We start from the raw sequence: 345,980 nt of genomic DNA on the forward strand, positions 1-345,980 counted from the left end.
GTTCCGATCAGCATGGTGTCGATGACCGAGCCTGATTTCGAGCGTTACCCGCGCTACCGGGACGCGCTTGCCGCTGCCGTGGTGGCGGAACTGACGCCCGGCGACGCGGTCTACATCCCATACATGTGGTGGCACGGCGTTCAGTCGCTCGGGCCCTTCAATGTGCTGATGAACTATTGGTGGCACCGCAGCGCGGTTGCGGCACAGCACCCTTATGGGGCCATCCTGCACCTCGCCTACACGCTGTTCGGCGACATGCCGCCCGAGCACCGGAACGCGTGGCGGGCGCTGTATGATCATTACGTTTTCCAGACCCGGGGCGACCCGGTCGAAGCGCTTGATCCGCCGCATCGCTACTATCCGCGCGAGGTCGACCCGGCTCGGGTAACCCGCCTGAAGGAAGCGCTTCGGGACCTGCTCGGCTCGTGAGCGGCGGGGAGATCCGGCAGATCGACGTCGAGGGCAGGGGTGTCGCATGCCGGCTCCGGGAGGGACGGTCGCCAACCCTCGTGTTCCTGCCCGGCTACGCGTCGGACATGGAAGGGACGAAGGCGCTCGCCCTGAATGGATTTGCCGGGCAGCACGGCCTGGCGATGCTCCGGTTCGACTATTCCGGGACGGGCGCGAGCCCCGGCAGCTTCGAAGACGGCACACTGGCCCTTTGGCTCGCCGACGCGCTCGCTGTGGTAGACCAGGCGACAAGCGGACCGCTCATCCTCGTCGGATCGTCGATGGGAGGCTGGCTTGCGCTCCATATTGCGTTGCGACGGCCGGAGCGCGTGCGCGCGATCGTCGGCATCGCTGCCGCTGCCGATTTCACCGACTGGGGCTTCTCCGAGACGCTGAGGGACGCACTTCGGGAGCAACGACGTCTCGGCGATCCGGACTCGGCCGGTCCGCCAGGCATGACGTACCAATTCTGGCGATCCGGGCAGGATCTTCTGCTGCTCGGCACCGACATAGCCGTGCAATGCCCCGTGCGGCTGTTGCACGGCGACGCGGACAACGAGGTCCCACTGGACGTTGCGATGCGGATCAAGGACCGTCTTCGTTCAGGAGATGTCCAGCTGACCGTAGTCAAGGGCGGCGGGCATCGCCTGTCGGAGCCGCACGAAATCGATCTGCTCCTCCGCACCGTTGCTGCCCTTGTGGAGCGCCAGCCTTGATCCTTCCCATTTTCGCCGCCGCCGCCGCCGTCGCCGCCGCTGCACCCGCTTCCACCTGCCCGAGTTCTGCCACTCCCGATGCGCTGGTTTGCCGGGCACTGCAGGCACAGAGCGCAGGTGAACCGGCGACCGCAGCCCAGGCGTTCGAAGACGCCGCCAAGGCGTCGCCGGCGAACGACCCGCGCACCGCAAGCAAATGGGCGGCTGCTGGCAATCTGTGGATCGAGGCGGAACAGCCCGGCAAGGCGGCCTTCGATCTCGACCGTGCGCTTGCGATCCCCGGCCTGACGGGCGCGCAACGGGGTGAAGTCTTGCTTGACCGGGCCCGGGCGGCAGAGTCGCAAGGTGAGCTGAAGATCGCCCGGGCCAGGCTCAACGAAGCCGCATCGGCAATCCCGGGCGACCCCTTCTATTGGTACTTCTCGGCCGCACTGGCGATCCGGGAAGGCGATCCGGCGACAGCCCAGACAGCCATCAACAAGGCCCTTTCGCTCGCACCTGCGGACGCGACGATCCTGTTCGAGGCGGGGCACGTCGCCGATCTGACCGGAAATGACGACCAGGCCCGCAGCTACTGGATGCGTGCCGCCGCCAACGATCCGACCGGCCCGGTCGGGAAGGCGGCTGCGAAGGCGATCGAAATGCTTGGGGTCACGCCGACCGTGAAAAGCGAAGTGCAAGCTCCTAGATAGGCTGCATGCGCTTCCTCCATGCGATGCTTCGGGTCAGCGATCCTGAGGCCACCATCCGATTCTTCCAGCAGCTCGGCCTCGAGGAGCGGAGACGGATGGACAATCCGTCAGGCCGCTACACGCTGATCTTTCTCGGCGTGCCGGGCGACGAAGGCGGCGAGGTCGAGCTGACGTACAACTGGGACGAGGCCGGCTACACCGGCGGGCGCAACTTCGGTCACCTCGCCTACGAAGTGGACGATATCTATGCGACCTGCGAGCGGCTGATGGCCGCCGGCGTGACGATCAACCGACCGCCCCGCGACGGCCGCATGGCCTTCGTCCGCAGTCCGGATAATATCTCGGTCGAGCTGCTCCAGAACGGTCAGGCGCTCGCACCGGCCGAGCCTTGGTCGTCAATGCCGAACAGCGGCGAATGGTAGGCTGGCCGGACCAGCGATTTCTTGATCTGGTCGGGACAGAACACCCGATCGTCCAGGCACCGATGGCAGGCGCGAGCGGGGTCGACCTCTGCGCTGCGGCAATCGAAGGCGGCGCGCTTGGCTTTCTCCCCTGCGGCATGCTCAGCCCGGAGCAGGTGCGAGCGCAAGTTGGGCAAGTGCGCCGGCGCGCAAGTGGTCCGATCGGGCTGAACTTCTTCTGCCATCGAATGCCCGCCGAAGCAGATGACAGTTCCTGGCGGCAGTTGCTGAGCCCCTATTACCTGGAGTTCGGCGTCGAGCCCTCAGATGGCGGTCCAATGCGATTGCCGTTCGACGAGGCCATGTGTGCCATCGTCGAGGAAATTCGCCCGGCAGCGGTCAGCTTCCACTTCGGATTGCCAGCCGCGCCTCTGCTCGAACGCGTTCGCGCCGCGGGTGCCGTGGTCATCGGCAATGCGACGAACGTTGCAGAAGCACGATACCTGGAGGACGCCGGCATCGCTGCGATCATCGCCCAAGGTACGGAGGCGGGCGGCCACAGCGGACGCTTCCTGAGCGCTGAGCACGAGGACGCAACGGGCTTGTTCGCTCTTGTGCCGCAGATAGTCGACGCAGTGACCGTGCCCGTGATCGCGGCCGGAGGCATCGCCGATGCTCGCGGTATCGCCGCAGCGTTATGCCTGGGCGCGAGTGCCGTGCAGCTTGGCACCGCTTATCTCCACACGCCCGAGTCCGAAATCAGCGATGCACATCGCACCGGCCTCAAGTGCGGCCGCACGGTCGTCACCAACCTCATGACCGGCGGGTTCGCCAGGGGGCTCCACGGGCGGCTGGTGGACGAACTAGGTCCGGTTCGCAGTGAAGCGCCGCCTTACCCTCTGGCCAGCGCAGCCCTGACGCCGATCCGGGCTGCGGCCGAAGCGCGTGGTGAGTTCGGCTTCGGGCCCATGTGGGCCGGGCAGGGTGCCGCAATGGGCGAACCGCTCCCCGCTGCCGAACTGACTCGCAAGCTGGCCCGCGACTCGTTGGCCCTTCTTGGACGCAGCGAGTAAGGCAGTGGCGATGCAGATCGTTGCTGTCCCCGCATTCACCGACAACTACATCTGGCTGGTTCATGACGCGGAGAGCGGCGAGACTGCAGTCGTCGATCCTGGCGACGCGGAACCGGCATTGGCCGAGGCCGCGCGGCGCGGCTGGACCATCAGCCAGGTGTGGAACACGCACTGGCATCCCGATCACACCGGCGGCAACCTGGCCGTCAAGGCGGCAACTGGAGCTCGCGTATCGGGGCCCGAGCGGGAGAGGATTCCCGGGCGCGACGTTTCTCTCAACGAAGGCGACACAGTGCGCATCGGCAAGCACGTCGGGCGCGTCGTGGAAGTGCCGGGCCACACGCTGGGCCACATCGCCCTGCTTCTCGATGAGGACGGCGTCGCTTTCGTGGGCGACACGTTATTCGCCATGGGCTGCGGGCGCCTGTTCGAGGGAACGCCCGAGCAGATGCACAACTCGCTCCAGCAGCTCGCGTCGCTGCCGCCCGAAACCCGCCTCTACTGCGCACACGAATATACGCTTTCGAACGGGCGGTTCGCGGCTCATGCGGAGCCGGCAAACCGAGCGATGATGGTGCGGCTGGCGGAGGTCACGGAGCAGCGCGAACGCGGCGAGATCACGCTCCCCACGACGGTCGCGCAGGAACGCGAAACCAACCCCTTCGTTCGCGCCTCGACCTCGGAGCATTTTGCACAGCTTCGGAGGGAGAAAGACAGCTTCCGTTCATGAGCGCGAGCGTCATCTAGGTAGGTCGTCAGGAGGTTGTAATGCGTGGCATTTGGCTCCTTGTTGCTGCAGCTGCCGCGGCGTCCTGTTCCACAGCGCCAGAGCCGACCACCCGCTCGCCGCAGGGGCAACGGCAATTCGAGCAGCTGATTGCGGGGAAAGTTGCGGGGCCGCCGGTCTCATGCCTGCCGAGCTACCAATCGAACGACATGGTCGTGATTGACGAGCGAACGATTGCGTACCGGCTCGGCTCCGGCCGCGTGTACATCAACAACATGCGCGGCGCGTGCAACAATCTCGGCAATGGCACTGCCCTCGTGACCCGTAGCTTCGGGTCGCCCCAGACGTGCAGCGGCGACATCGCTCAGGTTGCGGACCTGACGAACCGAATGACGGTCGGCAGCTGCGTATTCGGCCAGTTCGTTCCCTACAGCAAACCGCGATAGCTCGAGCGAACCGCGCCTAAAGCGAGATCCCACGCGAACACAAGATGGATGAGGTTGAACATGCGAACAATTGCCCTTCTTATCGCCGGAGCAACGCTCGTCGGTTGCACGACGGCCACGTCGCAGCCCGATAGCGCTGCAGCCCAGCAGCGCCTCGACCAGCTGCTTGCGGGCAAGGTCGTGGGACCGCCGGTTGATTGCATCCCCGCTTATCTGAAGAACACGGGAACGGTGATTACGCCGCGTGCGCTTGCGTTCGAGGCGAGTGGCCGCGTCTACGTGAGCAGCACTGCCGGAAGCGGCTGCGAGGGCGTCTCCGGGCAAAACTATAGCCTGGTGACAACAACGCACGGCCCCTCGGGCCTCTGCGCGGGTGACATCGCTCAGTTGCGCGACCTGCAGACCGGCGTGACCGCCGGAAGCTGCTCGCTTTCACCGTTCGTCCCGTACTCACGTCCCCAGTAGGCGTCCTCAGCGGCTGTAGAGACCGCTGAGCCGGTCTCCGTAGACTATGGAGATGACGTGGCGCCGAATCTTCAGCGAGGGCGTCAGCTGTTCGTTTTCGATCGAGAATGCCGTCTCCGCCACGACGAAGCGACGGACGCGCTCGATCACGGATAGGTCGGAGTTCACGCGGTCGACGGCGCCCTGCAGGCGTTGCTGGAGGTCGGGAGCGTCCGCGATCTCGGCATCGGGAACCAGCAGCGCGACGAGGTGGGGACGTCGGTCGCCGTAGACCATCGCTTGCGCAATCTCCGGCTGAAGCGTCAGCATGCCCTCGATCCGCTGCGGGGCGACATTGTCGCCCTTGTCGTTGACGATCAGGTCCTTCTTGCGGTCCGTGATGACGATGCGGCCCTTGTCGTCGAGGTGCCCGACGTCACCGGTCGCGAGCCACCCCTCTCGAAGCACGCGCTCGCTTTCTTCCGGGTTGCGCCAGTAGCCTTGCATGACGTTCTCGCCGCGGACCATGATCTCGCCGTCCTCGGCGATGCGCACTTCGGTGTCCTTGAGCGGCACGCCGACCGTGTCGAGCCGGATGCCGGCGCTCGGCCGGTTACAGCTGATCACCGGGCCCGCCTCGGTCTGGCCGTAGCCCTGGAGGAAGGTGATGCCGAGCGACTGGAAGAACATCCCGACTTCCGGATTGAGCGGCGCCCCCCCCGACACCCACGCCTTCACCCGCCCGCCGACCTTGTTGCGAACCTTGCGCCGGACGGTCAGGCCCAGCAGCGCATCCATCGGCAGGTCCCACGGCTTGCTGGTTCCGTTGTAGCGGTCGGCGCCGATCTTCAGCGCCCGCTTCATCAGGTATTTCGACAGTCCGCCGCTGCCCTCGATCGACCGCAGGATGCGTGTCCGGAGCATCTCGAACAGACGCGGCACGACGACCATGATCGTGGGGCGAACTTCCTCGATGTTGGCGGCGAGTTTCTCGAGGCTCTCGGCATAATAGATTTGCCCCCCGAGCGCGATCGGGAAGTGCTGCCCTCCGCTATGCTCGTAGGCGTGGCTGGCCGGCAGGAATGACAGAAAGACCTCGTCGTCCCATCCGAAGTCGGTCGAGATGATGTCCGTGCAACCTTCGACGTTGTGCAGGATGGCGCCGTGGTGCTGGGGGACGCCGCGAGGCGCTCCGCCAGTGCCGCTGGTGTAGATAATGCAGGCAGGATCGGTCCGGCGCATGTGCTCGGCCTGCTCGCCGGCAGTGCCGTCAGGTTCACCGGCCGTCAGCTCCGTCCAGCGATGAACTTGGACGTTCTCCGGCGCCTGTCCGGTCCGCACGTCGTCGTCGATGCCGATGATGTGGCGGCAATCCGAAGAGGTGAGCACGGCCGGCACGAGGTTCTTGGCCAGCTTCTGGTTGGAGACGATGACTGCAGACGCGCCGGAATTGCCGAGGATGTGGGTGTGATCGCGCGTCGTGTTCGTGGTGTAGGTCGGGACGGTGATGCATCCCGCCGCCATGATGCCGAGGTCGGCGATCAACCACTCTGGCCGGTTCTCACTGACCAGTGCGACGCGGGCGCCCGGCTGGAGACCGATGCGGCGGAGACTGCCGGCAAGAGCCGCCACCTGCCGGGCTGCCTCCCGCCAGCTGGTCGATTGCCAGCCGCCGTCGCGCTTCGCCCAGAGAAACGGCTGCTCCGCCTTCTCCGCAGCGCGCGACAGAAAGAGCGCGACGAGATTTTCGAAGTGCTCGAGTTGGCGCGCGGCCACTTATTCGGAGACCGCCGCGCCTTCACTGCGCGGATCGGCCGCTCCGGCCCAATGTCCGTTCACCCACTCGATCGCGTTGCCCTTGAACGTCGTCGGCGGCCGGAAATCGATCGTGTGCCCCATCGCCTTAAGCTGCGGCGCCATTGCTTCGAGCGAGGTCCCGCGCTCGAGATAGACCGTGTCGGCGGGTGCGAAGATCGTCGGCAGCGCGATCGCCTGCTGCGCGGACAAGTGCCAGTCGATGACGCCGATAATCGCCTTCAGCACCTGCGCAGGGATTGTCGCTCCGCCGGCAGCGCCGATCGCGAGACGAATGTGGCCGTCGGGTCCGTAGACGATCGTCGGGCTCATCGAGCTGCGCGGCCGTTTGCCGCCTTCGACGCGATTGGCCACCGGCATCCCGTTCACAGTGGGCGTGAAGCTGAAGTCGGTCAGCTCGTTGTTCAGGTAATAGCCGTTGACCATGATGCCCGAGCCGAACGCGCTTTCGATGGTCGAGGTCTCGGACGCGACGTCGCCCCACCGGTCGACGGCGACGAAGTGCGAGGTTCCTTTCTCGGCGCCCTGCAGACCGGCCGCGGTGACCGGCGCTCCCGGAGGCGTTCCCGCGGCAACGCTGGTCAGTGCGAGGTCGGGCGAGATGAGTGCGGAGCGGCTTGCGAGATATGCCGGATCCATCAGCCCGGACACGGGGACCGGCACGAACTGCGCGTCGGCGAGATAGCGGTCGCGATCGGCGTAAACGAGCCGCATGGAATCCGCGATCAGGTGCCAGCTGGTCGGATTGTTGGGGCCGAGCGCCGACAGGTCGAACCGCTCCAGCTGCTTGAGCACGCCGAAGACCGTGGTCCCGCCCGACGAAGATGGCCCCATGCCGCAGATACGATAGCCGCGGTAGGTGCCGCAGACCGGCGGCTGCTGCTTGGCGTCGTAGGACGCAATGTCACCGGCGGTGAGCGGCGCGGAATTGTGGGGACTGCCGGTGACCGCGGCGGAAACAGCCTGCGCGTTGGGGCCGACGTAGAAGCCGTCCGGCCCCCGCGCTGCGAGCTGCTCAAGGAACGCTGCGAAGCCGGGGTTGCGGACGATCGTGCCGACGGCCTTGGCGCTGCCGTCGGGATTGTAGAACACGTCTCGCGCCTCTGCCGAGAACGCACCGGTGGCGCGATACGCGTGGAGCGAATTGTGAAGCCTCGGTGTGATCGCGAAACCGTCGCGGGCAAGGCGGATCGCCGGTTGGAATAGAGCGGCCCAGGCAAGCTTGCCGTGATCGCGATGCGCGAGCGCCATCATCCGGATGTTACCCGGCACGCCGACGCTCTTGCCGCCGGGCTGCGCGTCCGAGAATTCCATCGGCCGGCCGTTCTTGAAGAACCAGGTGCCGGTTGCGGCGGCTGGAGCGGTCTCGCGGCCGTCGTAGGTGACCGGGTCCGAGCCGTGGTCGGAATAGACGAGGTAGCCACCGCCGCCGATACCGGAGCTTTGCGGCTCGACGACGTTGAGCGCGAGCAAGGTAGCGAACGCCGCGTCGGCGGCGGTGCCGCCCTGGCGCAGCATCTCGACCCCAGCGGCAGCGGCACGCGGATCGGCGGCGCTGACCATCCCGGGCGCCGTCGCGGAGGTCGGTGTCTGGAGGGTGGTGCAGCCGGCGAGCGCGAGGGCTGCGGCGGCGAGCTTCAGGAGACGCAAACGCATGGCGGCCCGCTACTCGGTCCCGACCGCCTCGGCAATGTTGGCGAAGCCTTCGCGGGCCACTCGCTCGGCCAGTCCCTTGGCGATCCGGCGGGCGATGCCCGGCCCTTCATAAACCATCGCAGTGTAGAGCTGGACGAGGCTCGCGCCCGCCCGGATCCGCTCCCACGCGTCGTCCGCGTTGGCGATGCCGCCGACGCCGATCAGCGGTATCTCGCCACCGGAGGCACTCCGGAACTGCCGCAGCGCATTCAGTGCCAGTGCCCTCAGCGGTGCGCCGGACAGGCCGCCGGTCTCGACGGCGTGGCGCGACGTCAGGGGCGGGCGTGATACCGTAGTGTTGGAGACGATCAGTGCGTCGATGCCATGATCGATCGCGGCCCGGACGATGCGCTGGGGGTCGCCCTCGCTCAGGTCGGGCGCGACTTTCAGGAAGATGGGCGCCTCGCCGCGAGCTTCGCGGACTGCGGCAAGCAGTTCCTCGAGCGCTCCCTCGTCCTGCAGCCCGCGAAGGCCCGGCGTGTTCGGCGAGCTGATGTTGATCGTAATATAGTCGGCGGCGTCGCTCATTCGGCGGACGCCCGCGACATAATCCGCGACGCGGTCCGCGCTGGTCTTGTTGGCGCCCACGTTCACGCCAACGATGCCCTGCTCGTGGCGGCTCTGGCCGAGCCATTCGAGCGCCGCGAGATGCCCGTGATTGTTGAAGCCCATGCGGTTGATCACCGCGCGGTCTTCGGCGAGCCGGAACAGCCGTGGCTGCGGATTGCCATGCTGCGGCCGTGGCGTGACGGTGCCGATCTCGACGAACCCGAACCCGAGCGCCAGCATCTGGGCAGGCACTTCGGCGTCCTTGTCGAACCCCGCCGCGAGGCCAACGGGCGAAGGGAATTGCAGGCCTGCTACCCTCGACTTGAGGGACGGCGGAAACGGCCGCGCCCTCCGCGCCGGCATCAGTTTCAGCGCGGCGATGGTCGCGCGATGCGCCCGCTCGGCGTCGAGCGCGAAGGCGACCGGCCGAAGCAGGGAGTAGATGGACAGGCGTGTTCCCCCGAACGTCATGCCGGACTTCTTCCGGCATCCACCGACGACCGTCACTCACTTCCCGAAATTGCTCCATGAAACAAGTTCGCCGCGACGAGCCGCGGTTGAGTTTCCAAGGCGAACGCACTAAATCGGACTAGAAAGCTCCGAATAGACTCATGCGCCTTAGCCACCTTGCCGATTATGCGGTCGTCCTGATGACCGCTGCCGCCCGTCGACCCGCCGGCGCGCGCCTGAGCGCGACCGAACTCGCTGGGGAGACCGGCGTGCCATTGCCGACCGCGCAGAAGGTGATGGGACAGCTTGCCGGCTGCGGCCTGCTGAGCAGCGTTCGCGGGGCGTCCGGCGGCTTCGCGCTGTCCAGGGCGCCGGCCGAGATCAGCCTCGCCGACATCGTCGAGGCGGTCGAGGGCCCCATCGCGATGACGGTCTGCTCCGGGCAGGAGGGCGCGTCCGACTGCGCGCTTGACGCCCACTGCCGGATCAAGCCGCACATGGGTCTCGTCGGAACGGCCGTTCGCGGCGCGCTCGGCGCGGTTAGCCTTACGGAGCTAGCCCGATGACCGACACCGTGCGCAACCGCGAGGCTCAAGAAGCCGCCGAGAAGCTGGCCGACTATGAGTGGGGCTTCGTCTCCGAGATCGAGCAGGAATTCGCGCCCAAGGGCCTCAGCGAAGAGACGGTGCGGTTCATATCGGCGAAGAAGAACGAACCGGAATGGATGCTCGAGTGGCGTCTGAAGGGCTATCGCGCCTGGCTCGAAATGGAAGAAGTGAGCTGGGCCAAGCTGGACATCCCGGAGATCGATTTCCAGGATGCATATTATTACGCCGCGCCCAAGGCGAAGGAGAAGCTTGGGTCGCTCGACGAGGTCGATCCGGAAATCCTGCGGGTCTACGAGAAGCTTGGCATTCCGATCGAGGAGCAAAAGGTACTCGCCGGCGTCGAGGGCGCGCGCAAGGTCGCCGTCGACGCGGTGTTCGACAGCGTCAGCGTCGCCACCACCTTCCGCGAGGAGCTGAAGCGCGCCGGCGTCATCTTCCTGTCCATCTCCGAAGCGATCCGCGAATATCCGGACCTCATCCACAAATATCTCGGCAGCGTCGTGCCCCAGCGGGACAATTATTTCGCGTGCCTCAACAGCGCCGTCTTCTCCGACGGGACCTTCGTCTACGTGCCCGAGGGCGTCCGCTGCCCGATGGAGCTGTCGACCTATTTCCGCATCAATGCCGAGAACACCGGCCAGTTCGAGCGCACCCTGATCGTTGCCGACAAGGGCAGCTACGTCTCCTACCTCGAAGGCTGCACCGCGCCGATGCGCGACGAGAACCAGCTGCACGCGGCGGTGGTCGAGATCTTCGCCCACGAGGACGCCGAGGTGAAATACTCGACGGTCCAGAACTGGTACCCGGGCGACGCCGAGGGCAAGGGCGGCATCTTCAACTTCGTCACCAAGCGTGCGCTGTGCAGCGGCGACCGCTCGAAGGTCAGCTGGACGCAGGTCGAAACCGGCAGCGCCATCACCTGGAAATACCCCAGCTGCATCCTGAAAGGCGACGGCAGCGTCGGCGAATTCTACTCGGTCGCGCTGACCAACAACCGCCAGCAGGCCGACACCGGCACCAAGATGATCCACATCGGCGCCAACACGCGGTCGACCATCGTGTCGAAGGGCATCAGCGCGGGCCGCAGCGACAACACGTATCGCGGTCTCGTGCGAGTGCTGCCGAAGGCGGAGAACGTCCGCAACTTCACGCAGTGCGATTCACTGCTGCTTGGCGACCAGTGCGGCGCGCACACGGTGCCCTACATCGAGGTCAAGAACCCGACCGCCACGATCGAGCATGAAGCGACGACCTCGAAGATCAGCGAGGACCAGCTCTTCTACGCGATGAGCCGCGGGCTCGATCAGGAAGCGGCAGTGGCGCTGATCGTCAACGGTTTCGCCCGCGAGGTCTTGAAGCAGCTGCCTATGGAGTTCGCGGTCGAGGCGCAGAAGCTGCTCGGGATCAGTTTAGAGGGTTCCGTTGGGTAAGTACGACGCAATGACCGTCAATGAGCGGCTCTTCGAAGCAGGCCTATTGGACGCTTATGATGTCGCTGTGCGGAGTGGCGATCTCAACGAGATCCATGCTGTCCTAAAGCAGGTCGATCTTCGGCAGGACGAGACGGGAATGAACTGGTCGATTGATGCTGACGATTGAAAACCTCCATGCGACCGTCGGCGACAAGCCGATCCTCAACGGCGTGTCGCTCGATGTACCCGCGGGCGAAGTGCATGCGATTATGGGGCCGAACGGTTCGGGAAAGTCGACGCTCGCCTACACGCTTGCGGGTCGTCCGGGCTACGAGGTGACCGAGGGCTCGGTTGAGTTTGACGCCCAGGCACTGCTTGACATGGAGCCGCACGAACGCGCGGCGGCCGGCCTGTTCCTCGGCTTCCAATATCCGGTCGAAATCCCCGGCATTTCCTACCTGCAGTTCCTGCGCGAAAGCCTCAATTCGCAGCGTCGTTCTCGCGGCGAAGCGGAGCTTTCGGGGGGCGAGTTCATCCGCCTTGCCCGCGCCCAGTCCGAAGCGCTCGGCATGAATATTGAGATGCTCAAGCGGCCGGTCAACGTCGGCTTTTCCGGCGGCGAGAAGAAGCGCGCCGAGATGGTCCAGATGGGCATCATGGACCCGAAGTTCGCGATCCTCGACGAGACCGACAGCGGCCTCGACATCGATGCGCTGAAAGCCGTCGGCGCCGGCATCAACCGCATCATGCGCGCACCCGACAAGGGCGTGCTGCTCATCACCCACTACCAGCGCCTGCTCGACTATGTGCAGCCGGACCGCGTGCACGTCCTGCGCGCCGGCCGAATCGAGCGCAGCGGCGGGCCCGAACTGGCGCACGAGCTCGAGCGCGAAGGCTATGCGGAGGTCGCATGACCGCACCGTTCCCAACTCACAAGCAGGAGGACTGGCGCTACGCCGATCTCGACGCGCTGAAGCCCGTCTGGGAGCAGTTCGCCGAACCCCTCACGCTGACCGTCGCCCCCGCCGAGAGCTTCGAAGAAGTTTGGCTTCCTGGCGGTGACGATGTGCAGATGCGCCGCGTGCGGCTTGCGCTTGGCGAAGGCGCGAAGGCGCGCATTTTCGCACTGAATGCCGCACCGGTGTACGGCCGCGTGGAGCTCGAAGTCAGCCTCGCGGAAGGCGCCGACTTCGCGCTGTTCGGAGCCAACATCGGCAGCGGCGTATCGACCAACGAGTTCGTCACCGTTGTGAAGCACATCGGCCCCGCCGGCCGATCGCGCCAGACGATCCGGTCGGTGCTCGGCGGCAGGGCCGTCGGATCCTACCTCGGCAGGGTCGAGGTCGCTCGCGGCGCCCAGCAGACCGACGGTGAACAGTCCATCAAGGCCATGCTGCTCGATCGCGGCGCAACCGCCAACTGCAAGCCGGAGCTGGAAATCTACGCTGACGACGTGAAGTGCGCGCACGGCGCCAGCGTCGGCGAGCTCGACGCGATGCAGATCTTCTACGCCGAAAGCCGTGGCCTTGACCCGGCAAGCGCCCGGGCGCTCCTGCTCGAAGGCTTCGTGATGGGCTTGTGGGACGGGGCGGCCGACGGCGAGGCTATTTCCGACGCAGCGCGAGCTGCGCTGAGGAGGGTGGTGTGAACGCCCCCGTCAGAATCAACTCCGCACTGCAGGTCCGCGACCAGTTTCCGGGCATCGAGAACTGGCACTATCTCGACAGCGCCGCGACCGCTCAGAAGCCGCAAGTCGTCATTCACGCGATCGCGCGAGCCTATGGTCCAGACTACGCGACGGTGCACCGCGGGGTGTACCAGCGCTCGAGCAACATGACCGGCCGTTACGAAGCGGCGCGAGCCGCCGCGGCGAACCTGATCGGCGGCCAGGCGAACGAGCTGGTCTTCACCCGAGGCGCGACCGAGGCCATCAACCTCGTCGCCCGGACGCTGCCGAGGAACGGCCGCAACCGCGTGCTGCTCTCGCAGCTGGAGCACCACAGCAACATCGTCCCCTGGCAGCTCGCCGGCTTCGAAGTCGACGTGGTGCCGCTGACGTCCGACGGTCAGATCGATCTCGATGCCGCCGAAGCGATGCTCACCGACCAGCATTGCCTAGTTGGATTCGCCCACGTATCGAATGTGCTCGGCTCGATCCTCGACGCCAGGCGAGCTGCGGAGATCGCTCACTCCAAGGGGGCGCTGCTGCTGCTCGACGGGTGCCAGGCCGTACCCCGCGTCAGTGTGAACATTGGGAACATTGGCGCGGATTTTTACGCCTTCTCCGGCCACAAGCTCTACGGCCCGACCGGAATCGGCTGCCTATGGGGCAGGGCCGAGCTCCTCGCCTCCATGCCGCCGTTGCAGGGCGGCGGCGCGATGATCGACACGGTCACCTTCGAAGCGAGCACCTACCTCGACGCTCCCGCCCGGTTCGAAGCGGGCACGCCGCACATCGTCGGAGCGATCGGTCTTCATGCCGCGGTCGACTGGGTCGAGAAGCTTGGCTTCGACGCCATCCACGCGCACGAAAGCGCGTTGGTGGCGGAGACGCGCGCCGCGCTTTCGCACATCGGCGGCGTGACGCTCTACGGACCCGAGGACAGCGCCGGCATCGTCAGCTTCAACGTCGACGGGGTGCATCCGCACGACACCGCCACCATATTGGACGATGCGGGCGTCGCCGTTCGCGCCGGCCACCATTGCGCACAGCCGCTGATGCGCTGGCTCGGCGTGGAGGCGACCGCACGCGCGAGCTTCGCGGCGCACAGCGACAGCTCGGACGTGGCGGCGCTGGTGCACGGTATCGAGCAGGTGAAACGGATCTTTGGATGAACGAGCAGGGCAAGATCGAGACCGAGGAAGTCGAAGCGGTGCCGACGCCGCCGCGCGCGCGGGTCACGCCCGAGTTCGAGCGCAAGCGCGACTATCTCGCGGGTTTCCTGGCCGGCGAGACGGCAGAGGAGCCGAAAGGCGGCGCGGGCAGCGACCTGCAGGCTGCGGTCATCGAGGTTCTCAAGTCGGTTTACGATCCCGAGATCCCGGTCGACATCTACGAACTTGGGCTGATCTACGACGTCGACATCTCGGAGGACGGCGACGCGACGATCACCATGACGCTGACGACGCCGCACTGCCCGGTTGCGGAATCGCTCCCGAACGAAGTCGAGCTTCGGGTCCTCTCCGTTCCCGGCATTCGCGACAGCATCGTCAACATCGTGTGGGATCCGCCGTGGGACCCGTCGAAGATGAGCGACGAAGCGCGCCTCGAACTGGGAATGCTATGAACAAGGAAACGAAGCTCCGCGCCCGTCCTGCGGCGATCACGCTGACCCCGACCGCGGAAGCACGCATTGCCGAGCTGATGAGCCGCGCGCCGGCGGACGCGATCGGCGTCAAGCTGTCGACGCCGCGCCGTGGTTGCTCCGGGCTCGCCTACTCGGTCGATTACGTGACCGAGGAGCAGCGCTTCGACGAGAAGATCGAGACTCCCGGCGGTACCTTCTACGTCGACGGCGCGTCCGTGCTCTACCTGATCGGGTCGACGATGGACTGGCGCGAGGACGACTTTGCCGCCGGCTTCGTGTTTGAGAATCCCAACGCCAAGGGCTCCTGCGGATGCGGAGAGAGCTTCACCGTTTGATGCGACTCGGAGGCATCTGCTAGTCCGGCTTACGAAGGAGAAGGACGATGCGTCTGTTGTTCCTTGCAAGCGCGGTGATCATCGCCACCGGGGCCGGCGCCGCAGCGCCGCCAGAGCAGGTGCTTCCGCCTGCTCAGGAGGCGGGCGAGATGCTGGTCGTGAACCCCAACGTCCCCTTCAGAAGCGGATGCCCGCCGACCAGTCGTCACGAAGCTGCACGGCGCGGCGGCCAGCTCAAGGCGACGCCGCTCGACGAACTTCCGGATGCCGACATGTACAAGGCTGTCTACCGGCGGATCGACGGCTGCGTAGTGCCGGTCATCGCCAGATATGGAGTGGCATCGGACGCTGCTGCGGGCCGCTAAGGCGGCTTGCCGGAGCGCACGTGGGCGCTACGGACGGGGGCGATGGATCCCGCCTTCCGCCACGTCCGAGACTGGATTTTCGATCTCGACAACTGCCTGTACCCGGCGTCCACAGGCCTGTTCGACCTTATCGACGAGCGCATGGCCGCGTTCATCCAGCGGCTGCTGAGCTGCGACCCGCAGGAAGCGCGGCGCGTGCAGAAGGCGCATTTCCATCAGCACGGGACGACGCTCGCCGGCCTGATGAAGGAGCATGGCGTCGATGCGCACGATTTCCTTAGCGACGTTCACGACATTCCGCTCGACCGGGTCGAAGTGAATCCGAGGCTCCAGCGCGCCCTTGCGGCGCTGCCGGGACGCAAGCTCGTCTTCACCAACGGCGATGCGACCTACGCGACCCGCGTGCTGGAGCGGATCGGCATCCACGGCCACTTCGACGCGCTGCATGACATCCACGCGAACGACTACCGCCCCAAGCCCGATCCGTATGGCTACGCCCTGTTATGCGAGCGGTTCGGCATCGACCCGCAACACGCGCTGCTCGCCGACGACATGATCCAGAACCTGCGTCCGGCCAAAGCGCTCGGCATCACGACGGTGTGGGTCGACAATGGCTCCGAGCGCGGCGATCACGGCTTTGAAGAGGGCATCGCCGACTATCGCATCGGCGATGTCGCCGACTGGCTCGACACCATCCTGGGGGACACGCAATGACGGATCAGCTGCAATCGACGATCGACGCTGCCTGGGAGCGGCGCGACGAGATTGGCGCGTCAACCAGGGGCGAGGTTCGGGATGCCGTTGATGCGGCGATCGCAGCCTTGGACTCCGGCGAGGCGCGCATCGCCGAGCAGGCCGGCGGAGAGTGGACCGTTCATCAGTGGTTGAAGAAGGCAGTGCTGCTGTCCTTTCGCCTCAACCCGATGGAGGCGATTACCGGCGGACCGGGCGGCGCGCAGTGGTGGGACAAGGTGCCTTCCAAGTTCACAGGCTGGAGCGAACAGGATTTCACGGAAGCCGGCTTCCGCGCCGTGCCGGGAGCGATCGTCCGCCGCGGGGCATACGTTGCACCTGGAGCCGTATTGATGCCGAGCTTTGTCAACATTGGCGCTCGGGTCGGCGAGGGGACGATGGTCGACACCTGGGCGACCGTCGGCAGCTGCGCGCAGATCGGCCGGAACGTCCACATCTCTGGCGGCGCGGGCATCGGCGGCGTGCTCGAGCCGCTGCAGGCCGGACCCGTCATCATCGAGGACGATTGCTTCATCGGTGCGCGGTCGGAAGTCGCGGAAGGTGTCATCATTGAGCAGGGGTCGGTGCTGTCGATGGGGGTGTTCCTCGGCGCATCCACGAAGATCGTCGACCGCGCGACCGGAGAGGTGTGGTACGGGCGCGTGCCTCCATATTCGGTGGTGGTCCCGGGCGCGTTGCCTGCCAAGGACGGCGGGCCGGCGCTCGCCTGTGCCGTGATCGTCAAGCAGGTCGACGAGCGCACGCGGTCCAAGACCAGCATCAACGAACTGCTCCGTGACTGACGGCACATAAGTCCAGCTTATCGCCTGCCGACGCACATTTGTTAGCGCTCGCGCAGCCCTTTCCCTAAGTCTCTGCTCATGAAGCCCGAGGACCGCCGCGCGTTCGAGCGCAATCGCGAGGAAGCGCCGGCCGCCGGAAGCGGTGATGCTGGCAACATGATCCGAACGCAAATGAATGGCCGCGACTGGGGCATCATGCTGGTGCTGGCGGCAATCTGGGGTGCAGCCTTCTTCTTCATCGGGGTGGCGGTGCGTCATGTCGCGCCGCTGACGTATGTGTGGCTGCGGCTGACGATCGCCTCTTCGGGGCTGTGGATCTACCTCTGGGTTCGCGGCGAGAAGGCAGGACTGCCGCGAAGCATCTGGGGTTCCATCGTACTCCTGGCGCTGCTGAACAACAGCGTGCCCTTCGTCCTGATCGGCTGGGGCGAGATCCACATCGCGAGCGGTCTTGCCGCCATTCTCAATGCGACGACGCCGATCATGGGCGTGGTTGTCGCGCACTTCTTCACCCAGGACGAGCGGATGAGCGTTCGGAAGCTGGCCGGCGTGCTGCTGGGCGTCGCGGGCGTGATGGTGATGGTAGGCCCGTCCATCCTGACTCAGGTGGGCGACAATGCTCTGGCGCAGCTGGCGTGCCTCGCGGCCTCGCTAAGCTACGCGTTGGCGGCTGTGTGGGCGCGGCGGTTCAAGAAGCTCGGCGTATCCCCGATCGGCGTGACGACCGGCCAGCTCACTGCCGGAGCGCTGATGCTGTTCCCGCTGATGATGATCGTCGACCGGCCCTGGACCCGACCTGCACCGCCGCTCGGCGCCTGGGCAGCAATCGCCGCCCTTGCTCTGCTCTGCACGGCCTTCGCGTACGTTCTATACTTCCGGCTGCTCCAGCGGGCCGGAGCAACGAACGCGATGCTCGTCACGCTCATCGTGCCACCAATTGCGATTCTGCTCGGTGGTCTGTTCCTGCACGAGGCACTGACCGCGCAGGATTTCGGGGGGCTGCTGCTGATTGCGCTCGGCCTTGCGGCGATCGACGGGCGGCTGCTCCAGCTGTTGGGCCGGCTCAGGGGTAGCTCACCGTCTTTGGCACTGCCGGAAGCGGAATGAACTCCTGATCGTCACCCGGCACTGACGGGAAGCGCATCGCTTTCCAGTCTTCCTTCGCCTGGTTGATCCGCTCGCGGGATGAGGAAACGAAGTTCCAGAAGACGTAGCGCCGCGTCGTGAACGCCTCACCGCCCATCAGCATCGCGCGGCCGCCCTCCGCACTCGTCAAGCGGGCGGCGTGCCCGGGCTGCAGCACGTAAAGGGTGAACAGCTGAAGCGCCTGGCCGTCCAGTTCCGCCGCACCCTCGACGAGCATGACTGCTCGCTCGTCGGCGTCGGCATCGATCGGGATCGAAGAGCCTAGCCCCAGCATGACGTCGGCGTAGATCGTCTCTGAATCGCAGCGGGTCGCGGCGGTTGCGCCCCACAGCGTACCCATCAGCACCCGGCCTGAAGAAGTGCCATCGTCAACCACGGGCAGCGCATCGCCAGGGACATGGTCGAAGGCAGGGTCCACTTCCTCGCCGCCGTCGGGGAGGGCGATCCAGGTCTGCATGCCATAGAGCCTCGGCCCCTCGGGCCGCAGCGCCTCGGGCGAGCGCTCGGAATGGACGATGCCGCGACCTGCAGTCATCAGGTTGATCGCGCCCGGCTCGATTACCTGGTGCGAGCCGACGCTGTCGCGATGCTCGATGGCGCCCTCGAAGAGGTAGGACACCGTCGCCAAGTTGATGTGCGGGTGCGGTCGAACGTCCATGCCGCCGCCCGCCGGCAGCCGCGCCGGCCCGAACTGGTCGACGAAGATGAACGGTCCGACCATCGTCCGCTCCCGCGCCGGAAGCGCCCGCCGCACCTTGAACTCGCCCAGGTCGTGCGTGACCGGCGTAATGATCTGCATCAGGTCTCCGTTTCGCCCGCGTTGCTCAGCCACCGGCGGACTGCGCGCATCGGCCGAGTCCGCCAAAGGAGAATGAGGAGACCGGCTAGCAGCGCGAGCGGCACAATAACAGCAAGCGCCTGGAGGACCATGCCGATGAGCCAGACGATTGTGCCGACAAACGTGTGCCAAGCTTCGCGAACAGGGTTCCCGCGGAAGCCCGGCACGCCTCCGCGACCGTAATAGTGGAATTCCATCGGCGTGCTTGCGAGCGCCGCCTGACCGGCTGCGACTTTCCGGGATTGCTCGGACGATTGCTGCTGCAGCATCTGGATCCGGCTCAGAATGTTGGCGTGAGCGTCGCTTTCGGGCTTGGTCCTCGCAAGCTCCTGCTGCAGCTGCGATATCTCGGCGGCGGCATCATTCTTCTGGTTCGATGCCTGTTCGATGGCGGGCCCCTCGTCGGAGCTGCCGATGACCAGACGCAGCAGCTTCCCGTCGTTGCCGCTCACAACGTCCCGGGCTGACTTCCCGAATTGACGGGCGATCAGCGGATCGAGCTTGAGGTCCAGCTCCGCGTTGACCTGCTCATTTTCGTCGACGCTGTACGACATTCCAGTGATCCGGCACTTCGAAAGGCCGAGATTTTCGCAAGCCGCTGCATGAGCCTCCTGAGTTGCGGAGATCCGGTCGTCGGGCAGGGTGAATTCGTAGGCGAAATTGAAGGCGACGCCGGGCGTCACAGTAGCGGACACGTCCGGTGGGGAACTGGTGTCGCTCGCCTGACCGCTTCTTCCGTCATTCTTGGAGCAGGATGGGCAAGCGAGCAGCGCGGTGGCGGCGAACAATGCGGCGCGAATTGGACGAGGGGTCATTGTCATCTCCCGCGATGTCTTCGACTCGGCGGGTCTGGATAGGCTATTCTCTAGCTTCACACTAGAGATCATTTTCTCCCGGTGCAGTGGCTCGGATGGAAAGCGCGTGGACGCGCTCGTGCATCAGTTCGGCGAGTGCGGCGTAGACCATCCGCTGTCGTTGCAGGCGGTTCTTGCCCGCAAATGCTGCGCTTTGGATGCGCAAGCTGAAGTGGCTTTCGCCCGCTGGATTGTGGCCGCCGTGGCCACGATGCTGCTCGCTGTCGTCGATCAGCTCGATAGCCGACGGATTTAGCACCGAGTTGAGCCGACGCAGCATTTCAGTCGCCACCGGCCCCGTTTTCTGAGCGTTCATGGCCCCTATATAGAGGCGCTCAATGGCAACGAAGCAATCCAGGATGCACGGGCGGGTCGAAGGGGCCCGGGCCTGCTGCGCAGTACCCGGCTGCGATGAACCGGGCGAGTTCAAGGCACCGCTCGCGCCGGCGGACTTCGATGGTCCCGGCGCCTGGCGTTTCCTGTGCCTGGACCACGTCCGCGAGCACAATGCGAAGTACAATTTCTTCGAAGGCATGAGCCCCGACGAGATTTCCGACGCGCAGCGGCCGCTTGCCGGCTGGGACCGGCCGAGCCGCCGCTTCGCCGCGAACGGCTCCGACCCGCCACCCGCGTGGAGCGACTTTTCCGATCCGCTTGATGCAATTTCCGCCCGATTCGGCCGCCGGCCGGAACAGAAGATGTCGCGCTTCACCCGTGATGAGCAGCGCGCGCTGTCCATCCTTGGCCTCGGCGAGGACGCGGACCGGCACTCGGTGCGGCAGCGCTATTCAGCTCTGGTCCGGCGCTTCCATCCGGACCGCAACGGTGGCGACCGTTCGCAAGAGGAGCGGCTCGGGCGCGTGATCGATGCCTACCAGTTGCTGAAGAAAGCGGCCGCCTTCACCTAGTCGCGATCGGGCGCGCCGAGCGGGAAGTAGGCACGGTAGGGGCGGCCTTCATCGACGGCACGAGCGATGGGCGGGTGCGCGAGCAGGCGAGCACGGTAGGCTGCAAGTCGCGGCCGGCCGGCGCCGATCTCCTCGACCCAATCCGCATAGAATAGAGACGGCGCGGCGGCGCAGTCCGCTAGCGTGAACCGCTCGCCGGCAGCCCAGGGGCCCTCGCCGAGACTGGACTCAAGCCAATCGTAGGCGATGTGCAGCCGCTCGCGGGCGCGGGCGACGCCGTACGGATCATGTGCGTCCTCCGGCCGAAGCGCGTCGGAGACGGGCGCCTGCATATTGGTCATGACGTGAAGGTCGAAGAAGCGATCGACGAAGCGAACGCGGCGACCGAGATCGCCGTCCGGGATCCACATGTTCTTGCCGGCGTGGTGAGCCTGCAGATGTTCGATGATCACGGTGGACTCGAACACCGGTTTCCCGTCGTCGATCAGCAGCGGGAACTGACCGAATGGCGAGTGGCGCTTGAGCGTCTCGTAATTCTCCGGGTGATCCGGGGCAATGGTGCGGTACTCGAACGAGGTTTCGTCGGCCCACAAGGCGATCAGCACCTTCTGCGTGTAGCTGCTGAACGGGTGTCCAAAGAGTTCGAGACTCAAGCGTCATACTCCAGCTTCGGGTACCAATCCTTGCCGCGGCCCTCCGGCGTCCAGTCGAGGACGTTCCACAATGGAGTCGGATCAGGGGCCAGGTGCGGGTCGGAGCCCGGATCCGCGGTCTCAAAGCCGCCCTCCGCCGCCCAGAATAGCCGCACCTTGTCGCCTTCTCGCTTCCAGACGATGACCATTGCCCATTCGCTTTCGTCGTCGGCGAGGCCGCGATAGTCTCTGGCAAAGTCGTCGCCCACCGGCTGGTAGAACTTGAGATGGGTCCAGCCGCGCTCGCGGGCGAACTCGAGCTGCCGGGAGACAGGCGACCTGCCGATGATCGCCATGGCGATCCGCTGTTCGATGTCAGGCGCCGGAATGTCCAGCGAGCCGACGAGCGACGTGCACATCGGGCAGGGCCGCTCGCGTTCAGGACCGTACATCCAGAAATAGGTGAACAGCGTGTCGTGCTCCCCGAACAGATCGGCGAGGCTGTGCTCTTTGCCGTCCGCGTCGAGGAAGCGGTACTTGTCGCTGACCTCGCCGCCGTCCGGCAGCTCGCGGCGCAGGGCGGCGACGCGCTGAATGTGACGGCGGAGTTCGATCTCTTCGGCTAACAGCTTTGTGCGCGCCCGCCGATATTCCGCGCTTTCATTCGGGAACGGCTTGCTCCCGAGCTCCGCCAGTTCGGCGGCCGGTTTCAGCTGAGCCTCGGTCATGCGGACACCGCGGCCGGCTGTTCTGCCTTTTCAGATTCGGCGAGATCGGCAAGCTGCGCCGCCACTGCGCTCCAGCCCTCTTCGAAGCCCATCTTGCGGTGTTCTTCCGCCGCCTCTGCCGTCCAGTGGCGCGCAGATGCGCGGTAGAGCGTGCCCTCGCCGTCCGGCTCGATCTCCATCACGCCGACAAGGAACGGCTTGTGCGGCTGCCAGCCCGCCGAAAACGCGTCCGTGAAGATGAAGCGCCGCTCCGGCTCATACTCCAGCAGAACTCCTCCGACATTTTCCTCCCCCTGGCAATCGGCCTCTCCAGCCGGTCCGCGCATGACGAGGCGGAAGGCGCCCCCGGGGCGCCATTCCAGTTGCTCGATGGTCGTCGTCCAGGGCCGAGGGCACCACCATTCGGTGATGCGATCGGTCATGATCTGCCAAACGGGCGCAGGCGGCGCGGCGATGCGGCGCTCGACCGACAGCTCAAGCGGGCCGCTCATGCGCTGGCGCCTTCCACCGCTGCCTCGATCGCCGCGATGTCGATCTTGCGCATCGTCATCATCGACTGGAACGCACGCTTGGCCTTTTCCTTGTCGGGGCTCGTCGTCAGTTCGAGCAGCCGCCGCGGGGTGATCTGCCAGGAGAAGCCCCACTTGTCCTTGCACCAGCCGCACGCGCTTTCCTCGCCGCCCTGCGTCGTGATCGCGCTCCAGTAGCGATCCGTTTCTTCCTGGCTGTCGGTCAGCACCATGAAGCTCACCGCTTCATTCGGCTTGAAGTTCGGTCCGCCATTCAGGCCGACGAACGGCCGTCCGAGCACCGTGAACTCGACGGTGAGCTCGTCGCCCTGAGTGCCGCCGGGGAAATCGGACGCTGCTCCATGCGCGGGGCCCGCATGGCTGTCGGGGAAGGTTGCCGCGTAGAACTCGGCGGCCTTGCGCGCCTCGCCTTTGTCGAACCACAGACACGTGGTCATCTTCTCGGTCATCCTTGCCCTCCTTCGATCAGCATGAAAAATGCGCCTTCGGGATCGTTCGCCTGGATGATCATCCCGCCCCCCGGCACCTCGGTCGGTCCGAACAGGATCTCGCCGCCGCCACTGCGAACCGCTTCGATGCTCCGCTCGAGGTTCTCGACCCGGAAGCAGTAGCGCCAGGCAGGCTGGCGGTCGGGAGGAGCGAACATCGCGCCAATGGTATCGCCGTCGTTCTCGATGAACTGGTAGTCGCCCAATGGGCCCATCGGCATCACGTCGCCGAGCGTCCAGCCAAACTGCGCTGGATAGAAGCTCTTGGCGGACTGGAGGTCGGTAGTGAGGAGCTCGTTCCAGGCGCAGCAGCCAACGCGGCTCGGCGAGAAGACGTCGCTACGCTGGTCTTCCGCACCTTCAGGCGGGATTGGCTTGATGACGTAGAATGCCGCGCCTTGGGGATCGGAGAGCAGCGCCACGCGGCCGATGCTGGGAATGTCGAAGGCCGGCATCCATGCCTTGCCGCCGGCAGCCTCGACCGAGCTGACCGTCGCGTCGACGTCGTCGACGCCGATGTATCCGAACCAGCCCGGCCTGGCACCGTGTTCCTGCATCTCGGGAGACAGGACCAGCATGCCACCGGCGGAGCCGCCGTCGCTGCGGCGGATCGACCGGTAGCCCTTGAACTCGGGTGTCGGCTCCTGGACCGACCAGCCGACCACGGAATCGTAAAACGTCTTGGCGGCATCGGGATCGGCGGTCATCAGTTCGTACCAGACGTGGCTTCCGCGAAGGCCGCTCATTGAATGTTCTCCAGCGTCGATGCGAATGGCTTGAAGCCGCCCCAAAACATGCGCTTGCCATCGAACGGCATTGGCTGGGCGCCGGGTTGCATGTCGGGATCGGCCATGATCTTGCCCCAAGCCGTGTCCCGGACTTCCTTCGAAGGCCAGATCACGAAGGAGAAGACGACGTTTTCTCCCTCCTGGGCCTGCACTGCCTTGTAGAAGTCGGTCGTATGTCCATGTTCGAGGCCGTCGCCGAGCGCTTCGGCCGAGGCGATCGCGCCGTGTTCGACCGCCTTCTTTGCGAACAGCTCGGCCAGGCGACGGTACTCCTCGAGCTTGTCGTCCCTGAGTGGCAGGACGAATCCATCGATATAGCTCATGCTGCAACTCCTTCCGGCTGGTGCTCGCGGTAGGTCGCAAGCTGATCCTCAAGTGCTCGCTGGAAAGCCGGCCGCGCCTGCCCCCGTGCGACGAACTCCGCGAGATTGGGCGTGTCCGCCAGAAGCCCGCAGCGGTCCGCAATCCGCAGGACCGTCACCATCATGATGTCGCCGATGGTGAAGCGATCGCCCTCGAGCCACTGCTTTTGGCCGAGCCGGTCCGAGAGGCGTCGCAAGCGCTGCCGCGCGGCCTGGTCGAAGGTGGGCTTGCTTGGGGCAGCCCACGGCTCGCCGGCATAGACCCGCTCCAGAAGGCCGCGCAGCTGGACCGCAGGTTCGACGCTGCTCACAGCCGCATAGGCCCATTGGATCGCCCGGTACTTGCCCTGGTCGTCCCGCGGCAGGAGCACTTCGCTCTTCTCGCCGATATATTGCAGGATCGCGCCGCTCTCGAAAATCTGCAGCGCGCCTTCTCGGAAGCTCGGCACCTGATCGAACGGTTGCTCGTTCAGATATTCGGAGGGCCGCTCCATACCGAGCAGCCGGACGCGATACTCCAGGCCGGCTTCTTCCAGCGCCCAGCGGACGCGGAGGTCTTTAACCAGCCCGTGCGCCGGCGGCGGCACCCAGGCGAGGGCAGTGACTTCGATGTCGGATTTTTCGTTCAAGGGCATGTCTCTCTCCCCTAGTTCGCGTCAGCTGTTTCGACCGGATGCGCGCCTGTTTCGGCGAAGGCCGGGTCCATCCACATCGGCTCCCATTGGTGACCATCCGGGTCTTCGAAGTCCCGGCCGTACATCGGCCCGCCCGTCGTTTGGTCCTGCTGCGAGAGGTCTACCTTGCCACCTGCGGCGCCCGCTGCATCGGTGATCCGGTCGACTTCCGCGGGGCTGTCGCAGGAGATGCAGAGCAACACCTGACTAGTGTTGTTCGCGTCCGCAATCGGCTTGCGCGTGAAGGTGGCATAGAAGGGGTGAGTGAGCAGCATCACGGCGATCGTGTCGCTCAGCACCATCATTGCTGCGACGTCGTTGCTGAACTTCGGCTCGTTGCGGAAGCCGATCGCTTCATAGAACGCCTTCGACCGATCAAGATCGGTGACGGGCAGGTTCACGAAGATCATTCGGGGCGTCGTCATCTTTTTCCCTCCTAGGCGAGTCGATTCGCTTGCTTTTTGACTCATCAAGTCATAAATAGCAACCGTGCAGTTAGGAAAAGTAACCAAGCATCGAAACACTGAGGACAAGCGTCGGTACGACGACGCTTGCGGCCTTGCGCATGCGCTCGAGCTGATCGGCGAGCGTTGGGCGATGCTGGTGGTGCGGGAGCTTGCCTATGGTCCGCGGCGCTTCTCGGAGTTGAAGGCAGACCTGCCCGGGATCAGCGCCAACGTGCTGACGCAGCGGCTGGCTGAGCTCGAACAGCGCGGGGTGGTCCGAAAGACGCGGCTGCCGCCGCCGGCATCGGTCCAGGTCTACGAAGCGACCGACTGGGGCCTCGAGGTCGCTCCGGTTGTCGGCGCCCTCGGCAAATGGGCGGCAAGGAGCCCGCTCCACAATCCTACTCTGCCGATGAGCCACGTGTCGGTGATGATGTCGCTGCAGACCTTGTTCTCCCCCGAACGCGCCGCTGGCCTTCGGGCGCGGATTGGCTTCCGCTTCGGGGACATCAGCTATGTTGCGACGGTCGCTGGCGATCGTCTGGAGGTGGACCGAACCGCAGCAAGCGAATGCGATGTGGTATTCACCGGCAGCTCAAGCGATGTCGCTGCCGTCATCCATGGCGGAGCGCCTTTCGAAACGATCTCGATCGAGGGAGACATGGCGCTGGCGAAGCGTTTCGTGACGCTCTTCCCGCTGCCGCCCAAGGTTACGCCAAGTTGAGGCGGCGGCCCGCTTTCTCTAAGGGCCAATTATGACCGACCTCCCCAACGTTAAGCCCGAAAGCCGAAGCGAGACCCTGCTCGCGATCCCTGACAAGACCGTGAAGGTACGCGACACGTTCGGTGTCGATTCGGACATGGAAGTGCCTGCCTTCAGCGAAGCGGACGAGCGGGTGCCCGACCTCGATCCCACCTATGTTTTCGACGCGAACACCACACTTGCCATCTGCGCGGGGTTCTCGAAGAACCGGCGCGTGATGGTCCAGGGCTATCACGGCACCGGCAAGTCCACGCACATCGAGCAGATCGCGGCGCGGCTGAACTGGCCGCTGATTCGCGTCAACCTGGATGCGCACATCAGCCGCATCGACCTTGTCGGTCGTGACGCCATTGTCCTTCGCGACGGACAGCAGGTCACGGAATTCCGCGAAGGTCTGCTGCCCTGGGCGCTGCAGCATCCGGTCGCGCTCGTGTTCGATGAATATGACGCTGGCCGACCGGACGTGATGTTCGTGATCCAGCGCGTGCTAGAGGCCGAGGGCAAGCTGACGCTGCTCGACCAGAATCGCGTGATCCGGCCGAACCCGTGGTTTCGGCTGTTCGCGACGACCAACACGGTCGGCCTCGGTGACACGACCGGCCTCTACCACGGCACCCAGGCGATCAATCAGGGCCAGATGGACCGCTGGAACATCGTCACGACGCTCAATTACCTGCCGGCGCAGATCGAAGCGCAGATCGTGCTAGCCAAGTCGGGAGAGTATGACGACCCGCATGGCAAGGAGACCGTCGACAAGATGGTCAAGGTCGCCGAGCTGAGCCGCCAGGGCTTCATGAACGGCGACATCTCGACCGTGATGAGCCCGCGGACGGTCATCAGCTGGGCCCAGAACGCGCACATCTTCGGCGACCTCGGCTACGCGTTCCGCGTGTCGTTCCTCAACAAGTGCGACGAGACCGAGCGGCCGCTGATCGCCGAATATTACCAGCGCGTGTTCGGCAAGGACCTGCCGGAGAGCGTCGCCGGAAAGGCCTGACGTGCGAGCAGGCCTCCGAGCCTGCCGCTTCTCTCGTCACCAAGGAACTGAGCAAAAGAAAAGGGGCCCCGGTCACCCGGAGCCCCATTCCTGAAGACTAGAGCGATGAGACGAAGAGGATGTCGCTCATGTGCACGGCGTCGCCCTGCACGACGATGTGCAGGTCGTAGCTGCCGTTATGGTCGGTGTCGGCAAAGAGGTTGCCGCCACTGATCTTGATCGCATGCGAATTCACATGGAACGCCGAGAGGTCGATCTTGTCGGTGCCGCTGTGGAAATCGCGGATCTTGTCCATCGAAGTGTCGGCGAACACGAACACGTCGGAGCCTGCGCCGCCGCTCAGTTCGTCCTTCCCCAGCCCGCCGTTCAGCGTGTCGTTTCCGGCGTTACCGGTGAGCACGTTGTTCAGTGCGTTGCCGAGGATGTGGTCGTCCCCGGAACCGCCGATCGCGTTTTCGATCTTCGCACCATAGGCAATCGCAATGTTATCGACCGGGCGACCGTCAGGGCCGAGGTCATTGCGGGCGTAGAAGGCGTCCAACTCAGGCTGCGTCTAGTCCCGCCAATGCCGACTGCCGCGGCGCAAATTACTCTGAACAAACACAATCCCCAAATTCGCCGACGCGGCACGACTCGCGGCAACGTGTCGTACCTTTAATGATTCGTTCACCAGTTAAACGCGGTAGCTCGCCTGCAATCAGACAATTCGACGAACTGATGGCGTGGGCGCTTGAGCCGAATGCCGCAGCCGCGGCAACTGACCGTCTCGCCCCTCAACGAGGTTTCGCTTAAGGGCTCGCCGAATGGCCGACCACTCGCCGATTGATCAGTTCCGCCGCGCCCTTGCAGGGGCGAGCCGCGCCATAGCTCGTGATCCCGAGGTCGATGTGATCTTCGGGTCGGAGACCGGCCCGTCGTCCGGCAAGACCGCCCGCGTTCCCTCGCCTGGACCAGGCATGGAAGCACGGCTCGTCGCGGAGGCGCGGGGCGCCGCGGACGCCCTCGCACTCCGGCTCCGCCATCATGACCAAGCTCTCCACGCCAAAGGCGCGCCGATGGACGTCGAAGCGCGTGCAGTCTTTGACGCGCTCGAGACGGCACGGGTCGAAGCGCTCGGCGCGCGGACAATGGCCGGCGTCCGCGAGAACCTGTCGCACCTCACCGATGCGCGGGTTCGCGGCGACGCGATCGTTCGCGCGCGAAGCGCCGAGGAAGTGCCGTTGGCGACTGCGGTCGCGCTGCTGGCACGGGAACGGCTGACCGGAGAAGCTCCGCCGCAGCAGGCGCTTGCAGGTCTGGACCTGGTCTCGCCGTGGATTGAGGAGAAGGCTGCTGCCGAGCTCGATGCTTTGGCGCTGACGCTCGACGACCAGGCGGCATTCGCGAGGCTTGCGCGTCGCGTGCTGGAGGATCTCGACCTCGCCGCCGCCGAAGAGCCGGCGAAGGAAGAGCCGGAAGACAGCGGCGACGACGAGGAAGGTGACGAGGGCTCCAGCGAAGAATCCGCAGGCGAAGAGGACCAGTCGGACCCTGGTGCAGGCGACGTCGAGATGCGTGGGGAAGAGTCGCAGGAAGGCTCGAACGAAGAGCAGGGCGCCGACGACATGGAGCCCGGCGAGGAAGACGGCAGTCCTGGCGAGGACCAGAGCGACAGCCTGTCCGCCTCGTCGGGGCGCCGTAACTGGGATTCGGCGCCGGAGACCGAGTACAAGGTGTTCACCACCCGGTTCGACGAAGTGGTCGAGGCCGGCGAGCTCTGCGACGACGAGGAGCTCGGGCGTCTCCGCGCGTATCTCGATCAGCAGATGGGCGGACTCCAGAACATTGTCACCCGGCTGGCTAACCGGCTGCAGCGGCGGCTGATGGCGCAGCAGGCGCGCAGCTGGGACTTCGACCAGGAAGAAGGCATGCTCGACGCCGCTCGGCTGGCGCGGGTGATCGTCAGCCCCGCGCACTCGCTTTCCTACAAGGTCGAGCGGGAGACGGAATTCCGCGACACGATCGTCTCGCTTCTGATCGACAATTCAGGCTCGATGCGGGGCCGACCGATCGCGATCGCCGCCATCTGCGCCGACATCCTCGCCCGAACGCTCGAACGCTGCGGGGTCGCGACGGAAGTGCTCGGCTTCACCACCCGTGGATGGAAGGGCGGGCAGAGCCGCGAGGCCTGGCTTTCCGCGGGGCGCCCGCCGAATCCCGGCCGGCTCAACGACCTGCGCCACATCGTCTACAAGCGTGCTGACGTCGCCTACCGCCATTCGCGGCGCCACCTCGGACTGATGATGCGCGAGGGGCTGCTCAAGGAGAATATCGACGGCGAAGCGCTGCTGTGGGCGCACAACCGCCTGATTGCCCGTCCCGAGGAGCGGCGGATCCTGATGGTCATCTCGGATGGAGCACCGGTGGATGATTCGACGGCTTCGGCAAACAACGGGAGCTACCTGGAGCGGCACTTGCGGCAGGTCATTGCGTGGATTGAAACGCGTTCGCCGGTGGAGCTGATCGCCATCGGCATCGGCCACGACGTGACCCGCTACTACGACCGGGCAGTGACGATCATGGACGCGGACCAGCTCGCCGGAGCGATGATGGAGCAGCTGGCCACTCTGTTCGAAAGTCGCTGAAAAAACGGGCCCGGCGCAACAACGCGCGCCGGGCCCCCCTCGTTACGCGACGCGAGGGAATTCGTCGGTCTCCCGACATGACGGGGAAAAGGGGATAACCCCGTCCGATGAAGGGGTTATGCGCGATTCGCATGCAATCGAAGCTGAACGCCGAGTGCAGCCCGCGTTCATGAAAAAACACGATCCGTCAACGACTTGTCAGCCGTGACCGAGCGATTGCTGGAGTGAGGAGCGCGGCCTTGCGGCCGAGCGCTTAGGCCGCCTCTGCGGAAGCCTTTTTGGCGAGCTCACGCTTCAGCTTGCGGGCGCGCGGGCTGAGCTTGTCCTCGCTCGTCTTGCGCAGCCAGTTGTCGAGACCGCCGACATGCTCGACCGAGCGCAACCCGTGCGTCGAAACGCGCAGCTTGACGCTCTGGTTGAGCGCGTCCGAGATCAGCGTGACGTTCTGCAGGTTCGGCAGAAACGTGCGCTTGGTCTTGTTATTGGCGTGAGAAACGTTGTTCCCCACCTGCCGGCCCTTGCCGGTCAGCTCGCATACGCGCGACATGGTCTAAGTTCCTGGTTTTTGGACAAGCGCGTGGCTGTGTCCGGAAAGCGCCGCCCGTTAGCCGCTCCTGCGGGGCTCGTCAACGTTTCGGCGCCCGTACGGCGAGAAACAACCGCGGGTAACTGACGTTTAGTCTGTCGGTCGCCCGACTCTCATGATGGCCATGGGAGCAACAAAAAAAGGAGCCACGACCATGCGCGCCGTCCTCCTCATCATTATTGTGGCAATCCTGGCTGCCCTCGTGGCGCTCGCGACCGGGCTGCTGCACGTCACTCAGGAACAGGACGCGAGAGCGCCCCAAGTCAGTGCAACGCACAACGGCGTAACCGCCAAAGGCGGCCAGCCGCCGGCGTTCGAGATCGAGACCGGGTCGGTCGAGGTCGGCACCCGCAAGGCCACCGTCAAGGTGCCCGACCTGCGGGTGAGGCCGCCAGCCGACGCGCCCGCCAACCAGGTTACGGCTCCGGCCGCAAATAACAGCTAGCTGTAAAGGCGCTGCCGCTGCGCTAGCGGTGAGGGCAGATGAGCTTTCCAATGCCCATGCCGATGCGCCGCGCGCTAGACCTTGCCGCGGAGGCCGCCGCTGCTGGCGAGGTACCCGTTGGGGCCGTGGTGACGCGCGGAGACCAAATCGTCACGGAGACTCGCAATGCCATGCGTGCGTTGTTCGACCCGACCGCGCATGCCGAGATGCAGGCGATCCGCGAGGCAGCCGAGGTTCTCGGGACCTCAAGGTTAGACGATTGCACATTATGGGTGACGCTGGAGCCGTGCGCGATGTGCGCTGCGGCGATTGCCATCGCGCGCTTGAAAGCGCTCCGCTTCGCTGCGGATGACCTGAAAGGGGGCGGCGTCGTGAATGGCCCACGGATATTCAGCCAAGCGACGTGCCATCATCGGCCGGACGTGTTGGGCGGTATCGGCGAGGACGAGGCCGCGGCCTTGCTTCGCGACTTCTTCGCTAAGCGCCGTTAGCGGAGTAGACTATCGGAAGGCGACGACGCGCAGCTCGACGCGGCGGTTGGCCGCTTGCTGCGTGTCGCTGACGTCCGGATTGAACAGTGGAGCGCTCTCTCCGAGTCCTTTGGACGCAATCCGCGCCCGCGCCACGCCGTGCCCGGCCAGGAAAGCAGCGACGGCCGCGGCGCGCTTCTGCGACAGGTTCAGGTTGTACTCGGCGGAGCCAACCGTGTCGGTGTGGGCAAGCACGTCGACGTAGGTGGCCTTGAACAGCTTGAGCGTCCGCGACAGCTCCAGCAGTGTCGCGTCGAACTCGGGCCGGATTGCCGAACTGTTTGATTCGAAAGTGAAGCTGGACGGAATGCGGATGAGCAGGCCGTCGGGCATGTTGAGGACGTCGACACCGATCCCTGCCGTCTGGGTACGAAGCTGCTGCTCCAGATGCTGCATCGTCACCGGCGCTTCCGAGGGAGTCAGCGGGCGGATCTTTGCGGCGCGCATCTTCGCCGCCCGTGATTTGCGGCCACCGATTACGTCCGAATTCAGGTAGGCGGCGCTAAGGCCCAGCGCAGTGAACGCGGCGGGGCGGGGCATGGCTGGCGGTGGACCGCCTCCAAATCCACCCATGCCGCATGCCGACAGCGCGAGCGCGGCGGCTGGAGCGAGGACTGCGGCAAGGCGGGACGAGCGCATAAACTAAGCTCCGAATGAGACTGTCAGGAGGAACATGAAACCGGCGCGGCAGCCGAGTGGTTCCGCCTGTGCAACCAACGCGTATTGTGAACCCCCGCCGACAGGCTAGACTCCGTCACAACCTCAATGAGCGATCACTTGCACCCGATACCCTGGCTCGCCGTTCTCCTTATCCTGGTCCTCGTCGTCCTCAACGGCATATTGTCGATGAGCGAACTGGCCATCGTCTCGTCGCGAGAGGCGCGGCTGAAGGCGCTCGCCAAGAACGGCAGCCGCGGCGCGCAGACCGCACTCGACCTAGCGTCGGAACCGGGGCGCTTCCTGTCCACGGTCCAGAGCGGGATCACGGCAATTACCGTTGTCGCCGGCGCATTCTCCGGAGCCAATCTGGGCGAACCCGTTGCCGAGCGGCTGGAGCTTGCGGGGCTGGCTCACGATACGGCGCATAACCTTGGCGTCGGGCTTGTGGTGGTGCTGACCACCTATCTGACGCTGGTCATTGGCGAGATCGTGCCGAAGCAGGTCGCCCTGCGTTCGCCCGAGCCGATCGCCGTCATCATGTCGCGGCCCATGCAGTGGTTGTCGAAGATCACGGCGCCCTTCGTCTGGCTGCTGGAAAACACCAGCTCGCTGATCTTCCGGCTGCTGGGGCTGGATCGCGAATCCAGGAACCACGTCACCGCCGAAGAGCTTCATTTGGTGGTTGCCGAGGCGCAGACTGCCGGCGTTCTCGAGGAGAACGAACGAGCCATCATCTCCGGCGTGGTTCGGCTGGCCGACCGGCCCGTCCGCGAGGTCATGACGCCCCGCACCGACGTGGACTGGATCGACATCGCCGCCAGCGAAGCGGAGATTCGCGACGCGCTTCTTGAAACGCAACACAGCCGGATCCCGGTGGCCGATGGCTCCGTGGAGAACATCTTCGGAGTGATCCAGGTTCGCGACGTGATGGCCGCGCTACTCGAGGCGCGCCGGCTCGATGTCCGCCAGCTCAGCCGCCACGCCCCGGTCATCCCCGACCTCATGGACGCAATGGACGCCCTTGCGGTGTTGCGAAGCGCCGATGTCCCGCTGGCGCTGGTGCACGACGAATATGGCCACTTCGATGGTATCGTCACTCCGGGCAGCATCCTCGCGGCGCTTGCCGGGACATTCGCCAACGATGTCGAGGACGGTGAGGACGCGCCGCTGGTGGAGCGTGAGGACGGAAGCTGGCTCGTTTCCGGAGCGGCAAGCGCCGATGTGCTCTCCGACCGGCTCGGCGTGCGGATGCCCGAGGAGCGCGACTACTCGACAGTGGCGGGCTTCGCGCTGTCGGTCCTCAAGCACCTCCCCGAAACCGGAGAGATCTTCCGCCATGACGGGTGGTCGTTCGAGATCGTCGACATGGACGGCCGCAAGATCGACAAGCTCATCGCTTCACGTCCCGCGAAGCGTCCGCGCGAAACGGGCGCCGGAGCCTCGGACTAAAGCTTGCCGAACGTCTGCTCGTACCCGTCGATGTCGTCGCGTGAGAGATAGGCGGCCTGCTCGACGACCCGGTCGCGGGTAAGCCGGCCGCGGAACGCGCCGAGCCGCTCGTCAAGACGCTCGATCTCGGTTGAAGTAAGCGCTGCAAGCTGATCGAAGCGGCGAAAGCCGAGCGCGTGGAGCGAGTCCGCGAGCTTGGGACCGACGCCCTTCATGCGCGTGAAATCGTCTGCAGTGTCGCCGCCCTCGTCCAATTGGCTATGCACGCGCGCGTCGAGCAGTTCGCCGGTGATGTCGCTGGTCGCGGCGGCGGCTTCCCCGGCGAGGCCGCGACCTTCCGCTGGGCGGACGTTCGCCATGTGAGGCCGGGCCGGGGTCTTGTCGCTAAGCTGGATGCGCTGGCGGGGCCGCAAAACGAGGAAGGCCACCGCCACGACCGCCAACAGGGCCACAAGGACGATCGGCCAGTAATTCGTCAGAACATCCATCAATCACCAACTCCATTGCGCGTTGTAGCGGCGGCGAAGCTCGACCAGATAGGCCGGCAGCAGCCCGATTGCGAAACCCAGCAGCGCCGCAATCGCCGCCTCGATGACCAGCGGCAAGCCCCCGCCAGCGCTATCCCACCTTGCGGTGCTGACGCCCGGCAAGTCGCTAAGGACTCCGGCGAGCGCGCCGCGCTGGAAATCGTCGGCAGGACCCGACAACGCCAATCGGCGGGTGAGTGGCCCGCGATGCAGGTGCGCACTGACTTGGGTCATCTCGTTATAGACCAGTGAGTCGTGTACGGACTTGTCGATCTGGGTGATGAACCGGTCGGCGCCTCCCAGCGGGCCGGTCCACAGGAACGCGGCAACGATCGTCCCGACAGCGGTGGCGATCAGCACCTTGTTGCGGCGTCTGACATACTCGGGACGACGCGAGTTCGGGCCCATGCGGAAGCCGACCAGGCCTGCGACGACTCCCGCGAGCACCCCAAAGCCAAACACCGGCCAGAAGAAGGTCCAGAAGGCGTTCATGCTTCGGCGCGCTCCAGTTCGCGCCAACCGATGTCGCGGCGATGAAAGCCATCCGCGAAGTCGATCTGGTCGACGGCGCGATAGGCGCGCGCTCGGGCGTTCGCGAAGGTGTCGGCCGCGGCGGTTACGGCGAGCACCCGGCCGCCCCTCGCAATGATCTGTGATCCGGATCGGGCGGTTCCCGCGTGGAAGACGGTAACCCCTTCGACCTGCTCCGCGGCATCGATCGCAGCGATCGCCCCGCCGCTTGCAGGTGTGCCTGGATAGCCGCGCGCGGCAACGATGACAGTGACGGCGTGCTTGCCGGAGAGCCGCGGTGGCTCGATTTCGTTCAGCCGGCCCGTCGCGACCGCGTTTAGAAGTTCGGCGAAGTCGCCATCGATCAGCGGCATGATCGCCTCGCACTCCGGGTCCCCGAAGCGCACATTATACTCGATGAGCTTGGGTCCGTCGGCGGTCAGCATCAGCCCTGCGTAAAGAACTCCGACGAACGGGGTCCCGGCAGCCGCAAGCGCCCGGACGGTCGGTTGAACGATCTCGTCCATCGCGCGCTGCTCAAGGTCCGGCGTAAGCACCGGCGCAGGCGAATAGGCACCCATGCCGCCGGTGTTCGGGCCCGTGTCGCCTTCGCCGACCCGCTTGTGGTCTTGCGCGGAGGCAAGCGGCACGGCGGTTTCGCCGTCGACGAGCGCGAACAGGCTGGCTTCCTCGCCGTCCAGGAATTCCTCGATGACCAGCGGTCCGTCGCCAGCTGCATCGATCGCTTGCTCAGCTTCGTCGTGGGTCATTGCGACCGTGACACCCTTGCCGGCGGCGAGCCCGTCGGCCTTGATCACTACCGGGATGCCGAACCGATCGAGCGCGGTATGGGCGTCGGCCGCGCGATTGACGCGCACATAGTCGGCCGTCGGAATTCCGTTGGCTCGGCAGAGATCCTTTGTGAACCCTTTCGAGCCCTCGAGCTGCGCGGGGGCCGCGTTCGGGCCGAACACCGCGATACCCGCGGCGCGCAGCGCATCGGCGACACCGGCCACCAGCGGCGCCTCTGCTCCGACGACCACGAGGTCTGTGCCGCTGTTACGCGCGAGCTCGACTACGGCCGCAGGGTCGCATGGGTCGGCTGCCACGCACTCCGCCCAGCGCGCGATTCCTGGATTGCCGGGTGCGGCGAGCAGTTGGCCGCAGCTCGGCGATTGCCTAAGTCGCCACGCGAGCGCATCCTCGCGTCCGCCCGAGCCCAGCAGCAGAATATTCATGGATCTCCCCGACGACACGCGTGCCGGTCTGTTAGCGAACGTCGCTCGCGGCGACAATTCGCCCGCGCTCACCGTCACGGAGCTGTCGGGAGCCCTCAAGCGAACGATCGAGACCACGTTCGGCCAGGTTCGGGTGCGCGGCGAAATCAGCGGGTTCAAGCGCCACTCGTCGGGTCATTGCTATTTCAGCCTCAAGGACGAGTCCGCCTGCATGGACGCTGTGATCTGGCGGACGAGCGCCGGTGCCTTGGCGTTCAAGCCGGAGGACGGCGCGGAGGTCATCGCCACCGGCAAGCTGACGACATACCCCGGCCGCTCCAAGTACCAGATCGTCGTTGATCGGCTCGAGCTTGCCGGTGAGGGCGCGCTGCTCGCCCTGCTCGAGAGGCGGCGCAAGGCTTTGGCTGCGGAGGGCCTGTTCGCCCCGGAGCGCAAGCGCCAGTTGCCGTTCCTGCCGCGAGTGATCGGCGTTGTGACCTCGCCGACCGGAGCGGTCATCCGCGACATCCTCCACCGCTTGGCTGACCGCTGTCCGACCCATGTCATCGTTTGGCCGGTGCCCGTGCAGGGGGAGGGTGCTGCTGCGAAAGTCGCGGCTGCAATCCGCGGCTTCGCCGCGATCGAGCCCGGCGGACGGGTGCCGAGACCCGACCTGCTGATCGTCGCGCGCGGCGGCGGCTCGATCGAGGACCTGTGGGCCTTCAACGAGGAAGAGGTCGTGCGTGCGGCCGCCGAATCGCCGATCCCGCTTATCTCCGCAGTTGGGCACGAGACGGACACCACCTTGATCGATCATGCGTCCGATCTTCGCGCGCCCACGCCTACGGCTGCGGCGGAACTGGCCGTGCCCGTTCGGACCGAGCTGCTCGCGCAACTGAACGAACTCACCCACCGTGCGCACAATTGTCTGGCGCGAAAGTCGGACCGATCCCGCGAACGTTTCGAGCTGACGGTGTGCCGCTGGCCCGAGCCGCAAGCGCTGTTCGCCCCCGCTGCACAGCGACTCGACGATGCTGGCGAGCGCCTGCCACGGTCGCTAGCGGCGCGGGCAGGGAATGCGCGTGCCGACATGAACCTGGTTGCGGCCCGCCTCCGCCGCGAACTTCTCGACCAGCGAGTCGCGCGCTTGTCGGACCGGCTGGAAGCGGCATGGAAGATGGCGGGGCTGGTCCACCCCGATCGGCCGCTCAGCCGCGGGTTCGTCCGGGTCAGCGCACGCGATGGCCGAACGCTTACGCGCGCGGGCGATGCGCGCGCGGAGAATCTGGTGACCCTGCAGTTCGCCGATGGCGCGGTCGGAGCGACGGTGGACGCGACGGCTCCCCCCAAGGCGGTTGAGCGCAAGCCGCGCCGTTCCTACATCGCCCCGCAGCCGGGCCTCTTCGACGGACCCGAGGAGTAAAGCGATGCTGATGACCGGTAGCGGTAGGGCCGCGCGAGTCCATTACCTGCCAGGGACGTTCAGGCTGCTCTCCGACGGCGACCATGTGGTGTGCGCCGTGAGCGGCCAGCGCATCCCCCTGCACGAGCTTCGCTACTGGAGCGTCGAGCGCCAGGAGCCGTATCTGGACGCGGAAACCAGCCTCAAGGCAGAGCAGAAGCGGAGCACCCGCTGACTACTCGTTAGTTAGGGCTAACGGCGCTTTCGCCCCTCCAAATGGCGCTGTGCTCAATTTGTCACACGCTCGTTACGATTTTATTCAGGCACCGCCAGTCGGATTGCACGGTTGTCAGCTTTCGTCTTACGAGACCCCATTGCCGAAGCCCCCAAGGGTTTCGGCGCAGTCTTCTTGGCGCATGGAAGCGCCGGAATGAGGGGAATCAAATGTCAAAATTCAGTTCGAAGGGCACGTTGCTCGTCACGACTGTTCTGGCGGGAATGGCCTTTTCCGCTCCCGCGTACGCGCAGGACGCGACGAACCAGGCAACGCCTCCGGGCACGCTGCCTCCGCAGCAGACGTCGCCGAACGAGGCGACGACGGCCCCGACTCCGGGGACGCCTGCCTCGCAGGCTCCGCAACAGAATACGAACACTCCGCCCGCGAACCCGCAGCAGGAAATCATCGTCACCGGTTCGCTCCTGCGCACCACGACGACTGAGACTCCGTCGCCGGTTACCGTTCTCTCGGCTCAGACGCTTGCCCAGCGCGGTATCAACACCGTGTCTGAAGCGACGCAGCGCCTCTCGGCCAACAACGCCGGCACGATCACGGCGGGCTGGAACACCGGCTTCAACTTCGCGAGCGGCGCCAACGCTCCTTCACTGCGTGGTCTTACCGTGCAGGACACTGTCAGCTTGTTCGACGGCCTCCGCATGGCCGTCTATCCGCTCGCCGACGACGGCCAGCGCAACTTCGTCGATCTGAACACGATCCCGACCGGAGTCATTGACCGCATCGAAGTGCTGCGCGACGGCGCGTCCTCGACGTACGGCGCCGACGCGATTGCGGGCGTGGTGAACATCATCACGAAGAAGCAGGTCCGCGGTCTGCACGTGAACGGATCGTACGGCATTTCGCAGCGCGGTGACGCGGGCGAAAAGCACGTCGACGCAACCTGGGGCTACGGCGATCTCACGAACCAGGGCTTCAACGTCTACGTGAGCGGCGAGTATCAGAAGAACAACGCGCTCTGGGCGCGTGACCGGGGCTTCCCGTTCAACACGCAGGACCTCAGCAGCATCTGCAACTCCGACAACTCCTGCATGTCGAACCTTAACTGGAACGGCGTCAGCCAGAGCGGCGCCTACAACGGCAACATCTCGGTCCCGGGCGTAACTTGGGTCCGCCCGGAAAGCGCTCCGGGTTCCGCCACGGGCGCTGGCCAGTTCCAATTCCTCAATCCGGGCGCTGGGTGCCGAGGCTTCGACGAGGTCCATCCGACGGGCGTCGCAAGCGTTCCGGTCCTCAACGGCGTGCAGACTTCGTGCGAAGTGAACTTCCAGCATGACTACATCATGCTGCAGCCGCAGATTAAGCGGCGCGGTCTCACCGCTCGTGCGACGTTCCACCCTGCGGAAGGTCATGAGGTCTACATCGAAGGTAACGCCTACTGGACGGACACCTTCGCGTCGTTCACTCCGCTGGGCTTCAACGGCACTCCGACCCCGCCGATCCCCGCGACGCTGGGCGCCTACAACGTCATGCTGCCCGTCTATGTCTGCCCGACCGGCGTTGGTACTCGTACCGGCACTGGGACTGGCTGCGACGCCACCAACGGCGTGCTCAACCCGTACAACCCATTCGCAGCCAATGGTCAGACGGCCCAGGCGTTCGTTCGGAGCACGCGTCCCCGCACGGTCACGACCAACGCTCGTGCTCTGCGCGTGGCGGCAGGTGCCAGCGGAACGTTCCTCGACGGCTTCAACTACAACGTTGAATTCACCGCTTCGGACGTTCGCCTGAAGGTGAAGCAGAAGGGCTATCTGATCCCGCAGCGGATCGCGACGGCCGTTGCTCGCGGCGAGATCAACTTCAACGATCTCGAGGCAACTCCGGATAACATCTGGGATTACATCTCGCCGACCAACCGGACCACGTCGGACTCCAGCCTGTGGATGGCGAACGGCACGATCTCCAGAAACCTGTTCGCGCTTCCTGGCGGCGACCTGGGTCTGGCGGTCGGTGCGGCTTACATCCATGAGTCGCTTACCAATCCGAGCGCCAACCCGCCGATCCTCGACGAATTCGGCAACCCGGATCCGACTGCCAACCAGTACGATCGCTACTACAGCATCAACGCTGTGGGCGCGCAGGGTCGCCGCAACGTCAAGTCGGCTTACTTCGAGTTGAACGCTCCGTTCTTCGACATCCGTCAGAACGGCTTCGGCGCGGAGGTGAATGTCTCAGGCCGTTACGACAAGTACAGCACCGGTCAGCACAGCTTCTCGCCGAAAGTGGGCGTCAAAGTCACCCCGGTGAAGGAGATCGCTCTCCGCGGCACCTGGTCCAAGGGCTTCCGTATTCCGAGCTTCAACGAGGCATTCGGTACTCCGACGACAGGTTACGTCTCGCGTACGCTTGATTGCACGAACGCGACGTTCGCTGCGTTCTGCGCGGCACACGGGAACAATACTTATGCGTCGAACGCCTTTCCGCTCGGCCTGACCCAGACCGGTAATCCGGCGCTGGAGCCAGAGAAGTCGACGAACCTCACGGCTGGCGTGATCTTCCAGCCCATTCGCCCGCTCAGCCTCACGGTCGATTTCTGGAAGATCAAGATCAAGAACCTGATCATCGGTTCGTCGCCTGAGCAGCAGGCTGCTGCGTTCACCCAGTACTACAGCAACAACGGTGTGGTGAACGTGCCGGGCGTTACCGTTCTTCCGGGCACGCCTGACCCTGCTTTCCCGAATGCGCTTCCCCAGATCGGCTTTATCGCGGCCCCGTTCCAGAACGCGGACAGCGAGACGGTGCAGGGTGTCGATTTCGGTGCGAACGCTCGCTTCAACTTCGGTGGTATCCGTTGGACGAGCAACCTGGAGGCCTCCTACCTCCAGAAGTTCGCGGTCAGGAGCGGTGGTGTGACCACTCGCTACGACGGCTCGCTCAGCCCGTGTAACATTACGTCGTGCTCGGGTGCTCCCAAGTGGCGTGGCAACTGGCAGAACACCTTCGACTTCGGCAACACGACGCTGTCGGCGACGGTGTACTACACCAGCGGCTACGGCAACGAGTCGACGGACTTCGGTGCGACCCGCGGCGACTGCCAGAGCGGCCTCGCCTTCGGCTCGGTCATCGCGTACGAGGATGGCACGCCGGTTCGCTGCCGCGCCAAGCCGGTCTGGAACGTCGACTTCACGGCTGCTCAGAAGATCAACGACAGCCTGACGATCTACGCCAACGTGCTGAACGTGCTGGACATCGACGCACCGTTCGACCCGAGCGCCGCTTACGGCCTGTTCAACTACAATCCGGCATGGGCTCAGCCGAACATCATCGGCCGCTACTTCCGAATCGGTGCGAAGCTCGACCTTAACCCGGCTCCGTACGTAGCTCCGGCTGCGGAATACGTGGCTCCGCCGCCCCCGCCGCCGCCTGCGGCTCCGGCGACGCAGACCTGCCCGGACGGTTCGGTGATCCTGGCGACGGACGTCTGCCCGGCGCCGCCGCCGCCGCCGCCGCCGGTCGTGAACGGCGAGCGCGGCCAGTAAGACTGACGCTTGATCAAAGGGGAGGGCGGTGCTTCGGCACCGCCCTTTTTTTCGACGAACGGTTGCCAGTCGAAACTTGCGCGCGGGGCTAGTGGTCTTTAGGTCTAACCGGCTGACAATCCTGGAGATTAGCATGTTCCGCCTGACGCTTGGTTGCACCCTCCTGCTTGCGGTGCCCGCCGCAGCTCAGTCCACTGCTTCCGCACCAGCGGCACCAGCCACGCAGCAGCCGATCCCTCCCGCGAAAGAGAAGAAGGTCTGCAAGGTCGACACGTCGACTGGCTCCATCATGCCCAAGCGCAGTTGCAAGACGGTAAGCGAGTGGAATGCTATCGCTGGCGCCGCTCGCGCCGTGCCGGATGATCTGCGTCAGTGGCAGCAGACGCAGCGCACGGTCAGCGGAAACCGCTAAACGCGCAACTGATGGGGCTTACTCGGCCGCGGCGCGGAATTCGTCGCTGGCAGGGCTCAACAGCAGCCGCCCGTCACCCTCATCGACCCGAACGGTTGAGCCGTCGGGCACCTCGCCCGAGAGGATCAAGTCCGCGAGCGGGTCCTGCAGGTACTTCTGCACCGCCCGCTTCAGCGGCCGCGCGCCGTACACGGGGTCGTAGCCCACGCGGCCCAACCAGGCGCGCGCCGCGTCCGTCAGTTCGACGCGGATCTTGCGGTCCTCGAGCAGCTTGCCGAGGCGCCCGAGCTGTATGTCGACGATCGGCCCCATGTGCCCGGCGCTTAGCCGGTGGAACAGTATGATCTCGTCGAGTCGGTTGAGGAATTCCGGCCGGAAGTGGCTGCGGACGACTTCCATCACCTGCGGCTCGACCTTCTCGACTGGTTCGTCCTCCCCGAGGCCCGCGAGATACTGGCTGCCGAGGTTCGACGTCAGGATGATGATCGTGTTGGTGAAGTCTACGGTGCGTCCCTGGCCGTCAGTCAGCCGACCGTCGTCGAGCACCTGCAGGAGCACGTTGAACACGTCGCCGTGCGCCTTTTCGACCTCGTCGAACAGGACGACCTGATAGGGCCGCCGCCGCACGGCTTCGGTGAGGACGCCGCCCTCCTCGTAGCCGACGTAACCCGGAGGAGCGCCGATCAGGCGTGCGACGGCATGCTTCTCCATGAACTCGGACATGTCGATGCGGACCATCGCCGATGAGTCGTCGAACAGGAATTCGGCTAGGGCTTTGGTAAGCTCGGTCTTGCCGACGCCGGTGGGCCCGAGGAACAGGAACGAGCCCAGCGGCCGGTTCGGATCCTGCAACCCGGCCCGCGCCCGGCGGACCGCAGCGGATACGGCCTTCACCGCGTCCTGCTGCCCGATCACGCGGGCGCCGATCGTGGCTTCCATCTGGAGCAGCTTCTCGCGCTCGCCTTCCATCATCCGCTCGGCGGGAACGCCGGTCCAGCGGCTGACCACGCCGGCAATGTCCTGATCGGTCACTTCCTCGCGCAGCATTGCGCCCTTGGTGACCGCCTGCGCCTCGGCAAGCTGCTTCTCGAGTTCGGGGATGCGCCCGTATTGAAGCTCGCCGGCCTTGGCGAGGTCGCCGCCGCGCTGCGCCTGTTCCAGCTCCAGCCGGGCGGCGTCGAGCTGCTCCTTGAGCTTCGCTTCGGCGGAGATCTTCTCCTTCTCGGCCTGCCAGCGCTGAGTCAGTTCGGCCGACTGCTGCTCGAGGTTGGCAAGCTCCGACTCCAGCTTGGTCAGCCGGTCCTTGGACGCGCGGTCCTGTTCCTTCTTCAGCGCCTCGCGCTCGATCTTGAGCTGGATGATGCGCCGGTCGAGATTCTCGATCTCTTCGGGCTTGGACTCCACCTCCATGCGAATGCGGCTCGCTGCCTCGTCCATCAGGTCGATCGCCTTGTCGGGCAGGAAGCGGTCGGTGATGTAGCGGTTGCTAAGCGTCGCGGCGGCAACGATTGCCGCGTCGGTGATGCGGACGCCGTGGTGAAGCTCGTACTTCTCTTTGAGGCCGCGAAGGATCGAAATGGTGTCGGGAACGCTCGGCTCGCCGACGAACACGGGCTGGAAGCGCCGCTCGAGCGCCGCGTCCTTCTCGATATACTTGCGATATTCGTCGAGCGTGGTCGCGCCGATGCAGTGGAGCTCGCCGCGGGCGAGGGCGGGCTTCAGGAGATTGCCCGCGTCCATCGCGCCTTCGCCTTTCCCCGCGCCGACCAACGTGTGCATCTCGTCAATAAACAGGATGATGTCGCCCGCAGCCTGCCGCACCTCGTCGAGCACGCCTTTCAGGCGCTCCTCGAACTCGCCGCGATACTTCGCGCCGGCGATCAGCGACCCCATGTCGAGCGCGAGCAGCTTCCTGTCCTTGATGCCGTCGGGCACGTCGCCGTTGGTGATGCGCAGGGCCAGGCCTTCGGCGATCGCGGTCTTGCCCACGCCCGGATCGCCGATCAGCACCGGATTGTTCTTGGTTCGGCGGGCAAGCACCTGGATTGTGCGGCGGATCTCCTCGTCGCGGCCGATGACCGGATCGAGCTTGCCCTCGCGTGCCGCCTCGGTGAGGTCGCGGGAGTATTTCTTCAGGGCGTCGTAGCGGTCTTCGGCGCCCTGCGTGTCCGCCGTGCGCCCGCCGCGCAGCTTGTCGATTGCTGCGTTCAGTCCCTGCGCAGTAACCCCCGCACGCTGCAGAGCCGCGCCAACGTCCGTCTTGGCTGCCAGAGCCATCGCCAACACAATCCGCTCTACGGTGACGTAGCTGTCGCCCGCCTTGGTGGCGATCTGCTCGGCCTGGTCGATGATCCGGATCGTGTCGCCGTCGAGCCCGGGCGCCTGCGTGGCGCCGCTGCCGGTCACTGCCGGCACCTTGGCGACCAGCGTGTCTGCCTCCCGCTTGGCAACTTTGGCATCGCCGCCCGCGGCTTCGATCAAGCCGGCAGCCATCCCCTGCTCGTCATCGAGCAGCGCCTTCAGCAGGTGAGCCGGAACAATACGCTGGTGATGCTCGCGAACGGCGATCGTCTGGGCGGCCTGGATGAAGCCGCGCGCTCGGTCCGTGAGCTTGTCGAAATCCATAGATCGTAATCCCTCCTTGGTTCGACAGGCATATTGGTGTTGCACAACGGCAACACAAGACCTCCGCGCTAGTGCGCTGGACCAGCCCGAGCGCCCTGTGGCGATGTCGCGGGCGGGGTCGTTGTTGCGGGCGACGTTTCGGCCGGCGCAGGCTGTGCAGCAAGTGGCTGGCCCACCGACGCGGCGTCTTCCGGATGGATGAGCGCGGGGCACTCGGCGGCGACCGCAGGGTCCATATTCCAGCGGCGGAACTTGGTACTGTCGATGTGGAAACGAAGGAAGGCGTAGAAGCCGAGCCCTGCATTGTAGGGTGCGCCGTGGCGTGAATGGATGCCGCACAGGGTGCGCATCAGCTCCACGCGCGTCGTAGGCCGAAGCGGCACCAGGTCTATGGCGGAATCAAGCTTGTGCGCGCTCTCAGGAGCGCCGCCGGCGCACTTGTTGAGGATCGGGTTGCGGTAGACGGAGACCGCCTCGACGGGACCCACGGCGGGGATCACGTAGTCCCTGACGTATCGCAGGGTCTGGATCATGTGCGGCCACTCGGTGCTCGGCGGCACCTCGAAGGGCTGGCCGCCGCATTCCCGCCAGGACGTGGCGGTCCGCAGCAGTTGCCAGGTGGGCAACACGCCGCTCACCTGAGCCAAGGCGAAGTAGTCGTTCAGCGCCTTCACTTGCCCGGCCCGCCACGGCGCGGCGAGATACCAGGAGCGGTAACCCGGCTCGTCCTGTCCCGCAGTCACGTAGGCGGCTGCAGGATCCCATCCCTGCACCGCTGCGGGCGGAGCCGATGGCAGCGTCGTCTGTGCCGGAGCGAGTGTGGAAAAGCCGGTGGCCAGCGCGAGTAGCAGATGCATGGTCGGACCATAGTCCGCCAGCCAGCCTTGAAAAGCGCAGAACGGCGGCCCACTGTATTAGGTCTATGTCACAGCCCATCGAAGTCGATCTCCCGCACACCCTCGGCAAGGACGAGGCGCGGCGCCGAATCGCCAACAACATCCACCGCCTGGCGGAGCACATCCCCGGCGGAGCGAACGTCGAGTCCGGGTGGACGGGCGACCAGCTCAACATGCGCGTGCAGGCCATGGGCGATGCGGTTCAGGCAACCGTCGACGTGCAGGAAACCAAGGTGCACGTGCGGGTTCTGCTGCCCGGATTGCTCGGCATGTTCTCGGCGCCTTTCCAGGCAGCGCTGCAGGCGAAGGGCAGCGTGCTGCTCGAGGATCACCACAAGGGCTGACGCTTTTCCGTCCAGCCGCTAAGCAGGCGGCGGAAGGAAGCATTCGAATGCGGCATTTCGCGATCGTCGGCTCGGGTCCTGCGGGCTTCTACACGGCGGAGGCGCTGCAGCGTGCCTATGGCGATAGCGCCCGCATCGACATCATCGACCGCTTCCCGGTGCCGTACGGCCTCATTCGCTTCGGCGTGGCGCCGGATCATCAATCGCTGAAGGCGGTCAGCAAGCGCTATGACAAGGTGGCCGAAAGCGCCGGCGTCGACTTCGTCGGCAATGTGACCGTTGGCCGCGATGTCTCCGTTCCCGAGTTGCTCGACCTTTACGATGCGGTGATCCTCGCAACCGGGGCGCCGCACGACCGTAAGCTCGGAGTTCCGGGCGAGGACTTGCCGGGCGTCTGCGGGTCCGCCGAGTTCGTCGGCTGGTACAACGGACATCCGGATTTCGCCGACCTTGACCCGCCGCTCAACGGCACCGACGCGGTGGTCGTTGGCAACGGCAATGTCGCACTCGATTGCGCGCGCATTTTATCGAAGACCCGCGAGGAGTTTCATGGCTCCGACATCGTCGGCCACGCGCTCGACGCTCTCCACGGCTCGTCGATACGCACGGTCACCATCCTCGGCCGCCGCGGTCCGCACCAGATTGCGATGACACCCAAGGAGCTTGGCGAACTGGGGCACCTCAAGGCCGCGGTACCGATCGTCGAGACCGACGACTTCCCGCCAGCATCAGCGGACGAAGCGCTTGAGCCAGGGCTTCGCAAGTCCGTCAGCCTGCTGCGCGGCTTTGCCGGCCTACAACCCGACAAGCCGCAGCGGATCGTATTCGACTTCTTCGCGCGCCCTGTTGCTGTTGAAGGCAGCGGCAAGGTCGAGCGGATCGTCGTCGAGAGAACCGCCCTCGACGAGACCGGCGCTGCCCGCGGCACCGGGGAGACGTACTCGGTGCCCGCGTCACTAGTGATCACCGCTATTGGCTATTCCACACCGCCTATCGACGGCGTCCCCTATGACGAGCGCGGCGGTAAATTCCTGAATGAAAGAGGCCACATCAGCGATCGCCTGTATGCAGTCGGCTGGGCGCGGCGCGGTCCGAGCGGTACGATTGGGACTAACCGCCCGGACGGCTATGAGGTCGCCGATCAGGTGGCTGCCGAGATGCCCGCGGCAGGATCATCGGATCGCGCCGGCGTCGCAGGGCTGAAGAGGCTGCTCGCCGCTCGTGGAGTGATGGCAACCGACTATGACGACTGGCGCAAGATCGAAGAGGCCGAGGTGGCGCAAGCTCGGCCGGGCGCCCCGCGCGAGAAGTTCGTCCGCACCGACCATTGGCTGGGCACGCTCGGCCGCTGACGGCCTTCGCTTGCGTTCCCGAGAACCCCCATCTATCTAGCCGCGGCCTTGGCTCCCGCCGCGACCTGGTCGCAACAGCGGGTTCCGGTCGGGGAGTAGCTCAGCCTGGTAGAGCACTGTCTTCGGGAGGCAGGGGCCGGAGGTTCGAATCCTCTCTCCCCGACCAACTTGGAAAAAGCGTGGAAATCGAGCAGCTTAGCTACAACGAGCCGCTCGACTCTATACTCTACAATATACAATCGCGAGCGTGAGTGAAGGGGCCAGTTGCGTCCCTCAGTCCGCCACCAAGGGCCCAAATAGTGCCGGATCAGGGCGGCCGTTGAACAGTAGACATGGGCTCTCGTAAAAGTCGATCGTGTGAGAGGCGATGATGGATGCACCGTCATGCTCAGCCGCGGCGTCTAAAGCCTGTTCCACAGCAGCTTCATAATGGCCCAGGTGATTGCTTCTGTGCCTATAGCTCGCGCGCTTGCCATCCTCTCGCTCGAAGCCGAGGTCAAACATTGCGTCATCAATGAACTGGCATAAAATGTCGGTGTCGCAGGTCCAGTCGTCTTCCGACTGATCGATAAGGTTAAAAGTCACGGTATTCATTCAGTACTCCAAAAGCCGTAGTATACATCAATACAAGCCGTAGGTTAACGGTTAGTCGTTTCTTTTTAGTGGAGTGTTGTTCGTTGCATGGCAGCTTTACTATACTGTCGCACATCCAGAGGAAGGTCATCATTGGGCGACGGATCAGTCCCAGCCCCCGAGCCTCAAATCGCGCCTGAGAGGCCCGAAATGGGCTACGGTTGGAATGGGAAGTCGTGTGGCCCAGCTAGCAACGGACGCTGAGTTGCTCTCGATGGGAGCTATTCGACCGCCAACCCCGGAGAGGCTGATCTGACCCTTATTAGCCCAGGCGGCGTTTCGGCAGACTCCGCTATATCACCCACAGAAATTTCATGTTCCCTCTTTGTTCTGAATCCGACCTATGCCATAGTGCTGAAGTTGTCAGCTTAAGGCCGCCCGCATGCAGAACCGTTCCCACGCAGTTATGGCTCAAAGGACAGAGGCCAAGGACAGCCCTGACGACTTTCCAACGCCGCCTTGGGCGACCAGAGCGCTGATCGAGCATGTGTTGCTGCCGCGCTCGCCCGGCCTGCGAAACCAAACGTGCCTCGAACCAGCTTGCGGCGCGGGACACATGGATAAGGTGTTGCGAGAGTATTTTGCCGATACGTCGGCGTCAGACAAATTCGATTACGGTTACGGTAAAGAGTTGGATTTTCAGATCGCCCCTTACGGACTGTCTTCATTCGATTGGGTAATCACAAACCCGCCTTTCAATTTGGCCGAAGACTTCATCAACCGCGCCAGAAAAATTGCCCGCCGCGGGGTCGCAATTCTGGCTAGAACCGTCTTCATCGAAAGCGTTGGCCGTTACGAACGGTTATTCCTGCCCGAGCCGCCCGCCGCCTTTGCTCAATTTGTAGAACGCGTTCCGATGGTGAAGGGGCGGTTGGACAAGAAGGCTTCGACCGCAACCGGGTATGCTTGGTTCGTGTGGCTAAATGAGCCGGTGACCTCGACGGAATTGGTTTGGATTCCCCCGTGCCGGAAGTCGCTCGAAAGAACCCAGGACTATGATATGCCAGCTAGTCGGCGGAAGGTTGCCGTAGGTCAGCGGGAGCTGTTCGAAGCTTATGGCGATACTGGATATCTTAAAGCCACAGGTTGATGCCACTGTTGACGCATTAGCGGCAGTTGAATTCAGACCAGACCCGATAGCCGGGACGCTTTTCTCTCGAATGACCAGCGTCCTAAGCTCGGCCTACAAAAGGCACGGCCCCATCATTGAGCGGGCAATCGTTGAGTGCTTGAACCAGAGCGACCGCTACACAGTTTGGGGTGTCGATAGGTTCGGCGTCCAACAGCAAGCTTCGACAACGGTTGCCGCAGCGGGGAATAACCCGGAAACACTAGCCAACACGCATTTGCCCTACGTTGGGGACCATGCCGGGGATGCACACCTTCAGATAGACGCCGTGGTTTTCGACCACCAGACTGGCATCGTTTCCTCTTACGAGATTAAGCGCGGCAACGGCTCCTTCGATGCCGGGAAGCAGCGCTCCATGAAGCGAGATGCGCTGCTCTCCAAAGTGCTCCTGAGGAACCACTGCATTTCACGTGGGCATGAAGCCGTGGACAGCAGGGCGTTCATCATCTTTTATTACGGCATCCGGTCAATTCCCGCTCCTCTCGGCATCATCGGCCAAGAGTTAGACGCGCACTTTGGGATCCCAGTGTGGGATGAAGTCGAAACGGTGAACGCCTATTTTCGCAGCCGACTTTTCCAGATTATCTCCCAGTAGGCGGACGCACCTCTGCCGCTCGGCTTGACACATGGCTAGCTCGGTCGATCATGGAAGTGCCGGATCGCCAAATGCCAGAATTGAGGAAGCTCATGGCCAAAAATCATCGCGTGTTCATCGCATTTCCTATCGAAGACAAATGGGCCCGCGACCGGCTAGTTGGACAAGCGTCCAATGAACGCACCCCGTTCGAGTTTGTTGATATGTCGGTGAAGCAGCCTTGGGAAACTGACTGGGAAAGCCGCTGCCGAACACGCATCAAAGGTTGCGACGGGGTAATCGCGTTTGTGACGCGCAACACCGCCAGAGCAACGGGCGAGCTATTTGAAATTGCGACTGCGAAAGCGGAGCGGGTGCCCATAATGGGCATGTATGCAACGCAGGACAATCGGCCCACTTCACTACCCTCTCAGCTTAGCGGCGTCCCAGTCGTTGATTGGACTTGGCCGAATATAACCAATTTCCTGAGCCGACTTTGACCGCTCCAAAGCTGGACAGGGAAGCCGCGACGCGCGAAGCCTCAGAGCGCCTAGAAATCTACAAGTTGCTCGTTGAGATGGCCGACCGAGTCAGCTTGCGTCGGCAAGCAGCGAACAGCTTTTATTTGTCTGTGAACACGCTGATCGTCGGGGGTTCAGCCCTTCTCCGAACGATGAAGCTGGAGGCGGGCAACAGCGTTGTTATTGCTGTTGCCGGTATCGCGATCAGCGTTCTTTGGGCGCGTAGCATCGCCAGCTATGCATCGCTCAATGACGCAAAGTTTGGCGTGATCAACGAGTTAGAAAAGACCCTCGCTGTTCAGCCGTTCGCTGACGAGTGGGCCAGATTGCATCCTGCCGAAGACGCACCAGCGGAAGCTACAAAAAAGCGCCACCGTCCGTTTCATACGGTCGAGGTGTGGATACCAGCGGTATTCATCTTGCTTTACTTTATTCAAATCGCCGTCAACGTCCCATGGCACTCAATCTGTGCGGCTGTGTCACACATGCTTTCGCCAAAATAGGATGTGCCATCGCATCGTGCGCCATTCCCCGGGTTCTATCCCGGCTGCTCCGCTAAACTAGTAAATGGGCGCGTTAACCCGGCTGTTAGGCGGAAAAGGGCCTCTCCCGGCTAGTGGATCTGCTATTGGAACAATATTTTTGCGGTAAGTTTTACCAGCGAAAACAACTTGTTATGAATGAAGTTTGGCTGCCTCCGTCTCCGCGCATAAACTCTAAACGGCTGTTGCCCTCTGAATGGCAGCCCGTGAGACTCCGTATTCCTTCGCCAGAACGCCGAGGGAAGCGCCTTTCAAGCGCTTCGCTCTTACCGCTGCTTTATCGATGTTCGACAAGGCTGACGGCCGCCCCAGCTGCTTACCGGACGCCTTCGCTCGCTTCAGTCCAGCTTGAGTCCTTTCAATCAGCAGGTCCCGTTCGAATTCGGCCACAGCAGCGATAACTCCCATGGTCATCTTCCCGGCCGCACTGGTGAGGTCCACTCCGCCCAAAGACAGGCAATGAACCCGGACACCTTCTGATGCGAGTTGCTCGACCGTCGCCCGGAGGTCCATTGCATTCCGACCGAGCCGGTCCAGCTTGGTGACCACGAGCACGTCACCTGACTCCAGCTTGTCCACGAGCTTGGCGAAGCCCTTGCGCTCCTTTGCGGGAGTGGAGCCGGAGACGGTCTCAGTGACAACTCGTTTAGGTTCGACCCTAAACCCAGCCGCTTCAATCTCTCGAACTTGGTTGTCAGTGGTTTGGTCAGAAGTGCTCACTCGGCAGTAGGCGAAAGTACGAGCCACGACTCATCTCCTGTATCGGAATGGTAGCTCGTTATTGATCGTGTATCGAAAAGAGTCGAGTCCAAGTTTTCGATACAGCTTAGAGCCGTGTATCGGAAACGAACAATTTCGACCGACGCCATCACCCGCGAGGCCGGGCTAGTTTTCCCGGACAAACGTAGATCATAGTCACGGGGGTTGCACTGCTCGCCAGCGGTTGCGATCAAGGTGCCCGCCGGTCGAACTACTTGTGGCGATCGGTTGTAGGGGCATGTGCGCGTATGCTTGATCGCCTGCGGCAGGTCGTTGGGGCGCACCAAACTGCTTCCGCGCCCGCGCTCATTTGGAATCGGGCTTCTCCGTGATTGCGTAGGTTTGCAAGCACACCCCAGATAATGGGGTGGAAACGGCACCCAAGCCGGTTAGATAATGGTGATGATCACGACAGGCCGGGTGAGCTGGTTCAATCTCGAAAAGCAATTCGGTTTCGTCAAACTGGATGATCATCAGGGCGATGCATTCTTACGAATGGCCGTTCTGAAGGACGGCGGATTCTACTTTGTCCCGCGCGGCACAGCGGTAAGGGTTGAGGTGGAACTTGCTCGCGGCAAGTTTGCGGTCGTCAAGGTGCTCGACGTGGACACATCCACAGCGCAACATGGCGAGGCACCAGCACAGCCCCGCAAGGTGAAGAACTAGTCTGCCTTCGGCACTATGCGTTGCTTGGCGGTCTTCCTAAGCCGCCACGATTTTTAGGGAGAGGCTGGGGTGAAGAACCCATTACACCGAAGCAATGCAGACAAGGCGCGTGCTGCCGCCGCTGCCTCTAATCTACCCAACGTGCGCGAACGCGAACTGCGGTCCGCAGACGCGCATGACGCTGCTGCCACGCGTGAGGAAAACAGTGCCGCCAAACTAAAGGTGCGCCAAGCAGAGACTGCCCAGCGAAGAGCATCGGGCATCAACGCTGACGAAGATGAGAACGACGACGGCGGCGATCTCGATTAAACCCTGCCAAGTTCGACAGGAGTTAACCCTCTTGACGGAGAACTTCGGCTCCTATGCCGACGAATACGCCCAGGCTGATGAGCGCGATCGCGAAACGCGCCGGCGCCTTGCGGCTGCGTTCGGAGCGATCGCTCAGTCGATGCGAGTCAATTAGGGCTGGACAGCGCATCGCGACACTATGCGGCCCATCTCGAACTGCTCCGGCAATTGACTTGCGCTTAAAGCCGGGCGCCCACGGGGTCGAAGCGTGCCCGAGGAGGTCGAGAGGAGCGCACCAGAGCAAGCTGAACAAGAAGCCCTCTTCTACATCGAAGGCCCCGACGAGCGCGGCTGCGTGTGGATGCACGGCACCAGTTCAAGCGATCCGTGGGCGGAGAACCTGGGTCCGCAGGATAAGGTTGCCGAAGTGCTCTCGCACTGGCTCGCCCTCGATCGAAAACGCGGAGACAGGGTAACGTGAGCGGTATCGTGGAACGCGCTTGCCAGCTAGCGTCGGAATGCCGATCGATGGACGAGCTTCGCCACAAGCTGTCCAAGGAAGGGCATGAGAGCGTCGACGCGCATCTATCGGGCGGATCGCTACGCAAGAGCCTTCTGAAGCTGCTGAAGAGCAAGGGTTAGCTGAGTAATCCGCGTGCGGGTTCGAACATCACCGGCAGGCTGCTACATTCTTAATAACACGGATTAATCCGCCGCAACCCACAGCTCGCACGATCATTGGGATGCCCAGTATTAGCGAGCAACGGATCTACAATGGCGAATGTGAGTGTCGGCGGCCCAATAGTTAGCTTCCACTGCGACCACGGAGAATCTAACCGCCCCGGTGGCCGGATCTCTCAAGAAGACCTTCTGGCGCGAGAGATGGCGGAGCGAGCGGCAGCTAAGAAGAGCACGGACGCAGCTGCGCGACGCGTCCACCAGGAGCTCGCAAAACTCTACGCGGAGCAACGGGTAGGGAGCGCTAGGCGTGGGTAGCGTCAGGTTGGGCGCGGCAACCCTTTGGATCTTTATCGTCGCGGTGTTTGCTTACGTGTTCTGGGTAGCCGTGCACTGACTGCAGATGTGAGCGCCGCGCCCTTGCCGACCGACAATCAGCTGTCCTACGCGGCGCGGCGTGAAGCTGCAGGTTGGAACCTCGCTGATAACAGACGACGCGGAGCGCTACCGAAAACGCGCCCAGGAATGTCGTGTTCTGGCGGCGGAGGCACGGGACGATCGCGACCGGCACGCTTTGCTGGAAGTGGCCGAGGATTTAGAGATCGAAGCTGCCGAGATCGAAGCGCAGGCGGCAAAGCACATCGCTAGTTCGGGCCAGCCGTGGAACGCCTCGCTGCCTGATGAGTCCTGATGTTCGATGCGAGAAGAGGCGCAACGGTTCTGGGCGCGTGCCCGCGAGTGCCGGGTCATAGCGGACAGCACCGCCGACGAGGCGGCGCAGAAGCTGCTGCTCGAGATCGCTGAAGATTTGGAAGCGGAAGCTCGCAGTATCGAAGCCGATTCGCCTCAACCGAGCTAGGACGCGGGTTGAGCGTCTAGCTTGGCCACGAACCGGTCACGCTGCCACAACTCACATTTGACGCCGAGCTTCATTCGCCGGGCGAAAACAATCGCCTCGTCGTCGTTCTTAGCGTCAATCTCGTGCGACCTGGTGATCTTACCGACGCCGTCCAAGCAGTAGATCCGATACTGCGCCATGTGCCTTTGCCCCCGGCGGCAGGTTAGCAGTTATCCACAGGCGAAACGAGTCGTTGCGCTTGCTGGGCGCGCTAGGCAGCAGCATCCTCACGAACCTTCACTGCTTCAGCGAATGGCAAGCGGTGAACTAGCTCGCCTCGGTCGTTCCTGACCTCTATCCTCAAGTCGAGGTTGATCTCGCCCGTCGCTGCATCGCCGGCGATTATCGATCGTGCTTGGCGAAGAGTGTCCGCTGCGATCTGGCCCTCCGCCATCTCGACGCCTTCAGGGTCGAGGATCGTGTCCGTGCCGTCTACGAGATGGAAGAAATAGCGACCCATGTTGCACTCCTCAAAAGGCGGGAGCGCTAACGGTCTCTCAGGCGGTAACAGCCGAGTAGGGCTACCGATGATTAGTACATAAGGGGTGCTTGCCGTACTTACACTGATGCAAATCAGCGCGGTGTCTGTTTCAAGGCAGTGCGGTCATCAGGTGCGCTGGTTACAGAGGATCGAGCACCACAAGCCTAGCCTGCTTCCTACCGCACCTGGAGCACTTCAGCCGGCTCTGTGCTTGCCTCAGCGGCACCAAGCCGAACGATGCCACAGCTCTAGGTCCGGTGATCGTATGGGCCGCGGCGCAGCTTCCGCAATCAACCCGCAGGCTGCACCCGAAGCGCACCAGGTCGCCCGTAGTGCGGACGTGCTTTGTGGACATGCCATCGGGATAAGCGGGCGAGAACGATTCGTGAACACACATCAAACGGCTGAGTGTTCCACGCGCGCTACTAGCCTCGAACCCTGCCAAACTTCACAGACACCACGGTGAGCTAGGCTACGAGCATGGGCCAACGCCGAGTGGTCGTTCACCCCGAGAACTTCGTGCACCTTTGCAAATCCGCCTTCTTCATTGAGGCAGTAAATCCGATATTGCTTCATCGCTTTCAAAGCCGGCTAAAGCGCGCCTCCTTTGTTCCGAGTCGCGTGTCCGACATTATCGTCAGCGACGACTGGGTTCAAAACGCGCAATGCGCGGTACCTTGGCGCCGCGAAAAAGCTTTTAAGGTCATCTGAGTGAGTATGCCAACTTCGCGACAGCTTCGCACCAGTCCCTGCCGTCAAGGAAGCTTGCACGGCGGTTTCCCACCCATCCCTGCTAATAACGGAATGTCTGCTTTCGACCCATTGCAGACATAAGCTTTCCCGTTTCTAACGGGCTGATGAACACGTCGGATGTTGCCACGCCCAATCTCCCCTCCCGCGACTTTGAGAACACCTCGCGCTTCTACCGCAGTCTTGGCTTCGTCGAGACTTGGCGAGACGACGGTTGGATGATTATGAAACGAGGCGACCTGCTGGTTGAGTTTTTCCACCATCCAGATTTTGACCCCAGCACGAGCGCGTTTGGCTCCTGCTTCAGATTGCAGGACGTTACCGCTTTCTACCAAGAAGTCCTCGCGGCGGGGGTGTCGGAACAAGCGAGTGGACGGCCGAGCGCCCATCCACCGAAGCGTGAGAACTGGGGCGGATTAGTCGGAGCAGTGATCGACCCGGATGGAAGCTTACTCAGGCTAGTTCAGGCGCCCGATTGAAGTCTGCTTGCCAGCCAAAGCAGACATTCAAGCCCCGGATACCTCATGTGAGGATAGAGTGAATCACGCCTGTGCTGACCGACTATCAGATAGAACAGGCGATCAAGGTATTTGGAGGGTTCCCGTTAAGGCTCCAGCACGCTGAAGAGTTAAGTGCCGATAGGTAAGTTAAGGCGGACTGTTAAGAAACACGAACTTCAGCTAAACATCTGTAAATATGTATAAACTTTGCACAGTCTGAAGTGTGAGCTTTGGATATTTGGGCAGGTCGTTTCAGAGTGGACTGGGATGGCTCCAGCCGGATATCTCTAGGACTTCGGCTGCTTTTCTGTGTCAGGCTTGCGATGGCCGCACAGCCGCTCTGGCCCGGAGTACGGCGTCCGTTCTCCTAGTGCGCTTCACCTCCTCCAGGGTCCATTCCGGCCCAGCAGGGGCTATCCCGTTGTGCTTCGCCGCCACCTCAAGCCATCCATTGTATGACGCCCGAGCAGTACCGGAAAGACTGCGGACTCCCTGACACGTATCCAATGACTGCCCCGAATTACTCTGAGCAGAGGCGGGCTATGGCAAAGCAAATTGGCTTAGGGAGTAAGCGGAAGAGTGAGCGCAAGTAAAGAAAGTCTGCAAAATCCAACTAGGCATGACTCTACCTTCCGTTAGGGTGATATCTAAGAGTGTTTTAAGTACTTAGATATATGTAACGGAAAGTCCCTAATACATTTCACTCCGTTTACCCTACCTGCTTGTTGTCTGTTCTCCTTGAAAGAGAGAGAATGGAAGCCACGCCACGTTTGATACCTAATGAATGCATTAGGACGTATATCACCCTGCTGTTCGCAGTAGATAGGTTATCCCTTCGGCCTGTATCTGGCCTTCAGGGGGGCCGGAAGGTCTACGAACGTAAGCTCGCTTGGAAAGAACCCCGGAGTCGGTGCTGACCTATGTGAGCTTCTGCATTCGTGATTGGGGATGGGCTTTGGAGCCGACCATCAAAGCCAATTCGTGAATGTCTCAGTTGTGATCAGCCCAACTGAAGAAGCTGTTTGGCTTGGGTGATTGTTTAACGACGTTCCAGCCAATGTAAGGGTCAGTCTTGAGAAATATCATACCAAAAAAGCGGTCGGAAATCAACCAACCGCTTTTCTGCTTAGACTAGAAAGATAACTTTTGGATTGCAGAACACGATAACATAGTCTTCGTTCATCACGGCACGAAATCCACGGACTCGGACTTCGCGCAGAAACTGGTCGAGACTGGCATATCTATGAATACTGCTGAGCTTGCGCTTTATTGCACCACCGCGCTTGGCGGTAGCACTAGAAAATGCTTGTTCTATCCATTTATGGGAAGAAATTCGTCTTGGCAATCATTGGGCCTCCTTTCTGATAGATTTCCATTTCTGGATGACGGATAAATACACCATCCGGAATCGCCGTTCCACCGTCAGTGACTACAACTACCACATTATCTTCTAGAGATTTTGCTATTTGTTTCTACTGTCCAGAACTCATCGAAGTTTATACTTTCGATCATGCTGGTTAGTCGCTGAACAGTACCTTGCTTCAACATGCCGTATCCCGCCGTGACGGTTTTCTGATTGTGACCGAGCGCTACTTCAATCTCGTCATCTAAATAGCCGGCTTGACGGAGTAGATCGGCGACGGTGTGTCTGAAAGAATGAGAGCCGAGCCCGTCTGCATTCGCCTTAATGCCAATGCGGCGAAGGTAGTCGCGCCAGAAGCGGGACGGTATTGCTCCGATGCAGTCGCGGCTGTTCCGTTCCAGATTGGGGAATAGGAATTCATCCTCGCACCCGGCTTCATCGCGGCGCTGCTTGACGAAGTGCAAGAACCCCAACTCGATGAGCTTGTGGTGCAGGGGGGCAATTCGGTTCTTGCCTGATTTGGTTTGCTGTCCACGAGCAGCGTCATGCCGGATGCACAGGTACGGGGTGTCGCCGTCCGCTTGCACGTCATCGCAGCGCAACTGCGCAATCTCGCTAATGCGGGCACCAGTGAATAGGCAAACGAGCGGTATCCAGAACCGCCAATCTCTTGCCTGCTTCGCGCCTGGACGGTGTTCACGTCCGTCGCATTCGAACCCGGTGAACAGTGGTGATTGCAGCAGCTCGGTGAGTTGCACCGACGAAAACGGCGGGCGGGGGTTTCGACCTTTGACCAAGTCATAGAACAGCCCATCGCAGGGATTGCGGTCGGCATAGTCATTACGGACGCACCAGCCGAAGAATGGCGAAACCGTGGACAGGTACTTGTTCACGGTGGTTGGGCTAAGCTTCCGCGCACCACTCTCGCGGGCCTTTGCGGCTGCTTCGCGAAGCGAAAGGTCTCGGTAGGCGGCGGCGGAGTTGAAAGCCGGGGGGAGTGCCGCAACCGTGTCACGCCAGTCCCTGATATCGGCCGGGACGATGCTGCGAGCACTTCGATGATCGCCGACGAACGAGGCGAACTGCCGGACGATTACGCGGTCCTGCGCTACCGTGTCCGCCCGCTTCCGACCCTCTGCCAAGCGTTGCTGGGCGTAGCGTTCAAAGAGGAGGACGATAGGCTCGCCATCGGCTCGGCCGGTGCTTCTGGCCTTGAGGCCAGCACGAACAACTTTGCTGCTCGGCTCCACGGCAAAATTGCCGTTCTTCCACTCCATTTCAACGCGAAGGCGATCAATCAGAGCTTCCGCGACCATCTGCCCGAGCCGCTCACGAGTCTCGTCCGTGAGCGTCCAGCCGTTTTCGGTAGCCAACTGCTCGGCAACGTACCGCCACAGGCTAGCCTCGGAGGTTTCGCGTTGCTCAAGGTATCGCCGACGCCGCTGCCCTAGGTGGTTCAGGTAATGACCAAAACCGTCCGCCCCAGCGTCCTTGGCTGCTGACCACCATTCGTTAAGCATGGCGTCAGTGCGCGTGTATCCAAGGTCCGTGGCCGCTCGTTGCAGGTCCACCTCGGCGGGCTCCTGGCTGGACTGGGCTGACGGCAGGGCCCGGGCGTCCCATTGTCTCATGAGGCCAAGACGAAGCTCCGCTGCACGTAGGGACGCGATCTTGCGATCAGCCGTTCCAAGGCTCTGCTGAACAATCTTTCTCGCCTCGACGAGCCGAAACCGTACCGGCACGGCCATGCGGAACCACAGGTGGCGAGCGCCAGGCTTGCGCCACAAGTAGCGTTCGGGGGTATCAGGTCTGGCGCGTTTCCTATGCTGCATCCGCGATTCTGTATGGTCGCGGCGAATCACGCTCAACGGCGAGTCGTTTCCGAAGTGCAGAAACTTCTCTCCGCTCGCTGCAAGCGTTGCAAAACGGCTGGCACGGCGCTCGTCTCTATACCCACGCCTATACATTCCGCGCCGAAAAGTGACGTGTTGTCAGTAAGTTACTGATCTAGCGCCCTTTGCCGTCTGATCGCCGTGAATCCTCTCTCCCCGACCAACTCTTTGCCTCCGTCTCCGGAGGTCCGCCGGGGCTGATCGCCCCCTCGCGTTCTAACCGCTATTTTAACCTTGTCCGCGTAAGCGGATCACATGGCTCGGTTCGCCACACGCCTGCTTCGTTGCAGCGCGGCCGCTATGGCTTGCGCAATCGGAGCGCTGTGCGCAGCGCCGGCGGACGCCCAGGCCAACCTCGACCTATTTTCCGCGGACGCGTTTCAGCTGACCGGCGACGTTCGACTGGTCGCGGTCGATGGTGAGCCAAGCTGGGTCGATGGCGGCTTCGGTAAGCTCCGTACCGGAAGCGACGGCGACATCCGTGTCCAGCCGCAGCTCGGGAACATGACCCTTGCGTGGCAGCCGCACTTTACGTGGTCGCTCGGTGCAACCGTGGTCGGGCAGCTTCAGGGCGGGCAGCGGACGGAAGCCGGGCTTAGCCAGGCGTTCCTGAGCTTCAAAGCGATGCGCGGCAGCAGGGTTTCCGTGTCTGCCAGGGCTGGCCTGATGTGGCCCGCGATCTCGCTCGAGCATGAAGGCGCCGACTGGCACGTGCGCGATTCGATTACTCCCTCTGCAATCAACAGCTGGGTGGGAGAGGAAGTCCGGCCGGTTGCGGTCGAGGGGACCGCCGCCGTGAGTATTGGCGAGCACAAGCTGCGTTTCACTGCGGCGGCGATGGCCGGCAATGACACAGCCGGCACCCTCCTGACATTCCGCGGCTGGGCGCTCCATGACCGGGTTACGCTCGCGTTCCGCCGCCAACCGCTGCCGCCCCTCGACGGAGAGATCGCGGAGTATCAGCCGCGCTTCACGCATCCGCTGCTGGACGTGCACGCAGGCTTTGCCGACCGCCCGGGCTATTACGCGAAGTTCGTTTGGCAACCGCCTGTGCCCGTCCGCATCGAGCTATTCCGCTACGATAATCGGGCGAATCCCGAAGACGCGAACCCAGACCTGGAATGGGGATGGCGCACCCGCTTCAGCCAAATTGCCGCCGCGGCCGACCTTGGAGGCGGATTGCAGCTGAAGTCGCAGGCGATGAGCGGGACGACGCGCATGGGTTTCTATGAGGGCGCGAACCGGCTCGTCGAAACGCGGTTCCGCTCGGCCTATCTGCTCGCCAGCCGGGCGATCGGGCGTATCGGCCTCGCCGGGCGGATCGAAGCCTTCGACACCCGCAACGACGGCAGCGAGGTGGCCGACGAATATAACGACAGCGGCTGGTCAGGGATGATCGCCGGAAAGCGCGAGTGGGGACCGGTGACCGGGCTCGTCGAACTGCTTCACGTATCGAGCCGGCGGCAGGATCGCGGCGAGTTGGGGCTCTCCCCACGTCAACGGCAAACGCAGCTCCAGACCGAAGTACAAATACGCTGGTAACCACGTTCGGTAGGGCAGGCGTTTACCCTCGCCCGCTTAATCTCCCGCGATGGTGCGTGGACTCATCAGTTTTGCGGCAGGCCTGTGCCTGTCGGGTGCGGCGCTTGCCGCTCCCTTGTCGGTGCGCGTGGTGGATTCTTCGGGCAAGCCGGTGCGCGACGCGGTCGTCACCTTCTACCCTGCCTCTGGCGCTCGTCCCGCCCGGGCCGCCGGCCGCTACCTAGTCGCCCAGCGTAACCTCCAGTTCCAGCCGTTCCTGTCGATCGTCCCCGTTGGCGCTGACGTGTCGTTCCCCAACTTCGACCCGACCAAGCACCACGTCTATTCCTTCTCACCCGCCAAGCGGTTCGAGTTGAAGCTGTTCGCCAAGGACCAGTCGCGCACCGTTCGTTTTGAGAAACCGGGCGTCGTCGCACTGGGCTGCAACATCCACGACGCCATGACGGCATTCATCGTCGTCACGGACAGCGCCTGGACGGCGCGCACCAATGCGCAAGGCATGGCGAACTTCGCCGACGCACCTGCAACCGCTGGCCGCCTGCAGGTCTGGCACCCTTACCTGCGCGCACCGGGTCCCCTGCAGCAGGCGATCGGCGCTTCGCAACGCGCGCTGCGCGTCGCCGTGCGGCTCCGACCACCGCCGGCGCCGATGAATATGTCGGACTACTAACAGGTGCGGTCATTCCGCTCACTGAGCGCCAGGCTGACGGTCCAGTTCGCACTGCTGTTTGCGGGCGCGATGCTAGCCGTCTCGGCGGCGCTTTCGACGTTCATTGCAGGCTCGGCGTCACGAGAGGTCGCCGGCCAGCTCCAGTCGAGCGGTGCCGTCTACGATCGCCTGTGGCAGCAGCGGGCGCACGAGCTTCAGAACGCCGCGCAGTTGCTTGCCCGAGATTTCGGCTTCCGCGCGGCCGTTGCGACGGGTGACGCAGCGACGATCCAGTCGGCCCTGCGCAACGCCGCTGCACGACTCCGGGTGCACACGGCTTTCATCGTCAGCGCCGACGGCACCACGGCAGGAATCGACCCGGCGATCCGCCCGGCCGAGGCGAAAGCCTTGTGGACGCCTTTGGACGACGGGCATCTGACCGGAGTGGCCGTGCTCGCCGGTCAACCGCGGCAGGTTGTCGCTGCTCCGATCATGGCACCTACGCTGATCGGCTGGGTCGTCTTCGCCGCCGAGCTCGACCAGCGAGAGATGCGTTCGCTGGAACGCCTGTCCGCAATTCCGCTTCACGCCGCCGTTCTGGCGCGGAGCCATGGCCGCTGGTCCGAGGCTGCGGGAAGCATGTCGGCGCTCAGCCCTGGAGCGGCGGCCAAGGCCGAGGCGCATGTCGGCACCGGCACCGCGTTTGAGATGACGCTCGGGTCTCGGCGTTCGATCGCGCTCGCCAAGCAGTTGCCGACCTTCTCCGGATCCGGGGACGCGGTCCTGCTTCTGGCTTACCCGAAGGCAGAAGCGCTGGCGGACGCACGCAAGCTACAGATTGCGCTCGCCGTCATGACGTTGCTGGGATTGCTCGCGGCAGCGTTCGCAACTTGGCGCGCGGCGGGCCGCATCACGCAGCCGCTTGCTCGTCTCGACGAAGCTGCCGGCCGGCTTGCTGCTGGCGAGCACGTCCATGTCCGGGTGCGCGGATCAGACGAGCTGGCGCGCCTCGCCGACAGCTTCAACGACATGGTCGGCAAGATCGCCGAGCGCGAGCAGCGCATCACCCAGCTTGCGTTCAATGACGTCCTCACCGGCCTTCCGAACCGGACCATGTTCCAGCAACAGCTCGAGCACTTGCTGCGTGTGTCGAGCGGCAACGGGAGCCACTTCGCGCTTCACTGCCTCGATCTCGACCAGTTCAAGGTCATCAACGACACGCTCGGTCACCCCGCGGGGGACGCCTTGCTGATCGAATCCGGGCACCGCCTGCTTGAAGCCGCCAAGGGGCACTTCGTCGCGCGGCTCGGCGGCGACGAGTTCGTCGTGCTCCAATCGCTTCGCGGCGACCGCAATGCAACCGATCACCTGGCTGCCGACATCCTGCAAACGATGCGGCAGCCATTCCGCATCGACGGCAACGAAGTGATGCCATCGACCAGCATCGGTATCGCCATGGCGCCGGAAGACGGCGTCGATGCCGAAACGCTCCTGCGCAGCGCCGACCTGGCGCTTTACCGCGCCAAGGAAGCCGGCCGCGGCACGTTCGCCTTCTTCGAAGAGAGCCTCAACGAGCGTGCCCAGGAGCGCCGGCAGATCGAGACCGACCTTCGGGCGGCGCTGCTGCGCGGTGAATTCGAGCTCTATTATCAGCCACTGTTCGATCTGGAGCAGAACCGCATCTGCTCGTTCGAGGCGTTGATCCGCTGGCGCCACCCCGAACGCGGTCTGGTTTCGCCCGCCGATTTCATCCCAGTTGCCGAAGATACGGGTCTGATCATCCCGATCGGTGCCTGGGTCATTCGCGAAGCATGTGCGCAAGCCACGCGCTGGCCGGAGCACGTGCGCATCGCCGTCAATGTTTCACCGGTGCAGTTCCACCGCGCAGCGCTTCACGAGACGATCTTGCGTGCCCTTGCCGACAGCGGCCTCGCGCCGTCACGGCTGGAGGTAGAGATCACCGAGTCGATTTTCCTCGAAGGGAGCGACGCGACCCTGAAGCTGCTCCACTCGCTTCGCAGCCTTGGAGTCCGCATTGCGCTCGACGATTTCGGGACGGGATATTCGTCGCTGAGCTATCTGCAGAGCTTCCCGTTCGACAAGCTCAAGATCGACCGCAGCTTCATCCAGAACCTGCTGACGCGCGACGGTGCCAGCGCGATCGTGCGCGCCATCACCGAGCTTGCGCACGCACTCGATATCGAGACCACCGCCGAGGGCGTGGAGGAAACAGCGCAGCTCATGGAATTGCGCTCACATGGCTGCTCGTCGGTGCAGGGCTTCCTGTTCGCGGAGCCGATGTCGCTCGTCGACGTCGAGCAACTCTTCCACGACGATGATCTCGGCATGAAGAACGTCGCCTAGTCAGGCGAGGTCGGAAATCTCCGGTCCGATCCCGCGAACATCAGTGACGCCGGTCAGGGCCAGCGCGACCCGCATTTCCCCTTCGATCAGCTCCAAGACATGGGCAACCCCAACCTCGCCTGCAGCGGCAAGCGCATATGCCCAGGCGCGGCCAAGCAGGACGAAGTCAGCACCCAGCGCGATCATGCGAACCACGTCGAGGCCCGAACGGACGCCACCGTCGGCAAGCAGGCTAACGCGGCTCCCGATTGCATCCCTGATCCGCGGCAGTGCCTGGGCCGTGGATCTCACCCCGTCGAGTTGCCGACCCCCATGGTTCGACACGACAAGCCCATCCGCGCCGCCATCAACCGCTGCGCGCGCATCTTCCGCCTCGAGGATGCCCTTGATGACGAGCGGTCCGGGCCACTCTGCCCGAAGCCACTCGACGTCCTTCCAGGTGACGCTCGGATCGAAGTTCCTGGCGATCCAGCCCATGAAGTCCTCAAGCCCGCTCCCGCGGCCGAGCAAAGGTTCGACGTTGCCGAGCGTGTGGGGGCGGCCGCGCACTCCCACGTCCCAGGCCCAGGCCGGGCGAAAGAGCGACTGAGCCAGCCGTCGGCTGCTCCCGCGGAGTCCCGAGGATCCCGCAAGGCCTGAACGATGGTCACGGTAGCGGCTGCCCGGCACCGCGAGGTCCACGGTCACCAGCAGCGCGCCGCAGCCGGCCTCCCTTGCGCGCGCGACCATTTCGCGGACGAAGCCACGGTCCTTCACGAAGTAGAGCTGGAACCAGGACGGCAGGCCCGCTCGCGCAACCTCCCCAATCGAACAGGCCCCGACCGTTGACAGTGCGAACGGCACGCCTGCCTTGGAAGCGGCGCGGGCGGCCTGCACTTCGCCGCGCCGGGCATAAAGGCCGGAGAGCCCGACGGGCCCGAGGCCGACCGGCATTGTGTGACGCTCGGCGAATAGTTTGGTCGTAAGGTCAATATTGGAGACATCGCGCAGCACGCGCTGGCGGAGCGCAATCGCCTGAAGATCCTCGACATTCCGCCGCAGGGTCAGTTCGTCGTACGAGCCGCCATCCAGATATTCGAACAGGAAGTGGGGCAGCCGCGCCTTCGCGAGCGCGCGATAGTCAGTGACGTTGACCGCTTTCCGGCTCAAGCGAGGTTTCGGCCGCCCGTTTCCATGGCTTCACTTGCCACTGCCGCGGCCAAACCCTCAAGCGCTTTCACGTGGTCGCGGAATGCGTGGCGCCCGGCCGACGTCAGGCTCGCCCACGTTCGCTGCCGCCCATCCGACGCAGCTTTGCGTAGCGAGACGTAACCTGCATCGGCCATTGCGGAGAGGTGCTTGGACATCACCGAGTCGCTCGCGCCCGTGATGTTCTTGAGGAGCGCGAACTCGGCTTCCTGCGCCTGGGCGAGGACTGCCGCGATCTGCAGTCGCGCCGGCGGGTGGAGCACCGCGTCGAATCCCGTGGGGACGTCCATCCTCTAAGCGCCCATTTCGCGGACGAACACGCGCTGCCACAACACGCTTCCCGCCGTTCCGATTGCAAAGCCGATGAGCCCCAGCAGCAGGGGCATCTGGTGGTCGTTTCGGCTGAGGGAATAGTGCACGCTGAGCGCGTAGAGCGGCACCCAAAGCGCCAGGAGCCCAAAGGTCACGACGCGGGTCTTCCCGCGCCGGTAGCCGTTGATGAACATTCCCATGCGCTTGCGGTCCGAGCGAATTATCAGCGGGATGCAGGCGAGGACGAGGACAAGGATCGCCGTGCGGATCGCGAACTCGAACGCAAAGCTCGCGATTAGCCCGCCCATCATCAGCCCGAACACCGCGTGACGCCACGGTGGACAATTCGCCGCGCGCGCCATTTGCGCCTCTGCGGCGCGCTTTGCATCGAGCGCAGACAATGCTTCCGAATGATCCATGATTACCCCTTTCACTTTCCAATGCGGAAAGTGATAGTGCAACTTTCCACATTGGCAAGTGAAAACTTTCCGATGTGGAAAGTCGCTAGCTCGCGAAGCTCGGGTCGAGCCGGTAAGCCTTCCGCTTGAGCGCGGGCCAAGCGAGGAAATTGGCAGCCATCGGCAGCCCGACGGCACCCTGTTGGGCGGTGACTTCCGGCGAGCCCTGCGGCGGGTGATTCAGGTTGTCGCCGGCAGACAGCGCCATGATCTGCGCCTGACAGGCGCGCTCCAGATAATAGAGTCGAATGAAGCATTCACCGACGTTCTTGCCGATGGCGAGCGTGCCGTGGTTGCGAAGCAGCATCGCGTTCTTGTGGCCGAGGTCCTCGACCAGCCGCTCCCGCTCATCGAGGTCTACCGCAACGCCCTCGTACTCGTGAAAACCGACCTCGCCCCGGATCAGCATCGCCGTCTGCGTCAGCGGCAACAGCCCTTCCATGTGAGCCGACACCGCCTGTCCGGCAGGCGTGTGGAGGTGCATCACGGCCTGGGCGTCGTCGCGCGCCAAGTGGATCGCGGAGTGGATGATGAAGCCGGCCGGGTTGGTGATGAACGGCGTCGGTTCGACGGGATTGCCGCTCGCATCGACCTTGACGAGCGAGGATGCCGTGACCTCCTCGAACATGAGATTATACGGGTTCAGCAGGAAATGGTGCTCGGGCCCCGGCACCCGCGCCGATAAATGCGTGAAGATCAGGTCGTCCCAACCGTAATGCGCAACCATCCGATAAGCCGCGGCGAGATCGACGCGGACCGCCCATTCTTCGGCGCTAACCTTGCCTTCAAGCGAGGGGATCTCGACGGAATTCAGCGGTGTCAGCTCGCCGATGCCGCGGTTGATGCCTTCCACGCGGTTCATGGACGCTGCTCCTGCCGGTCCGGGTGCGCCGCTGCGAACGCCTCGAGCCGGTTGGCATTCTCGTCGACCCGAAGCAGGGTCGGGAAATCATCGATAGGCACGTTGAACCGTCGGGCATTGTAGAGCTGCGGCACGAGGCAGACGTCGGCGCCGGTGGGGCCGTTGCCCCACAGGAAGTTGCCGGCACGCGGCCTTGCAAGTGCCTCAAGTGCGGACAGTCCCTCGCGGAGCCAGTGCGCATACCAGGCGTCGACCTCCTCCTGCGAATGGCCGAGCTCGCTCTTCAGGTAGCGAAGGACGCGCAGGTTGTTCAGCGGATGGATGTCGCAGGCGACCGCCATGGCCAGTGCGACCACGTGCGCGCGCTCCGCTGCGACAACCGGGATCAGCGGCTGGTTGGGATAACGCAGGTCCAGATAGTTGATGATCGCGAGGCTCTGCGTGAGACGCTGGCCGTCGATCTCCAGCGCTGGCACGAGACCTTGCGGATTGATGGCGAGAAAAGCGTCGGACCGCTGTTCGTTCTCCAGCAGGTTCACCTGCCGGCTTTCGTAGTCGACGCCCTTGAGGTTCAGCGCGATCCGCACCCGGTAGGCCGCCGAAGACCGCGCATAGTCGTAGAGAATGGGACGGCTCATGCCTTGCTGTTACTCTCCACCACGGAACCGCGCCACCACCTCGGCGGGCACGCGGATCGGCCGGCCGGACGCCTTGTCGATGATTGCCCATTGAGTCTTCGCGCGGACGCGCACCATGCCGTCGGCACCGGCGAACTCGACGAACCGATCGAACCGGGCGCCCTGCGGGGCATCGCCGACCCAGGTTCGAGCGATCAGCCGGTCGCCCGCGTGGGCCCCGCGCAGATAGTCGATCTCATGCCGCACCACGACCCAGTAGTAAGCCGCCTTGTGCCGCGGGTCGGCAACCGAGTCCCAGTGGGAAACCGCGACCTGCTGCACCCATTGCACCCACACCGCATTGTTGACGTGCCCCAGTTCGTCGATGTGCTCGGGCTCAGCAGTGAGCGCATATTTGAAAACGGGTGGGCTCACGCGGCAGGCTTGGTCAGCGCGAACTGATCGGCAAGTCCCGCGACGGCGACGAACTCGTCGATCGCGGCCTTCGGGTCGGCCTTCTTCTGGTCGAGCAGCTTCGCGAGCGCGGCCGAAACGGCAGGATTGTGCGCGCGCTCGTCGAACAACGCCATCCATTCCGCACGCGTCACTGTCTCGTCGGAGCCGTAGCGGCCGATCAGCGTTCGAACGAAATCCGCGAAGTCCCCGCCGCTGGCCTTCTCGGCCGCAAGCGCAAGGATCACCCCGCACGCGTAATAAGCCCGGAAATCGCCCTCGCGCTCAAAGGCGGTGGAGATTCCGCCATGTGCGAGGAAGGGCACGCATTCGGTCCTGGCTTCCGACAGTCGCGCCTTGATGTCGAAGGCAGGGTCCGCGGCGGCGGTCGCGCGGAAAGCGAGAAGCTCCGCACCGCCTTCCGTGATCCAGCTCTCGCGCGGGTGGGAATAGTGGACCGCCTGCCCAAGCCAGAAGTGCGCCGCCTCGTGGCTGACGAACCATCGTGCATATTGGCTGACCTTGTCGCTGGGATTGAGCAACGCGTCGCCCTTGAGGGTCATCACCACCATGCCGGGAAGAACGCTGCCGCTCAGGCTGATGTGGTGCGGCTCACGCCCGGCCCAGGATACCAGTAGCGTCGGCTGGCCGACGGGTGAGGGACCAAGCTCGTCTCGATAGTGACCGAGGATGCGGGGCATCTCCGTATTGAGATATGCCGCGATCCACTTGGGCAGCGCCGGGTCCATGATCGTCGTCATGGCAGCACCGATCACGGGCTTCGCGCGCCCGAACAGAACGTAAGCTCCGCCATCATCCAGCGTCGGGCGGCGTTCCCGCTTGCCATGGACAAGCACGGCTCCGGCGCGGTCGACGAACGTCATGATCGTGGGCCGGTCATTCTCCGGCAGGCTGGACTCGCCGGGGGCAAGTCCACGCGCCGCGGCGGCGGACGCCACCGGCAGCAGCTTGAACTCATCTCCGTAGAGAGCGACAGAATGGTCGGCGAAGACCAGCGCCGGCGTATAGCCACCGTCGACATCTTCCGCAGAGGGCGTGAAGCTCAGCCGAACGTGGGCGGGCACAGCGCCGTTCGTTCCCACCAGCGCGTCGAAGTTGCCCAGCCGCTTCAGCTGCACGCCCGGCGTCTCCACCCGCACCGTCCCGAGCCGCCAGGGAGTGCGCGACTCGCGGGGAAGCGCGGACTTGGCGAAGGCCCAGACGGGCGCCCGCGCCAGCAGTCGGTAATCGGCCGTCCAGCGATCCCCGTGCCGCTCGACCGCGACCGTCGCCACTGGCGAAGGAGCGGCTTGCGCCGCGCTGCAGGCACCCAACGCCAAAAGCGCCAGCAGCCAGCGCATTACTGCACCTGCGTCAGCATGAATGCGTAGGTCTCGGCGACTTCGTGCAGCTTTTCCCACCGCCCCGACTTGCCGCCGTGCCCCGCGCCCATGTTGATCTTGAGCAGCAGCAGGTTGCCGTCCGTCTTGCTCGCGCGGAGCCGCGCTGCCCACTTGGCCGGTTCCCAGTAGGTGACGCGGGGGTCCGTGAGCCCGCCCGTGATGAGCAGCGGCGGATAATCCTGCGCCTTCACGTTATCATACGGGCTGTAGCTGCGGATGTACTCGAACGCCGCCTTGTCCTCGATCGGGTTGCCCCACTCGGGCCACTCGCCGGGAGTCAGGGGAAGCGTGTCGTCGAGCATGGTGTTGAGCACGTCGACGAAGGGAACGTCGGCAACCACAGCGCCCCACAGGTCGGGATCGGAATTGACGACAGCGCCCATCAGCTCGCCGCCAGCCGAGCCGCCGTTGATGGCGATCTTGCCCGCGCTAGTGAATCTCTCGGCGACCAAACCCTTCGCGGCATCGACGAAGTCGTTGAAGGTGTTCGTCCGCTTGGTCAGCTTTCCGTCGAGGAACCACTTGTAACCGAGGTCGTCGCCGCCGCGGATGTGGGCGATGGCGCAGGCCCAGCCGCGGTCGAGAAGGCTGATCCGGTTGGAATTGAATGCCGGCGGAATCGCATGCCCGTAGGCGCCATAGGCGTAAAGGAAGAGCTTGCCGTCGCCAGTCTTCTCGAACCCCTTCTTGTAGACCACGGACACGGGCACTTGCGCGCCGTCGCGCGCGGGCACCATCAGCCGCTCGGTCGTGTACAGCGAGGCATCGTAGCCTGACGGGATCTCCTGCACCTTGCGGACCTCGAGTTCGCCGCTGCCGGGCGAATAATCGAAGGTCGTCATCGGCGTGACCATCGATGAGTAGCCGAGCCGGTACGAGTCCGGCGCGAACTCGGGGTTGCCGTGGAAGAAGGCGGTGTAGCTCGCTTCCTGGAAAGGGATCCGCTGCTCCTCACCAGCGTAGGTGCGCAGGAGGAGCTGGTCGAGGCCCTCCACCCGGCTGCTGATCGCCAGGTGATCGCGGTAGGACGTGACCCCGGTCAGGTACACACTGTCGGAGCCTGCGATGACGGTGCGCCATTCCGCCGGGCTCGCGATATCGGCTGCGGCAAGGCGGAAGTTCACATGCTCGTCATTGGTGTGGATCCAGAGTTTCCCGTGCGCCGCATCCACGTGATACTCGCGGTTTTCCTGACGCGGCGAGATGAGGGTCAGCGGCTGCGAAGGGTCGGCGGCAGACACGAACCGCACCTCGCTTGTCGCGTTGTCACCAGTCGAGATGAAGATCAGGCTCTTGTCCTGCGACTTGCCGACTCCGACGGAGAAGCCGAGCTCCTCCACTTCCTCATAAAGCGTGACGTCGTTCGACGTTGGGGTGCCGAGTCGGTGGTAGCGGGCCCGATAGCTCCGCCAATTGTCGTTGACCTCCGTGAAGACGATCCCGTCTGATCCGCTGGTCCATACCGGCTGGCCAATGCCGACTTCGGTAATTGTCTCCAGGTCCTTGCCGGTTGCAAGCTCCCGCACCCGCAGCGTGAACCGCTCGGAGCCATTGTCGTCGATCAGCGTCGCCAGCAGTTTGCCGTCGGGGCTGACGTCGAGCGCACCAAGGCGGAAGTATTCCTTGCCCTCGGCTTCGACCGGCTCGTCGAACAGTCTCTCGTCGGCGCCCCCGCGCACCGGCTTGCGCCACCAGGTGCGATACTGCGCGCCCGGCTTGAACGCCCACCAGTAGAGGTGGTCGCCGTCGCGGAGCGGGACCGAGCTGTCGTCCTCCTTGATGCGCCCCTTCATCTCCTCGAACAGGCTGTCGAGCAGCGGACGGTGCTGCCCGGCCCATATATCGAAATAGGCGTTCTCGGCCTTCAGATAGGAGAGGACATCGGGGTCATCGACTTCAGGGTACTTCGGGTCGCGTAGCCAATGCCACGGGTCCTCGATGGTCACGCCGTGGCGCTCGTAGCTGTAGGGGCGCTGCTGCGCGATCGGCGGCTGGGGAACTTCCACTGGCTTGTCCATGCGCAGCGGAAAGCAGCAATGCCCCCTTCGCGTCCACCCCTAATCGGTGGCAGACAAGCGTTCCGGCGAACCGCTCAATTTCGGGAGCGGTGGCCCCGGCCATAAACATAGGAGGCATTGATCCGGCTCTGGATGGGCCGCCCCTGGGCGTCGCGTGCCGGTGCGAACCGGCCGCGCTCGACGAGAAGGCGGCAGGTCATCCCGTCAAGCTGCGGATTGCCGCTCGAGCGCGTCACGCTGCAGTTGGAAACGCGTCCCTCGGTTCCCACTGCGAATTGAACGGCGACAGCGCCGCGGTAGCGGGCGCGCCGGTTGTCGGCGTCCGTGGGACCACCGCCGATCATCCGAGGCGGGGTCGCCGCGGATCGGAACGATGAGGGCGGTACTGTCCCCAGCGCTGGACCATCGCTTGGGGGGCCGAGCGGACCGGGCGAGCGGGCAACGGCGAACGGCTGCGCTGCCGGTGGGGGCGACGGCGCCGTCTGCGCGGGCGGCACCGGCGCATCGGCAATCGGCGAAGCTGCGGCAGTCTGCGGCTGCGCGTCCGTGGCCCCGCCGTCGACGTTGCCCGGCGCGGGATCGCCACCTGTGAAGGCGAACTCCGTGTGCGCTCGACGCTTCACCTCGGCGGCGCGTGCCGTGCGCTCGGGCGCTGCATCCGATTGGGTCGGTTCGGTCGGGGGCGCCACATCTGCCTGTGGCGTCGCGGGTTGCGCTCCCGGCAATAATTGCGCGACGGTCTCGTGGGCTACGGAAGCGAGAGAACGGTTCGCTTCGCGGCCATGCGACGCTTGAGGGTCACTGCTCGGCCAGACGACGAGCAGCAATGCACCGACGGAAAGGGTCACAGCCGCAGCAATGCCGAGGTCCATTAGCGGCAGCCGGCCTCTGCCCTCAGCCGCTTCCGCATCCTCCTTGAAGGTGTCGCGGTCCTGCACCGGCGCGCTGATCGCCCGAGTGCTCCAGTCCGCACTATCGACGAACGGCTCATCCTCCTCGACTGCGATCGGCTCAGCCTCGCTGCGCAAAGGAAATGCCGAGACCGGCTCAGGCTCGTGCCGTGGCACCTCCACAACTGGCACGGCTGGCGCCTCGTGCGAGGCGAGCGCTTCGCTCCCGCCAAAAGCCGCAGCGGCAACAGCGGCCTTGCCCGCCTTTTTCGGAGCCCGCTTTCGCTTGGCAGGCCGGACCAGCGCGTCGGTCGCTGCATCGGTCCCCGACCCGACGATACTCGTCTTGGCCGGAGCCTTCCTGGCAGCCTGTCTCGGCTTGGCGGCTGCACGTGCCCGGGGGAGAGCGGTCGCCGGCCGCACCGACTCGTCGTAGGCGCGCCGTCTCACCGGGTCACCGAGCGCCGCATATGCAGTCTTGATCTCACGAAGGCGCTGCGGCCAGCGGTGGATCGGCACGTCGAGGCGATAGCCGTTGCCATGGATCAGCCAATCGAACGCCGAATCGATTTCGCTGCTCGTCGCGTCAGGCGCGAGCCCGAGGACATCGTATGGGCTCGTGGCTCCGAGCAAACGGCTCATGGCAGGCTCCGGGCAGAAAAAAGCTTAACAACAATCGGTTAACCATAACCTACCCTCGTTTTCGCTGCAGGTCGAATCCACCTCTCCCGCTCCAGCTCTGAAGGGGAGCGGGTCGAGATACGCACGGTGCTACCGTGTTGCAGGTGCCGGGGGTCTGCCGCATTGGCCGGCCCGTGAGTATCGGCAGTAGGCGTGACTCGGCGGAGCGGCGCGCCGGCAAGCGCCGACCTCTTTAAGAACGCCGCCTGTTGGACTAGCTGAAAGGCAAGGGAGTTTGCCGATGTCCAGCTATGCCGACCGCCTCAAGGCACTTCGCGAACAACTCAAGGCCGACCGGCTCGACGGCTTCGTCGTCCCGCTGACCGACGAGCATATGAGCGAATATGTCGGAAGCTACGCGCAGCGGCTCGCCTGGCTGACAGGCTTCCAGGGCTCTGCCGGGTCGGCGGTCGTCCTGCCCGAGGAAGCGGCGATCTTCGTCGACGGGCGCTACACGCTTCAGGTCCGGCAGCAGGTCAGCCCGACCGAGTGGAGCTACCAGTCGGTGCCTGAGACTAGCGCAGCCGACTGGCTGAAGGATCATGCGCCGCAGGGCGGCCGCATTGGCTACGACCCTTGGCTGCATACAAGCGAGTGGGTGAAGAGGGCTCGCGAAGCGCTTGCCGCGCGCGGCGCCGAACTGGTGCCAGTCGAGCAGAACCCGATCGACATCATCTGGAACGACCGTCCCGAGGCGTCGAACGCTCACCTCGTCGTCCAGCCCGACGAGCTTGCCGGAAAGTCTTCGGCGGAGAAGCGGACGGAGATCGCCGACTGGCTGACGAAGCAGCACGCGGACGCCGCCGTCCTGTCCGCGCTCGATTCGATCGCCTGGGCGTTCAACGTTCGCGGCGCCGACGTCAGCCACACGCCCGTCGCGCTCGCTTATGCGCTGGTCCATGCGGACGGCACCGCCGACCTGTTCGTCGCTTCGGAGAAGATTGGGCCTGACGTGCGCCAGCATCTTGGCAACGGGGTGCGGCTCCACGAGCGGTCCGAGTTCGAGTCTGCACTGTCGCAGCTCGGCGCGAAGACGGTCGCCGTGGATCCCGAGCGTGCCGTCGCGGCGATCTTCGACGCACTCGAGCGCGCAGGCGCCAAGGTCGTGCCGCTGCGCGACCCGACGATCCTGCCCAAGGCGATCAAGAACCCGGCCGAGATTGCCGGACAGAAGGCAGCCCAGGAGCGCGACGGAGCTGCCATTTCGAAGTTCCTGCGCTGGCTGGACGTCGAGACCCCGAGCGGTGGGATCGACGAATTGACCGCATCCGACAAGCTGGAGTCACTGCGCCGCGAGAACGGCGAGCTTCGCGACCTCTCGTTCGATACGATCTCGGGGGCCGGTCCGAACGGCGCGATCGTCCACTACAAGTCGAGCGAGAAGACGAATCGCACGCTCGAGCCCGGCTCGCTGTACCTTGTCGATTCCGGCGGCCAGTACGTCGACGGCACCACCGACATCACCCGGACCGTTCCCGTGGGCGAACCCACCGACGAGATGTGTGACCGCTTCACGCGAGTTCTCAAGGGGCACATCGCGCTTGCGACCGCGGTGTTCCCGAAGGGCACGCGCGGCAGCCAGCTCGACAGCTTTGCCCGCCGCCCGCTGTGGGAAGCCGGCCTCGACTACGCGCATGGCACGGGTCACGGCGTCGGCAGCTTCCTTGCCGTCCACGAAGGGCCGCAGCGCATCTCACCGGTCGGAAGCTCGCAGAGCGGCGGCGACGAGCCGCTCCAGGCGGGCATGATCCTCTCCAACGAGCCCGGTTATTACAAGACGGGCGAATACGGCATCCGCATCGAGAATCTGGTGCTGGTCGTCGAGCGGGAGATCGAAGGCGCCGAGAAGCCGATGCTCGGCTTCGAAACGCTGACCTTCGCGCCGATCGACCGGCGCCTCATCAAGGCGGAGATGCTCAGCGCCGACGAGCTTGGCTGGCTCAACTGCTACCATGCGCACGTTCTGGCGAAAATCGGGCCGCGGCTGGCGGGCGAAGAGCTGGCGTGGCTGCAGCGCGCTTGCGCCGCCATCCTCATCGAGGACTAGCGTAGGCCAAGGACGAAAATGGTGCTGCCGGTGAGGATTGAACTCACGACCTCAGCCTTACCAAGGATGCGCTCTACCACTGAGCTACGGCAGCACTTTTCGTGGGACGCGCGCCTATGAGGGGCGGGGCCTTGATGTGTCAACCCAAGTCCGGCAGCGATCCCGAATGACCGCCAGGGACGAGGAGCGGGCGGAGCGTCTCGCCGCAGCGCTGCGCGAGAACCTCCGGCGCCGCAAGGCGCAGGCGCGGCAGCTCTCCGAGGACGAGCCTAAGGCCGACGATCAGCCGTAATCGGCTTCGAGCAGCCCCTCGATGACATGGTGCTGGATGACGGGTTCCAGCTCGTCGGCGACCCGGCAGGTGAGGTGGTCGCGAACCTGGGCGGGCAGGCTGTCGAGATAGGCGCGCGTGACCTGCAGATCGTGATGATGCGCGTTGGTCGCGTCAGGCGCGTCGACGCCGACGACCAGCACCGGGCGCGGCTCGTTGGAGCGGTTCGCGGTGCCGCGGTGGATGGTCAGCGCGGATCGCGCCGAAATGTCCCCGCGCCGGGGCATCTTCTGCTGCGCTCGTGAGATGTAGCGATCCCACAAGGAGCGGTCCGGGAACATGCCATCCTTGGCTCCGGGAATCTCGTCCCACTGCGTTCCCGGCGCGATCTCAAATGGCCCATGCTCCTGTTTGGTGTCGATCGTCGTGAGGTTGAACGCCAGGCTGTTCAGGCGCCGGCCCCTGGTCGTCGCTTCAGGCGCCAGGAAGTCGCGATGCCACGGCTGGTCGGCGGCGCCGGGGAAGGGGATGTCGAAGCCGATCTCGACGATTCTGTAGTCCTTCGTCAGCACGGCCTCGCAGACGGCGACGAACCAGGGGTGGGTGGCGATCTCGACGAAGCCGCGAACCCGCTCGGGCTGCACCTCCACGTACCAGCGCTCCGGACCGCGCGGCAAAGCGCCGCCGGCTACCTGCTGGGCCTCCTCGAACAGCGCCATCACGTCTTCGCGCAGCTGGTCGGCGAAGCTCGTGCTGAAGGCGCCTTTGAGGGCGATGATCCCGTCCCCGTACAGGCCGCCCATGATTTCGGCGGTGTCATATTGCTGCGCTTCGACGCTCACTTCATCTCTCCAGCGACTCTCGTGCGAAGCTATCACCTTTGGCTTGCCATGCGAGGCCGCTTCCGCTTGGGCGGCGGCGACATGCGCTTTTTCTCGGACAACGCGGCGCCCGCTCACCCCAAGGTGATCGAGGCCATCAGTGCTTCCAACCAGATCGACACGGCCTATGACGGGGACGCCTGGAGCCACAAGCTGGACGGCGTCTTCTCAGACTTGTTCGAAACGGAAGTGCGGGCGCTGTGGGTGACGAGCGGCACCGCGGCGAACTGTCTGGCACTAGCGGCGCTCTGCCCACCGTTCGGTGCGATCGTCTGCCACCGCGACGCCCACATCGAGAATGACGAAGCGGGCGCTCCGGCCTTCTTCACGAACGGCGCCAAGCTGATGCTCGTCGATGGCGAAGGCGCGAAGGTGCGCCCGGATGCAGTCGCCCGGGCCTGCGACCGGGTCCGCAAGGACGTTCACCAGGTCCAGCCGGCGGCTCTGTCGATCACCAATGCGACCGAATACGGCCTCGCCTACCGGTCCGCGGAAGTGGGCGCACTCGGCGAGCTTGCCCGCAGCCGTGGTCTCGCCTTCCACATGGACGGTGCGCGCTTCGCGAACGCCCTGGTGAGCACCGGTGAAAGCCCGGCGGACGTCACCTGGCGAGCGGGCGTGGACGCGCTTTCTTTCGGTTTCGTCAAGAACGGGGGCCTGAACGCCGAGGCGTTGATCCTCTTCCGGACCGAACTCGCCGAGGAAGTCGCAATCCGCCGGAAGCGGGCCGGGCAACTGCTCTCAAAGGGCCGGATGTGCGCCGCGCAGATCCTGGCCATGCTTGAGGGCGACTTGTGGCTCGACAATGCGCGTTCGGCAAACGCCGCCGCGCAAACGCTCGCAAAGGCTGCGCCCGAGCGGCTCGTGTACCCGGTCGAAGCCAATGAAATCTTCCTCCGCGTGACGCCCGACGAGGTAGCCAGCTTGCGCTCGGCTGGCTTCGACTTCTACGACTGGGCGCCCGGCGAGATCCGGCTGGTGACGAGCTGGGATCAGCAAGGCGACGCCGTCGAGCGGCTCGCCGCCGCGATCGCACGACTGTGAGGGAGGCGCAGCGGTCCGAGACGCGGACCGTGGCGATCTCCTTCATCATCTTCACGGCAATCTGGGGCTCGACGTGGATCGTAATCCGCGGCCAGCTCGGCGTCGTGCCGCCCCAATGGTCGGTCACCTATCGTTTCATCATCGCTGCCGTGGCAATGGCAGCCGTTGCGATGGTGAAGGGCGACAGCCTTCGGCTCGGCCGACGCGCGGTGCTGGCGGCGCTGGTCCTCGGCTTCTGCCAGTTCTGCATCAACTTCAATGCCGTCTACCTGGCCGAGCGGCACATCACGTCGGGCGTCGTCGCGACGGTGTTCGCGCTCTTGCTGATCCCTGCGACACTTCTCGGGTGGGCGTGGCTCGGCCATCGCCCGACGATGCGGTTCCTGTGGAGCTCGCTGGTTGCGGTCGCCGGAATCGTCCTGCTCTTCGTGCACGAGATCAACGAGCATGCGGCCAGCGCCGGCGCCGTCCTGGCCGGGATTGGCCTTACACTGGTCGGGATGATTGGCGCCTCGATTGCCAACGTGCTCCAGGCGCGTCCCGAGATGCGCCGCTACCCGCTGTTCGGGCTGCTGGCCTGGTCGATGGCGGCGGGCGCGTTGATCGATGCTCTCGTCGCGCTGGTCCTTTCCGGGCCGCCGGTGTTCGACCCCCGACCGGCTTACTGGGCCGGAGTCCTGTACCTTGCGCTTGCTGCCTCGGTGCTCACGTTCAGTCTCTACTACCCCGTGGTGCGCAAGATCGGTCCGGCCAAGGCGGCCTACTCAAGCGTCATCGTACCGATCATCGCAATGGGGTTCTCGACATGGCTGGAGCACTACCTCTGGACTCCGACTACCATTGCGGGAGCCATCCTGGCGCTCGGCGGAATGGCTGGAGCGCTCAGCCGCCCGCGCTCGGTTGTCCCGGCTCCCGACGCCGCCTAAGCGGGTCGGCATGGCCGATGTTCGAAGCACTCCACCGGTAGCCGACGCGCAGATTGCGCCCGAGGCGCCACCGTCACCAACCCACGTCGCGATCAATCGCGAGGACTACCGCCCGCCAGACTGGCTGGTACCCGAGATCCGCCTGGACTTCGACCTCGATGCCGAGCGGACCCGCGTCCGTGCGACCCTGACGGTCGAACGCAACGACGACCACGACCGACCGCTCCGGCTCGACGGTTCAGATTTGAAGCTGATCTCTGCCAAGCTCGACGGGAGCGATGTCGAGACGAGAATGGACAGCGGACAACTCGTAATCGACATTGGCGCCGACAGGGCGACTGTCGAAACCGTCGTCGAGATCAGCCCTGCGGCTAACACCAAGCTGATGGGGCTGTACGCCTCCGGCGGGATGCTCTGCACACAGTGCGAGGCCGAGGGCTTCCGCCGCATCACCTTCTTCCCGGACCGGCCGGACGTGCTGTCCCGCTATCACGTCCGCATGCAAGGTGACGCCCGCCGTTATCCGGTCCTGCTGTCGAACGGGAACCGCGTTGCAGCCGGTGAGGGGGCTGACGGTCGCCATTGGGCCGAGTGGGACGATCCGTTCCCGAAGCCGTCCTATCTGTTCGCCCTCGTCGCCGGCGACCTCCACGCGAACCGCGACAGCTTCACGACCATTAGCGGCCGCAAGGTCGATCTCGCCATCTGGGTGCGCGAAGCCGACCTGCCCAAGACTGCTCACGCTATGTCCAGCCTCAAGGCTGCGATGGACTGGGACGAGCGCGTCTATGGCCGCGAATACGATCTCGACCAGTTCAACATCGTCGCCGTATCCGACTTCAACATGGGCGCGATGGAGAACAAGAGCCTCAACATCTTCAACTCGGCCTACGTGCTTGCCGACCAGGAGACCGCGACGGACGCCGACTTCGACAATATCGCGCGGGTCGTTGCTCACGAATATTTCCACAACTGGTCTGGGGACCGGGTCACCTGCCGCGACTGGTTCCAGCTGAGCCTCAAGGAAGGCTTCACCGTCTTCCGCGATCAGGGCTTCTCGGCGGACATGGGCAGCCATGCCGTCAAGCGGATCGAGGATGTGCGGGTGCTCCGCGCAGCGCAGTTTCCCGAGGACGCGGGGCCGCTTGCGCACCCTGTCCGGCCCGACAGCTTCATCGAGATCTCCAACTTCTACACGGCGACGGTCTACAACAAGGGCGCCGAGCTCATCCGCATGTTCCACACGGTGCTCGGACCGGACAAGTTCCGTGCCGGCACCGACCTGTATTTCGACCGGCACGACGGCGAAGCCGCGACGTGCGACGACTTCGTAAAGGCGCTGGAGGATGCCAGCGGCGTCGACCTGACGCCGTTCAAAATCTGGTACAGCCAGGCGGGCACGCCCAAGGTCCGCGCGCGGCTCGAGCATAATGCCGACACGAAGACGGCGACGCTCCACCTCGAACAGCATGAGGACCCGACCCCAGGCCAGCCCCACAAGCAGCCGATGCCGATTCCGCTGCGGACGGCGCTCATCGGTGAGCAGACAGGTGCCGAGATCTCCCCGGAGCGGCTGATCGTTCTCGACCAGCCAAGCGCGTCCGTGACGTTCGAGAATGTCGCCGAGCCGCCGCTGCTGTCGATCAACCGCAACTTCTCGGCCCCGATCATCGTCCAGGCCGATCGCCGTCGCGGTGAGCTCGAGCGGCTCGCGCAGAGCGATACGGATCCGTTCGCGCGCTACGAGGCGATCCAGGACCTGATGATGTCGGCCCTGACCGCCGGCGCTCGAGGCGAGCAGGCCGATGCCGAGCCGGTGATCCGGGCCATCGCGGCAACGCTCCGCTCGAATGCGCTCGACGCGGCTTTCAAGGCCGAGGCCATCCTGCTGCCCAGCGACACGCTGGTCGCCGAGCGCATGGACGTCGTCGATCCCGACGCAATCCACGAAGCTCGTGACCGGCTGCGCGAGGCAATCGGCAAGGCGCTCCTCGACGACCTGCTCGCAGCCCACCGCCTGGGCGGGGTTACGGGTGACGATCTCTCGCCGCGTGCGAAGGGCGTGCGGCGCTTACGCAGCGTTGCACTTGGCCTGATTGCTGCGGCCGATGAAGCGCAGGCGGCAAAGCTCGCGAAGGCGCAGTTCGATTCCGCCGACAACATGACCGATCAGCAAGGCGCCCTCGGCGTCCTCGTGTCGCTGGATACGCCGGAGCGGCAGCAGGCGCTGGATGCCTTTTATGCCCGCTTCAAGGACGACGCGCTGGTGCTCGACAAGTGGTTTGCGCTGCAGGCCGCTGCCCAGCGGCGGGATACCGTGGACGAGGTGATCCGGCTGTCCTCGCACCCGGACTTCACGATGACCAATCCGAACCGCCTACGCTCGCTTGCCGGAATGTTCGGCGGCAACCATTGGGCGTTCCACCGTCCGGATGGCCGCGGCTACGCCTTCCTGGCGGACATGATCATCGCTGCCGACAAGCTCAACCCGCAGATTGCCGCTCGCATGGTGCCGCCGCTGGGCCGCTGGCGCCGCTTCGAACCGAAGCGCGCGGCGATAATGCGCGAGCAGCTGGAGCGGATCGCTGCGACGGCGGGATTATCGAAGGACGTTTTCGAGCAGGCGAGCAAGAGCCTCGCCTAAAGGGAGTTGCCGCCGATCCACTGCGCTGCTTCGGTGGCAACCTGGTTTGCGGCGCGGTTGAGAGCTGGACCAACGCTAGCCGCAGTGCCGTCTGCCGGCTGACGAGCGATGAAACGCCGCGTCTCGACGCGATTGCCGCCGGCCGTGGAGAGCGCGCCGTCATATTCGACAACAACTTGGCCGGTCTGCGCGTCATAGCCGAACCGCTGAAGCTGACCGCTGACCAGCAGGCCGGGGTCGAGCGTCGTGATGCCGGAGTCGAGAACGACGCGGTTCGTGGTCCGCCGGATGGTTTCCGACAACAAGCTCTGGAACAGGCGATCAGGCGTATCGATCATCTGCAGGTTGGTGACGTACTGCACGTCGGTCGGGCTGACCTGGGCCGCGACGCGTACGGTGCGGAGCTCCTTGGCGAGGACCGGCGCGTTCACGGTCACGGCCTGGCCAGCGGCGGCGGTCCGCGTCATTGCGCCCGGGTCCGGCGCTTCCGGGGTTAGCGTCAGCAGCGTCGGCGGGACCTTGCCGCCTCCGCCGAGCAGGCCGCCGAGCGAACAGCCGCCCAGCGCGGCCGCGAGTGCGACCGGCACCGCGAAACGCACCAACGACTTCATTTGCGCCTCTTTCCTGGATTGTAGTCGGGCAGCTTCTCGGGTCCGAGTGCGCCGCCGATACCCTGCTGATTCACGCGGTCCGACACGCCCTTCAAGGACACAGTGAGATCTCGAAGCTCGTGCACCAGCTGGTTGGCCTGCGGAAGCGTCGACTTGCTGAAGTTCTGGATGCCCGGGCGAGCGTCGCCGATCGCCGAGTTCAGATTGTCGGCAGCCTGCTGGATGGATCCGATCGCCTTGCGGAGGTCCTGCGCTGCCGGCCGGCCCTGCTCGTTGACCAGCCGATTGGTGTTGTCCGTCAATTCGCTGACCCGCTGCGCGGCCACGCCCGCGTTGCGCACCGCTACGCGGGCGTCTGCGATCGCATTCGCCAGATCCGGCGCGCGGTCCGCCAAAACCTTGCTGGTGCGGTCGATATTCTCGAGGATATCGGCAATCGAGTTCTGGTTCTTGTCGCTCAGCAATTCGGTGAGGCGCTCCGTGAGCCGCTGGATGCGCTCGAGCAGTTCCGGCGCGCTATTCAGGAGTGCGCCAAGCCCGCCCGTGCTTGCCGGAATGACCGGGCAGCCCTGCGGTCCCATCTGGGTGATCGCCCGGTTTCCCTTCACCGCTCCGTTCAGCTGAATCTCGTTCGCGCCGGCAAGGCTGATGCTCTTGATCTGGGCCGTCGTGCCTTCGAGCACCGGCGTCTCCGGGTCGACGCTGATGCGCACCCACACGAACTCCGGCCGGTTCGGCAGAAGCGAGATCTTGTCCACCTGACCGACGTGAACGCCGGAAAAGCTGACGTTCGATCCCTTGTCGATGCCGCCCACGGCCGGGAAATAGATGTCGAAGCACTTGTTCTCGTGCGTGTTGAGCTTGGCCAGCCACACGATGAAGAACAACACCCCGACAAGGAGCGCCATCGTCACCGCGCCGACCAATACGTAGTTGGATCGGGTCTCCATCAGGCGGTCGTATGCTCCTCTGCGGTCACCGCCGCGGCCCGGCCGCGAGGCCCTCTAAAATACTCTTGTATCCAAGGATGATCCAAAGCCAATAGTTCCGGAATCGTTCCGACCGCGATCACCTTTCGGTCCGCGAGGACGGCAACGCGGTCACAGATGGCGTACAGCGTGTCGAGGTCGTGGGTGATCAGGAACACGGTCAGGTCGAGGCGCCGCTGCAGCGTCTTGATGAGTTCGTCGAAGGCGGCCGCGGCGATCGGATCAAGCCCGGCGGTCGGCTCGTCCAGGAACAGCAGCTCGGGATCAAGGGCGAGTGCCCGCGCAAGTCCGGCGCGCTTGATCATGCCTCCGGACAATTCGGAGGGGTATTTGGGCCCGGCGTCTGCCGGCAGGCCGCCCATCGCGATCTTGTAGGAGGCGATCTCATCCAGCAGCGGTGGCTGGATGTACGGGAAGTATTCGCGGATCGACACTTCGACGTTTTCCGCAACCGTCAGCGTCGAGAACAAGGCACCATTCTGAAACAGGATGCCCCAGCGGCGGCGGATGTTCTTGGCCTCGTCCTCGCTGCGGCCGACCATGTTCTCGCCCAGGACCTCGATTTCGCCCTCGTCGGGTGTCTGAAGCCCGATGATCGAGCGCAAGAGCACGGACTTGCCCGTGCCCGAGCCGCCAACCACACCGAGGATCTCCCCGCGGCAGACGGTGAGGTCCAGGCCATCGTGGACCACCGCATCGCCGAAGCTGTTGCGCAGGCCGCGGACGGTGATGATCTCGTCGCAGTCGCGCGCGCTCATATCCAGCCGATGTTGGAAAAGAAGACCGCGAAAACGGCGTCGAGCACGATGACCAGGAAGATCGACTGAACCACCGCAGTGGTGGTCCGCATGCCGACTTCCTCGCTGTTGCCCTGGACGAGCATGCCCTGGAAGCAGCCGGACAGGGCGATGATGAACCCGAACACTGGCGCCTTGATCAGGCCGACCCAGACGTCGGTGACGGGCACGACCTCTTGCAGGCGCTGGATGTAGGTGGCCGGTGCGTAACCGAGAGCGAGCCACACGAACACGCCGCCGCCGAGTAGCGCCATCACCATCGCCCAGAAGGCGAGCAGCGGCATCATTAGGATCGCCGCGATCATGCGCGGGATGACCAGCGCCTCGATCGGCGACACGCCGATGGTGCGCATGGCGTCGATCTCCTCCGTGATCTTCATTGTCCCGAGTTGGGCTGCGAATGCCGAGCCGGACCGGCCCGCCACCATGATCGCCGTCATCAGCGTCCCCAGCTCTCGAGCGGTGATGCGGCCGATCAGGTTGATCGTGTAGACCTCGGCGCCGAACTGGGCGAGCTGAACCGAGCCCTGCTGGGCGATGACGATGCCGATCAGGAAACTCATCAGCCCGATGATGCCGAGTGCGCGGACACCGACGACGTCGAAGCGCTGGACGACGGCGTTCAGGCGAAAGCGGCGCGGCCGCCGGACGAGATTGGCGAAGCCTACGAGGGTCGCGCCGAAGAAGCCCAGCAGGCCAACGAACGTAATCCCGGTTCCAGTGATCCAGACGCCGAGTTCGGAAAGAAGGCGGCTGAAGCCTCCGGCTTGCTCGGGCCGGACCCGCGCGGGAACGTCATAATCGGCGACCTGCTCGAGCAGGCTGGTCTCGTCCTTGCTCGCGCCGACCACCTTGGCGCCGCGGTCCCGGACCGCCCGATAGACGAGCCAGGCGCCGACCGTGTCCATCCGCTGCACGTCGCTGAGGTCGATCGTCAGCGGATCCGGCAGGGATTCGAGCTCGCGCTGGGTCGACGCGGCGCGCGTGATCGTAAGCGCGCCCGTGGCACGATAGGTGCCGCCGGTACCGTCGCCGGCGGAAGTGGGCTCGAGCTGCGCCATTCGCGCCGGATTAGTGCGCGAAATGACTCCGCCGGGCAAGTGCGCCGCTACGGCTCTTCCCTGCCCAGCCCTGCACCTTTATGCGCGCGGCATGGCAATCGAGCCTCCCCTGCAGTTCGTCTCTGTCGGCTCGAACCCCGCACGGCTGTTCGGGATGAGCGCGACGGAGCGGGCCAACCGGCTTGCAGCCAATGCCGGTCTGGAGCCGGTCAGCAGCCTTCAGCCGGATCGGCCAGCCCTTCTCGCAAGTGCGGAGTTCGCGTGGGACCCGGCATGGCTGAGGGCGCTTCGTGACCGCCCCAATACCCTCCTGACGCTCGGTGGCAGGGCGGTGATGGCGCACGTGGGCGCTGGCGAGAATTCCGAGCGCGTGGCCGCGGCGCTTCAGGGCGGGCCGCTGCCGGAGCACTATGCCGTCCTCGCGTCCGAAACCGCGGAACTCAGCTATTCCGAACTCCGCAAGCGTGAGCGTCCGTTCGTGCTGCCGCTGGACCCCGCCAACCAGGAGCCAGTCGAGCGCGCGTCCTATGACGCGGCATACAAGGGCGTGACGGACCTCCTGACGCTCTATCTGTGGCGGCGGCCCGCCTTTTACCTCACGCGCTGGGCGGCGCAGGTCGGGATCAGTCCTAACGCAATCACGGCGGTCGGTGCGGTGATGTGCGTGCTCGCCTTCGTGCTGTTCTGGCGCGGCGAATATTGGCTGGGGAGCCTGGCGGGCTTCATCTTCATGGTGCTGGACACGGTGGACGGAAAGCTCGCCCGCTGCACCGGCGCTTCATCGAAGATCGGCAACCTGCTCGATCACGGCATAGACCTCGTCCACCCGCCGTTCTGGTACTGGGCGTGGCTCCAGGGGCTGACTGCGTATGGCCGCCCGCTCGAGCCGTTCGCGGCGACCATGGTCATCTGGGCGATCGTCGGCGGCTACGTGGCGCAGCGGATCATCGAAGGATTGTTCATGCGCCGCTTCGGCGGAATGCACATCCACGTGTGGCGGCCGGTGGACAGCCAGTTTCGTCTCGTCACGGCGCGGCGCAATCCAAACATGATCCTGCTGGTCGGCTCGCTGCCGTTCGGCCGCCCGGACCTCGGTCTCGTGTTCGTTGCCTATTGGACGATCATCAGCCTGATCTTCCACGCCGTGCGCCTCGCGCAGGCGAGCGAACTGAGCGCTCGTGGCGGCCGGATCGTCTCCTGGCTCGAAGGGTGACGCATACGGCCATCGTTCTCGCCGGATCGCGTCCCGGGCGAGATCCATTCGCGGAAAGCTTCGGCGCCGAGTTCAAAGCCCTCATCCCGGTCGCTGGAGAGCCAATGGTGCGCCGTCCCGTCACTGCGCTACTCGCGTCGAAGAGCATCGGCAGGATAATCGTCCTGAGCCAGGCTCCGGAGCGGATCGCGGCAGAGCTTCCAGACGATGAGCGGCTTCGGGCCTGGGAGTCGACCAGCACAATTGCCGCGACAATGCTCAAACTCTTCAACGCCGCTGACCTCGAGTGGCCGCTGCTGGTCACGACAGCCGATCACGCGCTGCTCGACCCTGCCACCATCGACGAGTTTTGCAGCCGAGCGGGCGGCAACGAGCTCGCGATCGGAGTGGTTGAGCGCGGATCTCTCATGAAGCGCCTGCCCACCTCCAGGAGAACATGGCTGAAGTTTCGCGGCGGCGCCTACACCGGAGCCAACCTGTTCGCGCTTGCCGGGCCGCAGGTGGCTCCCGCAATCGAGCTGTGGCGATCCGTCGAGCAGGACCGCAAGAAGGGGTGGCGCCTGATCTCCCTTCTCGGTCCGCTGGTTCTTGCCGGGGCCGCCCTTCGGCTGCTGACAATCGATGCGGTGCTTGCGCATCTCGGCCGCAAGCTGGGCTTGAGCGTTGCTGCCGTACGCCTCTCCAACCCGCTCGCCGGAGTCGACGTGGACAAGCCCGAAGATCACGCGTTGGTCGAAGCAATCATCGCCGGGCGCGCATGAGCGATCTGGCCGTGTACGACATGGACCGGACCGTCACGCGACGGCCGACCTACACGCCGTTCCTGCTGCATTGTGCTCTCCGGAGAGCCCCCTGGCGTTTGCTGTTCCTGCCATTCGTTGCCAGCTCGATGATTGCCTACGTCGCAGGGCTGATCGACCGCGCGCGCCTGAAGGAGATCAATCACCGCCTCCTGCTCGGCCGCCACATTCACCCGCGCGATCTCACGCCGCTGGTCGACAGCTTTGCTCAGCGGCAGCTCGAAACGAACATTCGCCCTGGCGCCCATCGCGCCATCGCGCGCGACAAGGCCGAAGGAAGGCGGCTAGTCCTCGCGACAGCATCCTATCGCCTCTACGCGGATGCGATCGCCGGGCGGCTGGGCTTTGACGACGTAATCGGCACCGGCTCGATCATCGGTCTCGACGAGCGCGTGCAGGCCAAGATCGCCGGCGAGAACTGCTATGGCCCCGCGAAAATGCGGATGATCGACGACTGGATCAACGCCTCGGGCCTCAAGAGTGCTCACGGCCACGTGCGCTTCTATTCCGACCACGTCTCGGACCAGCCGGCATTCGAATGGGCGGACGAGCCGATTGCAGTGAACCCCCACGGCAAGCTCCGCCGACTCGCCGAACAGCGCGGCTGGGGCATCGAGGACTGGGGTTAGCTTCTTCCTGCCCCTGCCGTTCCTGAACCTTAGGAACTCGCCTTTGGCTTAGTTACGACCTGCTGAATCCCGAGGATGAGAAATACCAGTCCGAGCGCGTGGATACCGATCCCTCTCAGAAGGAAGAAGTTGATGAACGCGAACGAGAAGAACATGAAAATCCGGGCGTTGCGGTTCATTCAGAGCCCCCCATGGTTTGAAGCCGAGCGTCCCTGAGTGTCCGACAGCAAAGTTGAGAAACTCTGAAAGTCGCCGCTGCTACACCGCGTTCAGGGCATTCGCGAAGTCGGCGATCAGGTCGTCTGCGTCTTCAACGCCGATTGAAATCCGCACCAGATTGTCGGTGATGCCGAGCGCCTGCTTGCGCTCGTCCGGGACCGACAGGTGCGTCATCGCCGCTGGCGCACTTGCCAGCGTTTCAGTGCCGCCGAGGCTGACCGCGAGGTGGGCGATCTCCAGCGAGTCGAGGAACGCGAAAGCTTCATTCTCGCCGCCCTTGAGGTAGAGCGAGAAGGTCGAGCCGGCGCCGCTGCAATGGCGGTTGTAGATGTCGGCCTGTCGCGAGCCTTCCTCGAGGAAACCGAGATAACCGACCGTTTCGACCTTCGGATGGCCCCGCAGGAATTCGCACACCTTCGCGGCATTCTCGCCGGCACGCTCCATCCGGAGTTCCAGCGTTTCCAGGCTGCGGAGAAGCATCCAGGCGGTGTTCGGGTCGCAGATCGTGCCGATCGTGTTTCGCATCATGCGCACCTGGTCGATCAGCTTCTGCCGGCCGGTGAGCGCACCCGCGACGAGGTCGCTGTGGCCGCCGGCATATTTCGTCAGGCTGTAGATCGTGAGGTCGGCGCCGTTCTGCAGGGGATGGGCCCAGAGCGGACCGAGGAACGTGTTGTCGATAGCAATCGGCGGAGCGTCATCCGCGCCGAAAGCGGCATCGCGAGCCGCCGCGACGCCTTCCACATCGACGAGAGCGTTCGTCGGGTTCGCCGGACTTTCGAGATAAATCAGGGAGACCCGGCCCTTGGCTTTCGCCTGGGTGAGAACCTCGTCGATCTCCTCGCGCGTCGCGCCAGCGGGGAAGTCGAGCCAGGACACGCCAAAGCGGCCGAGGATCTTGGCGATCAGCGTCTCGGTCGCCGCATAGAGCGGGCCGGAGTGCACGACGACGTCTCCAGGTTGGACGAACGTCAGCAGCAGGGTCGCGATCGCCGACATGCCACTGGAGAAGGTCAGCGCGTCGTCCGCTTCCTCCCACAGGCACAGCCGGTCCTCCAGGATTTCCTGGTTGGGACCGTTGAAGCGTGAGTAGATCAGGCCCTCGGCGCCGCCGGGGCGCTTGCCGGTCACACCTTCAAAGAAGCGCTTACCCGCCGCGGCGTTCTCGAAGACGAAGGTCGAGGTGAGGAAGATCGGTGGCTTCAGCGACCCTTCGCTGAGCGCGGGATCGAAACCGTAGCCCATCATGAGCGTGGACGGCTTCAGTTTGTGGTTGCCGATGCTCGTCGTCGAGGGGCGCGGGCGCCGCTGCGGGCTGCCGCTCGTTTCATTTTCGTCAGGCACGATCTCTCTCCTTGGCGCGGGCCTTAGCCGCAAAACGACGCCGGTCGCTAGGGCAAGGCGATGGCGCTGAGTTGCCGTCCGTAATCGGACACGCCGCGATGCGTTGCGCGCCGGAAGCTGAAGAACCGGTCCGGCTCGGAATAGGTATCGATCTGCAGCGCGTCGACCGTCCCAACCTCGGCGCGCCGAAGCCGATCGGCGACGTAGCCTGCCAAATCGAAGTGCGGCTTCTCGCCTGGAGCGCCGCTGAAGAAGCGTTCGTTGTCTCGGTCGTCGATCAGGAAACGATCGCGAAACTGAGTGTCGACTTCGTACGATGCGGGGGCGATGCAGGGGCCGATCGCCGCGGCAATCCGGCTCCGCCGCGCGCCGAGCCGCTCCATTGCAGCGAGCACCGAGTCGGTCACGCCGCCAAGTGCGCCGCGCCAGCCGGCGTGCGCCGCTCCGATCACTCCAGCTTCAGGATCGGCAAGCAACACCGGTGCGCAGTCGGCGGTCAGGATGCCTAGCAGCAGTCCGGGACGATCGGTGACCATCGCATCGACATGCGGCCTTTCATCCGACGGCCACGCCTGCTCGGCATAGGTCACGTCGGGCGAATGGACCTGGTGCACCGTGACGAGTTCTGCGCCTGGCTTGAGCGCTGAGAGAGCGCGGCGGCGGTTCTCGTCGATGGCTTCGCGCTCGTCCTTGCTGCCGTAGCCGACGTTGAGCCCGGCCACGGCCCCCCTCGACACGCCGCCGCGTCGGCCGAGGAAGCCGTGGGGCAGCCCGCCTAGAGCGGGAGCGCGGACGACTTCAACTTCGCTCACAGCCGCAGCCTCATGATGATGTCCTCGTCAGCCTGGTCCCCGACCATGAATGAATAAGGACCGACCTCCTCGAAGCCGTAGCGAGCGTAGAACCGGCGGGCGCGATGGTTGTCGGTATAGACCGTGAGATAGAGATCTTTGACGCCGCGTCTCCGCGCCTCGTCCAGTGCCCAGTCCATCAGCTCGGCACCAACGCCCGCGCCAATGTGGCTGGACAACACGTAGAGCTGGCGGAGTTCCACGGCGCTGCCGCCGCGCTCGACGGGCAGAGTGCTGGGGCCAAGCTTCACGAAACCAACCGGCGCGGCGTCGTCCTCGGCGATACGGAAGACATAGCCTTCGCCGGTCATCTCCTCCGCCCATGCCTCCGGCGTGAACTGTCCCAAGAAAGCGGTGAGGTCCTCGGCGCGGTAGAGATGTCCGAATGTATCGCAGAAGCTCGCGCGGAAAATCCGATCGATCGCCGGCACATCCGCGAGCGTCGCCGTGCGGTAGCTAATGCTCATGCGAACCCCGCGGGCGCCGGCCACTGCGGCGCGTGAACAGCTATCACCTTGAAGAGCTTACCCATCGCGTCGGAGCCGCACAGCCGTCCCATGGCGGCATTCAGCTCCTGCAGCCGTTCTGGGTTGGCCCGGGACAGCGCCTGTGCACGTGACTCGATGCCCAGCGTTTCCAGCCATTCGCCCTGTGCGACGGGTCGCGACACTGCCGCGCCAGCTTCTCGGGCGACAGCGGCAACCGCTTCGAAGTTGACGTGCGACGTCAAATCCTGCTCGCCTGGCCGCTCAAGCACGGAGGCGAAACGGTGGCGCGACACGGCTTGGAGGGTGTCGCCGGGAGCGCTGCGTTCGTGCCCGTAGTCGATGAAGAGGGCGGCGCCACCATGCTTCACGAGCCGTGTCGAAATCGATCGGACGGCGTCATGACGGGCGGGCGAGGTCTCGATGATCTCGCCATCTCGATCGAAGGCGAGCCCGCCCGCCGCTAGCTGGACCCGCCGTTCGATCCCGCCGACCATCTGCCGGATCGGCAATGCGTCGAGGAACTCGTTTGCCACGAGCAGCAGCGGCCGCTCCGGAAGCTCGTGAATCTCTTCGTGCCACTGGGCATTCGGAACCGCGCGCTTCTGCGCCTCACGAAGCAGCGGGCTCGTCTCCACCAAGTGCACCTCGCCAACAAATCCGGCCGAGCGCATCACGCGCAGCGCATCCGCAGCAAGCGTCCCGCGGCCTGGGCCGAGCTCGGCATAAATCGCATCGGCGGGCGCTCCGGCGCGCTTCCAGCAATGCGCAAGCGCTGCTCCAACGAGCTCGCCGAACATCTGGCTGACCTCCGGTGCGGTCACGAAGTCGCCCGCCGGTCCGAACGGGTCGCGGGTGGCGTAATAATAGCTGTTGCACGCGTCCATATAGGCCTCGACGGTGATCGTCCCCTCGCTGCGCATGCGCTCGCGAAGAGCCCGCTCGAGCGGAGTCACTTCACGCGACGCTGGCGGTGCCGACCGTAGGTTCGACCCGCTCGCGGCGCCGCTTCGCAGTCGCCATCAGATAGATGCCGAGGATGATCATGGGCAGCGACAGCCATTGGCCCATGTGCAGCCCCGTCGCTTGGGTAAAGCCGATCAGCTGCTGGTCAGGTTCGCGGATGAACTCGATGGCGAAGCGGAACAGGCCGTAGGAGAAGACGAAGGCCCCGACGAGCTTGCCGGGCTCGTACCGCGCCTTGGTCTTCCAGAACATGAAGGCGAGGATGCAGAACAGCACGATGCCTTCGAGGAGCGCCTCGTAGAGCTGGCTCGGGTGCCGGGGCGGGCCCAACGCCGGTCCAAACGGCGTCATCTCCACGAACCGCACAGCCCAGGGCACGCGCGTCGGTGCCCCCCACAATTCCTGGTTCACGAAGTTCGCGAGACGGCCGAAGAACAAGCCGAACGGCGTGCAGCAGGCCACGTAATCGTGAATGCGAAGCCAGGAGAGCTTCTCCTTGCGAGCGAAGTAGAGAATCCCGAGCGACGTTCCGATCACGCCGCCATGGAACGACATGCCGCCGTCCCAAAGCTTCACGATCTCGATCGGATGCCGCAGATAGTTCGAGAGATTGTAGAACAGCACATAACCGATGCGGCCGCCCAGGATGATCCCGAGGGCGGCGTAGAAGACGAGATCGTCGGCATGGCGGCGCGCGAGCGGCGCCCCGGGCTGCCGCAGCAAGCGCAGCAGGTACCAATAGCCGATGAAGATCCCGGCCAGGTAGGCGAGACTGTACCAGCGCAGGTCGAACGGCCCCAGGTGCAGAGCAACCGGCGAAAGTCCAAGGTCCGGAAAGGCTGTGAATTGTGCGTCGTCGGCGGCTTGCAAGGACTTCCCCCTGAAAGGACAGCGCCTCATAAGGCGGCCTGCCGGAAAGGCAAAGGAGACCGGGTGCGCAGCGAACTCGACCGCCGCTACGACGAAATGCTGGCGCGGGTGACCGGTCCCGGCGGGCCAGTGACCATCTGCGAGGACGAAAGCGGCCGCGCGACCGTAGGCAATCTTCCCGCGACCCTGCCAGGCCTGTTCCGCACCTTCTGCTCCGCGAACGCCGACAAGGAGGCGCTCGTCGCCGGCGAGGAGCGACTGACCTTCGCCGATCTCGACAGCATCTCCGAGCGGGTGGCTCGCGCCCTCGTCGCACGCGGCGTTGCCAAGGGCGACCGCGTCGGCATTGCCATGCGCAACTGCCCGGCCTGGGTCGTCAGCTACATGGCGATCGCCAAGGCAGGGGGCATCGCCACCCTGCTCAACGGCTGGTGGGAAGCGCACGAGATGGAGCATGCGGTTGCGCTGACGGATCCCAAGCTGATCCTGGCAGATTCATCCCGCGCCAGGAGGGTGGCTGCGAGGTGCAGCGGCCGCGACGTCCTGGATTTGCCGATCGATCGGACAACCGGCCAAGCGTTCGCCGAGCTGCTCGCCGAAGATGGCAACGCGGTTCCGGAAGTCTCACCGGAAGACGACGCGACGATCCTTTTCACCTCCGGCTCGACAGGCGACGCCAAGGGCGCGGTGTCGACCCACCGCGCGGTGACCACGGCAACTTATGCTTATGGCACCGGGCTGATGGTCCTGCGCGGTTTGCTGGAGCAGGAAGGGCGAGCGCCGGCGACGCCGCCACGGACCTTACTCAGCGTCCCGCTCTTTCACGTGACCGGCGAAGTGCCCGTCATGCTGAACAGCTTCGTGGTTTCCCGCTGCATGGTGGTCATGCCCAAGTGGGATGCTACTGAAGCGCTGAGGCTCATCGAGAAGGAGCGTATCACCTACTTTGTCGGTGTCCCGACGATGAGCCTGGAGCTCATGAACCACCCGGATCGCGACAAGTACGACCTAAGCTCGTTGCGGGACATCACTGCCGGCGGTGCGCCGCGCCCGGTCCCTCATGTCGAACGCCTGCAGCGGGAGTTTCCGGACGCTCAGCCAGCACTCGGCTACGGCTTGACCGAAACGAACGCCGTCGGGTGCAGCAACTTCTGGGGCAACTACGCCGATAAGCCGTCGTCGACGGGGCGGCCGCAGCGACCCTTTGTCGAGATCGGCATCCTCGGCGACGGCGACCGACTGCTTGCTGCCGGTCAAACGGGCGAAATCGGCATTCGCAGCGGAGGCAACATGCGCGGCTACTGGCGCAACCGGGAAGCGACGGCGGAGGCAGTCACGGCCGCCGGTTACGTCCGCACCGGGGATATCGGCTACCTGGACGAAGAGGGCTATCTGTTCATCGTCGACCGGAAGAAGGAGATCATCATTCGTGGTGGCGAAAACATCTCCACGGCGGAGGTCGAAGCAGCGATCTACGGGTGCAACGCCGTTGCGGAAGCGGCGGTGTTCGGGATCGCCGACGAGCGGCTCGGCGAAGTGCCCGTTGCAGTCATCCGCCTGAAGGACGGCGAGCAGGTAGATGAGCGGGGACTGCGCAGCGTCCTCGAAGAGCGCCTGGCCCGCTTCAAGCTGCCCGAGCACATTCACTTTTCGGCCGAGCCCCTGCCGCGGCTTGGCACCGGCAAGTTCGACCGCCGACTTCTGAAGGCGCAGTACGCACGTTGAAAGTCGATCGTCGCACATTGCTGATCGGCGGGGGCGCAGGCGTTGGGCTGGTCGTCGCCTATGCATTGTGGCCCCGGCACCTCGGCTCCGACCTGCCGCTTCGGGCGGGCGAGCAGAGCTTTGGGAGCTATATCAAGATCGGTCGCGACGGGCGGGTCACAGTGGCCGTCCCGCAGACGGAAACGGGGCAGGGCATCTGGACCGGCCTGCCGCAGATCGTCGCCGACGAGCTTGGGGCTGCATGGGAGACCGTGGCCGTGGAGCCCGCGCCGATGACTGGCGATTACGCGAACCCGCTCGCCAAGCAGGAAGGCTGGCTGGCCGGGTTCGGCAGGATGCGGGAATGGCGGCTCGGTCATGGCGGAGCGCTGCGGATTACCGCCGGTTCGACTTCCGTGCGCGCTTTCGAGCAGCCGCTGCGCGAGGCCGCCGCTGTGGCCCGCACGATGCTGGTCGGCGCTGCCGCCGATCGCTGGAACATCGACGATAGCCAGTGCGACACCGCGGACGGCTTTGTGCTCAACGGCCTGCGGACGTTCGGGTTCGGAGAGCTAGCGGAAGAAGCGGCCGAGCGCTCGCCGCGGCTTGATGCGCCGCTGCGGACCTCGACACGGGGACGGCTGATTGGCCAGCCCCTGCAGCGGCTCGACGGACCGGCCAAGACCAACGGCAGCTGGCGCTTTGCAGGCGATGTGCGCCTTCCCGGGATGCTGTTTGCATCGGTCCGTCTCGCGCCGCCGGGCGGCCGGCTGACCGGCTATGATCCCGACGCGGTCCGGGCGGTCTCCGGCGTTCGCCACGTCGCGGCTCGGGACGGCTGGGTCGCGCTGGTGGCCGAGAATTGGTGGGCGGCGGAGCGGGCAATGAAAGCGGCCGACGCGCGCTTCTCGGCACCTCGTTCAAGCCCGGTCTCGCGTCCGCTGTTCGAGCGTGCGCTTGCCGAGGACAGCGCCGAGAACTGGTTCAGTCGCGGCGACTACGAAGGAATCACGCGCGACTCCCGGCCGCTCGCCGCCACTTATTGGGTCGCGCCGGCGCTGCATCTTGGCCTCGAGCCGCTCTCGGCCACCGCCCGCGTCAACGGCGATTCAACCGAAGTCTGGGCGGCAACGCAGGCGCCGGAGCTCGCTCGGCGGATGGCATCCGAGGCCGCCGGCGGTGACGTCCTGTTCTACCCATTGCCCACGGGGGAGCCGGGCGGCAGGGCGATCGAGCCGGATGCGATTCCGATTGCCGTCGAACTCGCGCGGCAGCTGCGTCAGCCGGTTCAGGTCCAGCTTTCGCAAAGCGCCAGCCAGAATCACGACCGGCCGAGCGCAGGCGCGCTGGCGCGAATGACGGCGCTGCCGGGGCAGGGCGGGATCACCGCCGCCTGGGCAATGCGCGTCGCGACTGCCAATGGGCTTGGCTCCTCCATCCACCGGCTCGCAGGTGGGAGTGGCGCGGAGCTCAGTGCTACCGCAATGGACGGCTCCGTCCCGCCTTACGCAGTGCCGAACGTCACGGTCGAGGCAATCTCCGCCGGCCTTCCGTACCGGCCCGGCTATACGCGCGGCTCGCCGCAGCGCGAGTTCGCCTTCTTCACGGAAAGCTTCATCGACGAGCTTGCCCACGCCGCCGGAACCGAGCCTCTCGCGTTCCGCATGTCGCTGCTCGGCTCGAGCCCCCGCCTCGCCCGTTGCCTCCAGGCGGCGGCGCAGCTTGCCGACTGGGACGGCGGCGGGAGCGGCAGCGCGATGGGGATCGCCGGCTGCTCGGCGTTCGGATCCCACATCGGGCTCGTCGCCATCGCGAGCATCGGCGAGGACCAGCGCGTTCGCGCCCACAAGCTCGTCGCCGCGGTCGACTGCGGAAGGGTGGTCAACAGCGGCTTGGTCACCCAGCAGATTGCGGGTGGTCTTATCTGGGCGCTGGCGCAGGCGACTGTCCCCGCGGCCGAATGGGTCGCCGGAATGCCGCGTGCACGGCCCATCGGCGGTATTGCCCTGCCGCGCATGGGCGACATTCCCGACATCGTGGTGCAGATCATTCCAAGCAGCAGCCCGTCGGGCGGAGTGAGCGGCCTCGGCACGACGGTGGTGGCGCCAGCCGTTGCGAACGCAATCTATGCGGGCACCGGCAAACGGATGCGCGATCTGCCCTTCGATCCGATGTCCGCCGCGTGAAGAGGCCAGCCGACCACCTCGCCGTGCCGCCGTCGCGCATCGGCGTGCTGATGATCAATCTCGGCACGCCTGACGCCGCCGACGCGCGGGCAGTCCGGCGCTACCTTGCCGAGTTCCTCAGCGACCCGCGCGTGATCGAAATTCCTTCAGTCGCGTGGAAGCCGATCCTGCACGGGATCATTCTCCGCACGCGCCCCCGCAAGTCGGCCGAAGCCTATCGCCAGGTGTGGACCAACGAGGGCTCGCCACTGGCCGTCATCGCGGCGCGTCAGGCGCACGCCATTAGGGCGCGCATCGGTCACCGGGTGATGGTCGAATATGCAATGCGCTACGGAAATCCGGGGATCGCCGAAGCGATCGAGCGCATGAGCGCTGCAGGGTGCACCCGCATCCTTGCTGCGCCGCTCTACCCGCAATATTGCGCGGCAACGACAGCGACGGCCAACGATGCCGTGTTCGGTGCCTTGGCCCGCATGCGCGCGCAGCCTGCGTTGCGAACGCTGCCGCCTTACTATGACGACCCGCTCTATATCGAAGCGCTGCGAGCGAATTTGTCGCGCCAGCTTTCCGCGCTCGACTTCACGCCGGATCGCCTGCTGCTGAGCTTCCACGGAATGCCGCAGCGGACGCTCGAGCTCGGCGATCCCTATCATTGCCACTGCCAGAAAACGGCGCGCCTACTCTCGGATGCGCTCGGTCGCGAAGTGGACGTCGCGTTTCAGTCCCGGTTCGGCCGCGCCAAGTGGCTCGAGCCTGCGACGGACAAGATGCTTGCTGCCTATCCGGCGCAAGGCGTGCAGAGCGTCGCCATCGCGGCGCCAGGCTTTTCCGCCGACTGCCTGGAGACGCTGGAGGAAATGGGCATCCGCGGCCGTGAGACCTTCCGTGAAGCGGGCGGGAAGCAGTTTGCGCTGCTCGAATGCCTCAACGATTCACCTGAGAGCATGACCATGCTGGAAGCATTGATCGAGCGTGACCTTGCAGGCTGGTTGCCGCAGACATAAGCGGTAAGGCGGAGAGGAGAGGCTTTATGGCTCGAGTGGCGATCGTCACCGGAGGCACCCGCGGTATCGGCGAGGCGATCAGCATAGCGCTCAAGGACATGGGCCTGCAGGTTGCCGCCAATTACGCGGGCAATGAAGAGCGTGCGCGCCAGTTCACCGAACGCACCGGCATTGCGGCGTACAAGTGGAACGTCGCCGATTTTGACGCATGCCAGGAAGGCGTGCGCAAGGTCGAGGCGGACCTGGGCCCGGTCGATGTGCTGGTCAACAACGCCGGCATTACACGCGACGGCACAATGCGCCGGATGGATCATGCCAAGTGGCAGGAGGTCATCGACACCAATCTCGGTGGCTGCTTCAACATGGCCAAGGCGGTGTTCGACGGCATGACGACCCGCGGCTACGGCCGCGTCGTGAACATCGGCTCGATAAACGGCCAGGCGGGCCAGTATGGGCAGGTGAATTACGCTGCCGCCAAGTCGGGCATCCACGGCTTCACCAAGGCGCTTGCGCAAGAGGGCGCTCGCTTCGGCGTTACCGTCAACGCGATTGCTCCTGGCTACATCGACACCGACATGGTCGCAGCGGTCCCCGAAGAAGTCCTCGGCAAGATCGTCGCGCGCATCCCGGTCGGTCGCCTCGGCAAGGCGGAAGAAATCGCTCGCGGCGTAACCTTCCTGTGCGACGAGAACGCGGGGTTCGTGACTGGATCGACCCTGTCGATCAACGGCGGCCAGCACATGTACTGATGGCGGCGCCCGACTACGCGCCGCCGCGGAAGCGGTCCGTGCTCATTGCCGGGCACGCGACTTCGATCAGTCTGGAGCCAGCGTTCTGGAGTGCGTTGGAGCGCGCCGCTCGCGAGAGGCAGTGCACCGTCAATAGTCTGGTCGCCGAGATCGATGCCGAGCGGCTCGATGCCCGCAGCCCGCCGAACCTGACATCAGCGATCCGGCAATGGCTATTCGCGCGCACCACGGGGAAGTGACAGGATCGCTTCGGCGAACGCTGCGCCGCCATCGGGAGAATGATCGAGGAATAGCGCCGGCTCGACGAGCTCCAGCTCCATGATCATCAGGTTGCCGTCGCCGTCGGGCACCATGTCGACGCGGGCGTAAGTCGCTGTCGCCGGAGCAGCGGCCAGCGCAGCGCGCGCAAGCGAAATTCCGCCGGCCGGTGCAGTGCATTTGACCGTCGTGCCACCCAGATGCGGCTGCACGCGGAAGTCTCCGGCTGCAGGGCGCTTCACCACTGAGTGGCTGAAGTCGCCGTTGAACAGCATCAGCGAGAATTCGCCCTCGGTGGTGATCTCTCCGATCAGCGGCTGGATGATCATCGCCTTGCCGCGGCTATCCGCCGGCAAGTCGTCGTTGAAGCCGAGCCGGTAAGTGCCGGTCGCGCTCGCCGAGACCGGAGGCTTGATCACCAGCCAATCGCTGCCGAAGCGGCGCCGCGCTTCCTCGAGGTCCTCGTCGCAACACTGCTCGACAGCGACGGTGGGGACGGTCGGCACGCCGGCGTCGGCGAGCTCCGCCAGATACGCCTTGTCGCTGTTCCAGCGCAGCAGCGCCGGCGGATTGAACAGCGGCCACCGCTCCCTCGTGGCACGATCGAGGAACGCGAGCCACGACGCGGAATCGAGGTGATAGCCCCAGGCGACGAGCGGGAGGACAAGATCGAACTCGGCGGCCTCGCCGATCTCCGTCCACGCGACTGCCTCAACCTCCGCGCCGCGGGAACGCAGCACGTCAGACTCGACGTCGAACGCCCAGCGCCAGGGCTCCGGGTAATCCGGCGCCGGCACCAGCATCGCGATGCGCATCGCTATCGCGCCAGCAGGATGCGCGCCTGGCCGGCGATCTGCGCAAGCATCGGCGCGCTGACCTGACCTTCGCTGCGCGCGCGGGCAATCAGCGCGCGGAACTGGTCGATCCGGGCCCGCTGCGCCTCGATCCAGCTATCCACCGCGTCGTCCGGGTCCCGGCTGCCGATCCGCGCCAGGAACTCGATCCGGAGCTGTTCGAAATCGCGGGCGAGGCCGGCGGTGAGCAGGCGCTCCCACTGGTCGGCCGGCGAGTATCGCGCGATCTGCTGCTGCGCCCAGTCGAGGCCGAGCGCTTCGCCGAGCCGGGTGTAGGCCCGGGTCAGTGCTAGTTCCTCGACCTTGCGGCGGGCAGCCAAAGCGGCGACTCCGAACACGCCGTCCAGCTCGAACAGGCGAACCAGGCCGCGCACGATCTCGTCGCTGGCGCCGAGCGCCATCAGGAGATCGCGTCGTGCGGCAGCTTCGTTGCGGACTTCGGACCGGATGAGCTTCGTCGCAGCGGCCGAGATCTTGCGCACGCCCGGCTCGAGCAGCTCGCACAGTGCGCCGACGTGCGCCTCGCCGCCCACCGAGCGAAGGATGTCGGAAAGGTGCGAACGGACGGTCCGCGACGCGATGGAGAAAAGCTCGACGCGCACGCTCTCCGGGAGCGCGGCCTGCTCGATCTGCGTCCACAGCTTGTCGAGATCGAGCAGCCGCTCGGCGACGAGGAACGCGGCGATCACCTGCTGCAGGGACGAGCCTTCTTCTTCCATGAGGTCGAACGCGACGCCCGGGCCAAGCCGGTTGACGAAGCGGTTGGCGACCTTCGTTCCGAGGATCTCGTGCCGCAGCGGATGCTTGCGGATGGCATCGGCGTGCGCCTTCACCATCGCCTTGGGGAAGGCGGCGAACAGCTGCGGCTCAAGGAGCTTCTCGTCCGCGAGGTGCAAAGCCTCGGCCGCGTCCTGAAGAACGATTTTCGAGATCGACAGAACGACCGCCAGTTCAGGTCGGGTCAGCCCACGATTGTCCTGCTTGCGCCGGAGCAGTTCCTCGCTCGACTCGAGCCCCTCGACCTTGCGGTTGAGGCGACCGGTGCCCTCGAGGATTTCGATCGTCCGCACGTGCCCGGCAAGCGCTTCCGGTCCGCCGCTTTGAGCGATGGAGAGGGCAAGGCTTTGCAGGCGATTGTCTTCCAGAACGATGCCGGCGACATCCTCGGTCATTTTGGCCAGGAGGCTATTGCGCCTGGCCTCGGTGAGCCGCCCCTCGACCATCTCGCGGTTGAGCGGGATCTTGATGTTTACTTCGTTGTCCGAGCAGTCGACGCCCGCCGAATTGTCGATGAAGTCGGTGTTGATCCGGCCCCCGTGCTCGGCAAACTCGATGCGGCCGTCCTGCGTAATCGCCAGGTTGGCGCCTTCACCGATGACTCTGGCGCGCACTTCGCTGCCGTCTACGCGCAAAGCGTCGTTCGAGGGATCGCCGACCTCCGCCTGAGTCTGCGTCGAACCCTTGATGTAGGTGCCGATGCCGCCGAACCACAGAAGGTCGACGGGGCTCTTGAGGATCGCGTTGATAAGCGTCGCCGGATCGACCGACTTCTCGCTGAAGCCGAGCGCCTTGCGCGCCTCGGGACTGAGCTCGATCGACTTCTCCGTGCGGCGATAGATGCCGCCGCCTTTCGACAGCTTCTGGCGGTCGTAGTCGCCCCAGCTCGATCGCGGCAGTTCGAAGAGCCGCATGCGCTCCGCGAAGCTGGCCTTCGGATCGGGATCCGGGTCGATGAAGATGTGCCGGTGATCGAATGCGGCGACCAGCTTCAGCGTCTGGCTGAGCAGCATGCCGTTCCCGAACACGTCGCCCGACATGTCGCCGCAGCCGGCGACGATCACCGGGTCCGACTGAACGTCGACGCCCATCTCCAGGAAGTGGCGCTGCACGGAAATCCATGCGCCCTTCGCGGTGATGCCCATGGCCTTGTGATCGTAGCCGTTGGAGCCGCCGCTCGCGAAGGCATCGCCGAGCCAGAAGTTTCGCTCGAGCGCGATAGCGTTCGCGATGTCGGAGAAGGCTGCAGTGCCCTTGTCGGCGGCGACGACGAAGTACGGATCGTCCCCGTCCAGGATGACGACGCGCTGCGGATGGACGACCTTGTCGTTGACCAGGTTGTCGGTGACCGAGAGCAGCGAACGGATGAAAATCCGGTAGGTCTCCGTTCCTTCGGCCAGCCATGCGTCCCGGTTCGAGGCCGCGGGGAGCTGCTTGGGATAGAATCCGCCCTTGGCGCCGGTCGGGACGATAACGGCATTCTTGACGAGCTGCGCCTTCATCAGGCCGAGAATTTCGGTGCGGAAATCGTCGCGCCGGTCCGACCAGCGGATGCCGCCGCGCGCGATCGGTCCGCCGCGGAGGTGAACGCCCTCAACCCGCGGGCTGTACACCCAGATCTCCCGCCACGGGACGGGGGCAGGGAGGTTCGGCACGAGCGAAGAGTTGATCTTGAATGCCAGTGCTTCCGCGGCCGCCGGAGCGAAGGCGTTGGTGCGAACGATGGCGTCCACGAGCGAGCGCAGGCGGCGCAGGATCCGGTCGTCGTCGATCGACTGGACGCTGCCGAGCGCGCGTTTGAAGGCCTCGCTCGCCCGTTCCACTTCGGATGCGCGGTCCTTGCCAGACGGATCGTGCGTTGCGCTGAACACATTGATCAGCGCACGCGTCGCTTGCGGCGCCCGGCGAAGCGCTTCGACGATGGTCAGCAGTCCGTATGAGACGCCCGTCTGGCGCAGGTAGCGGAACCAGGAGCGGAGCCACACAACCGCGCGGGTCTCCAGGCCGACGTAGAGCACGAGTTGGTTGAACTCGTCGTCCTCCGCCGCGCCGCAGAGGACTTCGGCAACTGCAGACTCGATCTCTTCAGTGCGCGAGAGAATGGACTTGAGGTCCGCCTCGCCGCTGATCTCGACGCGGAAGTCGTGGATGTAGCCGAGCGTCCCGGTGGAAAGGACCGTCGGGATCTCCTCCAGAACGCGGAAGCCGAAATTCTCCATGACCGGCACAGCTTCGGACAGCGGGATCAGGCCTGCGCGGCGATAGGTCTTCAGCCGCAGCTGCCCGTCCGGATCGCCGGGCGAGCGCCAGATGCGAACGCCGCGATCCGCCTCGTCGTTGAGGCGCCATAGCCGGACGATGTCGGCGGCGGCGTCGTCGGGCGAGGTGCGCGAGCGATAGCTTTCCGGGAAGTGCGCGATGTAGCCGAGCGCCAGGCGGGTCGCCCGCGCGGATCCAACGATCTCGACCAGTTCGGCCTCGACGGCTGGAGCCCAGCCGCGGACCATTTCGACGACCGCGGAATCGAGCTTCTCGGCGTCCGGGAGGTCGGCGTCGTTGTCGACATATTGGGTGTAGCGGATCAGTGCCAGATCGCCGTCGCCAAGCTCCACCGACCAGCTCGTGACATCCGTACCGACCTCTTGTTCGAGCATCGACGCAATCGCGGTGCGCCGCGCCGTGGTCAGTTCTTCACGCGGCAGCCAGACGAAGGTGAACAGGTGCCCCTTGAGGATGCTGCGCACCTGCAGCAGGGCAGGACGCGGCCGGTCGGCAAGCGACATCGCCATCATGACCAGGTCGCGCACGGATTCAATACTGAGGTTGATCAGCAGGTCGCGCGGAAGCGAGGCGACCGCGTGCCGCAGCGCCTTGCCGCTGTGCCCCTTGGGATCGAACCCGAAGTCGCGGTCGAGCGCTTCGAGCCGACCTCGCAGCAGCGGCACGTCCTCGGCGGGAGCAGTCAGCGCCTGGCTGGTCCACAGCCCGGCGTGCACGCCAATACCGGTGATCTTGCCCTTCTCGCGGATCGGCAAGACGACAAGGTCGAGCGGTACCCGGCGGTGGACGCTGGACTTGCGCTCCGCCTTCGCCATCAGCGGCACTTCTCCACCCTGCTCGAAATGCCGCATCGCCATGATCGGACCGGCATCGTCGGTCGGCGTGCCCGGAATGCTGAAGATGCCGAGCGCTTCGGACGGCTGGTGCCCCGGCCGCTCGACGTGATAGCCGAGCAGGGTCATCGCGCCATCCGCGAACCAGTTCAGCAGCGCACCGCCTTCGCCTTGCTCGATATCCGCGGCATCGGCGCGCATCTTCGCCTGAAGCTGCGGCCAGTCGCGGACTGCAGCGCGCACGTCTTCGAGCACCCGGTGCAGCTCGGTGACCAGCTCCCGGCGACCACGCGCATCGGCTCGGTCGAGTTCGATGTACATCATGGACTCGCGGCGGTCCTGATCGCCGCACAGCGGTTCCACTTCCTCCAGCACGCCGCTCTTGTCGCGCGACACGCACACGACCGGATGGAGCAGGCGATGGATGGTCAGCTGGCGCGCTGCGATCGCGTTGGCTACGGAATCGACCAGGAACGGCATGTCGTCGTTGACGATCGCGATCTGCATTCGCCGGTGCCCGGCTTCCCCGCCGGTGGACTCGACGGCAATGGCGATCTCGCCGCGGCGTCGCTTCGAAGCGACGGCTGCGACAAATTCGGCGGCGGTGCGCTCGTCTTCGCGGCTGAAGCCCTGGGTTTCACCAGGAAGGGCGTTCCCCGTCAGCGCCTTGCGAAGGGATTCGACCAAGGGCTTGGCCAGGCGCGTATGGGCCGTCATGGAAAGCTTGTGCTCCGCGATTAGGGCGATGCGGCGGGCCTATAGACCCGCCTTCGCCGGAGCGACAACCCCGCCCCGACCTGCCCGAACCGGCTTACGCGGCCTGACGAAGGGCCTTTTCGACGAGCTTGGAGTCGTCGACCACGGCCACCGGCTCATAGCCGCCATCGGCAGTGCGGCGGGTGATGACGACACCGAATTCATCGTCGGCGACAATGCTTTGCAGCGACAGGGCAGGCACCGTGCGGAGCTTGGCACGCGCCTGGTCCGTGCGGGTATCCGGCTTGCCTTCGGGGCGCCGTGCCTGGCGCTCTTGAGCGACCAGTGCCTTCAGGCCACCGGGCTGCTTGGTGATGAAGGCCTCGAACGCACCGACGGCGACGTCCTGCCGTTGCGCATAGGATAGTGCGGCGGCGAACTCGGTCAGACGTGCCTTGTCGTAATCCACGCCGAACACGAGCTTGACGACGGGCGTCATGGGAGCGCGCGCCTGTGCTTTCACGCCCGACTCCTCGAGCAGCTCGGCGTAATCTTCCGGGTTCTGCCGCGCGGCGAAGGCAAAATCGAAAGCGAGCGCCAAGGCGCGATAGAGCGCGCTTCGGGTGCGAACTTCGCCGCCCTTGACCGCTTCGGCGCTTTCCCGGGCGACCCAAAGGCGGTCGGCTAGGCCGGCGTCTTCGTCGAGTTCGATCTGAGGAGCGATTGTGTCGGCGTCGGCAGAGTCCGCCAGCGGACCGTCCTGCCAAGAAAAATGCGGAACCGGCGGCAGCGGTTCGGCGACTTCGAAGGCCTCAACCAGGTCAAGTGGCTCCGTGGAGGCGAGCGGCTCGTCAAGAAGCAGCGCATCGTCCTCGGCAAGGGCGGGCGGATCGATCGGCAGCTCTGGCACGTTCGCGAAAGCGGGTGCCTCGGCCCCGGCGTCCGCCGCAACGGACTTCCAGTTGATCACGCCGTAGATGAAATCGATCGTCTCGCCGTCCGACGAGAAGGGCATCAGGATGCCGCGGTAGCAGATGTTGACGGAGCGTTGATTGACGAACTCCGCCTCGAAGCCGACCGGCGCGCGGTTGGCGATGATCTGCATGTAATGGTCGGTCAGGCGCGACAGCAGCGAGCGGCTGGGCACGTTGGAGATGGTGCTCATGGTCTCATCGAGCCCGCATTCCTCCCGGATCGCCCCGCCGATGTACGGGATGCCGGGATTGTCGACGCCGCAGGTGAAGTCGAGGAGCACGCTGTGCCCGGCGAAATCCTTGACGTCGCCCGGCTCGAGATCTTCGATCGAGGGGAAGCCACGGCCGTCCAGCAGCGAGACCCAATAATTGTAGGCGCGCACGTGCATGCGGCGCTCATCGTTGCCGATTGCCGCCGTCACCTGCTCCGCAGCGCTTGTGTCGACGGCGCTCGGCACGTCGAAATCGCTCGGATGATCCCGATAGCTGTCCATTTACCCCCGGGTCCCACTCGTCCAGTTCAGCCTGCACAATGCCAAGCGACGGTTACGAAGCGGTTAAGCATATCTGGATTGATGGGGGCCGCGGCCTCCAGTCTTGCCGGAGCCCGCAGGCGCTGATAGGGGCGCGTTTCCCTCCGGAGCCAAGCCGCTTTAGCTCAGCTGGTAGAGCACATCATTCGTAATGATGGGGTCAGGTGTTCGAGTCACCTAAGCGGCACCACTCCTTCCACAAGCCGGCAATCCCGCATCACCACGCGCGCATCTCTTCCGAAAGGCTGGGGTGCGAAATCGACCGTCGCGGGATCCGTGCAACCTGCCGTCCCCCCGAGAGCAGAAGCTCGATCCTCCGCTGCATCAGCCGCTCCCAGCGCCGCTCGACGAAAGCGTACATCAGCCCCGCCAGCGCCAGGACGATCAGGAACGCCGCGAGCAGTCTGAAGTGGATGCCGAACGGCAAGGTGCGGATCAGCAGGTAGCCGATGTTTTGGTGTAGGAGGTACAGTGAGTAGCTGACCAGGCCGACGTAGGTGATCGGCCTGGGGACCCTCAGCCAACGCATCTGGAGCACCAGGAGGCCGCCTAGCGCCATGATCGGCCCGAGCGCCGGTCCGTCCGCGAACCGCCCGCTGATATATTGCACGAAGCAGCCGCCCGAAGCGATCAGGATCGTCGGTCCGGTACCGATCCGGCGGCACTCCCAGGCGAGCAGCCCGAACAGGAACGACGGCGCATAATCGGACAGAAACACTCCGTCGGCGATGAGGAGCGGAGCGTGCTCGACCCGCAGGAACGCACCGACGACGCACATCAGCAGCCAAGCAAGCGAGATGCTCCGCCCGCGCATCAGATAGTAAGTGAGACCGATCAGGAAATAGAACTTCAGTTCGACGACGAGCGACCAGTAGGCGCCGTCGACCTGCGGCCAGCCAGAAAGCGCGTTCAGCCAGAACATGTTGGAAAGCGCGATGCCGAGCGTCGCGCTCTCGCTGGGAAGTTCGCCGATTGTCAGTGCTGCGGTCGTGAGGATGATGCCGACGACATAGGCCGGCTGGATCCTCGCGAAGCGGCGTGCCCAGAAGTTCTCGAGAGATGTCGAACTGTCGAGCGTCATGAAGATGCAGAAGCCGCTGACGGTGAAGAACAGATCGACCCCGTGATGCCCCAGTGGGAACCTGAACGGCACGCGATCGGTGCGGTAGAAGGCGGCGCTGTAGCGGCTCGTGTAGTGATAGATGACGACGCTCAGGATCGCCAAAGCGCGCAGCAGGTCGATGTTGTCCTGCCGGGACTTCGGCTTCGCGACAGCGGTAGTGGGAGCGACCTGCTCGCCATCGCTCAAAGGCAGATCGGTCATCTCAAGCACCCACGCGGAACATGCTGCCTCGGGAGACAGCGGTACCCCCTATCATTTAACGAGAAATTATCAAAAAGTTAATTCAGCCGTGCGCCTTCAAGCGCATCGCGAACCGCGGAGTAAGCTCCGGCAGTTGGGAAGCGCCTTCACCCGTACCTTCGCAGCGGGTAACCGGGAATTCGCAAGCCGTGATTTGAACGGCTTCGCCCGGCGTGCTCTCAGGACAACGGGCACGACGGCCCCACTTGGTGAGAACGCGAACATGGCAACGGGCGAACGGATCACGCTGGACCAGGCTTTGGCCACTGCCAAGGCGAACGGCTATGGTCGGATGCTCGGCCGCGGTGAGGACAATCGCCTCGAACCGGAGTGCTGGCCCCACGTCGAGCCCAGCTTCCATTTCACCAAGGACCAGAAATTCTTCGCGATCGGCAGCTGCTTCGCGAAGAACATCCGCAAGCGTCTGGCGCTAGACGGCTACAACATCCTGGGCGGCGTTGCCGGCGAAGAGAACAGCCGCAATCGCTACACACCGCCGGCCATCTTTCAGGAGCTCGAGTGGGTCCGCGGCATCCTGAACCGCGACGACATCGTTCGCGACAGCGACGTCGAACCGCTGCTGCTCCAAGTCGGACCTGACCGTTGGGCCGACATCTGGTGCCGGTCGCAACGGGGGCAGACGGCGACACTCGAACAGGCGATCGCCGCGCGCAAGGAACTCTACGGCCACTTTCGAGGCGCCTTCTTTGCCGATGTCGTCATCATCACACTCGGCCTCATCGAGGCATGGTGGGACGAGGTCAGCCAATCATATGTCGAGTTCGACGTATCGTGGGCACGACGGCCGGATCGGAGCCGATTCCAGTTCGAACGGCTGAGCTTCGCGACGGCCAGGGACTATGTCGAGCGCGCTGTCCAGATGCTGGTGGAAGGGAACCGGCGCGTGCTGATTACCGCGTCGCCCGTGATTCTCGCGCGGACATTCACGGACTCCGACATCATCGTCGCGAACTCGCATTCGAAGTCGGTGCTCAGAGCGATCGCGGGTGAGGTCGCCGCGCAGCACGGCGAAGTGGACTATTTCCCAAGCTACGAGATCGCAACGCTGACCCGGCGGCCGGAAGTGTGGGAAGACGATCTTATCCACGTCCACCCGAACTTCATCGCCCGGATCATGCAGCACGTCACGGAAGCGTACGTGCCTGATAGCGTACAAAGGCACGACCGTGCCCTGATGAAGATGGCCAACCTCGTGGAGGCGTCGCAATGGGCGGCGGCTGGCGACATCTACGACCGCGCAGGCGAGGCGCTTTGGGCTTCGCGCAGTCCCGCAGTGCACGCGGCCGGAATGCGTCTGGCACGCCAGCGCGGCGACCTCGCGACGGCGCAGCGTCATGCGGCTCGGTTGGATCCGGCCGACGAGCTCCTCTACAGGAACCACCCCGACTGGATGTTCGACGCCCTGCGCCTGCTGGGCGGTACCGGCGAGCTCGATCGCCAGGCTAGCGAAATTCGCAACAGTTTGATCAACTTCGGCCGCCGCCAGCCGCAAGTCTTTCTGACGATGTTCGGGGAGGCGGAGAGGAGCGCCGACCAACCCGCTATCCGCGATCTGATGGACATCGTCGTCGAAGCCGATGTGAATTCGCCCGTCGTCGTTCACAAGGTCGCGCCCAAAATGCAGGCGATCGGCCTCGTGCGGGAAGCGCTTGAATTGGTGGATTCACAGCTGGAGCGAACGCCGGACAATGTGCTCATGCTTGGCCGGCGCGCCCGGCTGCTGCTCGCGCTGCATCGTCACGCCGAGGTGGTCGATCCGCTGCGACGTTTGCAACAGGCGGAGCCAGAGAATGGCTGGGCTCGCCTGACCCTCGCCCGTACCGTGGAACGGCTCGGCCGCCTCGACGAGGCGCTCGAAGAAGTCGATGCCTTGCTCGCGTTGACGCCGACCGATGCGCACGCCCTTGCGCTCAAGTCTCGTCTGCTGGCGAAACTTGGGCATCATGAGCTCGCCATTCAGTCGGCGCTCGCAGCGCGTGAGGCGGGCGGCAACGATCCTGCAGTGCTCCGCGATACCGAGCCGCTGCTGCGCGTGCCGGCGTCGAGCGCGTGATTCGCAAAGTCATTGCGGCTCGACACTTGCCTGACCACCCACCAGCGTCGCGGCGTTAACGGAAATTTTCATTTGCTTGCCGTAATTTAGCTGTTAGCAATTCAGCTGTGCGGAAGTTTGGGGGCTCGCCGCGCGCTGGTCGTAGAGAGAGCTTCGGGGATATGGTTCGCACGCTTGGATGCGGTCTTTGGCTGGTTGCCGCTCTCAGCGGAGGGAGTGCTTGTGCGATGACGCCCCCGACGAGCGGGTCCATCCGCTGCTCCGTCGAAGGCGCCGAGCGCCTTCCCGAGGGCATCACCGACAAGACCATTTGCGACGCCGTCCGCGGCTCGGCCGAACCGGCACTTCAGCAGGGCGGTTTCGCGCGCGATTCACTGTCGGTGGTGGTGACCGTTGCGTCCGCGACCAAGCTCGTCGCCGCCGCGCAGCTTGCGGGCAAACCACTGCCCGAGCACCGCGTGGCGATTTCCGACCGAACTTTGAACGCACAAGCAGTTGCGATGCTTGCGAATGCAATCGCCGCCGAGATCGCTTCGGCACGCCAGTAAATCCGTGGGGCCAGGAACCGTTCGATGACAGACATTGCAGCAGATACCAGCACGACCGCGCACGTCAGCCTGGGCGGGTCCTTCGTCGGATCGATTGAAACCGCGGGCGACCACGACTGGATCGCAGTTAACCTCACGGCCGGCCAGAAATATTCCATCACGCTTGCAGGGTACGGTTCGAACGCCCTCGAGGATCCGTACCTCTACCTGCGGGACTCCTCGGGCAACGTCCTTGCCGAGAAGGACGACATCAACCCGGGCATCGAGCGCGACTCCCGGGTCATATTCACGCCGACGAGCTCCGGCACTTACTACATCGACGCTGCGGCGTGGGACGATGACGCCGGGACCTACAAATACACCGGCGATTACAAGGTTTCGGTCGAACTCTACACGCCGCCGCCGGTCTACGATTACAGCCAGATCGCCGACCAGCTGGTCAACGGCTACTGGGGCGGCGACTGGCACCATTTCAATGTCACTCAAGGCGGCACGATCACCGTCAACCTGACGGCGCTCGCCGGAGACGGTCAGACGCTTGCGCGTGCCGCCCTGGCCGAGTGGACAGACGTGATCGGCGTGACCTTCAAGGAGGTCACTACCGGCGGCCAGATCGTGTTCGACGACAGCGAGGACGGTGCCTACACGAACGCCGACTGGGCGAACCACGTAACCACGTCCGCGACCGTGAACATCTCCAGCCAGTGGCTGACCGATTACGGCACGTCGCTCAACACCTACTCGTTCCAGACGTATCTGCACGAGATCGGCCATGCGCTCGGGCTCGGGCACGCCGGCAATTACAATGAGACGGCTACCTACCCCGACGACGCGGTCTATTCGAATGACGCGTGGTCGACGACGGTCATGTCCTATTTCAGCGAACGCGAGAGCAGCTACTTCGGCGACCAGGACTTTTCCTACGCCTTCACGCTGACGCCGATGAGCGGCGATATCCTCGCGATGCAGACGTTGTACGGGCTGTCGACAACGACCCGCACCGGCAACACGACGTACGGTTACGGCTCGAACTCCGGCAATCCGGTCTTTGATACGAACGCCAATCCGGACGCTGCGTACACGATCATCGACAGCGGCGGCACCGACACGCTGAACTATTCTGCGTCGCACAGTGATCAGGTCATCAATCTCAATCCCGGCACCTTTTCGAACGTTGCCGGCAGCATCGGCAACATGGCGATCGCGTTCGGGACTGTGATCGAGAACGCCAAAGGTGGAACGGCAAGCGACACGATCGTCGGCAATGCCGCGAATAACGTGCTCGAGGGCGGCGCCGGCAACGACACCGTATCTTATGAGGCGGCGCGCGCCGGCGTCACCGTCGACATGCGCGTTTCTGGCCAGCAGAACACCATCGGAGCCGGCCGCGACACGCTTACCAGCTTCGAAAATCTCGTCGGGTCCGCCTACGGCGATACGCTTACGGCCGCTCCCACAACCTTGTCTATCCATGGTGGTAGCGGCGACGACCGGCTAAGCGGACTCGCTGCCAACTTCTACGGCGACGGCGGCAACGACAGCTTCAGCGCGACCGCAGCCAATGACTGGTTCTCTGGCGGCGACGGTTTCGACACGATCGACTACAGCCACGCTTCAGGCTCCGTCTCGATGGTTACCGATGCCGGCAATTACAACACCGGCGCGTCCGGCGTCGATACCTTGGTATCGGTAGAGCGGATCATCGGTTCTGCGTTCGATGACACGTTGCGTTCGACGGCGGCGGGCGGGGCGCTGGTCGGAGGCACCGGCAACGACAGCCTGACGGGGTCGGGCGGCGGCGGCAGCGATCTGACGGGGGGCACCGGCAACGACAGCTATGTCGTGTTCTCCGCCAGCGACAGGATCATCGAGCGCGCGGGCGAAGGAACGGAAAACGTCAGCGCGTCGAGCACGTACCGCCTTTCGGCCAACGTCGAAAACCTGACGCTCACCGGCACGGCGGCAATCGACGGCACCGGCAGCAACGATGCCAATTTGATCACCGGCAACAGCGGCGCGAACCGGATTTCGGGCAGCGGCGGCAACGACTTGCTGTACGGCAACGCCGGCAACGACACGCTGGACGGCGGTGTTGGTCTCGACAAGATGTTCGGCGGTGTCGGCAACGACATCTATGTCGTGCGGGACGCGACCGACTACGCCTACGAGAATGCCGGCGAGGGCACCGACCGGGTCATCTCGTCGATCAGCACGCAGCTTCGCGCCAATGTCGAGAACCTGTCGCTGAGCGGCGCGTCCAACCTGACCGGCAAGGGCAACGAGCTTGCCAACACGCTGACCGGCAACACCGCCAACAATGCGCTTTACGGCTATGCTGGCGACGACAAGCTGTACGGCGGCGACGGCAATGACGTGCTGAACGGCGGCAGCGGTGTCGACCGGCTGAGCGGCGGCACCGGCAACGACACTTACTATGTCGATGATGCGACCAGCTATGCCTACGAGAATGCCGCTGAAGGCACCGACCGCGTCTATGCGACCGTCAGCCTGACGCTCCGCGCCAATATCGAGAACCTGACGCTCTCCGGCGCTTCGGCGATCAACGGCAGCGGCAACGAGATCGACAACCGCATCTGGGGCAATGGCGCCACCAACGCGCTCCACGGCGCAGCGGGCAACGACAAGCTCTACGGCCAGGCCGGTGACGACACGCTCTCTGGCGATGACGGCAACGACTGGCTCGAGGGCGGCACCGGCAAGGACGTCGCCTATGGCGGCGCCGGCAAGGACACGTTCGTGTTCCGCGACGGCGACTTTGCCGGAGCGACCACCGGCAGTGCCGACGTCATCCACGACTTCGTGCATGGCGACGACCACATCCGGCTCGACTATTTCGATGCCGACACGGTGCTCGGCGGCAACCAGGCCTTCTCGTTCATCGGCACCGCCGCGTTCGACGGCACCGCCGGCGAGCTCCGCTACGAAGCGATCGGCGGCGCCACCTACGTCTCCGGAGACACCAACGGCGACGGCACCGCCGACTTCATGCTCCGCCTCGACGGCAACCACCCCCTCACCAGCGGAGACTTCGCGCTTTAGGCAGACGCGCTCTCGGCGCCGCTCGGTTCGGGGTTGAAGGTCGCCCGCTGCATGCCGCAAGACGGTCGACATGGGTACGAGACGTTGAAGGTCTGTGTCGTAGGCGCCGGCGCAATCGGCGGCTGGGTCGCGGCCCGGCTTGCGCTTGCCGGACACCAGGTGATGGCGGTGAGCAGCCGCGGCCGCGTCGAGCGGCTCGAGATCAGCGAAGCCGGTGAGACCGAGGCGGCGTCTCTGCAGTTGTTTGATGGGCCTCCAGAGCTGCTGATAGTCGCGGTGAAGGCGCCTGCCTTGCCGGCTGTCGCTGGAAAGCTCGCGCAGTCTGTGGGCCGCGACACGATCATTCTGCCGATGCTGAACGGCGTGCCCTGGTGGTTCGTGCCGGGCGACCCGCTCCGATGCGTCGATCCGGCCGGCTCCATCGCGGCGGCACTGCCGATGGCCCAGATCGTCGGCTGCGTTGTGCACGCCTCCTGCTACCGAAGCGCCGCTGATCACGTGGTCGTCAAGCACGCGGACAAGCTGATCGTCGGTGAGCCGAACGGCGGAACAGGCGCGCGCGCCGATACGCTCTGCCGTCTGTTCAGCGAAGCCCGCATCCGCTGCGAGGCAAGCGACAATGTGCGCCGAGCAATCTGGTACAAGCTGTGGGGCAACGCGACGATCAACCCGCTGTCGGCGCTCACGCGCGCAACGGCCGACCGCATCCTCGCCGACGCGGAATGCCGCGCCTGGATGCTGCAAGGCATGGCGGAACTTGCGGATATCGGGGCGGCGATCGGCTGTCCGATCACCGAAAGCGGTGAGGACCGGATGAAGGTCACCGCGCGACTGGGTGCGTTCAAGACGTCCATGCTCCAGGACGTGGAGGGCGGCCGCCCGATCGAACTGGAAGCACTGCTCGGCGCTCCTCGAGAGGTTGCGCGGCGGCAAGGCATTGCGACTCCGGCGCTCGACCGGCTCTACGGGCTGACGCGGCTGATGGCGGCGAGCCTTGGAGCGCCCTAGGCGGACTCCACGACGCGTCCGACGCATTCACCGAAGCCGATGCGCACGGCGTCATCGCCTTCGCACCACGCCCGCATCGTGATCTCGTCACCATCCTCGAGGAAGCGGCGCGTTTCACCCGTTGGCAGTTCGATCGGCTGCTTGCCGCCACGGCTGATCTCCAGCAGCGAGCCGAGGCCATTCTCGCTCTCCGTCGACAAGGTGCCCGTCCCGATCAGGTCGCCCGGCTGAAGATTGCAGCCGTTGGAGCTGTGATGGGTGACGATCTGGGCGGCACTCCAGTACATCGCGGCATCCGCCGATCCCTGCGACAGGACGTGCGCAGGCACGCCGCTCGCGCGCATCGCCAGCGTCGACAGCGTCACCTCCAGCTGGATCCCGAGTCCGCCCTGGCGGCTGTCCTCGTCATCGCTGAGGTAGGGGAGCGGCCGGGGGTCGCCTGCAGTGCGCCTGGGCATCGCTTTGCGGAATGGCGCTAACGCCTGCGGGCTGACGATCCATGGCGAGACGGTCGTCAGGAAGTTCTTGGCCAAGAACGGACCCAGCGGCTGATACTCCCAAGCCTGTAGGTCGCGCGCCGACCAATCGTTGAGAAGGCAGTAGCCGGCGATATGCTCGCCCGCTTCACCGATCGGGATCGGCGAGCCAAGCGCATTGCCTCGCCCCACCCACATGCCGAGTTCGAGTTCGTAGTCGAGCCGCCGGCTCGGGCCATATTCGGGAGCGTCCGCGTCGGGCGCCTTGCGCTGTCCGGATGGACGGACAACCGGCTCGCCGGACGAGCGAACCGAGCTCGCGCGCCCATGGTACCCGATCGGGACATATTTGTAGTTGGGCAGCAGCGGATTGTCGGGCCGGAACTGCTTGCCGACGTTCATGGCGTGGTGAATCCCGACGTAGAAGTCGGTGTAATCGCCGACCAGGCAGGGGACGTGCAGCCGGACCTCCGATTGGCCGATCAGGTGCGGGTCGACCTCGTCGCGATAACGTTCGTCGCTGAGCAGTTCGGCCAATCGATCGCGCAGTTGCCGCTCTGCTCCATGGCCGCGGGCGAGCCAGGCGTTGAGGACGGGCTGCGACAGGTCTTGCCGCCAGTCTTCATCGAGCAGGTCCGCGATAGCGGCGAGGTCCAGCACATAGTCGCCAATGGCCACGCCAGGGTGACGTCCGCCCTTCGCTTCTGAAAATATGCCTAGCGGGAGGTTCTGGATCGGGAAATCGCTGCCGTGGGCGCTGTCCACCCAGCTCATCCGCGCCGGATTGTTGGTGTCGTCGTTCACGGCAGCTTCGCCTTCGGGAAGCCGTTCCAGGCCAGGTCGTAATCGGGCTGGGCTCGCTCCAGCGCCCATTGCGTGGGCTGATACGGCCAGCAGGTCTCGACCATGAAGGCGAGCGTGCCGTCGATCTTGACGGGCTTGAGCTCCGCTTCGCTTGCCTTGCGCCAGCTTTCGACATCGGGGCCGTGCCCGCTCATCAGATTGTGGAGCGATAGTCCGCCGGGTGCGAACCCGTCTGCCTTGGCGTCGTAGGCGCCCTGGATCAGGCCCATTGCCTCGCTCATCACGTTGCGGTGGAACCAGGGGGGCCGAAAGGTGTCCTCGGCAACCATCCACCTGGGCGGGAAGATCACGAAGTCCGCATTCGCCCGGCCGGGAACGTTGCTCGGGCTCGTCAGCACCGTGAAGATCGATGGATCGGGATGATCGAAGCTGATCGTGCCGATCGCGTTGAAGCGCGACAGATCGTAACGATACGGCGCGTAATTGCCGTGCCATGCAACAACGTCGAGCGGCGAATGGTCGAGTGTCGTCGTCCACAGGGTGCCGAGTGACTTCTGGATCACCTCGGTGCGCTCGTCCTTGTCCTCGAACCAGGCGGCGGGCGTTTCGAAGTCGCGTGGATTGGCGAGGCCGTTCGAGCCGAGCGGCCCGAGCTCCGGCAGGCGTAGCGGCAAGCCGTGGTTTTCGGCAACATAGCCGCGCGCTTCCCCCTCCACTTCGACGCGGAAGCGAACGCCGCGGGGAATCACGGCGACTGACCCCGGAGCGATCTCGAGCGCGCCAAGCTCCGTGACGACGCGGAGATCGCCCGCCTGTGCGATGATCAGCAACTCGCCGTCGGCGTCCACGAACACGCGGCGCTCCATCGAGCGGCTTGCGCAGTACAGGTGGACGGCAACGCCTTCGAGGTCATGCGGATGACGGTTGGCGAGCATTGTGACCATGCCGTCCACGAAGTCCGCGCCAGCAGGGAGATCGGCCGGGGGGTCCCAACGTAACCGGTTGGGGGCGAGCGGCTCGTCAACCGTGCCAGGAGCGAACAGCGGCGCGCCGGAATAACGCTCGAACGGCCGGTGATCGGCCGTCGGCCGCATCCGGTACAGCCAGCTGCGCCGGTTCTCGTGCCGCGGGGAAGTGAAGGAGCTGCCGGACAGCTGCTCGGTGTAGAGGCCGAAGGCCGGGCGCTGAGGAGCGTTGCGGCCCTCGGGCAGCGCGCCTGCCACGGCCTCGCTCTCGAAATACCCGCCGAAGCCTGTCTGGTAACGGAGCGCGTCGGTCATGCCGGAGGGTTAGAACCTCGGGGACACAAACTCAAACGGGCGCGGCCCCTTGGGGAGCCGCGCCCGCAGCGGACGGGGACTCGCAGCCCGTCCGCTGAATGCGTGTCGATCAGCTCTTGTTGACGTTGACGTCGATGGAATTGGGAATGCTGACGTTCGTCGAGTGTCCGCCAAGGCCCAGCTGACTGCGGAACAGGAACAGCAGCACCAGGACGACGATGATCAGGAGCACCACGGCGAGGACGCCGCCACTGCCACCGCCGCCGTCACCGGTCTGGACCACGGTCGTGCGTTCAACTTCATCGCGATCGGTGTCTGCCATGGAAACTCTCCCTGTATTGACCTGTTATGTTGGCGAAACGAACGAACCGTAACGAGTGCGGTTCCGTAAGGAGGAAAGTGGATGAAGTTGCAGCACAAGCTTGGCCTCGGCCTCGTCGGCGCGCTCGCATCCTGTGGGCCGCAGAGCCAGCCGCAGGAGCCAGTGAACAACGTTACGTCGCCGACGCTGCCGGCGCCGAGCGCGCCACCCGCCGTGACGAACAGCCTTCCGCCCGAGACGCACTCCTCCCAGGCGCCCACCGCTCCCGCTCCGCCGCCTGCGCCCGCCGCCCCTGCGGCCCGTGCCGAAGTTCCTCCGCACGAAACGAGCTTGCCGGAGCCAAACGGGCCAATTCCGCCCAAAAGCGCGGAGGCTGCCGGCCAGGTGGTCCAGCAATATGGCGCACTGATCGAGGAAAAGAGGTGGGCCCAGGCCGCCCGTCTGTGGGGCAGCAGCGATACGGCGGAGAAGTTCGCCGCGAAGCTGAAGTCGAACCGCGAGACCCACATGGCGATCGGCAATCTCAACGAGCCCGAAGGCGCCGCGGGCTCGATCTACATCACCATGCCGGTGTCATTCTACGGCAAGGACTCGTCCGGGCGGTCATTCCGTGAACGCCGCACCGTCACGCTGCGGCGCGTCAATGACGTGCCCGGGTCGACCAATGCCCAGCGCCGCTGGCACATCGACCGAATCGAGCCTTAATATTCACTCTCGGCGTGCTCGCGTTCCTGGTCCGGCTGGGCCTCGAGGTCCCGAGTGACATCCCGGAACCGGTACAGGTCGCGGATTCGCGTGTTGAAGTAGACTCCCTTGGCGAAAGCGCCGCGGAACGCGTTCGCCACGCTTCCGGGCACGTCCTCATAGACGTACCTGCGTCCACTGACGAACTCGACCCACAGTTCGCTCCTGGCGATGTCATAGGCGAAGCGGCGGATGACGCTGGACGGCACGCAGAACTCCTCAGGGGACTCTACACTCGACCAGCGGACCGGTTCCTCGCCTAAAGCGCGAAGTCTCCGCTGGTGAGGGGGTGGTTGCCGTCGAGGCGGAGCATGAAGTCGGCGGTGCCGTCGCCGTTGGTGTCTCCGGAGACGTAGGTGGCGCCGCCGATCGCTTCGTAGCGGAGCTCGCCGGCGGTGCCGTCGAACGCGGCGGTGCCGATGAACGAGAAGGCCTGGTTGCCGCCGAGCACCGTGTCGGCATCGAAATAGTCGAGCCGGATATGGTCGTCGCCATGCACGAAGTCGTGGATGACGTCGGCACTGCCGGTGGTCGCTCCGGCAAAGTCGCCGTCGCGGAACACGAACGTGTCCTTGCCGGCGCCGCCATAGGCGACGTCCTTGCCGGTGCCGCCCTCGAGCCAGTCGTTGCCGTCATCGCCAGAGAGCGTGTCGTCACCGGCCTGGCCGTAGAGCTTGTCGTTGCCCGCTGCGCCGTGGAGCGCGTTGGTGGCGCCATTGCCCCAGATGCGGTTGTCGATCTCGTTGCCGCTGCCGTTGATCGCCGAAGCGCCGGAGAGCGTCAGGTTCTCGATATTGGCGCGGAGCGTCAGGCTGACCGTCGCATAGACGCGGTCGGTGCCTTCAGCGGCATTCTCGTAGGCATAGCTGGTCGCGTCATCGACATAGTAAGTGTCGTTGCCGGTGCCGCCGCTCAGCCGGTCGACGCCACTGCCGCCGTTCAGCACGTCGTTGCCATCGCCGCCGTACAGCTTGTCGTCGCCAGCATAGCCGTAAAGCGCATTGTTGGCGGTGTTGCCGGTCAGCGTGTTGGCAAGCTCGTTGCCCTTGCCGGTCAGGTTGGACGCGCCGCTCAGCGACAGGTTCTCGACATTGGCGCGAAGCTGCGTGCTGATCGACGAGATAACCCGGTCTGTGCCCTCGCCGGCATTCTCGTAGGCGTACGCGGTAGAACTATTGACGTAGTAAGTGTCGTTGCCGGCACCACCGTAGAGCCCATCGATGCCGGTCCCGCCGTCCAACGTGTCATTGCCCGCATCACCACTGAGCCGGTCATTCCCCCCATAGCCATATAGGGAATTGTTGGCGGCGTTGCCGAAGATGTCGTTATCAACGGCGTTGCCTTTACCCGTGAGGTTCTGGATGCCGGTGAGCACCAGATCTTCAACGTTGTCCCGCAACGCATAGCTGACCGAAGCAATTACCTCGTCGGAACCTTCGCCGGCGTTCTCATAGGCGATGTCGCCGCTGTTGTCGGCGAAGAACGTGTCGTCCCCTGTACCGCCGACCATCTTGTCGGCGCCGAGGCCGCCATCAAGGCCGTCATTGCCTGCGTCGCCGTAAAGCCGGTCGGAGCCGGCGTGCCCACTGAGGAAGTCGTCGCCACCCGCACCGCTGAGCGAATCGTCGCCGGCGTTTCCCTGGAGGTAGTTGGCGATGTTGTTGCCGTTGCCCGTGAACCGTCCAGATCCATCGTAGATCAGATATTCGACGTTGGCCGTGAGGCTATAGGAACTTAGCGTCGTGAAGACTTCATCAAGGCCCTCGTTTGCGTTCTCGATCACCAAAGCGCCAGGTTCATCGAGGTAATAGACGTCGTCGCCAGTCTCTCCTTTCAAGCGATCGGAGCCGCCAGCGCCGTCTAGGATGTCGTTCCCCGCCCCGCCTGAGAGCACGTCGTCGCCGCTGCCGCCTTCGAGATAGTTGTCGAGATCGTTGCCGGAGCCGGTGAAATCGGTTGCGCCATCATGTATGAGCGCCTCGACATTCGCGCCGAGCGTATAGGTAGCGGATGAGGCGAGAACGACGTCGTAGCCTTCGCTGGCGTTCTCGGTGACGGTGTCGTTCACGTCGTCGACTAGGTAGACATCGTCGCCGTTGAGTCCCGCGAGTTCGTCTGCCCCGGCTCCGCCATCCAACGTGTCATTTGCATCATAGCCCTCGATGTAATTATCGAGCGAATTGCCGGTCCCGGTAAAGCTCGCGGCGGGGTCGCCAGCGAAGATGAGAGCTTCGACGTTCGCTCCGAGGGTGTATTCGCCGAGAGTGGTTGAGACCGTGTCGATGCCTTCGCCCGCAGCTTCGACGACAACGTCACCGCTCTCTTCGACGCCGTAGATGTCGTCACCCGTGCCGCCGATCAGCTGATCGTCGCCTCCCAGCCCTTCCAGGATGTCGTCTCCCGTAAGACCGGTGAGGACGTCGTCTCCATCCCAGCCTTCGATATAGTTATCCAGCGAATTGCCGGTGCCGTCGAAAGCCGCGAATTCGTCACCCTCGTAGATGAGGTGTTCCACGTTCACGGGAAGCGTGTAGGTCTCCAACGTCGTATAGACGACGTCCTCTCCACTGTCCGGGTCCTCGACGACGAGGTCACCTGGATTGTCTACGGCGTAGACATCGTCGCCGGTGCCGCCGTCCATCCTATCGGCACCCAAGCCACCATCGATGAAGTCGTCCCCCGAAGTGCCGAAGAGATTGTCGTTGCCGTTCGTGCCGTAGATGTCTGCCATATTGCCCCCCGTTACGCGGGGGCTCGAGCCGCCGCTCAGTCGCACCGGTGCCGACTCACTTTGGAATTCGAACAGCGCGCGAGCGTGTTATGACTTGGAGTTAATCGAAATAATACAGCCGATAATTAGTGCGTCAGCCGGAGCGGGAAGGCTTTATCAGGCGCCTGCTGTTGCCTCCTACTGGCCGCCGAACCTCGTCCGGCTCTGCTTGCCGTAGCGGCCCTTGCGCGTGCCCGGCTTGCCCTCTGTCGAGTTTCCCAGCGGCCTCGGCGCCACCCGATCCGGCTGCGGGATGCCGAGGTCGTCTTCCTCCAGTCGCCGGATCTCGTCGCGCAGCCGCGCGGCTTCCTCGAACTCGAGGTCCGCGGCGGCCTTGCGCATGCGCTCCTCGAGGTCGGCGATGTAGGCCTTGAGGTTGTGACCCACGAGATGCGGGCGCTCCTCGTCGCCGGTGTCCACGACCACGCCGTCGCGCGTCGCCAGGTGCGCCATCACGTCGTGGATCTGTCGCTTGATGGTCTCGGGCGTGATGCCGTGCTCGGCATTGTAAGCGAGCTGCTTCTCTCGCCGCCGATCCGTCTCCGCGAGCGCGCGCTCCATCGATCCGGTCACCGTGTCTGCGTAGAGGATGACACGGCCTTCGACGTTGCGGGCAGCGCGGCCGATCGTCTGGATCAGCGACGTTTCCGAGCGCAGGAAACCTTCCTTGTCCGCGTCCAGGATCGCGACCAATCCGCACTCCGGAATGTCCAGCCCCTCGCGCAGCAGGTTGATTCCCACGAGCACGTCGTAGACGCCGAGCCGAAGCTCGCGGATCAGCTCGATGCGCTCCAGAGTCTCGACGTCGGAGTGCATGTAGCGGACCTTCAGACCCGCTTCGTGCAGATACTCCGTCAGGTCCTCGGCCATGCGCTTGGTGAGCGTCGTCACCAGCGTCCGATAGCCCTTGCGCGCCGTCTGTTTCGCTTCGTTCACGAGGTCGTCGACCTGGTCCTCGACCGGCTTGATCTCCACCGGCGGGTCGATGAGGCCGGTCGGGCGGATCACCTGCTCGCTGAACACACCGCCCGTCTCGGTCATTTCCCACGTGCCGGGCGTCGCCGATACGAACACCGACTGCGGGCGCATCGCGTCCCATTCGTTGAAGCGCAGCGGCCGGTTGTCGATGCAGCTCGGCAGCCGGAAGCCGTACTCCGCCAGCGTGATCTTCCGCCGGTGGTCGCCGCGCGCCATGGCGCCGATCTGTGGCACCGTCTGGTGACTTTCGTCGATGAACAGGAGCGCATTGTCCGGCAGATATTCGAACAACGTCGGCGGCGGTTCGCCGGGCAGGCGGCCCGTCAGGAACCGCGAATAATTCTCGATGCCTGCGCATGACCCCGTAGCCGCGATCATCTCGAGGTCGAAGTTGGTCCGCTGCTCCAGCCGCTGCGCTTCCAGCAGCCGCCCTTCCGCCACCAGCTCTTTCAAGCGCTCCGCAAGCTCATGCTTGATCGCCTCCATCGCCTGTTTGAGCGTCGGGCCGGGCGTCACGTAGTGCGAGTTCGCATACACCTTGATGCTGTCGAGGCTGGCGACCGTCTTCCCGGTCAGCGGGTCGAACTCGGTGATGCTCTCGACCTCGTCGCCGAAGAAGGACACGCGCCAGGCCGTGTCCTCATAGTGCGACGGGAAGATCTCCAGGCTGTCGCCGCGGACCCGGAAATTGCCGCGCGCGAATGCGGCGTCGTTGCGCTTGTACTGCAGCGCGACGAGCTTGCGGATGACCTCGCGCTGGTCCTCGACGCCGCCCTTCTTGAGAGTGAACACCATCGCTGAATAGGTCTCGACCGAGCCGATGCCGTAGAGGCACGAGACCGAGGCAACGATGATCACGTCGTCGCGCTCCAGAAGCGATCGCGTCGCCGAATGGCGCATTCGGTCGATCGCCTCATTCACCGAGCTTTCCTTCTCGATGTAGGTGTCGGTGCGCGGGACGTAGGCTTCGGGCTGATAATAATCGTAGTAGCTGACGAAATACTCGACCGCATTGTCGGGGAAGAAGCTCTTGAACTCGCCATAGAGCTGCGCTGCCAGGATCTTGTTCGGAGCGATGACGAGGGCAGGGCGCTGCAGGGTCTCGATGACCTTGGCCATGGTAAAGGTCTTGCCCGATCCGGTGACCCCCAGCAGCACCTGGCTCTTCTCACCATCGAGCGCCTGACCCGTCAGCTCACGGATGGCGGTCGGCTGGTCGCCGGCCGGCTCATAGTCTGCAACCAGCTTGAACGCGCGGCCGCCTTCGGCCTTCTCCGGCCGCGCCGGCTTGTGCGGCACGAAGTCGCCGCTGGTTTCCGGCTCGGCAAGCGTGGTTCGGATCTGAATCGACATCGGCGCCGATATGGGGCGTCAATGGCCCGGCCACAATTCACGAAACAACCGCCGGTATCGGCAGGGGCTGCCACCTTTGCGCGACACCTATGACCGGCGCAGGGCATAATGGGTGAGCTCAAGTCGCGCAGGGAGAGTGGCTTGTGATGCCCAGGAGCCACGCGTAACTCTTCGGTGGTGGCAGGACATGTCCAAGCTTCAGGTCAGCGGCCGCGACCAATTGGCCGGCTGCCGTATCTGGCTGCGACGATTCCGCTGCTGCTTGCGGAATACTCGGCAGCTCTATCTCCGGCTTGGCAATCGCAGGCTGTGAATGGTGAGTGGATTTGTTGATTCGCATGGATTGCTTGCTCATTTTCGAAATGGTGCAGAAGCTTCCAGCGAAGGGGCTCAGCAAAGTGAGCGAACGCGATCCACGCGTTGCGCGTTAGCTCATGCCCGCGTTTGATCCCGAGGTGCTGAGCGATCGCGAGAAAGCTGTCCTGCGACTTCTTGCCCAGGGGCACGATGCCAAGTCCACTGCACGCGAGCTTGGCATATCCGTCCACGCGGTAAACGAGAGGCTGCGCAGCGCGCGCAGAAAGCTTGGGGTCTCCAGCAGCCGGACGGCCGCCCGTTTACTCGTAAGCTCCAAGGGGCCGGGCTCCGATTCCCTTGTACACAAGAAAATCGGGCTGGCGGTTCCCCAGCCGACGGATGAAGCCGAGTCCCAGGACCGCAAAGGTGACAAGCACACCCTTGCATTAGCCGTGGGAGGAGTTTGCACGATGTTGCTCGCCGTCATCATCGCGGTGGTTGCGACAAGGTTCGCACCGACTGACCCGTCAGGTCCGTTGCCGAACTGGAGCCTGCAGAAAACGCTGCCCGAAGTCGCCGCTCGGCAATCAAATCGCATTCATCTCAGTGGGAATCGCCTGACGTGGAACGGTGAGGAAGTGTCGGAGGCGAACGTGCGAACCTATCTCGGCGTTGTAACCCAGATGAACCCGCAGCCGCTGACAATCTTGAGCTACGGTTCACAGGTGGCGCCCGGACGCGTTGCGCGCACTCGCGAGCTCATCGATGGCGTGTTGCACTGCAAGTCAGCCACATGTCTCGAGGTCACGAAGCCGGTCGATGATGGCGGTGCTGCGCCCAGTTCGTCGGAAGCCCGCTGATGTCTGCAATGGCTCGAACGCAAACGTAGCGGCGACTGCCCGCGGGTGCCGAACGCCGGTCTTCAGCGTTGCGCGCAGGCATGCCCGATCCCGACGATGAGACCTGCTGGCTCTGTTCGCGACCGCTCGGCACGCGCGTGGAATACCATCATCCCGTGCCCAAGAGCCGCGGCGGGCGGGAGACGGTTCCGTTACACCCGATCTGCCACCGCACGCTCCACAAGACACTGACCAACGCGGAACTGGCGAAGATCGGGCGGGACCTTCCACTGCTCAGGTCCAACCCGGACATCGGCCGCTTCCTTGCCTGGATCGCCAACAAGGATCCTGATTTCCACGCTCCCACCCGCAAGCGGCGATAGAGCTCAATCGATCGGCCCGCGCGGCGTGATGCACCGACGACGGCTGTGGCGCGTTAGCGGCAGGCAATGGCAGCTCTTACAGTCCTCCTGAACCGCGGTGGCGGCACCGTCGCCGCAGACCCGGAGATCGCCGGCAAGGTCCGCGACGCCTTCAAGGCGGCAGGGCTCGATGCAGAGGTGGAGCTCATTGCCGGCGGCGATTGCGAGGTGCGGTCGCGCGCAGTCGCGGAGAGGGGCGATGCGCTGCTTGTCGTCGGCGGCGGCGACGGCACCATCAGCGCCGCGGCATCGGCCCTCGTCGGAACGGAGACGAAGCTCGGAATCCTCCCGCTGGGCACGCTCAACCACTTCGCGCGCGACCTTGGCATCCCATTCGACATCGAGGCGGCAACGGCCTTGGTCGCCGAAGCGCCGGAGCGCCGCGTCGACGTCGCCGAGATGAATGGCCGGATTTTCATCAACAACAGCGCGATCGGCCTTTATCCGTTGATGGTCGTGGATCGCGACCAGCAGCAGCGCCGCCTCGGCCGGAGCAAGCGCCTGGCGATGCTCGTCGCCTCCGCGCGAATGCTTGCCCGCTTCAACCATCAGCGGCTGACCCTTACGGTCAACGACGAGAAGGCACGCGTCGACACGCCGCTGCTGTTCGTCGGCAACAACGACTATCGCGTGGACATCGGCGCTCCGGGCAAGCGCGAGAGCCTCGACGATGGCGAGCTCAGCGTGCTGGTCATGCGCAAGAAGACGCGCGCGGGCTTCATTGCGGCCAGCGTCAGGGCCTTGCTCAATCGCTCACGCGAGGACGACATGGTGCGGCTGGACGATGTCCAGCGGCTTCGCGTCGAGTCTCACCGCGGGAAGCTTGCGGTATCGCTGGATGGTGAAGTCGTGCGCGCCGAACCGCCGCTCGACTATCGCATCCGCAAGCAGGCGCTGCGGGTCATTGCTCCGGCTTCCGGGCCGGCCGGCAAATAGCTACTTCCAGTGCAGCGTCGCTGAAAAGCGATGCTCCTCACCGCCGGTCCGGACGATAATGGAAAGCGGCTGGTCGGCACGCCGCCGCCGGACGTCGGCAGGCACATCGAATACATAATAGCCGCCCCACGCCTGCCGCGGTCCGACGGTCTCCGGAATCAGCAGCTGGTAGATGGCATCCAGCAGGCGGCCGCCCGGTAGCATCAGCGCGTCGGTCCGCCGGTCGAGGCCGCCGAGCTGGGCAAGGTCGCCCGTGTCGGCCGAACTTCCGCCCGGCACCGGCTGCATCGATTGGGTCGTCATTCCAGAATTCGTCTGGTTGGCGAGCGAGGAAATGGTGTTCCGATTGGCCATGTCGACGGTCGTCGCGTGCCGCGACTCCCGCTCGACCAGCATCCGTCCGTCCTCGAACTGGTCGACGGGGGTCGCTTTCAGCAGCGTCCCGTCGCCGAGCCGAAGCGTCACATTCTCGGGTCCGAACGTGAACGGCCGATCGCCGAGGTTCATTACAAGGGCCCGCACAGTGCCGCGCCGGTCGACATCGTTGCCGGGTGAGATCAGCCGCACCAGCGCCGTTGGCGTGCGCTGATCGGCCGCCTGCAGTCCGCCATAGCCCGTCAGCAGCCTGCCCGTCGCCGGTCGATCCAGCACGATCCGGTATGCTCCCGCAAACGCAGGCACTGGAAGCGCAAGCGCAGCAATGGCGATCAGCAGTCGTTTCATGGCGAGCGCCTTATGTCGTGTGCTCGCAGCATAGCGGGTCAGTGCAGAGGTTCAAAGCAGCGGGGAAAGCAGCTTTACGCCTACCGTCGCGTGTTCTCGGGCGCGGCGCGTCGCTGCGCTACGGCTTCCTCGTGCTGATGCCTGGCCGGTGACCGGTTGCTGATCAGCGACGCCGGGCGCACTTCCAGCGCAGCCGCGATCGCGCCGATGGTCTCCAGCGTCACACTGTTGTGGCCGCGTTCGATCTGGTTGATGAAGACACGGCCGAGCCCGGCACGCATGGCAAGCTCCAGCTGCGTCATGCCCTTCGCCCGGCGGACCTCTTTCACGTTATTGGCAAACTGCACGCGCAGGTGGTCGCCGAGCGCGCTCTGCGGGATGCGTTTCCTCACGGCCACACTGCACCGCCGCTGCAGATTGCGACAGCCGCCCGGGGGATCGGAAGCTTGTTCATGCATCCGTTCGTATCCGGTGCAATCCCCGCTTTGTTGACGGAGCTTGCCAATTTTGACCGGAGCGTCGCGGCGACGCCGTAACCAGTTCCTGCTGCGTTGCGGCAAATCCACAGGATTTTGGGTTAGCGACAATTTACCTGCTTGCGTCTCACGACGGTTGAGGCACTATAGCTAGTAGCGCGACTGGGGGAGCACTCAACCGCTGGTGTTCGGCGCCGGAATCACTATATTCCGGTGACGGGCTTACTCGTCCCCGTTTTCCACAGGGGTGAGGGTGGGAAAAGCCCCGGAATGCGCGTCAACAGGCTGGGACGCCCATTGTGGGTCCGAGTCGAACGTTTGGGGAACAAACAGCCCTCGAGAGGGCTGAAGCAGGACGGGGAAGCGCGATGGATTTTTCAACCGGTTCACAAGTTCCCACGGAGGACTCGGCGGTGCCCGCGACCGGCAGCAAGCGGGTCGATGCGCCTCGCTTCGACGTCAAGGTGGACACGAAGCGCGACGATCTCCTGACCGAGTTCGGCAAGGACACGCTGCGCGACCGCTACCTGCTTCCGGGCGAAGGCTATCAGGACCTGTTCGCGCGCGTCGCGGCTGCCTATTCCGACGATGCCGAACATGCGCAGCGCGTCTACGACTATATCTCGCGCCTGTGGTTCATGCCGGCGACGCCCGTGCTGTCCAACGGCGGCACCGGCCGCGGCCTTCCCATCAGCTGCTATCTCAACAGCGTGTCGGACAGCCTCGAAGGCATCGTCGGCACCTGGAACGAGAACGTGTGGCTCGCGTCGAAGGGCGGCGGCATCGGCACCTACTGGGGCCGCGTACGCGGCATCGGCGAGCCGGTCGGCCTGAACGGCAAGACCAGCGGGATCATCCCCTTCGTCCGCGTCATGGACAGCCTCACGCTGGCGATCTCGCAAGGTTCGCTGCGCCGCGGTTCCGCTGCCTGCTACCTCGACATCTCGCACCCGGAGATCGAGGAGTTTCTGGAGATCCGCAAACCGTCGGGCGACTTCAACCGCAAGGCGCTAAACCTCCACCACGGCGTGCTGATCACCGACGAGTTCATGGAAGCGGTGCGCGAGGGCGCCGAGTTCGCCCTTCGCTCGCCCAAGGACCAGAGCGTCCGCGGCACCGTCGATGCCCGCTCGCTGTTCCAGAAGCTTGTCGAGACCCGGCTTGCGACCGGCGAGCCCTACATCATCTTCATCGACCAGGTGAACCGGTCGATGCCGAAGCATCACCGCGATCTCGGCCTCAAGGTCACCACCTCGAACCTGTGCAGCGAGATCACGCTGCCGACCGGCAAGGACCATCTCGGCGCCGACCGCACCGCCGTCTGCTGCCTGTCGTCGCTGAACCTTGAGACCTGGGACCAGTGGAACGGAGACAAGCAGTTCATCGAGGACATCATGCGTTTCCTCGACAACGTGCTCAGCGACTACATCGCCCGCGCGCCGGACGAGATGGCGCGCGCCAAGTACAGCGCCGAGCGTGAGCGCAGCGTCGGCCTCGGCGTGATGGGCTTCCACTCCTTCCTCCAGCAGCGCGGCCTGTCGTTCGAAGGGGCCATGGCGAAGAGCTGGAACCTCAAGATGTTCAAGCACATCCGCGCCCAGGTCGATCAGGCGTCGATGATGCTCGCGAAGGAGCGCGGGCCGTGCCCCGATGCGGCCGACATGGGCGTGATGGAGCGCTTCAGCTGCAAGATGGCAATCGCGCCGACGGCGTCGATCTCGATCATCGCCGGCGGCACCTCCGCCTGCATCGAGCCGATCCCGGCCAACATCTACACGCACAAGACGCTGTCGGGCAGCTTCTCGATCAAGAACCCGTATCTGGAAGCGCTGCTCAAGGAGAAGTCGAAGGACAGCGCAAATGTCTGGAACTCGATCCTCGAGCAGGGCGGCAGCGTCCAGCACCTCGACTTCCTGACCCAGGAGGAAAAGGACACGTTCAAGACAAGCTTCGAGATCGACCAGCGCTGGCTTCTCGAGCTTGCCGCCGACCGCACGCCCTACATCGACCAGGCGCAATCGTTGAACCTGTTCATCCCCGCCGACGTCGACAAGTGGGACCTGATGATGCTGCACTTCCGCGCGTGGGAGCAGGGCATCAAGTCGCTCTACTATCTCCGCTCGAAGTCTGTGCAGCGCGCCGGTTTCGCCGGCGGCGTCGAGGCCGACAACACGCCCGAGCTCAAGGAAATCCAGCTCGCCCCGACGACCGATTACGACGAGTGCCTGGCATGCCAATGATCCGGGGGATCATCGGAACGAGGCACTCTGGCGTGTCGGTGAGGCGCGGGCTCACGCTTCGCAACGCCGCCAAGGGCGCCGGCGCGGTCGTGCTCGGCCTGATCGCGCTCGACCTCGTTGCGACCATCGCGACGCTCGCGTTCGTGGGGATCATGCGGCGGTGAACACCGGCCGCCTTGTCGAGCTGGTGCTTGCAGTGCTCCTGCTCGGCGGGGGCCTGTGGCTCTACACCCGCCGCACAACCGACGGCAGCCGCTACGGCAGCCAGGGCGCAGTCCTGCTGTTCGCGGTCGCGGTGATCGTCGGCATCCACGCGCTCGGCGGCCTCGACTATCACCCGAGCCAGTCCGAGCTCGACGCGGCACGCGCGCGATGACCGTCTTCGCGATCGTCGGCATCATCGTCGCGCTGGCGGGCCTCGTCCTGCTCGTCACCGCGCTTCGCGGCCGCGTCGGTGAGAGCCCGCGCAGCACCGCGATGCTGATCGCCGGGATGATGCTGACCGCGTTCGGCATCGTCCTCGCCGGCTTCGCGATCGTCTACAGCCACACCGCGCCCCTCGACTTCAACTCGGGGGCGACGCAGTGACCGGCTACCGCGAGCACAGCTTCGACCTGAACGCGCCCTCGCCCCAGGGCCGCCCAGAGCGCCCGTTCAACTGGGTTCAGTGGTGCGGAGTCGCGATGGAGGTCGCCGCCCTCGTGGGGTACGGCTATTTTGTCGCCGCCAAGGTCGGCTGGGTCCGGGACCCCGGCTTCGATACCATGTCGATTGCCTTGCCGTTCCTGATCCTCGGCCAGACCCTCATTTTTTCGCGCCGTCGGGACTACGTCGACCCCGCTCCCGAGCTCGCCGCCGCGCGCAAGCGCTGGCTCATCATCGTCGTCGCCATCTGCGCCGCCATCCTCGGCGCCGCCACCATAATCGCAATGAAGGGATACTGACCCATGCCCCTCCTCGAAGCCCGCAAGCAGTACAAGCCGTTCGAATACCCGTGGGCGTTCGAATATTGGAAGCGCCAGCAGCAGATCCACTGGATGCCGGAGGAAGTGCCGCTCGGCGAGGATTGCCGCGACTGGGCGCAGAAGCTCAACGACACCGAGCGCAGCCTGCTGACCCAGATCTTCCGCTTCTTCACCCAGGCCGACGTCGAGGTGCAGGACTGCTACCACGACAAGTACGGCCGCGTGTTCAAGCCGACCGAGATCAAGATGATGCTGACCGCGTTCAGCAACATGGAAACGGTCCACATCGCCGCTTACTCGCACCTGCTCGACACGATCGGGATGCCCGAGAGCGAGTACAGCGCCTTCCTCCAGTACAAGGAGATGAAGGACAAGCACGACTACCTCAGCACGTTCGGCGTCGACACCGACGAGGACATCGCCAAGACGCTCGCCATGTTCGGCGGCTTCACCGAGGGGCTGCAGCTGTTCGCCAGCTTCGCGATGCTGATGAACTTCCCGCGCTTCAACAAGATGAAGGGCATGGGCCAGATCGTCAGCTGGTCGGTCCGCGACGAGAGCCTTCACTGCGAAGGCATCATCAAGCTGTTCCACACCTTCGTGAAGGAGCGCGACTGCCTGACGAAGAGCGTCAAGGACGAGATCCGCGACACCTGCCACCAGACGGTCGCGCTCGAGGATGCGTTCATCGACCTCGCGTTCGAACAGGGCCCGGTCACCGGCATGACGCCCAAGGAGATCAAGAAGTACATCCGCTACATCGCTGACTGGCGCATGGGGCAGCTGGGCTTCAAGCCGATCTACATGGTCGACGAGCACCCGCTCCCCTGGCTGGCCCCGCTCCTTAACGGCGTCGAGCACGCCAACTTCTTCGAAACCCGCGCGACCGAATATTCGAAGGGCGCCACCCGCGGCGACTGGAACAGCGTCTGGGACAATTTCGACCGCCGGATGAAGGCGAAGTCGGAGGCTGCTGCGAATGACGGCGGCGCTGCGGGTGAAGGCGGCGAGGGGCCGGACATGTTCGCTGCTGCCGGGGTGGCGGCGGAGTAGTTTCGCCTCGAACTCGGAGAACTGCTCTTTCGTAGTGCAGGCTGCGGCCGCTAAATTAGCGCGAGAACAGCCACCCGAAAAACAGTCCTAGAATGATCGGAACAAAGAGGACTGACACCAGCGCCCACAAAACGGATCTGTGACCACTTCGCCTTCTGCGCTCTGCTCCAAAGTCGAATTCGCACGGGGGGAATACCTGTTCAGCTCTCTTTGCTGGCACCGAACCAAGGTATGCCCCGGTTAAGGCTGGCAGGAAAGTGAGTACAACCAATCCGCTCCTAACGTCTTTAGAGACGTTGAGATGGGCGAGCACCCACCAGTAGGCCAGTACAAAGAGCGCCGCAGTGCCAAAAACCATCGCGTGGCCTGGCCATCGTCGATGCAACCAAGAGTTTCCAGGCTCGCACGCGCGGAGCAAATTCCGAGTCAGCGAAGCGATGTGCTCCACGTCGCTTCGAACCCCAGCAATGGAGTATCGCGCGGTGCGTCCATAGCTTGAGCCGAGTGACAGTCGGAAACTAGAACGGCCCCAGCCCCCGAGACTAATGATCAGTTCCTCGGGGCGATCAGCTTCGGTTTCCAAGAGATTTGTCAACTGAGACAGATCATTGGTCTGGAAAGTATAACCGCTGTTATAGGACAAGCTGAGATAACTCTATTTCGATATTGTACTTCATCCTGAATCTCTGAGAGATCCTGCGCCCGCCGCTTCTGTTCGTATTGGCGATGGATTTCCTCAATCGGGTCTGCCGTGGCTGCAACTTCGCCGTATGCTTCTGGAACTTCGCCAGCAGCTATCCTCCTGACGATGTCCAAGGGAGCATTCTTCTTCTCAGAGACCTCTTTGAGTCCAACTTCTTGTAGCTCCCCGATGATGTTTGAGAGCGAACGAAAAAACCGCTCGTCGATCAAGATGGGATCACTGACTGATCCTGACTGCTCCGTCTGCATCGGTGGCATAACGATTCCCATGAGAGTCGGGCGGGAGTGGATGCTTTATATTCAATGTTAAGTATATGGAGGACTGCTGCGCTGTCGTGCCTAGTCGCGCCAATACTCCCCCCGCTCGGCGCCGTCGAAATCGGCCCGAGTTCATGCAGCAGCGCTTGAAGCCTCTTCCCCGAACCGCACGGGCAAGGATCGTTGCGGCCGAGCTTCTCGACCAGCTCCTTTTCGCCGCCGCGCACGAAGCGCAGCCCGCGCTTCACGCGTGTCTCGCTGGGGAAGCCCTTACGCCGCTTCGACGTCCGCTCGAAAGCAGGGCAGGTCGGCGTGGGTGTCGGTGATCTTCATGGTCGCCTCCTCAATCCGCCGTGGGGACGCGCGCCCTAGCTATCAACTTGCGGGGCGCAAGGCGCCCCGGAGTAGATCGGTGGGGCACAGACCGCATCGACCGCTCGGGCGCCGCGCTACCGGGTCAGCGACAATTCGGCGCTTGCTTCTGGACCTCAGCAGACGTCCTCAGCCACAGCTGGGGGTCCTCGAACGGCCAGTACCAGTGCCGGAAGTGGTGCAGGTGTGGCCGCGCCTTCTCCGCCCGGACGACGCACTGCGGCCCACGCCCGTAAACCAGATAGAGTATCGCAATCATCACCAGCGCAGCGCTCAGCAGCACGAGAAAGCCCTTGGCGAGGTTACGTCGGCCCTCGCGCGAGAACATGTCGCCAAATACCCGGAGCGCGGCGTCGAGCACATAAGCATCGGAATCCCACATCGAGTCCGAATAACCTGGCGAGCTTACCGGTGCGTTAGCGCGCCGCTCTTGCTGCTTGTCTCAGGTTAGCCGCCCATCTCCGTCTTCGCGCTGGCCCGGGTCGTTCGGCCCCGACGGCAAATGGCGCAAGTCCTCAGCTTCGCCCAGCGGCGAAGTAGCCCTTCTCAGATGAGATTCGCGAGCTTCGATCGGGCGGAGGCTAACCATTCCTCGCGCAGCCGCTGTTCTCGACGCTGCACCTTCTCGACGATGGGCAGGTCCGCCAGGCGCCGGTTACAGGCGGTGTGACAGAGCACGAGGTTCTCCATGCCATTGGTTCCACCGAAACGTTGCGCCAGCAAGTGTTCGCGGGAGCAGGCTAGACTGGAGTTGGGTTTCGCATTGAAGTCGATGGGCTCCCCGCAGAGCCAGCAGCTGTCACCGTCTCGCGCACGCAAACGGTCAAGAGTGCTGAGGTTGATTGGTCCTGACATGGTCTCACGAATACCGCTGAACTCGTTGCAGAAGAGTTGACCCGATCCCCGGCTGCGCGGCCTGAGCGTTGATTCACCTGCGCTCGGTGCTTCCGCTCTTTCCTACACCAACCCATCTGGTTCATGCCTGCGACTCACAGGATGAGGAACAGGTTCATGGCAAGGCGCGTGGCGAGGGACATGACGATCGAGGAGTACGAGGCCTGGTCGGCGGCGGGCAAGCGATTTGAGGAGGTTGCCGCGGCCGCGGATGAGGAAGGCGGGCCGCGGCTGTCGCTGGTGCCGCTGCCGGAGCAGAACATCGCCTGGCCGACCGATCTGCTGCCGCCTGCCGTCCCGGCCGCCGAAGTGGCAACCGACGCGGATTCCGGCACCGCGATTCCACCCATGCCGTTCGACGGAGTCGAGCTGGAGGACAGCCGCAAGCGGCTGGCCGGCTGGAGCGCGGACCGCCAGCGCATGTTCCTGACCTATCTTGCGGAAACCGGCTCGGTGCATCTCGCCGCGGGCGCCGCGCGGCTCACTGCTCGCGGCGCCTACCGTCTGCGCGCCCGCTCGCCGGTCTTTGCCCAGGCCTGGAACGCCGCGCAGCAGCTCGCCGTCGGCCGCCTCTCCGCCATCGCTTTCGACCGCGCGATCAACGGCCGTGTCGAGCAGGTCTATCACCAGGGCGAACTGGTCGGCGAACGGCGGGTGCCGAGCGATCGGCTGCTGACCTGGCTGCTCGCCCGCCTCGACCCCAAGCGCTTTGCCTTGCCATGGGAACAGCGCGGCGACGGCGATCCCCAGGCCGAAGCGGTTGCCGCCTTCCCGGCGCTGCTCGAGGCGGTGACCGACGCGACCTGAACATCGCGCTCGTCAGTGGGAACATTGGGAACATTCGCGCCGGCGCGGCGCGCAAAGCCTCCGCTTACTTCCCCACCCACGACGTGACCGCGAGCCAGATGACGTTGAGCGCCAGGGCGAACACCACCATGCCGATGATCGCCAGGGTGATCTCCCACTCGCTCGAGCTGAAGTTGATCTTGCCGGCGAGGCCCTGCGGCTCCTCGGTGCGAACGGGATCGCGCCGGATGCGGGACACGCGGACCGGCGGGTTCAGCTTGACGGTTTCCTTGCCAGGCTTGCTCATCGCCCGATTCCTAGCCGCCGCAGGTTAGCGGACGGTTAGCGAGGCAGAGGCTTTTCGCTCCCCTGCGACTTCGCCTTCGAGCTGGGCCGCGCCCGGGACAGCAGCTTCGCCTCGTTCTCGCGGCGCCTGCGTTCCTGCACCTCCGCGGTGTGGTCGGCGCCGCCGGCGCAGCGGCCGTGGCACAGGCACTGGTTGCCCGGCTCGCTTGCGCCGCCGTTCACAATCGGCACCACATGCTCGATGTTCGCTGCCTGGTCATGTCCGTCCGGCAGGTCGAAGCGCATCGGCCGGCGGCAGCGAGTGCAATTGTCGCCGTCGCGGCCGCGCAGTTCCTGCACCCGCTGCTCGCGCTCCTGGCGCCGGAACTTCCATGGGTTGAGGTAGCGGGTAAGGACAAGCGGACGCGGCATCGCAGCAACCTAGCTCGGCAGAGCTTACTGCCCGGTTATCCTCGCCTGCAACAATGGACCTGCGTACGCTGGGTGAGGGTTTTTCAGCGACATTGCGCCTGCGAAATGCTATTGCCGTTGCGACGGATGCGTCCCTGTCCGCCGCTGTGTGAAGGGGAGCACGCACATGTCCGACACCAACAAGCTGTTGTCCGCCGCGCTGGTCGCGTTCGGCGCCGCATTCTGCCTGATCTATCCGCTGGCGATGTTCTGGCCGTCGGGCTGGGCGTGGCACGACGGAAGCCCGGCTGCGAACGACTATTTCCTGATGATCGTCGGCGTCTACGCGACGCTGGGCGTGTTCATGATCCTCGCCGCCCGGGACCCGCAGGCCAACCGCTCGCTGATCTGGTTCGTGGTTTGGTCGAGCGTCGTCCATGCGGCGGTGATGGCATGGGAATCCATGCGCACGCCGACGATGCAGGGTCACCTCACCGGCGACGTGCCCATCTTGCTGGTAGTGGCGCTGGTGCTCGGCCTGCTGATGAGCCGCGCTCCCGCGAGCCAGGCGACCTTGGCGGCCTGAGCAGCCGCCTCGCGCACCTTTACTTCTTCGCCGCGACCTTCAGTTCGGCGAACACCCGCTCGGCGTCGCAGTTGACCGTGACTTCGGTGACTGCGGCGCTGTCCGGTATGGTGAAGCTAACGTCCCACCAATTATCGGGCGCCGCGTAGGACGTGTTGGTCGTCGTGCTCAGCCACAGCTTCGCCGCCGTCCCCGACACCTCGGGCTGGCCAAGCTCGGCCTTGTAGCGGACGTCGTCGAGGTGCGCCTTGCCCTTGACCACGACATTGCCGTGCCCGTCGCGGGATGCGCTCCAGCCCTTCTGTGCGTCCTTCTTGTAGAAGCAATAGTGCCTCACCTTCGGCTTGGCCGGGGCCGCCGCCGCAGCGTTGGCCGCCGCGTTGCCGTCCGGAGCCGAGCCCTCGTTGCAGCCGCCGACCAGCAGCGCGCCTCCAAGCAGCAAAAGTGATTTCCGCATCTGCCTTCCCCTTCGGGGCCGAAGCTAGCGCAGACGCTGCCGCCAAGTAAAATCGGACGGCTGCGGCTTGCCTCTCGCCCGCGCTGCTTTAGTTGAACGCGCTCAATGGCTGACCTCACGCCGATCATCGAGACTCTGGAGCACCGCTGGATGCGGGCGTGGGTGAACCGCGAGGTCAAGGCGATGAAGGCAATCACCGCCCGCGACTTCATCCTGCTGACCGGCTCGAAGCCGCCGGCCATCCTCGACCGGCCAAGCTGGCTCGACGCGGCCGCCAACCGTTACTTCTGCTCGTCGTACCGCTTCGGCGACATCGACGTGCGCGATCACGGCAGCATCTGTGTTTTCGCAACCCAGATGGAGCTTAAGGCGACGATGGACGGCCGCGACTGGTCAGGCGCTGTCTGGCTCACCGACATCTGGCGCAAGGGTCGAGTGCGCCGCAGCTGGAAGCTGATGCAGCGCATCCTCTCGCGGACCGACGAGAACCCGCAGCTTCCCGTCGCCATCCGCTCCCTCCAGCTCTGGAAGTAGCGGCGGCCGAGCCGGTTCAGGCCTGGTGAATGGCCTTCACGACCTGATAGCTCTCCAGGCCTTCCTTGCCGCCTTCCGAGCCAAAGCCTGAATCCTTCACGCCTCCGAATGGCGTGTCCGCGCCCGAAATGGCGAAAGTGTTTATCCCGACCATGCCCGCTTCGATCGCGTCGCTGAGCAGGTTGGCACGGCGGCCGTTCTCCGTGAAGGCGAATGCGGCCAAGCCGTAGGGAAGGCGATTGGCCTGCTCGATCGCCTCGTCGAAGTCCTTGAACGGCCGCGATACGGCGACCGGGCCGAACGGCTCGGTATTCATGATCTCGGCTTCAAGCGGAACGTCCGCGAGCAGCGTCGGCTTGAAGAAGAAGCCGCCGTCACCGGCCTCTCCGCCGGCGAGCACGCGGGCACCCTTGGCGCGGGCGTCCTCCACCAGCTTGCCGATCGCCTCAGGCCGCCGCTTGTTGGCGAGCGGGCCCATCTTGCTTTCTGCGTCGAGGCCGCTGCCGACCTTCACCTTGCCGGTGCGCTCGGCGAAGCCGTTGATGAACTTTTCGTAGATGCCTTCCTGGACGTAGAATCGCGTCGGCGAGACGCAGACCTGGCCGGCGTTCCGGAACTTCTGCGGCACGACCATGTCGAGCGTCTTCTCGAGATCGCAGTCGTCGAAAATCAGCACTGGCGCGTGGCCGCCAAGCTCCATCGTCACCCGCGTCATGCTGTCCGCGCAGAGTTTCATCAGATGCTTGCCGACCGCCGTCGAGCCGGTGAAGCTGACCTTGCGGATGGTGCGGCTCGCAATCAGGTGGCGGCTGACCATGTCCGGCTCGCCAAAGACCACCTGGAACACGCCCTTGGGCAGCCCGGCGTCGTCGAGCGCCTGCGCCAGCGCCTGCGTACAGCCTGGCGTTTCCTCCGGCGGCTTGGAAATGACGGAGTTGCCGGCGGCGAGCGCCGGAGCGACCTTTTTGGCGAGGAGGTAGAGCGGGAAGTTCCATGGCGTGAATGTCGCGACGGGACCGACCGGCTCGTGCATGACCCGCGACAGCTGGCCTGCCGGACGCACCAGCACCCGGCCATAGTCGCGCTTGGCTTCTTCCGCGTACCAGTGGAGAAGCTGCGCGGAGGCCATCACCTCGGCGCGGGCTTCGGCGAAAATCTTGCCTTGCTCCTGCGTCATGATGCGGCCGATTTCGTACGCGCGCTCAAGCAGCAGCTTGCCAGCCTTGTGAAGGATGATCGCACGCTTCTCGACGCCCAGCGCCCGCCATTGCGGGTAGGTCCGCCGTGCGGCGGCAAGCGCCTCATCGAGGTCGGCTTCGGTGGCCAGCGGCAGCTCGGCTATTGCCGCCGCGTCAACCGGATTTACAACGGTGAAGTGGTCGCGGTCCTCACCGGATTTCCAGGCGCCATCGATGAAGAGCTTCAGCTCGGTTTCATATCCCATACCGGGCCAGATAGGCCTCGCTTGAACGCGCTTCAACGGGCGGGTAGTCGCCGCGTCAAAGGAGAACCGGACCGATGACGAAACAGGAACTGGTCGCGAAGATGGCGGACAACCAGGCCTGGGTGCCCGGCAAGCGGATCAAGGTCGACTTCGGCGGCAGCGAGGGCAGTGTCATGCTTGACGGCGCGGCGCAGCAGGTCACCGAGGCGGACGGCCCGGCCGACACGACGATCAAGGTCAGCTGGAACGATTGGCAGCAGCTCGCAGCCGGTGAGCTCGACGGCATGACCGCTTTCATGATGGGCAAGCTGAAAGTCGAAGGCGACATGTCGAACGCCATGCAGCTGCAGGGCGTGCTGGCGAAGCTCAAGAGCTAGGACCATCGAGCAAAGTTGAAAGGCGGTTCAACTTTGCCTAACCGGCGCCTCGGGCTAGGAGAGGCGCCATGCAGAAAATCTACTCCAACGCTGAAGCCGCACTTGAGGGCGTGCTGTTCGACGGCATGACGATCGCCGCGGGCGGCTTCGGCCTGTGCGGCATTCCGGAGCGGCTGGTTGACGCGATCGTCGCGAGCGGCGTCAAGGACCTGACGATCGCCTCGAACAACGCCGGCATCGACAATGAAGGGCTCGGCAAGCTGCTGCGTACCCGGCAGGTCAGGAAGATGATCTCGTCCTATGTCGGCGAGAACAAGGAGTTCGAACGACAATTCCTGGCCGGCGAGCTTGAAGTCGAGTTCTGCCCGCAGGGCACGCTTGCCGAGCGGATGCGGGCAGGCGGCGCGGGAATCCCCGGCTTTTACACGAAGACGGGCGTCGGCACCCAGGTCGCCGAGGGCAAGGAGGTGAAGAGCTTCGATGGCGAGGACTACATCCTCGAGCGCGGCATCCGGGCCGACCTTGCCATCATCAAGGGCTTCAAGGCCGACGAGAGCGGCAACCTCATCTTCCGCAAGACGACGCGCAACTTCAACCTGCCGGCTGCGACCTGCGGCAAGGTCTGCGTCGCGGAGGTCGAGGAGATTGTGCCGGTAGGCGGGCTCGATCCCGACTGCATCCACTTGCCGTCCATCTATGTGAACCGTCTGATCGACGGCGCGCCCTACGACAAGAAGATCGAGTTCCGCACGGTTCGGGAAAGGGCAGCAGCATGATGAAGATCGCGATTGCGTTGGCGGCGGCTGGCCTGCTGGCAACCTCCGCTTCGGCAAAGCCGAGTACCGCGGACCTCGCCGGCATCAACCGCACCATAAACGACACCTATGCGGTGATCTCCGGACCCGCCGGCCAGAAGCGCGACTTCGCCAGGATGCGTTCGCTCTTCGCCCCAAATGCCCTGCTGCGCGTGATCACGCCAAAGGGGATCCGGGGCGGCACGCTCGATGATTATATCGCCAAGAGCGGTCCCATCCTCGAGAAGGAAGGCTTCACGGAGCACGAGCTTGGCCGCCGCACCGAAGTCTACGGCAATCTCGCCACCGTCTGGTCGTCCTACGACGGCCGCACGCAGAGCGGCAGCTTCCACGAACGCGGCATCAACAGCTTCCAGCTGGTGAAGGTCGACGGCAAGTGGCTGGTCGCCTCGATCCTGTGGCAGGAGGAGGGAACGCAATTCCCGCTGCCCGCCGACATGCTGCGAAGAAAGTAGGACATGGGCTGGGACCGCAATCAGATGGCCGCACGCGCCGCGAAGGAGCTGCGCGACGGCTTCTACGTCAACCTTGGCATCGGCATTCCGACGCTGGTCGCCAATCACGTGCCCGAGGGCGTCACCGTCACGCTGCAGAGCGAGAACGGGATGCTCGGCATCGGTCCGTTCCCTTTCGCTGGTGAGGAAGATCCAGACCTGATCAATGCCGGCAAGCAGACGATTAGCGAGCTTCCGCTGACCAGTTACTTCGATAGCGCCCAGAGCTTCGCCATGATCCGCGGCGGCCACATTGATCTGGCCGTGCTCGGCGGGATGGAGGTCAGCCAGGACGGCGACCTCGCCAACTGGATGGTGCCAGGCAAGATGATCAAGGGCATGGGCGGCGCCATGGACCTGGTCGCCGGAGTGAAGAAGATCATCGTCGTGATGGAGCACACCAGCAAGAACGGGGATCCCAAATTCATCCCGGAATGCACGCTTCCGCTGACTGGCCGCAACGTCGTCGACATGATCATCACCGATCTCGCCGTGTTCCAGCGGCCCGACCACCAGAGCCCGTTCCAGCTGGCGGAGCTTGCGCCCGGCGTGACTGCCGATGAGGTCCGCAACAAAACGAGCGCCCGCTACTCCGAATAGGAAATTCAGGTGCAGGCCGTCCGGATCGTCGCGCGCTACAGCGACAGCGGGGCAGCGAAGGCGCTGTTCTGGTCAGCGGCTCTGTTCGCGTTCGTCATGGCAGTGATGGCGCATCCGCCACAGCTTCCCGGGCATCCCTCCGACAAGATCGAGCATATGGCGGCGTTCGCGGTCCTCGGCGTGCTCGGCAGCTACGCGTACCCCCGTGTGTCGGCGCTCCGCCTGATCGTCGGGCTGTCCGTGTTCGGGGCCATCATCGAAGTCGCCCAGGCGGTCCCCTCGATCCATCGCGACAGCGACCCCCTGGACTGGTTTGCCGATACGTTCGCGGCGACGGTCGTCATCCTGGTGGTGCGCTGGTGGAGGCGGGGCAAAGCCTAGCGCGTTGCACCGGAGCGCGGCTCCTCCTATCTGCGAGGCAGATGGACATGGGGAATTCATGACGACCTTCGACGATCGCGAACGCGCCTTCGAAACCAAGTTCTCGCACGACGAGGACATGAAGTTCCGCATCACCGCGAGGCGCAACCGCCTGCTCGGCGAGTGGGCAGCGCGGCAGATGGGACTCTCGGAAGCCGAGGCCGAAGCCTATGCCAAGGACGTCATCCGCTCCGACTTTGAGGAGGGCGGCGACCATGACGTGATCCGCAAGGTGCTTGGCGACCTCACGAACGCTGGCGTGGAATGCGACGACACCCAGATCCAGGCGGCGCTCCGCAACAAGGAAATCGAAGCGCGCCGCCAAATCATCGAATCCACGAACCTCTGAGGCCGTTGCGATGCCGATGCCCGCAGAAGAGATCGAGGCGCTGATTAAAGCCGGGATTCCGGACGCAGAAGTGACGATTCGCGATCTTGCTGGCGACGGCGACCATTATGCCGCGCGCGTGGTGAGCGGCAGCTTCGCGGGCCTGAGCCGGGTGCGACAGCATCAGGCCGTCTATTCCGCGCTCGGGGGGCGTATGGGGGGAGAGCTTCACGCACTGCAGCTCGAAACCGCAGTGCCCTCGACTTTGGAGACAACCAATGAGTGACGCCCAAACCCGCATCGGCGACATCGTCAAGAGCAATGACGTCGTCCTTTTCATGAAGGGGACCGCGCTGTTCCCTCAGTGCGGCTTTTCAAGCCGCGCGATCGCGATCCTCGACCGGCTCGGAGCCAAGTACGAGACCGTTGACGTGCTCCAGGATCCGGAGATCCGCAACGGCATCAAGGAATATAGCGACTGGCCGACCATTCCCCAGCTTTACGTGCGGGGAGAGTTCGTCGGCGGCTCCGACATCATGATGGAGATGTTCGAGAACGGTGAGCTGCAGCAGCTCGTCGGCGCCGACGCCTGAACCTTCGCTCGGTCGGCCACCCCACAACGAGGAAGGGGCGGCTCGACCAGGCCAGAGAACCCGTCGAACCGCCCCTTCGTGGTGTGGAACCAAGTGGACACGCTTAATATAGCAACGCGCGTGCCAAACTGAACAAGTGGCGGATTTCTGCCGCTTTCTGTGAAAGGCCAAGACATCAGTGGCGGTCGATGCGTAAAAAATTCCGACAGAATTTGCTGCGTGCGGCGACTGCCGGCACTTTGCCGGGCGGTTTGGGTTGGGAGCGGCAATGAGCCGCGACGACCTTCCCCTTCGGGACGAAACCGCGAAGCTGTTCTGCGACGTGACGCAGAGCTGGTCGGAAGTCGGCGGCGGCGTGCGCACCTACCTGCTGCACAAGCGCGGTCACATCCTCGACGCGACGCCTCATCGGCACCTGATGATCATCCCCGGCACTCGCGACCAGGTCAGCGAAGAAGGACGGGCGATCACGGTATCGATCCGCTCCCCCCGCGTTCCCGGCAGTCCGAACTACCGGCTGCTGCTCCGCAACGGCGCCGTGCGTGAGGCACTGAAGCAGTTCCGCCCCGACCTCATTGAGTGCCAGGACGCGTACAATCTTCCCTGGGCGGCGATCGCACATCGGAAGCGCCACCCGGAGGCCGCCCTGGTCGCCGCCTATATGACCGACTTCCCGACCGTGTACGGCGAACGCCCGCTGTCGAAGGTCATCGGCGTGCCGGTGGCGAGCGCCGGCGCCCGCCTTGCTTACGCCTACGCTGGCGCGCTCTATCGGCGCTTCGATGCGCTGTTCGCGCTGAGCGAGAACGGCGGCGCGGCCAAGCTACGCGCACTCGGTGTGCCGAACGTCGACGTAGTGCCGCTCGGCGTCGAGGTCGGGGAGTTCGGACCAGGCAAGCGCAGCCCAAGTCTCCGCCGCAAGCTCGGCCTGGCGGATGGCGAGCCGCTGATCATCTATGCTGGACGGCTCGACGGCGAGAAGAAGCCCGACGTCGTCGTAGAAGCCTTCCGCAAGCTTCCCGAAGCGCTGGGCGCGCGCCTCGTTCTGCTGGGCGAAGGGCCGCTGAAGGCCGACATCGCGCAGATCGGCGATCGCCGGATCGTCATGCCGGGCTACGTGCGCAGCCGGTCGGAGCTGGCGCAGTGGCTCGCAAGCGCAGACATCTACGCGTCCGGCATGGCCGACGAGACGTTCGGCATCTCGATCATCGAGGCGCAGGCTTCGGGACTGCCGGTGGTCGGCGTCGAGGCTGGAGCGATGATCGACCGGGTGCCCGCAGGCGTCGGCCGTCTGGGCCCTGTTGGCGATGCCGATGCGATGGCTGCCAACATCCTGGCTGTATGGTCGGGCGATCACGCCGCCATGGCCGAGAAAGCGCGGGCCCATGCGCTCCAGTTCAGCTGGGAACGCAGCATGGAGGCGCTGTTCGGGCGGGTTTATCCTGGAGCACTTGCCGCTCGTGCAGCCATGGCCAGCAGCAGCCCCGCCGTGGCCCGCCGCAAGCTCGCGCGGGCCTGAAGCGCTCCCCCGTTTTGCGCACGTGGCTGCCGCATGGCAGAGGATGAAGCATGGATGCACCTTACGCCCGCCTGGAACAGCTGGAGCCCGGGATTGCGCGCCTCCTCGCGCACAACCCTTCGGCCTTCACCTTCACCGGGACGCAGAGTTACATCGTCGGCACCGATAGCGTTGCCGTCATAGATCCGGGGCCGGACCTCCCCGAGCACATGAATACGCTCGCCGAGGCGATCGCCGGACGTTCGCTGGCTGCAATCGTCTGTACGCATACCCACCGCGACCACAGCCCCGCCGCGCGGCCGCTGGCGCGGCGCACAGGTGCGCCGATCATCGGCTGCGCGCCGCTTGCGCTCGAAGCAGTCGGTCCGCGTGCCGACGCCTCGTTCGATGGCGGTTATCGCCCCGACCGGGTGCTTGAGGATGGCCAGTGCATCGAACTGGACGGAACAAGGCTGGTTGCGGTGGCCACCCCCGGCCACACTTCCAACCACCTCTGCTTCGCCTTCGGCGACGCACTGTTCACCGGCGACCATGTGATGGGTTGGTCGACCACGGTGGTGGTTCCGCCCGACGGGGACATGGCCGCCTACATGGCCAGCCTCGACAAGCTGCGGCAGCGCGACGATCGCATCTATTATCCCGCGCACGGCGCCGCGGTGACCAACCCGCAGCAATATGTCCGGCACCTGATGGGTCACCGGATGCAGCGAGAGCGGCAGATTCTGAAGCTCGTCGGCGAGGAGCCTTGCGACATCCCGCACATCGTCGCGAAGGCCTATCCAGGCCTCGACCACCGTCTCACCGGCGCTGCCGGCGGCTCGGTGCTCGCCCACCTACTGGACCTTGAGCGCCGCGGCCTCGTTCAACGGCAGGGAGACTCATGGACAGCCGCCTGAACAAGCCGCTCGCGATTGGCGCGATCATCATCGCCCTGGTGCTGGGCGTCGTGCTCGGTTTGTCGAGCATCGCCGACAGGATCTTCGGCGGCTCCAGTCCGAAGACGATCGCCAGCGCGAGTCTTGAGTCGATGCGGGCCCAGAATCGGCTGATCGCCTTCACCGCCCGATATGTTTCGGTGACCACATCGACGGTCGACCGCTTCGGCTTCTCCGCCAAGCGCACACTCATCTTGCCCGGCGACGTTCGCTACGAGCTCGACCTGTCGAAGCTGCAGCCGAAGGACGTGACCTGGGACGGCTCTTCGCACACGCTGCGCGTCCAGCTTCCCGAAGTCGAGATCGCAGGTCCGGACGTCGATCTCGCCGCAGCACAGGAATATGGCCAGGGCGGCGTGCTTTCGACGCTCACGAACGCCAACCAGCAGCTCGACTCGGCGAACCGCGCAAAGGCTGTCGCCGACCTCCGCAAGCAAGCGCAAGGTGCGGTCCAGATGCGGCTTGCGCACCAGGCCGCGCGCGCGGCCATCGAGCGGAGCTTTGCGATGCCGCTCATGGCCGCGGGCTTCAAGGACGCCCACGTGGTCGCACGCTTTCCCACCGAAGGGACGGACGAAACCTCCTATCTCGACCTTTCTACTCCCTACAACGAAGCGATCGCCGAGGCGGAGCGCAGGCGGTCCGCGCAGCCCGCCAAATAGCGGCGAGGGCACTTCACCGGCGACCTCTCCGCTGGTATAAGCAACTCGGGGAAACAAGGGGGATTTCGCATGGCCACCAATGCCAATGCGGGCGCCGGACCACGAACGCCGCTGCGTGGGTTCATGGCCGACCAGGCGTTCTTTGCGCGGTACGCCATCGTGCTCGCACTCTTCATCGTCGTCGCCTTTGCGCAATTCTCGATGCGCGGCTTCGTCGACATTCGGACCGTGCCACCGGTGGTCCACGCCCATGCCGTCGTCATGCTCGGCTGGCTCGGTCTGTTCGTGCTTCAGAACCAGCTTGTCCACCGCGGTGAGCTGCCGCTTCACCGCAAGGTCGGCTGGGCTTCGGCCGTCGTCGTTGCCGCCGTCGCGGTGCTTGGATGCGCGGTGGGTTACACGGCACTTGCGGTGCACATGGTACCGCCGTTCTTCACCGCGCCTTATTTCCTGTCACTGACGTTTGTGGAATCCCTCCTCTTCGCAGCCGTTGTTGCGTGGGCGGTCAGTCTTCGCCGCAAGACGGAATGGCACCGCCGGATCATGTTCGGCGCAACCTTCCTGCTGCTTGAGCCGGCACTCGGCCGACTGCTGCCGATGCCGCTGCTGGGCGGCTACGGCGAGTGGATCGCGCTCATCGTCCAGCTTGGCTTCGTCGCTGTGATCGCCCGCCACGACCGCAAGGTGCTCGGTTCCGTGCATCCGGCGACGTTCGCGGCTGCCGCAATCCTCATCGGCGCGCACACCCTCGTGTCGCTCGTCGCCATGCTTCCGCCGGTCGCGACCTTTGCGGCTGCGGTTGCAGGGACCTGACGGGGACCATATCTCTTCTGGTGAGTGGGCGGCGCCGGGCTGCCCTCACCGGAGCATGCGATGACCGCCTTTACGCCTAGCCTGAAAGGGCTCGACCTCCTCGCCGAGATCGAGCGTCTGAAGCGCGAACGCAATGCGGTGATCCTCGCGCATTACTACCAGAAGCCGGAGATCCAGGACCTCGCCGACTTCGTCGGTGACAGCCTCGATCTTTCGCGCAAGGCGGCAGAGACGGATGCTGATGTAATCGCCTTCTGCGGCGTTCGCTTCATGGCAGAGACGGCAAAGATCCTGTCTCCTCAGAAGACCGTCATCCTGCCGGACATGGACGCCGGCTGCAGCCTGGAGGACAGTTGCCCCCCCGATCAGTTCGCCGCCTTCCGCGCCGCGCACCCCGATCATATCGCGCTCACGTACATCAACTGTTCGGCGGCCGTGAAGGCGCTGAGCGATATCATCGTCACTTCGTCGAGCGCGCAGGTAATCCTCGACCAGATCCCGAAGGACCAGAAGATCATCTTCGGCCCAGACCGCCACCTTGGCGGTTATCTCGCCCGCAAGCTTGGCCGGGAGATGCTGCTGTGGCCGGGCGTATGCATCGTCCACCAGGCCTTCAGCGAGACCGAACTCCTGAAGTTGAAGGCCGAGCACCCCGGTGCACCCGTCGCTGCCCATCCGGAATGCCCGCCGCACATTGTCGACCATGCGGACCTCGTCGGCTCGACCAAGGCGATCCTCGACTTCGCGCTGACCAGCGACGCCGACACCATCCTCGTCGCGACCGAGCCGCACATCATTCACCAGATGGAGAAGGCGGCGCCGGCCAAGACCTTCATCGGGGTTCCTGGCGGCGACGGTAACTGCAACTGCAACATGTGCCCGTACATGGCCCTGAACACGCTCGAGAAGCTGTACGTCGCGCTTCGCGATCTCGAGCCGCGCATCGAGCTGTCTGCCGATGTGATGGAACGCGCCCGCGTTCCGCTCGAGCGGATGCTGGAAATGGCCAGCCAAACGGTCGGCCAGGGCGATGTCGGTCGCCCCATCGTCGACCAGCCTAAGAACATCGATCCGGCCATCAGCGGCGACTGACCGCCCCGCCTGTTCACACGCCCGCAAGTAACGAGCTCACACCGTCGCTTCAACGGAGCAACTCACCGTTACCGGCTTGCGGATGGAAACAGCAGCGGCCTCCATCCGTTGACGTGGCGAAACAGACCAATGGGGTTTATTCTATGAACAGCTTTTCCAAACTTGCGACGGCGATTGCCATTGCCGCGACGACGGCGACTTCCTTTGCCGCTCCGGCAGATGCGAGGCGCACCCGGCACCATCGTTACTACGGCCACACGACGTACCGTCACAAGGTTTGCCGGTACTCGCGCGGCCGCACCGGCCTCCTTGCGGGCGGCGTCGTCGGCGCTGTTGCGGGTCCGAGCATCGTTGGTCACGGCCTTCTCGGGGCAGCCGCAGGTGCAGTGGGTGGAGCCATTGCCGGCCGTGCGATCGACCGCAGCACGACCGCGCATCGGCGCTGCTACTACACGCGCTAAGCACTGACGCGAGCGGGACATGCCCGCTCCAGTACAGGTTCGGCCGCGGGAGCGCTTCACGGCGCTTGCCGCGGTCGCCCTCATTCAGGCCGGCCTGATCCTCGTTCTACTGAACGGCTTTCACGTCGATGTCGGTCGGACGCGGGACTCGGTTGAACGGCTGATCGACATCACGCTGCAGTCGCCGCCCCCGCGCCTAATACCTCCGCTGCCGCCAAAGGCCGCCCCTCGTGAACGGCGGGCGCAGGCTGCTCCAAAGGCCGCCCCGGCACCGCCCGGCGGCACTCCCGGACCGCGGCCATCCCACGCGCCGCCTGCGGTTACGCCCGTCATTGCGCTCCAGCCGAGCGCACCGCCTGCTGGCGGGGGTACCGGCTCCGGGCCTGCTCAAGGCGCCGGCGCCGGTGGAGGGACCGGTGGCAATGGCTATGGGGCGGATGATGAAGACGACGGCGGGGTCGAGCTGGAGCAGATCGCCGGTGAAATCCTGCCATCCGACTATCCCAAGGGGCTCGGCAGGGCAGGCGTGGGCGGCCGCGTGGGCTTTGTCTTCACGGTGGGCGTGAGCGGCCGGGTGACGCGCTGTGCAGTCACCCGCTCAAGCGGCGTTCCGCAACTGGACGGGCTGACCTGCCGGTTGATTGTCCAGCGCTTCCGCTACCGTCCCAGCACCAACTCCGCGGGGCGGCCAATCGAGGACGAGGTCGAAGGCGAGCACGTCTGGTCGTCTTCGCGCTACTGAAGCCGGCCGAGTTCCCCATCCACGATTGCCGTTTCCGGATGATGTTTGTCGAGGTGGCGCTTGATGATCCGCAGGTTGCGCGTGTTCGACCGGAAGAAGAAGTCCGGCACAGCGCCAACGAACGGGATGAGCCCGAGCACCCAGTCGAAGCCGACGTTCCCGGCCATCCGGGCGATCTGGCTCTTCTTCATGCCCAGGTTCTTCGCTTCCCAGACTATGTAGGCACCGAGCGCCGCGGCAGCGATGTCACCCGCAATGGGCACGAAGTCGAGGATCACATCCAGGCCGACGGACTGCTTGGTGCCGGGGATTACGATTAGTCGCTCCAGGATGCGCTCCATCGCGTCGACCCGCTGCCGGACGGATGCGGGGTCGGTGCCGACCGGCAAGCTCAGTCGCGATTGGGCGGCCATGGCGTCAGCTTCCTCCTGGATTCAACCGTTGTTCCAGGTCGGTGAGCGTGTGACGCGCGTAGCGGTTCCCGGCGAAGCCGGTGACTCGGTCGCCGACGAGAGACCAGCGGACCGGAGCAGCAAGCGGCATGAACAGCTGTGCTGCGTCTATTGCCGCCGCAGCCTGGGCGAGGAGCGCGTAACGTTGCGCCGGGATTGCCGTCTCGCGGGCGGCGTCCAGCAACTCGTCGGCAGCGGGATCGCAAACCGGCACCTCCTGACACCGGAAGCGGCGCAGGAACCAGGCGGCAGCGGAGGACGGCGCAACCTCGTCGATAAGCGCCAGGTCGGCACCGCGAAGACGGTCGGCGCGCTCGACGGTGATGCCGATCGCACCCCAGTCGGCAGTCAGTCGCTGAAGCAGGATCCGTGCTCCGGGGCCGTCCGGCAGGAATATCCGCAATGTCGGTGTCTGCTCCTGCCCCACCGGCAGCAGCCGGGCAGCCGCCGCAGTCAGAGCCGGCCGCCGATCCGCGAGAGCGGTCGCGAACCAGGCAGGCTGCGGCGCAGTCGGCAGCCCGTCGAGGTTGGGTTCGAGCACCGTTGCCCGCGCCGCCAGCCCCGGCACCCGGAAAGAGTCGACAAGCGCCGCTCGGTCGATCGATTGGCTGAGGAGCGATCGCACTTCGGCATTTTCAAGCAGTCCGTCCGCCCGAGCCGGCACCAGGCCGAACAAGCCGGAGGCCGGGTCGAAGCGCAGTGCCTTCGATGTCATCTTCTGGGCCAGAGGGTAGGAGAGGTCGGCGAACGTCCCGCCGAGCACGACATCGGTCTTTCCGTTCGCGAAAGCGCGCACGGCCTGCTCGACGCTCGCTCCAGCGAGCACCACCTCTTCGCGCCGGGACTGCTCGTCGTCGACGCCAAGCTCGTCACGGATCAGGTGCAGCTCGCCCGCGGGTCCGCGCTTGTCGCCGAGCACGAAGGGACCTGTGCCGAGACTGCCGCGGCTGATCGCCAGTTCCGGCTGCGCGAGGAGGGCAAGCAAATTGGGGCGGGGCGCTCGCAGCTCGATCTCGACGACGCGGTCGGTCATCGCGACGATTTCGTTGACTGCTCCGAGCGTGTCCTTGAGCGTATTGCTGCTGGAGGTCGCGACCAGCCGCTTGAGGATGCGCGCGACCTGCTGGGCGGTGACCTTGCGCCCACCCGGCCAGTTCGTGTTGGCGATCCGGAAAATGTAGCTCAGGCCGTCGTCGCTGACGTTCCAGCGCTCGGCGAGGCCCGGGACGATCTGCCCAGTCGCGTCGAACCGCACCAAGCCTTGCGCGACGTTGCTGAGCAAGACCTCGTCAGGCGTGGAGAGCGGCCCAAGTGCGGGGTCACGTATCTGCGGCTGACCACCGATGACGAGCACGCGGGTCGTCCCCTGCGGCTTGTCGCGGCAGCTCGCCGACAACAGCGCGGGCGCCATCACCAGCGCCGCGGCTAGAGCACGCCGGAGGAACGACCGGGCCATTCCTCGCCTTTAATCGCAAGCCGCAGTTCAGCAAGCGTCTGGATATATCGCGGCCACTGTTTTACTAGACTAAAGCAGTTGTTGGCGCACGGAGTTCGACGGAGTTGGCCGAAAGGGACGCAATCTGGGGCGGCGACGTGTGGAGCAGGGACGGGCACCCCGTCGAGGAACTGCCCGACCCGTTCAGCCCCGAGCCGCCGGTCGCAGAGCCCGAGTCGCCGCCGCCTCCGCGCCGCCGCCGCTGGCCTTTGGTGCTCTACGCATTCTCGGCGATCATCCTCGTCACGCTCGTCTGGCTGGTCATCACCGCGCCATTGTCGAGGGCTTTAGAGCCGCTGGACGATCCAGCTCTCCTGCTGCTTTCCGACGAGGGCCACCCGATCGCCCGGCACGGTGCGCTCAAGGAGTCGCCGGTCGACGTCGACAAGCTCAATCGGATCACGCCCGCGGCGTTCGTCGCGATCGAGGACCGCCGCTTCTATCGCCATTGGGGCATCGACCCCCGTGGCATCGCCCGTGCGTTGGTTGCCGATCTCCACGGTGGCGGCGTCCGCCAGGGCGGCAGCACGATCACGCAGCAGCTCGCCAAGACGGCCTTCCTCAACGGTGACCGCACCATCAAGCGCAAGGCGCAGGAGGTCATCATCGCCTTCTGGCTCGAAGCCTGGCTGACCAAGAAGGAAATCCTCTCGCGCTATCTCTCGAGCGTCTATTTCGGAGATGGCGTGTACGGCTTGCGCGCCGCGGCCCACCATTATTTCAATCGCGATCCCGAGCAGCTGACGCTAGCTCAGTCGGCGATGCTCGCCGGCATGGTGCAAGCGCCCTCGCGGCTCGCCCCGACGCACAACCTGGCCGGCGCCCAGAAGCGCAGCCGGCTCGTGCTCTCGGCCATGGCCGACACCGACGTCATCAGCAGCGGCCGAGCGCGTGCGACGGTACCTGCGCGGCCCGTCGGGCAGGCGTACAAGGTGCCGACCGGTTCTTACTTCGCCGACTGGGTGACGCCTTCTGCACAGCAGGCGCAGGCGCCGGACTTCGGCGTGGTGAAGGTCCGCACGACGCTCGACTCAGACCTGCAGCGTCTCGCCATTCGCGCCATCAATCGCGGCGACCTCGGCAAGGCTCAGGCGGCGCTGGTCGCAATGCGGCCGGACGGGCGCGTCGTCGCGATGGTCGGCGGCAGAAGCTATCGCGAGTCCCCGTTCAACCGCGTCACCCAGGCGCGGCGGCAGCCAGGCTCGGCATTCAAGCTCTTCGTCTACCTCGCCGCACTGCGCGCCGGCTGGACCCCCGACAGCATCATCCAGGACAAGCCGATCACGATCGACGGCTGGAGTCCGGCAAACAGCGACCGCGTCTACCGCGGGCCGATCACGCTGCGCGAAGCCTTCGCCCGCTCGAGCAATGCGGCGACGGTCCGCCTTGAGGAGACTGTCGGCCGCAACAACGTGATCCGTGTCGCGCGCGACCTCGGCGTCACAACGCCGCTGCCCAACAACCCGAGCCTCGCACTCGGCACGTCGGGCATGAGCCTGCTGGAGCTGACCTCGGCCTACGCCGCGGTGGCGAGCGGCCGCTATCCGATCGTCGCCCGGGGCCTGCCGCAACTTCCCGAGGACGAGGGCCTGTCATCCTTTTTCCGCGGACGCGGCAAGCTCAGCAGCAGCCGCGACCAGGCGCCCATGTTCGACTTGCTCTACGCCGCCGCCAATAGCGGCACCGGCCGCCGCGCCGCGCTCGCGGTTCCGACATTTGGAAAGACCGGCACCACGCAGGAGAACCGCGACGCCGTGTTCATCGGCTTTGCAGGCGACCTCGTGGTCGGCGTCTGGATCGGCCGTGACGACAATGGATCCCTGGGCAAGGTCAGCGGCGGCACTCTGCCGGCGGAGATCTGGCACAATTTCATGACGTCGGCGCTCGCGATCGATCACCGAGCCGGCCCGCCGCTTCCGCCGGAGTTCCGGGTGCCGCAGCGCCAGCCCTCTCCAGACAAGCAGCGCAAGAGCCCGCTACCCGCCGATTGGAGCGACAGCACCAAGGATTTGCGCGACCTCGCCGGGGTGCTTGCGGACTTGTTCGGCGAGGACAAGTGAGGGGCGGATGCAAGGCCCTCGCGGAGCCAGTCAACTGCTTGAGATAGTTAACGTCTGAGAACCCGAGGCTTTAAGCCTTTCTCAACCAGTGACCCTTATTTCCATGCTCATCCTACGCGGGAATGCCCAGCGCAGGTGGGGAAGCTGCTTCCCGGGATGGAACCAAGGGAGACCAGAGATGGCCAAGATTTTTAAGCTGATCAAGAACGAGCAGGGCGCGACCGCCATTGAATACGGCCTCATCGCCGCTCTGATCGCGGTTGCCGCGATCGGTGCGATGAGCAGCATCGGTACGCACCTGAGCACGACGTTCAACAACGTTTCGAACGCTCTCTAAGCGCACTCGAACTCAGATTAAGGCGGTGGCGCTCAGGCGCTGCCGCCTTTTTCTTTGTCCGAAGCGATCTCGCCGGCGAGCTCTTAGCGCGGCGGCAGAGGCGGCGGGACCGCTCCCGGGTAGGTCTGGATCGTCCGGCTTCGCGTCATACCTCTACCAGCGCGGTGCACGATGTGCGGCGTGACGATGATGTAGAGCTCGGTCTTGCTGTTCGTTGACTTGTCGGTGCGGAACGCTTGTCCGATTAGCGGAATGTCGCCGAGCAGCGGCACCTTGGTCTTGGTGTTGATCACGTCTTCCTGGCTCAGCCCGCCGATCACGAAGCTGTCGCCATCGCGAACCGTCGCCGAAGTCTCCGCCTCCCGTTGGCTGATCGTCGGATAGCCCTGGCTGAAGCCGGTGACGCTCGAAACCACGGCGAAGACGTGGCTCGACACATAACCGTCGTTGCTGACCCGCGGTGCGATCTGCAGCGTGACGCCGACGTTCACATATTGAACCTGCTGGGAAACGCCGTTCACGCCGGAAAGCGTGATCGCGGTGAGGATCGGCAGCGCGTCGCCGGTAATGATCTTCGCCGTCGAGCCGCTCTGCGCTGCAATCCGCGGCTTGGAAATGATGCGGCCGTTGCCGCGCTGGATCTGCGCATAGAGTGCCGCCTGGAAGCCAGCGCTGGTGACATGGCCGGAGCAGGTGACCGGGTCCCCGGAACAGCCCTGCGCGAAGCCGGGTAGGGCCGCCTCGCCGGAGTGGAAGGTAACGAGGCCGATTTGGCCGTTGGCATTGGTGAAGTCGATGCCGATCGACCGTGCACCTGACTCCGTCAGCTCCACGAACTGCGTCTCGAGCACAACGCTTTCGAGCGGCACGTCGATCGCGTTGATCATCGCCTTCATGCGGGCGATGTAATCGGGCGAGCCGCGCAGCCAGACGGCATTGAGCCGCCGATCGATGGCCATTCCGGAGTCGATCGATTGCCCGAGCGGCGTGTCATCACTGCCTGGCGCCTGCGTGCTCGGTCCCGGGTTGTAGCTGCTTCCGGTCAAGCTGTTCGACCCGAATGCCGGCTCGCGCGGGATGAAGAGGTCGTTCGACTTCACGCTCGCGCCCTGGCTGAGCAGGCCGACAATCTCGCTGACGTCCGCGTATTTGAGCTGGACGAGCTCGAACGTGTCGCCGGGCAGATAGCCCATGGGCGGCGGAACGTCGGACGCCACGGCGCCGGGCTCGTCGCCCTCGACGGTCATCGCCGGTGCCCCGGTCGAGATCGTCACGTCGATGGTCTTGGGCCCGCTCGGAGACGCGGTGACGCTTGCCGCCGCGGTCACCGAGAAGCGCATAATCAGCACCGTCTCGACCTGATCGAAGCTGATCTGGCGGACGAGGCCCTTGAGGCCCGCAGGCGTGACTGCACTCGAGCCGCGGCTCGTCAGCGCGAGACCCAGCGCCGGCCGGTTCACGTCATTGCCAACCGGAGCGAAGCCGTTGGCCTTCGGTTCGAAGTGAAGCTGCAGCCGAGTCTCCGACGGCGAGTCCGTCAGGAGAGTGACCTTGGTCAGAACCGTCCGCGGAACGACGACATTGTCGTCATCCTGGGCCATCGCGGCGGTGCTTCCGGTCAGCAGGACGAAGGCGAACACGAACGACAGCAGGTACCGAATCGCCGCAGTGTCGAAAAACAGTCTCGTCAATGTGGGCATCCGGCTGGAATCTAACGATTCTATCGCGATCGCAAGCGTGAGCCGATGGTAAGCGAAAGCACGGACCGCGGCAAGCGCGGCCCGTGCTGTTCCAGTCGAGCCCGGCGTTTAGAAGGCGCCCGGACCGTTCGGCGTGCCGTTGCCCGTCGGCCCGTCGTAGCCTGCACCGGCAGTGCAGAAGTAGGTGCCGCCACAGCTGCCGTTGGTGCCGCTGGTGACGTCGTTCAGCTGTGACTTGTTGGTGTAGATCCCGGCAGCTCCTGTCGGAGTATGTCCGGTCACGCCGTAGATGCCACCGATCAGCGGAGCCGAAACGCTCGTTCCGCCGAAGACCATCCAGGCCGAGCGATTGCGGCTGCTCGGACCGTAAACGGCGACTCCCGTCGCCGGATCGCCGACGGCCGACACGTCAGCCTCCATGCGCATCGTGCAAAGCGAATCGCTCTGGAAGCCGGGCTTCCCGTAGACTGTGCTGCAGCCACTGCCGCCCGAGCTCCATGCCGTTTCCGACCAGCCGCGCGTATTGGCAGCCTTTACGAGGTGCGTTCCACCGACCGCGATGACGTGCGGGGAGGATGCCGGGAACTGCGTCCCGTAGCCACTATCGCCGGTCGAGACCGTCACGGCCTTGCCCGGCTGGTTGTAGGCGGATTCGTACGACGTCGAGCCACTCTCGCTGCCGCCGTAGCTGTTCGAGATGACGGTCACGCCAGGAGTGGCAGCGGCCGTGCGGACAGCGGCTGCCAGATTCGCGAGCGTCGCGCTGTTCGCTTCGACCAGCAGCAGCTTGCAGCCCGGGCACATTGCGCTGGCCATATCAAGGTCGAGCGCCGACTCCTGAGCCCAGCCGGTGTCATCACGCGGGTAGCTGCCCTGGACGCCGTTCTGATTGACCTTCTTGAAGCAGCCATTGGCCGTGGTGCAGGCCGGTAGCCCGTACTGGGCCCGATAAACGGCAAGGTCGGACTCGGCACCGGAGTAACCGCCGGCGTCGACGATCGCGATCGTCGTCGAGCCGTTGGTGGTAATTTTATAGGCGCCGCGAAGATCGTTCGGACCATAACCGCTCGGCGCGGCAGTGGCGCCTGGCGACAGCTTTCCGTTGAGCGGATTGCCACGGGCGTCAGTGACCACATGAGCGAAACAGCGGGCCGTTCCACGGGGGTTTCCGCGCGCGCAGACCGCGACGTGGAAAGCGCGTCCGCTATGTTCGATCGCTTGTGCGCTCTGGGCCGCAACAGGTGCCGCTCCCGCCATTCCGAAGGTGGCTCCGAACGCAACTAATCCCCATGTTTTCAGACTCATAACTGGCCCTCCAAGCTCCCGGGACGGGAGGAGCAGAGAAGCTGACAGGTGCCGGGTTAAATGCAATCGCTCATTTTACGGCTGTTTGTCCCATGTTCCTGTATTGGTCGCAGCTGTGCCCCGCTTTGGCGTGAACGGCGAACAGCGGGCAGTTACCGGATGAACCCGCAACACTTCTGTGGCAGCTTTCGAACATGCTTAAGTTCGCCCTCGCGATCCTTGCTTCATCGGCCGTTGCCGCACCAAGGCCACTGCCGCCTCAGCCGCCGCGTTATGCAGTCCCTTATGGAACTGCGACCGGACAACTCGCCGTCCGGATCCTCGCTGCGCACAACCGGGAACGGCAACTCGTCGGCAACCCGCTCATGATCTGGGATCCCACGCTGGCGGCTTCTGCCGCTGCCTACGGGCCAACGCTGGCAAGGCTCCACCAACTCGTTCACTCGCCGCGTCAGATCCGGCCGGGACAGCGCGAGAACCTCGCGAGGGCTCTTCACGCCAGTCTGACTCCGGAGCAGCTCGTCGGCATCTGGGTGGCGGAAAAGCGCTTCATGCGCCCGGGACTCTTCCCTGCGGTAAGCGCGACCGGCAACTGGATGGACGTCGCGCACTATACGCAGATGGTCTGGCCGACGACGACTCGCGTCGGCTGCGCCTTGTACCAGGCGGACTGGGATTATCTGATCTGCCGCTACTCGCCGCCGGGCAATGTTGACGGTCAGCCGGTCTTCGCAGCGCGGGTCAGGCCGCTGCCCCCGGTCCGCCGTTAGGCGCTTACCAGCGGCGCTTTGCCGAGCGCGGCGCCGGCTGACTGTCGTCGCGGCCGAAGTCGGTGGCTTTCCCGTCCTTCATGTCGAGGAACGTGCGGACCGATCCCGCGGATACGGCGCGGCCGAAGAGCCACCCCTGCGCCTCCGAGCAGCCGATCTTCTTGAGCTCGCTCCGGATCTGCTCCGATTCGACGCCCTCGGCAGTAATCGGCACGCTCAGCGTATGGCCCAGGCTGGCGATCGTGTTGACGATCGCGGCCGTCTGCTCGCTCTTCACGATGGTGCTGATGAAGCTCTTGTCGATCTTGATGCGGTCCAGTGGCAGGCTGTTGACCTGGGCGAGGGAGGCATAGCCGGTGCCGAAATCGTCCAGCGAGATGCTGATGCCGACGTTCTTCAGGCTCTGGATGGTTGCAAGGACCTGCTCGCGGTTCTCGAGCAGCGAGCCTTCGGTAATCTCGACCTCAAGCCGCTTGGCCGGGAAGCCGGTGCGGGCGAGGACCTGAAGGACCTGCTCGGCGAGCGTGCGGTCGCGGAACTGGATGGGCGAAATGTTGACTGCGACCTTGAGGTGCGCGGGCCAGTTGCGGGCCTCGCGAAGCGCCTGCTCCATGATCGTCATGGTCAGCGGTGCAATTAGGCCGGTTCGCTCGGCGGCGTCGATGAACACGTGCGCTTCCAGGAAACCGCGCGTCGGCGACCGCCAGCGAGCGAGCGTTTCGAAGCCCACCAGCTCGCGCGTCGACAGGTCGATCAGCGGCTGGAAGAAGGGAACGAACTCGCCGTTGAGGATGCCGCGGCGGATGTCTTCCTCGAGCGAGAGCCGCTCGGACAGCTCGCGCTCCAGTTCTTCGTCGAACCAGGCGAAACCGTCGCGGCCCGCGGCCTTGGCTGCGTAGAGCGCGACATCGCTTTGCCGCAGGACAGTCTCCTGCGTGCCACCGCGTTCGAATGCGGCAAGGCCGAGCGACGCTGAAACCTGGGCCTGAGCGGCGCCCACGAACAGCGGCGTCGAGATCAGCGACACGATCGAGCGGGCGATCTCTTCCGCTTCGAGTGCCGTCACGCCGGGGAGCACCACCGCGAACTCGTCCCCGCCGATGCGCGCATGGCACGAGGCCTTGGGTGCCGCATTGCTGAGCACCTTCGCCGTGTGGCGCAGCAGCTCGTCACCAGCGTGGTGCCCGTGAAGGTCGTTGACGCGCTTGAAATGGTCGAGATCGACGAGGAGCAGGACGCCGGAGGTGCCTGCTTCAAGCGCGTCGGTCAGCGCGTTGACCAGCTCCCGCCGATTGGCGAGGCCGGTGGCCGGGTCGGTATTGGCGTTGCGAAGCGCGAGACGTTCCGCATCTTCATAATCGGACAGCGCCTCTTTCAGGTCCTTGGAGCGGCGCCAACCGAACAGGATGATCGCGACGTTCAGGACCAGCGCGACTTTCAGCATTGAGGCCGATGGGGGCAGGGTCGTCGCCCCGAACGCCGCCGGCACCACACGGCTGCCGATTCCGACGAACAGCAATATCGCCGCGACCGTAGCCAACGTCGTGATCAGATGGCTGCTTGCCAGCCGAACAGTCTTGCTCGTTCCCCTCGGCACTGAATGTCCCATCCACGCGTGTCCCCACCTGCGCTATGGCTAACATACGTGAAGATAGTCCTACCGAACGCGGGGATTTCAGTGCTTGGTAAGGAGGTCCTCGACGATGCGGATCGCCTCCGCAGCGGCGGTCCCAGCGTCCATTTCGCTGGTGTCAAGGAGGATCGCGTCCTCGCCCTGCCGCAGCGGGGCCGTTTCCCGCCCGCTGTCGCGCTCGTCCCGGGCAAGGATGTCCGCAAGCACGTCGTCGTAATGGGCGGGCATGCCGCGGGCTTCGAGTTCCTTCGTCCGCCGCCGGGCACGGACTTCCGGTGTTGCCGTGACGAACAGCTTCACGTCGGCCTGGGGCGCGATGATTGTCCCGATGTCGCGTCCGTCGAGCACTGCTCCCCCCGGCTGGCCGGCAAACTCCTGCTGCCGCTCGCGAAGCGCGGCGCGCACCGCGGGGTAGGCGGAGATCGAAGAAGCGATGCGGGAAACGGGCTCGCTGCGTAGCTCCTCGTCCTCCGGGTCGATGCTCAACATGTCGCAGGCACGCAGCGCTTCGAACTCGCTTGAGGGGTCGCCACCCCACCGCCACAGGTTCAGGGCCACGGCGCGATAGAGCAGGCCGGTGTCCATGTGCGGCAGGCGGAAATGCTCGGCCAGTGCACGCGCTATGGTTCCCTTGCCGCTGGCGGCCGGACCGTCCACGGCGATGATCATGCGCTACTACTCCGGTGGGCTTCCAGGGGGTCTGGAAGCGGCGCTTTGACAGGGCCATATGCCTATGGCAAGGCGCCCCGCCGAACGCCGCGCGACAGCCGCTGTGGCTCCTGGAATTCGAATTGGAGATATCTCACATGGTGAAGCCCGAATGGGGCACCAAGCGCACTTGCCCCAAGTGCTCGACCCGTTTCTACGACCTCGCGAACGACAATCCCGTGCACTGCATCACCTGCGATAACGAGTGGGTTCCCGAGCCGGTGCTGAAGTCCAAGCAGCCGCTCGCGTTTGAGGTTGCCGCCCCGGTTGCCAAGGAGCCCGCGCCGGACGACGAGCTCGCCGCCGAGGATCTGGCGATCGACGAGGACGCTGAAGTCAGCGCCGACGAGGAAGTCGATCTCGACACGGGCGATGACGACATTGGCGTCGAGAAGCCGTCGGAGGACGACGAGGGCTAATTCGCTCCGGCGCCGCCCGCTGGCCGGGCGACTGCGTACATTTCCCTGGCGATCTGGACCGTTAGCGCGTTCGGATCGCCATTTGCTTCATAGAGGTCGCCGTGCGTCTTCCCTGGCAGGAAGCGCACGTCCGCCTTGGCGCCGAGCCCCTGCAGCACGGCCTGCAGCCGGTGCGCCGGGCCATCGAGGTGGAAGGTGTCGGCAGTTCCGACGATGACGTGGATCTTGCCGTCGAGGTCCTTGCCGACAGAGGGCCAGTCCCGCTTCAGTCGATAGGCGATGTCGTAATTGTCGCGCCAGTAGGCCGCCACGGCAGGATCTACAGCGCCCGTCCTGCGATCGAAGAGCTGCATCGGCCGTCCGTCTGGCCCCTTGGGCGAGAAGACCCAGTCGAACGACGCCATCTGACCGCCGATCGGCCCGAGCACGCTTTCGAGCCGCGCGAACTCCTGCAGGTTGGCGACCTCGTGGCCGTTCATCCGCACCAGTGGCACCGGCCTGCCGTTCGCGTCGACGTAGACGTTGGCGTTCGCCCGGTAGATGTCCGCCCCGGTGAAGTCGTGGAAGTCGCTCGGATCGGGCGAAGTGGACCAGGTGCCGCCGAACACGCGCGGGTAGCGCGTCTGCAGCCACAAGGTCGCCCAGCCGCCGGACGAGTGCCCGGTCAGGAAGCGGCCTGATGGTCGCGCATCCATTCGGTATTGCTGTTCCAGATATGGGATCAGCTCTGTCGTCAGCGCTTCGCCCCACGGTCCGTTGTTCACCGAGTCCGCAAACTCGTGGGTCCCGGTGGGGGAGCTCTCGTCCAGCGCCACCCAGATCATCGACGGGATGCGCCTGTCGCTCATCAGGCTGAGATAGCTTGCGGCTGACCACCGCGACGAGTTCGCGTCTCCGCCGAAGCCGTGGGTCTGGTACACCGTTGGCCATGTGCTGCCCGACTTCGCGTCGTAACCTGGCGGCAGTGCGACCGAGCCCCGCATGTGCACTGGCCGGCCCCAGAACGCGGAGAGCTTGGGACTCACGAAATCGACCGCCACGACCTTCGGCAGGTACGCGGCGAGCGCCTGCTGCCTTGGACTGTGCACGGCGAACGGATCCTCCGCCGGCAGAACGTCCGAGAGAGCAAGCGGCGGCACCGGGCCAGGAAGGGTAACGTCGGTCACTTTCGAAACCACATCGCCCGCGCCGCGGCCTGCGTAATTGTAGTTGCCGTCGACGTCGAGCACGGCCTGAAGATGATACCGCCCCGGTTTCAGCTTCGACCAGGCCTCCGGAACCGCGTCGGCATTGGTGTCCAGCACCGCGACTTGTCCGGTGGAGAGGGACGCGATGTCACGGGCCGCGACTGCTGTCGGCGTGCCGGCGAATGGATTGGCATCGACCGACTTGGGAGCGGGCTCGCCTGCCTTGGCAGGCTCCGCGAAGACGATCAGGCGACCGCCAATCGGGGCCTTTTGCGCAACATCGAGCCTGACCGGTACTTCGACCGGCGGTGCCGCCGCAGCAGTCAGCCCAAGCGCCAGAATCGCAATGACGGTCCGCATGCTCATTCCCCAATGGCCATCCAGTGGCGGGGGATGTGTCGCCGAACAACCATGGCACGCAAGCGATTTCCGCAGCGAGGCGCCGCTCCGGCATTGACCGGAACAGCGGATTTTCCCATTTGCAGGATTGCCGGTTTCGCCTAAGGCGCGGACCGGATCGGGGCCGTAGCTCAGCTGGGAGAGCGTCGCAATGGCATTGCGAAGGTCAGGGGTTCGATCCCCCTCGGCTCCACCATCCTCCACCTAAGCCTTACGAAGGGCTTCGAACCTACGAGGTAAGGCGGGGTCGCAACCACTTTGGCGTGAGCTTCAGGATCGGGCGGGGAACGCGATAGCCCTGCTCGCCGCGAGGCTGTCCGACAAGGCGGAAGCGCACGGCTTCCCAGGCGAAGTTGAGGAAGCTGAAACCCGCCCACGTCTTCATCAGATCCTCGAGCGAAAGCCGGCACGGCATGTAGTGCGGCATCACGTCGTCGAAGATCATCATGACCACGAAGAGGACGCTGGCGGCCGCGAACCAGTAGACCATGCGGGCGTTGAAGAAGGACGGGCGGAACAGCCACAGGTAGAAGCCGATGTTCATCACGAAGACGAGGATCAGGAGCAGCGAGGAGTAGGTGTGCAGTATCCCGCCGAGCCGCTCGTGAAGCATCAGGCGGTCGTCGAACGACAGATAGATGAAGATGGCACCCTGGATCGCGAAGAGCGATGCCTGCCGCGACACATGCTGGCGGTCCGCGAAGGCAGCGAGGAACATCAATACGCCCGAGCAGCCAAGCAGTAATGACGACAGGCTGGTGTTGATGCCGTAGCCGAACCGCCCGTCCGCGGCTGCGAAGAAGCCGTGCTTGAACGGCATCCCGATGTCCGTGAAGTACAAGCGGACGTGGTCCTGCGAGGTGGTCGCCTCGATGTAGACCATGGTGATGGAATAGAGGATCAGCGCGGCCAGCGGCAGCAACCACAGGGTCCTGACCGACTGCTTCAGCGCGGCGTCGCCGAGTTCGCTGCTTGACGACAGATTGCTGGAAAGGGGCCGATCCGCCGGCGCGCCTGCATTGACCAAGACGGATCTACTCCTGACGTTCTTCGGGTGGAGGCGACTTCGGAGTGGCCCCGAGATCTTTCCTGAACACGAGGACGTCCATCATGATGAACAACGCCCCGAAAGCGAGACCCCACAAGGGGCTGAGTACATTGTCGTGCACCACTGCCGCCGCCTGCGGCACGTCGCTGCTCTGGACCAGTGGATAAAGGGTGTCGGCTACATCGCGCGCACCGAAGGCATAGCCGATCACCCACGCGCCAACGGCCGTGCCGGTAACCAGGACCAGAAGTTAACGGCGCGCAGGAAACTGCATTACTGCGGCAACAGCAATTCCCAGGAGGATCAACAGTGCTCCACCCTCGAGAATTACCTTCATACGCAGTCTCCTAATTCGAACTTAACTGCGCATGTCCTGCAGTGTCGAGTCCGGAATGACTTACAACAGTTGGGCTCTTCGCGGGGCCGTTCTGAATCGGGACTTCCTGTTGTCTCGATGTCACAAGTCCGCGGAACGGACATATCCCGGGCTCACATGGGTTGATGTCCGGCCACGCGTCACCAGCTAGGCGCGTCGGATTCCCGCAGGCATTCACGAGGCATCGCGTGCCCATCTCCCGCATTTTCCCGAGCTTTTTCATGGCCGGCTTCGAATGCTCGTCGCACCGGCGTTCCGACGGGCTGCGTCTCGACCTCATCCGCAGCACCGGTCATGAAGGCTGCACCCTCGAAGACTACCGCGCTTGTGCCGGCCTCGACCTGCTGACCGTGCGCGACGGCCTGCGCTGGCACCTCATCGAGAGTGAGCCGGGCCGCTACGACTGGTCGAGCTGGCTGCCGATGGTTGAGGCCGCAGAAGACGCGGGCGTGCGCATCATCTGGGATCTTTGCCATTACGGCTTCCCGGACCACCTGACGCTCGGCAGTGACGAATTCATCGCGGCCTTCGCCGCGTTCGCAGCGGAAGCTGTCCGCGTCCACCGCAGCGTCACGGGCCGGGCGCCGCTGGTCTGCCCGATGAACGAGATCTCCTATTTCACCTGGGCGGTGAACACCGGCTACTTCCCGCGGCTGGAGCAGGAGAAGCGCGGCTGGCTCAAGCAGCGCCTCGTGCAGGCGGCGCTTGGAGCGGCGGGAGCGGTCCGCGCGGCCGAGCCCGACACCCGCTTCTTCTGGGCCGAGCCGCTGATCAACATTCTGCCGCGAAGCAGCGCGCCGGAAGACATCCAGAGCGCCGAAGGCCTGCGCCTCGCCCAGTTCGAAGCTTACGACATGCTGCTGGGCCGTACCGCGCCCGAGCTCGGCGGCGGCGATTGGGCGGCGGACGCACTTGGCTTCAACTTCTACCCCGACAACCAGTGGATCGAGGGAGGTTCAACCATCCCCCTGGGCCATCACGAGTACCGGCCGCTCGCCGACATGCTGGTGGAAGCCTACGAGCGGTTCGGGCGCCCCATCTTCATCTCCGAAACCGGCTCGGAACGCTCCGCCCGCAGCGCCTGGTTCCACTACGTCTGCGAGGAGGTCGCCGAGGCGCGCTCGCGCGGCGTCGCGGTAGAGGGTGTCTGCATTTATCCCGTGACCAGCTTCCCCGGCTGGGACGACAGCCGCCACGCCGAAGTCGGCCTGTTCAGCACGCCGCATTCGGACGGCACCCGCCGCGTCGATAGCCGGCTGAACGCCGAACTCAATCGTCAGCGGCAGCGGCTGGAGGCCGAAGCCCGCGCCTAGTTGCCCGGACTCGCGACCGCCGGAACGGCTGCAGGCGGAACGGCCATGTGCCGGTAGAGGCCGAAGGCAAGCACTTGGCGGATGGTCCCGACGTCCAGTTCAACCGTGTCACCCTCGGCGACGCACTGGCCGAGCGCGGGGGTGAGAGCTTGCACCGCAGTGGCCTCGTCAGCCGACGCGACGCGGCTTCGTACCAGCGCCAAGACGGCGCCGTCGCCTTGCGCGACGACGCAGTCACCGAAAGACTCCATCGCATTGCGCGCCGGCCAGACGAACGACGCGGGACTGCGCTGGCGAAGCTGCTCGATGACCTTGGGGTGGAGCACAAAATATTCCGACATGCCGCCGGCGACCACACCAGCGCTCAACTGCATCGACGCGGCGGAAATCATCGGCCCCCAGCAGGTCTGGGCAAGGCTCAGCAGGCTGTGCACGGCCTGCGATTGCGCCTGGCTGTCGTAATTGAGCGCCAGCGCCGCGACGGCATCCTTGCGGCGCAAGGATGCAGCGCAGCGCGCGAACTCGTCGACAAAGCGCCGAGCGTCGTCCTCTTTATCCTGCGTCTGATGAACCATCAGGGTATCAGGGCCGCCGAGGTTCGGGGTCTGATGAGGGTAGTCCTTGGGCGTCGCCTGGCCGGAAATCAGCGCCAGATAAAGCAAGCCGACAGCAATCATCGCATTCCCCCCTGTACTCGTCGCCGACGCGACTATGCACCAATCACCTGCAATGGAAAGCTTGGCTGTCTGATGTGTTAGCGGATGTCCGATGCACCGCCTGTTCGTCGCCATTCGCCCGCCCGAGCACATCCGTGATCTGCTGATCGACGCGATGGACGACAGCGCCGACTTCCGCTGGCAATCGGAGGAACAGCTTCACGTCACCCTCAAGTTCATCGGAGAGGTCGATCGGCCGGTGGCAGGCGACATTGCCGACGCGCTTGGGCGGGTACGCTCGCCTGCGTTCGAGTTGCGGGTTGCCGGCGCCGGCCGGTTCGAGCAGCGCAGCGCCGGTGCTCTATGGGCCGGTGTCGAGCCCCGGGAGCCCGTCGCGGCCCTCGCGGCCAAAGTGGACCGCGCCTGCCAGGGCCCCGGCGTGGAGCCGGAACGCCGGGCTTTTCACCCGCACATCACGCTTGCGCGGTGGAAGGGCAGACGGACCCGGGAGGTTGCGGACTTCCTCGAGCGCACACGCGGACTCGCATCCGAGCCGTTCGCGGTCGAGAGTTTCCTACTGTTCGAAAGCCAGCTTTCGCGGCACGGGGCGCATTACGAGGAAGTCGCCTCCTATCCGCTCGAGCGGACGGTCGGCTAACGACCGGTGCCGTCCAGCGCCCGCAGAAGCGACGTGAATGAGCCCGCGTCGTCGAGCGGGAATGCTCGCCGCAAGCTCGCTGCAAGCTCCTCGCGCCGCTCGTGCTGAGCGGGGGAAGGCGGGTTCTGCCGGTCTCTAAAATCCCTCACAAGTGCGCTTATAACATAGGTTATATGTCGCTTCTTGGATTATTGCACAGCCGCGACGAACTTTTTGACCCGGCGGTGTGGAAGCCACAGACCTGCTCGTGTGATCTGTTGCCATCGAGAACAGCCATGGGAAAACTCGACCTCAAGAAAACCCGTAAGGCCCTCTTCTCGGCTCGGCGCGACCACTTCACGGCCATCGAGGTGCCGCCTGTCGCTTACCTGATGGCTGATGGTCACGGTGATCCGAATGTAGTTCCCGAATACAGGCGTGTCGTCGAAAGCCTCTACGCGACGGCTTACGGACTCAAGTTCGCGGCGAAGGCGAACGGCCGCGATTTCGTCGTCGCACCACTCGAAGGACTATGGTCCGCTCCCGATCCGCAAAGTTTCACTGCTCGCCGGAAGCACGAGTGGGACTGGACGATGATGATCATGGTCCCCGACTTCGTCGCCCAGCAAGATTTCCACGCCGCGGCGTCGAAGGCTCGGCAGAAGCTCGGCGCACTGGCCGGGAACCTCCGGCTCGACACGCTGGAGGAGGGGCTATGCGTGCAGGCGCTGCATGTCGGCAGCTACGACGATGAAGGCCCGCTGCTTGCCCGACTTCACCACCAGATCATGCCGGAAGGCGGTTACGAGTTCGCAGGCAGGCACCACGAAGTCTATCTAAGCGATCCGCGCAAGACCTCGGCAGAGAAGCTGAAAACCCTCGTTCGTCAGCCGGTCCGGAGGAGCGGGCCCTCGCCGATAAGGCGACCGTGAATAAAAAAGGGGAGTCGCCCGAAGGCGACTCCCCAGCGTCCGCGATCCCGGCAGCTCACCAGATTCGCGCGCGCTTCTCGGGCGGAATGTACATCGTGTTCTGCGGCGTAATCCCGAATGCCTGGTACCATGCGTCGACGTTGCGGATCGGACCGAGCACCCGGAAGCGGCCCGGGCTGTGCGGGTCGGTCGTGACCTGGCTGCGCAGCGCGTCGTCACGCTGCTTCTCGCGCCACACCTGGGCATAGGCGAGGAAGAAGCGCTGGTCGCCAGTCAATCCGTCGATCACCGGTGGCGTCTTGCCGGCAAGTGACCGGTGATAGGCGTCGAGCGCAACCTGGATGCCGGCGAAGTCGGCGATGTTCTCGCCCATCGTCAGCTTCGGGTTGAGGAATGCGCCGGGCACGGCCTCAAACTTCGCATACTGGTCACCGAACACCTTGGCTTCAGCGTCGAAGCGCTTGCTGTCCTCGGCGGTCCACCAGTCGCGGACCGTGCCGCTGGCATCGATCTTGCGGCCCTGGTCGTCGAAGCCGTGGCTGATCTCGTGGCCGATTACCGCGCCGATCGCGCCGTAGTTGACGGCGTCGTCTGCTGCGGGATCGAAGAAAGGCGGTTGCAGGATGCCGGCAGGGAACACGATCTTGTTCTCGCCGCCGCCATTGTAGGCGTTCACCGTCTGCGGGTTCATGCCCCACTTCTTGTGGTTCACCGGCTTGCCGAGATCTTCCATGTCATAGTCGGCGTTGAAGCGTCTGGCCCGCTTCACGTTGCCGTAGAGATCGTCCGGCCGCACATCGAGGGCGCTGTAGTCGCGGAACTTGTCCGGATAGCCGACCATCACGTCCATGCGCGACAGCTTCTCCAGTGCTGCCGTCTTGGTCGGCGCGCTCATCCAGCTGTTGCCGCGGATACGGTCAGCCATCGCGGCCTTCAGATTCGCGACCAGCTCGACCATCTTGGCCTTCGAGGCTGCCGGGAAGTAGCGCTGGACATAATCCTGCCCGACCAGCTCACCGAGCGAGCCGTCGACGAGGCGGATCGACCGTTTCCACTGCGGCAGGTTCTGCGCAACGCCGCTGATCGTCTTCACGTACTGGAAGCGGCTGTCGACCATCGCCTTGTTGAGGTACGGGGCGGCGTCGTCGGCAGTGTGGAATGCTTCCCACTCCTTCAGCGTCGAAAGCGGCGTGCGCGCGTAGATCGCCGCGAGGTCGCGAATGGCGCTGTTCTCGTTGACGATCATCCGCTGCTGCGGCGGAATTTGAGCCCCGGCGAAATATGCGGACCAGTCGATGCCAGGGGCATAGGCCGCGAGCTTGGCGCTGCTCATCGGATTGTTGGTCTTGTCGATATCGCGACGATCGGCGCTCGCCCAGCTCTTCTCGGCAATTGCCGTCTCGAAGGCGAGCAGCCGGTCCGCTGCGGCGCCCGGGTTGGGCTGTCCGATCGCGCGGAAGGTGCGCTCGACATAGGCGCGGTAGGCGTCCCGCTGCGGCTTGAACTGGGGCTTCAGGTAATAGTCGCGGTTCGGCATGCCGAGGCCGGCCTGGTACAGGTAGACGGCGTTCATCTTGGCGTTCGCGGTGTCGGGCTCCAGGTCAAAGAAGAAGATCGAGCTTCCAAAGCCGCGATCGGTCTCGCCCATGTGGCGCGCGAAGTCCGACTTGGTCTTGAGCGCGGCAACCTGTGCCAGGTCCGCCTTGAGCGGCGCCAGGCCGAGCGTCTCGAGCCGGTTCTCGTCCATCATGCTCTGGTACATCGCGCCGTACTTGCTGCCGGCCGGCGCATTGGTGACCAGCGTCTTCATCTGGTCCTGAGTCAGGTCGAAGAGCTCGTAGAAGGAGCCGACCTCCGGCTTGTCGGCCGGGATCTCGGTCTTGGCCAGCCAGCTGCCCGAAGCATATTTCTGGAAGTCGTCGCCCGGGTTCACCGACGGATCGCGCGATGTCAGGTCAACGCCCCACGCGCCGAGGTGCGGCTTGGCGGTTCCTGCGGCGGTGGTGGGCGCCGCCCCCGCAGCGTCCTGGGCCAGGACCGACGTCCCCTGCAACGATGTGGCAGCCAGCAATACGGCCGCGACGCGGACCAGCTTCGAATAGCGATACGTCATGAATTTCCCCGCAAAGGCAACAAGATAGAATGGAAGAACAGCGCGATACTGCGGCCCGCGCGCGCCCGCAAGAAGGTTCCACGGCTCATCGACGAGCGCGGCGGTCCGTTCGACGAACACGCGTCCGTCGGCCGACGCGCGCTTTTCCCGCAGCAGTTGCAAACAGCCGCTTCGCACCCACATCGGCAGTGCCGCGTTGACCGGGGGAAGCCTCGCGCGTAGCTTCGGAACATAAACGGAACATGACGCACCTATGCTGACCCATATTTCCGTGCGCGGCGCGCGCGAGCACAACCTCAAGGGCGTTGACGTCGACATCACACGCGAGAGCCTGACCGTGATCACCGGCCTCTCCGGCTCCGGCAAGTCGAGCCTCGCCTTCGACACCATCTATGCCGAAGGTCAGCGCCGCTACGTCGAGTCCCTGTCGGCCTATGCGCGCCAGTTCCTCGAGATGATGCAGAAGCCGGATGTCGAGCATATCGACGGCCTGTCGCCGGCCATCTCGATCGAGCAGAAGACGACCAGCCGCAACCCGCGCTCGACCGTCGCCACCGTCACCGAAATCTACGACTACATGCGCCTGCTGTGGGCGCGCGTCGGGGTGCCCTATTCGCCCGCGACGGGCCTGCCGATCAGCGCCCAGACCGTCAGCCAGATGGTCGACCGCACCATGGCTCTACCGGAGGGCTCGCGGCACTATCTGCTCGCGCCCGTCGTCCGCGGCCGCAAGGGCGAGTACCGCAAGGAACTCGCCGAGTGGCAGAAGGCCGGCTTCACGCGCGTCCGCATCGACGGGGTCTTCTACGCGATCGAGGAAGCACCCGCTCTCGACAAGAAGTACAAGCACGACATCGAAGTCGTCGTCGACCGGGTGGCCATTCGCGACGGCATTCAGAGCCGCCTTGCCGACAGCTTCGAGACCGCCCTGAAGCTCGCCGAAGGCTTGGCCTACCTCGACCCCGCCGATCCGACGCCCGAGACCGAAACCGCAAGCGGCGGCATGAAGCTCGACTATGGCGCGCCCGGCCGCATCATCTTCTCCGAGAAGTTCGCATGCCCGGTCTCCGGCTTCACCATCGCCGAGATCGAGCCGCGGCTGTTCTCCTTCAACGCACCGCAGGGCGCCTGCCCGGCGTGCGACGGTCTCGGCGAGAAGCTGGTGTTCGACGAGGACCTCGTCGTCCCCAACCACAATCTCTCAATCGCCAAGGGCGCCGTCGTCCCCTGGGCCAAGTCCAACCCCCCGTCGCCCTACTACATGCAGGTGCTGTCCAGCCTCGCCCGCGCCTACGGTTTCGACCTCCAGACGCCGTGGAAAGACCTGCCGGAAGAGGCGCGCCAGGTCATCCTGACCGGCACCGCCGGCAAACCGGTCACCCTGCGCTTCGTCGACGGCCGCAAGAGCTACGAGGTCAAGAAGCCGTTCGAAGGCGTCATCGGCAACCTCAACCGCCGGATGCTCCAGACCGAGAGCGCGTGGATGCGCGAGGAGCTGTCACGCTACCAGTCCTCGCTCCCCTGCGAAGTCTGCCACGGCGCCCGCCTCAAGCCCGAAGCCCTTGCGGTGAAGATCGCCGGCGAGGACATCTCCATGTCGTCGCGCCGCAGCGTCGCCGACGCCCACGCCTGGTTCGGCAGTCTCACCGACAAGCTCTCCCCCCAGCATCAGGAAATCTCGAAAGCCATCCTCAAGGAGATCAACGAGCGCCTCGGCTTCCTCCACAATGTCGGCCTCGACTATCTCCACCTCGACCGCACCAGCGGCACGCTGAGCGGCGGCGAGTCCCAGCGCATCCGCCTCGCCTCGCAGATCGGCTCCGGCCTCTCGGGAGTCCTCTACGTCCTCGACGAGCCGTCGATCGGCCTTCACCAGAAGGACAACGACCGCCTCCTCGAAACCCTCAAGCGCCTCAAGTCGCTCGGCAACACCGTGCTCGTCGTCGAGCATGACGAGGACGCGATCCGCCACGCCGACCAGGTCATCGACATGGGCCCCGGCGCCGGAGTCCACGGCGGCGAGGTCATCTACTCGGGCGACCTCGCCGGCCTGCTCGCCTGCGAAAGCAGCATCACCGCCGACTATCTCTCCGGCCGCCGCGAGATTCCGGTCCCGCCGCGCCGCCGCAAGGGCAACGGCAAGCACCTGACCGTCGCCGGCGCCACCGCCAACAACCTCCAGGACGTCACGGTGAAGTTCCCGCTCGGCACCTTCACCTGCGTCACCGGGGTCAGCGGCAGCGGCAAGTCCTCGCTCACCATCGACACGCTCTACGCCGGCGCCGCCCGCGCGCTGAACGGCGCCCGCATCGTCTGCGGCCCGTGCCAGTCGATCAAGGGCCTGGAGCAGCTCGACAAGGTCATCGACATCGACCAGTCGCCGATCGGCCGCACCCCGCGCTCCAACCCCGCGACCTACACCGGCGCCTTCACCCAGATCCGCGACTGGTTCGCCGGCCTGCCGGAAAGCCAGGCCCGCGGCTACAAGCCCGGCCGCTTCTCCTTCAACGTCAAGGGCGGCCGCTGCGAGGCGTGCCAGGGCGACGGCCTGCTGAAGATCGAGATGCACTTCCTGCCCGACGTCTACGTCACCTGCGACGTCTGCCACGGCGCCCGCTACAACCGCGAGACTCTGGAGGTGAAGTTCAAGGGCCGCAGCATCGCCGACGTGCTCGACATGACGGTCGAGGACGCCGCCGAATTCTTCAAGGCGGTCCCCGGCATCCGCGACAAGATGCTGATGCTGCTCGAGGTCGGCCTGGGCTACGTCAAGGTCGGCCAGCCGGCGACGACGCTCAGCGGCGGTGAGGCCCAGCGCGTCAAGCTCGCCAAGGAGCTCAGCCGCCGAGCCACCGGCAAGACCCTCTACATCCTCGACGAGCCCACCACCGGCCTCCACTTCGAAGACGTCCGCAAGCTCCTCGAAGTCCTCCACCGCCTGGTCGAGACCGGCAACACCGTCGTCGTCATCGAACACAACCTCGACGTCATCAAGACGGCGGACTGGGTGATCGACCTGGGGCCGGGCGGCGGCGTCAACGGCGGGAAGATCGTGGTCGAGGGCACGCCGGAGACGGTCGCGGCGTGCGAGGCGTCAGCGACGGGTCAGTATCTCGGGCCGCTGCTGGAGAGGGCCAGCGTCAAACCCGAGGTGGTGGAGGTGAAACCGGCGCGGGTGAAGCGGGCGCGCAAGATTGGGGTCGAAGAGCCGGATTTGATTGGGGCCAAGTAGTATTCGAAAGGCTACCCACGTTCCGGCGCAGGAGCCGCTGCGCCCAAATCCTGCAGAAATCGGCTCGCATGCAGAACTGCCTCACCATAATCAAAAGCCGCTGGTTGGATTCCTGACTGGCGCGCATCCCCAGCGCCCATTCGGCGAGAGTAGGTCAGATACAACCGCCCGGGGTGGCCATTTGCTGGAGACGCCTTCACCCTGGTGATTCCCACGAACAATAAGCGTCGCTGCTCTTCGATATGCGCGAGTACTTCGTCGTGGGTGGCGTTCTCATCAGGTCGTCCGGGGAGCACGCCCTCGACACAGGCCGCGATGATAGTGGCCGGCGAGGACAATCCTTTGCTCTTGTGAAGGCTCATCACTCGCACGTCCTGAATCTCTGACGGGATTTCAGGCTGGGCAATTGCGTAGCTCAGTTGTGAAACAAATTCCGAGAGAGAGGTTTCGTCATCGACCTCATCGCTCTCTAAGATTTCGAGAGCTAGGCCCCGCAAGTCCCGCCAGCGATCATCATCCTCTGGGAAGAGTTTTTCAATTAAGGGGCCGATACCGTCGTCGTCGAAAAGCTCTTGAAGCTCTTCGGTGCGGTTGCAGATCTCCGCAAACCGATCAACTAGCGGTCCGGTGTGCGGCAATGCAATATCTTCATCTCGCAAGGCCTCCAGTATCTGCCAAGGAGAAAGCCCGGTTTGCGCGGAATTTGCTCTCACGCGGGCATAACCGCCGCGCAGCCAAGAAGCGCTGCCTTTTCCCAGCAGCCATCTAAGAGCGACCCTATCGTCCCGCTCGGCAGCGAGTTTCAAGAACGCAAATCTCTCTTGTGTCTCTTCATCCTCTAGTTCGGCTTCTTGATAGTAGGATTTGGCCGGAATGCCGCGGTTCACCAACTCTTCGTATATGTAAGTTCCGATCTTCTTACGCTGAGCTAATATGATTATGTCGCCTGGGTGTGTTTCCTCACCCATCAGTCCTTCGACAATATCCACAATGCCTCGGACTTCGCGTTGCAGATCAGCATACTGAATGACGCGAACTATGCCGTCCCCATTGGGGGGCCACTCGACGAGGTCCCGGTCATTCTCGCGAGTTGGACTCTCGGCGATCAGATGATTGGCAATCCTCACAACCCGGCCAGGGCAACGCCTGCAGTCCGTGAGTTCTAGATCGTCTGCTTCCTCATGCTCTTCACACCAGTTTTGTATACCTTCAGGGTGAGCGTACTTGAAGCTGTAGATCGATTGATCATCATCGCCGACGATGCATACGTGTGCCGCGTCGGAAAGCATGCCTACGATTTCCTGCTCGACGCGGTTTAGGTCTTGGTATTCGTCTACGAGGATATGTGCGAATTCTACGCGTTCCGGTGTTGCAGGATTGTTACGTAGATAATCGTACAAGTATGGAATTACTTCCCCAATCAGCATGCCACGATGAAAGACCAGCCAGTCGATCAGCGCAATTTCAAATGCAGCGTCACGAAATTCCTCAACATCTGCGGGATCGTCATCCTGCAATCGAGCCCAAGCAGCGTGATAAGCCTGAATCTTTTTGGAGATCGCTCTCTTGCCGCCGAACTCGTGCAGATCAGCATACAACGGCTCTAGTTCGAACTCGTTCAGGGGGCGAGGTGTGCGACCTGTGGTCGCTAGCACGTGGTTTCGCGCTAGGATGCGTAGTGCAAGACTGTGGAGTGTCGTTGCCTTCAGCCGGTCAGCACCCGGAGTATCCATCGCGACTAGCTCGCGATGCAAATCTTCGGCCGCTACTCTCGTAAACGTTACGGGGAGGACAGAACTTGGATCGACCCCAGTCTCAAGAAGCCTAGCCACACGCCGCTTCATTGCGAAAGATTTGCCAGTACCGGGGCCTGCCACCACACGGATGCGGTTATTCTCTGAAGCAGCAATTGAGTAAGCTTCAGATTCCGGATCGAGATCAGTGTCCCACGCCAACGCAACCCCCATCAGCTAAACGTTCGATCCGGCGACGTTTAGCTGCCCCGACATTGTGGCTAAGTCTAGTACCCGCCGAGGTTGGCTAGTGGAGTCCGAGAGATGGATTATCTGTACTATTGGAAATTGTACGCCTCCGACACCGCGAATGGCCCCATTTACAAGCTTAATCAAAATAGCCCGGTCATGCGGAACCTCGAAGCTGGCGATGATGTCTGGGCGATCGGTCGTGCAAACGGCAGCTATCCGTTGGTTGCTCGGTTTACCGTTGTCGAGACCGGCACAAATCCACTGGGGTCGCAGGATCGGTCGAGATATGGCGCTGAGTTCATGCGCTCCGCCCCAGCACTCAGCACCTACTTTGAGTTAAATGGCAACGACGCAGAACGGATCGTGCGTTCATTAGGCATTAGCACTGCGAGTCCCGTACTTGGCCGATCATTCCAAGGCGGCGCGGCCGTGCGGGAGCTTGATCGAGGTGATCGCCAAAAGCTGGTGAGATACGCCGCGACACTACGCACGCTGTAGCCGTCACGGAGTAAATCCGTAACGTGGGACGGGCCCGGCTCGCTTGAGGCGCACCGCCCCGCCGACCGGTAAACATCGGGTCTTCGCGCTGCCTGCCGATTGCTCCGCAATCGCTCACCTGCGTTCGGCGATCTCTGCATAGCTCGCTAGAGGCACCTGGGACTCAATCGGAGGACTGGCACCATGCGCGCAATCACCGGCTCCTGCCTCTGCGGCGACGTCCGCATCGCCGCCTCGGGCGAGCCTTGGCGCGTCGGCCTCTGCCACTGCCTCGACTGCCGCAAGCACCACGGCGCCTTGTTCTTCGCCGCCGCCATGTACCCGCAGGCTGCGGTGACCATCACCGGCGAGACCCGTGAGTTCAACGGCCGTCACTTCTGCCCACGCTGCGGCTCCTCCGTCTTCAACCGCTTCGGCGACGAGGTCGAAGTGCACCTCGGCGCACTCAACTCGCCGGATCAGCTGACGCCCACCTACGAATGTTGGACCGTCCGCCGCGAATCCTGGCTGCCGCCATTTCCGCTCGCGCACCACTACGCCCACAACCGCGAGGGCACGGGCCGGTCGGAGGACTAGGGCGGAGGCCGTCACGGAGTAAATCAGCAGCCGGTCCGCAATGCCCCGGCATGGCGGCGTGCGGCTGCTCGTCGGACGGGTTCGCTCCCCCGGATCACGTCGGGGATCGCGCCGCGCGGGCCGGGCAATGATCGGCTCTTCGCGCTGCGTCGGCGGCGCTGCGCTCGGCGATTCTTGCTGTCCTACACGTGGATCGATGTGCTTGGGTTGGGGCGGCTCTTTCGACCGTCGATTTCCGCCAGCATTGCCGCCGCGTCGGCACTCGGCACTCTCAACTGCGGCGTCGATTCTGCGCCGTCACTGCGAACTTTGGGAACATTCGCGGGCAGGAGAGGGGCGTCACGGAGTAAATTCCGTGACGTCGGACGGGTTCGGCGCGGTTGTGCGCCGCCCCGCCGGCCGGCAAAGATCGGCTCTACGCGGTGCTCCCTATTGCTTCGCGATCGCTCAGCTGCGCTCGGCGATCTTTGCTGTCCTGCACCGCGCCTCTTGTGCCCTGAGCTGGCCGATGCAGCGCTTCTCGTCGATCTCAGGCGCGTACCTCGAAGCAGCCGGCGGGCGATTCTAAGCCCCTGAGATCCGGCGGATCAACGCGGCGACCTCGCTCAGGTCGTTATTCAATTGGTGGTCGCGGCCCTCGAGGCGGTGCACCCGCGCTTGGGCGATGGCCTTGGCATAGAGCTCGGCATGCGCCGGCGGCGCGGTTTCATCGGCACTTCCCTGAAACAGGAAAACCGGCACGCCCTGCGGCAACTGCTCACCGAGATTGGGCTTCGCCTCGATCTCGTCGCTCGGCCAACCGCCCTGGCCGATGAACGGGGCCGACGCCAGGATGATGGCGGAAGGTTTTGCGGTCGGCGGGTTCTCGGCGATGGCGTTGATCATGATCGCGCCGCCTAGCGAGTGGCCAATCAGGATCGCGCCTTCGTCGAGCGCGTTGATTTCGTTCACCATCGCCACCTTCCAGGGGGCGTAGTGCGGATCGCCCTCGTCCGGCATGCGGGGATAGATGATCGCTCCAGGGTCGATGTCGAGCCCGGCCGCCAGGCTGTCGACAAGCTTGTTGTCCCACTGGTCGTGGACGTCGTCGCCGCCCCCCTGAATGAACAAAATTTGCGGCGTCATGGCTCGGGCAACGCACTGCCGTTTTGCGCAGTTCCGAGAGCCGCGGCCGCGCCAGCCCACAGCTTGGCACGACGCTCGGGACGCTCCGGCACCGACGCCCGCATCGCACCGCAATGGCATGATCCTTCAACCGCCATCTGGCTCCTCGTTTATCGGCTGTCCGATCCCCAGCATGTTGCCGTCGCAGTCGCGGAACCAGGCGGCGAGCTCGCCGGTGCCCTTGCTCGGGTAATTGCCTTTGATCGTCGCGATGCCGTCGACGGTGACGAGCGGTCCCTGGTCATAGTCCTCGAACACGACTCCGCGCCGCTTGAGCTCGGCGACCGTGGCGCGCAGGTCGGCGACCTCGAACCCCATCTGCGTGAAGCTGCCGCTCGACTGGCCGGCCGACGTGAACAGCGCGAACTCGCACCCGCCGACCACGTAGCGAACCCCGCCCGGCCGCTCCTCGACCGGCTGCAGGCCAAGCTTCTCGCCATACCAGGCGCGCGCCCTGTCCAGGTCCTTTACCGGCAATCGCGCGGCCACCTTGCGAACGCCCAGCACCAGCCTCTCCTTCGAATTGCGTGAGCCGCCGTTTATTCGCCGCGCGCGCCGCTTGCCACCATTCCGGTGTTCACGAATCGTTCTCATGCGGGTACGGCGGCGGCATGTCCTACAAGCATGTCGGCACGGCCGCCGATCTCGTCCGCTTCCGCGCCAGCCTGCGCATCGAGTGCGGGATGTGCGCCGCCGCCCACACGCTGACCGGAGCCGAGGTCGTCAGCCGCTGCGGACCCGGCGATCTCGAACGCATCCGCCGCCGCCTCAAATGCGAGCGCTGCAACAAAAAGGCAGCACGACTGGTCGTGCTGCCTCCTGTTTAACTGCGACTGCCAGCGGCGTGAGTGCCGCAAGAAGCGGGGCTTAGTGCGCCGGAGCGCCGATCTTCAGGTCTTCGTCGAGGAACGCCTTGATGCCCGATCCTGCCGGGATCTTGGCGCTGGTGCCGGTCATGAAAAAGCCCGCGACCGGAAGGAGCACGACGGCGCCGACCACGCCGGCAGTGCCGGTGGTGCCCTTGTCGTCGAACGTTCCGCTCAGCCGGACGAGGCGATCGCCGACGCGGACGTTGAGCACGCGCGCCGCAATACGGCCGGACTTGCCCCACATGCCCTTGTGGCGGATGTCGGTGATCTCGCCGGTCGCCGGACTGCCTGCCGGGATGACGACAGCGTTGCCGAGCATGACCGCGTTGGCGACGGTCAGGCGGAACTGCTGGCCTTCACGCAGGGTCTTGTTGTTGGAGTCGAGACCCTCCTCGAGCTTGAGCGGCACTTCGACGCCGGCGCGAAGCACGTTGTCGGTCGAGGACGAGAGGATTGCCGCTTGCTGGGCAGGTGCGATGGACGTCGAAGTCTGAGCCGCTGCGAGCGCGGCGAATGCGATAAGCTGGAACAATGGATTTTCCCCCTTCTACTTGCTCCCCCGAGCAAGAATTTGCGGAAGATGCCGAACGCCGTTGAGTTTGCCTAGAGGGATATTCGGTAAATTATTTGCCACGCATCCGCGCAGCCAACTTGCCCTCGGCGACAACTGCTCGCCTGTGCTTTTTCCGAGCGTCTGGCAGCCGACACATCCTGCCCCGTGCATTGCTCCACCTGCCGCAATCCATGGGGAAAACAACGGCTTGAGTGCGTTGAGCAATCCGACCCGTCCGACACGAGGCGGGAAAGGGAGGGTGCGCCTGGGGTCCTGTCGACCGCGGCCCGCGCCCCGAATTTCATGCACTCAATCGAATGGAGTAAGAACATGCGTAACATCCTGATCGCTACTGCCGCCGTCGCCGCGCTCGCCACTCCGGCGCTCGGCCAGGTCAACACCGGCAGCGGCAACGGCCTCGTCGCCGTCAACGTCCAGAACGTCGACATTCTCAAGAACTTCCTGAACAACGACCAGATCGCGTTGCTCAACAACGTGTCGGTTCCGGTTGCCGTCCAGGTGCCGATCGGCGTCGCCGCCAACGTCTGCGGCGTGAACGCCAACGTGCTGGCTTCGCAGCGCAAGGGCGACGATCCCGTCACCTGCACCGCCAAGAACGGTTCGAAGGCGCTCGCGAACGCGTTCGCCAAGCAGAACCTGACCCAGACCAAGTAACCCTTCGGTTTGATCGGACGGCCCGGCGGGAGCGATTCCGCCGGGCTTTTCCGTGCACGCAGCAGCTACTGCTGCAGGCGCTTCTCGGCACGGCCGACCGCAAGCCGCAGCCACAGCGGGATCGTCAGTAGTCCGAACTGGCTGTAGCGCGGAACGAACAGGGCCAGCGCCAGCGCGATGGCCGCGCCGAGCGTCACGCCCCAGCCGCGCGCCCGGGTCCTGGCAACTACCAGCGGATCCGCCTGTTCGTCGACGACCGGCGGCGCCGTTGCGCGGCGAACCAGCTGGATGTTCAGCAGCCCCGTCGTCATCAGCACCAGGTCATAGAACACGGTGGGCACCCGCTGCCCCATGTTCAGGCCCATGTAGGCGGTTGCGAAAGGCATGAAGACGATCGCCGCGAGCATCAGCGTGTTCGGCATCACGAGGCCGGGCGACCAGTGGCGTGCCAGGCTGAACGCCCGGTGGTGGCCGGCCCAGAACGCGCCGATCACGAAGAAGCTGATGAAGAAGGCGACGAAGCTCGAACTGAGGTTCACCAGCGCGATCAAATGGTCGCCATCGGTGGCATGACTGCCGAGATGCGGCGGCGTGACTTCGATGATCAGCAAGGTGATCGCGATCGCGAACACTGCGTCGGAAAAAAAGATCAGGCGCTCCAGCGGGTGAGCGGGCGTGTGCGCATGGACATCATCGCCGGCGCTTGCCGCGCGCGCATTCGCCGCTCGCCCAGATACTGCCCGCTTTGCCATCCGCCCCCCTGTTCGCCGCCAATCTAGCAGCAATGGCGGCAGGGCAAAGGCCTAGGCTTGGCGGCGCTCGCCCTCGAGCTCGGCGACAAGCCGGTGGCCTTCCCAGATCTCGCACTTCGACCCGAAACCGCGTGTTTCGACCTTGGCGATCGCCTCGGCATCCTCGGCGGCTTCGATGAGGTCGCCGGACACGGTCATCGACGAGCCGTCGAAGCAGTAGACGCGGTACGGTTTTCCAGGATCGAACATGAAACGCTCCTTGAACAGCGGGAGCTCTCAGGAGGTCTCTCGGTCACCGCTGCGCTGAGACAAGGCGCGATGATGGGGCTCCTTACACCCGTTCGCCTCCGCGAACCAATTTCGGCCGGCCGACTATCGCGGCCGGACCACAGCTTGGCCCGACGCTATGGTGCCGACGCTGCAGGAGCAGCGGGTTGCGCTGCTGCGGACCGGGCAGCTCTGGCGGTCGCCTTGGCAGCCGCTTGCGCTTCCTCGGCCTCGCGGCGCTTCTTGGCCTCGACGTACAGCTGATATTCGCTCGGCTGCGGATCGGTCTCGAACATCTTGCCGACGTTCTCGCCGCGGCTCAGCTTGCCGGCCATCTGCGCGAGGACGCCCGCTGCATTGACGAGGTCGATGCCGGCATTGCCGCGGCAGCCCATCGGCCCGACGGTCGCGCAGGGATTGTCCTTCATCATCTCGCGCCCTTTCGGGTGGACGCGATTGTTATGTGCTTCGCGCCGTGCCTTGAGAATGTCCGGATCAATGCGATAGCCTTGCGGTTTGGGCGCGCAAACGATGATGGCGTTCGTGTCGCTGCCCGGCACCGACGAACGGCACGGGTCCGCGGGGTTGGCGACCGTTGCAGAGGGAGGTGCCGTGTTCGGCGCTCCCGCTGCCGCGCTCGCCGTTTGGGCAAGGGCGAACAGGAGGACGGGCGCGCCGATCAGCATCGCGCGACCCTCGGGGCGGGGAGATTGCCCACCGATGAACATGACGCGCGCCGCACCGCGGCTTAGCGCATTTCCCGTTGCGCTTCTTGGAGCCAGCCCTTGGGCGCGGTGCCGACCTCGTGCGCGGCCGGACGGGCTTGCACCACCCGCTCACGGCCGGGCCAGGCGACGATCATCATCGCAATGCTCATCACGCCAAGCACCGACAGCAGCGCGAGGAAGGGCAGGGTGCTCAGCATGAACCGCGGCGTTTCCGGTTCGGTCCGCGGCGCGAGCTTGCGGCGGCGGCGCGCTGCCGCGTCCCGACGCCGCATATGCACGAGATAATCGTCGATGCGCGTCCACGCCCGTTCGGCGGGCGGCGGCGCGAGTCCGTCCTTCTTCATATGTGCATATGTCGGACGCCTCTCGGCCCGATGCAATCACCTGGAGCAGGACTTCCGTCCAGCCGAGGCCCCGGCGCGTCCGTAAGCCGCACCCGGCTCAGCCGATCGGCTGGCCGGACTCTTCCTGCTCGAACAGGTCGGCAACGACATCGCCGCGCGCGCTCAGGCGGACCGTGTCACCCTCGATGTCGGCAACGAGACCCTTCGGCAGGTAATGATGGTGCTGTTCGTGGCCGGCGCCGCTGTCATGACGGATCAGCTTGATGCGGTCGCCTTCAACACGGTCGACGGTGCCGATCGGTGCGCCGTCTGCGCCGATCACGCTCATGTGCTCGCGGATCTGGTCGAATGCTGTCGTCATGGCAGTGCCTCCTTTGCTCGCGCTCTAAACGTTCGGACAGCAGTTAAGGATGCATCGGCGCTCAGAAGTCCTGGGCGTCAGTGCGAGGCAGACTCCGCGGCGGAATTCGGGTCGACGGCAGCCTGGCGCTTCACCCATTTGATAAGCTCGTCGAGCTGGATCGCCTGCTCCGTCGCGATCAGTGCGTCGTCGTCGTCGAGGCTGGTGGCAGGAAGTCCGTCACGACCGGCGCTTTCAGTAGCGCTTGTGGCGGCAGCGGGTAGGCCGGGCATTGGTGCTGCTCCGCCAGCGCCGCGATCGGCTGGACCGGCGGGGGAGTTCCGGCGCAGGCGGTCAGCAGCAAGGCGAGCGGCGGCAAGGCGCGTTTCGAAATCATCTTCGGTCCTTTCGTTGATGGCGCTCTGTTCGGAGGCGACTCGCTCCGCGTTCGCGCGGTCCTCGGCGCGGGCAGTCTCGGCTGCCTCGCGGTAGGCGGCAGTCGTCTTTGCAAATGCCAGTTGCTCGTCGCCGTAGAGCTTCTCGAAGCGGTCGCTCTCCTTGCGCCAGTGCTGGGCATCCAGGTGCTGCACGATGAGCAAGCCAAGCAGCGCGATCGCAGCGGCAAGCCCGGCGATGCCCTGGCCGTTGAGCGAGCGGAGGATCATGCCTGCACCTCGTTGCACTCGGCTTCGATGCTGGCGCCGTCGCGGCTTGCCGACAGGCGGAGCCGGCCGACGGGTCCGCCGGCGAGCAGGCCGACGATGACGGCGATCATCGCAGCGATGAACCCGCCGAGCGACCAGCCGAAGATGACGACGATGCTGTGCTGCTCCTGCAGCGTCCAGCCGCCCCACATCAGCAGGGCGATGGTGCCGACGGCGCAACTGCCGGAAAACATGCCGCCGGCTGCGGCGAGCAGGCCGTAAACGAGACGCTGGCCTTCAGCGAAAGTGCCCGGGGGCGGAAGCTGGTTCATACCATTCTCCAGTTCGAATGTTCCCAAAGTTCCCAGTGCTACGCGTGCGCCCGCGCGAGGCTCATAGCTCACCGATGCGGTTCGCAAGCCATCCGTAGAGAAACGCCTCGTTGGCGGGGCGGCGCTCGGCGAGGCGCAGGTAGCGTTCGCCCTGGAGCGCTTCGAGCGCCCGCATGAGCACCGTCTCGCCGCCGCGCGAGCCCCGGGCGGCAAGGAAGGCGTCGAGGGCGTCAAGCGTGCGCTCGCCGATGCGGCCGTCGGGCAGGACGTCGGCGTAGTCGGCGCCATTGCGATTGAGCGCAGTCAGTGCGCGCTGCAGGAAGGTGGCGGCGACCGCCGGGCCCATGTTCACGCCGGTGTCGAACAGCTCGGCGCCGACCCGCGGCGCTCGCCTGGCGACTTCGTCGAAGCGCGGGCGCAGCCAGTAAAGGCGGCGGTAGATCGCGGCGGCCTCCGAGCGCGGCAGCTTTCGCATTGTCCCGGCATAGCCGTGCGCGCGGGCCACGGCCTCCGTGATGCCGAAGCACGTCGGCCCGCCCTTGTCGGCGGGATGATCAACGAACCCGCCCTCGCGTTGCAGAAGTTCGTCGATCAGCCCGTCGACATCGATTCTGTCATCCATTCCCGCCACTCCTTTCGAGTCGAGCGAGAACTAGGCGTTGTTATACTTGGGATACCCAAGTAGATGAGCGCTAATGCAATATGGGCACTCGTCAGTGGGTATCCGAGCCGCCTTCGCAGTGCCAAGACGCTCGTCATGCTCCAAGCGTTCATCGACGACTCCGAGAGCAATACGGGAGAGCGCCGCTTGGTCTTGGCGGCATATGTCGCCCCCGCGCAGGAGTGGGCTGAGTTCTCAGATGCTTGGGAAGCTGCTCTCCATCGAGAGCCGCGCATTGAATACTTCAAAATGGCAGAGGCTCAGAATCGCCGCGACCAGTTCGAGGGTTGGTCGGAGAGCAAGCGCACGGCCAAGCTAGTTGATCTGGCACGAGTGATAAGTGCTTTCAGTCCCTTGAGCGTGGATTGCTCCATGAGCACCGCTCACCAGAAGAAGGTTCTGAAGCCATACGCACCTTATGGATTGGCAACTCCGTACTACCCTCTAGTCTTCGCTCTTACTTGTGGCGTTGCCAGGATATGTCATTCGCTTGGTGTGCATCTTCCGTGCGACTTCATCTTCGACAGGCAGGACAACGTCAGCAAGCAAGTTCTGCTCTTTTGGGATCACACGATCTCCCAGCAGCCACCGGAGTGGGCAAGGCTCATCAACCCGTCACCGATCTTTCGAGACGACAAGGACTTCGTTGCGCTTCAAGCCGCTGACATGCTGGCTTGGCACACGCGGCGAGATCTCGAAGGCACCTACCCAGCCCAGTACGAGCAGCTTCGCGACCTGATCCGCATCCCCGGATTGAGCTACTCTGTGGAGATACCCAACGACGTGCTGGAGTATCTGGGCGAGGGCATGAAGAGCATCCCGGGCACGAGTGATATTCGAACGAAACGCGAGTGGAATGCCGTCGTCCAACAGATACTCACGGATGCGGGAGTCCCTCGCAGCTAAGCGCCGTGATCCTTGATGCTCTTTCTAACTAGAGCATCCATCGCGGCATCTGCGTCGGTGGGGTTTAGTTCGCCAGCGTCGATACGCCTTTGAGCTTCCTGCTTGAACGCTTCGCTCTGCTCTTCCGGAGTCATTCTCGGCGTTAGTTTTTTGTACCGCATCAGGCCCTCGCACTAGCTGTTTGATAGGTGAGACGCTTGCCAACGATGCCAGTCAACAGGCGGCTTGCACGATCTTCGTCATTGCAGCCGAGTGCGATGCGGTTGCTGTAGCGGAAATCAAACTCTGCCAGATAACGGTGCAAATGCTTCTCGCTGCAATGCTGGTAGATGCCACGCATGCCGCGCTTGAAGATGCTGAACACGCCTTCGATGGTATTGGTGTAGGCATCGCCACGGACATACTCACCGCCAGCGTGCATGACGCGCTCGTGCTTGGCGAACTCACGGCCAACCGACCAGTAGTGGCGGGCCTCGTCGGTCATCAGGCGGGCTTCACGATCAACGTTGGCACGAACGATGTTGGCGACTTCACCGCCGCTGATCCGCTCGCTGTGGAACGAACGAACTTCGCCACTGTCGCGGCTCACGAGCGCGACAACGCGCAGCTTGTGACGGAAGCCAACGTCCTTCGGTCCTTTCACGACACCGGTCTTCTTGCCGATGTAGGTTTCGTCGGCCTCAACGGTGCCAGTCATCGGCGCGAGATCGCCAGAGCGCATTGCCTCACGGATGCGGTGCGACATGAACCATGCGGTCTTGAGAGTGACGCCCAAAGTGCGGTGAAGCTGGTTCGAACTGATGCCCTTCTTTGAACCAGCAATGAGATACATGGCTTGCAGCCAGATATGCAGCGCAACGTGGCTGCTCTCAAAGATGGTGCCCATGCGAACGGTGAACGGCTTGCGGCACTGGTAGCACTTGTAGAGGCCCTTACGGGTGCTCTTGCCCTGCATCTTCGACAGGCGCTCGACGCCGCCACAATGCGGGCAGACCGGACCTTGCGGCCAAACCCGCGCTTCGACGTATGCGAAGGCCGCATCTTCGTCGTGAAAGTGCTTGGCTGAAAGTGCGCTGGTCATGGTCGTTTCCCTCTGTGGAAACAGACCTACGCCTCTAGCTTGGGTATGTCAAGTATAACAACGCCGAGAACTAACCAAATAGGTGTGCTGTAGGAAAGGGCCGGTCGGTCGGCGCATCACGAACACCAGGCATCGCGAGCAGGTGAGTGTCGCCGGACCTACAAGCTCGACGCTATACGGGGTCCGTTTCTGCGGGACCGGGACCGGGGTCGATTTCAATGGTGCTGACGTGGCGGTTGCGGTCCCAGATCTCGCGCCGCAACCCGGTCTCGAGCTTGCGGGCGAGCATCACGGCTTCTTCGTCGTTTTCCGCAAATATGACTTCCGCGGTGACGAACTTGCTGGCCCCGTCCAGACAGTAGACCCTGTAATTCTGCATCCGCCACCCCCGCAGCAGGACGTGGTTAGCACAGATTGAACAGCGGAACGAAATTGCTGTTTAGTCTGCCGGCGGGTTCGTTGGAGTCCTGAAGCTTGAGGTAAGCATCGGCGATCTGGCGCTCGATCATGGCAAGGCACGATCGCGTCCGGCACGTGGCGATTGTGCCACAACGGGCGAGTGACGACGTTTCGAATTGAACCCGTCACGATTTCGGGTGTTAAGGATCCGGGCTGGTTGCGTTTGGGCCGCGAGGGGAGCCGAGTTTTAGTGACACCAATTTCGGATGACCCGTTCCGGCTGCTTGTGCAGTCGGTGGTCGATTATGCGATCTACATGCTCGATATCAACGGGCACGTGACCAGCTGGAACGCAGGTGCGGAGCGGATCAAGGGCTTCCTGACGGACGAGATCGTCGGCCAACACTTCTCGAAATTCTACACCGATGAAGACCGGGAGGCTGGCGTCCCTTATCGCGCCCTGCAAACCGCGCGCAGCGAGGGCAAATACGAGGCCGACGGCTGGCGCGTTCGCAAGGACGGGACGCGGTTCTGGGCAAGCGTAGTCATTGACGCGATCAAGGACGACAGCGGCAAGCTGGTCGGCTTCGCCAAGATCACCCGCGACATGACCGAGAAGCGGCAGGCGCAGCAGGCGCTGTTGGAGGCAGAGCAGCGGTTCCGGATCCTTGTCCAGGGCGTGACGGACTACGCGATCTTCATGCTCGACCCAGATGGGAAGGTGACGAACTGGAACGCCGGCGCCCAACGCATCAAGGGCTATACGCCCGAAGAGATAGTCGGCGAGCATTTCAGCCGCTTCTACGCTGCCGAAGACGTCGATGCGGGTGTGCCGTTCAGGGCGATCGAGACCGCCCGCCAGGTGGGGCGCTATGAGGCGGAAGGCTGGCGCGTTCGCAAGGACGGCACCCGCTTCTGGGCAAGCGTGGTGCTGGACGCAATCCGCGACGACCAGGGCGAGCTGCTCGGCTTCGCCAAGATCACCCGCGACATGACCGACAAGCGGGAGGCGCAGCTACGGCTCGAAGAATCGCGCGAGCAGCTGTTCCGCTCGCAGAAGATGGAAGCGCTCGGCCAGCTGACCGGCGGCCTCGCGCACGACTTCAACAACCTGCTGACGGCGATCCTCGGCGCGTCGGACCTTGCGCTGCGCAACCTCGACAACGAGGCCAAGCTCCGGCGCATGATCGACGGGATCCGCAACTCCGCGCAGCGGGGCGCTGGCCTGACCAAGCAGCTGCTCGCATTTGCCCGCGCGCAGCCGTTGGAGATTCACCAGATCGAACTGAAGTCGTTCCTGAGCGAAGTGACGACGCTGCTGCGGCCCTCGCTCCGTTCGGACATTGAGGTCGTGCTGGAGATGTCCGACCAGTTGTGGAACGTCGATGCGGACGCCGGGGCGCTGGAGCTTGCGCTTCTGAACCTCACCTTCAACGCTCGCGACGCGATGAAGAACGGCGGCAAGCTGAAGGTCAGCGCCAGCAACGAGGTGCTGAGCGGCGACCCCGACGGACTGCACGGCGAGCACGTGGCGCTGCGCGTCTCCGACACCGGCACGGGGATGAGTCGCGAGACCATGGAGCGGGTGTTCGAGCCGTTCTTCACCACCAAGACGTTCGGCGAAGGCACTGGACTCGGGCTCAGCCAGGTGTTCGGCTTCGTGAAGCAGCTCGGCGGCACCGTCGCCGTCAGTTCCGAAGTCGGCAAAGGCTCGATCTTCACGATCTATGTTCCGGCCAGCCGCGGCGGGGAGCTTTCCGGCGGGCGCGGGCATGCTCCGGACAAGCTGACGCTCGGGCGCGTCCTGATCGTCGAGGACGACGATATGGTCGCCGAGCTTGCGGCCGGCATGCTCGACGAGCTGGGGTTCGAGCCGACGATCGTCCACAGCGCGAAAGAAGCGCTCGACCGGCTCGCTTCCGGCGAGAAGCCCAAGCTGATCTTTTCCGACATCATCATGCCAGGCGGGATCAGCGGGCTCGAGCTTGCGCGCAAGGTCCGTGACCGCTTCCCGGAACTGCCGATCCTCCTGACGACCGGCTACAGCGAGCAGGTGAGCGGCACCCACGGCTTCCCGGTGCTGCAGAAGCCGTACGAGTTCGATTCGCTGAGCGAGGCGCTTCAGAAGCTGCTCAAGCAGGACCTCGCGCTTCAATAGCTTTGCGCCTGCGCACGAGCTCGCTAGCGTCAACGCGGGCATCGGGGAGGGCGCATGGGTTCGGAACGGCTGAACGCCTTCACGGACGGCGTGATCGCCATCATCATCACTATCATGGTGCTGGAGCTTCGGGTGCCTGCAGGCTCCGGGTTCGCGGCGTTGCGGCCAGAGCTGCCGATCTTCGGCGCGTACCTGCTCTCGTTCATCTATGTCGGGATCTACTGGAACAATCACCACCACATGATGCAGACGGCGAAGCGGGTCGACGGACGTGTGCTGTGGTCGAACCTGGGACTCTTGTTCTGGCTTAGCCTGTTCCCGTTCGTGATCCGCTGGGTCGGCGAGCGCGGCATCACCAGCATCCCCACCGCCGCGTTCGGCGTGCTCATCATGGCCGCAATCTCCTACCTGATTCTCGAAAAGGCGCTGATTGCCGTGGAGGACCAGTCCCCCACGATCGCCAAGGCGGTCGGCGGCAAGATGAAGGAGTGGCTCAGTATCGTGATCTATGCGCTCGGGCTGGTGGCTGCGTTCCTGGTGTCGCCGTACGTCGCCGTGGCGCTCTACGTCGCGGTCGCGATCATGTGGCTCATCCCGGACCGGCGGTTCGAACGGCGCTTGTAAGGCGCCGGGCGGCGACCCACCTGCCGTTTGAACTCAAGCGGAGAGCAAGTTGGAAAGCTGGCACGGAACTACGATCCTTGGCGTCAAGAAGGGCAACCGGACGGTGATTGCCGGCGACGGCCAGGTGTCGATGGGCAATACGGTGATGAAGCCCAACGCCCGCAAGGTCCGGCGGATCGGCGAGAAGGGCGAGGTGATCGGCGGCTTTGCCGGCGCGACTGCCGACGCCTTCACCCTGTTCGAGCGGCTGGAGCGCAAGCTGGAGCAGTATAACGGCCAGCTGATGCGCGCCGCGGTCGAGCTCGCCAAGGACTGGCGCACCGACAAGTATCTGCGCAACCTGGAAGCGCTGATGATCGTCGCCGACAAGGACATCATGCTGATCCTCACCGGCAACGGCGACGTGCTTGAGCCGGAGGGCGGGATTGCCGCGATCGGATCGGGCGGCAACTACGCGCTGTCGGCGGCCAAGGCGCTCGCCGACTACGAGCAGGACCCGGAAGTGCTCGCCCGACGCGCGATGCAGATCGCTTCGGAAGTGTGCGTGTTCACCAATGACCGGCTGACCGTCGAGACGATTGAAGGCTGACCCGCTGCGCGGCTAGGCTCGCGCGCATGTTGTTGGACCGTCGAACATTCTCCGCCGCCTCGGCGGCTCTGCTGTCGGGCTGCGCTACGGTCGGAAGCCGCTCCGCCTCCGGTTGCACGCCGCTGGTGCCCGTCGACGTGGACGAGAGCCGCGTCATTCGCACGGTTGCGGGGCTGCGGCCGTTCCGCCGCTCCGGTTTTGTCGTCCGCGCCGACCCGCTCGGTGACAAGCGGCTGGTCCACAATTACGGCCACGGCGGCTCCGGCATCACGATGAGCTGGGGGACGTCCAAGCTCGCGGCCGAGATCGGCTTGGCGGGGCATAGCGGGCCCGTCGCGGTGCTCGGTTCGGGAGCGGTCGGCCTCGCGATGGCGCGGCTGGTGCAGGAGGCAGGGTTCCCGGTCACCATCTACGCAGCTGCACTTCCGCCGGACACGACGTCGAACGTCGCCGGAGGGCAGTTTCACCCGTTCGGCCTGTTCCGTGAAAGCGCGGTGACGCCGGCATGGAAGGCGCAGTTCACCCGCGCGCTCGATTATAGCTGGCGGCGCTTCCAGATTATGGTCGGGGACGACTACGGCATTCACTGGCTGCCAACCTACGTCGAGACCGGCACACCAGAGGCGCGGCTGCTCGAGACCTTCCCGCCGGTGAACCGCCTGCTGACCGTTGCTGAACACCCATTCCCGGTCACAAGCGTCCTTCGCTATGACACCATGTATGTCGAGACTGGACGCTACCTGCGCCAGATGGTCCGGGACGTGCAGGTTGCCGGCGGCGAGATCGAGGTCCGGCGCTTCGCTTCGCCAGCGGACATCACTGCGCTGCCGGAAACGCTGGTCTTCAACTGCACCGGCCTCGGCAGCCGCGACCTGTTTGGCGACACCGAGCTGCGGCCGGTGCGTGGACAGCTCGCCATCCTGGAGCCGCAACCGGAGGTCCGCTACGCGTTCACCGGTGAGGCCGGGTACATGTTCCCGCGTGCGGACGGCATCCTGCTCGGCGGCAGCTACGAAATGGGCGAATGGAACGCTAATCCGCAGCCGGACGACATCGCCCGCATCGTTGCGAGCCATAAGCGCTTTTTCAGCAGCTTCCGCTGCCGCGCTTGAACGGCGTCGCGCCGCGTCCAACATAGCCGGGTGAAATGAACTATCATTCGCCCACTCCCCCGAGCGGCGGGGAATCATCGCAAGTGCTCAAGGACAAGCTGACCCCCAAGGCGATCGTCGCGGCACTCGACGCGCATATCATCGGTCAGGACGACGCCAAGCGAGCGGTCGCGGTTGCGCTGCGCAACCGCTGGCGGCGGCAGCAGCTTGGCCCCGAACTGCGCGACGAAGTCACGCCGAAGAACATCCTGATGATCGGGCCCACCGGGTGCGGAAAGACCGAGATCAGTCGGCGGCTTGCCCGCCTCGCGGACGCTCCGTTCGTCAAGGTTGAAGCAACCAAGTTCACCGAGGTCGGATACGTCGGCCGCGACGTCGAGCAGATTGCCCGCGATCTCGTCGAGGAAGCCGTTCGGCTGGAGCGCGAGCGGCGCCGGGCCAAGGTCCGGGCGACTGCCGAGGAGACCGCGATGGACCGGCTGCTGGATGCGCTCACCGGCAAGGGCTCAAGCGAAGCGACGCGGCAGAGTTTCCGCCAGCGGTTCGCAGACGGCAGCCTCGACAGCGCCGAGGTCGAGATCGACGTGGCCGAAGCCCAGGCCATGCCGTTCGACCTGCCCGGAAATGGCGTCAGCATGATCAACATCTCGGAGATGATGCAAAAGGCGATGGGCGGGCCGCCCAAGAAGAAGCGCAAGCTCAAGGTGCCGGACGCTTTCGCGCGCCTGACCGAAGAGGAAGCGGACAAGCGCCTCGATCCCGACGACATCAACCGCGCGGCGCTCGCCGATGCCGAAGCGAACGGCATCGTTTTCCTCGACGAGATCGACAAGATCGCGGTCAGCGACGTGCGTGGCGGCTCCATCAGTCGCGAAGGTGTTCAGCGCGACCTGCTGCCGCTGATCGAGGGCACAACCGTCGCGACCAAATACGGTCCGCTCAAGACCGACCATATCCTGTTCATTGCCAGTGGCGCGTTCCACATCGCCAAGCCGGCGGATCTCCTGCCCGAGCTTCAGGGGCGTCTGCCGATCCGCGTTGAACTGAAGGCACTGACCCAGGCGGATTTCGTGCGCATCCTGTCATCCACGCGGGCGAGCCTCACGGAGCAGTATCAGGCGCTGCTCGGCACCGAGGGGGTTCGCATCGAGTTTGCGGAGGACGGAATTGCCGCTCTGGCGCGCATCGCCGCGGAAGTGAACGAGGCCGTCGAGAATATCGGCGCGCGGCGGCTGCAGACCGTGATGGAGAAGCTGCTCGAGGACGTCAGCTTCCACGCCGAGGAGCGCTCGGGCGAGACGCTGGTCGTCGACGGCGCATTCGTGGACCAGCAACTGTCGAGCATCGCGCGCAACGCGGACCTCAGCCGCTACGTGCTGTAAGAGCTGATCGCAGGGGGAGGGGCCGAATGAACGTCGATCTGGCGACCATCATCTTTGGGTGGAACAAGACGCTCGGCACCGCCGATCATCTGCTCACGCGCGCCGAGGAGCATGCAATGAGCAACGGCATCGCCGAGGCCGAAATGCTTGAATGGCGGCTTGCGCCGGACATGTTCCCGCTGCGCCAGCAGTTTCAGATCGTCTGTAACCTCGTCCAGCAATGGTCCGCGCGGCCGGCCGACGTCGAGGTGCCGCCCGAGCCGAAGGGCGACATGGACGTTGCCGAGCTGCGCGCCATGATTGCGGCGGCTCGGGCTTTCGTCAGCTCGATCTCACCGGACCGACTGAAAGGCCGCGACGACGTGCCGGTCACCGTCAACCTGGGCGTGATCGAGCCGACGATGCCGATCGGTCAATGGGTGACGAGCTTTGCGACCACCAACATCGTCTTTCATCTCAGCATCGCCTACGCGATCCTGCGGTCGAAGGGCGTTCCGATCGGCAAGCGCGACCTGTTCGGCGGCGGTCTCTAGGCCGAGTATTTCCGATAACGCCACACCAGCCCTTGGACGAATGGCGGCCACGCGCTCGCGTTTACGCCAGCGAGCCGCAGCCGGCCCGCGATCCAGCTGTTGCAGGTGTGGACGATGCTTGCCTTGCCGGACGCGCGATAGAAAGCGTCGCAGCACCCGTAGCCGGCGTGGGCAATCCGCTGCGGCTTACCGTGGCGGTCGAGCGTGAAGTCGGCGCGAACGGCAGCCCAGAGCCGCCGATATTCCTCCGGGCGGAGCCGGATCTGTCGGACGACGGAGGTCCGCGTCGGCACATATTCGACGTGCATGACGGTGGCGCCGCCAGTCAGCGCCGACCATATTGTATGCGGCGTAAGGTCCGACCAGGTCGGCGTGTTCAGATAGACGTTCTTCTCACCGGCGCCGAATGCAACCCAGCGCGCTCGCGGATCCGCCGCGGCGAAATCGCCGGGCGGCAGCAGCGGGCGCCAGTCGAGGCCGTTCGCGCTCACCGGCATGATCAGATCGGCATGCACACCGTTGTCCGCCAGGTAGACCGTCGTGCCGCGAGCGGGTTCTTTCCAGCTGCGGTTCACCGGGATCAGCGAGCCCGCAAGCGCTGCCGTCACATAGACGGCGGGGAGCGCCAGAAGCAGCGTGATGAGCTGCCCCGCCAGCCTTGCCCGCGATTTCCGCCTTCGCCGCGCCACCCCGACTCCCACTGCACCTTGCCTTGCATGGCCCGCCTGCCTAGATGCGCCAGCCGTCGGGGCGTAGCGCAGCCTGGTAGCGCATCACACTGGGGGTGTGGAGGTCGCTGGTTCGAATCCAGTCGCCCCGACCATCGCTTACGTTGCGCCGTCCGGAGGGCAGCGCCACGTCGGCGAGACGTAACGGCCTTGCCATGGACGCTCGGGCCGACGGCCGTTAGGGCACGCCCAGCCATTCACTCGAAAGTCTGTTCCCGCCGATGACCACCGCGCCAATGTTGATGACGATGATGCAGGCAGCGCCCGCCGACGGGCAGGCCAGCGGCACCATGCAGATGCTGGTCGGCGTCCTGCCATGGGTGCTGATCTTCGGCATTTTCTACCTGCTGATGATTCGCCCGCAGCAGCGGCGTGTGAAGGAGCATCAGGCGAGCATCGCTTCGGTGAAGAAGGGCGACGAAGTGGTTACCGCGGGCGGCATCCGGGGCCGGGTCACCAAGGTCGCCGACGACGAGGCGGAGGTCGAGATTGCAAGCGGCGTCAAGGTCCGGGTCGTGAAGTCGACGCTAAGCCAGGTGCTCTCGACCGGCGCGAAGCCGGCGAACGACTGAGGCTGCCATGCTCGAATTCCCGAAATGGAAGGTCTGGCTCGTCTCGCTCGTGGTGGCGCTCGGCGTGCTGTGGTCGATCCCGAGCATCATCAACCACACGCCGCTGGCGTCGCGCTGGCCGGCCTGGCTTCCTCACTCGAAAATCAACCTCGGGCTCGACCTCGCCGGCGGCAGCCACCTGCTGCTAGAAGCGGACCAGCGCGACGCGCTGAAGCAGCGACTGCAAGCCAAGGAAGACGAAGTTTCGACCGAACTTCGGCGCAACCCGAGGATCGATATCGGCGACATCTCGACGGCCGGCGGACGGCTCTCTTTCATGGTGCGCAACCCGGCGCAGGTCGATGCCGCCGTCGAGCGGCTGCGGGCGCTCAGCCAGCCGGTCGCGATGACGGGCAGCCGCGACTGGGACGTGCAGGTCGTCGATTCCACCAGGATCGTCCTGACGCCGACGCCAGCCGGCACGACCAGAGCACTGAAGGACGCGATGGGAGTCGCCCGCGACGTCGTCCGGCGCCGCATCGATCCGGGCGGAACCAAGGAAATCACCGTTATAACCGAGGGCGGCAACCGCATTCTCGTCGAGGTGCCGGATGTCGAAGATCCCGAAGCGCTCAAGAATCTGATCGGTCAGACTGCCCGGCTCGAGTTCAAGCTGGTCGACTTGTCGGCCAATCCCCAGGACGTGCAGCAGGGCCGCGCACCCCCGGGTAGCCAGGTGCTGCCGATGGCCGACGGCAGTGGCTTCATCGCCGTAAAGCGGCGCGTCATGGTTTCCGGCGATCAGCTGACCGATGCGCAGCAGGGCTTCGACCAGGACGGACGCCCCGACATCAACATCAAGTTCAACACGGCGGGCGCCCGCCGCTTCGGCCGGGCGACGCAGGAGAATGTCGGCAAGCCGTTCGCGATCATCCTTGACGACAAGGTGCTGTCGGCCCCGAACATCAATGAACCGATCCTGGGCGGCACTGCCTCGATCAACGGCGGGTTCACCGTCCAGAGCGCCCACGATCTCGCCGTCAGCCTCGCGTCGGGCAAGTTGCCGGTGAAGCTGGTCCCGATCGAGGAGCGCACGGTCAGTGCCGAGCTCGGGCAGGACTCAATTCGCAAGGGCGTCATCGCCAGCGTGATCGGCACGATCGGCGTCATGATCTTCATGCTCGTGACCTACGGTCGGTTCGGTGTCTACGCGAACATCGCGCTGGTCGTGAACGCTTTCCTGATTCTCGCCGTCATGGCGATTTTCAACGCGACGCTAACGCTGCCGGGCATCGCGGGGTTCATCCTGACGATCGGTGCTGCCGTCGATGCCAACGTGTTGATCAACGAGCGCATACGCGAGGAAATCCGGCGTGGGCGACGACTGATCGACGCGGTCCAGACCGGCTATCACGAAGCGTTCCGGGCGATCTTCGACGCGAACGTGACCCACGTCATCTCGGCCGCGATCATGGCCTACTTCGGTTCGGGACCGGTGCGCGGCTTCGCCGTGGTTCTGATGATCGGTGTCGTCAGTTCGGTGTTCACCGCCGTTTATTTCACCCGGATGCTGGTTGCGCTCTGGATTCGCCGGGCGCGCCCGCGCGAACTGCATATTTGAGGCCTGTGCGATGAAGCTCCTGAAGCTCGTTCCCGACCACACCAACCTCGACTTCATGCGATGGCGCAACCTTGCGCTGGTGCTGTCGCTGATGGCGACGGTCATTTCGATCGCCTTCACCTTCTACCGGGGCCTGAACCTCGGCATCGATTTCGTCGGCGGACAGGTGGTGCGCGTCGAATTCACGAAGCCAGTCCACATTGAAGCGCTGCGGAGCCGCATCGACCAGCTTGGCGTTGGCGATGCCAGCATCCAGGCGCTCGGCAATGACCGAACCTATCAGTTTCGCTTGAAGAAGCCGCAGGGTCCCGAGTCAGCGTCCAACGTCGTTGTTTCCAAGCTCCGCGCGACCATCCCGCAGGAATATCCGGGCGCCCGGGTGGATGCCGGTGAGTCGGTGTCGGGCAAGGTGAGCGAGGAACTGGCGCAGGACAGCGCCATGGCGCTTGGCCTCGCGATGCTGGGCATTGCGGTCTACATCTGGTTCCGGTTCGAATGGCAGTTCGGCGTGGGTGCGCTGCTGACGCTCGGGCATGACGTCGCAATGACGATCGGCTTCTTCGCCTTCACCAGGCTTCAGGTCGACCTCAACGTCGTCGCCGCGTTCCTGACCATCGTCGGCTACTCGCTCAACGATACGGTGGTGATCTACGATCGCATCCGCGAGAACCTGCGCAAGTATCGCAAGATGGCGATCCTGCCGCTGCTCAACCTGTCGCTGAACGAGACTCTCGCCCGCACCGTGGTCACATCGCTGACGGTGCTGATCGCATTGGGAGTGCTGATGCTGATCGGGCCCGAAGTTATCTTCGGCCTGGCCATTGCGATCTTCCTCGGCGTGCTGATTGGCACTTACTCGTCGATCTATATCTCGGCGCCGGTGCTGGTCTGGCTTAAGGTCACGCCGGACAGTTTCGTTCGCGGTGACGACAAGGAAGGGAAGGACGCGGGCGCACCGCAGACAGCCTGAACGCCGCGCCTGCCGCCTGTCATATGCCGTTCATGCGCGCCTTCGCATGCCACGCTTGGCCAGCCCACGGCCGCACGCTAAGAGGACTCCCGATGCCCAAGTTTAACCGCCTTGCCGCCCTCCTCGCCGGCTGTGCCCTCGCCCTTCCGCTCGCCGCCTGCGCACATGGCGGGAAGAAGGGCAGCGACACCGCCTATGTGGCGCGGGACGTGAACACGCTCTACGCGGCCGCAAAGCGGACGATGGACCAAGGCGACTATCAGACCGCCGCCAAGATCTTCGACGAGGTGGAGCGCCAGCATCCCTATTCCGTCTGGGCCCGCCGGGCGCAGATCATGAGCGCGTTCAATTACTACCTGGCGAAGAAGTATCCGGAGTCGATCAGCTCGGCGCAGCGCTTCCTCACGATCCACCCTGGCAACAAAGAAGCGCCCTACGCCCACTATTTGGTCGCGATGAGCTATTATCAACAGATCGAGGACGTCTCTCGCGACCAGGCGATCAGCCAGCAGGCCCAGCAGGCATTCGACGAACTGATCCGCCGCTATCCGGAGAGCCGCTACGCTTCGGATGCGCGGCTCAAGCTGGACCTCATCCGCGATCACCTCGCAGGCAAGGAGATGGAGGTCGGCCGCTTCTACGAGCGTTCGTCGAACTGGCTCGCCGCGAGCCTGCGTTTCCGGACGGTCGTCGACCAGTACCAGACGACCAGCCACACGCCCGAAGCGCTCGAGCGGCTGGTCGAGTGCTACCTCGCGCTCGGCGTGCCGGCCGAGGCAGAGAAGGCGGCGGCCGTGCTCGGCAAGAATTATCCGGGCACCTACTGGTACAAGCAGGCCTACACGCTGATCGCGCGCAAGACGCCGCGGGCAGCTCGCGAGGCTGCCAACCCGCCGCCAACGCGCGGGTGATTCCCGGCGATCGCGGCCTCATCCGGTGCTGAGGCAGCTCGCCATCCACAATATCGTGCTCGTCGAGCGGCTCGAGATCGATTTCGAGCCGGGCCTTGGCGTGCTCACCGGCGAGACCGGAGCGGGCAAGTCGATCCTGCTGGACGCGCTTGGGCTGGCCCTTGGATCGCGTTCGGACAACGGGCTGGTGCGGGCAGGCGCCGATGCTGCGGCCGTTTCGGCAGAACTGGACCTGCCCGGCGGCCATCCAGTGGCGGGTGTTCTGACGGAGCAAGGGATCGATTACGAGCCGCAGGAGCCGCTGATCCTGCGGCGGACGCTCAAGGCCGACGGTGCGAGCCGGGCGTTTGCGGCGGGGACGGCAGTCCCCGCCGGAGTGCTTCGCGATATCGGCGCGCTGGCGATCGAGATTCATGGCCAGCATGACGATCGCGGCCTACTCAATCCGAAGGGGCACCGCGCCCTCCTCGACGCCTTCGGCAAGCTCGACACGGCGCCCGTTCAGCGGGCCTGGGGCGAGGTCGTCCGGATCGAAGCCGGACTTGGCGAAGCGCGGGCGGCAGCGGCGGCGGCAGAACGCGACCGCGAATATCTGGAACATGCCAGCAGCGAGATCGCGGCGCTGGCGCCGCAGCCCGGAGAAGAGACCCGGCTGGCGGAAGACCGCGCGGCCATGCAGGCCGGGGTCAAGGCGGGCGAGTCCTTGTCCGGCCTGGACGAGCTGCTCGGCGGATCCGACGGTGCGCTGGCGACGCTCCGCCAGGCTGCGCGGCGTATCGAGCGCGGGGCGGCGGACCATCCGCTGCTTACGGAAGCACTCGCCGCACTCGACCGCGCGGTGATCGAAGCCGCGGACGCCGAGGACAAGATCGCCCGGGCCGCGGACGCGCTGTCGTTCGACCCGAACCGCCTTGAACAGGTTGAATCCCGGCTGTTCGACATCCGCGCGCTTGCCCGCAAGCACCGGGTCGAGCCGGATGCGCTTGCAGCGCTCGGAGAGCAGATGCAGGCGCAGCTCGCCGCCATTCAGGCCGGCGGACAGAGAATCGCGGCTTTGGAGCAGGAGCTTGCCGCCGCCCGCCGGGTCTATGCCGCGGCTGCAGAAGAACTAAGCGCGCAGCGGCAGGCGGCCGCACAGTTACTGGACCGTGCAGTCGCCGGAGAACTGGCGCCTCTGAAGCTCGACGCTGCCCGCTTCCGCACCGCGATCGGAGAGGCCGAGCCTGGCACCTGGGGAACGGATCGCGTCGAGTTCGAGGTCTCGACCAATCCCGGCGCGCCCTTCGGGGCGCTGACCCGCATCGCTTCGGGCGGTGAGATGTCGCGCTTCATTCTCGCACTGAAGGTCGCGCTTGCGGAGGCCGGCTCGGCAGCAACGATGATCTTCGACGAAGTCGATCGCGGCGTCGGCGGTGCTGTCGCAAGCGCCATCGGTGAGCGGCTCGCGCGGTTGGCGCAGCAGTCGCAGGTGCTCGTCGTGACGCACTCGCCCCAGGTCGCGGCCCGGGCATCGCACCATTACCGGATCGAGAAGTCGCACGGGGATGGCGGCACGCGGACCACCGTCCGCAAGCTCGGCGAGTCCGAACGCCGCGAGGAGATCGCGCGCATGCTGTCGGGGGTGTCGGTGACCGAGGAGGCGAGGGCGCAGGCGACGCGGCTGCTCGACGCTGCGTGACCGCCTTCGTCGCACTGCTCCGGGCGGTGAACGTGGGCGGGCGCAAGCTCCTCATGACCGACCTCCAAGCGATTGCCGAAGAGCTCCGTTTCGAGAAGGCGCGGACCTACATCGGGAGCGGCAATTTGCTGTTCACCAGCACACTCTCCGAGAAGCAGGTGAAGGCCGCGCTCGAGGAGCGCCTGGCTGCCCACATGCAAGCGCCCGTACCCGTGATGGTACGAACCGCGAATGAACTGGCCGCCGTGGTGAAGGTCAACCCGTTCACGAGCGAGCCCGGCAACAAGGTCGCGGCGATCTTTCTCGACGGACCGCCTGCGGACGGCACCCTCCAAACCGCGCGCAACGTCGATGACGAGCGTGTCGAGCTCGGCAAACGTGAGGTCTATGTCGCTTACGGCGAGAAGGGTATGGGCCGCTCGCGGCTGCGGATTCCCGACGCCGAGGCAGGCACTGCCCGCAACATGAACACCGTGGCCAAGCTGGCCGAGTTGGCGAAGGAAATGGCATGAGCAAGGAAAGCCGGATCGCGCACGAGTTCGAGGGCGAGCAGCTGGAGAGCGTGTTCGTCGGCAGGCGCGACAGCCAGGCGCGGCCGACGATCGTCCTTGTGCCGACCGTGATGGGCGTCTCCGACCTGGAAATTGGCTTTGGCCGGCAGCTGGTGGAGCTTGGCTACAACGCGATGGTGGCCGACCTGTTCGGCAAGCACCTGCACGGCGCTCTGCGCGACACGATGTTCGGCGAAATGGGGCGGTTACGCGGCGACCGCGGTGCGCTGCGGCGGCGCATGCAGTCGATCCTCCAGGTCGCGCAGGGGCTGGACGAAGTGAACGCGCATCAGATGGTCGTCGCTGGCTATTGCTTCGGCGGGCAGTGCGCGCTCGACCTCGCCCGCAGCGGCGCCGACATTGCAGCGGCGGTCAGCTTCCACGGGCTGTTCGATCCACCAGGCCTCCCGCCTGAAAAGATCAAGTGCAAGGTCGTTGCCTTCCATGGCTGGGACGATCCGATGGTGCCGCCTGACAAGGTCGTCGCGCTGGGGCAGGAGCTGACGGAAGCCGGCGCCGATTGGCAGATCCACGCCTACGGCCATGTCGGCCACGGCTTCACCAATCCGCACGCCAGCCAGCTCCAGATCGACGGGGTTGCGTACAACGCCCTCGCCGCCGAGCGTTCCTGGACGAGCTTCATCAACCTGCTCGAGGAATTGTTCGCATCGCATGACTGACGGGCTGACCGAGGCGGAAGCCGCCAACCGGCTGATGCGGTTGGCGAAGGAGATCGCCCGGCACGACAAGCTCTACCACGACCAGGACGCGCCGGAGATTTCGGACGCGGACTATGACGCGCTGGTCCGCGAGAACCGCGAGATCGAGGAGCGCTTCCCGCAACTGGTGCGGGCGGACTCACCGTCCAAGCGGCTGGGCGCGGCGCCGACGACCGCGCTTGCCAAGGTCGCTCACTCGCGGCCGATGCTCAGCCTCGAGAATGCATTTTCCGCGGGGGAAGTCGCGGAGTTCGTTGCCCGCGTGAAGCGCTTCCTTTCACTGTCTTCTGACGCTGCGGTGGTGATGACGGCGGAGCCCAAGATCGACGGGCTGAGCTGCTCGCTTCGCTACGAGCGCGGCGAGCTGGTGCTTGCCGCAACCCGCGGCGACGGCGCTGTCGGGGAGGATGTCACTCCGAACGTGCGGACAATTTCCGACATTCCGCAGAACATCGCCGGCGCACCGGACGTGCTGGAGGTCCGCGGCGAAGTGTACATGTCGAAGGCGGACTTCGAGGCTCTGAACGGCCGCCAGGAAGCTTCGGGCGGCAAGATCTTCGCCAACCCGCGCAATGCTGCGGCAGGATCGCTTCGCCAAAAGGACGCGACGATCACTGCGGCGCGGCCGCTGCGCTTCCTCGCGCATGGCTGGGGCGAGCTGTCCGAACCGCTCGGCGAGACCCAGTTCACCGCGATGAAGCGCATTGAGGGCTTCGGTGTGCCGGTCAGCGATCGTCTGATCCGCTGTGACGGTACGGATGCGATGCTCGCCCACTACCGCGCCATCGAGACGGCCCGCGCGGACCTGCCGTTCGACATCGACGGGGTGGTCTACAAGGTGGACAGGCTCGACTGGCAGGAACGGCTGGGGCAGGTCGCTCGTGCGCCGCGCTGGGGGCTCGCGCACAAATTTCCCGCCGAGAAGGCAGAGACGACGCTGGAGGCGATCGACATCCAGGTCGGCCGCACCGGCAAGCTGACTCCCGTTGGGCGCCTGAAACCCGTCGGAGTGGGCGGCGTCATCGTCGCCAACGTCACCCTCCACAACCGCGACGAGATCGAGCGGCTCGGGCTCCGCGTCGGCGACCGCGTCCGTATTCAGCGCGCTGGCGACGTAATCCCGCAGGTGGTCGAGAACCTCACGCGCGACGAGCCGCGTGATCCCTATGTCTTCCCGGACCATTGCCCCCAGTGCGGCAGCGAGGCGGTGGCGGAGGATGGTGAGGTCGACGTCCGCTGTACCGGTGGCCTGATCTGCCCGGCGCAGCGCTTCGAGCGGTTGCGGCACTTCGTCTCGCGGGGCGCGCTCGATATCGAGGGCCTCGGCGAGAAGTCGATTGTCGAGTTCATCGAGCTGGGCTGGCTTCACTCGCCCGCCGACATTTTCCGGCTCCACAAGCACCGCGGCGCCCTACTCGGCCGCGACGGGTGGAAGGACAAATCCGTCGACAGCCTGCTGGCCGCGATCGAGGCGAAGCGATCGCCCGACGGGCCGCGCCTGCTGTTCGGCCTGGGCATCCGCCACGTCGGCATCGTCACCGCCCGCGACCTGCTGAAGTGCTTCGGGACGGTCGAGGAGCTTCGCCGCGCAGCAGCCTCCGAGGGAGGCGAGGCCGAACTATCGTCCGTTCAAGGCGTCGGGCCGGTCGTCGCTGAAGCGGTCGTCGACTTCTTCCATGAGTCGCACAACCGGGAGGCGCTCGACGACCTGCTGTCCGAGGTCACGCCGCAGCCGTTCGTCAGCGATGCTCGCCAAACGGAGTGGAGCGGCAAGACGATCGTCTTCACCGGCAGCCTGGAAACCATGAGCCGCGACGAAGCCAAGGCCCAGGCCGAGCGCCTCGGCGCTCGCTCGGCCGGTTCCGTCAGCGCAAAGACCGACCTGGTTGTTGCCGGTCCGGGCGCAGGCTCCAAGCTGAAGAGGGCCGAGGAGCTTGGGATACGAGTCATCGGCGAGGAAGATTGGGCAAAGATCGTCGCGGAAGCGGCCGCATAGAGAGAGAACGACGGTCTTCCGGGTCGATATCGAGGCGGGGCACGGCGGCAAGTCGGGCCGCTTCGAACGCTTCCACTCGATCGCCGAATATCACGCGTTCATGCTCGAGCAGCTTGCGGTGACGAGCTAAGCACAATCACCGGCCATTGCGCTGAGCCCTGCTCGCGCAAGGTCAGCCCCTCGGCAGCATAGGCGGCGGCGACCGTTTCGGCCTGCGTGTCGAGCAGGCCGGCGAGGATGATGGTGCCGCCGGGCGCAACCGCCTTCGCGAATTCCGGTGCCAGTTCGATCAGCGGGCCGGCGAGGATGTTGGCGATGAGCAGGTCGAACGGTGCGCGCGCCGTGAGAAGCGGCGAGTCCATCCCGTCCGCGACCCCGAGCAGCAGTTCGCCGCGGCCATGGCCAAGCTTCACGCGATTGATTGCGGCGTTCTCGCGGGCGACGGCCACGGCGACTGAGTCGATGTCGGTGGCGATGCACTTCGCCGGCGGCCACAGAGCGAGCGCTGCGAAGGCGAGGAGACCGGTCCCGGTACCGATATCGGCGACGTTGCTGAACGATGCCCCGGATCGCTCCAGCGCATCCAGGGCTTCGAGGCATCCCGACGTGGTTGCGTGCTGGCCGGTGCCGAAGGCCAGCCCGGCGTCGATCTCGAAATTGATGCGGTCCGGGTCAGGGCGGTAAGTCGGCGTGTGGACGGTAAAGCGGCCGGCTCGGATTGGCTGCAACCCGGCCTGGCTCATCGTCACCCAGTCCGCTTCGCCGAGCTGTTCGACCTGCGGCGACCCGGAGCCGAGTCTGCCCACCACCGCGATTTCATCCGAGGTCGGCGCGTGCTCGAAATAGGCGTGGATCAGCCAGTCGTCCGGTCGGCTTTCATCGGGCTCGTCGGCGACCACGACGGGTGGGTCGATGCTGTCCGGGAAGAGTTCGCCGGCTTGCGCGATCGCCTCGCCCTGCGCCCGGCTGCAGGGCACCGTGACCCGGACGCTCACTTGGCCGCGGCTTCCTTTGCGAGGCGGGCATCCAGGTGCTCGGTCAGTTCGGCCGCGTAGGAGCGGCAGCCTTCGGGATCGAGCAGCGGCCGCCCGAGCGCGAGGCGGTCCCGCATGTGGCTCGCCGACGGGTGCGGAGTGAGAACGATTTCGCACGGGCTGGCCGCAACCTTCGCGATCGAAGAGCGGAACGCGGCCAACCGGGCAGGGTGATCGCTGAACCGGTAGTCGTCGCGGCTGACCGGCGACAGGCTGTCGGCGTAGACGATCGTCCGGCACACGCCGCCGTCGCAACTCACCCAGCGCCAGCTCAGAGCGCCGGAGGTGTGGCCGGGCGTCGCCATCGCAGTCAGCATCAGGTTGCCGAGCCGGATCTCGCCGCCGTCGCCGACAGTGCGGCCGACGCTCACAGCCGGGAACGGCTTGTTGATGCCGAACTGCGGGTCATCGGCACTCGCAAGTCCGCTTGCCAGCACCTTTGCTGCGGGCACCGACGCGATGACGGTGGCGCCGCTGAGCCGCTGCAGCTCGGCGATACCGCCGACATGGTCGAAATGCTCGTGGCTGTGGAGGATCAGCCGCGTATCGCCGACGCGGAAGCCGAGCGCGCGGATGTTGGCCGCGATCAGGTCAGCCGCTTCTTCTGGTCCACCGTCGATCAGGATGTTGCCGTCCGTTCCGGTGATCAGGATGGCCGAGATCCCGCAAGTGCCGACGAGGTAGGTGTTCCCGTGGATGCGGACCGGCGGTGCCGGCTTGGCCCATTCGTCATTGTCATTGCAGCGCGAAGCCCACAACGGCCCTTCGGTTTCGATTGGCGCGCGGGCGGCTTCGACCTGGCGCGGATGGCCGAGCGCAAACGAGAGCTGCGCCGCGGCAAGGATCAGGGGAGCGGACACGAGACTAGCGAACATAGCTGGCTCCATTGACGTCGATCGCGCTGCCAGTCGCTGACGGCGGCGCTTCGGTCGCGGTCCAGCGGATTACCTCGGCCACCTCGTTTGTACTCGCCACCCGCCCGAGCGGGATCTCGGCGATGATCTTGGCGCCGCCGCGGCCCTGCAGATATTCCTCCGTCATCTCGGACACGGTGAATCCGGGAGTGACGGCGAAGCACAATATGCCGTCGGCTGCGTAGCCGCGCGCGATCGACTTCGTCATGCCGATCATCCCAGCCTTTGAGGCAGCGTAATGCCAGTGCTGCGGCGAATCGCCACGGTAGGCAGCCCGACTGGCGACGTTGACGATGCGCCCGCCACCGATCTCGCGGAAGTGGCGGATTGCGAGGCGCGACAAATCAGCTGCGGACTGCAAGTTGATGGTCATCGTACGTGCCCAGGCCGCCTGCCACTCTGCGTCGGACGCGGTCTCGTCGGCGGTCTCGTAGATGCCGGCATTGTTGACCAGCGCGTCGATGCGGCCGCCGAGCCGTTCGAGCGCGGCTTTCCAGACGAGGGGAGGGGCGGCCGAATCCTCGAGGTCGCCGGCGACCAGCTCTTCGCTGCCGCGGGTACAATGACCGACGACGTCGTGGCCGCGGGACTTGAGGAGCGCGTAGGCCGCAGCGCCGATGCCGCGGCTCGCGCCAGTGATCAGGATGTTCATCGTCCCCGCCTAGCCTCACGGCAGCGGCGGGGAAAGAAGTCAGGCGGCGAGACCGCTCACGAACGCCTTCGCGCTGGCGCGAAAGTTGGCGATCTGCTCGCTGAAGCGGCCGAAGCCCTGCTCGACTTCGTCGATGTCCTTGGCGACGCTCTCGGTGTCGCTGCGGATGGCGGCGATCGTCGAGCTCATCGAGTCGGCGGCAAGTGCGGTCTCGTCGACGGCTGCCGTGATCATGGTCACGGTCTGCGCCTGAAGCTCCATCGCCTGGCGGATGCGGTCGGCGGAGGACTGGACCTCTTCGACGGTCCCCTGGATCGATCCGTTAGCGTCGACGGTCTGGCGAGTTGCCTGCTGGATGGCAGTGATCTTCGCGGTGATGTCGTCGGTTGCACGCGCGGTCTGGGAAGCGAGGCTCTTCACCTCCTGAGCGACGACGGCGAAGCCGCGGCCAGCGTCACCGGCGCGCGCGGCCTCGATGGTGGCGTTGAGGGCGAGCAGGTTCGTCTGACCCGCAATGTCGCGGATCAGGCTCAGGATGGATTCGATGGCCTCGACGTGGTCCGACAGCGCCTGGCTGACCTTCACGGCCTGGCTCGCCTGGCCGCCGGCACGGGTGGCAACGTCCGCCGCCACTTCGACTTCGGAACGGGCGTCCTCGATGGCCCGGATCAGTCCGGCTGCAGTCTGGGCCGCTTCGCGCATCGCGACGGCCGACTGCTCGGCTGCGGCGGCGACTTCGCTGGTCTTGCCCAGCATCCCGCGCGCGGACGACGCGGTTGCGCGGGTGCGGTCGGTCAGGACCTTGGACTGGTCGGTGCTGGCGCGGACCAGTTCGGCGACGCGGCGCTCGAACTGTTCGCTTTCACGGTCGCGGTCCTCGGCGGCGTCGATCGCCTGAAGCAACGCGATTTGCGCAAGGATGATGTCCGTCTCGAATGTGTGCATCCGCACGAAGGCAGCCATGCAGCCTTGAAGGAGGTCGGTGTTGCCGGCGAACTTCTCGACCATCCGGGCGGCAATCCGCGAGGCGGTCTGGACGCGGGCGGCAATGTACGAAGGAACCGGTGTTCCGTCGCGATGGATCTCGCGACCATATTCGGCAACGGACTGGACCCAGTTCATGTCGACGGCGCCGGAATGGCTCTCGGCATAGCGCTGGGCGCGCTCGGGACCGAACTGGCTGATAATCTCGGCGGCGATGACATCGGTGCAATTGTCGCGCAGCAGCTTGGCGTCCCGGTCCAACGAGCCGTCCTGATTGTAGGCGGCGAGGCGGGCCTTCACCTGATCGTCGCTCAGCTTCTGCAGCTGTCCCGTGTCCGCACCCATCGATCGCTCTCCGTAACCTGGTCTTGCCCGTGCCGCCCAAGCGGTTTCCACTGCTCTTGCAGACAATGGTTAAGACGGGGTTAGGCCGCGCCGTTTCAGGACCCGGCGGCCTTCGAATCTTGCCTCTGCGGGTGCGCCGCCCTAAGCGGTCGCGACCGGCGCAGGTCCTTGGCGCGCGGACAAAGCAATAATCGAAAGCGGGCTGTTCATGGCTGCCAACCAATCCCGACCCTTGTCGCCCCATCTCGGAATCTGGCGATGGGGACCGCACATGGTCGTTTCCGTCCTGCATCGCGCGACCGGCATCGCGCTGACCATCGGCGGCTTGGCCGTGCTGACCTGGTGGCTGATGGCGATTGCCGGCGACGCCAACGGCTTCGCGACGTTCGGCAAGGCGGCCGGCCATCCCCTTGGCCTGATCGTCCTCATCGGTCTCACCTGGTCGTTCTTCCAGCACCTGCTCTCCGGCATCCGCCACCTCGTCATGGACAGCGGCTCCGGCTTCGAGCTCAACACCAACAAGAGGTTCGCGATCGCAACCATCGTCGGCTCGCTGCTGCTCACCGCTGCCCTGTGGGTCTATCTGCTGGGAGGCCGTTCATGAGCCTGGGCGAGAGCGCAACGCCGCTCGGCAAGGTGCGGGGACTCGGTTCCGCGCGCGAAGGCGGCGAGCATTGGCTGAGCGAGCGGGTGACGAGCATCGCTCTGGTCCTGCTCGGCCTGTGGCTGATCGCATCGCTCCTGCTGCTGCCGTCGCTCGACCAGCGGACCTTCGTCGAGTGGCTGCGAATGCCGAGCGCCGCGGTGCCGATGGCCCTCCTGATCGTCGTCAGCTTCCGCCACGGCCTCGAAGGAATGAAGGTCGTGGTCGACGATTATGTGCACGAAGAGGGCAACCGCTTTGCCCTGAACACGCTACTGCTGTTCCTTGCCGTCGCGGGCGGCGCGCTGGCTCTGTTCGCGCTCGGCCGCATCGCGTTCGGAGGCGCCGCGTGAGCGCTTATCCAATCATCGACCACACCTATGACGTGATCGTGGTCGGGGCGGGCGGCGCAGGGCTTCGTGCTACGATGGGCGCGGCAGGCGCCGGGCTGAAAACGGCCTGCGTCACCAAGGTTTTCCCGACGCGCAGCCACACCGTCGCTGCGCAGGGCGGCATTGCCGCAAGCCTCGGCAACATGGGCCCGGACCACTGGACCTGGCACATGTACGATACCGTGAAAGGATCGGACTGGCTCGGCGACCAGGATGCGATCGAATATCTGACCCGCGAGGCTCCGGCGGCCGTCATCGAGCTCGAGCATGCCGGACTCCCGTTCAGCCGTACTGCGGAAGGAAAGATCTACCAGCGGGCGTTCGGCGGCATGACGCAGAACATGGGCGAAGGCCCCGCCGCGCAGCGCACTTGCGCCGCCGCCGACCGCACCGGCCACGCGATGCTTCACACGCTCTACCAGCAGAGCCTGAAGTATGACGCCGACTTCTTCGTCGAATATTTCGCGATCGACCTGATCATGGAAAACGGCGCCTGCCGCGGCGTCATCGCCCTGTGCCTGGACGACGGCTCGATCCACCGCTTCCGCGCACAGGCCGTGGTGCTTGCGACCGGCGGCTACGGCCGTGTCTATTTCTCGGCGACCTCCGCGCACACCTGCACCGGTGACGGCAACGCAATGGTCCTGCGGGCCGGGCTTCCGCTCCAGGACATGGAGTTCGTGCAGTTCCACCCGACCGGCATCTACGGCGCCGGAGTCCTGATCACCGAGGGTGCGCGGGGCGAGGGCGGTTACCTCACCAACGCCAGTGGCGAGCGCTTCATGGAGCGCTACGCTCCCTCGGCCAAGGACCTCGCCAGCCGCGACGTCGTCTCACGTGCCGAGGCGATGGAGATCCGCGAGGGCCGCGGCGTCGGCGAGCACAAGGACCACATCTTCCTTCACCTCGATCATATCGACCCCAAGATCCTGGCCGAGCGGCTTCCGGGCATCAGTGAGACGGCGATGGTCTTCGCCGGTGTCGACGTCACCCGGCAGCCGATCCCGGTGGTGCCGACCGTCCACTACAACATGGGCGGCATCCCGACCAACTATCACGGCGAGGTCGTCACTCTGAAGGACGGCAACCCGGACGCGGTGGTGCCCGGCCTGTTCGCGGTCGGCGAAGCGGCCTGCGTGTCGGTTCACGGCGCCAACCGCCTCGGCTCCAACAGCCTGATCGACCTGGTGGTATTCGGCCGCGCGACGGGCATGCGGCTGGGCGAGATCATCAAGCCGAACGCCCTGCAGAACGAGTTGCCCAAGGACTCGGCGGACCTCGCGCTGGCCCGCCTCGACCACTTCCGCAATGCCGACGGCGGCAGCCCGACCGCGGACATCCGCATCAACATGCAGCGCACCATGCAGTCCGACTGCGCCGTGTTCCGCACCGACAAGACGCTCGCGGAGGGCGTCGAGAAGATCGACGGCATCTACAGCCGCATGCAGGACGTGAAGGTCTCCGATCGCAGCCTCATCTGGAACAGCGACCTGGTCGAGACGCTCGAACTCGACAACCTCCTCGCGCAGGCGGTCGTCACCATGCACTGCGCCGCCAACCGCAAGGAAAGCCGCGGCGCCCACATGCAGGAAGACTATCCCGAGCGCGACGACGCCAACTGGATGAAGCACACCATCGCCTGGTTCGACGGCTGGGGCGGCAAGGCGCCCGCCGGCGGCGTCAAGATCGATTACCGCCCGGTGCACAACTACACGCTGACCGACGACATCCAGTACATTCAGCCGAAGAAGCGGGTTTACTGATTCGCTGCGTCTCGCTGCGGTTCGCCAGTCGGGACGATTACGTAGCCAGCGCTTTCGATTGCACCGATCAGGTCGCGCGCAATCTGGTCAACGCTTTTGGACAGGGCTGGCAGACGCAAGTCCGGTATCCGTGATGTCAGCCTCAAGTGCAGTGCTGATTGTAGCCGCAAGGCGGTCGCGATCCAATCTGAACCCTCTCAGAAGTCGACCTTGTCGTAATGCCCTGGCGGGACGATCACTTCCATCCGCTCGCCCAGCAGCGGCCGGAAGCCTGGCCGGGACTTCATCACGGCATACCAGTCCTTGGTCTGCTTGTGCCCGCGCCAGTCGAGGGCCCCGAGATAGTCGATAACGCTGAGATGCGCGGCTGCGGTGAAGTCCGCGAGACTTAGCCCTGGACCGGCCAGCCAGCGTCGGTGGTCGAGCAGGTAATCGAGGTAGTCGAGATGCTCGCCGGCAACTCGCATCGCGTGACGCAGGACGCTGGTGTCCGGGCTCTCGCGCGTAACCAGGCGCTTGCGCATCCGCTCGTTCATCAGCGGCTCGACGGCTTCCCGATACAGCTTGAGGTCGAACCACTCGGTCATGCGGCGGATCTCGGCGCGCAGAGCCGCATTGCCGTGGATCATCGGCATGCGGTCGACTGTCTCGTCGAAATATTCGACGATCGGTTGCGATCCGATCAGGGTGATGCCCTGGTCCGGCTCCACGAGCACGGGCGTCTCGCCGGCAGGGTTGAGGTCGATGAACTCGTCCCGCTTCTCCCACGGGTTCTCGCGCACCAGCTCATGCCCGACCCCCTTCTCGGCGAGGACGAGCCGCACCTTGCGCGAGAACGGGCAAAGCGGAAATTGAAAGAGCTGCCACATGCGCCGGCAGCTTTAGCGTGTGCGGGGCTAGCGTCTAGCGCTTGGGATAAGTTGGATCGGGGAGATTTGCGGTTGCCCGCTCCAGCGCGCGACTGGCCTGCTGAAGACCATGCATCATCTCGGGAAGCGCGTCGTCCACGGCCCTAATGCTTTGCCGGACGAGGGGTCGCGCGTCGGCGATATGCCGGTGGAGCTTGCGGTCGAAATCCGGATCGTTGCGGCGTTCGATGTCGCGAACGGTGACGTGCCGATCGGCTGGCGAGGGGGGACGCCCTTCGACCGCAGCCTGAAGTCTTCCAACGGGGAGGTCGAGAAGCGCGTCCGTCACCGCGTCGAGCGCGTCGGCCACGCGGTCGGCCGCGGCAGGCGGGATATGCATCGACTGCGGTTCAAGCGGCGGCAGCGGTTGCGCCCGCACCGGCGCCGCGACCAGCAGCAGCGGAAGAACAAGAATCGATGCACGCATTGTCCGGGCCCTCGCAAGCCGCTGAATTGTCAGCCGGAACAGCTTAGCCGAACGTGAACGCCAGATAAATCGTTCAGTAGCAGCCCGCTTAGCTCGGGCTGCTCCCCGAGGGAGCACCACCATGCGCCGCCACATAGTCGGTGACGATCTTTTCGAGCTTAGCGTCGAGCTCGGGCTGGGCCGCTCGCATCGCGTTCATGCCGATCATCATCAGCTTGGGCTGCATCTCTTTGGCACGCTCGTGGGCTTTGATTGCCACTGGATCGGATTGCAGTTCCTCAAGGCGGACGAGTTCGGCCTTTGTGAACTCGGTGGCATAGATGATCGCCGTCTGGCGCTTCAGGTCCGGCAGGTCGGCGCGCATTGCCGTCAGTGCGTGATCGTGCACAGTGATCCGCATTTGCTCGAGGAGGTCCTCGGGCACCTTGTCACCGAAACGCTTGTGCAGCGCGTCGGCCATCGCTGCGAAGGAGGCGCCCAGCGTGAGTTCGGTGGAGCGCAACGCGTTCTTCTCGAACTCGACGAGATCAAGATAGCGCATGGCTTCGGCGATCGTCGCTTCGTCGGGATGAGGTGCACCCTTCGCGTTCGCGTGCCTGACGGAGGAAGCTGCCGGCGCCGCTGCGGTGGCAGTCAGCAGGCTCGGCCTGGCGGCTGCAGAAATAGCCGCGGAAACAAGGAATAGTAGCATTTCGGTCCCCCTTGGCGTTCGGCGCCCACAGGGTAAGCCACTCCGGTCGAGCGTCAATCAGCGCATGGTCAGCCAGACGAGGGCGGCTGCACCGGCAATAATCCGGTACCAGGCGAAGGGCGCGAAGCCGTGGCGGGAGATGTAGTGCACAAACGCCTTAACGACCACGATCGCGACCACGAAGCTGACTGCGAAGCCGACGGCGACCGCGCCGAAGCCAACGCCGCTTGCGCCGGCGACGATGTCATCATGGTGTTTGACGAGCTCCAGCGTGGTCGCCCCGACCATTGTCGGGATCGCAAGGAAAAAGCTGAACTCGGCGGCCGTGCGGCGCTCCACTCCGAGGCTGAGCCCACCGAGGATCGTTGCCCCGGAGCGGCTGACGCCCGGGATCATGGCAAGACACTGCACGAGACCGATGCCGGCCGCTGTCCGCATCGGCATCTCCGCCACCCCTGCGGCATCGCTGCGCCTGGCCATCTTCTCGATCACGAGAATGGCGATGCCGCCAATGATCAGCGCGACGGCCACGACCTTCGCATTTCCGAGCAGCGCTTCGATATGCTTGATCAGGATTAGGCCGAGAACGGCCGAAGGCAGGAAGCCGATCAGGATGTTGCGGACGAAGCGTACCGACATCCGGTCTGCCTTCAGGAGCCCCGCGATGACCGTCCAGAAGGTTCGCCAGTAAAGGACGACGATGGCCAGGATCGCGCCAAGCTGGATGATGACGTTGAACGCCGCCCACTTGTTTGCGTCGAAGCCGAGCAGTTCGGTGGCGAGAATCAGGTGCCCGGTCGAGGAGACGGGAAGGAACTCAGTGACGCCCTCGACGATGCCGAGGATCACGGCGATGATCAGTATCGGCATGGACTGGAAGGGGCGCTACGACGTGCCGGTCATGTTGATCCGCCGGCCCGCGAACTTGCCACCGCGATGGAAGCGGCCGAGCCACTCATAACCGACGGCAGCGAGCGGCGTCGGATTGATCCCAAACGCCTGAAGGCCGGGAGCGTCCTTGGCGGGGACGTTGTCCCGCTGCAGCATCAGCCACTGGTCCTTGGTGAGTGGCGCGCCCGGAAGCCAGCCGAAGCGGGCAAGGGCGCTTGCGACGAAGTCGGGCATGTGCACGACCTCAGGCGTCTGGCCGGTGAGCTCCAGGATCGCCTGGTGAAGCTCGGTCATGCTCATGACCTGCGGGCCACCGATCTCGAAGGTCTTGCCGCCGTAGGTGCGGGGCTCAAGCGCTGCTTTGGCGATCGCGCGGGCGAGGTCACGGACATAGACGGGCTGGAAATTCCGTCGCCCGGCAATCACCGGCAGGAACGGCAGTCGAGCCATCGACGCGAAGCGGTTGGTCAGATCGTCCTCCGGCCCGAACACCAGCGAGGGCCGGATGATGGTCGCGGTCCGGAAGCCCTCGCGGACGGCCTGCTCGCCCTCGCCTTTGGTGCGGCCATATATCGACTGCGAACCCAGGTCCGCCCCGATTGCCGAAATCTGCACCAGAGCGCCGGCACCAGCATCCCGAGCAGCCGTGGCGACGTTGCGAGCGCCTTCGACGTGCACCGAGTGCATTGCGCGGCCGAAGACGCCGCAGAGGTTCACGACGGCAGTGGCGCCCTTGACCGCTTCCCCGACGCTGACGGGATCGGTGACTTCCGCCTTGGCGAACCCGTACTGGCCCACTTGGCCAAGCGGCTGGATGATGTAGGCCTTGCGCGGGTCGCGTTGCGCGACGCGCACCCGCACTCCGCTCTTCATCAGGAATTCGCAGACGTAGCGGCCGATGAAGCCGCCGCCTCCGAATATGGTGACAAGCTCTTCTGCGTGCTCGATCATCGCAGCGCCCTAGCGTCGTGCCATGAGCGTTGACAAGGCGCGAGGGTCACCTTTAGGGGCCGCCGCCTACCACCTAAATTCGTGTGGCCTGCCCAGGTGGCGGAATTGGTAGACGCACCAGCTTCAGGTGCTGGCGCTCGCAAGGGCGTGGAGGTTCGAGTCCTCTCCTGGGCACCATCCCCCGCTTGGCGATCCAGCGGATTGCCCGGCACGAGGAAACACGGATGACATTCTACAGCCTTGGCGATCTCTCTCCCCAGCTTGGAGAAGGTGCATGGGTGGCGCCGTCGGCCGACCTGGTTGGGGACGTTCGGCTGGGGGCCCGGGCGAGCGTCTGGTTTGGAGCGGTCATCCGGGCCGACAACACCGCCATCGCCATCGGTGAGGAAACCAACATCCAGGACGGCGCCGTCTGCCATTCCGATCCTGGAGCGCCGCTGATCATCGGAGCTAGGGTCACGGTTGGCCATCAGGCCATTCTACACGGCTGCACTGTCGGGAACGACTGCCTCGTCGGCATGGGCGCACGGATACTGAACGGCGCAGTGATCGAGCCGGAATGCCTGGTCGGCGCCGGCGCGCTGATCACGGAGGGCAAGCGCTTCGCTAGCGGGAGCCTGATCGTCGGCGCTCCGGCGCGCGCAGTCCGTCAGCTCACCGCCGAGGAGAAGGCTGGGCTGCGGGTCTCCGCTGCTCATTATGCGGAAAAAGCCGCTCGCTACGCCAGCGCGCTGAAGTCACATGGCTGACACTTGAAAGGCCGCTGACCGCCGGCCCATCTTCGAACCATGATTGAAATCCGCAAATTCGACTCGCTCGGCCACGCCGACCACGGCTGGCTAAACGCCCGCCATCACTTCTCCTTTGCCAGCTATTACGATCCCCGCCGCATGGGCTGGGGCGCCATCCGCGTCTGGAACGACGACCAGATCGGGGCAAAGAGCGGCTTCCCGCCGCACCCGCACCGCGACATGGAGATCGTTACTTACGTCCGCACCGGAGCAATCACGCATCAGGATTCGATGGGCAATAAGGGCCGCACCGGAGCGGGCGACGTCCAGGTGATGAGCGCCGGGACCGGCGTCACGCACGCCGAGTATAATCTCGAGGACGAGCAGACGACCTTGTTCCAGATCTGGATCGAGACGGACAAGCCGAATGCCGAGCCGAGCTGGGGCGCGATGCCCTTCCCGAAGGAGAGCCGCCAGGGCAATTTCCAGCTCCTCGCCAGCGGCGACGCCGAGGATGGCGCGCTGACGATCAACGCCAATGCGAAGGTGCTCGGCGCGACGGTGCCGGCCGGCGAGACGATCGAGAGCGACGCCGATCCGCGCCGTCACCTGTACCTCGTGCCGAGCGGGCGAGTGCGAGTGAACGGCGTCGAAGCCGGTCCACGCGACGGAGTCGCGATCACCGGCGAGGACAAGATCCGCATCGAAGCGACCGACGAGGCTGAAGTGGTGCTGGTCGACGCGCGCTAGGGGCGTCTCCCTTGAGTCCGGAGCGGTTCATCGGCTCAGTGCTTGAAACACCACAACGACGCAGGCATGGCACGCAGCGCGCTCGACAGCAGCGCGCCTCATGGCAGAGCGGGAGCGGATGAGAGCGGGATTGCGCTTGGGAATGCTGACGTTCGCAGCGGGGCTTGCGCTCGGCTCGCAGGCGCTTGGCCAGAGCACGCCAACGCAAAACCCGCCGGCCACGAACACCACCGCGACTCCCCAGACGCCGCCGCCTGCCACGACGAACACGCCGGCACCCAATACGGTCGGGCCGCGCGAACTCCAGAACTTCAGCCTGGGGGGGACGGTGACGCGGCCGGCCGACGGACCGGCGCCCGGAACTGCGCCGGCCAGAAGGAACGCGGCCAGCCGCAGCGCTCCGGCCGCAGGGTCGGCGGCACCGCCTGAGGGGCCGGACGCGGGCGCAACGCCGCGTCGTACTGCTCCAGCCGCGCCTCGCAGCGAGGCTCCGCGCCCGTCGCCCTCCGCTACGCTGACGCCTGCGCCTGACTTCACCACGACGCCGGGGACGACGTTTCCCACGCCATCTTCGACAACCCCGGAGTCCAACTCGCCGCCAGCCTTCGTGCCGGAAACGGACTCTGCTCCGGTCAGCACGAGTTCGCGTGGTCCCTCGCTGCTGCCGTGGTTGCTCGCCGCTGTCGCGCTCGCCGGAGGTGCCGTGTTCCTGTGGTGGCGGCGACGGCCGCGCGAGGCCTTCGCCGGTGGCCCGCAGGTCGACGCCTATGTGCGTCCGGAGCCTCCCGCGCCGCGCCCGGTGCCCTCGCCGCGGGTGCCAAACCCTGCGCCAGCGCCTCGAGCGGCGCCTACGCCGATACCGGGGCCGGGCGCTTCCGCGCCGTTGGCGCCGCCCAGGCCGGAACCGCCGAACTCTGTCGGGATCGTCTCGTCGCGACTGCGGCCCTGGCTTGAGGTTACGCTGGTCCCCACTGAATGCCGCCTGGACGGCGAGCAGGTGGCGATCGAGTTCGAGATCGACTTGCTGAATTCCGGCGGAGCGCCCGCGCGCGACATCCTCGTCGAAGCGACCCTGTTCAATGCGGGTCCGACCCAGGAACAGGACATCGGCGCCTTCATGGCCAAGCCGCGCCCCGAAGGTGAGCCGCTAGCGGCGATTCCGCCGCTTCAACGGATCAACTTCCGTACGTCCCTGATCGCGCCCCGTGCGAACCTGCAGCTGTTCGAGATGGGTGGGCGCCACGTGTTCGTGCCCGTGCTCGCATTCAACGCCATGTACCGCTGGAGCGGCGGCGAGGGGCAGACGTCCGGAAGCTATCTGATCGGTCGCGACACGGGCTCGGAAAAGCTTGCGCCGCTGCGTGCAGATGCAGGCCCTAGCGCGTTCCGGGGGCTCGGCGCGCGGCCGCTGCCGACGGGCGTGCGCAAGTAGGCGCTAGTTATCGCTCCGCTTGCACGATCTGCGATGCATCTCGCGCTCCGCGTCGTCGATCGCTTGCAACAGCCCAGAAAAGCATGGGGTCTCGTCCACCGGCCACGCGCGCGTGAACCCCGGTCCGAGAACGTCGAGATCGTTCCTGGTCAGTAGCCCCACCGCGACAACACCTTCGAAACTCATGACTTTTCTTCCGATTCTTGCCTGTTCGAATGTTACGCAACTGGGCTCCCAACGCGCGCAAACGGCTGCGGTGCCTAAAGTTTCGCCGTTGCATCGAATTGACGCAGGTTAAAAAAGCACTGCAGTTCGGCACCAACTCATTGCAGGGGCGTTATCACCCGCCATGCACAAGATGTTCACTCGCGTAGCGACGATGATCTCGACTGCGGCTGGTCAGCCGATGAGTTTCGTCCTCGCCGTCTTGATCATTTTGGTGTGGGCCGTGACGGGGCCTTTCTTCCATTACTCTGACACGTGGCAGCTTGTCGTGAATACGGGCACGACGGTCGTCACCTTCTTGATGGTGTTCCTGATTCAGAACAGCCAGAACCGTGATGGCGCGGCCATGCAGGCAAAGCTCGACGAGTTGCTTCGCGCCGTCGACAAGGCCCGTGAGCAATTCATCGGCATCGAGCATCTCACCGACCGGCAGATCGAGCTAATCCGGACCGCGCTGGAGCGGAACGCGAAGAACCTGCAGGGCAAGCAGCAGACAGCGGACGATTCGGTCGACCGGCTGCTGAAGCGCCTCAGCGACTAGGAAGCACTAGACCGGCTACTGCGGCTTCCGGGCCTGCGCGCCGCGATGATGCCAGGCAAGAACGGCCGCCGCTCCACGGTATGGACGCCAGCGTTCCGCGATTTCGCGAACCGCTTTCTCGCTCGGCTTTTCGCCGAGGCCAAACAGCCGTCCGATCTCGATCTGCACGGCGAGGTCGCCCGCGGGCCAGATGTCGGCTCGTCCTTCCGCGAACAGCAGGTAGATTTCCGCCGACCACCGGCCGATGCCCTTGATTCGGCTGAGCAGCGCGATCGCTTCCTCGTCATCCGGGGGCAGATTGTCGAGAACCAGCTCGCCCGAGAGGACCAGTTCGGCAAGGCTGCGGATGTAACCCGCTTTCTGCCGCGACATCCCGGCTGCGCGCATCTCTTCGTCTGTCGCGGCAAGGAGCCGGGCCAGGTCGGGCGGAGTGCCGAACGCCGCTTCGAGCTTCGCCCACATCGACCGCGCCGCCGCGACACTGACCTGCTGGCCGACGATGGTCCGGAGGAGGGTTTGCGGTCCCGGTTCGCTCGATCGCGGCTCGGGAACGCCAAATTTTTCGACGACCCTGGCGAAGGGGGGCTCGCGCTCGGCGAGCGCCGCGATCGCAGCGCCGATGCTCTCGCGCGTCCGGACCATCAGCGCGCCGTCGCTGCGTAGAGCGCGACGGCGGCGGCGTTGGACACGTTCAAGCTTTCGATGGCGTCGGTGATCGGCAGGCGTGCCAGTGCGTCGCAATGCTCGCGGCTATTGTGCCGGAGGCCAGCGCCTTCCGCGCCAAGCACAAGCGCAACCCGCTCAGGCCCGAGCGCGTCCTTCAGGTCGGACTCGGCGTCACCCGCAAGGCCGATGCGCCAGAAGCGTGCTTCGGCGATCTCCTCCAGCGCCCGGGCCAGATTGACGACGCGAACCCACGGCACCCGCTCAAGCGCGCCAGACGCGGCCTTCGCGATGACTCCGCTTTCGGGTGGGGAGTGACGATCCTGGGTGACGATGCCGAGCGCGCCGAAGGCAGCGGCGGAACGCAGGATGGCACCGATGTTGTGCGGATCGGTGACCTGATCGAGGACAAGGAGGACGGCGCGCTCGGGCGGCTCCGTGAGCAGTTCGTCCAGCCACGCATCCTCAAGCGGCTCGACTTCGATGACGACACCCTGGTGCGGAGCGTCGGCGGGAACGAAGCGGCCGAGATCCGGCGCCTCCGCGATTGTAACTGCGACATCCGCCGGGAATTGCATGAACGTCATGGCTTCGCGCGTCGCCCACGCGCGCAACACCTTGCGATCGGGATTGTCGAGCGCGGCGGCGACCGCATGCTTGCCCCAGAAGCGCGGCCGATTCGCCGTTCCGTGGCCCTGATGCGATTTCTTCCGCCGGCCCACGATCAGGACTCCAGCGGCACTTCGCTGCCCATCAGCGCCGGGAAGAAGCCTTCATGCGCCTTGCGAAGGTCCGCAAGCGGCACTTCGCACAGCGATCGCTCCCGGTTGGAGTCGAGTGCAACCGAGTCCCCGCCCGTCCAGCCGATGAAGCAGCATCCGACACCGCTTTCGCTCGCGAGCTTCTCGATGAGGTGCTGGTCGTACGGTTCCGTGACCACGAAGCGGGACTGGGTCTCGCCGAACATCGACCAGGCGTGCTGGATTTTCTCGCGGTCGACCCTGTCTTCGAAGGTCTCGACAACGAGGCGAGCGCCCACGTTGCCGGCGAGCGCCATCTCGGCAACGGCCACCAGAATGCCGCCGTCAGCGACGTCGTGAACGGCGGTGACCAGCCCTTCCGCGATGAGCCGCCGGACGAATTCGCCGTTGCGGCGCTCGGCGGCAAGGTTGACTCGCGGCGGCGGCCCGGCGCGGCGGCCGTGAATTACGTCGAGCCATAGCGACTGGCCCATCTCCGGCGCGCCACGAGCGTCGGCGCCGATGAGAAGGATGCGTTCTGCCGCAGCCTTGAAGGCGGTGGTCGCGCTGTTCTGCCAGTCATCGAGCAGCCCGACGCCGCCGATGGCGGGCGTCGGCAGGATCGCGCTGCCGCCGCCGGTTGCCTTGCTCTCGTTGTAGAGGCTGACGTTGCCGCTCACGATCGGGAAGTCGAGTGCGCGGCACGCATCGCCCATGCCGCGGAGGCACTCGACGAACTGTGCCATGATCTCGGGCCGCTGTGGATTGCCAAAGTTGAGGCAGTTGGTGACGGCGAGCGGCTTCGCGCCAACGGCGCAGAGATTTCGGTAAGCCTCAGCGATTGCCTGCTTCCCGCCCTCATAGGGGTCGGCGTAGCAGTAGCGGGGCGTGACGTCGGTGGTCATCGCCAGCGCCTTGTCCGCCCCGTGGACGCGGACGACTGCCGCGTCGCCGCCGGGACGCTGGACCGTGTCGCCGCCGACCTGGGTGTCATATTGTTCCCAGACCCAGCGGCGGCTGGCGAGGTTCGGCGAGGCCATCAGCTTCAGAAGGTCGCCGGCGATGTCCTTGCCTTCGGGGACGTCCTTGAGCGGTTTGACGCCGGCCCAGGCCTTGTACTGCTCGAGGCTAAGATGGGGGCGATCGTAAAGCGGAGCTTCGTCGGCGAGGGGATCGAGCGGGATGTCGCACACGACCTCGCCGTTGAATTCGAGCACCATGTGCCCCGTGTCGGTGACCTCGCCGATGACGGCGAAGTCGAGCTCCCATTTGTGGAAGATCGCCTCGGCCTCGGCTTCGCGGCCGGGTTTGAGGACGATCAGCATGCGCTCCTGGCTTTCGGAGAGCATCATTTCATAGGGCGTCATGCCTGCTTCGCGGCACGGCACCTTGTTCATGTCGAGGCGGATGCCGGCGCCGCCCTTGCTTGCCATTTCCACGGAGGAGGAGGTGAGGCCGGCCGCACCCATGTCCTGAATGGCGACGATCGCGTCGGTAGCCATCAATTCGAGGCACGCCTCGATCAGCAGTTTCTCCGTGAACGGATCACCGACCTGCACCGTCGGGCGCTTCTCGTCGCTCTTCTCGTCGAAGTCGGCGCTGGCCATGGTCGCGCCGTGGATGCCGTCACGGCCCGTCTTCGACCCGACGTAGACGATCGGATTGCCGATACCCGTCGCCGCCGAGTAGAAAATCTTGTCGCTCTTGGCCACGCCCACGGTCATGGCGTTGACCAGGATGTTCCCGTCGTAGGCCGGGTCGAAGTTCACCTCGCCGCCCACCGTCGGCACGCCGACGCAATTGCCGTAACCGCCGATGCCGTGAACCACGCCGCTGATCAGATGGCGCATCTTCGGGTGCTCGGGATTGCCGAAGCGCAGCGCATTCAGGTTTGCCACCGGCCGGGCGCCCATGGTGAACACGTCGCGAAGGATGCCGCCCACCCCGGTAGCCGCGCCCTGATAGGGCTCGATGTAGGACGGGTGGTTGTGGCTCTCCATCTTGAAGATCGCCGCGTCGCCATCGCCGATGTCGATGACGCCCGCATTCTCGCCCGGCCCGCAGATGACCCACGGCGCCTCCGTCGGAAGCTTCTTCAGGTGCACGCGCGAGCTCTTGTAGCTGCAATGCTCGGACCACATGACGGAGAAGATGCCGAGCTCGACGAGGTTGGGCTCGCGGCCGAGCGCCTTCAGGATGCGGTCGTATTCGTCGGGGCTGAGGCCGTGTTCGGCAACGATCTCGGGAGTGATCATGGCGGCTCCCTAACCGCGCCAGCCGCGCAAGCCTAGCCGTCGCCGCGGACGAAGCGCTCGCCTGACAGGATGAACGTGTTGGGGCGCCCGTTCACGAAGTCCGCGAACTCGGCACGCTCCGGCGACCAGGGTTCCCCGCCGACGCGCCAAAGATTGCCGGAGATCAGCGTCAGCGGAGTCTCGGTGCCGAGCCAGAGCCGGCCGTCGCGCTGCACGACCTTCAGTGTCCCCCACCAGGGGCTGTCGTTCACATAGCTGCCCGTGAGAGGCGCGAGCGCCGCTTCCGCTGGCGGAGAAGCGTGAGGAAAACCGGCGTGGGCGAAGCTGGCCGCGCCCCAGCTGGCGCCGGCGATTGCAGGCCCCCGTCGGTCGAACATCAGGGTGAAGGGATGGAAGTCCGGGTGCGTCGTCCGGAACAGCTCGCCACCCCAGGGCTGCAAGTCGGCCGACCTGCCGTTTGCGACGATGGTCAGCGGCGATCCCCGGCGCACCTCGAATCCGCCCGTCGGCCCCGTGTAGCTGCCGACGTAGCTGGTCGCGTTGGCGAGGCGCGTCGTGAGCGACGGAGCCCGTGGAACAGGTCGACCGGCGGTTACCGCCGTGAGCGTGTCCACCGCGAATTGGGTGAGCAGTCGCGGCCGGTATTCGGCGAATGCGCTGATGTTCGAGCAGGCAAAGGCGCCGGCGCCGCTGACAACGTCAAGGTGGAACGAAGAGGAAAAGCTGACCATTCCGCCGGTGTGGTGGAGGTATTTCCGGCCGCCGCTCGCCACGTGCATCAAGCCGTTGCCGTAGGTGGTCGCCGGAGTGTCCGTCGACACCGCGTGCTGCGCGAAGGCCATGCCTGCGGCGGGCGGGAGTCCAAGTCCGCCGCGGCCGTTCGCGACCTCCCCAAGCGACCGCATGAAACGTATCATGTCGATGGCCGTGGCGCCGACGCTGATCGCCCCTGAAGTAACGTCGACCCAGGGAGCTGGAACGAGCGGCGTTCCGATCGCGAACGGGGTCATCGGATCGGCGGCCTGGTAACCTTGGGCGTAGAGCGCCTTGTCGGCAGCCAAGATCGCCCCGCGGCTGCGGCTCATCCCTGCGGGGGCAAAGATCCGCTTCTCGAACAGGCGTGCCAGCGGCTCGCCTCCGATCTGCTCGGCGAGCATGCCGAGGATGTCATAACCCGTGTTCGAATAATGCCAGTGACTGCCCGGAGCGAAGCCCGTCCACAGCCCGCCCGGCGGCGAGACCGGCGCGTCGGCCGGGAGGCCGCTGACATGGTCCAGCAGGTCCTGCACGGTCACGAGGTTGCCGGGAGGCAGGGGAATGGATGGCAGCAGGGCGCTGATCCGGTCGGTGAGCCGGAAACGACCCTCTGCAGCCAGTTGGTGTAGCACCGCGCCGGTCATTACTTTCGTGATCGACCCGACCTGGAACAGCGTCTCGGGGCCAATCAGCCGTGGCGGGCTGCGGTCTGCGAATCCGAAGTTGAGGACGGTGGAGAGCCCGTACGGCGTCGTCAGGCCGAGCGTCATTCCGGGAAGCCCGAAATGCGCGAGGTGCTGGCCGCCGTACGCGCGGATCGCCTCGATGGCGCCGGACAGGTTCTTGGAAGCCTGCGCGAAAGCAGGGCGCGAGACCAGCGGCGCGACCAGGCCGCTCATCGTCGCTGCGCCGAATTGGCGGCGGGAAAGCATCATTGCGTTGCTTCCGCGGCCCGGGCGAGTGCCGGGCCGCGGAGTGTGATCCAACCGGGGCTCAGGCCTTACAGGACTGCGCGGAATGGCCCGGGACTGCGATGGTGGCGGTCGCCGCATTAGCATTTCCGGTCAGCGAGTAGCCGCCGGCGCCGGTCATTTCCTTGCCGGTTTCCGGTGCAGTGACCTGGGTCGGCGTGCCGCCCTGCTCGGTGCGGATGTTCGCCGACTTGTTGTCCGACAGGTAGTCGACATAGATGACCTTGTTGTCGGCACAGCGGTAGATCTTGGAGGCCACGATCGACGGCGGCAGGGCCACGTCGGTGTTGACGGCGACGTTCGACTGATCGCCGTTGGCGTCCTTGTTGGGGTCGATGGTTTGCGGCTTGCAGCCGGCTAGCGCCGCGGCTGCCAATGCGCAGAGTGCGAGTGGGGTGCGAGTCATATATCGCGCCCATTGCTGGCGCTGGGGCACGCGTCAAGGGCGGCGCTTGCATCTTGGCGCATGGGGCCATAGCTTTCCGCCGCAATGCCTTACCAGCCCGGCAGCAGCGCGCAGCGAATCCGCATCGGGCTGACCGGCCTGGCGTTCGCGTTCATCCTTGTCCTGCTTGGCTCAACGGTTAGCCGGTGGAGCCGCGAAGAAGGCGCCAACGGCGTCCAGCAGGCGACCTCGAACGACACAAGCGAGCCGCTGGCCGAACTCGGCGTGGCTCCGGGCGCGACCAACTCCGACGCAGTCAACAACACCGCCGCCGCGAAGAAATGAGCCGCGCGCGGCGGCGCGCCCTGCTCGTCGCCGCGATGATCGTCGCGGCAGCGCTCGCCATGGCAGCCTGGCTTCACTCTCGCGCCGAGCCGATGCCTGCAAGGCCGCGCGGCTCCCGACCGACCTTACTTCTGCTGACGAGCCTGCCGCTGGTGTTCAGCGAGGACTTTTCGTTGGCCGGTAGCGGTTCCCCGGCCTTAAAGGCGCTCAAGAGCCGCTACGACGTCGTCCTGATCAGCGTCAGCTCTCCCGAAGAGCTGCGCCGCGGCAAGCTGCTGCTGATGGTTCAGCCCCGGGCGCAACCTGCCGAAGACCTGGTTGCACTGGATGCGTGGGTCCGCGCAGGCGGCCGTGTGCTCCTGCTTGCCGACCCCATGCTCGAGTGGCCGAGCCGGCGGCCGCTCGGCGACCCGCTGCGACCGCCGATCATGTTCCCCGATACCGGGCTGCTCGGCCACTGGGGACTGCGCCTCGACGCACCGGACGAGCGCGGCCCTGAGGAACGCAACATCGCGGGCTACCGCGTCATCATGGTGTCGCCGGGAGTGTTGGGGGGAGAGTGCGAGATCTCGTCGCGGGCGGTCGTGGCCGAATGCCGTCCGGGTGCTGGGCGCGCCATCATCGTCGCCGACGCGGACTTCCTCGATGTCGGGCACTCGGAGTTGGACGGCGGACATAACCTGGACGGATTGCTTGCGGAGCTTGCGCGACTGGAGCGCAAGTGATTCTCTCCTGCACGTTGAAGTCACAGACTTATCCACAGCCCTGGAGGTGCGCTGCAGGCCGATCGTGAGCCCATGAGGGGGAGGCAAGAACCCCCGGATTTCCGCCATTCTCCAACATTTCCCATCATATCCCACGAAATCCCATTGTATCCCATAAGCTGTTGAGTTACCAACATTGGCTGTAGCGCGGGGGCCGACCCTTTGATTCGAACCCTGACGCGGACGGTGCGTGACGACGTGCCTCCGCGAACGGTGGTCTGCGCGCGAACGGGGAGTGCACGTGGCGCTAGAGCATCTGTTTCAGGGCAGCGCGCTGAACGCGGTCGATGCAAAGGGCCGCGTCTCCATTCCCGCATTCCTTCGCACCGTCATCGAGCGCCGCGGCGATGCCCGCACGATCGTCCTTGCCAAGCACGAGTCCTTCCCCTGCCTCAGCGCCTATGACCCCGCCTACGCGGCGCTGAAGCACGTCAAGCTCGAGCGCCTGCTCGAGAAGGAAGAGACGAACCCCGACGCGCAGCTGGAATATCAGCAGCGCAACCTCATGGCCTTCGCCGCCACCGAAGAAGTCCCGTACGACAGCTCGGGGCGGATCCTGTTTCCGCCGATGATGCGCCGGAAGGGCCAGATCGGCGAGCTCGCCCTGTTCCTGGGAACGGGCGAGACCTTCCAGGTCTGGAACCCGCAGCTTCTGCTCGACGACGCTCGCATTCCCGACGACCTCAAGGACATCGCCAAATTCCGCCTCGAAGAGCGAGGCGTTTCATGACCAGCACCGTCACAAATGAGCACCCGCATGTGCCGGTGCTGGTCAACGAAGTGATCGCCGCGCTCACGCTCGACGACGGCGCGACAGCGGTCGATGGCACATTCGGAGCGGGCGGCTACACGCGCGCCATGCTTCGGGCGGGGGCGGGACGAGTGATCGCCTTCGATCGCGACCCCGATGCGATCGAGGAAGGCCGGTCGCTCGTCCCGGATCCGCGCCTGACCCTGGTCAACAATCGCTTCAGCCAGATGGAGCGCGTCCTCGCCGATCACGGCGTGGGGACCGTCGACGCCATCGCTCTCGATATCGGCGTGAGCTCCATGCAGCTCGACCGCGCCGATCGCGGCTTCTCCTTCTCCAACGACGGTCCGCTGGACATGCGCATGGAGCGCGCCGGCCAGAGCGCTGCCGAATTCCTCAACGAGGCCGACGAGGGCGAGATCGCCCGCGTGCTTCGCGAATATGGCGAGGAGCCCCGCGCACGCTCCATCGCTCGCGCCATCGTTGCCGCTCGCCCTGTCGAGCGTACCGGCGAGCTTGCCGCGATCGTTCGCCGTGCGGCCGGCTTTCGCCCCGGCCAGAAAAGCGATCCGGCGACCCGCACCTTTCAGGCCATCCGCATCCACCTCAACGCCGAACTCGAAGAGCTCGAGCAGGGGCTGGAGGCCGCGGAACGGGCGCTCAAGCCCGGCGGACGGCTCGCCGTCGTCACCTTTCACAGTCTCGAGGACCGGATCGTGAAGCGCTTCTTCCGCGAACGTAGCGGGGGAACGCCGGCCGGCTCGCGCCACCGTCCTGTGCTTGCCGATCCGAACGAACCCACGTTCGAACGGGTCGCCAAGCCGGTTTCCCCGACGGAGCGCGAGCTGGCCGCCAATCCCCGGTCCCGCTCGGCGCGTCTGCGCAGTGCAATTCGTACGTCAGCCCCAGCCTGGAAAGGAGGCCTTCAATGAGCGCGCGAAGCTTCCGCTCTGTATTCATGGTTGCAAGCTGCGCGGGCGCCGCGCTCGGCTGCTACCTCGTGTCCCTCCGCGTAGCGTCCGAACGCTCGCAGCTCGAAAGCGTCGAGACGAAGATCGTGCTCGCCCAGCGCAACCTGCGCGTGCTGCAAACCGAGATCGGCACCCGCGGCCGCCTGGCCCAGCTCGAGCGCTGGAACGTGAAGGTTCTGGCGTTGTCCGCTCCTGCGGCACAGCAGTTCGTCAACGGCGGCTACGAGCTCGCCAAGCTCACCCGCACGCAGCCAAAGGTTGATTTCGAAGGTCCGGTCGTGCTGGCTTCCGCGCCAGCGCCACAGCGCTCTCCGACGCAGATCGGGCAGGAGTCGCGTGACGACTCCGGTGCAACGACCGCTACGGCACCGACGCAGGAATCGGTTGGCCCGCGCGCACTGCTCCACATCGCAAGCCTGAAGACTGAGACGCGCGAGGTTCCGGCGCAAGCGGCAGCGGTGGTTCGTCCCCCCGCTGCCAAGAAGTCCATGGAAAAACCGGTTGCGGCGGCAAAACCGGTTCCGAAGAAATCCGTGGATAAGCCGGACCTCGCGGCCGCCAAACCGGTGACAAAGACACCCCGGCTTGCGAGAAACGACCCGCTTGCACCGCTCCCGGGCAAGCTCGCCAAGAAAACTGCCAAGGACACCGGCTCCGCCCGATGAACGCACCGTCGCCCGCTCTCGTCGCAGCCCGGCCCGAGCGGCTCCGATTGGTCGGGCAACGGCGCCAGTTTCTCGCGGTCATGCACCAGCGGCTGATGTTCGGGCTGCTGGTGTACGCCGGCATCGTCGCCATCATCGCCTTGAGGATCATGTGGCTGGCCGCTTTCGGTGACCACGCGGGCCGCAAGGAAGGCCTGCTCGCACTGATCCCGGAGCGCGGCGACATCGTCGATCGCGACGGTGAGCCGCTTGCCCGGACGATCGACGCGTGGACCATTGCCGTGCACCCGTCGAAAGTGATCGGGGACAAGCTGGCGCTGGCGCGATCGCTGGCGCGTCTGATGCCGGAGCATAGCGAAGAGCAGTATTTCGACCTTCTGCGCTCCAACAAGCCGTTCTTCTACCTGCGCCGCCGCGCCTCTCCGGCACTGGTCGAGGCGGTCAATGCGCTTGGCGAGCCTGGCCTGGCGATCGACCGCGAAGCGGACCGACTCTATCCGCAGACCAGCCTTGCCGCGCACGTGCTCGGCTACACCGACATCGACGGGCACGGCGCCGCAGGCATCGAGCGGGCCTTCGACAAATATCTGTCGGATCCTGCGACCCGCGGTCAGCCGCTCGCACTGTCCATCTCCAGCCGAGTCCAGCAGGCGCTCGAGCATGAGTTGCTGGAGGCGAAGACCCACTTCTCGGCGATCGGCGCTGCGGGCGTCGTGATGGACGTTCACACCGGCGAAGTGCTCGCCATGACGTCGCTGCCGGCGATGAACCCCAACGTCCCCGGCCAGGGAACGCCGGACCAGATGTTCAACCGGGCGACGCTGGGCGTGTTCGAGCTGGGCTCGACCTTCAAGCCGTTCACACTGGCAATGGCCATGGACTCCGGCGTGGTCACCGGGCCTGGGCAAATCTACAACTGCCCGCAGGTGCTGCCGGCCTACGGTCACCTCGTTCATGACACCCATCCGTTCGGCCGCCGCTGCTCCGTCGCCGAAATCATGATGGAAAGCTCGAACATCGGCATGGCCCAGATGGCCGACCATCTCGGCACGGCGCGGCAGAAAGCCTGGCTCAAGAAAATGGGTTTCCTCGACAAGGCGGAGATCGAACTCAGGGAACGCGGCCGGCCGCTCACCCCAGGCGTTCGCTGGGGTCCGTTTGAAACCATGACCATCGGCTTCGGCCAGGGCATCGCCGTTGCTCCACTGCAGCTGGCGATGGGTTACGCGACCCTGTTCGACGGCGGCATCTATCATCCGCCGACTATCCTGAAGGTCGGTCCCGGCCATCCGCTGCCTGCTGGCCGCCGCGTGTTCACTGCCGACACCAGCTATCGCATGCGCTCGCTGCTTCGACTGGTGGTCATGAAGGGCACCGGCAAGAAGGCCGACGCGCCAGGCTATCGCGTCGGCGGCAAGACCGGCACCGCGCAGAAGCTGATCAACGGCCACTACAGCCAGACCATCAACATCACGAGCTTCGCCGGTGTGTTCCCGATGGACGACCCGCGCTATGTGATCGTCGTCATGCTCGACGAACCGAAGGCGACTCCGGAGACCTATGGCTTCACGACGGCCGGGTGGAACGTTGCGCCGGTCGTCAGCAAGACCGTCAGCCGGATTGCTCCGATGCTGGGTGTGACGCCCGACATGAAGCGGGAGCCGAACATGGGCGAGGTGCTGCCCTTCGTCGAGGGTGCGAACCAAGACGCGAAGAAGGACTGACCGCCTTGAAGTTGCGCGACATCGCCGCGGTCGATAGCGATTCTGAAGTGACCGGCTTCGCGATCGACCATCGCAAGGTCGCGGCAGGAAGCATCTTCGGCGCGTTCAGGGGCGCGGTCTCAAACGGCGAGGATTTCATCGGCCAAGCGGTCGATCGGGGGGCGGTCGCCGTCGTCGCCCGCGATAGCGCGCAGGTTGAGCGTGTGCCGCACCTTGCCGATCCGGAGCCGCGGCGCCTGTTCGCGGAGCTTGCTGCCCAATTTTACGCTCCATACCCGGAGACGGTCGTTGCCGTGACAGGCACGAACGGAAAGACTTCGATCGTCGAGATGACCCGCCAGATCTGGCGGATGTCGGGTTATCGCTCGGCATCCATCGGCACGCTTGGGGTGACGACGTCCGACGACCAGGTGAAGACCGGACTGACGACGCCCGACATTGTCACCTTCCTCAACAACATGGCCGGCCTGAAGCGCATGGGCATCAGCCATGTCGCCTACGAGGCTTCGTCGCACGGCCTCGACCAGCATCGCGCGGAGGGGGTGCCGCTGGCGGCAGCGGCCTTCACCAACTTCAGTCGCGACCACCTCGATTATCACGAGACGATGGAGGCCTACTTCGAGGCCAAGATGCGGCTGTTCGACGCGGTGCTTCCGGCGGGCGCGCCCGCGGTCGTGTGGACGGACGATCCGAAGTCCGGCGAAGTCATCGACCGGGCAACGGCGCGCGGCCATCGCCTGCTGACGGTCGGCCGGGCTGGGAACGCCATACGGCTCATCGAACAGACTCCCACGTCTCTCGGACAGACCCTCATTCTTGAGCATGCCGGCAAGTGCGAGCGTCTCGCCCTGCCGCTGATCGGTGCTTACCAGGCATCGAACGTACTGACTGCGGCCGGGCTGGTCCTCGCAACGGGCGGCGAGTGGGCGTCCACCTTCTCTGCGATGCAGCGGGTTGCGCCGGTGCGCGGGCGCCTCGAGCGCGCGGTGATCAGCCGAGGCGGAGCGCCGGTCTATATCGACTACGCCCACACTCCGGACGCGCTGGAAGCCGCGATCGCTGCGCTCCGCCCCCACGTCGAGGCGCGCCTGATTACCGTGTTCGGCGCCGGCGGCGACCGCGACCAAGGCAAGCGGCCGGCGATGGGGGCCGTCGCGGCGCGCCTCTCCGATGTCGCGATCGTCACCGACGACAATCCCCGTAGCGAAGACCCGCGGCGTATTCGCGCCGACATTCTCGCCGGCGCTCCCGATGCCAGGGAAGTGCCGGGCCGCCGCGAAGCGATCGCCGAAGCCATCCGCATCGCTCACGCCGGCGACATAATCCTGGTTGCCGGCAAGGGGCACGAGACCGGACAGGTCATCGGCGACCGCGTGCTTCCGTTCGATGACGCGCTGGTGGCCAGGGAGTGCGCCGCGTGAGCGCGTTGTGGACCGCATACGAGATCGCGCGGGTCACCGGCGGCGTTGCGAACGACCTGTTCGAAGTCAGCGGCGTGACCTTCGACAGCCGTGAAGTGCAGCCCGGCGACCTGTTCGTGGCGATGCCCGGGACTGCCCATGACGGCCACCAGTTCGTCGAGGGTGCACTGGCAGCGGGCGCGGCCGGAGCGCTCGTTTCCCAGCATATCCACGGCCCGCACGTCCTTGTCGACGACACCTTCGCCGCGCTTCAGGCGATGGGCCGCGCAGCCCGCGAGCGGTCCGCAGCGAAAGTGATCGGCGTCACCGGATCGGTGGGGAAGACCAGCACCAAGGAAGCGCTGTTCGCCGCGCTCGATCGCTGCCGCCCAGGCAAGGTCCATCGTTCGGAGAAGAGCTACAACAACCACACCGGCGTGCCGCTCAGCCTCGCGCGCATGCCCAGGGACACCGAGTTCGCGATCCTGGAAATGGGCATGAACAATGCCGGGGAGATTGCCGCGCTCACCCAGCAGGTGCGGCCGCACGTCACCGTCATCACCGCGATCGCGCCGGCGCACATCGAGAACCTCGGCTCGGAAGAAGCCATCGCGGATGCCAAGGCGGAAATCTTCCAGGGGCTTGAGCCGGAGGGCGTTGCAATCGTCCCGAACGATACGCCTCAGCGCGACCGCCTCGTGAAAGCAGCCCGGAAGAGAGCTGCTCGCATCATCACGTTCGGCAGCGGCGATGCCGACATTCACGCCGTCCACGCGGTCACCGCTGACGGCGGTGGTAGCCTGATCAGTGCCGCTTTGCTGGAGCGGGAACTCACCTTCACGATCTCGCAGCCGGGCGACCACTGGGTCTCCAACGCGCTCGCCGTCCTCGGCGCTGTCGAAGTGGTGGGCATGGACGTTGCAGTTGCCGGCCTCGCGCTCGCAGACATGGGCGGGCTCAAGGGCCGCGGCCAGCGTCATCTGCTGTGCCTCGATGGCGGCGAAGTGCTGCTCATCGACGAAAGCTACAACGCTAATCCGGCGTCGATGATGGCAACGCTCAAGAGCCTCGGGCAGGAGCGGGAGGTATCGCGCCGGATCGCCGTGCTCGGACCGATGCGGGAGCTTGGCGAACATAGTGAAGCCCTGCACGAGGGGCTGGCTCCGGCTGTTCTCGGAGCGACGGTCGACCAAGCGATCCTGATCGGCGACGAGATGGCGCCGCTGGCGCGGGCGCTCGGCGCATCGACAGACGTGAAGACCGCCGAAAACGTCGACGATGCAGCGCAGACACTGCTTTCGCAGCTTCGTCCCGGCGATGCGGTGCTGGTCAAGGCGTCCAATTCCGTGGGGCTTGCCAAACTGGTGGAGCGTGTGGCGAAGGAGCTCGCATGCTCTACCTGATCGCCGATCAGCTCGGCTTCCCGGGCGTCCTCAACCTCATCCGCTACATCAGCTTCCGGGCCGGCGCGGCGAGCGCGACTGCGCTGCTGATCGGGCTTCTCCTTGGTCCCAGTTTCATCAGCTGGCTGCGCGTCCGGCAGGGCAAGGGGCAGCCGATCCGGGAGGACGGTCCGCAAACCCACCTTGCCAAGCGCGGCACGCCAACCATGGGCGGGCTGCTGATCCTGATTTCCGTGTCTGTTTCCGTTCTGCTGTGGATGGACCTTCGTAATCCCTACGTGTGGGCATGCCTTCTGGTCACGGCAGGGTTCGGGCTGATCGGCTTCCTCGACGACTACGACAAGGTGAAGAAGGCGCACCACGCGGGCCTCTCCGGCAAGACGCGCCTGGCCCTGGAGTTCCTGATCGCCGGCTTCGCAACCTGGCTGATCGTGCGGTCGACCGGCACCGCGCTCCACCTGCCGTTCGTGAAAGAGACCGTGGTCGATCTCGGCTGGTTCTACATCGTCTTCGGCGCGTTCGTGATTGTCGCATTCGGCAACGCTGTGAATCTCACCGACGGGCTCGACGGCCTGGCGACGATGCCGGTGATCATCGCCAGCCTCGCTTTCGTCCTGTTCGCCTATCTGGTCGGCAACGCGAAGTTCGCGGCCTATCTCGGAATTCCACACGTCGCGGGCGCCGGCGACCTGACCGTTCTGCTGCTGGCAATCATCGGGGCGGGACTCGCCTTTCTGTGGTTCAATGCGCCGCCCGCAGCGGTGTTCATGGGCGACACGGGGAGCCTGGCGCTCGGCGGTGCGCTCGGCGCCGTCGCCGTCGCGACGCACCACGAATTTGCGCTGGTCATCGTCGGCGGCATCTTCGTCGTCGAGGCGCTATCGGTCGTGATCCAGGTGCTGGTCTACAAGCGGACCGGCAAGCGCGTCTTCCTGATGGCGCCAATCCACCACCATTTCGAGCACCTCGGCTGGTCGGAGCCGACGGTAGTCATCCGGTTCTGGATCATCAGCTTCGTGCTCGCGCTGGCCGGCCTCGCGACGCTGAAGCTGCGGTGATCACGGCACGCGCTTTCGCCGGCAAGTATTACGCGGTTTACGGTTTGGCGCGATCCGGACTCGCTACGGCGAAGGCGCTGCTCGCGAGCGGCGCCCGAGTCACTGCGTGGGACGCGAAGGAGGAGGCGAGGGCCAGCGCTCCTGCCCGGACCACGATCGCAGATCTAGATGAAGCGGACCTGGCGCAATTCGATAGTCTGGTCGTGACGCCCGGCCTCCCGCTCAACCGCCACCCGATCGCGCAGCGCGCCCGCGAGGCCGGCGTCGAGATCATCGGTGACATCGAACTGTTCTCCCGCGCTCGGCCCGAGCTGCCGCTGCACAAGGTCGTCGGCATCACCGGCACCAACGGCAAGTCGACCACCACCGCACTCGTTCACCATATCCTCAAGACGGCCGGCATTCCGACGACCATGGGCGGCAACATCGGCCTGCCCATCCTTGCCCAGGACCCGCTTCCCGAGGGGGGCGTCTACGTCCTCGAGCTGTCGAGCTACCAGATCGACCTGACGCGAAGCCTCGACTGCGATGTCGCCGTGTTACTCAACATCACGCCGGACCATCTCGATAGGTACGACAGCTTCGACGCTTACGCAGCTTCGAAGGCGCGCTTGTTCCAAATGCAGTCCAATGGTTGGGCCGTAATCGCGACAGATTATCCGGAGACCACGAAAATTGCAGCGCAGCGATCGCAGGTCACACGTGCAACTGGGTTCGACTACACCAAGTGGCAGCGACAATGGCCAACGCTCCAAGGTCCTCACAATCGACAGAACGCGGCGACAGCAATCGCTGCGGCGAAGGAATTAGGCGTAGGCTGGCCTACGATTGAAGTCGCACTCCGCACCTATGGCGGCCTGCCGCACCGCATGGAGCGCGTCCGTGACCTGAACGGCGTCCTCTTCGTCAACGACAGCAAGGCGACGAACCCGACCGCGACCGCTCCCGCTCTCGCCGCGTTTGACCGCATCCGCTGGATCTGCGGCGGCCAGGCCAAGACCGACAATCTCGACGAATGCGCGCCTCATTTCCGGCACGTCCGCTCCGCCTACACGATCGGCGAGGCAGCGGACCTGTTCGAGCGGTTGTTAAGTCCTCACATCCCTGTGAAAAACTGTGGAAAACTGGACGAGGCGGTACGTCAGGCGGCTGCGGATTCCCAAGCCGGTGATACGGTGCTCCTGTCGCCGGCTTGCGCAAGCTTCGACCAGTTTCGCGACTTCGAGGACCGGGGGGATCAGTTCCGGGATCTAGTGGGGGCATTATGATCGGCAGCATCTCGGGAAAGATCAAAGCCAGGACGTCGTTCATGGACCCGGACCGCTACGGGCGGTCCGACACCTCGGCGATCGGCCGCTGGTTCTGGGAGATCGACAAGGTCCTGCTGCTGCTGATCACGGTCCTGATCGCGATCGGCCTCATCGCCGTTGCGGCAGCGTCTCCTGCGGCGGCGCACCGTTACTCGGGCGGAAACGTCCACTTCTCCGAACTCTATTACTTCTATCGCCAGATCGCGTGGATCGCTCTCGGCATCCCCGTGATGATCGGCATTTCGATGATGTCGCACGAACGCGCGCGGCGGATTTCCCTGTTCGGTGCCGCGGTGTTCTTCGTCCTGCTCGTCTTCGTCCCGATCTTCGGCCCCGAAGTGAACGGCGCCCGGCGCTGGATCAATTTCGGGCTCGGCCAGGTCCAGCCGTCGGAGTTCCTGAAGCCTTTCTTCGTCGTCGCGATGGCCTGGCTGTTGTCGCTTCGCGACAGTGACAAGTCGCTGCCCGTGTTTCCGCTTTCGGCGCTGTTGACGGGCGCGGTTGCCGTGCTGCTGATGAAGCAGCCGGACTTCGGAAGCACGATCATCTTCTGCTCGGTGTGGCTGGCGATGCTGGCGCTTGCCGGCGTCAACATGCGCATCCTCGTCGGGCTCGGCGTTGCCGGCCTCGGCGGCGTCATCCTGGCGTATTTCTTCTATGACGTGGCCACCCAGCGGATCGACGAATTCCTGTTCGGCACCGGCGACAACTTCCAGGTCCAGAACGCGATGCGGACGCTGACTGCGGGTGGGCTGTTTGGGATGGGACCGGGCGGCGGGACCCGCAAGTTCGGGCTGCCCGAACCGCACACCGACTACATCTTCTCGGTGATCGGGGAGGAATTCGGGCTGATCGCCTGCCTCGCCATCGCCTGCCTCTACCTCGGCATCGTCGCGCGCGTGCTGGTCAAGCTCCTCGATGAGGAGTCGAGCTTCTCGATCCTCGCAGCGGCCGGTCTCGCGATCCAGTTCGGCGTCCAGGCGCTCATCAACATGATGGTCAACGTCCAGCTTGCTCCGTCCAAGGGCATGACGCTGCCGTTCATCAGCTACGGCGGAAGCTCGATGCTGGCCCTGTCGATTGCGATGGGCTTGCTACTCGCCTTCACGCGCCGGAACCCGTATCTCACGCGCTCGCCTTATGTGGTGAAGTGGAGCGGGGAGTCGCTGACGGCATGAATTTCGTGCTCGCTGCCGGGGGAACCGGCGGTCACATGGTCCCCGCCCACGCCCTCGCCGCGGAGCTCAAGAGCCGCGGCCACGGCGTGATGCTGATCACCGACGATCGCGGCGCCCGCTTCCCCGGTCTGTTCAAGGACGTGCCGGTGCACATCCTCCCCGCCGGCCGTCTCGGCGGCGGCCCGATCGGCTGGCTGAAGGCGGCGCGGTCCGTTTCGCGCGGCCGGACTCAGGCCATGCGCCTGTACCGCAAGCACAAGCCGGACGCCGTCATCGGCTTCGGCGGGTATCCCGCATTTCCCGCGCTGCTGGCGGCGGACTCGCTGAACATCCCGACCGTGCTCCATGAGCAGAACGCAGTGCTCGGCCGGGTCAACCGGTTGCTGGCCAGCAAGGCTGCTGCGATCGCCACCGCTTACGACAAGGTCGAGCGGCTCAATCCGAAGAACGCCGGTAAGGCCGTCCTGGTCGGCAATCCGGTGCGCGAGAGCGTCGCAAAGCTTGGCGAAATGCCGTTTCCCACCGTCGACGATTTTGCACCGCTGAAGCTTCTCGTCACCGGCGGCAGCCAGGGCGCGAGCATTCTTGCGACGGTCGTGCCGCTCGGGCTGGGAATGCTCGAGCCGTCGCTTCGGCGGCGGCTCCAGGTCGTTCAACAATGCCGGCCGGACGACATCAGCGACGTCCGCAAGCGCTATGCCGAACTGGAAATCCCCGCCGAGCTGATGACCTATATCGAGGACATGCCGGAGAAGCTCGCCGACGCGCACCTCGTCATTGCCCGCGCCGGCGCCTCGACCATCGCCGAGCTCACCGCCGCAGGCCGGCCGGCGATCCTCATACCCTATCCTTCCGCGACGGACGACCACCAGACCGCCAACTCGCGCGAGATGACCGAGGCGGGCGGCGCGCGCACCATCCAGCAGGACGATTTCACGCCGGCAGTTCTCGCCCGCCAGGTTGGAGCGATGGCGATCGATCCGATGGCGCTGAACAATGCCGCCGCGCGTGCTCTCTCCGTCGGCCGTCCGCATGCTGCGCGCGACCTTGCAGACCTTGTCGAGCGGATTGGCGGCGGCGTCGCGCCGGTCCAGGTCGGTCCCGCAGTAAACCGCCGCGCGGCGGCGATCCGCGGCCGCAGCGTACCGGCATGATCTCGGGGCTCTTGCGTAGATGAAGGCGCTGGGCACCGACATCGGCACCATTCACTTCGTCGGCATTGGCGGCATCGGCATGTCCGGCATCGCCGAAGTGATGCACCAGCTCGGCTATCGCGTGCAGGGCTCGGACGTGTCCGAAGGCTATGTCGTCGAGAAGCTGCGCAAGCGCGGCATCCCGGTCAGCATCGGCCATTCCGCCGACAATCTCGGTGAAGCGGCTGTCGTCGTGTGCTCCTCGGCCATCAAGGACAGCAACCCGGAAGTCGCGGCCGCCGCCGAGCGCCGCCTTCCCCGGGTTCGCCGCGCCGAAATGCTCGCCGAGCTGATGCGGATGCAGAAGACGGTTGCGGTCGCGGGCACGCACGGCAAGACGACGACGACCTCGATGGTTGCCGCGCTGCTCGACAGCGGCGGCATGGACCCGACCGTCATCAACGGCGGGATCATCAACAGCTACGGGTCGAACGCCCGTCTCGGCAAGAGCGACTGGTGGGTGATCGAGGCGGACGAGAGCGACGGCAGCTTCCTGCGCCTCGACGGCACCATCGCGGTCGTCACCAACATCGATCCGGAGCATCTCGAGCATTACGGAACGTTCGAGCGGGTTAAGGACTCGTTCGTCGAGTTCATCGAGAACGTGCCCTTCTACGGCCTGGCGGTTTTGTGCGTCGATCACCCCGAGGTCCAGAACATCATCGGCCGTATCCGCGACCGCAGGATCGTAACCTACGGCTTCTCCGCACTCGCTGACGTGCGCGCGGACAACGTCACCCCGGTCTCCGGCGGGACTCGCTTCGACGTCATGATCCTCGACCGTGACGGGACCCGGCGGGCGATCGAAGGGGTGCAGATCCCCATCCCCGGCCGACACAACGTCCAGAATGCCCTGGCCGCAATTTCCGTCGCTTTGGAACTCGGTGTGGCGGACGACGCAATAGTTGCCGCATTCGAACGTTTCGATGGGGTGAAACGCCGCTTCACCAAGGTTGGCGAAGTCGACGGCGCCACCGTCATCGACGACTATGCCCACCACCCCACTGAAATCCGTGCCGTACTGTCTGCCGCTCGCGAGGGCGCGCAGGGCCGCGTGATCGCGGTCATGCAGCCGCACCGCTACTCGCGGCTTGAGGCACTGATGGAAGACTTCCAGAGCGCGTTCAACGACGCCGACATCGTGTTCGTCGCGCCAGTCTATGCGGCTGGCGAAGAGCCGATCCAGGGAGTCGATTCTGCCGCTCTCGTCGAAGGCCTGCGCGCCCGCGGTCACCGCATGGTGCGTGAAGTCGCCGATCTCGACGACCTCTGTCGCAACCTGCGTGACCTCGCTGCGGACGGGGACATGCTCATCTGCATGGGCGCCGGCGACATCACCCGCTGGGCCGCGGCGCTTGGCGACGGGATTTGCCAGGCAAGGGCAAACAAGTGAGCGCGGTAGCGACCGTTCCGGCGGTCCGCGGGCGACTGACGCCCGCCGCTCCGCTTGCTCCGCTCGTGTGGTTCAAGAGTGGCGGCAGGGCCGAATTGCTGTTCGAGCCGGCGGACGAAGCTGACCTCGTGAAGTTCATCGAGGAGCTCGATCCGGAAGTGCCGCTGATGGCGCTCGGTCTCGGCTCCAACCTCATCGTTCGCGATGGGGGAGTCCGCGGCGTGGTCGTCCGTCTCGGCAAGGCGTTCGCGAAAATCGAGAAGGTGGACGAGACCACTCTGCGCTGCGGCGGAGGTGCAAGCGGCATCCTGGTGTCATCCACCGCCCGCGATCACGGCATGGCGGGCATGGAATTCCTCCGAGGGATTCCCGGCACGGTTGGCGGCTTCGTCCGGATGAACGGCGGCGCTTACGGCCGTGAGGTGAAGGACATCCTGCTTTCCGCCCGGCTGGTCCTCCGTTCCGGCGAGCTGGTCGAGTGGCCGGTCGACAAGCTTGGCTACACCTATCGCCACAGTGAAGTGCCGGATGGCGCCGTGGTCATCGAGGCGACGTTCCGCGGCACTCCGGGCGATCCCGAAGCGATCGGCGCCGAGATGGACGCCATCGCCCGCGCCCGCGAGGAATCTCAGCCGCTCCGCAGCCGCACGGGCGGCTCGACCTTCAAGAATCCGCCCGGCCACAAGGCCTGGGCGCTGGTCGACGCCGCCGGCTGCCGCGGACTGACCATCGGCGGCGCGCAAGTCTCGGAAAAGCATTGCAACTTCCTCCTCAACCTCGGTAGCGCGACAAGCGCGGAGATCGAGGCGCTGGGCGAGGAAGTCCGCCGCCGCGTCGCCGCGAAAGCCAACATCAATCTTGAGTGGGAGATCCAGCGCGTGGGGGCCGAAGCGTGAGCGCAGCCAGTCGCGACATTCACGTCGTCGTCCTCATGGGCGGCTGGTCGAACGAGCGCGAAGTCTCGCTGACCAGCGGCGAGGGCGTCGCCAACGCCTTGCGTGAACGGGGCTGGTCGAACGTGACCGAGCTCGACATGGACCGCAACGTCGCCCAGCGGCTTGCGGAGCTGAAGCCGGACGTGGTTTTCAACGCGCTCCATGGCACGCCGGGGGAGGACGGCACCGTCCAGGGCATGATGGACCTGATGGGCCTCCGCTACACCCACAGCGGGGTCGAGACCTCGGTCATCGCAATCGACAAGGAGCTGACCAAGATGGTGCTGGTGCCACACGGCATCCGGATGCCCGCCGGCACGATCGTCGAGAGCGAAAGCATCTACAGCGCCGACCCCATCGCCCGGCCATACGTGCTGAAGCCGGTCAACGAGGGCTCGTCCGTCGGCGTCGCCATCGTCACCGATGAAAGCAACTACGGCAATCCGATCGGGCGGCAGGCGGCCGGTCCGTGGCAGGAGTTCGAAGAGCTTCTCGCCGAGCCGTTCATCAAGGGCCGCGAACTCACGGTGGCAGTGCTCGGCGACGAAGCGCTTGCGGTCACGGAGCTGAAGCCGAACGCCGGCTTCTATGACTATGCGGCGAAATACACCGACGGCATGACCGTCCATGTTTGCCCCGCGGAGGTCCCGGAGGACATTGCCGCGACGATGATGGACATGGCGGCCCGGTCGCACCGGCTGCTCGGCTGCGAGGGCGCCTCCCGCTCGGACTTCCGCTGGGATGACGAGCAAGGCGAGGCCGGCATCTATCTGCTCGAGGTCAACACGCAGCCCGGCATGACCCCCTTGAGCCTGGTCCCGGAGCAGGCGAAGCTGAGAGGCATCAGTTACGGCGAGTTGGTCGAGCGGCTGATCGAGGAGGCGCTTTCATGAGTGCGTCGCATGTCCGGCGCGGAGCTTCGGCACAGTCGAAGTCGCGCAAGAACAGCAAGCCCGCCGCCGCGAAGCCGTCGGGCAAGCGGACGAACAACAGGGGACGCGTCAACAAGATTGCAGGGCTCGCTCTTGCCGTGTTCATGCTGGCGATCGGAGTGGTCGTCCTGCTCGCGCTCGACGTCCCGGCGCGAGCGGAGCGGTCCGCTGGCGCAGCAATGGGCAACGCCGGATTCACCGTGAGCGGCTATCAGATCACCGGTCTCAAGCACATGGCGCGCGCGCCGATCGACGCCGTCGTCGCCGACGAGCTTCGCCAGGCGGCGGAAGCGGCCGGCACCGGCAGCGCACCGCAGACGCTGGTAAGCGTCGGCCGCCTCCGCGAGCGGCTGCTCCAGTTCGGCTGGGTCAAGGACGCCCGAGTGTCGCGGCGGTTGCCCGACACGCTCGTGATCGACATCGTCGAGCGGAACCCTGCGGCGCTGTGGCAGGACCGCGGCCGCCTTGCGCTGGTCGATGCGAACGGGGTCGTTCTTGACCGCGTGCCGGTCGACAAGATGCCGGACCTGCCTTTGCTGATCGGCCCTGGCGCGAACGGTGAGGCGGTGGAGCTCGGCCGATTGATGGCGGCGGTGCCGACGTTAAAGCCGCAGCTCGCTTCGGCGACCTGGGTCGGGGGGCGCAGGTGGGACCTCAACTTCCAGACGGGTGAAACCGTCGCCCTGCCGGAGGGTGAGGACGCCGCGCGCGTCGCGCTGACGAAGTTCGCCAAGCTCGACAAGTCCACTGGGCTGCTGGGCCGCGGGATCCTGCGCTTCGACCTTCGCCTCGCCGGCAAGATGATCGTCCGTCTGCCGCGCGGCGCGGGGGAGTCCATCACGGGCGAAAGGCCGCAGGAGAGTTAGTGGCGCAGACGGCCGACCAACCGCTGATTGCCGCGCTCGACATCGGCTCGTCCAAGGTCAGCGCGCTGATTGCGTCGCGTGGCCAGGACGGCCGGCTGACGGTTCTCGGAACCGGGCAGCGGGAAAGCCGCGGCGTGAAGCGCGGCTACATCACCGACATGACGGCAAGCGAGTTCGCCGTCCGTGAAGCGGTCGAGCTTGCCGAGCGCATGTCGGGGCTGACCGTCGAAGAGGTCTGGGCAAGCTACGGGGCCGGCGGGATCGTCAGCGACGTAGCGAATGTGGAGGTCGAACTCGGCGGGCATCAGATCGAGCAGGCAGATATCGACGAGCTGCTGAGCGCCGGGCGCAATGCCATCGACCGTAATGGACAGGTCGTGCTTCACGCCCATCCTGCGCTCTACACGATCGACCGCGCCCAGGGCGTGCAGCAGCCGATCGGTCTCTTCGCGAACCGGCTCGGCGTGGACATCCACGTCATCGCCGCCGACCCTTCGCCGCTGCGCAACATCGACACGGTGATCCGCTCCGCGCACCTCGGTGTGAAGGCCATTGTCGCCTCGCCCATCGCGGCGGCGTTGGCGTGCCTGAGCGACGAGGAGCGCGAGCTCGGCGTTGCGCTGGTCGAGCTCGGTGCGGACGTCACAAATGTATCGGTGCACTTCGGAGGAATGCTGGTCGGTCTGGGTTCGATCCCCCTGGGCGCCCACGACATCACGAACGACATCGCCGGTGCCTTCGCGGTGCAGCGACGCGACGCCGAGCGCCTGAAGTGCTTCTACGGCTCGGCCATGACCAGCCCGCGCGACAACCATGAGATGATCGAGGCGACGCAGATCGGTGCCGATCCCGCCGCCGAGCCGATGAAGATCACCCGTGCTCAGCTCATGATGGTCATCCGCCAGCGGGTGGAGGAGCTGACCAACCAGGTTGAGGCAATGCTGAAGGGGCTCGGTTTCACCGGACCGGTCGGTCGCCAGGTCGTGCTGACCGGCGGCGGAGCGGAGCTCAAGAACATCGCGGACTATATGCAAGGCGTGCTGGGCCGTGCCGTCCGCATCGGCCGGCCGAAGCAGATCGCCGGCCTTCCCGACGCGCATAGCGGACCGGCGTTCGCGACCTTGGTCGGCCTCGCTCTACTGGCCGGCTCCGGCGGCGGCGACATTCGCGATATCGCTATCCCGACGGGCCCGAAGAAGGCTGCGAACGGGATGGTCGGGCGCCTGATCTCGGCAATGAAGGGCGGCTTCTGAGCCCGTCCGGGCAGCGGGGCGCTTCAGCCCTGCTGGTGCCGCTGCTGGGCGCTGCGGTTTTTCTCAACTACGTCGACCGGGGAGCGATCGGGATTGCGGCTCCGCTGATGAAGTCGCAGCTGGGCCTGACGGCGACCCAGTTCGGGCTGATCGCCTCTGCGTTCTTCTGGGTCTACGCGCCGGTGCAGCTCGCGGTCGGCTGGCTGGTCGATCGTTTCTCCGTCTATCGGCTGATGGCTGCCGGCCTTCTGCTGTGGGCCGCCGCCACCCTGGGAATGGGCTTCGCAGCGGGCTTCGTTTCCCTGCTTCTCTTGCGCATCATTCTCGGCATTGGTGAGACCATCGCGTTCCCGGGTGGCAGCAAGATCATCGCGCGCCACGTGCCGGCCGAGCGGCGCGGGATGGCCAATGCGGCGATGGCTCTCGGAATTGCGCTTGGACCGGCTGCGGGGACATTCGCGGGCGGACTGATCCTCGCTTCCTTTGGGTGGCGAGCGATTTTCTTCGCTTTCGGGGTGGTCACGCTTTTGTGGCTGCTGCCGTGGCAGCGGACCACGCGCGGCATGGAGACGCCCGAGACCGCCGCCGAGCCCCGCGTTCCGCTCCGCGAGCTGACGCGGCATTGGTCGCTCTGGGCGATGTCGATCGCCCATTTCGCGAGCAATTACGTCTTCTACTTCGTGCTCACCTGGCTGCCACTGTTCCTGACCAAAACGCGCGGGCTCTCGGTGCGCGAAATGACCTATCTTGCGACACTTGGCTACCTCGCCCAAGCGGCCGCGGTGTTCCTGTTCGGCTGGTTCTCGGACCGCTGGACGGGATCGGGCAGAGCGGAAGCGACGATCCGGCGCGGGATGCTCATCAGTGGGCAGGTGGCAGCCGCGGCAGCCGTGTTCGGACTCGCCTCCGCGCACTCACCGGCGCTCATCGGAGCACTGCTGTGTGTTGCGGGCGTGGCAACTGCGGCTTTGTCGCTCAACATCTATGCGGTCGGCCAGATGTTCGCCGGCCCCCGCGCCGCAGGAACCTGGATCGGCTTTCAGAACGCGCTCGGAAACGTATCCGGAATTGTCGGACCGATCATCACCGGCTGGATCGTTGATCGCGCCGGCTTCTCGGCCGCGTTCATGGTCACGGCCGCCGTTACCGTCGCCGGCGCGATCTGGTGGCTGGTTGCGGTGCCGCGGATCAGGCCGGTCGATCTCCGCTGACCGGCGCACGCGCCGCCTTCCGGAAGAGCGCGGCGGCTCCGACGAAGAGCATTGCGAAGACACTTGTTCCCGCGAACTCGACGGTGACATGCACGCCCGGCTCTTCAGGCCTGTCGATCATCGCAGCAGCGAACGCGGCCATCAGTCCGCCTGCAGTCACCAGCATCGCGAGCGCCATTCCGTGGGCGCGGAATCGCGCCGCGGCTGCGGACACCAGGCCGATCAGGAGAGCGAGGAAGAAGAACTGGTTTGCCGGATTGTGCTCGTTCCCGACAATGCCCACGGCGAGATTCGCCCAGACGACCAGGAAAGTCGCCGCAAGGCCCAGCACTGCACCGCCGCGATACGCCCAACTGCCGCTTGCCCGGACGGCTAGTTCCACGCCGGCGCCAACGGTGCCGAGCATGACACCGAAGACGATGAAGTCGCCCAGCGTCCAGTTCACGTCCGTGTGGAATTGCATCGCCACAAAAGGCAGCGCGAGAAGTGCGACTGCGCCTCCCCAGCCGATAATCCGCCACGGGAATCTTCGTCCTTGAGCCTCGCCAGCGTTGCTTGCCATGTCGTGCCTCCATGCATCATTGAGGCGCTACCCTGCGCCACATGGGTGGTGAGCGGCATGAGCAACGGCTGAGGAATGTCTGAAAAGGTGACGTCCGGCAGGTTCCGCTTCGACCGCTTCGTGCTCGATCCTGCCGACCGACTCCTGTGCTGCGACGAAGCGCCCGTGGAGATCAACGCCCGCTACCTGGATGCTCTGACGCTACTCGTTAGCGAACAAGGACGTCTGGTCACCAAGGATCGTTTCATGGACGAGGTCTGGCGCGGAGTGCCCGTAACGGACGAAGCGCTGACCCAGTGCATCCGCACGTTGCGGAGATTGCTGGGCGATGACGCCGCGCGCCCGCGCTTCATCGAGACTGTGCCGAAGCACGGCTATCGTTTCGTCGCCAACGTAGAGGAGGCGGCCGCAGCGCCGGTTCGCACGGGCGCACGTGCTTCGTCGGCTCGCGAGATCATCCTCGTTGGCGCTGGAGGAACCATCGGCGGCGGCGTGGCGGGGTTCGTCGGAGGACTTTTCTATGGGTTCGCCGGGGCGTCACAGCCGCTTGCACCCGGCATGGGAGCGATTTCAGTGCTTCTGGTGCTGCTCTGCGTGACGATCCTCGTCGCAGTGATCGGCGGCGCAGGCGTCGCGTTCGGAATTGCCGCAGCCGCCCTAGCGCCGGGCCGGCACTGGCGCATCGTTGGCGGAGCAGTGGGCGGCCTCATCATCGGCGCCATCGTAAAGCTGCTGGGCATCGACGCGTTCAACCTGCTGATCGGCCAGTCGCCGGGAGACATTACGGGCCCGCTCGAGGGCCTTGTGCTCGGCGGCGGGGTGGGGCTCGCGAGCTGGCTGGCGACGCGCGTCGCGACGCTTCGCCGGGCGCTCGCCATTGCTGCTGTGGCCGGGGCGGGGGCCGGTGTGCTGATCGTTCTCCTTGGCGGCAGGATGATGGGCGGCAGTCTCGATCTGCTGGCGACGCACTTCGCCGGTTCACGCCTCCATCTGGATCGACTGGGCGCCTTGTTTGGCGAAGCGGCCTTCGGTCCAGTCAGTCAAGCGGTCACAGCGGCGCTGGAGGGAGCCTTGTTCGCGGCCTGTGTGGTTGGAGCTATGATGCTCGCGCGCAGGAGCCTCGATGCGCCGATGCGCCTGGAGACAGACAGCGGTCGCTCACCGGTGCCGCAGAACTGAGTCCTTGAAGCGACAGTCATCCCCAGTTTTTTCGCGAATGTTAATATTTTCACTTGGCTTGCGACTCGGGATGATTCAAAGATTCAGCGTGAAGGCTCAACGCGTTGCCTGCTTGAGGGGGATTTAGGTCATGAGCATCGATTTCATGCGTCCGGAAGTCGACGAGCTTCGTCCGCGGATCAGCGTCATCGGCGTCGGAGGCGCGGGCGGCAACGCAATCGCCAACATGATGCAGGCGGATGTCCAGGGCGTCGATTTCATCGTCGCGAACACCGATGCCCAGGCGCTGAACGCCTCGGCTGCCGATCGCCGTATCCAGCTCGGCCTCAAGATCACGCAAGGGCTCGGCGCCGGTTCGCGCCCCGAAATTGGCCGCGCTGCCGCCGAAGAGACGATCGCCGAGATCGAACAGGCGATCGAAGGCGCCCACATGTGCTTCATCGCTGCCGGTATGGGCGGCGGCACGGGAACGGGCGCTGCGCCGGTCATCGCCAAGACGGCGCGTGACAAGGGCATCCTGACGGTCGGTGTTGTCACCAAGCCGTTCGCCTTCGAGGGTGCTCGCCGTGGCCGTTCCGCCGATGCCGGCATTGCCGAGCTTCAGCAGCACGTCGACACGCTCATCGTCATCCCGAACCAGAATCTGTTCCGCCTCGCCAATTCGGACACGACCTTCAAGGAAGCGTTCGAGATGGCCGACGAGGTGCTCCAGCAGGGCGTCCGCGGTATCACCGACCTGATGGTGATGCCCGGCCTCATCAACCTCGACTTCGCCGACGTCCGCTCGGTCATGAGCGAGATGGGCAAGGCGATGATGGGGACCGGCGAGGCCGACGGCGACAACCGCGCCATCGAGGCCGCGGAAAAGGCGATCTCCAACCCGCTGCTCGACGGCGTCAGCATGAAGGGCGCCAAGGGCGTCATCATCTCGATCACCGGCGGCGACGACATGCGCCTGATGGAAGTCGACGAGGCGGCCAGCCACATCAAGGAACTGGTCGACCCCGACGCCAACATCATCTGGGGCTCGGCGTTCAACAACGACCTGGGCGGCAAGATCCGCGTCTCCGTGGTCGCGACGGGGATTGAAGCCGACGCAGTGACGCAGCCGGCGCCGGCAAAGGTATTCAGTTTCCCGAAGGCTGCGCCGCCGACGCCCAAGGCCGCTCCGGAACCCACGGTCGCGACCGATCAGAACGACACACCGCTCGAGCTCGGCACCGACGAGGGCGGCGAAGAGCTGCTGCTCGACAGCGACGACATCCTGACGCAGCCGGTCGGCAAGCCGCCGATCGCACCACCTGCCGACGAAGACACCGGCACGACGGCAACTGGCGGCACGACGGGCGGCGGTACGCTGTTCGAGCGCATGTCGAACATTGCCCGAGGCGCTCCAAAGGCGCAGCTCGACGAGGATGAATCGGACCTCGGCGCAAAGCGCGAGCCGATCGACATCCCGCGTTTTCTCAACCGCCAGAGCAACCAGTAAGCCCGGCTCGTCCGCCGCGCTGCACAGCTCGGCGTAAAGCGTCTAGGCAGAAAGCTTCGCGCAAGATTCTCTTCGCTTAAGGGGAGAGTGATGCGGGGAAAATACAGCAATTCGATGCGCTTGGCTGCTTTGGGAGTCTTGTGCGCGGCGGGGATGGCGATGCCATCGACGGCCGCTGCGCAGCAGGTTTCGGGCTATGCCGCCCAGCAGCCGGGTACGCCGGCCGCAACGCTCGACCGCTGCCTTCGCGCGCTCGCTGCGAACCCCAAGGACTTCGGCTCACTGATCAGCGCCGGCAAGGCCGCAGTGGCGATCGGCGATGCGCAGGCCGCAGCCGGGTTCTTCGCCCGCGCTGACGAGGTCAATCCTCGCAGCCCCTTGCCGCAGGCAGGGATGGGTGCGGTCGCGGTCGCGAATGGAGAGGCCCGCGCCGCGATGCCCTATTTCGCGCGGGCGATGCAGCTTGGCGCAACGGTCGGAATGATCGGAGCCGACCGGGGACTCGCTTATGATCTCATGGGCATGCAGCAGCAAGCCCAGGCCGATTACCGCGCGGCCCTGGGCGGCACTGACGGCGATGAAGCGCGACGGCGGCTTGCTCTTAGCCTGGCAATCAGCGGCGACCGTGCAGGCGCGCTACAGACGCTCGCACCGCTGCAGGCGCGAAGCGATACGGCGACCGGCCGCATCCGCGCGTTTATTCTCGCGCTGACCGGCGATCCGAATGGAGCAATGGCCGCGACCAATGCTGCGATGCCGGGAAGCTGGGCTAGCGTTGGTCCGTTCCTTCAGCGCCTGCCGGGGCTTCAGGCCGCGCAGAAGGCTGCCGCGGTGAACCTCGGCATATTCCCCGATGTCGGCGGCGGTGTGTCCTACGCGACAGCGTCGACCGCGCCGGTCTACACGGCACCGCGTGCGGCAAGCCCGCCTGCTGTTACGGACCGGCTGGCGGGGATCGATCAGCTGCTGCGCGATCCCACGCCCGCAGTGACTTCGCAGCCAGCGGTCCAGAGTCCCCCCGCTCGGCCACCGCAGATCGCTTATTCGATTCCTGCGGCCCGTCAGCAACCGGTGCGAACACCTGCAGCTCCGTCCAAGCCGAGGATCTGGCTCCAACTCGCCGCGGCCGCCAATCCTGCCGCGTTCGCGACTCAATTCCGCAGGATGAAGACCAGGGATCCAGAGGTGTTCGAAGGGATCCACGGGTTCGTCGCGCAAACCAGCAACCGTTCGCGCCTGTTGATCGGGCCATTCCGCAACGACGAGGACGCCAAGACTTTCGCGTCGAATCTCGAGTATCTGCATATCAACGCTTTCAGCTGGACGAATTCCCCGAGCGACACCATCGTGCCGCTCAATGAAGCTAGCTGACGCGCTCGCTGCGCATCCCTCACGATCGCGTGGACGGCTCCACGAAGAAACGGACTCCGGCCCCCGCGGCCCGCGTGACATATTCCAGCGTGACCGCGACCGGATCATCCACTCCGTCGCTTTCCGGAGGTTGCGGCACAAGACGCAGGTCTTCGTCGCTCCGGACGGCGACCACTTCCGGGTTCGCCTGACCCACAGCCTCGAAGTGGCGCAGATCGGCCGCACCATCGCTCGGGCGCTTGGGCTCAACGAGGACCTCACGGAAGCGCTTTGCCTGGCGCATGACCTTGGCCACCCGCCCTTTGGGCATGCCGGAGAAACGGCGCTGGACGAGGCGCTGAGCGACGCTGGCGGGTTCGACCACAATGCTCACGCCATCCGCCTCGTGACGCGGCTTGAAACTCCCTATCCCGGCTTCGACGGGCTTAATCTCAGTTGGGAGATGCTTGAGGGGCTCGCGAAGCACAACGGGCCGGTTACTGCACCGACATGGGCCATGATCGAGGCCGACACCGAGTGGCCGCTGGAGCTAGGCACCTGGCCGAGCCTTGAGGCGCAAGTGGCGGCGATTGCTGACGACATCGCCTACGACAACCACGACATCGACGACGGGCTTCGGTCGGGCATCCTGCAAATCGACGAGCTTGTCGAAGTGCCTGTCGTGGCGGAGCACTGGCGGCAGATCGGCGTCCGCTACCCCGACGTTGCCATCGAAAAGCGCCAGCGAGCCCTGGTGCGTGACATGATCGGAACCATGGTCGCCGACGTGCTCGCAGAAACGCGGACGCGAGTCCGCGACGCGGGTGTGCAAACCATCGCGAACGTGCGCGGCGCCGGAAGCCAACTCGTAGGCTTCGCGCAAGAGCTTGCAGCCAAGGAAAGGGAGCTGAAGCGCTTTCTATACGCGACGCTCTACGGTGCCCCGGAACTGGACGACGTGCGGCAGGAGGCCCAGCGCGTCGTTGCAAACCTCGCAAGCGCCTATCGGGGCGATGGCACGCTGCTGCCGGAGGATTGGCGCGAAGTCGGCGACCAAACCGATCAGCTGCGAACGATCGGCGACTTTATCGCCGGGATGACGGACCGCTTTGCGATCGCGCGTCACGAAGAACTGGTCGGGCCGGTCAATCTACCGGCCGACCGTTTCTGACCGTTACTTCCGCTTCGCGTTCTGCGCGTTGAATGCCTTCTGCTGCTGGATCAGGTTCTCCATTGCCTGGTTCCAGACACCTTGAACGCTGTCGCACGGCTTTCCGACGAGCGATTGTTCTACCGCGGGCAGGCGCTCGGCCACGAACCAGAGGTTGTCGTTGGCGGTCTTCTCAAGGCCCTTCTCATAGCCATTGAAGCTGTCGCGCACTTCCTTGTCGACCTTCTGCTCCTCGGCGAGACGGGGCAGATAGACATTGCCCTTGAGTGTCGCCTTGGCTTCCGTGACGGTGCACGTCGTGCCCACGGTGCGCTTGTTGATCGAGACACCCGCTGACCAGGTGTAAACCTGCGCGGCCGTGTTCGGGGCCGGCGCCTTCAGAATGGCGCTGAGGGACTTCTGGATATCGTCGGACTCGCGGCCGGCGACGTCATAATATTGGACGGTCGTTCCCGGCAGGTTCTGCAGTGTGTGCGGCGTTGTCGCGGCTGGAGCTTGAACGGCAAGGGCGGCAAGCGCGGTGAACAGGCTGAACATCGGACAGTCTCCTTAGCAGCGGCGTTCTCTAGCGAGTGCTATGCTTTGGGCAAGCACTCGTGACGCGGCGGTGTTGGTGAGATAGAGGCGCGCTCCTATTCCAGCTTTGGTGAACGCAACTTGAGCCTCTACGCCCAATATGCCGCGCTTCTGAACGGAGTGCTCGACGAACTCGTTGCCGAAGGGGCCCTGCCTGCAGCCCTCGACCGCCGTAACGTGACCGTCGAGCCGCCCCGGGATCCGGCGCATGGCGACCTGGCGACGAACGCCGCGATGGTGCTGTCGAAGGCCGCCAAAACGAACCCGCGGGCGCTTGCCGGAGCGATCAAGCCGAAGCTCGAAGCATTGCCGCCGGTTACGTCGGTTGAGGTTGCCGGCCCGGGATTCATCAACCTGCGGCTGACGCAGGACGCCTGGCGCGACGAGCTCCGCACGATCATCCGGCAAGGCGACGAGTACGGGCTCTCGAGGGCCGGCGCCGACGAGCGGGTCAACGTCGAATATGTTTCGGCGAACCCGACCGGGCCTCTGCACATGGGCCACTGCCGCGGCGCGGTGGTCGGGGACAGCCTAGCGCGGCTGCTCGAAGCGGCCGGCTTCCGGGTGACAAAGGAATATTACGTCAACGATGCCGGCGCACAGGTCGATACGCTCGCCCGCTCGGTGCACCTCAGGTATCGCGAAGCGCTCGGTGACGAGATCGGCGACATTCCCGAAGGCATGTACCCGGGTGATTACCTGAAGCCGGTCGGAGTCCTCCTCGCGTCGGAGCACGGCAGCAAGTTCGCCGAAGCACCGGAAGGAGAATGGCTGCCCCTGTTCCGGAAGGCGGCAATCGCCGCGATGCTGGAGCTGATCCGGCACGACCTCGGACTGCTCGGCATTCATCACGACAAGTTCGCTTCGGAAGCAGAGCTTCAGACGACGGGCGCGGTAGAGCGGGCGGCAGAGGTGCTGCGGGACAAGGGTCTGATCTACGAGGGGACGCTGGAGCGGCCCAAGAGCCTGGACGAGCAGGACGAGTGGGAGCCGGTGGAGCTGACGCTGTTCCGATCGACGCAATTCGGCGACGATCAGGACCGTCCGATCAAGAAATCCGACGGTAGCTGGACTTATTTCGGCTCAGATGCGGCTTATCACTGGCAAAAAGCGCACAGCGCCGACCATCTGGTCAACATCTGGGGCGCGGACCACGCGGGGACGGTGAAGCGGGTGCAGGCCGCGGTATCGGCGCTGACCGACGGCCGCGTCGATCTCGACGTGAAGCTGGTCCAGATGGTGCGGCTGTTTCGCGCGGGGGAGCCCGTAAAGATGTCGAAGCGGGCAGGCGACTTCGTCACGCTTGCCGATGTCGTCGGTGAAGTCGGCAAGGACGTCGTGCGCTTCATGATGCTGACGCGGCGCGCGGACGCTCCGCTCGACTTCGACTTCGCCAAGGTCGTCGAGGCGTCGAAGGACAATCCCGTCTTCTACGTCCAGTATGCGCACGCGCGGATCAGCTCGCTCCGGCGGAAGGCGGCGGATGCCGGCGTCGATTCAAGCACCGACGCGGACCTGTCGCTGCTCGACGACGAGGAACTGGGGCTGGTCAAGCGCGCGGCCCAGTATCCGCGCGTGCTCGAAAGCGCGGCGATGGCGCACGAGCCGCACCGGATCGCTTTTTACCTCTATGATCTTGCGTCCGAGTTCCACGCGCTTTGGAATCGCGGCAACGACGATCCAGGCCGCCGATTCCTGATCGACAACAATCCACAACTTTCTCGGGCCCGGCTGGAACTCGCATTTGGGATCGGGCAGATCATCCGTAGCGGTCTCGCGCTGATGGGGGTCACCGCGACCGAGGAGATGCGCTGACAATGACCGAAGCCGAGATGGCGATCGGCCCGGCCCTGCTGGACGCCAGCCTTGCTGTTGCGGAGGCGGTGTGAGCGATCGCCGGTCCTCCTACGAAGAGCTTCCCTGGCTGCAGTCCGTCGATGACGAGGACGAGCCGCGCGGCGTTTCGGCCCGCAAGATGCTCGCGGCGCTGTTCGTGGTGATGATCGCCGGGCTGCTGGTCGCGGGCACGTTCTTCTGGATCGGGCGCCGCGATGCTGCGGTGAACGGTCCACCCGAGCTTATCAAGGCTGATCCGGCGCCCTACAAAGTCCGGCCGCCCAACCCCGGCGGTCTCGACATCGCCGGCGAGAGCGAGACCGCATTCGAGACGAGCGCGGGCCAGGACACGGACGCGCAGCTAGACATGAGCAAGGTCCCGCATGGAGCGGCCCAGCCGGCGCCGCCGCAAACGCAGACGCCCGCGGCAGGAACCAAGCAGCCCGAGCCTGCCGCGGTCACGCCGCAGCCCGAGGCCGCGCCGCAGCCCAAGGCCACTGGCGGCACCGGCAGCGTCGTCCAGCTCGGAGCGTTCCAGAACCGGGCGCAGGCCGAGCGGGCATGGACCGCCTTGTCCGCGCAGTTCCCGAGCGTCGCGGCGCTCAACAAGATGATCGTTCCGTTTCCGGGCGGCATCCGGCTTCGCGCCGGCGCTGCCTCGCCCGCGGACGCCAGGCAGGTCTGCCAGACCTTGAAGGGGTCGGGCGAGAACTGCTTCATCGCCCAGTGACACGGGCCGCGATCTACGGCCTTGCCGGGCTAGAACTTACGGGCGAGGAGCACGCGTTCTTTCGCGAAGCCGACGCCGCCGGGTACATCCTGTTCAAGCGCAATTGCGAGACTGCCGAGCAGGTGCTGCGCCTGACCGATTCACTCCGCGAGATTGCCGGCCGCGACGATGTGCCGATCCTGATCGATCAGGAGGGCGGGCGTGTCGCGCGGATGAAGCCGCCGCACTGGCCTGCGTTCCCGGCTGGCGAGCGCTTCGCCGCCCTTTATGCGACGGCGCCCTCCTCTGCGATCGAGGCTGCGCGCGCAAATGCGCGGGCGATCGCACTGACGCTGCATGCAAGCGGGATCAACGTGAACTGCCTGCCGATGCTCGACGTCCGGCAGGAGGGTGCAAGCGACATCATCGGCGATCGCGCGCTCGGCTCGGTGCCGATGCAGGTCGCTGCGCTGGGCCGCGCCATTCTCGACGGCATGGCGTCGGCAGGCGTCGCCGGCGTGATCAAGCATATGCCCGGCCACGGACGAGCGCTGGTCGACAGTCACAAGGAGCTGCCGATCGTCACGGCTAGTGCGGACGAGCTCGCAAGCGATCTGGAGCCATTCGAGCGGCTTGCCCGGGCGCCGATGGGGATGACCGCTCACGTCATCTATACGGCTTGGGACGACCAGCGGCCGGCGAGCCTTTCGCCGACCGTGATCTCGGAAATCATCCGCGGCCGCATCGGCTTCGACGGCTGGTTGATGAGTGACGATCTGGGGATGGAGGCGCTTGAGGGTGACTTCGGCACCCGTGCCGCCGGCGTGGTCGCCGCCGGCTGCGACGTGGCCTTGCACTGTTCGGGCAAGATGGACGAGATGATCGCAGTTGCCGGTGCAGCGCCGGAGATGAGCGCGGACTCCGAAGCCCGGCTCGCCCGCGCAATGGCCGGCACCGGGATCGAGCCCGACGGACCCGACCTGACGGCCTCGCTTGCGATCCGCGACGAGCTGCTGGCGCTGGTCTAGCCGGGACGATGGTCATCGATGCCGAGTTCGATCTTCCCGCGGTCCGCCACTCGGACGAGCTGACGCTGTCGCTGGACGGCTGGGAAGGCCCGCTCGACCTGCTGCTCAACCTCGCCCGGTCGCAGAAAGTCGATCTCGCGCAGATCTCGATTCTCGAACTCGTCGAGCAGTATCTGAGCTATCTCAACGAAGCTCGGTCGCTGAAGCTGGAGATCGCTGCCGACTATCTCGTGATGGCGGCGTGGCTAGCCTACCTGAAGTCCTGCCTGCTGCTTCCAAAGGACCCCGAGCAGGACCCGAGCCCGGAAGAGATCGCGCTGCGCTTGCAGATGCGGCTTCAGCGCCTCGACGCGATGCGTGACGCGGGTGCGCGGCTGCTCGGACGCGATCGCGTTGGCCGCGACGTGTTCCTGCGCGGCAATCCGGAGGGGCTGCGGCTCGTTCGCCGCGCTTCCTGGCAGGTCCGCGACTTCGACCTGTTCGCAGCCTACGGCGCCATCCGCGCGCGGACCGCTCCGGCGATGCACGTGGTGCACGCCCGCGCGGTGATGACGCTGGAGGAAGCGATCGAGCGGGTGGAGCGGATGATCGGAGCGGCCATCAACTGGACGTTCCTCGAGACTTTTCTCCCCTCGACCCAGGACCCGCAGTTCCGCCGCTCCGCGCTTGCGTCCAGCTTCGTCGCCGCTCTCGAGCTTGCCCGGCGCGGACGGCTGGAGATCGCACAGGAAGAGGCGTTTGCCCCCATCCGGGTGAAGGCGGCCTGATGAACGAGCTGGCGCGCGCGATCGAGGCGACCCTGTTTGCTTCGACTGCGCCGCTCAGCCTCGATGAACTTGCCGAGCATGTCGGCGAAGGGGACATCGCAGCCGCGCTCGCGCAGCTCGCCGCCCATTACGAAGGCCGCGGAGTTGAGCTCGTCGAGCGCGCAGGGCGATGGCACTTCCAGACAGCGCCGGACCTCGCCTACCTGCTTCGCCGCACGCGGGAGGAGCCGCGGCGATTGTCGCGGGCGGCAACCGAGACGCTGGCAATCATCGCCTATCACGAGCCGGTCAGCCGGGCGGAGATCGAGGCCATCCGCGGCGTCCAGATCTCCAAGGGCACGCTGGACGTGCTGATGGATGCCGGCTGGGTGAGACCGGCGGGCCGCCGTGAGGGCCCTGGCCGCCCGCTGCTCTATGCGACGACGCAGGAGTTCCTGACCCACTTCGGACTCGGGTCTCGCCGCGACCTTCCTGGCATCGACGACCTCAAGGCGGCCGGGCTGCTCGACCCGTTTGAGGACAGTCTTCTCCAGCTACAGCTGGAAAGCGAAGACGAGGACGGCTAGATAGCTCGCCAAAGGAGTTTCCCAATGGGCGGTCTGAGCATCTGGCACATCCTGATCGTGGCGATCTTCGTCCTCCTGCTGTTCGGCGGCAGTCGTTTCTCGGCGATGATGGGCGACGTTGCGAAGGGGCTGAAAAGCTTCAAGCAGGGCATGGCTGACGAGGACGAAGAAAAACGTCGCAATTATGACGAGCAGCGCCGGTCCGACCCCCCGCGCCAACTGCCGCGCGACCAGGTGCGGCCGCAGGAGCCGATCGACGTGACGCCGCGGCCCGAGGACAGCGTGGTTCGTCCGTCACGGGACGACGAAGTCCGCTAGACAGCAGGAAGCGCCATGTTCGGCGTTGATTCTTCAGAGCTCGCCGTCGTCGCGATCCTGGCGCTGATCTTCATCGGCCCCAAGGATCTGCCGAGGGTGATGCGTACCGTCGGGCAGTGGGTCGCCAAGGTCCGCGGGATCGCGCGTCATTTCACTTCGGGAATCGAGAACATGGTCCGCGAGGCGGAGCTCGAGGAACTCGAGCGCAAGTGGCGCGAAGACAATGAGCGCATCATGCGGGTGCATCCGCCCGAGGCGCATTATCCCGAGCCTGGCCAGACCGGGCCGACAGGGCCGCCTGGCACCGGCGACGAGCAGCTCCCCGTCGAGCAGCGGCCACTGCCTTGAAAGACATTGACGACACCAAGCAGCCGCTGCTCGCGCACCTGATCGAGCTTCGGCGCAGGCTCCTGTGGTGCTTTGCGACGTTGGTCGTCGCCTTCTTCATCTGCTTCTCGTTCGCGCAGGACATCTTCGCGATTCTGGTCCAGCCGCTGATCCGCGCTGGCCAGGGCAAGCTCATCTACACCGACATCTTCGAGGCATTCTTCACGCAGGTGAAGGTCGCGATCTTCGCTGCCCTGATGCTGAGCTTCCCGGTGCTTGCGACGCAGATCTGGCGGTTCGTTGCGCCAGGCCTCTACGCAAAGGAGAAAAGGGCTTTCCTGCCGTTCCTGTTCATGACGCCGGTCTTCTTCGCGACCGGAGCAGCCTTCTCATTCTACGTGGCTATGCCTTGGGCGCTGCACTTCCTGCTGAGCTACCAGGGTGACGTCGGCGGGATCCATCAGGAGGCGCTGCCCGGCGTCGGCAATTACCTGACCTTCTGCACCCGTTTCATCTTCGGGTTCGGCGCGGCGTTCCTGCTGCCGATCCTGCTGATGGTCCTGGAACGCGCCGGCATCGTCACGCGCGAGCAGCTGGCCAAGTCGCGGCGCTACGCGATCGTCGGCTCGGCGGCCGTCGCGGCGGTGCTGACCCCGCCGGACGTCATCTCGATGCTGTTGCTGCTGGTGCCGCTCTACGGCCTCTACGAATTCGCGATCCTGGCGATCCGGATCACGCACTGGCGTGCGGCGCGACGCGCTGCGCGTTCGAACTCAAACTCGGTTGGAGAGGGGCCCCGGACAGAAGAGGGCCCGGAAGCGCCACCGGGGGGGGGGAGGGTTGGCGGTTCCGGGCCCATTTGAGCGGATAGCGAGAGCGGGGGGGCAAAAGGTCACTATCCGAAGAGCACAACGCAGCATTTTCGCGAAGAGTTCCGGCGCATTTCCCAATTAATTCATCTTTTTTGGTCAACGCCGTAACGACCGTGGGCTCGCTGTCAGTTTTCGGGAAACACCGGCAGATCAACGCTGTACCTTCCGAAGCGCCGGTCGAGCGGTGAGCGAAGCTGCTTCGCAAGACCGCCGACGATGCGCTCGAACTGGGCCTTGGCCGGATCGCCCTCTTCGTCGGGCACGAGCACCGGACTGCTGATCGCCAGCCGTGCCGTCAGCTCGCTTGCACGCTTCAGCGAAACTTCGACCGGCTCTTCCGGACAGCGAAGCATTGCGAACTCGATGATCTCCGTCATCAGGAAGGCGACGGCGACGGCGACGTCCTGGGTGGTGAAGACGCCATCGACGGACAATTCGATCTGCAGGCCGCGCGCGCTCTCGGGGGCGCCAGAGCGTAGCTCGGCGGCGAGTTCGGTGACGAGGGTGCGCAAGGCGACGCCGCGGTTCTCCTCCATCTCGGCGAAGTGGTTGCGATGGACGATCGACAGTGCGCCGACGCGGCGGCCGATGCCGGCATAGGCGGCTCGGGCCTCCGCGGTGCCGGCACTGCGGCCGTGGATGTTGAGCAGCGAGGCGACCACCTGAAGGTTGTTCTTCACCCGGTGGTGGACCTCGCGGACGAGCCGGCGCTGACCATCGAGGGCGGCGGCCATGTCGCGCTCCGATTCATCGACGCGGGCGGTCGCGCGTCCGAATGAGTCGCGAAGCTCCTGGATCTCGCGGGACGGGCCGAGCTTTTGGGGCAAATGAAGGTCCGCGCCCGGCTTGTAGCGGCTCACCGCGCGCTGAAGGTGGCGGAGCGGGCGGATCAGCAGACGGGTGACGAGCAGCCAGGTGATCAGCGCGGCGAAGATCCACATCAACACCGGAAGCAGCAGGACCAGGCGGTCGGCCGTCGTGATCCGCTTCATCGGCGAGCCGACGCGGGCAACCAGGCCACCGCTGGCGATCGGCCACTGCGTGATGGCCATGCTGACATGGCCGACCTGGGGCGAACCGAGCACGCGCAGCTCTCGGCCATCTTCCGCCAGGATGAACGATTCAATGCCGCCGGTTTCCAGCGCTGCTGTCCGAAGCTCGGAAATCGGCACCACGGCCGTCGCCATCCCGCCGATGACTCCGGCGCGCACTGCGACGCCGTCGCCGTGTGCGGCGATGCTGACGCGGATGTCGCCGGGAGCGACGAGCGGCAGGCGGGCATTGTCGCCGATGTCGCTATCCGAACAGAGAGGTTTCCCGTCGGAGGTCTCCAGCTCGAAATGCTGCGAGACGGCGGGGGCAATGGCGAGCGAACGGCGGGCGCGCTCGCAAGCGCCGTGCTGCCCGTCAACGAGTGCGCCGTTGGCGGCGATCCTTAGCGCGAGGGCGTTGCGGGCGAGCAGGCTTTGGACGTTGCGGGCTGCGATGCGCTCCTGGTCTTCGACGCGGCCGCGCAGCGCGTTGTTTGCCTGGTTGATCCCGCTCGCAGCGAACCAGGTCAGCAGCATGCCGATGGGCAGCAGCACTGCGGTCAGGATTAGAAGCAGTTTGGCCGCTGTCGGCAGACCCTCAGCGCGGGTCGTGAGGCCGTTCACCGGCGAGCCGCCGGACGGCAGCCCGAATCAGCTGAGCTTGCCCAGCAGGTCCAGGAATTCGTTGGGGACGCTTTCGCGCAGCGTATCGTCATAGACAGTACGCAACGCACGCCCGACATCAGCCGGACGCTGTTTTCCACCTTTTTTTCCGGGACTCGCTGCGGCGGGCTTGTCCGAATTTCGGGCCCGTTCCGGCTTGCCTCGATCCTTGCCACTCAACCTCTCGTCCCCCCTCGCGCGGGCAACGGCGCGTCATACAAAGCTGCACCGCACGCGCAACGCCATTTCACACGCCGCCACATGGCGCAGATATGCAGGAGCCGGCTGCTGCCTGTAGCAATGCAGCTTGCCGGCCCTGGCGGGGAAACCAAATGGCCGGTCCTTTGTTCCAGACGCACTTCACATCCTTGGGGGGCGCAGGAAAGCCGAGCGCGGAACGACCCTTCCAGGGTTGCAACAATTCGGGTGCGCCGTCATTGACGCCGCAATTCCATCGGGAGAGCCTTAACTCATGTCGCTTGGCCAGGAACTTGCTCCGCATCTGCCATTTCTGCGTCGGTACGCACGCGCTCTCACGGGCAGTCAGGCCCACGGCGACGCATTCGTCCGCGCGACCCTCGAAGCAATCGTCGCCAAGCCGGACGAGTTCCCGCGCGACGTCGATCCGCGCCTTGGCCTCTACAAGACTTTCCACGCGATCTGGTCGACCGCCAACATCGAAGAGGGTGAAGAGCCCACCAACAACCTAGCGGGTGCGGAGAGCATCGCCCACGCACGGCTTTCGCGCATCACGCCGCTTTCACGCCAGGCGCTGCTGCTGACATCGCTCGAGGGATTCTCGTCGGAGGACACCGCCTACCTGATCGGGGCCAGCCCCAACGACGTCGACTCCCTGGTCGCCGAAGCACTCGAGGAGATCGAGCGCCAGACTCTCGCTGACGTCCTGATCATCGAGGATGAGCCGATCATCGCGATGGATATCGAAACCATCGTCCGCGACCTCGGTCACAATGTCACGGGGGTTGCAGTCACGCGCGATGAGGCCGTTTCGCAGGCGCGCCAGAGCCCGCCGGGCCTGGTTCTCGCCGACATCCAGCTTGCCGACGATTCGAGCGGCATCGACGCGGTGCGCGACATCCTCGCCGAATTCTCGGTGCCGGTGATCTTCATCACGGCGTTCCCCGAGCGTCTGCTGACCGGCACTCGGCCGGAGCCGACCTTCCTCATCACGAAGCCGTTCCAGCGGTCGACCGTGAAGGCGGCGATTGCACAGGCGCTGTTCTTCGATGCGGCGACCGTCCCTGCCGGCTGATCGCCAAGACCGGGCGGAACACGACTCAGGTCGGGGCGTTGCCCTTGGGAACAGTGATTTTGTGACGAGAACATAATGGTTGATCAGCAGTCCGAATCCCCGATCCACACGACGACTACGGAGGCTCGGGCCGGTTCGACGCCGGGCGTTGCCCGGAACGTCCTCGTGATCGGCACCCTCCTGGTGATCGTGTTGTTTACGATCATCGTCTTGGTTGGGCGCTCCTGAGCACCTATCTTCTCTAACGCTCGCTGTTCATGGTTGGTTTAGCAGCGGCCCTTCATCCGGGCCGCCGTCAGGGGTGGGATTTTGAGCGAAGACAGCGAAGACGACGACGGCCCGGAAGAGGGCCCACGGCCTGAGCCGGTCCCGCTTTCGGACCCCGAGTTCAAGGATCAGCTGGCTTCCGTCATTCCGCATCTGCGCGCTTTCGGCCGTTCGCTTTCGGGCAGCCGGGACCTCGCCGACGACCTCGTGCAGGAGACGCTGCTCAAGGCATGGGCAGCCCGCAAGCGGTTCCAGGCCGGCACCAACATGCGCGCCTGGACCTTCATCATCCTGCGCAACCTGTTCCTCAGCCAGATGCGGCGAGCGCGCTTTAAGGGCGAATGGGACGACATCACCGCGTCGAAGATCCTGGCCGCGCCTGCGAGCCAGGACCGGCACGTCGAGCTCGCCGATATGCAGCGGGCGCTTCTCCACCTGCCGCAGCCGCAGCGCGAGGCGCTGATCCTCGTCGGTGCGGGCGGCTTCGCTTACGAGGAAGCGGCCGAAATCTGCGGTTGCGCGGTCGGCACGATCAAGAGTCGCGTGGCGCGCGGGCGCGTCGCGCTCGAGCAGCTGCTGTCGAGCGGAAAGCTCCCGTCACGGCGTCAGCACAAGAGCGATCCGGACAAGTCGGCGCTTCAGACGATCATGGGTGAAGTCGACGAACTTAGTCGCGACCACGGCTAGTTGCGATCAAGCAGAAGGTGCCGCCCAGCGGCGCCGGTCAGTTCAGCTGACGCAGCAATTCCGCAAAATCGCGCTCACACGGCTCGGACGCCGCAGCCTCAAAGGCGCGACGGAGCGCAGCCGTGATCCCGGCGTGCGCGGGCGGGAAGTCGACGCGGATCATGCGGCGATCCAGACAATTGACGTCGGATTCCTGGTTGGAATCATGTTCGGCCTTCATTCGAGGTGCAAACGAGCGACTGGGGCTCGAAGTTTCGCGCCGCGGGTAAATTTGGCAATGAACCGGCGCCAATGAGCGCAGAATCACCAGCAAGCAGCAGACCGGCCGCGGTTGACCGGGCGATCCGCTTTTCGCCCTTCCTGCGGAGCGCGATCGATGCCGCGCCCCGGATCGTCGAGACGTTCCTGGCGGAGGGCGCCATCGCTGCCTCGGATGCGGCGCTTGCCGAACGGGCTGACTCAATCGACGTGGAGCTGCGGCGCCAGCGGCAGGGCCTGGCGCTCGCGGTGGCATTAGGCGACCTGTGCGGAGAGCTGCCGCTTGAGGAGGTCACGCGCCTGCTGTCGGACTTCGCCGACCGGGCGATCCACCGCGCAGTCGCCGCAGCCATCGAAGAGCGCGTTCCGGGCGCGCCGAGTGAAGGGTTCGCGGTCATCGCCATGGGCAAGCTCGGCAGTCACGAGCTCAATTATTCTTCCGACGTGGACCTGTTGCTGCTGTTCGATCCTGAGCGGCTGCCGCGCCGCGGGCGCGACGAGCCGGCCGAAGCGGCGGTACGCGTGGGGCGGCGCATCATCGAGATCCTGCAGAAGCGGACTGCTGACGGCTATGTCGCGCGTGTCGACCTCCGGCTGCGGCCATCTCCCGAAGTCACGCCGATTGCCCTGTCGGTCAACGCCGCCATCTCCCACTACGAATCGAGCGCTCTGTCCTGGGAGAGGGCAGCCTTTATCCGGGCCCGGGCCTGCGCCGGCGACATCGCTTTGGGCCAGCGCTTCCTGAAGGCCGTCGAGCCGTTCGTGTGGCGGCGGTCGCTCGACTTCGGCGTGATCGAGGAAATACGGGAGATCTCCGCCCGCATCCGCGACCATTATGCGCAGGGAGCCAGGCTTGGTCCTGGGTACGATCTCAAGCGTGGTCGTGGCGGCATCCGCGAAGTCGAGTTCTTCACGCAGATCCAGCAGATGATCCACGGCGGCCGTGATGCCTCCGTGCGGGCACCCGCGACGCTCGACGCGCTCGCCGCGCTCGAGTCTGCCGGCAGGCTGCCAGCCAAGGACGTCGCGGCGCTGGGTCAAAGCTACCGCCTGCTGCGGACGATCGAGCACCGGGTGCAGATGGTCGAAGATGCCCAGACCCACCTGCTGCCGCAGCAGTGGGAGAGCCTCGACGCGCTGGGAGCGTTGCATGGCCTGGAGGACGGGCACGCGCTGATCGGTCTGCTGCGGCCACCCGTGGATCGCGCGGAAGCGCTGTTCGACTCGCTCGCGCCGGACCGTGAAGGCCGCTTGTCCAACGACGCGGCGATCCTCGGCGATGAGCTGCGCACGCTCGGCTTCACCGATCCGCAGCCTGCCATTCGCAGGATCGCCGACTGGCGGTCGGGCAAGGCGCGGTCGCTGCGCTCCCCGCCCGCGCGAAACGCGTTCGAGGCGATGCTGCCCGCTCTACTTCGGGCGATTGCCGGCGGGCCTGATCCGGAACGCGCTCTCAACCGCTTCAGCGATATCGTCGAAAAGCTTTCGAGCGGGATCAACCTCTACCGACTCTTGGAAGCGCGGCCGCCGCTGGCCGAGCGACTGGCGCTGATCCTGACCTTTGCGCCGCCGCTCGCCGACATGCTCGCGCGCCGCCCCGACCTGCTCGACGGCCTGATCGACGAGTCGAGCTTCGCGCTACGGCCGGAGCCGGAGGTCATGGCGAAGCGGCTGAAGACGGCGATGGCGGGCGAAAGCTACGACCACGCACTCGACCGCGCGCGGCGCGTCATCAATGAGCGCCGGTTCGCGCTCGGGGTCCAGCTCATTTCCGGCCACGCTGACCCGCTCGAACTGGCGCTCGGCTACAGCAACGTCGCGGAAGGGACGGTAGTCGCCCTTGCGGACGCTGCCACTGAGGAGTTCGCGCGCAGCCATGGGCGTATCCATGGCGGCGAGCTGATGATCCTGGCGCTCGGGCGGCTTGGCGGGCGCGCACTTACGCACGCGTCCGATCTCGACATCATCTATCTGTTCGACGCGCCGCCGGGGGCGGTCTCCGACGGCGCCAAGCGGCTGACGGCGACGGACTATTACAATCGGCTCGCCAATCGCGTGAGCGCGGCGCTGAGCGTGCCGACGGCGGCAGGGCCGCTCTACGATATCGACACGCGGCTTCGGCCGCAGGGGGCGCAGGGGATGCTCGCCGTCTCCCTGCAGGGCTTCCTCGAATACCAGCGTAGCGAGGCGTGGACCTGGGAGCATATGGCGATGTGCCGCGCGCGCCCGGTCTACGCGTCGCCGGAGCGAATGACGACGCTGTTCGCAGGCATCGAGACGATCTTGCGAGCGCCGCGCGACGCCGCGAAAACCCGGTCGGATGCGGCGGGAATGCGGGCAGAGATGGCGCGCCACAAGGCGCCCTCGGGGCCGCTGGACATCAAGCTGGGGCCGGGCGGGCTCGTCGACCTCGAGTTTGCCGTGCACACGCTGCAGCTCATCAACGGCTCCGGTCTCGATCCGCGGCTCGAATTTGGAATTGCGGGTCTCGCCTCCGCCGGCTTGATCGATCCCTCGTTCGACCCGGATTTGCGGCTGTTAAGTCGGATGCTCGTGGTGATGCGTCTGCTTGCGCCCGGCAGCAACGAGCCGCCGGAGCGATCTCGGCCACTGGTGGCGAGCCTGTGCGGGCACGCAAGCTGGGACGACCTGCTTGCCGCCCATGGCGCGGCGCGGCAGAGGATCGCTGAACTGTGGCGACAAGTCAGGGAGGGCTGAGATGATCGGCGAAGGCGACCAGGCACCGGCAATCACGGTGAGCGCGAGCGACGGGAGCAGCGTCGACCTCTCCGCGCCGGGACGGCCGGTGGTGCTTTATTTCTATCCCAAGGATGACACGTCGGGCTGCACCCGGGAGGCGCAGGATTTCACGGCTCTTGCCGACGATTACCGGCAGGCTGGCGTCGCGGTGCTCGGCGTGTCGCGCGACCCGATGAAGAAGCACGAGAAGTTCATCGACAAGTACAGCCTCTCCGTGCCGCTCGTGTCCGACGAGGACGGCCGCATCTCCGAAGCGTTCGGCACCTGGGTCCAGAAGTCGATGTACGGCCGCAAGTACATGGGAATGGAGCGCGCGACGTTCCTGATTGGCGCCGACGGCGAGGTCCTGAAGGCGTGGCACAAAGTCAAGGTGCCGAACCACGCGCAGGAAGTGCTGGAGGCGGCGAGGGCCTAGCTGGCCAGGCTGCGGATCAGCATCTCCCAATGCAGGACGTCGTCGTACATCGCGCGGACCGGGAGTCTCTCGTCGAGCCCGTGGGCGCGCTCGTCGTCGGGTGAGATGCCCCAGCTACCGTCCACGTCGTAGACCGGAATACCCTTCGCCCGGAAGAAGCTGCCGTCGCTGGCGCCTGTCTGCATCATCGGATAAACGTGCATCTCCGGGCCGTGGAAGCGCTGGATCGACGCCGTCACTGCCTTGAGCACGTCGGAGCGGAGAGGCGAGGTCGGCGTCGGCACACCGATGTAGTTGGGATCGGGCGTGACCTCGACCTTCGAACCGACGACCTGCTGCAGTTCCGCCTGGATGACCTTCGGCTCGACGCCAGGCATGATACGGCAGTTGACGGTTGCCTGGGCGCTCTGCGGGAGCGCGTTGTCGGCATGGCCGCCCTGCAGCATCGTGGCGACGCAGCGGGTGCGGGTCAGGCCAACTTCGAGCGGGTCGGCTTCGATTGCATCGGCAGCTGCGCCGTCGTTCGGATTGGCAAGCCAGCGGCGGATTGCCTGGCCGAGCGGACTGTTGCCTTCCTGGCGTGCGCGCTCCTCGAAGTAGCCGCGGCTGGCATCGTTCAGGACCGGCGTGAAGCGGTGTGCCTGGAGGGCCTTCAGCGCATCGGCAAGCTCATAGATCGCGTTGTCGGGGCGCGGCCGTGAGCTGTGGCCACCGGGGTTATGGGTGGTGAACAAGTAGGTCTGGAAGGTCTTCTCGGCGATCGACACGCCGCAGCCAAGCGGCCGGAACTGCCGATCGTAAGAGGCGCAGCCGCCGTCGGCATTGAGGCCAAACTCCGCATCCGTCAGGTCGCGCCACTTGGATGCCCCCAGGGTTGCGCCCATGCCCTGCGTTTCTTCGTCGCCGCTGTAGAAGAAGATGATGTCACGGTTCGGCTTGAAACCCTCGGACATCAGCTTGACCGCCGCCATGGTCGTCGCGACGTCGCCGTTCTTCATGTCGCTGGTGCCGCGGCCAAGGAAGTAATTGCCCTCTTCGCGGAACACGAACGGATCATATTTCCAGTCTTCGCGCTTGGCTTCGACCACATCCATGTGGCCAAGGATAAGCATCGGCTTCCTGGTCGCTTTCGGTGAGCGCCAGCGGACGATCAGCGCTTCGGTCTTGTCGCCCGGCAGTGCCTCATAAGGCATGAAGTGAATGTCGGCGGCGGGGATGCCCGCCTTGCGGAACTGGTCGGCAAGGAGGGTCGCCATCTTGTGCATCTGGCCGCGGTTGTGGACCGTCGGGATCTCGATCGCCTGCTTGAACACATCCCGGGTACGTGCCTGCCATTGCTTCGGCAATTCGCTCGGAACCGTTCGCGGATCCGTCGCGGCCGTGGCCACGGTTGCAGTCCCAAGGGCGAATAAGCCGGCGATGATGTTGCGCATGAATGCCTCCCGATCCCGCATAGGACTAGGCGCGGCAATGTGATGGTCAAGCGTGCGCTTATCGCTTGACCGGTGGCGGCGGCATTTCCGGAGGAACGCCCATCCCCGCGGGGGGAGGGGTCGGATTGGGCTTCAGCCACAGGCGGCCCCTCGCAAGATCGATCGTCACCAGATAGTTTTTCAGGAACGGCATTCCGAGGTTGCCGTCGATCGTGATCCCGGCGGGAAAGATCAGCCCATTGGCCTCGATCCCCTGCCCGACTGGGATGGAGCCCTTCTGCGGACCCTTGTCGGGACTGATTCCGAACAGCTTGGCATAGTCTTTGGCGACCAGGATCGTGCCGCCATTCCCGCTATCGATCTGGAAGCCCAGCGGCCCTGCGGATGTCGGCACCTGGACATCCACGGCCAGGCCATGCCCACCGATTTCCCGCACGGTGAGTGCGGGCAATTCTGTCGCACCGTTGATGGCCTGCCTGGCACTTTCGGGTGTCTCGACGATGAGTCGGAGCCCGGCGGAATCCAGAGTGATCGTTTGTCCTGCGAAGGCGTCCAGCGCGAGCAACCCATCGACGGTTACTCCCTTCGCGTTGAACTCACCGACCTGGTAGACGCCCGCCACCGGAACCTTGAACTCGCGACCTCCGATTTTCAGCGCGACGTCGTCGCAGCGCGGGGCGTCCAGCTTCTCGCCAGTCATCCGGAAGCCGCTGACTCGCAGGCCCTTCTCGCAGCCTAGGCTCTTGGCGAGCTCGGGCGAAATGAAGCTGATGCCTCCGCCGGTGTCGAGCTGGAACAGTCGTAGCTTGCCGCCAACCTCGACCTTCAAGGCCACGGATTTCCGAAACGGCTCCAGCTTCAGCACCGTCGGCTCGACGGCGGCCGCGAAGCTCGGGACAGCCATGGCCCAAAGGCCGGCAATGGAAAAAATGAGCTTGCGCACGTCGCGTCCAGATTGTTGCGAGGCCGTACCTAAATAAGCTCGCTGTCCTGCTGATGAATGAGGCCGTGGCCTTCCGCCAGATAATCGGCGCTCCGCATTTCCTCGAGGCGGCTCGCGGTCCGCTCGAACTCGAAGCTTCCGTCGCCGCGCGGATAAAGGCCGGATGGCTCCGCGTCCGCCGCCGCAAGCAGCTTCACCTTATGCTCGTACAAGGCGTCGATCAGGGTGACGAAACGTGCCGCCTCGTTGCGCATGTCGGGGCCCATCACCGGGATGCCGACGATGATGACCGTATGAAAGCGCCGGGCGATCGCCAGATAATCGGCCGCGCCGCGCGCTTCGCCGCACAGCCGCTTGAATGAGAAAACGGCGACACCTTTCAGGCTTTTGGGGACGTGCAGCGTTCGCCCGCCGCCGACATCCAGCTCTTCAGATGGGACCTTGGCGCGGTCTTCGACCGGATAGTCGGTCAGTTGAAAGAAGGCTCGGCTCAGCGCCGCGGTCGCTTCAGGCCCGTTCGGAACGTGCCAGACATTGACGCCGCTTAATCGTTCGAGCCGATAGTCGGTGGGGCCGTTCACTTCCACCACGAGCATGCGCTGCTCGATGAGGTCAATGAACGGCAGGAACAGCTCACGGTTGAGGCCGTCCTTATAGAGGTCGCGTGGCGGCCGGTTGGAGGTGGTGACGACCCGGACGCCTTCCTCGAGGAGCTTTCCGAACAGGCGCGACAGGATCATCGCATCGGCCGGGTTCGTGACCTGCATCTCGTCGAAGCAGAGCAGTTTCGCTTCGCCGGCGATCTGCTCGGCCACGGGCTCGATCGGGTCGCCGCTTTCGCTCTCGCGCGCCTTGCGTAGCCGCTCGTGGGTCTCGAGCATGAACTCGTGAAAGTGGACGCGGCGCTTGGGGAGCACGTCGATGTGCACGAAGGCGAGGTCCATCAGCATCGATTTGCCGCGCCCCACGCCGCCCCAAAGGTAGGCGCCCGCGGGGCCCGGCGCGTCCGAGCGCATGAGGCGCGAGAGCAATCCAGGCTTGCGGGTCAGCGCCGCAGCGAGGCGGTCGAGCGCTGCAACCGCGCGCTGTTGCGCAGCGTCGGGCTTGAGCTCGCCCGCTTTCAGGAGCCGGTCGTAGGCGGCCCGGACCGGCCCGGTCATGCCGGCGCGTTACGCTCGCGGATGCGCTTCAGCGTGCCGCTGAAACTGTAACAGGGCTCGCCGTTCTGGCGAACGATGCCCTGCAGAAAGGCGTGCCCGCGGGTTTGCCGGACCAGCTCAACGTGTGCTTCGAGCGGTGTGCCCGCCCGGCCGCGCGCAACGAAGTGGGTCGTGAGGTCGAGGGTCACGTAGTGTCCGGGCTGCATGCCGGCGCAGTGGCCGCCGGCGAAGAGCGACATGTCGATGAAGCTCATGACGGCGCCACCGTGGATCGATCCGCCCATGTTCATGTGGGCCTCGGTCGGGAACATGCGGGTGAGCGCGCGGCCTGACCCGTCGGGCTTGAACAGCAGGCGGCCGGTGGCGCCGGCGAAGCTGCCGCGCGGGAAATCGCCCCAGCTGAACCAGCCGGGATGTTCGTCGTCGCGCGTGGCGCCGGTCGGGATGCCGACGTCTTCCATCAGCTCAGACGGCGCGGCAGGGTCCTCGCTCACGCCGTTCGTTCGGCGATCAGCTTCTTGGTCTCGGCGATCGCCTTGGCGGGGTTGAGACCCTTCGGGCAGACGTTCGCGCAGTTCATGATCGTGTGGCAGCGATAGAGCCGATACGGGTCCTCGAGCTGGTCGAGCCGCTCGCCGGTCGCTTCGTCGCGGCTGTCGGCGAGGAAGCGATAGGCCTGAAGCAGGATCGCGGGCCCCAGGAACTTGTCTGCGTTCCACCAATAGCTCGGGCAGCTCGTCGAGCAGCAGAAGCACAGGATGCACTCGTAGAGGCCGTCCAGCTGCTCGCGGTCCTCGGGCGACTGCAGCCGCTCACGGGACGGAGCGGGTGTGGCCGACTTCAGCCAGGGTTGGATCGACGCATATTGCGCGTAGACGTGGGTGAGGTCGGGCACGAGGTCCTTGACGACTTCCATGTGCGGGAGGGGGGTGATTTGCACCTCGCCCTTGATGTCCTCGATCGCCGTCGTGCAGGCGAGCCCGTTGCGACCCTCCATGTTCATCGCGCACGATCCGCAAATGCCCTCTCGGCACGAGCGGCGGAAGGTCAGCGTCGGGTCGATCTCGTTCTTGATCTTGATAAGCGCGTCGAGGACCATCGGACCCGTCTTGTCGAGGTCGATGGTGTAGCGGTCGAACCGCGGGTTGGCCCCGCTGTCGGGGTCGTAGCGATAGACCTTGAAGGTCTTCAGGCGCTTGCCGGTCTCTGCCGGATGCTGACGACCCTTCTGGATCTTGCTGTTCTTTGGAAGCGTGAACTCGGCCAAGCTGAATGCTCCTTGCTTGGGCGAGCCGCTAGCACGTGAGCCGGGCGTTTTCAAAAGCTACGAAGGGCAAAAACGAAGGCCGCGGGCGATCTGCCCACGGCCTCCGTTCGATTTCGCCGGTGACTAGCGCAGCAGCGCAGAGATCACCTGCTGAACGACCATCGTGGTCGGATCGACCCCGTAATAATAGCCGTTGTTATAGTAGTAGCGGTAGCGCGAGTTCAGGTTGTACCGGTGCCGCACGCTGTAGGGAATGCGGTTGTAGCTATAGTAGGTGCCGTAGCCGCGTTGGTAACGCTGCCCGCGCGTGAACCGCTGATGGTGCGAACGGCTCTGCCCATAATGATGGCCGTTGTCGTGCCTTCCCTCATGGGCGTTGTGGTGGCCGTGCCGCTGCGCCGCAGCGGGAGCGGAGATGCCGAGCGCTGCTACGCTGGCTAGCATCAGGAACATCTTCATCGTGAATCCTTCCAAGGTTGTTGCGCGACGAACGCTCGCCAACAGCAATTGTTACGTCAGGCGAACGGCGCCCGGCAGAACCGGGCGCCGCCAGCTAACGGTTCGCCGTAACTACCGGACGCTGATAACGCGGGTAACCCGGTAGGTGCGCGGATTAACGACGTAGACGCGGCCGCCCTGGTTCACGTAGCGCCAGTCGCGACGCAGATTGTAGCGGCGGACCAGCGGCGCCGGCAGCGCGCTGTACTGGGTGTAGGAATAGGTCGGCGCGAAGCGATAGCCGACCGCGTAACCTGCCCGCCTTGCCTGGGGGCGGGTGAGCCGATGCCAGGCAACACAGCGGCCGTGCCGCCACTTCGAGCATGTCGTGTGGTTCGTATAGCGCTTGGCGTCGGCCGGAGCCGCGCTCAACGCGACCGCTGCCGCGCCGAGTGCAAGGAAGAATTTCGTCATAGGTTTTCTCCTGAAATTGACTTGGAGCAAACGAGCGGCGCGTCGGGCCAGTTGCGCGGTTCGCCGAAGGTTACACCCTTTTAATCTTGTTGCTGGCTTGCCCCGTCGTGGTTGCGGGGTTGGAGGCACCTCGCTAATCGGGCGCCGCGCTCGTCACGTGGCGACTCCCTTTCGCGGCCGCCGCGACAACAAAGCAGAAAGGTTCGAAGCCCGGCTCATGGCTCGGAAGAAAATCGCGCTCATCGGCGCCGGAATGATCGGCGGCACCCTGGCTCACCTCGCCGCAATTCGGGAGCTTGGCGACATAGTCCTGTTCGACGTGGTCGAGGGCGTGCCTGAAGGAAAGGCCCTGGACATCGCCCAGGCTGGTCCGGTCGACGACTTCGACGTGAACCTGAAGGGCACGTCGAACTACGCGGACATTGCCGACGCTGACGTCTGCATCGTCACGGCTGGCGTCGCCCGCAAGCCGGGCATGAGCCGCGACGACCTGCTCGGCATCAACCTCAAGGTGATGAAGGCGGTCGGCGAGGGGATCAAAGCCAATGCCCCGAATGCATTCGTTATCTGCATCACCAATCCGCTCGACGCTATGGTCTGGGCACTTCGGGAGTTCTCCGGGCTTCCGCACCACATGGTGGTCGGCATGGCCGGCGTGCTCGACAGCGCCCGCTTCCGCCACTTCCTGGCCGAGGAATTCAACGTCAGCGTCGAGGACGTCACCGCCTTCGTGCTCGGCGGCCACGGCGACACCATGGTCCCGGTGGTCGAATATTCGACCGTCGCCGGCATCCCGATCCCCGACCTGGTCAAGATGGGCTGGTCGACGCAGGACAAGATCGACGCGATCGTCAAGCGCACCCGCGGCGGCGGCGGCGAGATCGTCGCCCTCCTGAAGACCGGCTCGGCCTTCTACGCTCCGGCGACCAGCGCCATCGCGATGGCCGAGAGCTTCCTCAAGGACAAGAAGCGGGTCCTCCCCGCCGCTGCGAACCTCACCGGGCAGTACGGCGTGGACAACCTCTACGTCGGCGTCCCCGTCGTGATCGGCGCCGGCGGCGTCGAGCGCATCGTCGAAATCGAGCTGAAGGACGAGGCGAAGGCCAACTTCCAGGTCAGCGTCGACGCGGTCAAGGAGCTGCTCGCCGCCTGCAAGCAGATCGACAGTTCGCTTGACTGATGGATGAAGGATTTGCCTTTGCGTTAGCTGCAATCGTGCCCGTCTCGGCGAGTCTTTGGTGGATCTTTCAAGTGCAAAGGGCATCCGGTGCATCGAGCGAGATCAGGTACTGCGTGGCGCGCAATCTTCTCACCTTCGGCATTGTGTCAGTAGCAGCTGGGGCCGTTTTGGGAGCTGCAGCCTACGGTAGCTCTTTCGGCTTCTGGGCGCTCGCGATCTTCTTGTCGGGACTCTTTTCGATCCCCGCAGCTGCCGTTCTGGGTCTCGGAAACTTGATCCTCTTGAAACGATTAGGGGCAATTCCGTCGCCCACAAAGGACTCTTGAATGTCGATCCTCGTTGACAAGAACACCAAGGTCATCACGCAGGGGATGACCGGGGAAACCGGCACCTTCCACACCGAGCAGGCGCTGGTCTACGGCACGCAGATGGTTGCCGGAGTCACGCCCGGTAAGGGTGGGACCGAGCACCTCGGATTGCCCGTGTTCGACACTGTCGCTGACGCCGTCGCCAAGACCGGCGCGACGGCCTCCGTCATCTACGTCCCACCGCCTTTCGCCGCGGACTCGATCCTCGAGGCGATCGACGCGGAAGTGCCGCTGATCGTCACCATCACGGAGGGCATCCCGGTCCTCGACATGGTCAAGGTCAAACGGGCACTCGACGGTTCGAAGTCGCGGCTGATCGGGCCCAACTGCCCGGGCGTCCTCACGCCAAACGAGTGCAAGATCGGCATCATGCCGGGCAATATCTTCTCGAAGGGCAGCGTCGGCGTCGTCAGCCGCTCCGGCACGCTGACCTACGAGGCGGTGTTCCAGACGACCAACGAGGGGCTTGGCCAGTCGACCGCCGTCGGCATCGGCGGCGATCCCGTCAAGGGCACCGAGTTCATCGACATGCTCGAGATGTTCCTTGCCGACGACGAAACCAGGTCGATCATCATGATCGGCGAGATCGGCGGCAGCGCGGAAGAAGACGCTGCCCAGTTCCTCGCGGACGAAGCGAGGCGTGGTCGCAAGAAGCCGACGGTCGGCTTCATCGCGGGCCGCACCGCGCCTCCCGGGCGCCGGATGGGTCACGCCGGCGCCATCGTTTCGGGCGGCAAGGGCGACGCGGAAAGCAAGATCGCTGCCATGGAAGCGGCTGGAATTACCGTATCTCCAAGCCCATCTGAGCTCGGCAAGACGCTCAAGGCATTGCTGGCAGCGTAACTGGACCCCGTGCGTTCGCACGGGGACGGAGTGACACTTGGACCACCAGAACCTGAACTTCGAACATGAGGCCGGCCCCAGCTGGGAGCGGGAGAACTGGCCGCTTGCCGAACTGGACGATGTGAACCTTGGCCTCGATCCCACGCAAGCGGTGATCGAAAAGGTTCGCGCGGCCGCATCGGACAAGGCCGCAAAGGCCGGCGCCAGCCCGGACGAGATCAGGCGCGCCGCAGACGACAGCATCCGCGCCATGATGCTGATCCGCACCTATCGGGTGCGGGGGCACCTCGCGGCCAACCTGGACCCACTCGGCCTCACGCGCCGTGAGGTTCCGGCGGACCTTACCCCGGCTTACCATGGCTTCAGCGACGCCGACCTCGATCGGCCGATCTGGATCGGCGGCACGCTTGGCTTCCAGAGCGCGACGGTGCGCCAGATCGTCGACGTGCTGCAGGCCAACTACTGCGGGCACGTCGGCCTCGAGTACATGCACATCAACGAGGTCGAGGAGCGGCGCTTCCTCCAGGAGCGGATGGAAGGCAAGGACGCCGAAATCCAGTTCACGCCCGAAGGCAAGCAGGCGATCCTCGTCAAGGTCATTCAGGCGGAGCAGTGGGAGAAGTTCCTCGCCCGCAAATATGTCGGCACCAAGCGCTTCGGCCTCGACGGCGGCGAGAGTGCGGTCCCGGCGCTTGAGGCGGTCATTAAGTACGGCGGACAGATGGGCGTCCAGGAGATCGACGTTGGCATGGCCCACCGGGGCCGGCTGAACATCCTGTCGAACGTCATGGGCAAGCCCGCGCAGGCGATCTTCCACGAGTTCGCGGGCGGCGCGACCAACCCGGCCGACGTCGGCGGTTCGGGCGACGTGAAGTACCACCTCGGCACCTCGTCGGACCGCGAGTTCGACGGCAACAAGGTGCACCTGTCCTTGCTGCCGAACCCGTCGCACCTCGAAGCCGTCGACCCGGTCGTGCTCGGCAAGGCGCGCGCGGTGCTGACGCTGAAGGGCGACCCGCACGGCAAGAGCGTATTGCCGATCCTGCTGCACGGCGACGCGGCCTTCGCGGCGCAGGGCGTCGTCTGGGAATGCCTGAGCTTCTCGGGCCTGCCAGGTTACGCAACCGGCGGCACGATCCATTTCATCATCAACAACCAGGTCGGCTTCACGACCAGTCCGCAGTTCGCGCGATCGTCGCCTTACCCGTCGGACGTCGCCAAGGGCATCCAGGCGCCGATCCTGCACGTCAACGGCGACGATCCGGAAGCGGTCACCTTCTGCTGCAAGCTGGCCATCGAGTTCCGCCAGCGGTTCGGCCGCGACATCGTGATCGACATGTGGTGCTATCGCCGCTTCGGCCACAACGAGGGCGACGAGCCGAGCTTCACGCAGCCGCTGATGTATGCGGCAATCAAGGGTCACCCGCCGATCAGCGAGATCTACGGCAAGCGGCTGATTGCGGAAGGTGTCGTCGACCAGGCCTGGATTGACCAGCAGACGCAGGAGCATGTCGCCCACCTGGAAGCTGACTTCCAGGCAGCCATTTCCTACCTGCCCAACAAGGCGGACTGGTTCGAGGGGCGCTGGGCGGGTCTCGGCCGTCCTGGCGAGCCGGTGCTCGGCCGGCGCAACACGGCGACGGCGATCGACGAGGGCGAATTCCGCCGCCTCGGCGAGGTCCTGACCCACGTTCCGGAAGGCTTCCAGGTTCACCGCACCTTGCAGCGCATCCTCGATGCCAAGCGCGAGATGTTCCAGAGCGGCGCGGGAGTCGACTGGGCGACCGCGGAAGCGCTGGCGTTCGGAAGTCTGATTGCGGAAGGGCACGGCGTCCGGTTGTCCGGGCAGGACAGCGGCCGCGGCACCTTCAGCCAGCGCCACTCGGTGTGGGTGAACCAGCAGAACGGGGACAAGTACATCCCGCTGTGCAGCGTGGAGCCCGGTCGCTTCGAAGTGCGCGACAGCCCGCTTTCCGAGTTCGGCGTGCTTGGCTTTGAATATGGCTATTCGATCGCCGACCCGCGGACGCTGGTGCTGTGGGAAGCGCAGTTCGGCGACTTCGCGAATGGCGCGGAGACCATCATCGACCAGTTCATCGCGTCGGGCGAAGCGAAGTGGCTTCGCGCGAGCGGCCTGGTCATGCTGCTGCCGCACGGCTTCGAAGGACAGGGGCCGGAGCACAGCTCGGCGCGGCTGGAGCGTTACCTCCAGCTCTGCGCGGAGGACAATCTCCAGGTCGCGAACTGCACGACTCCGGCGAACTACTTCCACATCCTGCGCCGGCAGATGCGTCGCGACTTCCGCAAGCCGCTGATCCTGATGACTCCCAAGTCGCTGCTTCGGCACAAGCTTGCGGTATCGAGCATCGCCGACTTCACGGGTGACAGCCACTTCCGGAGGATTGTCTCCGACCTGAGTCCGCCGGCGGAAGGCGAGACGCGCCGGCTGGTGCTGTGCTCGGGCAAGGTCGCCTACGACCTGATCGAGCAGCGCGACCAGGCGGGGGACAGCGGCGTGGAGATCCTGCGCATGGAGCAGCTCTATCCGTTCCCGTCGGAGCCCCTGGTGAAGCGGCTTCGCGCCATGCCGAAGCTGCAGGACGTGATCTGGGCGCAGGAAGAACCAAAGAACAACGGCGCCTGGACGTTCGTCGAGCCGCTGCTCGAGGCTTGCCTGGTGGAAACGGGGTTCGGCAACATGCGGCCGCAATATGCGGGTCGCGACGCTGCTGCTTCGCCGGCGACCGGCCTTGCCAAGCGGCACGCCGCAGAGCAGGCGGCCTTGATTGCAGCCGCGCTCGGCCATAGCAGCCCCGTCGAGTCCGCCGCGGTCGCGGCAGAGTGAAGGATCATCATGGCGACTGACGTTCAGGTCCCGGCCCTCGGGGAATCGATCACCGAAGGCACGCTCGCCCAGTGGTTGAAGAAGCCCGGTGAAGCAGTTGCGGCCGACGAGCCGATCGCGAGCCTGGAGACGGACAAGGTCAGCGTCGACGTGCCGTCACCCGTCGCCGGTGTATTGACCGAGCAGCTGGTCCACGAAGGCGACAATGTCGCGGTCGGAGCAGTGATTGCGCGCATCGACCAGAGTGCGACGGCAGGCGCTGCAGTTCCGGCGTCCAGTCCTGCTCCAGTGCCTGCGAGCACCGCGACCAACCCCGCCGGTGCCGGGGAGAACCCGCAGTTGCGCGGCAGCGAGCACGCGCCTGATGCGGTCACCAACAACGCCGAGGCATCGTCGGCGGACGATGGCATCTCCACCATGTCGCCGGCGGTTCGCCGCGCGGTTCTCGAATATCACGTCGATCCGACGAAGATCCGGGGCAGCGGCAAGGACGGACGCCTGACCAAGGACGATGTGATCGCGGCGGCGCAGGCTCAGAAGACTCCTCCAGCGCCGCAGCCTGAACTCAAGGCGCCTTCCGCACCTGCCCCGGCGGCCGCCGCTCAGCGGCCAGCGACGGTCTCCGGCGAGCGCAAGGAAGAGCGCGTGCGCCTTTCGCGCCTGCGCCAGACCATCGCCACGCGCCTGAAGGAATCGCAGAACACCGCGGCGATCCTGACGACCTTCAACGACGTCGACATGACCGCCGTCATCGAGGCGCGGGCGCGCTACAAGGACTTGTTCGAGAAGAAGCACGGCATCCGGCTTGGCTTCATGGGCTTCTTCGTGAAAGCCTGTGCACTTGCAGCCCGGGACGTGCCGTCGGTCAACGCTATGATCGATGGCGATGAGATCGTCTATCGCGACTACCTCGACGTCTCGGTCGCCGTCTCCGCGCCCAAGGGCCTGGTCGTTCCGGTCGTTCGCAACGCCCAGGCGATGGGTTTCGCCGAGATCGAGAAAACAATCGCGGACTTCGGCAAGCGAGCCAAGGACGGCACGCTGACCATGGACGACATGGCCGGCGGCACGTTCACCATCTCGAACGGCGGCGTGTTCGGCTCGCTGCTGTCGACGCCGATCCTGAACGCGGGTCAGTCGGGCGTGCTCGGTATGCACCGCATCGAGGAGCGGCCGGTCGTCCGCGACGGGCAGATCGTTGCCCGGCCCATGATGTACCTGGCGCTCAGCTACGACCATCGCTTGGTTGACGGCCGCGAGGCGGTGACCTTCCTGGTGCGGGTGAAGGAAGCGATCGAGGACCCGACCCGGCTCCTCATCGACCTATAGAAACTAGGCTGCCGCTCTCGCCTGCGACTGCATGTTGTAGGCGAGCCGCTCCGCAGTGCCGGTGAGCACGGCCTCGTGCTGGTCTACCCGCCACACAGGGCAGGCGCCAATCAGCCGCGCGAAGTTCCTGCGCCCGGCGAAACTGGAGTCGAATGCGCTGCGGCCGCCCGCCTCCAGGATGCGGTTCACTCGCGATCCCGTCAGCATCACCCCATTCCAGGCGCCATAGGCGTGGACCAGGTTCACCGCGAACCGACCGAGGAGTTCCGACTGCAGGCGCGGCCGCTCGGGATCGAGCATCTGCGGGCAGGCGCTCGCCCACAGGGGATCGTTGCGGTCGACCATCAGCAGCCGTTCCCAGCTTGCCGCGGGAGAATTGCCCTTGAGCGCTTGCGACAGCTGGAACTCGGCCTGACTCAGCGGCGCGAAATCCATGTGCCCGGCCTCGGTTTCGAGCACGCGCATGTGACCGGTTCGGTCGACGTCGACGATGGCAGCGCCAACACCCTCCTCGACCATGATCATGACGAAGCGCGCCGGCTTGTCGAATGCCGGAGCGCCGATGCCGCGGAGATTGCCGACCGTCGCCGAGCCGGACCGCACGGCCCACGCGCGCGCAGCGACATCATTGAGCACCATGACCGGGTGCTCGAAAATCGCTGCCAGTCCGGAGCGGGTGATCGTCCAGCGCGAGCGCACCAGCGACAGCGCCTCGCCGCTCGTCGCCCCCGCCATGGCGATGACGCAGCGCGTGCCGTGCAGCGTCACGCCCTGCTCGCGCTCGACGCGCTGCAGCCCGTCGGTGAAGGTCGGCACCCCCGTGATGTCGATCTCACGGACAGCCTGCAGCCGCGGTCGCGGCGACGGCGTGGCCGTCGCCACCCGCAGGACGCCCTGCGCCGACGCTTCGACAAGCAACCACGGCCGGGCGTCCGGCAAACTCGAGCTCATCATACCACTCTCACCCCTGGTGATAGCGCTAACACGCACCACTTAAGCTTGGGTTACCTCTCGACGGGTTGCCGCGGCCAAGTCTAAGGCGCGCGCAATCCTTCCCGCTCCGGAGCGTTTGAATGGCTGACAATTTCGACTTCGACGTGCTCGTGATCGGCTCTGGCCCGGGCGGCTATGTGGCCGCGATCCGCGCCGCGCAGCTCGGCCTGAAGACCGCCTGCGCCGAGAGCCGCGAGACGCTCGGTGGCACTTGTCTCAACGTCGGCTGTATCCCTTCCAAGGCGCTGCTGCATGCGTCGGAGCTGTTCGAAGAAGCTCATGACGGCACGCTCGCCAAATGGGGCATTAAGCCGCAGGGCGTCGAGCTCGACCTCGGCACGATGCACGCCGCGCGCAAGGAAGCCGTGAAGGGCCTGACGCAGGGCATCGAGTTCCTGTTCAAGAAGAACAAGGTCGAATGGCTGAAGGGCCGCGCCAGCTTCGAAAGCGCCGACACCGTGAAGGTCGGCGACCGCACCGTCCGGGCGAAGAACATCGTCATCGCAACCGGCTCGTCGGTCACGCCGCTCCCGGGAATCACGATCGACCAGGAGCGGATCGTCGATTCTACGGGCGCCCTTGAGCTTCCTGAAGTGCCCGGGCGCATGATCGTGATCGGCGGCGGCGTGATCGGACTCGAACTCGGATCCGTGTGGCGACGGCTTGGCGCACAGGTCACCGTCGTCGAGTTCCTCGACCAGATCCTGCCCGGCTTCGATGCCGACGTCCGCAAGGAATCGAACAAGATATTCAAGAAGCAGGGCTTCGAGTTCCGCCTCTCGACCAAGGTAACGAAGGCGGATCGCAACGGCGATACGGTCACCCTGACGCTTGAACCCGCTGCTGGCGGCGCGGCAGAGAGCATCGAGGCAGACGTCGTGCTCGTCTCGGTCGGTCGTCGCGCCAACACCGAAGGGCTCGCGATCGAGAAGGCGGGTCTCGCCACGAACCAGCGCGGGCAGGTCGAGACCGACCACCAGTTCCGCACCAGCGTGCCGGGCGTGTGGGCGATCGGCGACGTGATTCCCGGGCCGATGCTCGCGCACAAGGCCGAGGACGAAGGCATCGCCGTTGCGGAGAACATCGCGGGGCAAACCGGCATCGTGAACCACGATGTCATCCCGAGCGTGGTCTATACGACGCCCGAGATCGCCGGCGTCGGCCTGACGGAGGAGCAGGCCCGCGAGCATGGCGAGATCAAGGTCGGCAAGTTCCCGATGATGGCCAACAGCCGCGCCAAGACCAATCGCGAGCCGGATGGCTTCGTGAAGGTGATCGCGGATGCGAAGAGCGATCGCGTGCTCGGCGTCTGGATCATCGCGACCGTTGCCGGGACGATGATTGCTGAAGCGGCGCTGGCGATGGAGTTCGGCGCGACCAGCGAGGACATCGCCTACACCTGCCACGCGCACCCGACGCACAGCGAGGCGCTCAAGGAAGCCGCCATGGCGGTGACTGGGAAGCCCATCCACATCTGACGCGTTGGGCGTCGCGATGGCGAAGCTTCATGACGAATGGGTCGTTGCGCCGCACGGCCCGCTGCGAGAGATCGAGCCCGGGCTGCTGACGGTGGTGGGCGAGATCAAGATGCCGCTCGGCGCTTTCCCGCGCCGTATGACGGTAATCGCGCTGGAGCGCGGCGGAACGGCCCTCTACTCGCCCATCCCGCTTCGAGAACCCGACATGAAGCGGATCGAAGCGCTCGGTGAACCGGCTTACCTGATCGTACCGAATCCGGCGCATAGGCTGGACATCCGCGCCTTCCACCACCGGTACCCGCGCGCCAAGGTGGTGACCGCGCCGGGCGCCAAGTCGCGGGTCGAAGAAGCGGTGAAGCCGGCGCAGACGAGCGCGCGGCTGGGCAAATCGGCAAGCCTGATCGTAGTAGCGGGCACCGGCGAGCGCGAAGTGGCGCTGCTCGTCGGCGGCGAAAGGTCTTCGCTCATCACCAACGACATCATCGGCAACGTCCGCTCGCCACGTGGGATCGGCGGGTGGCTGATCAACCGCATCCTTCGATTCGGTCCGAAGCCCCACGTGCCGCGTGACGTCCGCGGCCTCCTCATCAACGACAAAGAGGCGCTTGCCACACAGTTCCGGCTGTGGGCGGAGATCGAGGGACTTGAGCGGATCATCCCCTCGCACGGCGAAATCATCGCGGACCCCGGACCCGTGCTGCGTCGCCTCGCTGACGAGCTCGACTAGGCGGCTCCACATTTCATTAACCAGTTCGATTTAACCGTCGGCTCTCGTGTTGTTTGCCTTTGGGGGAGGGCGCGCGTGCCTGAAGTAGCTGGTTTCGAGTATCGATGGTTGCGTGCGCTCGTCGGAATGGCGCTGGTTACCGCGACGATCGCAATTGCCCTTGGAGTATCCGTCGGGGTCCCGGCTCTGCAAGTCCTCGCCCGCTACGCTGGCAGGATCTGGTGGCTGAGCGCGCCGACACTCTTCCTTGCCCTCGTCATCTTCTTCGTACGCTCGATGGTGCTCCGTCGGCCGAGCCCCTTCGAAGACTTGCGGCCGTTCGTCGCGAGCAGGCTCGGGTCGGTTGAGGCCGCGGCAGCAACTCTGGGCCCAATCCTGATCGTGCCGGTGATCCTCGGCGCGTTCGGCACTCTCAAGCAGATCATGCCGCTGATCAGCCCTTTCGCCTGGGACAACGGCATCGCAGAGGTGGGCCGTGTCATGTTCGGCGGGACGCGGGCGTGGCATTTCACGCACGCCATCTTCGGAGGCCCGCTTCCGACCATGATTATCGACCGGGTCTACACGGCGTGGGTGCCGATCCTGTCGATAGCGGTGCTGTTCTTCGCTGTGTTCGCGGCGCCTGAGCTGCGAGCCCGCTTTTTCCTTTCCTTTGCAGCCGCATGGGTGCTGCTTGGGATCGTCGGCGCTTTCCTTCTGTCGTCAGCCGGGCCGTGCTTCGTGCCGCACCTGGGTGGTCCAGCGGCCGAAGACTTCGGTGAACTCATGGCTCGTCTTCGTTCGATCGATGCTGCCGGGTATCACCTTGGCGCTCTCGAGTGGCAGGAGATGCTGTGGAAGGCGCAAGCCGAGCATCGCTACGGTTTCGGGCTCGGCATCTCGGCCATGCCCTCGATGCACAATGCGATTGCATTCCTCTACGGCCTCGCGGCGCTTCGCACCCGGCCGCTGGTGCGCGCCGTGGTGTGGCTGTTCGCGGTGACGATCCTGATCGGTTCGGTTCACCTTGGCTGGCACTATATCGCGGACGGGATCGTCGCCTGGGCGGGCATGGGCCTGATCTGGTGGGGCGCGGGCGTCTATCTGAACGCGGGTGCGACGCGCAGCGAGGAAGTGCCCGAGTTGGTTCCAGCAGCCGCCTAGCCGAGGACGGACGCGGGCAGGGGTTCACGCGGCGCCGATCGTCGCGGAGCCAAGTCTTTCTGCCAGCGTCCGACGTCTACCCATTCGCCGAGCTTGAACCCCACTCCGCGTTCGACGCCGATGGGGCTGAACCCGAGCCCCTCGTGAAGAGCGACGCTGGCCGGGTTGGGGAGAGAGATGCCGGCGACCGCGGTGACGAATCCTTGTCGCTCCAGCAATGCGAGGTGCGCGGTCAGAAGCTGGCGCCCGAGCCCACGCCCCTGTGCCGCCTGCTCGAGATATAATCCGCTCTCGACGCTCCACCGGTAGGCCCGCCGTCCTCGCAGTGGTGACGTCGACGCATAGCCGAGGACCTTGCCGTCCGTCTCGAGCAGCAGCCACGGCAGCAGCGGATCCACCATGCGGCGCCCGATTTCCGCCGCGTCCGGCGCAACTTCCTCGAAACTGATCCGGCTGGTCTCGACGAACGGCCGGTAGATGCGGGCGATCGCGGCCGCGTCGGCGGCAGCGGCCAGGCGGATCAGGACAGCCATGCCTCGAATAGTTGAAGCAGGCTGCGGTCCTGGCCGGTGATGCGCGCCGGAGCAACGGCCGGGCACTCAAGACAGCGCGCCTGAATGCTCGGGCCCGACATGATCATGCGGATGTCGCTGATGACCTGCGCCAGCTGCTGCTGCGGCTGAGCAGCGAGCATCGAGAACGCATCGTCCGGGCTCGACGTATTGCTGTTGCCGGCGGCAAGCGCCTCGAGCAGCTGCTGCTTCATGCTGACGGGCGGCTCGAGGTAGCGAAGGTCGCGATTGTTGCTGTCGAGATGCGCGAGTTGGGCAGCCTTTGCGACTGCGTCGGACATCCTGCCGAACCCGTCCACCAAACCGAGCTGCCGGGCGGTGCCGCCGTCCCAGACGCGGCCTTGGGCGATCTTGTCGACGTCGGCAGGGGTCTTGTGCCGTGAAGCCGCGACAATCGTGAGGAAGCGGCGATACGTGGATTCGACTCCGGTCTGGATGAGCCGGCCCGCTTCGGGCGACGGTCCGCGCAACAGGTCGGGCTCGCCCGACAGCGGAGTCGTCTTTACGCCGTCGGCGCCGACGCCGAGCTTCTGGAGCGTTCCCTGGAAGCTCGGCAGAACGCCGAACACGCCGATCGAGCCGGTGATGGTCGACGGCTCGGCGTAGATGAAGTTGGCGGGCGTCGAGACCCAGTAGCCGCCCGATGCCGCCACGCTGCCCATGGAGACGACGACGGGGATGCCCTTCGCCTTCGCGTGGAGGATTGCTTCGCGGATGCGCTCGGAGGCAAGCACCGATCCGCCGGGGCTGTCGACGCGCACGACGAGCGCCTTGATGCCCTTTTCGACGCCGTCGTCGATTTCCTGTGCGATCGTGTCGCCGCCGGCTGTTCCCGCCGACGCCTTGCCGTCCACGATCATGCCTGCGACCGTCACGATGCCGATCGGCCCGCGCGCCTTGTTCGGGACTTTCTCCGCGACATAGGAAGCGAGCTTGATCTGCCGGTAGCCGCCGACGGCGTTCTTGTCGGTGCCGCCAAGCGCCTTCAGCCGCTCTTCGAACTGGCTGCGGTCACCGACGTGATCGACGAGGCCGGCATTAAGCGCCGCCTTCGCCATGTCGCCGCCGGCCGCATCGACTGCACCCGGCATATCCTTGAGGAACAGGTCGACATTGGCCTTCGGACGAGCGCGGTGGATTTCCTGGCGCCAGCTTTCCAGCATCGCCTGGCCGAGCGCGAGATAGTTCTCCTTCGCTGCCGGCGACATATCGTTGCGGATGTAAGGCTCGACCGCCGACTTGTAGGTGCCGACGCGGTAGACGTTGGCGGTGACGCCCAGCTTGTCGAGCAGGCCCTTGTAATAGAGGTTCGTGCCGCCCGGTCCGGCGATCGCGACTGTGCCCAATGGATGGAGCCAGACCTCCGAAGCGGCCGAGGCGAGCTCATAGCCGTCGTTGGTGTAGCCGACGCCATAGGCAATCACCGGCTTGCCGGATGCGCGGACGCGCAGGACTGCGTCCGACAGGTCGGCCATGGCCGTGTGTCCGCCGCCAGTGAACCCATCGAGGTCCAGCGCCACGGCCTTGACGCGGTCGTCGCCGCGGGCCTGGTCGAGCGCGCCGATCAGGTCGCGGAGGCGATATTCCTGAATTCGGCTGCCGCCGGCGAGTTCGGAGAAGCTCGCCTTGGAAGGCTGTTCGACCACGGCGCCGTTGAGATCGAGCGCGAGCACACCGTCCGTCACGGGCGTCGGCCGTGCCGAGAGCGCCGCATAGAGCACTCCGAAAAACAGCAGCATGAAGATCAGGACAAGCGCGTCCTTGATCCCGACCAGCAGCTTCCAGACGGCGCGAACGAACTTCATCTCATCAGCCTTCGATTGTGCGCCGCTTGGCTAGCGGACGCCTGGCCGGGGAGCCAAACCTTTTCGACGGGCAGCCTTGCAGTTAGGCGCTGGCGTCGTGAACCCTCGTGCGAACCTTTCACCTGCCAAGGAGCGCGGCCGCTGGCTGCAGGAGCTTCGCGCCATGCTGGGGCTCGCCTGGCCGCTGATCCTCGCAAATGTCACCCAGCAGGTGATCCAGGCGACGGACGTGCTGCTCATGGGGCGGTTGGGCGCGGCGCCGCTGGCCGCTGCCACGCTTGCTCTCAACCTCACCTGGACGTTCAGCATATTCCTGCTCGGCCTGATCACCGCATCTTCGCCGATGATGGCGACGGCGCTCGGCCGCCGGGCCAATGCGGTGCGCGATGTCCGGCGGACCTTCCGGGCCGGACTGTGGCTGATCGCGATCGTCATGCCGCCCTATTGGCTGCTGATGTGGCACGTCGGGGACATCATGCGTGCGTTCGGCGAGTCCGAGGAATTGGCGCGCATGGGCCAGAGCTTCCTTAGGGCCTACATGTGGCTGGTGGCGCCGTGGCTGCTGTTCCAGCTGCTCCGCAACTTCGTCTCCAGTCTCGAGAGGCCACGGATCATCCTCTGGCTAAGCATCGCGGGCATCCTGGTGAACGCGCTGATCAGCTGGTCACTGATCTTCGGTCACTTCGGTCTTCCCGCTCTTGGGCTGGTCGGCGGCGGGCTGGGAAGCACGATCACATGGTCGCTGCTGTGCGCCGCGCTAATCGCCGTCACTTCCCTCGACCGCCAGTTTCGGCGCTTCCATCTGTTCGGGAACTGGTGGCGGTTCGACCGCCAGCGGACGATGGCAATGGTGAAGCTCGGCTGGCCGATCGGCGCCACCATGGGGCTGGAAATCGGCGTCTTCGCGCTTGCCGCCTATCTGATGGGGTGGCTCGGCGCACCGGCGGTCGCCGGGCACGCCGTTGCTCTGCAGGTGGCGGCGCTCACCTTCATGGTGCCGCTCGGCCTCGGCCAGGCGGCGACGGTACGGGTCGGGCTGGCGGTTGGCCGCAACGACCCCGAAGCGATCACCCGCGCCGGGTGGACAGCGTGGGTGCTCGGGACGGCGTTCATGGGCGCGATGGCGCTTGCAATCTGGAGCGAACCGCATGCGCTGGTGACGCTGTTCCTGGCCGATGTGCCGGCGAACGCACTGGCGATCGAGCTCGCCGTCAGCTTCCTGAAGATCGCCGCGGCGTTCCAGCTCGTCGACGGCGCACAGGTGATTGGCGCCGGAATGCTCAGGGGCCTTCACGACACGCGCTGGCCGGTGATCTTCGCGCTGCTGGGTTATTGGGTCGTCGGCCTCGGCATCGGTGCATGGCTGGCGTTCGGGCGTGACTGGCGCGGAGTCGGCATCTGGACCGGGCTCGCCAGCGGGCTTGCTGCCGTCGCCGTTCTGATGCTCGCCCGGTGGGCGATGCGCGACCGGCTGGGGCTCACCGCGACCGCCTGAATTTTGCGCGGCAGCCCGTTGACGAGTTGGAATGCCACAACCATATGGCCGGCATCGTTGGCACTCTCGTCAGGAGAGTGCCAGCGGCTAGTTCAACCATTTGAAGGAAAGAGGGGGTTAGCCCTATGGGTTTCAGGCCGCTTCATGATCGTGTCCTCGTCCGCCGTGTCGAGGCCGAGGAAAAGACGTCGGGTGGGATCATCATCCCCGACACCGCCAAGGAAAAGCCCCAGGAAGGCGAAGTCGTCGCCGTGGGTGCCGGCGCCCGCAGCGACGAGGGCAAGGTCACGCCGCTGGACGTTAAGGCCGGCGACAAGATCCTGTTCGGCAAGTGGTCGGGTACCGAGGTGAAAATCGACGGTGAAGACCTCATCATCATGAAGGAAAGCGACATCCTCGGGATCGTCGCCTGACCTCAAGATCACGCTCTACAGTGTGAACATTCGGAACATTCACAGAATGAAAGGGTAGCCAAATGGCAGCCAAGGACGTGAAATTCAGCCGCGACGCGCGTGAGCGCATCATGCGCGGCGTCGATATCCTCGCCGATGCAGTGAAGGTGACGCTTGGTCCGAAGGGCCGCAACGTCGTCATCGACAAGAGCTTTGGCGCTCCTCGCATCACCAAGGACGGCGTCACCGTCGCCAAGGAGATCGAGCTCAAGGACAAGTTCGAGAACATGGGCGCCCAGATGGTGCGCGAAGTGGCTTCGAAGACCAACGACCTCGCCGGCGACGGTACCACCACGGCGACCGTTCTCGCCCAGGCGATCGTTCGCGAGGGCATGAAGTCGGTTGCAGCCGGCATGAACCCGATGGACCTCAAGCGCGGCATCGATATCGCCGTCCAGAAGGTCGTCGCGGATCTCAAGAGCCGTTCCAAGGACGTCCAGGGCTCCAGCGAGATCGCTCAGGTCGGCATCATTTCGGCGAACGGCGACCGCGAAGTCGGCGAGAAGATTGCCGAAGCGATGGAAAAGGTCGGCAAGGAAGGCGTGATCACGGTTGAAGAGGCCAAGGGTCTGGAGTTTGAGCTCGATGTCGTCGAAGGCATGCAGTTCGACCGCGGCTACCTGTCGCCCTACTTCATCACCAACCCCGAGAAGATGCAGGTCGAGCTTAGCGACCCCTACATCCTCATCCACGAGAAGAAGCTGTCGAACCTCCAGGCGATGCTTCCGATCCTGGAAGCGGTGGTCCAGTCGGGCCGCCCGCTGCTGATTATCGCCGAGGACATCGAGGGCGAGGCTCTGGCCACGCTCGTCGTCAACAAGCTGCGCGGCGGCCTCAAGGTCGCGGCCGTGAAGGCTCCGGGTTTCGGCGATCGGCGCAAGGCGATGCTCGAGGACATCGCGATCCTCACCGGCGGCGAGATGATCAGCGAGGATCTCGGCATCAAGCTCGAGAGCGTCACTGTGAACATGCTCGGCCAGGCCAAGCGCGTCACCATCGACAAGGACAACACGACCATCGTCGATGGCAACGGCACCCGCGACACGATCGAGGGCCGCGTTGGCGCGATCCGTCAGCAGATCGAGACCACGACGTCCGACTACGACCGTGAGAAGCTGCAGGAGCGGCTGGCGAAGCTCGCCGGCGGCGTTGCGGTCATCAAGGTCGGCGGTGCGTCCGAGATCGAGGTGAAGGAGCGCAAGGACCGCGTCGACGACGCGCTTCACGCGACCCGCGCTGCGGTCGAGGAAGGCATCGTTCCGGGCGGCGGTACCGCTCTGCTCTATGCCACCAAGGCACTCGACGGCCTGAAGGGTGAGAACGACGACCAGACCCGCGGCATCGATATCATCCGCAAGGCGCTGTATTCGCCGCTGCGGCAGATCGCCGAGAACGCTGGCCACGACGGCGCGGTCGTCTCGGGCAAGCTGCTCGACGGCAACGACGCGACGCTCGGCTTCAATGCGCAGACGGACCAGTATGAAAACCTGGTTCAGTCCGGCGTGATCGATCCGACCAAGGTGGTGCGCACGGCGCTCCAGGACGCCGCGAGCGTTGCTGGGCTGCTGATCACCACGGAGGCGACGATTGCCGAGCTTCCGGAAGACAAGCCTGCTCCGGCCATGGCCGGCGGCGGCGGCATGGGCGGAATGGACTTCTAAGCCACTCCACTCAGTCTGATGAACGGGAAGGGCCGGCGGCATTTGCCTCCGGCCCTTCTGCGTTGTTGGCGAGCCTGTTCAGCGACTCGTCCATCTCATTGAGCTGGTCCGACTCGTCGGCTGTCGGCGCCGGCGGCCGCTCGTCCCGGCATCCTGCAAGCGACAGCGCAAGGAAGATCAGTCGAAGCTTCATCCGCTCGCATTATCACCTCCCGCGAACGCAAAAAAAAGGGCCGCCCCGAAGGACGGCCCTTTCGCTGGACCCTTGCGGGTGTGGCGAATTACTGGGCGTTGGTCGCCGAGTTGTTCACCGCGTCCTGCGCGTTGTCGATCGCGTCGGCCGCGTTGTTGACCGAAGCGTCGGCAGCGTTGAGCGCCGCATCGGCGTTCGCCGTCGCGTCGTTGCCGATGGCGGCATTGGTGTCGACCGCTGCCGAATTCTCGACGTTGGTGTCGACGGCCGCATTGTTGTCGGCGTCGTTCTTGCTGCACGCGGCCAGGCCGAGCGCGAGGACCGCAACGGTCAGAGCAACCTTCTTCATGATCGTTCCACTCCCTTCAAAAGCCCCAAAGGCGGGGCCAGTCTCGGCCTGCTGAATCGAACAGGCCATTGGCGCCGAATCGCAGACGCCGGGGTGGGGGTCAATCCCTATTGTATCACAAGGGTTTAGATTTGCTCTGTCGATTGACCATATAAAGATATCTTTATATCGTTATCTCAGTGACCGACGATCTTCCCCTTGCCGACCGCATCCAGGCGCTCGCAGACCCGACGCGGCTGCGGATCATCGCCTTGCTGCGGATCATGGAGCTTTCGGTCGGTGAGCTTGCACAGGTTCTCGGGCAGAGTCAGCCGCGCGTTTCGCGGCACCTGAAGATTCTTGCCGACGCGGGTGTCCTCGACCGCCGAAAGGAAGGCAGTTGGGTTTTCGTGGCACTTGCGGGCAGCGATCGAACCGAGGCGATGTTCGCGCTGGTCGACTCCTGGGCCGAGGATTCGACCCACGCGCTGTTCGAGGCCGATGCTGCCCGCACGCAGGGGATCCGGCGGGACCGTGCGGAAGCAGCCAACCGCTATTTCGCCTCGCACGCCGAGGTCTGGGACCAGATCCGCTCGCTTCACGTCGCCGAATGCGATGTCGAACGGGCGATGGAGCGCGCGCTCGGCCGGCGCAGCCTCGGCCGCCTCGTCGACATCGGCACGGGCACCGGCCGCATGATCGAGCTGTTCGCCCGCCGCGCGAGCCAGGCGGTGGGTATCGACCGGTCGTCGGAAATGCTGCGGCTGGCCCGCGTGAAGCTCGAAGCCGCCGGCATCGCATCCAGTCTTCGGCAGGGCGACATGTACGCGCTGCCGCTCGCTGACAGCAGCGCCGACAGCATCATCATCCACCAGGTGCTGCACTATGCGCATTCTCCGGCCGCCGCGATTTCCGAAGCAGCCCGCGTCTTGTCGGCCGGCGGTACGCTGCTAGTCGTCGACTTCGCGGCGCACGACCGCGAAGAGCTGCGCGCAAGGGACGCACACATCCGCCTCGGCTTCGAAGATGAAGCGGTGGCTGGCTGGTTCGCCGCCGCCGGCCTCACCGTCGATCGCGTCGAACATCTCAAGGGTGGCGAACTGACCGTGACCTTGTGGCGCGGATCCAAGGCGGGCGTGCCGCAGCAGAGGGCGGCATGAACGCGCTCGAGGGTCTCGCTCACCACCGGCCGCTGTTCGCCGAAGCGCATGGCGACATCGCCGTGAGTTTCGAGTTCTTCCCGCCGAAGAACGAGCGAATGGCGGAAACACTATGGGATTCGATTCAGACCCTGGCGCCGCTGCAGCCGCGGTTCGTCTCGGTGACCTATGGAGCGGGCGGCTCGACGCGCGAGCGCACGCACCAGACCGTCCAGCGGATCGTCAAGGAGACCTCGCTCACTCCGGCCGCGCACCTGACCTGCGTCGGTGCAAGCCGCCATGAAGTGGACGCGATTGCGCGCGACTACTGGGACCTCGGGGTTCGTCACATCGTTGCCCTGCGTGGTGACCCGCCTGAGCCCGGCACCGCATATTCGTCGCATCCGGACGGCTACGCGAACGCCGCCGAACTCGTCACCGGCCTTAAGAACATTGCGCCGTTCGACATCTCAGTCGCAGCCTATCCAGAGCTGCATCCCGACTCCGGTGACCGTGCTACCGATCTCGACAACCTGAAGCGCAAGGTGGACGCAGGCGCCGACCGCGCGATCACGCAATTCTTCTTTTCTGCCGACTGCTTCCTGCAGTTCCGGGACGACGTTGCCGCAGCCGGCATCGACATCGAGATCGTGCCGGGCATCCTGCCGGTCTCCAACGTCGCGCAGACGCGGCGCTTTGCCGAGGCTTGCGGCGCGGGAATCCCGGACTGGCTGAACAGCCTGTTCGAGGGGCTCGACGACCTACCCGCCGCCCGGCAACTCATCGCGGCAACCGTTGCTGCCGAACTGTGCGGCCAACTCTACGCGGGCGGAGTACGCCACTTCCACTTCTACACGCTGAACCGGGCGGAGCTCGCTTACGCGATCTGCCACCTGCTGGGCGTCAGGGCGAAAACATCATGAACGTGGCTGAATCATTCCGGGCCGAGGCGGCTCGTCGCATTCTCATCAAGGACGGCGCCTACGGGACTCTTATTCAAGAGCAAAGGTTGCAAAGCGGGGATTATTGCGGTGGGCTGGACCTGCTCAAGGACCAGCGCGGCAACAACGATCTGCTCAACCTCAGCCGGCCCGATGTCGTGCGTTCCATCTGCGAGCGCTTCGCCGATGCGGGCGCGGACCTGCTCGCCACCAACACCTTCAACGCCAACGCGATCAGCCAGGCCGACTACGGCGCCGAAGCGCTCGTGCAGCAGATCAACTTGGCCGCTGCCCGGATCACGCGGGAAGTCGCCGACCGATATTCCGCGAAGGACGGCAGGCCCCGCTGGGTTGCAGGGGCGCTCGGTCCGACCAACAAGACCTTGTCGCTGTCGCCGAACGTCAACGATCCTGCGTACCGCGAGGTAGACTTCGATCAGGTGAAGGCGGTCTACCGCGAGCAGATCGACGCGCTCGTCGCGGGCGGCGTCGACTTCATCCTCATCGAGACGATCTTCGATACTCTGAACGCCAAGGCCGCGGTCATGGCGGCTTTGGACGCCGAACAGGACCTTGGCCGCCCGCTGCCGCTGATGATCTCGATGACCCTGACCGATCTCAGCGGACGCAACCTGTCGGGCCACACTGTCGAGGCCTTCTGGGCATCGGTGCGCCACGCCCGGCCGGTCACGATTGGCCTCAACTGCTCATTTGGTGCGGCGCAGCTCCGGCCGCACCTCTCAGCGCTGACGGCGGTCGCCGATACGCTGGTAATGGCTTATCCGAATGCCGGGCTGCCGAACGAGCTTGGAGAATATGACGAGGCTGCGGCCGAAACCGCCGCGCAGGTCCGCGAGTGGATCGACAGCGGCCTCGTCAACGTCGTCGGCGGCTGCTGCGGGACGACGCCGCAGCATATTGCCGCAATTGCCGGGGCGGCGCGCGATTGCACGCCGCGCACCGTCCCGGCCGCTCGCCGCGACACGGTTCTCGCCGGACTCGAGCCGATGGTGATCGCGGCCTGACATGGAACTTGGGAAGGTAGAACAGGCCGGAGCCGGCGCACGGTTCGTCAACGTCGGTGAACGCACGAACGTCACGGGATCCGCGCGCTTCAAGAAGCTGATCCTCGCCGGCGACTATGACGCCGCCGTCGAGGTCGCGCGCGACCAGGTCGAAAATGGCGCGCAGATCATCGACGTCAACATGGACGAGGCACTGCTCGACAGCGAGCAGGCGATGACCGTGTTCCTGAAGCGCATCGCCGCCGAGCCGGACATCGCCCGCGTTCCGCTGATGATCGACAGCTCGAAGTGGACCGTCATCGAGGCCGGGCTCAAGTGCGTGTCCGGCAAGCCGATCGTCAATTCAATCAGCATGAAGGAAGGCGAGGGGCCCTTTCTCGAACTCGCCCGCAAGTGCCGCTCCTACGGTGCCGCCGTGGTGGTGATGGCGTTCGACGAAGTCGGCCAGGCGGACACCGCCGAGCGCAAGGTCTCCATCTGCGAGCGCGCCTACCAACTGCTCACCGCCGACGGCACCGACCCGCAGGACATCATCTTCGACCCGAACATCTTCGCGATCGCGACCGGCATCGACGAGCATCGCCGCTATGCGATCGATTTCATCGAGGCGACGCGCGAGATCCGCCGCCGCTGCCCGGGCACGCACATCAGCGGAGGTCTGTCGAACCTCAGCTTCTCTTTCCGTGGCAACGAGCCGGTGCGCCGGGCGATGCACAGCGTCTTTCTCTACCACGCAATCCCCGCCGGAATGGACATGGGCATCGTCAACGCCGGCCAGCTCGACGTCTACGACGCGATCGATCCGGAGCTTCGTGACGCTTGCGAAGACGTCATCTTCGACCGGCGGGATGATGCGACGGAGCGGCTGATTGCCATTGCCGAGCGCTTCAAGGACAGCGACCCGGCAGCGGAAAAGGCTGCGGCAGAGTGGCGCTCGCTGACCGTTCCGGAGCGGCTCTCCTATGCGCTGGTCAAGGGGATCGACGCCCATATTGTCGACGATACCGAGGAAGCGCGGCAGCACTTCACCCGGCCGATCGAGGTCATCGAGGGCCCGCTGATGGACGGCATGAACGTCGTCGGCGACCTGTTCGGGTCCGGCAAGATGTTCTTGCCCCAGGTCGTGAAATCGGCGCGCGTGATGAAGAAGGCGGTCGCCCACCTCCTGCCGTTCATCGAGGCGGAGAAGGAGAAGAACGGGGTCACGCAGGGCAAGGGCAAGGTCGTGATGGCCACCGTGAAGGGCGACGTTCACGACATCGGCAAGAACATCGTCGGCGTCGTCCTGCAGTGCAACGGGTTCGAGGTGATCGACCTTGGCGTGATGGTGCCGTGGCAGGACATCCTGAAGTGCGCCAACGACAACAGGGCCGACATGATCGGGCTGTCGGGCCTCATCACGCCGTCGCTGGATGAGATGGTGACGGTTGCTGGCGAGATGCAGCGGCTGGGCCTCAATACCCCGCTGCTGATTGGCGGCGCGACGACCAGCAAGGCGCACACGGCGCTGCGAATCGATCCGGCTTACACTGGTCCGGTGATCCATGTTCTCGACGCCAGCCGCGCCGTAGGCGTGGCCTCTTCGCTGGTGTCCGACACGCAGCGCGATCCGCTGCTCGCCACTACCGCCGCCGATTACGAGAAGCTTCGGCAGTCGCGTCAGCGCAGCGGCCAGAGCGAGCTTTCGACGCTTGTCGAAGCGCGGGCGAACGCCTTTCCATTCGATCCGTCCGGCCAGGCGCCGGCGCCGCAATATCCGGGCCTTCACCAGGTCGGCGAATGGCCGCTCAGCGACCTTCGGGCGTCGATCGACTGGACGCCATTCTTCCGCGCCTGGGAGCTTGCTGGCAATTACCCTGCGATCCTCGAGGACGAGGTTGTCGGGGAAAGCGCCCGCGGACTGTTCGCCGATGCGCAGGCGATGCTCGACAAGATCATTGCGGAGCGCTGGCTTGCGGCACGAGCGACGATCGGGCTGTGGCGCTGCAAGCGGGAAGGCGACGATATCCTCGTGCTGGCCGGCAACGACTGGACGCGCGTACCGATGCTTCGGCAGCAGGTGAAGAAGCGCGAAGGCCGCCCGAACATGTGCCTTGCCGACTTCATCAATCCGGACGGGGAGGACTGGATCGGCGGCTTCGCCCTTGGCATCCACGGGCTCGAGCCGCACCTGGAGCGGTTCAAGTCGGCGAACGATGACTATTCCGACATCCTGCTGAAGGCCCTCGCCGACCGGCTGGCCGAAAGCTTCGCCGAGGTGCTGCACGCCGAGGTTCGCAACCGGCTGTGGGGTTATGCCGACGAGCACCTGTCGAACGAGCAACTGATCCGCGAGAAGTATCATGGCATCCGCCCGGCGCCCGGCTACCCGGCGTGCCCGGACCACAGCTTAAAGCCAGTGCTGTTCCAGATGCTCGGCGAGGATCCCGGCGGTGTCACGCTGACGGAGAACTTCGCAATGCTGCCGACATCGGCAGTGTCCGGCTTCTACTTCGGCCATCGCGACAGCCAGTACTTCGGCGTCGCGCGGATCGGGCGCGACCAGCTCGAAGACTATGCGGCACGGCGCAACGTCTCGGTCGAGTGCGCCGAGCGGTGGGTACGCCCCAACCTCGACTAGCCGCGCGTGTCGCTATAGCGCCATCGCCATGCTGAGGCGCCTGCTCATCCTGTTGGGACTGCTGTTGAGCCCGGCGCTATTGCATGCGCGCGGAATCGAGCCTGAGCTGGTCGCCGAAGGCGCCGCTCCGCCGGGCGGCGAAGTCGAGCTTGCCCTACGCATGCACCCGGCGGAGGGCTGGCACGGTTACTGGCTCAACCCCGGGGATGCCGGCCTGCCGATGCAGGTCGAATGGCACCTGCCCCCTGGATTCTCCGTGGGCGAGTTGCGCTACCCCGTGCCGAGCCGGCTGCAGGTCGCGGGCCTCATGAACTACGTCTACGAACGCGACTATGCGGTGCTCGTGCGGCTGAAGGTGCCCGCGGGCGCGCACGGTGCAGCGCCAATCCGAGCGGAGGCGCAATGGCTCGCCTGTACGGACAAGGTCTGCGTTCCCGAGCGTGGCACGCTGTCGCTCGACTTGCCCGTTGGCAGTGGAACGCTCGAGCGGGCTCAGTTCGACCGGTGGCGAAAGGCGCTCCCGCGGCCGCTTGCGTCCGTCGGACATTTTGCCGTGTCGGGCGACAAGCTGCGCGTGGCGATACCACTGCCTGCCAGCGTCGCGGCCGCTCAGCCCTATCTTTTCCCGGCGACGGACGGGCCAGTGGATTATGGCTCGGAGCAGTCGTTCTCGCGATCGGGCGACACCTTCATCGCCGAGCTCAAGCGCCGGGGGACTGTGCCGATGCGTTTTGCCGGCGTGCTCGCGCTCGGGCCCGGTCAGGGACTTCAGTTCGAAGCAGTGCCGGGCCTCGTTCCCCAGGCAGAACGCGCGGCGCACGAGCAAGGCGCCAAGGCGCTGTTGTTCGCCGTTCTCGGCGCTCTTCTCGGCGGAATTCTGCTCAATCTGATGCCATGCGTGTTCCCGATCCTCGCGCTGAAAGTGTTGCACTTGTCGCGGGCTGGCGGTTCGGCGCGGTCCGCGCGCACGGATGCGCTGAGCTACGCAGCCGGGACAGCCGTCGGCACCGGGCTGCTGGGGGTTGCACTGCTGGCGATCCGGGCGGCGGGCGTACAGGCGGGCTGGGCGTTTCAGCTGCAGGACCCCCGCACCGTCATGCTCCTTCTGTTGCTGGCCACGGCCATCACCGCCAACTTGCTTGGCCTGTTCGAGTTGCCGGTGATCGGCGGTCGATTGCAGCCGGCGGGAAGCTTCGGGACCGGCGCTCTCGCGGCGTTCGTCGCGACCCCGTGCGCCGGGCCGTTCCTGGGCACCGCGCTCGGAGCCGCGCTGCTGTTGCCGGTGGCAGGAGGCTTGCTCGTCTTTGTTGCGCTTGGACTGGGGCTGGCGTTGCCATTCGCCGCGCTGGCGTTCCTGCCGCGGCTGCAGCGAGTGATGCCGAAGCCAGGACGATGGATGCGGCGGTTGCAGCAGGTGCTCGCCATTCCGATGGCTGCGAGCGCCGTCGCCGCCCTCTGGCTGCTGGGCCGCCAGACGGGGCAGAGCGGGCTGGTACTCGGAACCTTGGCGGCGCTCGGCATTCTGTTGCTGCTCGCCGGCCTGGGCTTCGTTCAGCGGCGGGGGCTCGGCAGTAGCTGGCTGGCCGCGGCGCTCGCAGTCGCAGTTGCGCTCTTCGTCGTTTGGCAGGTGCCCGGCACGATCACGCAGCATTCCTCGGCAATTGCCGGGGCCGAACCGTGGACTGCAGCACGGGCGGCATCCTACGCGGCGAGGGGCCAGCGCGTGTTCGTCTATTTCACCGCCGACTGGTGCCTGACCTGCAAGGCGAACGAAGCGGCGGCGATCGATCGCGACGAGGTGCGGAAGGCCTTCGCGAAAAGTGGCGTGAAGGTGCTTGCCGGCGACTGGACCGATGGCGATCCCGAGATCACGCGGTTCCTGGAGAGCCGCGGCCGCGCCGGCGTGCCGTTTTACCTGTGGTACGCGCCCGGCAAGCCGCCCGAGGAATTGCCGCAGGTGCTGACGCAGGGGATGCTTATCTCCCGCGCTCAGGCGCGCTAGCCGACGGCGCTCGCTCCCACACCTTCTGACCTGCTATCCAGGTCTGGAGAACTTCGGTGCCTGCGAGTTGCTGCGGGGCTACCTTGGTCGGATCGCGATCCACCAGGATGAAGTCCGCCCATTTGCCGGGCTCGAGCGAACCGATGCGGTCCTCCGCGAAACCCGCGTACGCCCCGCCGCGGGTGAACGCGTGCAGCGCCTGCCCGAGCGTCAGGCGCTCGCTTGGAAGCCATCCCCCCGGCGGTTGGCCGTGGACATCCTGTCGGCTGATTCCCGCCGAGAGGCCGGGGAAAGGGTTGGGAGACTCCACTGGGAAATCGCTACCGAACGCGAGCTTCGCGCCGGACTTGAGCACCGTCTGCCACGCATAGGCGCCGTTCAGTCGCGCCGGTCCGAGCCGTTTCTCGGCCATCAGCCGATCGCTGGTCTGGTGTGTCGGCTGCATGGAGGCGATGATCCCGGCGGGTACGATCCGCGGGATGTCGGCGGGATCGACGATCTGGAAATGCTCGATGCGCCAGCGGCGGTTGGTACCGTATCTGCGTGAAAGATGCTCGTAGACAGTGATGATCTGCGCGTTGGCGGCATCGCCGATGGCGTGCGTGGCGACCTGGAAGCCATGGGACGCCGCATTGTCCGCCAGCGCCAGCAATTCAGCGTCGGTGTGGAAGCGCAGGCCGCGCGTGTCCAGCTTGTCGGCATAGGGCTGCTTCAGCCAGGCACCGCGCGATCCGAGTGCACCGTCGGCGAAGAGCTTGATCCCGACCGCGCGCAGGTGGTCGCCGTATAGCCAGCCGGTGGGCTGCGGGACGGCCGTCATCGACTCTGTCCCGGACAGATAGCTGATCAGTCGCACTTTCAGCCGGCCGGCTTCGCCCGCACGGCGGAAAGCGTTCCAATCGTCGACCGACGTGCTCATCGATCCGACACTCGTGACGCCGACCGACAGCAACTGCTCCTGTGCCTTGGCGAGCGCCTCGTCGCTTTGTGCGGCCGTCCGGGGAGGAATAGCCTTGCGCACGATCTCGGTGGCGTTGTCGACGAACAGACCCGCCGGGCTGCCATCGGCGGAGCGCTCGATCTTGCCGCCGACGGGGTCGGCCGTCGCCGCGGTCACGCCAGCCGCCTTGATTGCAGCGCTATTGGCGACGATCGCGTGACCATCGACGCGCTCGAGCACTACAGGACGGTCCGGAACGATGGCGTCGAGGTCGGCTGCTGTGGGGAACCGCTTGTCCGGCCACAGTTCCTGATTCCAGCCAAAGCCGATGATCCAGGCTGCATCCTTATGCTCGTCTGCATAGCTGCGGAGCCGTTGCTGCAGGTCGGCGATCGATGTCGTGCCGGTGAGCTGAACCGTCATCATTGATGTGCCGAGATCGGTCACGTGCCCGTGCGCATCGATCAGGCCGGGCAGCACTGTCGTGCCGTGCGCATCGATGACGTTGGTCGCGCTCGGCAGAGCCTCTCCAGCTTTCAGCACGCGCAGGATCTTGCCGTCGTCGCCGATCAGCAATCCAGTGAAATGCTGCACTCGCGATTGTGCGTCTGACTGGACGCCGTTGACGTGCGTGATGAGCGTGTTCGCGGACGCTGCTGTCGACAGTAGCGAAGCAGTAACTGCAAGGAGTGCTGTTTTCATGGCGCTGCGCATAGCATTGTTCCGCGCACAGTGAACCGCTAGGCCGCGCACATGCATAAAGCCCCGACAATCGACGACATCCGCGCGGCCGCGCAACGCATCGACGGCGCGGTCATCCGGACGCCGATGCTGGTCAGCCGCACGCTGTCCGAATTCATCGGCGCCGAGGTGTGGCTGAAGTTCGAGAATCTGCAGTTCACGGCGGCCTACAAGGAGCGCGGCGCGCTCAACAAATTGCTGCAGCTGACAGCGGAAGAGCGTGCGCGGGGAGTTATCGCTGCGTCGGCCGGAAACCACGCGCAGGCCGTTGCCTATCATGCCAAGCGGCTCGGTATTCCGGTGACGATCGTAATGCCGGCGGCGACTCCGACGATCAAGGTGACGCAGACGGAAGGTCACGGCGCGCGTGTCATCCTGCACGGCGCTATGTTCGACGATGCATTTGCCAGAGCGCGCGAGCTCGAGCAGGAATGCGGCTACGTGTTCGTGCATCCGTTCGACGATCCGCAGATTATTGCCGGTGCGGGGACGCTGGCGCTGGAAATGCTTGAAGACGCACCGGATCTCGACACGATCGTGGTCCCGATCGGCGGCGGCGGGCTGATGTCGGGCGTGTCGACCGGCGCACGCGCGCTGAAGCCAGGAATCGAGCTCATCGGTGTCGAGGCTGAGCTTTACCCGGCGATGAAGTGCGCGGTCGACGGCGGCAAGCGGCCGCTCGGGGGCGACACGCTCGCCGAAGGCATCGCAGTCAAGGAACCGGGCGCGCTGACCTCGCAAATCCTCAAAGAGCTGCTGGACGACATCGTGCTTGTCGCAGAACGCGATCTCGAGCGCGCAGTCGCCATGCTCGTCGGCATCGAAAAATCGGTCGTCGAGGGCGCGGGAGCGGCGGGACTTGCCGCCATGATCGCCGATCCGCAGCGGTTCGCCGGCAAGAAGGTCGCAACCATCCTGTGTGGCGGCAATATCGACACGCATCTGCTCGCCAACGTCCTCGTTCGCGACCTCGTCCGCCAAGGCCGCATTGCTCGGCTCCGGGTCGCCGTTCAGGACCAGCCGGGTGCGCTCGCCTTGATCACTCAAAAGGTGTTCGAAGCAGGCGCGAACATCATTGAGGTCAACCACAGCCGGATCTTCACCCGGCTGCCCGCAAAGGACACGGTGATCGAGGTCGAATGCGAGGCGCGCGATCCCGCTGCAATCGACGATGTCGTCCGTCGCCTCGAAGAAGCCGGTTTCACTGTCGAACGCGCCTCGCTCGACTAGCCGTTTTCCGTCCCTCGTCGGGACACTGCGGCGGTTTACCTTCTTTGATGCGCCCGAGGCCTTTCCATCGGCGTTTACCAGCCGCATAAAGAGTAGCGTAACCATTCGAGAGGGCTCCGGGTGAGCGCACCATTTCGCTTCCCCAAATTCTTCGTAACGAACCCGAGCCCTTGCCCGTATTTGCCGGGCAAGGTTGAGCGAAAGGTGTTCACGGAGCTTAGCGGCCGTCATTCGAGCGAGCTGAACGAAGCGCTCGGCCGGATCGGGTTCCGCCGCAGCCAATCCGTGGCCTACCGCCCAAGCTGCATCGACTGCTCCGCCTGCGTCTCCGTCCGTGTGCTCGCCGCCGAATTCCAGCCGACTGCGACCCAGCGCAAGCTGCTGCGCCGCTACTCGGACCTCGAGGTCACGGCCTGCAAGCCGTGGACGACCGAGGAGCAGTACGACCTTCTCCGCCGCTATCTCGCCACGCGCCACCCCGGCGGCGGAATGGCCGAGATGGACGAGAGCGACTTCGCGGACATGGTCGAGCAGACCCCGGTCCGCACCTACGTCATCGAATATCGGGAGCCCTCGGTCGATGGCCGGCCGGGCAAGCTGCTCGGCGCCTGCCTGTCCGACCAGCAGAGCGACGGGCTGTCGATGATCTACAGCTTCTTCGACGTCGGTCCCGATGCCCGCAAAGGGCTCGGCACCTTCATCATCCTCGACCACATCGTCCGCGCGGCGCGGGCGGGGCTTCCCTATGTCTATCTCGGCTACTGGGTCGAGGGCTCGTCCCGGATGGCCTACAAGACGGGATTCCGGCCCCTAGAACGCCTCGGTCGCGACGGCTGGCGCCGGATGGACGAGGCGGCGGACGACAAGGCCGATCGCGAGGTCGTGCTTCCCGGCCGGCGCTCGCCAAGCCGGCTTCTGATCGACGCCTGACCGCTTACTCGGTCGTTTCCCCGTCCCACTCCTCATGCGGGTGACGGGCGTCCGCCTCCGCCTTGGTCGATTGAACGATGCCCTCCTTGTGCTCGGGCGGACCGTAGATCGTGTAGAGCCGTAGGCGCGTCTCGCCGGTGTTGCGTACGTTGTGCCGCGCGCCGGCCGGAACGATCACGGCAAAGTCATCCTGAACGCGGTTCTCGACGCCGTCGATGTCGATCACGCCCGAACCTTCCTCGATGCGGAAGAACTGGTCACGGTCTTCGTGTACCTCCTCGCCGATCGCGTCGCCGGGCTGGAGGGTCATGACGACAAGCTGCAAGTGACCGCCGGTGTAGAGCACGCGGCGGAAGTCCTGGTTCTCGATCGTGCGCTTCTCGATATCGTCGCAGTAACCGCGCTTCATTGGCTCTTCATCCCATTCAGGTGGGCGAGGTGGCTTTTGACGACCGGCAATGCGGTCGCCGCGAATTTCCTGAGCGGCGGCGACGATCCCTGTCCAGCATATTGGCTGAGCACTTCGACGGCCCTCTTGTGGGCCTGGATCTGGCCGTCGATGAAGCCGCTGTCGAAGTCCTGCGGCTTGGCTCCGCGGAGGGCGCCGAGCGCTGCCTGAAGGTCAGGTGGAAGGGTCGTCGGCAGAGTGATCGGCGGGGTCGCCTGGGCGGCGGTGCTCTTCAGCATGGCCGTCGACTTCGTGTGGTCGGTGATGAGTTGCCCTGCAAAAGCCTTCACCGCCGGAGACTGGGCGCGAGCCTGGGCGATCTTCGCGCTTTCGATCTCGAACAGGTCGCTGCCGGCGACGGTCGACGCGAACACGTCCGGCGCGAGGACGCCGCCAACCGGGTTGATGTTGGTCGACATGTCGAGGGCGCCGCTCTCATTGCCGAGCGCGGTATTGCCGCCGTTGCCCGTCATGTAGGTCTCGTCGCCGGTCACGCTGTTGGTGGGATCGTCCTTGCGGTGGCAGGCAGCGAGCGCCACGGCCGAGGTGACGATCAGCATCTTCGTCAGGTTTGCGTGCATGGCGCGATAACACGCGGCTCGTGGGGCTCGTTCCGCGCGGTCCGTCACGCGAGTTCCTTCAGCGGATCATGCCCCCAGTTCATCAGGGAATAACGCCAGCGGGAGGTCACGATGTTGGCCGGCTCCTGGGCGCGGTGGCGTCGGATGAAGCCGACGACCTTGCGCATGTGGGCGATGTCTTCCGCGCTGAGCTCGGCTTCCGGAGTGCCGAGGATGGCGAGGATGTGACGGCCGCTGGCATGGCCGATCGACTCGTTGCCGGTTTTCTTCTGGCCCACCCGGCGGCTGTCGTCGGTATCGAGCCACTCCTGCAGCTCTGGTGCACTCATGTTGACGCAGGTGTGGAAGGCGGCGCGAACCTGCGCCTCGCTCATCAATGTTCGAGCTGCCGCGCTGCGCCCTGCATCGGGCGGACGAACAGCCGCTTCACCTGCGGCCAGCGGGTCCGCGCTTCCTCCTCGATCCGACCGACGATGAGTTCCACTTCGCCGGCGCGCATTTCGTCGTCGAAGTCGACGTTGATCATCGCGGTGACCTGGTCCGGCGAGGAATGGACGGTGAGAACGTGGCCGACGCCCATGACGCCGGGCTTCTCGCGGGCGAGGGCGCGCAGCCCCTCGACAATTGCCGGGTCCGCGGCCTCGCCGATCAGCAGGCCCTTGGACTCGCGGGCGAGCAGCAGTGCCGTGAAGCCGAGGATGATGCCGATGACGATCGAGGCGGCGCCGTCGAACAGCGGATTGCGGGTGATCTGGGAAAGGAAGAGCCCGACCGCCGCCGCGATGATGCCGGCCATCGCGGCGCCATTCTCCAGCAGCACGATGAAGGAAGGCGGGTCCTTGGAGCGGCGGATCGCCTCTAGCCAACTGAGATCGCCCTTGGCGCCGCGGAACTCCTTGAACGCCTCGACGGTGGACCAGCCTTCGAGAATGAAGGCGATCAGCAGCACGCCATAGGCAATCAGTGGCGAGACGGCGGGTTCCGGGTGCGCGATGTGGAGTATGCCTTCGTAAACCGAGACACCGGCACCGAGCGCGAACACGAGCACCGCAACGACGAAGCTCCAGAAGTAGAGCTCCCGCCCGTAGCCGAAGGGGTGGTATTTATCGGCGGGCTTCCGCGCCTGGCGGCGACCCCACATCAGCAGCAGCTGGTTGGTGGAGTCGACGACGCTGTGGACGCCCTCGGTGAGCATCGCCGACGAGCCCGTGATAGCGGCGGCGACGAACTTGGAGATGGCTATCCCGAGGTTCGCGAGCAGCGCGATGACGAGCGTCCGGGTGCTGGTCGTCGGGGCGCTCATCTGATCCGAATGTTCCCAATGTTCGCAGTGACGACAACTACTGCAGTCCGCTCGCCCGATGAACGCGAACAACGGCCGATGGTGCCTCCACGCTGCATTCGTGCGGTCTTCGCACGAATGCCCGTCTGTAGGACAGACGCGCTTCGGCGGACTTCAGATGTGGATCACACGCCCGAACGCGGCGAGCACGCTTTCGTGCATCATCTCCGACAGCGTCGGGTGCGGGAAGACGGTCTGGATGAAGTCGGTTTCGACCAGCTCGGCGGTCTTGCCGATCGTGTAGCCCTGGATCAGCTCGGTCACTTCGGCGCCGATCATGTGGGCGCCGAGCAGCTCGCCGCTCTTGCCGTCGAACACCGTCTTCACGAAGCCGTCGACTTCACCGAGCGCGATCGCCTTGCCGTTGCCGATCGCCGGGAATTTGCCGACCTTGACCTCGTAGCCGAGTTCCTTGGCCTTTGCCTCGGTCAGGCCGACGCTGGCAACCTGGGGGCGACAATAAGTGCAGCCGGGAATGTTCTTCGCGTCGGTGGCGTGTGGGTGGACGTCCTTGTTGCCCATCTCCTGCGCGATGGCTTCGGCGGCGGTGACACCCTCGTGGCTGGCCTTGTGCGCAAGCCAGGGCGGGGCGGTGACGTCGCCGATCGCCCACAGGCCGGGCACGTTGGTGCGGCACATGGGATCGGTGTCGATGTGACCCTTGGTCGTTTTCACGCCGAGCGCTTCGAGGCCAATGTTTTCGGTGTTCGGGACAATGCCGACGGCGACGATGCAATGGCTCAACTTGTGGTCGGCCGATTTGCCGTCGCTGGTCTTGATCTTGGCCGTGACGCCGTTGGCGTCGGCGGTGAGGCTCTCGACGCCAGCGCCGGTCAGGATGGTGAGGCCCTGCTTGGCCATGCTCTTCTGGAGCTGGGCACTGATCTCCGCGTCCTCGACGGGCACGATCCGGTCGAGCATCTCGACGACCGTCACCTTGGCGCCCAAGTCGGCGTAGAAGCTCGCGAACTCGATGCCGATGGCGCCCGAGCCGATGACCAGCAGCTCCGTCGGCATTTCTGCCGGAGTCATGGCGTGGCGGTACGTCCAGATGCGCTTGCCGTCGGCCTTCGCGAAGGGGAGGTCGCGGGCGCGGGCACCGGTCGCGACGATGATGTGCTTGGCGGAAAGCTCGGTCGCCTTGCCGTCCGCGCTGGTGACGCTGAGCTTGCCTTTGCCGGTCAGCTTGCCCTCGCCCATGTGCACGGCGATCTTGTTCTTCTTCATCAGGTGCGTGACGCCCTGATTGAGTTGCTTGGCGACCGCGCGGCTGCGGGCGACGACCTTGCCCAGGTCGAACGACGGCTTGTCGTTGCTGAGGCCGTAGGCCTCGGCATGGGTCATGTAGTGGAACACTTCGGCCGTGCGCAGCAGCGCCTTGGTCGGAATGCAGCCCCAGTTGAGGCAGATGCCGCCGAGGTTCTCGCGCTCGACGATCGCCGTCTTGAGCCCGAGCTGCGCGGCGCGGATGGCGGCAACATAACCGCCGGGACCGGAGCCGAGGACGATGAGGTCGTAGGTGTCAGGCATTATGCCAGCATCCCCAGCGGGTTCTCGACCAGCTCCTTGAAGGCCTTCATCAGCTTGGCGCCGTCGGCGCCGTCGATGGCGCGGTGGTCGAAGCTGCCGGTGGCGCTCATGACGGTGGCGATCTGCAGGCTGTCGTTGACCACGTAGGGGCGCTTTTCGCCGGCGCCGATGGCCATGATCATGCCCTGGGGCGGGTTGATGACGGCTTCGAACTGCTTGATGCCGTACATGCCCATGTTGCTGAGCGAGGCGGTGCCGCCCTGATATTCTTCGGGCTGGAGCTTGCCATCCTTGGCGCGCCCGGCGAGGTCCTTCATCTCGCTCGAGATCGCCGAGACGCTCTTGCTGTCGGCACCCTTGATGATCGGCGTGATGAGGCCATTGGGGATCGAGACGGCGACGGAGATGTCGGCGCGGCTGTAGCGAATGAGCGTGTCGCCCGCGAAGCTGACGTTGCAGTCGGGCACTTGGATCAGGGCCTGGGCGAGCGCCTTGATGAGCAGGTCGTTGACGCTGAGCTTGACGCCGCGGCTCTCGAGACCCTTGTTCAGCTCGCCGCGAAGCTTGAGTAGGGCGTCCAGCTGGATGTCCACCGTGAGGTAGATGTGCGGCACCTGCTGCTTCGACTCGGTCAGGCGCCGGGCAATCGTCTTGCGCATGTTGGAGAGCTTGGCGACTTCGTGCGGGATGTCGCCGGGCTCCACATGGGCAGCGGGTGCAGCGGCCGGTGCCTGCGCGGCTGGCGCTGCTGCCGGTGCTGCGGCTGGAGCCTTGCCAGCGGCGGAATCGACGTCGGCTCGGACGATGCGGCCGTTCGGACCGCTGCCCTTGAGGCTGGAGAGGTCGATGCCCTGCGCCTGGGCGAGACGGCGGGCCAGTGGGGAGGCCTTGATGCGGCTGTCATCGCCCGTCGCCGGCTGTGCTGGTGCCGCCGGAGTCTCACCGGCCGCGTCGGTGGGCTGAACCCCGTAGCCTTTGACATCGGGCGACGGGGTCGGGGCGGACTTCGGTATTGCGTCAGCCCTGGGCGGCTGCGCCGGCGCCGGAGCGGGTGGGCTGGCTGGGGCAGTATCGGCCTTGGGCGGCTGCGGAGCAGAGGGTGCCGACGGAGCGCCCGACGCGGCAGCGCTGACGTCCTCGTCTTCACCGGCCAGGATGGCGATCGGCGCGCCGACCTTCACGCCGTCCGTGCCTTCCGCGATCAGGATCTTCGCGATCGTGCCTTCGTCGACGGCTTCGAACTCCATCGTTGCCTTGTCGGTTTCGATTTCGGCCAGGATGTCGCCGGACGCGACCTTGTCCCCTTCCTTGACGAGCCATTTGGCAAGCGTGCCTTCCTCCATGGTCGGGGAAAGCGCGGGCATCTTGAGTTCGATGGGCATCGGCGGGGTGTCCGGTAAAGAGGCGTGGGCGGCTCAAAGCCAATGCGGCGGTTGCGGTCAAGCCCGCGCCAAATCCCTAGCCGCCGACTTGCACTTGAGCGGCGTTTAACGCAGCACTGAACCTCATGGCCCAGGACGACGTCAAACGCACTTATCTGGTCGTCGTCGACGATAGTGAAGAGGCCCGCGTTGCGCTTCGTTTCGCTGCCCGGCGGGCGGCCAAGACGAACGGCCGCATCGAGGTGCTCGGAATCGTCGAGCCGCAGGATTTCGTGCAGTTCGGCGGAGTCCAGGCGGCGATCGAGGAAGAACAGCGGCTGCGGATCGAGGGCGTGGTCAGCGCGTCGATCGGCGAGATCCTCAACGAGTCGGGTGTCGAGGTCAGCATCATCGTCCGCCAGGGCGAAGCGGTGAAGACCGTTCGCGACTTCATCGGCGAGCGGGAGGACGTTGCAGCACTGGTGCTTGGCGCAGCGGCGGCCGGCGAACCGGGCGCGCTGGTCGGCAATTTCGCGGGCTTCGACGCCGGCAAGCTGCCGTGCCCGCTGATGATCATACCCGGCTCGCTCGGCGAAGAGCGGCTCGAGCAGTTGAGCTAAGGCCTAGAGTGCCCGGGCGAGGATTTCCGCGAGCCGCACGCAACCGGCCTCGTCTGCTGCGGTAAAGCGCGCCGGGCGGGGGCTGTCGAGGTCCAGGACAGCGATGAGCTCTCCATCGCGAACGATCGGCACGACCAACTCACTTGCTGAGGCGGAATCGCAGGCGATGTGCCCCGGGAACGCGTTGACGTCGTCGATGCGCTGCGGCTGGAGCGTGGCGGCGGCGGTGCCGCAAACGCCGGAGCCGAACGCAATGCGGATGCAGGCGGGGCGGCCCTGGAAGGGGCCGAGCACCAGCTCTCCGCCGACGTTGCGGTAGAAACCGGCCCAGTTGAGGTCGGGCAGGCTTTCCCAGATCAGCGCTGCGGCGTTGGCCATGTTGGCGATCCCGTCCGTTTCGCCGGAGGTGAGGCCTTCCAGCGCCGACGCGAGGTCGCGGTAGAGGGTGTCCGGGTCGGCAGCGGCGATCTTGAAGTCGTACATCAGTCGAAACTCACCTTCCCGCGGCCCTGCTTTACCGCGCTGCGCTGCTTTTTCTTGTCGACGCGCTCGGCCTTCGCGGCCCGGCTGGGCCGCGTCGCCTTGCGCTTGGCCTGGACGATATGGGCAGCGGCGATCATCTCCGCCAGTCGCCGGCGCGCGTCCTGGCGGTTGGCGTCCTGGGTGCGGAAGCGGCGGGCGGTGATCAGAAGTTCGCCGGCGCCGGTCACGCGGCTGCCGGCGATCTGCCGCAGCCGCTCATAGGCTGCGGGGTGAAGCCCCAGCCGGAACAGGTCGACGCGCAGTTGCACGGCAGTGGCGACCTTGTTGACGTTCTGGCCTCCGGGCCCGGTCGCAGCGAGGAAGCTTTCGCTGAGTGCGTCGTCGGGAATGTGGACGTCTTCAGGCCGCATCGCGCCAGTCGCCGAATGTGTCGGGCAGGGGGGCAGTGACGTCGATCGCGGCCTTGCCCTCGCGCGGAACGACGAGGCGCGAGGCGTGCAGAAGCATGGATCCGCCGGGGATGCCGTAGACGCGATCGCCGATGATGCCGCGGCCGAACGCCTCGCGGGCATGGGCGCGGATCTGGTGGGTACGCCCGGTCAGCGGGCGAAACTCGACCAGAGTGGAGCCATCGCGAACCGCGAGCCGGCGCCAGCGCGTTGTCGCTTCGGAGCCGTGCTTGTCAGCAATCATCCGCCAGCCGGCTTCGGCAGTCGAGCTTTTCGCGAGGGGAACTTCGATGATGCCTTCCGGCTCCAGAAGCTCGGCTCCAACGACGGCGAGGTAATATTTTTCAACCTGGCGGCTCTCGAAAGACTGCTGGTAGCGGGCCCGGGCCTTGGCAGTCCGGGCGAGCAGAAGGCAGCCGCTGGTGTCGGTGTCGAGCCGGTGCATCGGGGTGGGCGGCCGGCGGAAGCCGCAGCGCAATTCGTCGAGGCGTACCACGAGGGAATCCCCGCCGCGACGCGGCGTGTCGACCGGCAGGCCGGCAGGCTTGTCGATGACCATCGCTTCAGCGTCGATGAAGAGGATCTTGTCCGCCAACATGAGCGCGGCCATAGCGTTTTGTGTCTCTTGCGCAACGAATCCAAGGAATCCAGCGCGTTACACAATATTAACCTTTTCGCATCAGACAGCGAATGGTTAATGGACGCTTCAAGGCTGTTAAAGGGCAGTAACCCTGCCGGCCGCGAACGGGGGATTTTGCGATGCGAGTGCTGCTGATCGAAGACGAGCCGACGACGGCCAAGAGCATCGAACTGATGCTTGGGACGGAAGGCTTCAATGTCTACACCACCGATCTGGGTGAAGAGGGCCTCGATCTGGCGAAGCTCTATGATTACGACATCATCCTTCTCGACCTGAATCTTCCGGACATGCACGGCTACGACGTGCTGAAGAAGGTCCGCACCGCCAAGGTCTCGACCCCGGTCCTGATCCTGTCCGGCATCGGCGAGATGGACTCCAAGGTTCGTGCGCTCGGCTTCGGCGCCGACGATTACGTCACCAAGCCATTCCACCGCGACGAGCTGGTGGCGCGCATTCACGCCATCATCCGCCGCTCGAAGGGTCACTCGCAGTCGGTCATCCGCACCGGTAAGCTGGCGGTGAACCTCGACGCCAAGACGGTCGAAGTCGACGGCAGCCGAGTCCACCTGACCGGCAAGGAATATGCGATGCTGGAGCTGCTTTCGCTCCGCAAGGGCACGACGCTGACCAAGGAAATGTTCCTCAACCACCTGTATGGCGGGATGGACGAGCCGGAACTCAAGATCATCGACGTGTTCATCTGCAAGCTGCGCAAGAAGCTGAGCCTTGCTTGCGGCGGCGCCAATTACATCGAGACCGTCTGGGGCCGCGGCTATGTGCTGCGCGATCCGGAAGAGGTCACCGAGACGGAGCCGCAGGCCGCCGTCGCCTAATTCCAGGAACTCCAGGGGGAAGAAAAGGCGGGGCGCCCAGCGCTCCGCCTTTTTTCATGCGCTACGTGCGCTGGAACGTGCCGATGAGCTCGCCTTGGGCGATGGCATGCGCCGCCGCAGCGGTTTCGACGTCGACGATCTTGGCGTCGTGGCCAAGCCCCAGCTTATCGACATCCAGCGCGAACAGCTTGAAGTGATAGTGGTGCACGCCGTTGCCCTTCGGCGGACAGGGGCCGGTGTAGCCGATCGTCCCTTTGTCGTTATGGACCTCGGTGCCGACACGATCGCCGGCGGCAATGCCGCGAGCGGTCGCCGGGATGTCGTAGACGCCCCAGTGGCGGAACGTGCCGCGAGGCGCATCAGGATCGTCGATGACCAGCGCGAAGCTTTTCGTTGCTGCCGGCGGGTCGGACCAGGTGATCGCCGGCGAGTGATTGGCGCCGTCGCAGCTGTAGACCTGCGGGATCGGCTGGCCGTCCTTGAAGGCGTCGCTGGTCAGGGTGAGCCTGGCGATGGCAGGAGCTTGCATGTTGCCTCCTTGCGCTGCCGCTGACGGCTGCTTGCCGGCGCTGCAGCTCGCGAGCGCGGCGGTCAGGACAACGGGAGCGAACATCCGCCTCATGCGATCCCTCGATACTGACGCATCGTATTCCGAACGACAGTTGCGCCCTTGCGTTCCTGCGCGAGGCGCCCATCTGTCCTTGGAACCCTCCGCAAAGGGACTCGGGCAGCCATGGCCGAACGATCGCACAGCCGACGCGAATTCGATCGCATGTTTGCGCGCCACCAGGGCGAGATCGAGCAGGCGCGACGCGAGTTCGATCGCATTCGCCGCGATCTTGACGGTCGGCTGGCCAGCCTTCGATTTGAGATGGACACGGCAAGGGCCGAGATCGACCGGGCCATTCGGAGGGGCCTCGACCCGTTCGACGTCGCCCTTCGATACCGCGACAAGTGGGGTCAGTGGCCGGACATGATTCGGCGCAAGCGGCGCCCGCCGCGCGGTCTTGAGGGCGGCGAGCCGGTGCCGGTCGAGCCGCGGCCCAAGCCGAAGCCGCTGATCGACGGAGCCGAAGCGCCCGTAGAATAGCCGCGGCTGCAGTTGACCCTGCACGGGCCGCTCGCTATGTGCCCGCCCGTCCGAGCGTCCTTGTGATTCACGCATTCGAGCGCCGGGCAAGAGCTGAACATTGCTCATAAGCGCGTCGCCGTGTGGCCGTTGGGCTGCCTGGCTCCGCGCTTTTCATGTTGAGCAAAGTAACCGCCGGAGTTGCCGGCAACGAAAGGTGAAGGGCTTCATGCCAACGATCAACCAGCTGATCCGCAAGGGTCGCGAACCGCAGAAGGCCAAGTCGAAGGTCCCTGCGATGGAGCAGAATCCGCAGAAGCGCGGCGTCTGCACCCGCGTCTATACGACGACCCCGAAGAAGCCGAACTCGGCGCTGCGCAAGGTGGCCAAGGTTCGCCTGACCAACCAGCGCGAAGTGATCAGCTACATCCCCGGCGAGGGCCACAACCTGCAGGAGCACAGCGTCGTGCTGATCCGCGGCGGTCGTGTGCGCGACCTTCCAGGCGTTCGCTACCACGTGCTTCGCGGCGTGCTCGACACCCAGGGTGTCAAGGACCGTCGCCAGTCGCGCTCCAAGTACGGCGCCAAGCGTCCCAAGTAACTCGAGACAGTAAGCCCCGGACGGGTTCCGGATCAGGCTGAAGAGAAAGGAACAATCCCATGGCTCGTCGTCGTCGCCCAGAGAAGCGCGAAATCCTTCCCGATCCCCGGTTCGGGGACGAGGTCCTCTCCAAGTTCATGAATTCGGTCATGCTCGACGGCAAGAAGTCGGTCGCCGAAGGCATCGTTTACGGCGCTCTCGAAACGGTCGAGACCCGCCTGAAGCGTGAGCCGATCGGCGTCTTCCACGACGCGCTGAACAACGTGAAGCCGGGCATCGAAGTCCGCTCACGCCGCGTCGGCGGTGCGACCTATCAGGTTCCGGTCGAAGTCCGGCCCGAGCGCGCGCAGGCGCTTGCCATCCGCTGGCTCATCTCTGCCGCGCGCTCGCGCTCGGAAAAGACGATGGCCGGCCGCCTGTCGGGCGAGCTGATGGACGCCTCGCAGAACCGCGGCAACGCCGTGAAGAAGCGCGAGGACACGCACCGCATGGCCGAAGCGAACCGCGCCTTTAGCCACTACCGTTGGTAATTGTTGCCCGCCGGCCAGCCGGCGGGTGGCGCTGGTAACTTTCATACCTATATCTGGGGAAGCCGGTCCTGCCGGCTCCCCACATTGCTAAGGAACTAACGAACATGGCCCGCAGCCATCCGCTCGAGCGCTATCGCAACATCGGCATCATGGCGCACATTGACGCCGGCAAGACGACGACGACCGAGCGCATCCTGTATTACACCGGCAAGTCCTACAAGATCGGCGAAGTCCACGAGGGCACCGCCACGATGGACTGGATGGAGCAGGAGCAAGAGCGCGGGATCACCATCACGTCCGCCGCGACGACCTGCTTCTGGCGGGCCGAAGAAGGCAAGGGCGAAGAGCACCGCATCAACATCATCGACACCCCGGGCCACGTCGACTTCACCATTGAAGTCGAGCGTTCGCTGCGCGTGCTCGACGGCGCGGTCGCCTGTTTCGACGGCGTTGCCGGCGTTGAGCCGCAGTCGGAAACCGTCTGGCGCCAGGCGGAGAAGTACAAGGTTCCGCGGATGTGCTTCGTCAACAAACTCGACCGCACCGGCGCCAATTTCGACATGTGCGTCGGGATGATCAAGGATCGCCTGGGCGCCCGTCCGGCCGTCCTCTATCTCCCGATCGGTCTCGAGAGCTCGTTCAAGGGCCTCGTCGACCTCGTCGAGAACCGCGCGATCATCTGGCTCGAGGAGAGCCTGGGCGCGAAGTTCGAGTACCAGGACATCCCGGCCGAACTCGCCGATGCTGCCGCTGCCGCTCGTCAGGAACTGATCGAGATGGCCGTCGAGCAGGACGACGAGATCATGGAAGCCTATCTCGAAGGCACCGAGCCGGACGTCGCAACGCTCAAGAAGCTGATCCGCAAGGGCACGCTGAACTTCTCGTTCGTGCCGGTGCTGTGCGGCTCGGCGTTCAAGAACAAGGGCGTCCAGCCGCTGCTGGACGGCGTCGTCGACTATCTGCCGTCGCCGCTGGACATTCCGCCGGTCGAAGGCCTGAAGCTTGACGGCGAGACCACCGACACGCGTGCGCCTTCGGACGAAGCGCCGTTCTCGGCTCTCGCGTTCAAGATCATGAACGACCCGTTCGTCGGAACGCTGACCTTCGCGCGCATCTACTCGGGCAAGCTCGAGACTGCGCAGCAGGTCACGAACTCGGTCAAGGACAAGAAGGAAAAGGTCGGCCGCATGCTGCTGATGCATGCCAACGACCGCGAGGACATCCAGGTGGCTTACGCGGGCGACATCGTCGCCCTCGCCGGTCTCAAGGATACGACGACGGGTGACACGCTCTGTGCTGCCAATGCGCCGATCATCCTCGAGCGCATGGAGTTCCCGGATCCGGTCATCGAGGTCGCGGTGGAGCCCAAGACCAAGGCCGACCAGGAGAAGATGGGCGTGGCGCTCAACCGCCTGGCCCGCGAGGACCCGTCGTTTCGCGTCACCTCGGACCACGAGTCCGGCCAGACGATCATCAAGGGGATGGGCGAGCTCCACCTCGAGATCCTCGTCGACCGCATGAAGCGTGAGTTCAAGGTCGAGGCCAATGTCGGCGCTCCGCAGGTTGCTTATCGCGAGTATCTCGCGAAGCCGATCGAGCTGACCTACACCCACAAGAAGCAGTCGGGCGGCTCCGGCCAGTTCGGCGAGGTCAAGGTTCAGGTGAAGCCGGCCGAGCGCGGCACCGGCTTCCAGTTCTTCGACGAGATCAAGGGCGGCAATATTCCCAAGGAATATATCCCCTCGGTCGAGAAGGGCATGCGCGAGACTGCGGAGACCGGGAGCCTGATCGGCTTCCCGATCATCGACTTCGAAGTGCACTTGATCGACGGCAAGTACCACGACGTCGACTCCTCGGCGCTGGCGTTCGAAATCTGTGCCCGCGGCGCAATGCGCGAAGCGGCCCAGAAAGCCGGCATCAAGCTGCTCGAGCCGATCATGCGCGTCGAGGTCGTCACCCCGGAGGATTACCTCGGCGACGTCATCGGCGACTTGAACAGCCGGCGCGGCCAGATCCAGGGCACCGACAGCCGCGGCAACGCGCAGGTCGTCGAGGCGATGGTCCCGCTGGCCAACATGTTCGGCTACGTGAACCAGCTGCGTTCCTTCACCCAGGGTCGCGCGCAGTACACGATGCAGTTCTCGCACTACGACGAAGTGCCGCAGAACGTTGCCGACGAGGTCAAGGCGAAGCTGGCATAACCCTGTTTTTGTAGCTATGGGCGCGTCCGCGAGACGGGCGCCGCCCGAATTTCCGAAAGAAGAAGAGGCGTAAAATGGCGAAGGCTAAATTCGAGCGGAATAAGCCGCACGTGAACATCGGAACCATCGGTCACGTCGACCATGGCAAGACGTCGCTGACGGCAGCGATCACCAAGGTCCTCGCCGAGACCGGCGGCGCGACGTTCACCGACTATGCAAACATCGACAAGGCGCCGGAAGAGCGCGAGCGCGGGATCACCATCTCGACCGCTCACGTCGAGTACGAGACCGAGAAGCGCCACTATGCGCACGTCGATTGCCCGGGTCACGCGGACTATGTGAAGAACATGATCACCGGCGCAGCCCAGATGGACGGCGCGATCCTCGTCGTGTCGGCCGCTGACGGCCCGATGCCGCAAACCAAGGAGCACATCCTGCTCGCCAAGCAGGTCGGCGTTCCGACCATGGTCGTCTTCCTCAACAAGGTCGACCAGGTTGACGATCCCGAGCTTCTGGAGCTCGTCGAGCTCGAAATCCGCGAGGAGCTTTCCAAGCGCGACTTCGACGGCGACAACATCCCGATCGTTTCCGGTTCGGCGCTTGCAGCCCTTGAGGACAGCAACCGCGAGATCGGCCACGACGCGATCCTGAAGCTGATGACTGCAGTCGACGACTGGATTCCGACTCCGGAGCGTCCGCTCGACAAGCCGTTCCTGATGCCGATCGAGGACGTGTTCTCGATCTCCGGCCGCGGCACCGTCGTGACCGGCCGTGTCGAGCAGGGCGTCGTCAAGGTCGGCGAGGAAGTCGAGATCGTCGGCATCCGCGACACCCAGAAGACCGTCGTCACCGGCGTCGAGATGTTCCGCAAGCTGCTCGACCAGGGCCAGGCTGGCGACAACATCGGTGCGCTTCTGCGCGGCGTCGGCCGTGAGGACGTCGAGCGCGGGCAGGTTCTCTGCAAGCCGGGCTCGATCAAGCCGCACACCGACTTCTCTGCCGAGGTCTACGTCCTGTCGAAGGACGAGGGCGGCCGTCACACGCCGTTCTTCGCCAACTATCGTCCGCAGTTCTACTTCCGGACGACGGACGTCACCGGCGAGGTCGTTCTCCCCGAGGGCACCGAGATGGTGATGCCGGGCGACAACGTGAACCTGGGCGTCAAGCTGATCGCTCCGATCGCCATGGATCCGGGCCTCCGCTTCGCGATCCGCGAAGGCGGCCGCACGGTTGGCGCAGGCGTCGTCGCGACGATCTCCAAGTAAGTCTTAAGCGCCTGCGGGCGCTGGAGATTGATGAAGGGCCCGGTGCTTCACTCGAAGCGCCGGGCCTTTTCGTTTTGGTGATTATATATCTTGCAAACGCGCGAGCTCACGCGCGCATTTCTGCCGCCAAGCACCCAACGGAAGTCAGCTCGAGGCAGTGCTGATGGGCACGAGATCAACAGCCGCTAAGAGAGCGAATCGAGCTGATCAAAACACGTCCGCTCCGGTTCGTGAGCCGGATCACTGCGGTGCCGTTGCAGTGCGATCTTCCAGCCGAATAGCGGTAAGTGACCCGGTAGCGGCCGTCGGAAACGGGAGCCACGCTCGTCAGGCGAATAGGCTCCGGCAGATGCCCGTAGAACCGTGACATTGCACCGGCCGAATAGGCGCCGCCGGATCGCTTTTCCGGGACGACTTGCGACGACGCTGCTGCACCATTGCCGGAGCCCAGAGCGCCATAGAAAGCCCGCACGGTGGCTTCGCCGCTGCCATTGCTTCGGGTCTTGGGCGGGCGCGGGACCGAGCCGGGCGAGGATTTATTCGCGAGGCGCGGGGTCGAGGCAGGGGAGGCTCCCTGCGCGAGGCGAGTGGGCGCGGGGTTGTTCGGGGCCGCAGGATGCCTTGACCGTTCGGGAGGGTTGCGGACCGGTGGCGCTGGAGGAGTGCTTGGGACAGCTTGCGGCACGGGCTCGTTACGAACGGATGCTTGCTGGACGCTGTCGGATGCCACTTGTCCTTCATCGATGGCGGGCGGTGGCCGATATGCGACGGCACTCACATGGAAGGCGGCAAGCTTGGCAATGATCGGCTCGGCTCCCGTCTGCTGGTAAACCAAGCCGCCGCCATCGGCACTGGGCTGCGCCGTATAGGCGATGTCCGCTTGCAACTGACGCTCGCCACCCAGGCCACCCTGCGCGCCGGGCGGCACTTCAAGGATGAAGCGGCCTTTGCAATGCGTGACGTCCAGCGCCGCATCCCAGGCAGTGACGACCGGATTTTCCATTCGGACGATCGAGTAGTCAGCCAAGACGTCGAGATTGGTGCGATCGAGCGAGCGTTTCGCAATCGCCTGGTCGAAAATCGCGTTCTTCAATCGGGCGTAAGCGGCAGGTGACGCGCAGGCCGCCTGCTGACGTTTGGCCTCGGCCTTCGCTGCGGCCGGGCTTTTGTGCGGCGATTTGTCGCAACCGCCGATGGCGATCAAAACGACGAGAGCGAGGCCTCCGCCGACCTTTTGAGCTGTTGCGCGCAAAACCAATATTGCCTCCACTAGTGGGTCGACAAGCGAACCAATCCCACCCAACGCATGAGGCGGCCTATCTTTCAGAGGAAAGATCATGGCGCCGACTCTCTGCGCAGGGGTTGATCTCATCAGCCGTCCTCTGTAGAGGCGCCTCACAGACGGAGACTCGTCCCCGTCACCAAACATCAGAGTTGAGGTCGTCCGTTCCGGGAAACCGGGGTCAAGCGGGTGCGGCCTCTTGTTTTTCGGGTTGGCAACAGCCCGGCGGCTCTTTCGCATCGGTAGGGATATGGACACGCAGAACATCCGGATTCGTCTGAAAGCTTTCGATCATCGAGTGCTTGACCAGGCGACCGGCGACATCGCCGACACGGCGCGCCGCACGGGTGCTCTGATCCGCGGTCCGATCCCGCTCCCGACGCGAATTGAGAAGTTCACCGTCAACCGCTCGCCGCACGTCGACAAGAAGTCGCGCGAGCAGTTCGAGGTGAGAACGTACAAGCGGCTGCTCGACATCGTGCAGCCCACGCCGCAGACCGTCGATGCTCTCATGAAGCTCGACCTGGCAGCAGGCGTCGACGTGGAGATCAAGCTGGCTTAACGGCTGGTTGCCGTTGCCCCGCTCAGGCGTGCGGCGACGGACGAGACGAGGATACCGCCGGAGGGAAGCTCCGGGCTGCGTCCCCGCCGCTCTTGCAAGAGAGCATTAGCCCAGGCGGGGCACGCAAAATTCATGGGCTGCACGCACCCGGTTACCGGGTGCCTCTGTAAGGGAGTCACTGATCATGCGCACTGGCGTGATCGCGAAGAAGGTCGGAATGACCCGCCTCTTCCAGGCGGACGGGCGGCACGTGCCGGTTACCGTTCTGCAGCTGGACGAAGTGCAGGTCGTCGGCCGCCGCGAAATGGACCGGGACGGCTACACCGCCGTCCAGCTCGGAGCGGGCACGGCGAAAGCCAAGAACGTCGCCAAGCCGCAGCGCGTCGCCTTCGGCAAGGCCGAGGTCGAGGCCAAGGCGCGCGTCGTCGAATTCCGCGTCGCTGAAGATGCGCTGCTCGATGTCGGCGCAAGCATCAGTGCCGATCACTTCATCGCCGGCCAGCTGGTCGACATTTCCGGCGTGACGCAGGGCAAGGGCTTCGCCGGCGCCATGAAGCGCTGGAACTTCGGCGGTCTGCGCGCGACCCACGGCGTGTCCGTCTCGCACCGCTCGCACGGTTCGACGGGTAACCGCCAGGATCCCGGCCGCGTGTTCAAGAACAAGAAAATGGCCGGGCACATGGGTGCTCGCAACCGCACCCAGCAGAACCTCGAGATCGTCCGCACGGACCCGATCCGCGGCCTGCTGTTCGTGAAGGGCTCGGTCCCGGGCCACAAGGGCAGCTGGCTGACCGTTCAGGACGCCGTGAAGCTGCCGCGCCACGAGAGCGCGCCCTATCCGGCCGGCCTGATCTCCAAGGATCAGCCGATCGACGAAAGCGCGATCCCCGACGCCGGCCTGGTCGACGACGCCGCGGTCCACGAGATCCCGGCAATGCCGAGCGATGCGGAAGTCGCGGCGATCGCGGCCGAGCAGGACGCCGGCGCTTCGGCCGACACCAACGAGACCACGGACGCTCCGGCGGGCGAGCAAACGCCCGAGAGCAAGGAAGGCTAAGATGAAGGTCAAGGTTCAGACCCTCGACGGTGCCGCGAACAAGGCTGCCGACATCGAGCTCAACGACGAGATTTTCGCCGTCGAGCCCCGCGCCGACGTCCTTCACCGCGTCGTCACCTGGCAGCTCGAAAAGCGCCGCGGCACTGCCCGCGCCGCCCGCGAGCGCAGCGATGTCGCACGCACCGGCAAGAAGTTCGGTCGCCAGAAGGGCGGCGGTACGGCTCGCCACGGCGATCGCCGCGCTCCGATCTTCATCGGCGGCGGCAAGGCCCACGGCCCGCGCGTTCGCGACTTCAACCCGTCGCTGAACAAGAAGGTTCGTGCGCTTGGCCTCAAGATGGCTCTGTCGTCGAAGGCAGCGGCCGGCCAGCTCGTCGTCCTCGACAACCTCGACGTGGCAGACGGCAAGACCCGCGTTCTTCGCGAGAAGCTCGGCGGCCTCGGCTTCGGCAAGACGGCACTGGTGATCGACGGTGACGCGCTCAACGTGGGCTTCGCCCGCGCTTCGTCGAACCTCGCGAGCATCAACCTGCTCTCCGCGGTCGGCGCCAACGTCTATGACATCATGCGGCACGATACCCTGGTCCTGACCCGGGCCGCCGTCGAAAAGCTGGAGGCCCGCTTCAATGGCTAAGAAGCCGCAGAAGGCTGCGCCCGACGCGCGTCACTACGACGTCGTTCTTGCGCCCCACATCACCGAGAAGTCGACGATGCTCTCCGAGCATAATTCGGTCGTGTTCAAGGTCGCCCAGACCGCGAGCAAGCCGGAGATCAAGGCCGCGGTCGAGGCGCTGTTCAACGTCACGGTGACGGGCGTCAACACGATCGTGACCAAGGGCAAGACCAAGAAGTGGAAGGGCACGCCCTACCGCCGGTCGGACTCGAAGAAAGCGATCGTCACGCTGGCCGCCGGTCAGTCGATCGACATCACGAGCGGGATCTAAACCATGGCTCTGAAGCAATATAAGCCGACCTCTCCGGCCCGCCGCGGCCTGATCCTGGTTGACAAGTCGGCGCTCTGGAAGGGCAAGCCGGTCAAGGCGCTTACCGAAGGCAAGCGCAAGACGGGCGGCCGCAACAACAAGGGCCATGTGACGAGCCGCGGGATCGCCGGCGGTCACAAGCAGAAGTATCGCTACGTCGACTTCAAGCGCCGCACCTGGGACGTTGCAGCGACCGTCGAGCGGCTCGAGTACGATCCCAACCGTTCGGCGTTCATCGCGCTGGTCACGTACGAAGGCGGCGAGCAGGCCTACATCCTTGCTCCGCAGCGCCTCGCGCCGGGCGACAAGGTCATCGCCGGCCGCAAGGTCGACGTGAAGCCGGGCAACGCGATGGAAGTCGGCCAGATGCCCGTCGGCACCATCGTCCACAACGTCGAGCTGAAGCCCGGCAAGGGCGGCCAGATCGCTCGTGCGGCAGGCACCTATGTGCAGGTCGTCGGACGCGATCGCGGCATGGTCATCGTCAGGCTGAATTCAGGCGAGCAGCGCTATGTCCGTTCGGATTGCATGGCGACGGTTGGTGCGGTTTCGAACCCGGACAACCAGAACCAGAATTTCGGCAAGGCCGGCCGCAGCCGCTGGATGGGCAAGCGCCCGCTGACGCGCGGTGTCGCCAAGAATCCGGTCGACCACCCGCACGGTGGTGGTGAAGGCCGGACCTCCGGCGGACGTCACCCGGTGACCCCGTGGGGCAAGCCGACCAAGGGTGCCCGCACCCGTCACAACAAGTCGACCGACAAGTTCATCATCCGGTCGCGTCACGCGAAGAAGAAGGGTTAAGCCATGGCCCGTTCCATCTGGAAAGGTCCGTTCGTCGAGCTTTCGCTGCTCAAGAAGGCGGAAGCTGCGCAGGACGCCAACAAGCGCGCTCCGATCAAGACCTGGTCGCGCCGCTCAACGATCCTGCCGCAGTTCGTCGGCCTGACGTTCAATGTCTACAACGGCCGCAAATTCATCCCCGTCTCGGTCAACGAGGAGATGGTCGGGATGAAGCTCGGCGAGTTCGCTCCGACGCGGTCCTTCCCGGGCCACGCCTCGGACAAGAAGGGCAAGCGCTGATGAGCAAGCCAGCATCCCCGCGCAAGGTCGGCGAGAAGGAAGCGCTCGCCGTGGGCAACACGATCCGTGGCTCGGCGCGCAAGCTCAACCTGGTCGCGCAGATGATCCGCGGCAAGAAGGTCGAGCAGGCGCTCAGCATCCTTCAGTTCTCGCCGAAGGGCATGGCCGACGACGTCCGCAAGGTGCTCGCATCGGCGGTCGCCAATGCCGAGAACAACCACAACCTCGACGTCGACGCGCTGGTCGTGTCGGAGGCGAGCGTCGGCAAGTCGATCTCGATGAAGCGCTTCGCGACGCGTGCGCGCGGCCGCTCGTCGCGGATCGTCAAGCCGTTCAGCCGCATCCGTGTCGTCGTTCGCGAGCAGGAAGAAGCGTAATGGGTCAGAAAACCTCTCCTGTCGGGCTTCGCCTGCAGATTAACCGCACCTGGGACAGCCGCTGGTTCGCGGAAGGCCAGGATTACGGCCGTCTGCTGCTCGAGGATCTCAAGATCCGCCGCACCATCATCGAGAAGCTGCCGCAGGCGGCAATCTCGAAGGTGGTGATCGAGCGTCCGGCCAAGATCTGCCGCATTTCGATCTATGCGGCGCGTCCCGGCGTGATCATCGGCAAGAAGGGCGCCGACATCGAGAAGCTCAAGCGCGAGCTTCAGAAGATGACGAGCTCGGAAGTCAGCCTCAACATCGTCGAGATCCGCAAGCCGGAGATCGATGCCAAGCTCGTCGCCCAGGGCGTTGCCGACCAGCTCGAGCGCCGCATCGCCTTTCGCCGGGCAATGAAGCGCGCGGTCCAGTCGGCGCTGCGGCTTGGCGCTGAGGGTATTCGTATCACTTGCGCGGGCCGTCTCGGCGGCGCGGAAATCGCGCGCACCGAATGGTACCGCGAGGGCCGGGTGCCGCTGCACACGCTGCGCGGCAACGTCGATTACGCGGAGGCCGAGGCCCACACCGCTTATGGCGTGTGCGGCGTCAAGGTCTGGATCTTCAAGGGTGAAATCCTGGGTCACGATCCGACGGCGCAGGACCGGCTGATGATGGAGGCCCAGACCTCCGGAGTCCGGCCAGCGCGCGAAGAACGCGGCAACCGGTAAGCGCGAAAGAAGAGTAACAGATCATGCTGCAACCCAAGCGCACCAAGTTCCGCAAGGCCTTCAAAGGCCGCATCCATGGCAATGCCAAAGGCGGGACCGAGCTCAACTTCGGCGCCTTCGGCCTCAAGGCCATGGAGCCGGAGCGGATCACTGCTCGCCAGATCGAAGCGGCCCGCCGCGCGATCACCCGTCACATCAAGCGTGCCGGCCGTCTGTGGATCCGCGTGTTCCCGGACGTCCCGGTCAGCTCCAAGCCTGCCGAAGTCCGCATGGGCTCGGGCAAGGGCTCGCCCGAGTTCTGGGTCGCTCGCGTCAAGCCGGGCCGAATCCTGTTCGAACTCGATGGCGTTCCTGGAGCGCTCGCCAAGACTGCGTTCGAGCGTGCAGCGGAGAAGCTACCGATCAAGACCAAGGTCGTCGCCCGGCTCGGCGAGACTCTGGTCGAGGAGGACAAGTAACATGCCTGCGATCGACAATCTGAAGCAGCAGAGCGACGATCAGCTGCAGCAGCAGCTCGGCGACCTGAAGCGTGAGCAGTTCAACCTGCGCTTCCAGGCGGCGACCAACCAGCTGGAGAAGCCCAGCCGGGTTCGCGAGGTGCGCCGCACCATCGCCCGCATCCGGACCCTTCAGAACCAGCGCGCCCGCGCTGCCAACACGGCGCAGGGCTGAGGAGACAACGAGAATGCCAAAGCGCGTCCTCACCGGCACGATCGTGTCAGACAAGGGTGACAAGACCGTCGTGGTCAGCGTCGAGCGGCGGGTGAAGCACCCGCTGTACGGCAAGATCATCAAGCGGTCGAAGAAGTACCACGCCCATGACTCGGCGAACGCGTTTCACACCGGTGAAATCGTCCGCATCGAGGAGTGCGCGCCGGTGTCCAAGCTGAAGACCTGGACGGTCATCGATCGCCTCGGCGTTGCCAAGGCGGCCGAGATCGAAATCGCCGATCCGGAGACGAAGGCTCCCGAAGCTCCGGCCGAAAAGCCGGCCAAGGCTTCGAAGGGCAAGGGCAAGGCGAAAGCCGAAGACGTCGCCGAAGCGGACGCCTGAGAAGATATTGAGAGGGTAAGGGTCCAACCATGATCCAGATGCAGTCCAACCTGGACGTTGCCGACAACAGCGGAGCCAAGCGCGTCCAGTGCATCAAGGTGCTGGGCGGGTCCAAGCGCCGGGTGGCGGGCGTCGGCGACATCATCGTCGTCAGCGTCAAGGAAGCCGCTCCGCGTGGCCGCGTGAAGAAGGGCGACGTTCACCGCGCCGTCATCGTCCGCACCGCCAAGGACATCCGGCGTCCCGACGGTTCGGTCATCCGCTTCGATTCGAACGCGGCCGTGCTAGTCAACAAGAACGAGGAGCCGATCGGCACCCGTATTTTTGGCCCGGTCGTCCGTGAGCTTCGCGCCAAGAAGCACATGAAGATCATCAGCCTTGCGCCGGAGGTTCTGTAACCATGGCTGCTGCAAAGATCCGCAAGGGCGACCGCGTCGTCGTCCTCGCCGGCAAGGACAAGGGCCGCACGGGTGAAGTCATCCGTTCGCTGCCGAAGGAAAACAAGGTCGTCGTGTCGGGCATCAACGTCCACGCGCGTCACCGCAAGGCAAGCCAGGAGAACCCGCAGGGCGGGATCGAGCGCAAGGAAGCCCCGCTGCACGTCTCCAACGTCGCGATTGCGGGTGCCGACGGCAAGCCGACGCGGGTCCGCTTCGAGGAGCGCGACGGCAAGAAGGTCCGCGTTGCGACCAAGTCCGGAGAGCTGATCAATGGCTGACGAGAAGTACGTCCCGCGCCTGAAGCGCGACTATGACGAGCGCATCGCCCCGGCGATGATCGAGCGGTTCGGTTACAAGAACCGCATGGAGGTCCCGCGCCTCGACAAGATCGTCGTCAACATGGGCGTCGGCGAAGCGACTCAGGACAAGAAAAAGGTCGAAACCGCCGCTGCGGAAATGCAGGCGATCTCCGGTCAGAAGCCGGTGATTACCAAGGCGAAGAAGTCGATCGCGCAGTTCAAGCTGCGCGAGGGCATGCCGATCGGTTGCAAGGTCACCCTTCGCCGTGAGCGCATGTACGAGTTCCTGGACCGCCTGGTCACGATCGCGCTTCCGCGCGTTCGCGACTTCCGCGGGCTGAACCCGAAGTCGTTCGACGGCCGTGGCAATTACGCCATGGGCCTCAAAGAGCAGATCATCTTCCCCGAGATCAATTACGATCAGATCGACAAGGTCCGGGGCATGGATGTCATCGTAACCACCACCGCGAAGACGGATGAAGAGGCGCGCGAACTGCTGCGCCTGTTCAACTTTCCGTTCCCGCAAGAGGAGCAGAAGCAGGCCGCCTGAGGGCGCGTCTGCTTCGATTAGGAGAAGAACTTAAGTCATGGCGAAACTGAGTTCGATCAACAAGAACGAGCGTCGCAAGAAGCTCGTTCAGCAGAATGCGGCGAAGTACGCGAAGCTGAAGGCTATCGCGGACGACGAGTCGCGCGACGAGACCGAGCGGCTGATAGCTCGCCTCAAGATGGCGGAACTGCCGCGCAACGGGAATCCCACCCGGGTTCGCAACCGTTGCGAGCTGACCGGCCGTTCGCGTGCCTATTATCGCAAGTTCCGCTTGTCGCGGATCATGCTTCGGGAGCTGGCCAACAAGGGCCTGATCCCGGGCGTCGTTAAGTCCAGCTGGTAAGGAGGATCACTGATGGCGATGACCGATCCTCTGGGTGACATGCTCACCCGTATCCGCAACGGCCAGTCGGCGAAGAAGGACTCGATCCTGACGCCGGCGTCGAAGCTGCGTGCGAACGTTCTCGATGTGCTTCAGCGCGAAGGCTACATCCGCGGCTATTCGGAAGAAGAGCTTGCCGGCCAGCATGGCTTGCGCATCGAGCTCAAGTATTTCGAAGGCCAGCCGGCGATTCACCACCTGGCTCGCGTGTCGAAGCCGGGTCGTCGGGTCTATTCGGCCGCCCGCGAACTGCCGCGCATCCGCAACGGTCTCGGCACGGTGATCGTGTCGACCCCGCGCGGTGTTCTGTCGGACGTCGAGGCGCGCGAACAGAATGTCGGCGGCGAAGTGCTGGCGGAGGTATTCTAATGTCTCGTATCGGCAAAAAGCCGGTGCCGATGCCTTCGGGTGTCAGTGCCAACGTCGAGGGCCAGACCCTGACGGTGAAGGGCCCCAAGGGCACGCTGTCGATGCAGCTTCTCGACGAACTCGTGAAATACGAAGTCGCCGAGGGCGAGATCCGCGTGACTCCGCTGACCAGCGCGCAGCGCAACCGCGCGGCGTGGGGGATGCAGCGCACCAACGTGCAGAACCTCGTCACCGGCGTGACCGAGGGCTTCACCAAGGTGCTCGAGATCACCGGCGTCGGCTATCGTGCGGCGGCCCAGGGCAAGAACCTGCGCCTACAGCTCGGCTACAGCCATGACGTGAACTATCCCGTTCCCGAAGGCGTCGACATCAAGACTCCCGACCCGAACACGGTCGAGATCAGCGGTATCGACAAGCAGCAGGTCGGGCAGGTTGCCGCCGAGATCCGCCGCTGGCGCAAGCCGGAGCCGTACAAGGGCAAGGGTATCAAGTATCGCGGTGAGTTCATCTTCCGCAAAGAAGGCAAGAAGAAGTAGCCATGGCGAAACTCTCCCTCTTCGATCGGCGCCGTCAGCGCGTCCGCACCTCGCTCCGTGGTCGCGCGGCGGGCAAGCCGCGGCTGTCAGTCCATCGCTCTGGCCGGCACATCTATGCGCAGGTCATCGACGACACGGCAGGCCGGACCCTTGCCGCCGCCTCGACGCTCGACAAGGACATCAAGGGCAAGGCCGGCGCCACCAAGGACGGCGCGGCAGTGGTCGGCAAGACGCTTGCCGAGCGCGCCAAGGCTGCCGGCGTGTCGCGGGTCGTTTTCGACCGTGGCGGCTTCCTGTTTCATGGCCGCGTGAAGGCCCTCGCCGACGCTGCTCGCGAAGGCGGACTGGAGTTTTAAATGGCTGACGAGAACCAGACGAACGAGGTCAACACCGACCCGGCCGAAGTGGCGGCGGTTGCCGAGGCGACCCCTGCGCAGCCGGAAGAGCAGCGCCGCGGCCCGCGCGGCCCGCGTGGGCCCGGTGGTGGACGCGGACGCGGCGGCAACGACCGTGGCGGTGGCCGTGGCCGTCGTGACGACCGCCGTGGCGGCCGTGGCGGCGACGACGACGGTGGCGAGGAGCTCATTGAGAAGCTCGTCCACATCAACCGCGTTTCCAAGACCGTGAAGGGCGGCAAGCGCTTCGGCTTCGCAGCCCTGGTGATCGTCGGCGACGGCAAGGGCCGCGCCGGCTTCGGTCACGGCAAGGCACGCGAAGTGCCGGAAGCCATCAGCAAGGCGACCGCGGCGGCCAAGAAGGCCATGATCCGCGTTCCACTGCGCGACGGCCGCACGCTCCACCACGACGGTCTCGGCCACTTCGGTGCGGGCCGCGTGACGGTCCGCTCGGCTCCGTCGGGAACCGGCATCATCGCCGGTGGTCCGATGCGCGCTATCTTCGAGAGCCTCGGCGTTCACGACGTCGTGACCAAGTCGGTGGGCACGTCCAACCCCTACAACATGATCCGCGCCACCTTCGAAGCGCTCAAGGACCAGGTGTCCCCGCGGGCGGTTTCGCAGCGCCGCGGCAAGAAGGTCGCCGACCTGCTCGGCCGTGGCGGCGCCAGCGCCGCCGAAGCCGAGGCCCAGGCCGAAGCGGTCACGGAGTAATAGCGATGGCCAAGATCAGGATCACGCAGACCGGATCGCCGATCCGCCGCGACAAGACGCAGCGGGCGACGCTCGTCGGCCTCGGGCTCAACAAGCTGCACCGCAGCGTGGAAGTGGAGGGCACGCCTGAAGTGCTCGGCCAGGTCCGCAAAGTGGCGCACCTGCTGAACATCGAAGAAACGGCTTAACCCAGACTGCCCCTGCGGGGGCATGCGCGACCAAAGCGAAAGCGAGTGCACGACATGAAACTCAACGAAATCCGGGACAACAAGGGCGCTCGCCAGAGCCGCGTGCGAGTTGGACGCGGCATCGGTTCGGGCCTGGGCAAGACTGCCGGCCGCGGCCAGAAGGGCGCCAAGGCGCGCTCGGGCGTCAGCATCGCGGGCTTCGAGGGCGGCCAGATGCCGCTCCACATGCGGCTGCCGAAGCGCGGCTTCAACAACATCTTCGCCAAGGACTTCGCCGAAGTGAACATCGGCGCTATCCAGAAGGCGCTCGATGCCGGCAAGCTCGACGCCAACGGCACGCTCGACCATGACGCGTTAAAGGCCGCTGGCCTCGCCCGCGGTGGCAAGGACGGCGTGCGCCTTCTGGGCAAGGGGGACCTCACGGCCAAGCTGGCGCTCCGCGTCGCCGGCGCGTCGAAGGGCGCTCGGGAAGCGGTCGAGAAGGCCGGCGGATCGGTCGAGCTCATCGAGCGCAAGGACCCGGCGGAGCTGGCCAAGGCCAAGAAGGGCTCGCGCAAGGCCGCTGCAAACGCATAATCGGTTGCCAAGGGAGCGCTCCGCTCCTCGCAATGACGGCAATGCGGCTTATATGAGCCGCAGAGCCTAGGGGATTATTCAAGACGATGGCATCCGCAGCCGAACAAATGGCGTCCAGCATCAGTCTTGCCAATTTCGGCAAGGCGACCGAGCTCAAGAAGCGCCTGTGGTTCACGCTCGGTGCGCTGATCCTGTTCCGGCTACTGTCGTTCGTCCCGGTTCCCGGCATCGATCCGGTAGCGATGAGCTCGCTCTACCAGACGCAGAGCGGCGGCATCCTCGACGTCTTCAACACCTTCTCGGGAGGCGCGCTGGAGCGCTTCTCGATCGTCGCGCTCGGCGTCATGCCGTACATCACGGCGTCCATCGTCATCCAGCTTGGCGGCACGCTCTATGGCCCATGGCAGGCTCTCCGCAAGGAAGGCGAAACCGGTCGCAAGAAGCTCAACCAGTACACGCGCTACCTGACCGTCGCGATCACGCTCGTGCAAGGCTATCTCGCGGTGCGCGGACTGGAATCCCAGGGTGCCAACCAGGGCATCCAGGCGGTGGTCCAGCCCGGCATGCTGTTCGAGATTGCAGGCACGATCAGCCTGGTTGGCGGAACGCTGTTCCTGATGTGGATCGGCGAGCAGATCACCAGCCGCGGTATCGGCAACGGCGTGTCGCTGATCATCATGGCCGGCATTGTTGCCCGCCTCCCGCAGGGGGTTGGCCAGCTTCTCGAAGGAAGCCGGACTGGCAGCATCAACGGGCTGCTGGTGGTTGGAGTGATCGTGCTCTCCGCAGCGCTGATCCTGGGCATCTGCTTCATGGAGCGGGCGCAGCGCCGGGTTTTGGTCCAATATCCCAAGCGGCAGACTGCGCGCGGCATGCAGCAGGAGCGATCGCACCTGCCGATCAAGATCAACACCGCCGGCGTCATTCCGCCGATCTTCGCGTCGTCGCTTTTGCTGATGCCGCTGACGGTGCTGCAGTGGGCGGGCAACCGCGCGGGTGAAGGCGGCGCCAGCGACTGGCTGATCACCATCAGCACGTACCTGCAGCACGGCGCCCCGCTCTACCTGCTGCTCTACGGCCTGCTGATCGCGTTCTTCTGCTTTTTCTACACTGCGGTGCAGTTCAACAGCGAGGAGACGTCCGAGAACCTGAAGCGTCACGGCGGCTTTATTCCGGGCATTCGGCCGGGCAAGGCGACGGAAGAATATTTCGACTTCCTGCTCAACCGCATCACCGTCATCGGCGCTGCATACCTCGTCGTGATCTGCCTCATCCCGGAGATCCTGGCAGCGCAGGCCGGGCTCAACTTCCGCCTTGGCGGCACGAGCCTGCTGATCGTCGTCAACGTGACGATGGACACCGTTAGCCAGATCCAGAGCCACCTGATCGCGCACCAGTACGGCGACCTGATCAAGAAGGCGAAGCTCAAGACCACGCCGCGCCGGCGCTAAACGGGACGCAACAGGGAGCGCGACCGTGATGAACATCATTCTGTTGGGCCCGCCCGGAGCGGGGAAGGGCACGCAGGCAGCAAGGCTGCAGGCGGAGCGCGGGATGATCCAGATGTCGACCGGCGACATGCTGCGGGAAGCGCGCGCGAGCGGCTCGCCCGTTGGGCTGCGGGTCAAGGCAGTGATGGACGCGGGCGAGCTGGTCAGCGACGCCATCGTGACGGCTCTCATCGGCGAGCGCCTCGACTCCGCAGGTGGCAACGGCGCTATCTTCGACGGCTTCCCACGCACCAAGCATCAGGCCGACGCCCTCGACATGCTGCTTGGCGAACGGGGCCGGACGCTCGATCACGTTATCGAACTGGTCGTGGACGAAGACGAGCTGGTGAAGCGCATCACGGGGCGCGTCACCTGCGCCAAGTGCGGCGCCGGCTATCATGAGTCGTTCCGCCCGACCAAGGTGCCGGGTGTGTGCGACGCGTGCGGCTCGACCGAGTTCAAGCGGCGACCCGACGATAATGAAGAGACGGTGCGCACGCGCATGGCCGAGTACCGCGCCAAGACCGCGCCCATCCTGCCCTATTATCAGGAGCGCGGCCTCGTCCGTTCAGTGGACGGCATGGCCAGCGTCGAAGAGGTGGCGGCGCAAATCGACGCTGCACTCGACGGCAAGTCCGTCTAGGCGCGCTCCAGCGTCAGGAACCGGAAGGCGGGGCGTTCGCCTTCAGCAACATGATCTTCGCGAAATGTCTCGCGCCAGTCGCCGGTTTCGCGGGGGTCGGGCATGACCGTGTCGCCCGGCACATCGGCGAGCACTTCGGTAAGCTCAAGGCGTTCGGCGGTGGGGGTGAACAAGCCGAATATCTCCGCGCCGCCGATGACGGACACGCGCTCATCTCCTGCGAGACGGAGCGCATCGCGGACGTCGCGTGCGACCTCTGCTCCTTTTGACGTCCAATAAGCGTCACGCGTCAGGACGATGTGGCGGCGACCGGGCAGCAGCCCTGGCAGGCTGTCGAAGGTTCGACGGCCCATGACCATGACGCTGCCCATGGTCAGCGCCTTGAAGCGCTTGAGGTCGGCGGGAAGATGCCACGGCAGTTTGCCCTCGCGCCCGATGACCCCGTTCTGTGCACGAGCGACGATCAGCGTGACTGGAGTGCGGCTCATGCCTTTGAGGCGGCAGTCATCAGATACTCGCGGCGGCCGTCGACGAAGGCGGCGAACTTGCTGCTGCCTTCAAGGGCCGCATAGTTCGCGAGCTGGTTGTTGAGGAAGAGCCGTGCCGGCAGCGGGGCGTGGCGGCGGAGCACCTGGCGGCGGCGCGGCGTGTCGGCCCGGCAAGCGGCGACCACATTCTCGGTTACGTTGCGAAACTCGGCGCGGAAGCCCGCCAAAGCCAGTCCGCGCTCGATCTCGGCCCGGCGTCCGCGGCGGACCGTGTCGGCGTAAAGCAGGACGCCGTCGGGTTTCAGCACACGGGCGGCTTCGCGGAAGAACTGCTCCCGGTCAGGATAGTCGTTCGACGCCTCGACGTTGAGCAGGACGTCGAACTCGCCATCGCCAAATGGGAGCTCGAGGGCGCTGCCCTGCACGAAACGCAAGCGATCGCTCTCTCCATAAGTTCGGCGGCAGAACGCCACGGCGGCGTCGGCTACGTCCAGGCCCGTGGCGTCGATATCGGGCGCGGCCGAGCGGAACGCCATCAGGCCGCCGCCGCGACCGCAGCTGACTTCCAGCACCTTTGTGCCCGGGCCGAGCTGCCGCAGTTCGTTGAGCCGGCGATGAAGCTCCAGATACATCTGGTGCTGGAAGCGCTCGGGGTGCTCGCCGTCGGCCGGCGCGAAGCCGTAGTTGTTGGTTGCCGTGTTGCCCCAGTCCACCGAGTAGAAGCGGTTCCACAGCGCGGCCCGCTTGCGGTGATCGTTGCGCATCCTTCGCCATCGGCGCCGGATCGCTGTGCCGGCAATAGCCGCGAGCCCCGCGGTCATCACCTTCAGTCCCGTGTTCAAGCGTGACAAATACCGACCCCCTACTGCCGTTAGCTTGGACAAGAACGGGGCCGATGCCAAGCTGCCAATCCGGCGCTAATGAACCAGCATGACGATGGCCAGCAGTGCCGGTGCCACGAAGCTGATCCTGGAGGTCCGTGCGGCGTTGGGAGACCGGGCGGTAGTCACGGACGCTTCCGAGATCGCGCCTTGGCTGAGCGACTGGCGGGGACGGTTCCAGGGGCGGGCACCAGCGATGCTGACGCCGGGCTCTGTCGAAGAAGTTGCGCTGATCGTCCGGCTTGCGGCCGAGCACCGTGTCCCGCTCGTGCCGCAGGGCGGGAACACCGGAATGGTGGGAGGAGCGACGCCGCCAAGCGACGGCAGCGCGTTGCTGCTGTCGATGCGGCGGATGAACCGCATCCGGAACCTGAGCGCTGAAGGCGCGGTTGCCCTGGCCGAGGGCGGCGTGATCCTGGCCAACCTGCATGACGCAGCGCACGAGGCCGGCATGCGGTTTCCGCTCACCCTCGGCGCGCGGGGAAGCTGCACGATCGGTGGCCTCGCATCGACGAATGCCGGCGGCACGCAGGTGCTGAAGTTCGGGACCATGCGGGCGCTGGTCGCTGGTGTTGAGGCGGTGCTGCCCGACGGTTCCATCCACAATGGGCTGGGCGGCCTGAAGAAGGACAATCGCGGCTACAACATCGATCAGCTGCTGATCGGCGCCGAGGGCACGCTGGGCGTGATCACTGCCGTTGCGCTTCGGCTTGTGCCTGCCGTGGCGGCGCGCGTGGTCGCCTGGGCGGGTGTGGAGAGCCCGACGGGCGCGCTCGCACTGCTCCGCTTCCTCGAGGCGCGCACTAGCAGCATCGAAGGGTTCGAGCTGGTGGCCGAGGACTCGCTGCAGCTGGTGCTGAAACACATCCCGGGAAGCCGTGCACCACTGTCGGGCGCACATCCGTGGCAGGTGCTGGTCGAAGCGACGACGGCCGACCCGGCTCAGGACATCGCTGCGGAGATCGAACGACTCCTGTCCGAGGCCCTTGCGAGCGGGATCATCGGCGACGCGGCTATCGCGGCGTCGGAAGCGCAGGCGGAGGCGTTCTGGCGAATCCGCGACAGCATTTCCGAAGCGGAACGGGCGGAGGGGCAGACCCTCGCCCATGATATCTCTGTGCCAGTCGCCGACATGCCGCGGTTCCTCACCGACGCTTCGGCAGAGGTCGAGCGCGCGTTCCCGGGCACAATCGCGAGCGGTTTCGGCCATCTCGGCGACGGCAACATTCACTTCCACGTCCGAGCGGGCGAGCGGACCGCGCCGGACTGGTACGATGCAGAAGCGCCGGCGATCACGCGTTTCGTGGACGACCTTGTCACTGCCGCCGGCGGTTCGATTTCTGCCGAGCATGGCATCGGCCAGATGAAGATCGACGAGCTGGCCCGGCTGGCACCGCCATCGCGGCTTCATGCAATGCGGGCGATCAAGCAGGCGCTGGACCCGCTCGGCATCATGAACCCGGGGAAGCTGGTCCCCTAGCTGCGGCGCAGCTGGATGCGGTCGCTCTGCGCATCCGTGGGTTCGTCTCCGGAGCCGGCGAGGGCCGCGCGCAGCCGGCGGACGTCTAGCGCTCCTTCCCAGCGGGCAACGACGATCGTCGCGACGGCATTGCCGACGATGTTGGTGAGCGACCGGCACTCGCTCATGAACCTGTCGACTCCCAAGATCAGTGCCATCCCCGCGACGGGTACTCCAGGGACGACCGACAAGGTCGCGGCGAGGACGATGAAGCCGGAGCCGGTGACGCCCGCCGCCCCCTTCGAGCTCAGGACCGCAACGGCCATCAGCAGCAGCTGCTGGCCAATCGTCAAATGCGTATTCGTCGCCTGCGCGATGAACAGGGCCGCGAGCGACATGTAGATGTTCGTGCCGTCGAGGTTGAAGGAATAGCCGGCGGGGACGACCAGACCGACGATGCTCTTTGGGCAGCCGGCGGCCTCCAGCTTCTCCATCAGCAGCGGCATCGCGCTTTCCGACGACGACGTCCCGAGGACGAGCAGAAGCTCATCCTTGATGTAGCGAAGCAGCGACAGGATCGAGAAGCCCGCGATCCGGGCGATGATCCCAAGCACCACGACCACGAACAGCAGCGCCGTCGCGTAGAAGGTCAGGACAAGCTCCGCCAGTTGAGCGAGGGTACCGATGCCGTACTGGCCGATCGTGAAGGCCATCGCCCCGAACGCCCCGATCGGCGCTGCGAACATGAGGATCCGCACGACGCGGAACACGACCGCGGTGATCGTTCGGAGCGCCCCCAACAGCCGCTCGCCGCGCTCGCCGAGCGCCGCAAGGGCGATGCCGAACAGGATCGAGACCAGCAGCACCTGCAGGATCTCGCCGGAGGTAAAGGCGCTGAACATGGTGTCGGGGATGATGTTAAGGAGGAAGCCGGTGACGGAAGTCTCCTTCGCCTGGCTGACGTAGCTCGCGACCTTGCTGGTATCGAGCGTGGCCGGATCGACGTTGAGACCGGCGCCGGGATGCACCAGGTTCGCGACGAGGAGCCCGACCGCGAGGGCAAGCGTCGAGACGGCGATGAAATAGGCCATGGCCTTGGCGGCGATGCGGCCGAACGCGCCGAGGTCGCGCATCCCCGCAATGCCCGTGACGACGGTCAGGAAGATCACGGGCGTGATGATCATCTTCACGAGCTTGATGAAGCCATCGCCAAGCGGCTTCAGCGCGGCACCCGTGGCCGGCCACAGCCAGCCGACGACGATACCGAGCGCCACGGCGATCAGCACCTGGACGTAGAGACTTCTCCACAAGGGACGGCGCGCTTCAGTCATGAGGCGCTAAACTGAAAGAAGAACTCGCGACCGGCATGGCCGAAGCTCTATCATCGCCGCAGCGGGAGCACAGCGGATTCTTGGAAGTAGCCGTGCTTGACGCTGCCGCACCGCTTCCCTCATCCACGCGCCATGCAGCGGCGGATCCTGTTCAACGTACAGCTGCTGCGGTTCCTCGCCGCTTCAGCGATCCTGTTCACGCACACGGCGAGCGTGGTCGCGCCCAACTCGGCTGCCCTTGCGCACGTACCGTGGGTCGGCGGCGTCGACCTGTTCTTCGTCATCAGCGGCTTCATCATGACGTTTATGACCCGCGGCCAGTTCGGAAGCGGCGCGGCGTCGCGCCGGTTCCTGGTGCGGCGGCTGATCCGCATCGTGCCGCCCTACTGGTTCTTCAACCTCGTCACCGTCGCGCTTCTGGTCGCGGCCGGTGGACGGATCGACAACACGACAGCGAACCCTGTCACCGTCGTCACGTCGCTGGCGTTCGTGCCGTGGCCGAGGGTGGATGGACAGCTCGTCCCGATCATCGCCCAAGGCTGGACCCTCAACTACGAGATGTTCTTCTATCTTGCCTTCGCCGCCTGCATTCTCGTGCCGTGGGGCCGCAGGCTGCTGGTTGGTGCTTTCGTGGCGCTTGCGATGGTGCACGCGATCATTCCCGAGGGGTGGTTCGTTGCCCGCTTCTACAGCGATCCGGTGATCCTGGAGTTCGTCGCGGGCATCGGTCTTGGCCTGCTGTATCTTTCCGGGAAGCGGCTTGGGCTGCTCGGAGCGGCGGGGGCGATCGGCGCGGCTGTGCTCGTCTATGTTCTCGTGCCGCTGCCAGGCCACGGATTGGACCGGCTGGTTCACCTCGGCATTCCTGCTGCGCTCATCGGTGCCGCGCTAATTCTCGGCCGCGAGCCCGCGCGGCAGGGCCCGTTGCTCAGCGCCGTCAAGGCTGGCGGCGACGCGTCCTATACATTGTACCTGTCGCACAAGCTGGTGGTCGGAGCCGTTCTCGTCGTCTGCGCTGGAGCAGGCGTGCGACAGCCATTTGTCGTCATCGCGACGGCAATGGTGGCGGCGATCGCGTTCGCGCTGCTGTTCTACCGACTTGTCGAGACGCGCGTCGTTACGTCGCTGGGGACGAGGTTCACCGGGGACGTATCCCGAGGACTGCCAAGTGTTGCACCATGAACGCAGGTCTCGGGAATCTGGGTTAAGCCCAGATTATTTATACCTGTTTTAATGCAGTTCACCGCCCGACCCTAAATCATCGCGGCATGGGCATGATGAATCACGACTCGCTGAGCGAGGAAGCCGACAATTGCCGCCGCCGCGCTTTGGCCTACCTCGGCCACCCGGAAGCGACGTTCCTGCTGAGCGCTGCAAGGACGTTCGAGGAACTGGCGGAAGCGGAACGCCGCATCCAGGTTCGCCCGCCGCGCGACTACGCCTGATACACAGCGCACGCGTGCTCGGAGTGGTTTGGCGCGCCCGGTAGGATTCGAACCTACGACCTCAAGCTTAGAAGGCTTGAAAGAGGGCTCCCATTGCGCCGCTAGGGCACCGTCTCTCTCTAGAGCGGCTTACCACCCAAACCATCGTTTGCATTGAGCCTCGCTCACTGTTACCTAAACCGTTACCTGATGCCGAGAATGGTAACAGCGGGACGACCCGATGCCTACCAAGCTCGAGCCGTCCCTAACCACAACCGTCCTTAGGAGACGATCATGGCTGACACTAACGTACATGCAGAAGGCTGCACGGCAACCGCGGGCCCGGTTTCTAGCGCCATTCGCGAGGCCTTCATTGCTTTTCGTCGGACCAAAGCCGAATGGGATGCCTATCAATACGCGACCCCCGGCGATCAGCAGCGGGACGGGAGCGATGTTGACTATTGCGGAGCCAACTCGATGGCGGTGGACGCGCTACTGCTCACCCCCGCGGAAAATCTGCACGATCTCGCTCTGAAGCTCTCAGTCTATGACGCTGAGGAGATTGACGACATGTGGGAAACGGCGCGGCCTATTACCGCGCTGCTCCCTACGGACGCTCAGAGGCTGACTGTCGACAAGCAGCCGGCGAGCAGGGTGTAACGGATGCTCACCGACGCGAAGGTCGCGGCCATCAAGCCGACTGCCGCCGGGCAGGAAGAGCACCGCGACACGAAAGTCACGGGGCTGCGCCTTCGCGTCGGAACATCCGGCAAGAAGACTTGGATCGTCCGCGCTCGCGCGGGCCAGAAGGTCATCAACAAGAAGCTAGGCAATTATCCTGCGATGGGGCTCAGTGCGGCCAGGAAGGCCGCTGGGGGGCTCCTAGAGGCCTTAGCACGCGACGGTAGCACTGAGGCTGTAGATCGCACCTTTGGAGCTGTGGCGACGCACTGGATAGAACATGTCGCTAAGCCGAAGAATGACAGCTGGAAGTTGCAGCAACGCCGGCTCGAAATGCACGTGCTGCCGCACTGGCGCGAACGAAAGATTGCGGACCTGCGGCGCGCCGACGTGCGCGACCTGATTGAGGCGATCGAAGGCGACGTGCTGCCTAATCGCGTGCTGACCCTTGTTAAAACCATCTTCCGCTACGCGCTCTCGCGAGATTGGATCGACGCATCACCCGTCGAAGGCATCGCCAAGCCGAATGCCGAGACCGAGCGCGATCGAGTTCTGAACATGGAAGAGGCGGCGGCAATCTGGAAAGCTGCGGGGCTGCTCGGCTTCCCGTTTGGACCTTACCTACGCGTGCTCGGGCTCACCGCACAGCGGCGCACAGAAGTGGCGTCGATGCGCTGGAGCGACGTCGATCTGGACGCGGGCACGTGGACCATCCCGGCCAAGGAGACAAAGAGCGATCGGGCGCACCTGGTGCCGCTTTCCGGACCCGCGCTGGCCATCATCAAGGATCTGCCGCAGCTTGGGCGGTTCGTGTTCACCCACGACGGCGAGACGCACGTCGGGGGCTTCGCCAAAGCCAAGTCGCGTTTGGACACCTTCATTGCCGCCGCTGGCGCGAAGGTGGCGCCCTGGACCCTTCACGACCTACGTCGCACCGCAGCAACGCACATGGTGCGCTTGGGCGTGTCCGAGGACGTTGTCGGTCGCGTTCTCAACCATGCACCTAAGGGCGTTACCGCGAAGGTCTATGCACTGCATACCTACGCGCCTGAGAAGCGAAGCGCTCTTGATCGTTGGGCTGCCGAGCTGATGCGGGCAGTGGAAGGGAAGCAGAGCGCAACGGTGGTGAGCTTAAGGACCAACAAATGAGCCAGCGAGGCGAGATAATGCCGCAACTCGCCGAATACCTTAACGGGGTGGCTGACCGAATAGAACGTCGCGAAGCAACCCGGAAAGACGCTGAGGGATTGCGCCGACTTGCGCAGCAAGCCGCAGGCAAGGACGCCGAATGGACGATCAAGGTCCACGGTGCCCACGGCCGGCCAAGGTTAGGAGCGCACGGTGTGGACCAGAAAGTTGAGATGGCGAAAGCCATCAAGGCTTACAAGGAAAAGCATGGTTGCACCCTCGCGCAAGCATACGAAGATCTTGACGGCAAACTTCACATGGCTGGTCGCGAAACGCTGAAGAAGGCTTGGCAGCGTTTCGGTCCCTTACTCGACGCTAACCAAGAGAACTTCGAGTTCATCGTTTACATGGAGCGATTGGCAGCGAAGGGCTTGGCGACGGTGACCCGCAGGAAAGGGTAAATAAATGGCGCGATTTGTTTATCGCGCCGAGGGCAACTGAGAACGATAGTTCACCTGACGCACCAAGGTTTTTCTGGAGCGTCGAAATGGAAACAAGACTTCTCACCCCCAAAGATGTGTGTCACCGCACGAGCTTAAGCAGGTCATCGCTGGATCGTCTCGTGGCCGCCGGATCGTTTCCCCAGCCAGTCCGCATAACCGAACGTAGGCTTGCCTACTCCGCATCTGCCGTTGAAGCCTGGATGCAGGAGAAGGTGGCCGCCTGATGGAACGGAAAAACCCCCGGCTGGAAGGGCCGAGGGTTTCCGATCTTCAGCAGGCACGCGAAGGCGGAAACTCTAACCACACTTCTGGCAATCCTCAATATCTGGTGAGCGCCGTTGACGCTCTCATGCCCTGGAGCGGGCCTGTCGATCGTCCCTTGCGCCGCAGGCTTCACCGCGCTGGCGCCGTTGCTGTAGCCCGTGCCACTCGCTCGGTGCACGGCAAGGCGCGCGTCATGTTCTGGACGGCCGCCGACATCGCCCATGAGCGGACCTTCGCACGCATCCCCATTGAGCACTTGAACGATGGAATCGCCGCGATCAGTTACCTCTTCCTGGCGGCCAACATCATCGAGCGCACCGAGGCTCCAGATGCTGACGGCTGAGCTGGGTACCGATCCGTGGGAGATCGGTCCTGACGAGGGCGCGCTCCTGCTGTCGGGAGTTGCCAGCTTTCTAGGAAGGTTCGTGGCGTATCCCAGCGCCGATGCGCACGTCGCGCACGTGCTTTGGATCGCACACGCACACTGCATGGATGCCTGGGCGTCGACGCCGCGGATCGCCTTCCTTTCGCCGGAGCCAGGCAGCGGAAAGACGCGGGCGCTTGAGATAACCGAACTGCTGGTGCCGCGGCCGGTTGAAGCTGTGAACGTGACGCCGGCATATCTCTTCCGGAAGGTCGCCGCCGAAGAGGGCAGACCCACGATCCTCTTTGACGAAATCGACACCGTGTTCGGTCCTAAGGCGAAGGACAACGAAGAGATCCGCGGCTTGTTGAACGCGGGTCACCGCAAGGGCGCTGTTGCCGGCCGCTGTGTGGTGCGGGGAAAGATCATCGAGACCGAGGAAATCCCGGCCTACTGTGCGCTTGCGCTCGCGGGGCTTGGCAACCTGCCCGACACGATCCTCACCCGCTCCGTCGTCATTCGGATGCGCCGCCGCGCGCCCGGCGAGACCGTCGAGCCCTACAGGCGTCGTGTTCATGCTGGCGAAGGCGAGCAACTGCGGGATGTGCTGAGCGAGTGGGCTCAAGGCGTTGAAGCTCGTGCCGGTGCGCTGTGGCCCGAGATGCCGGCGAATATCCGAGACCGTGATGCGGACGTGTGGGAGCCGTTGCTCGCCATCGCCGATCTAGCAGGCGGAGAGTGGCCCGACCGCGCACGTGTGGCGGCTGTTGCGCTTGTTGCGCTCGCTAAGGAGAGCACACCCAGCCTGGGCGTCAGGCTGCTTGGCGACGTGCGCACCGCGATGGGCGACGCAGAGCAAATGCCCACTCGCACCCTGCTTGAGCAGCTGCACCTGATTGAAGAGTCTCCTTGGGGAGACTTAAAGGGAAAACCTCTCGACGATCGAGGGCTGGCACGTCGTCTCATTCCATACGGGATCAAGCCGACAACGATCAGGACCGGGACAGGCACTCCGAAGGGTTATCGGCGCACCGACTTCCACGATGCCTGGTCGCGCTATCTACCTCTTTTAGGTTTATCCCCAGAGACGAACGCAACAACCGCAACATACGCAACGAGAGCGGCATGACGTTGATGTCATTACAAATCGCTCCCGCGGATAGTCACTGTGTCGGCTGCTGGATCGCTTGGATCGATCTTCCGATTGGCGGCAGCAATGACGAGCGCGAGATTGTCGCGCACGAACGCACAGCGCTGCTCAGCCGTCACTACCGCGGACTGATCCGGAGTGAGCGAAAGATACGTATCGATCGCCTGTCTCGTGACTGCGATCTTGCGACTTTCGCCGGCAATCCACGCTTCAAACTCGGTGTACTCGCCGTGGGCCCACACTCCATCACGCATCCCTCGGCTCCGTTGCTTGCGCGGCCCCGTAGCAGTCACGGGCGCCTGACGCGAAGGCAGATTGAGCGCTCCCGGGGGGGGGGCAGTGGAAGTCTACAACAATCTCAATGGACACCGGCACCATCCCACACCTTTCACAAACGGCAACAATTTTGGAGACCGAACATGGGTGCTCGTGGACGGAAGTCGGCGGCTGACATCGCCACAAAGCCTGTCCTGCTAGCGGAGCGAAGGCCTGAACCGCCCGATGCTTTGACGGGCGTGGCTGCCGCGGTGTGGCGTGACACGGTGGGGACACTTCCCCCCGCCTGGTTCACTAAAGGCCAGTTTCCGATCCTGACGGCCTACTGCCGACACGCGGCTCAGGCGGAAGAACTGGCCAAGCAAGTGACCGCCTTCAATGTCGATTGGCTCAAGGAAGACGGCGGCGTCGATCGGCTCAACAAGCTGCTGGCCATGGCCGAACGCGAGACCCGCGCAATGACCGCCTGCGCCCGCTCGATGCGCATCACCAAGCAGTCACAGATCGAGCCGCGCGGCGCTGGCCGGCGGATGGCTGCCAACATGCAAACCACCCGCCCGTGGGAAACGGGCGAGGAAGATTCAACAGACCGTTTCTTCGCCTGGGCTGAAAGAAAGGATGACCGATGACGAACAAGTAGCACGAGATTGACCCCACCAACGATCAGTTCGAACAAACAAGAAGGACGAGGCGGCGCTTCGCAACGAACTTAACCTGCTCGCTCGCGAGGGCATGCCCGTGGCGTGCATGCTAATTGGCTTAGGGGTGGTCATTGCGGACCTGCTGCACCGCTTCCGCAGCGGTCCGATGGCGCCGGTTCCTAGCTGATCATGACAAAAGCGTGAATATGTCAATAGTTCGAACGGCTGGTGATGGCCGTCAGCGGCTCGTCCGCTTACGGCGGCTTTCGACCCAATGCAGACGTTCGGGGAGGTCTGACAGCGGCCCCTGATGCAGACCTTGGAGTTTGCTAGCGGATGCAGCCAACCCTTTGTGTTCGGCAGAGAACGATCTGTTAGCTACTTTTTGGAAAGACAGGTCACCTCAATCCGGTATGAAGCCACAGGCGCTTTGCCGGGTTCGTAAGGGGGTCTCTGTCGATGAAGTTGGGTTTGCTTATCGCTGCGGGTGCGCTGGCGCTTATCTCCACCGCGGCAATTGCCGGCGATCCTTTCGATGACGCGCGGTATTACATGGGAATCAAGAAGAATGCAGATGCGCTGCGGCTGATCGATAGCGGACAGTTCGACGTTAACATGCAGAATGAGGAGGGATACACCCTCCTCCACTATGCTGCCGACAATGGCAATAACGAGATGGTTAAGGCGCTGCTGCAGCGCGGCGCCGATCCGACCATCAAAGCGAACAGCGGCTCCACCGCTTACGACATGGCGACCGGCACATCGATTAAGGTGCTGCTGGCCAACGCGCAGGCAGGCGGAAAGGTGGAGGCCTCGGCATCCGCGGCTGCACCGGAGGCTCCGGCACCTGCATCCGCGGCTGGCAAGCTGTCGGCGAGCAACGGGATGTGCGCCGCGGTTCGCGCGGAGCAGGTGAACAACGGGCGTTCGCCCGCGCTTCGTCCGTTCCTGAGAGCGCGCGACGACATCTGGTACAATCACCCCGACGAATTGGAGGCGCTGCTCGATGATTGCGTTGATGCAAACGCAAAGGACCCGAGCGGATCGACCTTGCTCCATGCGGCGGCAGACCGTGACCGGGTGGGAGCGGCTAAGATCCTGCTGGCGCATGGCGCGAGCAAGTCGGCGACCGATGCGGCCGGCAACATCCCTGCGGCCTATGCGACCTCGCCCGAGATGAAGGCATTGTTAGGCTCGGAGGCGTCGAAAGCGAGGGGTGCCGCCGCGTCGATCCCGTCCGCTGAGCGGCGCAAGCAGTGCAGCCAAAAGTTCTACGTGGACCAGGGTACCGCGAGCGACGAGACCGGCAAAGCTCGCGCCTATCGCAAGTGGACGCAGTGCCTCAAGACGGGCTTGTACTATCAATAAGGAGAAGCCGAAGCGTACATGAAAGTCGCTTATGTAGGCGGGGCAGTTGGCTTCTTAGCTACCGAGGTTCTCGGACTGTACGGCGCGGGATACCTAACCGCGGACGCGCGGCAGGACCTCTTTGGGCTTCTGGTTTTCGCGGGAGTCTTGACAGTTCCATCTTGCTTGGTGGCGCTCGGAGCAGCGGCGATCTCTTCCGTTCTCTTCCGCCGGTAAGTCGCGCGGGATAGCAGGATCGCACACGGCGGACTTCAAAATGTGGCAGACGCGATTGAACATTTTAGAGCGCTCGTCCAACTTCCGCTTTCCACCCAAAGCAGGCATGCTGGCCGGCCGCTGCCAGGATCAAGAGCCGGCCAGCTAATGCTCACACCTCAGTAGCCTCGGCTAAGCTGAGGGCGTCTTCGACCTCGACGCCGAGGTAGCGAACGGTGGTCTCGATCTTTGTATGACCGAGCAGGATCTGCACCGCTCGCAGGTTGCCTGTCTGCTTGTAAATCAGCGCCGCCTTTGTGCGCCGGAGAGAGTGGGTGCCATAGTCCTCCCGCCGCAAACCAATCCCACTGACCCACTCGTCGACCAATCGTGCATACTGTCGGGTGCTCAGGTGAGCAGCGTGATCCACACGGCTTGGAAAAGCAAAGTGCTCGAGCGCGCCGCCTCGCCTCTCCAGCCACGTCAGAATGCTCGAACGAGCTGGCTCGAGTAATTCGAACTGCACGGGGCGCTTCGTCTTCTGCTGAACGACCATGGCCCTGTTCCGCACGCGACCCCCTGCAACCAGGTCGCCGATACGGACGCGGACCAAGTCACAACCGCGCAGCTTGCTGTCGATCGCCAGGTCGAAGAGCGCTCGATCACGAACGCGAAGGTCCTGATCGAGCATAAACCGGATAGCCCAGATCTCTTTGGGCTTGAGCGGACGCTTGGCGCCCACTTTCTTCCCTGCGTTCCACGCAGGCCCTGCATCCACAGGATCGTACGATGAGTGTCCCATGATCGTTCTCCGGCGGCCAGGAATGGCCGCCGTTCAAACGAGATGCGGGAACGTAGTGGCCGACACCGGCCCGTCCGTTCGCGACCGTCGAGCGGCTAAAGCCGCTGTTCATTCATGAAGGTATTCGACTTCCCTTTGCAACTAAGCTGAGAGTCGACCTAGTCCTCGTGCGGTCGTACGTTCTGGCAGCTTGAGATTAGCGTCCGCCATCCAAAAGATCCTCTACGGGCGTGCCTCGCGCGACCGTGACCAGAGATAAATTCCTGCGGCGATCGTACCTGCGATCGCTACCTTCGTCGCCAACCCCCTCTTGTTGTGATGCCACTCGGCGCGAATTCCCATTTCCTTTGGAATGTTCGGGATCGTGCCGTGGGCCAAGTCCTCAACCAGACCTTCGAACATGTTTACGCGGTCAGCGCCCATGAGCAGCAGCCAGTGAGCCCAGTTCGACTCACTCCAAGTGAAGGCGGCGCGTCGCATCATGCCGCTTACCCAGCGCGGAGGGCTCGACTCTCCGAACACGGCAGGCAGCTGCTTGTGCTCGACGGACTGCAGGATTTCGACCTGTGGCACCTGTAGAGTGGGCCTCTTCCACTCGCCGCTGTGGTCGTCCTGCGAGCGGTCGCGGTAGGGATAGGTGGGATCGTTCCTCGGGTCGGCGTCGGAGCCCCATCCAATAATGCCGGACACCTCGACAGGGCCGCTCGACGTCCGGATGAGTGTGTTCGAGCCCTCCGTCTCACGCGTTACAAGATCGGCATCGCTCATGGTCGGTCTCACTCCTCAGGCGCCCGCCGGCAGGAGAACCGGCTTGATGCAGTTGTCGAGCTTGGCGGAAAACAGGTGGTAGGCATCGGCGATGTCGGCGAGCGGCACCTTGTGCGTAATCAATTCCTTCGGATTGATGTGCCCCGCCTTCACATGATCGATGAGGCGCGGGAGCAGTCGCTTAACGCTGGCTTGGTTGGCCCTGAGCGTAAGGCCCTTGTTCACCACGTTGCCGATCGGCACGAGATTGCCGGTCGGGCCGTAGACGCCAACGATGGAAACGATGCCGCCCTTTTTGACCGAGTTGATCGCCCAATGGAGCGCGATGGCTGAGCCGGACTCGAGCTTCATGCGCTTGCCGACAACCGTCTGGAGCATGCTTCCGCTCGCCTCGGCGCCCACAGCGTCGATGCAGACGTCTGCACCCAAACCGTCGGTGGTCCTCTTCATGAAGACGACCACGTCATCGAGTTCCTTGAAGCTGTAGACCTCGGCGGGAGCGAACTTCTTTACGAACTCCAGCCGGTAGTCGACGTGATCAATGACGATGACACGGCCGGCGCCGAACAGCCACGCACAGCGCGCGGCCATAATTCCCACCGGCCCTGCGCCGAAAACGACAACCGTATCGCCCTTCTGGATTCCGCCCATCTCAGCGGCCTGGTAACCAGTCGGAACCACATCTGTCAGCAGAACGGCATCGTCGGGGTCCATCCACTCGGGGATCTTGGTTGGGCTCACATCGGCATAGGGGACCCGGACATATTCGGCCTGCCCGCCGTCATAGCCGCCCGCCGTGTGCGAGTAGCCGAAAATGCCTCCCACGGCGGTCGCTTGCGGGTTCGACTCGTGGCAGTTGCCGAACAGCCCCTGCTTGCAGAAATGGCACTGCCCACAGGCGATGTTGAACGGCACCAGCACATGGTCGCCGACCTTCAGCTTCTCGACCTCAGGGCCGATTGCCTCGATGATTCCGGTGAATTCGTGCCCGAACGTCTGGCCAACCCGCGTATCCGGAACCATCCCATGATAGAGATGGAGGTCTGAGCCGCAGATGCAGCTTCGCGTCACGCGAACGATTGCATCCTTCGGGTGCTTGATCTGGGGCATCGGCTTTTCGTCAACGCGAACTCTGTATGGCCCGCGGTAATTCATCGCCCGCATGGGATACTCCTGCTGCACAACTCAAGCGCGGCTGGAGAACGCCGCGCCTGAGTGGTGGTTGCTAAGGTTGTTGCACCGCCACGGGATCAGGAATTAGTCGGCACCTGACGACCGCTCAGCGCTTGCCACGCCGTTCAGAGCAGCGGAATCCACTACGCGCGGGATGCTGAAGTTGGCCGCTTGCAGTCCATCCGCTTACGGCAGCTTTCGACCCATTGCGGACATTAGCGACTTAGGTGCGGTGTCCGCGCATTGTGGACACTCATCGGTAGTGTCATGCTGCCGCCGAAGGGGTCGGTGCCCATATGAAGACTGCGCTCCTAGCAATTGCTTTCGCTTATGCGGCGCCGGCTCCTGCGCAGCATCGAGGCGATCCAATCAGCGACATGCACCTGCACGCCTTCAATGTTGGGTTCGCCAAGGGTGCCGCTAATTGCCCCAGCGACCAGAACCCAGAGGTCCCAACAATCGACCCGAGAGACCCGTTCGACGTTGCGGTGCTGGGTTTGTGCGCGAAACCGTTCAGAGCACCAGCATCGGACGAGGAACTGATGCGCTCCAGCTTGGCGATGTTGAGGAAGTACAACGTACGCCGAGCGGTAACTTCCGGTGCAGAGGTCAACAGATGGCGAGCCGCCGCACCAAACGTGATTATCGCCGCGCAGTCGTTCGCTCCCGAGATCCCTGTTTCAGTCGAAGAGTTGCGACGCCTTCATGAGGCTGGCGCTTTCTCCGTGTTTGCAGAAATCGGCACGCAATACCGCGGCGTGGATGCGAGCGATCCACGTTGGGAGTCCTATTGGGCGCTTGCGGAGGAACTGGACATTCCTGTTGGCATCCACATGGGCGAAGGGCCGCCCGCAGCCGCCCGGTTCCCCGGCTATGAGACATATCGGGCGCGTCTGACCACGGCATTTCAGCTCGAGGAGGTTCTTGTCCGGCACCCGAAGCTGCGAATTTACGCGATGCATTATGGCTCGCCGCTTGTGGACGACACGATCGCTATGATGTTCACCTATCCCAACCTTTACGTCGATATCTCTTGCAACGACTGGGACAGCCCGCCTGCTCAATTCTACGACCATCTTAAGCGGATGGTCGATGCGGGTTTCTCAAAGCGAATCATGTTCGGATCGGATCAGATGATTTGGCCGGAGGCGATCGGGAAAGCGATCGAGACGGTGGAGAAGGCTCCGTTCCTGTCAGAAGCCCAGAAGAGCGACATCCTCTATAATAACGCAGCGCGATTCCTTCGTCTTACGAAAGAGCAGATTGCGAGCGACCACGGTCGCTGAGCCGAATGTCTGATTTCGACCCAAAGCAGACTTTTCCTGGTGTATGTGCATTCAAGCTGTCGATACTTCAGGACATCTGCCCACGAATTAAATTTGCATTAACCGTGAACAAGCGCCTACCTGAGCAAGAGCGGTCGATCCGGGGGCATAACCCACCTATTGCGCGCCGCTCGCGTGCGGACTTTAAAACCGCAGATCAGGGGAAAATTGATGTTCAAAACTATGCTCGTCGCGCTCGGCGCGGCTGCGATGGTCACTGCCGTTCCGGCCGCGGCCCAGGATTTTCCGCTAAAGGGGGGTAATTTCTGGAATGTTGCTGAAATCACGATCGATGACGGCCATTTCGGCGATTATGCGGACTTTCTGGCGGGCGCCCGTCGGACGGAGCTCGATTTCAGCAAGTCCAAGGGCTGGATGAAGGATTCTTACATTCTGGCCAACGTGAATAAGCGTGCCGGTGAGCCTGACGTTTATCTGGTCACGATCACCGATCACCTGACGACGCCGGCGGAAGATCAGGCGCGCGAGAAAGAGCTCAACGCCTTCCTCAACAGCACCACCCGCCAACAAGACGCGCAAAGCGGCGCTCGTGCCAAGTTCCGCCATCTGGGCGGCTCGATGCTGCTTCAGGAACTCGTCTTCAAGAAATGACCTCCCGTGGGAGCGCTTTCGGGCGCTCCCAAGCGGCTCGAAGATGCGAGGCGGGGCTAGTGTCTGCTTTTCACCCAAAGCAGACACAGCAGCTTAGGTCTGCAATCGACCCAAACCAGACATGAACACCTTGGCGCGGTGGCCGTCTTCCACTCACGCCTTCTTTACCTACAGGGTCAGCCGCAGGTCCCGACTGCAATGACAGCTGGGCCGCTGAGGGGCGCCTAACATTCAGTGACTCACCACTTGCAGCGGTCGCTCGTTTCTACGGCACGCTATGCCCCGCATCGTGGAAACTGGAGCATCCTCCAAGATGGAAAGCTGCAAGTTGCCGCGAACAGCCAGCCGTGCAACCTCAATATTCGCGTTGGTCCCAGGCAGACGTGGAGCCTTTCGGGGCCAAATCCCGTTATCGCGCGGATGCGCCCTCGCGTCTGGGGCGGGTTCTTCAGCGTGGGCAGGTTGCGATGGGTTCGGACTCGGAAATGACTCGGATGTTCTTCGGACAGCCGGCTGAGGCTGCGGAGGCTGCGCTGATCGAGCGCCCGGCGCGCGTGCTTGAGACTGGTGTGTACCGCGGTCCTCATTACTACAGCCTCACGCCCATGATCCGGATCATGGTGGATCTCGGCCGACTCGAAGGCTGGCCTACCAACCAGATCGACGGTTTCAGCGAGCGGCTTGTCGAGTTGCTCCCGGGACTGCAGCGCCACCACTGCAGCTTGAAGCGCCGTGGCGGCTTCGTCACCCGCCTGAACGGCGGCACGTGGCTGGGGCATGTCGCCGAGCATGTCGCCCTGGAGCTCCAGACACTGGTTGGCCCAAGGACGCTGCGGGGGAAGACCCGGTCGGTGAAGGGCAAGCCTGGCGTTTACAACATCATGTTCGCCTACGCTCTGGAAGATGTCGGCATGATGGCCGGGCGGGTGGCGCTTGAACTCGTGAACTCGCTCCTTCCCAAAGAGCTTGCAGGTATCGAGAAACTGGACCGAATCTACGCGCTCGAAGGCGAATATGATTTCGAGTGGCGGCTAAGCCAGCTGCGACGGCTGGTCGGCCGATCCGCCTACGGGCCGACGACCCAGGCACTCGTCGACGAGGCGCGCCGCCGGGACATCCCCGTGATGCGTCTCAACGAAGGAAGCCTCATCCAGCTCGGGCATGGCAAATATCAGAAGCGCATACGGGCGAGCATTACGGGGAACACCCCGCTCATTGCTGCCGACATCGCCAGCGACAAGGATTTGACCAAGCAGCTGCTCGGCCAAAGCGGGATTCCGGTGCCGCGCGGCATCGTGGCGCGCAATGTCGACGAAGCGATGCACCAGGTTCGGCGGCTCGGCTTCCCGCTCGTCACCAAACCTGTCGACGGCAATCACGGTCGCGGCATCACGATCGGGATCAGCGACGAGGAACAGCTCCGCTTCGGCTTCAAGCTGGCGCAGGAGCACAGCCGCAAAGTCATCATCGAACAGTTCTTCGAGGGCAGCGACCACCGTATCCTGGTAATCGGCCGCAAACTGGTCGCCGTCGCCGCGCGCATCCCCGCGCACGTCATCGGCGACGGCGTGCATTCGATCTCCCAACTCGTCCAAATCGTGAACCAGGACCCGCGCCGAGGCGAAGGTCACGAAAAGGTGATGACCAAGATCAAGATCGACGACCACGTCCGCGAGTATATCGGCCGCTCCGGACTGACCCCGGACAGCATTCCCGCTGCAGGCGACGTTGTCATGCTGCGCGCGACGGCAAACCTCTCCACGGGTGGCACTGCCGTGGACCGGACCAACGAGATCCACTTCGACAATGCCGAGATCGCACGGCGCGCGGCGGCCATCATCGGCCTCGACATCGCCGGCATCGACTTCGTCTGCCCCGACATCTCGAAATCGGTCCGTGAAACCGGCGGCGGGATCATCGAGGTCAATGCGGCCCCAGGCTTCCGCATGCACTTGGAGCCATCCGAAGGGCCGCCGCGCGATGTCGCTCGGCCAGTGCTCGAGATGCTGTTCCGGCGCGGCGCGCGGAGCCGGATCCCGCTGATCGGCATCACGGGAACGAACGGCAAGTCGACTACCGCGCGCATGGTCAAGCATGTCCTTCGCTACACGGGCTGCACCGTCGGCCTCACCTCCACCACTGGCATTTACATCAACGACGTGCTGGTCGCGCAAGGCGACATGACCGGACCGAAGAGCGCGCGCATGGTTCTCCGTGACCCGACCGTCGATGTTGCAGTGCTGGAGACGGCCCGCGGCGGCATCCTGCGCGAAGGTCTCGCCTACGATGAAGCGGACATCGGCGCCGTGCTCAACATCTCGGCGGACCATCTCGGTCTCAAGGGCATCGAGACCGTCGAGGACCTCGCCCGCGTGAAGTCGCTCGTCGTGGAAACGGTCAGCCGGCGCGGAACCTCCGTGCTCAATGCGGACGATCCGCTCTGCGTCTCCATGGCGCGGCGAGCGGGGGGCAGGGTCACCTGGTTTTCCCTGAACGGCGGCGCCGACATGCCCCCGCATCTGCGGCGACACATCGACGATGGCGGCACCGCAGTGGTCCGCGAGCCCGGCCCCGATGGCGGGACGATCGTCCTCTACCAGGATAGCCAGCGGCAGGCTGTGATGAAGGCCGGCGACATTCCGGCCACGCTGCACGGGATGGCAACCTTCAACGTCGCCAATGCGATGGCCTGCATCGCAATCGCGGTTGCGTATGAGGTGCCGATTCTCACGATCCGTTCGGCACTTGCGACCTTCCAGTCTAACTTCGAGCAGAATCCGGGCCGGCTCAACGTCCATGACGCCCATGGATTCCGGGTGATCGTCGACTATGCGCACAACGCCGCGGGCCTGATGGCGCTCGGCGAGGTCATCCGCGGCCTGCGCCACCGTTACAAGCGCAGCATCGGCGCAGTATCTATCGCCGGCGATCGCCGGGACGAGGATATCATTGAGCTTGGACGCATCGCGGGCGGCATTTTCGACGAGATCATCTTCCGTGAAGACCCTTACACCCGGGGCCGGCCGCGCGGCGAAATCATGAACCTGCTGCTCAAGGGTGCGCTCCAGGCCGGCGCCTCCGGCGAGCATGTTCACCTCGTCGCCGGCGAACCGGAATCCACCAATGCCGCGCTCACCCTGGCCAATCCAGGCGAGTTGGTCGTGATCACGCCCACGGACGTCTTCGGCTGCTGGGCACAGGTTCAGGACTTCGAGAAGGTCCAATCTGCCGCCTCGCGCAACGCCCATGTGATTGCCGCCCAATGAGGGGCGATCGCGGCGGCGACCGTTGGGCTCTGATCATCCATGGTGGCGCCAAGGAGATCCACCCCGACGAGGAACAGGCCAACAGATCTGGTTTGATGGAGGCAGTCCAAGCGGGTGAGCGGGTTCTGAGATCGGGCGGCGGCGCCATCGACGCGGTCGAGGCCGCGATCCGAGTGCTCGAAGACTTGCCGATCTTCAACGCGGGGCGTGGCTCCTGTCTGAACGCGGCCGGCGAGATCGAGATGTGTTCCGGGCTAATGGACGGCCGTAATCTCGGCGTGGGCGCCGTCGCCGGGATCCGGAACGTTCGCAATCCGGTGAGCCTCGCCCGCCACGTCCTGAGCGAACACGAAGTGCTCCTGGCGGGCGAAGGCGCCATGGCTTTCGCACGCGAGAAGGGTGTCGAGTTCGCACCCGACGAATACCTGCTTGATACCCCTCGCGCCGCAGCCGAGCACGACACCGTTGGCGCAGTCGCCCTGGACGCGCAGGGGAACATCGCTGCGGGCACTTCGACCGGCGGCCTTCCAGGCAAGCGCGTTGGACGGGTTGGCGATAGCCCGATCGCGGGCGCCGGCTTCTATGCAGAGAATGCGGTTGGCGGCGTGTCCCTCTCGGGCGACGGCGAGAGCATCATTCGCGTAAGCGTCGCAGCCCGGATCATGGCTGCCATGCCCACTCTTGGGCCGGACCAGGCAGCCCTTCGGGCACTAGAAATGCTTCCGCAGGTCGGAGGAGCCGACGGCGATGGCGGTGCAATCGTAATCCGAAGCGACGGCAGTATCTGCTGGCAGCACAACAGTTCGCATTTTGCCGTCGCACTCGTCACCAGCGAAATGGACGGGCCCGGCGCGTGGCTCAGCAAGGAAGAAGAACGACATGGCTGAGGAACGCCGCAAGGGCACGCTCATCATCATCGGCGGGCACGAGGACCGTGATCCAAATGGTGAGCGAGTCATCTTGCGCGAGGTCGCCAAGCGCGTGAGGAACGGCAAACTCGTGCTTGCAACAGTGGCGAGCCGAAAGCCGGAAGGCTATGTCGAAGAGTATCAGAAGGCGTTCGCTGACCTAGGCATCGGCGACCTCGTCGAACTCTATCTTCACGACCGCGGCGAGGCCTGGGACCGTGAGAAGCTTCAGGTGCTGGACGATGCCGCGGGGGTGTTCTTCTCGGGTGGCGACCAGCTCAGGATCACAAGCCAGATCGGGGATACGGGCATCGAGGCTAAGGTCCGCGCGCTGTTCGAGCGCGGGGGAGTGATCGCCGGCACCTCGGCCGGCGCATCGGTGATGAGCGAGACGATGCTGGTTCGTGGGACCAGCCGCGAGACACACCGGATCGGGGATTTGAGCATGGCTCCAGGGTTGGGCCTGATCAGCGACGTAATCGTCGACCAGCATTTCGCCGAGCGGGGCCGCTTCGGCCGACTGATCGGCGCAGTTGCGCACAACCCGCGAGTCCTCGGAATGGGCATAGACGAGAACACTGCCGCGCTCGTCGAAGGAGATGAGCTCCAGGTGATCGGCGCTGGCGCGATCTACATCGTCGACGGCAGCGGCTCCACCTATTCGAACGTCGGCGACGCTGCTACGGACGTCACGCTGGCGATGCACAACATCACGGTGCATATACTCGCCGGAGGCAACCGCTTCGACCTGGCCACCCGTCGGCCTTCTGTGCCCGACGACAGCTGACCTGACACCAAAAGTAGCCGCGCGCAGCCACTTAGCGGCAAGCCGTCCAGCCGCCCTGTCCTCGCTGCGCCTGATCGAGATGCAGATGGTTATAATGGGCCCGGTTGTATGAAGGCGAGAGGACCGTCGCGAACAGTCTGCATGCGCCATCACGCACCTCGTGCAGGAAGGCGCTTTCCGGTCCCGTTCGCGGCCAATCGCGCTCGACGCTGATCCGTCTGCCGTCAGCGAGCCGAAAGCCGGCGATGTCGACGGCGTTCGCGTGAGCATGTTCGCTCCACACTCCCTGGCTGCGGCCGTAGAGGCGCCGGCAGCTATAGCTCCCGAAATGATCGATCGATGTCACTTCCGAACGGAAGTGACGCGCAGCCGCCTGCTCGACGACTTGCCGTTCCCAGACAGCCAGTCCCGCCGCAACAGGGCAACTGACGCTTAACCCGGGCGGGTGATAGGTGATCGACTGATCGGCGCCGTCCAGCCGCTCAGCTTCTAGATAACCGCACGTGGTGCCTTCCTCACGTGCCGGAAGGCGCATGAACTTGACGCTGGCCGCAGCGAGCAAGACGCGGCACTGCGTTGCATCGTCGGCCAAGGCGGCGATCTTCCTGCTCGTGAAGGCGCCTATCGGCTGCCTGAGATCGAGTGGGGTCCACGGCAGATCCTCGGGATGCTTCCGCGCATGGTCGCGCAGCTTCATTCCACCGAACAGCACGGCGGCGATCACGATCAACCAGGCGAACCAGCGCCGCACCGCGTTTCAGCGACGGAAGTAGGCGGCCGCGGCCGTCATTGGGGGCGTGCTGCCGAGCAGCGTCCGGCCGGTCCACTGGCGATCGCAGTCGTCCAGCTCCTTGCACGCAGGATTTCTCACCCTGCCGCCTCAGTGGGTCGAATGGCGATGGTCATGTTTCAAGCAGGGAGAACGTGACTGGCATGATCGCCCTGTTGAGCGTGCCGCCATCAAGCTTCTTCTCAACCAGCGTGAGTTGCTGGGGTTGCTCGCTTGCGATCGGCAGGACCATTCGTCCACCCGGCTTGAGCTGGTTCAGCAAGGCGGCCGGCGGCGAAATTGCGGCTGCGGTGACCAGTATGGCGTCGAACGGCGCATGCTCGGACCATCCACGCGAGCCATCGCCGACGCGTACATCGACCTGGTAGCCTAGCGCGTCTAGCCGGACCTTCGCTGCTTCCGCGAACTCCTCGACGATCTCTACGCTCCAGACTTCAGCACCGATCTCGGACATCAGGGCGGCCTGGTAACCAAGCCCCGTCCCGACCTCGAGGACGCGATTGCCCGGTGCGAGATCAAGTAAATCAATCATGACGGCGCTCATGAAAGGTTGTGAGAGGGTCTTGTCGAAGCCGATGGGCAGAGGGCTGTCCTGATAGGCAACTGCCATCAGCTGCGAAGGCACGAAGAGGTGTCGAGGCACGTCAAGCAGCGCCTGACGGAGCCGTGGCTCGACGGCATTCTTGCCAAGCTCCTCGGCAGCTAGATCGAAGTGCATGTCTATCACCTCGACCATGTGGCGCCGAAAGAGGGCAAGATGCTGCTCGGTGACGGGCTTCATGGCTGGGTCCTTCTTGGGCGACCCCGAAAGGCACCGCCGGCAGGTACATCGTCCTGTACTCGCTCGGTTTAGGGGCTAACGCATGTCTCGTGTGGAGGAGCCCATTTGAGCGGCCCGGCTTCGCTCTCCATTGCAATCAGCGCCCGCTCACCGATGCCAGTCCATCCGCCCATCCTCGATGTGGGGTTCCGAATCCTGCTCGCATGTCTCGCGAAGCGCTCATCCGGTTCAATGGAGAGGGTCGCTGCCGCGATGCAAACGAGGGGCCCGTCGCGACCTAAGGTCCGATAAGTGCAGGCTTCTCACTAGGCTTCTGAGGTCTGAGATGGTCATAAGCCATGCACCGGAATGTCTGCAGTGGGGTCGAAAGCCGCCAATAATCGCCACATGAACGAACGTCCGCTTATTGGTGCCGGCTGAAGGCAGGCGAACGGCTGGGATTTGCGCTTAGCCGACCTGACCGGAAGTGGCCGAAAGCACACGGGCAGCTTTTAGACGAGCAGGGCGACAGAGCAGACGTTCACCCCAACGATCTGATCGAGTTTGGCGGGAGTGCTCACCAGTGTTAAATAGGTCCTAGGATCGGATCGGGGGATACCGGTGAGCGACATCGCAATCAGGTTCGATGGATTGTTGCTGATTGCGTCACTCGCGATCGCCATGGTGCTTTACTTCCTGATAGCTCTCGGGGCTGCCGTTCTTAGGCTCACATCCAAGTATGAAAGGCGACGCCTGCAACGCGCCGTTCGGATCGCATCACTCTGCGGCGTGCTGGACCTTGTCGTATTGGCAATGGCCGCCGCTTACATGAACTATTGGGGCCCACCAGCTTCTGGTCCTGACTGGCTCGACTGGCTGGCTATACCCGTCCTGGCGCTATTCTCTCTAGGTTGCTCCATTATCCTGCAGTCACGACCGTCACCTCGCTGGTCACTGGATGATGCGAGGACTGCCGCTCAGCCTGAATCCCTGTCCGTCGGTTGATGAAGCTCGGCCGGTCCGCTGTGTGCGTTCTGACGCTGTCTGGTTCAGCGGCTCTTGCCGCACCGCCATTGGTGGGCAATTACCGTGTGTCTGGAGGTCCCGACGTCTTTGGCGAGCTTGTGCTGAAGTCGGATGGCAGATTTCGGTACGTGCTGAGTGCGGGTGCGCTGGACGAGCATGCTGAAGGGCGATGGGTCCTGAACAACGGAACGGTTCGGCTTTTTACCGCTCCGCGACCAAAGGCTGCGAACTTCGCGCCTGGGCCACAATCACCAACAACAGAGGGTCCTCTAAGGCTACTCGTCAAATCGCCCAACGGCAGTGGCATTGCGGGTGTGGATTTCACCGTTGGCTTCGACGCAGGCGAGCCTGAGGTCGGGTACACTCAGGATTACGGCTGGACCATGTCGCCCCGCGAACACCGCATCCCACGATGGGTGCAGTTGGCCGAGCCTATCTACGGCATAACATCACCGCGATTTGCGATCGACCTTGGAGCCGGGAATTCGCTCACATACGTCTTGACCCCGAATGACCTGGGAACGGCGAATTTCGACGGTACGCTGCTTGAGCGGGTCGAAGATCACCTCGTTATGCACCAGCGGCTCGGGGATCTGACCTTCGTACGAGGTGAACCGTAGAGTGGCCAAAGTTTGCTCCAAAACATACCTCGTCTGAGCTGCCCGCGCAGAGACGAGGATGGCCGGACCTGGCTGTGAGCGGAGTGTCCGCTTATGCACGCAATGGGTGCAAAACGGACATAAGGAAGCGACGGGAGCTTGCTTACTCGCGCACGATCTAGCCTCTGGTCCAAATGCACCGCCAAGGTTTCTGGATCAGGGTTGTTTACGCGCTCTGCTTAGCCGGCGCGTGCGTCAACCACGTGCGAGCCTTGCTCGTCTACGGCTGGTGGCGCGAAGGCGTCCCGCTGGGAACCACGATCTACTGGGACAGCCTTACACTTCTCGATCCACTGGCGGCTCTGCTGCTCTTTGTTCGTCCGCGAGCAGGTGTCGCGTTGACCATTGCGATCATCGTTTCAGACGTAGCACATAATGTCTGGTTTGAAGCCTCCCATGCTCTTGGCCGCTCGCTCATCGAAGACCTAACGTCGAGCTTCGTCATCATGAGTCAAGTCGGTTTTCTACTGTTTGTGGCGATCACAGCGCCCACGGCGTGGCGACAAACGGAAGAATTTGCGCCGATCAGTTGATTTCGCGCAGCGATGCTAATGTCTGCAATGGCTCGAAAGCAGACATTGCTAGCCAACTCCGTTGCACTCGACGTGCTCGATCACACGTCGTCGCGTCGATCAGAACCGTGACGATGGTACAGCCGCCGTCCATCATGAACGGCCCCGAGTTTTTGGCTACGCGACGGCGTCCTGGAGCGCTCAGGGTCGAGTAGATGCCTGTTATCTTGGCACCGTTCTGAGACGGGTAATACGATTTAAAATAGGCTTGCAACGGCCTCGCTCCCGCCGCCAATCGCACTTGCGCCTCCACTCGGTCGAGGAACGCGTCATCGGTTCCGACCCGCGGCTGAACGCAGCCGAGCAATAACAGCGGTTGCATTGCAATTTTCGAGCGTGACGGCCTTGCATTCCTCACGTCTTGGCTCCGCTGGTGGTAGGCAGCGCTCGATTGGCTAACCGTTTGCAGTGGGTGGAGGGCGGACGATCCCCGCTCCACAGACCTGAACATAAGCGCCCGGCATTCCGACCGGACGCTTTCTACTGACCCAGCTTACCGCCTTAGCAGCAGGGCAGGCCACAAGTGTGAGCGACGGCAGCAGCATATGCTGCCGATCCGGCGAACATGATCGCCCCAACCGCTAAAATGATTTTCCGCATAGGACACTCCGTTCGCTAGCCGGCCAGAGATACACCGGCGCTGCGCGTAATCCAATCGCTTCGGTTGGGTCGTAAGTAGATACTAGGACGGCGGCAGCTTCCGGTGAAAAGCAGACTCCGACTTGTAAGCTCAAGAATCAACGCCGTTCGTCTGTTCGATGCGATTGGCGCCGCAACATCACGGAGGAACTGTTCACTTGTTCGGGACGTAAGTCACACTTGAGACGGTGGAAGCGCCTCCGGTTTCTTCAGGTAAGCCGTTCCGAAAGGCGGCCGATCCATTCGCGGCGTTGTTGCCTACCACGCGGGTGGGGAATAGAAAAAGCGCAGAGGGAGGCGGCGAATGTTCGCATCAAGCCGGACACATCTCGCGGAAGTCGGCGAGAGCTATTTCGAGCACATGCGCTTCGCGATGCTCGTCGGCTTGCTTGCAATCGGTGCTGGGCTTGCGTGTATCCTCCACGCGTTGATCCCGGCGCTTTGCGGGCGCACCTGCAGCGGGACTGTTGCCGCACTCCAGCGGCTGTTCGCTGATCGCTCTCAGTTCAGCGCCGTGATCAGCGAAAATTTGGCCGTGATTATCTTCGTGATCCTCACCCTGCTATCGGCCGTCATTGCGGTTGCAATTGCAATTTCGGCAGGCGGAACGGCTGTGGCGCTAGTGGCTCTTCCGCAGGCTTTCGCACTGCCATTGATCTTTCTGTCCGGTAACCCGCAGCTGGAGGCAGAGGCACTGAGTTGATGCGAGGCGGGAACCAACCGGCTGAGGTGTAGTTTTCGAGGACGCACTTTGACCGCGAACCTTGGGATGAGTGTGGCACAACTGAAGGGCGGCTTCTCGAAGGGCCGCCCTTCCTCGTCGCTAAGGATGATGAGCTGGCGCTACTCTCCACGTCGACCCTTAGCGCATCGTTGCACTTCCAATCCGGACTGGCTCCAGTTCGCATGCAATAGCGGCCCCCACCTTGAATGGGGTCGTAACGGGTGGTCTGGGCCTGACTGGGATCGGGACCGGCATTCTGCTCCAGCACACGGGGGTTGTTGGCTGAAGCAGGTGCTCGAGCTGCTAATTGCAGTGTGATCTGCAAGTGCTTGAGTTTACTTGTCAGAAAGGAGCGCTTCTTTAGCATCGTGCCTCCGGTCGAGGGGTGTCGGCCGGGTGTAGGAGCACACGTTTATGTCACATGGGACTTCAGGGGACGACGATTACAGCGGGAGCGGCGGCGACGACTCGTATGAGGGGGGCGGCGGTGACGACCGGCTGAGCGGTCGTGGTGGCGACGATAATCTGTCAGGCGGAAGCGGCAGTGACGATCTACGCGGCGGGGACGGTTCGGACGATCTGTCTGGCGACGATGGCGGTGACCATCTTTTCGGTGAACTTGGTGACGACCGGCTATTCGGCGGACTGGACGATGACCTGGTGTCCGGTGGCGACGGTGCAGATGACGTGCGCGGGGGAGACGGGCTGGACGACCTTCGTGGCGACGATGGCAAGGATCACCTTTCCGGCGAGCTTGGCGACGATCGCCTCAATGGCGGTTCTGGCGACGACTTCGTATCGGGCGGCTCAGGCCTGGATAATGTTCGTGGCGGAGACGGCGCGGACGACGTGCGCGGTGATGACGGCAACGACCACCTCTACGGCGAGCTTGGTGATGACCGACTGAGCGGCGGCACGGGCGACGACTTCGTGTCCGGCGGAAGCGGCATCGATGACCTACGGGGCGGAGATGGCCGCGATGACCTGCGTGGCGACGACGGCAATGATCACCTCTTCGGCGAGCTCGGAGATGACCGGCTGAACGGTGGAACCGGCGATGACCTGG

374 protein-coding genes, 6 tRNA genes and 1 pseudogene (1 of these 381 only partly in view) are annotated in these 345,980 nt (G+C 64.9%); 235 read left to right on the top strand and 146 right to left on the bottom strand.

Annotated elements, in window-relative coordinates:
• The 8 genes in view from ACUXST_RS06625 to ACUXST_RS06660 are tightly spaced (at most 60 nt apart) and all read left to right on the top strand, a layout consistent with a single transcriptional unit that may run on beyond the window.
• Positions 1-429 carry the 3' end of a cupin-like domain-containing protein gene (locus tag ACUXST_RS06625; RefSeq protein ID WP_458389179.1) on the top strand. 588 nt of this gene lie to the left of the window's left edge, so only the last 429 of its 1,017 coding nucleotides appear in the window; the start codon falls outside the window, past its left edge; its stop codon occupies positions 427-429.
• Entirely contained in the window at positions 426-1,166 is a 741-nt protein-coding gene (locus ACUXST_RS06630) for an alpha/beta hydrolase (protein ID WP_458389180.1), read from the top strand. Before ACUXST_RS06625 ends, ACUXST_RS06630 begins: the two co-directional genes overlap by 4 nt.
• The gene (locus tag ACUXST_RS06635; RefSeq protein WP_458389181.1) at positions 1,163-1,858 is read left to right on the top strand and encodes a tetratricopeptide repeat protein; all 696 of its coding nucleotides are present in this window, start codon (positions 1,163-1,165) and stop codon (positions 1,856-1,858) included. Before ACUXST_RS06630 ends, ACUXST_RS06635 begins: the two co-directional genes overlap by 4 nt.
• Positions 1,859-1,863: 5 nt before the next feature.
• Positions 1,864-2,280: a VOC family protein gene (locus ACUXST_RS06640; RefSeq protein WP_458389182.1), complete on the top strand. Its 417-nt coding sequence runs from the start codon at positions 1,864-1,866 to the stop codon at positions 2,278-2,280.
• Positions 2,274-3,332 (top strand): NAD(P)H-dependent flavin oxidoreductase, encoded by a 1,059-nt coding sequence (locus tag ACUXST_RS06645; protein ID WP_458389183.1) that lies wholly within the window; start codon positions 2,274-2,276, stop codon positions 3,330-3,332. Before ACUXST_RS06640 ends, ACUXST_RS06645 begins: the two co-directional genes overlap by 7 nt.
• 10 nt (positions 3,333-3,342) lie before the next feature.
• Entirely contained in the window at positions 3,343-4,062 is a 720-nt protein-coding gene (gene gloB, locus ACUXST_RS06650; protein WP_458389184.1) for a hydroxyacylglutathione hydrolase, read from the top strand.
• 38 nt (positions 4,063-4,100) lie between these two features.
• Positions 4,101-4,505, top strand: coding sequence for a hypothetical protein (locus tag ACUXST_RS06655; RefSeq protein ID WP_458389185.1), 405 nt, complete (start codon positions 4,101-4,103; stop codon positions 4,503-4,505).
• A 60-nt stretch (positions 4,506-4,565) separates the two neighbouring features.
• Positions 4,566-4,970, top strand: coding sequence for a hypothetical protein (locus ACUXST_RS06660; RefSeq protein ID WP_458389186.1), 405 nt, complete (start codon positions 4,566-4,568; stop codon positions 4,968-4,970).
• Positions 4,971-4,976: 6 nt separating this feature from the next.
• On the opposite strand, the gene ACUXST_RS06665 is transcribed toward ACUXST_RS06660, so the two are convergent.
• Genes ACUXST_RS06665 through ACUXST_RS06675 form a run of 3 tightly spaced genes read right to left on the bottom strand, consistent with a single transcriptional unit; the run spans position 4,977 to position 9,479 of the window.
• Positions 4,977-6,725, bottom strand: a complete 1,749-nt coding sequence (locus ACUXST_RS06665; protein ID WP_458389187.1) for an AMP-dependent synthetase/ligase — start codon at positions 6,723-6,725, stop codon at positions 4,977-4,979.
• Positions 6,726-8,420: a gamma-glutamyltransferase gene (gene ggt / locus ACUXST_RS06670; protein ID WP_458389188.1), complete on the bottom strand. Its 1,695-nt coding sequence runs from the start codon at positions 8,418-8,420 to the stop codon at positions 6,726-6,728.
• A 9-nt stretch (positions 8,421-8,429) separates the two neighbouring features.
• Positions 8,430-9,479, bottom strand: coding sequence for a quinone-dependent dihydroorotate dehydrogenase (locus ACUXST_RS06675; protein ID WP_458389189.1), 1,050 nt, complete (start codon positions 9,477-9,479; stop codon positions 8,430-8,432).
• A 140-nt stretch (positions 9,480-9,619) separates the two neighbouring features.
• On the opposite strand from ACUXST_RS06675, the gene ACUXST_RS06680 reads away from it, so the two are divergent.
• From ACUXST_RS06680 to ACUXST_RS06735, 12 genes are all read left to right on the top strand, one after another.
• Positions 9,620-10,024, top strand: coding sequence for an RrF2 family transcriptional regulator (locus ACUXST_RS06680; RefSeq protein WP_458389190.1), 405 nt, complete (start codon positions 9,620-9,622; stop codon positions 10,022-10,024).
• On the top strand, positions 10,021-11,496 hold the full coding sequence (gene sufB, locus ACUXST_RS06685) for a Fe-S cluster assembly protein SufB (protein WP_458389191.1): 1,476 nt from the start codon (positions 10,021-10,023) through the stop codon (positions 11,494-11,496). Before ACUXST_RS06680 ends, sufB begins: the two co-directional genes overlap by 4 nt.
• Positions 11,489-11,665, top strand: a complete 177-nt coding sequence (locus tag ACUXST_RS06690) for a hypothetical protein (RefSeq protein ID WP_458389192.1) — start codon at positions 11,489-11,491, stop codon at positions 11,663-11,665. The genes sufB and ACUXST_RS06690 overlap by 8 nt, the downstream gene beginning before the upstream one ends.
• Entirely contained in the window at positions 11,652-12,392 is a 741-nt protein-coding gene (gene sufC / locus ACUXST_RS06695; RefSeq protein ID WP_458389193.1) for a Fe-S cluster assembly ATPase SufC, read from the top strand. The genes ACUXST_RS06690 and sufC overlap by 14 nt, the downstream gene beginning before the upstream one ends.
• Positions 12,389-13,126, top strand: a complete 738-nt coding sequence (locus ACUXST_RS06700) for a SufD family Fe-S cluster assembly protein (RefSeq protein WP_458389194.1) — start codon at positions 12,389-12,391, stop codon at positions 13,124-13,126. Before sufC ends, ACUXST_RS06700 begins: the two co-directional genes overlap by 4 nt.
• Positions 13,123-14,313, top strand: a complete 1,191-nt coding sequence (locus tag ACUXST_RS06705) for a cysteine desulfurase (RefSeq protein WP_458389195.1) — start codon at positions 13,123-13,125, stop codon at positions 14,311-14,313. The genes ACUXST_RS06700 and ACUXST_RS06705 overlap by 4 nt, the downstream gene beginning before the upstream one ends.
• Positions 14,310-14,765 (top strand): SUF system Fe-S cluster assembly protein, encoded by a 456-nt coding sequence (locus ACUXST_RS06710; RefSeq protein WP_458389196.1) that lies wholly within the window; start codon positions 14,310-14,312, stop codon positions 14,763-14,765. The genes ACUXST_RS06705 and ACUXST_RS06710 overlap by 4 nt, the downstream gene beginning before the upstream one ends.
• Entirely contained in the window at positions 14,762-15,121 is a 360-nt protein-coding gene (locus ACUXST_RS06715) for a HesB/IscA family protein (RefSeq protein WP_458389197.1), read from the top strand. The genes ACUXST_RS06710 and ACUXST_RS06715 overlap by 4 nt, the downstream gene beginning before the upstream one ends.
• A 47-nt stretch (positions 15,122-15,168) precedes the next feature.
• Positions 15,169-15,486: a hypothetical protein gene (locus tag ACUXST_RS06720; protein WP_458389198.1), complete on the top strand. Its 318-nt coding sequence runs from the start codon at positions 15,169-15,171 to the stop codon at positions 15,484-15,486.
• 42 nt (positions 15,487-15,528) lie between these two features.
• On the top strand, positions 15,529-16,200 hold the full coding sequence (locus ACUXST_RS06725; protein ID WP_458389199.1) for a pyrimidine 5'-nucleotidase: 672 nt from the start codon (positions 15,529-15,531) through the stop codon (positions 16,198-16,200).
• Entirely contained in the window at positions 16,197-17,021 is an 825-nt protein-coding gene (gene dapD / locus ACUXST_RS06730; protein ID WP_458389200.1) for a 2,3,4,5-tetrahydropyridine-2,6-dicarboxylate N-succinyltransferase, read from the top strand. The genes ACUXST_RS06725 and dapD overlap by 4 nt, the downstream gene beginning before the upstream one ends.
• A 78-nt stretch (positions 17,022-17,099) precedes the next feature.
• Positions 17,100-18,128, top strand: a complete 1,029-nt coding sequence (locus ACUXST_RS06735; protein ID WP_458389201.1) for a DMT family transporter — start codon at positions 17,100-17,102, stop codon at positions 18,126-18,128.
• Here the strand turns inward: ACUXST_RS06735 and ACUXST_RS06740 are convergent.
• From ACUXST_RS06740 to ACUXST_RS06750, 3 genes are all read right to left on the bottom strand, one after another.
• Positions 18,085-18,966: a pirin family protein gene (locus tag ACUXST_RS06740; RefSeq protein ID WP_458389202.1), complete on the bottom strand. Its 882-nt coding sequence runs from the start codon at positions 18,964-18,966 to the stop codon at positions 18,085-18,087. The two genes, ACUXST_RS06735 and ACUXST_RS06740, sit on opposite strands and share 44 nt — an antisense overlap.
• Positions 18,966-19,820, bottom strand: coding sequence for a hypothetical protein (locus ACUXST_RS06745; RefSeq protein WP_458389203.1), 855 nt, complete (start codon positions 19,818-19,820; stop codon positions 18,966-18,968). The genes ACUXST_RS06740 and ACUXST_RS06745 overlap by 1 nt, the downstream gene beginning before the upstream one ends.
• 61 nt (positions 19,821-19,881) lie before the next feature.
• Positions 19,882-20,175 carry a BolA family protein gene (locus ACUXST_RS06750; RefSeq protein WP_458389204.1) on the bottom strand — a complete coding sequence of 98 codons (294 nt, stop codon included), beginning with the start codon at positions 20,173-20,175 and terminating at the stop codon, positions 19,882-19,884.
• A 22-nt stretch (positions 20,176-20,197) separates the two neighbouring features.
• Between ACUXST_RS06750 and ACUXST_RS06755 the strand changes: the two genes are divergently transcribed.
• A complete protein-coding gene (locus ACUXST_RS06755) occupies positions 20,198-20,767 on the top strand; it encodes a J domain-containing protein (RefSeq protein ID WP_458389205.1) in 570 nt (189 codons plus the stop codon).
• On the opposite strand, the gene ACUXST_RS06760 is transcribed toward ACUXST_RS06755, so the two are convergent.
• Genes ACUXST_RS06760 through ACUXST_RS06795 form a run of 8 tightly spaced genes read right to left on the bottom strand, consistent with a single transcriptional unit; the run spans position 20,764 to position 25,394 of the window.
• Entirely contained in the window at positions 20,764-21,420 is a 657-nt protein-coding gene (locus ACUXST_RS06760) for a glutathione S-transferase family protein (RefSeq protein WP_458389206.1), read from the bottom strand. The genes ACUXST_RS06755 and ACUXST_RS06760 overlap by 4 nt on opposite strands.
• Positions 21,417-22,127 carry a DUF899 family protein gene (locus ACUXST_RS06765; RefSeq protein WP_458389207.1) on the bottom strand — a complete coding sequence of 237 codons (711 nt, stop codon included), beginning with the start codon at positions 22,125-22,127 and terminating at the stop codon, positions 21,417-21,419. Before ACUXST_RS06765 ends, ACUXST_RS06760 begins: the two co-directional genes overlap by 4 nt.
• Positions 22,124-22,618: an SRPBCC domain-containing protein gene (locus tag ACUXST_RS06770; RefSeq protein WP_458389208.1), complete on the bottom strand. Its 495-nt coding sequence runs from the start codon at positions 22,616-22,618 to the stop codon at positions 22,124-22,126. Before ACUXST_RS06770 ends, ACUXST_RS06765 begins: the two co-directional genes overlap by 4 nt.
• Entirely contained in the window at positions 22,615-23,106 is a 492-nt protein-coding gene (locus ACUXST_RS06775) for a VOC family protein (protein ID WP_458389209.1), read from the bottom strand. The genes ACUXST_RS06770 and ACUXST_RS06775 overlap by 4 nt, the downstream gene beginning before the upstream one ends.
• Entirely contained in the window at positions 23,103-23,891 is a 789-nt protein-coding gene (locus ACUXST_RS06780; protein WP_458389210.1) for a VOC family protein, read from the bottom strand. Before ACUXST_RS06780 ends, ACUXST_RS06775 begins: the two co-directional genes overlap by 4 nt.
• Complete coding sequence (locus tag ACUXST_RS06785) at positions 23,888-24,256, bottom strand: DUF1428 domain-containing protein (protein ID WP_458389211.1); 369 nt, start codon at positions 24,254-24,256, stop codon at positions 23,888-23,890. Before ACUXST_RS06785 ends, ACUXST_RS06780 begins: the two co-directional genes overlap by 4 nt.
• Positions 24,253-24,930, bottom strand: a complete 678-nt coding sequence (locus ACUXST_RS06790) for a glutathione S-transferase family protein (RefSeq protein WP_458389212.1) — start codon at positions 24,928-24,930, stop codon at positions 24,253-24,255. Before ACUXST_RS06790 ends, ACUXST_RS06785 begins: the two co-directional genes overlap by 4 nt.
• Before the next feature lie 11 nt (positions 24,931-24,941).
• Positions 24,942-25,394, bottom strand: coding sequence for a VOC family protein (locus ACUXST_RS06795; RefSeq protein WP_458389213.1), 453 nt, complete (start codon positions 25,392-25,394; stop codon positions 24,942-24,944).
• 64 nt (positions 25,395-25,458) lie between these two features.
• On the opposite strand from ACUXST_RS06795, the gene ACUXST_RS06800 reads away from it, so the two are divergent.
• Together ACUXST_RS06800 and cobS are read left to right on the top strand one after the other, a co-directional pair.
• Positions 25,459-26,139, top strand: a complete 681-nt coding sequence (locus ACUXST_RS06800) for a winged helix-turn-helix transcriptional regulator (protein WP_458389214.1) — start codon at positions 25,459-25,461, stop codon at positions 26,137-26,139.
• A 31-nt stretch (positions 26,140-26,170) separates the two neighbouring features.
• Positions 26,171-27,175: a cobaltochelatase subunit CobS gene (gene cobS, locus ACUXST_RS06805; RefSeq protein ID WP_458389215.1), complete on the top strand. Its 1,005-nt coding sequence runs from the start codon at positions 26,171-26,173 to the stop codon at positions 27,173-27,175.
• Between the two features lie 97 nt (positions 27,176-27,272).
• On the opposite strand, the gene ACUXST_RS06810 is transcribed toward cobS, so the two are convergent.
• Positions 27,273-27,716: a M10 family metallopeptidase C-terminal domain-containing protein gene (locus ACUXST_RS06810; protein WP_458389216.1), complete on the bottom strand. Its 444-nt coding sequence runs from the start codon at positions 27,714-27,716 to the stop codon at positions 27,273-27,275.
• A 262-nt stretch (positions 27,717-27,978) separates the two neighbouring features.
• Here ACUXST_RS06810 and cobT point away from each other — a divergent pair, with 262 nt between their 5' ends.
• On the top strand, positions 27,979-29,799 hold the full coding sequence (gene cobT / locus ACUXST_RS06815; protein ID WP_458389217.1) for a cobaltochelatase subunit CobT: 1,821 nt from the start codon (positions 27,979-27,981) through the stop codon (positions 29,797-29,799).
• 253 nt (positions 29,800-30,052) lie between these two features.
• Here the strand turns inward: cobT and rpmB are convergent, their stop codons facing one another.
• Positions 30,053-30,346: a 50S ribosomal protein L28 gene (rpmB, locus tag ACUXST_RS06820; RefSeq protein WP_458389218.1), complete on the bottom strand. Its 294-nt coding sequence runs from the start codon at positions 30,344-30,346 to the stop codon at positions 30,053-30,055.
• A gap of 193 nt (positions 30,347-30,539) precedes the next feature.
• Here rpmB and ACUXST_RS06825 point away from each other — a divergent pair, with 193 nt between their 5' ends.
• Entirely contained in the window at positions 30,540-30,830 is a 291-nt protein-coding gene (locus ACUXST_RS06825; protein WP_458389219.1) for a hypothetical protein, read from the top strand.
• Positions 30,831-30,880: 50 nt separating this feature from the next.
• Positions 30,881-31,321, top strand: a complete 441-nt coding sequence (locus ACUXST_RS06830) for a nucleoside deaminase (RefSeq protein ID WP_458389220.1) — start codon at positions 30,881-30,883, stop codon at positions 31,319-31,321.
• Between the two features lie 9 nt (positions 31,322-31,330).
• On the opposite strand, the gene ACUXST_RS06835 is transcribed toward ACUXST_RS06830, so the two are convergent.
• A complete protein-coding gene (locus ACUXST_RS06835) occupies positions 31,331-31,999 on the bottom strand; it encodes an OmpA family protein (RefSeq protein ID WP_458389221.1) in 669 nt (222 codons plus the stop codon).
• 138 nt (positions 32,000-32,137) lie between these two features.
• On the opposite strand from ACUXST_RS06835, the gene ACUXST_RS06840 reads away from it, so the two are divergent.
• A complete protein-coding gene (locus ACUXST_RS06840) occupies positions 32,138-33,469 on the top strand; it encodes a hemolysin family protein (RefSeq protein ID WP_458389222.1) in 1,332 nt (443 codons plus the stop codon).
• Here ACUXST_RS06840 and ACUXST_RS06845 read toward each other — a convergent pair.
• From ACUXST_RS06845 to purD, 3 genes are read right to left on the bottom strand one after another with little or no spacing between them, the layout of a single operon-like run.
• Positions 33,466-33,957 carry a hypothetical protein gene (locus ACUXST_RS06845; RefSeq protein ID WP_458389223.1) on the bottom strand — a complete coding sequence of 164 codons (492 nt, stop codon included), beginning with the start codon at positions 33,955-33,957 and terminating at the stop codon, positions 33,466-33,468. The genes ACUXST_RS06840 and ACUXST_RS06845 overlap by 4 nt on opposite strands.
• Before the next feature lie 3 nt (positions 33,958-33,960).
• Positions 33,961-34,488, bottom strand: a complete 528-nt coding sequence (locus ACUXST_RS06850; protein ID WP_458389224.1) for a hypothetical protein — start codon at positions 34,486-34,488, stop codon at positions 33,961-33,963.
• Entirely contained in the window at positions 34,485-35,744 is a 1,260-nt protein-coding gene (gene purD, locus ACUXST_RS06855; protein ID WP_458389225.1) for a phosphoribosylamine--glycine ligase, read from the bottom strand. The genes ACUXST_RS06850 and purD overlap by 4 nt, the downstream gene beginning before the upstream one ends.
• Here purD and xseA point away from each other — a divergent pair.
• The 4 genes from xseA (at position 35,743) to ACUXST_RS06875 (ending at position 41,308) form a co-directional block, all read left to right on the top strand.
• Positions 35,743-37,146: an exodeoxyribonuclease VII large subunit gene (gene xseA, locus ACUXST_RS06860; RefSeq protein WP_458389226.1), complete on the top strand. Its 1,404-nt coding sequence runs from the start codon at positions 35,743-35,745 to the stop codon at positions 37,144-37,146. The genes purD and xseA overlap by 2 nt on opposite strands.
• A 4-nt stretch (positions 37,147-37,150) precedes the next feature.
• Complete coding sequence (locus ACUXST_RS06865) at positions 37,151-37,360, top strand: DUF2093 domain-containing protein (protein WP_458389227.1); 210 nt, start codon at positions 37,151-37,153, stop codon at positions 37,358-37,360.
• A 209-nt stretch (positions 37,361-37,569) separates the two neighbouring features.
• Entirely contained in the window at positions 37,570-40,896 is a 3,327-nt protein-coding gene (locus tag ACUXST_RS06870; RefSeq protein WP_458389228.1) for a TonB-dependent receptor plug domain-containing protein, read from the top strand.
• A 133-nt stretch (positions 40,897-41,029) separates the two neighbouring features.
• Positions 41,030-41,308, top strand: a complete 279-nt coding sequence (locus ACUXST_RS06875) for a hypothetical protein (RefSeq protein ID WP_458389229.1) — start codon at positions 41,030-41,032, stop codon at positions 41,306-41,308.
• An 18-nt stretch (positions 41,309-41,326) separates the two neighbouring features.
• Here ACUXST_RS06875 and clpB read toward each other — a convergent pair whose 3' ends face one another.
• Positions 41,327-43,933 carry an ATP-dependent chaperone ClpB gene (clpB, locus tag ACUXST_RS06880; protein ID WP_458389230.1) on the bottom strand — a complete coding sequence of 869 codons (2,607 nt, stop codon included), beginning with the start codon at positions 43,931-43,933 and terminating at the stop codon, positions 41,327-41,329.
• A 68-nt stretch (positions 43,934-44,001) separates the two neighbouring features.
• Positions 44,002-44,790, bottom strand: coding sequence for a hypothetical protein (locus tag ACUXST_RS06885; RefSeq protein WP_458389231.1), 789 nt, complete (start codon positions 44,788-44,790; stop codon positions 44,002-44,004).
• 65 nt (positions 44,791-44,855) lie between these two features.
• Between ACUXST_RS06885 and ACUXST_RS06890 the strand changes: the two genes are divergently transcribed.
• The 3 genes from ACUXST_RS06890 (at position 44,856) to ACUXST_RS06900 (ending at position 46,691) form a co-directional block, all read left to right on the top strand.
• A complete protein-coding gene (locus tag ACUXST_RS06890) occupies positions 44,856-45,173 on the top strand; it encodes a polyhydroxyalkanoic acid system family protein (protein WP_458389232.1) in 318 nt (105 codons plus the stop codon).
• 47 nt (positions 45,174-45,220) lie between these two features.
• Positions 45,221-46,525 carry an FAD-dependent oxidoreductase gene (locus ACUXST_RS06895; protein ID WP_458389233.1) on the top strand — a complete coding sequence of 435 codons (1,305 nt, stop codon included), beginning with the start codon at positions 45,221-45,223 and terminating at the stop codon, positions 46,523-46,525.
• Positions 46,526-46,614: 89 nt separating this feature from the next.
• A tRNA-Pro gene (locus ACUXST_RS06900) sits at positions 46,615-46,691 on the top strand.
• A 107-nt stretch (positions 46,692-46,798) separates the two neighbouring features.
• Here the strand turns inward: ACUXST_RS06900 and ACUXST_RS06905 are convergent.
• Positions 46,799-47,119: a hypothetical protein gene (locus ACUXST_RS06905; protein WP_458389234.1), complete on the bottom strand. Its 321-nt coding sequence runs from the start codon at positions 47,117-47,119 to the stop codon at positions 46,799-46,801.
• Positions 47,120-47,714: 595 nt separating this feature from the next.
• Between ACUXST_RS06905 and ACUXST_RS06910 the strand changes: the two genes are divergently transcribed.
• Genes ACUXST_RS06910 through ACUXST_RS06925 form a run of 4 tightly spaced genes read left to right on the top strand, consistent with a single transcriptional unit; the run spans position 47,715 to position 49,885 of the window.
• Positions 47,715-48,248, top strand: coding sequence for a hypothetical protein (locus ACUXST_RS06910; protein ID WP_458389235.1), 534 nt, complete (start codon positions 47,715-47,717; stop codon positions 48,246-48,248).
• The gene (locus ACUXST_RS06915; protein WP_458389236.1) at positions 48,214-48,882 is read left to right on the top strand and encodes a hypothetical protein; all 669 of its coding nucleotides are present in this window, start codon (positions 48,214-48,216) and stop codon (positions 48,880-48,882) included. The genes ACUXST_RS06910 and ACUXST_RS06915 overlap by 35 nt, the downstream gene beginning before the upstream one ends.
• Before the next feature lie 50 nt (positions 48,883-48,932).
• A complete protein-coding gene (locus tag ACUXST_RS06920; RefSeq protein WP_458389237.1) occupies positions 48,933-49,361 on the top strand; it encodes a hypothetical protein in 429 nt (142 codons plus the stop codon).
• On the top strand, positions 49,325-49,885 hold the full coding sequence (locus tag ACUXST_RS06925; protein WP_458389238.1) for a RipA family octameric membrane protein: 561 nt from the start codon (positions 49,325-49,327) through the stop codon (positions 49,883-49,885). Before ACUXST_RS06920 ends, ACUXST_RS06925 begins: the two co-directional genes overlap by 37 nt.
• Positions 49,886-50,098: 213 nt before the next feature.
• Here the strand turns inward: ACUXST_RS06925 and ACUXST_RS06930 are convergent, their stop codons facing one another.
• Entirely contained in the window at positions 50,099-50,671 is a 573-nt protein-coding gene (locus ACUXST_RS06930) for a recombinase family protein (protein WP_458389239.1), read from the bottom strand.
• A 408-nt stretch (positions 50,672-51,079) separates the two neighbouring features.
• On the opposite strand from ACUXST_RS06930, the gene ACUXST_RS06935 reads away from it, so the two are divergent.
• The 6 genes from ACUXST_RS06935 to ACUXST_RS06960 all read left to right on the top strand — a co-directional run bounded on the left by ACUXST_RS06935 (position 51,080) and on the right by ACUXST_RS06960 (position 53,174).
• A complete protein-coding gene (locus tag ACUXST_RS06935; RefSeq protein WP_458389240.1) occupies positions 51,080-51,349 on the top strand; it encodes a cold shock domain-containing protein in 270 nt (89 codons plus the stop codon).
• Positions 51,350-51,418: 69 nt separating this feature from the next.
• Positions 51,419-51,658, top strand: coding sequence for a hypothetical protein (locus ACUXST_RS06940; RefSeq protein ID WP_458389241.1), 240 nt, complete (start codon positions 51,419-51,421; stop codon positions 51,656-51,658).
• Between the two features lie 31 nt (positions 51,659-51,689).
• Positions 51,690-51,812 carry a hypothetical protein gene (locus tag ACUXST_RS06945; RefSeq protein WP_458389242.1) on the top strand — a complete coding sequence of 41 codons (123 nt, stop codon included), beginning with the start codon at positions 51,690-51,692 and terminating at the stop codon, positions 51,810-51,812.
• A 93-nt stretch (positions 51,813-51,905) separates the two neighbouring features.
• A complete protein-coding gene (locus tag ACUXST_RS06950; protein ID WP_458389243.1) occupies positions 51,906-52,118 on the top strand; it encodes a hypothetical protein in 213 nt (70 codons plus the stop codon).
• 654 nt (positions 52,119-52,772) lie between these two features.
• Positions 52,773-53,006, top strand: a complete 234-nt coding sequence (locus ACUXST_RS06955) for a hypothetical protein (RefSeq protein WP_458389244.1) — start codon at positions 52,773-52,775, stop codon at positions 53,004-53,006.
• Positions 53,007-53,012: 6 nt separating this feature from the next.
• Complete coding sequence (locus tag ACUXST_RS06960; RefSeq protein WP_458389245.1) at positions 53,013-53,174, top strand: hypothetical protein; 162 nt, start codon at positions 53,013-53,015, stop codon at positions 53,172-53,174.
• 250 nt (positions 53,175-53,424) lie between these two features.
• On the opposite strand, the gene ACUXST_RS06965 is transcribed toward ACUXST_RS06960, so the two are convergent.
• The gene (locus tag ACUXST_RS06965; protein ID WP_458389246.1) at positions 53,425-53,673 is read right to left on the bottom strand and encodes a DUF6894 family protein; all 249 of its coding nucleotides are present in this window, start codon (positions 53,671-53,673) and stop codon (positions 53,425-53,427) included.
• Positions 53,674-54,551: 878 nt separating this feature from the next.
• On the opposite strand from ACUXST_RS06965, the gene ACUXST_RS06970 reads away from it, so the two are divergent.
• Both ACUXST_RS06970 and ACUXST_RS06975 read left to right on the top strand, forming a co-directional pair.
• Positions 54,552-54,923, top strand: coding sequence for a bleomycin resistance protein (locus ACUXST_RS06970; RefSeq protein WP_458389247.1), 372 nt, complete (start codon positions 54,552-54,554; stop codon positions 54,921-54,923).
• 476 nt (positions 54,924-55,399) lie between these two features.
• Positions 55,400-55,537: a MucR family transcriptional regulator gene (locus ACUXST_RS06975; protein WP_458389248.1), complete on the top strand. Its 138-nt coding sequence runs from the start codon at positions 55,400-55,402 to the stop codon at positions 55,535-55,537.
• A gap of 850 nt (positions 55,538-56,387) precedes the next feature.
• Here the strand turns inward: ACUXST_RS06975 and ACUXST_RS06980 are convergent.
• Entirely contained in the window at positions 56,388-58,274 is a 1,887-nt protein-coding gene (locus tag ACUXST_RS06980) for a tyrosine-type recombinase/integrase (RefSeq protein ID WP_458389249.1), read from the bottom strand.
• A 225-nt stretch (positions 58,275-58,499) separates the two neighbouring features.
• On the opposite strand from ACUXST_RS06980, the gene ACUXST_RS06985 reads away from it, so the two are divergent.
• Genes ACUXST_RS06985 through ACUXST_RS06995 form a run of 3 tightly spaced genes read left to right on the top strand, consistent with a single transcriptional unit; the run spans position 58,500 to position 62,754 of the window.
• Complete coding sequence (locus tag ACUXST_RS06985) at positions 58,500-59,741, top strand: hypothetical protein (RefSeq protein WP_458389250.1); 1,242 nt, start codon at positions 58,500-58,502, stop codon at positions 59,739-59,741.
• Positions 59,742-59,793: 52 nt separating this feature from the next.
• Complete coding sequence (locus tag ACUXST_RS06990) at positions 59,794-60,411, top strand: methylamine utilization protein (protein WP_458389251.1); 618 nt, start codon at positions 59,794-59,796, stop codon at positions 60,409-60,411.
• 3 nt (positions 60,412-60,414) lie between these two features.
• A complete protein-coding gene (locus ACUXST_RS06995) occupies positions 60,415-62,754 on the top strand; it encodes a putative bifunctional diguanylate cyclase/phosphodiesterase (RefSeq protein WP_458389252.1) in 2,340 nt (779 codons plus the stop codon).
• On the opposite strand, the gene ACUXST_RS07000 is transcribed toward ACUXST_RS06995, so the two are convergent.
• From ACUXST_RS07000 to ACUXST_RS07040, 9 genes are all read right to left on the bottom strand, one after another.
• Positions 62,755-63,903 carry an L-lactate dehydrogenase gene (locus ACUXST_RS07000; RefSeq protein WP_458389253.1) on the bottom strand — a complete coding sequence of 383 codons (1,149 nt, stop codon included), beginning with the start codon at positions 63,901-63,903 and terminating at the stop codon, positions 62,755-62,757.
• Positions 63,900-64,232: a transcriptional regulator gene (locus ACUXST_RS07005; RefSeq protein ID WP_458389254.1), complete on the bottom strand. Its 333-nt coding sequence runs from the start codon at positions 64,230-64,232 to the stop codon at positions 63,900-63,902. The genes ACUXST_RS07000 and ACUXST_RS07005 overlap by 4 nt, the downstream gene beginning before the upstream one ends.
• Positions 64,233-64,235: 3 nt before the next feature.
• Positions 64,236-64,673, bottom strand: coding sequence for a hypothetical protein (locus tag ACUXST_RS07010; RefSeq protein ID WP_458389255.1), 438 nt, complete (start codon positions 64,671-64,673; stop codon positions 64,236-64,238).
• Between the two features lie 85 nt (positions 64,674-64,758).
• Complete coding sequence (locus ACUXST_RS07015) at positions 64,759-65,574, bottom strand: class II aldolase/adducin family protein (protein WP_458389256.1); 816 nt, start codon at positions 65,572-65,574, stop codon at positions 64,759-64,761.
• The gene (maiA, locus tag ACUXST_RS07020; RefSeq protein WP_458389257.1) at positions 65,571-66,212 is read right to left on the bottom strand and encodes a maleylacetoacetate isomerase; all 642 of its coding nucleotides are present in this window, start codon (positions 66,210-66,212) and stop codon (positions 65,571-65,573) included. Before maiA ends, ACUXST_RS07015 begins: the two co-directional genes overlap by 4 nt.
• A gap of 9 nt (positions 66,213-66,221) precedes the next feature.
• Positions 66,222-66,626 (bottom strand): acyl-CoA thioesterase, encoded by a 405-nt coding sequence (locus ACUXST_RS07025; RefSeq protein ID WP_458389258.1) that lies wholly within the window; start codon positions 66,624-66,626, stop codon positions 66,222-66,224.
• On the bottom strand, positions 66,623-68,005 hold the full coding sequence (locus ACUXST_RS07030; RefSeq protein WP_458389259.1) for a hypothetical protein: 1,383 nt from the start codon (positions 68,003-68,005) through the stop codon (positions 66,623-66,625). The genes ACUXST_RS07025 and ACUXST_RS07030 overlap by 4 nt, the downstream gene beginning before the upstream one ends.
• On the bottom strand, positions 68,005-70,065 hold the full coding sequence (locus tag ACUXST_RS07035) for a S9 family peptidase (protein ID WP_458389260.1): 2,061 nt from the start codon (positions 70,063-70,065) through the stop codon (positions 68,005-68,007). Before ACUXST_RS07035 ends, ACUXST_RS07030 begins: the two co-directional genes overlap by 1 nt.
• 74 nt (positions 70,066-70,139) lie before the next feature.
• On the bottom strand, positions 70,140-71,597 hold the full coding sequence (locus tag ACUXST_RS07040) for a TonB family protein (protein ID WP_458389261.1): 1,458 nt from the start codon (positions 71,595-71,597) through the stop codon (positions 70,140-70,142).
• Positions 71,598-71,877: 280 nt separating this feature from the next.
• Between ACUXST_RS07040 and ACUXST_RS07045 the strand changes: the two genes are divergently transcribed.
• A complete protein-coding gene (locus ACUXST_RS07045; RefSeq protein WP_458389262.1) occupies positions 71,878-73,683 on the top strand; it encodes an aminopeptidase P family protein in 1,806 nt (601 codons plus the stop codon).
• Positions 73,684-73,702: 19 nt separating this feature from the next.
• Here ACUXST_RS07045 and ACUXST_RS07050 read toward each other — a convergent pair.
• Positions 73,703-73,777: transfer RNA gene (locus ACUXST_RS07050), tRNA-Thr, on the bottom strand.
• A gap of 72 nt (positions 73,778-73,849) precedes the next feature.
• Between ACUXST_RS07050 and ACUXST_RS07055 the strand changes: the two genes are divergently transcribed.
• Complete coding sequence (locus tag ACUXST_RS07055; RefSeq protein WP_458389263.1) at positions 73,850-73,975, top strand: hypothetical protein; 126 nt, start codon at positions 73,850-73,852, stop codon at positions 73,973-73,975.
• Here ACUXST_RS07055 and ACUXST_RS07060 read toward each other — a convergent pair.
• Positions 73,966-74,796, bottom strand: coding sequence for a phytanoyl-CoA dioxygenase family protein (locus tag ACUXST_RS07060; protein WP_458389264.1), 831 nt, complete (start codon positions 74,794-74,796; stop codon positions 73,966-73,968). The two genes, ACUXST_RS07055 and ACUXST_RS07060, sit on opposite strands and share 10 nt — an antisense overlap.
• Before the next feature lie 81 nt (positions 74,797-74,877).
• On the opposite strand from ACUXST_RS07060, the gene ACUXST_RS07065 reads away from it, so the two are divergent.
• From ACUXST_RS07065 to pepN, 3 genes are read left to right on the top strand one after another with little or no spacing between them, the layout of a single operon-like run.
• A complete protein-coding gene (locus ACUXST_RS07065) occupies positions 74,878-75,879 on the top strand; it encodes a threonine aldolase family protein (protein ID WP_458389265.1) in 1,002 nt (333 codons plus the stop codon).
• A gap of 29 nt (positions 75,880-75,908) precedes the next feature.
• Entirely contained in the window at positions 75,909-76,805 is an 897-nt protein-coding gene (locus ACUXST_RS07070; RefSeq protein WP_458389266.1) for a DMT family transporter, read from the top strand.
• A 10-nt stretch (positions 76,806-76,815) separates the two neighbouring features.
• Positions 76,816-79,449 (top strand): aminopeptidase N, encoded by a 2,634-nt coding sequence (pepN, locus tag ACUXST_RS07075; RefSeq protein ID WP_458389267.1) that lies wholly within the window; start codon positions 76,816-76,818, stop codon positions 79,447-79,449.
• On the opposite strand, the gene ACUXST_RS07080 is transcribed toward pepN, so the two are convergent.
• The 4 genes from ACUXST_RS07080 to ACUXST_RS07095 are packed head-to-tail and all read right to left on the bottom strand — an operon-like array spanning position 79,446 to position 82,907.
• Positions 79,446-80,060, bottom strand: coding sequence for an ABC-type transport auxiliary lipoprotein family protein (locus tag ACUXST_RS07080; protein ID WP_458389268.1), 615 nt, complete (start codon positions 80,058-80,060; stop codon positions 79,446-79,448). The genes pepN and ACUXST_RS07080 overlap by 4 nt on opposite strands.
• Positions 80,057-81,010 carry an MlaD family protein gene (locus ACUXST_RS07085; RefSeq protein WP_458389269.1) on the bottom strand — a complete coding sequence of 318 codons (954 nt, stop codon included), beginning with the start codon at positions 81,008-81,010 and terminating at the stop codon, positions 80,057-80,059. The genes ACUXST_RS07080 and ACUXST_RS07085 overlap by 4 nt, the downstream gene beginning before the upstream one ends.
• The gene (locus ACUXST_RS07090; RefSeq protein ID WP_458389270.1) at positions 81,010-81,807 is read right to left on the bottom strand and encodes an ABC transporter ATP-binding protein; all 798 of its coding nucleotides are present in this window, start codon (positions 81,805-81,807) and stop codon (positions 81,010-81,012) included. Before ACUXST_RS07090 ends, ACUXST_RS07085 begins: the two co-directional genes overlap by 1 nt.
• The gene (locus ACUXST_RS07095; protein WP_458389271.1) at positions 81,804-82,907 is read right to left on the bottom strand and encodes an MlaE family lipid ABC transporter permease subunit; all 1,104 of its coding nucleotides are present in this window, start codon (positions 82,905-82,907) and stop codon (positions 81,804-81,806) included. Before ACUXST_RS07095 ends, ACUXST_RS07090 begins: the two co-directional genes overlap by 4 nt.
• A 91-nt stretch (positions 82,908-82,998) precedes the next feature.
• Between ACUXST_RS07095 and ACUXST_RS07100 the strand changes: the two genes are divergently transcribed.
• The 3 genes from ACUXST_RS07100 to ACUXST_RS07110 are packed head-to-tail and all read left to right on the top strand — an operon-like array spanning position 82,999 to position 85,549.
• Positions 82,999-84,120 carry a CDP-alcohol phosphatidyltransferase family protein gene (locus ACUXST_RS07100; RefSeq protein ID WP_458389272.1) on the top strand — a complete coding sequence of 374 codons (1,122 nt, stop codon included), beginning with the start codon at positions 82,999-83,001 and terminating at the stop codon, positions 84,118-84,120.
• Positions 84,117-84,881, top strand: a complete 765-nt coding sequence (locus ACUXST_RS07105) for an NTP transferase domain-containing protein (protein WP_458389273.1) — start codon at positions 84,117-84,119, stop codon at positions 84,879-84,881. The genes ACUXST_RS07100 and ACUXST_RS07105 overlap by 4 nt, the downstream gene beginning before the upstream one ends.
• Positions 84,878-85,549 carry an HAD family hydrolase gene (locus tag ACUXST_RS07110; protein WP_458389274.1) on the top strand — a complete coding sequence of 224 codons (672 nt, stop codon included), beginning with the start codon at positions 84,878-84,880 and terminating at the stop codon, positions 85,547-85,549. The genes ACUXST_RS07105 and ACUXST_RS07110 overlap by 4 nt, the downstream gene beginning before the upstream one ends.
• A gap of 29 nt (positions 85,550-85,578) precedes the next feature.
• Here ACUXST_RS07110 and ACUXST_RS07115 read toward each other — a convergent pair whose 3' ends face one another.
• The 6 genes from ACUXST_RS07115 to lgt form a co-directional block, all read right to left on the bottom strand.
• Complete coding sequence (locus tag ACUXST_RS07115) at positions 85,579-85,728, bottom strand: hypothetical protein (protein WP_458389275.1); 150 nt, start codon at positions 85,726-85,728, stop codon at positions 85,579-85,581.
• 79 nt (positions 85,729-85,807) lie between these two features.
• Positions 85,808-87,112 carry a cystathionine gamma-synthase family protein gene (locus tag ACUXST_RS07120; protein WP_458389276.1) on the bottom strand — a complete coding sequence of 435 codons (1,305 nt, stop codon included), beginning with the start codon at positions 87,110-87,112 and terminating at the stop codon, positions 85,808-85,810.
• Between the two features lie 47 nt (positions 87,113-87,159).
• Positions 87,160-87,924 (bottom strand): peptidoglycan editing factor PgeF, encoded by a 765-nt coding sequence (pgeF, locus tag ACUXST_RS07125; RefSeq protein ID WP_458389277.1) that lies wholly within the window; start codon positions 87,922-87,924, stop codon positions 87,160-87,162.
• The gene (locus ACUXST_RS07130; protein ID WP_458389278.1) at positions 87,921-88,430 is read right to left on the bottom strand and encodes an N-acetyltransferase family protein; all 510 of its coding nucleotides are present in this window, start codon (positions 88,428-88,430) and stop codon (positions 87,921-87,923) included. The genes pgeF and ACUXST_RS07130 overlap by 4 nt, the downstream gene beginning before the upstream one ends.
• Positions 88,427-89,404 carry a class I SAM-dependent methyltransferase gene (locus ACUXST_RS07135; protein ID WP_458389279.1) on the bottom strand — a complete coding sequence of 326 codons (978 nt, stop codon included), beginning with the start codon at positions 89,402-89,404 and terminating at the stop codon, positions 88,427-88,429. The genes ACUXST_RS07130 and ACUXST_RS07135 overlap by 4 nt, the downstream gene beginning before the upstream one ends.
• A gap of 1 nt (position 89,405) precedes the next feature.
• The gene (gene lgt / locus ACUXST_RS07140; RefSeq protein WP_458389280.1) at positions 89,406-90,284 is read right to left on the bottom strand and encodes a prolipoprotein diacylglyceryl transferase; all 879 of its coding nucleotides are present in this window, start codon (positions 90,282-90,284) and stop codon (positions 89,406-89,408) included.
• A 63-nt stretch (positions 90,285-90,347) separates the two neighbouring features.
• Between lgt and ACUXST_RS07145 the strand changes: the two genes are divergently transcribed.
• From ACUXST_RS07145 to ACUXST_RS07165, 5 genes are read left to right on the top strand one after another with little or no spacing between them, the layout of a single operon-like run.
• Positions 90,348-92,009 carry an AMP-binding protein gene (locus tag ACUXST_RS07145; RefSeq protein WP_458389281.1) on the top strand — a complete coding sequence of 554 codons (1,662 nt, stop codon included), beginning with the start codon at positions 90,348-90,350 and terminating at the stop codon, positions 92,007-92,009.
• Positions 92,006-94,174 carry a molybdopterin cofactor-binding domain-containing protein gene (locus ACUXST_RS07150; RefSeq protein WP_458389282.1) on the top strand — a complete coding sequence of 723 codons (2,169 nt, stop codon included), beginning with the start codon at positions 92,006-92,008 and terminating at the stop codon, positions 94,172-94,174. Before ACUXST_RS07145 ends, ACUXST_RS07150 begins: the two co-directional genes overlap by 4 nt.
• Positions 94,171-95,178 (top strand): ferrochelatase, encoded by a 1,008-nt coding sequence (gene hemH, locus ACUXST_RS07155; protein WP_458389283.1) that lies wholly within the window; start codon positions 94,171-94,173, stop codon positions 95,176-95,178. The genes ACUXST_RS07150 and hemH overlap by 4 nt, the downstream gene beginning before the upstream one ends.
• A gap of 26 nt (positions 95,179-95,204) precedes the next feature.
• Positions 95,205-95,927 (top strand): acetoacetyl-CoA reductase, encoded by a 723-nt coding sequence (gene phbB / locus ACUXST_RS07160; protein ID WP_458389284.1) that lies wholly within the window; start codon positions 95,205-95,207, stop codon positions 95,925-95,927.
• Entirely contained in the window at positions 95,927-96,166 is a 240-nt protein-coding gene (locus ACUXST_RS07165; RefSeq protein WP_458389285.1) for a ribbon-helix-helix domain-containing protein, read from the top strand. The genes phbB and ACUXST_RS07165 overlap by 1 nt, the downstream gene beginning before the upstream one ends.
• On the opposite strand, the gene ACUXST_RS07170 is transcribed toward ACUXST_RS07165, so the two are convergent.
• From ACUXST_RS07170 to ACUXST_RS07180, 3 genes are all read right to left on the bottom strand, one after another.
• Positions 96,140-97,000 carry an ATP-grasp domain-containing protein gene (locus tag ACUXST_RS07170; RefSeq protein ID WP_458389286.1) on the bottom strand — a complete coding sequence of 287 codons (861 nt, stop codon included), beginning with the start codon at positions 96,998-97,000 and terminating at the stop codon, positions 96,140-96,142. The two genes, ACUXST_RS07165 and ACUXST_RS07170, sit on opposite strands and share 27 nt — an antisense overlap.
• Before the next feature lie 2 nt (positions 97,001-97,002).
• Positions 97,003-101,646, bottom strand: a complete 4,644-nt coding sequence (locus ACUXST_RS07175) for an NAD-glutamate dehydrogenase (protein WP_458389287.1) — start codon at positions 101,644-101,646, stop codon at positions 97,003-97,005.
• Between the two features lie 94 nt (positions 101,647-101,740).
• A complete protein-coding gene (locus ACUXST_RS07180; RefSeq protein ID WP_458389288.1) occupies positions 101,741-103,093 on the bottom strand; it encodes a PAS domain-containing protein in 1,353 nt (450 codons plus the stop codon).
• A gap of 153 nt (positions 103,094-103,246) precedes the next feature.
• Here ACUXST_RS07180 and ACUXST_RS07185 point away from each other — a divergent pair.
• A tRNA-Thr gene (locus ACUXST_RS07185) sits at positions 103,247-103,322 on the top strand.
• 27 nt (positions 103,323-103,349) lie between these two features.
• Here ACUXST_RS07185 and ACUXST_RS07190 read toward each other — a convergent pair.
• A complete protein-coding gene (locus ACUXST_RS07190; RefSeq protein WP_458389289.1) occupies positions 103,350-104,456 on the bottom strand; it encodes an acyltransferase family protein in 1,107 nt (368 codons plus the stop codon).
• A gap of 262 nt (positions 104,457-104,718) precedes the next feature.
• Here ACUXST_RS07190 and ACUXST_RS07195 point away from each other — a divergent pair, with 262 nt between their 5' ends.
• The 4 genes from ACUXST_RS07195 (at position 104,719) to ACUXST_RS07210 (ending at position 111,185) form a co-directional block, all read left to right on the top strand.
• A complete protein-coding gene (locus tag ACUXST_RS07195) occupies positions 104,719-106,569 on the top strand; it encodes a GSCFA domain-containing protein (protein ID WP_458389290.1) in 1,851 nt (616 codons plus the stop codon).
• A gap of 227 nt (positions 106,570-106,796) precedes the next feature.
• Positions 106,797-107,117, top strand: a complete 321-nt coding sequence (locus tag ACUXST_RS07200) for a hypothetical protein (protein ID WP_458389291.1) — start codon at positions 106,797-106,799, stop codon at positions 107,115-107,117.
• 24 nt (positions 107,118-107,141) lie between these two features.
• On the top strand, positions 107,142-110,177 hold the full coding sequence (locus tag ACUXST_RS07205; RefSeq protein ID WP_458389292.1) for a M10 family metallopeptidase C-terminal domain-containing protein: 3,036 nt from the start codon (positions 107,142-107,144) through the stop codon (positions 110,175-110,177).
• Positions 110,178-110,228: 51 nt separating this feature from the next.
• Complete coding sequence (locus ACUXST_RS07210) at positions 110,229-111,185, top strand: ketopantoate reductase family protein (protein WP_458389293.1); 957 nt, start codon at positions 110,229-110,231, stop codon at positions 111,183-111,185.
• Here ACUXST_RS07210 and fahA read toward each other — a convergent pair.
• From fahA to ACUXST_RS07225, 3 genes are all read right to left on the bottom strand, one after another.
• On the bottom strand, positions 111,182-112,435 hold the full coding sequence (gene fahA / locus ACUXST_RS07215) for a fumarylacetoacetase (protein WP_458389555.1): 1,254 nt from the start codon (positions 112,433-112,435) through the stop codon (positions 111,182-111,184). The two genes, ACUXST_RS07210 and fahA, sit on opposite strands and share 4 nt — an antisense overlap.
• A 26-nt stretch (positions 112,436-112,461) precedes the next feature.
• A complete protein-coding gene (gene hmgA / locus ACUXST_RS07220) occupies positions 112,462-113,745 on the bottom strand; it encodes a homogentisate 1,2-dioxygenase (RefSeq protein WP_458389294.1) in 1,284 nt (427 codons plus the stop codon).
• 109 nt (positions 113,746-113,854) lie between these two features.
• Entirely contained in the window at positions 113,855-114,067 is a 213-nt protein-coding gene (locus tag ACUXST_RS07225) for a hypothetical protein (RefSeq protein ID WP_458389295.1), read from the bottom strand.
• Between the two features lie 81 nt (positions 114,068-114,148).
• On the opposite strand from ACUXST_RS07225, the gene ACUXST_RS07230 reads away from it, so the two are divergent.
• Entirely contained in the window at positions 114,149-114,772 is a 624-nt protein-coding gene (locus ACUXST_RS07230) for a hypothetical protein (RefSeq protein WP_458389296.1), read from the top strand.
• Here ACUXST_RS07230 and ACUXST_RS07235 read toward each other — a convergent pair.
• The 3 genes from ACUXST_RS07235 to uvrB form a co-directional block, all read right to left on the bottom strand.
• On the bottom strand, positions 114,769-115,020 hold the full coding sequence (locus ACUXST_RS07235; RefSeq protein WP_458389297.1) for a KTSC domain-containing protein: 252 nt from the start codon (positions 115,018-115,020) through the stop codon (positions 114,769-114,771). The two genes, ACUXST_RS07230 and ACUXST_RS07235, sit on opposite strands and share 4 nt — an antisense overlap.
• 50 nt (positions 115,021-115,070) lie before the next feature.
• The gene (locus ACUXST_RS07240) at positions 115,071-117,542 is read right to left on the bottom strand and encodes a calcium-binding protein (RefSeq protein WP_458389298.1); all 2,472 of its coding nucleotides are present in this window, start codon (positions 117,540-117,542) and stop codon (positions 115,071-115,073) included.
• A 177-nt stretch (positions 117,543-117,719) separates the two neighbouring features.
• Complete coding sequence (gene uvrB / locus ACUXST_RS07245; protein WP_458389299.1) at positions 117,720-119,912, bottom strand: excinuclease ABC subunit UvrB; 2,193 nt, start codon at positions 119,910-119,912, stop codon at positions 117,720-117,722.
• A gap of 434 nt (positions 119,913-120,346) precedes the next feature.
• Between uvrB and ACUXST_RS07250 the strand changes: the two genes are divergently transcribed.
• The 3 genes from ACUXST_RS07250 (at position 120,347) to ACUXST_RS07260 (ending at position 122,406) form a co-directional block, all read left to right on the top strand.
• A complete protein-coding gene (locus ACUXST_RS07250) occupies positions 120,347-121,069 on the top strand; it encodes a helix-turn-helix domain-containing protein (RefSeq protein ID WP_458389300.1) in 723 nt (240 codons plus the stop codon).
• Positions 121,070-121,149: 80 nt separating this feature from the next.
• Positions 121,150-121,431, top strand: a complete 282-nt coding sequence (locus ACUXST_RS07255) for an HNH endonuclease (RefSeq protein WP_458389301.1) — start codon at positions 121,150-121,152, stop codon at positions 121,429-121,431.
• Positions 121,432-121,497: 66 nt separating this feature from the next.
• Entirely contained in the window at positions 121,498-122,406 is a 909-nt protein-coding gene (locus ACUXST_RS07260; protein WP_458389302.1) for a diacylglycerol/lipid kinase family protein, read from the top strand.
• Here the strand turns inward: ACUXST_RS07260 and ACUXST_RS07265 are convergent, their stop codons facing one another.
• Both ACUXST_RS07265 and ACUXST_RS07270 read right to left on the bottom strand, forming a co-directional pair.
• Positions 122,407-123,129 (bottom strand): hypothetical protein, encoded by a 723-nt coding sequence (locus ACUXST_RS07265; RefSeq protein WP_458389303.1) that lies wholly within the window; start codon positions 123,127-123,129, stop codon positions 122,407-122,409.
• A gap of 80 nt (positions 123,130-123,209) precedes the next feature.
• Positions 123,210-123,587: a helix-turn-helix domain-containing protein gene (locus ACUXST_RS07270; protein ID WP_458389304.1), complete on the bottom strand. Its 378-nt coding sequence runs from the start codon at positions 123,585-123,587 to the stop codon at positions 123,210-123,212.
• A 386-nt stretch (positions 123,588-123,973) separates the two neighbouring features.
• Here ACUXST_RS07270 and ACUXST_RS07275 point away from each other — a divergent pair, with 386 nt between their 5' ends.
• Genes ACUXST_RS07275 through ACUXST_RS07300 form a run of 6 tightly spaced genes read left to right on the top strand, consistent with a single transcriptional unit; the run spans position 123,974 to position 127,863 of the window.
• Positions 123,974-125,845 (top strand): ribonucleoside-diphosphate reductase subunit alpha, encoded by a 1,872-nt coding sequence (locus ACUXST_RS07275; protein ID WP_458389305.1) that lies wholly within the window; start codon positions 123,974-123,976, stop codon positions 125,843-125,845.
• Positions 125,836-126,009 carry a hypothetical protein gene (locus tag ACUXST_RS07280; protein ID WP_458389306.1) on the top strand — a complete coding sequence of 58 codons (174 nt, stop codon included), beginning with the start codon at positions 125,836-125,838 and terminating at the stop codon, positions 126,007-126,009. The genes ACUXST_RS07275 and ACUXST_RS07280 overlap by 10 nt, the downstream gene beginning before the upstream one ends.
• Positions 126,006-126,221 carry a hypothetical protein gene (locus ACUXST_RS07285; RefSeq protein ID WP_458389307.1) on the top strand — a complete coding sequence of 72 codons (216 nt, stop codon included), beginning with the start codon at positions 126,006-126,008 and terminating at the stop codon, positions 126,219-126,221. The genes ACUXST_RS07280 and ACUXST_RS07285 overlap by 4 nt, the downstream gene beginning before the upstream one ends.
• Positions 126,218-126,433, top strand: a complete 216-nt coding sequence (locus tag ACUXST_RS07290) for a hypothetical protein (RefSeq protein WP_458389308.1) — start codon at positions 126,218-126,220, stop codon at positions 126,431-126,433. Before ACUXST_RS07285 ends, ACUXST_RS07290 begins: the two co-directional genes overlap by 4 nt.
• Positions 126,430-126,789: a hypothetical protein gene (locus ACUXST_RS07295; protein ID WP_458389309.1), complete on the top strand. Its 360-nt coding sequence runs from the start codon at positions 126,430-126,432 to the stop codon at positions 126,787-126,789. Before ACUXST_RS07290 ends, ACUXST_RS07295 begins: the two co-directional genes overlap by 4 nt.
• 3 nt (positions 126,790-126,792) lie before the next feature.
• On the top strand, positions 126,793-127,863 hold the full coding sequence (locus ACUXST_RS07300) for a ribonucleotide-diphosphate reductase subunit beta (protein WP_458389310.1): 1,071 nt from the start codon (positions 126,793-126,795) through the stop codon (positions 127,861-127,863).
• 591 nt (positions 127,864-128,454) lie between these two features.
• Here ACUXST_RS07300 and ACUXST_RS07305 read toward each other — a convergent pair.
• From ACUXST_RS07305 to ACUXST_RS07320, 4 genes are all read right to left on the bottom strand, one after another.
• A complete protein-coding gene (locus ACUXST_RS07305) occupies positions 128,455-128,835 on the bottom strand; it encodes a hypothetical protein (protein ID WP_458389559.1) in 381 nt (126 codons plus the stop codon).
• A complete protein-coding gene (locus ACUXST_RS07310; protein WP_458389311.1) occupies positions 128,772-129,071 on the bottom strand; it encodes an SEC-C metal-binding domain-containing protein in 300 nt (99 codons plus the stop codon). Before ACUXST_RS07310 ends, ACUXST_RS07305 begins: the two co-directional genes overlap by 64 nt.
• Before the next feature lie 209 nt (positions 129,072-129,280).
• The gene (locus ACUXST_RS07315) at positions 129,281-129,577 is read right to left on the bottom strand and encodes a hypothetical protein (protein WP_458389312.1); all 297 of its coding nucleotides are present in this window, start codon (positions 129,575-129,577) and stop codon (positions 129,281-129,283) included.
• Positions 129,578-129,741: 164 nt separating this feature from the next.
• Positions 129,742-129,885 (bottom strand): hypothetical protein, encoded by a 144-nt coding sequence (locus tag ACUXST_RS07320; protein WP_458389313.1) that lies wholly within the window; start codon positions 129,883-129,885, stop codon positions 129,742-129,744.
• 321 nt (positions 129,886-130,206) lie between these two features.
• Between ACUXST_RS07320 and ACUXST_RS07325 the strand changes: the two genes are divergently transcribed.
• Positions 130,207-130,896, top strand: a complete 690-nt coding sequence (locus ACUXST_RS07325; RefSeq protein ID WP_458389314.1) for a hypothetical protein — start codon at positions 130,207-130,209, stop codon at positions 130,894-130,896.
• 64 nt (positions 130,897-130,960) lie between these two features.
• Here ACUXST_RS07325 and ACUXST_RS07330 read toward each other — a convergent pair whose 3' ends face one another.
• Together ACUXST_RS07330 and ACUXST_RS07335 are read right to left on the bottom strand one after the other, a co-directional pair.
• Positions 130,961-131,182, bottom strand: a complete 222-nt coding sequence (locus ACUXST_RS07330) for a hypothetical protein (RefSeq protein WP_458389315.1) — start codon at positions 131,180-131,182, stop codon at positions 130,961-130,963.
• 35 nt (positions 131,183-131,217) lie between these two features.
• Positions 131,218-131,592, bottom strand: a complete 375-nt coding sequence (locus tag ACUXST_RS07335) for an HNH endonuclease (protein WP_458389316.1) — start codon at positions 131,590-131,592, stop codon at positions 131,218-131,220.
• Positions 131,593-131,758: 166 nt separating this feature from the next.
• Between ACUXST_RS07335 and ACUXST_RS07340 the strand changes: the two genes are divergently transcribed.
• Positions 131,759-132,157 (top strand): DUF6632 domain-containing protein, encoded by a 399-nt coding sequence (locus ACUXST_RS07340; protein WP_458389317.1) that lies wholly within the window; start codon positions 131,759-131,761, stop codon positions 132,155-132,157.
• A 19-nt stretch (positions 132,158-132,176) separates the two neighbouring features.
• On the opposite strand, the gene ACUXST_RS07345 is transcribed toward ACUXST_RS07340, so the two are convergent.
• Positions 132,177-132,614, bottom strand: coding sequence for a hypothetical protein (locus ACUXST_RS07345; protein WP_458389318.1), 438 nt, complete (start codon positions 132,612-132,614; stop codon positions 132,177-132,179).
• Between the two features lie 105 nt (positions 132,615-132,719).
• On the opposite strand from ACUXST_RS07345, the gene ACUXST_RS07350 reads away from it, so the two are divergent.
• Positions 132,720-133,148 carry a nuclear transport factor 2 family protein gene (locus ACUXST_RS07350; RefSeq protein WP_458389319.1) on the top strand — a complete coding sequence of 143 codons (429 nt, stop codon included), beginning with the start codon at positions 132,720-132,722 and terminating at the stop codon, positions 133,146-133,148.
• A 16-nt stretch (positions 133,149-133,164) separates the two neighbouring features.
• Here the strand turns inward: ACUXST_RS07350 and ACUXST_RS07355 are convergent, their stop codons facing one another.
• Positions 133,165-134,592, bottom strand: coding sequence for an NAD-dependent succinate-semialdehyde dehydrogenase (locus tag ACUXST_RS07355; protein WP_458389320.1), 1,428 nt, complete (start codon positions 134,590-134,592; stop codon positions 133,165-133,167).
• Positions 134,593-134,666: 74 nt separating this feature from the next.
• Here ACUXST_RS07355 and ACUXST_RS07360 point away from each other — a divergent pair, with 74 nt between their 5' ends.
• The 15 genes from ACUXST_RS07360 to ACUXST_RS07430 all read left to right on the top strand — a co-directional run bounded on the left by ACUXST_RS07360 (position 134,667) and on the right by ACUXST_RS07430 (position 144,443).
• The gene (locus tag ACUXST_RS07360) at positions 134,667-134,969 is read left to right on the top strand and encodes an SCP2 sterol-binding domain-containing protein (RefSeq protein ID WP_458389321.1); all 303 of its coding nucleotides are present in this window, start codon (positions 134,667-134,669) and stop codon (positions 134,967-134,969) included.
• A 68-nt stretch (positions 134,970-135,037) separates the two neighbouring features.
• Positions 135,038-135,745 (top strand): CoA transferase subunit A, encoded by a 708-nt coding sequence (locus ACUXST_RS07365; RefSeq protein WP_458389322.1) that lies wholly within the window; start codon positions 135,038-135,040, stop codon positions 135,743-135,745.
• Positions 135,745-136,239 (top strand): nuclear transport factor 2 family protein, encoded by a 495-nt coding sequence (locus tag ACUXST_RS07370; protein WP_458389323.1) that lies wholly within the window; start codon positions 135,745-135,747, stop codon positions 136,237-136,239. The genes ACUXST_RS07365 and ACUXST_RS07370 overlap by 1 nt, the downstream gene beginning before the upstream one ends.
• A gap of 3 nt (positions 136,240-136,242) precedes the next feature.
• Positions 136,243-136,878: a CoA transferase subunit B gene (locus tag ACUXST_RS07375; RefSeq protein WP_458389324.1), complete on the top strand. Its 636-nt coding sequence runs from the start codon at positions 136,243-136,245 to the stop codon at positions 136,876-136,878.
• A gap of 9 nt (positions 136,879-136,887) precedes the next feature.
• Positions 136,888-137,259, top strand: coding sequence for a hypothetical protein (locus ACUXST_RS07380; RefSeq protein WP_458389325.1), 372 nt, complete (start codon positions 136,888-136,890; stop codon positions 137,257-137,259).
• A gap of 58 nt (positions 137,260-137,317) precedes the next feature.
• Entirely contained in the window at positions 137,318-137,647 is a 330-nt protein-coding gene (locus tag ACUXST_RS07385; protein WP_458389326.1) for a DUF1476 domain-containing protein, read from the top strand.
• A gap of 10 nt (positions 137,648-137,657) precedes the next feature.
• A complete protein-coding gene (locus ACUXST_RS07390; protein WP_458389327.1) occupies positions 137,658-137,912 on the top strand; it encodes a BolA family protein in 255 nt (84 codons plus the stop codon).
• Positions 137,905-138,219: a Grx4 family monothiol glutaredoxin gene (gene grxD, locus ACUXST_RS07395; protein ID WP_458389328.1), complete on the top strand. Its 315-nt coding sequence runs from the start codon at positions 137,905-137,907 to the stop codon at positions 138,217-138,219. Before ACUXST_RS07390 ends, grxD begins: the two co-directional genes overlap by 8 nt.
• A gap of 268 nt (positions 138,220-138,487) precedes the next feature.
• On the top strand, positions 138,488-139,738 hold the full coding sequence (locus ACUXST_RS07400; RefSeq protein ID WP_458389329.1) for a glycosyltransferase: 1,251 nt from the start codon (positions 138,488-138,490) through the stop codon (positions 139,736-139,738).
• 50 nt (positions 139,739-139,788) lie between these two features.
• Positions 139,789-140,634, top strand: coding sequence for an MBL fold metallo-hydrolase (locus tag ACUXST_RS07405; RefSeq protein WP_458389330.1), 846 nt, complete (start codon positions 139,789-139,791; stop codon positions 140,632-140,634).
• Entirely contained in the window at positions 140,619-141,335 is a 717-nt protein-coding gene (locus tag ACUXST_RS07410) for a DUF4230 domain-containing protein (RefSeq protein ID WP_458389331.1), read from the top strand. Before ACUXST_RS07405 ends, ACUXST_RS07410 begins: the two co-directional genes overlap by 16 nt.
• A 69-nt stretch (positions 141,336-141,404) precedes the next feature.
• Positions 141,405-142,148 carry a hypothetical protein gene (locus ACUXST_RS07415; RefSeq protein WP_458389332.1) on the top strand — a complete coding sequence of 248 codons (744 nt, stop codon included), beginning with the start codon at positions 141,405-141,407 and terminating at the stop codon, positions 142,146-142,148.
• Positions 142,149-142,208: 60 nt separating this feature from the next.
• On the top strand, positions 142,209-143,240 hold the full coding sequence (nadA, locus tag ACUXST_RS07420; protein ID WP_458389333.1) for a quinolinate synthase NadA: 1,032 nt from the start codon (positions 142,209-142,211) through the stop codon (positions 143,238-143,240).
• A 143-nt stretch (positions 143,241-143,383) separates the two neighbouring features.
• Positions 143,384-143,701 (top strand): hypothetical protein, encoded by a 318-nt coding sequence (locus ACUXST_RS07425; RefSeq protein ID WP_458389334.1) that lies wholly within the window; start codon positions 143,384-143,386, stop codon positions 143,699-143,701.
• A 19-nt stretch (positions 143,702-143,720) separates the two neighbouring features.
• Positions 143,721-144,443, top strand: coding sequence for an energy transducer TonB (locus ACUXST_RS07430; protein WP_458389335.1), 723 nt, complete (start codon positions 143,721-143,723; stop codon positions 144,441-144,443).
• On the opposite strand, the gene ACUXST_RS07435 is transcribed toward ACUXST_RS07430, so the two are convergent.
• Both ACUXST_RS07435 and ACUXST_RS07440 read right to left on the bottom strand, forming a co-directional pair.
• Positions 144,437-144,856, bottom strand: a complete 420-nt coding sequence (locus ACUXST_RS07435) for a DUF4112 domain-containing protein (RefSeq protein WP_458389336.1) — start codon at positions 144,854-144,856, stop codon at positions 144,437-144,439. The two genes, ACUXST_RS07430 and ACUXST_RS07435, sit on opposite strands and share 7 nt — an antisense overlap.
• Before the next feature lie 4 nt (positions 144,857-144,860).
• A complete protein-coding gene (locus ACUXST_RS07440) occupies positions 144,861-146,351 on the bottom strand; it encodes an ABC transporter substrate-binding protein (RefSeq protein ID WP_458389337.1) in 1,491 nt (496 codons plus the stop codon).
• Positions 146,352-146,455: 104 nt separating this feature from the next.
• Between ACUXST_RS07440 and ACUXST_RS07445 the strand changes: the two genes are divergently transcribed.
• Together ACUXST_RS07445 and ACUXST_RS07450 are read left to right on the top strand one after the other, a co-directional pair.
• Complete coding sequence (locus ACUXST_RS07445) at positions 146,456-148,450, top strand: transglycosylase domain-containing protein (protein ID WP_458389338.1); 1,995 nt, start codon at positions 146,456-146,458, stop codon at positions 148,448-148,450.
• A 178-nt stretch (positions 148,451-148,628) separates the two neighbouring features.
• Positions 148,629-148,787 carry a Flp family type IVb pilin gene (locus ACUXST_RS07450; RefSeq protein ID WP_458389339.1) on the top strand — a complete coding sequence of 53 codons (159 nt, stop codon included), beginning with the start codon at positions 148,629-148,631 and terminating at the stop codon, positions 148,785-148,787.
• Positions 148,788-148,870: 83 nt separating this feature from the next.
• Here the strand turns inward: ACUXST_RS07450 and ACUXST_RS07455 are convergent, their stop codons facing one another.
• Positions 148,871-150,487 (bottom strand): secretin N-terminal domain-containing protein, encoded by a 1,617-nt coding sequence (locus tag ACUXST_RS07455; RefSeq protein WP_458389340.1) that lies wholly within the window; start codon positions 150,485-150,487, stop codon positions 148,871-148,873.
• A gap of 108 nt (positions 150,488-150,595) precedes the next feature.
• Positions 150,596-151,792 carry a S53 family peptidase gene (locus tag ACUXST_RS07460; protein WP_458389341.1) on the bottom strand — a complete coding sequence of 399 codons (1,197 nt, stop codon included), beginning with the start codon at positions 151,790-151,792 and terminating at the stop codon, positions 150,596-150,598.
• A 194-nt stretch (positions 151,793-151,986) separates the two neighbouring features.
• Here ACUXST_RS07460 and ACUXST_RS07465 point away from each other — a divergent pair, with 194 nt between their 5' ends.
• On the top strand, positions 151,987-152,562 hold the full coding sequence (locus tag ACUXST_RS07465) for a CAP domain-containing protein (RefSeq protein ID WP_458389342.1): 576 nt from the start codon (positions 151,987-151,989) through the stop codon (positions 152,560-152,562).
• Positions 152,563-152,566: 4 nt separating this feature from the next.
• Here ACUXST_RS07465 and ACUXST_RS07470 read toward each other — a convergent pair whose 3' ends face one another.
• Together ACUXST_RS07470 and cmk are read right to left on the bottom strand one after the other, a co-directional pair.
• Complete coding sequence (locus tag ACUXST_RS07470) at positions 152,567-154,171, bottom strand: putative bifunctional diguanylate cyclase/phosphodiesterase (RefSeq protein WP_458389343.1); 1,605 nt, start codon at positions 154,169-154,171, stop codon at positions 152,567-152,569.
• A gap of 66 nt (positions 154,172-154,237) precedes the next feature.
• Positions 154,238-154,864 (bottom strand): (d)CMP kinase, encoded by a 627-nt coding sequence (gene cmk, locus ACUXST_RS07475; protein ID WP_458389344.1) that lies wholly within the window; start codon positions 154,862-154,864, stop codon positions 154,238-154,240.
• A gap of 137 nt (positions 154,865-155,001) precedes the next feature.
• Here cmk and ACUXST_RS07480 point away from each other — a divergent pair, with 137 nt between their 5' ends.
• Positions 155,002-155,322 (top strand): TIGR02300 family protein, encoded by a 321-nt coding sequence (locus ACUXST_RS07480; RefSeq protein WP_458389345.1) that lies wholly within the window; start codon positions 155,002-155,004, stop codon positions 155,320-155,322.
• Here the strand turns inward: ACUXST_RS07480 and ACUXST_RS07485 are convergent.
• Positions 155,319-156,875 carry an alpha/beta hydrolase gene (locus tag ACUXST_RS07485; RefSeq protein WP_458389346.1) on the bottom strand — a complete coding sequence of 519 codons (1,557 nt, stop codon included), beginning with the start codon at positions 156,873-156,875 and terminating at the stop codon, positions 155,319-155,321. The genes ACUXST_RS07480 and ACUXST_RS07485 overlap by 4 nt on opposite strands.
• A gap of 153 nt (positions 156,876-157,028) precedes the next feature.
• On the opposite strand from ACUXST_RS07485, the gene ACUXST_RS07490 reads away from it, so the two are divergent.
• A tRNA-Ala gene (locus ACUXST_RS07490) sits at positions 157,029-157,104 on the top strand.
• A gap of 33 nt (positions 157,105-157,137) precedes the next feature.
• On the opposite strand, the gene ACUXST_RS07495 is transcribed toward ACUXST_RS07490, so the two are convergent.
• Positions 157,138-157,935 carry a hypothetical protein gene (locus tag ACUXST_RS07495; RefSeq protein ID WP_458389347.1) on the bottom strand — a complete coding sequence of 266 codons (798 nt, stop codon included), beginning with the start codon at positions 157,933-157,935 and terminating at the stop codon, positions 157,138-157,140.
• A 7-nt stretch (positions 157,936-157,942) separates the two neighbouring features.
• On the bottom strand, positions 157,943-158,167 hold the full coding sequence (locus ACUXST_RS07500; RefSeq protein ID WP_458389348.1) for a hypothetical protein: 225 nt from the start codon (positions 158,165-158,167) through the stop codon (positions 157,943-157,945).
• 353 nt (positions 158,168-158,520) lie between these two features.
• Between ACUXST_RS07500 and ACUXST_RS07505 the strand changes: the two genes are divergently transcribed.
• On the top strand, positions 158,521-159,645 hold the full coding sequence (locus ACUXST_RS07505) for a hypothetical protein (RefSeq protein ID WP_458389349.1): 1,125 nt from the start codon (positions 158,521-158,523) through the stop codon (positions 159,643-159,645).
• On the opposite strand, the gene ACUXST_RS07510 is transcribed toward ACUXST_RS07505, so the two are convergent.
• Entirely contained in the window at positions 159,642-160,322 is a 681-nt protein-coding gene (locus tag ACUXST_RS07510; RefSeq protein WP_458389350.1) for a hypothetical protein, read from the bottom strand. The two genes, ACUXST_RS07505 and ACUXST_RS07510, sit on opposite strands and share 4 nt — an antisense overlap.
• Positions 160,323-160,413: 91 nt before the next feature.
• Between ACUXST_RS07510 and thpR the strand changes: the two genes are divergently transcribed.
• Together thpR and ACUXST_RS07520 are read left to right on the top strand one after the other, a co-directional pair.
• Positions 160,414-160,959: an RNA 2',3'-cyclic phosphodiesterase gene (gene thpR, locus ACUXST_RS07515; RefSeq protein ID WP_458389351.1), complete on the top strand. Its 546-nt coding sequence runs from the start codon at positions 160,414-160,416 to the stop codon at positions 160,957-160,959.
• Between the two features lie 275 nt (positions 160,960-161,234).
• Positions 161,235-161,870, top strand: coding sequence for a GyrI-like domain-containing protein (locus ACUXST_RS07520; protein ID WP_458389352.1), 636 nt, complete (start codon positions 161,235-161,237; stop codon positions 161,868-161,870).
• A gap of 55 nt (positions 161,871-161,925) precedes the next feature.
• Here ACUXST_RS07520 and ACUXST_RS07525 read toward each other — a convergent pair whose 3' ends face one another.
• Positions 161,926-164,166: a M13 family metallopeptidase gene (locus ACUXST_RS07525; RefSeq protein WP_458389353.1), complete on the bottom strand. Its 2,241-nt coding sequence runs from the start codon at positions 164,164-164,166 to the stop codon at positions 161,926-161,928.
• A 70-nt stretch (positions 164,167-164,236) separates the two neighbouring features.
• Between ACUXST_RS07525 and uvrA the strand changes: the two genes are divergently transcribed.
• A complete protein-coding gene (uvrA, locus tag ACUXST_RS07530; protein WP_458389354.1) occupies positions 164,237-167,215 on the top strand; it encodes an excinuclease ABC subunit UvrA in 2,979 nt (992 codons plus the stop codon).
• A gap of 11 nt (positions 167,216-167,226) precedes the next feature.
• Here uvrA and ACUXST_RS07535 read toward each other — a convergent pair whose 3' ends face one another.
• Positions 167,227-169,182: an ATP-dependent helicase gene (locus ACUXST_RS07535; protein ID WP_458389355.1), complete on the bottom strand. Its 1,956-nt coding sequence runs from the start codon at positions 169,180-169,182 to the stop codon at positions 167,227-167,229.
• Positions 169,183-169,272: 90 nt separating this feature from the next.
• Here ACUXST_RS07535 and ACUXST_RS07540 point away from each other — a divergent pair, with 90 nt between their 5' ends.
• Together ACUXST_RS07540 and ACUXST_RS07545 are read left to right on the top strand one after the other, a co-directional pair.
• Positions 169,273-169,698, top strand: a complete 426-nt coding sequence (locus ACUXST_RS07540) for a hypothetical protein (RefSeq protein ID WP_458389356.1) — start codon at positions 169,273-169,275, stop codon at positions 169,696-169,698.
• A gap of 183 nt (positions 169,699-169,881) precedes the next feature.
• The gene (locus ACUXST_RS07545) at positions 169,882-170,274 is read left to right on the top strand and encodes a GFA family protein (RefSeq protein ID WP_458389357.1); all 393 of its coding nucleotides are present in this window, start codon (positions 169,882-169,884) and stop codon (positions 170,272-170,274) included.
• A 564-nt stretch (positions 170,275-170,838) separates the two neighbouring features.
• On the opposite strand, the gene ACUXST_RS07550 is transcribed toward ACUXST_RS07545, so the two are convergent.
• Both ACUXST_RS07550 and ACUXST_RS07555 read right to left on the bottom strand, forming a co-directional pair.
• Complete coding sequence (locus ACUXST_RS07550; RefSeq protein WP_458389358.1) at positions 170,839-171,399, bottom strand: alpha/beta hydrolase; 561 nt, start codon at positions 171,397-171,399, stop codon at positions 170,839-170,841.
• Between the two features lie 126 nt (positions 171,400-171,525).
• On the bottom strand, positions 171,526-171,945 hold the full coding sequence (locus tag ACUXST_RS07555; protein WP_458389359.1) for a VOC family protein: 420 nt from the start codon (positions 171,943-171,945) through the stop codon (positions 171,526-171,528).
• Between the two features lie 20 nt (positions 171,946-171,965).
• Between ACUXST_RS07555 and ACUXST_RS07560 the strand changes: the two genes are divergently transcribed.
• Positions 171,966-172,265: a hypothetical protein gene (locus tag ACUXST_RS07560; RefSeq protein WP_458389360.1), complete on the top strand. Its 300-nt coding sequence runs from the start codon at positions 171,966-171,968 to the stop codon at positions 172,263-172,265.
• Positions 172,266-172,305: 40 nt separating this feature from the next.
• On the opposite strand, the gene ACUXST_RS07565 is transcribed toward ACUXST_RS07560, so the two are convergent.
• The gene (locus ACUXST_RS07565) at positions 172,306-172,839 is read right to left on the bottom strand and encodes a hypothetical protein (RefSeq protein WP_458389361.1); all 534 of its coding nucleotides are present in this window, start codon (positions 172,837-172,839) and stop codon (positions 172,306-172,308) included.
• Between the two features lie 351 nt (positions 172,840-173,190).
• Between ACUXST_RS07565 and ACUXST_RS07570 the strand changes: the two genes are divergently transcribed.
• A complete protein-coding gene (locus tag ACUXST_RS07570; RefSeq protein WP_458389362.1) occupies positions 173,191-173,535 on the top strand; it encodes a hypothetical protein in 345 nt (114 codons plus the stop codon).
• A gap of 65 nt (positions 173,536-173,600) precedes the next feature.
• Here ACUXST_RS07570 and ACUXST_RS07575 read toward each other — a convergent pair whose 3' ends face one another.
• From ACUXST_RS07575 to ACUXST_RS07610, 8 genes are all read right to left on the bottom strand, one after another.
• Complete coding sequence (locus ACUXST_RS07575; RefSeq protein ID WP_458389363.1) at positions 173,601-174,287, bottom strand: TMEM175 family protein; 687 nt, start codon at positions 174,285-174,287, stop codon at positions 173,601-173,603.
• Between the two features lie 51 nt (positions 174,288-174,338).
• On the bottom strand, positions 174,339-174,536 hold the full coding sequence (locus ACUXST_RS07580; protein ID WP_458389364.1) for a hypothetical protein: 198 nt from the start codon (positions 174,534-174,536) through the stop codon (positions 174,339-174,341).
• A 155-nt stretch (positions 174,537-174,691) separates the two neighbouring features.
• Complete coding sequence (locus tag ACUXST_RS07585; RefSeq protein WP_458389365.1) at positions 174,692-175,282, bottom strand: hypothetical protein; 591 nt, start codon at positions 175,280-175,282, stop codon at positions 174,692-174,694.
• A 20-nt stretch (positions 175,283-175,302) separates the two neighbouring features.
• A complete protein-coding gene (locus ACUXST_RS07590; RefSeq protein WP_458389366.1) occupies positions 175,303-175,626 on the bottom strand; it encodes a hypothetical protein in 324 nt (107 codons plus the stop codon).
• Positions 175,627-175,723: 97 nt separating this feature from the next.
• Positions 175,724-175,987, bottom strand: a complete 264-nt coding sequence (locus ACUXST_RS07595; protein ID WP_458389367.1) for a DUF2171 domain-containing protein — start codon at positions 175,985-175,987, stop codon at positions 175,724-175,726.
• A 77-nt stretch (positions 175,988-176,064) separates the two neighbouring features.
• On the bottom strand, positions 176,065-176,631 hold the full coding sequence (locus ACUXST_RS07600) for a hypothetical protein (RefSeq protein ID WP_458389368.1): 567 nt from the start codon (positions 176,629-176,631) through the stop codon (positions 176,065-176,067).
• Positions 176,628-176,942, bottom strand: coding sequence for a hypothetical protein (locus tag ACUXST_RS07605; RefSeq protein ID WP_458389369.1), 315 nt, complete (start codon positions 176,940-176,942; stop codon positions 176,628-176,630). Before ACUXST_RS07605 ends, ACUXST_RS07600 begins: the two co-directional genes overlap by 4 nt.
• Before the next feature lie 61 nt (positions 176,943-177,003).
• A complete protein-coding gene (locus ACUXST_RS07610; protein WP_458389556.1) occupies positions 177,004-177,552 on the bottom strand; it encodes a glycoside hydrolase family 108 protein in 549 nt (182 codons plus the stop codon).
• Between the two features lie 147 nt (positions 177,553-177,699).
• Between ACUXST_RS07610 and ACUXST_RS07615 the strand changes: the two genes are divergently transcribed.
• Positions 177,700-178,509 carry a DUF3800 domain-containing protein gene (locus tag ACUXST_RS07615; protein WP_458389370.1) on the top strand — a complete coding sequence of 270 codons (810 nt, stop codon included), beginning with the start codon at positions 177,700-177,702 and terminating at the stop codon, positions 178,507-178,509.
• Positions 178,510-178,669: 160 nt separating this feature from the next.
• On the opposite strand, the gene ACUXST_RS07620 is transcribed toward ACUXST_RS07615, so the two are convergent.
• Together ACUXST_RS07620 and ACUXST_RS07625 are read right to left on the bottom strand one after the other, a co-directional pair.
• Positions 178,670-179,590, bottom strand: a complete 921-nt coding sequence (locus ACUXST_RS07620) for an IS1595 family transposase (protein ID WP_458389371.1) — start codon at positions 179,588-179,590, stop codon at positions 178,670-178,672.
• A 172-nt stretch (positions 179,591-179,762) separates the two neighbouring features.
• Complete coding sequence (locus ACUXST_RS07625) at positions 179,763-179,969, bottom strand: hypothetical protein (protein ID WP_458389372.1); 207 nt, start codon at positions 179,967-179,969, stop codon at positions 179,763-179,765.
• A 270-nt stretch (positions 179,970-180,239) separates the two neighbouring features.
• Between ACUXST_RS07625 and ACUXST_RS07630 the strand changes: the two genes are divergently transcribed.
• The 6 genes from ACUXST_RS07630 to ACUXST_RS07655 are packed head-to-tail and all read left to right on the top strand — an operon-like array spanning position 180,240 to position 186,387.
• Positions 180,240-182,147 (top strand): PAS domain S-box protein, encoded by a 1,908-nt coding sequence (locus ACUXST_RS07630; protein ID WP_458389373.1) that lies wholly within the window; start codon positions 180,240-180,242, stop codon positions 182,145-182,147.
• A 54-nt stretch (positions 182,148-182,201) separates the two neighbouring features.
• Positions 182,202-182,771: a TMEM175 family protein gene (locus ACUXST_RS07635; protein ID WP_458389374.1), complete on the top strand. Its 570-nt coding sequence runs from the start codon at positions 182,202-182,204 to the stop codon at positions 182,769-182,771.
• Positions 182,772-182,820: 49 nt separating this feature from the next.
• Positions 182,821-183,360 carry an ATP-dependent protease subunit HslV gene (gene hslV / locus ACUXST_RS07640; RefSeq protein WP_458389375.1) on the top strand — a complete coding sequence of 180 codons (540 nt, stop codon included), beginning with the start codon at positions 182,821-182,823 and terminating at the stop codon, positions 183,358-183,360.
• Positions 183,361-183,386: 26 nt separating this feature from the next.
• Complete coding sequence (locus ACUXST_RS07645) at positions 183,387-184,472, top strand: FAD-dependent oxidoreductase (RefSeq protein ID WP_458389376.1); 1,086 nt, start codon at positions 183,387-183,389, stop codon at positions 184,470-184,472.
• Positions 184,473-184,507: 35 nt separating this feature from the next.
• Entirely contained in the window at positions 184,508-185,854 is a 1,347-nt protein-coding gene (gene hslU, locus ACUXST_RS07650; protein WP_458389377.1) for an ATP-dependent protease ATPase subunit HslU, read from the top strand.
• Positions 185,855-185,880: 26 nt separating this feature from the next.
• Positions 185,881-186,387: a DUF1993 domain-containing protein gene (locus ACUXST_RS07655; RefSeq protein ID WP_458389378.1), complete on the top strand. Its 507-nt coding sequence runs from the start codon at positions 185,881-185,883 to the stop codon at positions 186,385-186,387.
• Here ACUXST_RS07655 and ACUXST_RS07660 read toward each other — a convergent pair.
• Entirely contained in the window at positions 186,384-187,088 is a 705-nt protein-coding gene (locus tag ACUXST_RS07660; protein WP_458389379.1) for a TIGR02117 family protein, read from the bottom strand. The genes ACUXST_RS07655 and ACUXST_RS07660 overlap by 4 nt on opposite strands.
• A gap of 45 nt (positions 187,089-187,133) precedes the next feature.
• Between ACUXST_RS07660 and ACUXST_RS07665 the strand changes: the two genes are divergently transcribed.
• The 9 genes from ACUXST_RS07665 to ligA all read left to right on the top strand — a co-directional run bounded on the left by ACUXST_RS07665 (position 187,134) and on the right by ligA (position 196,112).
• Positions 187,134-187,210 (top strand) — tRNA-Pro (locus tag ACUXST_RS07665).
• A gap of 141 nt (positions 187,211-187,351) precedes the next feature.
• Complete coding sequence (gene yajC / locus ACUXST_RS07670; RefSeq protein ID WP_458389557.1) at positions 187,352-187,687, top strand: preprotein translocase subunit YajC; 336 nt, start codon at positions 187,352-187,354, stop codon at positions 187,685-187,687.
• A gap of 7 nt (positions 187,688-187,694) precedes the next feature.
• Positions 187,695-189,287, top strand: a complete 1,593-nt coding sequence (secD, locus tag ACUXST_RS07675; RefSeq protein ID WP_458389380.1) for a protein translocase subunit SecD — start codon at positions 187,695-187,697, stop codon at positions 189,285-189,287.
• A gap of 10 nt (positions 189,288-189,297) precedes the next feature.
• Positions 189,298-190,257 (top strand): protein translocase subunit SecF, encoded by a 960-nt coding sequence (secF, locus tag ACUXST_RS07680; protein WP_458389381.1) that lies wholly within the window; start codon positions 189,298-189,300, stop codon positions 190,255-190,257.
• A 92-nt stretch (positions 190,258-190,349) separates the two neighbouring features.
• Positions 190,350-191,168, top strand: a complete 819-nt coding sequence (locus ACUXST_RS07685) for an outer membrane protein assembly factor BamD (RefSeq protein WP_458389382.1) — start codon at positions 190,350-190,352, stop codon at positions 191,166-191,168.
• 25 nt (positions 191,169-191,193) lie between these two features.
• Complete coding sequence (recN, locus tag ACUXST_RS07690; RefSeq protein ID WP_458389383.1) at positions 191,194-192,846, top strand: DNA repair protein RecN; 1,653 nt, start codon at positions 191,194-191,196, stop codon at positions 192,844-192,846.
• Positions 192,843-193,358 (top strand): DUF1697 domain-containing protein, encoded by a 516-nt coding sequence (locus ACUXST_RS07695; RefSeq protein WP_458389384.1) that lies wholly within the window; start codon positions 192,843-192,845, stop codon positions 193,356-193,358. Before recN ends, ACUXST_RS07695 begins: the two co-directional genes overlap by 4 nt.
• Complete coding sequence (locus tag ACUXST_RS07700; protein WP_458389385.1) at positions 193,355-194,077, top strand: dienelactone hydrolase family protein; 723 nt, start codon at positions 193,355-193,357, stop codon at positions 194,075-194,077. Before ACUXST_RS07695 ends, ACUXST_RS07700 begins: the two co-directional genes overlap by 4 nt.
• Positions 194,070-196,112, top strand: a complete 2,043-nt coding sequence (gene ligA, locus ACUXST_RS07705; RefSeq protein WP_458389386.1) for an NAD-dependent DNA ligase LigA — start codon at positions 194,070-194,072, stop codon at positions 196,110-196,112. The genes ACUXST_RS07700 and ligA overlap by 8 nt, the downstream gene beginning before the upstream one ends.
• A gap of 98 nt (positions 196,113-196,210) precedes the next feature.
• On the opposite strand, the gene ACUXST_RS07710 is transcribed toward ligA, so the two are convergent.
• Genes ACUXST_RS07710 through ACUXST_RS07725 form a run of 4 tightly spaced genes read right to left on the bottom strand, consistent with a single transcriptional unit; the run spans position 196,211 to position 200,041 of the window.
• A complete protein-coding gene (locus ACUXST_RS07710; protein ID WP_458389387.1) occupies positions 196,211-197,107 on the bottom strand; it encodes a 50S ribosomal protein L11 methyltransferase in 897 nt (298 codons plus the stop codon).
• On the bottom strand, positions 197,104-198,021 hold the full coding sequence (bla, locus tag ACUXST_RS07715) for a subclass B3 metallo-beta-lactamase (RefSeq protein WP_458389388.1): 918 nt from the start codon (positions 198,019-198,021) through the stop codon (positions 197,104-197,106). Before bla ends, ACUXST_RS07710 begins: the two co-directional genes overlap by 4 nt.
• On the bottom strand, positions 198,011-198,712 hold the full coding sequence (locus tag ACUXST_RS07720) for an SDR family NAD(P)-dependent oxidoreductase (RefSeq protein ID WP_458389389.1): 702 nt from the start codon (positions 198,710-198,712) through the stop codon (positions 198,011-198,013). Before ACUXST_RS07720 ends, bla begins: the two co-directional genes overlap by 11 nt.
• A gap of 39 nt (positions 198,713-198,751) precedes the next feature.
• Positions 198,752-200,041, bottom strand: a complete 1,290-nt coding sequence (locus tag ACUXST_RS07725; protein ID WP_458389390.1) for a methyl-accepting chemotaxis protein — start codon at positions 200,039-200,041, stop codon at positions 198,752-198,754.
• Between the two features lie 208 nt (positions 200,042-200,249).
• Here ACUXST_RS07725 and sdhC point away from each other — a divergent pair, with 208 nt between their 5' ends.
• From sdhC to sdhA, 3 genes are read left to right on the top strand one after another with little or no spacing between them, the layout of a single operon-like run.
• Positions 200,250-200,645, top strand: a complete 396-nt coding sequence (gene sdhC, locus ACUXST_RS07730; RefSeq protein ID WP_458389391.1) for a succinate dehydrogenase, cytochrome b556 subunit — start codon at positions 200,250-200,252, stop codon at positions 200,643-200,645.
• Entirely contained in the window at positions 200,642-201,037 is a 396-nt protein-coding gene (gene sdhD, locus ACUXST_RS07735; protein WP_458389392.1) for a succinate dehydrogenase, hydrophobic membrane anchor protein, read from the top strand. Before sdhC ends, sdhD begins: the two co-directional genes overlap by 4 nt.
• Entirely contained in the window at positions 201,034-202,839 is a 1,806-nt protein-coding gene (gene sdhA / locus ACUXST_RS07740; protein ID WP_458389393.1) for a succinate dehydrogenase flavoprotein subunit, read from the top strand. The genes sdhD and sdhA overlap by 4 nt, the downstream gene beginning before the upstream one ends.
• Before the next feature lie 197 nt (positions 202,840-203,036).
• Here the strand turns inward: sdhA and ACUXST_RS07745 are convergent, their stop codons facing one another.
• The 5 genes from ACUXST_RS07745 to ACUXST_RS07765 all read right to left on the bottom strand — a co-directional run bounded on the left by ACUXST_RS07745 (position 203,037) and on the right by ACUXST_RS07765 (position 206,707).
• Positions 203,037-203,708: a glutathione S-transferase family protein gene (locus ACUXST_RS07745; protein ID WP_458389394.1), complete on the bottom strand. Its 672-nt coding sequence runs from the start codon at positions 203,706-203,708 to the stop codon at positions 203,037-203,039.
• 34 nt (positions 203,709-203,742) lie between these two features.
• The gene (locus ACUXST_RS07750; protein ID WP_458389395.1) at positions 203,743-204,174 is read right to left on the bottom strand and encodes a hypothetical protein; all 432 of its coding nucleotides are present in this window, start codon (positions 204,172-204,174) and stop codon (positions 203,743-203,745) included.
• 88 nt (positions 204,175-204,262) lie between these two features.
• Positions 204,263-204,865, bottom strand: coding sequence for a hypothetical protein (locus tag ACUXST_RS07755; protein WP_458389396.1), 603 nt, complete (start codon positions 204,863-204,865; stop codon positions 204,263-204,265).
• A gap of 57 nt (positions 204,866-204,922) precedes the next feature.
• Positions 204,923-205,735, bottom strand: a complete 813-nt coding sequence (locus tag ACUXST_RS07760) for an undecaprenyl-diphosphate phosphatase (RefSeq protein WP_458389397.1) — start codon at positions 205,733-205,735, stop codon at positions 204,923-204,925.
• A gap of 15 nt (positions 205,736-205,750) precedes the next feature.
• The gene (locus tag ACUXST_RS07765; protein WP_458389398.1) at positions 205,751-206,707 is read right to left on the bottom strand and encodes a complex I NDUFA9 subunit family protein; all 957 of its coding nucleotides are present in this window, start codon (positions 206,705-206,707) and stop codon (positions 205,751-205,753) included.
• Positions 206,708-206,797: 90 nt separating this feature from the next.
• On the opposite strand from ACUXST_RS07765, the gene ACUXST_RS07770 reads away from it, so the two are divergent.
• From ACUXST_RS07770 to ACUXST_RS07790, 5 genes are all read left to right on the top strand, one after another.
• A tRNA-Leu gene (locus ACUXST_RS07770) sits at positions 206,798-206,884 on the top strand.
• A 47-nt stretch (positions 206,885-206,931) separates the two neighbouring features.
• Positions 206,932-207,456 (top strand): gamma carbonic anhydrase family protein, encoded by a 525-nt coding sequence (locus tag ACUXST_RS07775; protein ID WP_458389399.1) that lies wholly within the window; start codon positions 206,932-206,934, stop codon positions 207,454-207,456.
• Positions 207,457-207,495: 39 nt separating this feature from the next.
• Entirely contained in the window at positions 207,496-208,188 is a 693-nt protein-coding gene (locus ACUXST_RS07780) for a pirin family protein (RefSeq protein ID WP_458389400.1), read from the top strand.
• A 142-nt stretch (positions 208,189-208,330) separates the two neighbouring features.
• Positions 208,331-209,620, top strand: a complete 1,290-nt coding sequence (locus ACUXST_RS07785; protein WP_458389401.1) for a hypothetical protein — start codon at positions 208,331-208,333, stop codon at positions 209,618-209,620.
• Positions 209,621-209,969: 349 nt separating this feature from the next.
• On the top strand, positions 209,970-210,386 hold the full coding sequence (locus ACUXST_RS07790; RefSeq protein WP_458389402.1) for a low affinity iron permease family protein: 417 nt from the start codon (positions 209,970-209,972) through the stop codon (positions 210,384-210,386).
• 15 nt (positions 210,387-210,401) lie between these two features.
• Here ACUXST_RS07790 and ACUXST_RS07795 read toward each other — a convergent pair whose 3' ends face one another.
• Genes ACUXST_RS07795 through ACUXST_RS07815 form a run of 5 tightly spaced genes read right to left on the bottom strand, consistent with a single transcriptional unit; the run spans position 210,402 to position 216,177 of the window.
• Positions 210,402-211,028, bottom strand: coding sequence for a DNA-3-methyladenine glycosylase family protein (locus ACUXST_RS07795; RefSeq protein ID WP_458389403.1), 627 nt, complete (start codon positions 211,026-211,028; stop codon positions 210,402-210,404).
• Entirely contained in the window at positions 211,028-211,771 is a 744-nt protein-coding gene (gene rlmB, locus ACUXST_RS07800; protein ID WP_458389404.1) for a 23S rRNA (guanosine(2251)-2'-O)-methyltransferase RlmB, read from the bottom strand. The genes ACUXST_RS07795 and rlmB overlap by 1 nt, the downstream gene beginning before the upstream one ends.
• A gap of 2 nt (positions 211,772-211,773) precedes the next feature.
• The gene (purL, locus tag ACUXST_RS07805) at positions 211,774-214,044 is read right to left on the bottom strand and encodes a phosphoribosylformylglycinamidine synthase subunit PurL (protein ID WP_458389405.1); all 2,271 of its coding nucleotides are present in this window, start codon (positions 214,042-214,044) and stop codon (positions 211,774-211,776) included.
• A 32-nt stretch (positions 214,045-214,076) separates the two neighbouring features.
• The gene (locus tag ACUXST_RS07810; protein ID WP_458389406.1) at positions 214,077-215,735 is read right to left on the bottom strand and encodes a serine hydrolase domain-containing protein; all 1,659 of its coding nucleotides are present in this window, start codon (positions 215,733-215,735) and stop codon (positions 214,077-214,079) included.
• A 58-nt stretch (positions 215,736-215,793) separates the two neighbouring features.
• Complete coding sequence (locus tag ACUXST_RS07815) at positions 215,794-216,177, bottom strand: hypothetical protein (protein WP_458389407.1); 384 nt, start codon at positions 216,175-216,177, stop codon at positions 215,794-215,796.
• 84 nt (positions 216,178-216,261) lie between these two features.
• Here ACUXST_RS07815 and ACUXST_RS07820 point away from each other — a divergent pair, with 84 nt between their 5' ends.
• The 18 genes from ACUXST_RS07820 (at position 216,262) to ACUXST_RS07905 (ending at position 235,508) form a co-directional block, all read left to right on the top strand.
• Positions 216,262-216,501, top strand: a complete 240-nt coding sequence (locus tag ACUXST_RS07820) for a hypothetical protein (RefSeq protein ID WP_458389408.1) — start codon at positions 216,262-216,264, stop codon at positions 216,499-216,501.
• Positions 216,498-217,226 carry a hypothetical protein gene (locus ACUXST_RS07825; RefSeq protein ID WP_458389409.1) on the top strand — a complete coding sequence of 243 codons (729 nt, stop codon included), beginning with the start codon at positions 216,498-216,500 and terminating at the stop codon, positions 217,224-217,226. The genes ACUXST_RS07820 and ACUXST_RS07825 overlap by 4 nt, the downstream gene beginning before the upstream one ends.
• Before the next feature lie 280 nt (positions 217,227-217,506).
• Complete coding sequence (locus tag ACUXST_RS07830) at positions 217,507-217,995, top strand: division/cell wall cluster transcriptional repressor MraZ (protein WP_458389410.1); 489 nt, start codon at positions 217,507-217,509, stop codon at positions 217,993-217,995.
• On the top strand, positions 217,992-218,948 hold the full coding sequence (rsmH, locus tag ACUXST_RS07835) for a 16S rRNA (cytosine(1402)-N(4))-methyltransferase RsmH (protein WP_458389411.1): 957 nt from the start codon (positions 217,992-217,994) through the stop codon (positions 218,946-218,948). Before ACUXST_RS07830 ends, rsmH begins: the two co-directional genes overlap by 4 nt.
• Positions 218,945-219,652, top strand: a complete 708-nt coding sequence (locus ACUXST_RS07840; RefSeq protein ID WP_458389412.1) for a hypothetical protein — start codon at positions 218,945-218,947, stop codon at positions 219,650-219,652. The genes rsmH and ACUXST_RS07840 overlap by 4 nt, the downstream gene beginning before the upstream one ends.
• Positions 219,649-221,376, top strand: coding sequence for a peptidoglycan D,D-transpeptidase FtsI family protein (locus ACUXST_RS07845; protein ID WP_458389413.1), 1,728 nt, complete (start codon positions 219,649-219,651; stop codon positions 221,374-221,376). The genes ACUXST_RS07840 and ACUXST_RS07845 overlap by 4 nt, the downstream gene beginning before the upstream one ends.
• Positions 221,377-221,381: 5 nt before the next feature.
• On the top strand, positions 221,382-222,797 hold the full coding sequence (locus ACUXST_RS07850; RefSeq protein ID WP_458389414.1) for a UDP-N-acetylmuramoyl-L-alanyl-D-glutamate--2,6-diaminopimelate ligase: 1,416 nt from the start codon (positions 221,382-221,384) through the stop codon (positions 222,795-222,797).
• Positions 222,794-224,179 carry a UDP-N-acetylmuramoyl-tripeptide--D-alanyl-D-alanine ligase gene (locus ACUXST_RS07855; RefSeq protein WP_458389415.1) on the top strand — a complete coding sequence of 462 codons (1,386 nt, stop codon included), beginning with the start codon at positions 222,794-222,796 and terminating at the stop codon, positions 224,177-224,179. The genes ACUXST_RS07850 and ACUXST_RS07855 overlap by 4 nt, the downstream gene beginning before the upstream one ends.
• Entirely contained in the window at positions 224,167-225,237 is a 1,071-nt protein-coding gene (mraY, locus tag ACUXST_RS07860; protein WP_458389416.1) for a phospho-N-acetylmuramoyl-pentapeptide-transferase, read from the top strand. Before ACUXST_RS07855 ends, mraY begins: the two co-directional genes overlap by 13 nt.
• Entirely contained in the window at positions 225,234-226,505 is a 1,272-nt protein-coding gene (gene murD, locus ACUXST_RS07865) for a UDP-N-acetylmuramoyl-L-alanine--D-glutamate ligase (RefSeq protein ID WP_458389417.1), read from the top strand. Before mraY ends, murD begins: the two co-directional genes overlap by 4 nt.
• Complete coding sequence (locus tag ACUXST_RS07870; RefSeq protein WP_458389418.1) at positions 226,502-227,725, top strand: FtsW/RodA/SpoVE family cell cycle protein; 1,224 nt, start codon at positions 226,502-226,504, stop codon at positions 227,723-227,725. Before murD ends, ACUXST_RS07870 begins: the two co-directional genes overlap by 4 nt.
• Positions 227,722-228,879, top strand: a complete 1,158-nt coding sequence (gene murG, locus ACUXST_RS07875) for an undecaprenyldiphospho-muramoylpentapeptide beta-N-acetylglucosaminyltransferase (protein ID WP_458389419.1) — start codon at positions 227,722-227,724, stop codon at positions 228,877-228,879. The genes ACUXST_RS07870 and murG overlap by 4 nt, the downstream gene beginning before the upstream one ends.
• Positions 228,880-228,898: 19 nt before the next feature.
• Entirely contained in the window at positions 228,899-230,311 is a 1,413-nt protein-coding gene (murC, locus tag ACUXST_RS07880; RefSeq protein WP_458389420.1) for a UDP-N-acetylmuramate--L-alanine ligase, read from the top strand.
• Positions 230,308-231,207 (top strand): UDP-N-acetylmuramate dehydrogenase, encoded by a 900-nt coding sequence (murB, locus tag ACUXST_RS07885; RefSeq protein ID WP_458389421.1) that lies wholly within the window; start codon positions 230,308-230,310, stop codon positions 231,205-231,207. Before murC ends, murB begins: the two co-directional genes overlap by 4 nt.
• Positions 231,204-232,139 (top strand): D-alanine--D-alanine ligase, encoded by a 936-nt coding sequence (locus ACUXST_RS07890; protein WP_458389422.1) that lies wholly within the window; start codon positions 231,204-231,206, stop codon positions 232,137-232,139. The genes murB and ACUXST_RS07890 overlap by 4 nt, the downstream gene beginning before the upstream one ends.
• Positions 232,136-233,044 (top strand): cell division protein FtsQ/DivIB, encoded by a 909-nt coding sequence (locus ACUXST_RS07895; protein WP_458389423.1) that lies wholly within the window; start codon positions 232,136-232,138, stop codon positions 233,042-233,044. Before ACUXST_RS07890 ends, ACUXST_RS07895 begins: the two co-directional genes overlap by 4 nt.
• Positions 233,044-234,297, top strand: coding sequence for a cell division protein FtsA (ftsA, locus tag ACUXST_RS07900; protein WP_458389424.1), 1,254 nt, complete (start codon positions 233,044-233,046; stop codon positions 234,295-234,297). The genes ACUXST_RS07895 and ftsA overlap by 1 nt, the downstream gene beginning before the upstream one ends.
• 35 nt (positions 234,298-234,332) lie before the next feature.
• Positions 234,333-235,508, top strand: a complete 1,176-nt coding sequence (locus ACUXST_RS07905) for an MFS transporter (RefSeq protein ID WP_458389425.1) — start codon at positions 234,333-234,335, stop codon at positions 235,506-235,508.
• Here ACUXST_RS07905 and ACUXST_RS07910 read toward each other — a convergent pair.
• Positions 235,486-236,070 carry a hypothetical protein gene (locus tag ACUXST_RS07910; RefSeq protein ID WP_458389426.1) on the bottom strand — a complete coding sequence of 195 codons (585 nt, stop codon included), beginning with the start codon at positions 236,068-236,070 and terminating at the stop codon, positions 235,486-235,488. The genes ACUXST_RS07905 and ACUXST_RS07910 overlap by 23 nt on opposite strands.
• Positions 236,071-236,145: 75 nt before the next feature.
• Between ACUXST_RS07910 and ACUXST_RS07915 the strand changes: the two genes are divergently transcribed.
• The 4 genes from ACUXST_RS07915 to ACUXST_RS07930 all read left to right on the top strand — a co-directional run bounded on the left by ACUXST_RS07915 (position 236,146) and on the right by ACUXST_RS07930 (position 241,259).
• Positions 236,146-237,249 (top strand): winged helix-turn-helix domain-containing protein, encoded by a 1,104-nt coding sequence (locus ACUXST_RS07915; protein WP_458389427.1) that lies wholly within the window; start codon positions 236,146-236,148, stop codon positions 237,247-237,249.
• A gap of 130 nt (positions 237,250-237,379) precedes the next feature.
• Entirely contained in the window at positions 237,380-238,738 is a 1,359-nt protein-coding gene (ftsZ, locus tag ACUXST_RS07920; RefSeq protein ID WP_458389428.1) for a cell division protein FtsZ, read from the top strand.
• A 159-nt stretch (positions 238,739-238,897) separates the two neighbouring features.
• A complete protein-coding gene (locus tag ACUXST_RS07925) occupies positions 238,898-240,109 on the top strand; it encodes an SPOR domain-containing protein (protein ID WP_458389429.1) in 1,212 nt (403 codons plus the stop codon).
• Positions 240,096-241,259, top strand: coding sequence for a deoxyguanosinetriphosphate triphosphohydrolase (locus tag ACUXST_RS07930; RefSeq protein WP_458389430.1), 1,164 nt, complete (start codon positions 240,096-240,098; stop codon positions 241,257-241,259). Before ACUXST_RS07925 ends, ACUXST_RS07930 begins: the two co-directional genes overlap by 14 nt.
• 3 nt (positions 241,260-241,262) lie before the next feature.
• Here the strand turns inward: ACUXST_RS07930 and ACUXST_RS07935 are convergent, their stop codons facing one another.
• Positions 241,263-241,796, bottom strand: coding sequence for a DUF922 domain-containing protein (locus tag ACUXST_RS07935; RefSeq protein ID WP_458389431.1), 534 nt, complete (start codon positions 241,794-241,796; stop codon positions 241,263-241,265).
• A 120-nt stretch (positions 241,797-241,916) separates the two neighbouring features.
• On the opposite strand from ACUXST_RS07935, the gene argS reads away from it, so the two are divergent.
• The 8 genes from argS to tatC all read left to right on the top strand — a co-directional run bounded on the left by argS (position 241,917) and on the right by tatC (position 248,249).
• On the top strand, positions 241,917-243,650 hold the full coding sequence (gene argS, locus ACUXST_RS07940; protein ID WP_458389432.1) for an arginine--tRNA ligase: 1,734 nt from the start codon (positions 241,917-241,919) through the stop codon (positions 243,648-243,650).
• Between the two features lie 70 nt (positions 243,651-243,720).
• Positions 243,721-244,401, top strand: coding sequence for an SPOR domain-containing protein (locus ACUXST_RS07945; protein WP_458389433.1), 681 nt, complete (start codon positions 243,721-243,723; stop codon positions 244,399-244,401).
• Positions 244,398-245,408, top strand: coding sequence for a beta-N-acetylhexosaminidase (nagZ, locus tag ACUXST_RS07950; RefSeq protein WP_458389434.1), 1,011 nt, complete (start codon positions 244,398-244,400; stop codon positions 245,406-245,408). Before ACUXST_RS07945 ends, nagZ begins: the two co-directional genes overlap by 4 nt.
• A gap of 8 nt (positions 245,409-245,416) precedes the next feature.
• Positions 245,417-246,175 carry a segregation and condensation protein A gene (locus ACUXST_RS07955; protein WP_458389435.1) on the top strand — a complete coding sequence of 253 codons (759 nt, stop codon included), beginning with the start codon at positions 245,417-245,419 and terminating at the stop codon, positions 246,173-246,175.
• On the top strand, positions 246,175-246,741 hold the full coding sequence (gene scpB, locus ACUXST_RS07960) for an SMC-Scp complex subunit ScpB (RefSeq protein WP_458389436.1): 567 nt from the start codon (positions 246,175-246,177) through the stop codon (positions 246,739-246,741). Before ACUXST_RS07955 ends, scpB begins: the two co-directional genes overlap by 1 nt.
• 24 nt (positions 246,742-246,765) lie before the next feature.
• Entirely contained in the window at positions 246,766-247,059 is a 294-nt protein-coding gene (locus ACUXST_RS07965) for a twin-arginine translocase TatA/TatE family subunit (RefSeq protein ID WP_458389437.1), read from the top strand.
• 15 nt (positions 247,060-247,074) lie between these two features.
• Entirely contained in the window at positions 247,075-247,407 is a 333-nt protein-coding gene (gene tatB, locus ACUXST_RS07970) for a Sec-independent protein translocase protein TatB (protein ID WP_458389438.1), read from the top strand.
• The gene (tatC, locus tag ACUXST_RS07975; RefSeq protein ID WP_458389439.1) at positions 247,404-248,249 is read left to right on the top strand and encodes a twin-arginine translocase subunit TatC; all 846 of its coding nucleotides are present in this window, start codon (positions 247,404-247,406) and stop codon (positions 248,247-248,249) included. Before tatB ends, tatC begins: the two co-directional genes overlap by 4 nt.
• Before the next feature lie 134 nt (positions 248,250-248,383).
• Here tatC and ACUXST_RS07980 read toward each other — a convergent pair whose 3' ends face one another.
• Both ACUXST_RS07980 and ACUXST_RS07985 read right to left on the bottom strand, forming a co-directional pair.
• A complete protein-coding gene (locus ACUXST_RS07980; RefSeq protein WP_458389440.1) occupies positions 248,384-249,913 on the bottom strand; it encodes a sensor histidine kinase in 1,530 nt (509 codons plus the stop codon).
• A gap of 27 nt (positions 249,914-249,940) precedes the next feature.
• Positions 249,941-250,132: a NepR family anti-sigma factor gene (locus ACUXST_RS07985; protein ID WP_458389441.1), complete on the bottom strand. Its 192-nt coding sequence runs from the start codon at positions 250,130-250,132 to the stop codon at positions 249,941-249,943.
• Positions 250,133-250,424: 292 nt separating this feature from the next.
• Here ACUXST_RS07985 and ACUXST_RS07990 point away from each other — a divergent pair, with 292 nt between their 5' ends.
• From ACUXST_RS07990 to ACUXST_RS08000, 3 genes are all read left to right on the top strand, one after another.
• Positions 250,425-251,225: a response regulator gene (locus tag ACUXST_RS07990; RefSeq protein WP_458389442.1), complete on the top strand. Its 801-nt coding sequence runs from the start codon at positions 250,425-250,427 to the stop codon at positions 251,223-251,225.
• Between the two features lie 75 nt (positions 251,226-251,300).
• On the top strand, positions 251,301-251,453 hold the full coding sequence (locus tag ACUXST_RS07995; RefSeq protein WP_458389443.1) for a hypothetical protein: 153 nt from the start codon (positions 251,301-251,303) through the stop codon (positions 251,451-251,453).
• Between the two features lie 81 nt (positions 251,454-251,534).
• The gene (locus tag ACUXST_RS08000; RefSeq protein WP_458389444.1) at positions 251,535-252,179 is read left to right on the top strand and encodes a sigma-70 family RNA polymerase sigma factor; all 645 of its coding nucleotides are present in this window, start codon (positions 251,535-251,537) and stop codon (positions 252,177-252,179) included.
• A 37-nt stretch (positions 252,180-252,216) separates the two neighbouring features.
• On the opposite strand, the gene ACUXST_RS08005 is transcribed toward ACUXST_RS08000, so the two are convergent.
• Positions 252,217-252,399 carry a hypothetical protein gene (locus ACUXST_RS08005; protein ID WP_458389445.1) on the bottom strand — a complete coding sequence of 61 codons (183 nt, stop codon included), beginning with the start codon at positions 252,397-252,399 and terminating at the stop codon, positions 252,217-252,219.
• A 71-nt stretch (positions 252,400-252,470) separates the two neighbouring features.
• On the opposite strand from ACUXST_RS08005, the gene ACUXST_RS08010 reads away from it, so the two are divergent.
• Both ACUXST_RS08010 and ACUXST_RS08015 read left to right on the top strand, forming a co-directional pair.
• Positions 252,471-255,155, top strand: coding sequence for a bifunctional [glutamine synthetase] adenylyltransferase/[glutamine synthetase]-adenylyl-L-tyrosine phosphorylase (locus tag ACUXST_RS08010; protein ID WP_458389446.1), 2,685 nt, complete (start codon positions 252,471-252,473; stop codon positions 255,153-255,155).
• 1 nt (position 255,156) lies between these two features.
• Positions 255,157-255,612, top strand: a complete 456-nt coding sequence (locus ACUXST_RS08015; protein ID WP_458389447.1) for a peroxiredoxin — start codon at positions 255,157-255,159, stop codon at positions 255,610-255,612.
• Here ACUXST_RS08015 and ACUXST_RS08020 read toward each other — a convergent pair.
• The 7 genes from ACUXST_RS08020 to ACUXST_RS08050 form a co-directional block, all read right to left on the bottom strand.
• Complete coding sequence (locus ACUXST_RS08020) at positions 255,609-257,045, bottom strand: M20/M25/M40 family metallo-hydrolase (protein WP_458389448.1); 1,437 nt, start codon at positions 257,043-257,045, stop codon at positions 255,609-255,611. The two genes, ACUXST_RS08015 and ACUXST_RS08020, sit on opposite strands and share 4 nt — an antisense overlap.
• 58 nt (positions 257,046-257,103) lie before the next feature.
• Positions 257,104-257,988, bottom strand: a complete 885-nt coding sequence (locus ACUXST_RS08025) for an aspartyl protease family protein (RefSeq protein WP_458389449.1) — start codon at positions 257,986-257,988, stop codon at positions 257,104-257,106.
• Positions 257,989-258,017: 29 nt separating this feature from the next.
• The gene (gene zapE, locus ACUXST_RS08030; protein ID WP_458389450.1) at positions 258,018-259,148 is read right to left on the bottom strand and encodes a cell division protein ZapE; all 1,131 of its coding nucleotides are present in this window, start codon (positions 259,146-259,148) and stop codon (positions 258,018-258,020) included.
• On the bottom strand, positions 259,145-259,642 hold the full coding sequence (locus tag ACUXST_RS08035) for a PaaI family thioesterase (RefSeq protein ID WP_458389451.1): 498 nt from the start codon (positions 259,640-259,642) through the stop codon (positions 259,145-259,147). The genes zapE and ACUXST_RS08035 overlap by 4 nt, the downstream gene beginning before the upstream one ends.
• Positions 259,639-260,415, bottom strand: coding sequence for a succinate dehydrogenase iron-sulfur subunit (locus ACUXST_RS08040; RefSeq protein WP_458389452.1), 777 nt, complete (start codon positions 260,413-260,415; stop codon positions 259,639-259,641). Before ACUXST_RS08040 ends, ACUXST_RS08035 begins: the two co-directional genes overlap by 4 nt.
• Before the next feature lie 123 nt (positions 260,416-260,538).
• Positions 260,539-260,874: a hypothetical protein gene (locus tag ACUXST_RS08045; RefSeq protein WP_458389453.1), complete on the bottom strand. Its 336-nt coding sequence runs from the start codon at positions 260,872-260,874 to the stop codon at positions 260,539-260,541.
• Between the two features lie 111 nt (positions 260,875-260,985).
• Positions 260,986-261,327: a hypothetical protein gene (locus ACUXST_RS08050; RefSeq protein ID WP_458389454.1), complete on the bottom strand. Its 342-nt coding sequence runs from the start codon at positions 261,325-261,327 to the stop codon at positions 260,986-260,988.
• A gap of 217 nt (positions 261,328-261,544) precedes the next feature.
• On the opposite strand from ACUXST_RS08050, the gene mdh reads away from it, so the two are divergent.
• The 5 genes from mdh to odhB are packed head-to-tail and all read left to right on the top strand — an operon-like array spanning position 261,545 to position 267,892.
• Positions 261,545-262,507: a malate dehydrogenase gene (gene mdh, locus ACUXST_RS08055; RefSeq protein WP_458389455.1), complete on the top strand. Its 963-nt coding sequence runs from the start codon at positions 261,545-261,547 to the stop codon at positions 262,505-262,507.
• Positions 262,507-262,833: a hypothetical protein gene (locus ACUXST_RS08060; protein WP_458389456.1), complete on the top strand. Its 327-nt coding sequence runs from the start codon at positions 262,507-262,509 to the stop codon at positions 262,831-262,833. The genes mdh and ACUXST_RS08060 overlap by 1 nt, the downstream gene beginning before the upstream one ends.
• Entirely contained in the window at positions 262,834-263,718 is an 885-nt protein-coding gene (gene sucD, locus ACUXST_RS08065) for a succinate--CoA ligase subunit alpha (RefSeq protein WP_458389457.1), read from the top strand. It abuts the gene before it with no gap.
• 37 nt (positions 263,719-263,755) lie between these two features.
• A complete protein-coding gene (locus tag ACUXST_RS08070; protein WP_458389458.1) occupies positions 263,756-266,563 on the top strand; it encodes a 2-oxoglutarate dehydrogenase E1 component in 2,808 nt (935 codons plus the stop codon).
• 9 nt (positions 266,564-266,572) lie between these two features.
• Complete coding sequence (gene odhB, locus ACUXST_RS08075) at positions 266,573-267,892, top strand: 2-oxoglutarate dehydrogenase complex dihydrolipoyllysine-residue succinyltransferase (protein ID WP_458389459.1); 1,320 nt, start codon at positions 266,573-266,575, stop codon at positions 267,890-267,892.
• A 3-nt stretch (positions 267,893-267,895) separates the two neighbouring features.
• On the opposite strand, the gene ACUXST_RS08080 is transcribed toward odhB, so the two are convergent.
• Positions 267,896-268,843, bottom strand: coding sequence for a glucokinase (locus ACUXST_RS08080; protein WP_458389460.1), 948 nt, complete (start codon positions 268,841-268,843; stop codon positions 267,896-267,898).
• A gap of 122 nt (positions 268,844-268,965) precedes the next feature.
• On the opposite strand from ACUXST_RS08080, the gene lpdA (ACUXST_RS08085) reads away from it, so the two are divergent.
• From lpdA (ACUXST_RS08085) to ACUXST_RS08095, 3 genes are all read left to right on the top strand, one after another.
• Complete coding sequence (gene lpdA / locus ACUXST_RS08085) at positions 268,966-270,363, top strand: dihydrolipoyl dehydrogenase (protein ID WP_458389461.1); 1,398 nt, start codon at positions 268,966-268,968, stop codon at positions 270,361-270,363.
• 16 nt (positions 270,364-270,379) lie between these two features.
• Entirely contained in the window at positions 270,380-271,090 is a 711-nt protein-coding gene (locus ACUXST_RS08090) for a hypothetical protein (protein ID WP_458389462.1), read from the top strand.
• A gap of 75 nt (positions 271,091-271,165) precedes the next feature.
• Entirely contained in the window at positions 271,166-272,233 is a 1,068-nt protein-coding gene (locus ACUXST_RS08095) for a phosphatase PAP2 family protein (RefSeq protein ID WP_458389463.1), read from the top strand.
• On the opposite strand, the gene ACUXST_RS08100 is transcribed toward ACUXST_RS08095, so the two are convergent.
• Both ACUXST_RS08100 and sppA read right to left on the bottom strand, forming a co-directional pair.
• The gene (locus ACUXST_RS08100; protein WP_458389464.1) at positions 272,230-272,766 is read right to left on the bottom strand and encodes an N-acetyltransferase family protein; all 537 of its coding nucleotides are present in this window, start codon (positions 272,764-272,766) and stop codon (positions 272,230-272,232) included. The two genes, ACUXST_RS08095 and ACUXST_RS08100, sit on opposite strands and share 4 nt — an antisense overlap.
• A complete protein-coding gene (gene sppA, locus ACUXST_RS08105; RefSeq protein ID WP_458389465.1) occupies positions 272,754-274,610 on the bottom strand; it encodes a signal peptide peptidase SppA in 1,857 nt (618 codons plus the stop codon). The genes ACUXST_RS08100 and sppA overlap by 13 nt, the downstream gene beginning before the upstream one ends.
• A 97-nt stretch (positions 274,611-274,707) precedes the next feature.
• Here sppA and ACUXST_RS08110 point away from each other — a divergent pair, with 97 nt between their 5' ends.
• The 3 genes from ACUXST_RS08110 (at position 274,708) to groL (ending at position 278,218) form a co-directional block, all read left to right on the top strand.
• Entirely contained in the window at positions 274,708-276,105 is a 1,398-nt protein-coding gene (locus tag ACUXST_RS08110; protein ID WP_458389466.1) for an MATE family efflux transporter, read from the top strand.
• Between the two features lie 125 nt (positions 276,106-276,230).
• Positions 276,231-276,518: a co-chaperone GroES gene (groES, locus tag ACUXST_RS08115; RefSeq protein WP_458389467.1), complete on the top strand. Its 288-nt coding sequence runs from the start codon at positions 276,231-276,233 to the stop codon at positions 276,516-276,518.
• A 62-nt stretch (positions 276,519-276,580) separates the two neighbouring features.
• On the top strand, positions 276,581-278,218 hold the full coding sequence (gene groL, locus ACUXST_RS08120) for a chaperonin GroEL (RefSeq protein ID WP_458389468.1): 1,638 nt from the start codon (positions 276,581-276,583) through the stop codon (positions 278,216-278,218).
• A gap of 10 nt (positions 278,219-278,228) precedes the next feature.
• Here the strand turns inward: groL and ACUXST_RS08125 are convergent, their stop codons facing one another.
• Together ACUXST_RS08125 and ACUXST_RS08130 are read right to left on the bottom strand one after the other, a co-directional pair.
• Entirely contained in the window at positions 278,229-278,411 is a 183-nt protein-coding gene (locus ACUXST_RS08125; RefSeq protein WP_458389469.1) for a hypothetical protein, read from the bottom strand.
• Positions 278,412-278,499: 88 nt separating this feature from the next.
• Positions 278,500-278,760, bottom strand: a complete 261-nt coding sequence (locus ACUXST_RS08130) for a hypothetical protein (RefSeq protein WP_458389470.1) — start codon at positions 278,758-278,760, stop codon at positions 278,500-278,502.
• Between the two features lie 179 nt (positions 278,761-278,939).
• On the opposite strand from ACUXST_RS08130, the gene ACUXST_RS08135 reads away from it, so the two are divergent.
• From ACUXST_RS08135 to ACUXST_RS08155, 5 genes are read left to right on the top strand one after another with little or no spacing between them, the layout of a single operon-like run.
• Positions 278,940-279,899 (top strand): ArsR/SmtB family transcription factor, encoded by a 960-nt coding sequence (locus tag ACUXST_RS08135; protein WP_458389471.1) that lies wholly within the window; start codon positions 278,940-278,942, stop codon positions 279,897-279,899.
• Positions 279,896-280,801, top strand: coding sequence for a methylenetetrahydrofolate reductase [NAD(P)H] (metF, locus tag ACUXST_RS08140; RefSeq protein WP_458389472.1), 906 nt, complete (start codon positions 279,896-279,898; stop codon positions 280,799-280,801). The genes ACUXST_RS08135 and metF overlap by 4 nt, the downstream gene beginning before the upstream one ends.
• Positions 280,798-281,844 (top strand): homocysteine S-methyltransferase family protein, encoded by a 1,047-nt coding sequence (locus ACUXST_RS08145; RefSeq protein WP_458389473.1) that lies wholly within the window; start codon positions 280,798-280,800, stop codon positions 281,842-281,844. The genes metF and ACUXST_RS08145 overlap by 4 nt, the downstream gene beginning before the upstream one ends.
• 1 nt (position 281,845) lies before the next feature.
• Positions 281,846-284,464 carry a methionine synthase gene (gene metH / locus ACUXST_RS08150; RefSeq protein ID WP_458389474.1) on the top strand — a complete coding sequence of 873 codons (2,619 nt, stop codon included), beginning with the start codon at positions 281,846-281,848 and terminating at the stop codon, positions 284,462-284,464.
• Positions 284,465-284,492: 28 nt separating this feature from the next.
• On the top strand, positions 284,493-286,466 hold the full coding sequence (locus ACUXST_RS08155; RefSeq protein ID WP_458389475.1) for a protein-disulfide reductase DsbD family protein: 1,974 nt from the start codon (positions 284,493-284,495) through the stop codon (positions 286,464-286,466).
• On the opposite strand, the gene ACUXST_RS08160 is transcribed toward ACUXST_RS08155, so the two are convergent.
• Complete coding sequence (locus ACUXST_RS08160; protein ID WP_458389476.1) at positions 286,441-288,108, bottom strand: amidohydrolase; 1,668 nt, start codon at positions 288,106-288,108, stop codon at positions 286,441-286,443. The genes ACUXST_RS08155 and ACUXST_RS08160 overlap by 26 nt on opposite strands.
• Before the next feature lie 51 nt (positions 288,109-288,159).
• Here ACUXST_RS08160 and ACUXST_RS08165 point away from each other — a divergent pair, with 51 nt between their 5' ends.
• Positions 288,160-289,377 carry a threonine ammonia-lyase gene (locus tag ACUXST_RS08165; RefSeq protein WP_458389477.1) on the top strand — a complete coding sequence of 406 codons (1,218 nt, stop codon included), beginning with the start codon at positions 288,160-288,162 and terminating at the stop codon, positions 289,375-289,377.
• A 120-nt stretch (positions 289,378-289,497) separates the two neighbouring features.
• The gene (locus ACUXST_RS08170) at positions 289,498-290,307 is read left to right on the top strand and encodes an arginyltransferase (RefSeq protein WP_458389478.1); all 810 of its coding nucleotides are present in this window, start codon (positions 289,498-289,500) and stop codon (positions 290,305-290,307) included.
• A gap of 4 nt (positions 290,308-290,311) precedes the next feature.
• On the opposite strand, the gene ACUXST_RS08175 is transcribed toward ACUXST_RS08170, so the two are convergent.
• From ACUXST_RS08175 to ACUXST_RS08200, 6 genes are all read right to left on the bottom strand, one after another.
• Complete coding sequence (locus ACUXST_RS08175) at positions 290,312-290,716, bottom strand: cupin domain-containing protein (protein ID WP_458389479.1); 405 nt, start codon at positions 290,714-290,716, stop codon at positions 290,312-290,314.
• On the bottom strand, positions 290,713-291,336 hold the full coding sequence (locus ACUXST_RS08180) for a DUF4142 domain-containing protein (RefSeq protein ID WP_458389480.1): 624 nt from the start codon (positions 291,334-291,336) through the stop codon (positions 290,713-290,715). The genes ACUXST_RS08175 and ACUXST_RS08180 overlap by 4 nt, the downstream gene beginning before the upstream one ends.
• A gap of 44 nt (positions 291,337-291,380) precedes the next feature.
• Positions 291,381-291,710, bottom strand: coding sequence for a DUF3140 domain-containing protein (locus ACUXST_RS08185; RefSeq protein WP_458389481.1), 330 nt, complete (start codon positions 291,708-291,710; stop codon positions 291,381-291,383).
• Positions 291,710-292,639, bottom strand: coding sequence for a cation diffusion facilitator family transporter (locus ACUXST_RS08190; protein WP_458389482.1), 930 nt, complete (start codon positions 292,637-292,639; stop codon positions 291,710-291,712). Before ACUXST_RS08190 ends, ACUXST_RS08185 begins: the two co-directional genes overlap by 1 nt.
• A gap of 153 nt (positions 292,640-292,792) precedes the next feature.
• Positions 292,793-294,208: a dihydrolipoyl dehydrogenase gene (lpdA, locus tag ACUXST_RS08195; RefSeq protein ID WP_458389483.1), complete on the bottom strand. Its 1,416-nt coding sequence runs from the start codon at positions 294,206-294,208 to the stop codon at positions 292,793-292,795.
• Positions 294,208-295,590 (bottom strand): pyruvate dehydrogenase complex dihydrolipoamide acetyltransferase, encoded by a 1,383-nt coding sequence (locus tag ACUXST_RS08200; RefSeq protein WP_458389484.1) that lies wholly within the window; start codon positions 295,588-295,590, stop codon positions 294,208-294,210. Before ACUXST_RS08200 ends, lpdA (ACUXST_RS08195) begins: the two co-directional genes overlap by 1 nt.
• 125 nt (positions 295,591-295,715) lie before the next feature.
• Here ACUXST_RS08200 and ACUXST_RS08205 point away from each other — a divergent pair, with 125 nt between their 5' ends.
• On the top strand, positions 295,716-296,189 hold the full coding sequence (locus tag ACUXST_RS08205) for a universal stress protein (protein ID WP_458389485.1): 474 nt from the start codon (positions 295,716-295,718) through the stop codon (positions 296,187-296,189).
• Between the two features lie 3 nt (positions 296,190-296,192).
• On the opposite strand, the gene ACUXST_RS08210 is transcribed toward ACUXST_RS08205, so the two are convergent.
• The 3 genes from ACUXST_RS08210 to ACUXST_RS08220 are packed head-to-tail and all read right to left on the bottom strand — an operon-like array spanning position 296,193 to position 297,731.
• On the bottom strand, positions 296,193-296,672 hold the full coding sequence (locus ACUXST_RS08210) for a GAF domain-containing protein (RefSeq protein ID WP_458389486.1): 480 nt from the start codon (positions 296,670-296,672) through the stop codon (positions 296,193-296,195).
• The gene (arfB, locus tag ACUXST_RS08215; protein ID WP_458389487.1) at positions 296,672-297,082 is read right to left on the bottom strand and encodes an alternative ribosome rescue aminoacyl-tRNA hydrolase ArfB; all 411 of its coding nucleotides are present in this window, start codon (positions 297,080-297,082) and stop codon (positions 296,672-296,674) included. The genes ACUXST_RS08210 and arfB overlap by 1 nt, the downstream gene beginning before the upstream one ends.
• Positions 297,072-297,731: an RluA family pseudouridine synthase gene (locus ACUXST_RS08220; RefSeq protein WP_458389488.1), complete on the bottom strand. Its 660-nt coding sequence runs from the start codon at positions 297,729-297,731 to the stop codon at positions 297,072-297,074. The genes arfB and ACUXST_RS08220 overlap by 11 nt, the downstream gene beginning before the upstream one ends.
• 149 nt (positions 297,732-297,880) lie before the next feature.
• On the opposite strand from ACUXST_RS08220, the gene ctrA reads away from it, so the two are divergent.
• On the top strand, positions 297,881-298,594 hold the full coding sequence (ctrA, locus tag ACUXST_RS08225) for a response regulator transcription factor CtrA (protein ID WP_458389489.1): 714 nt from the start codon (positions 297,881-297,883) through the stop codon (positions 298,592-298,594).
• Between the two features lie 61 nt (positions 298,595-298,655).
• Here the strand turns inward: ctrA and ACUXST_RS08230 are convergent, their stop codons facing one another.
• A complete protein-coding gene (locus tag ACUXST_RS08230) occupies positions 298,656-299,123 on the bottom strand; it encodes a YbhB/YbcL family Raf kinase inhibitor-like protein (protein ID WP_458389490.1) in 468 nt (155 codons plus the stop codon).
• Between the two features lie 204 nt (positions 299,124-299,327).
• Between ACUXST_RS08230 and ACUXST_RS08235 the strand changes: the two genes are divergently transcribed.
• From ACUXST_RS08235 to tuf, 5 genes are all read left to right on the top strand, one after another.
• A complete protein-coding gene (locus ACUXST_RS08235; RefSeq protein WP_458389491.1) occupies positions 299,328-299,684 on the top strand; it encodes a hypothetical protein in 357 nt (118 codons plus the stop codon).
• Positions 299,685-299,892: 208 nt separating this feature from the next.
• Complete coding sequence (rpsL, locus tag ACUXST_RS08240) at positions 299,893-300,264, top strand: 30S ribosomal protein S12 (protein ID WP_028969180.1); 372 nt, start codon at positions 299,893-299,895, stop codon at positions 300,262-300,264.
• A 59-nt stretch (positions 300,265-300,323) separates the two neighbouring features.
• Entirely contained in the window at positions 300,324-300,794 is a 471-nt protein-coding gene (gene rpsG, locus ACUXST_RS08245) for a 30S ribosomal protein S7 (protein WP_458389492.1), read from the top strand.
• A 104-nt stretch (positions 300,795-300,898) separates the two neighbouring features.
• Positions 300,899-302,995, top strand: coding sequence for an elongation factor G (fusA, locus tag ACUXST_RS08250; RefSeq protein WP_458389493.1), 2,097 nt, complete (start codon positions 300,899-300,901; stop codon positions 302,993-302,995).
• A 74-nt stretch (positions 302,996-303,069) separates the two neighbouring features.
• Complete coding sequence (gene tuf / locus ACUXST_RS08255) at positions 303,070-304,260, top strand: elongation factor Tu (RefSeq protein ID WP_458389494.1); 1,191 nt, start codon at positions 303,070-303,072, stop codon at positions 304,258-304,260.
• Between the two features lie 175 nt (positions 304,261-304,435).
• Here the strand turns inward: tuf and ACUXST_RS08260 are convergent, their stop codons facing one another.
• The gene (locus ACUXST_RS08260; protein ID WP_458389495.1) at positions 304,436-305,599 is read right to left on the bottom strand and encodes a hypothetical protein; all 1,164 of its coding nucleotides are present in this window, start codon (positions 305,597-305,599) and stop codon (positions 304,436-304,438) included.
• A gap of 193 nt (positions 305,600-305,792) precedes the next feature.
• On the opposite strand from ACUXST_RS08260, the gene rpsJ reads away from it, so the two are divergent.
• The 23 genes and pseudogenes from rpsJ to ACUXST_RS08375 all read left to right on the top strand — a co-directional run bounded on the left by rpsJ (position 305,793) and on the right by ACUXST_RS08375 (position 317,950).
• Complete coding sequence (gene rpsJ / locus ACUXST_RS08265) at positions 305,793-306,104, top strand: 30S ribosomal protein S10 (protein WP_294069063.1); 312 nt, start codon at positions 305,793-305,795, stop codon at positions 306,102-306,104.
• Between the two features lie 184 nt (positions 306,105-306,288).
• A complete protein-coding gene (gene rplC, locus ACUXST_RS08270; protein WP_458389496.1) occupies positions 306,289-307,161 on the top strand; it encodes a 50S ribosomal protein L3 in 873 nt (290 codons plus the stop codon).
• A 1-nt stretch (position 307,162) separates the two neighbouring features.
• Positions 307,163-307,795 (top strand): 50S ribosomal protein L4, encoded by a 633-nt coding sequence (gene rplD / locus ACUXST_RS08275; RefSeq protein WP_458389497.1) that lies wholly within the window; start codon positions 307,163-307,165, stop codon positions 307,793-307,795.
• A complete protein-coding gene (locus tag ACUXST_RS08280; RefSeq protein WP_458389498.1) occupies positions 307,788-308,105 on the top strand; it encodes a 50S ribosomal protein L23 in 318 nt (105 codons plus the stop codon). Before rplD ends, ACUXST_RS08280 begins: the two co-directional genes overlap by 8 nt.
• 3 nt (positions 308,106-308,108) lie before the next feature.
• Positions 308,109-308,945, top strand: coding sequence for a 50S ribosomal protein L2 (gene rplB, locus ACUXST_RS08285; RefSeq protein ID WP_458389499.1), 837 nt, complete (start codon positions 308,109-308,111; stop codon positions 308,943-308,945).
• Positions 308,946-308,948: 3 nt separating this feature from the next.
• Positions 308,949-309,224, top strand: a complete 276-nt coding sequence (rpsS, locus tag ACUXST_RS08290; protein WP_458389500.1) for a 30S ribosomal protein S19 — start codon at positions 308,949-308,951, stop codon at positions 309,222-309,224.
• On the top strand, positions 309,224-309,601 hold the full coding sequence (gene rplV / locus ACUXST_RS08295) for a 50S ribosomal protein L22 (protein ID WP_458389501.1): 378 nt from the start codon (positions 309,224-309,226) through the stop codon (positions 309,599-309,601). The genes rpsS and rplV overlap by 1 nt, the downstream gene beginning before the upstream one ends.
• The gene (gene rpsC / locus ACUXST_RS08300) at positions 309,601-310,314 is read left to right on the top strand and encodes a 30S ribosomal protein S3 (protein WP_458389502.1); all 714 of its coding nucleotides are present in this window, start codon (positions 309,601-309,603) and stop codon (positions 310,312-310,314) included. The genes rplV and rpsC overlap by 1 nt, the downstream gene beginning before the upstream one ends.
• A gap of 23 nt (positions 310,315-310,337) precedes the next feature.
• Positions 310,338-310,772, top strand: a complete 435-nt coding sequence (gene rplP, locus ACUXST_RS08305; protein WP_458389503.1) for a 50S ribosomal protein L16 — start codon at positions 310,338-310,340, stop codon at positions 310,770-310,772.
• A 1-nt stretch (position 310,773) separates the two neighbouring features.
• Positions 310,774-310,986 (top strand): 50S ribosomal protein L29, encoded by a 213-nt coding sequence (gene rpmC / locus ACUXST_RS08310; RefSeq protein WP_458389504.1) that lies wholly within the window; start codon positions 310,774-310,776, stop codon positions 310,984-310,986.
• A 13-nt stretch (positions 310,987-310,999) separates the two neighbouring features.
• Positions 311,000-311,248: pseudogene (gene rpsQ / locus ACUXST_RS08315) on the top strand (30S ribosomal protein S17); the annotation flags it as partial.
• Between the two features lie 149 nt (positions 311,249-311,397).
• A complete protein-coding gene (gene rplN, locus ACUXST_RS08320; RefSeq protein ID WP_192585726.1) occupies positions 311,398-311,766 on the top strand; it encodes a 50S ribosomal protein L14 in 369 nt (122 codons plus the stop codon).
• A gap of 2 nt (positions 311,767-311,768) precedes the next feature.
• Complete coding sequence (gene rplX, locus ACUXST_RS08325; RefSeq protein WP_458389505.1) at positions 311,769-312,086, top strand: 50S ribosomal protein L24; 318 nt, start codon at positions 311,769-311,771, stop codon at positions 312,084-312,086.
• A complete protein-coding gene (rplE, locus tag ACUXST_RS08330) occupies positions 312,079-312,657 on the top strand; it encodes a 50S ribosomal protein L5 (protein ID WP_458389506.1) in 579 nt (192 codons plus the stop codon). Before rplX ends, rplE begins: the two co-directional genes overlap by 8 nt.
• A 37-nt stretch (positions 312,658-312,694) precedes the next feature.
• A complete protein-coding gene (gene rpsN / locus ACUXST_RS08335; protein WP_458389507.1) occupies positions 312,695-313,000 on the top strand; it encodes a 30S ribosomal protein S14 in 306 nt (101 codons plus the stop codon).
• Between the two features lie 12 nt (positions 313,001-313,012).
• Positions 313,013-313,408, top strand: coding sequence for a 30S ribosomal protein S8 (gene rpsH / locus ACUXST_RS08340; protein WP_458389508.1), 396 nt, complete (start codon positions 313,013-313,015; stop codon positions 313,406-313,408).
• Positions 313,408-313,944: a 50S ribosomal protein L6 gene (rplF, locus tag ACUXST_RS08345; protein WP_458389509.1), complete on the top strand. Its 537-nt coding sequence runs from the start codon at positions 313,408-313,410 to the stop codon at positions 313,942-313,944. The genes rpsH and rplF overlap by 1 nt, the downstream gene beginning before the upstream one ends.
• Positions 313,945-313,946: 2 nt before the next feature.
• On the top strand, positions 313,947-314,300 hold the full coding sequence (rplR, locus tag ACUXST_RS08350; protein WP_458389510.1) for a 50S ribosomal protein L18: 354 nt from the start codon (positions 313,947-313,949) through the stop codon (positions 314,298-314,300).
• Entirely contained in the window at positions 314,301-315,053 is a 753-nt protein-coding gene (rpsE, locus tag ACUXST_RS08355) for a 30S ribosomal protein S5 (protein ID WP_458389511.1), read from the top strand.
• Positions 315,054-315,058: 5 nt separating this feature from the next.
• Positions 315,059-315,241, top strand: coding sequence for a 50S ribosomal protein L30 (rpmD, locus tag ACUXST_RS08360; RefSeq protein ID WP_458389512.1), 183 nt, complete (start codon positions 315,059-315,061; stop codon positions 315,239-315,241).
• Between the two features lie 54 nt (positions 315,242-315,295).
• The gene (rplO, locus tag ACUXST_RS08365) at positions 315,296-315,817 is read left to right on the top strand and encodes a 50S ribosomal protein L15 (RefSeq protein ID WP_458389513.1); all 522 of its coding nucleotides are present in this window, start codon (positions 315,296-315,298) and stop codon (positions 315,815-315,817) included.
• 86 nt (positions 315,818-315,903) lie between these two features.
• The gene (secY, locus tag ACUXST_RS08370; protein WP_458389514.1) at positions 315,904-317,268 is read left to right on the top strand and encodes a preprotein translocase subunit SecY; all 1,365 of its coding nucleotides are present in this window, start codon (positions 315,904-315,906) and stop codon (positions 317,266-317,268) included.
• Between the two features lie 28 nt (positions 317,269-317,296).
• Complete coding sequence (locus ACUXST_RS08375; protein WP_458389515.1) at positions 317,297-317,950, top strand: adenylate kinase; 654 nt, start codon at positions 317,297-317,299, stop codon at positions 317,948-317,950.
• On the opposite strand, the gene ACUXST_RS08380 is transcribed toward ACUXST_RS08375, so the two are convergent.
• Together ACUXST_RS08380 and ACUXST_RS08385 are read right to left on the bottom strand one after the other, a co-directional pair.
• Positions 317,947-318,438, bottom strand: a complete 492-nt coding sequence (locus ACUXST_RS08380; RefSeq protein ID WP_458389516.1) for a dihydrofolate reductase — start codon at positions 318,436-318,438, stop codon at positions 317,947-317,949. The two genes, ACUXST_RS08375 and ACUXST_RS08380, sit on opposite strands and share 4 nt — an antisense overlap.
• Positions 318,435-319,202 (bottom strand): class I SAM-dependent methyltransferase, encoded by a 768-nt coding sequence (locus tag ACUXST_RS08385; protein ID WP_458389517.1) that lies wholly within the window; start codon positions 319,200-319,202, stop codon positions 318,435-318,437. Before ACUXST_RS08385 ends, ACUXST_RS08380 begins: the two co-directional genes overlap by 4 nt.
• A gap of 172 nt (positions 319,203-319,374) precedes the next feature.
• On the opposite strand from ACUXST_RS08385, the gene ACUXST_RS08390 reads away from it, so the two are divergent.
• A complete protein-coding gene (locus ACUXST_RS08390) occupies positions 319,375-320,799 on the top strand; it encodes an FAD-binding oxidoreductase (RefSeq protein WP_458389558.1) in 1,425 nt (474 codons plus the stop codon).
• Here ACUXST_RS08390 and ACUXST_RS08395 read toward each other — a convergent pair.
• A complete protein-coding gene (locus tag ACUXST_RS08395; RefSeq protein WP_458389518.1) occupies positions 320,796-322,109 on the bottom strand; it encodes a dicarboxylate/amino acid:cation symporter in 1,314 nt (437 codons plus the stop codon). The genes ACUXST_RS08390 and ACUXST_RS08395 overlap by 4 nt on opposite strands.
• A gap of 132 nt (positions 322,110-322,241) precedes the next feature.
• Here ACUXST_RS08395 and ACUXST_RS08400 point away from each other — a divergent pair, with 132 nt between their 5' ends.
• The 8 genes from ACUXST_RS08400 (at position 322,242) to ACUXST_RS08435 (ending at position 327,602) form a co-directional block, all read left to right on the top strand.
• Positions 322,242-323,291, top strand: a complete 1,050-nt coding sequence (locus ACUXST_RS08400; protein ID WP_458389519.1) for an acyltransferase family protein — start codon at positions 322,242-322,244, stop codon at positions 323,289-323,291.
• Between the two features lie 86 nt (positions 323,292-323,377).
• Positions 323,378-323,554 (top strand): hypothetical protein, encoded by a 177-nt coding sequence (locus tag ACUXST_RS08405; protein WP_458389520.1) that lies wholly within the window; start codon positions 323,378-323,380, stop codon positions 323,552-323,554.
• A 273-nt stretch (positions 323,555-323,827) separates the two neighbouring features.
• On the top strand, positions 323,828-324,193 hold the full coding sequence (locus tag ACUXST_RS08410; protein ID WP_458389521.1) for a hypothetical protein: 366 nt from the start codon (positions 323,828-323,830) through the stop codon (positions 324,191-324,193).
• A 3-nt stretch (positions 324,194-324,196) separates the two neighbouring features.
• Complete coding sequence (locus tag ACUXST_RS08415; protein WP_458389522.1) at positions 324,197-325,363, top strand: tyrosine-type recombinase/integrase; 1,167 nt, start codon at positions 324,197-324,199, stop codon at positions 325,361-325,363.
• 17 nt (positions 325,364-325,380) lie between these two features.
• Complete coding sequence (locus ACUXST_RS08420) at positions 325,381-325,803, top strand: hypothetical protein (protein ID WP_458389523.1); 423 nt, start codon at positions 325,381-325,383, stop codon at positions 325,801-325,803.
• Positions 325,804-325,889: 86 nt separating this feature from the next.
• A complete protein-coding gene (locus ACUXST_RS08425; RefSeq protein ID WP_458389524.1) occupies positions 325,890-326,069 on the top strand; it encodes a helix-turn-helix transcriptional regulator in 180 nt (59 codons plus the stop codon).
• A 233-nt stretch (positions 326,070-326,302) separates the two neighbouring features.
• A complete protein-coding gene (locus ACUXST_RS08430) occupies positions 326,303-326,452 on the top strand; it encodes a hypothetical protein (RefSeq protein WP_458389525.1) in 150 nt (49 codons plus the stop codon).
• Complete coding sequence (locus ACUXST_RS08435) at positions 326,439-327,602, top strand: DUF3631 domain-containing protein (RefSeq protein ID WP_458389526.1); 1,164 nt, start codon at positions 326,439-326,441, stop codon at positions 327,600-327,602. Before ACUXST_RS08430 ends, ACUXST_RS08435 begins: the two co-directional genes overlap by 14 nt.
• A gap of 11 nt (positions 327,603-327,613) precedes the next feature.
• On the opposite strand, the gene ACUXST_RS08440 is transcribed toward ACUXST_RS08435, so the two are convergent.
• Complete coding sequence (locus ACUXST_RS08440; RefSeq protein ID WP_458389527.1) at positions 327,614-327,877, bottom strand: hypothetical protein; 264 nt, start codon at positions 327,875-327,877, stop codon at positions 327,614-327,616.
• Between the two features lie 261 nt (positions 327,878-328,138).
• Between ACUXST_RS08440 and ACUXST_RS08445 the strand changes: the two genes are divergently transcribed.
• Complete coding sequence (locus ACUXST_RS08445; protein ID WP_458389528.1) at positions 328,139-328,528, top strand: hypothetical protein; 390 nt, start codon at positions 328,139-328,141, stop codon at positions 328,526-328,528.
• A gap of 471 nt (positions 328,529-328,999) precedes the next feature.
• Positions 329,000-329,908: an ankyrin repeat domain-containing protein gene (locus ACUXST_RS08450; protein ID WP_458389529.1), complete on the top strand. Its 909-nt coding sequence runs from the start codon at positions 329,000-329,002 to the stop codon at positions 329,906-329,908.
• Positions 329,909-330,275: 367 nt separating this feature from the next.
• Here ACUXST_RS08450 and ACUXST_RS08455 read toward each other — a convergent pair whose 3' ends face one another.
• The 3 genes from ACUXST_RS08455 to ACUXST_RS08465 all read right to left on the bottom strand — a co-directional run bounded on the left by ACUXST_RS08455 (position 330,276) and on the right by ACUXST_RS08465 (position 332,837).
• Positions 330,276-330,905: a tyrosine-type recombinase/integrase gene (locus tag ACUXST_RS08455; protein WP_458389530.1), complete on the bottom strand. Its 630-nt coding sequence runs from the start codon at positions 330,903-330,905 to the stop codon at positions 330,276-330,278.
• Between the two features lie 222 nt (positions 330,906-331,127).
• A complete protein-coding gene (locus ACUXST_RS08460; protein ID WP_458389531.1) occupies positions 331,128-331,673 on the bottom strand; it encodes a hypothetical protein in 546 nt (181 codons plus the stop codon).
• A 15-nt stretch (positions 331,674-331,688) separates the two neighbouring features.
• Positions 331,689-332,837: a zinc-dependent alcohol dehydrogenase gene (locus ACUXST_RS08465; RefSeq protein WP_458389532.1), complete on the bottom strand. Its 1,149-nt coding sequence runs from the start codon at positions 332,835-332,837 to the stop codon at positions 331,689-331,691.
• A 305-nt stretch (positions 332,838-333,142) separates the two neighbouring features.
• On the opposite strand from ACUXST_RS08465, the gene ACUXST_RS08470 reads away from it, so the two are divergent.
• The 5 genes from ACUXST_RS08470 to ACUXST_RS08490 all read left to right on the top strand — a co-directional run bounded on the left by ACUXST_RS08470 (position 333,143) and on the right by ACUXST_RS08490 (position 339,744).
• Positions 333,143-334,132 carry an amidohydrolase family protein gene (locus tag ACUXST_RS08470; RefSeq protein WP_458389533.1) on the top strand — a complete coding sequence of 330 codons (990 nt, stop codon included), beginning with the start codon at positions 333,143-333,145 and terminating at the stop codon, positions 334,130-334,132.
• A 222-nt stretch (positions 334,133-334,354) separates the two neighbouring features.
• Positions 334,355-334,783: a hypothetical protein gene (locus ACUXST_RS08475; RefSeq protein WP_458389534.1), complete on the top strand. Its 429-nt coding sequence runs from the start codon at positions 334,355-334,357 to the stop codon at positions 334,781-334,783.
• Positions 334,784-335,268: 485 nt separating this feature from the next.
• Complete coding sequence (gene cphA, locus ACUXST_RS08480) at positions 335,269-338,049, top strand: cyanophycin synthetase (protein ID WP_458389535.1); 2,781 nt, start codon at positions 335,269-335,271, stop codon at positions 338,047-338,049.
• A complete protein-coding gene (locus tag ACUXST_RS08485) occupies positions 338,046-338,936 on the top strand; it encodes an isoaspartyl peptidase/L-asparaginase family protein (RefSeq protein ID WP_458389536.1) in 891 nt (296 codons plus the stop codon). Before cphA ends, ACUXST_RS08485 begins: the two co-directional genes overlap by 4 nt.
• Complete coding sequence (locus ACUXST_RS08490; protein WP_458389537.1) at positions 338,929-339,744, top strand: cyanophycinase; 816 nt, start codon at positions 338,929-338,931, stop codon at positions 339,742-339,744. The genes ACUXST_RS08485 and ACUXST_RS08490 overlap by 8 nt, the downstream gene beginning before the upstream one ends.
• Positions 339,745-339,775: 31 nt before the next feature.
• Here ACUXST_RS08490 and ACUXST_RS08495 read toward each other — a convergent pair whose 3' ends face one another.
• Positions 339,776-340,495, bottom strand: a complete 720-nt coding sequence (locus ACUXST_RS08495; protein WP_458389538.1) for an extensin-like domain-containing protein — start codon at positions 340,493-340,495, stop codon at positions 339,776-339,778.
• A gap of 151 nt (positions 340,496-340,646) precedes the next feature.
• Positions 340,647-341,315 (bottom strand): protein-L-isoaspartate(D-aspartate) O-methyltransferase, encoded by a 669-nt coding sequence (locus tag ACUXST_RS08500; RefSeq protein ID WP_458389539.1) that lies wholly within the window; start codon positions 341,313-341,315, stop codon positions 340,647-340,649.
• Between the two features lie 600 nt (positions 341,316-341,915).
• Between ACUXST_RS08500 and ACUXST_RS08505 the strand changes: the two genes are divergently transcribed.
• On the top strand, positions 341,916-342,299 hold the full coding sequence (locus ACUXST_RS08505; RefSeq protein ID WP_458389540.1) for a hypothetical protein: 384 nt from the start codon (positions 341,916-341,918) through the stop codon (positions 342,297-342,299).
• 470 nt (positions 342,300-342,769) lie between these two features.
• On the opposite strand, the gene ACUXST_RS08510 is transcribed toward ACUXST_RS08505, so the two are convergent.
• Positions 342,770-342,949, bottom strand: a complete 180-nt coding sequence (locus ACUXST_RS08510; RefSeq protein WP_458389541.1) for a hypothetical protein — start codon at positions 342,947-342,949, stop codon at positions 342,770-342,772.
• 164 nt (positions 342,950-343,113) lie between these two features.
• Here ACUXST_RS08510 and ACUXST_RS08515 point away from each other — a divergent pair, with 164 nt between their 5' ends.
• The 3 genes from ACUXST_RS08515 to ACUXST_RS08525 all read left to right on the top strand — a co-directional run.
• Positions 343,114-343,512, top strand: a complete 399-nt coding sequence (locus tag ACUXST_RS08515; protein ID WP_458389542.1) for a hypothetical protein — start codon at positions 343,114-343,116, stop codon at positions 343,510-343,512.
• Positions 343,513-344,494: 982 nt separating this feature from the next.
• Positions 344,495-344,893 (top strand): DUF6356 family protein, encoded by a 399-nt coding sequence (locus ACUXST_RS08520; RefSeq protein WP_458389543.1) that lies wholly within the window; start codon positions 344,495-344,497, stop codon positions 344,891-344,893.
• Positions 344,894-345,328: 435 nt separating this feature from the next.
• Positions 345,329-345,980: calcium-binding protein (locus ACUXST_RS08525; RefSeq protein ID WP_458389544.1), on the top strand; the 652-nt coding region annotated here is incomplete at its 3' end.

Source organism: Sphingomonas sp. F9_3S_D5_B_2 (assembly GCF_054263715.1).

Bases quoted from the DNA above. Each gene is read 5' to 3' on its own strand.
- ACUXST_RS08100 (WP_458389464.1), bottom strand. From the start codon at position 272,766: ATGGCTGTCCTGATCCGCCTGGCCGCTGCCGCCGACGCGGCCGCGATC.
- ACUXST_RS08130 (WP_458389470.1), bottom strand. From the start codon at position 278,760: ATGAAGAAGGTTGCTCTGACCGTTGCGGTCCTCGCGCTCGGCCTGGCC.
- fahA (WP_458389555.1), bottom strand. From the start codon at position 112,435: ATGAGCTGGGTGGACAGCGCCCACGGCAGCGATTTCCCGATCCAGAAC.
- ACUXST_RS07040 (WP_458389261.1), bottom strand. From the start codon at position 71,597: ATGAGCCGTTTGCTCGGAGCCACGAGCCCATACGATGTCCTCGGGCTC.
- ACUXST_RS08435 (WP_458389526.1), top strand. From the start codon at position 326,439: ATGCTGACGGCTGAGCTGGGTACCGATCCGTGGGAGATCGGTCCTGAC.
- ACUXST_RS07080 (WP_458389268.1), bottom strand. From the start codon at position 80,060: ATGAAGTCGTTGGTGCGTTTCGCGGTGCCGGTCGCACTCGCGGCCGCG.
- ACUXST_RS06780 (WP_458389210.1), bottom strand. From the start codon at position 23,891: ATGAGCGGCCTTCGCGGAAGCCACGTCTGGTACGAACTGATGACCGCC.
- ACUXST_RS08010 (WP_458389446.1), top strand. From the start codon at position 252,471: ATGAGCGCAGAATCACCAGCAAGCAGCAGACCGGCCGCGGTTGACCGG.
- ACUXST_RS07460 (WP_458389341.1), bottom strand. From the start codon at position 151,792: ATGAGTCTGAAAACATGGGGATTAGTTGCGTTCGGAGCCACCTTCGGA.
- ACUXST_RS06795 (WP_458389213.1), bottom strand. From the start codon at position 25,394: ATGACGACGCCCCGAATGATCTTCGTGAACCTGCCCGTCACCGATCTT.
- pepN (WP_458389267.1), top strand. From the start codon at position 76,816: ATGGCCGATGTTCGAAGCACTCCACCGGTAGCCGACGCGCAGATTGCG.
- ACUXST_RS07055 (WP_458389263.1), top strand. From the start codon at position 73,850: ATGACCGCCAGGGACGAGGAGCGGGCGGAGCGTCTCGCCGCAGCGCTG.
- ACUXST_RS07355 (WP_458389320.1), bottom strand. From the start codon at position 134,592: ATGGGATATGAAACCGAGCTGAAGCTCTTCATCGATGGCGCCTGGAAA.
- ACUXST_RS07360 (WP_458389321.1), top strand. From the start codon at position 134,667: ATGACGAAACAGGAACTGGTCGCGAAGATGGCGGACAACCAGGCCTGG.
- cphA (WP_458389535.1), top strand. From the start codon at position 335,269: ATGACTCGGATGTTCTTCGGACAGCCGGCTGAGGCTGCGGAGGCTGCG.
- ACUXST_RS07590 (WP_458389366.1), bottom strand. From the start codon at position 175,626: ATGAAGAAGGACGGACTCGCGCCGCCGCCCGCCGAACGGGCGTGGACG.
- ACUXST_RS07180 (WP_458389288.1), bottom strand. From the start codon at position 103,093: ATGGACAGCTATCGGGATCATCCGAGCGATTTCGACGTGCCGAGCGCC.
- ACUXST_RS08420 (WP_458389523.1), top strand. From the start codon at position 325,381: ATGCCGCAACTCGCCGAATACCTTAACGGGGTGGCTGACCGAATAGAA.
- ACUXST_RS06865 (WP_458389227.1), top strand. From the start codon at position 37,151: ATGCTGATGACCGGTAGCGGTAGGGCCGCGCGAGTCCATTACCTGCCA.
- ACUXST_RS08235 (WP_458389491.1), top strand. From the start codon at position 299,328: ATGGCCGAACGATCGCACAGCCGACGCGAATTCGATCGCATGTTTGCG.
- murG (WP_458389419.1), top strand. From the start codon at position 227,722: ATGAATTTCGTGCTCGCTGCCGGGGGAACCGGCGGTCACATGGTCCCC.
- yajC (WP_458389557.1), top strand. From the start codon at position 187,352: ATGTTGATGACGATGATGCAGGCAGCGCCCGCCGACGGGCAGGCCAGC.
- ACUXST_RS07995 (WP_458389443.1), top strand. From the start codon at position 251,301: ATGGTTGATCAGCAGTCCGAATCCCCGATCCACACGACGACTACGGAG.
- ACUXST_RS07405 (WP_458389330.1), top strand. From the start codon at position 139,789: ATGGATGCACCTTACGCCCGCCTGGAACAGCTGGAGCCCGGGATTGCG.
- rpsE (WP_458389511.1), top strand. From the start codon at position 314,301: ATGGCTGACGAGAACCAGACGAACGAGGTCAACACCGACCCGGCCGAA.
- ACUXST_RS07925 (WP_458389429.1), top strand. From the start codon at position 238,898: ATGCCATCGACGGCCGCTGCGCAGCAGGTTTCGGGCTATGCCGCCCAG.
- ACUXST_RS07435 (WP_458389336.1), bottom strand. From the start codon at position 144,856: ATGGCCGCCCAATCGCGACTGAGCTTGCCGGTCGGCACCGACCCCGCA.
- rplO (WP_458389513.1), top strand. From the start codon at position 315,296: ATGAAACTCAACGAAATCCGGGACAACAAGGGCGCTCGCCAGAGCCGC.
- ACUXST_RS07575 (WP_458389363.1), bottom strand. From the start codon at position 174,287: ATGGCAAAGCGGGCAGTATCTGGGCGAGCGGCGAATGCGCGCGCGGCA.
- rpmD (WP_458389512.1), top strand. From the start codon at position 315,059: ATGGCCAAGATCAGGATCACGCAGACCGGATCGCCGATCCGCCGCGAC.
- ACUXST_RS07655 (WP_458389378.1), top strand. From the start codon at position 185,881: ATGAACGTCGATCTGGCGACCATCATCTTTGGGTGGAACAAGACGCTC.
- ACUXST_RS07045 (WP_458389262.1), top strand. From the start codon at position 71,878: ATGTCCAGCTATGCCGACCGCCTCAAGGCACTTCGCGAACAACTCAAG.
- rpsJ (WP_294069063.1), top strand. From the start codon at position 305,793: ATGGACACGCAGAACATCCGGATTCGTCTGAAAGCTTTCGATCATCGA.
- ACUXST_RS08385 (WP_458389517.1), bottom strand. From the start codon at position 319,202: ATGCGCAACGATCACCGCAAGCGGGCCGCGCTGTGGAACCGCTTCTAC.
- ACUXST_RS08455 (WP_458389530.1), bottom strand. From the start codon at position 330,905: ATGGGACACTCATCGTACGATCCTGTGGATGCAGGGCCTGCGTGGAAC.
- purD (WP_458389225.1), bottom strand. From the start codon at position 35,744: ATGAATATTCTGCTGCTGGGCTCGGGCGGACGCGAGGATGCGCTCGCG.
- thpR (WP_458389351.1), top strand. From the start codon at position 160,414: ATGCACCGCCTGTTCGTCGCCATTCGCCCGCCCGAGCACATCCGTGAT.
- ACUXST_RS06655 (WP_458389185.1), top strand. From the start codon at position 4,101: ATGCGTGGCATTTGGCTCCTTGTTGCTGCAGCTGCCGCGGCGTCCTGT.
- sucD (WP_458389457.1), top strand. From the start codon at position 262,834: ATGTCGATCCTCGTTGACAAGAACACCAAGGTCATCACGCAGGGGATG.
- ACUXST_RS07795 (WP_458389403.1), bottom strand. From the start codon at position 211,028: ATGGTCCGGACGCGCGAGAGCATCGGCGCTGCGATCGCGGCGCTCGCC.
- ACUXST_RS08260 (WP_458389495.1), bottom strand. From the start codon at position 305,599: ATGATCTTTCCTCTGAAAGATAGGCCGCCTCATGCGTTGGGTGGGATT.
- ACUXST_RS07305 (WP_458389559.1), bottom strand. From the start codon at position 128,835: ATGGGAATCGTTATGCCACCGATGCAGACGGAGCAGTCAGGATCAGTC.
- ACUXST_RS07250 (WP_458389300.1), top strand. From the start codon at position 120,347: ATGCCCGCGTTTGATCCCGAGGTGCTGAGCGATCGCGAGAAAGCTGTC.
- ACUXST_RS06920 (WP_458389237.1), top strand. From the start codon at position 48,933: ATGGAAGTGCCGGATCGCCAAATGCCAGAATTGAGGAAGCTCATGGCC.
- ACUXST_RS07190 (WP_458389289.1), bottom strand. From the start codon at position 104,456: ATGACCGATCTGCCTTTGAGCGATGGCGAGCAGGTCGCTCCCACTACC.
- ACUXST_RS07780 (WP_458389400.1), top strand. From the start codon at position 207,496: ATGATTGAAATCCGCAAATTCGACTCGCTCGGCCACGCCGACCACGGC.
- ACUXST_RS08155 (WP_458389475.1), top strand. From the start codon at position 284,493: ATGCTGAGGCGCCTGCTCATCCTGTTGGGACTGCTGTTGAGCCCGGCG.
- ACUXST_RS06765 (WP_458389207.1), bottom strand. From the start codon at position 22,127: ATGACCGAGGCTCAGCTGAAACCGGCCGCCGAACTGGCGGAGCTCGGG.
- ACUXST_RS06825 (WP_458389219.1), top strand. From the start codon at position 30,540: ATGCGCGCCGTCCTCCTCATCATTATTGTGGCAATCCTGGCTGCCCTC.
- ACUXST_RS07845 (WP_458389413.1), top strand. From the start codon at position 219,649: ATGAACGCACCGTCGCCCGCTCTCGTCGCAGCCCGGCCCGAGCGGCTC.
- ACUXST_RS07510 (WP_458389350.1), bottom strand. From the start codon at position 160,322: ATGATTGCTGTCGGCTTGCTTTATCTGGCGCTGATTTCCGGCCAGGCG.
- ACUXST_RS07585 (WP_458389365.1), bottom strand. From the start codon at position 175,282: ATGTTCATCGGTGGGCAATCTCCCCGCCCCGAGGGTCGCGCGATGCTG.
- ACUXST_RS07685 (WP_458389382.1), top strand. From the start codon at position 190,350: ATGCCCAAGTTTAACCGCCTTGCCGCCCTCCTCGCCGGCTGTGCCCTC.
- rpsH (WP_458389508.1), top strand. From the start codon at position 313,013: ATGGCGATGACCGATCCTCTGGGTGACATGCTCACCCGTATCCGCAAC.
- ACUXST_RS07095 (WP_458389271.1), bottom strand. From the start codon at position 82,907: ATGGCGCAGCTCGAGCCCACTTCCGCCGGCGACGGTACCGGCGGCACC.
- ACUXST_RS08190 (WP_458389482.1), bottom strand. From the start codon at position 292,639: ATGAGCGCCCCGACGACCAGCACCCGGACGCTCGTCATCGCGCTGCTC.
- ACUXST_RS08160 (WP_458389476.1), bottom strand. From the start codon at position 288,108: ATGAAAACAGCACTCCTTGCAGTTACTGCTTCGCTACTGTCGACAGCA.
- ACUXST_RS06905 (WP_458389234.1), bottom strand. From the start codon at position 47,119: ATGAATACCGTGACTTTTAACCTTATCGATCAGTCGGAAGACGACTGG.
- rpsN (WP_458389507.1), top strand. From the start codon at position 312,695: ATGGCGAAACTGAGTTCGATCAACAAGAACGAGCGTCGCAAGAAGCTC.
- tuf (WP_458389494.1), top strand. From the start codon at position 303,070: ATGGCGAAGGCTAAATTCGAGCGGAATAAGCCGCACGTGAACATCGGA.
- ACUXST_RS08125 (WP_458389469.1), bottom strand. From the start codon at position 278,411: ATGAAGCTTCGACTGATCTTCCTTGCGCTGTCGCTTGCAGGATGCCGG.
- ACUXST_RS07255 (WP_458389301.1), top strand. From the start codon at position 121,150: ATGCCCGATCCCGACGATGAGACCTGCTGGCTCTGTTCGCGACCGCTC.
- ACUXST_RS07745 (WP_458389394.1), bottom strand. From the start codon at position 203,708: ATGTGGCAGCTCTTTCAATTTCCGCTTTGCCCGTTCTCGCGCAAGGTG.
- murC (WP_458389420.1), top strand. From the start codon at position 228,899: ATGAAGGCGCTGGGCACCGACATCGGCACCATTCACTTCGTCGGCATT.
- ACUXST_RS08475 (WP_458389534.1), top strand. From the start codon at position 334,355: ATGCTCGTCGCGCTCGGCGCGGCTGCGATGGTCACTGCCGTTCCGGCC.
- ACUXST_RS08450 (WP_458389529.1), top strand. From the start codon at position 329,000: ATGAAGTTGGGTTTGCTTATCGCTGCGGGTGCGCTGGCGCTTATCTCC.
- ACUXST_RS07465 (WP_458389342.1), top strand. From the start codon at position 151,987: ATGCTTAAGTTCGCCCTCGCGATCCTTGCTTCATCGGCCGTTGCCGCA.
- ACUXST_RS07365 (WP_458389322.1), top strand. From the start codon at position 135,038: ATGCAGAAAATCTACTCCAACGCTGAAGCCGCACTTGAGGGCGTGCTG.
- ACUXST_RS07820 (WP_458389408.1), top strand. From the start codon at position 216,262: ATGCCTTACCAGCCCGGCAGCAGCGCGCAGCGAATCCGCATCGGGCTG.
- ACUXST_RS08520 (WP_458389543.1), top strand. From the start codon at position 344,495: ATGTTCGCATCAAGCCGGACACATCTCGCGGAAGTCGGCGAGAGCTAT.
- ACUXST_RS07895 (WP_458389423.1), top strand. From the start codon at position 232,136: ATGAGTGCGTCGCATGTCCGGCGCGGAGCTTCGGCACAGTCGAAGTCG.
- ACUXST_RS07620 (WP_458389371.1), bottom strand. From the start codon at position 179,590: ATGACCAGCGCACTTTCAGCCAAGCACTTTCACGACGAAGATGCGGCC.
- rpsG (WP_458389492.1), top strand. From the start codon at position 300,324: ATGGCTCGTCGTCGTCGCCCAGAGAAGCGCGAAATCCTTCCCGATCCC.
- ACUXST_RS07775 (WP_458389399.1), top strand. From the start codon at position 206,932: ATGACATTCTACAGCCTTGGCGATCTCTCTCCCCAGCTTGGAGAAGGT.
- ACUXST_RS07170 (WP_458389286.1), bottom strand. From the start codon at position 97,000: ATGCGCATCGCGATGCTGGTGCCGGCGCCGGATTACCCGGAGCCCTGG.
- ACUXST_RS08405 (WP_458389520.1), top strand. From the start codon at position 323,378: ATGGGCATGATGAATCACGACTCGCTGAGCGAGGAAGCCGACAATTGC.
- ACUXST_RS06835 (WP_458389221.1), bottom strand. From the start codon at position 31,999: ATGCGCTCGTCCCGCCTTGCCGCAGTCCTCGCTCCAGCCGCCGCGCTC.
- bla (WP_458389388.1), bottom strand. From the start codon at position 198,021: ATGTTCGCTAGTCTCGTGTCCGCTCCCCTGATCCTTGCCGCGGCGCAG.
- ACUXST_RS07035 (WP_458389260.1), bottom strand. From the start codon at position 70,065: ATGGACAAGCCAGTGGAAGTTCCCCAGCCGCCGATCGCGCAGCAGCGC.
- ACUXST_RS07935 (WP_458389431.1), bottom strand. From the start codon at position 241,796: ATGTTCAGCCTGTTCACCGCGCTTGCCGCCCTTGCCGTTCAAGCTCCA.
- ACUXST_RS06770 (WP_458389208.1), bottom strand. From the start codon at position 22,618: ATGAGCGGCCCGCTTGAGCTGTCGGTCGAGCGCCGCATCGCCGCGCCG.
- mdh (WP_458389455.1), top strand. From the start codon at position 261,545: ATGGCTCGGAAGAAAATCGCGCTCATCGGCGCCGGAATGATCGGCGGC.
- ACUXST_RS07645 (WP_458389376.1), top strand. From the start codon at position 183,387: ATGTTGTTGGACCGTCGAACATTCTCCGCCGCCTCGGCGGCTCTGCTG.
- ACUXST_RS08230 (WP_458389490.1), bottom strand. From the start codon at position 299,123: ATGCAAGCTCCTGCCATCGCCAGGCTCACCCTGACCAGCGACGCCTTC.
- ACUXST_RS07765 (WP_458389398.1), bottom strand. From the start codon at position 206,707: ATGATCGAGCACGCAGAAGAGCTTGTCACCATATTCGGAGGCGGCGGC.
- ACUXST_RS07915 (WP_458389427.1), top strand. From the start codon at position 236,146: ATGTCTGAAAAGGTGACGTCCGGCAGGTTCCGCTTCGACCGCTTCGTG.
- ACUXST_RS07330 (WP_458389315.1), bottom strand. From the start codon at position 131,182: ATGAGCAAGCCTGGCAAGGAAACCGTCAAGCTGAACCCGCCGGTCCGC.
- clpB (WP_458389230.1), bottom strand. From the start codon at position 43,933: ATGGATTTCGACAAGCTCACGGACCGAGCGCGCGGCTTCATCCAGGCC.
- dapD (WP_458389200.1), top strand. From the start codon at position 16,197: ATGACGGATCAGCTGCAATCGACGATCGACGCTGCCTGGGAGCGGCGC.
- ACUXST_RS07815 (WP_458389407.1), bottom strand. From the start codon at position 216,177: ATGACTCGCACCCCACTCGCACTCTGCGCATTGGCAGCCGCGGCGCTA.
- ACUXST_RS06850 (WP_458389224.1), bottom strand. From the start codon at position 34,488: ATGAACGCCTTCTGGACCTTCTTCTGGCCGGTGTTTGGCTTTGGGGTG.
- hmgA (WP_458389294.1), bottom strand. From the start codon at position 113,745: ATGACCGACGCGCTCCGTTACCAGACAGGCTTCGGCGGGTATTTCGAG.
- ACUXST_RS07790 (WP_458389402.1), top strand. From the start codon at position 209,970: ATGCACAAGATGTTCACTCGCGTAGCGACGATGATCTCGACTGCGGCT.
- ACUXST_RS08280 (WP_458389498.1), top strand. From the start codon at position 307,788: ATGGCTAAGAAGCCGCAGAAGGCTGCGCCCGACGCGCGTCACTACGAC.
- ACUXST_RS08205 (WP_458389485.1), top strand. From the start codon at position 295,716: ATGGCCCAGGACGACGTCAAACGCACTTATCTGGTCGTCGTCGACGAT.
- ACUXST_RS07165 (WP_458389285.1), top strand. From the start codon at position 95,927: ATGGCGGCGCCCGACTACGCGCCGCCGCGGAAGCGGTCCGTGCTCATT.
- ACUXST_RS08185 (WP_458389481.1), bottom strand. From the start codon at position 291,710: ATGAGCGAGGCGCAGGTTCGCGCCGCCTTCCACACCTGCGTCAACATG.
- ACUXST_RS08200 (WP_458389484.1), bottom strand. From the start codon at position 295,590: ATGCCCATCGAACTCAAGATGCCCGCGCTTTCCCCGACCATGGAGGAA.
- ACUXST_RS07570 (WP_458389362.1), top strand. From the start codon at position 173,191: ATGCGTAACATCCTGATCGCTACTGCCGCCGTCGCCGCGCTCGCCACT.
- ACUXST_RS07550 (WP_458389358.1), bottom strand. From the start codon at position 171,399: ATGACGCCGCAAATTTTGTTCATTCAGGGGGGCGGCGACGACGTCCAC.
- ACUXST_RS07260 (WP_458389302.1), top strand. From the start codon at position 121,498: ATGGCAGCTCTTACAGTCCTCCTGAACCGCGGTGGCGGCACCGTCGCC.
- ACUXST_RS06890 (WP_458389232.1), top strand. From the start codon at position 44,856: ATGTCACAGCCCATCGAAGTCGATCTCCCGCACACCCTCGGCAAGGAC.
- rpmC (WP_458389504.1), top strand. From the start codon at position 310,774: ATGCCTGCGATCGACAATCTGAAGCAGCAGAGCGACGATCAGCTGCAG.
- ACUXST_RS07005 (WP_458389254.1), bottom strand. From the start codon at position 64,232: ATGGACGTCCCCACGGGATTCGACGCGGTGCTCCACCCGCCGGCGCGA.
- ACUXST_RS08470 (WP_458389533.1), top strand. From the start codon at position 333,143: ATGAAGACTGCGCTCCTAGCAATTGCTTTCGCTTATGCGGCGCCGGCT.
- ACUXST_RS07130 (WP_458389278.1), bottom strand. From the start codon at position 88,430: ATGAGCATTAGCTACCGCACGGCGACGCTCGCGGATGTGCCGGCGATC.
- rplD (WP_458389497.1), top strand. From the start codon at position 307,163: ATGAAGGTCAAGGTTCAGACCCTCGACGGTGCCGCGAACAAGGCTGCC.
- ACUXST_RS08395 (WP_458389518.1), bottom strand. From the start codon at position 322,109: ATGACTGAAGCGCGCCGTCCCTTGTGGAGAAGTCTCTACGTCCAGGTG.
- ACUXST_RS07580 (WP_458389364.1), bottom strand. From the start codon at position 174,536: ATGTTCGATCCTGGAAAACCGTACCGCGTCTACTGCTTCGACGGCTCG.
- cmk (WP_458389344.1), bottom strand. From the start codon at position 154,864: ATGATCATCGCCGTGGACGGTCCGGCCGCCAGCGGCAAGGGAACCATA.
- ACUXST_RS07760 (WP_458389397.1), bottom strand. From the start codon at position 205,735: ATGCCGATACTGATCATCGCCGTGATCCTCGGCATCGTCGAGGGCGTC.
- sdhD (WP_458389392.1), top strand. From the start codon at position 200,642: ATGAGCCTGGGCGAGAGCGCAACGCCGCTCGGCAAGGTGCGGGGACTC.
- ACUXST_RS08380 (WP_458389516.1), bottom strand. From the start codon at position 318,438: ATGAGCCGCACTCCAGTCACGCTGATCGTCGCTCGTGCACAGAACGGG.
- ACUXST_RS06895 (WP_458389233.1), top strand. From the start codon at position 45,221: ATGCGGCATTTCGCGATCGTCGGCTCGGGTCCTGCGGGCTTCTACACG.
- ACUXST_RS08220 (WP_458389488.1), bottom strand. From the start codon at position 297,731: ATGGCCGCGCTCATGTTGGCGGACAAGATCCTCTTCATCGACGCTGAA.
- ACUXST_RS07225 (WP_458389295.1), bottom strand. From the start codon at position 114,067: ATGGCAGACACCGATCGCGATGAAGTTGAACGCACGACCGTGGTCCAG.
- ACUXST_RS07410 (WP_458389331.1), top strand. From the start codon at position 140,619: ATGGACAGCCGCCTGAACAAGCCGCTCGCGATTGGCGCGATCATCATC.
- maiA (WP_458389257.1), bottom strand. From the start codon at position 66,212: ATGAGCCGTCCCATTCTCTACGACTATGCGCGGTCTTCGGCGGCCTAC.
- ACUXST_RS07425 (WP_458389334.1), top strand. From the start codon at position 143,384: ATGAACAGCTTTTCCAAACTTGCGACGGCGATTGCCATTGCCGCGACG.
- ACUXST_RS07375 (WP_458389324.1), top strand. From the start codon at position 136,243: ATGGGCTGGGACCGCAATCAGATGGCCGCACGCGCCGCGAAGGAGCTG.
- ACUXST_RS06910 (WP_458389235.1), top strand. From the start codon at position 47,715: ATGGATAAGGTGTTGCGAGAGTATTTTGCCGATACGTCGGCGTCAGAC.
- sdhC (WP_458389391.1), top strand. From the start codon at position 200,250: ATGGCTGCCAACCAATCCCGACCCTTGTCGCCCCATCTCGGAATCTGG.
- rplB (WP_458389499.1), top strand. From the start codon at position 308,109: ATGGCTCTGAAGCAATATAAGCCGACCTCTCCGGCCCGCCGCGGCCTG.
- ACUXST_RS07100 (WP_458389272.1), top strand. From the start codon at position 82,999: ATGGCAATCGAGCCTCCCCTGCAGTTCGTCTCTGTCGGCTCGAACCCC.
- metH (WP_458389474.1), top strand. From the start codon at position 281,846: ATGGAACTTGGGAAGGTAGAACAGGCCGGAGCCGGCGCACGGTTCGTC.
- ACUXST_RS08050 (WP_458389454.1), bottom strand. From the start codon at position 261,327: ATGACGAAATTCTTCCTTGCACTCGGCGCGGCAGCGGTCGCGTTGAGC.
- metF (WP_458389472.1), top strand. From the start codon at position 279,896: ATGAACGCGCTCGAGGGTCTCGCTCACCACCGGCCGCTGTTCGCCGAA.
- ACUXST_RS07415 (WP_458389332.1), top strand. From the start codon at position 141,405: ATGGCCACCAATGCCAATGCGGGCGCCGGACCACGAACGCCGCTGCGT.
- lpdA (WP_458389483.1), bottom strand. From the start codon at position 294,208: ATGCCTGACACCTACGACCTCATCGTCCTCGGCTCCGGTCCCGGCGGT.
- ACUXST_RS07990 (WP_458389442.1), top strand. From the start codon at position 250,425: ATGTCGCTTGGCCAGGAACTTGCTCCGCATCTGCCATTTCTGCGTCGG.
- ACUXST_RS07810 (WP_458389406.1), bottom strand. From the start codon at position 215,735: ATGATGCTTTCCCGCCGCCAATTCGGCGCAGCGACGATGAGCGGCCTG.
- ACUXST_RS08090 (WP_458389462.1), top strand. From the start codon at position 270,380: ATGGCGAAGCTTCATGACGAATGGGTCGTTGCGCCGCACGGCCCGCTG.
- secY (WP_458389514.1), top strand. From the start codon at position 315,904: ATGGCATCCGCAGCCGAACAAATGGCGTCCAGCATCAGTCTTGCCAAT.
- ACUXST_RS07480 (WP_458389345.1), top strand. From the start codon at position 155,002: ATGGTGAAGCCCGAATGGGGCACCAAGCGCACTTGCCCCAAGTGCTCG.
- ACUXST_RS08015 (WP_458389447.1), top strand. From the start codon at position 255,157: ATGATCGGCGAAGGCGACCAGGCACCGGCAATCACGGTGAGCGCGAGC.
- ACUXST_RS06915 (WP_458389236.1), top strand. From the start codon at position 48,214: ATGGCGATACTGGATATCTTAAAGCCACAGGTTGATGCCACTGTTGAC.
- ACUXST_RS07430 (WP_458389335.1), top strand. From the start codon at position 143,721: ATGCCCGCTCCAGTACAGGTTCGGCCGCGGGAGCGCTTCACGGCGCTT.
- ACUXST_RS06960 (WP_458389245.1), top strand. From the start codon at position 53,013: ATGCGAGAAGAGGCGCAACGGTTCTGGGCGCGTGCCCGCGAGTGCCGG.
- lpdA (WP_458389461.1), top strand. From the start codon at position 268,966: ATGGCTGACAATTTCGACTTCGACGTGCTCGTGATCGGCTCTGGCCCG.
- ACUXST_RS06875 (WP_458389229.1), top strand. From the start codon at position 41,030: ATGTTCCGCCTGACGCTTGGTTGCACCCTCCTGCTTGCGGTGCCCGCC.
- ACUXST_RS06675 (WP_458389189.1), bottom strand. From the start codon at position 9,479: ATGACGTTCGGGGGAACACGCCTGTCCATCTACTCCCTGCTTCGGCCG.
- ACUXST_RS07840 (WP_458389412.1), top strand. From the start codon at position 218,945: ATGAGCGCGCGAAGCTTCCGCTCTGTATTCATGGTTGCAAGCTGCGCG.
- ACUXST_RS08400 (WP_458389519.1), top strand. From the start codon at position 322,242: ATGCAGCGGCGGATCCTGTTCAACGTACAGCTGCTGCGGTTCCTCGCC.
- mraY (WP_458389416.1), top strand. From the start codon at position 224,167: ATGCTCTACCTGATCGCCGATCAGCTCGGCTTCCCGGGCGTCCTCAAC.
- ACUXST_RS07320 (WP_458389313.1), bottom strand. From the start codon at position 129,885: ATGGAGAACCTCGTGCTCTGTCACACCGCCTGTAACCGGCGCCTGGCG.
- ACUXST_RS07545 (WP_458389357.1), top strand. From the start codon at position 169,882: ATGCGCGCAATCACCGGCTCCTGCCTCTGCGGCGACGTCCGCATCGCC.
- ACUXST_RS06935 (WP_458389240.1), top strand. From the start codon at position 51,080: ATGGTGATGATCACGACAGGCCGGGTGAGCTGGTTCAATCTCGAAAAG.
- sufC (WP_458389193.1), top strand. From the start codon at position 11,652: ATGCTGACGATTGAAAACCTCCATGCGACCGTCGGCGACAAGCCGATC.
- ACUXST_RS07635 (WP_458389374.1), top strand. From the start codon at position 182,202: ATGGGTTCGGAACGGCTGAACGCCTTCACGGACGGCGTGATCGCCATC.
- ACUXST_RS07205 (WP_458389292.1), top strand. From the start codon at position 107,142: ATGACAGACATTGCAGCAGATACCAGCACGACCGCGCACGTCAGCCTG.
- ACUXST_RS07010 (WP_458389255.1), bottom strand. From the start codon at position 64,673: ATGGATCATTCGGAAGCATTGTCTGCGCTCGATGCAAAGCGCGCCGCA.
- ACUXST_RS08415 (WP_458389522.1), top strand. From the start codon at position 324,197: ATGCTCACCGACGCGAAGGTCGCGGCCATCAAGCCGACTGCCGCCGGG.
- ACUXST_RS07240 (WP_458389298.1), bottom strand. From the start codon at position 117,542: ATGGCAGACATCTACGGCACGAACGGCAACGACAATCTCTTCGGCACT.
- ACUXST_RS07300 (WP_458389310.1), top strand. From the start codon at position 126,793: ATGCCCCTCCTCGAAGCCCGCAAGCAGTACAAGCCGTTCGAATACCCG.
- rplN (WP_192585726.1), top strand. From the start codon at position 311,398: ATGATCCAGATGCAGTCCAACCTGGACGTTGCCGACAACAGCGGAGCC.
- rplE (WP_458389506.1), top strand. From the start codon at position 312,079: ATGGCTGACGAGAAGTACGTCCCGCGCCTGAAGCGCGACTATGACGAG.
- ACUXST_RS07440 (WP_458389337.1), bottom strand. From the start codon at position 146,351: ATGGCCCGGTCGTTCCTCCGGCGTGCTCTAGCCGCGGCGCTGGTGATG.
- ACUXST_RS07520 (WP_458389352.1), top strand. From the start codon at position 161,235: ATGGGAAAACTCGACCTCAAGAAAACCCGTAAGGCCCTCTTCTCGGCT.
- ACUXST_RS07270 (WP_458389304.1), bottom strand. From the start codon at position 123,587: ATGCATGAACAAGCTTCCGATCCCCCGGGCGGCTGTCGCAATCTGCAG.
- ACUXST_RS08425 (WP_458389524.1), top strand. From the start codon at position 325,890: ATGGAAACAAGACTTCTCACCCCCAAAGATGTGTGTCACCGCACGAGC.
- ACUXST_RS07755 (WP_458389396.1), bottom strand. From the start codon at position 204,865: ATGCTACTATTCCTTGTTTCCGCGGCTATTTCTGCAGCCGCCAGGCCG.
- uvrA (WP_458389354.1), top strand. From the start codon at position 164,237: ATGCTGACCCATATTTCCGTGCGCGGCGCGCGCGAGCACAACCTCAAG.
- ACUXST_RS07335 (WP_458389316.1), bottom strand. From the start codon at position 131,592: ATGCCGCGTCCGCTTGTCCTTACCCGCTACCTCAACCCATGGAAGTTC.
- ACUXST_RS07910 (WP_458389426.1), bottom strand. From the start codon at position 236,070: ATGGCAAGCAACGCTGGCGAGGCTCAAGGACGAAGATTCCCGTGGCGG.
- ACUXST_RS06750 (WP_458389204.1), bottom strand. From the start codon at position 20,175: ATGAACGCTCAGAAAACGGGGCCGGTGGCGACTGAAATGCTGCGTCGG.
- ACUXST_RS08165 (WP_458389477.1), top strand. From the start codon at position 288,160: ATGCATAAAGCCCCGACAATCGACGACATCCGCGCGGCCGCGCAACGC.
- ACUXST_RS08485 (WP_458389536.1), top strand. From the start codon at position 338,046: ATGAGGGGCGATCGCGGCGGCGACCGTTGGGCTCTGATCATCCATGGT.
- ACUXST_RS07525 (WP_458389353.1), bottom strand. From the start codon at position 164,166: ATGTGGGTGCGAAGCGGCTGTTTGCAACTGCTGCGGGAAAAGCGCGCG.
- ACUXST_RS07615 (WP_458389370.1), top strand. From the start codon at position 177,700: ATGCTCCAAGCGTTCATCGACGACTCCGAGAGCAATACGGGAGAGCGC.
- ACUXST_RS06710 (WP_458389196.1), top strand. From the start codon at position 14,310: ATGAACGAGCAGGGCAAGATCGAGACCGAGGAAGTCGAAGCGGTGCCG.
- ACUXST_RS07275 (WP_458389305.1), top strand. From the start codon at position 123,974: ATGGATTTTTCAACCGGTTCACAAGTTCCCACGGAGGACTCGGCGGTG.
- zapE (WP_458389450.1), bottom strand. From the start codon at position 259,148: ATGACCGGGCCGGTCCGGGCCGCCTACGACCGGCTCCTGAAAGCGGGC.
- nadA (WP_458389333.1), top strand. From the start codon at position 142,209: ATGACCGCCTTTACGCCTAGCCTGAAAGGGCTCGACCTCCTCGCCGAG.
- ACUXST_RS08500 (WP_458389539.1), bottom strand. From the start codon at position 341,315: ATGAAGCCCGTCACCGAGCAGCATCTTGCCCTCTTTCGGCGCCACATG.
- rpmB (WP_458389218.1), bottom strand. From the start codon at position 30,346: ATGTCGCGCGTATGCGAGCTGACCGGCAAGGGCCGGCAGGTGGGGAAC.
- ACUXST_RS07340 (WP_458389317.1), top strand. From the start codon at position 131,759: ATGTCCGACACCAACAAGCTGTTGTCCGCCGCGCTGGTCGCGTTCGGC.
- fusA (WP_458389493.1), top strand. From the start codon at position 300,899: ATGGCCCGCAGCCATCCGCTCGAGCGCTATCGCAACATCGGCATCATG.
- sppA (WP_458389465.1), bottom strand. From the start codon at position 274,610: ATGAAGTTCGTTCGCGCCGTCTGGAAGCTGCTGGTCGGGATCAAGGAC.
- ACUXST_RS07350 (WP_458389319.1), top strand. From the start codon at position 132,720: ATGGCTGACCTCACGCCGATCATCGAGACTCTGGAGCACCGCTGGATG.
- secD (WP_458389380.1), top strand. From the start codon at position 187,695: ATGCTCGAATTCCCGAAATGGAAGGTCTGGCTCGTCTCGCTCGTGGTG.
- ACUXST_RS07535 (WP_458389355.1), bottom strand. From the start codon at position 169,182: ATGGGGGTTGCGTTGGCGTGGGACACTGATCTCGATCCGGAATCTGAA.
- ACUXST_RS06785 (WP_458389211.1), bottom strand. From the start codon at position 24,256: ATGAGCTATATCGATGGATTCGTCCTGCCACTCAGGGACGACAAGCTC.
- rplX (WP_458389505.1), top strand. From the start codon at position 311,769: ATGGCTGCTGCAAAGATCCGCAAGGGCGACCGCGTCGTCGTCCTCGCC.
- ACUXST_RS07210 (WP_458389293.1), top strand. From the start codon at position 110,229: ATGCCGCAAGACGGTCGACATGGGTACGAGACGTTGAAGGTCTGTGTC.
- ACUXST_RS07085 (WP_458389269.1), bottom strand. From the start codon at position 81,010: ATGGAGACCCGATCCAACTACGTATTGGTCGGCGCGGTGACGATGGCG.
- ACUXST_RS07115 (WP_458389275.1), bottom strand. From the start codon at position 85,728: ATGAACCGCAACGCCCGGATTTTCATGTTCTTCTCGTTCGCGTTCATC.
- ACUXST_RS06965 (WP_458389246.1), bottom strand. From the start codon at position 53,673: ATGGGTCGCTATTTCTTCCATCTCGTAGACGGCACGGACACGATCCTC.
- ACUXST_RS08390 (WP_458389558.1), top strand. From the start codon at position 319,375: ATGGCCAGCAGTGCCGGTGCCACGAAGCTGATCCTGGAGGTCCGTGCG.
- ACUXST_RS07400 (WP_458389329.1), top strand. From the start codon at position 138,488: ATGAGCCGCGACGACCTTCCCCTTCGGGACGAAACCGCGAAGCTGTTC.
- purL (WP_458389405.1), bottom strand. From the start codon at position 214,044: ATGATCACTCCCGAGATCGTTGCCGAACACGGCCTCAGCCCCGACGAA.
- ACUXST_RS06975 (WP_458389248.1), top strand. From the start codon at position 55,400: ATGACGCCCGAGCAGTACCGGAAAGACTGCGGACTCCCTGACACGTAT.
- ACUXST_RS08410 (WP_458389521.1), top strand. From the start codon at position 323,828: ATGGCTGACACTAACGTACATGCAGAAGGCTGCACGGCAACCGCGGGC.
- ACUXST_RS08145 (WP_458389473.1), top strand. From the start codon at position 280,798: ATGAACGTGGCTGAATCATTCCGGGCCGAGGCGGCTCGTCGCATTCTC.
- scpB (WP_458389436.1), top strand. From the start codon at position 246,175: ATGAACGAGCTGGCGCGCGCGATCGAGGCGACCCTGTTTGCTTCGACT.
- hslU (WP_458389377.1), top strand. From the start codon at position 184,508: ATGAACTATCATTCGCCCACTCCCCCGAGCGGCGGGGAATCATCGCAA.
- ACUXST_RS06985 (WP_458389250.1), top strand. From the start codon at position 58,500: ATGGCTTGCGCAATCGGAGCGCTGTGCGCAGCGCCGGCGGACGCCCAG.
- ACUXST_RS08060 (WP_458389456.1), top strand. From the start codon at position 262,507: ATGGATGAAGGATTTGCCTTTGCGTTAGCTGCAATCGTGCCCGTCTCG.
- arfB (WP_458389487.1), bottom strand. From the start codon at position 297,082: ATGCGGCCTGAAGACGTCCACATTCCCGACGACGCACTCAGCGAAAGC.
- ACUXST_RS07725 (WP_458389390.1), bottom strand. From the start codon at position 200,041: ATGGGTGCGGACACGGGACAGCTGCAGAAGCTGAGCGACGATCAGGTG.
- ACUXST_RS06740 (WP_458389202.1), bottom strand. From the start codon at position 18,966: ATGCAGATCATTACGCCGGTCACGCACGACCTGGGCGAGTTCAAGGTG.
- sufB (WP_458389191.1), top strand. From the start codon at position 10,021: ATGACCGACACCGTGCGCAACCGCGAGGCTCAAGAAGCCGCCGAGAAG.
- ACUXST_RS06720 (WP_458389198.1), top strand. From the start codon at position 15,169: ATGCGTCTGTTGTTCCTTGCAAGCGCGGTGATCATCGCCACCGGGGCC.
- phbB (WP_458389284.1), top strand. From the start codon at position 95,205: ATGGCTCGAGTGGCGATCGTCACCGGAGGCACCCGCGGTATCGGCGAG.
- ACUXST_RS06745 (WP_458389203.1), bottom strand. From the start codon at position 19,820: ATGACCCCTCGTCCAATTCGCGCCGCATTGTTCGCCGCCACCGCGCTG.
- ACUXST_RS07200 (WP_458389291.1), top strand. From the start codon at position 106,797: ATGACGCCCCCGACGAGCGGGTCCATCCGCTGCTCCGTCGAAGGCGCC.
- ACUXST_RS07870 (WP_458389418.1), top strand. From the start codon at position 226,502: ATGATCGGCAGCATCTCGGGAAAGATCAAAGCCAGGACGTCGTTCATG.
- ACUXST_RS07965 (WP_458389437.1), top strand. From the start codon at position 246,766: ATGGGCGGTCTGAGCATCTGGCACATCCTGATCGTGGCGATCTTCGTC.
- ACUXST_RS07785 (WP_458389401.1), top strand. From the start codon at position 208,331: ATGCTGACGTTCGCAGCGGGGCTTGCGCTCGGCTCGCAGGCGCTTGGC.
- ACUXST_RS07370 (WP_458389323.1), top strand. From the start codon at position 135,745: ATGAAGATCGCGATTGCGTTGGCGGCGGCTGGCCTGCTGGCAACCTCC.
- ACUXST_RS07390 (WP_458389327.1), top strand. From the start codon at position 137,658: ATGCCGATGCCCGCAGAAGAGATCGAGGCGCTGATTAAAGCCGGGATT.
- ACUXST_RS07600 (WP_458389368.1), bottom strand. From the start codon at position 176,631: ATGATCCTCCGCTCGCTCAACGGCCAGGGCATCGCCGGGCTTGCCGCT.
- rplC (WP_458389496.1), top strand. From the start codon at position 306,289: ATGCGCACTGGCGTGATCGCGAAGAAGGTCGGAATGACCCGCCTCTTC.
- ACUXST_RS08045 (WP_458389453.1), bottom strand. From the start codon at position 260,874: ATGAAGATGTTCCTGATGCTAGCCAGCGTAGCAGCGCTCGGCATCTCC.
- ctrA (WP_458389489.1), top strand. From the start codon at position 297,881: ATGCGAGTGCTGCTGATCGAAGACGAGCCGACGACGGCCAAGAGCATC.
- ACUXST_RS07175 (WP_458389287.1), bottom strand. From the start codon at position 101,646: ATGACGGCCCATACGCGCCTGGCCAAGCCCTTGGTCGAATCCCTTCGC.
- groL (WP_458389468.1), top strand. From the start codon at position 276,581: ATGGCAGCCAAGGACGTGAAATTCAGCCGCGACGCGCGTGAGCGCATC.
- ACUXST_RS07825 (WP_458389409.1), top strand. From the start codon at position 216,498: ATGAGCCGCGCGCGGCGGCGCGCCCTGCTCGTCGCCGCGATGATCGTC.
- ACUXST_RS07930 (WP_458389430.1), top strand. From the start codon at position 240,096: ATGAAGCTAGCTGACGCGCTCGCTGCGCATCCCTCACGATCGCGTGGA.
- rpsL (WP_028969180.1), top strand. From the start codon at position 299,893: ATGCCAACGATCAACCAGCTGATCCGCAAGGGTCGCGAACCGCAGAAG.
- ACUXST_RS07015 (WP_458389256.1), bottom strand. From the start codon at position 65,574: ATGAACCGCGTGGAAGGCATCAACCGCGGCATCGGCGAGCTGACACCG.
- rplP (WP_458389503.1), top strand. From the start codon at position 310,338: ATGCTGCAACCCAAGCGCACCAAGTTCCGCAAGGCCTTCAAAGGCCGC.
- rpsC (WP_458389502.1), top strand. From the start codon at position 309,601: ATGGGTCAGAAAACCTCTCCTGTCGGGCTTCGCCTGCAGATTAACCGC.
- ligA (WP_458389386.1), top strand. From the start codon at position 194,070: ATGACTGACGGGCTGACCGAGGCGGAAGCCGCCAACCGGCTGATGCGG.
- ACUXST_RS07625 (WP_458389372.1), bottom strand. From the start codon at position 179,969: ATGCAGAATTACAGGGTCTACTGTCTGGACGGGGCCAGCAAGTTCGTC.
- ACUXST_RS08515 (WP_458389542.1), top strand. From the start codon at position 343,114: ATGCACCGCCAAGGTTTCTGGATCAGGGTTGTTTACGCGCTCTGCTTA.
- ACUXST_RS07470 (WP_458389343.1), bottom strand. From the start codon at position 154,171: ATGGGACATTCAGTGCCGAGGGGAACGAGCAAGACTGTTCGGCTGGCA.
- ACUXST_RS07195 (WP_458389290.1), top strand. From the start codon at position 104,719: ATGGCAACGGGCGAACGGATCACGCTGGACCAGGCTTTGGCCACTGCC.
- ACUXST_RS07455 (WP_458389340.1), bottom strand. From the start codon at position 150,487: ATGCCCACATTGACGAGACTGTTTTTCGACACTGCGGCGATTCGGTAC.
- ACUXST_RS07450 (WP_458389339.1), top strand. From the start codon at position 148,629: ATGGCCAAGATTTTTAAGCTGATCAAGAACGAGCAGGGCGCGACCGCC.
- ACUXST_RS06660 (WP_458389186.1), top strand. From the start codon at position 4,566: ATGCGAACAATTGCCCTTCTTATCGCCGGAGCAACGCTCGTCGGTTGC.
- ACUXST_RS06970 (WP_458389247.1), top strand. From the start codon at position 54,552: ATGAACACGTCGGATGTTGCCACGCCCAATCTCCCCTCCCGCGACTTT.
- ACUXST_RS06640 (WP_458389182.1), top strand. From the start codon at position 1,864: ATGCGCTTCCTCCATGCGATGCTTCGGGTCAGCGATCCTGAGGCCACC.
- ACUXST_RS07385 (WP_458389326.1), top strand. From the start codon at position 137,318: ATGACGACCTTCGACGATCGCGAACGCGCCTTCGAAACCAAGTTCTCG.
- ACUXST_RS06755 (WP_458389205.1), top strand. From the start codon at position 20,198: ATGGCAACGAAGCAATCCAGGATGCACGGGCGGGTCGAAGGGGCCCGG.
- ggt (WP_458389188.1), bottom strand. From the start codon at position 8,420: ATGCGTTTGCGTCTCCTGAAGCTCGCCGCCGCAGCCCTCGCGCTCGCC.
- rplR (WP_458389510.1), top strand. From the start codon at position 313,947: ATGGCGAAACTCTCCCTCTTCGATCGGCGCCGTCAGCGCGTCCGCACC.
- secF (WP_458389381.1), top strand. From the start codon at position 189,298: ATGAAGCTCCTGAAGCTCGTTCCCGACCACACCAACCTCGACTTCATG.
- ACUXST_RS08020 (WP_458389448.1), bottom strand. From the start codon at position 257,045: ATGCGCAACATCATCGCCGGCTTATTCGCCCTTGGGACTGCAACCGTG.
- ACUXST_RS06735 (WP_458389201.1), top strand. From the start codon at position 17,100: ATGAAGCCCGAGGACCGCCGCGCGTTCGAGCGCAATCGCGAGGAAGCG.
- ACUXST_RS08175 (WP_458389479.1), bottom strand. From the start codon at position 290,716: ATGAAGCGCGGTTACTGCGACGATATCGAGAAGCGCACGATCGAGAAC.
- xseA (WP_458389226.1), top strand. From the start codon at position 35,743: ATGGATCTCCCCGACGACACGCGTGCCGGTCTGTTAGCGAACGTCGCT.
- ACUXST_RS07720 (WP_458389389.1), bottom strand. From the start codon at position 198,712: ATGAACATCCTGATCACTGGCGCGAGCCGCGGCATCGGCGCTGCGGCC.
- ACUXST_RS06715 (WP_458389197.1), top strand. From the start codon at position 14,762: ATGAACAAGGAAACGAAGCTCCGCGCCCGTCCTGCGGCGATCACGCTG.
- rpsS (WP_458389500.1), top strand. From the start codon at position 308,949: ATGGCCCGTTCCATCTGGAAAGGTCCGTTCGTCGAGCTTTCGCTGCTC.
- ACUXST_RS07595 (WP_458389367.1), bottom strand. From the start codon at position 175,987: ATGACGACAGCATTCGACCAGATCCGCGAGCACATGAGCGTGATCGGC.
- ACUXST_RS08180 (WP_458389480.1), bottom strand. From the start codon at position 291,336: ATGCACGCAAACCTGACGAAGATGCTGATCGTCACCTCGGCCGTGGCG.
- rplF (WP_458389509.1), top strand. From the start codon at position 313,408: ATGTCTCGTATCGGCAAAAAGCCGGTGCCGATGCCTTCGGGTGTCAGT.
- cobT (WP_458389217.1), top strand. From the start codon at position 27,979: ATGGCCGACCACTCGCCGATTGATCAGTTCCGCCGCGCCCTTGCAGGG.
- groES (WP_458389467.1), top strand. From the start codon at position 276,231: ATGGGTTTCAGGCCGCTTCATGATCGTGTCCTCGTCCGCCGTGTCGAG.
- ACUXST_RS08465 (WP_458389532.1), bottom strand. From the start codon at position 332,837: ATGCGGGCGATGAATTACCGCGGGCCATACAGAGTTCGCGTTGACGAA.
- ACUXST_RS07230 (WP_458389296.1), top strand. From the start codon at position 114,149: ATGAAGTTGCAGCACAAGCTTGGCCTCGGCCTCGTCGGCGCGCTCGCA.
- ACUXST_RS08375 (WP_458389515.1), top strand. From the start codon at position 317,297: ATGAACATCATTCTGTTGGGCCCGCCCGGAGCGGGGAAGGGCACGCAG.
- ACUXST_RS06645 (WP_458389183.1), top strand. From the start codon at position 2,274: ATGGTAGGCTGGCCGGACCAGCGATTTCTTGATCTGGTCGGGACAGAA.
- ACUXST_RS07280 (WP_458389306.1), top strand. From the start codon at position 125,836: ATGCCAATGATCCGGGGGATCATCGGAACGAGGCACTCTGGCGTGTCG.
- ACUXST_RS06830 (WP_458389220.1), top strand. From the start codon at position 30,881: ATGCCCATGCCGATGCGCCGCGCGCTAGACCTTGCCGCGGAGGCCGCC.
- odhB (WP_458389459.1), top strand. From the start codon at position 266,573: ATGGCGACTGACGTTCAGGTCCCGGCCCTCGGGGAATCGATCACCGAA.
- ACUXST_RS08460 (WP_458389531.1), bottom strand. From the start codon at position 331,673: ATGAGCGATGCCGATCTTGTAACGCGTGAGACGGAGGGCTCGAACACA.
- ACUXST_RS07325 (WP_458389314.1), top strand. From the start codon at position 130,207: ATGGCAAGGCGCGTGGCGAGGGACATGACGATCGAGGAGTACGAGGCC.
- ACUXST_RS07030 (WP_458389259.1), bottom strand. From the start codon at position 68,005: ATGCGCTGGCTGCTGGCGCTTTTGGCGTTGGGTGCCTGCAGCGCGGCG.
- gloB (WP_458389184.1), top strand. From the start codon at position 3,343: ATGCAGATCGTTGCTGTCCCCGCATTCACCGACAACTACATCTGGCTG.
- grxD (WP_458389328.1), top strand. From the start codon at position 137,905: ATGAGTGACGCCCAAACCCGCATCGGCGACATCGTCAAGAGCAATGAC.
- ACUXST_RS06700 (WP_458389194.1), top strand. From the start codon at position 12,389: ATGACCGCACCGTTCCCAACTCACAAGCAGGAGGACTGGCGCTACGCC.
- ACUXST_RS06885 (WP_458389231.1), bottom strand. From the start codon at position 44,790: ATGCATCTGCTACTCGCGCTGGCCACCGGCTTTTCCACACTCGCTCCG.
- ACUXST_RS07290 (WP_458389308.1), top strand. From the start codon at position 126,218: ATGACCGTCTTCGCGATCGTCGGCATCATCGTCGCGCTGGCGGGCCTC.
- ACUXST_RS08210 (WP_458389486.1), bottom strand. From the start codon at position 296,672: ATGTACGACTTCAAGATCGCCGCTGCCGACCCGGACACCCTCTACCGC.
- ACUXST_RS06725 (WP_458389199.1), top strand. From the start codon at position 15,529: ATGGATCCCGCCTTCCGCCACGTCCGAGACTGGATTTTCGATCTCGAC.
- ACUXST_RS07265 (WP_458389303.1), bottom strand. From the start codon at position 123,129: ATGAAACGACTGCTGATCGCCATTGCTGCGCTTGCGCTTCCAGTGCCT.
- ACUXST_RS06680 (WP_458389190.1), top strand. From the start codon at position 9,620: ATGCGCCTTAGCCACCTTGCCGATTATGCGGTCGTCCTGATGACCGCT.
- uvrB (WP_458389299.1), bottom strand. From the start codon at position 119,912: ATGTCGATTCAGATCCGAACCACGCTTGCCGAGCCGGAAACCAGCGGC.
- ACUXST_RS06870 (WP_458389228.1), top strand. From the start codon at position 37,570: ATGTCAAAATTCAGTTCGAAGGGCACGTTGCTCGTCACGACTGTTCTG.
- tatB (WP_458389438.1), top strand. From the start codon at position 247,075: ATGTTCGGCGTTGATTCTTCAGAGCTCGCCGTCGTCGCGATCCTGGCG.
- ftsZ (WP_458389428.1), top strand. From the start codon at position 237,380: ATGAGCATCGATTTCATGCGTCCGGAAGTCGACGAGCTTCGTCCGCGG.
- ACUXST_RS07110 (WP_458389274.1), top strand. From the start codon at position 84,878: ATGAGCGATCTGGCCGTGTACGACATGGACCGGACCGTCACGCGACGG.
- rsmH (WP_458389411.1), top strand. From the start codon at position 217,992: ATGACCAGCACCGTCACAAATGAGCACCCGCATGTGCCGGTGCTGGTC.
- ACUXST_RS06775 (WP_458389209.1), bottom strand. From the start codon at position 23,106: ATGACCGAGAAGATGACCACGTGTCTGTGGTTCGACAAAGGCGAGGCG.
- ACUXST_RS06790 (WP_458389212.1), bottom strand. From the start codon at position 24,930: ATGCCCTTGAACGAAAAATCCGACATCGAAGTCACTGCCCTCGCCTGG.
- cobS (WP_458389215.1), top strand. From the start codon at position 26,171: ATGACCGACCTCCCCAACGTTAAGCCCGAAAGCCGAAGCGAGACCCTG.
- ACUXST_RS08430 (WP_458389525.1), top strand. From the start codon at position 326,303: ATGTTCTGGACGGCCGCCGACATCGCCCATGAGCGGACCTTCGCACGC.
- ACUXST_RS07315 (WP_458389312.1), bottom strand. From the start codon at position 129,577: ATGTGGGATTCCGATGCTTATGTGCTCGACGCCGCGCTCCGGGTATTT.
- ACUXST_RS08005 (WP_458389445.1), bottom strand. From the start codon at position 252,399: ATGAAGGCCGAACATGATTCCAACCAGGAATCCGACGTCAATTGTCTG.
- ACUXST_RS08440 (WP_458389527.1), bottom strand. From the start codon at position 327,877: ATGCGTGATGGAGTGTGGGCCCACGGCGAGTACACCGAGTTTGAAGCG.
- rplV (WP_458389501.1), top strand. From the start codon at position 309,224: ATGAGCAAGCCAGCATCCCCGCGCAAGGTCGGCGAGAAGGAAGCGCTC.
- ACUXST_RS06845 (WP_458389223.1), bottom strand. From the start codon at position 33,957: ATGGATGTTCTGACGAATTACTGGCCGATCGTCCTTGTGGCCCTGTTG.
- ACUXST_RS07605 (WP_458389369.1), bottom strand. From the start codon at position 176,942: ATGAACCAGCTTCCGCCCCCGGGCACTTTCGCTGAAGGCCAGCGTCTC.
- ACUXST_RS07540 (WP_458389356.1), top strand. From the start codon at position 169,273: ATGGATTATCTGTACTATTGGAAATTGTACGCCTCCGACACCGCGAAT.
- ACUXST_RS07955 (WP_458389435.1), top strand. From the start codon at position 245,417: ATGGTCATCGATGCCGAGTTCGATCTTCCCGCGGTCCGCCACTCGGAC.
- ACUXST_RS07090 (WP_458389270.1), bottom strand. From the start codon at position 81,807: ATGAGCGCGCGCGACTGCGACGAGATCATCACCGTCCGCGGCCTGCGC.
- ACUXST_RS08080 (WP_458389460.1), bottom strand. From the start codon at position 268,843: ATGAGCTCGAGTTTGCCGGACGCCCGGCCGTGGTTGCTTGTCGAAGCG.
- ACUXST_RS06980 (WP_458389249.1), bottom strand. From the start codon at position 58,274: ATGTATAGGCGTGGGTATAGAGACGAGCGCCGTGCCAGCCGTTTTGCA.
- ACUXST_RS07750 (WP_458389395.1), bottom strand. From the start codon at position 204,174: ATGCGTGCATCGATTCTTGTTCTTCCGCTGCTGCTGGTCGCGGCGCCG.
- ACUXST_RS07065 (WP_458389265.1), top strand. From the start codon at position 74,878: ATGCGCTTTTTCTCGGACAACGCGGCGCCCGCTCACCCCAAGGTGATC.
- ACUXST_RS07485 (WP_458389346.1), bottom strand. From the start codon at position 156,875: ATGAGCATGCGGACCGTCATTGCGATTCTGGCGCTTGGGCTGACTGCT.
- ACUXST_RS08490 (WP_458389537.1), top strand. From the start codon at position 338,929: ATGGCTGAGGAACGCCGCAAGGGCACGCTCATCATCATCGGCGGGCAC.
- ACUXST_RS07700 (WP_458389385.1), top strand. From the start codon at position 193,355: ATGAGCAAGGAAAGCCGGATCGCGCACGAGTTCGAGGGCGAGCAGCTG.
- ACUXST_RS07345 (WP_458389318.1), bottom strand. From the start codon at position 132,614: ATGCGGAAATCACTTTTGCTGCTTGGAGGCGCGCTGCTGGTCGGCGGC.